At 73.2% G+C, this 457,078-nt stretch carries 404 protein-coding genes, 1 tRNA gene, 1 other RNA gene, 4 pseudogenes and 3 riboswitches (2 of these 413 only partly in view); of the genes and pseudogenes, 199 read left to right on the forward strand and 211 right to left on the reverse strand.

Annotated elements, in window-relative coordinates:
- The 7 genes from ACIQPQ_RS02325 to ACIQPQ_RS02355 all read right to left on the reverse strand — a co-directional run.
- Positions 1-484 carry the 5' end (the start) of an AMP-binding protein gene (locus tag ACIQPQ_RS02325; RefSeq protein WP_401298610.1) on the reverse strand. The gene continues 1,976 nt to the left of window position 1, outside the view, so the window shows 484 of its 2,460 coding nt (coding positions 1-484); its start codon is at positions 482-484; the stop codon falls past the left edge of the window.
- Positions 485-597: 113 nt separating this feature from the next.
- On the reverse strand, positions 598-1,026 hold the full coding sequence (locus tag ACIQPQ_RS02330) for a nuclear transport factor 2 family protein (protein WP_383776088.1): 429 nt from the start codon (positions 1,024-1,026) through the stop codon (positions 598-600).
- Between the two features lie 58 nt (positions 1,027-1,084).
- Positions 1,085-2,398, reverse strand: coding sequence for a polyketide synthase (locus tag ACIQPQ_RS02335; protein ID WP_401298614.1), 1,314 nt, complete (start codon positions 2,396-2,398; stop codon positions 1,085-1,087).
- On the reverse strand, positions 2,391-3,407 hold the full coding sequence (locus ACIQPQ_RS02340) for a zinc-binding dehydrogenase (RefSeq protein ID WP_383776093.1): 1,017 nt from the start codon (positions 3,405-3,407) through the stop codon (positions 2,391-2,393). The genes ACIQPQ_RS02335 and ACIQPQ_RS02340 overlap by 8 nt, the downstream gene beginning before the upstream one ends.
- Before the next feature lie 12 nt (positions 3,408-3,419).
- Complete coding sequence (locus ACIQPQ_RS02345; RefSeq protein WP_401298617.1) at positions 3,420-7,526, reverse strand: amino acid adenylation domain-containing protein; 4,107 nt, start codon at positions 7,524-7,526, stop codon at positions 3,420-3,422.
- Positions 7,523-7,828, reverse strand: a complete 306-nt coding sequence (locus ACIQPQ_RS02350) for an acyl carrier protein (protein WP_401298619.1) — start codon at positions 7,826-7,828, stop codon at positions 7,523-7,525. The genes ACIQPQ_RS02345 and ACIQPQ_RS02350 overlap by 4 nt, the downstream gene beginning before the upstream one ends.
- Positions 7,825-8,766, reverse strand: a complete 942-nt coding sequence (locus tag ACIQPQ_RS02355; RefSeq protein WP_401298621.1) for a ketopantoate reductase family protein — start codon at positions 8,764-8,766, stop codon at positions 7,825-7,827. Before ACIQPQ_RS02355 ends, ACIQPQ_RS02350 begins: the two co-directional genes overlap by 4 nt.
- Positions 8,767-9,706: 940 nt before the next feature.
- Between ACIQPQ_RS02355 and ACIQPQ_RS02360 the strand changes: the two genes are divergently transcribed.
- The 6 genes from ACIQPQ_RS02360 to ACIQPQ_RS02385 all read left to right on the forward strand — a co-directional run bounded on the left by ACIQPQ_RS02360 (position 9,707) and on the right by ACIQPQ_RS02385 (position 14,760).
- Positions 9,707-9,940, forward strand: a complete 234-nt coding sequence (locus tag ACIQPQ_RS02360; protein WP_383776104.1) for an acyl carrier protein — start codon at positions 9,707-9,709, stop codon at positions 9,938-9,940.
- Positions 9,941-10,012: 72 nt separating this feature from the next.
- A complete protein-coding gene (locus ACIQPQ_RS02365) occupies positions 10,013-11,086 on the forward strand; it encodes an SAM-dependent methyltransferase (RefSeq protein WP_383776106.1) in 1,074 nt (357 codons plus the stop codon).
- Entirely contained in the window at positions 11,083-11,535 is a 453-nt protein-coding gene (locus tag ACIQPQ_RS02370; RefSeq protein WP_401298625.1) for a cupin domain-containing protein, read from the forward strand. Before ACIQPQ_RS02365 ends, ACIQPQ_RS02370 begins: the two co-directional genes overlap by 4 nt.
- Positions 11,532-12,686 carry a pyridoxal phosphate-dependent aminotransferase gene (locus ACIQPQ_RS02375; protein WP_401298628.1) on the forward strand — a complete coding sequence of 385 codons (1,155 nt, stop codon included), beginning with the start codon at positions 11,532-11,534 and terminating at the stop codon, positions 12,684-12,686. Before ACIQPQ_RS02370 ends, ACIQPQ_RS02375 begins: the two co-directional genes overlap by 4 nt.
- A gap of 158 nt (positions 12,687-12,844) precedes the next feature.
- Positions 12,845-13,909, forward strand: a complete 1,065-nt coding sequence (locus tag ACIQPQ_RS02380; RefSeq protein WP_401298630.1) for a methyltransferase — start codon at positions 12,845-12,847, stop codon at positions 13,907-13,909.
- On the forward strand, positions 13,906-14,760 hold the full coding sequence (locus ACIQPQ_RS02385; protein WP_401298633.1) for a hypothetical protein: 855 nt from the start codon (positions 13,906-13,908) through the stop codon (positions 14,758-14,760). The genes ACIQPQ_RS02380 and ACIQPQ_RS02385 overlap by 4 nt, the downstream gene beginning before the upstream one ends.
- 113 nt (positions 14,761-14,873) lie before the next feature.
- Here ACIQPQ_RS02385 and ACIQPQ_RS02390 read toward each other — a convergent pair whose 3' ends face one another.
- The 12 genes from ACIQPQ_RS02390 to ACIQPQ_RS02445 all read right to left on the reverse strand — a co-directional run bounded on the left by ACIQPQ_RS02390 (position 14,874) and on the right by ACIQPQ_RS02445 (position 31,635).
- Positions 14,874-15,602, reverse strand: coding sequence for a thioesterase II family protein (locus tag ACIQPQ_RS02390; protein WP_401298635.1), 729 nt, complete (start codon positions 15,600-15,602; stop codon positions 14,874-14,876).
- Positions 15,599-17,113, reverse strand: a complete 1,515-nt coding sequence (locus ACIQPQ_RS02395; protein ID WP_401298637.1) for a class I adenylate-forming enzyme family protein — start codon at positions 17,111-17,113, stop codon at positions 15,599-15,601. The genes ACIQPQ_RS02390 and ACIQPQ_RS02395 overlap by 4 nt, the downstream gene beginning before the upstream one ends.
- Positions 17,110-17,727: a polyketide synthase gene (locus tag ACIQPQ_RS02400; protein ID WP_401298640.1), complete on the reverse strand. Its 618-nt coding sequence runs from the start codon at positions 17,725-17,727 to the stop codon at positions 17,110-17,112. The genes ACIQPQ_RS02395 and ACIQPQ_RS02400 overlap by 4 nt, the downstream gene beginning before the upstream one ends.
- On the reverse strand, positions 17,724-18,962 hold the full coding sequence (locus ACIQPQ_RS02405) for a beta-ketoacyl synthase N-terminal-like domain-containing protein (RefSeq protein ID WP_401298643.1): 1,239 nt from the start codon (positions 18,960-18,962) through the stop codon (positions 17,724-17,726). Before ACIQPQ_RS02405 ends, ACIQPQ_RS02400 begins: the two co-directional genes overlap by 4 nt.
- Before the next feature lie 227 nt (positions 18,963-19,189).
- Entirely contained in the window at positions 19,190-20,533 is a 1,344-nt protein-coding gene (locus ACIQPQ_RS02410; RefSeq protein ID WP_401299588.1) for a GAF domain-containing sensor histidine kinase, read from the reverse strand.
- Positions 20,455-21,495: a rod shape-determining protein gene (locus ACIQPQ_RS02415; protein WP_401298646.1), complete on the reverse strand. Its 1,041-nt coding sequence runs from the start codon at positions 21,493-21,495 to the stop codon at positions 20,455-20,457. Before ACIQPQ_RS02415 ends, ACIQPQ_RS02410 begins: the two co-directional genes overlap by 79 nt.
- Before the next feature lie 192 nt (positions 21,496-21,687).
- Positions 21,688-25,191: an SAV_2336 N-terminal domain-related protein gene (locus tag ACIQPQ_RS02420; RefSeq protein WP_401298648.1), complete on the reverse strand. Its 3,504-nt coding sequence runs from the start codon at positions 25,189-25,191 to the stop codon at positions 21,688-21,690.
- Entirely contained in the window at positions 25,181-26,323 is a 1,143-nt protein-coding gene (locus ACIQPQ_RS02425) for an AAA family ATPase (protein ID WP_401298651.1), read from the reverse strand. The genes ACIQPQ_RS02420 and ACIQPQ_RS02425 overlap by 11 nt, the downstream gene beginning before the upstream one ends.
- 61 nt (positions 26,324-26,384) lie before the next feature.
- Entirely contained in the window at positions 26,385-28,142 is a 1,758-nt protein-coding gene (locus ACIQPQ_RS02430; RefSeq protein ID WP_401298654.1) for a trypsin-like peptidase domain-containing protein, read from the reverse strand.
- On the reverse strand, positions 28,139-28,639 hold the full coding sequence (locus ACIQPQ_RS02435) for a CU044_2847 family protein (protein WP_401298656.1): 501 nt from the start codon (positions 28,637-28,639) through the stop codon (positions 28,139-28,141). The genes ACIQPQ_RS02430 and ACIQPQ_RS02435 overlap by 4 nt, the downstream gene beginning before the upstream one ends.
- Positions 28,640-28,789: 150 nt before the next feature.
- Positions 28,790-30,166: a carboxyl transferase domain-containing protein gene (locus tag ACIQPQ_RS02440; protein WP_401298659.1), complete on the reverse strand. Its 1,377-nt coding sequence runs from the start codon at positions 30,164-30,166 to the stop codon at positions 28,790-28,792.
- Positions 30,163-31,635: an acyl-CoA synthetase gene (locus ACIQPQ_RS02445; RefSeq protein ID WP_401298662.1), complete on the reverse strand. Its 1,473-nt coding sequence runs from the start codon at positions 31,633-31,635 to the stop codon at positions 30,163-30,165. The genes ACIQPQ_RS02440 and ACIQPQ_RS02445 overlap by 4 nt, the downstream gene beginning before the upstream one ends.
- A 218-nt stretch (positions 31,636-31,853) precedes the next feature.
- Here ACIQPQ_RS02445 and ACIQPQ_RS02450 point away from each other — a divergent pair, with 218 nt between their 5' ends.
- Positions 31,854-32,732 carry a RimK family alpha-L-glutamate ligase gene (locus ACIQPQ_RS02450; RefSeq protein ID WP_401298664.1) on the forward strand — a complete coding sequence of 293 codons (879 nt, stop codon included), beginning with the start codon at positions 31,854-31,856 and terminating at the stop codon, positions 32,730-32,732.
- A 42-nt stretch (positions 32,733-32,774) separates the two neighbouring features.
- On the opposite strand, the gene ACIQPQ_RS02455 is transcribed toward ACIQPQ_RS02450, so the two are convergent.
- The 3 genes from ACIQPQ_RS02455 to ACIQPQ_RS02465 all read right to left on the reverse strand — a co-directional run bounded on the left by ACIQPQ_RS02455 (position 32,775) and on the right by ACIQPQ_RS02465 (position 35,505).
- A complete protein-coding gene (locus ACIQPQ_RS02455) occupies positions 32,775-33,425 on the reverse strand; it encodes a hypothetical protein (RefSeq protein WP_401298667.1) in 651 nt (216 codons plus the stop codon).
- 158 nt (positions 33,426-33,583) lie between these two features.
- Positions 33,584-34,876: an MAB_1171c family putative transporter gene (locus ACIQPQ_RS02460; protein ID WP_401298670.1), complete on the reverse strand. Its 1,293-nt coding sequence runs from the start codon at positions 34,874-34,876 to the stop codon at positions 33,584-33,586.
- On the reverse strand, positions 34,873-35,505 hold the full coding sequence (locus tag ACIQPQ_RS02465; RefSeq protein ID WP_401298673.1) for a toxin-antitoxin system, toxin component family protein: 633 nt from the start codon (positions 35,503-35,505) through the stop codon (positions 34,873-34,875). Before ACIQPQ_RS02465 ends, ACIQPQ_RS02460 begins: the two co-directional genes overlap by 4 nt.
- A 162-nt stretch (positions 35,506-35,667) precedes the next feature.
- On the opposite strand from ACIQPQ_RS02465, the gene ACIQPQ_RS02470 reads away from it, so the two are divergent.
- On the forward strand, positions 35,668-36,126 hold the full coding sequence (locus tag ACIQPQ_RS02470) for an RrF2 family transcriptional regulator (RefSeq protein WP_401298676.1): 459 nt from the start codon (positions 35,668-35,670) through the stop codon (positions 36,124-36,126).
- A 224-nt stretch (positions 36,127-36,350) separates the two neighbouring features.
- Positions 36,351-37,004 (forward strand): DUF4360 domain-containing protein, encoded by a 654-nt coding sequence (locus ACIQPQ_RS02475; protein WP_401298679.1) that lies wholly within the window; start codon positions 36,351-36,353, stop codon positions 37,002-37,004.
- Between the two features lie 55 nt (positions 37,005-37,059).
- On the opposite strand, the gene ACIQPQ_RS02480 is transcribed toward ACIQPQ_RS02475, so the two are convergent.
- Both ACIQPQ_RS02480 and ACIQPQ_RS02485 read right to left on the reverse strand, forming a co-directional pair.
- Positions 37,060-37,302, reverse strand: coding sequence for a DUF397 domain-containing protein (locus ACIQPQ_RS02480; protein WP_401298682.1), 243 nt, complete (start codon positions 37,300-37,302; stop codon positions 37,060-37,062).
- Positions 37,299-38,120: a Scr1 family TA system antitoxin-like transcriptional regulator gene (locus tag ACIQPQ_RS02485; protein ID WP_401299591.1), complete on the reverse strand. Its 822-nt coding sequence runs from the start codon at positions 38,118-38,120 to the stop codon at positions 37,299-37,301. Before ACIQPQ_RS02485 ends, ACIQPQ_RS02480 begins: the two co-directional genes overlap by 4 nt.
- Positions 38,121-38,248: 128 nt before the next feature.
- Here ACIQPQ_RS02485 and ACIQPQ_RS02490 point away from each other — a divergent pair, with 128 nt between their 5' ends.
- Positions 38,249-38,785, forward strand: a complete 537-nt coding sequence (locus tag ACIQPQ_RS02490; RefSeq protein WP_401298685.1) for an ATP-binding protein — start codon at positions 38,249-38,251, stop codon at positions 38,783-38,785.
- On the opposite strand, the gene ACIQPQ_RS02495 is transcribed toward ACIQPQ_RS02490, so the two are convergent.
- Entirely contained in the window at positions 38,755-39,828 is a 1,074-nt protein-coding gene (locus tag ACIQPQ_RS02495) for an alkene reductase (RefSeq protein ID WP_401298688.1), read from the reverse strand. The two genes, ACIQPQ_RS02490 and ACIQPQ_RS02495, sit on opposite strands and share 31 nt — an antisense overlap.
- Before the next feature lie 213 nt (positions 39,829-40,041).
- On the opposite strand from ACIQPQ_RS02495, the gene ACIQPQ_RS02500 reads away from it, so the two are divergent.
- The 3 genes from ACIQPQ_RS02500 to ACIQPQ_RS02510 all read left to right on the forward strand — a co-directional run bounded on the left by ACIQPQ_RS02500 (position 40,042) and on the right by ACIQPQ_RS02510 (position 42,957).
- Positions 40,042-40,989, forward strand: coding sequence for an RNA polymerase sigma factor (locus ACIQPQ_RS02500; protein WP_401298691.1), 948 nt, complete (start codon positions 40,042-40,044; stop codon positions 40,987-40,989).
- A gap of 88 nt (positions 40,990-41,077) precedes the next feature.
- Positions 41,078-42,124 carry an alpha/beta fold hydrolase gene (locus ACIQPQ_RS02505; RefSeq protein ID WP_401298694.1) on the forward strand — a complete coding sequence of 349 codons (1,047 nt, stop codon included), beginning with the start codon at positions 41,078-41,080 and terminating at the stop codon, positions 42,122-42,124.
- Positions 42,121-42,957: an N-acetyltransferase gene (locus ACIQPQ_RS02510; protein ID WP_401298696.1), complete on the forward strand. Its 837-nt coding sequence runs from the start codon at positions 42,121-42,123 to the stop codon at positions 42,955-42,957. The genes ACIQPQ_RS02505 and ACIQPQ_RS02510 overlap by 4 nt, the downstream gene beginning before the upstream one ends.
- A gap of 52 nt (positions 42,958-43,009) precedes the next feature.
- Here ACIQPQ_RS02510 and ACIQPQ_RS02515 read toward each other — a convergent pair whose 3' ends face one another.
- On the reverse strand, positions 43,010-45,043 hold the full coding sequence (locus ACIQPQ_RS02515; RefSeq protein WP_401298699.1) for an AAA family ATPase: 2,034 nt from the start codon (positions 45,041-45,043) through the stop codon (positions 43,010-43,012).
- Between the two features lie 248 nt (positions 45,044-45,291).
- Between ACIQPQ_RS02515 and ACIQPQ_RS02520 the strand changes: the two genes are divergently transcribed.
- The 4 genes from ACIQPQ_RS02520 to ACIQPQ_RS02535 all read left to right on the forward strand — a co-directional run bounded on the left by ACIQPQ_RS02520 (position 45,292) and on the right by ACIQPQ_RS02535 (position 50,551).
- Complete coding sequence (locus ACIQPQ_RS02520) at positions 45,292-46,521, forward strand: acyl-CoA dehydrogenase family protein (protein ID WP_401298702.1); 1,230 nt, start codon at positions 45,292-45,294, stop codon at positions 46,519-46,521.
- Positions 46,522-46,605: 84 nt separating this feature from the next.
- Positions 46,606-47,871: a dipeptidase gene (locus ACIQPQ_RS02525; RefSeq protein WP_401298705.1), complete on the forward strand. Its 1,266-nt coding sequence runs from the start codon at positions 46,606-46,608 to the stop codon at positions 47,869-47,871.
- Positions 47,868-49,250: a hypothetical protein gene (locus ACIQPQ_RS02530; protein ID WP_401298708.1), complete on the forward strand. Its 1,383-nt coding sequence runs from the start codon at positions 47,868-47,870 to the stop codon at positions 49,248-49,250. Before ACIQPQ_RS02525 ends, ACIQPQ_RS02530 begins: the two co-directional genes overlap by 4 nt.
- Positions 49,247-50,551 (forward strand): LLM class flavin-dependent oxidoreductase, encoded by a 1,305-nt coding sequence (locus tag ACIQPQ_RS02535; protein WP_401298711.1) that lies wholly within the window; start codon positions 49,247-49,249, stop codon positions 50,549-50,551. The genes ACIQPQ_RS02530 and ACIQPQ_RS02535 overlap by 4 nt, the downstream gene beginning before the upstream one ends.
- 27 nt (positions 50,552-50,578) lie before the next feature.
- Here ACIQPQ_RS02535 and ACIQPQ_RS02540 read toward each other — a convergent pair whose 3' ends face one another.
- The 6 genes from ACIQPQ_RS02540 to ACIQPQ_RS02565 form a co-directional block, all read right to left on the reverse strand.
- The gene (locus ACIQPQ_RS02540; protein WP_401298714.1) at positions 50,579-51,856 is read right to left on the reverse strand and encodes a glycosyltransferase; all 1,278 of its coding nucleotides are present in this window, start codon (positions 51,854-51,856) and stop codon (positions 50,579-50,581) included.
- 134 nt (positions 51,857-51,990) lie between these two features.
- Entirely contained in the window at positions 51,991-53,139 is a 1,149-nt protein-coding gene (locus tag ACIQPQ_RS02545) for an acyltransferase (RefSeq protein WP_401298717.1), read from the reverse strand.
- A 147-nt stretch (positions 53,140-53,286) separates the two neighbouring features.
- On the reverse strand, positions 53,287-55,095 hold the full coding sequence (locus tag ACIQPQ_RS02550) for a hypothetical protein (protein ID WP_401298719.1): 1,809 nt from the start codon (positions 55,093-55,095) through the stop codon (positions 53,287-53,289).
- Positions 55,092-55,721, reverse strand: coding sequence for a hypothetical protein (locus ACIQPQ_RS02555; protein WP_401298721.1), 630 nt, complete (start codon positions 55,719-55,721; stop codon positions 55,092-55,094). Before ACIQPQ_RS02555 ends, ACIQPQ_RS02550 begins: the two co-directional genes overlap by 4 nt.
- Positions 55,718-56,038 (reverse strand): hypothetical protein, encoded by a 321-nt coding sequence (locus tag ACIQPQ_RS02560; RefSeq protein WP_401298724.1) that lies wholly within the window; start codon positions 56,036-56,038, stop codon positions 55,718-55,720. The genes ACIQPQ_RS02555 and ACIQPQ_RS02560 overlap by 4 nt, the downstream gene beginning before the upstream one ends.
- 34 nt (positions 56,039-56,072) lie before the next feature.
- Entirely contained in the window at positions 56,073-57,500 is a 1,428-nt protein-coding gene (locus tag ACIQPQ_RS02565; protein ID WP_401298726.1) for a CHAT domain-containing protein, read from the reverse strand.
- A 197-nt stretch (positions 57,501-57,697) separates the two neighbouring features.
- On the opposite strand from ACIQPQ_RS02565, the gene ACIQPQ_RS02570 reads away from it, so the two are divergent.
- On the forward strand, positions 57,698-58,240 hold the full coding sequence (locus ACIQPQ_RS02570) for an SMI1/KNR4 family protein (RefSeq protein WP_401298729.1): 543 nt from the start codon (positions 57,698-57,700) through the stop codon (positions 58,238-58,240).
- A gap of 210 nt (positions 58,241-58,450) precedes the next feature.
- Here the strand turns inward: ACIQPQ_RS02570 and ACIQPQ_RS02575 are convergent, their stop codons facing one another.
- Together ACIQPQ_RS02575 and ACIQPQ_RS02580 are read right to left on the reverse strand one after the other, a co-directional pair.
- The gene (locus ACIQPQ_RS02575) at positions 58,451-58,990 is read right to left on the reverse strand and encodes a hypothetical protein (protein WP_401298731.1); all 540 of its coding nucleotides are present in this window, start codon (positions 58,988-58,990) and stop codon (positions 58,451-58,453) included.
- Positions 58,991-59,068: 78 nt separating this feature from the next.
- Positions 59,069-60,970: a pyridoxal phosphate-dependent aminotransferase gene (locus ACIQPQ_RS02580; RefSeq protein WP_401298734.1), complete on the reverse strand. Its 1,902-nt coding sequence runs from the start codon at positions 60,968-60,970 to the stop codon at positions 59,069-59,071.
- A 259-nt stretch (positions 60,971-61,229) separates the two neighbouring features.
- Here ACIQPQ_RS02580 and ACIQPQ_RS02585 point away from each other — a divergent pair, with 259 nt between their 5' ends.
- Positions 61,230-62,084 carry a hypothetical protein gene (locus ACIQPQ_RS02585; RefSeq protein ID WP_401298737.1) on the forward strand — a complete coding sequence of 285 codons (855 nt, stop codon included), beginning with the start codon at positions 61,230-61,232 and terminating at the stop codon, positions 62,082-62,084.
- Between the two features lie 226 nt (positions 62,085-62,310).
- Here ACIQPQ_RS02585 and ACIQPQ_RS02590 read toward each other — a convergent pair whose 3' ends face one another.
- The 3 genes from ACIQPQ_RS02590 to ACIQPQ_RS02600 form a co-directional block, all read right to left on the reverse strand.
- Positions 62,311-62,742 carry an Rrf2 family transcriptional regulator gene (locus ACIQPQ_RS02590; protein ID WP_401299593.1) on the reverse strand — a complete coding sequence of 144 codons (432 nt, stop codon included), beginning with the start codon at positions 62,740-62,742 and terminating at the stop codon, positions 62,311-62,313.
- Between the two features lie 142 nt (positions 62,743-62,884).
- Positions 62,885-65,056, reverse strand: a complete 2,172-nt coding sequence (gene helR, locus ACIQPQ_RS02595) for an RNA polymerase recycling motor ATPase HelR (RefSeq protein ID WP_401298740.1) — start codon at positions 65,054-65,056, stop codon at positions 62,885-62,887.
- 239 nt (positions 65,057-65,295) lie between these two features.
- A complete protein-coding gene (locus ACIQPQ_RS02600; protein WP_401298743.1) occupies positions 65,296-65,745 on the reverse strand; it encodes a MarR family winged helix-turn-helix transcriptional regulator in 450 nt (149 codons plus the stop codon).
- Positions 65,746-65,866: 121 nt separating this feature from the next.
- Between ACIQPQ_RS02600 and ACIQPQ_RS02605 the strand changes: the two genes are divergently transcribed.
- A complete protein-coding gene (locus ACIQPQ_RS02605) occupies positions 65,867-66,895 on the forward strand; it encodes an NADP-dependent oxidoreductase (RefSeq protein ID WP_401298745.1) in 1,029 nt (342 codons plus the stop codon).
- Positions 66,896-66,946: 51 nt separating this feature from the next.
- Here the strand turns inward: ACIQPQ_RS02605 and ACIQPQ_RS02610 are convergent, their stop codons facing one another.
- On the reverse strand, positions 66,947-68,110 hold the full coding sequence (locus tag ACIQPQ_RS02610; RefSeq protein WP_401298748.1) for a serine hydrolase domain-containing protein: 1,164 nt from the start codon (positions 68,108-68,110) through the stop codon (positions 66,947-66,949).
- 234 nt (positions 68,111-68,344) lie between these two features.
- Here ACIQPQ_RS02610 and ACIQPQ_RS02615 point away from each other — a divergent pair, with 234 nt between their 5' ends.
- Entirely contained in the window at positions 68,345-69,247 is a 903-nt protein-coding gene (locus ACIQPQ_RS02615; RefSeq protein WP_401298751.1) for an EI24 domain-containing protein, read from the forward strand.
- Here ACIQPQ_RS02615 and ACIQPQ_RS02620 read toward each other — a convergent pair.
- Positions 69,195-70,625: a pyroglutamyl peptidase gene (locus tag ACIQPQ_RS02620; protein WP_401298754.1), complete on the reverse strand. Its 1,431-nt coding sequence runs from the start codon at positions 70,623-70,625 to the stop codon at positions 69,195-69,197. The two genes, ACIQPQ_RS02615 and ACIQPQ_RS02620, sit on opposite strands and share 53 nt — an antisense overlap.
- Before the next feature lie 116 nt (positions 70,626-70,741).
- Entirely contained in the window at positions 70,742-71,359 is a 618-nt protein-coding gene (locus tag ACIQPQ_RS02625; RefSeq protein ID WP_401298757.1) for a TetR/AcrR family transcriptional regulator, read from the reverse strand.
- 165 nt (positions 71,360-71,524) lie between these two features.
- Here ACIQPQ_RS02625 and ACIQPQ_RS02630 point away from each other — a divergent pair, with 165 nt between their 5' ends.
- Positions 71,525-74,125, forward strand: a complete 2,601-nt coding sequence (locus ACIQPQ_RS02630) for a glycoside hydrolase family 3 protein (RefSeq protein WP_401298760.1) — start codon at positions 71,525-71,527, stop codon at positions 74,123-74,125.
- Positions 74,126-74,241: 116 nt separating this feature from the next.
- Here ACIQPQ_RS02630 and ACIQPQ_RS02635 read toward each other — a convergent pair whose 3' ends face one another.
- Together ACIQPQ_RS02635 and ACIQPQ_RS02640 are read right to left on the reverse strand one after the other, a co-directional pair.
- Positions 74,242-75,213: an aldose epimerase family protein gene (locus ACIQPQ_RS02635; RefSeq protein WP_401298763.1), complete on the reverse strand. Its 972-nt coding sequence runs from the start codon at positions 75,211-75,213 to the stop codon at positions 74,242-74,244.
- A 15-nt stretch (positions 75,214-75,228) separates the two neighbouring features.
- Entirely contained in the window at positions 75,229-76,128 is a 900-nt protein-coding gene (locus tag ACIQPQ_RS02640; RefSeq protein ID WP_383776216.1) for an SGNH/GDSL hydrolase family protein, read from the reverse strand.
- A gap of 322 nt (positions 76,129-76,450) precedes the next feature.
- Here ACIQPQ_RS02640 and ACIQPQ_RS02645 point away from each other — a divergent pair, with 322 nt between their 5' ends.
- Complete coding sequence (locus ACIQPQ_RS02645) at positions 76,451-76,945, forward strand: DUF3145 domain-containing protein (RefSeq protein ID WP_383776218.1); 495 nt, start codon at positions 76,451-76,453, stop codon at positions 76,943-76,945.
- 101 nt (positions 76,946-77,046) lie between these two features.
- On the opposite strand, the gene ACIQPQ_RS02650 is transcribed toward ACIQPQ_RS02645, so the two are convergent.
- The 5 genes from ACIQPQ_RS02650 to ACIQPQ_RS02670 form a co-directional block, all read right to left on the reverse strand.
- Complete coding sequence (locus tag ACIQPQ_RS02650; RefSeq protein ID WP_383776221.1) at positions 77,047-78,318, reverse strand: beta-ketoacyl-[acyl-carrier-protein] synthase family protein; 1,272 nt, start codon at positions 78,316-78,318, stop codon at positions 77,047-77,049.
- A gap of 88 nt (positions 78,319-78,406) precedes the next feature.
- Positions 78,407-78,655: an acyl carrier protein gene (locus ACIQPQ_RS02655; protein WP_383776224.1), complete on the reverse strand. Its 249-nt coding sequence runs from the start codon at positions 78,653-78,655 to the stop codon at positions 78,407-78,409.
- 89 nt (positions 78,656-78,744) lie between these two features.
- On the reverse strand, positions 78,745-79,746 hold the full coding sequence (locus ACIQPQ_RS02660) for a ketoacyl-ACP synthase III (protein ID WP_401298768.1): 1,002 nt from the start codon (positions 79,744-79,746) through the stop codon (positions 78,745-78,747).
- Between the two features lie 28 nt (positions 79,747-79,774).
- Positions 79,775-80,698 (reverse strand): ACP S-malonyltransferase, encoded by a 924-nt coding sequence (locus ACIQPQ_RS02665; protein WP_401298771.1) that lies wholly within the window; start codon positions 80,696-80,698, stop codon positions 79,775-79,777.
- Positions 80,699-80,787: 89 nt separating this feature from the next.
- Complete coding sequence (locus ACIQPQ_RS02670; protein ID WP_383776231.1) at positions 80,788-81,993, reverse strand: PucR family transcriptional regulator; 1,206 nt, start codon at positions 81,991-81,993, stop codon at positions 80,788-80,790.
- Positions 81,994-82,088: 95 nt separating this feature from the next.
- Here ACIQPQ_RS02670 and ACIQPQ_RS02675 point away from each other — a divergent pair, with 95 nt between their 5' ends.
- Positions 82,089-82,739 (forward strand): pirin family protein, encoded by a 651-nt coding sequence (locus ACIQPQ_RS02675; protein WP_401299596.1) that lies wholly within the window; start codon positions 82,089-82,091, stop codon positions 82,737-82,739.
- Positions 82,740-82,964: 225 nt separating this feature from the next.
- Positions 82,965-83,951, forward strand: coding sequence for an aldo/keto reductase (locus ACIQPQ_RS02680; protein WP_401298774.1), 987 nt, complete (start codon positions 82,965-82,967; stop codon positions 83,949-83,951).
- Positions 83,952-83,963: 12 nt separating this feature from the next.
- Here the strand turns inward: ACIQPQ_RS02680 and ACIQPQ_RS02685 are convergent, their stop codons facing one another.
- Positions 83,964-84,584, reverse strand: coding sequence for an IS5 family transposase (locus tag ACIQPQ_RS02685; RefSeq protein WP_401298777.1), 621 nt, complete (start codon positions 84,582-84,584; stop codon positions 83,964-83,966).
- A 76-nt stretch (positions 84,585-84,660) separates the two neighbouring features.
- Complete coding sequence (locus tag ACIQPQ_RS02690; RefSeq protein WP_401298780.1) at positions 84,661-85,491, reverse strand: serine hydrolase domain-containing protein; 831 nt, start codon at positions 85,489-85,491, stop codon at positions 84,661-84,663.
- Positions 85,492-85,720: 229 nt separating this feature from the next.
- On the opposite strand from ACIQPQ_RS02690, the gene ACIQPQ_RS02695 reads away from it, so the two are divergent.
- Both ACIQPQ_RS02695 and ACIQPQ_RS02700 read left to right on the forward strand, forming a co-directional pair.
- Positions 85,721-86,053, forward strand: a complete 333-nt coding sequence (locus ACIQPQ_RS02695; RefSeq protein WP_401298783.1) for a trypco2 family protein — start codon at positions 85,721-85,723, stop codon at positions 86,051-86,053.
- A gap of 96 nt (positions 86,054-86,149) precedes the next feature.
- A complete protein-coding gene (locus tag ACIQPQ_RS02700; protein WP_401298785.1) occupies positions 86,150-89,206 on the forward strand; it encodes a tetratricopeptide repeat protein in 3,057 nt (1,018 codons plus the stop codon).
- 84 nt (positions 89,207-89,290) lie between these two features.
- On the opposite strand, the gene ACIQPQ_RS02705 is transcribed toward ACIQPQ_RS02700, so the two are convergent.
- Positions 89,291-89,620 carry a hypothetical protein gene (locus ACIQPQ_RS02705; RefSeq protein WP_401299598.1) on the reverse strand — a complete coding sequence of 110 codons (330 nt, stop codon included), beginning with the start codon at positions 89,618-89,620 and terminating at the stop codon, positions 89,291-89,293.
- A gap of 187 nt (positions 89,621-89,807) precedes the next feature.
- Here ACIQPQ_RS02705 and ACIQPQ_RS02710 point away from each other — a divergent pair, with 187 nt between their 5' ends.
- Both ACIQPQ_RS02710 and ACIQPQ_RS02715 read left to right on the forward strand, forming a co-directional pair.
- On the forward strand, positions 89,808-90,326 hold the full coding sequence (locus ACIQPQ_RS02710; protein WP_401298788.1) for a MerR family transcriptional regulator: 519 nt from the start codon (positions 89,808-89,810) through the stop codon (positions 90,324-90,326).
- Positions 90,323-91,396, forward strand: a complete 1,074-nt coding sequence (locus ACIQPQ_RS02715; RefSeq protein WP_401298791.1) for an aldo/keto reductase — start codon at positions 90,323-90,325, stop codon at positions 91,394-91,396. The genes ACIQPQ_RS02710 and ACIQPQ_RS02715 overlap by 4 nt, the downstream gene beginning before the upstream one ends.
- An 88-nt stretch (positions 91,397-91,484) precedes the next feature.
- Here the strand turns inward: ACIQPQ_RS02715 and ACIQPQ_RS02720 are convergent, their stop codons facing one another.
- The 3 genes from ACIQPQ_RS02720 to ACIQPQ_RS02730 form a co-directional block, all read right to left on the reverse strand.
- Positions 91,485-92,387, reverse strand: coding sequence for a DUF4429 domain-containing protein (locus ACIQPQ_RS02720; protein WP_401298794.1), 903 nt, complete (start codon positions 92,385-92,387; stop codon positions 91,485-91,487).
- 66 nt (positions 92,388-92,453) lie between these two features.
- Positions 92,454-93,692, reverse strand: coding sequence for an alpha/beta hydrolase (locus ACIQPQ_RS02725; RefSeq protein WP_401298797.1), 1,239 nt, complete (start codon positions 93,690-93,692; stop codon positions 92,454-92,456).
- A 172-nt stretch (positions 93,693-93,864) separates the two neighbouring features.
- Positions 93,865-94,500 (reverse strand): TetR family transcriptional regulator, encoded by a 636-nt coding sequence (locus tag ACIQPQ_RS02730; RefSeq protein ID WP_401298799.1) that lies wholly within the window; start codon positions 94,498-94,500, stop codon positions 93,865-93,867.
- 95 nt (positions 94,501-94,595) lie between these two features.
- On the opposite strand from ACIQPQ_RS02730, the gene ACIQPQ_RS02735 reads away from it, so the two are divergent.
- Positions 94,596-96,215, forward strand: coding sequence for an MFS transporter (locus ACIQPQ_RS02735; protein WP_401298802.1), 1,620 nt, complete (start codon positions 94,596-94,598; stop codon positions 96,213-96,215).
- 230 nt (positions 96,216-96,445) lie between these two features.
- A complete protein-coding gene (locus ACIQPQ_RS02740; protein ID WP_401298805.1) occupies positions 96,446-96,751 on the forward strand; it encodes a small hydrophobic protein in 306 nt (101 codons plus the stop codon).
- A 113-nt stretch (positions 96,752-96,864) separates the two neighbouring features.
- On the opposite strand, the gene ACIQPQ_RS02745 is transcribed toward ACIQPQ_RS02740, so the two are convergent.
- Together ACIQPQ_RS02745 and aceE (ACIQPQ_RS02750) are read right to left on the reverse strand one after the other, a co-directional pair.
- The gene (locus ACIQPQ_RS02745) at positions 96,865-97,677 is read right to left on the reverse strand and encodes a potassium channel family protein (protein WP_401298808.1); all 813 of its coding nucleotides are present in this window, start codon (positions 97,675-97,677) and stop codon (positions 96,865-96,867) included.
- Between the two features lie 84 nt (positions 97,678-97,761).
- A complete protein-coding gene (gene aceE / locus ACIQPQ_RS02750) occupies positions 97,762-100,494 on the reverse strand; it encodes a pyruvate dehydrogenase (acetyl-transferring), homodimeric type (protein WP_401298811.1) in 2,733 nt (910 codons plus the stop codon).
- Positions 100,495-100,902: 408 nt separating this feature from the next.
- Here aceE (ACIQPQ_RS02750) and ACIQPQ_RS02755 point away from each other — a divergent pair, with 408 nt between their 5' ends.
- From ACIQPQ_RS02755 to ACIQPQ_RS02780, 6 genes are all read left to right on the forward strand, one after another.
- Positions 100,903-101,340: a DUF3052 domain-containing protein gene (locus ACIQPQ_RS02755; protein WP_266396452.1), complete on the forward strand. Its 438-nt coding sequence runs from the start codon at positions 100,903-100,905 to the stop codon at positions 101,338-101,340.
- Between the two features lie 212 nt (positions 101,341-101,552).
- Positions 101,553-102,011 (forward strand): peroxiredoxin, encoded by a 459-nt coding sequence (locus tag ACIQPQ_RS02760; RefSeq protein WP_383782689.1) that lies wholly within the window; start codon positions 101,553-101,555, stop codon positions 102,009-102,011.
- Between the two features lie 176 nt (positions 102,012-102,187).
- The gene (locus tag ACIQPQ_RS02765; protein WP_383782687.1) at positions 102,188-102,763 is read left to right on the forward strand and encodes a calcium homeostasis/redox stress adaptation protein; all 576 of its coding nucleotides are present in this window, start codon (positions 102,188-102,190) and stop codon (positions 102,761-102,763) included.
- Positions 102,764-102,896: 133 nt separating this feature from the next.
- Entirely contained in the window at positions 102,897-103,472 is a 576-nt protein-coding gene (locus ACIQPQ_RS02770; protein ID WP_401298815.1) for a TerD family protein, read from the forward strand.
- A 75-nt stretch (positions 103,473-103,547) separates the two neighbouring features.
- Positions 103,548-104,690: a DUF475 domain-containing protein gene (locus ACIQPQ_RS02775; RefSeq protein WP_401298817.1), complete on the forward strand. Its 1,143-nt coding sequence runs from the start codon at positions 103,548-103,550 to the stop codon at positions 104,688-104,690.
- A gap of 114 nt (positions 104,691-104,804) precedes the next feature.
- Positions 104,805-105,542: a Tellurium resistance gene (locus tag ACIQPQ_RS02780; protein ID WP_401298820.1), complete on the forward strand. Its 738-nt coding sequence runs from the start codon at positions 104,805-104,807 to the stop codon at positions 105,540-105,542.
- Positions 105,543-105,554: 12 nt separating this feature from the next.
- On the opposite strand, the gene ACIQPQ_RS02785 is transcribed toward ACIQPQ_RS02780, so the two are convergent.
- On the reverse strand, positions 105,555-106,334 hold the full coding sequence (locus ACIQPQ_RS02785) for a TerD family protein (protein WP_401298822.1): 780 nt from the start codon (positions 106,332-106,334) through the stop codon (positions 105,555-105,557).
- Positions 106,335-106,675: 341 nt separating this feature from the next.
- On the opposite strand from ACIQPQ_RS02785, the gene ACIQPQ_RS02790 reads away from it, so the two are divergent.
- From ACIQPQ_RS02790 to ACIQPQ_RS02800, 3 genes are all read left to right on the forward strand, one after another.
- A complete protein-coding gene (locus tag ACIQPQ_RS02790; protein ID WP_401298825.1) occupies positions 106,676-107,842 on the forward strand; it encodes an HpcH/HpaI aldolase/citrate lyase family protein in 1,167 nt (388 codons plus the stop codon).
- Positions 107,843-107,905: 63 nt separating this feature from the next.
- On the forward strand, positions 107,906-110,449 hold the full coding sequence (locus ACIQPQ_RS02795; RefSeq protein ID WP_401298827.1) for a phosphoribosyltransferase: 2,544 nt from the start codon (positions 107,906-107,908) through the stop codon (positions 110,447-110,449).
- Positions 110,449-111,258 (forward strand): HAD family hydrolase, encoded by an 810-nt coding sequence (locus ACIQPQ_RS02800; RefSeq protein ID WP_383771304.1) that lies wholly within the window; start codon positions 110,449-110,451, stop codon positions 111,256-111,258. Before ACIQPQ_RS02795 ends, ACIQPQ_RS02800 begins: the two co-directional genes overlap by 1 nt.
- Before the next feature lie 24 nt (positions 111,259-111,282).
- Here the strand turns inward: ACIQPQ_RS02800 and ACIQPQ_RS02805 are convergent, their stop codons facing one another.
- Positions 111,283-111,504 carry a zinc ribbon domain-containing protein gene (locus ACIQPQ_RS02805; protein WP_383771307.1) on the reverse strand — a complete coding sequence of 74 codons (222 nt, stop codon included), beginning with the start codon at positions 111,502-111,504 and terminating at the stop codon, positions 111,283-111,285.
- A gap of 294 nt (positions 111,505-111,798) precedes the next feature.
- Here ACIQPQ_RS02805 and ACIQPQ_RS02810 point away from each other — a divergent pair, with 294 nt between their 5' ends.
- The 3 genes from ACIQPQ_RS02810 to ACIQPQ_RS02820 all read left to right on the forward strand — a co-directional run bounded on the left by ACIQPQ_RS02810 (position 111,799) and on the right by ACIQPQ_RS02820 (position 116,681).
- A complete protein-coding gene (locus ACIQPQ_RS02810) occupies positions 111,799-114,033 on the forward strand; it encodes a transglycosylase domain-containing protein (protein WP_401299601.1) in 2,235 nt (744 codons plus the stop codon).
- Positions 114,034-114,080: 47 nt separating this feature from the next.
- On the forward strand, positions 114,081-115,358 hold the full coding sequence (locus tag ACIQPQ_RS02815) for a hypothetical protein (RefSeq protein WP_401298830.1): 1,278 nt from the start codon (positions 114,081-114,083) through the stop codon (positions 115,356-115,358).
- A 147-nt stretch (positions 115,359-115,505) separates the two neighbouring features.
- Complete coding sequence (locus ACIQPQ_RS02820) at positions 115,506-116,681, forward strand: amidase domain-containing protein (RefSeq protein WP_401298833.1); 1,176 nt, start codon at positions 115,506-115,508, stop codon at positions 116,679-116,681.
- Here ACIQPQ_RS02820 and ACIQPQ_RS02825 read toward each other — a convergent pair.
- The 3 genes from ACIQPQ_RS02825 to ACIQPQ_RS02835 all read right to left on the reverse strand — a co-directional run bounded on the left by ACIQPQ_RS02825 (position 116,669) and on the right by ACIQPQ_RS02835 (position 119,740).
- Positions 116,669-117,286, reverse strand: coding sequence for a DUF4383 domain-containing protein (locus tag ACIQPQ_RS02825; protein ID WP_401298836.1), 618 nt, complete (start codon positions 117,284-117,286; stop codon positions 116,669-116,671). The two genes, ACIQPQ_RS02820 and ACIQPQ_RS02825, sit on opposite strands and share 13 nt — an antisense overlap.
- A 117-nt stretch (positions 117,287-117,403) precedes the next feature.
- Entirely contained in the window at positions 117,404-118,873 is a 1,470-nt protein-coding gene (locus ACIQPQ_RS02830) for a hypothetical protein (protein WP_401298839.1), read from the reverse strand.
- 72 nt (positions 118,874-118,945) lie between these two features.
- Complete coding sequence (locus ACIQPQ_RS02835) at positions 118,946-119,740, reverse strand: DUF4097 family beta strand repeat-containing protein (RefSeq protein ID WP_401298841.1); 795 nt, start codon at positions 119,738-119,740, stop codon at positions 118,946-118,948.
- Positions 119,741-119,917: 177 nt separating this feature from the next.
- On the opposite strand from ACIQPQ_RS02835, the gene ACIQPQ_RS02840 reads away from it, so the two are divergent.
- Positions 119,918-119,989, forward strand: a tRNA-Val gene (locus ACIQPQ_RS02840).
- A 68-nt stretch (positions 119,990-120,057) separates the two neighbouring features.
- Here ACIQPQ_RS02840 and ACIQPQ_RS02845 read toward each other — a convergent pair.
- The 4 genes from ACIQPQ_RS02845 to ACIQPQ_RS02860 all read right to left on the reverse strand — a co-directional run bounded on the left by ACIQPQ_RS02845 (position 120,058) and on the right by ACIQPQ_RS02860 (position 121,972).
- A complete protein-coding gene (locus ACIQPQ_RS02845; protein ID WP_401298844.1) occupies positions 120,058-120,444 on the reverse strand; it encodes a hypothetical protein in 387 nt (128 codons plus the stop codon).
- A 217-nt stretch (positions 120,445-120,661) separates the two neighbouring features.
- The gene (locus tag ACIQPQ_RS02850; RefSeq protein ID WP_401298846.1) at positions 120,662-120,874 is read right to left on the reverse strand and encodes a DUF397 domain-containing protein; all 213 of its coding nucleotides are present in this window, start codon (positions 120,872-120,874) and stop codon (positions 120,662-120,664) included.
- 4 nt (positions 120,875-120,878) lie between these two features.
- Entirely contained in the window at positions 120,879-121,094 is a 216-nt protein-coding gene (locus ACIQPQ_RS02855; RefSeq protein ID WP_401298849.1) for a DUF397 domain-containing protein, read from the reverse strand.
- On the reverse strand, positions 121,091-121,972 hold the full coding sequence (locus ACIQPQ_RS02860; protein WP_401298852.1) for a helix-turn-helix domain-containing protein: 882 nt from the start codon (positions 121,970-121,972) through the stop codon (positions 121,091-121,093). The genes ACIQPQ_RS02855 and ACIQPQ_RS02860 overlap by 4 nt, the downstream gene beginning before the upstream one ends.
- 216 nt (positions 121,973-122,188) lie before the next feature.
- On the opposite strand from ACIQPQ_RS02860, the gene ACIQPQ_RS02865 reads away from it, so the two are divergent.
- Together ACIQPQ_RS02865 and ACIQPQ_RS02870 are read left to right on the forward strand one after the other, a co-directional pair.
- Positions 122,189-122,506 (forward strand): recombinase family protein, encoded by a 318-nt coding sequence (locus ACIQPQ_RS02865; protein ID WP_401298855.1) that lies wholly within the window; start codon positions 122,189-122,191, stop codon positions 122,504-122,506.
- Positions 122,503-123,084 (forward strand): ATP-binding protein, encoded by a 582-nt coding sequence (locus tag ACIQPQ_RS02870; protein ID WP_401298858.1) that lies wholly within the window; start codon positions 122,503-122,505, stop codon positions 123,082-123,084. Before ACIQPQ_RS02865 ends, ACIQPQ_RS02870 begins: the two co-directional genes overlap by 4 nt.
- Before the next feature lie 174 nt (positions 123,085-123,258).
- Here the strand turns inward: ACIQPQ_RS02870 and ACIQPQ_RS02875 are convergent, their stop codons facing one another.
- Positions 123,259-123,606, reverse strand: a complete 348-nt coding sequence (locus ACIQPQ_RS02875) for a hypothetical protein (protein WP_401298860.1) — start codon at positions 123,604-123,606, stop codon at positions 123,259-123,261.
- A gap of 137 nt (positions 123,607-123,743) precedes the next feature.
- Between ACIQPQ_RS02875 and ACIQPQ_RS02880 the strand changes: the two genes are divergently transcribed.
- Positions 123,744-124,253 (forward strand): hypothetical protein, encoded by a 510-nt coding sequence (locus ACIQPQ_RS02880; RefSeq protein WP_401298863.1) that lies wholly within the window; start codon positions 123,744-123,746, stop codon positions 124,251-124,253.
- A gap of 21 nt (positions 124,254-124,274) precedes the next feature.
- Here ACIQPQ_RS02880 and ACIQPQ_RS02885 read toward each other — a convergent pair whose 3' ends face one another.
- Together ACIQPQ_RS02885 and ACIQPQ_RS02890 are read right to left on the reverse strand one after the other, a co-directional pair.
- A complete protein-coding gene (locus ACIQPQ_RS02885) occupies positions 124,275-125,276 on the reverse strand; it encodes a helix-turn-helix domain-containing protein (RefSeq protein WP_401298866.1) in 1,002 nt (333 codons plus the stop codon).
- Between the two features lie 172 nt (positions 125,277-125,448).
- The gene (locus ACIQPQ_RS02890) at positions 125,449-126,429 is read right to left on the reverse strand and encodes an alpha/beta hydrolase (protein ID WP_401298869.1); all 981 of its coding nucleotides are present in this window, start codon (positions 126,427-126,429) and stop codon (positions 125,449-125,451) included.
- A 297-nt stretch (positions 126,430-126,726) separates the two neighbouring features.
- Between ACIQPQ_RS02890 and ACIQPQ_RS02895 the strand changes: the two genes are divergently transcribed.
- A complete protein-coding gene (locus ACIQPQ_RS02895) occupies positions 126,727-126,975 on the forward strand; it encodes a DUF2277 domain-containing protein (RefSeq protein ID WP_401298872.1) in 249 nt (82 codons plus the stop codon).
- A gap of 117 nt (positions 126,976-127,092) precedes the next feature.
- Here the strand turns inward: ACIQPQ_RS02895 and ACIQPQ_RS02900 are convergent.
- Both ACIQPQ_RS02900 and ACIQPQ_RS02905 read right to left on the reverse strand, forming a co-directional pair.
- A protein-coding gene (locus tag ACIQPQ_RS02900) for an IS5 family transposase (protein ID WP_401299603.1) occupies positions 127,093-127,913 on the reverse strand; the annotation gives its coding sequence in 2 pieces (ribosomal slippage) (positions 127,093-127,553 and positions 127,553-127,913; 822 coding nt in all).
- A 383-nt stretch (positions 127,914-128,296) separates the two neighbouring features.
- Positions 128,297-128,626, reverse strand: a pseudogene (locus ACIQPQ_RS02905) (transposase); the annotation flags it as partial.
- Positions 128,627-128,667: 41 nt separating this feature from the next.
- Between ACIQPQ_RS02905 and ACIQPQ_RS02910 the strand changes: the two are divergent.
- Positions 128,668-129,264 (forward strand): annotated as a pseudogene (locus tag ACIQPQ_RS02910) (transposase); the annotation flags it as partial.
- 152 nt (positions 129,265-129,416) lie between these two features.
- Here the strand turns inward: ACIQPQ_RS02910 and ACIQPQ_RS02915 are convergent.
- From ACIQPQ_RS02915 to ACIQPQ_RS02930, 4 genes are all read right to left on the reverse strand, one after another.
- Positions 129,417-129,980 (reverse strand): hypothetical protein, encoded by a 564-nt coding sequence (locus ACIQPQ_RS02915; RefSeq protein WP_401298875.1) that lies wholly within the window; start codon positions 129,978-129,980, stop codon positions 129,417-129,419.
- Positions 129,953-136,129 carry a DNRLRE domain-containing protein gene (locus ACIQPQ_RS02920; RefSeq protein ID WP_401299606.1) on the reverse strand — a complete coding sequence of 2,059 codons (6,177 nt, stop codon included), beginning with the start codon at positions 136,127-136,129 and terminating at the stop codon, positions 129,953-129,955. Before ACIQPQ_RS02920 ends, ACIQPQ_RS02915 begins: the two co-directional genes overlap by 28 nt.
- A 355-nt stretch (positions 136,130-136,484) precedes the next feature.
- Positions 136,485-136,844: a hypothetical protein gene (locus tag ACIQPQ_RS02925; RefSeq protein WP_401298878.1), complete on the reverse strand. Its 360-nt coding sequence runs from the start codon at positions 136,842-136,844 to the stop codon at positions 136,485-136,487.
- Positions 136,845-137,011: 167 nt separating this feature from the next.
- Positions 137,012-137,221 (reverse strand): hypothetical protein, encoded by a 210-nt coding sequence (locus ACIQPQ_RS02930; protein WP_401298880.1) that lies wholly within the window; start codon positions 137,219-137,221, stop codon positions 137,012-137,014.
- A gap of 773 nt (positions 137,222-137,994) precedes the next feature.
- Here ACIQPQ_RS02930 and ACIQPQ_RS02935 point away from each other — a divergent pair.
- A pseudogene (locus ACIQPQ_RS02935) lies at positions 137,995-138,333 on the forward strand (transposase); the annotation flags it as partial.
- A gap of 128 nt (positions 138,334-138,461) precedes the next feature.
- On the opposite strand, the gene ACIQPQ_RS02940 reads toward ACIQPQ_RS02935, so the two are convergent.
- From ACIQPQ_RS02940 to ACIQPQ_RS02955, 4 genes are all read right to left on the reverse strand, one after another.
- Positions 138,462-139,076 carry a DedA family protein gene (locus tag ACIQPQ_RS02940; protein ID WP_383771337.1) on the reverse strand — a complete coding sequence of 205 codons (615 nt, stop codon included), beginning with the start codon at positions 139,074-139,076 and terminating at the stop codon, positions 138,462-138,464.
- Between the two features lie 337 nt (positions 139,077-139,413).
- Entirely contained in the window at positions 139,414-139,878 is a 465-nt protein-coding gene (locus tag ACIQPQ_RS02945) for a DoxX family protein (protein WP_401298884.1), read from the reverse strand.
- Positions 139,879-140,006: 128 nt separating this feature from the next.
- Positions 140,007-142,082 carry an FAD/NAD(P)-binding protein gene (locus ACIQPQ_RS02950; protein WP_401299608.1) on the reverse strand — a complete coding sequence of 692 codons (2,076 nt, stop codon included), beginning with the start codon at positions 142,080-142,082 and terminating at the stop codon, positions 140,007-140,009.
- A 342-nt stretch (positions 142,083-142,424) separates the two neighbouring features.
- Positions 142,425-144,080, reverse strand: coding sequence for an alkaline phosphatase D family protein (locus tag ACIQPQ_RS02955; RefSeq protein WP_401298887.1), 1,656 nt, complete (start codon positions 144,078-144,080; stop codon positions 142,425-142,427).
- A 565-nt stretch (positions 144,081-144,645) separates the two neighbouring features.
- Here ACIQPQ_RS02955 and ACIQPQ_RS02960 point away from each other — a divergent pair.
- The 4 genes from ACIQPQ_RS02960 to ACIQPQ_RS02975 all read left to right on the forward strand — a co-directional run bounded on the left by ACIQPQ_RS02960 (position 144,646) and on the right by ACIQPQ_RS02975 (position 147,544).
- Positions 144,646-145,263 (forward strand): hypothetical protein, encoded by a 618-nt coding sequence (locus ACIQPQ_RS02960; protein WP_401298890.1) that lies wholly within the window; start codon positions 144,646-144,648, stop codon positions 145,261-145,263.
- On the forward strand, positions 145,250-146,029 hold the full coding sequence (locus ACIQPQ_RS02965) for a hypothetical protein (protein WP_401298893.1): 780 nt from the start codon (positions 145,250-145,252) through the stop codon (positions 146,027-146,029). The genes ACIQPQ_RS02960 and ACIQPQ_RS02965 overlap by 14 nt, the downstream gene beginning before the upstream one ends.
- A 224-nt stretch (positions 146,030-146,253) precedes the next feature.
- The gene (locus tag ACIQPQ_RS02970; RefSeq protein WP_401298896.1) at positions 146,254-146,847 is read left to right on the forward strand and encodes an RNA polymerase sigma factor; all 594 of its coding nucleotides are present in this window, start codon (positions 146,254-146,256) and stop codon (positions 146,845-146,847) included.
- On the forward strand, positions 146,831-147,544 hold the full coding sequence (locus ACIQPQ_RS02975; RefSeq protein ID WP_401298899.1) for a hypothetical protein: 714 nt from the start codon (positions 146,831-146,833) through the stop codon (positions 147,542-147,544). The genes ACIQPQ_RS02970 and ACIQPQ_RS02975 overlap by 17 nt, the downstream gene beginning before the upstream one ends.
- A 224-nt stretch (positions 147,545-147,768) precedes the next feature.
- Here ACIQPQ_RS02975 and ACIQPQ_RS02980 read toward each other — a convergent pair whose 3' ends face one another.
- Positions 147,769-148,422, reverse strand: coding sequence for an HNH endonuclease family protein (locus ACIQPQ_RS02980; RefSeq protein ID WP_383771346.1), 654 nt, complete (start codon positions 148,420-148,422; stop codon positions 147,769-147,771).
- Positions 148,423-148,838: 416 nt separating this feature from the next.
- On the opposite strand from ACIQPQ_RS02980, the gene ACIQPQ_RS02985 reads away from it, so the two are divergent.
- Positions 148,839-149,420, forward strand: a complete 582-nt coding sequence (locus ACIQPQ_RS02985) for a TMEM165/GDT1 family protein (RefSeq protein WP_401298902.1) — start codon at positions 148,839-148,841, stop codon at positions 149,418-149,420.
- A gap of 232 nt (positions 149,421-149,652) precedes the next feature.
- On the forward strand, positions 149,653-150,339 hold the full coding sequence (locus ACIQPQ_RS02990) for an HAD-IA family hydrolase (protein WP_401298905.1): 687 nt from the start codon (positions 149,653-149,655) through the stop codon (positions 150,337-150,339).
- A 175-nt stretch (positions 150,340-150,514) separates the two neighbouring features.
- On the opposite strand, the gene ACIQPQ_RS02995 is transcribed toward ACIQPQ_RS02990, so the two are convergent.
- Positions 150,515-151,756, reverse strand: a complete 1,242-nt coding sequence (locus ACIQPQ_RS02995; protein WP_401298908.1) for a peptidoglycan-binding protein — start codon at positions 151,754-151,756, stop codon at positions 150,515-150,517.
- A 161-nt stretch (positions 151,757-151,917) separates the two neighbouring features.
- On the opposite strand from ACIQPQ_RS02995, the gene ACIQPQ_RS03000 reads away from it, so the two are divergent.
- The 4 genes from ACIQPQ_RS03000 (at position 151,918) to ACIQPQ_RS03015 (ending at position 156,220) form a co-directional block, all read left to right on the forward strand.
- Positions 151,918-153,939: an MDR family MFS transporter gene (locus ACIQPQ_RS03000; protein WP_401298911.1), complete on the forward strand. Its 2,022-nt coding sequence runs from the start codon at positions 151,918-151,920 to the stop codon at positions 153,937-153,939.
- A gap of 69 nt (positions 153,940-154,008) precedes the next feature.
- Entirely contained in the window at positions 154,009-154,518 is a 510-nt protein-coding gene (locus ACIQPQ_RS03005; protein WP_401298913.1) for a hypothetical protein, read from the forward strand.
- Between the two features lie 175 nt (positions 154,519-154,693).
- Positions 154,694-155,371, forward strand: coding sequence for a hypothetical protein (locus tag ACIQPQ_RS03010; RefSeq protein ID WP_401298916.1), 678 nt, complete (start codon positions 154,694-154,696; stop codon positions 155,369-155,371).
- 6 nt (positions 155,372-155,377) lie between these two features.
- On the forward strand, positions 155,378-156,220 hold the full coding sequence (locus ACIQPQ_RS03015) for a hypothetical protein (RefSeq protein WP_401298918.1): 843 nt from the start codon (positions 155,378-155,380) through the stop codon (positions 156,218-156,220).
- Positions 156,221-156,251: 31 nt separating this feature from the next.
- On the opposite strand, the gene ACIQPQ_RS03020 is transcribed toward ACIQPQ_RS03015, so the two are convergent.
- Positions 156,252-156,698, reverse strand: a complete 447-nt coding sequence (locus tag ACIQPQ_RS03020) for a DUF1992 domain-containing protein (protein ID WP_401298921.1) — start codon at positions 156,696-156,698, stop codon at positions 156,252-156,254.
- Positions 156,699-156,800: 102 nt separating this feature from the next.
- On the opposite strand from ACIQPQ_RS03020, the gene ACIQPQ_RS03025 reads away from it, so the two are divergent.
- Complete coding sequence (locus tag ACIQPQ_RS03025) at positions 156,801-157,193, forward strand: hypothetical protein (protein ID WP_383771380.1); 393 nt, start codon at positions 156,801-156,803, stop codon at positions 157,191-157,193.
- 65 nt (positions 157,194-157,258) lie between these two features.
- On the opposite strand, the gene ACIQPQ_RS03030 is transcribed toward ACIQPQ_RS03025, so the two are convergent.
- Complete coding sequence (locus ACIQPQ_RS03030; RefSeq protein ID WP_401298924.1) at positions 157,259-157,930, reverse strand: O-methyltransferase; 672 nt, start codon at positions 157,928-157,930, stop codon at positions 157,259-157,261.
- A gap of 310 nt (positions 157,931-158,240) precedes the next feature.
- On the opposite strand from ACIQPQ_RS03030, the gene ACIQPQ_RS03035 reads away from it, so the two are divergent.
- Positions 158,241-160,295, forward strand: a complete 2,055-nt coding sequence (locus ACIQPQ_RS03035; RefSeq protein WP_401298927.1) for a bifunctional glycosyltransferase 87/phosphatase PAP2 family protein — start codon at positions 158,241-158,243, stop codon at positions 160,293-160,295.
- A gap of 225 nt (positions 160,296-160,520) precedes the next feature.
- Here the strand turns inward: ACIQPQ_RS03035 and ACIQPQ_RS03040 are convergent, their stop codons facing one another.
- Positions 160,521-161,741: an acyltransferase family protein gene (locus ACIQPQ_RS03040; protein ID WP_401298930.1), complete on the reverse strand. Its 1,221-nt coding sequence runs from the start codon at positions 161,739-161,741 to the stop codon at positions 160,521-160,523.
- A 314-nt stretch (positions 161,742-162,055) separates the two neighbouring features.
- Between ACIQPQ_RS03040 and ACIQPQ_RS03045 the strand changes: the two genes are divergently transcribed.
- Both ACIQPQ_RS03045 and ACIQPQ_RS03050 read left to right on the forward strand, forming a co-directional pair.
- A complete protein-coding gene (locus ACIQPQ_RS03045) occupies positions 162,056-163,987 on the forward strand; it encodes a hypothetical protein (protein ID WP_401298932.1) in 1,932 nt (643 codons plus the stop codon).
- Positions 163,988-164,182: 195 nt separating this feature from the next.
- Positions 164,183-164,662 (forward strand): SUKH-4 family immunity protein, encoded by a 480-nt coding sequence (locus ACIQPQ_RS03050; RefSeq protein ID WP_401298935.1) that lies wholly within the window; start codon positions 164,183-164,185, stop codon positions 164,660-164,662.
- A 219-nt stretch (positions 164,663-164,881) separates the two neighbouring features.
- Here the strand turns inward: ACIQPQ_RS03050 and ACIQPQ_RS03055 are convergent, their stop codons facing one another.
- From ACIQPQ_RS03055 to ACIQPQ_RS03065, 3 genes are all read right to left on the reverse strand, one after another.
- Complete coding sequence (locus tag ACIQPQ_RS03055; RefSeq protein WP_401298938.1) at positions 164,882-166,849, reverse strand: FHA domain-containing protein; 1,968 nt, start codon at positions 166,847-166,849, stop codon at positions 164,882-164,884.
- Positions 166,850-166,921: 72 nt separating this feature from the next.
- Positions 166,922-168,613, reverse strand: coding sequence for a serine/threonine-protein kinase (locus tag ACIQPQ_RS03060; protein ID WP_401298941.1), 1,692 nt, complete (start codon positions 168,611-168,613; stop codon positions 166,922-166,924).
- Positions 168,614-168,723: 110 nt separating this feature from the next.
- Entirely contained in the window at positions 168,724-169,146 is a 423-nt protein-coding gene (locus ACIQPQ_RS03065) for an ATP-binding protein (RefSeq protein ID WP_401298944.1), read from the reverse strand.
- Positions 169,147-169,408: 262 nt separating this feature from the next.
- On the opposite strand from ACIQPQ_RS03065, the gene ACIQPQ_RS03070 reads away from it, so the two are divergent.
- Genes ACIQPQ_RS03070 through ACIQPQ_RS03085 form a run of 4 tightly spaced genes read left to right on the forward strand, consistent with a single transcriptional unit; the run spans position 169,409 to position 171,045 of the window.
- On the forward strand, positions 169,409-170,236 hold the full coding sequence (locus tag ACIQPQ_RS03070; protein WP_401298947.1) for a helix-turn-helix domain-containing protein: 828 nt from the start codon (positions 169,409-169,411) through the stop codon (positions 170,234-170,236).
- A complete protein-coding gene (locus tag ACIQPQ_RS03075; RefSeq protein WP_401298950.1) occupies positions 170,217-170,474 on the forward strand; it encodes a DUF397 domain-containing protein in 258 nt (85 codons plus the stop codon). Before ACIQPQ_RS03070 ends, ACIQPQ_RS03075 begins: the two co-directional genes overlap by 20 nt.
- A 29-nt stretch (positions 170,475-170,503) precedes the next feature.
- A complete protein-coding gene (locus tag ACIQPQ_RS03080; protein ID WP_401299611.1) occupies positions 170,504-170,791 on the forward strand; it encodes a DUF397 domain-containing protein in 288 nt (95 codons plus the stop codon).
- Entirely contained in the window at positions 170,788-171,045 is a 258-nt protein-coding gene (locus ACIQPQ_RS03085) for a DUF397 domain-containing protein (RefSeq protein ID WP_401298953.1), read from the forward strand. The genes ACIQPQ_RS03080 and ACIQPQ_RS03085 overlap by 4 nt, the downstream gene beginning before the upstream one ends.
- On the opposite strand, the gene ACIQPQ_RS03090 is transcribed toward ACIQPQ_RS03085, so the two are convergent.
- Entirely contained in the window at positions 171,029-172,198 is a 1,170-nt protein-coding gene (locus tag ACIQPQ_RS03090) for a steroid 3-ketoacyl-CoA thiolase (protein WP_401298955.1), read from the reverse strand. The two genes, ACIQPQ_RS03085 and ACIQPQ_RS03090, sit on opposite strands and share 17 nt — an antisense overlap.
- Positions 172,199-172,415: 217 nt before the next feature.
- On the opposite strand from ACIQPQ_RS03090, the gene ACIQPQ_RS03095 reads away from it, so the two are divergent.
- Entirely contained in the window at positions 172,416-173,654 is a 1,239-nt protein-coding gene (locus ACIQPQ_RS03095; RefSeq protein ID WP_401298958.1) for a cytochrome P450, read from the forward strand.
- Between the two features lie 23 nt (positions 173,655-173,677).
- Here the strand turns inward: ACIQPQ_RS03095 and ACIQPQ_RS03100 are convergent, their stop codons facing one another.
- Both ACIQPQ_RS03100 and ACIQPQ_RS03105 read right to left on the reverse strand, forming a co-directional pair.
- The gene (locus ACIQPQ_RS03100) at positions 173,678-173,902 is read right to left on the reverse strand and encodes a hypothetical protein (protein WP_401298961.1); all 225 of its coding nucleotides are present in this window, start codon (positions 173,900-173,902) and stop codon (positions 173,678-173,680) included.
- Between the two features lie 158 nt (positions 173,903-174,060).
- Entirely contained in the window at positions 174,061-174,786 is a 726-nt protein-coding gene (locus ACIQPQ_RS03105; protein WP_401298964.1) for a hypothetical protein, read from the reverse strand.
- A gap of 342 nt (positions 174,787-175,128) precedes the next feature.
- On the opposite strand from ACIQPQ_RS03105, the gene ACIQPQ_RS03110 reads away from it, so the two are divergent.
- Complete coding sequence (locus ACIQPQ_RS03110) at positions 175,129-176,598, forward strand: endo alpha-1,4 polygalactosaminidase (RefSeq protein WP_401298967.1); 1,470 nt, start codon at positions 175,129-175,131, stop codon at positions 176,596-176,598.
- Positions 176,599-176,670: 72 nt separating this feature from the next.
- Here ACIQPQ_RS03110 and ACIQPQ_RS03115 read toward each other — a convergent pair whose 3' ends face one another.
- The 9 genes from ACIQPQ_RS03115 to ACIQPQ_RS03155 form a co-directional block, all read right to left on the reverse strand.
- Entirely contained in the window at positions 176,671-177,381 is a 711-nt protein-coding gene (locus ACIQPQ_RS03115; RefSeq protein ID WP_401298969.1) for a YoaK family protein, read from the reverse strand.
- A 106-nt stretch (positions 177,382-177,487) separates the two neighbouring features.
- Entirely contained in the window at positions 177,488-177,904 is a 417-nt protein-coding gene (locus ACIQPQ_RS03120) for a transglycosylase SLT domain-containing protein (RefSeq protein WP_401298972.1), read from the reverse strand.
- 378 nt (positions 177,905-178,282) lie between these two features.
- Positions 178,283-179,131 (reverse strand): ECF transporter S component, encoded by an 849-nt coding sequence (locus tag ACIQPQ_RS03125; protein ID WP_401298975.1) that lies wholly within the window; start codon positions 179,129-179,131, stop codon positions 178,283-178,285.
- Positions 179,128-180,840, reverse strand: a complete 1,713-nt coding sequence (locus tag ACIQPQ_RS03130) for an ABC transporter ATP-binding protein (RefSeq protein WP_401298978.1) — start codon at positions 180,838-180,840, stop codon at positions 179,128-179,130. Before ACIQPQ_RS03130 ends, ACIQPQ_RS03125 begins: the two co-directional genes overlap by 4 nt.
- 73 nt (positions 180,841-180,913) lie before the next feature.
- Entirely contained in the window at positions 180,914-181,936 is a 1,023-nt protein-coding gene (locus ACIQPQ_RS03135; protein WP_401299614.1) for a CbiQ family ECF transporter T component, read from the reverse strand.
- 100 nt (positions 181,937-182,036) lie between these two features.
- The gene (locus tag ACIQPQ_RS03140) at positions 182,037-182,708 is read right to left on the reverse strand and encodes an SCO2322 family protein (RefSeq protein ID WP_401299617.1); all 672 of its coding nucleotides are present in this window, start codon (positions 182,706-182,708) and stop codon (positions 182,037-182,039) included.
- A gap of 143 nt (positions 182,709-182,851) precedes the next feature.
- Positions 182,852-184,180: a prenyltransferase/squalene oxidase repeat-containing protein gene (locus ACIQPQ_RS03145; protein ID WP_401298980.1), complete on the reverse strand. Its 1,329-nt coding sequence runs from the start codon at positions 184,178-184,180 to the stop codon at positions 182,852-182,854.
- A 135-nt stretch (positions 184,181-184,315) separates the two neighbouring features.
- Positions 184,316-184,384, reverse strand: a riboswitch (cobalamin riboswitch).
- 107 nt (positions 184,385-184,491) lie between these two features.
- Positions 184,492-185,073: a nuclear transport factor 2 family protein gene (locus ACIQPQ_RS03150; protein WP_401298983.1), complete on the reverse strand. Its 582-nt coding sequence runs from the start codon at positions 185,071-185,073 to the stop codon at positions 184,492-184,494.
- Between the two features lie 111 nt (positions 185,074-185,184).
- Entirely contained in the window at positions 185,185-186,264 is a 1,080-nt protein-coding gene (locus ACIQPQ_RS03155) for an MBL fold metallo-hydrolase (protein WP_401298986.1), read from the reverse strand.
- A gap of 114 nt (positions 186,265-186,378) precedes the next feature.
- On the opposite strand from ACIQPQ_RS03155, the gene ACIQPQ_RS03160 reads away from it, so the two are divergent.
- Both ACIQPQ_RS03160 and ACIQPQ_RS03165 read left to right on the forward strand, forming a co-directional pair.
- Positions 186,379-187,836 carry an aldehyde dehydrogenase gene (locus tag ACIQPQ_RS03160; RefSeq protein WP_401298989.1) on the forward strand — a complete coding sequence of 486 codons (1,458 nt, stop codon included), beginning with the start codon at positions 186,379-186,381 and terminating at the stop codon, positions 187,834-187,836.
- A gap of 111 nt (positions 187,837-187,947) precedes the next feature.
- Entirely contained in the window at positions 187,948-188,160 is a 213-nt protein-coding gene (locus ACIQPQ_RS03165; RefSeq protein ID WP_401299619.1) for a ferredoxin, read from the forward strand.
- Between the two features lie 20 nt (positions 188,161-188,180).
- On the opposite strand, the gene ACIQPQ_RS03170 is transcribed toward ACIQPQ_RS03165, so the two are convergent.
- Positions 188,181-188,807, reverse strand: coding sequence for a TetR family transcriptional regulator (locus ACIQPQ_RS03170; protein ID WP_401298991.1), 627 nt, complete (start codon positions 188,805-188,807; stop codon positions 188,181-188,183).
- 176 nt (positions 188,808-188,983) lie between these two features.
- On the opposite strand from ACIQPQ_RS03170, the gene ACIQPQ_RS03175 reads away from it, so the two are divergent.
- Genes ACIQPQ_RS03175 through ACIQPQ_RS03185 form a run of 3 tightly spaced genes read left to right on the forward strand, consistent with a single transcriptional unit; the run spans position 188,984 to position 192,209 of the window.
- On the forward strand, positions 188,984-190,414 hold the full coding sequence (locus ACIQPQ_RS03175) for a glycosyltransferase family 4 protein (protein WP_401298994.1): 1,431 nt from the start codon (positions 188,984-188,986) through the stop codon (positions 190,412-190,414).
- Entirely contained in the window at positions 190,408-191,142 is a 735-nt protein-coding gene (locus ACIQPQ_RS03180) for a class I SAM-dependent methyltransferase (RefSeq protein WP_383771434.1), read from the forward strand. Before ACIQPQ_RS03175 ends, ACIQPQ_RS03180 begins: the two co-directional genes overlap by 7 nt.
- Positions 191,139-192,209, forward strand: coding sequence for a prenyltransferase (locus ACIQPQ_RS03185; protein WP_401298997.1), 1,071 nt, complete (start codon positions 191,139-191,141; stop codon positions 192,207-192,209). Before ACIQPQ_RS03180 ends, ACIQPQ_RS03185 begins: the two co-directional genes overlap by 4 nt.
- Positions 192,210-192,417: 208 nt before the next feature.
- On the opposite strand, the gene ACIQPQ_RS03190 is transcribed toward ACIQPQ_RS03185, so the two are convergent.
- The 5 genes from ACIQPQ_RS03190 to ACIQPQ_RS03210 all read right to left on the reverse strand — a co-directional run bounded on the left by ACIQPQ_RS03190 (position 192,418) and on the right by ACIQPQ_RS03210 (position 197,655).
- Positions 192,418-192,708 (reverse strand): hypothetical protein, encoded by a 291-nt coding sequence (locus ACIQPQ_RS03190; protein ID WP_383771438.1) that lies wholly within the window; start codon positions 192,706-192,708, stop codon positions 192,418-192,420.
- Between the two features lie 55 nt (positions 192,709-192,763).
- Positions 192,764-193,774 carry an LLM class F420-dependent oxidoreductase gene (locus ACIQPQ_RS03195; RefSeq protein ID WP_401299000.1) on the reverse strand — a complete coding sequence of 337 codons (1,011 nt, stop codon included), beginning with the start codon at positions 193,772-193,774 and terminating at the stop codon, positions 192,764-192,766.
- 127 nt (positions 193,775-193,901) lie between these two features.
- A complete protein-coding gene (locus ACIQPQ_RS03200) occupies positions 193,902-194,738 on the reverse strand; it encodes a hypothetical protein (protein WP_401299002.1) in 837 nt (278 codons plus the stop codon).
- Between the two features lie 175 nt (positions 194,739-194,913).
- Positions 194,914-195,846: an N-acetylmuramoyl-L-alanine amidase gene (locus ACIQPQ_RS03205; protein WP_401299005.1), complete on the reverse strand. Its 933-nt coding sequence runs from the start codon at positions 195,844-195,846 to the stop codon at positions 194,914-194,916.
- Between the two features lie 222 nt (positions 195,847-196,068).
- Positions 196,069-197,655: an MFS transporter gene (locus tag ACIQPQ_RS03210; protein ID WP_401299007.1), complete on the reverse strand. Its 1,587-nt coding sequence runs from the start codon at positions 197,653-197,655 to the stop codon at positions 196,069-196,071.
- Positions 197,656-197,889: 234 nt separating this feature from the next.
- On the opposite strand from ACIQPQ_RS03210, the gene ACIQPQ_RS03215 reads away from it, so the two are divergent.
- Together ACIQPQ_RS03215 and ACIQPQ_RS03220 are read left to right on the forward strand one after the other, a co-directional pair.
- Positions 197,890-199,698, forward strand: a complete 1,809-nt coding sequence (locus tag ACIQPQ_RS03215; RefSeq protein WP_401299009.1) for an MFS transporter — start codon at positions 197,890-197,892, stop codon at positions 199,696-199,698.
- A 109-nt stretch (positions 199,699-199,807) separates the two neighbouring features.
- Complete coding sequence (locus tag ACIQPQ_RS03220) at positions 199,808-200,572, forward strand: class I SAM-dependent methyltransferase (RefSeq protein ID WP_401299011.1); 765 nt, start codon at positions 199,808-199,810, stop codon at positions 200,570-200,572.
- On the opposite strand, the gene ACIQPQ_RS03225 is transcribed toward ACIQPQ_RS03220, so the two are convergent.
- Genes ACIQPQ_RS03225 through ACIQPQ_RS03235 form a run of 3 tightly spaced genes read right to left on the reverse strand, consistent with a single transcriptional unit; the run spans position 200,526 to position 204,219 of the window.
- A complete protein-coding gene (locus ACIQPQ_RS03225; RefSeq protein WP_401299014.1) occupies positions 200,526-202,211 on the reverse strand; it encodes a hypothetical protein in 1,686 nt (561 codons plus the stop codon). The genes ACIQPQ_RS03220 and ACIQPQ_RS03225 overlap by 47 nt on opposite strands.
- Positions 202,212-202,213: 2 nt before the next feature.
- A complete protein-coding gene (locus tag ACIQPQ_RS03230) occupies positions 202,214-202,846 on the reverse strand; it encodes a response regulator (protein ID WP_401299621.1) in 633 nt (210 codons plus the stop codon).
- A 5-nt stretch (positions 202,847-202,851) separates the two neighbouring features.
- Complete coding sequence (locus ACIQPQ_RS03235; protein ID WP_401299017.1) at positions 202,852-204,219, reverse strand: sensor histidine kinase; 1,368 nt, start codon at positions 204,217-204,219, stop codon at positions 202,852-202,854.
- Between the two features lie 315 nt (positions 204,220-204,534).
- On the opposite strand from ACIQPQ_RS03235, the gene ACIQPQ_RS03240 reads away from it, so the two are divergent.
- The 3 genes from ACIQPQ_RS03240 to ACIQPQ_RS03250 all read left to right on the forward strand — a co-directional run bounded on the left by ACIQPQ_RS03240 (position 204,535) and on the right by ACIQPQ_RS03250 (position 207,615).
- Entirely contained in the window at positions 204,535-205,392 is an 858-nt protein-coding gene (locus tag ACIQPQ_RS03240) for a MaoC/PaaZ C-terminal domain-containing protein (protein WP_401299019.1), read from the forward strand.
- Positions 205,393-205,542: 150 nt separating this feature from the next.
- Positions 205,543-206,619: a Zn-dependent alcohol dehydrogenase gene (locus tag ACIQPQ_RS03245; protein WP_401299022.1), complete on the forward strand. Its 1,077-nt coding sequence runs from the start codon at positions 205,543-205,545 to the stop codon at positions 206,617-206,619.
- A 9-nt stretch (positions 206,620-206,628) separates the two neighbouring features.
- Entirely contained in the window at positions 206,629-207,615 is a 987-nt protein-coding gene (locus ACIQPQ_RS03250; RefSeq protein ID WP_401299025.1) for a 3-oxoacyl-ACP reductase, read from the forward strand.
- A 100-nt stretch (positions 207,616-207,715) separates the two neighbouring features.
- On the opposite strand, the gene ACIQPQ_RS03255 is transcribed toward ACIQPQ_RS03250, so the two are convergent.
- On the reverse strand, positions 207,716-207,898 hold the full coding sequence (locus ACIQPQ_RS03255) for a hypothetical protein (RefSeq protein ID WP_401299028.1): 183 nt from the start codon (positions 207,896-207,898) through the stop codon (positions 207,716-207,718).
- A 96-nt stretch (positions 207,899-207,994) separates the two neighbouring features.
- On the reverse strand, positions 207,995-209,209 hold the full coding sequence (locus tag ACIQPQ_RS03260) for a hypothetical protein (RefSeq protein WP_401299623.1): 1,215 nt from the start codon (positions 209,207-209,209) through the stop codon (positions 207,995-207,997).
- A gap of 278 nt (positions 209,210-209,487) precedes the next feature.
- Between ACIQPQ_RS03260 and ACIQPQ_RS03265 the strand changes: the two genes are divergently transcribed.
- The 3 genes from ACIQPQ_RS03265 to ACIQPQ_RS03275 all read left to right on the forward strand — a co-directional run bounded on the left by ACIQPQ_RS03265 (position 209,488) and on the right by ACIQPQ_RS03275 (position 212,791).
- On the forward strand, positions 209,488-210,360 hold the full coding sequence (locus tag ACIQPQ_RS03265) for a Nif3-like dinuclear metal center hexameric protein (protein ID WP_401299030.1): 873 nt from the start codon (positions 209,488-209,490) through the stop codon (positions 210,358-210,360).
- Positions 210,357-211,100 carry a zinc ribbon domain-containing protein gene (locus tag ACIQPQ_RS03270; RefSeq protein WP_401299626.1) on the forward strand — a complete coding sequence of 248 codons (744 nt, stop codon included), beginning with the start codon at positions 210,357-210,359 and terminating at the stop codon, positions 211,098-211,100. The genes ACIQPQ_RS03265 and ACIQPQ_RS03270 overlap by 4 nt, the downstream gene beginning before the upstream one ends.
- A gap of 302 nt (positions 211,101-211,402) precedes the next feature.
- Positions 211,403-212,791, forward strand: a complete 1,389-nt coding sequence (locus ACIQPQ_RS03275; protein WP_401299033.1) for a bifunctional RNase H/acid phosphatase — start codon at positions 211,403-211,405, stop codon at positions 212,789-212,791.
- A gap of 34 nt (positions 212,792-212,825) precedes the next feature.
- On the opposite strand, the gene eda is transcribed toward ACIQPQ_RS03275, so the two are convergent.
- Together eda and yaaA are read right to left on the reverse strand one after the other, a co-directional pair.
- Positions 212,826-213,563 carry a bifunctional 4-hydroxy-2-oxoglutarate aldolase/2-dehydro-3-deoxy-phosphogluconate aldolase gene (eda, locus tag ACIQPQ_RS03280; protein WP_401299036.1) on the reverse strand — a complete coding sequence of 246 codons (738 nt, stop codon included), beginning with the start codon at positions 213,561-213,563 and terminating at the stop codon, positions 212,826-212,828.
- A gap of 88 nt (positions 213,564-213,651) precedes the next feature.
- Positions 213,652-214,440, reverse strand: coding sequence for a peroxide stress protein YaaA (yaaA, locus tag ACIQPQ_RS03285; RefSeq protein ID WP_401299039.1), 789 nt, complete (start codon positions 214,438-214,440; stop codon positions 213,652-213,654).
- A gap of 198 nt (positions 214,441-214,638) precedes the next feature.
- Here yaaA and ACIQPQ_RS03290 point away from each other — a divergent pair, with 198 nt between their 5' ends.
- A complete protein-coding gene (locus ACIQPQ_RS03290) occupies positions 214,639-216,081 on the forward strand; it encodes an RNB domain-containing ribonuclease (protein WP_401299042.1) in 1,443 nt (480 codons plus the stop codon).
- On the opposite strand, the gene ACIQPQ_RS03295 is transcribed toward ACIQPQ_RS03290, so the two are convergent.
- Both ACIQPQ_RS03295 and ACIQPQ_RS03300 read right to left on the reverse strand, forming a co-directional pair.
- On the reverse strand, positions 216,068-216,652 hold the full coding sequence (locus ACIQPQ_RS03295) for a hypothetical protein (protein WP_401299045.1): 585 nt from the start codon (positions 216,650-216,652) through the stop codon (positions 216,068-216,070). The two genes, ACIQPQ_RS03290 and ACIQPQ_RS03295, sit on opposite strands and share 14 nt — an antisense overlap.
- Complete coding sequence (locus tag ACIQPQ_RS03300) at positions 216,649-217,422, reverse strand: MerR family transcriptional regulator (protein ID WP_401299048.1); 774 nt, start codon at positions 217,420-217,422, stop codon at positions 216,649-216,651. Before ACIQPQ_RS03300 ends, ACIQPQ_RS03295 begins: the two co-directional genes overlap by 4 nt.
- Positions 217,423-217,518: 96 nt before the next feature.
- Between ACIQPQ_RS03300 and rnpB the strand changes: the two genes are divergently transcribed.
- Both rnpB and ACIQPQ_RS03310 read left to right on the forward strand, forming a co-directional pair.
- Positions 217,519-217,920, forward strand: an RNA gene (rnpB, locus tag ACIQPQ_RS03305) — RNase P RNA component class A.
- Between the two features lie 78 nt (positions 217,921-217,998).
- Positions 217,999-218,850 carry a hypothetical protein gene (locus tag ACIQPQ_RS03310; protein WP_401299051.1) on the forward strand — a complete coding sequence of 284 codons (852 nt, stop codon included), beginning with the start codon at positions 217,999-218,001 and terminating at the stop codon, positions 218,848-218,850.
- Here the strand turns inward: ACIQPQ_RS03310 and ACIQPQ_RS03315 are convergent.
- Together ACIQPQ_RS03315 and ACIQPQ_RS03320 are read right to left on the reverse strand one after the other, a co-directional pair.
- Complete coding sequence (locus ACIQPQ_RS03315) at positions 218,799-219,443, reverse strand: DUF6879 family protein (RefSeq protein ID WP_401299054.1); 645 nt, start codon at positions 219,441-219,443, stop codon at positions 218,799-218,801. The genes ACIQPQ_RS03310 and ACIQPQ_RS03315 overlap by 52 nt on opposite strands.
- Complete coding sequence (locus tag ACIQPQ_RS03320; protein WP_383771476.1) at positions 219,436-219,705, reverse strand: hypothetical protein; 270 nt, start codon at positions 219,703-219,705, stop codon at positions 219,436-219,438. Before ACIQPQ_RS03320 ends, ACIQPQ_RS03315 begins: the two co-directional genes overlap by 8 nt.
- 228 nt (positions 219,706-219,933) lie before the next feature.
- Here ACIQPQ_RS03320 and ACIQPQ_RS03325 point away from each other — a divergent pair, with 228 nt between their 5' ends.
- The 4 genes from ACIQPQ_RS03325 to ACIQPQ_RS03340 all read left to right on the forward strand — a co-directional run bounded on the left by ACIQPQ_RS03325 (position 219,934) and on the right by ACIQPQ_RS03340 (position 224,977).
- On the forward strand, positions 219,934-220,344 hold the full coding sequence (locus ACIQPQ_RS03325; RefSeq protein WP_401299057.1) for a hypothetical protein: 411 nt from the start codon (positions 219,934-219,936) through the stop codon (positions 220,342-220,344).
- On the forward strand, positions 220,341-222,479 hold the full coding sequence (locus ACIQPQ_RS03330; protein WP_401299060.1) for a tetratricopeptide repeat protein: 2,139 nt from the start codon (positions 220,341-220,343) through the stop codon (positions 222,477-222,479). The genes ACIQPQ_RS03325 and ACIQPQ_RS03330 overlap by 4 nt, the downstream gene beginning before the upstream one ends.
- Before the next feature lie 174 nt (positions 222,480-222,653).
- Positions 222,654-223,628: an alpha/beta hydrolase gene (locus ACIQPQ_RS03335; RefSeq protein ID WP_401299063.1), complete on the forward strand. Its 975-nt coding sequence runs from the start codon at positions 222,654-222,656 to the stop codon at positions 223,626-223,628.
- 2 nt (positions 223,629-223,630) lie between these two features.
- Positions 223,631-224,977 carry an MFS transporter gene (locus tag ACIQPQ_RS03340; RefSeq protein ID WP_401299066.1) on the forward strand — a complete coding sequence of 449 codons (1,347 nt, stop codon included), beginning with the start codon at positions 223,631-223,633 and terminating at the stop codon, positions 224,975-224,977.
- Positions 224,978-225,005: 28 nt separating this feature from the next.
- Here the strand turns inward: ACIQPQ_RS03340 and ACIQPQ_RS03345 are convergent, their stop codons facing one another.
- Positions 225,006-225,605, reverse strand: coding sequence for a DoxX family protein (locus ACIQPQ_RS03345; RefSeq protein WP_401299068.1), 600 nt, complete (start codon positions 225,603-225,605; stop codon positions 225,006-225,008).
- A 156-nt stretch (positions 225,606-225,761) separates the two neighbouring features.
- Here ACIQPQ_RS03345 and ACIQPQ_RS03350 point away from each other — a divergent pair, with 156 nt between their 5' ends.
- Entirely contained in the window at positions 225,762-226,088 is a 327-nt protein-coding gene (locus ACIQPQ_RS03350) for a nuclear transport factor 2 family protein (RefSeq protein WP_401299071.1), read from the forward strand.
- Between the two features lie 283 nt (positions 226,089-226,371).
- Here ACIQPQ_RS03350 and ACIQPQ_RS03355 read toward each other — a convergent pair whose 3' ends face one another.
- The 3 genes from ACIQPQ_RS03355 to ACIQPQ_RS03365 all read right to left on the reverse strand — a co-directional run bounded on the left by ACIQPQ_RS03355 (position 226,372) and on the right by ACIQPQ_RS03365 (position 229,956).
- The gene (locus ACIQPQ_RS03355) at positions 226,372-227,346 is read right to left on the reverse strand and encodes a small ribosomal subunit Rsm22 family protein (protein WP_401299074.1); all 975 of its coding nucleotides are present in this window, start codon (positions 227,344-227,346) and stop codon (positions 226,372-226,374) included.
- 145 nt (positions 227,347-227,491) lie between these two features.
- Positions 227,492-228,601, reverse strand: coding sequence for a serine hydrolase domain-containing protein (locus ACIQPQ_RS03360; protein ID WP_383771619.1), 1,110 nt, complete (start codon positions 228,599-228,601; stop codon positions 227,492-227,494).
- Positions 228,602-228,612: 11 nt separating this feature from the next.
- Positions 228,613-229,956, reverse strand: coding sequence for a multidrug effflux MFS transporter (locus tag ACIQPQ_RS03365; protein WP_401299077.1), 1,344 nt, complete (start codon positions 229,954-229,956; stop codon positions 228,613-228,615).
- Between the two features lie 81 nt (positions 229,957-230,037).
- Here ACIQPQ_RS03365 and ACIQPQ_RS03370 point away from each other — a divergent pair, with 81 nt between their 5' ends.
- The 3 genes from ACIQPQ_RS03370 (at position 230,038) to ACIQPQ_RS03380 (ending at position 232,826) form a co-directional block, all read left to right on the forward strand.
- Positions 230,038-231,132 carry a Gfo/Idh/MocA family protein gene (locus tag ACIQPQ_RS03370; protein ID WP_401299080.1) on the forward strand — a complete coding sequence of 365 codons (1,095 nt, stop codon included), beginning with the start codon at positions 230,038-230,040 and terminating at the stop codon, positions 231,130-231,132.
- Between the two features lie 163 nt (positions 231,133-231,295).
- Complete coding sequence (locus tag ACIQPQ_RS03375; protein WP_401299083.1) at positions 231,296-231,919, forward strand: TetR/AcrR family transcriptional regulator; 624 nt, start codon at positions 231,296-231,298, stop codon at positions 231,917-231,919.
- A 163-nt stretch (positions 231,920-232,082) separates the two neighbouring features.
- Complete coding sequence (locus tag ACIQPQ_RS03380; protein ID WP_401299086.1) at positions 232,083-232,826, forward strand: bifunctional DNA primase/polymerase; 744 nt, start codon at positions 232,083-232,085, stop codon at positions 232,824-232,826.
- 22 nt (positions 232,827-232,848) lie between these two features.
- Here ACIQPQ_RS03380 and ACIQPQ_RS03385 read toward each other — a convergent pair whose 3' ends face one another.
- The 6 genes from ACIQPQ_RS03385 to ACIQPQ_RS03410 form a co-directional block, all read right to left on the reverse strand.
- Positions 232,849-233,757 carry a hypothetical protein gene (locus ACIQPQ_RS03385; protein ID WP_401299629.1) on the reverse strand — a complete coding sequence of 303 codons (909 nt, stop codon included), beginning with the start codon at positions 233,755-233,757 and terminating at the stop codon, positions 232,849-232,851.
- A gap of 73 nt (positions 233,758-233,830) precedes the next feature.
- The gene (efeU, locus tag ACIQPQ_RS03390) at positions 233,831-234,724 is read right to left on the reverse strand and encodes an iron uptake transporter permease EfeU (protein WP_401299089.1); all 894 of its coding nucleotides are present in this window, start codon (positions 234,722-234,724) and stop codon (positions 233,831-233,833) included.
- A 5-nt stretch (positions 234,725-234,729) separates the two neighbouring features.
- Entirely contained in the window at positions 234,730-236,094 is a 1,365-nt protein-coding gene (efeB, locus tag ACIQPQ_RS03395; protein WP_401299092.1) for an iron uptake transporter deferrochelatase/peroxidase subunit, read from the reverse strand.
- Positions 236,095-236,116: 22 nt separating this feature from the next.
- Entirely contained in the window at positions 236,117-237,262 is a 1,146-nt protein-coding gene (gene efeO / locus ACIQPQ_RS03400; RefSeq protein WP_401299095.1) for an iron uptake system protein EfeO, read from the reverse strand.
- Positions 237,263-237,524: 262 nt separating this feature from the next.
- Entirely contained in the window at positions 237,525-238,358 is an 834-nt protein-coding gene (locus tag ACIQPQ_RS03405; protein WP_401299098.1) for a heme ABC transporter ATP-binding protein, read from the reverse strand.
- Between the two features lie 351 nt (positions 238,359-238,709).
- Positions 238,710-239,813 carry a FecCD family ABC transporter permease gene (locus tag ACIQPQ_RS03410; protein ID WP_401299101.1) on the reverse strand — a complete coding sequence of 368 codons (1,104 nt, stop codon included), beginning with the start codon at positions 239,811-239,813 and terminating at the stop codon, positions 238,710-238,712.
- A gap of 62 nt (positions 239,814-239,875) precedes the next feature.
- Between ACIQPQ_RS03410 and ACIQPQ_RS03415 the strand changes: the two genes are divergently transcribed.
- From ACIQPQ_RS03415 to ACIQPQ_RS03430, 4 genes are all read left to right on the forward strand, one after another.
- Positions 239,876-241,351 (forward strand): HtaA domain-containing protein, encoded by a 1,476-nt coding sequence (locus ACIQPQ_RS03415; protein WP_401299104.1) that lies wholly within the window; start codon positions 239,876-239,878, stop codon positions 241,349-241,351.
- Between the two features lie 59 nt (positions 241,352-241,410).
- Positions 241,411-243,021 carry an HtaA domain-containing protein gene (locus ACIQPQ_RS03420; RefSeq protein ID WP_401299106.1) on the forward strand — a complete coding sequence of 537 codons (1,611 nt, stop codon included), beginning with the start codon at positions 241,411-241,413 and terminating at the stop codon, positions 243,019-243,021.
- A gap of 65 nt (positions 243,022-243,086) precedes the next feature.
- Positions 243,087-243,731: a PhzF family phenazine biosynthesis protein gene (locus ACIQPQ_RS03425; RefSeq protein ID WP_383771512.1), complete on the forward strand. Its 645-nt coding sequence runs from the start codon at positions 243,087-243,089 to the stop codon at positions 243,729-243,731.
- A gap of 188 nt (positions 243,732-243,919) precedes the next feature.
- Positions 243,920-244,141 (forward strand): hypothetical protein, encoded by a 222-nt coding sequence (locus ACIQPQ_RS03430; protein WP_401299109.1) that lies wholly within the window; start codon positions 243,920-243,922, stop codon positions 244,139-244,141.
- Between the two features lie 98 nt (positions 244,142-244,239).
- On the opposite strand, the gene ACIQPQ_RS03435 is transcribed toward ACIQPQ_RS03430, so the two are convergent.
- Both ACIQPQ_RS03435 and map read right to left on the reverse strand, forming a co-directional pair.
- Positions 244,240-244,887: a heme oxygenase (biliverdin-producing) gene (locus tag ACIQPQ_RS03435; RefSeq protein ID WP_383771515.1), complete on the reverse strand. Its 648-nt coding sequence runs from the start codon at positions 244,885-244,887 to the stop codon at positions 244,240-244,242.
- Between the two features lie 212 nt (positions 244,888-245,099).
- On the reverse strand, positions 245,100-245,957 hold the full coding sequence (map, locus tag ACIQPQ_RS03440; protein WP_383771517.1) for a type I methionyl aminopeptidase: 858 nt from the start codon (positions 245,955-245,957) through the stop codon (positions 245,100-245,102).
- A gap of 58 nt (positions 245,958-246,015) precedes the next feature.
- Between map and ACIQPQ_RS03445 the strand changes: the two genes are divergently transcribed.
- On the forward strand, positions 246,016-246,246 hold the full coding sequence (locus ACIQPQ_RS03445; RefSeq protein ID WP_401299113.1) for a hypothetical protein: 231 nt from the start codon (positions 246,016-246,018) through the stop codon (positions 246,244-246,246).
- Positions 246,247-246,372: 126 nt separating this feature from the next.
- On the opposite strand, the gene ACIQPQ_RS03450 is transcribed toward ACIQPQ_RS03445, so the two are convergent.
- Entirely contained in the window at positions 246,373-246,972 is a 600-nt protein-coding gene (locus ACIQPQ_RS03450) for a hypothetical protein (protein ID WP_383771521.1), read from the reverse strand.
- A gap of 127 nt (positions 246,973-247,099) precedes the next feature.
- Here ACIQPQ_RS03450 and npdG point away from each other — a divergent pair, with 127 nt between their 5' ends.
- Both npdG and ACIQPQ_RS03460 read left to right on the forward strand, forming a co-directional pair.
- Complete coding sequence (gene npdG / locus ACIQPQ_RS03455; protein ID WP_401299116.1) at positions 247,100-247,831, forward strand: NADPH-dependent F420 reductase; 732 nt, start codon at positions 247,100-247,102, stop codon at positions 247,829-247,831.
- 87 nt (positions 247,832-247,918) lie between these two features.
- Entirely contained in the window at positions 247,919-248,098 is a 180-nt protein-coding gene (locus ACIQPQ_RS03460) for a hypothetical protein (protein WP_383771525.1), read from the forward strand.
- Between the two features lie 346 nt (positions 248,099-248,444).
- Here ACIQPQ_RS03460 and ACIQPQ_RS03465 read toward each other — a convergent pair whose 3' ends face one another.
- Together ACIQPQ_RS03465 and ACIQPQ_RS03470 are read right to left on the reverse strand one after the other, a co-directional pair.
- Positions 248,445-248,660, reverse strand: coding sequence for a DUF397 domain-containing protein (locus ACIQPQ_RS03465; RefSeq protein ID WP_401299119.1), 216 nt, complete (start codon positions 248,658-248,660; stop codon positions 248,445-248,447).
- Between the two features lie 273 nt (positions 248,661-248,933).
- Positions 248,934-250,283: a tetratricopeptide repeat protein gene (locus ACIQPQ_RS03470; protein WP_401299122.1), complete on the reverse strand. Its 1,350-nt coding sequence runs from the start codon at positions 250,281-250,283 to the stop codon at positions 248,934-248,936.
- 327 nt (positions 250,284-250,610) lie between these two features.
- Between ACIQPQ_RS03470 and ACIQPQ_RS03475 the strand changes: the two genes are divergently transcribed.
- The 4 genes from ACIQPQ_RS03475 (at position 250,611) to ACIQPQ_RS03490 (ending at position 252,512) form a co-directional block, all read left to right on the forward strand.
- Entirely contained in the window at positions 250,611-250,811 is a 201-nt protein-coding gene (locus ACIQPQ_RS03475; protein WP_401299124.1) for a hypothetical protein, read from the forward strand.
- The gene (locus tag ACIQPQ_RS03480; protein WP_401299127.1) at positions 250,808-251,026 is read left to right on the forward strand and encodes a hypothetical protein; all 219 of its coding nucleotides are present in this window, start codon (positions 250,808-250,810) and stop codon (positions 251,024-251,026) included. The genes ACIQPQ_RS03475 and ACIQPQ_RS03480 overlap by 4 nt, the downstream gene beginning before the upstream one ends.
- Entirely contained in the window at positions 251,023-251,241 is a 219-nt protein-coding gene (locus tag ACIQPQ_RS03485) for a hypothetical protein (RefSeq protein WP_401299130.1), read from the forward strand. The genes ACIQPQ_RS03480 and ACIQPQ_RS03485 overlap by 4 nt, the downstream gene beginning before the upstream one ends.
- 416 nt (positions 251,242-251,657) lie before the next feature.
- Positions 251,658-252,512, forward strand: a complete 855-nt coding sequence (locus tag ACIQPQ_RS03490) for a helix-turn-helix domain-containing protein (protein WP_401299133.1) — start codon at positions 251,658-251,660, stop codon at positions 252,510-252,512.
- Between the two features lie 25 nt (positions 252,513-252,537).
- On the opposite strand, the gene ACIQPQ_RS03495 is transcribed toward ACIQPQ_RS03490, so the two are convergent.
- The gene (locus ACIQPQ_RS03495; RefSeq protein ID WP_401299135.1) at positions 252,538-253,116 is read right to left on the reverse strand and encodes a DUF5919 domain-containing protein; all 579 of its coding nucleotides are present in this window, start codon (positions 253,114-253,116) and stop codon (positions 252,538-252,540) included.
- A gap of 342 nt (positions 253,117-253,458) precedes the next feature.
- On the opposite strand from ACIQPQ_RS03495, the gene ACIQPQ_RS03500 reads away from it, so the two are divergent.
- Positions 253,459-253,677: a hypothetical protein gene (locus ACIQPQ_RS03500; RefSeq protein ID WP_401299138.1), complete on the forward strand. Its 219-nt coding sequence runs from the start codon at positions 253,459-253,461 to the stop codon at positions 253,675-253,677.
- Positions 253,674-253,907 carry a hypothetical protein gene (locus tag ACIQPQ_RS03505; protein ID WP_401299141.1) on the forward strand — a complete coding sequence of 78 codons (234 nt, stop codon included), beginning with the start codon at positions 253,674-253,676 and terminating at the stop codon, positions 253,905-253,907. The genes ACIQPQ_RS03500 and ACIQPQ_RS03505 overlap by 4 nt, the downstream gene beginning before the upstream one ends.
- 103 nt (positions 253,908-254,010) lie before the next feature.
- Here ACIQPQ_RS03505 and ACIQPQ_RS03510 read toward each other — a convergent pair whose 3' ends face one another.
- Positions 254,011-254,811 (reverse strand): site-2 protease family protein, encoded by an 801-nt coding sequence (locus ACIQPQ_RS03510; RefSeq protein ID WP_401299144.1) that lies wholly within the window; start codon positions 254,809-254,811, stop codon positions 254,011-254,013.
- A gap of 404 nt (positions 254,812-255,215) precedes the next feature.
- Here ACIQPQ_RS03510 and ACIQPQ_RS03515 point away from each other — a divergent pair, with 404 nt between their 5' ends.
- On the forward strand, positions 255,216-258,653 hold the full coding sequence (locus tag ACIQPQ_RS03515; RefSeq protein WP_401299147.1) for an AfsR/SARP family transcriptional regulator: 3,438 nt from the start codon (positions 255,216-255,218) through the stop codon (positions 258,651-258,653).
- 55 nt (positions 258,654-258,708) lie between these two features.
- On the opposite strand, the gene ACIQPQ_RS03520 is transcribed toward ACIQPQ_RS03515, so the two are convergent.
- The 3 genes from ACIQPQ_RS03520 to panB form a co-directional block, all read right to left on the reverse strand.
- Positions 258,709-259,539, reverse strand: coding sequence for an ABC transporter permease (locus ACIQPQ_RS03520; protein ID WP_401299150.1), 831 nt, complete (start codon positions 259,537-259,539; stop codon positions 258,709-258,711).
- Entirely contained in the window at positions 259,536-260,561 is a 1,026-nt protein-coding gene (locus tag ACIQPQ_RS03525; RefSeq protein WP_401299152.1) for an ATP-binding cassette domain-containing protein, read from the reverse strand. Before ACIQPQ_RS03525 ends, ACIQPQ_RS03520 begins: the two co-directional genes overlap by 4 nt.
- Before the next feature lie 265 nt (positions 260,562-260,826).
- Positions 260,827-261,693 carry a 3-methyl-2-oxobutanoate hydroxymethyltransferase gene (panB, locus tag ACIQPQ_RS03530; protein ID WP_401299155.1) on the reverse strand — a complete coding sequence of 289 codons (867 nt, stop codon included), beginning with the start codon at positions 261,691-261,693 and terminating at the stop codon, positions 260,827-260,829.
- A 184-nt stretch (positions 261,694-261,877) separates the two neighbouring features.
- On the opposite strand from panB, the gene ACIQPQ_RS03535 reads away from it, so the two are divergent.
- The 7 genes and pseudogenes from ACIQPQ_RS03535 (at position 261,878) to ACIQPQ_RS03565 (ending at position 268,480) form a co-directional block, all read left to right on the forward strand.
- A complete protein-coding gene (locus ACIQPQ_RS03535) occupies positions 261,878-263,473 on the forward strand; it encodes a DHA2 family efflux MFS transporter permease subunit (RefSeq protein ID WP_401299158.1) in 1,596 nt (531 codons plus the stop codon).
- 199 nt (positions 263,474-263,672) lie between these two features.
- A pseudogene (locus tag ACIQPQ_RS03540) lies at positions 263,673-264,293 on the forward strand (TetR/AcrR family transcriptional regulator); the annotation flags it as partial.
- Positions 264,294-264,590: 297 nt separating this feature from the next.
- The gene (locus ACIQPQ_RS03545; protein ID WP_383771548.1) at positions 264,591-265,649 is read left to right on the forward strand and encodes an endonuclease/exonuclease/phosphatase family protein; all 1,059 of its coding nucleotides are present in this window, start codon (positions 264,591-264,593) and stop codon (positions 265,647-265,649) included.
- A 154-nt stretch (positions 265,650-265,803) separates the two neighbouring features.
- Entirely contained in the window at positions 265,804-267,153 is a 1,350-nt protein-coding gene (locus ACIQPQ_RS03550) for an MFS transporter (protein WP_401299161.1), read from the forward strand.
- 67 nt (positions 267,154-267,220) lie between these two features.
- Positions 267,221-267,502 (forward strand): type II toxin-antitoxin system RelE/ParE family toxin, encoded by a 282-nt coding sequence (locus ACIQPQ_RS03555; protein ID WP_401299164.1) that lies wholly within the window; start codon positions 267,221-267,223, stop codon positions 267,500-267,502.
- Positions 267,499-267,837 carry an XRE family transcriptional regulator gene (locus ACIQPQ_RS03560; RefSeq protein WP_401299167.1) on the forward strand — a complete coding sequence of 113 codons (339 nt, stop codon included), beginning with the start codon at positions 267,499-267,501 and terminating at the stop codon, positions 267,835-267,837. The genes ACIQPQ_RS03555 and ACIQPQ_RS03560 overlap by 4 nt, the downstream gene beginning before the upstream one ends.
- A 115-nt stretch (positions 267,838-267,952) precedes the next feature.
- Positions 267,953-268,480 (forward strand): hypothetical protein, encoded by a 528-nt coding sequence (locus tag ACIQPQ_RS03565; RefSeq protein ID WP_401299170.1) that lies wholly within the window; start codon positions 267,953-267,955, stop codon positions 268,478-268,480.
- 106 nt (positions 268,481-268,586) lie between these two features.
- Here the strand turns inward: ACIQPQ_RS03565 and ACIQPQ_RS03570 are convergent, their stop codons facing one another.
- On the reverse strand, positions 268,587-268,958 hold the full coding sequence (locus ACIQPQ_RS03570) for a hypothetical protein (RefSeq protein ID WP_401299173.1): 372 nt from the start codon (positions 268,956-268,958) through the stop codon (positions 268,587-268,589).
- A 29-nt stretch (positions 268,959-268,987) separates the two neighbouring features.
- The gene (locus ACIQPQ_RS03575; protein ID WP_401299175.1) at positions 268,988-269,299 is read right to left on the reverse strand and encodes a hypothetical protein; all 312 of its coding nucleotides are present in this window, start codon (positions 269,297-269,299) and stop codon (positions 268,988-268,990) included.
- Positions 269,300-269,395: 96 nt separating this feature from the next.
- Between ACIQPQ_RS03575 and ACIQPQ_RS03580 the strand changes: the two genes are divergently transcribed.
- Entirely contained in the window at positions 269,396-270,259 is an 864-nt protein-coding gene (locus ACIQPQ_RS03580) for a DUF1963 domain-containing protein (RefSeq protein WP_401299178.1), read from the forward strand.
- A 130-nt stretch (positions 270,260-270,389) separates the two neighbouring features.
- Here the strand turns inward: ACIQPQ_RS03580 and ACIQPQ_RS03585 are convergent, their stop codons facing one another.
- The 3 genes from ACIQPQ_RS03585 to ACIQPQ_RS03595 form a co-directional block, all read right to left on the reverse strand.
- Positions 270,390-272,330 carry a protease pro-enzyme activation domain-containing protein gene (locus ACIQPQ_RS03585; protein WP_401299181.1) on the reverse strand — a complete coding sequence of 647 codons (1,941 nt, stop codon included), beginning with the start codon at positions 272,328-272,330 and terminating at the stop codon, positions 270,390-270,392.
- Positions 272,331-272,632: 302 nt separating this feature from the next.
- A complete protein-coding gene (locus ACIQPQ_RS03590; RefSeq protein WP_401299183.1) occupies positions 272,633-273,247 on the reverse strand; it encodes a DUF305 domain-containing protein in 615 nt (204 codons plus the stop codon).
- Positions 273,244-273,906: a DUF3105 domain-containing protein gene (locus ACIQPQ_RS03595; RefSeq protein WP_401299185.1), complete on the reverse strand. Its 663-nt coding sequence runs from the start codon at positions 273,904-273,906 to the stop codon at positions 273,244-273,246. The genes ACIQPQ_RS03590 and ACIQPQ_RS03595 overlap by 4 nt, the downstream gene beginning before the upstream one ends.
- Positions 273,907-274,373: 467 nt before the next feature.
- On the opposite strand from ACIQPQ_RS03595, the gene glnA (ACIQPQ_RS03600) reads away from it, so the two are divergent.
- On the forward strand, positions 274,374-275,735 hold the full coding sequence (gene glnA / locus ACIQPQ_RS03600) for a type I glutamate--ammonia ligase (protein WP_383771568.1): 1,362 nt from the start codon (positions 274,374-274,376) through the stop codon (positions 275,733-275,735).
- A 95-nt stretch (positions 275,736-275,830) separates the two neighbouring features.
- Positions 275,831-276,418 (forward strand): hypothetical protein, encoded by a 588-nt coding sequence (locus tag ACIQPQ_RS03605; RefSeq protein ID WP_401299188.1) that lies wholly within the window; start codon positions 275,831-275,833, stop codon positions 276,416-276,418.
- A 93-nt stretch (positions 276,419-276,511) separates the two neighbouring features.
- On the opposite strand, the gene ACIQPQ_RS03610 is transcribed toward ACIQPQ_RS03605, so the two are convergent.
- Positions 276,512-276,952 (reverse strand): VOC family protein, encoded by a 441-nt coding sequence (locus ACIQPQ_RS03610; protein ID WP_401299191.1) that lies wholly within the window; start codon positions 276,950-276,952, stop codon positions 276,512-276,514.
- A gap of 333 nt (positions 276,953-277,285) precedes the next feature.
- On the opposite strand from ACIQPQ_RS03610, the gene ACIQPQ_RS03615 reads away from it, so the two are divergent.
- Complete coding sequence (locus ACIQPQ_RS03615) at positions 277,286-280,294, forward strand: bifunctional [glutamine synthetase] adenylyltransferase/[glutamine synthetase]-adenylyl-L-tyrosine phosphorylase (protein ID WP_401299194.1); 3,009 nt, start codon at positions 277,286-277,288, stop codon at positions 280,292-280,294.
- A 49-nt stretch (positions 280,295-280,343) separates the two neighbouring features.
- On the opposite strand, the gene ACIQPQ_RS03620 is transcribed toward ACIQPQ_RS03615, so the two are convergent.
- Positions 280,344-281,213, reverse strand: coding sequence for a phosphatase PAP2 family protein (locus ACIQPQ_RS03620; protein ID WP_401299197.1), 870 nt, complete (start codon positions 281,211-281,213; stop codon positions 280,344-280,346).
- Positions 281,214-281,341: 128 nt separating this feature from the next.
- Positions 281,342-282,376 (reverse strand): LacI family DNA-binding transcriptional regulator, encoded by a 1,035-nt coding sequence (locus ACIQPQ_RS03625; RefSeq protein ID WP_383771577.1) that lies wholly within the window; start codon positions 282,374-282,376, stop codon positions 281,342-281,344.
- 383 nt (positions 282,377-282,759) lie between these two features.
- On the opposite strand from ACIQPQ_RS03625, the gene ACIQPQ_RS03630 reads away from it, so the two are divergent.
- From ACIQPQ_RS03630 to ACIQPQ_RS03660, 7 genes are all read left to right on the forward strand, one after another.
- Positions 282,760-284,031, forward strand: coding sequence for an extracellular solute-binding protein (locus ACIQPQ_RS03630; protein WP_401299200.1), 1,272 nt, complete (start codon positions 282,760-282,762; stop codon positions 284,029-284,031).
- A 185-nt stretch (positions 284,032-284,216) separates the two neighbouring features.
- Positions 284,217-285,218: a carbohydrate ABC transporter permease gene (locus tag ACIQPQ_RS03635; RefSeq protein WP_401299203.1), complete on the forward strand. Its 1,002-nt coding sequence runs from the start codon at positions 284,217-284,219 to the stop codon at positions 285,216-285,218.
- Positions 285,219-285,231: 13 nt separating this feature from the next.
- Positions 285,232-286,140: a sugar ABC transporter permease gene (locus ACIQPQ_RS03640; protein WP_401299206.1), complete on the forward strand. Its 909-nt coding sequence runs from the start codon at positions 285,232-285,234 to the stop codon at positions 286,138-286,140.
- 200 nt (positions 286,141-286,340) lie between these two features.
- Complete coding sequence (locus ACIQPQ_RS03645) at positions 286,341-288,035, forward strand: glycoside hydrolase family 13 protein (RefSeq protein WP_401299631.1); 1,695 nt, start codon at positions 286,341-286,343, stop codon at positions 288,033-288,035.
- Positions 288,036-288,383: 348 nt separating this feature from the next.
- On the forward strand, positions 288,384-289,703 hold the full coding sequence (locus ACIQPQ_RS03650) for an alpha-amylase family protein (RefSeq protein WP_401299634.1): 1,320 nt from the start codon (positions 288,384-288,386) through the stop codon (positions 289,701-289,703).
- Between the two features lie 233 nt (positions 289,704-289,936).
- Entirely contained in the window at positions 289,937-295,333 is a 5,397-nt protein-coding gene (pulA, locus tag ACIQPQ_RS03655; RefSeq protein ID WP_401299209.1) for a pullulanase-type alpha-1,6-glucosidase, read from the forward strand.
- 83 nt (positions 295,334-295,416) lie between these two features.
- Positions 295,417-295,767 (forward strand): 5-carboxymethyl-2-hydroxymuconate Delta-isomerase, encoded by a 351-nt coding sequence (locus tag ACIQPQ_RS03660; RefSeq protein ID WP_401299212.1) that lies wholly within the window; start codon positions 295,417-295,419, stop codon positions 295,765-295,767.
- A gap of 36 nt (positions 295,768-295,803) precedes the next feature.
- On the opposite strand, the gene ACIQPQ_RS03665 is transcribed toward ACIQPQ_RS03660, so the two are convergent.
- The 5 genes from ACIQPQ_RS03665 to ACIQPQ_RS03685 form a co-directional block, all read right to left on the reverse strand.
- Positions 295,804-296,493 (reverse strand): TetR/AcrR family transcriptional regulator, encoded by a 690-nt coding sequence (locus ACIQPQ_RS03665; RefSeq protein WP_401299214.1) that lies wholly within the window; start codon positions 296,491-296,493, stop codon positions 295,804-295,806.
- Between the two features lie 107 nt (positions 296,494-296,600).
- The gene (locus ACIQPQ_RS03670) at positions 296,601-297,632 is read right to left on the reverse strand and encodes a PDR/VanB family oxidoreductase (RefSeq protein WP_401299217.1); all 1,032 of its coding nucleotides are present in this window, start codon (positions 297,630-297,632) and stop codon (positions 296,601-296,603) included.
- Between the two features lie 11 nt (positions 297,633-297,643).
- Entirely contained in the window at positions 297,644-298,597 is a 954-nt protein-coding gene (locus tag ACIQPQ_RS03675; RefSeq protein ID WP_401299220.1) for a metal-dependent hydrolase, read from the reverse strand.
- 124 nt (positions 298,598-298,721) lie between these two features.
- Complete coding sequence (locus ACIQPQ_RS03680) at positions 298,722-300,653, reverse strand: hypothetical protein (protein ID WP_401299222.1); 1,932 nt, start codon at positions 300,651-300,653, stop codon at positions 298,722-298,724.
- Between the two features lie 139 nt (positions 300,654-300,792).
- On the reverse strand, positions 300,793-301,296 hold the full coding sequence (locus tag ACIQPQ_RS03685; protein ID WP_401299225.1) for a tetratricopeptide repeat protein: 504 nt from the start codon (positions 301,294-301,296) through the stop codon (positions 300,793-300,795).
- A gap of 100 nt (positions 301,297-301,396) precedes the next feature.
- Between ACIQPQ_RS03685 and ACIQPQ_RS03690 the strand changes: the two genes are divergently transcribed.
- The gene (locus ACIQPQ_RS03690) at positions 301,397-301,846 is read left to right on the forward strand and encodes a hypothetical protein (protein ID WP_383771597.1); all 450 of its coding nucleotides are present in this window, start codon (positions 301,397-301,399) and stop codon (positions 301,844-301,846) included.
- 125 nt (positions 301,847-301,971) lie between these two features.
- Here ACIQPQ_RS03690 and ACIQPQ_RS03695 read toward each other — a convergent pair whose 3' ends face one another.
- The 7 genes from ACIQPQ_RS03695 to ACIQPQ_RS03725 all read right to left on the reverse strand — a co-directional run bounded on the left by ACIQPQ_RS03695 (position 301,972) and on the right by ACIQPQ_RS03725 (position 310,247).
- Positions 301,972-303,534 (reverse strand): DUF1996 domain-containing protein, encoded by a 1,563-nt coding sequence (locus ACIQPQ_RS03695; RefSeq protein WP_401299227.1) that lies wholly within the window; start codon positions 303,532-303,534, stop codon positions 301,972-301,974.
- Between the two features lie 240 nt (positions 303,535-303,774).
- On the reverse strand, positions 303,775-304,425 hold the full coding sequence (locus tag ACIQPQ_RS03700; RefSeq protein WP_383771601.1) for a LuxR C-terminal-related transcriptional regulator: 651 nt from the start codon (positions 304,423-304,425) through the stop codon (positions 303,775-303,777).
- Positions 304,410-305,711: a sensor domain-containing protein gene (locus ACIQPQ_RS03705; RefSeq protein ID WP_401299231.1), complete on the reverse strand. Its 1,302-nt coding sequence runs from the start codon at positions 305,709-305,711 to the stop codon at positions 304,410-304,412. The genes ACIQPQ_RS03700 and ACIQPQ_RS03705 overlap by 16 nt, the downstream gene beginning before the upstream one ends.
- Before the next feature lie 68 nt (positions 305,712-305,779).
- Complete coding sequence (locus tag ACIQPQ_RS03710) at positions 305,780-306,820, reverse strand: NAD-dependent epimerase/dehydratase family protein (protein WP_401299233.1); 1,041 nt, start codon at positions 306,818-306,820, stop codon at positions 305,780-305,782.
- Positions 306,821-306,916: 96 nt separating this feature from the next.
- Positions 306,917-307,609, reverse strand: coding sequence for a winged helix-turn-helix domain-containing protein (locus tag ACIQPQ_RS03715; protein WP_401299236.1), 693 nt, complete (start codon positions 307,607-307,609; stop codon positions 306,917-306,919).
- A 420-nt stretch (positions 307,610-308,029) separates the two neighbouring features.
- Positions 308,030-309,061 (reverse strand): glutamine synthetase, encoded by a 1,032-nt coding sequence (gene glnII, locus ACIQPQ_RS03720; RefSeq protein WP_401299239.1) that lies wholly within the window; start codon positions 309,059-309,061, stop codon positions 308,030-308,032.
- 502 nt (positions 309,062-309,563) lie between these two features.
- Positions 309,564-310,247: a hypothetical protein gene (locus tag ACIQPQ_RS03725; RefSeq protein ID WP_401299242.1), complete on the reverse strand. Its 684-nt coding sequence runs from the start codon at positions 310,245-310,247 to the stop codon at positions 309,564-309,566.
- A gap of 349 nt (positions 310,248-310,596) precedes the next feature.
- Here ACIQPQ_RS03725 and ACIQPQ_RS03730 point away from each other — a divergent pair, with 349 nt between their 5' ends.
- Positions 310,597-310,911 carry a hypothetical protein gene (locus tag ACIQPQ_RS03730; protein ID WP_383780978.1) on the forward strand — a complete coding sequence of 105 codons (315 nt, stop codon included), beginning with the start codon at positions 310,597-310,599 and terminating at the stop codon, positions 310,909-310,911.
- Positions 310,912-310,983: 72 nt separating this feature from the next.
- Here the strand turns inward: ACIQPQ_RS03730 and ACIQPQ_RS03735 are convergent, their stop codons facing one another.
- The 7 genes from ACIQPQ_RS03735 to glnA (ACIQPQ_RS03765) all read right to left on the reverse strand — a co-directional run bounded on the left by ACIQPQ_RS03735 (position 310,984) and on the right by glnA (ACIQPQ_RS03765) (position 317,985).
- Positions 310,984-312,219 (reverse strand): winged helix DNA-binding domain-containing protein, encoded by a 1,236-nt coding sequence (locus ACIQPQ_RS03735; RefSeq protein WP_401299244.1) that lies wholly within the window; start codon positions 312,217-312,219, stop codon positions 310,984-310,986.
- A gap of 139 nt (positions 312,220-312,358) precedes the next feature.
- The gene (locus ACIQPQ_RS03740; protein ID WP_401299247.1) at positions 312,359-312,934 is read right to left on the reverse strand and encodes a DUF1269 domain-containing protein; all 576 of its coding nucleotides are present in this window, start codon (positions 312,932-312,934) and stop codon (positions 312,359-312,361) included.
- Between the two features lie 205 nt (positions 312,935-313,139).
- Positions 313,140-313,724, reverse strand: a complete 585-nt coding sequence (locus ACIQPQ_RS03745; RefSeq protein ID WP_383780969.1) for a hypothetical protein — start codon at positions 313,722-313,724, stop codon at positions 313,140-313,142.
- A 2-nt stretch (positions 313,725-313,726) separates the two neighbouring features.
- Complete coding sequence (htpX, locus tag ACIQPQ_RS03750; protein WP_383780966.1) at positions 313,727-314,647, reverse strand: zinc metalloprotease HtpX; 921 nt, start codon at positions 314,645-314,647, stop codon at positions 313,727-313,729.
- 123 nt (positions 314,648-314,770) lie between these two features.
- A complete protein-coding gene (locus ACIQPQ_RS03755) occupies positions 314,771-316,192 on the reverse strand; it encodes a hypothetical protein (RefSeq protein WP_401299250.1) in 1,422 nt (473 codons plus the stop codon).
- Between the two features lie 12 nt (positions 316,193-316,204).
- Positions 316,205-316,462, reverse strand: a complete 258-nt coding sequence (locus ACIQPQ_RS03760; RefSeq protein ID WP_383780964.1) for a hypothetical protein — start codon at positions 316,460-316,462, stop codon at positions 316,205-316,207.
- A gap of 113 nt (positions 316,463-316,575) precedes the next feature.
- Entirely contained in the window at positions 316,576-317,985 is a 1,410-nt protein-coding gene (gene glnA / locus ACIQPQ_RS03765; RefSeq protein WP_401299253.1) for a type I glutamate--ammonia ligase, read from the reverse strand.
- A gap of 231 nt (positions 317,986-318,216) precedes the next feature.
- Between glnA (ACIQPQ_RS03765) and ACIQPQ_RS03770 the strand changes: the two genes are divergently transcribed.
- On the forward strand, positions 318,217-318,684 hold the full coding sequence (locus ACIQPQ_RS03770) for an RDD family protein (protein ID WP_383780960.1): 468 nt from the start codon (positions 318,217-318,219) through the stop codon (positions 318,682-318,684).
- Between the two features lie 135 nt (positions 318,685-318,819).
- On the opposite strand, the gene ACIQPQ_RS03775 is transcribed toward ACIQPQ_RS03770, so the two are convergent.
- From ACIQPQ_RS03775 to lipB, 4 genes are all read right to left on the reverse strand, one after another.
- Positions 318,820-319,521, reverse strand: coding sequence for a DUF4191 domain-containing protein (locus tag ACIQPQ_RS03775; protein ID WP_383780958.1), 702 nt, complete (start codon positions 319,519-319,521; stop codon positions 318,820-318,822).
- Between the two features lie 123 nt (positions 319,522-319,644).
- Positions 319,645-319,845 (reverse strand): hypothetical protein, encoded by a 201-nt coding sequence (locus tag ACIQPQ_RS03780; RefSeq protein ID WP_383780955.1) that lies wholly within the window; start codon positions 319,843-319,845, stop codon positions 319,645-319,647.
- A 404-nt stretch (positions 319,846-320,249) separates the two neighbouring features.
- Positions 320,250-321,215, reverse strand: a complete 966-nt coding sequence (gene lipA, locus ACIQPQ_RS03785; protein ID WP_383780953.1) for a lipoyl synthase — start codon at positions 321,213-321,215, stop codon at positions 320,250-320,252.
- Between the two features lie 171 nt (positions 321,216-321,386).
- Positions 321,387-322,199 (reverse strand): lipoyl(octanoyl) transferase LipB, encoded by an 813-nt coding sequence (gene lipB / locus ACIQPQ_RS03790; protein WP_401299257.1) that lies wholly within the window; start codon positions 322,197-322,199, stop codon positions 321,387-321,389.
- Between the two features lie 330 nt (positions 322,200-322,529).
- On the opposite strand from lipB, the gene ACIQPQ_RS03795 reads away from it, so the two are divergent.
- Positions 322,530-324,020, forward strand: a complete 1,491-nt coding sequence (locus ACIQPQ_RS03795; protein ID WP_401299260.1) for a regulator — start codon at positions 322,530-322,532, stop codon at positions 324,018-324,020.
- Positions 324,021-324,262: 242 nt separating this feature from the next.
- On the opposite strand, the gene ACIQPQ_RS03800 is transcribed toward ACIQPQ_RS03795, so the two are convergent.
- Together ACIQPQ_RS03800 and ACIQPQ_RS03805 are read right to left on the reverse strand one after the other, a co-directional pair.
- Positions 324,263-325,669, reverse strand: coding sequence for an FAD-dependent oxidoreductase (locus ACIQPQ_RS03800; protein ID WP_401299263.1), 1,407 nt, complete (start codon positions 325,667-325,669; stop codon positions 324,263-324,265).
- A gap of 321 nt (positions 325,670-325,990) precedes the next feature.
- Positions 325,991-326,884, reverse strand: a complete 894-nt coding sequence (locus tag ACIQPQ_RS03805) for a TIGR01777 family oxidoreductase (RefSeq protein WP_401299266.1) — start codon at positions 326,882-326,884, stop codon at positions 325,991-325,993.
- Positions 326,885-326,957: 73 nt separating this feature from the next.
- On the opposite strand from ACIQPQ_RS03805, the gene ACIQPQ_RS03810 reads away from it, so the two are divergent.
- Positions 326,958-327,503: a GNAT family N-acetyltransferase gene (locus ACIQPQ_RS03810; RefSeq protein ID WP_401299268.1), complete on the forward strand. Its 546-nt coding sequence runs from the start codon at positions 326,958-326,960 to the stop codon at positions 327,501-327,503.
- A gap of 22 nt (positions 327,504-327,525) precedes the next feature.
- On the opposite strand, the gene ACIQPQ_RS03815 is transcribed toward ACIQPQ_RS03810, so the two are convergent.
- Complete coding sequence (locus ACIQPQ_RS03815) at positions 327,526-328,710, reverse strand: MarP family serine protease (protein WP_401299271.1); 1,185 nt, start codon at positions 328,708-328,710, stop codon at positions 327,526-327,528.
- 188 nt (positions 328,711-328,898) lie between these two features.
- Between ACIQPQ_RS03815 and ACIQPQ_RS03820 the strand changes: the two genes are divergently transcribed.
- Complete coding sequence (locus tag ACIQPQ_RS03820; protein ID WP_401299274.1) at positions 328,899-329,810, forward strand: peptidoglycan recognition protein; 912 nt, start codon at positions 328,899-328,901, stop codon at positions 329,808-329,810.
- Here the strand turns inward: ACIQPQ_RS03820 and ACIQPQ_RS03825 are convergent.
- The 8 genes from ACIQPQ_RS03825 to ACIQPQ_RS03860 form a co-directional block, all read right to left on the reverse strand.
- Complete coding sequence (locus tag ACIQPQ_RS03825) at positions 329,799-330,326, reverse strand: DUF4240 domain-containing protein (protein ID WP_383780986.1); 528 nt, start codon at positions 330,324-330,326, stop codon at positions 329,799-329,801. The genes ACIQPQ_RS03820 and ACIQPQ_RS03825 overlap by 12 nt on opposite strands.
- A 79-nt stretch (positions 330,327-330,405) precedes the next feature.
- Positions 330,406-331,425 (reverse strand): helix-turn-helix transcriptional regulator, encoded by a 1,020-nt coding sequence (locus tag ACIQPQ_RS03830; protein ID WP_401299276.1) that lies wholly within the window; start codon positions 331,423-331,425, stop codon positions 330,406-330,408.
- Positions 331,426-331,665: 240 nt separating this feature from the next.
- The gene (gene aceE, locus ACIQPQ_RS03835; RefSeq protein ID WP_401299279.1) at positions 331,666-334,377 is read right to left on the reverse strand and encodes a pyruvate dehydrogenase (acetyl-transferring), homodimeric type; all 2,712 of its coding nucleotides are present in this window, start codon (positions 334,375-334,377) and stop codon (positions 331,666-331,668) included.
- A 322-nt stretch (positions 334,378-334,699) separates the two neighbouring features.
- Positions 334,700-335,323, reverse strand: coding sequence for a GntR family transcriptional regulator (locus ACIQPQ_RS03840; RefSeq protein WP_401299282.1), 624 nt, complete (start codon positions 335,321-335,323; stop codon positions 334,700-334,702).
- Positions 335,324-335,584: 261 nt separating this feature from the next.
- Positions 335,585-337,405 carry a 2-oxoglutarate dehydrogenase, E2 component, dihydrolipoamide succinyltransferase gene (gene sucB / locus ACIQPQ_RS03845; protein WP_401299285.1) on the reverse strand — a complete coding sequence of 607 codons (1,821 nt, stop codon included), beginning with the start codon at positions 337,403-337,405 and terminating at the stop codon, positions 335,585-335,587.
- Positions 337,406-337,486: 81 nt separating this feature from the next.
- Positions 337,487-338,875 carry a dihydrolipoyl dehydrogenase gene (lpdA, locus tag ACIQPQ_RS03850; RefSeq protein WP_401299287.1) on the reverse strand — a complete coding sequence of 463 codons (1,389 nt, stop codon included), beginning with the start codon at positions 338,873-338,875 and terminating at the stop codon, positions 337,487-337,489.
- Between the two features lie 372 nt (positions 338,876-339,247).
- Entirely contained in the window at positions 339,248-340,786 is a 1,539-nt protein-coding gene (locus ACIQPQ_RS03855; protein WP_401299290.1) for a leucyl aminopeptidase, read from the reverse strand.
- 308 nt (positions 340,787-341,094) lie between these two features.
- Positions 341,095-341,922 (reverse strand): adenosylcobinamide-GDP ribazoletransferase, encoded by an 828-nt coding sequence (locus tag ACIQPQ_RS03860; protein WP_401299293.1) that lies wholly within the window; start codon positions 341,920-341,922, stop codon positions 341,095-341,097.
- Between the two features lie 53 nt (positions 341,923-341,975).
- Here ACIQPQ_RS03860 and ACIQPQ_RS03865 point away from each other — a divergent pair, with 53 nt between their 5' ends.
- Entirely contained in the window at positions 341,976-342,749 is a 774-nt protein-coding gene (locus ACIQPQ_RS03865) for a hypothetical protein (RefSeq protein ID WP_401299295.1), read from the forward strand.
- On the opposite strand, the gene ACIQPQ_RS03870 is transcribed toward ACIQPQ_RS03865, so the two are convergent.
- Positions 342,644-343,393, reverse strand: coding sequence for a hypothetical protein (locus tag ACIQPQ_RS03870; protein ID WP_401299298.1), 750 nt, complete (start codon positions 343,391-343,393; stop codon positions 342,644-342,646). The genes ACIQPQ_RS03865 and ACIQPQ_RS03870 overlap by 106 nt on opposite strands.
- Positions 343,394-343,479: 86 nt before the next feature.
- On the reverse strand, positions 343,480-344,601 hold the full coding sequence (cobT, locus tag ACIQPQ_RS03875) for a nicotinate-nucleotide--dimethylbenzimidazole phosphoribosyltransferase (RefSeq protein ID WP_401299301.1): 1,122 nt from the start codon (positions 344,599-344,601) through the stop codon (positions 343,480-343,482).
- Between the two features lie 209 nt (positions 344,602-344,810).
- On the opposite strand from cobT, the gene ACIQPQ_RS03880 reads away from it, so the two are divergent.
- Entirely contained in the window at positions 344,811-345,767 is a 957-nt protein-coding gene (locus ACIQPQ_RS03880) for a class I SAM-dependent methyltransferase (RefSeq protein WP_401299304.1), read from the forward strand.
- A gap of 28 nt (positions 345,768-345,795) precedes the next feature.
- Here the strand turns inward: ACIQPQ_RS03880 and ACIQPQ_RS03885 are convergent, their stop codons facing one another.
- The gene (locus ACIQPQ_RS03885) at positions 345,796-347,004 is read right to left on the reverse strand and encodes a bifunctional adenosylcobinamide kinase/adenosylcobinamide-phosphate guanylyltransferase (protein WP_401299307.1); all 1,209 of its coding nucleotides are present in this window, start codon (positions 347,002-347,004) and stop codon (positions 345,796-345,798) included.
- Between the two features lie 112 nt (positions 347,005-347,116).
- Between ACIQPQ_RS03885 and ACIQPQ_RS03890 the strand changes: the two genes are divergently transcribed.
- A complete protein-coding gene (locus ACIQPQ_RS03890; RefSeq protein ID WP_383781656.1) occupies positions 347,117-347,332 on the forward strand; it encodes a hypothetical protein in 216 nt (71 codons plus the stop codon).
- Positions 347,333-347,404: 72 nt separating this feature from the next.
- Here the strand turns inward: ACIQPQ_RS03890 and ACIQPQ_RS03895 are convergent, their stop codons facing one another.
- From ACIQPQ_RS03895 to ACIQPQ_RS03905, 3 genes are all read right to left on the reverse strand, one after another.
- A complete protein-coding gene (locus ACIQPQ_RS03895; RefSeq protein WP_401299310.1) occupies positions 347,405-348,535 on the reverse strand; it encodes a S1C family serine protease in 1,131 nt (376 codons plus the stop codon).
- 136 nt (positions 348,536-348,671) lie between these two features.
- Complete coding sequence (locus tag ACIQPQ_RS03900; RefSeq protein ID WP_401299637.1) at positions 348,672-349,376, reverse strand: class I SAM-dependent methyltransferase; 705 nt, start codon at positions 349,374-349,376, stop codon at positions 348,672-348,674.
- 80 nt (positions 349,377-349,456) lie between these two features.
- Complete coding sequence (locus ACIQPQ_RS03905; protein WP_383781661.1) at positions 349,457-350,089, reverse strand: DUF3043 domain-containing protein; 633 nt, start codon at positions 350,087-350,089, stop codon at positions 349,457-349,459.
- A 269-nt stretch (positions 350,090-350,358) separates the two neighbouring features.
- Here ACIQPQ_RS03905 and ACIQPQ_RS03910 point away from each other — a divergent pair, with 269 nt between their 5' ends.
- From ACIQPQ_RS03910 to ACIQPQ_RS03935, 6 genes are all read left to right on the forward strand, one after another.
- Positions 350,359-351,156, forward strand: coding sequence for a PspA/IM30 family protein (locus tag ACIQPQ_RS03910; protein ID WP_383781663.1), 798 nt, complete (start codon positions 350,359-350,361; stop codon positions 351,154-351,156).
- 37 nt (positions 351,157-351,193) lie between these two features.
- Positions 351,194-351,472, forward strand: a complete 279-nt coding sequence (locus tag ACIQPQ_RS03915) for a hypothetical protein (protein ID WP_383781665.1) — start codon at positions 351,194-351,196, stop codon at positions 351,470-351,472.
- A 188-nt stretch (positions 351,473-351,660) separates the two neighbouring features.
- A complete protein-coding gene (locus ACIQPQ_RS03920) occupies positions 351,661-352,911 on the forward strand; it encodes a sensor histidine kinase (RefSeq protein WP_401299640.1) in 1,251 nt (416 codons plus the stop codon).
- On the forward strand, positions 352,908-353,585 hold the full coding sequence (locus ACIQPQ_RS03925; protein ID WP_383781667.1) for a response regulator: 678 nt from the start codon (positions 352,908-352,910) through the stop codon (positions 353,583-353,585). The genes ACIQPQ_RS03920 and ACIQPQ_RS03925 overlap by 4 nt, the downstream gene beginning before the upstream one ends.
- Before the next feature lie 189 nt (positions 353,586-353,774).
- Positions 353,775-356,879 (forward strand): efflux RND transporter permease subunit, encoded by a 3,105-nt coding sequence (locus ACIQPQ_RS03930; protein WP_401299315.1) that lies wholly within the window; start codon positions 353,775-353,777, stop codon positions 356,877-356,879.
- A gap of 227 nt (positions 356,880-357,106) precedes the next feature.
- Entirely contained in the window at positions 357,107-359,419 is a 2,313-nt protein-coding gene (locus tag ACIQPQ_RS03935; RefSeq protein WP_401299317.1) for a PQQ-binding-like beta-propeller repeat protein, read from the forward strand.
- A gap of 70 nt (positions 359,420-359,489) precedes the next feature.
- On the opposite strand, the gene nadA is transcribed toward ACIQPQ_RS03935, so the two are convergent.
- Positions 359,490-360,674 (reverse strand): quinolinate synthase NadA, encoded by a 1,185-nt coding sequence (nadA, locus tag ACIQPQ_RS03940; RefSeq protein ID WP_401299320.1) that lies wholly within the window; start codon positions 360,672-360,674, stop codon positions 359,490-359,492.
- 323 nt (positions 360,675-360,997) lie between these two features.
- Between nadA and ACIQPQ_RS03945 the strand changes: the two genes are divergently transcribed.
- On the forward strand, positions 360,998-361,354 hold the full coding sequence (locus ACIQPQ_RS03945) for an iron-sulfur cluster assembly accessory protein (protein ID WP_030582488.1): 357 nt from the start codon (positions 360,998-361,000) through the stop codon (positions 361,352-361,354).
- A 105-nt stretch (positions 361,355-361,459) separates the two neighbouring features.
- Here ACIQPQ_RS03945 and ACIQPQ_RS03950 read toward each other — a convergent pair whose 3' ends face one another.
- Together ACIQPQ_RS03950 and ACIQPQ_RS03955 are read right to left on the reverse strand one after the other, a co-directional pair.
- Positions 361,460-363,439, reverse strand: a complete 1,980-nt coding sequence (locus ACIQPQ_RS03950; protein WP_401299322.1) for a hypothetical protein — start codon at positions 363,437-363,439, stop codon at positions 361,460-361,462.
- A gap of 129 nt (positions 363,440-363,568) precedes the next feature.
- Entirely contained in the window at positions 363,569-363,778 is a 210-nt protein-coding gene (locus ACIQPQ_RS03955) for a hypothetical protein (protein WP_383782536.1), read from the reverse strand.
- A 129-nt stretch (positions 363,779-363,907) separates the two neighbouring features.
- Here ACIQPQ_RS03955 and ACIQPQ_RS03960 point away from each other — a divergent pair, with 129 nt between their 5' ends.
- On the forward strand, positions 363,908-364,882 hold the full coding sequence (locus ACIQPQ_RS03960; protein WP_383782534.1) for a carbohydrate kinase family protein: 975 nt from the start codon (positions 363,908-363,910) through the stop codon (positions 364,880-364,882).
- Positions 364,883-364,936: 54 nt separating this feature from the next.
- Here ACIQPQ_RS03960 and ACIQPQ_RS03965 read toward each other — a convergent pair whose 3' ends face one another.
- On the reverse strand, positions 364,937-366,421 hold the full coding sequence (locus ACIQPQ_RS03965; protein WP_401299326.1) for a cysteine desulfurase/sulfurtransferase TusA family protein: 1,485 nt from the start codon (positions 366,419-366,421) through the stop codon (positions 364,937-364,939).
- A 314-nt stretch (positions 366,422-366,735) separates the two neighbouring features.
- On the opposite strand from ACIQPQ_RS03965, the gene coxB reads away from it, so the two are divergent.
- The 4 genes from coxB (at position 366,736) to ACIQPQ_RS03985 (ending at position 371,244) form a co-directional block, all read left to right on the forward strand.
- Positions 366,736-367,728, forward strand: a complete 993-nt coding sequence (gene coxB / locus ACIQPQ_RS03970; RefSeq protein WP_401299329.1) for a cytochrome c oxidase subunit II — start codon at positions 366,736-366,738, stop codon at positions 367,726-367,728.
- Positions 367,725-369,461, forward strand: a complete 1,737-nt coding sequence (gene ctaD, locus ACIQPQ_RS03975) for a cytochrome c oxidase subunit I (RefSeq protein WP_401299331.1) — start codon at positions 367,725-367,727, stop codon at positions 369,459-369,461. The genes coxB and ctaD overlap by 4 nt, the downstream gene beginning before the upstream one ends.
- Positions 369,458-369,856: a cytochrome c oxidase subunit 4 gene (locus tag ACIQPQ_RS03980; RefSeq protein ID WP_383780350.1), complete on the forward strand. Its 399-nt coding sequence runs from the start codon at positions 369,458-369,460 to the stop codon at positions 369,854-369,856. Before ctaD ends, ACIQPQ_RS03980 begins: the two co-directional genes overlap by 4 nt.
- 131 nt (positions 369,857-369,987) lie before the next feature.
- Positions 369,988-371,244, forward strand: coding sequence for an Ig-like domain-containing protein (locus ACIQPQ_RS03985; protein WP_401299334.1), 1,257 nt, complete (start codon positions 369,988-369,990; stop codon positions 371,242-371,244).
- Positions 371,245-371,321: 77 nt separating this feature from the next.
- Here ACIQPQ_RS03985 and ACIQPQ_RS03990 read toward each other — a convergent pair whose 3' ends face one another.
- Positions 371,322-371,723, reverse strand: coding sequence for a hypothetical protein (locus tag ACIQPQ_RS03990; RefSeq protein WP_383780356.1), 402 nt, complete (start codon positions 371,721-371,723; stop codon positions 371,322-371,324).
- Between the two features lie 181 nt (positions 371,724-371,904).
- On the opposite strand from ACIQPQ_RS03990, the gene ACIQPQ_RS03995 reads away from it, so the two are divergent.
- The 6 genes from ACIQPQ_RS03995 to ACIQPQ_RS04020 all read left to right on the forward strand — a co-directional run bounded on the left by ACIQPQ_RS03995 (position 371,905) and on the right by ACIQPQ_RS04020 (position 379,143).
- A complete protein-coding gene (locus ACIQPQ_RS03995) occupies positions 371,905-372,525 on the forward strand; it encodes a heme-copper oxidase subunit III (RefSeq protein ID WP_383780358.1) in 621 nt (206 codons plus the stop codon).
- 65 nt (positions 372,526-372,590) lie between these two features.
- Positions 372,591-373,403 (forward strand): c-type cytochrome, encoded by an 813-nt coding sequence (locus ACIQPQ_RS04000; protein ID WP_383780361.1) that lies wholly within the window; start codon positions 372,591-372,593, stop codon positions 373,401-373,403.
- Positions 373,400-374,461 (forward strand): Rieske 2Fe-2S domain-containing protein, encoded by a 1,062-nt coding sequence (locus tag ACIQPQ_RS04005; protein ID WP_383780363.1) that lies wholly within the window; start codon positions 373,400-373,402, stop codon positions 374,459-374,461. The genes ACIQPQ_RS04000 and ACIQPQ_RS04005 overlap by 4 nt, the downstream gene beginning before the upstream one ends.
- The gene (locus ACIQPQ_RS04010) at positions 374,458-376,080 is read left to right on the forward strand and encodes a cytochrome bc complex cytochrome b subunit (protein WP_383780366.1); all 1,623 of its coding nucleotides are present in this window, start codon (positions 374,458-374,460) and stop codon (positions 376,078-376,080) included. The genes ACIQPQ_RS04005 and ACIQPQ_RS04010 overlap by 4 nt, the downstream gene beginning before the upstream one ends.
- Before the next feature lie 168 nt (positions 376,081-376,248).
- Positions 376,249-377,313, forward strand: a complete 1,065-nt coding sequence (gene trpD / locus ACIQPQ_RS04015; RefSeq protein WP_383780368.1) for an anthranilate phosphoribosyltransferase — start codon at positions 376,249-376,251, stop codon at positions 377,311-377,313.
- Between the two features lie 81 nt (positions 377,314-377,394).
- Positions 377,395-377,511: riboswitch (SAM riboswitch) on the forward strand.
- Positions 377,512-377,700: 189 nt separating this feature from the next.
- On the forward strand, positions 377,701-379,143 hold the full coding sequence (locus ACIQPQ_RS04020; RefSeq protein ID WP_401299340.1) for an aminotransferase class V-fold PLP-dependent enzyme: 1,443 nt from the start codon (positions 377,701-377,703) through the stop codon (positions 379,141-379,143).
- 88 nt (positions 379,144-379,231) lie between these two features.
- Here ACIQPQ_RS04020 and ACIQPQ_RS04025 read toward each other — a convergent pair whose 3' ends face one another.
- Both ACIQPQ_RS04025 and ACIQPQ_RS04030 read right to left on the reverse strand, forming a co-directional pair.
- Positions 379,232-379,513 (reverse strand): Lrp/AsnC family transcriptional regulator, encoded by a 282-nt coding sequence (locus tag ACIQPQ_RS04025; RefSeq protein WP_383780374.1) that lies wholly within the window; start codon positions 379,511-379,513, stop codon positions 379,232-379,234.
- Complete coding sequence (locus tag ACIQPQ_RS04030) at positions 379,510-380,334, reverse strand: rhomboid family intramembrane serine protease (protein ID WP_401299344.1); 825 nt, start codon at positions 380,332-380,334, stop codon at positions 379,510-379,512. The genes ACIQPQ_RS04025 and ACIQPQ_RS04030 overlap by 4 nt, the downstream gene beginning before the upstream one ends.
- A gap of 191 nt (positions 380,335-380,525) precedes the next feature.
- Here ACIQPQ_RS04030 and ACIQPQ_RS04035 point away from each other — a divergent pair, with 191 nt between their 5' ends.
- The 7 genes from ACIQPQ_RS04035 (at position 380,526) to ACIQPQ_RS04065 (ending at position 389,333) form a co-directional block, all read left to right on the forward strand.
- Positions 380,526-380,765 (forward strand): hypothetical protein, encoded by a 240-nt coding sequence (locus ACIQPQ_RS04035; protein ID WP_020129990.1) that lies wholly within the window; start codon positions 380,526-380,528, stop codon positions 380,763-380,765.
- A gap of 38 nt (positions 380,766-380,803) precedes the next feature.
- Entirely contained in the window at positions 380,804-382,147 is a 1,344-nt protein-coding gene (locus tag ACIQPQ_RS04040; protein ID WP_401299348.1) for an NYN domain-containing protein, read from the forward strand.
- A gap of 213 nt (positions 382,148-382,360) precedes the next feature.
- Positions 382,361-383,395 carry an NlpC/P60 family protein gene (locus ACIQPQ_RS04045; protein ID WP_383780382.1) on the forward strand — a complete coding sequence of 345 codons (1,035 nt, stop codon included), beginning with the start codon at positions 382,361-382,363 and terminating at the stop codon, positions 383,393-383,395.
- Positions 383,396-383,696: 301 nt separating this feature from the next.
- Positions 383,697-384,710 (forward strand): NlpC/P60 family protein, encoded by a 1,014-nt coding sequence (locus ACIQPQ_RS04050; RefSeq protein ID WP_401299351.1) that lies wholly within the window; start codon positions 383,697-383,699, stop codon positions 384,708-384,710.
- Between the two features lie 64 nt (positions 384,711-384,774).
- Complete coding sequence (locus ACIQPQ_RS04055; protein ID WP_401299354.1) at positions 384,775-386,010, forward strand: hypothetical protein; 1,236 nt, start codon at positions 384,775-384,777, stop codon at positions 386,008-386,010.
- A 117-nt stretch (positions 386,011-386,127) separates the two neighbouring features.
- Positions 386,128-387,270, forward strand: a complete 1,143-nt coding sequence (locus ACIQPQ_RS04060) for a glycosyltransferase family 4 protein (protein ID WP_401299357.1) — start codon at positions 386,128-386,130, stop codon at positions 387,268-387,270.
- A 470-nt stretch (positions 387,271-387,740) separates the two neighbouring features.
- Positions 387,741-389,333 (forward strand): GMC oxidoreductase, encoded by a 1,593-nt coding sequence (locus tag ACIQPQ_RS04065; protein WP_401299360.1) that lies wholly within the window; start codon positions 387,741-387,743, stop codon positions 389,331-389,333.
- A 34-nt stretch (positions 389,334-389,367) separates the two neighbouring features.
- On the opposite strand, the gene ACIQPQ_RS04070 is transcribed toward ACIQPQ_RS04065, so the two are convergent.
- Complete coding sequence (locus ACIQPQ_RS04070) at positions 389,368-391,167, reverse strand: AMP-dependent synthetase/ligase (RefSeq protein ID WP_401299363.1); 1,800 nt, start codon at positions 391,165-391,167, stop codon at positions 389,368-389,370.
- Positions 391,168-391,553: 386 nt separating this feature from the next.
- On the opposite strand from ACIQPQ_RS04070, the gene ACIQPQ_RS04075 reads away from it, so the two are divergent.
- The 6 genes from ACIQPQ_RS04075 to ACIQPQ_RS04100 all read left to right on the forward strand — a co-directional run bounded on the left by ACIQPQ_RS04075 (position 391,554) and on the right by ACIQPQ_RS04100 (position 396,752).
- Positions 391,554-392,309: a metallophosphoesterase gene (locus ACIQPQ_RS04075; protein ID WP_401299642.1), complete on the forward strand. Its 756-nt coding sequence runs from the start codon at positions 391,554-391,556 to the stop codon at positions 392,307-392,309.
- Between the two features lie 159 nt (positions 392,310-392,468).
- Positions 392,469-392,906, forward strand: a complete 438-nt coding sequence (locus ACIQPQ_RS04080) for an SRPBCC family protein (RefSeq protein WP_383780395.1) — start codon at positions 392,469-392,471, stop codon at positions 392,904-392,906.
- Between the two features lie 148 nt (positions 392,907-393,054).
- Positions 393,055-394,230 carry an ArsA family ATPase gene (locus tag ACIQPQ_RS04085; RefSeq protein WP_401299366.1) on the forward strand — a complete coding sequence of 392 codons (1,176 nt, stop codon included), beginning with the start codon at positions 393,055-393,057 and terminating at the stop codon, positions 394,228-394,230.
- A gap of 57 nt (positions 394,231-394,287) precedes the next feature.
- Positions 394,288-394,800 carry a DUF5304 domain-containing protein gene (locus ACIQPQ_RS04090; RefSeq protein ID WP_401299368.1) on the forward strand — a complete coding sequence of 171 codons (513 nt, stop codon included), beginning with the start codon at positions 394,288-394,290 and terminating at the stop codon, positions 394,798-394,800.
- Between the two features lie 53 nt (positions 394,801-394,853).
- Entirely contained in the window at positions 394,854-395,807 is a 954-nt protein-coding gene (locus ACIQPQ_RS04095; RefSeq protein WP_383780403.1) for an ROK family glucokinase, read from the forward strand.
- 192 nt (positions 395,808-395,999) lie between these two features.
- Positions 396,000-396,752 (forward strand): endonuclease/exonuclease/phosphatase family protein, encoded by a 753-nt coding sequence (locus ACIQPQ_RS04100; protein WP_401299371.1) that lies wholly within the window; start codon positions 396,000-396,002, stop codon positions 396,750-396,752.
- 55 nt (positions 396,753-396,807) lie between these two features.
- Here ACIQPQ_RS04100 and ACIQPQ_RS04105 read toward each other — a convergent pair whose 3' ends face one another.
- On the reverse strand, positions 396,808-397,575 hold the full coding sequence (locus ACIQPQ_RS04105; RefSeq protein ID WP_401299374.1) for a hypothetical protein: 768 nt from the start codon (positions 397,573-397,575) through the stop codon (positions 396,808-396,810).
- Complete coding sequence (locus tag ACIQPQ_RS04110; RefSeq protein ID WP_383780409.1) at positions 397,568-398,356, reverse strand: alpha/beta hydrolase; 789 nt, start codon at positions 398,354-398,356, stop codon at positions 397,568-397,570. The genes ACIQPQ_RS04105 and ACIQPQ_RS04110 overlap by 8 nt, the downstream gene beginning before the upstream one ends.
- Positions 398,357-398,585: 229 nt before the next feature.
- On the opposite strand from ACIQPQ_RS04110, the gene ACIQPQ_RS04115 reads away from it, so the two are divergent.
- The 4 genes from ACIQPQ_RS04115 (at position 398,586) to ACIQPQ_RS04130 (ending at position 402,662) form a co-directional block, all read left to right on the forward strand.
- Complete coding sequence (locus ACIQPQ_RS04115) at positions 398,586-399,446, forward strand: lysophospholipid acyltransferase family protein (protein ID WP_401299645.1); 861 nt, start codon at positions 398,586-398,588, stop codon at positions 399,444-399,446.
- Positions 399,447-399,519: 73 nt separating this feature from the next.
- Positions 399,520-400,803: a MacS family sensor histidine kinase gene (gene macS / locus ACIQPQ_RS04120; protein WP_401299377.1), complete on the forward strand. Its 1,284-nt coding sequence runs from the start codon at positions 399,520-399,522 to the stop codon at positions 400,801-400,803.
- Positions 400,800-401,507, forward strand: a complete 708-nt coding sequence (locus ACIQPQ_RS04125; protein ID WP_401299380.1) for a response regulator — start codon at positions 400,800-400,802, stop codon at positions 401,505-401,507. Before macS ends, ACIQPQ_RS04125 begins: the two co-directional genes overlap by 4 nt.
- Before the next feature lie 126 nt (positions 401,508-401,633).
- Complete coding sequence (locus tag ACIQPQ_RS04130; protein WP_401299382.1) at positions 401,634-402,662, forward strand: 6-phosphofructokinase; 1,029 nt, start codon at positions 401,634-401,636, stop codon at positions 402,660-402,662.
- A gap of 75 nt (positions 402,663-402,737) precedes the next feature.
- Here ACIQPQ_RS04130 and ACIQPQ_RS04135 read toward each other — a convergent pair whose 3' ends face one another.
- Both ACIQPQ_RS04135 and ACIQPQ_RS04140 read right to left on the reverse strand, forming a co-directional pair.
- Positions 402,738-404,657 (reverse strand): anthranilate synthase family protein, encoded by a 1,920-nt coding sequence (locus ACIQPQ_RS04135; protein ID WP_401299385.1) that lies wholly within the window; start codon positions 404,655-404,657, stop codon positions 402,738-402,740.
- Positions 404,658-404,750: 93 nt separating this feature from the next.
- On the reverse strand, positions 404,751-404,816 hold the full coding sequence (locus ACIQPQ_RS04140; RefSeq protein ID WP_383780347.1) for a trp operon leader peptide: 66 nt from the start codon (positions 404,814-404,816) through the stop codon (positions 404,751-404,753).
- Positions 404,817-404,927: 111 nt separating this feature from the next.
- Between ACIQPQ_RS04140 and ACIQPQ_RS04145 the strand changes: the two genes are divergently transcribed.
- A complete protein-coding gene (locus ACIQPQ_RS04145; protein WP_401299388.1) occupies positions 404,928-406,280 on the forward strand; it encodes a class II 3-deoxy-7-phosphoheptulonate synthase in 1,353 nt (450 codons plus the stop codon).
- A 193-nt stretch (positions 406,281-406,473) separates the two neighbouring features.
- Positions 406,474-406,725: a bacterioferritin-associated ferredoxin gene (locus ACIQPQ_RS04150; protein ID WP_401299391.1), complete on the forward strand. Its 252-nt coding sequence runs from the start codon at positions 406,474-406,476 to the stop codon at positions 406,723-406,725.
- A gap of 37 nt (positions 406,726-406,762) precedes the next feature.
- Here ACIQPQ_RS04150 and bfr read toward each other — a convergent pair whose 3' ends face one another.
- Positions 406,763-407,242, reverse strand: coding sequence for a bacterioferritin (gene bfr, locus ACIQPQ_RS04155; RefSeq protein WP_383780333.1), 480 nt, complete (start codon positions 407,240-407,242; stop codon positions 406,763-406,765).
- A 213-nt stretch (positions 407,243-407,455) separates the two neighbouring features.
- On the opposite strand from bfr, the gene ACIQPQ_RS04160 reads away from it, so the two are divergent.
- Positions 407,456-408,088, forward strand: coding sequence for a sulfite oxidase-like oxidoreductase (locus ACIQPQ_RS04160; protein ID WP_401299395.1), 633 nt, complete (start codon positions 407,456-407,458; stop codon positions 408,086-408,088).
- Positions 408,089-408,124: 36 nt separating this feature from the next.
- Here the strand turns inward: ACIQPQ_RS04160 and ACIQPQ_RS04165 are convergent, their stop codons facing one another.
- The 6 genes from ACIQPQ_RS04165 to thiO all read right to left on the reverse strand — a co-directional run bounded on the left by ACIQPQ_RS04165 (position 408,125) and on the right by thiO (position 414,041).
- Positions 408,125-408,673 carry a DUF4396 domain-containing protein gene (locus tag ACIQPQ_RS04165; protein ID WP_401299397.1) on the reverse strand — a complete coding sequence of 183 codons (549 nt, stop codon included), beginning with the start codon at positions 408,671-408,673 and terminating at the stop codon, positions 408,125-408,127.
- Between the two features lie 90 nt (positions 408,674-408,763).
- Entirely contained in the window at positions 408,764-409,690 is a 927-nt protein-coding gene (locus ACIQPQ_RS04170; protein ID WP_401299648.1) for a deoxyribonuclease IV, read from the reverse strand.
- Between the two features lie 68 nt (positions 409,691-409,758).
- On the reverse strand, positions 409,759-411,714 hold the full coding sequence (gene pknB / locus ACIQPQ_RS04175) for a Stk1 family PASTA domain-containing Ser/Thr kinase (protein WP_401299400.1): 1,956 nt from the start codon (positions 411,712-411,714) through the stop codon (positions 409,759-409,761).
- Positions 411,715-411,849: 135 nt separating this feature from the next.
- On the reverse strand, positions 411,850-412,644 hold the full coding sequence (locus tag ACIQPQ_RS04180; RefSeq protein ID WP_401299403.1) for a thiazole synthase: 795 nt from the start codon (positions 412,642-412,644) through the stop codon (positions 411,850-411,852).
- A 3-nt stretch (positions 412,645-412,647) separates the two neighbouring features.
- Positions 412,648-412,872, reverse strand: a complete 225-nt coding sequence (gene thiS / locus ACIQPQ_RS04185) for a sulfur carrier protein ThiS (RefSeq protein WP_383780318.1) — start codon at positions 412,870-412,872, stop codon at positions 412,648-412,650.
- The gene (gene thiO, locus ACIQPQ_RS04190; RefSeq protein ID WP_401299406.1) at positions 412,869-414,041 is read right to left on the reverse strand and encodes a glycine oxidase ThiO; all 1,173 of its coding nucleotides are present in this window, start codon (positions 414,039-414,041) and stop codon (positions 412,869-412,871) included. The genes thiS and thiO overlap by 4 nt, the downstream gene beginning before the upstream one ends.
- A riboswitch (TPP riboswitch) is annotated at positions 414,039-414,150 on the reverse strand. (Overlaps the previous gene by 3 nt.)
- Positions 414,151-414,222: 72 nt before the next feature.
- Between thiO and ACIQPQ_RS04195 the strand changes: the two genes are divergently transcribed.
- From ACIQPQ_RS04195 to ACIQPQ_RS04220, 6 genes are all read left to right on the forward strand, one after another.
- The gene (locus ACIQPQ_RS04195) at positions 414,223-414,573 is read left to right on the forward strand and encodes a hypothetical protein (protein WP_401299409.1); all 351 of its coding nucleotides are present in this window, start codon (positions 414,223-414,225) and stop codon (positions 414,571-414,573) included.
- A 32-nt stretch (positions 414,574-414,605) separates the two neighbouring features.
- Positions 414,606-415,907 carry an NAD(P)/FAD-dependent oxidoreductase gene (locus ACIQPQ_RS04200; protein WP_401299411.1) on the forward strand — a complete coding sequence of 434 codons (1,302 nt, stop codon included), beginning with the start codon at positions 414,606-414,608 and terminating at the stop codon, positions 415,905-415,907.
- A 143-nt stretch (positions 415,908-416,050) separates the two neighbouring features.
- The gene (locus tag ACIQPQ_RS04205; RefSeq protein ID WP_383780307.1) at positions 416,051-416,416 is read left to right on the forward strand and encodes an Rv2175c family DNA-binding protein; all 366 of its coding nucleotides are present in this window, start codon (positions 416,051-416,053) and stop codon (positions 416,414-416,416) included.
- A gap of 145 nt (positions 416,417-416,561) precedes the next feature.
- Positions 416,562-417,209 (forward strand): thiamine phosphate synthase, encoded by a 648-nt coding sequence (gene thiE / locus ACIQPQ_RS04210; protein ID WP_401299414.1) that lies wholly within the window; start codon positions 416,562-416,564, stop codon positions 417,207-417,209.
- Between the two features lie 173 nt (positions 417,210-417,382).
- Positions 417,383-418,306 carry a methylenetetrahydrofolate reductase [NAD(P)H] gene (gene metF, locus ACIQPQ_RS04215; RefSeq protein ID WP_401299417.1) on the forward strand — a complete coding sequence of 308 codons (924 nt, stop codon included), beginning with the start codon at positions 417,383-417,385 and terminating at the stop codon, positions 418,304-418,306.
- Between the two features lie 56 nt (positions 418,307-418,362).
- Positions 418,363-419,388: a hypothetical protein gene (locus tag ACIQPQ_RS04220; RefSeq protein WP_401299420.1), complete on the forward strand. Its 1,026-nt coding sequence runs from the start codon at positions 418,363-418,365 to the stop codon at positions 419,386-419,388.
- Positions 419,389-419,472: 84 nt separating this feature from the next.
- Here the strand turns inward: ACIQPQ_RS04220 and ACIQPQ_RS04225 are convergent, their stop codons facing one another.
- From ACIQPQ_RS04225 to ACIQPQ_RS04245, 5 genes are all read right to left on the reverse strand, one after another.
- Entirely contained in the window at positions 419,473-420,945 is a 1,473-nt protein-coding gene (locus ACIQPQ_RS04225) for a phytoene desaturase family protein (RefSeq protein WP_401299423.1), read from the reverse strand.
- Positions 420,946-421,076: 131 nt separating this feature from the next.
- Positions 421,077-421,691, reverse strand: a complete 615-nt coding sequence (locus ACIQPQ_RS04230) for a DUF4126 domain-containing protein (RefSeq protein ID WP_383780294.1) — start codon at positions 421,689-421,691, stop codon at positions 421,077-421,079.
- A gap of 459 nt (positions 421,692-422,150) precedes the next feature.
- Positions 422,151-422,777 (reverse strand): TetR/AcrR family transcriptional regulator, encoded by a 627-nt coding sequence (locus ACIQPQ_RS04235; RefSeq protein WP_401299426.1) that lies wholly within the window; start codon positions 422,775-422,777, stop codon positions 422,151-422,153.
- 50 nt (positions 422,778-422,827) lie between these two features.
- Positions 422,828-424,912 carry a YhgE/Pip family protein gene (locus ACIQPQ_RS04240; RefSeq protein ID WP_401299429.1) on the reverse strand — a complete coding sequence of 695 codons (2,085 nt, stop codon included), beginning with the start codon at positions 424,910-424,912 and terminating at the stop codon, positions 422,828-422,830.
- On the reverse strand, positions 424,884-425,684 hold the full coding sequence (locus ACIQPQ_RS04245; protein ID WP_401299650.1) for an ATP-binding cassette domain-containing protein: 801 nt from the start codon (positions 425,682-425,684) through the stop codon (positions 424,884-424,886). Before ACIQPQ_RS04245 ends, ACIQPQ_RS04240 begins: the two co-directional genes overlap by 29 nt.
- 257 nt (positions 425,685-425,941) lie before the next feature.
- Between ACIQPQ_RS04245 and ACIQPQ_RS04250 the strand changes: the two genes are divergently transcribed.
- The 3 genes from ACIQPQ_RS04250 (at position 425,942) to ACIQPQ_RS04260 (ending at position 428,147) form a co-directional block, all read left to right on the forward strand.
- Entirely contained in the window at positions 425,942-426,529 is a 588-nt protein-coding gene (locus ACIQPQ_RS04250; RefSeq protein WP_401299432.1) for an SAV_6107 family HEPN domain-containing protein, read from the forward strand.
- Positions 426,530-426,692: 163 nt separating this feature from the next.
- Complete coding sequence (locus tag ACIQPQ_RS04255) at positions 426,693-427,463, forward strand: methyltransferase (protein WP_383780284.1); 771 nt, start codon at positions 426,693-426,695, stop codon at positions 427,461-427,463.
- A gap of 276 nt (positions 427,464-427,739) precedes the next feature.
- A complete protein-coding gene (locus ACIQPQ_RS04260) occupies positions 427,740-428,147 on the forward strand; it encodes a DUF3040 domain-containing protein (protein WP_383780282.1) in 408 nt (135 codons plus the stop codon).
- 343 nt (positions 428,148-428,490) lie between these two features.
- Here the strand turns inward: ACIQPQ_RS04260 and ACIQPQ_RS04265 are convergent, their stop codons facing one another.
- From ACIQPQ_RS04265 to ACIQPQ_RS04280, 4 genes are all read right to left on the reverse strand, one after another.
- Complete coding sequence (locus ACIQPQ_RS04265; RefSeq protein WP_401299436.1) at positions 428,491-431,022, reverse strand: DUF3488 and DUF4129 domain-containing transglutaminase family protein; 2,532 nt, start codon at positions 431,020-431,022, stop codon at positions 428,491-428,493.
- Positions 431,019-432,431 carry a DUF58 domain-containing protein gene (locus tag ACIQPQ_RS04270; RefSeq protein WP_401299438.1) on the reverse strand — a complete coding sequence of 471 codons (1,413 nt, stop codon included), beginning with the start codon at positions 432,429-432,431 and terminating at the stop codon, positions 431,019-431,021. Before ACIQPQ_RS04270 ends, ACIQPQ_RS04265 begins: the two co-directional genes overlap by 4 nt.
- Positions 432,431-433,468, reverse strand: a complete 1,038-nt coding sequence (locus ACIQPQ_RS04275) for an AAA family ATPase (protein WP_383780274.1) — start codon at positions 433,466-433,468, stop codon at positions 432,431-432,433. Before ACIQPQ_RS04275 ends, ACIQPQ_RS04270 begins: the two co-directional genes overlap by 1 nt.
- Before the next feature lie 272 nt (positions 433,469-433,740).
- Positions 433,741-434,304: a beta-class carbonic anhydrase gene (locus ACIQPQ_RS04280; RefSeq protein ID WP_383780272.1), complete on the reverse strand. Its 564-nt coding sequence runs from the start codon at positions 434,302-434,304 to the stop codon at positions 433,741-433,743.
- Between the two features lie 421 nt (positions 434,305-434,725).
- Here ACIQPQ_RS04280 and rsmH point away from each other — a divergent pair, with 421 nt between their 5' ends.
- From rsmH to ACIQPQ_RS04360, 16 genes are all read left to right on the forward strand, one after another.
- Positions 434,726-435,682 carry a 16S rRNA (cytosine(1402)-N(4))-methyltransferase RsmH gene (gene rsmH / locus ACIQPQ_RS04285; protein WP_401299442.1) on the forward strand — a complete coding sequence of 319 codons (957 nt, stop codon included), beginning with the start codon at positions 434,726-434,728 and terminating at the stop codon, positions 435,680-435,682.
- A gap of 129 nt (positions 435,683-435,811) precedes the next feature.
- Positions 435,812-436,492, forward strand: a complete 681-nt coding sequence (locus ACIQPQ_RS04290; protein ID WP_401299444.1) for a septum formation initiator family protein — start codon at positions 435,812-435,814, stop codon at positions 436,490-436,492.
- A gap of 5 nt (positions 436,493-436,497) precedes the next feature.
- Positions 436,498-438,459, forward strand: coding sequence for a penicillin-binding transpeptidase domain-containing protein (locus ACIQPQ_RS04295; RefSeq protein WP_401299447.1), 1,962 nt, complete (start codon positions 436,498-436,500; stop codon positions 438,457-438,459).
- Positions 438,460-438,507: 48 nt separating this feature from the next.
- Positions 438,508-440,175, forward strand: a complete 1,668-nt coding sequence (locus tag ACIQPQ_RS04300; protein WP_401299450.1) for a UDP-N-acetylmuramoyl-L-alanyl-D-glutamate--2,6-diaminopimelate ligase — start codon at positions 438,508-438,510, stop codon at positions 440,173-440,175.
- A gap of 4 nt (positions 440,176-440,179) precedes the next feature.
- Entirely contained in the window at positions 440,180-441,586 is a 1,407-nt protein-coding gene (gene murF, locus ACIQPQ_RS04305; RefSeq protein WP_401299453.1) for a UDP-N-acetylmuramoyl-tripeptide--D-alanyl-D-alanine ligase, read from the forward strand.
- Positions 441,583-442,656, forward strand: coding sequence for a phospho-N-acetylmuramoyl-pentapeptide-transferase (gene mraY, locus ACIQPQ_RS04310; protein ID WP_383773499.1), 1,074 nt, complete (start codon positions 441,583-441,585; stop codon positions 442,654-442,656). The genes murF and mraY overlap by 4 nt, the downstream gene beginning before the upstream one ends.
- Positions 442,638-444,056 carry a UDP-N-acetylmuramoyl-L-alanine--D-glutamate ligase gene (murD, locus tag ACIQPQ_RS04315; protein ID WP_401299456.1) on the forward strand — a complete coding sequence of 473 codons (1,419 nt, stop codon included), beginning with the start codon at positions 442,638-442,640 and terminating at the stop codon, positions 444,054-444,056. The genes mraY and murD overlap by 19 nt, the downstream gene beginning before the upstream one ends.
- A gap of 73 nt (positions 444,057-444,129) precedes the next feature.
- Positions 444,130-445,494, forward strand: a complete 1,365-nt coding sequence (ftsW, locus tag ACIQPQ_RS04320) for a putative lipid II flippase FtsW (protein ID WP_401299459.1) — start codon at positions 444,130-444,132, stop codon at positions 445,492-445,494.
- A 6-nt stretch (positions 445,495-445,500) separates the two neighbouring features.
- Positions 445,501-446,598, forward strand: coding sequence for an undecaprenyldiphospho-muramoylpentapeptide beta-N-acetylglucosaminyltransferase (murG, locus tag ACIQPQ_RS04325; RefSeq protein ID WP_401299462.1), 1,098 nt, complete (start codon positions 445,501-445,503; stop codon positions 446,596-446,598).
- Between the two features lie 46 nt (positions 446,599-446,644).
- Complete coding sequence (locus ACIQPQ_RS04330; protein WP_401299465.1) at positions 446,645-447,448, forward strand: cell division protein FtsQ/DivIB; 804 nt, start codon at positions 446,645-446,647, stop codon at positions 447,446-447,448.
- A 289-nt stretch (positions 447,449-447,737) separates the two neighbouring features.
- Positions 447,738-448,964: a cell division protein FtsZ gene (gene ftsZ / locus ACIQPQ_RS04335; protein ID WP_401299468.1), complete on the forward strand. Its 1,227-nt coding sequence runs from the start codon at positions 447,738-447,740 to the stop codon at positions 448,962-448,964.
- Positions 448,961-449,692, forward strand: coding sequence for a peptidoglycan editing factor PgeF (gene pgeF / locus ACIQPQ_RS04340; protein ID WP_401299471.1), 732 nt, complete (start codon positions 448,961-448,963; stop codon positions 449,690-449,692). Before ftsZ ends, pgeF begins: the two co-directional genes overlap by 4 nt.
- Before the next feature lie 2 nt (positions 449,693-449,694).
- Positions 449,695-450,414 (forward strand): YggS family pyridoxal phosphate-dependent enzyme, encoded by a 720-nt coding sequence (locus ACIQPQ_RS04345; RefSeq protein ID WP_383773513.1) that lies wholly within the window; start codon positions 449,695-449,697, stop codon positions 450,412-450,414.
- A 129-nt stretch (positions 450,415-450,543) separates the two neighbouring features.
- Positions 450,544-451,185 (forward strand): cell division protein SepF, encoded by a 642-nt coding sequence (locus ACIQPQ_RS04350; protein ID WP_383773515.1) that lies wholly within the window; start codon positions 450,544-450,546, stop codon positions 451,183-451,185.
- Between the two features lie 72 nt (positions 451,186-451,257).
- A complete protein-coding gene (locus ACIQPQ_RS04355; RefSeq protein ID WP_020129925.1) occupies positions 451,258-451,542 on the forward strand; it encodes a YggT family protein in 285 nt (94 codons plus the stop codon).
- Positions 451,543-451,594: 52 nt separating this feature from the next.
- Entirely contained in the window at positions 451,595-452,887 is a 1,293-nt protein-coding gene (locus tag ACIQPQ_RS04360) for a DivIVA domain-containing protein (protein WP_401299476.1), read from the forward strand.
- Between the two features lie 198 nt (positions 452,888-453,085).
- Here ACIQPQ_RS04360 and ileS read toward each other — a convergent pair whose 3' ends face one another.
- Positions 453,086-456,268 (reverse strand): isoleucine--tRNA ligase, encoded by a 3,183-nt coding sequence (gene ileS, locus ACIQPQ_RS04365; RefSeq protein WP_401299478.1) that lies wholly within the window; start codon positions 456,266-456,268, stop codon positions 453,086-453,088.
- 694 nt (positions 456,269-456,962) lie between these two features.
- Here ileS and ACIQPQ_RS04370 point away from each other — a divergent pair.
- Positions 456,963-457,078, forward strand: partial view of a TraR/DksA family transcriptional regulator gene (locus tag ACIQPQ_RS04370; protein ID WP_401299481.1) — the 5' portion only. The gene runs 709 nt beyond the window's last position; 116 of the gene's 825 nt are visible here — the first part of the coding sequence; the start codon lies at positions 456,963-456,965; its stop codon lies off the right edge, out of view.

Below are 457,078 nucleotides of genomic sequence, written 5' to 3' on the forward strand. Positions count from 1 at the left end.
CCAGCGGGTCCGGGCTCGCCGCCCGCAGGTCCGTGCAGACCAGCCGCACATCGGTGCCCGCGAGGTGCCCGGACTCCTCCGCGCGGCGGGCCAGCGCGTGGCCGGTGACCAGCCACTCGATGCCCAACTGCCGTACAGGTGCGGCGATCCGGCTCGCGGGCCAGCGCGAGTCCAGCGGCACGTACGCGGCCCCCGAGCGGAGCACTCCCACGACGGCGAGGACGCTGTCGTAGGAGTTCTCGTGCAGGATGCCGACGAAGTCGCCGCGGCCCACGCCCTGTCCGGCGAGGAACCGGGCGAGCAGGCCCGAGTCGCTCCACAGCCGCCCGTACGTCCTGACCTCGCCGTCGCCGAGGCGGACGGCCGGCGCGTCCGGGGACTCCCGCACCCGCCGTTCGATCAGGTCGATCATGCTCACCCGGTCCTCGAACGGCGTCGCCGTGTCGTTCCATTCGGCCGGTGGCAGCTCCCAGGGCTCTGTCATGCGCCCTGCCTCCTTCAGCGGTTCACGGTCGGCGGTTCACGGTCTGTGGATCACCGTCGGTGGCTCGCGGACGAGGGCTCACGGTCGGTGATCCACCTTCTGCGGGAAGGAGTTCAGATGACGCGGCCGTACTTGGGGTTGTCGCGGTGGATGGTCCGCTCGCGGATGCGCAGCTCGCCGTCCACGCGGACCATGCGGTCCTCCACGCTGGAGGAGGAGAAGAAGCGCACCGAGTCCTCGGTGTCGGTCTGCGTGACCAGGGAGTAGTAGGTCACGCGCAGACCGTCGTCCTCGGCGGTCTCGATGAGGAAGTGGTCGAACCAGTGCCGGGTGACCAGCCCCTCGTACATCGGGAGCATGCTCTTCATCTTGACGCGCATCGCGTCGCGGCCCTCGACCTTCTCGCCGCGGTGCGGGTGGGCGACCGAGCCGTCCTCGGTGAAGGTGGCGGTGAACTGCTCGATGTCCAGGTCGTCCAGGACGCGCATCTGGCGGGCGTAGAAGTTCTTGACCTCGATGTACAGGTCGGCGGTGACGGACATGCGGAACTCCCTGTTCGGTGACTCGGTTGACGGTGTGTCGGAAAGCGTCGGAAAGTGTTCAGACAGCGGGTGCTTCCTCCAGGACGAGGAAGGCGTTGGTGCCGCCCACGCCGGCCGACATCAGTCCGGCCGTGCGGGGGCGGCTGTTCACGGGCCACGGGCGGCCCTCGGGGAGGATGCCGAAGCGGGCGCCCCGGCCGGTGAACTCCTCGATGGGATCGGCCGTGTTGGGGGTCGCGGGCAGATACCCGTGGTCGAGGGCGAGGCAGGTCTTGATCAGCGCGGCCATCCCGGCGGCCGTGTCGCAGTGGCCGACGGAGGCCTTCACCGAGCCGACCGCGAGCGGCGGCCCCTCGGTGCCGAGCGCCTCGATCAGCGCGGTCGCCTCGATCTGGTCGTTGAGCGGGATGCCGACGCCGTGCGTCTCGACGTAGTCGAGGTCGGCGCCGGTCAGACCAGCCGCGTCCAGGGCGCGCCGCACCGCGCGGACCTTGCCGTCCACGCCGGGGATGACGAAACCGGCCTTGGCGCGGCCGTCGTTGGTGACGGAGCTGCCCCGGATCACGGCGTGGACGGGGTCGCCGTCGCGGCGGGCGTCGGCCAGGCGCCGCAGCAGCACCGCGCCCGAACCGTCGCCCGGTACGACGCCGTTGTGCCGCCGGTCGAAGGGGCGCACGATGCCCTCGGTCGAGTAGATGCTGCGCGGGGTGCGGACGTAGGAGCCGTCGGCGTCCTCCTGGACGGCGACCGCGCCCGCGAGCGCGTAGTCGCAGGTGTGCAACCGCAGGCTCTGGCAGGCCAGATGGACCGCCACCGCGGAGGTCGCGCACGCCGAGTCCAGCATCACGGACTCGCCCCACAGGTCCTGGAGGTAGGAGAAGTACGGTCCGGCGAAGGTCGGGTCGACGTGCACGACGTCGTCGAACGCGGCCCGCGGCACGTGCTTGGTGCGGGCGCATCCCGCGTACACGGCCGTGCGGTCGGCGATCGCGGAGAGCCGCAGCCCGGCGTCCTCGGCGGCCTGCCACAGCGACTCCTGGAGCATGCCGTGCTGCGGGTCCAGGCCCTCGACGCCGACCAGCGCGGCGTCGTAGCGGTCCCGGTGCGGGGCGACGCCCCAGGAGTGGACGCGCAGCCGGTCGCCGCCGAGGTCCTCCACCACCGGCACGGGCTCACGCCGGAAGCAGTCGCGGCCCGCGACCAGGTTGGCCCAGAACGCCGCCGTGTCCGGGGCGTCCGCGAACCGGCCGCCGACCCCGATGACGGCGATCGGGTCGTCCACCGGTCCGGACACCGCACCCGACGCCGACGCGGACAGCGGCTCGGGTGCACCGGGCGACGGGCCGGTGCCGGGGGAGCGCGGCTCAGTCAAAGCTGATCGCCACCTTCACCACGTCGTCCTGCCGGGTGTGCGCCAACTCGACGGCGTCGGCGATGTTCTTGATGTCCAGGGTGTGGGTGATGTGGTCGTCGACCTTGATCAGCCCGTCCCCGATGAGGTCCAGCGCCGTACGGAACGACACCAGTCCCGGCTCCAGTTGGGCCCCGCCCACGGCGTGGATCAACTGGGCGTTGCGCACGAAGAGATGGGCGTACGGGATGCTCATGTCGTACTCCTCCGGCATCCCGAAGAAGCCCAGCCGGCCCTGCTGGCCGACCATCCGCATGGCGTGCGTCCGCGCCCCGTCGGTGCCCGCCGCCTCCACCACGAGGTCGGCGCCCCGGCCGCCGGTGACCTCCATGACGACTTCCTCGGCGCTCTGGCCCGGCACCAGCACGGTCGCGTCGGCGCCGAGCGAGCGGGCCACCGCCAGCCGCCCCGGCTCCTGGTCCACCGCGACGACCTTCTCGAAGCCGCGGTGGCGCAGCGTCTGGAGGAACAGCAGGCCCGCCGAGCCGACGCCGACCACGGCGGCCGTGCGGCCCTCGGGGACCGGCTCGGGCCAGAACCGCTTCAGCGCGAACACGACCGTGCCGAGCTGCTGCGCCATGAGGTGCGTCGACGGGGCTGCCGCACCCCGCTTCAGCGGCAGCAGGAAGCGGTCGCCGATGGTCTGGTAGCGGGCGAACGACGCCATATAGGCGTGGTTGGGCACGGTGAGCACCAGGTCGCCGGGCGTGAAGCGGGCCGAGCGGCTCTCGACGACCTCGCCGACGCCCTCGTGGCCGGGGTAGCCCGCCGGGCAGGGGTAGGGGTGGTCGCGCATGTCCCGGAAGAACGGGGACTCGGCGCGGACCCGGTGCACGTCACTGCCGCAGATCGCGGCCAGCGTGTTGCGGACCAGCACCTCGTCCTCGGCCAGGTCGCGGAACGCGACCTCCTCCACCTCCAGTCGCCCGGGTGCGACGAGAACGGCGGCTTCGCCACGTACGTGCGGCATGCGGACCTTCCTTCAAGGGCGTGCGTCGGGCACGGGGTGCGCCCAGGACAGGGGGTGGCCGGGCAGGCGGAGCCGCCGGGCCGTCGTACCGGCGGCGGGGCCCGTACGGACCTCGACACCCCGGCACCACAGCGCGGCCAGCGCGGCCAGCAGCTCGGCCTCCGTGGGGACGGCGGCGGGGACGTCCAGCACGGCGACCTCGCCGAGCCGGTCCCGGACCAGCTGGAGCAGCTTGGCGGGCTCGGCCTCGGCCGTCAGGTGCTGCTCCTGCGGGGCGGGCTCGTCCGGCGGGACCGGGCCGAGCGCGGTGCTCCACAGCAGGCGGGTGGCGCGCAGCCGGGGCGGTACGGGCCCGCCCGCCGCGATCCCCGCGGCCTCCTCTGCGGTGAGGGCGCCGCTCAGGACGGCGGCGGCGAGCCGGCCGGTCCCGGTGCCGTACACGGCCGCCGGTGCGACACCGCGCGCGGTCAACCGGGTGGCCAGGGCCAGGCGTTGGGCCACCCGCCGGGCGAGCCGCTCCGCTGTCGGGCCCACGTCGGTGACCTCGTCCGGGGTCTCGGGGTCGGCGCAGGCCAGCACGACCGCCGGGGGCGCGCCGGGGGCGGCCGGGTCGGGCGCGGGGCCGGTGCGCAGGAGCCGTACCGCCTCCGCGGTGTCGTGGGCCACCACGGCGAACCGGTGGGGGAAGCGTTCCCGGCCGGTGTCCAGGGTGTGCGCCACGTCGGCGAGCGCCAAGGCGGGGGCCGCCTCCAGGTGCGCGGCCAGCCGCTCACGGGCGGCGGCGAGCGCTTCGGGGGTGGCGGCGGAGAGGGCGAGGAGGTGGGGGCCGGGGGCAGGAGTGGCCGCCGTGGCGGAGGCGGGCGCGGGCGCCGGGCGGGGGGCGAGTGGGGCAACGTCCGTTGTCTGTACGGGACTTGGTGTGTCCGGGCGGGCTGCCGTACCCCCCGCCGCCGCGCCCCGTTCCACGATCAGCCGTGCCTGGTCCTGCACCGTGACGTACCGGAGGAGGTCGATGACCGGGAGGTCGGCGCCGGTCGCCAGGCGGAGCTGCTCCTGGAGGCGGACCAGCAGCAGGGAGTGGCCGCCCGCGTCGAAGAAGTTGCGGTCGGGGCCGAACCCGTCGTGCTCCAGGACCGCCCGCCACGCGGCACGGACCCCTTCCAGCACGGCGGGCAGGGCGGGACCGGGAGGCGCCACGGGCTCCGGGGGCGTGGCGGGAGCAGGGGGAGACTCCGGTGGCCGGGCCGTCTCCGTCCCTTCCGCCGCGCCCGCCTCCTCCGAAGCCTCCGTGTCCCGTGCCCCCTCCGTCACCTCCGGCAGCCGCCGCCGGTCGATCTTGCCGGTCGGGGTCAGCGGCAGGGCGTCGAGGAGGACGAGGTGGGTGGGGACGGCGAAGGAGGGGAGGCGGAGCTTGGCGTGCCGGGTGAGGTCGTCGGCGCCGGTGCCGGGCGCGGCGACCGCGTAGGCGACGATCTCCTTCTCGCGGCGCCGGTTGAGGCGCGTCGTGACGAAGACCGACTCGACGGCCGGGTGGCTGTCCAGCACCGCTTCCACCTCGCCGAGTTCGACGCGCTGGCTGCGGATCTTCACCTGGTTGTCGTCGCGGCCGATGAACTCCAGCAGCCCGTCCGCCGTCCAGCGCACCCGGTCGCCGGTGCGGTAGAGGCGGGTGGTGCCGTCGGTGACGAACCGGCCGTCGGTCAGCTCGGGCGCGTTGAGGTAGCCGTCGGCCAACCCGTCGCCTCCGAGGAGGAGTTCACCGGGCACTCCGCGCGGCACCGGGCGCAGGCCGCCCTCCTGGACGACCCGGACCTCGGTGCCCGGGACGGGCCGCCCGATGGGCACGGTGCGGGCGTCGGCGTCGACGGAGGTGATCGGGAACCAGGTGGAGGTGAAGGAGTTCTCGGTCGGCCCGTAGCTGTGCAGCAGCACGCCGGGGCGGCTCCAGCGCAGCGCGCGGCGCATGTGCCGTACCGAGATCAGCTCGCCGCCGAAGTACACGTACCGCAGCGACTGGAGGGTGTCCGGGGCGTCCTCGATGATGCGGTTGAGCAGCGGGGTGGTCACCAGCAGGGTGGTGATGCCGCGGGCGCGGACCACCGCGCGCATCTCGCGCGGGCTGAGCACCAGGTGCTTGTCGAGGACGACGAGTTCGGCGCCGTGGGCGAGGGCGCCCCAGATCTCGTAGCTGGCGCCGTCGAAGTTGAGCGGGCAGAGCTGGGCGACGACGTCGGTCGGGTCGAGGGGGATGAAGTCGGGCCGGTGCAGCAGCCGGACCAGCCCGCGGTGGGGGAGGACCACACCCTTGGGGCGGCCGGTGGTGCCCGAGGTGTAGAGGACGCACAGGACGGCGGTGTCGTCGTACGGGACCTCGGGCGCCGTACGCCCGCGGGCCAGGGCCGTCGCCTCGTCGACGCGGACCGCGACGCCCTCCGGCACCTCGACGGTCCGTCCGGCGCCGGGGTCGGTGACCAGGACGGCCGGGCGGGCGTCGGCCACGATCAGCTGGAGCTGCGCCTCGGGGTAGGCCGGGTCGAGCGGCAGGTAGGCGGCGCCCGTGAGGGCGGACGCCAGCCAGAACACCGGGGTGTCGAGGCCGGGCGGCAGCAGCAGCGCCACGGTGTCGCCGGGGCCGACGCCCCGGTCGTGCAGCCAGCCCGCCAACTCTCCGGCGCGGTAGACGAGTTCGTCGTAGGTGAGGGTCTGCTCGCCGTGCCGTACGGCGATGGCGTGCGGGCGGTCGGCGGCCTGCCGCAGGACGAGTTCGGGCATGCGCGGGCCGGGGACGGCGACGGCCGCGCCGGTCGACGCGACCTCGTCCAGGCCGGGGTCGCAGACGGCGAGGAGGTCGCCGCAGGTGCTGTCGGGGGCGGCCACCGCGCGGGCCAGCAGGGCGCACAGCTGCCGCGCGAACAGCTCGGCCGTGGCGGGGCGGTAGCGGGCGGTGTCGTAGTAGACGCAGAGCCGGGTGCCGGCCGCGCCCTCCAGGACGTTGAGGGAGAACGCGTACTTCGTCGTCTCGTCCGGGTGGTCGAAGCGGCGCACGGTCGTGGCGTCGGCCTGCCACACGTCCTCGTAGGCGGGGGTGTACATGAACACCGTCCGCTCCACGCCCGGCCCGTCGCTCTGCTCGCTGCGGATCTCGCGCAGCCGCCGCATCGGCAGATGGGCGTGCTCCATCGCGTCGAGCATCTGCTCGCGCAGCCGTCCGGTGACGTCGAGGAAGGTGTCGTCGGGGGCGAGGCGGTCGCGGATCGGCAGGGCGCGGCTGAACAGGTCGACGCGTTCGGCGTCGGTGTCCCGGCGGCCCGCGAAGACCATCCCGAAGGTGCCCTCCGACTCGCCCGCCCAGGCGTGCAGCAGCACCGACCAGGCGGCCAGCGACACCACGGCCGGGGAGGCGCGTTCGGCGGTGGCCAGCGCCTGGACGCCCGCGGTCACCTCGTCGGGCAGCGCCACCTCCACCCGCCCCGACGGGCCGGGGAAGCCGTCCTCGGGGACGAGGTCGTGCGGGGGAGCGAGGGAGGCGGGGGCGTCGCGCAGCGCCGAGGTCCAGTACGCGTCCGCGTCGGCGTCGGCGGCGGCCCGCTCGGCGGGGTCGGTGTCGACGTCGGCGGGCGGCCGGGCGACGACGCCGGGTCCGCCCGCCGCGCGGGAGCGGTAGGCCGCCACCAGGTCCTCGGCCAGAATCCGGCTGGACCAGCCGTCCGTGACGATGTGGTGCATCGTCACGGCGAGCAGCGCGCCGCCCTCGGCGGTCAGCAGCGTGGCGCGCAGCAGCGGCGCGGTCGCCAGGTCGAAGGGGGCCCGCCCGGCGGTCACCGCGTGCTCCAGGGCCACCTGCCGGTCGTAGGCGCCGGGCAGCGGCACGGTCACGAAGGCGGCCGGGGGCGCGGGTGCGGCGGTGCGGCACAGTTCGCCGCCCTCGGTGGTGAACGCGCTGCGCAGCGCCGGGTGGGCGGCGAGCACGTCGCCGAGCGCGGCCCGGAGCGCCGGTTCGTCGACGGACGGGGTGAACTCCAGGTCCACGGTGACGTTGTAGCGGTCGGACTCCGGTTCGCGCAGGCAGGCGAGATAGACGTCGAGCTGTTCGGAGGAGGCCGGTTCCCGTTCCGTCACTTGGGGACCGCCAGGTGGTCGCCCGCACCGGCCCGCAGGGCGCGCACCAGGTCGGCGACCGTGCGCACGGAGTGGAAGTGCAGCGGGGTGAACTCGGCGTCGGTGATCTTCACGCCGAACCGTCCCTCGCACTGGGCGCGCAGCTCCACGAAGCCGAGGGAGTCGAGGCCGAGGACGTCCTGGAGGCCGTCGTCGTCGCCGATGCGGTCGGCGGGCAGGTCGAGGAAGAGGTCCTCGACGAGGATCTCCTTGAGGGTGGCTTCGAGGGTCGCGTCCAGCTTCTCGCCCGGACCGGCTGTCATGACGTTTCTCCCTTGGTGGCGGTGGATGCGTGCGGGGCGGTCGGCGCCGGTGGCCGGTCGCGCGCGCGGTCCGCGGCGGCCCGGGTCAGTGCGGTGAGGGCGGGTACGGGGACGCGGTGGTCGTGGGCGCGGCGCAGCACCGGGTCGGTGAGCGCGGCGAGTTCGGTGGGCCGGACCCCGGCGGCGACGTCCCGGTGCAGGGAGGTGTCGGTCCGGCCGGGCAGGCTGTCCAGGGTGCGCAGGAGACGCGGTACGTCGACGGGCGCGCCGTCGGCGGCGGCCACCGCGCAGGTCTCGCGGGCGGCGTCCCGCAGCAGCGCGGTCCGCGCGGCGTCCCGGCGGACGACGCCGAGGGGGCCGTCGGCCGCGGTGGTGGCGAGGGCCAGCGGCAGCAGCAGGACCAGCTTCTCCCACAGGACGGCCGCCGGATCGCGGCGCGGGACACAGCCGATGCCCGCGTCGGTGAGGGCGTCGGCCAGGGGCCGGTGGCGGGGGTCGTCCTCGGGGGCGAGGGCGACCTCGGCGAAGAGGGAGTTCCAGGTGACGCGGCCGGGCGCGGTGCGTTCCGCCTCCACGCGGATCGCGCCGACCAGCACGCGGTCGCCGAACCGGGCGCGCAGGACGGGCGGGTGGTCCAGCCCGTTGAGGAGCGGGACGACCGCGTCCGGTGCGGCGCCGGGGCCGACGCGGTCGAGCGCGGCGGTCAGGGCGGGTGCCTTGACCGTCACCCACAGGGTGTCGACGGGGTCGTCGAGCCGGTCCACGGCGCGGGCCCCGGCCCGGTGGTCGCCGCGCAGCGGGCTGCGGACGGCGATGGTCCCGTCGTAGCGGGAGAGGGATTCCTCCCGCATGACGAGCGTGACGGCGTGGCCCGCGCGGGCGAGCGCCGCCCCGAGGGCGAGCCCCACGCCGCCGGCGCCCAGAATCGCATGCCTCAACGCACTTCCCTGATCCATCTCGTGACGGACGCGGGTGCTCCACGGCTCCGCGCCCGGTGCGGCGGGCAGCGGAAAGAAGCACCGCGTAAAGGTGAAGGAAAAAGCCGGTAAAGGCTCTGGTGAGAAGGGTGGACAGTCCCTGGCCCGGTGCTTGTCCATCCCCTAGTACGTCAAAGTTCGGAAAAGACCCCGGCGACTTCGACGGAGATAAAAACCGGTCGGCCGACCGGATATGGAGCCCCCATTGCGGCGTACATCGTTCCCCCTGTCACGCCGGATCATGTCTCCTTCGAACGCGGCCGTAGAAATACTGCGTTCACAAACGACTCACCGACGGTAGGGGTGCAAACTTTCAGCCGTCAACGTCCTTTTCGGCCATGCGATTGGCTGATGCACGCGTCGCCCTCCGGAGGTTGACACGGGCCGTTGAAGTGTTGGCCCCGGCTGCTCCACGGGCCGTGGCCGACAATCGCCCCTTGACTGGCTCGATGGCCGCTGCCTACGCTCCGATATCGGCAATCTGGCCGTCACGGTGAGCATTCACCTCAGGGACCGAACCGGTTGATCCACCGGTTTGTGCGTCCGTTTCTACGGGGGATCGACAAAGAACGTCACACGGCTGCGCACAGGTGCACAGCCGTCGCCCGGCTGCGCCGCAGCCGGGGTTCGACCGAAGAACCACACTGACGCAGGGGAATTCCTCTTGAGCGAAGACGGTGTGACCACGCGCCCGGAACCGGCATTCGGCAACCCCTCCCGAGGGGAAGGGGGAAAGGAGTCCGCGAAGGAAACCCCGGTCCAGCACGGGGCGTATTCAGGGGCGTATTCGGGGATGCATTCCCCGGCGCATTCCGGGGTAGCGTCCGGGACGCCGTCCACGGCGGGTGCCGGCGGGGCGGCGCCGGCCCCCGAGGGAGCGGTACCGGCCTCCGAGGGGTCGGTGACCGACCAGGTCAGGGCCGCGTGGACGGAGATTCTCGGCCACGACGACTTCGACGACGACACCCCGTTCGCCGAGGCGGGCGGCCATTCCCTCAAGGCCACGCAGGTGTTGATCCTGCTGCGTCGGCGGCTGGGTCTGCGGCTGCCCAACCGGCTCTTCTTCGACCACCCCACCGTGCGGGAACTGGCCGCCGCGGTGGACCGCATCTCCGCCACCTCTCCGCTCACCTGACCGGTCCGCCCCGGACCCGGGTCACATGGCGACCACCGGGCGGCGACGACCGAGAAAAGGAAGGCACTTCCCGTGACTGCTCCCGTTTCCCGCGACAGCCTCGAAGAGCTGGGCACCCGCGTATTACCGCCCGCCGACTGGCGCGGTGACACGAAGACCCCGCTCGACGCCGACACCGCGTTCAACGGATTCATCTCCACGCACGTGGTGTTCGCCCTGGAGCAATTGGGACTGTTCACCTGGTTCGACAAGGAAAGCCGACTCGACGTCCCCGACTTCTGCCGGACGCGGCGGACGGACGAAACCGTCCTGCGTCATCTGCTCTCCGCCGCGGAGTCCTTCGGCTACCTCACCGTGACCGGCGACCGGGTGACGCCCACCCCCGCCTGGAGTGAACTCCGGCGGAAAATAGGGTTCTTCACCTGGGGGGTCGGCGGATATCACGACGTTTTCGCGAACGCCGCCACCATCGCGCGCGGAGAACGTGTCTTCGGCCAGGACGTCCTGCGCGACGAGGGCATGGTCGCCCTCGGTTCCGCACAGGCCGACCTGGCGCTGATGCGCCATCTCCTGGACGAGCAGATCGCGGCCCTCGACTTCTCCGTCATCGCCGACCTCGGCAGCGGAATCAGCGAACGCGTCTGCCGCCTCGTCAAGTCCCGCCCCGGCGCCCGCGGTCTCGGCCTCGACATCAGCGCCTCGGCCACCGACCTGGCCGCCGGCACCGTCGGCCGCCACGGGCTCACCGACCGGGTCCAGCCGATCTGCGCCGACGTCCTCGACGTCCTCTTCCGCGGCCGCCGCATCGAGGGCGCCGAACAGGTCGACGTCGCCATGAGCTTCATGTTCCTGCACGACCTGCTGGTCGACCCGAGCACCCGCGGGGACGTGATCCCCGCCCTGCGCAAGGCCTTCCCGCACGCGCACACCTTCCTCCTCGCCGACACCACCGTCCGCCCGCGCGGCACCGGCGACACCCTGCCGGTCTTCTCCAGCGGCTTCGAGCTGGCCCACGCGCTGATGGGCGTGCCCATCTACACCCGCGAGGAGTACGAGAACCTCTTCCGCGAGGGCGGCCTCCACCTGCGCCGCACGATCCCCTTCGGCGCCCCGCACACCTACCTCTTCGTCCTGGAGGCCCAGTGACCGGCGACACGGCCCCCGCCCCGGCCACCGCCCCCACCCCGGCACCCGCCCCCGCGCCCGTGGCGAGCGGGCGATGTCCGGGTGACGCCGAGATCGTGGAGGGGCTGCCCATCCCGCTCGCCGTGGCCGGACACCACCAGCCCGCGCCGTTCTACCTGACCTCCGACATGTTCGGCGGCCTGCCCGTGCAGCTCGCGGGCGGCGAACTCAGCGCCCTGGTCGGCAAGCCGGTCGCCGCCCCGCACACCCACCCCGTGGACGAGCTGTATCTGCTGGTCTCCCCGAACAAGGGCGGCGCCCGCATCGAGGTCCAGCTCGACGGCGTACGGCACGAACTGCTCTCCCCGTGCGTCATGCGCATCCCGGCCGGCAGCGAGCACTGCTTCCTCACCCTGGAGGCCGAGGTGGGCAGTTACTGCTTCGGCGTGCTGCTGGGGGACGAGCTGTGACCCCGGCCGCGACCCCCGCCCCGGCCGCGACGCCCGCTGACGCGGCGACGCCCGGCCCGCCGGGCAGGACGTTCAACACCAGCGTCCCCGGCGCCGACGACCTGATCCGCCTCCACCTCAGCGAGAGCCCGTTCGGCGCCAGCCCCGCCGCGCTGAAGGCGGCCGAGGACGCCCTGCGCCGGGCCAGCGTCTATCCCGACCCCGAGCGCCAGGACCTGGTGCGCGCCCTCGCCGCCCACTGGGAGGTCACCCCGGACCACATCGCCGTCGCCAACGGCAGCGACGAACTGGTCCTGGCCACCGCCCTCGCCCTCGGCGACCGCGACCGGCCCGGACTGGTCACCGACGGCACCTTCCCCGGCTACCGCTCCTGCCTGGAGCTGACCGGGCGCGGCTGCACCGCCGTCCCGCTCGCCGGTACGGCCGTCGACGCCGAGGCGTTCGCGGCGGAGCTGCCCGGCCACGGCATCGGCTACCTCTGCAACCCGCACAACCCGAGCGGCGCCGCCCTCACCCGCGCGGAACTCACCGCGCTGACCGCCGCGTCCGCGCGCGGCGGGGTGCCGCTGGTGCTCGACGAGGCGTACATGGAGTTCGCGGCGGCGGACACCCCGCAGACCCGCGACTTCCTCGGTCCCGGCACCGGCACACGCCCCGGCACCGGTGTCGGTGGCGACCCCGGTGCGGAGCCGCCGCTCGTCGCCCTGCGGACCTTCTCCAAGGCGTACGGTCTGGCCGCCCTGCGCGTCGGGTACGCCGTCGGCCGCCCCGACCTGATCGCCACGCTGCGGCAGACGCTGCGTTCGCTGCCGTTCAGCGTCAACCGGCTCGGGCAGGCCGCCGCGATCGCCGCCCTCGGCGACCCGGACTTCGTCGCGGAGGTCCGCCGGTCCACCGCCGAGCGGCGCCGCTGGTTCACCGCCGAACTGGACCGGCGCGGGCGCGCGCACCTGCCCTCGGTGACCAACTTCGTCGCCGTCGAGGCCGCCGACTGCGCCCGCGCGCAGGACCGGCTCGCCGCTGATTTCGGCATTCTCGTTCGCAATGCGGGACTGTTCGGATTCCCCGGCTATCTGCGGACCTCGCTCGGCACGGAGGACGACCTCCTACGTTTTCTCGACGCGCTCGACGAGGTCGAGAAAAACCCCTGAGAAACGTCCGGGGAAAGACCCGGAAAACCTCTCGGACCCGCCCGAGGACCACCTCACGGGACCTCACGGGACCTCATGGGATCTCACCTGATCTCACCGGACCCACCGGAGACCGCCCGGCGGACGACCCCGCACACCACCGACAAGGAGCTATCCGCGTGTTCCGTCAAGACCCGTTGAACACGATCCTCGCCCTGGGCTCCGGGTTCACCCCCACCGCCGTCCGGGTGACCGCGACGCTGCGGCTGCCCGACCTGGTCGACCAGGGGCACCGGACCGTGGCCGCCCTGGCCGCCGAGACCGGCAGCGACGAGCAGTCCCTCGGCCGCGTCCTGCACTACGTCAGCCTCCTCGGCCTCTTCGAGGAGACCACCCCGGCCGACGGCGCCGCCGACGCCGGCGAGCAGGCCGAGAAGCAGTACGAGCTGACCGACGTGGGCCGCGTCCTGCTCAGCGAGCACCCGAGCAACCTGCGCCGCTGGCTCGACTACGACGACCCCAGCCGCGCCATGGAGGCCCGCTTCGAACCGGCCATGGGCCGCCTCCGGGACGCCGTCCGCACCGGCCTGCCGGTCTACGAGCAGGCCCACGGCCGCCCCTTCTGGGAGGACCTGGAGGCCCACCCGGACATCGAGAAGTCGTTCAACACGGGCATCGCCCGCATCGCCAACCGGCTGGTCCCCGAACTCGCCCGCATCCACGACTGGGCGTCCGCCGGGCACGTCGTGGACGTCGGCGGCGGCAACGGCTCGCTGCTGCTGAAGCTGCTCACCGAGCACCCCGGCCTGCGCGGCACCCTGCTGGAACTGGACAGCGTGATCCGGGAGGCGAAGGACACCGTCGCCCCCGTCGCCGACCGGTGCGAGCTGGTCGCGGGCAGCTTCTTCGACCCGATGCCGGCCGGTGCCGACACCTATCTGATCGCCAACACCCTGCACAACTGGAGCGACCGGGACGCGGCCCGCATCCTCGGCCGCTGCGCCGAGGCCGTCGTCCCCGGCGGGAAGGTGCTGGTGGTGGAGCGGCTGCTGGACAGCGGCAAGGACCCCGTCATGGCGAGCTACGCCGACCTGCTGATGCTGGTCCTGCTCGGCGGGCGCGAGCGCAGCATGGCCGACCTGCGCGGTCTCGGCGCGGGCGTCGGCCTGACGCTCACCGGGTCGAAGCGGTTCGAGCTGCCGGGCCACTGGCTGGTCGAGTTCACGCGCGAGGAGGCCAGGTGAAGCGGTCGCTGAATCCGGACGAGCCGAACGCCCTGCTGTCGTACGACTTCGACCGGGGCAGCAACTACGAGAACGTCCTCCACCTCACCGACGCGCTCGGCGCGCTGGTCCCGGAGAGCGAGACCGAACACCCCGACCAGCGGTTCTTCCAGGTCACGCATCTCATCACCGAGTACGCGTGGGTGCAGTTGCACTACGAGCTGCGGCGGGCGATCCGTCATCTCGACGAGGACCGGTTCGCCCCGGCGGTCCGGCTGTTCGACCGGGCCACCGGCCTCAGCGAGGTCACCGTGCAGGCCGTACGGCTGCTCACCGACCATCTGCCGCAGCACAGCCTGCTGATGATGCGCAACGCGCTGCCCGAGGACGCCACCGGCCTCGACTCGCCCGGCTACCGCAACCTGCGGCGCGTCGCCCGCCCGGTGTGGAAGGCGTACGAGCAGGCCCTCACCCGTGCCGGGCTCTCCCTCCAGGACGTCATCGCCCAGCAGGACGACGGCTACGACGGCCCGCGCACCGCCGCCTCCCAGGCGCTGGCGCTGGTGCGGGAGGCGATGCTGCGCCTGGACGGCAGCGTCCTCGGCTGGAAGCAGCACCACCTGATCATGGTGTGGTCGCAGCTCGGCGGGCAGCCCGGCCTGCGCAAGGAGAACGCGAACGGCGAGGCGGACCTCCCGCAGAGCCTGGGCGGCCGGTCGCTGTCCACGCTGGAGGCCCGCTCGCAGTCGGCGCTCTTCCCGGAGCTGTGGCGGGCCGCGGAGGAGGCGTACTGGCTGCTCGGCACCCGGCACGCCACCGACGCCCCCGTCCGGGGCAACGGCTCGGCACCGGGCTGCCCGGTCCAGCACTGACCGCACGGCCGCACGGCGCCACGGAGCCGGTCGGACCCCCGTCGTAGGGCGGCGGGGGTCCGACCGGCTCCGTCGTGCGTCGGTGCGCGTCGGCGTGTGACGGCGTACGGCCGTCAGGGGGTGGCGGCGGTGGTCGCGGTGAGGGCGAGCAGTTCCTCCGTCACGCGGTCGAACCGCTCGTGGGGGAAGAAGTGGCCGCCGTCGAAGCCGACGACGCGGTGCGCGGCGGCGGTGTAGGACCGCCACTCGGCCATCACGTCGGGCGGGGTCTCCGGGTCGTCGGCGCCGTACCAGGTGAGGAGGTCGCAGGGGAGCGGCTGGGGGCGGACCGCGGGGCGGTGCCCGGCGAGGAGCGCCAGGTCGGCGCGGATCACGGGGACGAACCGGTGCCGCATCGGGGAGGCGAGGATCTCGGCGGGGATGCGGCCGTGGGCGGCGAGCGCGGCCAGCAGCGCGTCGTCGTCGGCCGCGCCGAGCAGCGCCGCGTACGGGGAGCCGGCCAGCAGGTGCGGCGGGCGGGTCGCCGCGGTGACGACGTACGCGGGCGCCGGGCGGCCGAGCGCGGCCAGCGCGAGCGCGGTCTCGTGGGCGAGGAGGCCGCCCATGCTGTGGCCGAAGAGCGCGTACCGCCCCGCCGGGTCGATCTGGCGGGCCAGGTCCTCGGCGGCCTCCCGCAGGGTCGCCGCGCGGGGCTCGCGCGAGCGCACGCCCTTCCCGGCGATCTCCAGCGGGCGCGCCACCAGCGCGGGCGGCAGTTCGCGCCGCCAGCGCACGAAGCTGCGCGCCGAACCGCCCGCGTGCGGCACGCAGTACAGCGTCAGCGGTTCCCGCTCCCCGCTCATTTGTGGTGCTCGCCCGCGCCGAGGGGCCGGATGCGGACCGACAGCGGCAGTTCGTTGCGGGTGAGGAGGGTCCGCAGGTGGCGCAGCAGGTCGGCCTCGGAGGGCGGTACGGCCGCGTCCACGAAGACGTCCAGGGCGAGCGCGGCGGAGTCGTCCTCGACGGCGGTGACGCGGGTCGCGGCGCGCACCACGCCGGGCAGGGACTCGGCGGCCCGCCGCACGGTCGCCGTGGACACCTTCTCGCCGCGGACCATCGCGAAGTCGGAGGACCGGCCGGTGACGTGGACGTAGCCGTCGTCGTCGACGTGGCCGATGTCGCCGGTGGCGAGCAGGCCGGGTTCCAGCAGGTCGCCGCGTTTGGACGGGGCGGCCTCGCCGACCCGCCGCCGGTAGACGGTGTCGGAGCGCACCAGCAGCTCCCGCTCCCCGGTGTCGGTGGGCCGGGTGAGGACCTCGACGCCGTCCAGCGGCAGGCCCACCGAGCCGTGCCGGTGCGGGGGTTCGTGGTGCGCGGCGAGGGTGGAGACCCGCGGTCCGGCCTCGGTGAGCCCGTAGGTGACGTAGAGGGCGCGGTCGGGGTTGAGCTTCAGCAGCCGGGAGACGTACGACGGGTCGAGGGCCTGGCCGCCGACGGTGAGGGTGCGCAGCGGGGCGGGGAGTTCGCCGCCCGCCGTCACCACCGACTTGACCAGGCTGGGCGTGAGGGAGGACAGGGTGACGCCGCGGCGGGCGACGGTGTCGAGGTAGCCGGTGACGGAGAACGGCGGCCCGGCCATGACGAGACGCGAGTCGTGCACGAGGCCGCCGAGGACCTGGGCGACGAGCGCGTACGAGTAGTAGACGGGCAGGCTGACGAGCGCGGTGTCGGCGGCGCGCTGGCCGATGGAGCGGCCGTGGCGGCGGGCGTTGCGCAGCAGCGCGTCCAGGGAGTGCAGGCAGCCGGTGGCCATGCCGGAGGTGCCGGAACTCATCAGGATGACGTGGCCGGGCCCGTGGTGGCGGTACGGCCAGTCGGTGAAGACGCCGAGGTCGGCGCCGCCGACGCGGGTGACGCCGGTGACGCCCTCGGCGCGGATCGCGGCCCGCACCAGCGCGCAGGCGCCGAGTTCGCGGGCGACCTCGCGGACCCGGCTGACCGGGGTGGACGGGGAGAGCAGCACGGGGGTGTGCCCGGCGAGGGAGACCGCGAAGAAGAAGCGCAGGGCGCGCAGCCCGTTGGGCAGGGCGATGACGACGACCGCGCCGGGCGGCGCGGGCAGCGCCGCGAAGCGTTCCACCAGCGCGGACAGGTCGCACGGGCCGGGGTCCTGGACGCCCGAGACGTCCTCGGTGCGGCGCAGGAAGGCGCGGACGGCCGCGGGGTCCAGGGGGTGGCCGCCGCGGGGGGCGGGCTGCGGGCCGGTGCGGGCGTCGGCGTGCGGGGCGCGGCCGTGGGGCGTGGGGGTGTGGGGGCGGGGGGTGAGGGGGACGCGGGACTCGTCCGTCGTGTCCGTCGTGTTCTGCGCGGTCATGTTCTCCGGGGCCTCCGCGTGGGCGTGGGCCCACTGACGACCAGGCAGTGCGCCTGGTGCTTGCCTTCGTCGGTCGTGCGGTGCGTGACGACCAGGACGTGTGCGGCGCTGGGCGGGTCGCCGAGCAGCCAGTCGCCGCACAGGGCTCTGACCGGTGGCGCGGCCTGGTCCGGCGGCATGGGCAGCATGGACACCGGTCCGTGGAAGCCGAACGCCGCGCAGAGGGTGCCGAGCGGGGAGCCCGGTCCGGCGCCCGCGAACCGCATGGGGGAGATCCGCCCGGTCGGTACGGCGGCGGCGAGGGCGCCCAGCGTGCGGGCGGTGGGGTGCGCGCCGACGCCGATCACGCCGACCGCCTCCGGCCGGTCCGGGGCGGCGCTCCCGCAGTCCGCCAGGGCGGCGGCGACGGCCTCCGCCAGCAGCCAGGCCACCGGGTCGGCGTAGACCCCGGGCAGGCGGCGGCGGGCGGTGGCCGGGTCGTCGGTCTCGACGCGGGCCGCGCCGGTGAGGGTGGTGCCGGGCGGGCACCAGAGGGCGGGGTCGGCGGCGGGTGGTGCGGGGGTCCGGGCCGGGCTGGTGCCGGGGGGCACGGTGGTCCGGGGTGTCTCGCTCACGCGGCGTCCTCCTCGTCCTCGGGCGGTCCGGCGTGTTCCAGCAGCAGGCAGGTGTTGAAGCCGCCGAAGCCGAGGGTGACGCTGATGCCGAGGGAGCCGGTGAACGGGCGGGGGCCGCCGGTGGCGAGCGGCAGGGTCAGCTCGGGCATGACGTCACGGGTGCCCGGTACGGGGGGCGCGGTGCGGTGGCGCAGGGCGAGCAGCAGCGCGATCGCCTCCAGGGCGCCGGTGGCGCCGAGGGTGTGGCCGAAGGCTGGCTTGGTGGCGAAGACGACGGGGCCGGGGCGGGGGGCCGTACGTGTGCCGTCGGGGTCCTCGGGTGCGGTGGCGGGGTCCTCGGGCGGGGCGTCCGGGCCCGTGTGCGGGGCGTCCGGGGCCGCGTCGGCCGGTGGGCCGAAGACCGTGCGGTAGCAGGAGGCCTCGGCGGTGTCGTTGGCGCGGGTGCCGGTGCCGTGGGCGTTGACGACGGCGATGTCGCCCGGTTCGGCCCGGCCGCGGGCGAGGGCGCGCCGCACGGCGAGGACGGCGCCCGCGCCGGTCTCGTCGGGGGCGGTCGGTCCGGTGCCGTCGTTGGAGGCGCCCCAGCCGCGCAGGGTGCCGAGGACGCGGGCGCCGCGCGCGGTGGCCGCGGCCCGGCTCTCCAGCAGCAGGAATCCGGCGCCGTCCCCGAAGAGGGTGCCGTCGCGGCCGGTGTCGAAGGGGCGGACGGTGCCGGTGGGGGAGAGGGTGCCGAGGGCCCGGTGGCCGAGGAGCTTGCCCTCGGTGAGCAGGTCGATGCCGCCGCAGAGGCAGCGGTCGGCCTCGCCCGTGCTGATCAGGGCGGCCCCGGTGAGCAGGGCGTCGGCGCCGGAGGAGCAGGCGGTGCTGACCGAGGCGGAGCGGGTGATGCCGAGCCGTTCGGCGACGGCGGCGGTGAGGGTGTGCGGTGAGGTGTCGGCGGCGTCGTCGAGGTGCGGACCCAGGCTGCTGCCGAGGACGAGGACGCCGACGTCCCCGGCGGGGCAGCCCGCGTCGCGCAGGGCGGCGTCGGCGGTGGTCACGGCGAGGGAGATCTGCCGCCGGGACGGACCGGGGGAGCCGGGTGCGCCGGGGCCGCCGGACGCGCCGGGGCCGTCGGCTTCACCGGGGTCGCCGGGTAAGCGTCCGTCCGCGGTGCGGCCGCTCGTCAGCTGCCGCCAGACCTGGTCGAGGCCGTCCCCGAGGGCGGTCGTCCAGCCCATTCCGGTGATGCACACGGCCCGATCGCGGTCGGCGTCGAGGAAATCCCCCAATTAATCCCCCAGGTGCTCCGAGAATTGCTCCGAGCGAAGTGTTCTGCCGCCCCTGTTTGCTGATCGAAATTATATTTGCATTCAGTAAACACATTTTAACGAAGGAGTTCTGGGGTGGCAAGGGACGCAGGCCTCCGCTTCGAAGGCGCGGGCCGCCGCCCGGCGGTGCGGGACCGTCCCCGGGCGACCGCTCAGAGCGGGGCCCGCCAGGTCGCCGTCGTCCCGGTGCCCGCGTCGTCGGTGACGGTGAGCCGGACGGCGCGCCCGCCGTCCCCCGGCCCGACGGCCACCTCGACGTCGACCCGTGTGACCCCGGTGCGGCGGGCCGCGTCGGTGAGCGCGCCGCGCAGCGCGGTGAGGAGCGCGCCCGCGACCGCCTCGGGCACCAGGTGTTCGACGGGCCCGGTGAACCGGGTGGAGGGCGGGAAGCCCAGTACGGCCGCCGCGCCCGCCGTCTCCCGCAGCACCGCCCCGCGCAGCCCCGTGGGCGCCTCGGCGGGCGGCTGCTGGAGCCGGACGATCGCGGTGCGGACCTCCTGGACGGTCGCCTCCAGTGCGTCCACCGCCCGGTCCAGGGTGTCGGCGACCTCGCCCGGCGGGCAGCGGCGGCGGGCGGCCTGGAGCATCAGGCCGGTGGCGAACAGGCGTTGGACGACGAGGTCGTGCAGGTCGCGGGCGATGCGGTCGCGGTCCTCCAGGACGGCGAGCCGGGCCCGCCGCCCCGCCGCCTCCGCGAGGACGAGGGCGGCGGCGGCCTGCGAGGCGAACTGGGTGGCCAGCAGCCGGTCGGTGCCGGTGTACGGCCGGTCGCCGCGGCGGCGGGGCAGGGCGAGGGTGCCGATCAGCCGCCCCTCGGCCCGCAGCGGCAGCATCATGCTGGGCCCGAACCGGTGCCGCACGTGGGTCGTCATGCGCGGGTCGGTCGCCGAGTCGTCGAGGAACACCGGCTCGCCGCCGAGCAGTTGGGTGAGGACGGGGCTGCCCGGCCGGATCGTGGCGCCGACGATGTCCCCGGGGTCGTCCGGGGCGGAGGCGGTGACGATCTCCATGCCGCCGTCCGGGGTGGGCTGGAGGATGACGCCCGCGGCGGCCCCGGCGAGCACGCGGGCCCGTTCGGCGACGGTGGTGAGCGCGTCGTCGGCCTCGCCGGTGAGGAGCGCGGCGGTGACGGCGGCGGCGCCCTCGATCCAGCGTTCCCGCCGCCGGGCCCGCTCCAGCAGCCGGGCGTTGCCGATGACCAGCCCGGCACGGGCACCGAGGGCGTGCGGGAGCGGGGTGCCGTCGGGGCCCGGGGGCGCGGGGGAGGCGGGGGAGGGGGGAGGTGCGGCGGGTGCGGGTGCGGGGGAAGCGGGAGGTGAGGCGGGTGCGGGCCGTGAGGCGGGGTGCGGGGCTTCCGGGGGTGTCGGTGGCTGCCGTACGGACATCGGGGACGGGCCGCTGGAGGTGTGCGGCGGGGTCAGGCGGTGGCGATCGGCTGGAGGGTGATCGGCTCGATCCGGCCCTCCAGCATCGCGCCGAGCCCCTGGGCCGCGCAGACGTCGGGCCGTTCGGCGATGTGCACCGGCATGCCGGTGTACGCGCGCAGCAGTTGGTCGAAGCCGGGCAGCAGGGCGGAGCCGCCGACCATCATGATGCCCCGGTCGGCGAGGTCCGCGACCAGGTCCGGCGGGCAGTCGCGCAGCACGCGGCCGATCCCGTCGAGGACGGCGGTCAGCGGCGTCTCGATCGCCTCCCGCACCGCCGAGGTGTCCACCCGCACCGAGCGGGCGAGGCCGGTGGCGACGTCCCGGCCGTGGATCTCGGTGACCGAGGGGCCGTCGGGGGTGAGGCCGTTGCCGGAGAGGGCGATCTGGAGCGGCCGTACCGACTGGCTCGGCAGTACCAGCTCGTGCTCGTGGCGCAGGTGCTGGATGATCGCGTGGTCCACGGCCTCGCCGCCGACGGGGACGCGTTCGGCGGTGACGATGGAGCCGAGGGAGAGGACGGCGACCTGGGTCGCGGCGGCCCCGCACACCATGATCATGGTGGCTTCGGGGCGTTCCACGGGCAGTCCGCAGCCGACGGCCGCCGCGATCAGCGTGTCGACCAGCTCGACGCGTCGCGCGCCGAGGCCGACGAGGGTCTCGATGGCGGCGCGCTGGGCCAGCGGGTCGGCGTCGTGCGGGGTGCAGGCGGCGCCCCGCAGGAACGGCTTGCGGCGCAGTTGGCGGCGGAGCTTGTCGCCGAGGAGGTGGCGCAGCATGCGCTGGGCCATCTCGATGTCGACGACCGTGCCGCCGGAGACCGGCCGGACGACCCGGATGTAGTGGGGGGTGCGGCCGGTCATCCGCTCGGCGAACTCGCCGACCGCGATGAGCGCGCCGGTACGGGTGTTGACGGCGGCCACGGACGGCTGGTCGACGACGAGCCCGGTGCCCTTCACGTAGACGCGGGTGCGCGCGGCGCCGAGGTCGACGGCGAAGTGGCAGCGACGCAGCTGCTCCAGAGTGGCGGTCATGGCGGGTCCTCCCGAGAGCGCAGACCTGGCGGGACCGCCGGGCGGGCGGGCCTTCGTGGGCGGGCCGCCGTGCGGTGGCCTCCTACGCATCGTGCGGCGCCGGGGGGCCGGGCGCCCGCTGGAGGGGGCCGGGCGGGGAGCCGCCGAACGGGCGGTCTCTTGTAGGGACCGGATAAAAGTGCGCGGGGGGTGTCAGGTCCGGCGGGCGCGGACCTCCTCCAGCAGCGGTGCCAGCGAGCGCACCGTCACCGCGCAGCCCGCCGCCCGCAGTTCCTGCTCGACCGTCGGGTTGCGGGCCAGGCCGACGAACCGCAGCCCGGCCCGCTGCGCCGCGGTCAGCTCCGCGACGGTCGCCCCGACCAGCACCGCGTCCGCCGCCGCCACGCCCAGCGCGTCGAGCGCGCCCAGCGGCCCGGCGGGATCGGGGGTGAGCCGCGTGAGGTCCGGGCCGCGCCCGTGGACCGCGTCGAGCGGCAGCCGGTACGGCGCCACGTGCCGCCGTACGGCCGTCTCGCTGACGTCCGTCACCACCGCCACCCGCCGTCCCGCCCCGGCCAGCTCCCGGATCAGCGCGACGGCGTGGTGGGTGGTCGGCGCGTCCGGCGCGGCGGTCAGCTCCAGCGCGGCCAGCCGGTCGCGCAGCAGCGGTGCGACGCGGTCGTGGGCGTAGATCCGCAGCACGTCCAGCGGATGCGTCAGCGTCGCGCGCGCCGCCGGCGCGGCGGGCGCCCGCCCGGTCGGTGCCTCGCGCGCGTCCCGGTTTCCGTCGGCGAGGGCCAGCAGGTCCAGCGCCGCCCGCCGGGCCGCCGCGGCGGTGAACAGGCGGGCCACCGGCCCGTCGAAGCCGAGCAGGACGGCGGCGGCGTCCCCGAGCAGCACCGGGTCCGCCCCGGCGGCGCCGTCCGGGCGGGCTCCGGGGCGGCGCTCGGGCGCCCACTCGGGGGTCAGCCGGACCGCGCAGGTCACGGTCAGCCCCGGCACCGGCCACCGGCCCCAGCAGCCGTCGAGCGCCCGCTCCGCCGTGACCACCCGGCGTGACGGGTACCGCCGGGTGTGGGCGGACGCGGTCCGCAGCAGGTGCGCGTGCAGCCGCTCGGCCACGTCCGTCACCTCCGCCCGGACGAAGGCCACCGGGTCGTCGACCCGCCAGGACAGGTCGGCGACGGCCCGGAACCCCTCCCGGCCCGCGCTGGGCAGCAGCATCGGCCGTACGTCCCGGCGCGGGGTGAGGTCCACCTCGTAGTACGTCGTCGGCCGGGCCCGGGGTCCGGCGGGCGGGCGGGCCGGGTCGAGCAGGGCTGCCGGGCCGTCCGCGCGGAGGTGGACGACGGCGGTACGGCCCGGCGCCGGGACGCCCAGCGCGCCCAGGTCGCGGGTGATGAACGGCCCCTGGACCAGGTCGCGTTCACCGTCCCCGCCGCTGTCGCTGCCGCCCGCGCCCCCCGTGCCGTCCGGGCCGGTGGGCCGGTGGCCGGTCGGGGGGTGCAGGGGGCAGTGCCAGGCGAGCGGCGGCCCGTCGGGGGTGTCCCCGTACAGCGGGTGGAAGCGGTGCGGTCCGGCGGCGGCGGAGCTGTCGGCGAAGGCCTCGTAGAGGTCGGGCGGCACGATCACCTGGACGCGGGCGGACCGGGCGGGCGCGGGCGGCTCCGCCTCGCCGCCGCCGCTCGTGAACGTCACCCGCAGCGGGATCGATCCCCCGCGCCCGGACAGGCGGGCGGGCGTCCAGCGGAGCACCGCCGCCAGCACCGCCAGCAGGAACACGTCGGGCGCGAGGCGCACCCGGTAGCCGTCGGGGCGCACCAGCACCTCGTACTGCTGGGGCGTGAGACCGCCGCGCTCCAGCACCTCGTGCACGGCGTACTCCAGCAGGATCCGCGCCTCGGGGCGGCCGTCGAGGTCGGGGAAGGACGAGAAGCGGAGGGTCGGCGCGGCCACGGGCGCGGTCGCGGGCGCCGCCGGTCCGTCCGCGCCGCCGAGCCGCCGTACGGTGTCCGGCCGCACGGTGGCGAACGCCGGTCCGGGGTACGGGGGTTCGCCGTCCGGGGCGGGGTGCGCGCCGGGGGCCGCCGGGGTGTCGGGGGCGGTCGGCCGGGCGGTGCCGGTGGTGGTCAGGGCGCGGAACTCGCCCGCCGCCGCGCCCGCCCGGCGGTCGATCAACCCGCCGGTCCGCGCGAGGAGTTCACGGGACCGTTCGCGGGCCGTGCGGGGCAGGGTGCGCAGCAGCAGGCCGGCCACGCCGGGCCGGAAGTCGTACGAGCCCGGCGGGCCGGGGGCGGTGGTGAGCAGCCCGCTCAGGATCACCTCGGCGAGGTGCTGCGGGCGCGGGTCGCGCTCCACCGCCCGCTGCACCAGCCGCATCACCGGCACCGAGGGCACCGTCAGCGCCAGATGCCCGGCGAGCCGGAACGCCGCCGGGGAGGCGGTGGCCCGGAACCGCAGCACCAGGTCGCGGGCGGTCAGGTCCGCCGGGTCGGCCGCCGCGCCCCGCTCCGGCGGCACCGGGGGCAGCCAGGCCGCCGCGCCGGGCACCCGCGCGCCACCGGGCCCGGCGACCAGCGCCGCCCAGTGCGCCAGCCAGGGCGCGTCCGCCTCCAGGACCGGCACGGGCACCGCTGCGGGGTGGGGGTACGGGCGGTCGGCCGAGTCGGGGCCCGCGGGGGCGCGGGGGTCGCCGGAGCCCAAGTGGTCGTCGGGGCCGCCGGGTTCGCGTGGGGTGAAGGTGAGCGCGGTGGAGGCGGCGCCCGCCGCGGGGGAGGCGAACACCCCCGGTTCGGCGGGCAGCGCCGTGGCCGCCCACAGCCGTTCGGGCAGCGGCTGGACGACGGCGAGGGGCATCCGGGCCGCCCAGTGCCGCAGCGTCCGGTACCAGCGTTCGCCCGCCGGGCCCGGATGCCACTGCGGGCCCGAGCAGTCGCTGACGACCAGGACGACGGAGCGGCCGTCCGCCGCGCGGGGCACGTGCCGGACGCGGCCGTCGGGACCGGCCGGGTGCGGTGTCACCGTGCGGAAGACGCCCGACTGGGCCAGCGCGGCGTGCAGTTCACGCACCAGCGGGCGCCAGACCGGCATGGTCGGGCCGGTGTCGTGCACGAGGTGCAGCCGCAGCCAGCGCTCGCGGGCCGGGCGCAGCTCGGGCAGCCACCACTCGGGGTGCGCGCCGGAGCGGGCGATGCGGTCGGCGGTGGCCCGCTCGTCCAGCCGCCGCTCCCACGCCGACGGCACGGTCCGCTTCAGCGGGCGCAGGGCGCGCTGGAGGGCGAGGGGGCGGGGGAGCATCGGGGGGACGGGGGCGAGGAGGGGCGTGCCGGGGGCGGCGGCGGTGCCGGTGGCGGGCGTCGCCGCCGAGGGCGCCGGGGCGGAGTCGGCGGCCGACGGGGGCGGGGCGGCCGGGAGGTGGAGGGGGACGCGGTCGGCGGCCGGGGGAGCGGCGGGCCGGGCGGGGGTGCCGGGGGCCGGGGTGGGGTCAGGGGCCGGGACGGTGTCCGGTGCCGGGACGGGCTCCGGTGCCTGGTGGGGGTCGGCCGTGTCGCCGTGGGGTGTGTCGCAGTCCGCCGCGTCGGCCCCGGGAGCCTGGTGGTCCGTCAGAATCTGTGCGAACCACAGCAGTTCGGCGATCTCCCGTGGGGTCGGCGGGGTGCCTCCCGCGGTCTGGGTGAGGAGGGAGGCGAGTCTGCCGACGGCCCGTTCAGAAGCCATCGCCGTCCGCCGTGGCGCTCAGGTAGGGCATCAGCTCGTCGGCCAGCGCGTCCCGCGAGTCGGCGTCCAGCCCGGCCACGCCCGTCAGGTAGAGGGCGTTGAGCAGTTGGTCGGTGGCGAGTTCACCGCCCGCCGCGCGGGACAGGAACCGGTCGATGAGGTGCTCGGCGGCGCCCGGCGCGGTGTCGGTGAGGTGGGCGCGGACGATCTCGGTGAGCTGCTCGCGGTCCGGGTGGCGCAGCCGGAGCCGGACGCAGCGGCGCAGGAAGGCGGGCGGGAACTCCCGCTCGCCGTTGCTGGTCAGCACCACGAACGGGAAGGCGCGGCAGCGCACCAGGCCCCCGGCGACCCGCACCGGCACGTCCGTGCCGTCCGCGAGCACCTCGGCGCCGCCGCCGGACCGCCCGGCGGCGCGCTGGAGTTCGGGGATCTCGTACTGGCCCTCCTCCAGCACGTTCAGCAGGTCGTTGGGCAGGTCGAGGTCGCTCTTGTCGATCTCGTCGACGAGCAGGACGCGGGGCCGCGCGTGCGGGAGGAGGGCGGTGCCGAGGGGGCCGAGCCGCAGATGGTCCTCTACGTCGGCGCCGACGCCCTCCGCGCGGTCCCGGACCGCCCGCCCGCCGTCCCCGACCGGCCGCCCGTCCCCGGACGCCCGCCGCTCCTCCCCGTACGCCCGCCGCCCGTCCCCCTCGTACGCCCGCCCCGCGTCCTGCGGCGCGGTTTGCCACACCGTGCGGCGGGCCGCGTACAGGCGGGACAGGGGGTCGTACCGGTAGAGGCCGTCGCCCAGGGTCGAGCGGCTGGTGATGTTCCAGCGCAGCACCGGGCCGAGCCGCAGTTCGCGCGCGACCGCGTACGCGAGGGAGGACTTGCCGGTGCCGGGCGGGCCGGTGACCAGCAGCGGGCGGCGCAGCACGAGGGCGGCGTTGACGAGTTGCACGCTGTCGGGGCCGGCGACGTAGGAGCGGGCGCGGTGCAGCCGGTCGGGCGAGACGGAGGTGTCGTCCTCGGTGGCCGGGGGCGGCGGGAGCACGGGTCCGCCGTCGAAGGCGCGCCAGGGCGGCGGGCCGGGCAGGTCGTCGATGCCGTCGTGCGGGTCGTTGCCGCCGGTGTAGACGGACCAGGTGGGCATGGGGGTTCTCTCCGTACGAGGCGGGCGTGCGGGCGGGGGCGCGGGTGCGGCGGGGGGCCGGTCAGGACACGGGGGTCCGCAGGTGGGGCGCGGTCTCGGTGTGCGGGTCGGTGAACAGGCGCGGGTCGTCCCACAGGAGCTGGATGCCGTGCGCCCAGTGGCCGTCCTCCGCGTCGGCCTCCTCCCGCAACGCGAGGAACGTGCGGGGCAGTTCGGCGGGCGGTACGCCCGAGACGCAGGCGTCCAGCTCGTCCAGGAACGTCTTGCCCGCGCACCCCGCGTCCCCCGCGCACGGTTCGCCGCTCCCGGCGCCGCCCGTGCCGGTGCCGCCCGTGCCGGTGCCGTCCTCGCCGCCGCAGCCGCCCCGCGACCAGACCACCACGGGGGCGGGCGCGGTGAGCGTGGTGTCGAAGTGCTCGCGGGTGCGCGGGGCGGCCGGGGCCGTGCCGAACCCGGCGAGGCAGGCGCCGCTCTGCCGCAGCCTTATGCGCAGCCGCCGGGGTTCGTCGGGCGTGCCGCACTCCACGCGGTGCAGCGGGATGCCGGGCGTGCCGTCGAGCCGGTTCCAGGCGCGGGTCAGCTGGTGCCGGGCGCCCGCGCGGCGGCGCGCCTGGTCGGTGACGACGACCGGGTAGACGCAGCCGAGCGGCACGTCGTCGTCGGGTGCGCTCGCCCAGCGGTCCACGGGCCGGTCGATCCAGTCGCGGGGCAGCGCGAACGCGATCAACTCGTCGCTGCCGGGGGTCAGATGACCGAACGCGGCCTCGATGCGGTCCTGCACGTACGCCGGGACCCGCTCGCTCGCCACGGTGTCCGAGCCGACCGGGTGACGGCGCCCGCCGCTGTACGCGGACACCTCCACCAGCATCCGCCCGTCGCCCGCGCCGCTGTGCCGCAGGTCGACGAGGATCGGCGACCAGGCGGGCGCGGACGGGGCGGCGGCCGGTGCCGGGGCGGGGCGGTGGAACAGGGCCTCGACGCGGGCGGTGAAGCGGGCGACGGTGGCCGCCGCGTCCCCGCCGTCGATCTCGCACAGCACGAACAGGGCCGCCGAGCGCAGCGACGCGAAGCCCTCCTCGGGCGGCTCGGGGTCCAGCGGCCCGGCCGCCGCCCGGTAGAGCCGTACGGGATCGCAGCGCACCCCGTCCCGGTCCGCCCGTTCGACCAGGTCGCGCAGCCGGGCGCGGTCGGCGGTGCGGTGGTCGGCGGTGGGGACGAGCCCGGCGAGGGCGGGCCAGTGCCGGGCCATGACCTCGGTGGGCATCATCCGGCCGTTGCGCACCTCCGCCGTCGCGGCGGCGGCGGTGACCATGCCGACCACCTCGCCGGTCTCCACCAGGGTGACGGCCGCGCCGCTGAACCCGGGGGCGAGCGGCTGCCCGTCGGTCTGCCAGGCCTCCAGCTGCATCCACTCGCCGCTGATCAACTGCGGTGCCGTGACCCGGTACTCGGCGAGGGTGCCCTCGTCGAAGCCGACGGGGAAGCCGTAGGCGAGGAGCTTGCGCGGGGTGTGGCCGCCGTGGGCGCTGCGCGCGGGCGCCAGCGCGGCGGGCTCGATCGGCATCGCCCGGTCGAGCCGCAGGACGGCGAGGTCACCGAGGCCGGTGGCGCTGCCGTGCCAGCCGCCGTCGGCGACCAGCCGGGCCGGGACGGGCGGCGAACCGGGCCGCTCGGTGAACGTCACCGCCAGCGGCGCCCCCGGCGGCCCGTCGTGGACGACGTGGGCGCAGGTCAGGACGGTGTCCGGGGTGACCAGGAAGCCCGCCCCGACCACCTCGCCCCCGCACTCGACGCGGGCGTGCCACTCGGCGCTCCTCATGAGACGCCGGAGGGTTCCGGTCCCGGTGCGGGGCGCGGCACGGCGGCCGGGTCCGTGGCGGGTTCCCGTGCCGCTGCGGCGGGTTCCCGTGCCGCCGTGGCAGGTCGGGGGGCCGTCGCGGCCGCCGTTCCCGCTGCTGCCGCCTCCGCCTCCGGCGCCTCCGCCCCCGCCGGGCCCGCGCTCTGCGGGGACCAGCTCAGCCGGACCACGAGATGTCCCTCGGCCGTGCCCTTGGCGATGATCGCGCCGGTCTCGGCGGCCAGCTTCACCCCGAACTCGATCTCCACGCCGTCGGGCCGCAGCGCCCCGTCGCGGAAGACGCGCAGCGCGGACTCGGCCGCCGCCCGCACCCCGTCGAGGGCGCCCTCGAAGGTGCGGGCCGCCTGGACGGTGCCGTCCCCGCGCGCCACCAGCCGGGAGCCCGGCCGCTGTTCCTCCGCCGCCTCGACCGACACCACGGCACCGCCGTCGGTCCTGAACTCCACCACGCGTGTCACTCCGGCCCCTCCTGCCACGACACCCCCGTCGCGCTCGTCGGACTGCGGCGCTGCGCACCGCCGGTGTCACGGACGGTACGGGAGGTGACCCGTCCGCCGCTCTCGGGCGCGGCCCGAAGTGCCCCGAAGGTGGCCGAAACCCGCCGTCCGTCACGCCGGATCGGGCCGGATCACCCCCAGCTCCACCAGGTCCCGCGGCCGGACGCGCAGGCGGTCGGCGGTCGTCTCGACCTGGTCCGGGGGCAGTTTGAGGATGGCGGCGGCCGACTCCGGCGCGATGACCGAGAAATAGCTGTCCGGCGTGGCCCAGGTGCGGCCCGGCGCGGCCAGCGCCAGCGCGCCGCCCGACCCGCCCTCCCCGATGAGCAGCGTGGTGACGGGCGTACGGGCCGTCGCCAGCGCGCCGAACAGTTCCGCGATCGCCGCGCCCGCGCCCTGCCGTTCCGCCGCCGCGTCGTTGGCCGCGCCCGGCGTGTCCACCAGGGTCAGCACGGGCACCCCCAGCCGGTCCGCGAGCCGGATCAGACGGGTGGCGGTGCGGTATCCGGCGGGGCGGGTCGCCGCCCCGGTCTGCGCGGCGTAGGCGACGGTACGGCCGCTGCCTCGGTGCGTGCCGAAGCCGCACAGCATGCCGTCCGGGTCGGTGCCGCCGCAGCGGTCGCCGGACAGGGCGGCGCGGTGGGTGAAGTAGGCGTCCAAGTAGGCCGCCGCGCGGGGCCGTTCGGGGGCGCGGGCGCGCTGTACGGCGGCCCAGCCGGAGTCCGGCGGGCTGGTCGCCCCCAGCGGGCGGGGCACCGGCGCCGGCTCTGCCGAGGGCCGGGTCAGCAGCCGCAGCCACCGGCCCAGCGTCTCCCGCAGCGCCTGCGGCGCGACCACCGTGTCCGCCGCACCGGCCGCGACCTGCGCCTCGGCGGTGTAGGCGGCGGGGTCGGCGTCGGGCGGGCGGACCCGGGACCCGGCGAAGCCGACCTGGGCGCCGGGCAGCGCGAGCACCACGTCGGCGCCCGCGCCCAGGGTGGCCCAGCCGCCGCCGGTCGTCGGGTCGCGCAGTACCGCGATCTGCGGCAGGCCCGCCTCCCGGGTGAGGGCCGACTGGCGGGCCACGCGCTGGAGTTGGGTGAGGGCGAGCATGCCCTCCTGCATGCGGGAGCCGCCGGTGGCGATCAACGGCACGACCGGCAGCCGGTGTTCACGGGCGTGGACGTGGGCGGCCTCCAGCCGGTCGCCGGTCCGTTCGCCGAGCGAGCCGCCGAGGAACCCGAACTCGAAGGCGATCAGCACCGCTTCGGTGCCCGCGACCCGGCCGGTGGCGCAGACCACGGACTCGCTCTCCCCGGTCCGCTCGGCGGCCCGCGCCCGGGAGGCGCCGTAACCGGGCCAGGCCAGGGGGCCGTCCACCGGCGCGGACGCCGACCCGCCCGCCGGGTGGGGGAGTTCGACGTACGCGTCGGTGACGAGGTCCAGCACCGCACGCGCCCCCGGCCGGGCGGGGCCCCCGCCCTCCCGTCCCGTGGCACGGCCCGTCATGACGGCAGCGCCCGCTTCAGGATCTTCCCCATGTCGTTGCGGGGCAGTGCCTCCAGGTAGCGGACCACGCGGGGCCGCTTGTGCGGGGCGAGCCGTCCGGCGACGTGGTCGGCCAACTCGGCCTCGGCGGGCGGTGATCCGGGGTCGGCGGGCACCACCCAGGCCACGATCCGCTCGCCGAGGTCGGCGTCCGGTTCCCCGGTGACGGCCGCCTCGCGCACGCCGGGGTGCTCCAGGAGGGCGTTCTCGATCTCCCCGGCGCCGATCTTGTAACCGCCGCTCTTGATCAGGTCGGTGGCCTTGCGGCCGACGATCCGGACGTAGCCGTCGGGGTCGCGCACCGCCATGTCGCCGGTGCGGAACCAGCCGTCGGCGGTGAACGCCTCCGCCGTCGCGCCGGGCCGGTTGAGGTAGCCGGTGAACAGGTTGGGGCCGCGGACCTGGATCTCGCCCACGCTCTCCCCGTCGTCCGCGGTGAGCGGTGTCCCGTCCTCCTCGACGAGCCGCAGTTCCACGCCCGGCAGGGGGACGCCGACCGTTCCGGCGCGGGGTTCGCCGTCCGCGCGGACGCTGGTGTTCATGAGGGTCTCCGTCATGCCGTACCGCTCGACGACGCGGCGGCCGGTGGCGGCGGTGATCCGCTCGTGGTCGTGGACGGGCAGGGCGGCCGAGCCGGAGACCAGCAGGCGGGCGCCGCCGAGGGCCTTGGCGAGGGCGGGGTCGCCGGGGAGGGCCTGGGCGATGCGGTGGTACATCGTCGGCACGCCGAACAGCATGGTCGCGCCGTCGGAGAGTGCGCGGGTGACGCCGTCGGTGGAGAACCGGCCGAGGTGGCGCACGGAGCCGCCGTGCCGCAGCGGGCCCAGGACGCCGAGGACCAGCCCGTGGACGTGGAACAGGGGCAGGCCGTGGGTGAGGACGTCGTCGGCGGTCCACCGCCAGGCGTCGGCGAGGGCGTCGAGGGTGGTGGCGATCGCCCGGCGCGGCAGGACGGCGCCCTTGGGCGGGCCGGTGGTGCCGGAGGTGTAGACGACCAGCGCGGCGTCCTCGGGGCCGGTACCGGCCGCCGGGGGCGCGGGTACGGCGGTGTCGGGGCCGCCGTCCCGTCCGGCCTCGGGGTCGACGTCCACGCGGGGCAGCCCGTCCACCGGGGCGGGCAGCGGTACGCCCGGCCCGGCCAGCACCAGCGCGGGCGCGCTGTCGGTGAGGATGTGCGTCAGCTCGCCCTCGCCCGACTTCGGGTTGAGCGGCACCACCGGGACCCCCGCCTCCAGCGCGGCGACGACGGCGACGGCCGTCTCCAGGGTGGGCGTCGCCCACACCGCGACGCGCGCGCCGCCGCCCGGCAGCCGCTGCCCGAGGCGGTGGGCGGCACGGGCCAGCTCGGCGTAGGTCAGGGACCGCTCGCCGAAGTGCAGGGCGGACCGCCCGGTCCGGTCGCCCGCGAGGGCCGGAAAGAGAGAGGACACGTGACGTGACTCCTTCACCGTCAACCGCTGTGTGGTGCTGTCGGGCCGGTCCTACCCCGAAGCGGGGGCGCGCTGCCACCCGGCGCCGTATGAGATTGACCTCGCTGCCCGGACGGCCGCGCCGGGACGGCGGGCGGCGGGCGGCGAAATGATTGTCGGACCGACGGCCCCGCCGGTTAGCCTGCGGCTCCGCGTCCCGTACGAGAAGGAGTCCCGCCGTGCCCCGAGTCGCCCTCGCCACCTACGACCCCGGGACCGAGCCGAACAAGGACCGGGACCTGCCGGTGCTGGTGCGTGCCCTGAACGAGGCCGGGGTGACGGCGGAGGCGGTGGTCTGGGACGACGCGGGCGTCGACTGGGCCGCCTACGACCTGGTGCTGATCCGCTCGACCTGGGACTACAGCTGGCGGGCGGCCGAGTTCACCGCGTGGGCGGAGCGCTGCGCGAAGGTGACCCGGCTCGCCAACCCGGCCTCCGTGGTGCGCTGGAACACCGACAAGCGCTACCTCGGCGATCTCGCGGCGGCCGGGGTGCCCGTGGTCCCGACCCGCTATCTCGCCCCCGGCGACCCGCTCGGGCCGGACGTCCTCCCGGAGCGCGGCGAGTACGTCGTGAAGCCCACCTCCGGCGCGGGCGCCCGCTACGCCGCCCGCTACACGCCCGACGGCCGCGACGACGCCGTACGGCATCTCGCGCGGCTGCGGGAGGAGGGGCTGACGGCGATGGTCCAGCCGTACGTGCGGAGCATCGACGCGGTGGGGGAGCGGGCGCTCCAGTACTTCGGCGGGCGGCTGCTGCACGCCAGCCGCAAGCGGGCCGTCCTCGCGCCCGGCACCGCCTTCGACGCGGACAAGGTCGCGCACCCCGGCCTGGAGCCGTGGCTCCCGACGGCCGCCGAGACCGCCCTCGCCGCACGCGCCCTCGCGGCCGTGCCCGACGCCTCCGGCCTGCTCTACGCCCGCGTCGACCTGGTCGACGGCGACGACGGCGCCCCCCTCGTCCTCGAACTCGAACTGGTCGAACCGAACCTCTTCCTGTTCCTGCACCCCGAGTCCGTACGGCAGGTGGTCGCGAGCGTGACCGCGGCGCTGGCCTGAGGGAGTGGGGGCGCGGGGGAGTGAGCGAGTGGGGGAGCGGGGTCAGCTCGCCCCCTGAGCCTCGGCTTCGGCCTCGGCCGCCGGTCCCGTCACCGTGGTGCGCTGGAGCAGGCCCCAGGTGAACTCGGCGTGCACCGTCCACCGTTCACCGCGCGCGTCGGGGGCGGTGAAGGCGAGGCCCCAGCGGGTGGGGGCGGTGCCTTCGAGGGGGCGGGCGGGGGCGAAGGCGCAGGCGGCCTCGTCGACCGTGCAGGACCAGGGGGTCAGGTCCTCCAGGGTGCGCAGGGGCGGCGGGGCCGTGTCCGGGGCACGGACCAGCCACTCGTTCCAGACCGCCCCGCCGGGCGCGAGCAGTACCTCGAAGCGGAGGCCGGGCCAGAGCGGCACCGGCCAGCGCCAGGCCTCGCAGTCCAGATCGCCGATCCGGCGGGCGGTACGGGTCTCGGGCGCCCCGAGCACCGACCGGTAGCGCGCGGCGGCGCCCCGCGAGCGCGGTGAACGCGCCCGCGCCTGCCACCGCTTGTTCGCCTCCCGCATCACACCGACCGACACCCCCAGCGTCCGCCGCGCCTCGTCCACCAGGTCCGGGTTGTGGTCGGCCATGCGGCGCAGCAGGACGAGCTGGAAATCGAGCGGGGTGAGCGGGGCGGGCGTGGCGCCCGGTCGACCGGCGGGAGGCTCTGCGGAGGGCATACGTCCATTGTCCCGCCCGTCCCGGCGCGAGAGCGCGAGGACGCGGGCGCCGGGCAGGGCGTCCGGGGCCGCGCCGGGCACCTCACCGCACGCGCCCGGCTCCCCTCACCGCACGCGCCCGGCTCCCCTCCCCACCCGCGCCCGGTGGCTCCGCACCCTCACCCCACGTCCACGACGCCTGCCTCCAGCCGCCCGGTCACCCGTTCCCGTACGCTCCGCACGACGTCCCCGTCCCGCAAGGCCCGGGAGAGCGCGCCGATGTCCCGTAGCAGGTCGCTCGTGTCCGCGTCGCCGCCGCCACCCCCGCCGCCGGTCCGGTCCCGCTCGGCCCCGTCCTCCCGCGCGTCCACCGCGTCCAGCACCGCCACCGCCGCCGCGACCGCCTTCGCCCGGTCCACCTCGAACCCGAGCCCGGCGCCGACCTCGACGGCCCGCGTCCGTACCTCGTCGTCCACGAACCGCGCCAGCGACAGCAGCCCGTCGCGGATGAACGTCTCGCGCCGGATCAGCCGCAGTTCGGGCGTCGCGCGCAGGACGAACGGCACGCCCGCGCCCCCGCTGCTCTCCTTCATCAGCAGGTACAGCGGCCGCAGTTCGTACAGCGCCAGCCGCACCCGCCAGCGGTCGTGCAGGTACTGGCCCGCGTGCGGGAGGATGAATCCGACCGCGACGAAGATGGCCGACAGGCAGGCCAGCGGCGGTGCCACGGTCGTGCTGAGCCAGTCCAGGTCCTGCCCCGTCCAACGCGCCACCACCGCTGTCAGCTTGACGGCATCGAAGATCAACTGGAGGGCGTACCCGGCCCCGAGGCATTTGAGCCCCCACCGCAGCAGCGAGTCGAGCCCGTCCACCCGCACCCAGTTCCAGATCAGGGTGTTGGTGACGAGTCCCGCCACGGTGTGCGCGAGGAGGTACAGCAGGATCATCTCGCGCGCGTAGGGCGTGTTGGCGTAGTAGGTGTCGAGGTCGCGCAGCCGCTCCTCGGGGATGTCGGCGAGGTAGAACAGCACCCACAGGGCGAGGATGACGGCCGCGTAGACGCCGAGGACGGCCCGTACGGCGGTGCGGGTGCGGGCGGAGCGGTCGGCGAGGCCGTCCCGCCAGGTGATGATCAGCAGCAGGCAGGAGCCGCAGAACGCGGTGAGCAGCGAGTACACCCAGGGCGCGCTGATGTTCGGCACGCCGGTGGCCCGGTTGACCCAGGCGATCGTGGACGGTGCGACGAACACGAACACCGCGCAGGCGAGCAGCAGCAGTCCGCCCACGGCGCGCAGCAGCGGGTCGGTCCACAGCCGGATGATGCTGGGGAGTTTGATGGCGAGCGCGGCGGCGAGGATGCCGGCGGGTATCCACCAGAACGTGGGGTAGAGGCCGTCGATGAACTCGGTCGGTGAGAAGGCGAGCCGGACGGCGGCCTCGGCGGGCGCCGCCGGGACGAGGGGGACGGTCATCGGTGGTCCGCACCCCCGGGTCCCCGGTAGCCCAGCGTCCGCCGCAGCGCGTCGAGCGCGACGGAGGTGTCCTCGGCCGCAGCCGCGGGCGGCGGTCCGCTCAGCAGGGGCCGGAACGTGGCGGCGAGCCGGTGCCCGAAGTCGTCGGCCTCCGCTTCCTCGCGGGCCCGCGACCCGTTGCGGGCGGCCACCGCGAGGGCGACCTCACGCCAGCCCGGCTGCCCGGCGAGCGCGCGGGCGGCTGCCGTACCGGCGGCGTGGTGGGAGGTGTGACCGGCGTGCAGGTGCCACAACTCGTGGCCGAGAATCACGAGTTGCTGCACGGCTTCGGCCCGCTCCTCCACGATGACGAGGTCGAAGTCCTCGAACTCGACGCACAGTCCGGTGACGTCGAACCCGTCGGGGAACCGCTCGAACCGCAGTTCCACGGGCCGTCCGCCGTGCAGGGCCCCCATCGTCTCGCACAGCGCACGCGCCACCTCCCTCACCCCGGCGGGCGCGGTGGGCCGCTCCCGCAGCGCGGTGGCCAGGTCCCCGGCCAGGCCGCGCATGGCCGCTCCCGGCCCGGGGCGGCGCCGTAGCGCCGAGCCGATCCGGACAGCGATCCGGCGACCGCCCGCGATGCCCATCCGGTCCCCCTCTGGCTGCGCCCAGCCGCTTCACGCCGCTGCGCGCCGCGTTTTCCGACGTTTCCCGCTGCCGCGAGGCAGCCGCTCCGAGGCTACGCGGCCGGGCGTGTCCGCGTCACGCGCTGAGATGAGCTGTAAGGATTCGGGCGCGACAATGGCCGTATGAGGATCTCGGCACGGGCTGACTACGCGGTACGGGCGGTACTGGAACTGGCCGTACGGCAGAGCGGCGACCCGGTGAAGGCGGAGACGGTCGCCGCCGCCCAGGCCATCCCGCACAAGTTCCTGGAGGGCATCCTCGGCGACCTCCGGCGCGGCGGGATCGTCGACAGCAGGCGGGGCGGGGGCGGCGGCTACCGCCTCGCCCGCGATCCGGCCGCGATCACGGTCGCGGACGTGATCCGCGCGGTCGACGGCCCGATCGTGTCGGTGCGCGGCGAACGCCCGACCGGCCTCACCTACACCGGTACGGCCCAGCCGCTGCTGCCGCTGTGGATCGCCCTGCGCGCGAACGTCCGCCGCATCCTGGAGGGCGTCACGATCGCCGACATCGCGGCGGACGCCCTCCCCGAGCCGGTCCGCCTCCTGGCGGCGGAACCGGCGGCGTGGGAGAACCCGTAGCCGACGGGACGGGTGGCCCGCCGCTTGCGGACCGACGGGGTGTGAACAGGACCGGGTGAATGGCCGGAGTTCGGGGTGGGCGACCCGGTTCCGCGTTCCTACGATGCGAGCGCCCCGCTTCTTCACAGCGGCTCCACATCAACTCCGTTGATTCTTCACAGAGTTGATGAGATCGACGGTGTGGCGGAGGCGGGTCCAGCCACCCCCCGACCCAGGGAGAGACCATGCCAGGTGGGCTCCTTCTGAGCGGCGCCGCCGCCGCTCTTCTCACCGCCGTTCTTCCCGCGCACAACCCGTCCGGCGGCATCGCCGACCCGCCGCCGGACAGGATCGTCATCGACATCGCCACGGTCAACGGCTCCGGCTGCCCCCAGGGCACCGCCGCGATCGCCGTCTCCGAGGACAACACCGCGTTCACGGTCACCTACAGCGACTACCTCGCGCAGGCGGGCGGCGGTTCCAACCCGACGGCGTTCCGCAAGAACTGCCAGCTCAACCTCGTCGTCCACGTCCCGCAGGGCTTCACCTACGCCATCGCCAGCGCGGACTACCGGGGCTACGCGAGCCTCCAGCGCGGCGCGAGCGCCGTGCAGCGAGCCTCGTACTACTTCCAGGGCTCGTCCAGCACGGTGTACCGCAACCACCCGATCAACGGCGCCTACGACGACAACTGGCAGGCCACGGACACCACGGACTGGGCGCAGATGGTGTGGGCGCCGTGCGGGGTGCAGCGCAACTTCAACATCAACACGGAGCTGCGGGTGACGGCCGGGACGGCGTCCCCCGGCAAGGTCAGCTTCATGACGATGGACTCCACCGACGGCGACCTCAGCACCGTCTACCACATGGCGTGGAAGGAGTGCCCGGGAAAGAAGTGACACCGAGGTGAGGAGGGGGCCGCCCGTCCCAGCGGGCGGCCCCCGTCCGGGTACGTCAGCGCGCCGCGTGGACGACGAACTCCGCCCAGGCGGCGGGAGAGAGAGCGAGCTGGGCGCCGCGCTTGTCCTTGGAGTCGCGGACGTGGATCTGGTCGGGGCACTGGGCAACCTCGACGCAGTCACCGGAACTGCTGCTGCTGTACGTCGACTTGTGCCAGGAGAGGGCGATCTCCACGCAGTCGTCGCCGGAGCTGCTGCTGTAGGTGCTCTTGAACCAGGTGAGGTCGGTGGTGCTCATAAATCTCCTCGCATCCGCTGCAACAGGCTCCGCGAGTCTTTGGGAGGGAGAGCCTGTGAGCGCATCCTGGCATATCGCATCTGAAGGGTGCTCACCACTTGTCGGTCGGCGACGAGATGGCCGCTTTCCTGCCCTTCGCAGTAGGCGTAGTGCTTGTTCTCGGGGGTCTCCAGCAGACGCATCGGGCCGTGAAGTCCCGAGTGTTCGTCCTGCTCGACCGGCATGATCTGGACCTCGACGTTCCACAGCTCGCCGATCCGTAGCACATGGTCGATCAACTCCAGACTGACGTCCCTTCCGCCCAGTCCGCGCCGAAACAGGTGCTCCTCCAGAATGAAGCCGAAAGCCGTATTGGGGCGCTCGGCCAGCAACCTCTGCCGCTTGGTCCGTTCGACCCAATTGGCTTCAACCTGGTCACCGGCCATGGGCGGCAGGTGATTGCGGAACAACGCTCGCGCGTACGGCTCCGGCTGCAACAGCCCCGGAATCAGCCGACACTCGTACGTGTACAGCGCGATCGCCTGCTCCTCCAGCTTGGCCCACTCGCGGAACCAGGCCGCCAGGCCGGGCCGCCGCATCAGATACGGTGCCGACGCGCGCAGCGCACCCGTGTTGCCCAGGACCTTCTCGGCCTCCTCGACGAGGTCGATGTCCGGCTTGCGTCGGCCCAACTCCACTGATGCGACGGTGTGTTTGGAGTAGCCGACCCGCCGGGCGAACTCCTCCCTGCTCAGTCCATGGAACTCCCGTAACGCCTGGACAACCGCGCCGAACGTACGCAGACTGTCGGACGGCTCCGGTTCACCGCTGACCACCATGGTCACCTCCCGCGCCCTATGGTCACGGCGCGTCACCGGTACTGTCCAGCCCGTAGCCGCGTACGCTGCGCCAGCGTACGTGGCGTCACCCTGGCGAACCCCTGGTGGAACCGGGTCGGATGGGTGCCATGACAGCAGACCCCACCTCGCAACCGCTGTTCACCGTACGTGTGTTCAGCCAGCGTTTCAGCTCCACCCCACGCGGCGCCCGCCTGGCCCGGCACCTCGCGGTCGCCCAGCTCGACGTCTGGGGGATTCCGCACGGCACGCACGTCTCGGAGGCCGTCGCCCTGATCGTCGGGGAACTGGCGGCGAACGCCGTGACCCACGGCCGGGTGGCGGGACGGGACTTCGAGCTGAAAGTGGCGCTGATCCCGGGCAGCGTACGGATCGAGGTGACGGACACCCGGACCGGCTGCCGCCCCCTCGGCCCCGACACCGTACGCCCGCCGCTGCCGCTGGACGAGCGGGGCCGGGGCCTGACGCTCGTGGACGCGGTGGCGGCCCGCTGGGAGGTCGTGGACCGGGAGCCGCCGCCGGGCAAGACGGTCCGCGCCGAGGTCGACGTACCGCAGTGGCGCTCCCTGCACCGGCGGGGCGCGGCGCGGGCCGACGCCCGCGCGGGGGCGGCCGGTCAGGCGTCGGCGGTGGGGAAGTCGGTGTAGCCGGTCGCGTCGCCGCCGTAGTACAGGTCGGGGCGGTCCGCGGTGAGGGGGAGCCCCTCGCGCCAGCGCCGTACGAGGTCCGGGTTGGCGAGGAAGGGCCGTCCGACGGCGACGGCGTCGGCGAGACCCTCGGTGAGCAGGGCCGCGGCGGACCGGTCGGTGGTGACCGAGCCGAACCCGTCGTTGGCGAGGAGCGGACCCCCGAACCGGACGCGCAACTCCCGTACGAGATCGCTCGCCGGGTCGGCGAGGACGTGCAGATAGGCCAGGCCGAGCGGTGCGATGCCGTCGATCAGCGCCCCGTACGTGGCGAGGGTGTCGGCCGGATCGTCCTCGACGACGCCCAGGATGTCGTGGCTCGGCGAGATGCGGATGCCGACCCGCTCGGCGCCGATGGCCTCCGCCACCGCCCGCGTCACCTCGACCACGAACCGGGCGCGGGCCGCGGGGCTGCCGCCGTAGCCGTCGGTGCGCAGGTTGCTGGTCCGGCCGAGGAACTGGTGCAGGAGATAGCCGTTGGCGGCGTGCAGCTCGACACCGTCCAGCCCCGCCTCGCGGGCGGCCCGCGCGCTGGCGACGAACTCCCCGATGACGGAGGCGAGTTCGGACTCCTCCAGGGCGCGCGGGAGGGTGAACTCCTTCATGCCCCCGCGGGTGAAGATCTCGCCCGGCGCGCGGACGGCGCTCGGGGCGACGCTCTCCAGGCCGTTCTTGTTGTCGGGGTGGGCCACGCGGCCCACGTGCATCAGCTGGGTGACGATCAGCCCGCCCTGCGCGTGCACGGCGTCGGCGATCTCCCGCCAGCCCGCCACGTGCTCGGCGGTGTGCAGGCCGGGGGTGTCGAAGTAGCCCTGCCCGACGGCGCTGGGCTGCGTCCCCTCGGTGACGATCAGCCCCGCCGACGCGCGCTGGGCGTAGTAGGTGGCCGCGTGCGGACCGGGGACACCGTCCCGGCGGGCCCGGCTGCGCGTCATCGGGGCCATCACCACCCGGTTGCGCAGTTCCCACTTCCCGACGGTGACGGGGGAGAAGAGATCGGACATGCGACGCCTCCAGAGAGAGTCCCCCGTCGTAACCGTTCCGCTTACGTCGAGGGCGAAAAAAAGAACTGTCGTAACAGTAATGGATACATCGAGTGGTTGCTAGTTCAACTTTCGGCTGGCACGGTGGAGCACCGAGGGGGCAGAGGGGGCGGGGGGGGGCGAGGGGACGGAGGGAGCCGGGGCGCCGTCACCCGGAAGGGTTATTGTCACGGTATGGCCGATCTTCTGACGCCCGCGGCACCGCAGGACGCCGAGCTGGTGCGCGCCGCGCGCGCGGGCGACGCCGGTTCGCTGGGCCTCCTGCTCAGCAGACACCGCGCGGGCATGTACGCCGTCGCGCTCGCCCTGCTGGGCCACAGCCAGGAGGCCGAGGACGCCGTCCAGGACGCCGCGCTCATCGCGCTGCGCCGCCTCGGCGACGTACGGGACCCCGACGCCGTCGGCCCCTGGCTGCGGATGGTCGTACGCAACGAGTGCCGCGCCCGGCTGCGCCGGACGTCCGCGCTCACCCTGGCCGAACCCGGGCGCGCGGTGACGGCGCGACCCGGCGAGGGGCCGCCCGACCCGGCGGAGATCATCGAACGGCACGCGCTGCGCGACTGGGTGTGGAGCGCGCTGGAGGACCTCCCCGCGGGGCTGCGGCTGGTGACGATGCTGCGCTACTTCACCGACGTCACCTCCTACGAGGACATCGCGGCGCTGTGCGCGACGCCGGTCAGCACCGTGCGCGGCAGGCTCCACCAGGCGCGCACCAAGCTCGGCGCCGCGCTGCTCGCCTCGGCCGAACTGGCCCACGACGACGTCTCCGCCCACAGCGCGCGGCACCGCGCGCTCGCCGAGGAGACGATCGCCTCCGCGCACCGCGGCCGGATCGCCTCGGCGCTCGCCGAGTGGTGGTCGCCCGAGGCGGCCGTGACCTGGCCCACCGGCAAGCGCACCGGCGTCGACTACCTGCCCGTCGCCTTCGACCACGACCTCTCCGACGGCGTGCGCCACCGGCTGCTCAACGTGGTGGCCGGCCGCGAGGTGGTCATCTGGGAGGCGGCCCTCCTCAGCCCCCCGGAGGACCCGTACCACTGCCCGCCGGGCGTCGTGTGGGTCCACTTCCTGGACCAGGGACGCGTCAGCAGACTGCGGCTGTACCACCCGCGCCGTCACTGAGAGTGCGCATCTGTCGACGGTGCGCGGTCGCCGGAAGAAAGTCGGGCGGTCGTGCGAACTTTCTCCGGGGTCATCCCATCGTGTGGGTATGAAGCGACAGAACCACAGCTCCGAGGGCCCGCCGGGGCACGGCGGCCCGCCGGGTGAGACCCGCACCGTCCTCGTCGACGGCGTACGCCAGGTCTACCGGATCGCGGGCCGGGGCCCCCTCTGCCTGGTGCACTCCGGCGGGCCGGGCGTGCACCCGGAGTACCTGCGGATGCCCGGCCTGGAACACGGGCTGACCCTGGTGCACCTGGACCCGGTGGGCGCGGGCGACAGCGACCGGCTGCCCGACGGCGACTACTCCCCGTCCCGCTACGCCCGCCACGCCGCCGCCGTCCTCGACGACCTCGGCGCGCCGCGCGCGTACCTCCTCGGCCACTCGCACGGCGGCTTCGTGGCGCTCCAGTTCGCCCTCGACCTCCCCGACCGGCTCGACGGACTGATCCTCTACGACACCGCCCCCACCAACGGCCCCGACCAGCGGGAGGCCGCGACCAAGGAGATGGCCGCGTTCGTCGCGCGCTGGCCGGACCGCCCGGAAGCCGCCGCGGCGGGCCGGATGTGGGACGCGGTCAACGTGACCCGCACCCTGGCCGTCACCGACGACGCGTCGGCGCTGCGCTATCTGAGCGGCATCCTGCCCGCCTACTTCGCCGACCACCGCAGGACGGCCGCGCTGCGGGGCGGCTCCCTCGCCCTGCGGGTCACCCACGACCCGAACCGGCTCCCCGCCCCCTGGGACGTACGGGACCGCCTGGGCGCGATCGACGTACCGGCCCTCGTGATCGTCGGCGCCCACGACTTCATCTGCCCGCCCCGCTTCGCCCGCGCCCTGCACGCCGGAATCCCGGACGCACGGCTGGTCGAACTGCCGGACAGCGGCCACTTCGGCCACCTTGAGCAACCGGACGAGTTCACGGCCGCCGTGCTGGCCTTCGTCCGCGACCGGGGACACGACCACAGGACCGACGACGCGACCTGCGACACGACCGACCGCGTGGCGGACCGCGTGACCGACCGACCCAGCGACCTTTCGGGCCGCCTCTCCGGCCGCCGGGACACCGATCATGAGACGGGGACCCAGGGATGACCACCACCGTGCCGTTCGGCCTGGCCGAACAGACCGAGATCAGGGCCTACACCGACTTCGCGGCGGGCTCGCCGACGCACCTGCGGGAGGCGCTGGGCATCGCCACCCTGCGGGTCGGCCCGGCGCTGGCGCTGGTGATCCGCGCGGACCCGAGCCGGTTCTTCAACCGCGTCGGCGGATTCCGGCCCGACGAGCCGATCACCCCGGACACCGTGGCCCGCGTCTGCGACTTCTACCGTGAACAGGGCGTCCCCCAGGGCTCGTTCATGATCGCGCCGTCGATGCTGCCGCCGGACTGGGCCGCCACCGCCGAGAAGCTGAACCTCACCGAGGGCAACCGGCTGGTGAAGCTGGGGCTCGACATCGAGGCCGCCGCCCCCGCGGCCGACGGGACCAGGCCGCTCGACCCCGGCCTCCGCGTCGGCCCCGTCGGACCCGACGAGGCGGAGGAGTGGGCGACGGTCATGATGACGACGTTCGGCCTCACCGGGCCCGGCCTGATCGACATGGCCGCGGCGTGCGTGGGCCGACCGGACTGGCGGCAGTTCGCCGTCCGCGACGGCGCGCGGATCATCGCCGTCGGCAGCGTCTTCGTCAACGGGGTGTGCGCGGACATGTTCGGCGGCGCGACCCTCCCCGAAGGCCGGGGGCGCGGCGCCCAGTCCGCCCTGCTCGCCGCCCGGGTGGCGGCGGCCCGCAGCGCGGGCTGCCGCTGGCTCGTCGCCGAGACCGGCGCGGAAGGACCCGGCGAACACAACTCGTCGCTCCACAACATGCTGCGCACCGGCTTCCAGCCCCTCTACGAGCGGACCACCTGGCTCTGGCGCGAGTGAGCCGGGACGGGCGCGCCCGGCTGCCGCGGCCCGGCCCCGGCGGGGCGGGAGGTCACGTCCGCGCGGGCGCGTCCCGTGCGTCCGCCCCCGTCTCGTACCGCCACAGCTGCTCGCTCACGTGATCGATACCGCGCGTCAGATGGCGACGGTACGTCGTGAACGGCAGCCCCAGGGTCCGCGCGGCGGCCTCCTGGGTGGGGGCGGCGTGCAGGAAGGTCGCGTCGAGGACCCGGTGCGGTTTCGACAGGGCCGGGTCCGACGCCATGGCCCGGATCACGCGCAGGAGCAGCGCGCGCAGTTCGTCCCCTCGTTCACCCGGCGCGAGCGAGCCGAACAACTGCGTCCGCAGGAGCACGCTGTCGGCGAGGGAATCACTGTGCAGCAGACGCAGGGCGGAGCGCACCGCCGAGGTGAATTCCGTACGGGAGAGCACGAGGAATTCCTCGGGACGTTCCGTCGGAACGGCCGCAGAACCGTCGGAAAGCGCTTGCGCCGCCAGTTGGTCGAGCCAGGGTTCCAGGGGCGCACGGCGCCAGTCGCGGGCGAACAGCCCGAAATCGGTCGCACCCACGCGCGGAAGGCGCGGAAGCGGGAAATGCTGGAGCCCGGCGAATCCCTCCTCCCACAGCTCGCTGTGCGCCGTGACACAGAACGACCAGGCCAGTCCGCCCCCGGCCACCCAGGCGCGGGCATTACGGAACAGCATGAGGTCCATGACGGGCGAGCGTTCCTCGTAATGCTCCGGGTCGATGACGAAGCGCGACACACCCAGGTGTTCCCCGGGCCGCAGCGGCCCGTACTCCTCCACGTGCGCCCAGGCGGCGTCCACCACGGGGTCCGCCGCGCGGTCCGACGCGCTGGGCGCGGTCAGTTTCAGCCAGGCGGAGAATCCGACCGGCCGGCCGGTGGAGGCCCGGCGGCACACCTCGAAGGACTCCGGGGCGCGGTCCAGCCAGTGGGCCACGATCGCGGCCAGCTGCGGGCCCTCCGCCTTCTCGGCCAGATCCAGCACGCGCCGGCGGTCGGTCTCCCGGTACCGGTCCCCGAAGAGGTCGTCCGGCTGGTGCCAGTGGAAGAACTGCGCCATGACGGGACTGCGCCGCAGGAGGAAGAGAAGACCGTGGGTGGCCCGCGCCCCCGCCTCGGCCCGCACGCGCGCCGTCAGATGGTTCCGAACCGCCTGGTGAAGAGCCGCGTACGACTCCTGATCACGCCATCGCAGGTCGGCTTCCAGGGCGTTGCGGACGACATCGTGCGGGAAGACGCCGCCGCTGCTGAACTCGGTGAACGGCAGGCCGGTCAGCCAGGCGAAGAGATCGGCCGCCTCGTCCGCCGGGAGGACGGCGCGCAGCAGATCCTCCGTGGTGAACTCGGCCAGGGCGCACACGGCCAGCGCGCTGCGGTGCCGCGGGCTCGGCACCTCACCGACGAGGCGGGGGAGCAGGACGGACACCACGTCCTGGCCGGGCTCCCACGTGGGATGACCGGCGTCGTCCCGCGCGGCCACCTCGGCGGCCAGGCTCAGGGCGAGCGGATGACCGTCCGAGAATCCGACCAGGGCCGACCGCAGACGCTCGGGAACCCCTTTCCGCTCCATGAGCGCCGCGCATTCGCCGGGGCGGAGATTTCCCAGCGGCATGACGCGCAGCGTGTCGGACCACGCGATGTCGGACGTCCACGCGGGGTCGGGGGAATGGCGACTGGCGACGAGGACGAGGCAGTCGTGCGGGAGGCCGGGCAGGAAGACCTCACGCAGCCAGGTCTCCAGGTCCTGGCAGTACTCGAAGGTGTCGACCACCAGCACCGCGCCGTCCGCGAGCGGCCCCGCCGCGGCGAGGAAGGCCGAGGGCGAGACGTCCAGCCGGCGACCGTCGATCTCGGTGACCGGGCGCCCCGCCGCCCGCGCGTCGTCCGAGAACTGCCGCAGCAGCGCGGATTTCCCGACCCCGCCGATCCCGTGGACGTAGAACACACCGGGAGATCCGTCCGCCGCGCTCAGGGCGGCGGCGAAGACATCCCGTTCGTCCTGCCGTCCGACGAAGGCCCGCCGCCGCGCGGAGTCCAGTCGGTCCCTCAGCGTTCTCAAGCCCTTTCCTCCGCTCACCCCGTCACCGGCAGAAAAATGGACAGTCAATGGGCACCGATCGGCCTGGAAAACGGACAGTTCACGCGCCCACCATGGCCATGCTATCGGCCCTCCCGCGGACACCCCGGAATCCCCGGAGGCACCGCGGTGGAGCCCCGCAGAACACCACCGAGGAACAGAGAGACACGAAAGCCATGGCAGTGAACGAAACGGCAGCCCGGAACGAGAAAGCGCAATCAGGAAGCAGGGTGTCTGGCGCCGACATATCCGACGCCGACATAACCATTGCCGACGCATCCGGCGCAGACGTACCCAGCACCGACGTACCCGGCGTCGACGTACTTGGCAGAGCGGCCGCGGTCGCGGACTGGCTTCACCCGCGTGCGGCGCTCTCGCCCGCTTCGGCGACCCTGCCCGCCGACACGGTCGACCTCCTCGAATCCGAGGGGATGTTCCGCCTCGGTCTGCCCCGCGGCCTCGGCGGACGGGAAGCGGACCCCCTGACGCTCGTCCGCACCGCCGAGACCCTCGCGTACGCGGACGGCTCGGCCGCGTGGGCGACGATGACGGGGAACAGCTCGATGTTCTTCGCCTGGCTCGACCAGACCGTGGCGAAGGACCTGCTCGGCGATCGCCCCGGCCGCCCCGTCGCCTCCTCGTTCGCGCCCACCGGGCGCGGCGTCGAGGAGGCCGGGGGATACCGCCTGTCCGGCCGGTGGTCGTTCGTCAGCGGCTCACCGCACGCGTCGCTGCTGGTGGTGGGCTTCATGGTGGCCGGCCCGGACGGCGCCCCGCGGTTCGCCGGGGACCGCCCGCTCATGCGGTGGGCGGTGCTCCCGGCCACGGACGTCCGGATCGTCCCGACGTGGAACGACGCGGCCGGGCTGCGCGCCTCCGGCAGCCACGACGTCGTCGCGGAGGACGTCCACGTGCCGGACGAGCGGACGCTGCTGCCCCTCGCCGAGGCACCGACGGCCGACGGGGCGCTCTACCGGATGCCGTTCTACACCGGCGTCCGCTCGCTGCTCGTCGGCATCCCGCTCGGCGTCGCCCGCCGCGCCCTCGACGAGGTGACGCAGCTGATCCGGGTCAAGACCCGCGAGACGCAGCCACTGGTCCGGGACCAGGACACCCAGATCCGGCTCGCCGAGGCCGAGGCCGCCCTGCGCGCCGCCCGCCACTACCTCCTGGAGACCACCGAGCACACCTGGGAGACCGTACGGTCCGGGGCGCCGGTGGCCCTGCCGCTGCGCGCCGAGTACACGCTCGCCGCTCAGTTCGCGATGCGGAGCGCCGTGGACGCGGTCAACCTGGCGTTCGGTGTCGCCGGGGCGTCCGCCTCCCTCGCCGGGGACGTCATCCAGCGCTGCTGGCGCGACGCCAACGTCGCGAGCCAGCACATCGCCTTCTCCCGCGGCCGCTGGCGGGCCGCCGGACAGGCACTCCTCGGGGCGGACCTCGACCCCGACACCGTATGACACCGACGGACACCGCCCCCGCGAACCGACCGGCCCCCGCACCCCCGCCACCACCAGCCACCCCCCCCACCGGGAGACGACCCCATGACGCGCCCCCTGCCCGCCACCCCCGACACACCCGCGGACGCGGACGCACCCACCGGCAGCGGCACCCCCACACGCCCCACGCCCCTCGCCCACGGCGGCTACGAGGCGTTCTCCTACCGGGAGCCCGACGCCGCCCCGCCGCCCTTCGCGCTCGCGCCCGACGTGGACCGCCTCCCCGCGTACGACGTCGGCCTCGGCCCCGAGCAGGAGGAACGCGCCGCCGCGCTCCTCGCGGACAGCCTCGTCGTCTCCCTGCACGACCATCCCTTCCGGCTCCCCGCCGACCTGTCCGAACTGCGTGCCTACCAGCGTTCGGGACGGGTGGCCCTCGGCTACGCGGGCCTCGCCCGTTCTGGGATGAGCGCCGTGTTCGACAACGTGGGCGGCCCCGGCTGGTCATGGGACGAGACCGTCACCGACCTCGGCATACGCCTGTGCGACGTCGCCCACCAGGACTTCGTCCGGCACGCCCGCACCGTCGCCGACATCCGGGAGGCCCACACCACCGGCCGTATCGCCCTGGTGACGGGGCTGGAGGGCGCGGAGTCCATCGGCGGCAGCCTCGACCGGATCGACGTGCTGTACGGACTCGGCGTGCGTCAGCTCGGCGTCGTCTACCAGGCCGAGAACGCCCTCGGCTACGGGTTGCAGGCCCCGGTCGACCACGGCCTGACCGCTTTCGGACGCCGGGCCGTGCGGCGCATGAACCGCCTCGGCATGGCGATCGACGTGTCGCACGCCGGTGACCGCACCACCCTGGACGTCATCGAGGCGAGCGAGCACCCGGTGCTCATCACCCACGCGGGGGCGAGGGCGGTGTGGAACACGCGGAGGATGAAACCCGACGAGGTGATCACCGCGTGTGCGGCACGGGGCGGACTCATCGGCCTGGAGGCCGCGCCGCACACCACGCTCAGCGCCGCCCACCCGCGCCACGACGTGGAGTCGGTCCTCGACCACCTGCGGTACTGCGTGGACCTGGTCGGGGTCGAGCACGTGGCCTTCGGCCCGGACACCTTCTTCGGCGACCATGTCGCCCTGCACGCCGAACTCGCGGGCACGCTGGGCCTGGCCGCCTTCCACGCGGCGGGCCCGGCCTTCACCCCGACCGACCACGTCCGCGGACTGGAGAACCCGGGCGAGTGCTTCCCCACACTGGTGCGCTGTCTGGTGCGCGACGGATGGGACGACGCCTCGATCACCGCCGTCCTCGGAGGGAACGTGCTGCGCGTCCTGGAACAGATCTGGGGGACCGGCCGATGACGACCCGTGCCCTCGCGGGCCCCGGCGGCACCGACGCGCCGTGGCTCACCCGGCGGGAACAGGAGTGGCTGGGCACGCACCTGCGGACGTGGCTCGGCAGCCGCGCCACCGTGCCGCTGACACCGGCCCCTCGGCCCTTCCACCCCCCGGCCGCCCGGGTACGGACGTCCAGGGACCGGCCGCGCGCGGTGGACGCCTTCTTCCACCACTGTCTGGGCGTCTACCGGGCCGTCCTGGACGGCACGGTCCCGCCCGTGGTGGCCCGCGCGCTGTACGGGGATCTGCCGCCGCACCTGGGGCTGGACTTCCACCGCTCGCTCGGGGCGGCGGCCACCGCCGTACCCCGGAGCTACCGGACCGACGAGTCGCTCGACGGCCGGATGTACGAGATCCAGGCACCGGGCTCCGGCTGGGGCGAGTACCTGCTGCTCGCGGACCACGCCGCCGCCTTCCACCCCGGCACCGCACCCGACGCCGCCACGGTGGCGCAACGGTACGTCGACGCCCTCCGGCGGGCCGTGGGCACGGACGACCCGGCCGTGCTCTACCTGACCGACACCGCGACCGGCCAGACCGGGGTGCGCTACTTCGTGGAGCGCACGCGTGCGGCGGGAGCCCGCTACTACGGCCTCGACACCGGCGTGGGCCCCGACGACGTACGGCACATCCGGTCCCACTCCTTCCCCAGCCTGTTCACCGAGCAGCACCCCTCGGGCCATCTGGCGCGCGCGGCACGGGAGCCGCACCTGTACGACCCGTCCGTCAACGCCCTCTTCTTCAGCAAGATCACGACCGCGCTGCCGTTCTGGCGGTTCACCCGCGACCTCTTCTCCGACGCGGACCGGTCGCTGTTCCCCCACACGGCGGTCCTGGAGGCGGAGGGGGTGCAGATGCCGGACGGACAGGTGCTCCCGTACCGCGCGTTCGCGGCGGGCCTGCAGAAGACGCCCTACTTTCTCAAGTACGCGGGCCATGACGTGTACCGCGGCAGCGGCGGCGCGGGCATCCACCTCCTCGACGGGCGGTCGCCGCACGGCGAGGAGGCCCTCGCGCGGGCGCGGGAGCAGTCGGCGGCCGGCCGTACCTGGATCGTGCAGGAGGCGCTGGACGCCCACGACGCCGCGTGGGACGCGCAGTACCGGGGCGTGACCGGCCGGATTCCCAAGCTGAGCGTGCTGTGCGCCCTGGGCACCTACCTCGGCTCGATGGTGCTCGCGGGCACCGCCGACATCGTGCACGCCGGGACCAGCGACGCGCTCGCCCTGTGCGCGGAGCCCCCGGCCGAGCCGCCGCGGCCCCTGCCCGCGCGGTCCTCCGGCCCCTGCCGGATGCCCGCCGCCCGTACCCACTGCGACGAAGAGGAAAGGGAGTGGGCATGACCACGCGCCGGATGCGACTGGCCGCCTCGGTCAAGGGTCTCGGCTACCACGCCAGCGCCTGGATGATCCCCGGAGTACCGCCGGTGGCGGACTTCGCGCACTACCGCGCGATGGCGGAGACCGCCGAACGGGGCCTGTTCGACCTGCTGTTCATCCCGGACCGGCTGGCCGCCGCGCTGTACGACGTCCCGCGCGGCGCACTCGGCAGGGCGTCCACGGTCACCGACCTCGAACCGCTGACCCTGCTGGCCGCGCTCGCGCCGGTGACCTGCCGCATCGGACTGGCGGCGACCATGTCCACCACCTTCCAGGAGCCCTACACCACCGCCCGTTTCTTCGCCTCCCTCGATCACATCAGCGGCGGCCGGGCCGCCTGGAACGTCGTCACCTCCACCCTGCCGGAGGAGGCCCGCAACCACGGCCTGGCGGCCATGCCGTCGAAGGCGGAGCGGTACGGGCGCGCCGAGGAGGCGGTGGACGTGGTCACCGCGCTGTGGGACAGCTGGGACTCCGACGCCTTCGTCCACGACACCGGGACGGGCCGCTACTTCGACCCCGCGAAGATGCGCCGCCTGGACCACCGAGGACGGCACTTCCGCGTCGACGGGCCCCTCAACGTGCCCCGCACGCCGACCGGCAGGCCCGTCATCGTCCAGGCCGGGGCCTCCCCGGCGGGACGCGAACTGGCCGGGCGCACCGCCGAGATCGTCTACACCGTGCAGAACGAACTGTCCGCGGCCCAGGCCTACTACCGGGACGTCAAGCAACGCGCCGCCGCTCACGGCCGCGACCCGGCGGGCCTGCTCGTCCTGCCCGGTGTCCTGCCCGTGCTCGGGGAGACACGGGCCGCCGCCCACGACCGGCTCCGCCACCTCCGGGAACAGATCGACCCGCAGCTGGGCCTGGCCCATCTCGCCCTCTTCCTCGGCGACCTGTCCTCGTACGATCTGGACGGTCCCGTGCCCGAGCTGGAGGACGACCCCGCGGTGCCGAGCCGCCGCCGCCTGTGGCTGCGCATGGCCCACGAACAGAAACTGACGATACGTCAGCTCTATCAGGCCACCGCGATAGCCAACGGCCACCTGGAGGCCGTCGGCACCGCCGCCGACGTCGCCGACATCATGGAGGAGTGGTTCACCGAAGGCGCCGCGGACGGCTTCAACGTCATGTCGGCCCTCGCACCCCAGGACCTCGACGCCTTCGTCCGCCTCGTGGTGCCCGAACTCCAGCGCCGGGGCCTGTTCCGCGACCGGTACGAGAGCACCACGCTCCGCGGGAACCTCGGACTCGCACCGCGCTGAACGCGCGCGGGAATTGTCAGACAGGCCCTAGACCGGCCGGGCCCCGTCGAGGACCAGCTTCGCCGCGACCGCCGCACCGTCGGTGCGGATGCTCGGGGCGAGGGCGGCGGCGCGTTCGCGGACCGTGGGGGAGAGGGCGGTCGTGAGGGCGGCGGTCAGGGACTCCGCCGTCGGCACCGGCCCGTCGTGGGCAACGCCGATCCCCGACCCGGCGACCCGGCCCGCCCAGTACGGCTGGTCGGCGACCTGCGGCACCAGCACCTGCGGCACACCGGCCCCCGCCGCCGTCACCGTCGTACCGGCACCGCCGTGGTGGACGACGGCGGCGACCCGGCGGAACAGCGCCTGGTGATTGACGTCGCCCACGACGAGGACGTCGTCCCCCTCGTCGACGGGCGCCAGCCCGGCCCACCCGCTGCCGAGCAGTACCCGGCGGCCCCGCGCCCGCGCCGCCGCGACGACCGCGCGGGACACCGCCGCCGGGTCGGCCCCGCGCAACGGCATGCTGCCGAAACCGACGTAGACCGGCGCGGACCCGGCGGCGAGGAACTCCACCAGGTCGGCGGGCAGGGGCCGTTCGTCGGTGCGCAGCCACGCCCCGGTCTGCGTCACGTCCAGGTCGGACGTCTCCCGCCAGGGACCGAGCACGGGGTCGGTGGCGAGGAGAGGGTGGTCGCCGTGGACGTGGTCGCGGACACCGTCCACCGCCGGCAGCCCGACGGAGGCCCGGTGCGCGTTGACCGTCGGCCCGAACAGGGCTTGCAGATGCGCCGAGTTGAGATCCCACAGGGTCCGGTTGTCGGCGCCTTCGGCCGGAATCTCCTGGCCGGGCCAGGGCGCGGGCGCCTGATGCGGGGAGGGCAGGTAGGAGGTGGACAGCGCGGCGAACGCCCAGGCGGCGCCCAGCCGTTCGGCGGCGGCCCGCGCCCCGGCGACAGCGGGCAGCGACCCGGTCGCGACGACGGCGAGATCCCGTACGCCGTCCGCCGCCGTACCGCCGTCGGCCACCTCCGTACCGGCCGCCTCCGTACCGGCCGCCTCGATGACGGCCGCGTCCGCGAGGGCGGTCAGCTCGGCGGCGATGTCCGGCAGCGACGTCTTCCCCGGCACCCGCCCGGTGGCGAGCGCGCGGATCGGCCAGGCGAGCGCCACCATCGGCAGCCCGGCCGCCCCCACCAGCTCCGCGAAGTCCGGCGGGACACACAGCCGCACCTCCGCCCCCAGCTCCCGCAACCGCAGCGCCAGCGCCACGACGGGCTCCACATCACCCCGCGACCCGTACGACGACAGCACTACACGCTTCACACGATCACCCGTTTCCGCAGGTCCTGGCCTTGGACGCACCATCCTGCGGCACACCCGGGGCCTTGCGGCAAGCCCCCCGCCGCGCTATACCTTGAGAAGGGCGAGGAGAGCCGACAAAGGCATCCTCGCCTCAGTCATGCACGGCCCGCGGCGGCGGCGGAGACACCGGATTCCACGGAATCCACGGAATTCGGTAGGTCGGCACGCCCACCAGGCACCACGAGCCCCCCGCCGGCCCCGCTCCTTCCCCCTCCACTTGCCCCTCTCCGGTGGCTGGCGAGGGTCTCCGCCCAGCCGAGGGTGGTGACCGCGCCGCAGGTGAGGACGGTGACGAGGGCGAGGAGGAGGACGGTGTGCCCGCCGGGCGGGAAGTCGTCGAGCCCGGAGACGGCGATGAGGACGGCGGCCGCCGCGATCGACGGGTTGTGCCAGAGATAGATGCTGAGCGCGCGGGAGTTGATCCGCCGCAGCGCCTCCACGAGACGGGGCCGCCGGGTGAAGAAGTCCGCGGACGGCTGGAACCCGAGCAGCAGGACGACGAACCCGGCGGACCAGAGGGCGTTGCCGAGGGGGATGTACCCGAGGTCGAGCCCGTACTCGGTGGTGTGGGTCAGGAACCAGGCCGCCCCCGCGGCGGCGAGCACGCCCGCCAGCACGATCCGCACCCGCCCGCTCAACCGGTCGAGCAGCCCGTCGTGATGGGCGAACCCGAGGAACCAGCAGCCCGCGTACGTGCAGAACTCACCGACGATCGTCCCGGCCGGGTCCGGCAGATACCACCGCTCGGTCTCCAGCATCACCAGCACGGCGAACGGCACCGTCAGCGCGAGCAGCGGCAGCCGCCGGAAGAGGGGCAGCAGCAGCGGCGACAGCAGCACGAACCAGAGGTACGCCCGCAGGTACCAGAGCACCTCCCACAGCGGGGCGCCCCAGTCGCTGCCCGGCGGGTCCACGACGGGCAGCACCCAGTACAGGCACCGCCACGTCACCTCCCAGTCGCCGTCCCCCCGGGCCCGCCACCCCATCAGGGCCACCGCGACGGCCCCCAGCACCCACAACGGCACCAGCAGCCGCCGCAACCGCGAGCCCACCACCTCCCGCACCGCCCGCCCCCGCGACAGGGAGGCCGCCATCAACGACCCCCCGAGCCCGAACATCACCCCCATCGACGGAAACACGACGGTCAGCCAGGCGGCACCGGTCGCGTGATACACCACGACCCGCACGATCGCCACAGCCCGCACCAGATCGAGATACCCACTCCGCCCACGCCCAGAAGTCATCACCCCAGGCTGCGCGGGGGGCCATGAGATTTCGGTGAGGCCCGCGCACGGGAATCACGTGGTTGACCTGTGGACTTGCCCGACGCCCCACCCGCCCGCAGCCATGCGGCCGGAGGACGGCTCCGCCTCCCCTCCCGGTCGGCGGCGTCAGGGGGCCGGGTCCGCCGCAGGCGCGCCGCCCGCCGGGTCGGCGGCGGTCGCCCGGACGACCGGGAGCCCTGTCGCGGCGCCGTCAGCCGGGCGCGGCAAGGGGGACATGGTCCGCTCCAGGAGCAGCCGGGTGCCCGTCAGGCGGGCGGCCAGTTCCTCGGAGTGCTCACGCAGCACGCGCAGATCGGTATCGCCGTCGAGCTTCTGCGACCACAGCACACCACGTCCCAGTTCCAGCAGTTCGAGGGCCTGTTCCGGTCGCTCCGCGTCAAGCTGGGCGGCGGCCGCCGTCGTGGCGAGACCCCCGCCACCGACCGTCAGGAGCATCTCCTGATTGATGCGGTCGAGACCTCGCCAGGCGGCCGTCGGCAGCAGCCGAACGGCCAGGGAAGCGGCCTCGACCCGCTCCGCCGGCCCGGCGTTGCAGTGCCGGCCTAACCGCGTCCAGAACGAGGCCGCGACCAGACGTCGCCACGCGGGGGCGGACTCCGTCAGAGCCAGGCGCCGCCACGCATCGGCCGAGCGGCGCCAGAACCCGGTGGCTGACGAAGACGAGGCCGCCACCGTCGCGTCGGAGTCCGTACCGGCTTCGGGGTCCGCGTCGGCGTCCGGCCGGGACGGGTGGGCCTCCTCGACGTCGGCCCACTGCCAGAACAGCACAGCCAGCCAGCGCAGCAGCTCGGACTCTTCCGCCGGGGTGGCGTCGACCAGCCGTGACTCCACCGTGCGTACCGCCGTGTCGAGTCCTTCGGCCGAACCGGATAACTCGGAGCGCACCACGGCGATCTCGACCTGGGGCAGCCAGTCCGGGTCGCGGGGCTGACGGCGGCGCAGGACGGCCTCCGCCTGGTCGAGGTAGCTCGCCTCGGACAGCGCCTCGGCCTGGAGCACCAGGGCGTGCACGCGGTTGCGCGCCAGCCCCGCGCTCTCCACGTCACGGCGCGGCATGAGCCGGTCGGCGTCCTTGAGATACCAGTGCGCCCGCACGATGTCCTCGGCGTCGCGGAAGATCTCGTAGCGCAGGACCAGGACCGCCGCCAGTTGGGACAGCACGATGCCCCGCTGTCTTCCGTATCCCGACGAGCTCGAGGAGACGGACCACATGAAGGTGCGGCTGAGGGCCTCCGCCTGCTCGATGGCGGTCACCGCGCGCTCGAGATCCGCTACGGCCCACAGCGCCTGGAAACGGGTGTCGTAGGCGCCTGCGAGCCGACACAGCAGGTGGGCCCGCATGAACTCGTCCATCGGCGGCCACTGGACGGTGTCGTAGGCAAGTTTTCGGGGTGGGAACTGCCGGTTCCAGCGGCGCAGTCCTTCCCGGACGGAGAGGCGTGGCCGTGCGGTGCTCTCCCGCCGACCGCACAGCTCGCTCGCGTTCTGGAAGTACGAGATCGCCGCGTCGACGTCCCGTGAGTCTGCGCGCTGTTCGAACCGGCTGATCAGGGCCTCGGCCAGCGCGATCCGGTCCAGTGCCTCGGCCTCCCACGAGGTGGGCGGGGTCGCGAGCGCCTCCTCGCCCAGGGTGATCGCCCGATCGAGTTGCCCGGGATCGTTCGCGAGCGCGGAGAGCGACACGCGGACCTCCATCTCCACGCGGCGCATCAGGTCCCGCGTCCAGGTGGGCATGGACGGCGCGGCGCGCAGGGCAGCCAGCCGCTCTGCCAGGTCCCGCGCCTCCTCCAGGTCGCCCGCCTCGACCGCGCGCACCGCGCGCCCCATGGCCGGACGCCACACCAGGAAGAAGCTGAAGGACACCGTCATGCGCCTTTTGACCAGCGCCATGTCGAGGATGCGCGGACGTTTCACGGGCAGACCTCGACCGTACGCAGCCGGGTGATGCCGACGAGAGGCAGTTCCACGGTCGTACCGCCGTTCTTCAGCCAGACAGTGCCCCGGGCGACGCGCGTCACCGTCCCGCAGACGCTTCCCGTGCCGGGGGAGGTGATCTCCACGGCGGGTTTCTTGGCCGCGGGGCCGTACCAGGTCGCGCCCACCGCGACGACGAGGAGGCAGGCGCAGCCGAGGCTGAGCGTGATGCCCCCGCGCATGGCTTTCAGCGCACTCCTGGCCTCCTTGTGTTCGATCGCCGACCGGGTGGCGCGCATGCCCGCCGGGACGGACGCGAGCGGGCCGTGCGCGGCCCGGTTCAGGAGATAGGCACCGACCGCCCCGCAGATCAGGGCCGCCAGCAGCAGCAATCCGACGACGGATGCCCAGCTCTGCTCCAACTGCCCCACGTCGTTACGCCCCTTGACGAGGCCGAAGCCGACGAGCCCGGCCATGAGGACGCCGACGGCGTTGCGCCAGCCGGTGGCCGCCGCCCGGAGTCTGGGCAGCGCTTCCCGCGCCAGCCGGTGGCGCTCCTGCGCGGCCAGCAGGTCACGCGGGCTCGCCGGGCGGGCCGACGCGGTGACGCGGCGCGGCACGTTCACGACAACACCATGGGCCAGTAGGCGCCGCAACCGGTCCGGCCCTCGGGGCGGTCGGCGTGCTCGCCCACGCACACACAGCTCACCGGAATCTCGTGTCCGCCCGTCGCGTTCGCCTGGGCGCCCGCGGCGGCTGCCCTGTAGACGGGCTCGAAGAGTTCGACGTCGAGGGCGGCGCCGCAGCGCGGACAGGTGCAGATCAGGACGTAGTCGTCGCCGTAGGCCTGTTCCAGGGTGTGGCTCCCCGCGACCTCGATGGCGTAGTACGGCTCGTTGATCTCCTGGTAGGGAACGGGTTGGTGACTTGTCGGAGTCGTCACGCGGCTTCCTTCCGGGCACTTCGGGGTGAGGGGATCAGGGACCGATGTGGATGAAGGGCACCCAGGTCGTCAGCCGCAGGTGATCGCTCCGCGTACCGCCGCGCCGTTCCTGCCGCTGCCGTGCCAGGGACCGGTCCCGTTCACGCATCCCGCGCACGGCCCGGTGGAGTCGCCGTGCGGCGTCCGCGGGGTCGAACCCGGAAGCGGAGGCTTCCCCGGCGCCGGGACCGCCGACGCGGGTCCCCGGGGCGTCCGCCGTGTAGAAGTCCCGCGTGATGACGGACGCGGCGCTGTCCTGCACGGACCAGAGCGTGCCGATGACATGACGGAATCCGGCGAAGTGCAGGGCCGCGGCCAGGGTGATCGCCTCGTCGGCCAGATCCGTGCCCCCCACCGCGGTCTGGCAGGCGGACAGGAAGGCGAACTCCCCGGTGAAGCGCTCCTCGACCAGGTTGTGGACGGTCAGGACTCCGTTCCGCAGCGCGATCCCGCCGTCTCCGGGGCTGTCGAGCCGCTGCGCCGCGTGACTGCTGAAGTGGGCCCGGGGATGCCCGCTCAGAGCCGCCAGCACCGCCTCGACGGTGGCCTCCTCACCGCGCAGCGACGTCAGACGGTGGCCGAACGCGCTGCGCAGGGAGTCCTGGTCCGCCTCGTGGGCGGGCAGTGACGGCAGACCGTCCGGTTCCGGCGCGACGAAGAGCATGCCCGGGGGGTCCGTCCGGTCTGCGGCGTCCGGGAGCCGGGGGCGGTCGCGGGCCGCGATCAGCGCTCGCACGGTCGGCGTATAGGAGGACACCACCCGGTCCAGGACGGTCCGGTACTCGTCACCCTCCTCCCCGGAGTGGTGACCGGCCGCGTGCAGCGGCAGCAGGGCGAGCAGCCCGGTGGGGCACCACCAAAGGCGGGGAAGGGGGGCGCCGGGGACGGCGGGGCCGCGGTGCCCCAGGTCGTCCAGGACGGGCTGCGCGATCGCGTCCCAGAGCCAGGCCGTGAGACCGGCGATCTCCCGCTCGGCCGCGTCACGCGCGTCGGACAGGGACCGCCGCGCCTTCGCGATCCTCGCGAACACCCTTCGTCTCCGGTCACCCCTGCTGAACGGCACCATGGTGCGCTGGAGGTTCCAGCCTGCCTGCTCCAGGGCCCTCAGACAGTTCAGGTACGCGGTGGCACGGGTGGCGACCTCGACCGGCGTCAGCAGAGCCAGCGGCAGGGAACGGACGCTGTCGTCGACGAGAAGAAGGGCGTCGCTCCGGTCCTCGCTCAGGTTGAGGACCACCACAGCCCCTTCGCGGGCGGCGGCAGTCAACGAGGCGGCGGACGGCGGAAGGAGGAAGTCCGCCAGGTGCGGCACCTGTTGGTCGCGGCCCAGCTGCCGCACTTCCTCAACTAGCTCGTCCCACCTGCGGGTCAGAGCGATCCGCCGATCGACGCCGTATGTTGACCATTGCTGCCCACCGTCCACCGGCACCCCCCTCGCAGAGCCTAGAGACCCGGGCGGTGCCGTGTCAGGGAGTCCGGCACGTCGGGTGGGTGGTCGCGGTCAGGAATCCGCTGACCGGTGACCTGTGGGTGACGCCTGCTCGGCAGACACAAGCGTCATGGACTCGCGGGTGCTTCGGGGGTTCTCGCCCACGAGCTGACGAGGAAGGGGAGCAGGCCATGAAGACGCCTGTCGAGCAGTTCGCCGCACTTGTCGGCACACCGGGCAACGCGGTCCCACGACAGGACTGGAGCGAGATCGCCGGAGAGATGGGATGCGAAATCCCCGAGGACTACCGGCAGTTCATCGACGTCTACGGAGGCGGTCAGCTCGACGGCTATCTCTGGGTCCTCGAACCGCGGTGCGCGAAGTCCCCCTACGACCTCATTCGCCTGACCGAGGAGTGTGACGAGGCGTTCGCGCTGCTGTGGGAGGACGGCGAGGCCCCGCCCCAGGACCTGCTGCGCGCCCCCGGGAGCCGTGTCATCCCCTGGGCCACGACGGACAACGGGGAGTTTCTCTACTGGCTCGCCGCTCCGGGCGCGCATCCCGCCAGGTGGCCCGTTCTGGTGAACGAGGCCCGCGGCGCCTGGTGGGAGCGGTTCGACGTCGGATGCGCCGATCTTCTGGTCGGTCTCCTCTCGGGGGAGATCCGCTCGGAGATCCTCTCCCGTTCGTTCCCGCTTCCACGTCACACTTTCGAGGAGGTCGGCCGATTCTGACCGTGCCCTGCTGCGCCGCTCAGCCCACCTGCCCCATCCCCGCCGCGTTCGGCCAGCTCTGGGCGTTGGGCCAGCCGGTGGTGGCCGCGGGGGAACAGCCCGCACCAGATCGAGATACCCACTCCGCCCACGCCCAGAAGTCATCAGCCCAGGCTGCGTGGGGGGCCATGAGATTTCGGTGAGGCCCGCGCACGGGAAGGCGCCGGTGGCTCACCCGTTCCGCAAGGATGCCGCGAAGTCGGCGAGGGCCCGGAAGTCGTTGTCCCGCAGACCGATCCGCGGGTCGACGTGGTGCAGCAGGCCGCGCCCCCGGTGGTGGGCGGTCACGTACTCCTGGTCCAGCGCGCTCTGTTCGTCGTCCACCCAGGCGAAAGGGCGGCCGTCGGCGTGGTCCACCAGGACCGCGGTCTTCCAGTGGACTCCGTCGGGGCGCTCCTGGAACAGCACGTCACCGAAGTCGACGAAGGGCAGCTCGGGAAGGCCGAGCACCGGGGCGATCCACTGGTTGGCGCTCGCCATCCAGGTGGAGGCCCAGCACAACTCGTAGCCGAGTGCGCTCAGTTCCCGCCCGTGCTCCGGGTTGAGCCAGACCCGCAACGGCCGCCGACGGGACGAGAGCGTCCGCCCCTCCGCCGCCTCGTCGTCGCGGGGGACCCGGAGGGTGGTGTAGCCCGCCGGACGTCTCTCCGGCTTGGCCGCGTACGGGTTGAGCGGTCCGTCCACGTCCAGGAACAGCAGAGGGCGACTCATCTGTCCCCCCTGTCATGCTCATCGTCGGCTGTGCCGGGAAGCGTAGCCGCACCTGCGCGCGGAGCCCCGAGGGGCCGCTCAGCCCACCTGCCCCATCCCCGCCGCGTTCGGCCAGCTCTGGGCGTTGGGCCAGCCGGTGGTGGCCGCGGGGGAGAGGCCGTTGGTGCCGCGGACCTGGGCCGCGGTGAGGCCGCCGCGGGCCGGGACGCCGGGCGGGGTGGGGCCCATCGGCATCTGGGCGGCCGGGGCCTGGGGCATCGAGGGAGGGGTCATCGCGGGCGGCGGGACCGGGGACATGGCCGCCGCCGCGGCGGGCATCGCGGGCATGGACGGCATCGACGGCGTCGATGGCATGGCGGGGATCGACGGCATCGACGGTGTCTGTGGCATCGGGGCCGGGGTCGGCGCGGGGGGCGGGGTCATCGGTATGGGGGCCGGGGCGGGGGCCGGTTGGGTGGGGATCGCCGAGAGCGGGGGTGCCGCCGCCGGGACCTGCTGGGGCGGGAAGATCTGGGCCGCCGCCGGGATGGGGGCCGGGGCGGGCGCCACGAGCGGGGTCGGCTCGGGGACCGGGGCCGGGGTCGGAAGCGGGGTCGGGAACGTTGCCGCGGCCGGGGTCGGTGCGGGGGCCGGGGTCTCCGCCGGCATGGGCTGGGCGGCGCCGGCCGCCGGGGCGAGCGGCTGCCCCGGCTGACCGGCCCCGGGGGCCTGGGCGGCCGCGACGGCCGGGGCCAGGCCCTGCGGACCGGCGGCGAGTGCCTGGGCCGCGAGGCCCTGCATCCCGGCGCCGTTGGTCGCTCCCACCAGGCGGTCCACCGCCGCCATGCCCGAGCTGTAGCCCAGCTCGGGCACGGCGGCTCCCCTCCTGGTCCCGTAGAGCACCTGCTCCAGGCCGGACACCAGGCGACGAACGTCCACCTGGGGGCGCACCACGAGCCTCAGGAAGCGGCTGGAGGAACCGATCTTGTTGCCGCACTCGCGGACCAGAATCCGGTGCTCGGTCAGCATCCGGTCCCGCACGACGGTCCCCTCCGCGCCCACGGGCAGCCGTACGAAGAGGAAGTTCCCCTGGGAGGGGTAGACGGTCAGTCCGGGCAGCGCGGAGAGCTGGCTCGCCATGTCCAGCCGGTCCCGCCGCACCTGCATCAGACTCTGCGCGTACTCCGCGCCGTGCTCCTTCAGCATGAACACCACGTGCTCCGCGAAGGAGTTGAGGTTCCACTTCGGCAGCATCGACCGCACCCGGCCCGCCAGCGCCGGGTTGGCGACGAGATAGCCGAACCGGATGCCGTGCAGGCCGAAGTTCTTGCCCAGGCTGCGCAGCACGACCACGTTGGGCCGCAGCATCGCCTCCTGCACCACGCTCGGTTCGGCCTCCGCGTCGGCGAACTCCAGGAACGACTCGTCGATGACGATCAGGTCCAGATCGGCCATCGCGTCCATGAACTGCACCAGCGACTCCCGGTGCAGGAACCCGCCGTCGGGGTTGTTCGGGTTGCAGATCACCGCGACCCGCGTGCCGCGCTTGCGGATGAACTCGGCGTACTGCGCCAGGTCCAGGGCGAATCCGCTGGACTCCTGGAGCGGGAACATGTCGACCCGCTTGCCGGTCTCCATCGGCTGGTCGGTCCAGCGGCCGAACGTCGGCACCGGCACGGCCAGCGACTCCCGCACCAGCAGGTGGTCGATCCAGGTGATGAGTTCGGTGGAGCCGTTGCCCATCGCCACGGCCTGCGGCGGGAGTTGGAGCAGGCTGCACAGTTCGGCGGTGATCGTGTCGGCGCTGCTCGGGTAGTACGTGATGATGTCCCGCAGCCGCGCCGCCATGTCGTCGAACATCTGCGGGGTGGGGAAGTAGGGATTGCAGGGGATGCAGAAGTCCACCGGCCCGGCCCCGTCGCCGCCCTCGCGCGCCAGCGCCGCCATCGACGGGCTGTGCGCGGCGGTGCTGCGGAACAACGAGGTGACGTTGTCGGGCATGGAACCTCCGTATGGGGCGGGCCCGGTGGGGACGGCCGGGCCCGTCGTCATGTGGGTGGCCCGCGCGGGGGAGCGCGGGCCACCGTCACATACGGAGACGGGAGGGGAAATGTTCACCGCGTGGGGAAACAGTGGCAGAACATAGAGGAGGTGAGGGGCGATAGCGCAAGGTAGCCGCGCCGCAGCGGATCGTTTCCCACACAACCTTCACAGGCAGACCTAGGAACGTCACACTCCGGGAACTTAGTCTTCCCGCGTCATGGACTACTGCCTCCCGTGCCGTCGGCACCTCAACGGCGCCCTCGCCTGCCCGGGGTGCGGAGCGCCCGCCACCCCCCAGCCCCACGGCACACAAGAGCCCCACAGCGCACCGGAGTTCGCCTCCGCGGACGACTCGGACAACGTTGCCGAAGCCCGCGCAGACCGCGCCGAAGCCACCCCGGCCACCAATACCACGGTCACCCCGGCCCCCGGCGCCGGGACCACCCCGGACTCCGCCGCCCACGGCTCCGCCGAGAACGCCGCCGACGCCCCCGGCGGGGACCCCGAGGGCGACACCGCCGGGCACCCCGCGGACCCCGCCGACACCCCGTCCGCGCGCCGCGACCGCAAGGCCGCCGCACACCGCCGCCGCCGACGCCGTACCGTCCTCGTCGCGGTCGGCTTCCTGCTGGCCGCCGGTGCGCTCAGCCTGGCCGAACTCGGCATCGACGCACCGGGGTTCGGCTCCTCGTCGCGTCCGTCCACGGCGGGCGGCGAGTCGGCGCAGGCGCGCGCGGACGAGTCGCCCGGTGTCACGGCCGAGCCGGTGAGCGACGCGTCCGGCACCCCGGACGCCTCCCCCTCCGCGGACCCCTCGGCGTCCGCGTCCGCCTCGGCCTCCTCCTCCGCCTCGGCGTCCCCCAGCACCTCCGCCACCCCCGACGCCGAGGACGACGGCGACGGCGTCCCCCAGTCGGCCCCCGCCCCGGACTCCGCCCCCGCCTCCTCCGCCGCGACCAAGCCCTCCGACAAGCCGTCCCGCCCGCCGACCTCCGCCCCGGCGACCACGTCCCCGCCCCCGGAACCCTCCCCGTCGGAGTCCTGCGACCGCTTCCTGTGGTGGTGCACCTGAGCGCCTGAGCGCCTGACCAGCGGGCTAGCAGACCAGCGGACCAGCAGACCAGCGGCCCACCGGTCTCGCGGCCCACCGCTCTCGCGGACCCGCCGGACCCCCACAGCGCCGCGGAACGCCGGTCACATGCCGACGCGCACCGACCGGCCCCAGGACGTTCCGTCGGTCTGGGTGCCCGCGACGTCGGGGTCTTCGCAGATGTGGAGCCGAAGCCGACGGTTTCGGGTCAGGCCGGTTTCAGGACGTCCCGCAGGACGTCCTCCAGCGTGGTCCTGGCCAGTTCCCTGCGCAGGGCGGCCTCCACGTCGTCGTACACGGCGGTCAGGGCCGGGCCGATGCCGTGGCCCACGACGCACTCGGCGTTCGGGGCCGCGCGGTGCAGGGCGAAGAGCGGCCCCGGTTCGACGGCCTGGTGGACGTCGAGCAGGGTGATCTCCGCCAGGTCCCGCGCCAGCATCCACCCCGCCCCCGCGCCGCGCCGCGATTCGGCGAGCCCGGCCTTGCGCAGCTCGCCCAGCAGGCGGCGGATCACCACGGGGTTGGTGTTGACGCTCTCCGCGATCTGCTCGGAGGTGGCGACCTCGTGGCCGCGCCGCTGGTACAGCCCGATCCACGTCAGGGTGTGCGCCGCGATGGTCAGCCTGCTGTTGGCGCTCACGTCGGACTCCACCTCCCGCACTCTCGGACTTCGGTCGTAACTTTAATTGTTACGGCTGTACGGGGCAAGCCGCTGGTCAGGGGCCCGCCCGCCACCGGGCCCCGTCACCCGCACCCAGGGCTCCTCGGGGCCCCAGACCCCCTCACGACCTGAGGATCACCAGTTCCCGCGTCGCCCGCGTCATCGCCACGTACCGGTCCACCGCGCCCTCGACGCCGTCGCCGAAGCGGTCCGGGTCGACGAGGACGACGAGGTCGAACTCCAGGCCCTTGGAGAGTTCCGGGGTGAGGGACGCGACGCGCGGGCGGGCCCGGAAGGCGGGGGCGCCGATCACGCAGGCCGTGCCCTCGTCGTGCGCGGCGAGCCAGTCCGCGACGACCGTCTCCAGGTCCGCGACGGAGCCGTGGCCGACCGGAACTCCGCCGCTGCGTACGGACGTCGGCACGTTGGCGTCCGGCAGCGCGGCCCGGATCACCGGCTCCGCCTCGGCCATCACCTCTTCCGGCGTACGGTAGTTGACGCTCAGCGAGGCCACCTCGACCCGGTCCAGGCCCACCCGCGCCAGCCGCTCCCGCCACGACTCGGTGAACCCGTGCCGGGCCTGCGCCCGGTCACCGACAACGGTGAAGCTCCGGGACGGGCAGCGCAGCAGCAGCATCTGCCACTCCGCATCGGTGAGTTCCTGCGCCTCGTCCACGACGACGTGCGCGAACGGCCCGGCCAGCGGGTCCGCGGCGGTGCCGGGCAGCGCGTTCTCGTCGACGAGGGTGTCCTTGAGGTCCTGCCCGTGCAGCATGTTCACCGCGCCCTCGCCGTCGTCGTCGGCCCGCAGCAGCCCCTCGATGACCCCGGCCATCCGCTCCCGCTCCGCCGCCACCGACGCGGCCCGCCGTCGCTTGCGCAGCGCCGCCCGCGGGTCCCCGAGCCGCTGCCGCGCCGCGTCGAGGAGCGGCAGGTCGGACACCGTCCACGCCTGGGCGTCGGCGCGCTGGAGCCGCCGTACCTCGTCCGGCGCGAGCCAGGGCGCGCACAGCCGCAGATACGCGGGGACCGTCCACAGGTCGCCGACCAGGTCGGTCGCCTCCAGCATCGGCCAGGCACGGTCGAGCGCGCCGACCAGTTCGCGGTCGGCGGCCAGCGCCCGGCCGAACAGCTGCTCCGGGGCCTCCCCGCGGTGCTTCTCCCGTACGAGCGTGACGAGTTCGGCCCAGATCAGGTCGCGGCCCTCGTTGTGCGGGGTGCCCGCCTCGGCCGCGCCGAACACCTCCGCCCAGTCCTCGGCGGTGATCCGGGCCGCGCCCCAGGGCGTGGTGACCGTCAACGGCTCGGTGGGCGGCTCCTCGTAGAACGCGACGGCCTTCTCGATCGCCTTCACCATGCCCGCCGTCGCCTTCAGCCGGGCCGCCTCCGCGTCGGGCTCCTCGCCCGCCGCGGCGCCCTCGGGCACCAAGTCCCGTACGGTGCAGGTCCGTACGCCCTCCTCGCCGAGGCTCGGCAGGACGTCGGCGACGTAGTCCAGATACGGCTGGTGCGGTCCGACGAACAGGACACCGCCGCGCTTGTGCCCGAGCCGGGGGTCGGCGTACAGCAGGTAGGCCGAACGGTGCAGCGCCACCACGGTCTTGCCGGTGCCGGGGCCGCCGTCGACGACCAGCGCGCCGCGCGATCCGGCGCGGATGATGGCGTCCTGGTCGGACTGGATGGTGGCGAGCACGTCCCGCATCCGCGGCGAACGGCTGCCGCCGAGGCTCGCGATGAACGCGGACTGGTCGTCGAGCGCGGCCCGCCCCTCCAGTCCGTCGGGGGTGAACACCTCGTCCCAGTAGTCGCTGATCCGGCCGTCGGTCCAGCGGTAGCGGCGGCGGCTCGCCAGCCCCATCGGGCGGGCGTGGGTCGCCGCGAAGAAGGGTTCGGCGGCGGGCGAGCGCCAGTCGATCAGCAGGCGGCGGCCCGCGCTGTCGGTCAGGCCGAGCCGGCCGACGTAGACCGTCTCGCCGTCGTCGGCGCCGACGACGTGCCCCAGGCAGAGGTCCAGGCCGAAGCGGCGCAGGGCGCGCAGCCGCGCGCTCAGCCGGTGCACCTCCGTGTCCCGGTCCATCGCCGCCCGGCCGAGACCGCCGGGCGCCCGCAGCACGGCGTCGAGCTGCCCGGAGAGGTCGGCGATCGTCTCGGCGAGGCTCTCCGCGATCGCCGCGAAGTGCCGTTCGTCACGGCCGGTCAGCGCCGGGTCGGCCTTCGCGGCGAGCCGCGCGGGCAGCCGGAACACGCTGGTGGTGAGAGGGTGCGTGGGGTGCACGGGGTTGACGGGGTTCATGTCATCGGCTCCGATCCGCGCAGGGTCGGGCGACCGACAGAACAGCACACACTTCGCACATCACCAGTTTCCGCAGCTTCCGGCCTTGAGGCAGCGATTCTGCGGCATCACGGGGGCCTTGCCGCAAGCCCCCCGGTGCGCTATACGTTGTAAGTGGCAAGGAGAGCGCCCGCCCGGCGCCGTACTCCTTGCTTCTTTGCTTTCTGCGCCCCCACGCCGGGCCACCACCACGCAGGCCCTTACGACGGCCCGTCCGCCTCCAGCATCCGCCGCAGCAGCCCGCGCAGCGCCCCCCGCTCCTCCTCCGCCAGCCCCGCCAGCGGCTCCCGCGCGAAGCGCAGCGACTGGCGCAGGTCACGGGCGATGCGGCGGCCCTCGTCGGTCGCGGCGGCCAGCTTCACGCGCCGGTCCGCCGGGTCGGGGCGGCGCTCGACCAGGCCCCGCGCCTCCAGCCGGTCGACGATGCCGGTGACGTTGGACGGCTCGCACTTCAGCCGCACCGCCAGCCGCCGCATCGGCAGCGGCTCCACGGAGAGCAGGTGGAGCAGGCGGGCCTGGGCGCCGGTGAGGGCGTGCTCGCCCGCGGCCTCCTCGTAGTCCGCGTAGTACCGCGCGACGACCTCGCCGATCAGGTCGACGACCTCCAGGGTGAGGGTGTCGGGGGCGCGGTGCTTCTCGGGTGCGGGCATGCGGGCCAGGATACCCACTTGCTTGACATCCTGAAATATTCAGGCGCATGGTTGTTTCAGTAACTGAAACATTTTCGTCGCGTATCCGCCGCGCCTCCCGAGGAAGGACCCCGCCACCCCCATGTCCGACACCCCCACGCCCCCGCTCCCCGCCGTCAGCCGCGAATGGCGCCTGCTCAGCCGTCCCGTCGGCTGGCCGAAGGCCGAGGAGTTCGAGCTGGCCGAGGCGGAGATCCGGCAGCCCCGCCCCGGCCAGGTCCTGGTCCGCAACGCCTACCTCTCCGTCGACCCGTACATGCGGGGCCGGATGAGCGCCGCCAAGTCCTACGCGGCCCCCTACGAGCTGGGCAAGGCGATGCAGGGCGGCGCGGTCGGCGAGGTCGTCGCCTCGGCGGCGGACGGCGTGCCCGTCGGCACCCACGTCGTGCACTACGGCGGCTGGCGCGAGTACGCCACCCTCGACGCCCGCCACACCGTCCCGGTGGACCCGGACGCCGCGCCCCTCTCCACCTACCTCGGCGTCCTCGGCATGACCGGCCTCACCGCCTACGCGGGCCTGCTGCGCACCGCGTCCTTCAAGAAGGGCGACGCCGTCTTCGTCTCCGGCGCGGCCGGCGCGGTCGGCAGCCAGGTCGGCCAGCTCGCCCGCCTCAAGGGCGCCTCGCGCGTGGTCGGTTCGGCCGGTTCGGACGAGAAGGTCCGGCTGCTGGTGGAGGAGTACGGCTTCGACGCGGCGTTCAACTACAAGAACGGGCCGGTCTCCCAGCAACTGCGCGAGGCGGCCCCGGACGGCGTCGACGTCTACTTCGACAACGTCGGCGGCGAGCACCTGGAGGCCGCGATCGGCTCCCTCAACCAGGGCGGCCGGATCGCGGTCTGCGGGATGATCTCCGTCTACAACAACACCGAGCCCGCGCCCGGCCCGCGCAACCTCGCCCGGCTCATCCAGACCCGCGGCCGCATCGAGGGCTTCCTCGTCGGCGACCACGCCGACCTCCAGCCCGCGTTCGTCGAAGAGGTCGGCCCCTGGGTCGCCTCGGGCGCCCTCAAGTACCGCGAGACCGTCGTCGACGGCGTCGAGCACACCCTGGAGGCCTTCCTCGGCGTCCTGCGCGGCGACAACACCGGCAAGATGATCGTCAAGCTGTAACGCCGGGTCCGCGAGGGCCGTACGGCCCGCTCCGCACCGGGCGCCGCGGGGTCACCCCCGCCCCAGCGCCGCCCGGTGCGCCGCCGCCACGAACCGCTCGTTCTCGGGGGCCGCCCCGCCGGGGAAGGCGAACCGGCGCCGGGTGTAGCCGTAGGCCAGCCCGCTGCGCGGGTCCGCGAAGGCCTGGCTGCCCGCCGCGCCGCTGTGCCCGAACGCGCCCGCGCCGAGGAACGGGTACCAGCAGTCCGCGGTCGCCTGGAACCCCAGCCCGAACGCCTTGTGGGCGCGCGCCACCAGGTCGTACCCCACGGAGTGCAGCTGCGCGAACTCCGCCGCCGTGTCCTCCTTCAGCAGCGGCGCCTTGCCGTCCAGTTCGCCGATCGCCGCCGCGTACAGCCCAGCCAGCCCGCGCGCCGACGCCACCCCGCCCGCCGAGGCCGGTCCCTTGGCGCGCACCAGCGGATCGTTGGGGAAGGTCTCGATGTCGGTGGGTTCGGCGCCGTGCCGGTTGAAGGCGACCGCGGCGAGGGAGTGCGGCCCGTCCGGTACGGCGTCCAGCAGCGCCTGCTGCGGCGGGGTCGGCGCCATCGGCAGCGTCGTACGGAACCGCGGCTCGTGCCGGGCGGGCAGCCCGAGGAAGAGGTCGAGGCCGTACGGCGCGCGGACGCGCTCCTCGTAGACCTCCTGGAGGGTGCGGCCCGTCGCCCGCCGCACCACCTCGCCGGTGAGGGCGCCGATCACCAGCGCGTGGTAGCCGAACGCGCCGCCGGGCCGCCAGAACGGCCGCTGGTCGGCGAGCCGTTCGGCCATCATCCGGTCGTCGGCGACCTCCTGCCGGGAGAACCCGGTGTCCGTGCCGACCACGCCCGCCCGGTGCGCCAGCAGCTCGCGCAGGGTCAGCGCGCCCTTGCCCTCGGACCCGAACTCCGGCCAGTAGTAGGTCACTCGGCGGTCCAGCTCCAGCGTGCCGTCCTGCACGAGGAGCGCGACCACCAGGTGCGCGGCGCCCTTGGAGGACGAGTACACCCCGTACAGCGCGTCGCCGCCCCCGGCGTCCGCGCTCTCCCCGGCCCACAGGTCGACGACCCGGCGGCCGTGCACGTAGGCGCACAACTGCCCCTCGTAGCCGTCGCCTTCCTCCGCGGCGAACGCGGCGAACGCGTCCCGCACCGGCTCGAAACCGTCGGCGACGCCGCCGTGGATCTCCTGTGTCATCCGCTCTCCTCAACCAGACCGCCGCCGCGCAGGACGGCAGGGGGCGCTGCGTGGATCGGTACGGCGAGATCCACCCGATCGACTCAACTGTGCCGCACGGACGTCGGTGTTCAGGGCGGCCGACGATGCCCCCGGATGGCGTACGCCGGACCCGGTACGACCGCCCCGCGGCGGGGCCGCGTCCGGGCCGTCCGCGCCCCGGCCGGACGCGGGTGCGGCCGATAGGATCCGGACATGCGTGAACTCGGGGTGGGATTCGGATATCTCCTGGAGGGCCAGCGGTGGGTGGCCCGGCACGGGAAGAAGTACGGCTTCGGGCTGCTGCCCGGCCTGATCACACTGGTCCTCTACCTCGGCGCCCTGGTCGCGCTCGCGGTGTGGGGCGCCGACTTCGTCGCGTGGGCGACGCCGTTCGCCGACGACTGGTCGAGCCCCTGGGGCGGACTGCTGCGCGGGTTCCTCACCGCCGTGCTCTTCGCGCTCGGACTGCTGCTCGCGGTGGTGACCTTCACCGCGGTCACCCTGCTGATCGGGCAGCCCTTCTACGAGAGCCTCTCGGAGAGCGTCGACCGTGACGTGTCGCCCGACGGCACCGCCCCCGAGTCGGGGCTGCCGTTCTGGACCGAGCTGTGGATCTCGGCCCGCGACAGCCTCCGGATCGTGTTCCGCGCCCTGCTGTGGGGCATCCTCCTGTTCGGCCTCGGGTTCATCCCGTTCCTCGGCCAGACGGTCGTCCCGGTGATCGGCTTCTTCGTCACCGGCTACTTCCTGACCCAGGAGCTGACCTCGGTCGCCCTCCAGCGCCGCCGGGTCGACGTCCGCACCCAACTCGCCCTGTTCCGCGCCCGCAGGACCCTCGTCTGGGGCTTCGGCACCCCCCTCGCGGTGGTCTTCCTGGTGCCGTTCGTCGCCGTGTTCCTGATGCCGGGCGCGGTGGCCGGCGCCACCCTCATGACGCGGGACCTGCTGGGCGAGGAGACGCGCGACGGCGGCGACCCGGCCGACCCGGACCCCGCCTACCCGGACCCCGCCGCCCCGGCCGGTGCGCAGCCGTACCCGCCCGGATCGGACCCCGCGTACCCGGCTAACCCGGCGTACCCGCCCGCTCCGGGGAACCCGACGTACCCGACGCACTGACCGCCACCGCCAGGACCGCCCTGACCTGCGCGACGATGTCCAGCCGGTTGCGCACGAACTCCGGGTCGGTCACCGTGCCCGTCGCCGGATCGGTGTTCCCGGCGCCGAACTGGAGCACCGGCGTGTGCACATGGCCGCCCGGCAGCGTGGAGCCGAGGCCGAGCCGGTCGCGCAGCAGGGTGGCCCGGTAGGCGATCTCGTTGGAGAGGTAGTCGCCGCCGCCCCCGGCCCGCGCGACCGACCCGGCCGTCGGCCCGTCCGGCCGCACCACGGGGGCGGTGCCGCCCGCCGGGATCTCGGTCACGCCCGTGTTGTCGTACACCGGGAACCGGCCCGTCGACGCGGCGGTGATCGCCCGGTACGGCAGGGTCGTCGTCGTCCACTGCGGCTGCGACGCCGGGTCGTCCACCGGCACGGTCTCCGTCCGGCTCACGTTCTCGTTGTCGGGGAACCCGCCCCGCCAGGCCCCGTTGGTGCGCTCCACGTCGAACCGGCCGACCCGGCCCTGGCTGACCGTGGTGAACAGATCGACCCGGCCCAGGTAGGGGCGCAGCGTCCGCTCCACCGTCCCGTCCGCGAAGTCCCGCCAGCGCACCGGGAACACGGCCGCCTCCACCCGCGCCGGACCGTCCGCCGTCTCGATCACCGTGCCGTCCAGGGCCAGCGCCGCCGCCCCCGACGGATTGGAGATCCGCGCGTCCCGGTCGAGGGTGAACGGGTCGAACCCGGTGACCAGGACCCGCTTCACCCGCTGCCCGCCTCCGTGCGAAGCTGTCTTCCCTGAGCCGCCCGAGGGCGCGAACCGCAGGTCGGTCTGGCCCCGCGAGGTCCGCTCCAGCGCGTCCAGCAGCGCCGCGCGCCGCTCCGCCGTCAGCCCGAACGCCGGTTCCCAGAGGCGCAGTTCACGGGTCATGCCGAGCCGCGCCCAGTACAGCGGCCGGTCGTCGTCCCGGCTCAGCGTGCCCCCGGCCGGACCCCGCCCCTGCACCCGGTCCACGGCCCTCCGCCACAGCGCCGCACCCTCCCGTACGACGAGCCGGTGGGCGTGCGCGGCGGAGCGCGCGGAGCCGAGCAGCCGGGCGAACTCCGGTGCCACGTCGTCGAATCCGGAGGCGGCGAGGATCTCCCGCGGGGCGGGCCGGTCCAGGCGCAGCTCCTCGGCGGTGGGGGAGAGGGCGGCGGCCGAACCCGCCACGGCCGCTGTGTCGGAGACGCCGGAGACGCCGGAGACGCCGGAGACGCCGGTGGCGTTCGTGGCGTTCGTTGCGTCCGGGGGGTTCGTGGCGCTCACGGCGGGCGGGGCCGCCAACGCCGCGGCGGCCAGGGCCAGTCCGAGGGCTCCGATGCCTGCTCCGGTGCGAACTCGTAGCGAGAGCACAGTGATTCCGACCCTTCCGTCGCTGTGGGGCGCGTACCGCGGGACGCGGGCAGTATCGCGTGACGGACGGGACGTACGCCATGGGTCCCCCGGCGGGTCACCGTGAACGGGCGCTCTCAGTCCGGGAGTTCAGCCGGTGTCCCGGCCGGGTCCGGCCCGTCCGGCTCGCCCAGCAGGGTCAGGAAGGCGCGGAACGCGCCCGGCATGTCCACCGACTCCGGGTCCAGCAGCCACTGGTACTGGAGCCCGTCCATCACCGCCACCAGCAGCGGCGCCGCCCGCTCCGGGGTGAGGCCGCCGGGCAGCCGGTCGCCGTACTCGGCGCGCAGGATGCCCGCCATGCTCGCCCGCACCCCCGTGTACCGCTCGGTGAAGTACTCCCGCGCCGGATGCCCCTCCGTGACGCTCTCGCCGAGCAGCGCCGAGAAGGTCTGGATGATGCCGGGCCGCATCGCGTTGTACTCCACCAGCGAGGCCAGCAGGTCCAGCCGCCACCGGGAGTCGGGCACCGCGTCCCACTGGTCGCGCTCCTCCAGCACGGCCACGAGCAGCGCGTCCTTGGTGGGGAAGTGGTGCAGCAGCCCCTGCTGGGTCAGCCCGACCCGCTCGGCCACCGCCGCCAGACTCGCCCCCCGGTAACCGCGCTCGGCGATCACCTCCAGGGCCGCCCGCACGATCTCGGCCCGGCGCTCCTCGCTCCTGGTCCTGGCGCTCATGCCGTCACGGTACGGCATCCCACCCCACCGTTTATAACGGGCAGGTGACGAAACCTACCGCGTTACAGGGAGCCGGGGCACGATAGAGGCACGGCAGACCCTGCGCGCGGCCCACCCCCGGCGCGGGGCCCGGCGCACCCCTGCACGGCACCGCACGACGCGTACGCGACGAGGAGACAACCGATGGCAGACCAGGCGGCGGACCACGACACCGGCGACCGGACCGGCGACCGGACGCGCGGCCCGGCGGACGGCCGGGCCGGTCAGGAGCGGCCCACCGAGCCCGCTGAGACGGTCGACGCCACCGGGCCCGCCCGGACCGCCGAGGCGGTGCGGGCCGTCGTGGAGGCGGCCCTCGGCAAGCTCGACCTCGACACCAAGGCCCGGCTGCTGTCCGGCCAGGACACCTGGTCGCTGCCCGCCGTCCCCGAGATCGGGCTTGCCTCCCTCGTGATGTCCGACGGCCCGATCGGCGTCCGCGGCACCCGCTGGACCGGCGACGACCCGTCCGTCGCCCTGCCCTCACCGACCGCGCTCGCCGCCACCTGGGACCCCGGACTCGCCCACCGGGCCGGGGTGCTGCTCGCCCAGGAGGCCCGCCGCAAGGGCGTCCACGTGCTGCTCGCCCCCACGGTCAACCTGCACCGCTCGCCGCTGGGCGGACGGCACTTCGAGGCGTACAGCGAGGACCCCCACCTCACCGGCCGGATCGGCGCCGCCTACGTCGCGGGCGTCCAGGCGGGCGGCGTCGGCACCACCGTGAAGCACTTCGTCGCCAACGACGCCGAGACCGAACGCTTCACCGTCGACAACCTCGTCGGGGAACGCGCGCTGCGCGAGCTGTACCTCGCCCCCTTCGAGACGATCGTCGAACAGGCCCGCCCCTGGGGCGTGATGACCGCGTACAACTCCGTCAACGGCACGACCATGACCGAGCACCACCAACTGGTGAACGAGGTCCTGCGCGGCGAATGGGGCTTCGACGGCGTCAACGTCTCCGACTGGACCGCCGCCCGCGACACCGTCGCCGCCCTGCGCGGCGGCCTCGACGTGGCGATGCCCGGCCCGCGCACCGTCTTCGGCGACGCCCTCGCCCAGGCCGTCCGCGACGGACACCTCGACGAGTCCGAGGTGGACGCCGCCGTCCGCCGCGTCCTGCTGCTCGCCGCCCGCGCCGGCGCCCTGGAGGGCGCGGAACCCGCTGTGACCGAGCCGCCCGCCCGCGTCGACGGCGACGCCCTCGCCCGCGAACTGGCCCGCCGCTCCTTCGTCCTGGTCCGCAACGAGCGCGAGGCGCTGCCGCTGCGGCCCGGCACCACCGTCGCCCTCATCGGCGCCGCCGCCCGCGACGCCCGCATCCTCGGCGGCGGCTCCGCCGTGGTCTTCCCGGCCCGCACCGTCTCCCCGCTCGACGGCCTCACCGCCGCCCTCCCCGAGGGCGCCGTGACCTACGCCGTCGGCGCCGACCCCAACCAGGAACTCGCCGTCGCCGACAAGGGGTTCACGCTCCGCGCGGTCTGCCGGGACGCCGACGGCACCGTCCTCGGCACCGGCTCCGCGCACAACGGGCACATCCAGTGGATGGGCGCCGACCTCCCCGACGGCGTCACCCACGACCGGCTGCGCACCGTCGAACTCACCGGCACGTTCATCCCGCGCGCCACCGGCACCCACACCTTCGGCACCCGCGGCCTCGGCGCGTTCCGGCTCACCGTCGACGGCACCCCGCGCTTCGACGGCGTCGAACCCCGCCCGGAGAAGAAGGACCCGTTCTCGGCGTTCTTCGGCGGCCCCGTGGAGCGCGCCCGCGTCGACCTGACGGCGGGCGAGACGGTCGACGTCTCCCTCACCTACGTCGTCGAACTCCCCGAGGACGGGCCGCTGAAGGCCGTCACCTTTACCCTCTGCCACCAGGAACCCCAGCGCGACCCCGACGAGTTGATCGCCGAGGCGGTCGAGGCGGCCCGCGCCGCCGACACCGCCGTGGTCGTCGTCGCCACCACCGAACGCGTCGAGTCGGAGGGCTTCGACCGGGCCGACCTGCGGCTGCCCGGCCGCCAGGACGACCTCGTCCGGGCCGTCGCCGCCGCCAACCCGCGCACCGTCGTGATCGTCAACTCCGGCTCCCCGGTGGAACTTCCGTGGCGCGGGGACGTCGACGCCGTCCTGCTGAGCTGGTTCCCCGGCCAGGAGGGCGGCGCCGCCCTCGCCGACGTCCTCACCGGCCGCCACGAACCCGGCGGGCGCCTCCCCACCACCTGGGGCTCCCTCCCCGACGCCCCCGTCACCCGCGTCGCCCCCACCGACGGCGAACTCCGCTACGAAGAGGGCGTGTTCATCGGCTACCGGGCCTGGGAGAAGGCGGGCCGCACCCCCAGCTACCCCTTCGGCCACGGCCTCGGCTACACCCGCTGGACCTACGGCTCGGTCGAGACCGAGGGCACCACGGTCCGCGTCCGCGTCCGCAACTCCGGTGCCCGCCACGGCCGCGAGGTCGTCCAGGTGTACCTCGCGCCCACCGAGGCCCCGGCTTCCGGCGCGGCCGTCGACGCGGCCGTGCACGGTCCCGGCGCCGTCGACCGGCCCGCCCGCGCCCTGGCCGGGTTCGCCGTCGTCGAGGCGGCGCCCGGCGAGAGCGCCGAGGCCGTCGTCACCCTCCCGCGCCGCGCCTTCGAGGTCTGGGACGAGGCCGCGCACCGGTGGTTCTTTGTGAAGGGTTCGTACGAAATCCAGGTGGGTAGGTCCCTCGCGGACCGCAGGATCACCGCGACGATTACCGTCTGACACGGGATTCTCCGCGCCCCCCTGAACAGCCCCGGTCCGGGACCTGACCCCTGGACCGGGGCTACACCCGTGCCCGGGGCCCCGGCCCGCGCGGCCCGCCCCCGCCCGTCAGTCCCTCACCGCACCCCGAACCCGTACACCGTCTCCGACCGGTACACCTCGCCCGGCAGCAGCCGCGTGCTCGGGAACTCCGGCCGGTTGGGGGAGTCCGGGAAGTGCTGGGTCTCCAGGGCGATCCCCTGCCCCGGGGAGAGCGGCGCGCCCAGGTGCTCGCCGGTGTACACCTGGATGCCCGGCTCGGTCGTCGCCACCGTCAGCACCCGCCCCGACGCCGGGTCGTACAGCTCGGCCACCTCCTCCGCCTCGGCCGTGACGCCCTTGTCCAGCACGAAGTTGTGGTCGAGACCGCCACCCGTCTTGTGCGGCGTACGGAAGTCGAAGCGGGTGCCCGCCACCTCCGCGAAGGCGCCGGTCGGGATGAGGTCCTCGTCGACCGGGGTGTACCGCGAGGCCGCGAGCCGCAGTTCGTGCCCGCCCGCCTCGCCCGCCCCGCTCAGGTCGAAGTAGCTGTGGTTGGTGAGGTTCACGACGGTCGGCGCGTCCGTCACCGCCTCGTACCGGATGCGCAGCGCGCCCGACGCGTCCAGCGTGTACGTCGCCGTGACCTCCAGACGGCCGGGGAAGCCCTCCTCGCCGTGCGGACTGACCCGGTGCAGCCGCAGCCCGTGCTCGACCGGCGTCACGTCCCACACGTACCGGTCGAAGCCGCGCTCGCCGCCGTGCAGCGAGTTGGGCCCGTTGTTCGGCACCAGCGCGTACGTCAGGTCGTCCAGCGGGAAGCGGGCGCCCCCGATCCGGTTCGCGTACCGCCCGACCAGGGCGCCGAGATAGGGCTCCGGATGCGCGAGATAGCCGTCCAGGTCCGCGAACCCCAGCACCACGTCCGCCGTGCGCCCGTCCCGGTCCGGGACCTCCACCGACTGCACGATCCCGCCGTACGACAGGACCCGCACCCGCACGCCCGCCCGTTCCAGCGTCCAGCGGTGCACCGGGGTGCCGTCGGAAAGTGTTCCGAAGTGTTCGCTCATGGTCGAGACTCTAAGTTACGCGGATCGGGCGGTGACCTTCCGGTAGGCGATCTCGGCGAGGCGGGCCTGCCCGGTCTTGCTCGGGTGGAACCAGTCCCAGTGGCTCAACTGGTCGGTGCCGAACCGGTACGCGTACACCGCGCCGTCGTCGAAACGGCACCGCCGGTCCTTCGCGCAGACCTCCTTCAGCACCTTGTTGTAGTCCTCCACCCGCTTCTGCACCGTGTCGCGGCGCAGCGTGGCCGCCGAGTCCAGCGCGTCCGCGTCGCCCAGCATCGACGGGCAGATGCCCAGCTTCCAGATCTGCTTGCCCAGCGCGTTGGTCCGCCCCTGCGACCACAGCCGCTTGAGGTTCGGCACGCTCGCCACGTACACCTGCGTCTTCGGCGACTCGGCGCGCAGGGTGCGCATCGCCTTCTCGAACCCGGCGCGGAAGTCCGCGGTCGAGGTCATCGCGTCCGCCGTCGACCGGCAGGCGTCGTTGGCGCCCGCGAGCACGGTGACCAGATCCGGCCGGTGGGCCGCCGCCCGCGTCATCTGCCCGTCCAGGTCCGCCATCCGGGCACCGGTCGCCGCGTGGTTCCAGCTGTGCGTCGCCGCCCGCCCCGCGCCCAGCAGCCGTACGGCGAGACTGCGCACCTCGGTGCTGTCGCCGGTCGCCCAGGACACCTCCGGACAGTCCGACAGCACCCGGCACGCGTCGAACCCGCGGGTGATGGAGTCGCCCACCGCGGCGATCGACCCCGGCGAGCTGTCCCACACCGGCGTCGGCGACGGCTTCGGCCTCGCCGACGCGCCGCCCGCGCCCGACTCCTCCGGCCCGCCCGCGCCCATCACGTCACAGCCCGCCGCGGTCAGCACCGCCGCCGCCGTGACGGCGACCACGGTCCGCGAGCGGTGGCTCGGCTTCCGCATCCCTGGTTGTCCCCTCGGTCGTCAGGTCCTCAGGCCGCACGCGCGCGCGTACGGTCGTCGCCGCGCTCGTCCTCCGGCCGGGCGACGGTTCGCCGGCTCCCTCCATGACAACGTGCGGGAGTTCCCGGGGCCCGCGCGAACCGACGGATCAAGCCGCCCCAGGCGTCCTGCCGGGTGAATGGCGGGTGTTTCACGCCACCGGGACCGACGGTACGTCACACTCCTTGCCCCGCCGCACGGTAGCCTCGCCATCAACGTGGCTGCCCAGCCACCGCCGCCATGCCAAGCCCGCACGACGGTCCCGCACTGCCCGGAGGTACCGGTGACGACACGTGGAGTTCTGTACGTGCACTCCGCGCCGCGCGCGCTGTGCCCGCACGTCGAGTGGGCCGTCGCCGGGGTGCTCGGCACGCGCGTCAACCTCGACTGGATTCGGCAGCCCGCTGCGCCCGGCACCTGGCGCTCCGAGTTCTCCTGGCAGGGCCAGGTCGGCACCGCCTCCAAGCTGGCCTCCGCGCTGCGCGGCTGGCAGATGCTGCGCTTCGAGGTGACCGCCGAGCCCTGCCCCACCGCCGAGGGCGAACGCTACAGCTGCACCCCCGACCTGGGGATCTTCCACGCTGTCACCGGCATGCACGGCGACATCCTCATCCCCGAGGACCGGCTCAGAGCCGCCCTGACCCGCTCCCAGCGCGGCGAGAGCGACCTGGAGGCCGAGATCGCCAAGCTGCTCGGCAAGCCCTGGGACGACGAACTGGAGCCGTTCCGGTACGCCGGTGAGGGCGCCCCGGTCCGCTGGCTCCACCAGGTCGTCTGACCCCCGCTCCCGCCCCGGACGCCCCGGACACCCGCGACGACGAGGAAGGGCCCCACCGATCCGGTGGGGCCCTTCCTCGTACGCTCGCGTGCCGCCGCCGGTCAGACCGAGCGGAACGCCAGCACCACGTTGTGCCCGCCGAAGCCGAACGAGTCGTTCAGCGCGGCGATCCGGCCCTCCACGGGCAGCTTGCGGGCCTCGCCGCGCACGATGTCCGCGTTCGCCTCCGCCTCCGGGTCGAGATCGTCGACGTTGATGGTCGGCGGGGCCAGCCGGTGGTACAGGGCGAGGATCGTCGCCACCGACTCCACGCCGCCCGCGCCGCCGAGCAGGTGCCCGGTCATCGACTTGGTCGCCGACACCGCCATGTGGTCGGTGTCGTCGCCGAACACCTTCCGCAGCGCCTTCAGCTCGGCCACGTCACCGGCCGGGGTGGAGGTGGCGTGCGCGTTGACGTGCACGATCTCCGCCGGGTCCAGGTCGGTGCGCTCCAGCAGGTGCTGGAGGGCGGCCGCGATGCCCCGGCCCTCCGGCTCCGGCTGCACGATGTCGTGCCCGTCGGCGGAGATGCCCTGGCCGACCGCCTCCGCGTACACCCGCGCCCCGCGCGCGGCGGCGTGCTCGGCGGACTCCAGGACGATGACACCGGCGCCCTCGCCGAGGACGAAACCGTCCCGGGCGGTGTCGTAGGGGCGCGAGGCGCCCTGCGGGTCGTCGTTGTTCTTGGACATCGCCATCATGTTGCCGAACGCGGCGATGGGCAGCGGGTGGATCGCCGCCTCCGTGCCGCCCGCGACGACGACGTCCGCACGGCCGGTGCGGATCATCTCGATGGCGTAGCCGATGGCCTCCGCGCCCGAGGCGCAGGCCGAGACCGGGGTGTGCACACCCGCGCGGGCGCCCACGAGCAGACCCACGTTGGCGGACGGACCGTTCGGCATCAGCATCGGCACGGTGTGCGGGGAGACGCGGCGGACGCCCTTCTCCTTCAGCACGTCGTACTGGTCCAGCAGGGTCGTCACACCGCCGATGCCGGAGGCGATGACCGCGCCCAGCCGGTCCGGGTCGACCGAACCGTCGGTGCCCGCCCGGCCCTCGAAGCCCGCGTCCTTCCAGGCTTCCTCGGCCGCGATCAGCGCGAACTGCGCCGAGCGGTCCAGCTTGCGGGCCTGCGGCCGCGGGATGACCTCGGTGGGCTCCACGGCGACCGGGGCCGCGATCCGGACGGCCTGCTCGGCCGCCCAGTCCTGCTCCAGGGGCTTGACGCCGGACGTGCCGGCGATCAGACCCTCCCAGGTAGAGGCTGCGTCGCCACCCAGCGGTGTGGTTGCGCCGATACCGGTGACGACCACGGTGCGATTGGTCGGGCTCACGGGAATTCTTTCTCCAACGATCGGGATTCAGCGGCGCCACCGCCGGGTGGCGGGTGCCGGGCCGGGGGTGTCCGGCCCCGGCAGTGGCTCAGTCCTGGTTCTTGAGGATGTACTCGGTCGCGTCGCCGACCGTCTTGAGGTTCTTGACGTCCTCGTCGGGGATCTTGACGTCGAAGCGCTCCTCGGCGGCGACGACGACCTCGACCATGGACAGCGAGTCGACGTCCAGGTCGTCGGTGAAGGACTTGTCCAGCTGGACGTCCTCGACCGGGATACCGGCGATCTCGTTCACGATCTCCGCGAGACCGGCGACGATCTCTTCCTGAGTGGCGGCCATGTCGGCGCTCCTTCGTTGCTGTTTCAGAGGGTGTGGCAAGGGTGTAAAGGTGTGTACCGTCCCGGACCGCGTGATCCGGCACGGAGTGCCTAGGGGAGGGTAACGACCGTCGCGGCGTACACGAGACCCGCCCCGAAGCCGATGACGAGCGCGGTGTCGCCGCTCTTCGCCTCGCCGGTCGCCAGGAGCCGCTCCATCGCGAGCGGGATCGAGGCGGCCGAGGTGTTGCCGGTGGTCCGCACGTCACGGGCGACCGTGACCGACTCCGGCAGCTTGAGAGTCTTCACCATCGAGTCGATGATCCGCTCGTTGGCCTGGTGCGGGATGAAGACGTCCAGGTCGGCCGAGGTGATCCCGGCCGCGTCCAGCGCCTGCTGGGCGACCTTCGCCATCTCGAACACCGCCCAGCGGAAGACCGCCTGGCCCTCCTGGGTGATCGCCGGGAACTTCGCGACCTCGCCCGCGCGGTAGTCCGTCCACGGCACGGTCTGCTTGATGGTCTCCGACTTGTCGCCCTCGGAGCCCCAGACCGTCGGCCCGATCGCCGGTTCCCGCGACGGGCCGACGACGACCGCGCCCGCCCCGTCGCCGAACAGGAAGGCCGTCGCCCGGTCCTCCAGGTCGGTCAGGTCGGACAGCCGCTCGACGCCGATGACCAGGACGTACTCGGCGGAACCCTCGACGATCATGCCCTTGGCGAGGGTCAGCCCGTAGCCGAAGCCCGCGCAGCCCGCCGAGATGTCGAAGGCGGCCGCCTTGTCGGTGCCGAGCTTGTCCGCGATCTCGGTGGCGACGGCCGGGGTCTGCTTGAAGTGCGAGACGGTGGAGACGACGACCGCGCCGATCTGCGCCGCGTCGATCCCGGCGTCCGCGATGGCCTTGCCCGACGCCTCGACCGACATGGCGGCGACGGTCTCCTCGTCGTTCGCCCAGTGCCGGGTCTCGATGCCGGAACGCGAACGGATCCACTCGTCGGACGAGTCGATCGTCTCGAGGATCACCTCGTTGGGCACCACACGGGTGGGCCGGTAGCCGCCCACGCCGAGGATGCGCGCGTACGGGGCGCCCTTGCTGGGCTTGATCTTCGACATGATCGTCGACTCCTTGTCAGGCACGAGGTCAGGCGCGGTGCTCGGCGATGACCTCACGGGCCGCGTCGAGATCGTCGGGGGTCTTCAGCGCGAGCGTCTTCACACCGGGCAGCGCGCGCTTGGCGAGACCGGTGAGCGTACCGCCGGGGCACACCTCGATCAGCGCGGTGACACCCAGCGCCTTGAAGGTCTCCATGCACAGGTCCCAGCGGACCGGGTTGGCGACCTGGCCCACCAGACGCTCCAGGACCTCCGCGCCGGTCGCGACGGCCTGCCCGTCCTTGTTGGAGACGTACGTGAACGCCGGGTCGGCGGGCGTGAGTTCCTTGGCGGCGGCGGCAAGGATCTCGACGGCCGGGGCCATGTGGCGGGTGTGGAAGGCACCGGCCACCTTCAGCGGGACGACCTTGCGGACGCCCTCGGGCTTGTCCTCGTTCAGCGCGGCGAGCTGGTCGAGGGTGCCGGCGGCGACGATCTGACCGGCGCCGTTGACGTTGGCCGGGGTGAGGCCCAGCTTCTCCAGGTGCGCGACGGAGACCTCCGGGTCGCCGCCGAGCAGCGCCGACATGCCGGTCTCGGTGACCGCGGCGGCCTCCGCCATCGCCAGACCGCGGCGGCGGACGAGGGCCAGGGCCGAGGTGTCGTCGAGGACACCCGCGAAGGTGGCCGCGGTGATCTCGCCGACGCTGTGCCCGGCGACCGCGCCGGGACCGAGGTCCGCGATGTCACCGAGTGCCGCGGCGGAGAGGATTCCGGCCGCCACCAGCAGCGGCTGCGCCACCGCGGTGTCGCGGATCTCGTCCGCGTCGGCCTGCGTGCCGTAGTGGGCGAGGTCCAGTCCGATGGCGTCGGACCACGCGGCGACGCGGTCGGCGGCGCCGGGCAGTTCGAGCCAGGGGGTCAGGAAGCCGGGCGTCTGGGCGCCCTGGCCGGGAGCGACGAGTACGAGCACTCTCACACTCTCTCTTGAGGGCGGCCACGGCCGCCCGTGGGGACAAGGACGAAGAACGGCGGGGGGATTTGTGGGCCCCCGACAAAAGACTAGGCCTGAGGATCGCCGTCGACGAGACGTCCCAGGATCAGCGCGATCCGCAGGGTGAAGGCAGAGCGTACATCCGAGGGTGACCAACCGGTGACGTCAGTCACACGTCGCAGCCGGTAGCGCACGGTGTTGGGATGCACGAACAGCATCCGCGCGGCGCCCTCCAGACTGGACGCCTGTTCGAGGTAGACGGCGAGCGTCTCCAGCAGCGCCGAACCCGCCTCCTCCAGCGGTCTGTAGATCTCCTCCACCAACTGCTCGCGCGCGCCGGGATCACCGGCGATGGCGCGTTCCGGCAGCAGATCGTCCGCCAGGACCGGCCGCGGCGCGTCCTGCCAGGCCGCACACGCCTTGAGCCCGGCGGCGGCGGCCTGCGCGGACCGGGTCGCCGCCTGGAGGTCGGGGACCACGGGCCCCGCGACCACCGGCCCGGCCGCGAACGGCCCGATCAGCGACTTGGCGACCCCCACCGGGTTGTCGCTGCCGCCCGCGATCACCACCAGCCGCGAGCCCAGGACGCCGGTGAGGACCTGGAGCTTGGCGTGCCGGGCCGCCCGCCGGATCGCCTCGACCGTCAGTTCGGAGTCGCCCTCCGGCGCGGTCCCCAGCACCACGCACACATGCTCGGGCGCGCTCCAGCCGAGCGCCGAGGCCCGGCTGACGGCGCCCTCGTCGGCCTCCCCGCTGAGGACGGCGTTCACGACCAGCGACTCCAGGCGGGCGTCCCAGGCGCCGCGTGCCTCGGCGGCCTGCGCGTACACCTGCGCGGTGGCGAAGGCGATCTCGCGGGCGTACACCAGCAGCGCCTCGCGCAGCGCGTTCTCGTCGCCCGGCGCCGCGACCTCGTCGATCGCGCTCTCCATGACCTCGATGGTGGTGCGCACCATCTCCACGGTCTGGCGCAGCGTGATGGCCCGCGTCAGCTCGCGCGGCGCCGTCCCGAAGACGTCGGTGGAGATCGCCTGCGGTGCGTCCGGCTGCCGGAACCACTCGGTGAACGCGGCGATGCCCGCCTGCGCCACCAGACCGATCCAGGAACGGTTCTCCGGGGGCATCGCCCGATACCACGGCAGGGTCTCGTCCATGCGCGCGATGGCGTGGGCGGCGAGGTTCCCGGACGATTTCTCCAGCCGCTTCAGCGTGCCTGCGTGCGGGTGGACGGCGCGCGCCGCGGGGCGGATGTCACTGGCTTCGGGTTCGGGCACGGGGACAAGACTGCCTTATCGGGCCGGGCGGGTGCGTGGCCGGGTCACGGTGCGGACCCGCGCGGTACGGCGGCGGGGCTACGGTGGTGCGCGTGATCGACGTACGGCGCGCCTCCGAGCGCTACCGCGGCGGGGACCCGGCGGCCGGGATCGACACCCGGCACGCCTTCTCCTTCGGCCCGCACTACGACCCCGACAACCTCCGCTTCGGCGCCCTCGTCGCCGTCAACGAGGAACGGCTCGCCCCGGGCGCCGGATTCGAGGAGCACGCGCACAGCCACACGGACATCGTCACGTGGGTGGTGGAGGGGGAGCTGACCCACCGAGACTCGGACGGCCACGAGACGGTGGTGCGGGCCGGTGACGTCCAGTGGCTCAGCGCGGGCTCCGGTGTCCGCCACATCGAACGCAACGACGGCGCGACCCCCCTCACCTTCGTCCAGATGTGGCTCACACCCCCGCTCGACGCCGCGGGCCCACCCTCGTACGCCCTCACCCGCGCCCTCCCCGACGACACCCCGCTCACCGTGCCCGGCGGCTCCCTCCGCGTCCACCACCTCTCCCCGGACGCCCGCCTCGACCTCCCCCCGGACCAACGCCACTACGTCCACCTCGTCCACGGCGCCGCCACCGTGGCCGACATCCCCCTCACCCCCGGCGACGCGGCCCGAATCCCGCCTCGGACGAAGCCCCTGCCCCTCACGGCGACGTCCCCTTCGGAGCTACTGGTGTGGCACCTCCCCTGAGGGCGCCTGCCCACCCACAACCACCCGTCTCGGTGTGCTGGACAGCCGGCGTGGAGGTTGGCCCTGTCCGGCGGATCATGCCGCGGTCGTGGCGGTCTGGTACCTGATGACCCACTCCCCGATCCGAGGGGGCTGGTCTGACCTAGGCGCCCCTTGACTTCGAGAGCACTCCAGCAAGCAGACTCGCCGCCGAAGCCTCAGGCACCCCCTTCGGAAGGCCCCCGCATGCGCTACCGCACCATCGGTCAGAATCCGGACACCCGCCGCAAGGTGAGCGTCCTGAGCCTCGGCGCCATGCGGTTCGGCACCACCACCGACGAGGCGACCTCGTACGCGATCCTCGACCGGTACGTCGAAGCCGGCGGCACGTTCATCGACACCGCCAACAACTACGCGTTCTGGGTCAACGGCACCCAGGGCGGCGAGAGCGAGCAGCTCCTGGGACGCTGGCGGCGCAGCCGGGGCGTCGGCGACGAGATCACGATCGCCACCAAGCTCGGCGGCCGCCCCAACCACCCCACCTCGACCTTCACGAAGGATGTCGAGAGCCTCACCACGAAGACGATCCGCGAGTCGGCCGAGCGCAGCCGCGAGAACCTCGGCACGGACAAGCTGGACCTGCTCTACGCGCACATCGAGGATCCCCGCGTTCCGCTCCAGGAGACGGTGGACGGTTTCGCCGCCGTCGTCGCCGACGGCACGGTGGGCCTGCTGGGCGCGAGCAACCATCGTGTCTGGCGCCTGGAGCGCGCCCGGACCCTGGCGGCAGCCGCGGGTCTGCCCGGCTACGAGGTTCTGCAGTACCACCACAGCTACCTCCGCCACCGCACCGACGAGCCCACACTCCGCTCTCCCGACGGCGACTTGGGGGTCACCTCCGGCGACCACCTCAGCTACCTCCGCGAGGACCCGTCCCTCTCCCTGGTCGCGTACTCCCCGCTCCTGAACGGCAGTTACGGCCGTACGGACAAGCCTCTGGATCCCGGCTACCAGAACGCGGGAACGGCCACCCGCCTCGCCGCCCTGGCCGAGATCGCGGCGGAGACAGGAGCCACGCACAACCAGGTCGTCCTCGCCTGGCTGATCGGTGGCGAGATCCCGGTTGTCCCCCTGGTGGGCGCGTCCTCGGTGGCTCAGCTGGAGGAGAGTCTGGCGGCGGCGGACCTCGACCTCACACAGGACCAGCGGGCGAAACTGGACGCCGCACATTAGGCCCTGTCCGGGTCATGGGCGGGGCCAGAGTCTGATCGAGGCGAGCGTGACGGTGCCGTGGGAAAGGTAGGCGCGCTTGTCGAATCCGGGTGGTCGGCCGCCCCCGCTGCCGCGGGCTTGGCGGTCGGCTGGCTGGTTCTTCGGTTCGGGGATCGTGTGCTTGATCTGGCGTCGCCGCAGGTAGCGGCGGTTGCGGCGGGAGGAATACGCCTTATCTCCGCTTGTCTCCGCCAAGATGGCCAGGCGGTGCTGCTTGGGGCATGCGCCTTTTCCCGGCAGCCGCGGAGGCTTCTTGCGTGCCCCGGCGGCGTGCTGGTGGGCCCGGCAGGAAGTGGGGTCCACGCTCACCATCGACCAGTCGATGCGGCCTTCCGCGTCGGCATCGGCCAGGACAGCCGTGAAGAGTCTGTCCCACGTGCCATCCGCTGACCAGCGCCGGTGCCGCTCGTACACAGTCTTCCACTTGCCGGAACGCGCAGGCAGATCCCGCCACGGCACCCCGGTCCGGTTTATGTACAGGATCCCGTTGATGATCCTGCGGTGGCTGCACCAACGCCCCCCGCGGCGGCCGGACTTCGGCAGATGAGGCTTCAGCCGGGCCCCTTCTTCACCTGTGAGATCTCCCCGCCCCATGGGCATGAGGGGGGCGGGGAAGCAGCCCCCGAGGGTCGGGCAGGGAAAGGGCGGCGGGGGCGAAAACCGCACCGCGTCAGCCTCGCAGCTCCGCCAGCACCCCGTCCGTGAACCCCGGCCACGCCTCCACCGACCACGCCCCGAACGCCCGGTCCGTGAGGGCGACCGCCGCCACCCCGGCGACCGGGTCGATCCACAGGAACGTCCCGGACTGCCCGAAGTGCCCGAAGGTCCGGGGCGACGACCCCGCCCCCGTCCAGTGCGGCGCCTTCCCGTCCCGGATCTCGAACCCCAGCCCCCAGTCGTTGGGGTTCTGGTGCCCGTACCCCGGCAGCACCCCCTTCGTCCCCGGGTACTGCACACTCATCGCCTCCGCCACGGTCCGCGGATCGAGCAGCCGCGGCGCCTGCACCTCGGCAGCGAACCGCAGCAGGTCCCCGACGGTGGACACCCCGTCTTTCGCGGGCGACCCCTCCAGCGAGGTGGACACCATCCCCAGCGGCTCCAGCACGGCCTGCCGCAGGTACTCCGCGAACGGGATGTCCGTCGCCTTGGCGACATGGTCCCCGAGCTGCTCGAACCCGGCGTTGGAGTACAGCCGCCGCTCCCCGGGCGCGGACGTCACCCGGTGTTCGTCGAAGGCGAGCCCGGAGGTGTGGGCGAGGAGGTGCCGGACGGTCGCCCCGGGCGGCCCGGCGGGCTCGTCCAGCTCGACCGCCCCCTCCTCGTACGCGACGAGCACGGCGTACGCGGCGAGCGGCTTGGTGACCGAGGCGAGCGGGAAGGGCCGGTCGACCGGCCCGTGGGTACCGAGGACGGTCCCGTCGGCCCGGACGACACCCGCCGCCGCGGTCGGGACCGGCCAGTTCTCGATCTGCGCGAGACTCGCGAGGCTGTGGAGCGACATGCGCCAGAGCCTATCCGGGGCCGGTCGGGGGTCTGCCGTTCGGACTCCTCTCCGATTCCCTCGGGAAATCGTGCGCGTAGCGATCGCTATGGGCGCCGAGTTGGGCATTTTTGATCGTTTTCTGTCGTGGGGCGGGTCGGGGAACTCTTCCGGTGGGGGTGGTCGTCCTCACGGGTGCACCGTCCGCCGGGGCGGTGACTCGCTACGTGTCATGGGGAAGGGGCCGGGGATGGCTGAGGAGATCGGTATCGCGGAGGCCGTGGAGCACCTGCGGGCCGAGCTGATGGCCGCGGCGGCGGGCGGGGGGAGCGGTCCGCGGTTCGAGGTGGGGCCGGTGGAGCTGGAGTTCTCGGTGGAGATGCGCAAGGAGGGCAAGGGCAAGCTCGGTGTGAAGGCGTGGGTGGTGTCGGCCGGGGCGGAGCGATCGGTGTCGAAGGCGTCGGTGCACCGCGTGAAGCTGGTGCTGACGCCGAAGGACACGGTGACCAACGGCACGTATCACGTGAACACCGACCAGCCGGATCAGACGGGCGAGTTGATGGGCTCCCGCTTCGGCGAGTAGGGCCGGACCGGCACGCGGGCCGGCCCAGGGGGGTCCCGGCCCGCGTGGTGGTGCGGTGCGGAATGTCGGGCGCGGCCGTATGGAGGGCTGATCGGGGTGGACAGGGCACGGGTGGCAGTGGTGCGGTCGGGGGAGGCCCGGGGGTCGGGGTACGTGTTGGGCGGACGGCTGGTGCTGACGGCCGCGCACGTGCTGAAGGACGCGTCGCGGGTGTCGGTCCAACTCTTGGACCGGCCGGGGCCGGTGACGTGCCAGGTCGTGTGGCAGCGGCTGGAAGAAGGTCCGCAGGGGTGGGACGCGGCACTGCTGCTGGCGGACGCGGATCTGTCGGAGCGGCCGATGCCCGGGGTGCGATGGGGGCGGCTGGTCACCATGCAGCCCTGTCCCGCGCAGGCGCTCGGATTTCCGGAGGTCGGGAAGACCGGCGGAGAAGCGGTGTCGCTGGTGCAGCGGGACGGACGCGTGCTGCCGGTGAGCGGCCGGGACCGTGACCGCTACGTCCTGGCCGGGGACGTTGGCGCGGCGCCACGGGAGGGGGTCTCGCCGTGGGCCGGAATGTCGGGGGCGGCCCTGTGGTGCGGCAACGGGCCGGGCACGCTGCCGCTGCTGACCGGGGTGGTGGTCGGCGACGCACCCGGCTGGAGCCACACCCAGCTGGAGGCCCTGCCCGCCTACGCGTTGGCGTCGGACCCGGTCGTACGCCGACTGGTCGGGGAGCACACGGGACGACCGATGTCACTGGAACCGGCCGACCTCCAGGACGTCACCGACCGCCTGACCGCACCCCGGCCACCCCGCTCACCGGCCGACTTACTGCGCCCCGAGCAAGCGGTCGTGTCCTTCATGGGCCGCGACGACCTCCTGGAGGAGTTGAGCCACTGGTGCGAACCCGAACCCGAACCCGACCCCGCGAACGCGGCGTCCAGCGCGCCGGGTACGGGAGCCGAGGGGATCTGGGGGTGGGGTGAGAGCCCGGTGCGGGCACGGCTGCTGACCGGCCAGGGCGGTGCGGGCAAGACCCGGCTGTCCGGAGAGCTGGCCGCCCGGATGACGGCCCGCGGCTGGACGACGGTCCGCCTCACGACGGACACCACCGTCCCGTTGGACGTCCTGTCCCAGGTGGGCCGCCCGCTGCTGATCGTCGTCGACTACGCCGAGACCCGCACCCCGCAGCTCCATGCCCTGCTCGAAGCGGTCGACCACGACCAGGCGACCAGCCAGGTACGGGTACTGGCCCTCGCCCGCGCCGCGGGCGACTGGTGGACCCGCGCCGCGCAGCACCCCCACGGCCAGGCCCTGGCCCACGCCACCGTCACCCCGGTACCGGCCCTGCACCACACCCCCGAAGACCGCGCCACCGCCTACCGGCAGGCGGTGAAAGACTTCGGCGCCCGGCTCCACCGCCTGTCCCCGTCCACCGACTGGCCCACCATCCTGCCCGCCGTCCTTGCCCCGGCCGCGCGGCCCCCCTTGGCGGGCAGCGAGTTCGACACGCCGCTGTCGGTCCAGATGGCCGCACTCCTCGCCCTGCTCGACGCGACCGGCATCCCCCAGCCACCCAACCCGGCCAACTCCCTCGAAGGGCGGCTCCTGGGACATGAACGTGCCTACTGGGACGACACCGCCAGCAGCCGGGAGGCACTGCGCGGGGAGCGTACGGGGACACAGACGCGCGCCCTGGCCGTCGCCCTGGCCTGCCTGGTCCCCGCGACCGACCGCGACGACGCCCGTGCGCTTCTGGCCCACCTGCCCGGCCTGAACGACGACAGCGCGGCCGCCGTACGCGGCGAGCTGGCCACCTGGCTCACCGATCTGTACCCCTCACCCGCGGAAGCGGAATGGGGCAGTCTCCAGCCCGACCGGATCGCAGAGCACCACCTCGGCACCGAGGCCGCCCGCGAACGGCCCCTGTTCACCCGCCTCCTCACCGAACTCCCCGACCAGCAGGCCACCCAGGCCCTGACCGTCCTGGCCCGCACCAGCCAGCACCCCCAGCACCGAGACGCGATCAGCCACATCCTGCGCGAGGCCGTCACTGCCGCCCCGGCGGTACTGGGCCCGGCCGCCCTGACCACCGCGACCCGCACCCCCCACCCGGCCCCCCTGATCGCCGCACTCACCGAACTGACCCGCACTACGTCGGACATCGCACTGCTCCACGACCTCAGCGACCAGATCCCTGACACCACCCTGGCGCTCAGGGCATGGGCCGCCGACCTCACCACAGTCCTGGTCAACCACCACGATTCACCCGATCCCGATCTCCCGGCCCTCGCCATCTCGCTGAACAATCAGTCCGTCCATCTGGCGGGGTTGGGGCGTCGGGAGGAGGCGCTGGCTGCTGTCGCCCGTGCCGTCGAGATCCGCGAGACCCTTGTCGAGCAGCGGCCTGATGCTTTTCTCCCCGATCTCGCCAGCTCGTTGAACAACCAGTCCAACCGTCTGGCGGATCTGGGGCGTCGGGAGGAGGCGCTGGCTGCTGTCGCCCGTGCCGTCGACACCTATCAGACCCTTGCCGACCGGCGGCCTGATGCTTTTCTCCCCGATCTCGCCATGTCGTTGAACAACCAGTCCGTCCATCTGGCGGATCTGGGGCGTCGGGAGGAGGCGCTGGCTGCTGTCGCCCGTGCCGTCGAGATCCGCGAGACCCTTGTCGAGCAGCGGCCTGATGCTTTTCTCCCCGATCTCGCCAGCTCGTTGAACAACCAGTCCAACCATCTGGCGGGGTTGGGGCGTCGGGAGGAGGCGCTGGCTGCTGTCACCCGTGCCGTCGACACCTATCAGACCCTTGCCGACCGGCGGCCTGATGCTTTTCTCCCCGATCTCGCCATGTCGTTGAACAATCAGTCCGTCCATCTGGCGGGGTTGGGGCGTCGGGAGGAGGCGCTGGCTGCTGTCGCCCGTGCCGTCGACACCTATCAGACCCTTGCCGACCGGCGGCCTGATGCTTTTCTCCCCGATCTCGCCATGTCGTTGAACAATCAGTCCGTCCATCTGGCGGGGTTGGGGCGTCGGAAGGAGGCGCTGACCGCAGCCACCCGCGCCGTCGACATCTATCAGCCCCTCGCCCAGCAGCGTCCCCACGTGTTCGGGCAGGACTTGGAGAGGGCTCTGCGTCTACAGGAACTCATAAGGCAGCTCCCAGAAACGTGACTTGCACATCAACCCGTACACCACAGCCGCACCAGAACGAGTGAGCGATGGAGCGGCGGGCGCTCGCCACTTCGCCAGTTCCGCTCAGCTCCAGGGCTCGAAGCCTGTCGACCGGTCGAGATGGAACGCGGCGCCCGGAGCTGTCGGAGTCCAGCCCAGGTGCAGGGCGAGCCGAACGGCCGTGGCCACGTTGGACGGCAGTACGGGGCGGGCCGCGCGGCCGATCCAGTTGCTCGGATGTGGCTGGTCGGTGGTGACCAGGAGTGTCCTGCCCGGGGTGTCCGCGTGCTCGACCGCGAACGTGCACGGCGACCAGGTCAGGCCCTGGGAGCAGGTCGGCCTGCCTCGCAGGCGCCAGCGGTAGGCCGTCCCGTCGACCACGATCCGCCGTGATCCCTTGCGGATCAGTGTCAGATCAGTGTCATGAGACCCCCATGAACAGCGATGATGCCGGACAACCCGGACCCGTCGTCCGACTCGGGTTCCGCCTCCTTCAGCCCGTTCACGGCCGTGCTGGCAAGACCGGAGACCGGGCCGCCCCGCGGACTTCTCTCCGGTTCCGCTTGCTTGGAGTGCGCTCGAAGGTCATAGCGTGGAAGGCATGACGGTGTTGCACTCCACGCCCGTGACCACCGAGGACCACCCGGCCCCCGCCGCCCCCACCGCTCACGGCGCCGACGCGCCCGAGGACGTCTGTTCCGCCCCGCCGCCGCGGTATCCGCGCCCCGACGGGCAGGACGCGTACACGATCAGTGAGGTGGTCGCCTTCACCGGGCTGACCGCGCACACGCTGCGCTGGTACGAGCGGATCGGGCTGATGGCGCACGTCGACCGCTCGCACACCGGCCAGCGCCGCTACAGCAACCGCGACCTCGACTGGCTCGACCTCGTCGGCAAGCTGCGGCTGACCGGGATGCCGGTGGCCGACATGGTGCGCTACGCCGAGCTGGTGCGCGCGGGCGAGACCACGTTCGTCGAACGCCGGGACCTGCTGGAACGCACCCGGCGCGACGTCCGGGCCCGGATCGCGGAGCTTCAGGACACGCTCGCCGTACTCGACCGCAAGATCACGTTCTACGCGGACTCCACGCACGCGTACGAATCGGAGAGGACCCCATGACCGGCCAGCCGGACCCGCACGCCCCGTCCGCCCAGCCCACCCCGTCCCGCCTGTCCGCCCCGACCCCCCTCCCCACCGCCCGCCTCGGCGAAGGCGGCCCCGAGGTGGGTGTGCAGGGCCTCGGCTGCATGGGCATGAGCTTCGCCTACGGCCCCGTCGACACCGACGCCTCCCGCGCCACCCTGGAACGCGCGCTGGAGCTGGGCGTCACCCTGTACGACACGGCGGACGCCTACGGTGCCGGGGACAACGAGCGCTTCCTGTCCCCCTTCTTCGCCGCCCACCGCGACGAGGTGGTCATCGCCACCAAGTTCGCCCTGTCGATCCCGCCGGACGACCCCACCCGCCGGGTGATCCGCAACGACGCGCCGTACATCCGCCAGGCCGTCGAGGCGAGCCTGAAGCGGCTGGACGTCGACGTCATCGACCTCTACTACATGCACCGCCGCCAGGTGGACGTGCCGATCGAGGAGACCGTCGGCGTGATGGCCGACCTGGTGCGCGAGGGCAAGGTGAAGCAGCTCGGCCTCAGCGAGGTCACCGCCGACGAACTGCGCGCCGCCCACGGCGTCCACCCGATCGCCGCCGTCCAGTCCGAATGGTCTCTGTTCAGCCGGGACATCGAGGCCCGAGTGGTCCCGGCCGCCCGCGAGCTGGGCGTGACCCTCGTGCCGTACTCGCCGCTCGGCCGGGGCTTCCTCACCGGCTCGTTCGGCAACGCGGAGAAGGACCTCACCGAGGGCGACTTCCGCCGCCAGCAGCCCCGCTTCACCGGGGAGAACGCGGCGGCCAACGCGGCCCTGCTGGAGCCGCTGCGCACGGTCGCCGACGCCCACGGCGCCACCCTCGGGCAGGTCGCCCTGGCCTGGGTGCAGCAGCGGGCGTCGGTGCACGGCCTGCCGGTGGTGCCGATCCCGGGCACCCGCAAGCCGGGCCGGGTGGAGGAGAACGTCGGCGCGGTCGGCCTCGTCCTGGGCGAGGAGGAGCTGGCGCTGCTGGAGCCGGTCGCGGGCAAGGTCGCGGGCGACCGCTACGCCGACATGACCTTCACCTCCGCCGGACGGGAGTGACCCGCGCGGGCCGCCGCCCGCCAGGGTGACCCCGGCGGCCCGAGCGGCCCGGCAGCCCGGCCGCTGTCGGCCGCCGGGCTGCTCCCGCTCACAGCTCCGACAGCAGTTCCGCCTTCTTCGCGGAGAACTCCGCGTCGGTGACGAGCCCCGCGCCGCGCAGCTCGCCGAGGTGCCGGATGCGTGCGGCGACCTCGGCAGGGTCCGGGCGCGGCGCGGGCACGGCCGTCACGGCGCCGACGCCCGACCCGGCGGCCGCGGCCGTCACGGCGGAGCGCGGGCGGACCGCCGCGAGGACGGCCGCCGCGAACGGCAGCGACTCGTGCACCGCGCCGTAGCCGGGCCCGAAGACCACGGAGGCCGGGTCCCGGTCGGTCGGCGCGGGGTCGCCGTCCGCCGGGGCGTCCCTGGGCAGCAGCCGCAGGTGCCCCTCGGCGGCCTCGGGGGAGCGCCACTCCACCCCGCACAGGTCGGAGACGGCGAAGCGCTGGTCGCCCGCCTTCCACTTCGCGGAGGAGGCACCGGTCCAGAACCAGCGGAACCGTACGGTCCGCCCGTCGAACGAGGCCTTCGCGTCGTACGCCTTGAACGACAGCGGCACCTCCGGGGCGTCCACCAGGAACCGTTCGGCGGGCCCGGACGCGGGCAGGGCGGCGCGCAGCTCGTCGGCGCACCGCCGGGCGAGGGACTCCGCGTCGGGGGGCAGGGTCAGCCGGTAGGGGTCGCAGGACTCCTTGAGCTGGCCCGCGGCGGCCTCGGTGAGGGGGTCGGCGCCGGGGCGCGGCACCAGCCGCAGGACCACGCTCCCGCGGCGGCCCTCCTCCAGCGTCACGTCCGCGACCGCCGCCAGGGGCACCCGCCGTTCGCCGAGCGCGGCGAACAGCTTGGGGGTGCGCAGGCCCCGTTCGTAGCGGATGAGGACGGAGCGGGACCCGGCGTCGGTGTCGGTCTCGAACTCCCAGGCGGCATGAGATCCGGCCAGTACGTCACCCATGCGGCTCATCGTATGCGGCACTCGCTTCTCCGTCCCCTCCTCGCGCGCACCGCAATTCCTGCGCCTCTACGCGCGTCCGGCCGTCATCGTGTCGGACAAACCCTCCCGGCAGCCGCCGTCCCTGTCGGCGCAGCGCACCGAGCGGTACGCGCCGGTGCCGATCCCGGCGAAGTTGCGGAGGCTGTCGGTGCCGGGCTCGAAGTACCCGGCGTGGCCGCGCGCCTCGCGGGCCGACAGCACGCGCGCGCCGAACCCGGCGGACACCGGGTCCTCGCCGTGGCCGAGGCCGCCGAGTTCCAGGTAGGGCACGTCCTGCACCCAGTCGTCGGCGTCGCGCATGGCCCACACCCGGGCGGCGGTGTGCAGGTGCTCGGCCTTCTCGACACGCATGCCGGGGCTGCCCGCCACGGCGATGTCGGCGACCCGGTCGGGCAGGGAGCGGGCGGCGATCCCGCACACCACCGAGCCGTAGCTGTGGCAGAACAGCGAGACGGGCGTGACGCCGGGCAGCGCGCGGACCAGGGCGTTCAGGCGTACGGCCCCGTATTCGGCGCGCATCGCGGTGGCCGAGTCGATGCCGAGTCCGGCGGGCGCGGTGTAGTCGGCCCAGGCGATCACGGCGGTCCGGGTGCGGGGGCGTACGTCGCGCTCGGCGGCGTAGAGGGCCTCGGCCATGCCGACGGGCGCGGTGTACTTGCGCTCGGTGCGCTGGAAGGTGAGCAGCGCGGTGTCGACGCCGGGGACGACGACGGAGATCCGGGTGGCGCGGTCGAGGTCGCCGAAGACCTCCGCGGCGCGGCCGGTGCCCTCCGGGTCGAAGGCGAGGATCTGCCGGCGGGCGTCGCTCATCGCCTCGAAGCGGTGCATGCGCCGGCCGGCCTCGTGCTGTCCGGCGGGGGAGAGCCGCTCGTCGCGCATCCGGGCGCGCTCGACCGTGATCTGCTCGTGCAGGGCGAGCCGGTTGGCGCGGTAGCGCAGCGCGGCGGGGGCGCCGTTCATGTTGCCGACGGCGAGGGGGTAGCGCTGGGCGAGGTCGGTGCGCTGGAGCGGGGTGAGGGCGGCGAAGAAGCGGGTGAGGCGGGTGGCGGCCGTGTGCGGGTCGGGCAGCGGCCGTCCGCCGATCCGGCCGTGCTCCCAGGCGGAGAGCGAGGCCTGGAGGGCGGTGGCCTCCCGGTGCTGGCGGACGGTGGTCCAGCCGGTGGTGGCCAGCATCAGGAAGACCACGGTCAGCGCGAGCAGGGCGCGCCAGACGTTCAGCTGGGTCAGCTGCTGCGTCAGTTGCGGGGAGGTGTCGAAAGAAGTCACTGGGAGGACACACTAGGAGAACGGGAAGGTCTCGGGTGGCGACAGTGACGGGGATCACGTTTCAGCAAGCGTGGTGATGGTCATACGAATTGGTTGACGGCGTTCGCGCCGCAGCGCGGCCCCCGCGGCGCCTCCCCCGCCCTCTTCTCTCAGCGCCACGACCCCAGTTCTCTCAGCGCCACGACCCCAGCAGCGCCGGACCCACCAGGTCGAGATGGCGCGCGGTCAGCTCCCGCATCTCCGCCACCCCGGCGACCGTGCCCCGGCTCCAGAGCCGCTCCGTCACCCGCATCACCCCGCCGAAGACCGCCACCGCCAGCCGGGGCCGCGGATCGGCGTCCACGTCCAGGCCCTCCCGCTCGGCCAGCACCCGCGCCAGCGCCTCCTCGGTCTCCGCCGAGCGCCGCAGATGGGCGGCGAGCAGCACCGGCGTCGACTCGATCACCCGGTACATCCGCAGGTACAGGTCGACCGAGACGACCGACTCGATCGCCTCGTGCAGCGACGTCCAGCCCTCCAGGACCGCCTGGCGCAGCGCCTCCAGCGGCGGTTCGGCGGCCGGGCGGGCGCGCACCGCCTCGACGAACCGGGCCACTGTGACGCCCTCCAGGGCGAGGGCCACGTCCTCCTTGCCCGCGTAGTAACGGAAGAAGGTGCGCTGCGAGACGTCCACCGCGGCGGCGATCTCGTCGACCGTCGTCCGCTCGTACCCCTGCGAGGTGAACAGGTGGACGGCGGCCCGCAGCAACTCCTCCCGCGTGCGCTGTTTCTTCCGCTCGCGCAGGCCCGTCGGGGGCGCCGTCTTCATGGCGTTCTCTCTCCTGTGTTCCGTGCGTCACGTGCTGGGTAGCGACCGGCGAAAAGGTTTGTCAAGTGTCAGTCGCTGTCACTAGCCTCGCCCGTATGACTAGTCAGACCACCGTCGACACGACGGGACCGGCGGACAAGGCGCCGTCCGCCCCGTCCGACCAGCCTCCGGCCAAGGGGCTGCGCGGCCATCCGTGGTTCACGCTCATCACCGTCGCCGTCGGGGTCATGATGGTGGCCCTGGACGGCACGATCGTGGCCATCGCCAACCCCGCGATCGCCAGCGACCTGGGGGCGACCTTCGCCCAGGTGCAGTGGATCACGAACGCCTACTTCCTCGCCCTCGCGGTCTCCCTGATCACCGCGGGCAAGCTCGGTGACCGGTTCGGGCACCGCCAGACCTTCCTCATCGGCGTCGTCGGCTTCGCCGCCGCCTCCGGGGCGATCGGCCTCTCCGACAGCATCGGCCTGGTCGTCACCTTCCGGGTCTTCCAGGGCCTGTTCGGCGCGCTGCTCATGCCCGCCGCGCTGGGTCTGCTGCGCGCGACGTTCCCGGCCGAGAAGCTGAACATGGCGATCGGCATCTGGGGCATGGTCATCGGCGCCTCCACCGCGGGCGGCCCGATCCTCGGCGGTGTCCTCGTCGAGCACGTCAGCTGGCAGTCGGTGTTCTTCATCAACGTCCCGGTCGGTGTCGTCGCCGTCGCCCTCGGCGCGTTCATCCTCCTCGACCACCGCGCCGAGAACGCCCCGCGCTCCTTCGACATACCCGGCATCGCGCTGCTCTCGGGCGCGATGTTCTGCCTGGTCTGGGCCCTGATCAAGGCGCCCGAGTGGGGCTGGGGCGACGGCCGGACCTGGGCGTTCCTCGTCGGTTCCATGGTGCTGTTCGGGGCGTTCGCGTCCTGGGAGACCAAGGTCAAGGAGCCGCTGATCCCGCTGGGCCTGTTCCGCTCGGTGCCGCTGTCGGCGGGTGTGGTGCTGATGGTCCTGATGGCCATCGCCTTCATGGGCGGCCTCTTCTTCGTGACGTTCTACCTCCAGAACGTGCACGGCATGAGCCCCATCGACGCGGGCCTGCACCTGCTCCCGCTCACCGGCATGATGATCGTCGGCTCCCCGCTCGCGGGCGCGGCGATCACCAAGTTCGGCCCGCGGCTCCCGCTGGCCGGAGGCATGGCGGCCACCGCGATCGCGATGTACGGCATGTCCACCCTGGACAAGGACACCGGCAGCGGCCTGATGTCGATCTGGTTCGCCCTGCTCGGCTTCGGTCTCGCCCCGGTCATGGTCGGCGCCACCGAGGTCATCGTCGGCAACGCGCCGATGGAGCTGTCCGGTGTGGCCGGTGGTCTCCAGCAGGCCGCGATGCAGATCGGCGGCAGCCTCGGTACGGCCGTGCTGGGCGCCGTGATGGCCTCCAAGGTCGACAGCGACCTCGCCGGGAACTGGGCGGACGCGGGTCTGCCCCCGCTCACCCCGGAGCAGCAGCACCAGGCGTCAGAGGCGGTCCAGGTCGGTGTCGCGCCGGTCGCGCCGGACACCCCGGCGGAGATCGCCGCGAAGATCACGGACGTCGCCCACGACACCTTCATCTCCGGGATGAGCCTGGCCTCGCTGGTCGCGGCCGGGGTCGCGGTGGTCGCCGTCTTCGTCGCCTTCCTCACCAAGCGCGGCGCCAACGCCGAGGCGGGCGCCGCGGTCGGCCACATCTGACGGAACGTCAACGAGATTCCCCTATCAGGGTGAGAAAGCTAAAGGTTTCTCGCCACCGGCACGCGCCGCAGGTCACAGTGGGTCAAGCCCTCCGCAGAAGAGGGCGGACCGGGCTGCGGCGCGCTGCCGGAGGGGGACGGCGCGCCGACGGCCCGGTCCGGCGGGGGCATAGCCGCCGCACAGGGGGTACCCGAACCATCGAAGCAGCCCCGGTGAAGAGGGAGTTGACGATGGCGGGCTTTCAGCACGGAACGCGCGGGAACCCCCGCTCACGTGGCCGGACGTGGTCACGGACCGGGCCGGACAGCGCGACGCTCGGCATCATCGGCCTGGTCTGCGCGATCGCCGGATTCTTCGTCCTGGGCATCGTGCTCGGGCCCGCGGCGGTCGTCTGCGGCTGGCTGGCCATGGGCCGCACCTGGACGGGCCCCCGCCCGGTCCCGGCCCTGGTCGCCGTCGTCCTCGGCGCGATCGACACCCTGCTCGCCGTCCTCTGGCTGGCAGGCGCCCTGGGCACGGGCTACGGCCTGGCCTGACCGAGGCCCCCGCCCGACCCGGCACCGACGCGGGCCGGGCGGCGACCCCGGCCCGGCCGGCCCGACCCCGCCCGCACGGCGTCAGACCCCGCCCGCACGGCGTCAGATCCCGCCTACGGCCCGGTCCGTACGGCGGCGTCCCGCGGCGCCGGGGGCCCGCTCTCCCGCAGGGCGGCCACCTCGGCGCGCAGGGCGCGTACTTCCTGCGTGAGCAGCCGGATCGCCTCCGTCTGCTCACGCTCCTCCGCGTCGTCCTTCTCGAACCGTTCGATGAACCAGGCCGCGATGTTCGCGGTCACCACACCGAGCAGGGCGATCCCGGAGAGCATCAGGCCGACGGCGATCAGACGGCCCAGGCCGGTGGTCGGGGCGTGGTCGCCGTAGCCGACCGTCGTCATCGTGGTGAACGACCACCACAGGGCGTCACCCAGTGTGCGGATGTTCCCGTCCGGCGCCTCCCGCTCGACCGACAGCACGGCCAGCGAACCGAACATCAGCAGCCCCACCACCGCCCCGGCGACATACGTCGTGACGCGTATCTGGGAGGCCATCCGGGCCCGCTGCCCGACCAGCAGCAGCGTCGACACCAGCCGCAGCAGCTTCAGCGGCTGGAGCAGCGGCAGCGCCACCGCGCACAGGTCCAGCCAGCGCGAGCGCACGAACCCCCACCGGTCCTCGGACAGCGCCAGCCGGACGCCGTAGTCCGCGGCGAAGGCCGCCCACACCAGCCACTCCACCCCCGCGCAGACGGCCGTCAGTGTGCGGGCCGCCGTCGGGTCGACGATCGGCACCGCGTACGCGACGGCGAACACCACCGCGAGGGCCAGCAGCGGGCGCTGCGTCCGCCGCTCCCACCGCGCCCGCGCCGGTGCCCGCGCCGCGCTCGGTGCCTCCGGGGCCTCAGCTTCCGTCTGTTCCTGCCGCATGGCGCACATCGTAGAAAGGCGCCGTGGAAAGACGGAGCGGCCGGGCACCCCCGAGGGGACGCCCGGCCGCCGCCGTACGAGGTCTCAGGCGTCGCCGCCCGCCGCCCCCGGGTCGGCCGCCGCCACGTCGAGCAGCTGGTAGCGGTCGATGGCCTGCTTGAGCGCGGACCGGTCGACCTTGCCCTCCTTGGCCAGCTCGGTCAGCACCGCCAGCACCACCGACTCGGCGTCGATGTGGAAGAACCGCCGGGCCGCCCCGCGGGTGTCGGCGAAGCCGAACCCGTCCGCGCCCAGCGACTGGTAGGCCCCCGGCACCCAGCGGGCGATCTGGTCCGGCACCGACCGCATCCAGTCGGAGACGGCCACGAACGGCCCCTCCGCCCCGGACAGCTTCCGCGTCACGTACGGGACCCGCTGCTCCTCCTCCGGGTGGAGCAGGTTGTGCCGCTCGACCTCGACGGCCTCCCGGCGCAGCTCGTTCCAGGAGGTCGCCGACCAGACGTCGGCGCGCACGTTCCACTCCTCGGCGAGGATGCGCTGCGCCTCGACCGCCCACGGCACGGCCACGCCCGAGGCGAGGATCTGCGCCGGGATCGCGCCGCCGGTGCCCTCGCTGAAGCGGTACACGCCCTTGAGGATGCCCTCGACGTCCACGCCCTCCGGCTCGGCCGGGTGCCGGATCGGCTCGTTGTAGACGGTCAGGTAGTAGAAGACGTCCTCGCTGTCCGGGCCGTACATCCGGCGCAGGCCGTCCTGGACGATGTGCGCGATCTCGAAGCCGAACGCCGGGTCGTAGGCGACACAGCCCGGGTTGGTCGAGGCGAGCAGCTGGGAGTGGCCGTCCGCGTGCTGGAGCCCCTCACCGGTCAGCGTCGTCCGCCCGGCGGTCGCGCCGAGCACGAAACCGCGCGCCAACTGGTCCGACATCTGCCAGAACTGGTCGCCGGTCCGCTGGAAACCGAACATCGAGTAGAAGACGTACACCGGGATCAGCGGCTCGCCGTGGGTGGCGTACGCCGAGCCCGCCGCGATCAGCGAGGCCGTGCAGCCCGCCTCCGAGATGCCGTCGTGGAGCATCTGGCCGGTCGGGGACTCCTTGTAGGCGAGCAGCAGCTCCCGGTCGACCGACTCGTACTGCTGGCCCAGCGGGTTGTAGATCTTCGCGCTCGGGAAGAATGAGTCCATGCCGAAGGTGCGGTACTCGTCCGGTGCGATCAGCACGAACCGGCGGCCGAGTTCCTTGTCCCGCATGAGGTCCTTGAGCAGTCGCACGAAGGCCATGGTGGTGGCGATCGACTGCTGCCCGGAGCCCTTCTTCACACTCGCGTACGTCTTGTCCTCGGGCAGCGCCAGCGGCTTCGCGCGCACGACGCGGGTCGGGACGTAGCCGCCCAGGCCCTGGCGCCGGTCGTGCATGTACTGGATCTCCTCGGAGTCGCGCCCCGGGTGGAAGTACGGCGGCGCGCCGGACTCCAGCTCGCGGTCGGAGATCGGCAGGTGGAGCCGGTCGCGGAAGCCCTTGAGGTCGTCGACCGTCAGCTTCTTCATCTGGTGCGTGGCGTTGCGGCCCTCGAAGTTCGGCCCCAGCGTCCAGCCCTTCACCGTCTTGGCGAGGATCACCGTCGGCTGCCCGGTGTGCTCCACGGCCGCCTTGAACGCGGCGTAGATCTTGCGGTGGTCGTGCCCGCCGCGCCCCAGGTGCAGGATCTGGTCGTCGCTCATGCCCTCGACCATGGCCCGCAGCCGCTGGTCGTCGCCGAAGAAGTGGTCGCGGATGTACGCGCCGGACTCGGTGGCGTACGTCTGGAACTGGCCGTCCGGGGTGGTGTTCATCCGGTTGACGAGGATGCCGTCGCGGTCCTGCGCGAGCAGCGGGTCCCAGCTCCGGTCCCAGATCAGCTTGATCACGTTCCACCCGGCGCCCCGGAACACCGACTCCAGCTCCTGGATAACCTTGCCGTTGCCGCGCACCGGCCCGTCGAGCCGCTGGAGGTTGCAGTTGACGACGAAGGTGAGGTTGTCCAGGCCCTCGCGGGCGGCGATCGTCAGCTGGCCGAGCGACTCCGGCTCGTCCATCTCGCCGTCGCCGAGGAACGCCCACACGTGCGACTTCGAGGTGTCCGCGATGCCGCGCGCGTGCATGTAGCGGTTCATCCGCGCCTGGTAGATCGCGCCGATCGGGCCGAGCCCCATCGACACGGTCGGGAACTCCCAGAAGTCCGGCATCAGCCGCGGGTGCGGGTACGAGGAGAGCCCGTACGGCACCTTCGACTTCTCCTGGCGGAACGCGTCGAGGTTGCCCTCGTCCAGCCGGTCCAGCAGGAACGCGCGGGCGTAGATGCCGGGGGAGGCGTGGCCCTGGAAGAAGACCTGGTCGCCGCCGTCGCCCTCGTCCTTGCCGCGGAAGAAGTGGTTGAAGCCCACGTCGTACAGGGAGGCGGAGGAGGCGAAGGTCGCGATGTGGCCGCCGACGCCGATGCCGGGCCGCTGGGCGCGCGAGACCATCACGGCCGCGTTCCAGCGGGTCGCGTTCAGGATGCGGCGCTCGATCTCCTCGTTGCCCGGGAAGAACGGCTCGGCACGGGTGGGGATCGTGTTGACGTAGTCCGTGCTGCGCATCTCGGGCACGGCCACGCGCTTCTCGCGGGCCCGCTCGATCAGGCGCAGCATAAGGTAGCGGGCCCGCTCCCGGCCGCGCTCGTCGACGGCGGCGTCCAGGGAGTCGAGCCACTCCCGGGTCTCCTCGGGATCGAAGTCAGGAACCTGACTCGGAAGGCCGCCAATGATGATCGGGTTGCGATCGAATCCGGAAGCCACGCTGGTGGTCCTTACCTGTCAGAGGGCTGTGGGGCGGTGACACGGGTGGGGCGGGTCGGGCTTGGTCGTGGGGCGGTGAGGCGATCCCATCGTGTACCTCGGGGCCGCCCACGTCATCTCTACTGTGAGGTAACCGGTACCTGTTCGAATCTCGTACCCCAGGATGGTTCCCAAACGCGCAAACGGGGCAGATGGGAGTGGTGCGTGTCACTCTTGATGGCTTTTTGTCCCGGATTGGCACCGGATTCGCATGCCTGGAGTTGCGGCGACACGGCCAGGATCGTCACCGTTTCGGCGGTCTGAACCGCCGGGTACTTGCGCGATCCGTCCCGCCCGTGTGGACTACGGCCAATGCTTCGCGCACGCGCGTGGCTGAGTTATTCCCGAAACATGATCAGGAGGCAACCCGTGAGCGCGACCGCGGACCACGCGGAGGAGCGGACGAGCCCTGCCGTCAGGCTGGGGTTCCAGCCCGAGCAGGTGGTCCAGGAGATCGGCTACGACGACGACGTCGATCAGGAGCTCCGCGAGTCCATCGAGGAAGTCATCGGCAGCGACCTGGTGGACGAGGACTACGACGACGTCGCCGACGCCGTGGTGCTCTGGTTCCGCGACGAGGACGGTGACCTGACGGATGCGCTGGTGGACGCCACCACGTACATCGAAGAAGGCGGCTCGATCCTCCTCCTCACGCCGAAGACCGGCCGGACGGGGTACGTGGAGCCGAGCGACATCTCCGAAGCCTCGACGACAGCGGGTCTGTCGGCCAGCAAGAGCGTCAGTGTGGGCAAGGACTGGAGCGGCAGCCGGCTGGTGACGCCCAAGGCCGCGAAGTCCAAGAAGTGACCCGGAAGCCCGGGACGTGACCCCGGCGTGCGCGGACGGGCCGACCACCCCGGTCGGCCCGTCCGCGCACGAGGGGCGCCGCTGCGTAGGCTGGTCCCGGCGTCCTCACCCGGATGCCGCAACCGGCTCCGACGCGTCCGCCCGGCGCACCCGGCGTGCACGGCGCGTCCGGCGCACACCGCGCAGCGCATCCCAGGAAGGGCTCACCGACGATGGCGATCCAGGTCGGCGACAAGGCACCCGACTTCGACCTCAAGGACAACCACGGCCGGTCCGTGAAGCTGTCCGACTTCCGCGGCGAGCAGAACGTCGTGCTGCTCTTCTACCCGTTCGCCTTCACCGGCGTGTGCACCGGGGAGCTGTGCGAGGTCCGCGACAACCTGCCGCGGTTCTCCGACCGCGACACCCAGGTGCTCGCCGTGTCCAACGACTCCGTCCCCACCCTGCGCGTCTTCGCCGAGCAGGAGGGCCTGGAGTACCCGCTGCTCAGCGACTTCTGGCCGCACGGCGAGGTCTCCCGCGCCTACGGCGTCTTCGCCGAGGACAAGGGCTGCGCGGTGCGCGGCACCTTCGTCATCGACAAGGAGGGCGTGGTCCGCTGGACGATCGTCAACGGCCTGCCCGACGCCCGCGACCTCGACCAGTACGTCACGGCCCTCGACGCCCTCTGAGCCGCACCGGGCCGCACCACGCCCCGCCGGTGTTTCCCCGGTCTTCCCGGGTGTTCTCCGGTTTCTTCGGCGCCCAGGGCCTGCGGGGTGCGGGAACCCGTCACTAGGATCGACTCGTTGATCCGATATCCGACGCACGAGGGGGCTCCCGCCCCCGGACACCATTGGAGGACTTCGTGGGAGTCAGCCTCAGCAAGGGCGGCAACGTTTCGCTGACCAAGGAGGCCCCCGGCCTCACCGCGGTCATCGTCGGTCTGGGGTGGGACGTGCGCACCACGACCGGCACCGACTTCGACCTGGACGCGAGCGCACTGCTGCTGACCAACACCGGCAAGGTGTCCAGCGACGCCAACTTCGTCTTCTTCAACAACCTCAAGAGCCCCGACGGCTCCGTCGAGCACACCGGCGACAACATCACCGGTGAGGGCGAGGGCGACGACGAGCAGATCAAGGTCAACCTCGCGGCGGTGCCCGCCGAGATCGAGAAGATCGTCTTCCCGGTCTCCATCTACGACGCCGAGAACCGCCAGCAGTCCTTCGGCCAGGTCCGCAACGCGTTCATCCGCGTGGTGAACCAGGCCGGCGAGGCCGAGATCGCCCGGTACGACCTCAGCGAGGACGCCTCGACCGAGACCGCCATGGTCTTCGGCGAGCTGTACCGGCACGGCGCGGAGTGGAAGTTCCGCGCCATCGGCCAGGGGTACGCCTCGGGCCTGCGCGGCATCGCGCAGGACTTCGGCGTCAACGTCTGAGCCGACCCGGCCGTCCGGACCGCCCGGACGTACGACGACGTGCCTGTTCCGGCGCCGCACCGATCACGGGCGGCGCCGGACGCGCACGAGGACTCAAACAGACCGCAGCACGACCCAGGGGAGGACCAGCAACATGGGCGTCACACTCGCCAAGGGAGGCAATGTCTCCCTGTCCAAGGTCGCGCCGAACCTCACGCACGTGATGATCGGACTCGGCTGGGACGCGCGCTCCACCACCGGAGCCCCCTTCGACCTCGACGCCAGCGCCCTGCTGTGCACCGCGGGCCGGGTCATGGGGGACGAGTGGTTCGTCTTCTACAACCAGCTCACCAGCCCCGACGGCTCGGTCGAGCACACCGGCGACAACCTCACCGGTGAGGGCGACGGCGACGACGAGTCGCTCCTGGTCGACCTGGCCAAGGTGCCCGCCCAGTGCGACAAGATCGTCTTCCCGGTCTCCATCCACCTCGCCGACGAACGCGGCCAGACCTTCGGCCAGATCAGCAACGCCTTCATCCGCGTCGTCAACCAGGCCGACGGACAGGAACTCGCGCGGTACGACCTGAGCGAGGACGCCTCCACCGAAACGGCGATGATCTTCGGCGAGCTCTACCGCTACCAGGGCGAATGGAAGTTCCGGGCCGTGGGGCAGGGGTACGCGTCCGGCTTGCGCGGCATCGCTCTAGACTTCGGAGTCAACGTTTCGTAAAGCCGAGTACGGCCGGGGGATGTTCCACCCCCCGAGCTTCGCTTGGGGGGACCCCCAGACAGGATTGGGAAGCCAGTGGTTCTGAAAACCTTCGGCTGGTCGTTCGCGGTCACCGCGCTCGGCCTCGTCGCGGCCGTCTTCTACGGGGGGTGGACCGCTTTCGGGATCGTGGCGATCCTCTCCATCCTGGAGATCTCGCTCTCCTTCGACAACGCGGTGGTCAACGCCGGGATCCTGAAGAAGATGAACGCCTTCTGGCAGCGCATCTTCCTCACCATCGGCATCCTGATCGCCGTCTTCGGCATGCGGCTGGTCTTCCCCGTCGTCATCGTCGCGATCAGCGCCCAGCTCGGGCCGATCGAGGCCGTCGACCTCGCCCTCACCGACAAGGACCGCTACCAGGAACTGGTCACGGACGCGCACCCCGCGATCGCGGCCTTCGGTGGCATGTTCCTGCTGATGATCTTCCTGGACTTCATCTTCGAGGACCGGGACATCAAGTGGCTGGGCTGGCTGGAGCGCCCGCTGGCCAAGCTCGGCAAGGTCGACATGCTGTCCGTCTGCATCGCCCTGATCGTCCTGCTGATCACCGCGATGACCTTCGCCACCCACGCCCACCTGCACGCCGGGCCCGCCGACAAGGCCGAGACCGTCCTGCTCTCCGGCATCGGCGGCCTCATCACGTACATGATCGTCGGCGGACTATCCGGCTTCTTCGAGAACAAACTCGAAGAAGAGGAGGAACGGGAGCACGAGGCCGAGGAGGAGGCCAAGCGGACCGGGAAGCAGCAGTCCGCCGTCCTCCTCGCGGGCAAGGCCGCGTTCTTCATGTTCCTGTACCTGGAGGTCCTGGACGCCTCGTTCTCCTTCGACGGGGTCATCGGCGCGTTCGCCATCACCAACGACATCGTGCTGATGGCGCTGGGCCTGGGCATCGGCGCGATGTACGTCCGGTCGCTGACGGTGTACCTGGTCCGCCAGGGCACGCTGGACGACTACGTCTACCTGGAGCACGGCGCGCACTACGCCATCGGCGCCCTCGCCGTGATCCTCCTCGTCACCATCCAGTACGAGATCAACGAGGTCGTCACGGGCCTGGTCGGCGTCGTCCTGATCGGCTGGTCCTTCTGGTCCTCCGTCCGCCGCAACCGCGCCCTCGCCGCCACCGAGGGCGACCAGGGCTCGGACGAGAAGGCCGAGGTGCCCTCCGGGGTGTGACCACCTCCCCGGGGAGGGAACGCTCTGAACGGGGCGGCCGTCGAGGAGGTCCTCGACGGCCGCCCCGCTCGTGCGGGGGGAACGATTCACAACGACGGCGACGTGGGGGCGGGAATGGGATTTCTGGACGGACTGCGGCCCGGCAGGGCCGCCGACTTCGACTCGGGCAGCGCGGCCAGCAACGCGATCGAACTGACGAAACGGCACAGCCAGGTCTCTCTCACCCAGCAGGACGCGGCCACCGGCCACCTCCGCGTCAACCTGACCTGGCGGATGCGGACCTCCGACTTCGGCGGCGGCCAGCGCGAGAGCCTGCTGCGCCACCCCTTCAAGGCGCTGCGCCCCCCGGAGGTCGTCGGGCACAGCCAGAGCATGGTCAACGTCGACCTCGACCTCGGCTGTCTCTACGAACTCCAGGACGGCAGCAAGGGCGTCGTCCAGCCGCTGGGCGGCCTGCTCGGCGAGATCAACGACCCGCCGTACGTGAAGCTGAGCGGCGACGACCGGTTCGGCTCGGCCTCCGGCGAGACGATGTACGTCAACCTGGACCACCGCGAGGCCATCAAGCGGCTGCTGGTCTTCGTCTACATCTACGACGCGACCCCGGCCTTCGACCGCACCCACGCCATGGTCACGCTCTACCCGAGCAACGGGCCGCGCATCGAGATCGGCCTCGACGAACGGCACCCCCAGGCCCGCTCCTGCGCGGTCGTCATGATCGAGAACGTCAAGGGCGAGCTGATGGTCCGCCGCGAGGTGAAGTTCGTCTACGGCTTCCAGGCCGAGCTGGACCGCCTCTACGGCTGGGGCCTCCAGTGGGGGCGCGGCTACAAGGCCAAGGCCGGGAAGTAGCCCCGGGCGGGCTCAGCGGCCGATGAACTGCGGCCCCTGCGGCGGCATCCGGAACTCCCCGGCGGGCGCGCCGGCCGGGGAGACCTCCGGGTAGCCGTAGCCGTGCGTCGGCAGCGAGGACGGGAAGCCGTACGCCGCCGGCGCCTGCTGGGGGACCGCCGTGGTGGGCTGCTCCGGCGGCAGCGGCTGGGCCCGCCCCGGACCCGCCTCGCCGGACCCGGCGGCACCGGCGTCCGCGCCGTCGGTCTCCGACTCGTCGACCGAGATGCCGAAGTCGGTGGCGAGCCCCTTGAGGCCGTTGGAGTAGCCCTCGCCGAGCGCCCGGAACTTCCAGCCGTCCCCGCGCCGGTACAGCTCGCCGCAGATCAGCGCGGTCTCCTCACCGGTCTCCGGCCGGATGTCGAAGCTGGCCAGCGGCTTGTCCCCGCCGTCCGCCGCGTCGTGCAGCAGGATGCTCAGCGAGCGCACCCGGTCGAAGGTGACGCCGTCCGCCGACGCCACCAGCAGAATCCGGCTCACATCGGGCTCCAGCCCGGCCAGATCTGTCTGGATCGTGTCCGTCAGACCCCCCGGAGCGCGCTTCTTGCCGAGCCGCCAGACCTTCCCGCCGGGGTGCCGGGGCTGGTTGTAGAAGACGAAGTCCTCGTCGGAACGCACCCGCCCGTCGGAGCCGAGCAGCAGCGCGGAGGCGTCCACGTCGGGCACCCCCTGTCCGGGTGTCCAGCGCAGCACGGCCCGCACCGTGGTGGTCCTCAGCGGGACGTTCGACCCCTTCAGCATCGCGTGCGTCATGCGCTCATCCTGCCTTCTCGGTTCTGCTCACGACAATGCGGGTACACGGCAGGCGGGTCGCCGTCGGCCGTACCGGCGGCCGCCCGGACCCGGACCGGGTGCGCCCGCGCCCCACTGTCCCCGTCGTCGTTACCTGAAATTCATGGCTCACGGGAACCCCCGACATGGGTCCCTACGTACTATTACCGGCCACCTCTTACCGAATCCTCGTCGATTCCACGGAGCCGCACCGAGCCGCACCGCGCCGCGTCCCGGACCGAGCCGAGCCGGGCCCGGTCCGGGAGCGGCCCGGCCGTACATCTGCACATCCACACCGCCACTTCGCGTCACGGGGGAGATCTATGCGTCATTTCGGGCACCTCGCCCCTGACGTGCGTCAGCGTCTGTTCCACCGCCAGCCGTGTTCCTTCGACGCGGACTCACCGGCCCGCATCCTCTCCGCCGCCCTGGGCGCCACCCTCTACAGCCCGGCCACCCGGCCCCGGCTCGCCGAGGACGTCCTCAAGCAGGCCGGGCGGGGCGTGGTCTCCATGGTGCTCTGCCTGGAGGACTCCATCGGCGACGAGGACGTCGAGCGCGGCGAGGAGAACCTCGTCCAGCAGTTCACCGAGCTGGCCGCCCGCCCCGGCGTCCCGCTCCCGCTGCTCTTCATCCGGGTCCGCACCCCCGAGCAGATCCCCGACCTCGTCGGCCGCCTCGGGCCCGCCGTCCGGCTGCTCAGCGGCTTCGTCTTCCCCAAGTTCACCGAGGAACGGGGCATCCCCTTCCTGGAGGCCCTGGCGGGCGCCGAGGCCGCCAGCGGACGCCGCCTGTTCGGGATGCCCGTGCTGGAGACGCCCGAGCTGATGTACCGGGAGTCCCGCGTCGACGCCCTGGAGGGCATCGCCCGCGCGGTCGAGAAGCACCGCGACCGGGTCCTCGCCCTGCGCCTCGGCGTGACCGACTTCTGCTCCTCCTACGGGCTGCGCCGGGCCCCCGACATGACCGCGTACGACGTGCAGATCGTCGCCTCCGTCATCGCGGACGTGGTGAACATGCTGGGCCGCGCCGACGGCACCGGCTTCACGGTCACCGGCCCCGTCTGGGAGTACTTCCGCGTCCCGGAGCGCATGTTCAAGCCGCTCCTGCGGCACAGCCCCTTCCTGGAGGGACAGGCCGTCGAACTGCGTGAGAAGCTGATCGAACACGCGATGGACGGACTGCTGCGCGAGATCTCCCTCGACCACGCCAACGGTCTGCTCGGCAAGACGTGCATCCACCCCTCGCACGTCCCGGCGGTGCACGCGCTGTCCGTCGTCAGCCACGAGGAGTACAGCGACGCGGCGGACATCCTGCGCCCCGAGCGCGGCGGCGGCGGGGTGCTGCGCTCGGCGTACACCAACAAGATGAACGAGGTGAAGCCGCACCGGGCCTGGGCGGAGCGCACGCTGCTGCGCGCCGAGGTCTTCGGCGTGGCCCACGAGGACGTGAGCTTCGTCGACCTGCTCGCCGCGGCCATCCCCGCCTGAACCGGCCGCAGCCGGGCCGCGGACGCGCCGCCGCCCCCTCTCCTCACCACCACCTAGGGACGTATGAACAACGCAGTGAACGGGACCGACGGCACCCCCGGGACCCCCGGCAGAGGCGGCGCGGACCGCGCGGACGGGACCGGTGCCGGTGCGGCCGTCTGGTCCGGGTCCTGGGTCGCCGAGCGGCTCGGGGTCGGGCTGACCGGCGACCCCGGCCTGACCGGCCTGCTCGGGATGGCCCTGCGCCGCAACCCCCGCCGGGCCCACCTCCTCGTCTCCCACGTGCTCGGCAAGCACGTCCCCCAGCGCCCGTCCGTGGTGTACGGGCACGGGCTCGCCCTCGGCCGCCGGGTCCGCGACCTGCTCGGCCCGGAGGCCGCCGCCGCGATCGTCCTCGGGTACGCGGAGACCGCGACCGGCCTCGGCCACGCCGTCGCCGACGGCCTGGCGGTGGCGCCCTGCCTGCACTCCACCCGCCGCCCGGTGCCCGGAGTGGCCGCGGCGGGCGGCTTCGAGGAGTCCCACTCGCACGCCACCTCCCACCTGCTGCTCCCGGAGGACCCGGCGCTGCTGGTCGGGGACGGCCCGCTCGTCCTCGTCGACGACGAGTTCTCCACCGGCAACACCGTCCTCAACACCATCCGCGACCTCCACGAGCGCTACCCGCGCCGCCGCTACGTGATCGTCGCCCTGGTCGACATGCGCTCCCCGGCCGACGCCGGACGGCTCGCGGAGTTCGCCCAGGAGATAGACGCCCGCGTCGACCTCATAGCCACCGCCTCCGGCACCGTCCGCCTCCCGGACGGCGTGCTGGAGAAGGGGCGGGAGCTGGTCGCCCGGCACGAGACCCCGCCCCGCGACGACACGCCGTACGGACGGATCGAGCGGACTGGCCTGGACTGGCCGCGCGGCCTGCCCGACGGCGGACGGCACGGCTTCACGCCCGCCCACCGCGCCCGCCTGGACGCCGCGCTGCCCGCGATGGCCGCCCGGATCGCCGCGGCCCTGCCCGCCGGCGCCCGCCGCGACGGCGCCCGGGTCCTGGTCCTCGGCTCCGAGGAGCTGATGTACGCGCCGCTGAGGCTCGCCGCCGCGCTGGAGGACACCCTCGGCGCCGCCGGCGCGGAGGTGCGGTTCTCCACCACCACCCGCTCGCCCGTCCTCGCCGTCGACGACCCCGGCTACGCGATCCGCAGCCGCCTGGTCTTCCCCGCCCACGACGACCCCGCCGACGGCCCCGGCGACCGCTACGCCTACAACGTGGCGGGCGCGGGCTTCGACGCCGTCGTCGCGGTGGTCGACTCCGTCGGCGACACCCCGGCCCTGCACGCCCCGGACGGACTGCTCGCCCGGCTCGCCGCCCACACCCCGCACGTCCGCCTCGCGGTCGTGCCCTCGTACGTCCCCGAGCCGCTGTACGCCGCCGCCTTGCCTGGAGAGAGACCCGCCATGCTGCCCGAGCCCCTCCGTGGACCCGCCTTCTCCTCGTACGCGCCGGACGAGGTCGGCTGGCTGCTCCAGGACCTCTCCGACGTCACGCTGGAGGCGCCGACCGAGGAGCGCGAGGAGGCCATCCAGAGCGGCGGCGCACACTACGCCGAGTCGCTGCCCGTGGAGTACCAGCCCACCGAGCAGTACCAGGCCCTCTTCCACGAGGCCCTCGACGAGTCCGCCGCCCGCCTCGCCCGCGCCGTCGGCGCCGTCACCGAGATCGTCATCGCCGAGCGGTCCCCGCGCCCCGTGCTGGTCTCCCTCGCCCGCGCCGGCACCCCCGTCGGGGTCCTGATGCGCCGCTGGGCCGCGCACCGGCACGGCCTGGACCTGCCGCACTACGCGGTGTCCATCGTGCGCGGCCGGGGCATCGACGCCACCGCGCTGCGCTGGCTCGCCGCCCACCACGACCCCCGTGACGTCGTCTTCGTCGACGGCTGGACCGGCAAGGGCGCCATCACCCGCGAACTCGCCGCGGCCGTCGAGGAGTTCGAGGCGGCGGGCGGCGCCCCCGGCTTCGACCCGGAGATCGCGGTCCTCGCCGACCCCGGCTCGTGCGTGCGGACGTACGGCACGCGGGAGGACTTCCTCATCCCGTCGGCCTGTCTCAACTCCACCGTGTCGGGCCTGATATCGCGGACCGTGCTGCGGGCCGACCTGGTCGGCCCGGACGACTTCCACGGCGCGAAGTTCTACCGCGAGCTGGCCGGGGCGGACGTCTCGGTGGCCTTCCTGGACGCCGTCTCCGCCCGCTTCCCCGAGGTCGAGGCGGACGTGGACGAGACGGTGAAGGAGCTGCTGGCCGGGGACCGCGCCCCGACCTGGGCGGGCTGGGCGGCCGTCGAGCGGATCAGCGAGGAGTACGGCATCCACGACGTGAACCTGGTCAAGCCGGGCGTCGGCGAGACCACCCGCGTCCTGCTGCGCCGGGTGCCCTGGAAGATCCTGGCCAAGTCGGGCGCGGGCGCCGACCTGAAGCACGTCCGGCTCCTCGCCGAACAGCGCGGGGTGCCGGTGGAGGAGGTGGACGACCTGCCGTACACGTGCGTCGGGCTCATCCACCCGCGGTTCACGCGCGGGGCGACCGGCGCCGACGGCAAGGCGGTGGCGGTCTGATGCCGGTACTGGTGGCGAGCGACCTGGACCGGACGCTCATCTACTCGGCGGCGGCGCTCGCGCTGACCATGCCCGACGCGAGGGCGCCCCGGCTGCTCTGCGTCGAGGTCCACGAGAGCCGTCCGCTGTCCTACCTGACGGAGACGGCGGCGCGGCTGCTGACCGAGCTGGGGGACGCGGCGGTGTTCGTGCCGACGACGACCCGGACCCGCAAGCAGTACCAGCGGATCAACCTGCCGGGCCCGCCGTCGACGTACGCGATCTGCGCCAACGGCGGCCATCTGCTGGTCGACGGGGTCACCGACCTGGACTGGCACCGCTCGGTGCTGGCCCGGCTCGCCGAGGAGTGCGCGCCGCTGGCGGAGGTCCAGGAACACCTGGCGGCCGCGGCGGACCCGCTGTGGCTGCGCAAGCAGCGGGTCGCCGAGGACCTGTTCGCCTATCTGGTGGTGGAGCGCGAGCTGCTGCCCGAGGAGTGGGTGAAGGAGCTGGCGGTCTGGGCGGAGGACCGCGGCTGGACGGTGTCCCTCCAGGGCCGCAAGATCTACGCCGTTCCGAAGCCGCTGACCAAGAGCGCCGCCGTACGCGAACTGGCCCGCCGCACCGGGGCCGAACTGACCCTGGCGGCCGGGGACTCCCTGCTCGACGCCGATCTGCTGCTCGCGGGCGACCGGGGCTGGCGCCCCGGCCACGGCGAACTGGCCGAGGACGCCTGGACGGCCCCGCACGTCACGGCCCTGCCCGACCGGGGGGTCCTGGCCGGGGAGCGCATCCTGCGCGAGTTCCTCCGGGCGGCGCGGGAGCGCTAGAGCCGGAGGTCAGCCCCCCGGAGGTCAGCCGCAGCAGCCTCCGCCGCAGCAGCCGCCACCCCCGCCCCCGCCGCCGGTTCCGGCCACGGGGGCGGAAACGGTGCCGCCTACAGCTACTGTGGAGAGAAGTTTGACCGTATCGTCGTGACCGGCCGGGCAGTCGGCAGGGGCGGAGGACTCCGCCATGGGGCGGCTCAGTTCGAAGGTGTCGCCGCAGGTCCGGCAGCGGTATTCGTAGCGAGGCATGCCGACAGGGTAGACCGCGCGCACGACGGCGGAGTTCCGGTGAGTTCGCCGCTGTGCGTTTCTGTCGACTTCCTATGTGGAGAAGTTGCGAAGGGCGCTGGTAATTTGAGAGCGCCGCGATGAACCGCGAGGTCCGGGGGGTTCAGGGTCTGTGGCCGTTTCCACGGCAACCATGTCAGACCCTCGTACGTCTTACGTCTGCCTACGCGAGCAAAACCGAGTGCGGAGGGAGATGTCGTGACCCAGGCGGGGCAGGGGGAGGAGCCCCAGAAACCGCGGAAGCCGGACGAGACCATGCAGTTGAAGGTCCCGGCTTCCTTCAGGCCGGACGAGACCATGCAACTGAGGGTCCCGCCCGAGGGGATACCTGGCGCGACACCGGACGACATACCCGGCACCGAGGACATATCCGGCGCCGACGGCCTACCCGGTTCTGATGCATCATCACACATATCGGATACGTCCGACAAGCGGCGGAAGGGGCGCAAAGCCCTCCGCCCCTCACTGCGTTCCCGCCTCCTCACCGCCGCCCGCGCCCGCCTCGCCCCCCTGCTCGCGGCCCTCGCCCCGCTCCTCGCCCGCCTCGCGCCCCACCTGCGCCGGATGCGCCCCCAGTACCCGCGCCCCGGCCGCACCGACTGGCGCCGCTGGATACCGAGCTGGCGGCAGTCCGCCGGAGCCGTCCTCGCCTCCCTGGGCCTCAGCACGATGTTCCTCGTCGTCGCCTACGCCGCGACCGACGTCCCGCAGAACCTCAACAGCTACGCCACCCAGCAGGACAACGTGTACTTCTGGGCCGACGGCACCCCCATGGCCCGCACCGGCTGGGTCCAGCGCCAGGCGATGCCGCTGAAGGACATCCCCGAGGACGTCCGCTGGGCCGTCCTCGCCGCCGAGAACGCCAGCTTCTACAGCGACCCCGGCATCTCCTTCAAGGGCATCAGCCGCGCCCTGTTCCGCACCGTCGGCCAGGGCGACACCCAGGGCGGCTCCACCATCACCCAGCAGTACGTCAAGAACGTCTACCTCAACCAGAGCCAGACCCTGCGCCGCAAGTTCACCGAGGCCATGATCGCCCTCAAGCTCGACAACCAGATGAGCAAGGACGACATCCTGGAGGGCTACCTCAACACCAGCTGGTTCGGCCGCGGCACCTACGGCATCCAGCGCGCCGCCCAGGCCTACTACGGCAAGGACGTCAGCCAGCTCAACGCCAGCGAGGGCGCCTTCCTCGCGGGCCTGCTCAAGGGCGCCGGACTCTACGACCCCACCCTCAGCGGCACCAACCGCGCCCGCGCCGTCGAACGCTGGTCCTGGACCCTGGACCGCATGGTCGACATCGGCAAGCTCTCCAAGGCCGAACGCGCCACGTACAAGAAGTTCCCGGAGCCGCTGAAGACCAACCCGCTCTACGACACCGGTGAACAGAGCGACTACCTGGTCCAGCTCGCCGCCCAGTACGCCAAGAAGTCCGGGGGCATCCCCGAGAAGGACTTCGACCTCGGTGGCTACCAGATCTACACGACCTTCGACAAGAACCGCGAACGGGAACTCACCGACGCCGTCACCAAGGCCCGCGCCAAGGCCGTCAAGGACGACCCGAAGAACAGCAGGACCGCCCACTACGGGGCCGCCTCGGTCGCCGCCGACGGGCGGATCGTCGCCGTCTACGGCGGCCCCGACCACCGCACCCAGGGCTACAACGAGTCCAACGCCACCACCGTGCCCGCCGGGTCCGCGTTCCTGCCCTTCGTGTACGCGGCCGGACTGGAGCACGGCGTCCACAAGACCCGCGACGAGGAAGCCACCCCCGTCACCGGCGACACCGTCTACGACGGCGACGACGACATCCCCGTCACCACCCCCGAGGGCCCCTACTGGGACCGCAGCGGCCGCAAGGTCGCCGCCAGCAACGACGGCGACCGCTCCTACGGGAAGATCTCCCTGCACCGGGCGCTCGCCCTCTCCGTGAACACCCCGTTCATGCAACTCGGCCTCGACACCGGCCTCGACAAGGTCCGCGCCACCGCCGAGTCCGCCGGCCTGCTCCCCTCCAGCCTCGGCGCCCAGGTGCCCGCCCTCTCCCTGGGCAGCTCCACGCCCAGCGCCATCCGCATGGCCAGCGGCTACACCACCTTCGACGCCGAGGGCCGCCACACCGAGCCCTACTCGGTGCGCCGCATCACCCACAACGGCACCAGCCTCCCGCTCGACCAGCCCAAGCCGCGCCGCGCCCTCGACGCCGACACGGCCGGGGCGGTCACCTCCGCCCTCACCGATTCCTTCCGCACCGCGCACCCCGGGGACGCTCCCGCGGACGCGAAGGTGGCCGGGAAGGCCGGCACCACCCAGGACGACAAGGCCGCCTGGTACGTCGGCACCGCCAAGTCGGTGTCCACGGCCGTCGTCGTCTACCGCATCGACCTGGCCAAGAGCCTCGAACCCCTGCCCCTGGAGGGCATCGACGGAAAGGGCGACAAGAGCGTCCCGTACGACATCTGGTCGCAGGCCATGAAGCCGCTCGGCTGACCACCGAACGGCCCCGCAGTCCCCGATCCCACGAGAATGAGCCGCACATGAAGCCACCGTCGGGCCGCCGCCGCAAGGCACCGGCACCGCGCCGCCCCGCCGCCGCCCATCCGGGGTTCCTCACCCTGGCGGCGTTCCTCGTCGTCGCCTCCCTGGTGGCGGGGTACCTGGTGCTGAGCCGTACCGACAACACCGCGCCGACCGCGTCCTCGGGGGAGGGCAAGAAGGCCGCGGCCAGCAAGGAGCCCGTGTGGGACGGCAAGACCAAGGTCCTGGGGGACGGCTCCACCTCGTACACCGGCCCGCAGAAGGGCCGGCTCAAGCCCGTACCGCTCAAGCCGGGCGAGAAGCCGCCGCAGTTCGTCGTCTTCTCCTGGGACGGCGCGCTCGCCGGTGACGACGGCCTGTTCACCCACTACCGGGAGATGGCCAAGAAGTACGACGCCCACATGACGTTCTTCCTCACCGGCATCTACCTGCTGCCCAAGAGCAAGGCCGACCTCTACAACCCGCCCCAGCACAACCGGGGTTCGGCGGCCATCAGCTTCCCCACCGACGAGCACATCCGCACCACGCTGGAGGACCTCTCCCTCGCGTGGGAGGAGGGCAACGAGATCGGCACCCACTTCAACGGTCACTTCTGCGGCACCAAGGGCGGCAAGGACTGGAGCGTCGAGGAGTGGAAGAGCGAGATCGACCAGTTCTACAGCTTCGTCGAGAAGTGGAAGACCAACACCGGCTACACCGACATCGACCCGCTGCCCTTCGACTTCAAGAAGGCCGTCGTCGGCGGCCGCGCCCCCTGCCTGGAGGGCCAGGCCAACCTCCTCAAGGCCGCCAAGGACTACGGCTGGCGCTACGACGCGAGTTCGGCCGGCGACTTCCAGATCTGGCCCACGAAGAAGAACGGCATGTGGGACTTCCCGCTCCAGATGCTCCCGTACGAGGGCGGCAAGTACCAGGGCCTCTCCATGGACTTCAACTTCCTCTACAACCAGTCCGACGGCGAGACCGACGGCGACCCCGCCAAGTTCGCCCAGTGGCAGCAGGAGACCACCGACACCTACATGAACGGCTTCGACCGCGTCTACTACGGAAGCCGCGCCCCGCTGTTCATCGGCAACCACTTCGAGGAGTGGAACGGCGGTGTCTACATGAAGGCGGTGGACGACGTCATCAAGAACGTCTGCCCCCGCAAGGACGTCCAGTGCGTGTCCTTCGAGGAACTCGCCGACTGGATGGATGTGCAGAAGCCCGAGACCCTGGAGCGCCTGCGCACCCTGGACCCGGCCCAGTCCCCCAACTGGTCGACCGTCGTCAAGTGACGCGGTTGACACGGGGGGTGGTTGTGCTGTGACGGTCCTATAACACCCGTCGCACGCCACCCGCCCCCCTCTTCACACGGGCCACACATGTCATGCGAAGATGCGCTACCCCGGCATCCCTCCGCCGGGGCAAGAGGGGAAACATCAGTGAAGTCAAGGAAATTGAGCCGGACGCGGCGCCGCGCCGCGATACTCGGGGCGGCGGCCACGTCCGTCGTCGCCGGGGTCGCCCTGCTCCCCAACTGGAGCGCGGGCGCCGCGGTCGTCAACGACCCGAAGGTCGACGCCAAGACCAAGGCCACCTTCCAGCGGCTGGCCGACGCGGTCTTCACCGACCGCACCGAGGCCCTGGTCGACGGTGCGCAGGGGGACGGCAAGAAGACCCGTACCGAGAAGTTCTCCGGTGACGTCAAGCTGTCCTCGAAGCAGGCCCGCACCGAGGACTCCGACCTGTCGTCGCTGGACCAGCGCAAGGAGCGGCTCGCCAAGCTCGGCGAGAAGTACAGCAAGGCCAGCACCAGCGTCACCCTGGACGCCACCAGCGTGAAGGGCCGCAAGGCCAAGGTCGCCGTCACCGAGACCACGACCCTCACCTACGCCAAGGTCCGCGGCGGCGAGCCCAAGACCACCGGCTTCCAGGCCCACCACGAGCTGACGTTCACCGCCGACCGGCGCGGCGACTGGCAGCTCACCGGCATCGTCGACACCGACGAGGGCCTCGCGGTGAACTCGGCCGCCAAGCCCGTCGTCGAGGCGCAGGTCGCGAAGGTCACCACGACCACCCCGGCCGCGCCCAAGGCGTCCACGACGTACCCGGGCCCGGCCAACCCGAAGAACTTCACCGCGAACGGTCTCGACTACAACGCGATGGCGACGTACGCCAAGCAGTACTGGTCGAACTACAACCCCGCCTACCCCAACTTCAACGGGCAGGGCGCGGGCGGTGACTGCACCAACTTCGTCAGCCAGTCCCTGAAGGCGGGCGGCTGGAAGCACGTCCCCGGCTACGTCTACGACTACACGCGCTGGTTCGGCAACGCCGACATCCAGTCGCACTCGTTCGTCGGCGTCAACGAGTGGTCCTGGTTCGCGCAGAACTCCAAGCGGACCACCCCGCTCACCAACGTGTACCAGCTCGACGTCGGCGACGTGCTCCAGGTCGACTTCGACAAGGACGGGTCCAAGGACCACACGATGATCGTGACGTCCCGCAACCGGGGCATCCCGTACCTGACGTACCACTCCACGAACACCTACAGCCGGTCGCTGCAGAGCATCCTCGCGTCCTACCCGACGGCCGCGTACTACGCCTACCGCACCTGATCCGGTCCGCCGGCCGCGGCGTCCCGCCCGGCCGGCAGCTGTGCCGTCTGCCGGGCCCGCTCCTCCGCCATGTCGGGGTGGCGGGCCCGCCAGTAGGGGTTGTCGTGCGGCAGGGCCGATCCGACCCTGCCGTACATCCCGAACACCAGCAGCAGGATGCCGATCACGAAGCTGAGCATGCAGTTCTGGATCTCGAAGGCCAGGAAGTTGTAGTCCGTCTCCAGCAGGGCCATGTTCACGAACCCGCTGAGGATGAAGAGCACGCCGAGCGTCATGTTCAGCGTGGACGCGAGGTTCCCGCCGATGACCATCCCGGCGAGGAGCAGCAGCCCGACGGCGACCGACAGCCAGCTGAGCGCGCCGTTGGTGTTCAGGCTCCACACGGTGTCGCCGCCCGTGTCGAAGAAGCCGATCCGGTCGATGATCCCGAAGATCCCGAAGACGACCAGTCCGAGCCCCATCAGGCCCGCGCCGATCCGGTAGACCCGGTTCAGCCGGTGGTCGACGGGCAGGGCGTCGTCCAGCGTGATCCGCCGCCGGGTCCGCGTGCGCGGGGCGTGGGTGCCGGGCCGGCCGGGGACGGGGTGGGTGGCGTGCGTGGCCATCGGGCCTCCCTGAGGTGCGCTCGCGGGTGACGGCCGTACGTACCTCCAATATCCGCCCGCGGCGCGCGCCGGGCAAACGCCGGGCGGTCGGCGGGCCCCGGTCCGGTGGGGGAGGCCTCAGTGGGCGGTGCCGCGCTCCTCGCGGATGCGGGTGACGACGCCCGCGACGGTCTGCCGGACGGCCTCCGTCTCGGTGAGGAAGTGCCAGTAGTCGGGGTGGCGGCCCTCCAGCGTGCCGATCGCCCGCTCCAGCCGGGCCACCGCCTCGTCCAGCGGGCGCGCGTCCCGCGGGTCCGGGGTGTGCCGTCCGGCCATCGCCAGCCGCTGCGCGTCCCGGATCGCGAACCGGGTCCGCTCGATCTCCTGGCGGGGGTCCTTCTGCACCGCGTTCAGCCGGGTGAGGCGGTCGCCCGCGGCGGACACGGCCTCGTCGGTGGAGTTCAGCAGGGCGCGCGCCGTCGACAGCAGGGCGGTCGCGTCCGGCCAGCGCTGCGCCTCGCGGGCGGCCCGCGCCTCGGCGAGCTTCGCCTCCGCCTGCCGTACGTGCGCCACCGCGTCGTCGGGGACGCCCTGGAGGTCCTGCCAGCAGGCGACCGCGAACCGGCGGCGCAGCTCGCTGAGGATCGGCTCGACCTGACCGGCGCGGGTGGTGAGGGCCTGGGCGCGGGTGCGCAGCGACACCAGGCGGTGGTCGATCTCGGCGGCCGTCTCCGGCAGCCGCTCGGCCTGCGCGCGGACCGCCTCTGCCTCCCGCGAGACCCGCTCGGCGCGCTCCAGGGTCTGCGGCAGGCCGTGCTGCCCCGCGCCCTGGTTCAGCTTGGTCAGCTCCGGGGCGAGGGCGGCGAGGCGGGCGGCCAGGTCGTCGGCGCGCAGACCGGACTCGCGGACGGCGTCCAGCGCGTTCGACGCGGCGAGCAGGGACTGGCGGGCCCGCTCCACGGCGGGCGCGAGCCGGGCGAGCTGGGTCTCGGCCTTCCCCAGCAGCGGTCCGAGCCCGTCGGCGAACCGGTCCAGCTCCTTCCTGACCCGCTCCAGTTCCTCCTTGGCGCGGGTCAGGTCGGTGCGGGCCTGGGCGGCGGCGGAGGCCTCCAGGTCGTCCCGGTCGAGGTCATGGGCGTCGACCGCCTGGATGTACTGGTGGCTGGCCTCGTCGATCCGCCGCCCCACGGCCTCGAAGTCGGCCACCGCGCGGCGGGCGGCGGGGGTGTCGTCGACGGCCGTGATCGTCTCGATGGAGATCCGCAGGTCGCGCTGGGCGGTGTCCAGTTCGTAGAACGCGGCGGCGGCGGCGTCCTTCGCGGCCTGCGCCTCCGCCCGCTGCGTCTCCGCCCGCCCCCCGAACCACCGCCGGGTCCCGCCCCCGGCGAAGGCACCGGGCACGGACAGCACGGCGAGGAGGGGGAGCGCCAGGGCGAGGGCGCCGAGGGTGCTCAGTGTCTTGAGGGGGCTGGGGGTGCTGGGCGCGGCGCTGTCCTCGGCAGCGCTGCCGGTGGTGCCGGTACCGCTGGTGGTGTCGGCCGTGTCGGCGGTGACGTCATGGGCGCGCGGCACCATCGGCGAGCGCGGCCGTGCTGGTGTCGCCGTCACAGTCCCTCTCCCGTGCTGTCGTCCGCCCTGCCGGTGTCATTCTCCCACCATGAGGACGAACACACGGGTCGGTTAGTTTCCGTCAGTTCGGTTTCCGTCCGCGTTCCGGACCGTGACGCTGCCGTCGCCCGAGCGGGCGGACACCCGGTGCGAGCTGCCCTCGTCCCGGTCCACGGACACGTCGACGGAGCCGTCGCCGCTGTCCGCCGCGACGCGGTACGGCGCGCGCGGCAGCGTGATCGTCACCGAGCCGTCGTCGGTCACCGAGTCCACCCGGTCCGGTACGGCGCCGAGGTCGAGGCGTACGGAGCCGTCGGCGCTGCGGGCACTGACCCGGCGCGAGTCGACGTCGGCGCGGACCGAGCCGTCGTCGCTGCGCAGATCCAGGGGGCCGCTGGAGTCGGTGACCCGCACCGAGCCGTCGGCCGTACGGATACTGAGGGCGTCCCGGAACCCGGAGGCACGGACGCTGCCGTCGTCCTCCCGGACCGCCACCGCGACCCCGCGTGGCACCTCGATCCGGTGCCGGGCGTCGCAGTCGGCGAAGACGCCGGAGCAGCGCGTCCGCAGCACCAGCCGGTCCCCCTTCATGGACCAGGTCACCTCCGGCTCCTTCCCGGCCACGACCGAGCCGTCGAACCAGCGGGTGACCCGCACGGTGCCCGCGCGGTGCGCCTCCGAGGCGACGATCTCCAGCGCGGAGTCGTCGGAGTCGACGGTGAGGGTGTGTCCGGTGAGCGTGAAGTCCCGGCGGTCGGGGTCCGCGTCGTCCCCGGCGGACGCGCAGGCGGTGGCCGACGCGGCGAGCGCCAGCACGGCCCCGGTGACGAGGACCGCGCGGGTCCGGACGCTGCTGAGACGGGCCATGGTGTTCCCCCCGGTGTACGGTGCCGCTCCGACCCCTCCGACGGTAGGCACCCGCCGCCCGCCCCACGATCCGGCGAGCGCCCGCACCGGGGGTGGGGCTACCCCCCGGCCCGCTGCCGCCCCCGAAAGGCGTTTGCGGCCCACCCGCGCGGGCCATGTAGTCTGTCCACTCGTTCCGGGTGCGTAGCTCAGGGGTAGAGCGCCTGCCTTACAAGCAGGATGTCGGCGGTTCGAAACCGTCCGCGCCCACCGCGGTCAGAGGGCTCCCGTGTTGTCACGGGGGCCCTCTGGCATGTCACGCGGGCGTTCGACGAGGTTCAGACGAGGCGTACGAACGCCCGCTCCCCGTTGTGGAAGAACACCGTGAGGCCCGGGTCGGCGTTGCCGCGCGTCGACCACACGTCGATCCTCTGTGTGTCCGGGGCCTCCGCCGCGCCGATCAGCCCACCCAGCCACGCGTCCGGCGCGTCCGTGATCGGCGCCCTCGTGTACACGGCAGGCTCACCGTGGACCGGAGCCGTGGGCGTGTCGTGCTTCGCGCCGTCCGCCAGCTGCCCGATCACCTGCCACGTCTGCTCCTTGCCCGCCACCGTCGCGGTCACGGCATACGGGTGCGGGCCGCTGTCCATCACCTCCACCCGCTGGACGTCCGGCGTGTTCTTGAGCAGGTCGACCAAGTGATCGCGTAAATCCGCGGGGCGCATTTCGGGGGTCCTTTCGGCGGAGGCCCGGGCAGTTTACGAGCGGCGGCGGGAGGGGGAGGCCGAAGTGAGGACAGTCAGCGGGAACTCCGGCCCGGTTTGACACGGACGGGTGGTCGGACGTTCAGCGGACACCCGGACGAGCGGCACGAATCGACAGCGAAGCGCGCCCGGCCTTGAGGGGGCGGACGCGCTTCGCTCGCCGGAACGTGGAGGGCGGCTACGGACGGATGAACTTGCCGTTCACTATCCCGCTCGTGAAGGCGTCCCACTCGCCGGGGGTGAAGACGAGGGCGGGGCCGTTGCCTCTGTGCTTGGTGTCGCGCATGGCGACTCGTCCTTCATCAAGGAAGGCGACCTCGACGCACTCGGCATCACCGTTGCTACGGGTGCTCTTGCGCCAGACCGCTCCTGTCAGGTCGGCACTGTTCACTTGCTCAGCTCCTCCGGATGAACTCGCCGTTCACCATGCCGCTCGTGAAGGCGTCCCACTCGCCGGGGGTGAAGACGAGGGCGGGGCCGTTGCCTCTGTGCTTGGTGTCGCGCATGGCGACTCGTCCCTCATTGAGGAAGGCGACCTCGACACAGTTCGCATCACCGTTGCTACGGGTGCTCTTGCGCCAGACCGCTCCTGTCAGGTCGGCACTGTTCACTTGCTCAGCTCCCTTGTTGCCTGCTTGAGGAGGCTCGTACTGTCCGCGTGGTCCAGCGCAGAGCCCCAAATAGCCGTGAACGCCACGTCGTAGCGCTCGATCTCGTTGGGCTTGTCGAGGTACAGAGCCCCGGTGAACCCGTCCACGTAGACCGTGGGCGGTTCGGTGTCCCGGCCGTCGCTGGTGACCGGGAAGCGCATCAGAACGAACGGCCCGGACATGATCCCCATGTGCAGGCCCGCCGAGTAGGGGACGACGCGGATGCTCACATTGTCCAGCTCGTTCAACTCCACCAGCCGGTCCAGCTGGTCAGCCATGATCTTCGCGCTCCCCACCGGGCGGCGAAGAACCGCTTCGTTGAGGGCGACGTCAAGCTTGGGCGGGTCTGTCACGCGGGTCAGCAGTGCTTGCCTGGTGATGCGTACATGCGTCCGTCGTTCCACCTCCGCTTCGTCGCGGTCGGGGTTGGACTCGCGGATCAGGGTGCGGGCGTAGTCCGGTGTCTGAAGAAGGCCGGGGATCAACTCCGATTCGTACCACCGGAGAGTGGCGGCAGCTTCCTCCAGCCCGATGTAGAGATCGAAGCCCTCGGGGATGACGTCGCCGTAGGCGTGCCACCAACCCCTGTTCTTCGTCTCCTTGGCGAGACCCATCAAGCCTTCGGTCAACGTCGCGGGCGCGCCGTAGATCTTGCACATCGCCTCAACATCAAGGCTGCGCAGGGAAGTCTGGCCCGTCTCGATGCGCCAGATCTTCGGCTCTGACCACTCCAGCTTGCTGGCGGCCGCACGAACTGTCAGTCGTGCCTGATTGCGCAGGTCACGGAGATGCCGACCAAGTTGCCGACGCGGAACCGTCGACCCCGTCACTGCTGCCACGCGCACCCCATCTTCCTACGCTTCGGATGCCTCTTGCATCCGATATGTAAGCACCGTCATCTTCGATCCGCAATATCGCATGATCGTTCGAGGATTGCTCAGCGTATTTTTCAAAATGTAGTCTTGCATTTAGTGTCTTCCGGTGCTTCACTCGGCTACTCCAGGCAGATGAACCGCTGCTGTCTGTGATCGTGAGCGCTGTAAGGAGGGCAGGCCGTGAAGCCGCTGATCTTTGGCTACATGCGCGTACCGGATGACATGACCGACGAGGAGGTGCGGCGGAAGCAGGACGACATGACGTGGTACGCGGAGGTCGAAGGCTTCGCCCTGGCAACCGTGTTCTACGAGTTCATGGACGGCGCGATCAACGTCTTCTCGGAGATGGCCGAGGCCGTGAAGCGAGCCGAGGCCGACCACGTGATCGTGCCGGCCTATCGCGACCTCGCCCTCACCCGCCCGCTCCAGGAAGCCATGGCTCTGCACCTGGAGCAGAAGGCGGGCGCTCGGATCGTCAGCTTGGACGAGTGCGCGTGAACCACTACCAGGGCCACGACGAACCCTTCTACTTCTCTCGGCGTGCCCGCTTCGTGGATCAGCTGAACCTGGTGGCGGTCGCCTCCGCGGTGAGCGTGTCCCGTCACTTCGTCCGGCTCACGCTCGGCAAGTGGCAGGCCGGTTCCGTCGAGGGTGACGCCGCCCTTGTCGTCTCCGAGCTGGTGACGAATGCCATCAAGGTGAGCGGTGTTCTCGACCGGCAGCCCACGTGGGCCGAGATGGATGCCTTGGCTCTCGTCACTGTGCGCCTGATCGGTCTCGACGCCAGCATCGTCGTGGAGGTGGGGGACGCGTCCCAGGAGCAGCCCGTCCTTCGACGGCCGGACGGCGACGCCGAAGGCGGGCGCGGCCTGCTGCTAGTCGAGGAGATCGCCGAGAACTGGGGCTCCTATCGGACGCGGCGGGGAAAGGCGGTCTGGGCGGAGATCCCGGTACCGGAGGTCACCCCGTCCGGGTTGCCACGTCGCCGCAGACTGGAGCGCACCGACGTCAGGCCGACGGTGAGGGCGGATGCTTGGCTTCTGCGGAGCCTGCTCGTCGGGCTCCAGGCCCTCTGAGTACCTTCCGGCCTCGCGCTGTTCCCTCGCTCGGGGGGTGCGGGCGACCTTCTCCGTAAGCCGCCGTGCGGCGATCCCTCTGTCGCGTCGGTCCATGCCTGGCTGGGGCGGGCCCATGAAGGGGGTCGGACCGTCCCTGTGCCTCTTGTGTGTCGCCCACGTGCGGCGCTCCGGTCACGCCCCGTCCCCGTCCGGCGGCAGCGCCGGCGCGTGTTTCAGGCGCATGCGGGCCTCCACGCGGGCGGCTGCGGTGATCTCTGTCCAGAAGCGGTGGCCGGAGACGAAGACCGCCAGTTCGTGTTCGCGGCGGCGGAGTTTTTCCACCTCGGCCTGTTCGTCGGGGGTCCAGCCGGGGGAGGCGGGGCGCTCCACCTTGCGCCAGCCGCCGTCGTCCGTGAAGCCGTCGAGCGGTTCGACCGACCAGGGCAGGCGCTTCAGCAGGGCCGACAGCTCGGCCCGGACCTGATGCAGCTCCTCCTGACCGGCGCGCAGGTCGCTCGGAAAGTCATAGGTCTCAGCCACATCGGCAATAGTACGCCTGTTCGAATTTGAGTCGCGAGTTCTCCGGTGGGGTTCATGTGTTCGAGTGGGGGTGGTTCCGGGGTGGCTCAGTAGGGTGGGCCGACGCGTCGAGAGGTGCTCGGAGGGGGAGGGGCGGCGTGGTGTTCGGGGAGCGGGGCGGGTTCGGGCTGGAGTTCCATGTCGAGCGGGACCCGGGGCTGCTGTGTGTGGACGTCTTCGTCGGCGGGCTCCACGTCAACGCGTGGGACGACGCCTTCTATCCGCCGCTGCTGGTCAAGAAGCTCAGGGACGAGGCGGGGCGGTTCCGCGAGCCTGCCGGGCCGGTGGAGGGCTTTGTCTCCGTGGGCGAGGCGTTCCGCCTGGCGGAGGGGGAGTGGGAGGGGGGTGCGTCCGGTGTCGGGGGCGCCGAGTTCGCGGCGTGCCGGTTCCTGGACTGGGGCGAGTGCACCGACGGCGTGCTCGCGTTCGCCTTTCCCGACGGGGAGCGGGTCCACCTCGCCTGCCGGGTGCACGGGGACGACGGGCCGGGGCCGTCCGCGGCGGTGACCGTGCGGCGGACCGAACTCCTGGCGACGCTGGAGCAGGGGCTCGCCGTGGCCGGACGGGAGTGGTCCGCGCGGCTCGCCGTGCTGAGGGCGCGCGACTGAGGCACGCCCCGCGGGTGCCGCTCAGTCGCGTCCGCTGCGGATCAACCGCCGTTCCATCAGGGTCAGATGGACGCGGAGGCGGCCCTCGGGGGTGCGCAGGGGCCAGCCGAGGAGGCGTTCGGCGTGGTGGAGGCGGTCCTGGAGCGTGGAGTGGTGGATGTAGAGGGCGGTCGCCGTCGCCCGTACCGTGCCCTCCGCCGTGTACGCGGTCAACGTCGGTACCAGCCACGGCACTTCGGCCGCCGCCTGGTCGAGGGCCGTGAGGTCGGCGGAGGGGGCGGAACCGGAGTCCACCGCGGCCGCGAGGTGCAGCAGGGTGCCCAGGTCGTCGGCGTGGACCACGCGGGGGCCCGGGTCCTCCGGGGTGCCCTCCGCCGCGAACCGCAGCGCCGTACGGGCGAGTTCGGCCGAGCGGGGGAGTTCGCGGGCCGGGACGACCGGGCCGACGCCGATCCGGCGGTCGGTGGGCAGCTCCACCCCGGGCAGCAGGATCGCCCGCTCGCAGCCGCCGAACGCCAGCACCCGTGCCGACGACCGCTCGGTGAGCCCCAGCCGCCGGGCCGCCGAGATCCGCGCGTCCGGCGCCGCGCGCGGGTCGAGGACCGTCTCGGTCAGCGCGCAGTCCCGTTCCGGCACGATCGGCGCGACGCCCCGGACGCGGGTGATCACCAGCCCCGCCACCATCGTCGCCCGCTCCAGCACCATGTCGTCGACGAGGTCGCCGTCCCGCTCGGTCTCCAGCCACAGCGTCGCCGTCGGCACCAGGCTGGCCGGGGCCGACCGCCAGCGGGGGTCCGCCGCGTGGTCCGCGTCCTGCCGGGTGCCGTCGGGAAGGACCCGGATCAGGATGCGGTGGCCGGGGTCGACCAGCCCGGCGGGCACCCCGCAGAGCACGGCCGCGCCCCGGACGACCGTCTCCAGCCCGGCCCGGGACTCGGCGAGCCGGTCGAAGTAGGCGATGACGTCGAGCGCCCTGCCCGCCGACGCGTCGACCGCCGCCAATCGCTGTGACAGGTTCTGCATCCTCGAAGTCTCCGCCGTCCGGTCCCGCGCATCAAACCCCCGGCGCCACGTGACCCGTGTGCACGGGCCGCGCCGGGCATCCCCCGTACCCCGCCGGGGGTAACCCCGTACACCTCCGGGTGTGCCTCCCCCGTACACCTCTGGGTGTGCCCCCCGTACACCTCCGGGTGTCTCACTCGCCGAGCAGGCGCCGCAGCCAGCGCAGCCGGGCGTCGCGGGCGGCCTGGGCGAGCGCGGACTGCGGGGCGAGCTGGTCGAAGCCGTGGAAGGCGCCCGGCCACACGTGCAGCTCGGCCTGCCCGCCCGCCTGCCAGATCCGGCTCGCGTACGTGACGACCTCGTCCCGGAACGTCTCCGCCGTGCCCACGTCCAGGAACGCCGGGGCCAGGCCCGACAGGTCCTCGGCGCGGCCCGGCGACGCGTACGCCGACGGCTCCTCGCCCTGCCCGGTGCCCGACAGCCACGCCTCCCAGCCGGTCCGGTTGGAGTCCCGGTCCCACACGCCGAGGCCGGTCATCTGGAGCGCGGAGGCGGTGTCGTTGCGGTCGTCCAGCATCGGGTACAGCAGCACCTGGCCCAGCACGCCGACCTCCTTGGTGTCCCGGTCGCGCAGCGCCAGCGCGGCGGCCAGGTTCCCGCCCGCGCTGCCCCCGGCGAGCAGCACGCGCCGCGGGTCGCCGGAGATCCTGTCCGCGTTGCGCGCCGTCCACAGCAGGCCCGCCCACGCGTCGTCGAACCCGGCCGGGAACGGGTGCTCGGGCGCCAGCCGGTACTCGACCGAGACGACCACCGCGTCCAGCTCCAGCGCCCATTCCAGCGCGGTGTGCAGGCCGTAGCGGTTGTCGCCCATGATCAGGCCGCCGCCGTGCGTGTGGTAGATCACCGGGCGGGTGCCGGTGAGGCCGCGCGGCCGGACCACCAGCAGCGGCACGTCGGGCGCGCCGTCCGGACCGGGCGCCGTGTGCTCCTCCACCTCGAAGCGCTCGTCGGCGGTGAGGTCCGCCAGGGTCGGGGTGAACATCCGCAGCACCTCCCGCTCGGCGGCGAGCGTGTCCAGGGTGATCCCGGTGGCGAACGAGGTCTGGCCGGTGGCGGCGAGCGCGGCGGCGAGTTCCGGGTCGAAGGGCGGCGGGGGCGGCGGGGTGGTCGGCATTGTGCGCTCCTTGAGGGGGGGTTCGGGAGGTCGGGCGGGGCCGGTGTGCGCGCCCACGGCCAGCATGGGACGGCGTGGGCCGGGGGCGTACCCGCCACACGACGGCCACCACCCGCCGTTCGGCGGCCGGGCGCGACGGGGGCGTGGAGGGGAGACGCGGAGGGGAGGTGCGGAGGGGCCGCGGACAGGTCCCTGCGGTTCCCGGGGTCCCTGCCGTCCCCGGGGTCCCTGGGGGAGTCACCCACGGGTCTCCCGTAGGGGGCGACGGGACGGGGGCGGTGGGGTGAGACTGGAGTCATGTGCCGGAGCATCAAGACCCTTCGTCCGCCCGCCCTGCCCGAAGAGGCCACGGACGACGAGATCAGGGCCGCGGCCCTTCAGTACGTGCGGAAGGTGTCCGGGTTCCGGGCGCCCGCCGCGCACAACCGGGAGGTGTTCGAGGAGGCGGTGGCGGCCGTCGCGGCGGCGACCACCGCGCTGCTGGACGGCCTGGAGATCCGCGGCCAGGGCGGACAGGCCCGCGTCCCCGCGTCCGACAGCGCCTGACCGGAGGCGGGCGGCTGCGCAGGACCGCAGGGCGGCTGGCTGCGTAGGACCCGAGGGCTACGGAGGACCCCAGAGCTACGGGTCCTACGGGAACCGGGCTGTGCCGCCTTAGAAGAGCTAACAGAAAGCTTTGACGCGGGGGTAGGTGATCAGGGAGCAGGCCAGTTTGAGGAGGGCTTCGTGGATGTCGTCGCGGATCTCCCAGCGGATCCGTAGGCGGCGGAAGCCGTGGATCCAGGGGTTCGTGCGCTCTGCTGCCCAGCGGACGGCGCCGAGTCCGGAGCCATGCGGGGTGCCGCGGCGGGCGGTCACCGGCTTGATGCCGCGCTGCCACAACAGGCGGCGGTACTTGTCAAAGTCGTGGCCGCGGTCGGCGAACAGCTGCCGGGGCCGGTGACGTGGCCTTCCGGTGCGGCCCTTGATGTGGGGTATCGCCTCGAGCAGGGGCAGCAGCCGGGTGACGTCGTTCCGGTTGCCACCTGTCAGTGTGATGGCCGGCGGAATGCCGTGTCCGTCGGTGATCACGTGGTGTTCCGAGCCCGGTCCGTCACGGCCGACCGGGCTCGGCCCGGTTTCGGGCCGCCCCGGCGGGCCTGGTGGTGTGAGCCGTCGATCACCGCCCGGGACCAGTCCAGCTTCCCGGCCTGGTGCAGCCCGGTCAGCAGCACCTCGTGCAGCCGGTCCCACACACCGGCCTCGTTCCAGTCCCGCAGCCGACACCAGCACGTCATCCCGGAGCCGAACCCGAGCTCCTGCGGCAGCCACTCCCACTGGATGCCCGTATGCGGCACGAACAAGATCCCTTGCAGGCACTCGCGGTCATTCAGCGGCAGCCGGCCCGGATTCCGCACCCGCCGGGACCTGACCGGGAGTAACGGTTCGATCCGCACCCACAAGTCGTCCGCCACCAGCCACGGCGGGCCCTTCGCCTTCCCCATGCCCTGCCCAACAAGCTGGAACGGCAAGAGACATAGGCGCCCGAGCGCTTTCTGTTAGCTCTCGGACCAGCAGACGGCTGAGCCTGCGCACACGAGAGGACCCGAGCCGTGGCCCGCAGCCTTGACGACGATGCGCCTCGCCGGATCAGCGACGCCGGTGACCAGCTGAGTGCCGAACAGCGGCAGGTCGAAGCCGATGAGCACGCCTTGCTGCGCAAGCTAAGGCAGGGTGTGTCAACTTAACGGCCAATCTTGGTTGTTGAGGTGTCAGTTGCTATTCGGGGTCAGGCGGCCTTCGAAGGCGATCTGGAAGGCGTTCAGGGGCGCCTTCCAGCGCATGGTCCACCTCTTGCGGCCCTTGCCGGCCGGGTCCAGGCTCATCTGCCGACGGTGTCGCGCGGCACCCTCACCTCCACCGGGCCGACATCGGTCAGCACGGTCTTCGCCCGGGTCCCGTTGCGGCTGCTGCCGTTGTTCTTCCCGGCCGGATCGTGCTTCTCGTAGCCGACGTGGTCGGTGATCTCGCCCTCCAGGGCGGACTCCAGCACCCGCTTGGTCAGCTGCTGCAACAGCCCGCCCTCGCCGGTCAGCTGAAGCCCCTCGCTCCGGGCCCGGTCAACGAGCATCGCAACGAGCTGCTCGTCCGACACTGAACTCGACGGCGCCTGAACCACCTGCTCGGCCTGCTCGTTCTCCACGGCGGTCTCCGTCATCGGACGTATCTCCTTGATCATCAGATCCGCCGTTGATCAGACACTCCCTTCTCCGGCAGCTCTTGCGGGAGAAGGAGGGACGGGACGGCGAGCCGTCGGCCTGCGTGATCGACGCTCAGAGCGTCAAGACCTCCACCAGCTTCCATGCCTCTGGCCAGGGCGTCGATGCCGGGAAGAAGATCGTAGGCCGGAAGCGGAGCATCGTCACCGACACGCTCGGACTCCTGCTCGCGGTGCTGGTCACCGCGGCGAGCGCGCAGGACTCCGTCGCCGGTACCACGCTGCTCGACCGGGTCGCCGCCGAGCACCCCGGCATCCGCAAGGTCTGGGTCGACGGCGGCTGTCGCCGGCACCTCGTCGAGCACGCCGCCATCCTCGGCATCGACATGGAGATCACCACCCGCAAGCCCGGGACCAAGGGGTTCGCCCCGATGCCGAAGCGGTGGGCGGTCGAGCGGACCTACGGCCGGCTCATGCTCCACCGCCGCCTGGCCCGCGACTGCGAAACGCTGCCGACCCGGTCCGAAGCGGTGGTCCACATTGCCATGACCGACCTCATGGCCCGCCCCGTCACCGGCGAGAACACGATCTCCTGGAGCGACCCGAAAGAGAACACCGAACATGCCATATCGGGATGAAAAACAGGGCGAAAACGGCCTCTAACGATCCAGGCCCACAAACTCCTCGTGCCGTGTCACGTGCCGCAGGCGGCAGGTGACACGGCACGAAGTTGGCCAAACCATGGCCATGGCGACAGATCAGGGGAACCAAAGCGTGCTGACGGCCCCGGTCACTGTCGCTGATCCGCAGGGCATGACAACTGCTCGTCGACTTCTCGCGCGGTCACCGAATCACCCTTGATCGTCCAGTACTTGTCGCCCGCGCTGCTGTCCGCGGCCTTGCTGAGGTCGACGAGGTCTCCCACGGAATCCTCCTGGTCCCGGTATGTCACGGACACATCGACAAGGGGCAGAGGCCCGGCGGGAATGCCAGTCGCGGAGACCTTGCGGTAGCCGACTGACGACCACAGCCGTAGCAACCCGTCGGCAGCGTCGGCTCCGGAAGGAGCGTCGCCCCACCACAGCAGCCTTTCCTTCCTCGTGTCGCTGCCTGGGTCCCAGACTTCGACACGGGACAACTCGTCGCCGGGGCACACGGGCACCTTGACCTCGACACCTGCGGGCGTGACCCGGAAACCCAGTAGCAGGGCATCGTCACCTGGGTGTTCGGGCGTGAGACCGCAGGACGTGCTGAGGGCTGCGAGCAGAAGGAACGTGGCACCGCCGCGGACTGCACGAGCACTCTGTGACGGGCGCCCCGAAGGGATCAACATCTGTAGCCTCCACTGCGCCATCCCGCCCGCCGCTCCCACCGGTTGCCGCAGGGATTCGACCCTGCACGCAGGTAGCGGATACCGAAGCCCAGACCATAGCGAAGCCACTGGGCCCTGTGTGCTTTTTCGTGTCTGATCCGGTCTCTTGTGAGGTAGGAGCGGTTGTTGGACGTGAAGTACGTGGTGCCGAGAGTTGTGCCACCACGTGCGTGGAGGCCCCATCCACCTCGGCAGACCCTCATGCCGTACCGGTAGCTGCACTTGTATCCCGCCAAGCGACCGACACCAGCGAGCCCGTAGCCCAGCCCACGGGCCCCTAGACGGCGGACCTTCTGGTACCGCCAGAACTTCCATGACCAGCGCTTTCCGTCGAGGTCGTACTGGTTGATGGGATCTCCGGGGTAGGCGTAGGCGTTGGCGCCGCCGCCGTAGACGGGGTCGATGGACAGGAAGCGTCCGGTGGTGGGGTTGTAGAGACGTGCGCCCATGAGGGTGAGCCCGGTGAGGGTTTCGGTGGAGCGTTGTTTGGCGCCGAGCCAGTTGTAGCGAGTAGCTATCTGGCCAGGGCGGGGGTTGCCGTATTCGTCGCTGTCGAGGGCGGCGGGGGCTTGGGTGATGTCGAGGGGTAGTTGGAGAGCGATGTCACCGTGGATCGTGCTGAGTTGAAGGGTGACGTTGCCGGTCTTGGCGGTGGTGGCGGCGAGGTCTCCGGAAGTGGACTCGATGTTGCGCGTGAGTGCGCCGGTTCCGGTGTCTTCGATGATCCAGCGGGGGTTGTCGCCGTCGCTGTCGTAGTGGTTCAGCTTGGAGGCGGTCTGCGTCCAGGTGCTGCCGCTACCGGTTTCGGTCTTCCAGGAGCGGAAGCGGTGGGCGGCGTCGAGTTGCCAGGTCTGGCGGTTGCTGCCGGTGGTCTGCTGGTAGGAGAGATCGTTGGTGTAGTAGCTGATGGTGCTGCCCGGCAGAGCGGTGGTGCGGCCGAACGTGTCGTAGGCGTAACCAGAGTCGGCCAAGCGGTCGGCGCTGTCGTATGCGTAGTTGGTCGTGGTCGCCGCGGTGGAGGTGCAGGCGCTGGAGGGCGCGGCGGTGGAGGTGGCCAGGGCGGTGCGGTTGGTGCGTTTGTCGAAGGTGTAGGCGTGGCGGGTGCAGACCTCGCCGACGGTGTCGTCGGTGGTGGTGAGGCGGCCGGCCTTGTCGTAGGTGTGTTTCTGTGCGGACCAGCCCTGGTGGCTGACGACCTGGCCGTGGGTGTTCTCGGTGACGGTGTCGGTGTAGACGCTGGTGGCGTCGCTGTCTCGGGTGTAGGCGCGTGAGGTGGTGGCGCCGGTGGTGTCTTCGGTGATGTTGAGGGTGTAGCCGCCGGGGAGTTTCTCGGTGGCGAGTGAGCCGTCCGCGTCGTAGGTGGCTGTGAAGTCACCGGCGACGGAGTCGCTGGTCTTGGTGACCAGTCCGCGGGGCTCAGCGGTGGGGTTGTAGGTGTAGGTGACGGTGGAGGGGACGGTGTCGCTGACCTTGACCGGTCGGTTGAGGTTGTCGTACTCGGTGGTGGTCTTTCCGCTGTCGGCGTCGGTGTAGGAGATGAGGCGGCCGAGTTTGTCGTAGGCGCTGGTGATGGTGCCGCCGGTGGTGGAGGTGACCTTGGTGACCTTGCCGGTGGCGGGGTCGTATTCGTTGGTTGTCTCGGGGATGGCCTGGCCGAGGGTGGCGGTGACGGTCGTCTTCAGGGGACGGCCGGCGCTGTCGTGGGTGGTGCTGGTGGTGCGGGTCTGGCCGCCCGATGTTTCGGTGACCTTGGTGGTCTGGCCGAAGTAGCCGTATTCGGTGGTGGCGTCGGGGAGGGCTGTGGGGTTGGAGCCGCCGCCGGTGATGGCGCCGGCTGCGGCGGTCCGGCAGAGCTGGTCGGCCCATTCGGGGCGGCCCTGGCAGGTTCCGGTGCCGGTGGCCGTCCAGTACTGGCTGGTGCGGGTGGCGGCGTCGGAGCTGGTGGAACCGGGCAGCGCCTGGGAGATGACCCTTCCCTGCGCGTCGTAGCCGGTCGTGGTGGTCAGGTTCAGGCCGCCGGAATCCTGGATGGTGGCTGTGGGCAGGCCCTTGGCCCAGTCGTAGTGGGTCTCGTTGACGCGTTGGTCGCCCATGACCGCGTCGTAGTCACGCACCCGGGCGCCGGTGGTCTCTTTGGTGACCTGGTCCTTGATGACGGCGGTGCCGTCGGTGGGGCGGTCCTGGTCGTAGTTCTTGACCGTCCAGGTCCGCGCAGGGACGGAGACGCCGGCCTGGACCAGGACGGTGGAGCCGTCCTTGAGGTCTTCGCTGAGATCGACGCGGTGGATCGGTCCGAGTTCCTCCAGCTCGCGGGTGCCGGTCGCATTGAACAGCGATGTCGTCGACAGCGACATGGCTCGCTCGGCGGGTGAGCGGGCGATGATGCCGAGGTCGGTCAGGACTTCTCTGTCTGCCGCTGTGGTGCCGAGGGCCAGTTCGCGGTTGGCCGCGGTCAGTTCCCGCACCGTGTTGCCGAAGCGGTCGAACTCGGTGGCCGTGATGTGCTTGCCCGGGGTGGCAGTGTTGACCTCGCGGCCGGACGCGTTGAGGTAGTGCACCGTCGCGCGGCTGTAGCCGGTGGCCGACAGCTGTCCACCGTCGTTGGACGGGGGAACCGAGTCTGCGGGAAAGACCGCGGTGGCGTCGGAGGGAGTGTCGCTCTGGCCCCAACCGGCCACATCGGATGAACCCATGGCGTGAGGCGCCTTGGTACCGGTCAGCGGCACGCCGTAGACGATGCTCGTGACGGCGTCGCCATGAGTAGTGTCAGCCGTACCCTGCTGGAGCGCCGGGCGGGAGACCTGCAACAGCATCCCCTCGCCGGCGGTCGTGCCTGTGCCCGCGTTGCCGTAGGTGAAGGTGTACGGGAGTTCGCCGGCCGGTTCGAGGCGGGTGACACGGCCTTCTGAGGAGTAGGCGTACTGGGTCTGGGCCTGCTGTCCGAGACGGGTGTCGAAGGACTGCCGCAGCCGCCCGGCGGAGTCGTAGCGGTAGCTGGCGACAGGGGTGGCGGTCGCGGCGGACGCGCCGGGCTGGGTGGCCCAGAGCCTGATCTGCTTGACCTGGCCGGTGACATCGCCGAAGTCCGCGTCCCCGGCGGTGCCGGTGGCCGTGGTCGCGGTGGCGTAGACGTACTCCAGGACCCGGCAGCCCTTGGTGGCGGGATCGGCCTCGCAGGCCGCCGTGGTCGCGGCCGTCGTCGGCGCGATGATCCGTTTGGGGCGAGCCAGGGTCTTCCCGGCGATGTCGACGGTCTCGGAGACCACCTTGGTCGTGGCGTTGGCCAGCCCGTCCAGCAGCGTGGAGGACACCTGCCAGGTGGTTGCCGCAGCGGACGGCTTGGCGAACGTGGTCACCGTGCCCTCGGTGTCGGACAGAGTGAACGTGCCGTTCGCACCGTCCCGAAGAGTGAGGTCCTCCGCGCCGGGTTCGGAGATCCAGCCGGTCTTCGCCGCGTTCGCGGTGAAGTGAAGGCTGTCGCCCTCGGACAGGACCACGTCGACGGCTGTGGCAGAGACGGACCGCAGATGGCTGTAGTCGGACTCGGACTCCTCCGCGACCGTGCCGGCCACCCACTCCTTACCGAAGATCGCCGCCTGGCCCTCCAGCTTGGCTCCCTGGTCGGGAATACGGGAGGACGCCGACCGTGTCACGCTCATCCCGAAGAACGACGCGTCGGTCTCCGACAGCGTGTGGTCGCCGGTGAGGAGGTTCACCGAACCCGGACCCACCTCGGTCGCCATCGCACCGTCGGCATTACGGTCCACGACCACGGTCAGCGGCGCGGTGGCGGCAGTGGCCGCGTTGGGACCGGTGAAGTCGGCCTTGACCTGGACGGTGCCGTCCGGAGCGACCGTGGTGGAAGCGTTCCAGACCAGAGGTGCGTTCTTCCCGCCTGACAGGGCGACCGGCCAAGTGCTCAGTGCGCTGCCGCCGGAGGTGACATGCCCGGCCGGGATCGGTGTCCAGTTGTCGGCCTCGGACCGGCGCCAGGAGAAGGACACCTTGTCGTACTTGGACGCGTCGGCCTCCGCGATCAGCGGGAGCCGGCGCGCGGTGCGATCGCCTTCGGCCGGCTGTACGAACCCTCCTGGGCCGACCTGGAAGGTGTATTCCCTCGCCTCGGACCGGTTGTCGGCCTTGTCGACGGCCCGCACCTGCAGGGTGTGCGATCCGTTCTTCGCCGGGGTGACGGTGATGTTCTTCGCCGCAGCGCCCCCGCTGGTGCCCACCTTGGTCCAGGTCACACCGTCCAGTGACCACTCCAGCCAGTTGTGGTCGGCAGACGGAGGGGTCACCGTGAAGACGCCTGCCTGCCCGGCGCCCTTCACCCATTGTCCGCTGGGGTAGTCCGTCGAGGTGATCTGCGCCGGCGCTGAGGGAGCGGCGGTGTCGACCGTGAACGTCTTCCACGCCGACCAGCCGGTGTTGTAGTGGACGCCGTCATAGGGCGAGGTGCGGAACTTGTAGGTCTTGCCGTTGGTGAGCACCCCCGACGGGACAGTCACCGAAGCTGCCTGGCCCGATGCCACGTACTTGGACACGATGACGTCGCCGACCTGTGCGTCCGTGGCACTGTCAAAGATCTGGAACGTGCCGTTGACCTTGTCCCCGTCGGCGTCGACGAACGTGTCACGCAGCGCCGGCGTGAGCGTGTTGACCGTGTAGGCACCACTGTAGGAGAAGAACGGCGGACCGGCCTGCTGCTTCGTGCCGGTACGCGGCCGGTAGTTGTAGTTCACCACGAGCTTCGGGGGGTTGGACGCCGCGTTCGCGGAGTTCACCCGCTTCCATTGCGGCACCGTCGACTCGTTCGTCGCCCGCACACCCATGTGGCCGCGGGTGGCCTTGGCTGATGCCCACTCCTGCACCAAGGGCGTCACATCGGCGTTGATCCAGCCATCGGGTGCCGAGGTGCACGAGGGATTGCCACGGGTCTCGGTCGAGGTGGCCTTCTTCGCCGTCATCGTCGGCCTGTTCGTCCACCGGCTCGACGTCGACGCCGCAGGTGACGACCACACTTCCCAGGACTGTGCCGAGCAGTCGGTGTTGCCCGAGTGGAAGTTCCACAGGCTGAGCTTCGCGCTGGAGATCAGCGCATCCGCGACGGGGGACGTGTTCCAGCTGACGAAGGACTGCGCGGTGCGCGGCGTTCCGTCACCGTTGGTCGTGCCCGGATTGCCGAAGTCCAGTTCCGTGTCTGTGGACAGGTCGACCGTCTCGCCCTGCTGGACGTAGGTGTCGAAGACGTTCGACAGCGACGATGTCGACGGGTCCACGGTGACCGGGTACCGGGTCCGGGGGTCCGCCAGGAACTTCGCGTCCGGCGTGATCACCAGGTCCACGCCGTTCTTGTTCTGGACGACCTTCATCGCGACCCGGGCCCGGTTCACGTGCTCACCCGAACGCTGGTCTACGGCAGCGTCCCACATCACCGGCGCGGGCATGACAGCCCGCTTCGCGTTCTTCCTACCGGTGAACACCACACTGCCGTCCGCCAACTGCTTGGCCTTCAGGCCCTTTGCCCTCAGCGGCAGCGTGTACGCATAGTCTCCAGCGGGCCTCTTCTTGACCTCCACGAACTGCTCGAAACCGGTACGGGTGGCCTCCACCACCACATCCGCGCCCGGCACCGCCTCTCGGTACTCCGCGCGCGTGCCCTGCAGCGTAGGCTCGGGCAATCCGCCTTTCCACTGGAGCGTGATCTGCTCACTGCCCTCGCCCAGTGTCACCAGGTCGACGGGCGTAGCCCGCTGAGCAGCCCCCAGTGACGCCGCAGGTGTGCCGCTACGGCCCGCGAGCCGCAGACGGTTGGGGTGCGCGACCGGCGCCACCCCGTTCCCCGACTTCCGCAGGTTCACATCGACATCGATCCAGCGGCCGTCCTCCTCGAACCGGACCGGACCTGCCGACAGTTCAGTCGTCAGACTCCCATCCGCATTCACCCACGTCCGTGACGTCTCAGTACGCTCCGACAACGCCTCCACCCGGCGGTCCGCCAAGCGCGCCGCAACCCTCGCCGACACGATGTCCGCCGCACTCGAAGCCGCCGCGGCCTTCGGCGCCGGCGCCTTCTCAGGCGACCCGTCCGGCGTCGCCGAGGCCACCCCCTCCATCAGCGACACCGACATCAGCACCGCAAGCCCGCCCGCTACGAGGCGCAGACTCCGACTTCGTTCCGACCAGAACCGCCCTCTCACTTCGGAAGAGGGCAGCTCATCCACAGATCTCACGAATCTCCCTGCCGATCAGACATGTAAAGGAACAGTGATCGATTCGCAAAATAGCCAGGGACACAACAACATCAAGATCAACTAAACGGACCTACGAGGACACCCCCGCCACCACCCCCGCCATGACTTCCATCACATGACGTAGCGTCACAAATACGGAAAGAAAAATTCCACCAACAGCCACACCCGCCAACACGGCTGATCAAGTCCGTCTCCACGAGCGCCGGACAGGACCATGAGGCGAAGCACGCACTTATCGCGTATGGCGAACCGCCTCCTCCGCGGAGACGCGAGCAGGTGCCCGGTACGTCACGGGCATGGACGCGGGCCGGGGTGCCTGCTCCTCCGCCGACGGCAGGGCGGAGCGGGACGCGACCAGCGCGTCGACCGCGTCGAACATCTCGGGCATAGAACACCTCCTGCCGGGACGGGCGCGGTTGGATGCTGTCGAGCCGCCGCCGGGCGCACCGGCCGGGACGGTGCGCATGGTCACCGGCAGCCGGGACTTGCAGGTGAACGAGCAGGAGGCCCGCCACTTCGGGATCTCCACGACCGGGTGTGCCTGGAGATCGAGCACGTCTTCTACGACGCCGACGACGACGTGCTGCGGCACGCGGTATGCGAACACGCGCAGCCGGCGGGAGGGCAGGGCCGACGTGGAGTAGGCATGTCCCGCTGTCGCCGCCACCGTCACGTGCAGCGCAGCGACCTCAGATGTCGGAGACGGACTACGGGCGGGTGGTCCCCCGGACGGTGTGCCAGGGGACCACGGTTCGAGTGTCAGGGCTGGGACTTCTTGGTGTACCTGAGGAACAGGAGCAGTCCCGTCCACAGGACGACTGCCAGGCCGATCAGTACCCAGCCGGCCGCGTTGCCCATGGCAAGGGTCGCTATGCCGATGGCCAGGCACAGCACGGCGAAGAAGGTGGAGAGTCGGCTGTAGGCCTTGACGCCTGCCCGCTGTTCCATGGTCCAGCCGAGTCGAGCCATGATGGCCGCCCTTCTGTGAGGGCGGGAACGGTTCGGGGCCGTACCCGCGTGATGGGGTTACCCGCCGACGAGGTGGGAGACTCGATCTTGGCTCCACTGGGCCCTCCCGAAGTCCCACACCGTGACGGGGACGGAAGGCAGCCGTGAGGAGGCCGGGCCGTGACCCGCAAGAGGGCGTCGAGTCGGCGGCCGTGCTGGTTGCATTCCCGACGAGAGCCGCAGAAAGACTCCCACGACAAGACCACCGACGCGTGTGACTCGCAGTGATTGCACGTTGGGTGTGGGCCACGGGCCTGCTATGGCGGGCGTTTGGAGGTGCTCGGTCGCCACGCAGAGGTGCGGGTTCGGCAGGCTGCGGATGCCGGGGTGCCGGGATCGTCTCGTCGTGTCCTGCCTCCTGCTGCGAGGCCGGCCGAAGGGGTCTCCTCTCCGCCGCTCCGGGCTAAGTATCACCTTCGGCTGTGAGCCTGTCGGTCCACCTTCCACCTAGACGAAGGCTAGAAGGGATGTCACCGACCTTCCAGTTGTTGAGGGCCACGCCCTACTGCGCCAGGAGTAGCCCACCGCCCCCCCCGGGCCTCATGGGCGCTGGCCGCCGAACAGCAGCGCCCCTACACCGAGCAGGACGCCGCCCACTTCATCCAGCTCCACCAAGGACTACGCAAGGCCCTGCCCCATCACCACGACGAACTGGACGACATCGCCGCTCTGGCCCGCCCCTGATGCCCGCCGGGTTCCAACGTCTGCGGATCGCCGCGCACCACCCGGACATACGGCTGCTGCCCCTGCTCGAGGCGATACCCCACATCAAGGGCCGCACCGGAAGGCCACGTCACCGGCCCCGGCAGCTGTTCGCCGACCGCGGCCACGACTTTGACAAGTACCGCCGCCTGTTGTGGCAGCGCGGCATCAAGCCGGTGACCGCCCGCCGCGGCACCCCGCATGGCTCCGGACTCGGCGCCGTCCGCTGGGCAGCAGAGCGCACGAACCCCTGGATCCACGGCTTCCGCCGCCTACGGATCCGCTGGGAGATCCGCGACGACATCCACGAAGCCCTCCTCAAACTGGCCTGCTCCCTGATCACCTACCCCCGCGTCAAAGCTTTCTGTTAGCTCTTCTAAGGGCTACGAGTTCTACGAGAGCCGGGCCGGACTGCCTGAGGGCTACGGGTCCTACGAGAACCGGGCTGGGCCGCCTGAGGTCTACGGGGCCTTCGGGCCACCAAGCCCCGCAGGGCTCCTCAGCCCGCCGGGGCCCGCCGCATCAGGTACGCCGCCCCCGCCCCCGCGCCGAACAGCGCGAGGAAGGAGACGCCCGTGGCCAGCCAGGTGGCGCCCAGCCAGTGGGCGCCGAAGTAGCCGAGGGCGACGCTGTAGGCCGCCCAGGACAGGCCCGCCAGCGCGGACCAGGGCAGGAAGTCGCGGACGCGGCGGTGCGCGGCGCCCGCGATGAGGGAGACCACCGAGCGGCCCGCCGGGGCGAACCGGGCCAGTACGACCAGCGCGCCGCCGCCCCGCGCCAGGGCGCCGCCGAGACGTTCCTGCGCGGACGTCAGGCGCCGGGAGCGGGAGATCGCGCGGTCCAGCCGGTCCCCGCCGCGCCAGGCCAGCCGGTACGCCGCCAGGTCGCCCAGGACGGAGGCGGTCGCCGCCGACAGGATCAGCGCCAGGATGTCCGGCACCTCGTGCGGGACACGGCCGGTCGCGGCCCCCGACCCGGCCGCCGCCGCGGTGGCCGCCGCGATGACGAGCACCCCGCTGGGCAGGACGGGCAGGAACACGTCCAGCAGAACGGACAGGGCCACCAGCACGTAGATCCATGGAGCGCCGATCAACGCTCCCGCACTCTCGAACACCGCGGACTCTCCCCGTCGTCTCCCCCGTCGGCCCGACCGTGCCGCTGTGTCGCGGGGGAGCGGCAGGTGCGGCCATGACAGCCATACAGCGTACGCCTGAAGGGTGACGAAAAGATCACGGGGGGCTCATCTGTTCGGCACGGTGTGTTCACGGGCGTGCCGGGCACGTCGGGCCGGGCGCCGCCTAACCGGGCACACCGTGCCGTAAGACGCGTACCGGTGCTCGTGCCGGTGCTCGTGCCGGTGGCCCCGGCGGATGTCCGCCGGGGCCACCGGGGGGAGTGCGGGGGAGTGCCGAGGACGCGTGGCGGGACCGCGGCGGGACGCGGTCCCGCGGTCAGGCGACGACCGGGGTGCGCTCGGCGGCGGTCCGCGGCGCGCTCGCCGTGCGGCGGCGCAGCGCCCGGTCCGCGCCGAGGGCGCCGGAACCGGTGAACACCAGCAGCAGGAAGGCCCAGCAGAACATCGCGGAGGCCTCGCCGCCGTTCTCCATCGGCCACAGGGCCGACGGCTGGTGGACCTTGAAGTACGCGTACGCCATCGACCCGGAGGCGAGGAGCGCGGCGGCGCGGGTGCCGAGGCCGATCAGCACCAGGACGCCGCAGACGAGCTGGATCACGGCCGCGTACCAGCCGGGCCAGGTGCCGGCGTCGACCGTGCCGCCGGAGCCGGAGGCTCCGCCGAGGACGCCGAAGAGCGAGGCGGCGCCGTGGCAGGCGAAGAGAAGGCCGACGACGATGCGGAACAGACCTATGGCGTAGGGCTGGGCGCCGTCGAGGCGAGCGGACAGGGCGGAAGGCATGGGGGACTCCTTCGGTGTCATGTTCGGTCTCATGCGGACGGCCCGTCCTGGGGAGGGGCGGGGCCGGTGGGGACAGCGGTACCGAATGAGCCACCTACGTTAGGTATCCCTAAGTTGAACTTGCAAGTTCAACTTTCAGCCATGGCCGGTACCCCGCCCTCCGCTTCGACCGCGCTTCCCGCCTCCTCCGCGCCGCGCACGCTTCCCCCGCCTTCCGTCCCGGGCGCGCCGACCGCGTCCCCCGCCGCCGCTCGCAGTGCCGCCCGTGCCACGGCGTCCGCGTCCGACAGGGTCACCGAGTCCACACCGGGTCGGGCGCCCGCGGCGGTCACCCAGTGCACACCCTCCGTGGGGACACCGAAGGCGAACCGCCTTTCGTGGGGCACTCCTTGACGGTCCATCAGGCGATAGGGGCGCCGGGTCACGTCCAGGCCGCCGGTCTCGAAGCCGTCGACCGTGTGCGGGCGGCACTGTCCCGTGGCGCGCAGCCGGGCGAGCAGCGGGTCGGCGGTGCGGCGCAGGTCGGGTTCCGGCAGCCGGGCCTCGACGAGGGTCGTGACGCGGACCGCCGAGCCGGGCACCGCCGGGGAGGACGCCACCCAGCCGCCCGCCGCCTCCCGCACCCGGAGGCCGGGCCCGAGCACCTCCACCACCCCCGCCTCGACGAGCGCGGTCAGCTCCTCGATCCGGCGCCGGGGCGGGCCGATGGACAGGAACGCGTTGAGCGGCGTGTACCAGCGGTCGAGGTGGTCCCGGCGGGAGACGCCGGTCAGGCCCCGGTGGTCGACCACCAGCCGCAGTTCGTTGCGCAGGTCGCGCAGGACGTCCAGGGCCGCCTTCGAGGGCCCGCGCACATTGCCGAGCGCGGCCTCGGCGGCGTCCCGGCGCAGATACGCCGTCAGCCACTCCCGCCACTGCCCAGGATGCGCGAACTCCCGTCCCGCGTACGGCCGGGAGACCCGCTCCCAGGACCACCGGTCCGCCGCCGCGACGCCGAACGCGCCCAGGACGGCGGCCTCTTCGGGGTCACCGTGCGGGACGGCGAGGAAGCGTCCGGCGAACTCGCGCGCCGCCGCCGCCCCTTCCGCCTCCGCCACCCGTTCCGCTGCCCCCTCCGCAGTCTGCTCCGCCGCTCCCTGCGCCGTCTGCTCCGCCGCTCCCTTTGCCGTCCGTGCCCCGGCCGCGCTCCACCGGATCAGGGCGGCGTAGTAGACCGTCTCGACCTCCTTCGCCACCAACGGCCATATCTCCGCGAGGAAGTCGGGCGCGTCCCCGGAGTCCGCCCGCTTGCGGAAGCCCGCGATCACGTCGGGCGTCAGTACGCGCGGCACGTGACGGCCGTACGGTCCTTTGGCGTTGTCGCCGCGCGCCTGGTACGGCACCCCGCGCCGCGACCCCGCGTACAGCCGCGGCTCCCGCCCGGAGGGCACATAGCGCGGAGGTTCGCCGTCGGCGCCCGGCACGAACCGGCCGCCGCGTCCGGTCGTCAACAGGGCCACGTGGTCGAAGAAGTTGAGGCCGAGCCCGCGCAGCAGCACCGGTTCGCCGGGGCGTACGGCCGTGAGGTCGGCGTCCGCCGGGTTGGCGGGCGGGACGTGCCGCAGGCCGTGGCGGCGGGCGTGGGCCGCGTGCCGCGACTCCTCCGCGTCCGGGGCGGCCGGGAGGTGGCCCTGGGCGAGGACCACGGCGGCGAGGCCCGGCAGGACGAGACCGTCGTCCAGGGTGAGGGCCTGGCGGCCGTCGGCACCGTCGTCCAGCGCGACCGCGCGCGCCGCGTGCACGCGGACCAGCACCGCGGCGGGGGCGTCGCGCACGGTCCGGGCGAACACCCACTCCAGGTAACGGCCGTAGAGCGCGCGGGTCGGGTAGTCGTCGGGGCCGAGGGCGCCGTCCGCCCACGCGTGCAGGCTGGGGCCGGGCCGGATCGGGCCCGCGCAGTCCACGCTCTCGTCGGTGAAGAGCGTCACCTGCGAGGCGACCGTGTTCATCAGCAGCTCGGGAGACTGCGTGGTGCGCCAGACGTGGCCCGCGCCGGGCGGGGCCGGGTCGACGACGTGCACGGTCAACCGGGCGCCCGGCGGCAGCAGTTCGGGCACGGAGGCGCACAGGCGCTCCAGCACGCTGGTGCCGCGCGGCCCGGCCCCGACCAGCGCGACGGACAGCTCGGCGGACGCGGCGACCGCCGGTCCGGAGGCCGCCGAGATGGCCGGGGTCGCCGGGATCGCCGACGGGGCGGTGGGCGCGGCGGGCGCCGGGACGGCTGAGGGCGCGGCGGGAGCCGGAACGGAAGCCGAAGCGGAGGCCGGGGCGGAGGCCGGACCGGCGGGGGACGCGGAGGGCAAGGAAGGAACTCCCGGGCGTGTGGGGCGCAATGGAGCGGCCTGCCCCGGCGGCGCGGCGGGCCCGCGCGGCACACCCGGCTCACTCACCCGGACCGCACGACCCGCTCACCCCGCTGGAAGCGGACGGTCCGCCTCATCATGCCCCCGTGTCCCACGGAAGCCAACGTGGGCCCCAGGAGCCCCAGTTGTACCGTAACGGGCTGTTCAGCGGGTCAGTTCCGACTCCTCCACCGTCACCAGACCGCCGTCCTCACGGGCGTGTTCCAGCCGCAGCCGGGCCGAACGGCCGCGCATCGTCAGCGTCATGAGCTGGTTGCCGAACCAGGGCCCGCCGCTTTTCCGCCAGTCCACCGGGGGCCGCTCGCAGCGTCCGTGCCGCAGCAGCCGCCGCCCGAGCCCGCGGGCGACCGCGCTCCAGCCGAAGCGGAAACCGACCCGCATCGTCATCGGGATGGAGTTGTGGACGGGGGAGCAGGTCAGCTGGAGGACCCGGGCGTCGGGGGCGGTGCCGGGCCAGCGCGGTTCGGCGACGTAGGCGTGGTGCACGTCGCCGGAGAGCACCAGCACGCTCGCGGGCGCCCGTTCGCCGGTGCCGACCTCGGCCAGCAGCGCCGTCAGCCGGGCGAAGGAGTCGGGGAAGGCGGCCCAGTGCTCCAGGTCCGCGGCCCGCCTGATCTTCTCGCCCCAGCGTGCCCAGCGGGCGCCCCGTTCGCCCCGGCACAGGGCCGCGTCCCAGGCCTCGGCGTCGTGCACGAGGTGCGGCAGCAGCCAGGGCAGGGAGGTCCCGACGAGGAGATGGTCGTACGACTCCCGCGCGTCCAGGGCCTGTTCGCGCAGCCAGGCCTCCTCGCCGGGGTCGATCATGGCCCGTTCGTCCTCCTGGAGGACGCGGGCTGCCCGTGAGTCGACCATGAGCAGCCGGACCCGGCCGAAGTCGCGCCGGTAGCTCCAGCGCACGGAGGACGGCTCCTCGTCGGCGCGGGAGGCGAACTCCCGCAGCACGGTGGTGGCGTCGGGGGTCGCGCGGACGGCGGCGTAGAGCGGGTCGGCGGCGAGTTCGGCGGGGGAGAGGTTGCCGAGGTGCTGGTGCACCCAGTACGACATCAGGCCGCTCAGGATGCGCTCGCGCCACCAGGCGGTGCCCCGCATGTCGGTGAGCCAGGCGGCGGAGGTGTTCCAGTCGTCGATGACGTCGTGGTCGTCGAAGATCATGCAACTCGGCACGGTGGACAGCAGCCAGCGGACCTCGGGGTCCAGCCAGGACTCGTAGTACAGCCAGGTGTACTCCTCGTAGTCCGCGACCTCGCTGCCCGGCGCCTCCTCCAGGGTGCGGCGCGAGGCGATCCGGCGCTGGGTGCGGTCGGAGGTCTCGTCGGCGTACACCTGGTCGCCGAGCAGCAGCAGGACGTCGGGCCGCTCGCCGTCGGGGTCGGCGGCGATCCGGGTGGCCAGGCTGTCCAGCGCGTCCGGCCCGACCGGGTCCTTCTCACCGCCGGGCGGCGAGGCCCACCGGCACGACCCGAAGGCGACCCGCACGGCCGCACCCCCGTCACCGTCACCGGCGTCACCGCTCTCCACCCCCGGCGCGGTGATCACCGAGGGCGGGAAGGGCGAGTCGGCGGGCGGCCACACCCGCTCGCCGTCGAGGTGGACCTCGTACGGTGTCGTCGTGCCCGCGGTGAGCCCGGTGACCGGGACGAGGGCGTAGTGGTGGCCCGCCACCTGGAAGGTCCGGGCCGTGCCGCCGGAGCCGTCCGCGCAGCGCACCTCGGCGTCGCACGGGCGGCTCGCCTCGACCCAGACGGTCGCGGACGTGCTGTCGGCGTATCTCAGCAGGGGTCCCAGCCGCAGTCCGGCCACGTGATCGCCTCCTCCGTCGCCCCGTACGGTATGCGCCGACGCGGGCGGATGGCGAGGCCCCGCCGGGGCCGGCGGCGTTCGGGCGGGCGTCACCCGGCGGTCGAGGCGGCGCCGGGTGAGTACGCACCGGCGGTGCCGTGACGGCCTGCCCCGACCCGTGCCCACGGAACGGGCCGCGCTCCCGGTGGAGCCGGTATCGCCCGCCGAAGGGGTCCGCTCATCGCGTCAAACAGTAATTCGCTGCTGTAATCAGGTCATTTAGCGCGTCGCTTTTTCGCCGTCACGGGCTATCTGGAGCGGCTAATTCTATTGGTTATGCGGTCCTGGGGCATGGAAATTCAGAAATGCTTCTCGAGGGAGCTGTGAAATGAAGGAATTTTCTCTAGTCTTCTCGAAGTGCAGCCCCAAGCGGCGGTAGCGGGGGGCGAAGTGCTGCGTCGCTGTGCGCTGCCTCTGTCACGAAGCGGCTGTACGGTCCCTCGCGTCAATCCGTCGCCTTTCATGACCTCACGAAAGGGAACCGACCTTGTTCAGGGAATTCGGGGGACCGCTCGCGCGAAAGCGAGTGAGGATATCGGCCGCGCTCGCCGCGGCCTTCTGGCTCAGCGGCACCGGGGTGTCGCAGGCCGCCGTGACCGACAACATGTGGCCCACCGCCAACCTCGGCGGCTCCTGTCGCGACCGCGCCGACGGCACCGACGGCACCCTCGCGTGCCAGACGGACAACGCGACTGTCACGTACTACATGGACAGCAGCGGCGCGGACAAGCTGGAGAGCGACGACCGCAGCATCGTCTCCAACATGCTCACGTCCCAGTACGCGCCCACCGATCTCACGATCACCTACGACTCCACGCCGTCGTTCTCCGGGGCGAGCGAGACGGACATCGTCTATCAGGAGAGTTCGACCAATGTCGCCTCCAGCGCCAACGGGGTCACCTGGTGCAACGACGCCGCTGACACCCTGCGCTGCGATCAGCAGTACATCCGTATCCGCCCGACCCACTACAGCCCCGGCCTCAGCTGCCACGAAACCGGCCATGCCGTGGGACTCACCCACGGAAACTCGGCCAGCCCCAAGCTGAGTAAGACGGACGTCCGTCTCGGCTGCTTGCAGACGCCCGTCGAATTCGCCAGCTCCCTCGGGGCGAACAACAAGGAGAACATCAATGCGACGTACTGAACCCGGTGGAGGAATACGCCGCCACCGCGTCGGCCGTTCCCTCTCGGTCGCCGTCGCGGCTGTCGCCCTGGGCTCCGGCCTGGCGGCCTGCTCCGCCGCCCCGTCCGCCCCGTCCGACTCGACGGACAGTGTCCTGATGGGCCACGGCGCGGCCCACCTGCCGAACACCACGGCCTCCGACTGGGTCACCTACGCCGACCACGTCGTGGTCGTCTCGGCCACCGCCGAAACGGAGATCGCCCCCACGGAGGAGGAACTGGCGAGGGGCGAGGGGGTGATCGGTCGCACAGTGGACCTGAAGGTGGAGAAGGTGCTGTGGTCCCGTCCCGGCGCATCCCGGCCCGCTCCGGCCGTCTGGGCCTACGACGCGGTCGGCTGGCAGTTCTCCGACGGGGACACGGACAACCGTCTGCGGATGGCGCTCGCCGAGCAGCCCCGCGTCGAGCCGGGTCACTGGTACGTCATGGCGCTCGCCTGGGAGGACGCGGTGTGTTCCGGGGAGGTTGCCGAGCCCGGTCAGTGGCGCGGCCTCGGCGAGGGCTCCGAGGTGCCGTTCGACGGCGGAGTGCTGGGGCGGGGGGAACTGGAGGGCCGGACCGTCACCCCGGCCCCTGCCCTCGTCGCGGAACCCGGTGAGGACGGGAGCCTGGAGCGCGAGGTCGCCGGCCAGGGGGCCGACGCGCTGGTGAGGGCGCTGCGGGAGGCCGTACCGCAGTCGCCCACGTTCCAGGCGCGCCCGCAGGAGCCGCGGGACACCTGCGCCTGACGCCGGTACGAGGGCGGGCGGTCGGCTGGGTACGGGGGTACGCGAGCGGGTCAGCCCGCGCGCAGATGCGCGGGCTGACCCGGAACAGGGCCGGGTTCCGGCGCCCCCGGGGGCCCTCCCGGACACCTCCCCCCGAACGTTTCCGGGCGCTCGTCCGTCCTAACAGGACCGCACGTCAGGAGGCGCGGTTCGTGACAGGACCCGCTACGCAGAAAGGACGGTTCATGAGAGGACGCCGCGCACCTCGTGCCGCCGCGCAAGCGACGCCGGTGACGCCGGACGGCCCACGGGACACGCTCGGTGGTGAGGGGGCTGGGGGCGACATCGACGTACCACGTGTCAGGGCGGTCCTCGCGCTGGGCGGCGTGCCGTGGGACCACCTGGACGACGGTGTCCAGGAGGTCCGGCTGAAGTTGCTGGAGCAGCGGGCGGACCCCGCACGCGCGGCGGTCCGCGATCCGTCCGCGTGGAGCGTCGTCGTCGCCTCCCGCGTCGCGGCGGACTGGCACCGTTCCGGACAGCGGGACGGCGGTCTGCGGACCCGTCTCGCCGCCCGCTGGGCGGGACAGCGGACGACGGAACGCGAGGACGAGGAGCGCACGCTCGCCCTCGCGGTGGCCGCCGGGCTGGCTCGCCTCCCCGCCCGGCAGCGGCAACTGCTGACGCTGCGCTACTACAGCGACCTGACGGTCCGCGCCATCGCCGAGGTGATGGACATACCCGAGGGCACGGTCAAGAGCCGCCTGCACGCGGCCGTCCTGGCACTGCGCACCCAACTCAGCGAGACGAAGGTGATCGACGATGACACGACCGACTGAGGACGAGGAGAACCGGCTCCGCCTGGCGTTCGCTCTCATCGGCGAGGCGGTGGGGGACACGGAGGCCGCGGGACGCTCCAGGGCATCGGACGCGTCCGGCGAGTCCGTCCGTTCCCGTGGGGCGGGCCAGTCGGGTCAGCTCGCTGGGGCGTCGGCGGACGTCCCGCCGGCCGCTGTGCCCTTGCGGCTGCCGCGCAGAAGGACGCGCACCGTCGTCCTGGCCGCGGCGGCCGCGTGTGCGGTCGCTCTTCTCGTCGGGGTGGCGGTGGCGACGCGCGGCGGTTCTCCCGCTCCGTCCACCCCTTCCTCCGACACGGCGGGCCTAGGACAGAACTTCCCCGAACTGCTGGCGTGCTCGACGACGATCGTCGAGGGCACGCTGGAGGAGATCCGCCCCGCCGGGGACGGGCGTGTGAGGGTCACGCTGTCGGTGGACCGCTGGCTCAAGCCGGGCGACGGAGCCGGCACCCTCACCCTCGACCTGGCCGATCCCGCCGCACGGGACCCGCTGGAGGCATACCGTCAGGGCCGCCATGTGCTGATGGTGATCCCGTCGGACCCTGACCGGATCGCCACCACCTTTCCCCTCCAGGGGCAGGACATCCCGACGACGCGGGACCGGGTCGCCCGCACGCTGCCCGAGGTGACCGCCGCGGACTGCCCGCCCGCCTTCCGCCCACCGACCGCCTCGCGCTGACGCGCTGCCTCGCGCTGACGCGCGTGGAGTCCGGCGCCCTGCCCGATCGTTGTGTCAGCGCGGTGCCGGGCGGTCCGGCGAAGCCCCCGGGCGCCCCCGGCGGCTTCCCAGGCACCTCCGGGGGCTCCCCGGGTACCCCTGCTCCCGGAGGGGGACCCGGGGGAACGTGACGGCTCCCGGTGGAACCCGCTGGCACCCGAGGAACCCGGCGGCACCCGCTGCCGTCAGCAGCCCGCGAGATACCCGGTCAGGGCGTTCTTCTCGGCGGTGTCGACGGAGAGGCCGTAGTAGTACTTCACCTGGACCCAGGCGCGGACGTAGGTGCAGCGGTAGGCGGTGCGGGACGGCATCCAGGTGGACGGGTCCTGGTCGCCTTTGGCCTGGTTGACGTTGTCGGTGACCGCGATGAGCTGGGGGCGGGTGAGGTCGTTGGCGAAGGCCTGGCGGCGGGCGGTGGTCCAGCTGCCCGCGCCGGAGTCCCAGGCCTCGGCCAGCGGGACCAGGTGGTCGATGTCGAGGTCGGAGGCGGCGGTCCAGGTGGCTCCGTCGTAGGGGGAGTACCAGCTGCCGGAGGTGGCCGCGCAGGCGGAGTCGGTGACGACCCCCGACCCGTCCCGCTTGAGGACCGTCTCGCGGGTGTTGCAGCTGCCGGACTGGGTGATCCAGTGCGGGAACAGGTCACGGTCGTAGCCGGTGCGGTTCTCGGTGGCGACGGTGAGCTGGGCGAGGTAGGAGCGGGCGGTGGCGCCGCTGACCGGGGTGGGGAGGGCGGCGGAGGCGGTCGGTGCGGTGAAGAGCGCCACGGAGGCTATGAGTCCGGTGAGCGCCGCGACCACGCCGAGCGGCCGACGCGATCGACGCGCGTAGATCCTGCGCATGTGAACTCCCTTGTGGGGTGGGGATGTTGCGGTTAGGGCCGCAGGAATGGTGGCGGAGTTCCGTTGCGCGCAGGTGTGCGTCCGGTGAGAAGTTGGTGTTGCGTTCATGTCATGCCTGGGCGGGCGGGCGTGACCTGCGTCGCAGCGTGGGGGTGTGCGGGTCCCGTACGATGAATGACGCAGAAGGGGAGTAGCTCTTCGCCGGACCGTCGACATACTGCTCAGCGCGTCTGAGCCGGCGCCCGGAGGCAGTTCACGCGGACGAACCGCGGGTGCGGCCAGCGAGACCTTCGGCAAGCAGTGCACCGACCCGTGCCGTCCGGCGCGGGCCCTTCCGTGTGCTGCCCTGCCGAAGTGTCGTGCGCGAGGTGGTCGCGGTGCTCTCGGCGGGGTGGCCCCCGACCGATCGAGGTCCCTTGATCAGCATCACCGTGACGGCGCTCGTCTTCGGCGTCGTCTTCCTCGCCGAACTCCCCGACAAGACCGCGCTCGCCGGACTCGTCCTCGGCACCCGCTACCGCGCCTCGTACGTCTTCGCGGGCGTCGCCGCCGCCTTCCTCGTCCACGTCGTGCTCGCCGTGGCGGCGGGCAGTGTGCTGACCCTGCTGCCGCAGACCCTCGTGCACGTGGTGACCGGCGTCCTCTTCCTCGGCGGCGCCGCCGTGCTGCTGCGCAACAAGGACGACGGCGAGGAGGAGATCCGCAAGCCCGAGGACCAGTCCTTCTGGAAGGTCTCCGGCGCGGGCTTCATGCTCATCCTGGTCGCCGAGTTCGGTGACCTGACCCAGATCATGACCGCCAACCTCGCCGCCCGCTACGACGATCCGCTCTCCGTCGGCCTCGGCGCCGTGCTCGCCCTGTGGGCGGTGGCCGGACTCGGCATCGTCGGCGGCAAGGCGCTGATGAAGCGGGTGCCGCTGAAGCTGATCACGCGGATCGCGGCCCTGCTGATGCTCGGTCTCGGCGTGTGGAGCCTCTGGGAGGCGGCGACGGGCTGACCCCGCGAGGCGCCGCCCGCGCCCGCCGTCCTCCACCCGGCCCCTGCGTTCCACCCCCTCTGGAGCTGAACGGCCGGTGAACGTTCCCGGGGCGGGGTGGCGGGACCCCCCGCTCATTTTGTACCGTGGGGAAACAAAGTGGCTCCCGTCCGTTTTCCCTGACCGGCGGACGGGGCCGCCTTGTCCTTCCGCCGGTCAGGGCTCTGCCGTCCGCCCGCGCTGGGAGTCGCCGATGCCGGCCACCGTGTCCACCACCACCGCCTCCACCGTCCTCACCGCCCGTGCCCTCCTGCTCGACATGGACGGCACCCTCGTCAACTCGGACGCGGTGGTGGAACGGGTCTGGCGCCGCTGGGCCGACCGCCACGGGCTCGACGGCGACGAGGTCATGAAGGTGGTCCACGGCCGCCAGGGCTACGCCTCGATGGCCGTCCTCCTCCCGGACCGCCCGATGGAGCTGAACCTCGCCGACAACGCCCGGATGCTCGCGGAGGAGACCGCCGACCTGGACGGTGTCGTCCCCGTCCCCGGCGCCCCCGAGTTCCTCGCCTCGATCGCCGCGACCGGTGCCGCCCACGCCCTGGTGACCTCGGCGGACGTCCCCCTCTCCACCGCCCGCATGACCGCGGCGGGCCTCGCCCTGCCCGACATACGGGTCACCGCGGAGTCGGTGGGCGCCAGCAAGCCCGACCCCGAGGGCTTCCTCAAGGGCGCGGCCGACCTGGGCGTCGCCCCGGCGGACTGCGTCGTCTTCGAGGACTCCGGCGCGGGCATCGCGGCGGGCCGCGCGGCCGGGATGCGCGTCGTGGGCGTGGGCCCGCGGGCGGCGGCGTACGGACCGGACGTGGCGGTACGGGACCTAAGGGGCGTACGGGTGGAGGCCGGGGTGGGGGGCGGGGTGCGGGTTCTGGTGGGGTGAGAGGGGAAGGGCGCGGACATTCCAGCCCGTCCGGCGTTTGAGGACGAGGCCCGTTCAGGGCCGAAGCGGGGGTGCGGGGGCGGCAGCCCCCGCGACGCCCACCGGACCGACCCGGACCGCACGACCGACCCGGACCACGGCCCCGTACACCCGTACACCCCGTACAGCCCCGTGCCTACGGCTCCCGCGTCTCCGCCTCCAGGTAGAACCGCGTCTCCTCCCCGTACACCCCGTAGTCCTCGTCCTCGATGCCCCGCGACCACTGGTACGCCTGTACGGAGTTCTCGACCCGGTCGCTGAACACGCCGTCCGCGTCGTCGTTGAAGAGCCGCAACTGCCGTAGCCGCAGCTGGAGTTCGATGACCTCGGGCCCGTGGTCGGCGAACCGCAGCACGGGTCCGCCGGACCCTCCGGCGCCGCCTTGGCCCCCTTCGCCGCCCTGACCGCCCTGGCCGTCCTCGCCGTCGATCCCGTTGTCGGGCCCGGAGGGCGCGGGGGAGGCGGCGTCGGAGGCGCTGGGGCTCGGCTTGTCGGCGGCGGATGCGGAGGGGGTCGCCTCGGACGCGGAGGGCGAGGCCGAGGGGCTGGCACTCTCGCTGGCGGACGGGGAGGCGCTGGACGCGGAGGGGGAGGCGCTGACCGAGGGCGATGCGGACGCGCTGACCCGGCTGGAGGCGTCGGGTACGGCGGCCCGTACGCCCTCGGGGGCCGCCCCGTCGCGGCTGGGCGCGTCGTAGCCGAAGAGCCCGGTGAGCAGGCCGGCCGCGGCGAGCGCGGTCACGGCGGCGGCGCCGCCCGCGACGAGCAGGGTGCGCCGTCGGCGCCGCCCGCCCGGCCGGTCCCCGCCCGGCTCCGGTACGCCGGGCCCGGCGCCGCCCGCCTCGAAGAGGCTGAGGTCGGTGGCGCTGGGCGCGGTGCCCGACGGGGCGAGGGGGGTCGCGAGGGTGGCGCCGGGCGGCCGTACGGCGTGCAGGGCCATGGTGGCGTCGTCGGCGCGCGGGGCGCTGTCGGGGCGTACGCGGGGAAGCTCCGTGGTGGCGTCGACGGCACCCGCGGCCCCGCCACCGGCGCCCGCCCCGCCACCCCCGGCCTTCGGGCCCCCCGGCCCCGCTTCCGGCTCGGTCCCCGGTTCCGTTCCCGTCTCCGTCCCCGGCTCGGCCGCTCCGGTCGCCCCGCCGGAGGCGCCGCCCGCGCCCCCCGCGCCGCCCTCGACCTCCAGTTCGACGTACGGCCGTATCCGCAGCGGGTCGAAGTCCTCGGCGGCGGCGGCCTCCGCCTCACGGGTGTCGCGCAGGGCGTCGGCCGTGAGGCGGGCGCACGCGCAGGAGGGGGTGCGGTCGGCGGCGCGCGGCGCGCCGCACCGCGGGCACGGGTGCTCCCCGTATGCCGCGTCCGGTATGTCTGTCGGATCGTTCACTCGTTCGTCCCTCCCCATGCGAACTCCGAGAATTATGCAGATTCCCTCCACAATTGCCGATCCCGGCGCCCCCGAAAGGCGGGCGCATACCAGACTCGGGAGGCCGTAACGGGACAGACCGCCGACGATGGGGAGTGTCACGCGAGCCTCAGGAGGCGTTCATGGCCTTGGACGAGCACGCCCGGACGGGCGATCCCCGTCAGGAGCACGTGCCCGGCAACGTCCTGGTCTCGATCGGGGCGCTGCTGCTCGGCATGCTGCTGGCCGCCCTGGACCAGACGATCGTGTCGACCGCGCTGCCGACCATCGTCAGCGACCTCGGCGGCATGGAGCACCTCTCCTGGGTGGTCACGGCGTATCTGCTCGCGTCGACGGCGGCGACCCCGCTCTGGGGCAAGCTGGGCGACCAGTACGGCCGCAAGCGGCTCTTCCAGACGGCGATCGTCATCTTCCTGGTCGGTTCCGCGCTGTGCGGGATGGCCCAGAACATGCCGCAGTTGATCGGGTTCCGGGCGCTCCAGGGCCTGGGCGGCGGCGGGTTGATGGTGCTGTCGATGGCGATCGTCGGCGACATCGTGCCGCCGCGCGACCGGGGCCGCTACCAGGGCCTGTTCGGCGCGGTGTTCGGCGCGACGAGTGTGCTCGGGCCGCTGCTGGGCGGGCTGTTCACGCAGCATCTGAGCTGGCGGTGGGTGTTCTACGTCAACCTGCCGGTCGGGATCGTCGCGCTCGCCGTGATCGCGGCCGTGCTGCACATCCCGCGCCGGTCGACGAAGCACGTCATCGACTACCTCGGCACGTTCCTCATCGCCGCCGTCGCCACCTGCCTGGTGCTGGTGGCCTCCCTCGGCGGCACCACCTGGGACTGGGCGTCGCCGCAGATCGTCGGGCTGGCCGTGCTGGGGGTGATCCTGGCGTTCTGGTTCGTGTCGGTGGAGCGCCGGGCGGCGGAGCCGGTGCTGCCGCTGAAGCTGTTCCGCGTACGGACGTTCGCGCTGTCGGCGGTGATCAGCTTCATCGTCGGGTTCGCGATGTTCGGCGCGATGACCTACCTGCCGACGTTCCTCCAGGTCGTGCACGGCGTCTCGCCCACCCTCTCGGGCGTGCACATGCTGCCGATGGTGTTCGGGCTGCTGCTGGCGTCGACGGCGTCCGGGCAGATCGTCAGCCGCACGGGCCGCTGGAAGGTGTTCCCGGTGACCGGCACGGCGGTGACGGCGATCGGGCTGCTCCTGCTGCACCAGCTCGACGAGCACAGCTCCACCGGCGAGATGAGCGCGTACTTCTTCGTGTTCGGCCTCGGGCTCGGCCTCGTCATGCAGGTCCTCGTCCTCATCGTGCAGAACGCGGTCTCCTACGAGGACTTGGGCGTCGCCACGTCCGGCGCGACCTTCTTCCGCTCCATCGGCGCCTCGTTCGGCGTGGCCATCTTCGGCACCGTCTTCACCAACCTGCTCGGCGACAAGCTGACCGACCTCTTCCGCGGCGCCGACCTGCCGCCCGGCGTCTCCGTCGACGGCCTGGAGGCCGACCCGCGCGGCATCGCCGAACTCCCCGCCGCGCTGCGGCCCGAGGTGCTGCACGCGTACGCCACCTCCATCACCGACGTCTTCCTCTACGCCGCCCCCGTCGCCCTCGTCGGGTTCGTGCTGGCCTGGTTCCTCAAGGAGGACCGGCTGCGCGGCTCGGTCACCGCGCCCGACGTGACGGAGACCCTCGCCAGCAACCCCGTCGAGCGGTCGTCGTACGACGAGGTGTGCCGGGCGCTGTCCGTGCTCGGCACCCGCGAGGGGCGGCGGGAGATCTACCGGACGATCACCGCACGGGCGGGGTACGACCTGCTGCCCGTCGCGAGCTGGATGCTGCTCCGCATGAAGCGCTACGGCAGCGTCGAACCGGCCGTGCTCGCGGAGCGCAACCCGGTCCCGCTGCCCGTCATCCTCGACGGGGCGCGGGAGATCGAGGTGCGGGGCCTGGGCGAACGGGAAGGCCTGGACCTCTTCCTCACCGACGAGGGCAGACGCGTCGCCGAACGCCTCTCCCACGCCCGCGAGGAGTCCCTCTCGGAACTGCTGGGCGACTGGTGGGGCCCCGAACGCCCCACGGACCTGGTCCAGTTGGTGAAGGAGCTGAACGCGGAACTGTGTGGGGCGGAGTCGGAACGGCCGGGGGCGGCGGGGTGAGCCTTACGCGTTGGGCGGGCCGGGGTCGGCCGGGTCGATCGGCTCGGCCGGTGTGGTGGGATGACGCGCATGTTCACGGTCACCGTGTCGAGGTCGCTCAGTGTCGCCGAGGTCGCCGCGGTGTGCGCGCGGTGGGTGGTGCCGGGGCCGGAGTTGGTGGTGCAGGCGCCCGGGGCCGAGGTGCCGGACGTGGTGGGGCGGCTGTGGGCGGGGCTGGAACCCACCGGTGATCCGGCGTGGCCGCTCGGGCTGGTGGTGCATCTGCATCCGCGTGACCTCGGGCCCTGTCCCGACCTGCGCTTCGCGGAGCACCTTCGCGAGCGGTACGGGGTGGACGTCCTGTGCGGCGTCCCGCCGTCCCTCGTCGACGTCGACCCCTACGACCCGTACTACGCGCTGGCGTTGGTCGGCGGCCGGTGGCACCTGGCCAGTACGGCCGGCACGCGGCTCATGGGGCCGTACGACGTCCGGGGCGGCGGCGGTGACGGTGACGGATCGGCGGCGACCGTGCCGGGGGACGAGCCTGTGCGGCTGATCCGGCCGGTCGCGGTCGGGCTTGAAGTCGTGGGCGGGGCCTGAACTCGTGGTCGGGATCTGAAGCGCGGGTCGGGGGGCGCGGCTTCGTGGCGGTGGGGCGGGGTGCCTTACCACTCGTCGGGGACGTGTGCGAACGCGGGCCGTTTGTCGGCTCCGGTCCGGGCAACCCGATGGAGGAACCGGCCGCGGGGCCGGACGGACTGACCGGAAGGCACCCATGTCCACAGGCGTGATCATCGCTCTGATCGTGATCGTGGCGGCCGTGATCGCCGTCGCGGCGGTCCTGGCCTCGCGGGGCCGCGGAGCGCAGGGAGGACGAGGCCTGAAGCGGCGCTTCGGGCCCGAGTACGACCGTGCCGTGGCCCGCCACGGCGGGGACGTGAAGGCCGCCGAGCAGGAACTCGGGGCCCTGGTCGAGCGCCACGGCGACCTGCGGGAACGCCCGCTGGAGAGCGCCGAGCGCGAGCGGTTCGAGGCCCGTTGGGCCGCCGCCCAGGAGCTGTTCGTCGACTCGCCCCGCGAAGCCGTGGCCGAGGCCGACCGCCTCGTCGCCGAGGTCGCCGACGCCCGCGGCTACCCGGCCGGAACCCGGTTCGACGACCAGGTCGCCGCGCTCGCCGTGCACCACGCGCACCACGTGCAGGGCTACCGCCGCGTCCACCACGTGGCCCGCTTCCACGAGGACGGCGGCGCCCGCACCGGCCAGGCCCCGGGCACCGAGGACCTGCGGGCCGCGCTGGTCGAGGCGCGCGCGCTCTTCGACGAGCTGGTGAGCGACGGCCGCCGGTCGCCCGCGCGGTCCACGGAGGACCGTACGGCCGACAAGGGCCGGACCGGCCGGTCCGGGAACCACCTGCCGTGGGGCTTCCACCGGCAGCAGACGAAGGAGGGGTGACCAGAGATGACCGACACGACGTCCACTCCGGGCGGGGAGCGCAAGGAGCCGCGCGAGGCACGCGAGGCCCGTGACACGCGGGAGATGCCGGAGGTCCCGGCCTCCAAGCCGCGGGTCGTCCCGCTGGGGCAGGAGACCGCCCCCGGAGCCCCCGCGTCCGCCACCGGTTCCCCCGGTTCGACCGGTCCTGCCGGGTCCACCGGGGCTGCCGGGTCCCGTACCCCGGCCGCGCCGCCCGCGCCCGCCGTACCGCCCGTGACCCCCGTCTCCCCGACGCCTCCGGCGACCTCCCGCACCGACGGACGCGACGATCGTGACGGGCGCGCTGACCGGGACGAGTACGCCGAGCGGGGCGAGCGCGGTCGGCAGGGGACGGCCGACGGCTTCACCGCCACCGAGCAGCACCGCTCCACGGACCAGCACCGCTCCACCGAGCGGCGTGGCACCGAGCACCGCCCCACCGAGCGGCGCGACACCGCGAGGGAGGAGACCGGTACCGGTACCTCCACCCTCATCCCGCACGACGAGACCGACCAGCTCACCTCGCGGATGCGGCACGCGGTCGCCGGGTTCGTGGACCGGCCCCGCGACGCCGTCGAGGAGGCCGACCAGGTGCTGGAGGAGCTTGCCGCCCGCTTCACGGAGGCGGTCAACGCCCGACGCCGTACGCTGCGCGGTTCCTGGCACGCCGACGGCGCCACGGCAGGCGACAACGGCGGCCGTACGGACCGCGGCAACGGCCGGACCGACGGCGCCGACACGGCCACCACGGCCTCCGCCGACACCGAGCAACTCCGCCTCGCCCTGCGGGACTACCGCGCTCTCACGGAGCGACTGCTCCACGTGTGACGCCTCGGCCCCGGCACATATGCCTTATCCGCTAGGCCTGTTCGGGCCCTCGGGCCCGTCCCGCCTCTCCGGTCTGTTCCGCCCGGCGCTCCCGCCACCGCCGTACGACCGCTTCGACGTCGTAGGGCTTCATTCCCAGCGGGGGGCCGGGCGGCGGCCTGAACATCATGGCGCGGAGCTTGACGTTGACGTCCGTGACGATCTTCCGGGCCAGTCGCTCCGACGGCGCCCGCAGCGCTGCCGCGAGGGCGTCCTCCGCCTCCTTGCGCAGGGCCAGCGCCGGAGGCAGGACCGAGAAGCCCTCGCGGGCCATCTTCCGCCGGATCCACCAGAGTTCGTCGTAACCGCTCTCCAACTCCGCGGGCAACGGCTGCCCCATGCCCGGAAGTTGATCGAAATCGCCGCGGTTCTCCGCGTCCCGGATCTGCTTGTCGACCCAGGACTCGAACGGAACACCGGGAGGCTTTCGCTCGGTCATGCGTCCATTGTGCCGGACGCGATGGGCACGGGCGATTTAGTATGCGGCGGCACAGGAGATCGCGGCAGGACACAGACCCGCACAGACCCACGAGGAGCGCACGTGCTCGAACTCACCATGGCCACCGTCTCGGGGACGGAGGAGGGTGCCACGGCCGGCATGCTCATGGCCGACGCGCCCAGCGAGCCGGGCGCCGTGCTGCGGGTGGGCCGGGACAAGTCCGTGTGCCGTCTCGTCACGCCCGAGGACTGGCTGTTCGTCTCGCGGGTCCACCTGGAGTTCCTGTGCGGCCCGGAGGGCGTGTGGCAGGTCAGCTGGCTGCGCGGCTCCCAGCCGGACCCGTCCTCCGAGGTCCGGCTGGTCGTCGGCGAGTACGCGCAGACCATCGCGTACGGCGGGACGGTACGGCTGCCGCGCGGCGGGTCCGGTGAGCTGGTCGTCGTGGACCGCACCGGGCCGCGCAGCGTCAACGTGGGCTTCTACCACGAGGACTGAGCGGACGGCCGCGACGGTCCCACGGGCCGGGGCAGTTCTCAGGCCCACACGCCGGCTTCTCCGGTTCAGGCCACCACGCGGGCCAGGGCGAAGCCGTCGTAGCCCTTGGAGCCGACCGTCTGGAGCGCCGTGCCGCTCAGTCTCGGGTGGGAGCCGATGAGTTCGATCGCGGCGCGGCTGCCGACGACGTCCTCCGCCGTGGAAGCCGCGTCGGCGACCCGGCCGTCCCGGACGACGTTGTCCACGACGATCAGGCTGCCCGGCGCGGTGAGCCGCAGCGCCCACTCCAGATAGGCGGCGTTGTTGCCCTTGTCGGCGTCGATGAAGACGAGGTCGAACGGCGGCGGGTTCTCGTCGGCCAGCGCGGCGAGGGAGTCGAGGGCCGCGCCGACCCGGACCTCGGCCACCTTGTCGAGGCCCGCGCGGGCCAGGTTGCGGACGGCGACCTCGGCGTGGACCGGGCTGTACTCCAGCGAGATCAGGCGGCCGTCGGCCGGGAGGGCGCGGGCCAGCCAGATGGTGCTGTATCCGGCCAGAGTGCCGATCTCCAGCACGGTCCGGGCGCCCTGGATCTCGGCCAGCAGCCGGAGCAGCTTGCCCTGGCTCGCCGTGACCGCGATCGGGGGCAGCCCGGCCGCCTCGGCGTCCCGCAGGGCGGCGGCGGTCACCTCGTCGTCCGGGCTCAGGTGCTGGTTGAAGTAGGTGTCGACGCTGTCCCAGGTCTGCGACTCGCTCATGCGGGTGACTCCCTCTCGCTCGCTCCGTCTCGTCCGCTAGCCCGACCAGCTTGCCACCGCGCCGCGCACCCCGTCGGCGCCTGTGGACAGAGCCCCGCGGTTTCCGCACGGGGTTTTCCACAGGGGGAACCCCGCGCAAGCGGGGCCGGGCCCGGCGCACTATCGTCTTCCGGACAAAAGGAGAGCGGACGTCAGGTGAAGGCGGGGTGGCCTGCGTCTCTGTCCGGGGCGGTGTGCGCCCCATAGGGTTCGAGGATCACATCCCGCGCGAGCACGCGCGGGACCTTACGGGGCGGGAGGCCGACGCGGCGTGGCGAATGCGGAGCACAGCGGGCGGTCGGCGGAACCCTTCGGGGCGACGGCGGCCGACACGGCGAGGGCGCGGCTGCGCGCGGCCCGCATCGGCCTGTGGGCGGTCGCGGCGGTGCTGGCCGTGCGGCAGGTGGCCGTCGTCCTCGGCACCCCGCGCGGCGAGCGGCTGACGGACCTGGAGACCTGGGTCGGACCGAACGGCGTGCTGCACGTCAACGGCTCGCTCTACGACTCGACGCGCTTCACCGGCACCCCCTTCGGCGGGCTCGTCCTCAAGCCGCTGACCCGCGCCGCGGAGGAAGCCCTCGGCTGGGGCTGGACCTTCGGCACACTGCTGCTGGTGGCCGCGCTGGGCGTGGTCGTCGCGCGGGCGCTGCCGCAGCCGGTCAGCCGACGCGTCTCGCTGCTGGCCGCGCCGGTCACGATCAGCCTGCTGATGCTGTCGCTGCCGGTCCGCAACACCCTCTGGCTCGGCCAGACCAGCATCATCCCGGTGCTGCTCGTCCTGCTCGGCTGCTTCGTCGTCCGGGGGCGGCACGCGGGCGGGGTCCTGATCGGCGTCGCGGCGGCCCTCCAGCCGACGGTGCTGCTGTTCGCGCCCCTGCTGTACCTGACGGGGCGCAGACGGGCGGCGGCGGCCACCGGGGCGACGTTCCTCGCGTGCACGCTGCTGGCCTGGGCGGCGATGCCGCACGACTCGTACACGTACTGGGTGCACCACCTCGCCGGGGTCGGCCTCGGCGGGCCCGCCGACGGGATCGGCAACCAGTCGCTGCACGGCGCGCTGCTGCGGCTCGGGCTCTCCGGCCCGCTGGAGATCGCGCTGTTCCTGGTGCTGGGCGCGGCGGTCGCCGTCCTCGGCCTGCGCCGCGCGGTGCGCTACGCGCGCGACGGCCAGCTCCTGCTGGCGGTCGCGATCACCGGCTGCGCCGCCGTCGCGGTGTCGCCGACGACGTGGCAGCACCAGCTGCTGTGGGTGCTGCTCGCGGTCGTCGGGCGGGTCGGGAAGCGGGCGTCGGACCGGTATGTGTGGCCGGTCGCGGTCGTCATCGTGATGACGCTGCCCGCGAAGTGGATGCTGCCGAACATGCCGGCGCTGTACCCGCTGCGCGACAACCTGGTGCTGCTCGCGGCCGTCGCGGCGGCCACGGTGATTCCGTTTCTCTCCCGCACGTCCCCGTACTACCGGGACCCGATCCCCACGGAGTACGCGGCCCCGGTCCCGGCGCGCTTCCGCTGGGTGCCCCTGCTGCCGTTCCTGCGCCGGGTCCTCACCCGCCCGAACCTCCTCCTGGAGCTGCTCCTCATCCGCGTCACCTACGCGGCGTACCAGCAGGTCAGGCTGGCGGCGACCGGCGGGACGATCTCGGGCGGGCGGGAGCGGGCCGAGGCGCACGGGCAGCAGATCCTCGACATCGAGCGCTTCCTGCACATCGACATCGAGCACGCGGTGAACCACTGGGTGGTCGGGGTGAGCTGGCTCCGCGACTTCTTCGACTTCTACTACACGTCGTTCCACTTCGTGGTCCCGCTGACGGTGCTGGGCGTCCTGTACTGGCGCCGCCCGGTCGACTACCGCTGGGCCCGCGCGTCCCTCGGCTTCGCCACGCTCCTCGCCCTGGTCGGCTTCTGGCTCTACCCGCTGGCCCCGCCGCGCCTGATGCCGGGCCTCGGCGTCATCGACACCGTCCACGGCGTCCAGGACTTCACCAAGCCGGACTACGGCACGCTGACGTCCCTCACCAACCAGTACGCGGCGATGCCGTCCCTGCACTTCGGCTGGTCCCTCTGGTGCGGCCTCGCGATCGCGATCGTCGCCCCTAAGTGGTGGATGAAGGCCCTCGGCCTCCTCCACCCCCTCTTCACGGTCTCCGCGATCGTCGCGACGGGCAACCACTGGGTCCTCGACGCGGCGGGCGGCGCCGTCGTCGTCCTCGCGGGCTTCGCCCTCGCCTACGCCTTCCAGGGCCCCCGCGCCCGCACGACGACCGGCACGGCGGCAGCGACCGCGGACCGGGAGCGGGAACTGGCGAAGGAGGGGGCGGGGGGCTGAGGGGGCCGACTACGCGCCACGTCGACCTGGACGCGCGTGCCGATGACCCGCCCGGCGTCCCGGACGCGTCCCGCTACCTGGCCCGCCTCCCCACGCTCTCGGCAGACCTGCCTATTGGCGCCCGCGCCTTCGCCACGGACCCGGACCACTACGACTTCCGTGGCGCACGGTGCGTGAAGGACCTGCTCGTCACGGCTGTCGGTCCGTGCACGACAGGGCCACGGGCTATGAGGAGACCGAGGACACGGAGCACGGGCGGCGCCTAGGCAAGGAGCGCGCCTCGCCTCGGCCCTCCCGCGCCGCTACTTCCCCACCCCCACCCCACCGTCCCGCACCGTCTCCCCCCGCGGACCCCGCCGACCCTGTGGCCCCACCCCCCCGCAGCCACCGCTCCGCGGGATGTTCCAGCCACTGGTAGGCCATGGCTGCGGCGGTGAGGCTGACGGCCAGGACGGCTGCCCAGAAGGTGGCTGTCTCCAGGTGTCCTGCCGGTTTGCCCCAGTGGTGGACGGCGGCTCGGAGGGTGATCTCGTGGAGGAGGTACCAGGCGAAGGACCAGTGGCCGAGGCGGATGAGCCAGGGGTGGGCGAGGGTGGTGCGGTGGCCGTCGAGGTCGGCTCGGGCGGCGGCGCAGATGAGGGCGGCGAAGAGGGGGGCGGAGAGCCACTGGGAGGCGGTGTAGGGGCTGTACCAGAGGGCGTCGGGGACGGCGTGGTGCCAGGGGATGAGGGCGAGGTGCCAGGCGAGGACGAGGGTGGCGGCGAGGGGGAGGGACAGCGGGGGGCGCCAGCCGCGTTTGAGGGCGAGGCCCGCGAGGACGCCGAGGACGAACTGGAGGGTGCGGGTGAGGGGGAGGTAGTCCATCGCCCAGGCGCGGGTGGTGGGGGTCAGGCCGGAGAGGGCGGGCCAGAGGAGGAGGGTGGCGGCCGTGACCGCGAGCGCCGTCCAGATCCATACGCGGGCCCTGCGGGGGGCCAGTACCGCGAGCAGGGCCGGGAAGATCAGGTAGAACCACGCCTCGTCGCTGAGCGACCAGGCCGCTGGGTTGCCGCCCTTGAAGATCACCGGGTCCGGGGACCAGGCGTGCACGAGGAGGAGGTTCGCGACCACCGCCTTCGTCGACACGGCCGTGTCCATCAGGACGTACACCGCGACCGACGCCGCCACCGCGAACACCGTCAGCGGCCAGATCCGGGCGAACCTGCGCCACAGGAAGACGCGTACGGGCACCCGCAGTCCGTCGTACGTCCATGCCAGGACCGCGCCCGACAGCACGAAGAAGAACGTCACCCCGCTGCGGCCGTACCAGACCACGTCGCTCACCACCGGCAGCGTGCCCACCTGCCGCGACAGGTGGTAGAGCACGACGAGCAGCGCGGCCCAGAAGCGGAGTCCGGTCAGTGAGGGCAGCCGGTCGCGGCTGCGGGGCGCCGAAGAGGGGGTCACGGGGGTCCTTGGGGGCGGAGGGGAGCGGGAGGGAGATCTCCGCGTCCGAACTGAGGAGCGAGGATATCCTCCCCCTGTCCGCAGGAGAGCTGCGGCATCCGGCCGCCCCTCACCACCCCCACACCGAGCCTCACCACCCTCGCACCGGGCCCCCCGGCACCACGGCCTCCCGGACCAATGGGCCTGCCGACAGGACGAGTTACCTCGGCGGACCGCCCGCGCCCCCTCCGCTCCCTCGGTACGGTACGAGAGTTCACCGCCGGGCCGCGTCCCTCAGCAGGTGACGGTCCGGCCGACCTACGGGGGCGCTGAGCTTGTCCGATCCGCACGACGAGCCGAACCGGTTCGAGATCCTCAAGATGGACTACGAGATGGCGCGCGACGACGAGCGCACCTTCTCCAACATCCAGGCGGCGGTGGCGAGCATCGCCGTCGCGCTGCTCGCGGTGATGGCGACCATGGTCAGCGACACCTGCCAGTTGAGCGACGCCAAGGACTGCAAGGAGGTTCCGGATCTCTTTCTCGCCGCGGCCCCGTCCGTGCCGCTGGCGGCCCTGGCGTTCCTGCAACTGCTGGGCACGGTCTCCTCCGTCCGCAGCTACTACCTCAGGGCGCTGGAGCGGGAACTCCGCAGCCACGTCCGCAGCCCCCTGGCCGAGTTACGTGGTTTCGCGCCGATCCGACCCGCTTCCTACGTCGAACTGATCACGGAAGTCACGACGATGCGCCGCGGTCGTGCCGGGTACCGCGTCCTGTCGTTCCTGATCCTCTGCATCACCTTCTCCGTCTTCGCGGGCTTCACCGTCTACCTCGCCGTCCGGCTCGGAGGCGGCTACACGGCCGCCATGCTGGTCTTCTACGGCGCTTCCTTCCTCTTCCTCGCCGCGGACGTCGCCGGTTCCACGCTGGGTGCCCGGACCGTGTTCGTCCGCGTCGCCCAGCAGTTCTACGTCCGCGCGGGCCGCCCGCTGCTCTCCGCCACGGCCACCGCGCCGCACACGGGCCGCGGCATCGTCTCCTACCTCGTCATGCCCCGGCCGGAGGACTGGAGCAAACTCCTCTTCGTCCCCGCCGTCTTCCTCGCCGCGTCGGCCTCCCGAGGGGAGCCGTTCGACTGGCCGGCGCTGCTGGTGTCGCTCCTCGTCGCGGAGTACTTCGTCTACGCGGCGCGCTACCAGTGGAACGACATCCGGGGTGTAGCCGCCGACGCCGCTCACCCCGAAGCGGGGGTCCGCCTCCGGCTGCCGCACTCTGCTGACCGGAAACGGCTGCGATCCATCGTCGGCTGGAGCCTCGCCGTGGCGCTCGTACGGGTGCTCGCGGCGGTCCTCGTGGGCTGGGCGACGGGCGAACTGCCCCTCACCCTGGCGTTCCTGGGCGCGGTCTTCGCCGTGGCCGCACTGTACGAACTGCTGCGCACCCGCGCGCAGGCACCGGCCGTGACCGAGCGCGGCAGGGCCCGCCTCGCCCGGGGGCTCTGGCTCACGGTGGGCACCGGCTACGTACTGCGTTTCCTGGTCGGCGTCCACGCGGCCGGGGTGCCGATCGACGCGCCCCTCGCCCTCGTGGGCGGCGCCTTCTCCTACGTCTTCGGCATCATGTTCGTCCTGCTCACCTGGGTCCTCGAAGCCACCGGGCACTGCCGGGCGTCCGCCACCGGCGTCTGGTACCAGGCGCGGGAACTCCGCGGGAGGCCGCACCAGTCCCGGCTGCTGCGCCACCTGCGCGGTCTGTCGGTCAGCGAGCACCCCGACCCCCACCCCTCGGCGCCGTCCGTACTGAACTGCGGTGCGACAAAGGTGCTCAGGCACCGCAGTGCGCTGTTCGCCCCGTGGAACGTCGCGCTCTGGGCGTCCGCGGTGGCCGGAGCCCCCCTCGCCGTGGTGCTGGCGGGCGTCCCCCTCGACAGCGCGACGCTGTGGTGGACGGGTGGGGCCAGCGCGGCGGGCGCCCTCGCCCTGTCACTCGTCGGCGGTACCCCCGGCCGCGCGGCCGTGCTGCTCCTCGCCACCGGCGGCATCGTCCTCGCCGCCGTCCGGTCGGCGGCCGGTACCGCGATCACCTGGGACGATGCCTTCCTCGTTGTCCCCTGGATCGTCACGGCGGGTACGTACGTCATGTTCAGCGACCAGTCCTACCGGGACCTGAAGCACTTCGCGGCCGACCTCCTCGACGGCGCCCGCCGACTGGCCCTCCGCCTGCTCCGTTCGGTCACCGGCCCGGACACCTGGCAGGCCATCCGCTGACCCGGTCGTCCCGCGTGACGTGTCGACCGAGGGTGCCGTCCCGCCGGAGAGAAATGGCATCCTTTCGTTGACCTGGAATTCGCCGCCCCCACGGCTGGTTTGTTTTGCCGAATTTGTTACCTTGATCTCAATTCGTCTCTTCGGCGGAGTTGCGAATCGCATCGAACGGATGCCTGATGCGTGCGGACGGTTTTCATGGATGATGAGGATCGCGAGATGGTGGAGCTTCCGGATCGCTTGAGAGGGTCGCTGGTCGGGGTGATCGAGTTCCCGGCCGACGGAGTCGCTGACGTGTATCTTCCCGTCGAGGAGTTCGAGCAGGTCGTTGTCGACGGCCGGAGTCTGGTTTTGTTCGGTACGACCGGACTGTCTGGCACGTTGCTGCTGGATGTGCGCTCCGGAAGCGTTGTCTTCAGGGTGCAGGGCAGTCTTCAGCTGGGCGTGGTCAACAGTTCGGTCGATGCGTTCAACCGTTGCCTCGAAGTCTTCTCTGAAAAGCTCGAAGCTCTTGACGAGGGCATCACGGAAGACGAAGACGAGCTTGATGCGCTGAACAATCGTATTGCGCGAGAAATGGAGAAAGAATTCCGCCGCATTGATGGCGGTTTTTATTCTGAGCAGAACTTCTGGTACGAGCTGCGGTGGGGTGTCGCCAACGGCGACTTCAGTGGCTGAGCGCGCGATGTCATGCCCTTGGCGCTCCACGGGGTGGCCGGCGGTGTGACCCTGTCTGGCTCCGACGGGAGCAGGGCCGCGCACGCGTACTCGGCGGCGGACAGGTTGTTCCTCCCCGCCGCCGAGTAGCCCAGCCGGTCAGCCTGGGGCCCTCACGCCCAGCCCCGTAGCCGGACGCTCACGCCCGAGGCCGCGCGCCGCGTGCGTCGGGTGAGCCCCCTACGCCCGGTCCAGCACCCCCGCCGCCCCCGGTGTCCCGGAAGGCGCTCCCTGTGCGGGGAGCACTCCCACGCCGCCCGCCACCCGTGGGTCGGTCGGTACGAAGACCGGGGCGTCCTGCTGGTAGAAGATGTCGATGTCGGCTTCCTCGCCGCCGACGATGAGGGTGTCCCAGGCGCCGCTCTCCTGGAGGGTGCGGAGGGTCGCGGGTGTCAACCCGGTGAGGTGTGCGCGGAGGGCGTCGTCGGTGGGCATGCCGGGGAGGCGGGTGGCGAGGCGGTCGCGGATGGCGGACATGCGGGTGAGGAGGGCTTCCAGGTCGACCTCGGCGGAGTCGGCGTCCACGGGCGCCCCGGTGCCGCTCATGCTGCTGTCGATGATGTCCTTGACGGCCCGGGTGACGCCGCGTTCGTCGGTGGTGACCATGGCGTTCCAGGCGCGGCTCTTGTGCCGGTACTGGAGCATCGACATGGCGGCCTCGTGCCGGATGAAGTCGGCGTCGCGCAGCGGGCGTCCCTGCCAGACCCGGCTGAGGGAGCGGGCCAGCGAGATGGCTGAACCGAGGCCGCTGTTGAGGCCCCGGCCGGGCCAGAAGTGGATGGCGTTGGCGGCGTCGCCGAGCAGGAAGCCGTACGTGCCCGGTGTGACGGCCGTGGGGCGGGTCAACTGGGCGGTGAAGCGGGGCCGCTGGACCATGTCGAGGCGGAAGGAGGTGATGGCGGTCAGGTCGTCCTCGGGGACGCCGAACAGCTTGAGTCCTTCGCGGATGCGCTTCCACAGGGGTGAACTCCGCAGCAGCGCGGGCAGGAAGAGCGTGCCGTGGGTCGGGCAGACGAACTCGTTGTCCTCCTCCTGGCGGCTCATCACGCAGGGCCGGGCCGCGATGCACTCCTCGAAGACCTGCCGTACGGGGTCGATGCCGACGACGTTCTTCGCCTCCTCGCGTGTCAGCCGCATGTTGAGGAAGCCCTCACCGCGCAGCGAGTTGAGGAGGAACCGGTTCTGCGCGACGGTGAGCAGCACGCTCATCGGGTCGGGCAGCCGGGACTTGACGCGCAGGCCGAGGACGACGTCCTGGAGGTGCTCGCCGTCGAGGGAGTAGATCGAGGCGTCGGCCGCGCCGAACCGGTCGGCGAAGTGCTCGCGGCTGCGGGACCGGCCGCCCTCGCAGATCACGAACACGTGCTCCTGCGAGATGAGGTGCTGGTCCTCGGCGGCGTCGAACCGCTTCGGCACCAGCCGGATCGCGGACTTGCCGTTGGCGAGGGCCAGCAACCGGTCCTCGATGTAGGCGATGCGGATGTTGCGCGGCGGGCGGCCGTCGACCGAGTCGGGGCCGACGGGCCACATCTCGGAGTACTGGCCGGGCCCGAACAGGGTCTCCTGCATCTCGTCCGTCAGCGCCAGGTACTGGCGGCTCTGCACGGTGACGACCTGCTGGCGGCGGACGTTGCCCTGGTTCTCGTCCTTCCACACCATCGTCGCGCCGTCGCGCCGCCACCGGCCCTCGTAGACGGTGATCGCGACCTTCCCCGGCAGCGCGCTCTCCAGCAGCAGCGCGAAGGCGAGTCCGACGGGGCCGCCGCCGGACACGGTGACGCGCAGCATGCCGGGTTCGGCGGTGGCGCCCGCGCCGGGCAGGTCCATCTGGGAGAGGTCCATGACCGTCTCCACGGCTTCCTGCGTCTCGAACAGGAAGGTCTCGTCGCCGATGCGGATGGTGTCGCCGGGCGTCAGCTCGTGCCGGGTGACGCGTACGTCGTTGACGTACGTGCCGTTGCGGCTGCCGCGGTCGTGCAGGACGTACGTCTCGCCCTCGGTGACGATCTCGGCGTGCAGCCGGGAGGCGCTGACGCTGACGATGATCACGTCGTTGTCGCTCTTGCGTCCGAAGGTGAGCGGAGCGTCCCCCAGGACCACGCTCTGACCGGCGAAGGGCCCGGTCCTTCCCACGATGACCGACAACACGGCGACTCCTCTGCGAGACCCTACGAAAGGCGGTGGTTGAAGTATGGACGATAGGGCGGGGGCGGGTGGGCGTCAGCCCACCGAGCCGCAGGTGACCGAGAACGGCACGGAGTTGGAGACCGTGCCGAAGGGTTCCTTGATCTCCACGGCCATCGCGCTGCTCAGCGTGCCTTCCTGGGCGTACGTCGTGAGCCGCACCGTCTCCTCGTGGGTGCTGGGGTCGCCGGCGCGGAAGCTCAGGGTGCGCCATTCCTTGTCGACGACCGAGCCGTTGGCCGAGACCCACCGGTAGGAGATCTGCGTGGGCTGCTGGGCGGCCGTGAACGTCGCGGTGAACCAGGGCGCCTGTCCCTGGGGCGCGGGGCAGGCCCCGGAGTACGTCGTGGCCTGGCCGCGCACGGTGACCGAGACCGGGTTGCCGCCGCCCGCCTTGCCGCCCGCGTCCTTGCCGTCGTCGCCACCGTCGCCCATGAGCGCGTAGCCGACGCCGCCGCCGATCAGCGCGAGCGCGGTCACGGCCGCCGCGATCAGCAGGCCGGTACGGCGGCCCCGGGACGCGGGCGCGGACGCCGCGGGCGTGTGCGGCGCGGGCGTGTGCGGCGCGTGCTCCGGCACGGCCGAGGGCACAGGCGCGGGTACGGCCGCCGGTACGGGGTTCTGCGCAGTCGGGGTCGGGGTCGGGGTCGGCGTCGGGACCGTCGGTGCCGCCGCCGGTGCTGCCGGTGCCGCGGGTGCCTGCGCCGTCGCCGTCGGCCCGGTGACCGGTCCCGTCGGCCCGGCCGGTACGCCCTCCACCGCGGTCACGCCGTCCACCGCGGTCACGCCCGCCGTGGCCGTCTCTCCGGCGGGGAGGGCCGCCGTGGCGGTCTCGTCGGTGTCCGGTACGGCGGTGGTGACGGTCGCGGTGTCCGGGGCGGGCGTGCCGTACAGGACCGCGCCCAGCTCGCGGGCGGCGGCCTCGGCGGTCGTGCGGGTCGCCGGGTCCTTCGTCATCAGGCCGTCGATGACGGCGGTCAGGGGGCCCGCCTTGTGCGCCGGGGGCAGTTCCTCGTCGACCACGGCCCGCAGGGTGGCGAGCGCCGACGTACGGCGGAACGGCGAGCGTCCCTGTACGGCGGTGTAGAGCAGCGCGCCCAGGGACCACAGATCGGACGCGGGGCCGGGGTCGCGGCCCAGGGCGCGTTCGGGGGCGAGGTACTCGGGGGAGCCGATGACCTCGCCCGTCATGGTGAGGGCGGTGTCGCCCTCGATGGTGGCGATGCCGAAGTCGGTCAGGACGACCCGCCCGTCCTCGGCGAGCAGCACGTTGGCGGGCTTCACGTCGCGGTGCAGGACCCCGGCGTTGTGGGCCGCGCGCAGCGCCGCCAGCACCTCGGCGCCGATCCGCGCGACCTCGCGGGGCGGCAGGGCGCCCTTCGCGCCGATGCGGTCCGCGAGGGACTCGCCGCTGACGAGTTCCATGACGATCCACGGGCGTTCGTCGTGCGTCGCCACGTCGTAGACGGTCACCACGCCGCGCGCGTTGATCCGTGCCGCCGCCCACGCCTCCCGCTCCATGCGGGAGTAGAGCCGCTGGGTCAGTTCCTCGGTGAGCGCGGCGGCGGCGCGGACCTCCTTGACGGCGACCTCGCGGTGCAGCACCTCGTCGCGGGCCCGCCACACGGTGCCCATTCCGCCCTCGCCGAGCCTCGACAGCAGGCGGTACCGGCCGGCGACCAGTGCCTCGCCGTCCTTGTCCGGCGCTATCCCGTCCTGATCGTGCATGGGGGCCATTACTCCCTGTCTGAGTCGCTGAACCGCGGCCGGGGGAGGAAGGACACGCCCCCGGCGACAGTATGGGCAAAGACGGGGAGTTCGTTAAACGCGCAGGTGTCTCAGTCGGCCGTGCTCACCTCGAACCAGACCGTCTTCCCGCCGCCGGGCGCCGCCGACACTCCCCACTTGTCGGTGACCGCCTCCAGCAGGAGCAGCCCCCGGCCGCCCTCCGACTCCAGGTCCCGCGCGGCCGGGGCCGGACGTAACGCGCCATAGCCGTCGGCGACTTCGACACGTACGCCGGTCGCCCGCCGCAGGAACAGCACGGTGCAGCGGCGGTCCGGCACGTGCCGTACGACGTTGGCGACCAGTTCGGTCACCGCGAGTTGCACCTCGTCCACCAGTTCCGCCGACCCCCAGTCCTCCAGGAGGGACCTGGCGATCCTGCGGAGGTGGTACGCGGAGTGTTCGCCCGCCATCAGCGTCACGCGGTACTGCGGGGGGACGGGGCCCGCCAGCACCGAGGGGAAGTATCCGTTCACGGTACGAGCGTGACCCGTCCCCACCTCGGGGAACAGCGTCTGAAAACAACGTGCTTCCTTGGTGTGGGGGTGGTCCTTCGAGGCCGACTACGGGCGAGGGCGGCCCCCGGTTCACCTCGCGCGCCCGCGAGTACGGCGCGGCCGGTTGACGCGTCAACGACCAGGGGAAATACGTCCGTTCGCCGGACGCGCGCGGTGCGGTGTCGCTACTCTGGGCGACGACCCGACTGCGTCGCGTTCCGCCGAGAGGGGCCCCCACGCCATGACCAACATCAGCGTCCTCGACCCCGGGGCCTCGCCCCTGAACTACTACGGCTACGAGCTGCGTCGCCTGCGGGAAGCCGCGGGACTCAGTCTCCGGCAGTTCGGGGAGGTGCTGAGTTACACGGGGTCACTGGTCGGCCAGATCGAGACGGCCAAGAAGGTCCCGACCCAGGAGTTCAGCGAGCGGGTGGACGCGGCGTTGGGCACGGACGGGCTGTTTACGCGGCTCCTCACGCTGGTGATGCGCAGCCAGCTTCCCGCCTGGTTCCAGCAGGTGGCAGAACTGGAAGCGCGAGCCATCGAGATTCGCTCATTCCAGACGCACATGGTGCTTGGTCTTCTTCAAACACCGACCTACGCACGCGAGGTGCTCGGCGCGATCGACCGGACGGACCTGGACGAGCGGACCGCAGCTCGGCTCGCACGTCAACGTGTGCTTGAAAAGGATGAGCCACCGATTTTCTGGGCGGTGCTCAGTGAGTGTGCACTGCGATTGGACATTGGCGGTCGGGAGACCATGCGAGGCCAGCTTGCTCACCTGCTGACCTTTAAGGAGAACCCCCGAATCAACATCCAGGTGCTTCCCTATGAGGCCGGGCCGCACGCGGGGCTCACCGGCTCATTCGACCTCTACAGCTTCACCAGTGACCCGACAATTATCTATACCGAGAGTTACGGAAGCGGGTACCCGACAGTCAATCCAGCGGCTGTAAAGGACTGTTCGCTCCGATATGATCACCTTCGGGCCGCCGCCCTATCTATCAGGGACTCGGCGGCATTGATCCGGCACGTCATGGAGGACCGCTATGGAAAGCAAGTGGCGTAAGTCGAGTTACAGCAGCGACCAGGGCGGCCAGTGTGTCGAGTGCGCTCCCTTGGGCGCCCTCATCTGGACCAAGTCGACGTACAGCAGCGACCAGGGCGGCCAGTGCATCGAGGTTGCGGGCACCCCCTGTGACGCCGTCGCCGTGCGGGACTCGAAGGTCGCGGCGGGGCCGACCCTGACCCTCGCCCCCGCCGCCTTCGGCACGTTCGTCAACTGGGCGGCTACGACCGCCTGCTGACTGCCTCATCGAGTAGTGGAGGGATCGTGATGGACAGCAGGTGGCGCAAGTCGAGCTACAGCGGTGACCAGGGCGGTGATTGTGTCGAGTGTGCTCCGCTCGGCATCCTGACCTGGACGAAGTCCTCGTACAGCAGCGACCAGGGCGGCGAGTGCGTCGAGGTCGCGGGCACTCCCTGTGACGCTGTCGCGGTCCGTGACTCAAAGGTTCCGGCGGGGGCGAGACTGGCTCTCGCTCCCGCCGTTTTCAGTGCGTTTGTCAACTGGGCTGGCACAAGCCTGATGACCTTCCCCGCGAGTGATGGAGGGCCGAGTTGAACAGCAAGTGGCGTAAGTCCAGCTACAGCAGTGACCAGGGCGGCGACTGCATCGAGTGCGCCCCCCTCGGCACCTTGACCTGGACCAAGTCGACGTACAGCGGCGATCAGGGCGGCCAGTGCGTCGAGATCGCCGCCACCCCCTGTGACGCCGTCGCCGTGCGGGACTCGAAGGTCGCGGCGGGGCCGACTCTGACCCTCGCCCCCGCCGCCTTCGGTACCTTCGTCACCTGGGCGGCTACAGCCGCTGGATGATCGTGCCGGTCGCGAGGCCGCCCCCGGCGCACATCGTGATCAGGGCGAACTCCTTGTCGGCGCGCTCCAGTTCATGGAGCGCGGTGATGACGAGGCGGGCGCCCGTCGCGCCGACGGGGTGGCCGAGGGCGATCGCGCCGCCGTTGACGTTGACCTTGTCGAGGTCCTGGTCGAAGACCTGGGCCCAGCTGAGGACGACGGAGGCGAAGGCCTCGTTGATCTCGACGAGGTCGATGTCGCGCAGGCTCATCCCCGCCTTGCCGAGGACGGCGTGGGTGGCGTCGATGGGACCGTCGAGATGGAAGTGCGGGTCGGCGCCGACGAGGGCCTGCGCGACGATCCGGGCGCGGGGCCTGAGCCGCAGCGCGCGGGCCATCCGCTTGGACGCCCACATGAGGGCCGAGGCGCCGTCGGAGATCTGCGACGAGTTGCCCGCCGTGTGGACGGCCGTCGGCATGATCGGCTTGAGGCGGGCCAGGGCCTCGGCGGACGTGTCGCGCAGCCCCTCGTCCTTGTCGACGAGACGCCACATGCCCTGCCCGGCGGCCTGCTCCTCCTCGGTGGTGGGGACCTGCACGGCGAACGTCTCGCGCTTGAAGCGTTCTTCGGACCAGGCGACGGCCGCGCGCTGCTGCGAGAGCAGGCCGAGACGGTCGACGTCGGCGCGGGTGAGACCGCGGTGCCGGGCGATGCGTTCGGCGGCCTGGAACTGGTTCGGGAGGTCGACGTTCCACTCGTCGGGGAACGGCTTGCCCGGACCGTGCTTCGAGCCGGACCCCAGCGGGACCCGCGACATGGCCTCGACGCCGCAGGAGATCCCGACGTCGATGACGCCCGCCGCGATCATGTTGGCGGTCATGTGGGAGGCCTGCTGCGAGGAACCGCACTGGCAGTCCACGGTGGTCGCGGCCGTCTCGTAGGGCAGGCCCATGGTGAGCCAGGCGGTCCGGGCGGGGTTCATCGACTGCTCGCCCGCGTGGGTCACCGTGCCGCCGACGATCTGCTCCACGGCGTCGGCGGGGATACCGGTACGGCCCAGGAGTTCGCGGTAGGTCTCCCCCAGCAGATAGGCGGGATGGAGAGGGGCGAGCGCACCGCCGCGCTTGCCGATGGGGGTACGGACGGCTTCCACGATCACGGGTTCGGCGGCCATGGGTGGCGAATCCTCTCGGGGGGCGGCTCTCCTCCGGCACGAACAGACGCACAGAACTAGAACACGTACTAGTTCTGTGGTGCAGTCTGCTGACGTGATGTGGGTCACCGCAAGGGTCTTGCAGCCTCGGGGTCACTCAACTACCTTCACCGCACCCTATTTCTGATGGCTCGTCAGAAAGCCGTCAGGAAGAGCGTCCCTCTGGCTGGAGCTGCCCATGCCCTGTCCGGCGCTTCCCGACGGGTTCGACTTCACCGACCCGGACCTCCTCCACCACCGTGTGCCGCTCGCGGAGTTCGCCGCGCTGCGGCCCGCCGAACCGGTCCGCTGGATACCGCAGTCGGGCAACGTCGCCGGGTTCGGCGACGACGGCTACTGGGCGGTCACCCGGCACGCGGACGTCAAGTACGTCTCCACGCACCCCGAGTTGTTCTCCTCCACCCTCAACACGGCGATCATCCGCTTCAACGAGCGCATCGAACGCGACGTCATCGACGCGCAGCGGCTGATCCTGCTGAACATGGACCCGCCCGAACACACCCGCGTCCGGCAGATCGTGCAGCGCGGCTTCACCCCCCGGTCGATCCGGGCGCTGGAGGAACGGCTGCGGGCGCGGGCCACGGCGATCGTCGCGGAAGCCGCCGCCCACGACGGGTCGTTCGACTTCGTCACCTCCGTCGCCTGCGAACTCCCGCTCCAGGCGATCGCCGAACTCATCGGCATCCCGCAGGAGGACCGGACCAGGATCTTCGACTGGTCCAACCGGATGATCTCCTACGACGACCCGGAGTACGCCGTCACCGAGGAGGTGGGCGCCGAGTCGGCCGCCGAGATCATCGCGTACGCCATGGGGATGGCCGCCGAACGCAAGCGCTGCCCCGCCCAGGACATCGTGTCCACGCTGGTCGCCGCCGAACACGAGGGCAACCTCAGCTCCGACGAGTTCGGGTTCTTCGTGCTGATGCTGGCCGTCGCCGGGAACGAGACCACCCGCAACGCGATCACCCACGGCATGCACGCCTTCCTCACCCACCCCGAGCAGTGGGACCTGTTCCGGCGGGAACGGCCCGCGACGGCCGCCGAGGAGATCGTGCGCTGGGCCACCCCCGTCTTCGCCTTCCAGCGGACCGCCACCCAGGACACGGAACTCGGCGGGAAGACCCTCCGCAAGGGAGACCGGGTCGGCCTGTTCTACGCCTCCGCCAACCACGACCCCGAGGTGTTCGACCGGCCCGACGCCTTCGACATCACCCGCGACCCCAACCCCCACCTCGGATTCGGTGGCGGCGGACCCCACTACTGCCTCGGCAAGTCCCTCGCCGTCCTGGAGATCGACCTCATCTTCACCGCCCTCGCCGACACCCTGCCCGGCCTGCGGCTGGTCGGCGACCCCCGGCGGCTGCGGTCCGCGTGGATCAACGGCGTCAAGGAACTGCGGGTCAGCGCCGGGGGATGAACCGAGCCGGTGGCGGGCGCGGGTCAGTGCTGCGGGGTCAGGAGGGCGCCGCCGGTGACGGTGGTCGTCGAGCCGTCCGCCCGCTGGATCGTGTAGCGGGCCGCGCCGTCCTCGACGTCGACACGGGTGACCGTGCCGGAAGTGGGATGCACGGGCGCGGTCAGCCGCAGCAGGTCGCTCTGCTCGGTGTCGTCGAAGACGACGTGGTCGCCTACCTGGGGAGCCGGGGCGGGGGCGGGGGCGGCCATGGCGGGGGTCTCCGTTCACGCGGGCGGGCGGCACCGGGGGCCCGGCGCACCGCGTGTACCCGTACCGCACGGGTCCCGCCCGCACGCCCGCCGTAGGCCGACCGGGTCAGCCCCCGCCCTGCCCTGCCCCGCCCCGCGAGCGGCGCCGTCTCCCCGGATCAGTCCTCCCGCTCCGGCCGCGTCGGCTGCTCCTGCCGTTCCCGCTGTTCCTGCCGTTCCTGCCGTTCCTGCCGTTCCTCAGAGGAACGCGCAAGGAGCGTGAGCGGTTGCAGCAGTTCCGCGAGGGCCGTCAGGCGGTCGGCCAGGTCGTCGCCGCGCGGCACGGGGTGGAAGAGGAAACACACCTCGCCGTCGGCGCCCTCCGCGCCGTCGCCGCCTCCGCCGTACACGGACACCGCCGGGGCGTCGAGCGCGGCCAGCCGCCCCGGCAGCGGGGTCCCCACCAGGCGCGCGCCCAGCGCCTCCGCGTCCGCGCCCATCGCCAGATAGCCCTGGCCGGGCGGCAGCCGCAGCCCCAGCCGCTCCGCCGACCACGGCCGTTCCAGCCGCAGCGAGGGCAGCGTGCCCGGCACCTCGAAGAACACGGCCAGCCAGTGCAGCCCCTTGCGGGTGCCGACCACCGACAGCTTCACCAGCGTGACCCGGTGCTCACCGACCCGGCCGCGCACCGCCGTGCCCCGGTCGGCCCCCAGCCACGGGAAGTGCAGCATCACCTCACCGCCTACCCGACGCTCCCGGTCCTCCCGCTCCCACCCCGGCCGTTCCGCGAGCGTCCGCAACGCCCGCTCCAGCCCGATCGCGGCCCGCGCCGAACGGACCTCCCGCCGCAGCACCCACACGAATCCGGCCACCGCCAACACGCCCAGCACCACGAACGCTTCCACGGTCTTCCCCCCCGCCTTCCCTCGTCTTCCCCCGCTGTCCGCGCGCCCGTGACGCGGACGCGCGCGGCGGAACATACCCCGTCGAAGTCCCGGAAACACCGCGTTCACCGGCACGCGACAGGTCGCCCGAGCCGGACTGACAGGAGTAACCGACGAGATTGACACGGCACAATCAAGCCGCTTCACTACAGCATCACGCCAGGGGGTGTCCTCCTCCCCCTGAGCGGAGAGGTGCGCCCAGCCGGTAGCGGACAGTCCCCGTCCAAGTCCGGCCCGAGTCGCCAGGACACCCCCTCGGGTGATCCAAGGCGGGGACGCACCCCCAGCTCGCGGAGTTCTCCTATGCGCCACCGTTCCACCAAGTTCCGCAACAGATGTATCGCCCTGGCCATGGTCGTGGCCGGCGCGGCGGCATCCCCGCTCCTCCTCCAGTCCGCCGACGCGGCGGCCTCCATCACCCTCCCGCCCACGGCAGCGGCCTGGGACTACCAGATCGGCGGTCCGTACACCCCGGCCTCCGACGTCAAGATCGTCAGCCGTGACTACACGGCGCAGCCCGCCGCGGGCCTCTACAACATCTGCTACATCAACGCCTTCCAGACCCAGCCCGAGGACCTGGCCGACTGGCCCGCCGAGCTGGTGCTCCGGGACTCGAACGGCAAGATCGTCGAGGACCCGAAGTGGAAGGACGAGTACATGCTCGACATCCGCACCCCGGAGAAGCGGACGGCGATCCTCAACAAGATCAAGCCGTGGATCGACCAGTGCGCGTCCAAGGGCTTCGACGCACTCGAGCCCGACAACTACGACCACTACCTGCGCTCGAAGGACATGATCGACACCGATCAGTCCAAGGCCTTCATGAAGCTGCTGGTCGACTACGCGCACTCCAAGAACCTGGCGATCGCGCAGAAGAACACCCTCGAACTCGCCGGTGACGCCGCGGGCCTCGGCATCGACTTCGCCGTCGTCGAGGAGTGCGGCCAGATCTGGGAGACGGGCGGTCAGCCCGAATGCCCCGACTACTACGCGGTGTTCGGCAGCCGCATCGTCAACGTCGAGTACACCAACGAGGGCATGAAGCGGGCCTGCGACGGCTTCGCGGGCAAGTTCAGCATCGTGCAGCGCGACGAGAACGTCACCGTGGGCGGCACCCGCAAGACCTGCCCCGGCGGCTCCACCCCGAACCCGAAGCCGTCGACGCCGACCTCGCCCCCGGCCGACACCAGCGCCCCGACCGCGCCGTCCGGGCTCTCCGCCACGGGCGCGACCAGCAACAGCGTCACCCTGTCCTGGACCCGCTCCACGGACAACGTCGCGGTCACCGGCTACGACGTGTTCCGCAACGGCGCCAAGGTCGGCTCGGCCACCGGCACGACGTACACCGACGCCGGGCTCACGGCCGGGACGACGTACCAGTACCAGGTGAAGGCGAAGGACGCGGCCGGGAACACCTCCGGCGCCTCCAACACCGTCAGCCAGGCCACCCAGAGCGGCGGCGGAGGCTCCAACGGGTGCACCGCGACGCTGGTCGTCACCGACTCCTGGAGCGGCGCGTTCGACGCCCAGGTCAGCGTGAAGAACACGGGCACCAGCGCCACCCGCGGCTGGAAGGTCTCCTGGACCTGGCCCGGCACCCAGAAGATCACCGGCTTCTGGGACGCCAAGGTCACCACCAGCGGCAAGGCCGTCACCGCGGCCAACGAGTCCTGGAACGCGGCGATCTCCGCCAACGCCACGAAGAAGTTCGACTTCACCGCCACGGGCTCCGTCCCGACCCCCCTGCCGACACTGACCTGCACGGTCAGCTGAGGCTCCGGCGGTAACCCCAAGGAGGCGCGTCCCCGGTTCGCGGGGGCGCGCCTCTGCCGTTGTCCGGTCCCGCTAATCCCGCCCCGACACCGTGCACGCCAGGGCCGCCGTCACCGTTGTGGCGAGGAGGAGGGGGATGGCCGGGCCGTGGGTGGTGGTGAGCCAGGCGCCCAGGGTGGCGCCGGTGAACATGGCGGCCACCGCGCCTCGGCGGCGTACCGCGCCCTTGCCCGTGCCTCCGGCGGCGGGGGAGTCGGAGGCCAGGCCGGTCAGGGTCATGGTCACGACGGTGGTCGTGGTGAAGGAGGGGACGTTCAGTCTGCGGACGGCCGCGTTGCGCAGGCCCATGGCGAGGGCGGTCAGGGTGATCACCGTGTAGACGGTTGCCGGGGCGTCCTCGGGGAGGGCGAACGCCAGCGCGCAGGCGGGGGCCAGGAGCGCGGCCTGTGCGGCCAGGGAGACGCGCGCCAGGCGTCGTCTTGAGCGGCTGCCCCAGTGGCGTACCACCCGGCCGCCCGCCACCGCGCCCGCGACGAAGCAGGCCAGGGAGGTCGCGGAGTGCGGTACGGAGAAGCCGGGGGCGCCGGCCGTCGCGAAGCCCAGGATCACGACGTTGCCCGTCATGTTCGCCGTGAAGACGTGCCCGGCGCCCAGGAAGCTGACCGCGTCGATCATGCCGCTGAGGACGGTGAGCAGGAGGAGGGCGGGGACGAGGCGCAGGCCCCGTTCCTCCGGGTCGGGGTCGGGGGCGGGGGCGGTGTCCGGGGGTGGTGGGGCGGTCACCGGGTCAGTGGATCACGGGGGGTGCGCGGACGCCGCGAAGGCGGCGGCCCAGGGGGGTGGGTCGCCGCCTTCGCGGGGTGGAGCGGGGGCTGGTCCCGGAGGGGGATCAGTACCAGCCGTTCGCCTGCCAGAAGGACCAGGCGGCGGTGGGGCTGCCGTAGCGCTCGTTCATGTACTTCAGGCCCCACTCGATCTGGGTGGCGGCGCTGGTCTTCCAGTCGGAGCCGGCCGAGGCCATCTTGTTGCCGGGCAGGGCCTGGACCAGGCCGTACGCGCCGGACGAGGAGTTCGTGGCGTTCACGTCCCAGCCGCTCTCGTGCTCGACGATCTTGCTGAACGCGTTGAACTGCGCGTCGTTCGGGATCATCTTGTGCGCGATCGCCTTGGCCTGCGAGGCCGAGGACACGGTCGCGGCCTGGGCGGGCGCGGCGGACAGCGCCATACCGGCGGTCGCGGCGGCCAGGGCGGCGGCGGTGAGGGCCTTCTTCGGGGAAGCGACACGGCGGAGGAGGGCGACGGACACGGAGAACCTTTTTCTTCGGGGACAGGTGCGTCGCGGCGCATGCGGCTGCACGCGGTGCGTGGCCGTACCGCGTGGTGAGCGGCGGGGGCCTCATGCGATCGGCGCCGGGCGTCCGGGGGCCTTTCGGCCGGGCCCGGAAGCGGGTCGGCGCCGTGCGACGTCGTCCAGAGAAACAGGCCCGAGGGGCGTCCGCAATGACCCCTTTTACTAGTTGTGGCCGCATGTGGGGGGCAGCGGGTGCGTGTGGCGTGGGTCTCAATGTGCAGGTCAAGGCATGTTTTGGCGTGGGCATGGCGTCCGTTATGTCGGACTAAGGCGGGTAGTAGGTGAGCTGCGTCATGTGGGGTGCTTCACCGGGAGACGGGGCCGCGAGGCCGGTCAGCCGTCCTCGAAGGTGACCGGCGTCTCGAACGCCGCCCGCCGCGTCGCCCTGCGCAGGGCGCGCAGCACGGCCGGGCCCAGCGTGAGCGTCAGGGCCACCGTGACCAGGGCCCGGCCCAGGTCCCAGCCCAGCGAGGTCGCCGCGCAGTACGCCACGAACCGCGCCAGGTTCTCCGGCACCGCCGCACCTGGATCGAACGCGATCCGCGACGCCAGCCGGCCCAGGAACGGCCAGCCCGCCATGTTCATCGCCGTCCCGTACGCGAACGCCGCCACGAACCCGTACGCCGCCAGCAACGCCGGCTCAGCCCGCCCCCGCAGCCGGTCCCCGCCCGGCAGCAGGCCCGCGCCCATCGTGAACCAGCCCATCGACAGCATCTGGAACGGCATCCACGGCCCCACCCCGCCCGTCAGCAGCGCCGACGCGAACATCGTCACCGCGCCCAGCACGAACCCGAACCCCGGCCCCAGCACCCGCCCGCTCAGCACCATCAGGAAGAACATCGGCTCGATGCCCGCCGTCCCCGCCCCCACCGGCCGCAGCGCCGCCCCGGTCGCCGCCAGCACACCCAGCATCGCCACCGCCTTCGCGCCGAGCCCCGACTCCGACACCGCCGCCGCGACCACCGCGACCAGCAGCACCAGCAGCCCCGCGAAGAGCCACGGCGCGTCCTGCGCGTGCGCGTTCACCGCCGACGCGGGCGGCGCCAGGAACGGCCACCCGAACGCCACCACCCCCACCGCGCTCACCAGGACGAGCGCGGCGACGGAACGCGGGCCCAGGCGGATCGCACGGGCCTGACGGTCGGGGACGCGGGCGCGCGTGGCCTCCGGGCGGCCGGTCACCGCAGGGCCTCCCGGACCTGCGGCACGGTCAGCCACTCCTGCGGCGCGAGGATCTTCGTGACCTGCGGCGCGAAGGACGGCGAGGACACCACCACCTCGGCCGTCGGGCCGTCCGCGATCACCTCGCCCTCCGCCAGCAGCACCACCCGGTGCGCCAGCTCCGCCGCCAGCTCCACATCGTGCGTGGCCAGCACGATCGCGTGCCCGGCCGCGGCCAGCCCGCGCAGCAGGGTCACCAGGCGGGCCTTCGCCGCGTAGTCCAGACCGCGCGTCGGCTCGTCGAGCAGCAGCAGCGGCGGCCGGGCCGCCAGCACCACCGCCAGCGCCAGGCTCAGCCGCTGCCCCTCCGACAGGTCCCGCGGATGCGTGCCGTCCGGGACGCCCGGCAGCAGCTCGGACACCAGCGCCCGGCAGGTGCCCGGCGCCGCGTGCGCGTCCCGGTCGGCGGCCACGCACTCGGCGGCCACCGTCTCCGCGTACAGCAGGTCCCGCGGCTCCTGCGGGACCAGGCCCACCCGGCGGACCAGGTCACGCGGCGCCGTACGGTGCGGGACCGCGCCGCCCGCCCGGACCGCCCCCGACGACGGCTCCACCAGCCCCACCAGCGTGCTCAGCAACGTCGACTTCCCCGCCCCGTTGCGGCCCATCAGGGCGACTGTCTCGCCGGGGGAGACGGTGAGGTCGACCCGGCGGAGCGCCTGGACGCCGTCCCGGCGGACGGAGAGGGCGCGGATCTCGGCGGGGAGTGCGGGGCCGGTGGGGGCGGGGGCGGCGGGCTGCTTCCGGCCCCAGCGGCGGGCGGCGGAGGCGGGTGCCGGGGTGGGTGCCGGGGTGGCGGTCGTCGGCGAGGGGGCCGCCGCCGGGCCCGGGCCCGGGTCGGGGGGCGGGGTGCGGTCGGCGAGACGGTCGCGGAGCGGCTGGGCACGGCGGCGGGCGTCACGGACCGTCAGCGGCAGCGGAGTCCAACCCGCGAGGCGGCCGAGGGCGACGACCGGCGGGAACACTGGGGAGACGGCCATCACCTCGGCGGGCGTGCCCAGGACCGGGGCCGCGCCCGGCGCGGGCAGCAGGGCGACCCGGTCGGCGTACTGGAGGACCCGTTCCAGCCGGTGCTCCGCGAGCAGCACCGTCGTACCCAGGTCGTGGACCAGCCGCAGCAGCACCGCGAGGACCTCCTCGGCGGCGGCCGGGTCCAGCGCCGAGGTCGGCTCGTCCAGGACCAGCACCCGCGGGTGCGGGGTGAGGACCGAGCCGATCGCCACCCGCTGCCGCTGGCCCCCGGAGAGCGTCGAGATCGGCCGGGCCCGCAGACCGGCGAGGCCCAGCAGGTCGAGGGTCTCCTCCACCCGCCGCCGCATCACCGCCGGGGCGAGCCCCAACGACTCCATGCCGTAGGCGAGTTCCTCCTCCACGGTGTCCGTCACGAAGTGCGCCAGCGGGTCCTGGCCCACCGTGCCCACCACGTCGGCGAGTTCACGCGGCTTGTGGGTACGGGTGTCACGGCCCGCGACCGTGACCCGGCCGCGCAGGGTGCCGCCCGTGAAGTGCGGGACCAGACCGCCGACCGTACCGAGCAGCGTCGACTTGCCGACCCCCGACGGCCCGGCGAGCAGCACCAGTTCGCCCTCCGGGATCTCGAAGTCGGCGTCCCGCAGGGCGGGTTCGGGGCAGCCGTCGTAGGTCACGGAGACGTTCTCGAAACGGATCACGACGACACGGCTCCTTCGAGGAAGGCCGGGGCGGCCAAGGCGGGGGCGGGGGCCGGTGAGGTGGGGGACACGGTCACCGCTCCCGGGGCAGGAACGCGGGGAGCAGGCCGAGGAGGACGGCCGCGGCGGGCCACAGCGGCAGGGTCGGGGCCACCAGCGGCACCACTCCGGGGTGCAGCGCCTCCGCCTCCGCCGACCCGGCCGCGATCATCAGCGCGGCGACCGCGACCCCGGACCCGGCGACCAGGCAGGCACGGGCCGTCCAGCGGTCGGGGCGGTACCGGGTGCGCGGCGAACGGCGGCCCCCGAGCCGCAGCCCGGCGAGCGCCGCGACCACCCCGGCGACCAGCACCGGCAGCCCGTACGTCCCGCCCGCCGCCGTCAGCAGCCCGTACGTCCCCGCGCACACCCCGAGCAGCCCGCCCAGCGTGAGCACGGCCGTCGTCCGGCGCACCGGGGCGGGCACGTCCGCGGTACGGCCGTACCCCCGCGCGTCCATCGCCGCCGCGAGCGCGACCGAGCGTTCGAGGGCGCCCTCCAGGACCGGCAGCGCCACCTGGAGCAGCCCGCGCAGGCCCCGGTCCGGTCGGCCCCGCAACCGGCGTGCGGCGCGCAGGCGTTGGACGTCCGCGATGAGACGCGGCGCGAACGTCAGCGCCACGACGACGGCGACCCCGGCCTCGTAGAGCGCGCCGGGCAGCGACTTGAGCAGCCGCGACGGGCTCGCCAGGGCGTTCGCCGCGCCGACACAGACCAGCAGGGTCGCCAGGCGCAGCCCGTCGTACAGCGCGAACAGCACCCCCTCCGCCGTGACCCGCCCGCCCAGCCGGATGCCCTGCGCCCAGTCCGGCAACGGCACTTCGGGCAGCGTGACGATCACGTGCGTGCCGGGGATCGGGGAGCCCAGGGCGACCACGAAGAACAGGCGGATCAGGAGGACGGCCAGGGCCAGCTTGAAGAACGCCGAATAGGAGCGCGACCAGGGCGTGTTGGGGCGGCAGGTCAGGACGACGTACGCGGACGTGGTGAGCAGCAGCGCCAGGAGGAGGGGGTTGGTGGTGCGGGTGGCGGCGGTGCCGAGACCGAGCGCCCACAGCCACCAGGCGCCGGGGTGGAGGGAGGGGGCGGCCGGTGCGGGGACGGTGGCGTCGCGGGGGGCCGGGTTCCGGGCGGGGCCGTCTCCGGCGGGGCGGCTCTCACCCACGGTCGCGCCGCCGCCGGGCCTGCCAGACGGCGGCTGCCGCGAGGGCGGCGATGAGGGCGCCCGCGGCGTAGAGGCCGAGGGCGGGGCCGGTGCCGTTCTCGGCGGTGCCGCTCTTGCCGCTCGCGTCGCCGGTCGGCCTGCCGGTCGCCGCCGGGGGTGCGGCCGTGTCCGTCGTACCGTCGCCGGTTCCGCCCGTGGTGCCTCCCGTGGTGGCGACCTGTTCGCCGCAGCCCGTCCTCGGGTAGCCCGCGATCGCGCAGAGGAGGGCGCTGCTGTCGTAGCGCAACGGCTTCGCGGTGGCGGCGAGGGCCTCCGCCGTCGTCGCGTCCTCGCCGACCCGCGCGCAGGCGGTCCGCGGGGCGGGCGGGGACTCGCCCGACGGCGCGTCGGCGGCCGTACCGAAGTCGATGACCAGCGCGATCCGCTTCGCGCCGTCGCGGGCCGGGGTCCGCGCGCAGATCGCCTCGAACGACGCAGCCCCGCGCGGCCGGGTCGCGTCCCGCGAGTCCTCGCTGACCGCGAACCGGAAGCCCTGCACGTCGCCGTCCGAGGGGCGCGCGGTCGACGGCCCCTCGGTCGCGTACACCCAGCGGTCGCCGTCCCGGTCCCAGAACGACCAGTAGCGGTAGCCGGTGGCCTGCGCGGGGACCGTCGCGGCCACCAGCGCGAGGAGGAGGGGGAGGAGGACGGCGAGGACGCGGGGGGCGAGGTGACGGTGGGCGAGGACTCGGGGGGTGGGCGGGGACGTGGCCGGACGGGAGGTCGCCGCTGCTCCGGTCTTTGCTCCTCCGGTCGCCGCTGCTCCGGTCACTGCTGCTTCCGGCGGCCGCTGATCAGGAAGCCGATGCCGATGCCCGCGACGAGGAAGACGCCGACGGTCCACCAGACGCCGAAGCCGCCGTCATCGCCGTCGTCCTTCTTCTCGTCCCCCTTCGTGTCGCCCTGCTCGCCCTTCGCGCTCCCGCTCCCGTCGGCCTGGTCCGTGCCGCCGGTGCTCCGCGGGGCCGGGCCGGTGGCGTTGAGGGACGTGACGAGGTCGAGGCCGCCGAAGGCGCGCGGGTCGGTGCCGGTGGCGTGGGCGGCGAACACGAGCTGCGCGTACGCGGCCGGGCCGCCCTGGTCCGCCCAGCCGCCCGCGTTCTTCTCCAGCCAGGCCAGCGGCTTCGCGGCCTGCTCGGGGCCGCCCTGTGCGGCGAGCGCGACGACGGCGTCGGCGGTGTTGCCGTAGTCCGGCTGGTTCTCGCTGCCCGGCAGGACCGACGTCAGGTGGCCGTCCTTCGCGACGGCCTTCGCGAGGTAGGCGGCGCCGTTGACGGCGGCCTGCTCGGGGGTGGCGGGGCCGGAGTCGGTGCAGACCGGCGCCGAGGCGTTCTCACCCGGCTTCGGGGCGAGGCCCGCGCCGAGCGCGCCGACCACACCCGCGGCGGTGGCGTCGGCGTTCGCGGTGAGCTTGCCCTTCTTGTCGGGCTGGTAGGCGAAGGCGCCGCCGTCGGCGCAGGGGGTGGCCAGGGTGAGGAGCGCGTCGTACGGAGACTTGCCGGGCTTGCCCGCCTCGGCGCTCCTGGTGACGTCGGCGGGCTTCTCGCCGGCCGCCGCCAGCGCGCCGATCACGAGGGCGGTGGAGTTGGTGTCGCTGGGGGTGCCGGGGGAGTAGCCCCAGCCGCCGTCGGCGTTCTGCACGGACTTCAGCCAGGTCACGGCCTTGTCGGCGACGGCGTCCTGCCCGCCGAGGGCGGCCAGGGCCTGGACGGCGGCGGCCGTGCTGTTGCTGTCGACCATCAGCTTCGGGTCGCAGGGCGCCGCCGGGTCGGCGCGGAACGCCCCGAAGGAGCCGTCGGCGCACTGCTGGCCGGTGAGCCAGTCGACGGCCTTCGCCGCCGGGACGACGCCCACGGTGTCCTGCGCGAGCAGCGCGAGCGACTGCCGCCAGACACCGTCGTAGGTCGGGTCGGCGGTGCCGTAGAGGCCGGAGGGCAGCGCGACCGACGGCGTGGGGGTGGGGGTGGGCGCGGCTGCGGCGGGGGAGGCGAGGCCGGTGAGGGCCGTGACGGCGGTGAGGGCCGTGACGGTGGTGAGGGCGACGGCACCGATCACTGCGGTGGCGGACGGGACCGCGGCGCTGCGGTGGACGTTCATGAGCGGTGGGGGCCTCTCCCTGAAAGGGAGCCGGGCAGCGCGGGGCGGCCCCGCGGCTCGGCTCCGTGTACCTCGACGGTGCCGTGCGGAGGCTTGCGCCGACGCACACGAGCCGGTCACGTACCCGACCGGGGCGGTCCGGCTCACCCCGCGCGGGCGGGGCTCACGGTTGCGGGTCAGCGCCGGATTCGCACCGGCTTTCCCCCGTACGGGCGTGATGACGACGCGGTCACTCTACTCGGCCGTAGCGCATCGGCCGGTGGGGGCCCGGAGGGAGGCGGGGCCGGAGGGGCGAGGTCAGAGGGGGGAGGTCAGAGCGGTGGAGGCGGGGCGTCCGGGGGGAGGAAGACGGTGCGGCGCTCCAGCAGCCAGGTGCCGCCGTGGGCGGGGGAGCGGTGGAAACGGTCCTCGTAGTGGCCTATGCGCACGGGGGCGGGGGCGGGGGCGGGTGCGTGCGGGGCACGCGAGGTGTACGGGGTGTACGGGGTGCGGGCGGCGGGTGCGGGTCCGGCGCCGCGGGCGTGGCTGTGGGCGGGGGCGTCGCGGTCGGCGCCGAGGACCCCGCCGAGGAGGAAGGCGGTGAAGTACGAGGTCGCGGAGGCGGTGTCCGGGGAGGTGACCTCGACCTGGACGCTGGACATGACCAGGCCGGTACCGGTACCGGTGCCGCCGCTGCCGGTGCCTCGGTGGGAGCGGGCGGGGTGGGCGCCGAAGTACGTCCGCAGGGCGGCGCGCCCCCGGACCAGGCGGTCCCCGGCGGGCCAGGCCCAGGTGCCGTCCTCGGTGAACAGCTCGGCCACGGAACCGGGTTCCCCGTGATCGAACCGCCTGACCAGGTCGAGGAGCAGCCGCTGGCAGGCGCGCTCGGCGAGAAGCTGCTCGATGGGGTCCATGCACTGTTGGTAGCGGACGGCCGGGGCGGCTGGGAGTGCGGGGTGTTGCCGGGGGGTGAACTGTGCGGGCACGGGGGCGTGGCGGGCGGCTCGGAGACAGGCGGGCCGCGGCTACACCGCCACGTACGTCACCGGGTCGCTTCCCGTGACGGTCTCCGCGCGGCCGAGTTTCACCAGGCGGCGGAGGTGGGCCTCGGCCTCGGAGACCGCGATGGTGCGCGAGCCGTGCGGGATCTCGGGCCAGGGGCGGTTCCACTCCATGCGTTCGGCGAGCTGCCAGGCGGTGAGCGGGGTGGAGAGGAGGGCGAGGAGGGAGGCGAGGCGGTCCTCGTGGTGGGCGAGGAGGGCGCGGACGCGGGCGGGGGCGTCGGTGAAGGCGTGCTGATGGGCGGGAAGCACCTCGGCGGGGGTGAGGGCGCCGATCCGTTCGAGGGAGGCGAGGTAGTCGCCGAGGGGGTCGGTGCCGTTGGCGCCCTCGGGGCCGTCGGGGTCCTCGTACAGGCCGATGTGCGGGGTGATGCCGGGCAGCAGGTGGTCCCCGGAGAACAGGCGGCCCCGGCCCGGCAGTCGCGCGGGGTGGTCCTCCTCCAGGTGCAGGCAGACATGGCCGGGGGTGTGGCCCGGCGTCCAGACCGCGCGCAGCCGTCGGCCCGGCAGGTCGAGCAGTTCGCCGGGGACGATCTCGCGGTCGGGCAGCGCGGGCGAGAGACCGGGCAGGTCGCGGGGGCGGGCGGCGCGCAGCGGAGCGACGTGCGCCGCCGGGGCCCCGGCGGCGGCGAGCTTGTCCGCCATGTACGCGTACCAGTGCGCGGGGCGGGTCGAGCGGGTCCGCCGGACGATCTCGGCGTCCGCCGCGTGCAGCGCGATCCACGCCCCGGACGCCTCCCGCACCCGGCCCGCGAGACCGTGGTGGTCGGGGTGGTGGTGGGTGACGACGACGCCGTACACCTCGCCCACGGACGTCCCGCAGGCGACCAGCCCGGCCGCGAGCGCGTCCCAGGACGCCGGGTCGTCCCACCCCGCGTCCACCAGCACCGGGCCCCGGTCGGTGTCGACGACGTACACGAGGGTGTGCCCGAGCGGGTTGTCGGGAATCGGCACCCGCAGCGAGCGGACTCCGCCCCCGTGGTCACGGGCGGCCGGAGGAGAGGGCGGCTGCCCCGCGCTGTCGCTGGACTGACGGATCGTCATACGTCCTCCGCTCGTCGGCCATTGCTCACTATAACTAGAACTGGTATCAGTTCTGGCGGTACTGATGCATCGTCAGAAAACCGGGGCCGGTGGGCCCCTGGGGAGGCGGTCGCCGTGGGCGGGGTCGTGGAGCACGGGCAGTTGTTCGTCGGCGGGGAGTTCGTCGATCCGCTCGGCACGGAGGTCATCGAGGTGGTGTCGCCGCACACCGAGGAGGTCATCGGGCGGGTGCCGCACGCCTCGCGGGCGGACGTCGACCGGGCGGTGGCGGTGGCGCGGCGGGCGTTCGACGAAGGGCCCTGGCCGCGCATGGAGCCGGCGGAGCGGATCGACGTCGTCGGGCGGATCAAGGACGGGATCGCCGCCCGGCACGACGAGATCGCCCGCCTGATCTCCGCCGAGAACGGCTCCCCGTACTCCTGGAGCGTCCTCGCGCAGGCGCTCGGCGCGATGATGGTGTGGGACGCGGCGATCACCGTGGCGCGGGACTTCCCGTACGAGGAGCGGCGCGACGGCGTGCTCGGGAAGATCCTCGTACGGCGCGAACCGGTGGGGGTGGTCGCGGCCGTCGTCCCCTGGAACGTGCCCCAGTTCGTCGCCGCCGCCAAGCTCGCGCCCGCCCTGCTCGCCGGGTGCGCGGTCGTGCTCAAGCCCTCGCCCGAATCCCCCCTGGACGCCTACCTGCTGGCGGAGATCGCGCGTGAGGCCGGACTGCCGGAGGGGGTGCTGTCGGTGCTGCCCGCCGACCGGGAGGTCAGCGAGTACCTCGTCGGGCATCCCGGCGTCGACAAGGTCTCCTTCACCGGGTCCGTCCCCGCGGGCAAGCGCGTCATGGAGGTCGCCGCCCGCCATCTCACCCGCGTCACCCTGGAGTTGGGCGGCAAGTCGGCCGCCGTCGTCCTCCCCGACGCCGACCTGGAGAGCGCCGTCGCCGGGATCGTCCCGGCCGCCTTCATGAACAACGGGCAGGCCTGCGTCGCCCAGACCCGCGTCCTCCTGCCGCGCTCCCGCTACGACGAGTTCGCCGACGCCCTCGTCGCCGCGGTGGACGCCCTCGTCGTCGGTGACCCCCTCGACCCCGCCACCCAGGTCGGCCCGCTCGTCGCCGAACGCCAGCGCCGCCGCAGCCTCGACTACATCCGCCTCGGTGAGGAGGCGGGCGCCGAAGTCCTCACCGGGGGCGGCCGTCCGCGCGGCCTCGACCGGGGCTGGTACGTCGAGCCCACCCTCCTCGGCGACGTCGACAACTCCTGGCGCGTCGCCCGCGAGGAGATCTTCGGGCCCGTGGTCTGCCTGCTGCCCTACGGCGACGAGGACGAGGCCGTGCGGATCGCCGACGACTCCGCGTACGGGCTGAGCGGCAGCGTCTGGACCGGTGACGTGGAGCGGGGCATCGACGTCGCCCGGCGGGTGCGGACGGGGACGTACTCCGTGAACACCTTCAGCCTGGACATGCTCGGCCCGTTCGGCGGCTACAAGGACAGCGGCCTGGGGCGGGAGTTCGGGCCCGAGGGGTACGGCGCCTACCTGGAGCACAAGATGATCCACCTGCCGCCGGGCGGGGAGGGCTGAGGCGTGGACGCGACACCCGTACGGGGCGAGCCGACGCCGGTACGGGCCGAGGCGACGCCGGTACGGTCCGAGGCGGGCGGGGCCGTCGGAGGGGACCGGTGGCATGTCGACGTGGACCGCTCGCTCTGCGTCGGCTCCGGCCAGTGTCTGCACCACGCCCCCGGCGGCTTCCGCCTCGACACCGCCCGCCGGTCCCGTGCGCTCACCCCCGACACCCGCGCCGACGAACGCCTCCTGGAGGCTGCCGAGAGCTGCCCGGTGGAGGCCATCGTCATCACCCTCGCGGAGAGCGGCGAGGCCGTGTTCCCGCCCGAGGAGGAGTAACGGGCCCGCGCGGCCGGGGTCTAGGGCCCCGGCGGGCGCGGGGCCGTCACCTCGATCAGACGGCACACCGTCTCGATGTCGATGCGGACCTGGGCGATCGAGGCGCGGCCCGACAGCCAGGTGATGAGAGCCGAGTGCCAGGTGTGCTCGATCACCCGGACCGCCGACAGCTGTTCGGCCGTGGGCTCCGCGGTCAGACCCATCGCGTCGAGGATGATCGCCGTCGTCTGCCGCGAGACCTGGTCCACCTCCGGGGAGACGCTGCGGTCGGCGAAGGTCAGGGCCCGGACCATCGCGTCCGCCAGATGCGGCTCCCGCTGGAGGGCGCGGAACGCCCGCATCAGCGTCACCGCGACCCGCTCCGCCGCCGTCTCACCCGTCGGCGGCTTCTTGCGCAGCGTGCCGTGCAGATGCTCCAACTGGTCCTGCATCGTCGCCACCAGCAGATGCACCTTGGACGGGAAGTAGCGGTACAGCGTGCCCAGGGCCACCTGGGAGGACTCCGCGACCTCCCGCATCTGCACCGCGTCGAACCCGCCCCGGCTCGCCAACTGCGCGCTCGCGTGCAGGATGCGCCGACGGCGGGCCTCCTGCCGCTCGGTGAGCGGAGGGGAGGCGGGGCGCTGGATACTCACTTCCGCGGGCATGGCTCCCGTTCCCTGGTTCTGCGTCCGGTCGTGGTGTGAATCACCTGATCCACTGGTCACAGCGTCCCTACCTGCCGGTAGATTCAGAGCCTCCCGAACGATCAAGTTTGAAACTTGTTCTAGATTAGCGTCCCGTCGTAATCTCGCGGGACCATGCAGGCAGAAGGGGGCCCGGAGTGACCGCTGAGGCCAGTCAGGCGGGGTCCCAGCACCCGGCCGCCGACGGCGGGCGACCGCTCGACATCGCGCTCCTCACCTATAAGGGGAACCCGTTCTGCGGCGGCCAGGGCGTCTACGTCCGGCACCTCTCCCGCGAACTGGCCCGCCTCGGCCACCGCGTCGAGGTCATCGGCTCCCAGCCGTACCCGGTGCTCGACGAGGTCGACGCCCCGCACGACGGCGGCCCCGGACGGCTCTCGCTCACCGAGCTGCCCAGCCTCGACCTCTACCGCCAGCCCGACCCCTTCCGCACCCCCGGCCGCGGCGAGTACCGGGACTGGGTCGACGCCCTCGAAGTGGCCACCATGTGGACCGGCGGCTTCCCCGAGCCGCTGACCTTCTCGCTGCGCGCCCGCCGCCATCTGCGCGCCCGGCGCGGCACGTTCGACGTCGTCCACGACAACCAGACCCTCGGTTACGGGCTGTTGGGCGACGTCGGCGCCCCGCTCGTCACCACGATCCACCACCCCATCACCGTGGACCGCCAGTTGGAGCTCGACGCCGCCGAGGGCCGGCGGCGCCGCTACTCCGTCCGCCGCTGGTACGCCTTCACCCGCATGCAGAAGCGCGTCGCGCGCCGCCTGCCGTCCGTGCTCACCGTCTCCGGCACCTCCCGCCAGGAGATCATCGACCACCTCGGCGTCCGCGACGACCGCATCCACGTCGTCCACATCGGCGCCGACACCGACCAGTTCGCGCCCGACCCGGCCGTCGCCGTCGTACCGGGCCGGATCGTCACCACCTCCAGCGCCGACGTCCCGCTCAAGGGCCTCGTCTTCCTCGTCGAGGCGCTGGCGAAGGTCCGCACCGAGCACCCCGGCGCCCACCTCGTCGTCGTCGGCAAGCGGCCCACCGAGGGACCCGTCGCCCAGGCCGTCGAACGCTACGGCCTCGAAGGCGCCGTCGAGTTCGTCAAGGGCATCACCGACGCCGCCCTCGTCGACCTGGTCCGCTCGGCGGAGGTCGCCTGCGTGCCCTCGCTGTACGAGGGGTTCTCGCTGCCCGCCGCCGAGGCCATGGCCACCGGCACCCCGCTGGTCGCCACCACCGGCGGCGCCATCCCCGAGGTCGCCGGACGCGACGGCGAGACCTGCCTCGCCGTACCGCCCGGCGACGCGGGCGCGCTGGCCGCCGCGCTCAGCAGACTGCTCGGCGACCCGGAGCTGCGCGCGCGGCTCGGCGCGGCCGGACGGGAACGCGTCCTCGCCCGGTTCACCTGGGCGCGGGCCGCCGAGGGCACCGTCGAGCGCTACCGCGCCGCCATCGAGCGGGCGGCGGGCCGCCCGGCCCTGGCGGGGGCGACGGCCCCGGCCGACCCGGACACCGCGCCCCGTACGCCTTCCGTTGTTGACGTTGAATCCGATCGCGAAAGCAGGGCCACGTGCTGACCGTCGACTTCTCCCGGTTCCCGCTCGCCCCGGGCGACCGGGTCCTGGACCTCGGCTGCGGAGCCGGACGGCACGCCTTCGAGTGCTACCGGCGCGGCGCGCGGGTCGTGGCGCTGGACCAGAACGGCGAGGAGATCCGCGAGGTCGCCAAGTGGTTCGCCGCGATGAAGGAGGCCGGGGAGGCACCCGAGGGCGCCACCGCCACCGCCATGGAGGGCGACGCGCTCCATCTGCCGTTCCCCGACGAGTCGTTCGACGTCGTCATCATCTCCGAGGTGATGGAACACATCCCCGACGACAAGGGCGTCCTCGCCGAGATGGTCCGCGTCCTCAAGCCCGGCGGACGCATCGCGATCACCGTCCCCCGCTACGGCCCCGAGAAAGTCTGCTGGACCCTCTCCGACGCCTACCACGAGGTCGAGGGCGGCCACATCCGCATCTACAAGGCCGACCAGCTCCTCGCCCGCATCCGCGAGGCCGGACTGCGCCCCTACGGCACCCACCACGCGCACGCGCTGCACTCGCCGTACTGGTGGCTCAAGTGCGCGTTCGGCGTCGACAACGACCGGGCGCTGCCCGTGCGGGCGTACCACAAGCTGCTCGTGTGGGACATCATGAAGAAGCCGCTCGCCACCCGCGTCGCCGAACAGGCCCTCAACCCGCTCATCGGCAAGAGCTTCGTGGCCTACGCGACCAAGCCGCACCTGCCCGCCGTGGACGCGCGGTGACCACTCCCCGCACCGAACACCTCGTCCTCTCCGGGGTGCTGACCGCCGAGGACGCCGCCGCCACCGTCCGCGGCATCCTCGCCGGACAGCGCGCCGACGGCGCGATCCCCTGGTTCAGGGGGCACCACCTCGACCCGTGGGACCACACCGAGGCCGCCATGGCGCTCGACGCGGCCGGGGAGCACGAGGCCGCCGCACGCGCCTACGCGTGGCTCGCCCGGCACCAGAACACCGACGGCTCCTGGTACGCCGCCTACGCCGACGGCGACTTCGCCGAGGTCACCGACCGCAGCCGCGAGTCCAACTTCGTCGCCTACGTCGCCGTCGGCGTCTGGCACCACTACCTCTCCACCGGCGACGACACCTTCCTCGACCGCATGTGGCCCGTCGTGTACGCCGCGATCGAGCACGTGCTGACGCTCCAGCAGCCCGGCGGCGAGATCGGCTGGCGCCGTGACGCCGACGGGACGCCCACGCGGGACGCGCTGCTCACCGGGTCGTCGTCCGTCCACCACGCGCTGCGGTGCGCGCTCGCCATCGCCGAACAGCGCGAAGAGCCCCAACCCGACTGGGAGTTGGCGGCGGGGGCGCTGCGGCACGCCATCCGGCGGCATCCCGAGCGGTTCCTCGACAAGTCGCGGTACTCCATGGACTGGTACTACCCCGTGCTCGGAGGGGCGTTGAGCGGGGCGGAGGCCAAGGCGCGCATCGAGGAAGGGTGGGAGCGGTTCGTCGTGCCCGGACTGGGGGTGCGGTGTGTCGTGCCCAACCCGTGGGTGACGGGCGGCGAGTCGGCCGAACTCGCGCTCGCGCTGTGGGTGGTGGGGGAGTCGGACCGGGCGCTGGAGATCCTCCAGTCGATCCGGCATCTGCGGGACGCGGAGTCCGGGTTGTACTGGACGGGGTACGTGTTCGAGGACCGGGCCGTGTGGCCGCGGGAGTTGACGGCGTGGACGGCGGGGTCGGTGGTGTTGGCCGTCGCCGCGCTGGGGGGTCATGAGGCGACGTGTGCGGTGTTCGGGGGCGGGTTGTTGCCCTCCGGGCTGGAGCCGGACTGCTGTGAGTGAGGGTGGGTGGGGTGTGCCGGTGGGGTGTCGGGTGCACGGTGTGGGGGCTGGTCGCGCAGTTCCCCGCGCCCCTGAGGGGGTTGTCGTCCGGGGGAGTTGAGGGGTTCGGGGGGTTCAGGGGGAGTGCGCGGTTCCCCGCGCCCCTGAGGGGGGTGTCCGACGGGTGTTTTCAGGGGGGGCGCGGTTCCCCGCGCCCCTGGGGGCGGCGTCAGCCCCTGACCCTGTTGGCTATGGCGTGGCCCACGAAGAGGTAGACGACCGCGGCGAGGCCGTAGCCTGCGACGACGCGGGCCCAGGCCTCGTCGAAGGTGAAGAGGTCGTGGGACCAGCCGGCCAGCCAGCGGGCCACCTCGTGCACGAACTGCACGAAGTCGTTGCCCCGGTTGGCGTCCAGGAGGTACATCACGATCCAGAGGCCCAGGATGAAGGCCATCACGTCGGCGATCACGGCGATGACTCTGCCGGCCGAATGCGAACCGTTCCGATATCGAGGGGACATGACGTTCGGATTGCCGTTCGATCCGGGATGAAACCAGGGCCCTCGGTTGCGTCGTTCAGGTGTTCAGTTCGGCCAGGACACGGAGGGTGCGCGGGTCCGACGCGAGCACCAGGAGGTCGGTCACCGGGCCCGAGCGCCAGCGCTCCAGCCGCTCGGCGATCCGCTCGCGCGGGCCGGTCAGGGAGATCTCGTCGGCGAAGGCGTCGGGGACGGCCAGCACCGCCTCCTCGCGGCGCCCGGCGAGGAACAGCTCCTGGACCCGGCGGGCCTGCGCCTCGTAGCCCATGCGGGCCATGAGGTCGGCGTGGAAGTTGCGGCGGGCGTGGCCCATCCCGCCGATGTAGAAGCCGAGCATCGCCTTCACCGGCAGCAGCCCGGCCGCCACGTCGTCGCAGACCGTCATTCGCGCCATCGGCGCCACCCGGAACCCCTCCGGCAAATCCGCCACGGCCGGTCCGTACGCGTCGGGCCGGGACGGCGACCAGTACAGCGGCAGCCAGCCGTCCGCGATCCGGACCGTCTGCGCCACGTTCTTCGGCCCCTCCGCGCCCAGCAGCACCGGCAGTCCGGCGCGCAGGGGGTGGGTGATCGGCTTGAGGGGCTTGCCCAGGCCGGTCGCGTCCGGGCCCCGGTAGGGCAACGGGTGGTACGTGCCGTCCAGTGCGACGGGCCCCTCCCGGCGCAGCACCTGCCGTACGACGTCGACGTACTCGCGGGTCGCCGTCAGCGGCGAGCGCGGGAACGGGCGGCCGTACCAGCCCTCCACCACCTGCGGGCCGGACAGCCCGAGGCCCAACGACAGCCGCCCGCCCGAGAGATGGTCCAGGGTGAGCGCGTGCATCGCCGTCGCCGCCGGGGACCGCGCCGCCATCTGCGCGACGGCCGTACCGAGCCCGATCCGGCGGGTGCGGGCCGCGATCCAGGTCAGCGGCGTGAACGCGTCCGAACCCCAGGACTCCGCCGTCCACACCGAGGCGTAGCCGAGCCGCTCCGCCTCCCGCGCCAGGTCCAGATGGTCCGGGGAGGGGCCCCGGCCCCAGTAGCCGAGCGCCAGTCCGAGCCGCATGACCATCACCACCCGGAGGGAGGGAGAAGGAGTCTGACGGTGTGTCAGGCAAGAGGGTGACTGTACGGCAACGGCCCCCCGCCCGGAAGGGCGAGGGGCCGTGCGCGCGATGCGGGCGGCGGGCTGGTCAGCCGCGCTGGATGCCGGACGTGTCCCGCAGGACGCCCCGGCGGCCGTCCTGGGTCTGCGCGACCAGACCCTGCGCGCCCTGCTCGACGGCCAGGTACCAGGTGCCCGGCGCCAGTTCGGCGATCGGCATGGGCGCGCCGTCCTCCGGGTACAGCGGACGCGGCACCGGCACGGCGAACCAGAACGGCGAGAAGTCCGACGCCGGCGGCTGCGGCGCGGCGGGCTGACCGCCGCCGAACGGCGACGGGCCACCGGCCGGAGCGGGCTGACCCGGCTGACCCGGCTGGCCCTGGCCCGGCTGCCCGCCGAACGGCGAGGGCTGACCGGCGCCCGGGTAGCCGTACCCGCCGGGCGGCTGCGCGCCGTACGGCTGCGGCGTCGGCGGCTTCGGGGCCGGGATCAGGGCGGCCTGCAGGGCCGGGACGAGCGGGGTGGCGACCGCGCCGCCCGCGAGCACCACGGCGGCGATGAAGCCGAGGATCAGACCGGCACCCCGGTCGATCTGCGCGCTGCCGAAGGTGTCGCTGAACGCGCCGAGCGGGTCGATGATCGTCCACAGCGCGGTCCACGCGGTGAAGACCGTCAGCGCGACCCCGAGCGGGCCCAGGTCCAGGCCGGCCACCTTGCGCGGCTGCGGCAGCGCACGGGCCACCACGACCAGGGCCGCACCGATGATTCCGGCGATGTACGTGCTCATCAGCAGACCGAGGTTGTCCCACGCGTTGGGGAAGTCGTCGCCCGAGCCGTCGAACGTGTCCAGGAACGACGCGATGAACAGCAATACCGCTGCCCCGATCACCACGCCGTCGCCTCTAGTGAGGGAGCGGATATTCACTTCAGGTCCTTCGTCAGTCGTCTCGTCTTCGGTACACGCGTCGTCATCGTCCGAGGCGTCGCCGACACCATGTCGCCCTGGGGCCCGGTGTGAAGCGCGGGGGTGGCACCTCTTAGCAGGGACGACACTATCGTCCGTACGATCGCGCTGTCCGCCGGGACCGGCGAGCTCTCTCCTACCCGCGCAGAAACTCCACGATGCCGTCGGAGAGGCCCTGGGCCGCCCTCTGCCGCCACGCGCCGCTGGTCAGCAGCGCCGCGTCCTTGGCGTCGCGCATGTTGCCGCACTCGACGAACACCTTGGGAACCGTTGACAGATTGAGACCGCCGAGGTCGGTCCGGGTGACGATCCCGTCGCCGTCCCCGACGTAGTTCGACGGCTCCGTGCCCGTCGCGGCGGCGAAGGCGCGGGCGATGTCCGTGCCGAGGGCGCGCGAGGGGCCCACGATCGGGCCGGTGTCGGCGCCGCCCGCGTCGACCGCGCCCGGCAGGATCACGTGGAAACCGCGCTGTCCGGCGCCCGCGCCGTCGGCGTGCACCGACACGACGGCGTCGGCCTTCGCCGCGTTCCCGATCCGGGCGCGCTCGTCCACGCACGGGCCCCAGGGCCGGTCGGCGTCCTGCGTCAGCTTCACCGTCGCGCCCCGCGCCTCCAGCAGGTCCCGCAGCCGGTGCGCCACGTCCAGGGTGAACGCGGCCTCCGCGTACCCGTCGTTCGTCGCGGTCCCGGTGGTGTCGCACTCCTTGCGGCCGGTGCCGATGTCCACCTTGCGGTTGATCTCCGCGGTGTGCCGGGCGTTGGAGGGGTTGTGCCCCGGGTCCACCACGACGACCCGCCCCGCGAGGGGACGCCCGGCGGTGGTCCCGGTGGGTGAGGGCGTGGTGCCCGGCTCCCCGTCCCGCCCGTCGTCCGTACCGGAAGCCGAGCGGGAGTCCGCCGGACCCGGTCCGGCCGCCGCCCCGCCGTCGTCCGACCCGCCCAGCGCCTCGAACACCAGCCAGCCGAGCAGCGCGCCCGGCACCAGCGCGGCGAGCGCCACGGTCACGGGGCGCCGCAGGGGGGAGCGGCGCGGACGGTCGGGATCGAATTCAGGGCCTGCGTACGACACGCCGCCCACCCTAGGGCCTGTCTGCCCCTTCCCGTCTGCCGCGCGACGCCATGCACGCACTCTCGCCGCACCGGGCGCGGACCCGAGTACGCCCAGTACGAGGGTCCACGCCCGGCACGCCGAGAGCACGCACCTGACGCCGCGCGGCCGCCCTCCGGGCGACGACGGGAAAGGGCAGACACCCCCTAGAGCCTGTGGCCGCCGAGGCGCGGCGCGCCCGCCTCAGCGCTCCGGCGCGCCGGGCTCCGCCACCCTGGCCGTCGTAGCCGTCGTAGCCGCTGTGGCCGTCGCGGCGGTCGTGGCCGTGTCCGGGGGGAGCGGTGCGGCGGGCTGGTCCGCGCGTGGTTCCGGCGGGGTGGCCCGGCGGGGCAGCCACAGGAGCATCAGGGCGACGCCCGCCAGGAGGACGCCCGCGCCGGTGCGGAATGCCAGGGCGTAGCCCTCGGTGAGGGCCTCGGGGGTGGTGGACCCGGACGTGCGGCTCGCGGCCAGGGTCGACAGGACCGCCAGGCCGAGGGAGCCGCCCATCGTGCGGGAGGTGTTGACCAGGCCGGAGACCAGGCCCGCCTCGCCCGGCGCCGCGTCCGACATGGCCAGGGAGGCCAGCGGCGTCGAGGACAGGCCCGCGCCCAGCATCATCAGCACACCCGGCAGCATGATCGCGGTGACATAGGCGCCGTGCGCGCTCATCGTCGACTGCCACACGAACCCGGACGCCGCGATCAGCGCGCCGAGCGCGGCCACCGTACGGGCCCCGAACGACCGCATCAGCCGGGGCGCCGCCTTGGAGCCGACCACGATCGCCAGCGAGCTGGGCATCAGCGCGAGCCCGGCCTCCAGCGGGGTGTAGCCGAGGACGTTCTGCGCGTACAGCGTCATGAAGTACCAGGTGGAGAAGAGCGCCGACCCGCACAGCAGCATCCCCACGTTGGCCGCCGCCACCGACCTGCGGCGCAGCAGCCCCAGCGGCATCAGCGGGGCCGCCGTACGGGACTCCACCAGCAGGAACAGGCCGAGGACGGCGAGCCCCGCCGCCAGCGGGACCAGCGCCGAGGCCGACGTCCAGCCGTCCGCCTCGGTGCGCGAGATGCCGTACGCCAGCGTCGCCAGGCCCGCCGTGACCAGCAGCGCGCCCGGCAGGTCCAGGCGCCGCCGGTCCCCGGCGCGGCTCTCCGGGAGCCGCAGCAGCGCGCCGACGAGGACGACCGCGCCGACGGGCACGTTGATGAGCAGGGTCCAGCGCCAGGACAGCAGGTCGACCAGGACCCCGCCGACCAGGCCGCCCGCCGCGCCGCCGCCCGCGCCGACCGCCGTCCAGGTGGCGATGGCCCGCGCCCGCGCCGCGCCCTCGGGGACGGCCGACGTCACCAGGGTCAGCGTCGACGGCGCCAGCACCGCCGCGCCGAGGCCCTGCACGGCCCGCGCGAGGAGGAGCTGCCAGCCCTCCTGGGCGAGGCCGCCCGCCAGCGAGGCCAGCGTGAACAGCCCGAGGCCGACGAGGAACATCCGCTTCCGGCCGTAGAGGTCACCGGCCCGGCCGCCCAGCAGCATGAACCCGGCGAAGGCGATGGCGTAGGCGTTCACCACCCACTGGAGTCCGGCGGCGCTCATGTCCAGCTCGGCCCGCATCGACGGCAGCGCCACGTTGACGACGGAGACGTCGAGGACGACGAGGAACTGCCCCGCGCAGGCGAGCGCGACGACCAGCCAGCCGGGGGAGGGGCGCGACTTCGGGCGCGAGGCGCGCGCTATCGGGGAGGGCGGGGACGGCGGGCGCGGGGTGGGGGAGGCGTCGGGCATGGACGTCATGGTCTCAAGCCGCCCACGCCCCTTGCACCGGGATATGCGACGGGGGGTCCCAGGAGGGCTCTGGGGGACCTGCGGGTCCTGCGGGTTCCGGTCCCGGACCAAGAGATGGTCAAGATTTCATTAGTATGCCGAAGCATCGGAATAGTTGCTCATGCATACGTGGTTCAGGATGCACGTATCCCCGGACCGGCCACGGTCCACCGCACCACCCCCCAGGCCTGGAGGCCCCGCACCATGACGCAGACACCCACCGACCGGATCGCCCGGTCCGACCGGCCCGACCGGCCCGCACGGACCGCGGGCGGTGCCGTCGTCCCGGTGCTCGCCTTCGCGGGCATCGTGGTCGCGGTGATGCAGACGCTGCTGGTCCCGGTCATCAAGGACCTCCCGCAACTGCTGGACACCACCCCCAGCAACGCCACCTGGGTCCTCACCTCCACCCTCCTCTCCGGCGCCGTCGCCACCCCGATCATGGGCCGCCTCGGCGACCTGTACGGCAAGCGGCGGCTGCTGATCCTCAGCCTCGCCGTGATGGTCGTCGGCGCCCTCGTCAGCGCCCTGACCAGCGACCTCCTCACGATGATCGTCGGCCGCACCCTCCAGGGCTTCGCGATGGGCGCGATACCCCTCGGCATCGGCCTGATGCGCGACATGCTGCCCCGCGAGAAGCTCGGCTCGGCCATGGCCCTGATGAGCTCCTCCATCGGCGTCGGCGGCGGCCTCGCCCTGCCCGCCGCGGCCCTGGTCGCCCAGCACGCCGACTGGCACGCCCTCTTCTACGGCGCCGCCGGCCTCGGCGTCCTCGCCATCGGCCTCACCCTGCTCGTCGTCCCCGAGTCCCCGGCCCGCGCCGACGGCACCTTCGACCTGCCCGGCGCGCTCGGCCTCTCCGCCGGACTCGTCCTCTTCCTGCTGCCCATCACCAAGGGCAGCGACTGGGGCTGGACCTCCGGCCTCACCCTCGGCCTCTTCGCCGCCTCCGCCGTCACCCTGCTCCTCTGGGGCGCCATGGAACTGCGCGTGAAGGCCCCGCTGGTCGACCTGCGCACCACCGCCCGCCCGGCCGTCCTCTTCACCAACCTCGCCTCGATCATGGTCGGCGTCAGCTTCTACGTCGTCTCCCTCGTCCTGCCCCAGCTCCTCCAGCTCCCGAAGAGCACCGGCTACGGCCTCGGCCAGTCGATGGTCACCGCGGGCCTCCTGGTCGCCCCACTCGGCCTGACGATGATGGTCACCGCCCCCGTCTACGCCCGCCTCTCCGCCAAGTACGGCCCCAAGGTCACCCTGATCCTGGGCCTGATGGTCATCGGCATCGGCTACGGCGCCGGACTCGGCCTGATGAGCGCCGCCTGGCAGAGCCTCGTCATCGCCGTCGTCCTCGGCGCGGGCATCGGCCTCGCCTACTCCTCCCTGCCCGCCCTGATCGTCGGCGCCGTCCCCGCCTCCGAGACCGGCGCCGCCAACGGCCTCAACACCCTGATGCGGTCCATCGGCACGTCCGTCTCCAGCGCCGTCATCGGCATGGTGCTCGCCAACACCTCCACCTCGGCCGGCGGTGTGCAGATCCCCACCATGCACGGCTTCCGGGTCTCCTTCCTCATCGCCACCGGCGCCGTCGCCGTCGGTCTGCTGCTCGCCCTGTTCCTCCCCGGCCGCGCCCCGGCCACCCTGCAACTGCGCGCCAGCAGCGAGGAGGAAGCCAACCTGGAGCGCGCCGAGGCCGCCCTGCGCGGCTTCCGCGGGCGGGTCGTCGACGCCCAGGGCACCCCGGTGGCCCGCGCCAAGGTCACCCTCATCGACCGGCGCGGACAGCAGGCGGGCGCCACCCTGTCCGACGCCGACGGCGGCTACGCCCTCGCCGTCCCCGCCGAGGGCCCCTACGTCCTCGCCGCCCGCGCCCACGGCCACGGCCCGCACGCCTCCGCCGCCACCCACGCGGGCCAGGACCGCCCGGTGGAGCTGGACCTCGCGCTGCCGGGCGCGGACGCCGGGAGCGGCCTGGGCTCCGGCCCGGCCGGAGGCACGGGCGCCGTCACCGCGTAACCGCCCCGCCGTACCCGCCGTACCCGCCCGCACCCCCTGTCGCCCCGGCGGCGGGGGGTGCGGCAGCATGGGCGGCCGGACATCCGTACGACGGGAAGGACCCCCTGCGATGAGCGCGGCACCTGCGACGAGCGCGGCACCCGGGCCCGGGACCATGGCCGCCTTCGAGGCGGCGAAGGGGTTCATGCCCGCCGACGAGGGACGCGCGCTGTACGCCGCCGCCGTCGAGGCCGCCGCGCTGGGCCTGCCGCTCCTCGAAGTCGGCACCTACTGCGGGCGGTCCACGATCCTGCTCGCCGACGCGGCCCGCCGCGCCGGGGTCACCGCGCTGACCGTCGACCACCACCGGGGCAGCGAGGAGCAGCAGCCCGGCTGGGCGTACCACGACCCCACGACCGTCGACCCCGAGGTCGGCCTGATGGACACCCTCCCCACCTTCCGCCGCACCCTGCACCGGGCCGGGCTGGAGGAGCACGTGGTCGCGCTCGTCGGACGGTCGCCGCAGATCGCCGCGTTCTGGAACACGCCCCTCGGCCTGGTCTTCGTCGACGGCGGCCACACCGACGAGCACGCCGGGTCCGACTACGAGGGCTGGGCGCCGCACGTCGCCGAGGGCGGCCTCCTCGTGCTCCACGACGTCTTCCCCGACCCCGCCGACGAGTTCACCGGCCAGGCCCCCTACCGCGTCTACCTCCGCGCCCTCGCCTCCGGCGCCTTCACGGAGACCGCGGTGACCGGGTCGCTGCGGGTCCTGCGGCGCACGGGACCGCACACGCCCCCGACGACGCCCCTGATGGCGACCCCGACGCCGACCCCTACGGTGCCTCCTACGGGTTCGGCCGGGGGCGGGACGGCTCCGGGCGGCGGCGCCTGAGCCGTCCCCGGACGGCGAAGGCGGCCCCCGCGAGGGCGGCCCCGGCCGCGCCGACGGCGAGCCAGGTGCCGGGGCGCCGGTGGAGGGGCGGCGCGGGGGACGCCTCCAGCGGGAACACGGCGACGTCGTTGCCCGGCGTGCGGTCGAAGGGGTTCCCGACCCGGACCGTGCCGTGGGCGCCGGGGACCCGGCGGTCGATGCGGACGTGGAAGACGATCGTGGTCTCGGTGACGGGGTTCCCGGTCGTGCCTGTGCCGCCCTCGGTCTCCGGGGCGTGCTCCTCGTGGCGGGCCTCCATCAGGCGGTCGTTGCCGAGGTCGCAGACGAACGCCGCGCCGGGGCCCGGCCGTTCGGGGCGGTCGCAGGCCCAGTCGCCGCCGTCGCCCTCGAACGTCCACGGCACCGACGTGACCGTGGTGCCCTCCGGCGGGACCACCTCGAACCGGCCGAGCGAGTCGCTGTCCGGCGGGGTGCCCGGCCCGAGGTTGCGCACCCCGAGCCGTACGGCCACCGTGTCGCCGACCCGGCCGCGCACGGGCGCGGTGACGGGCCGGTAGTCGGCCTGGGTCGTCGTGGTCACCGCCAGCCGGCCCTCGTCCGCCGTGAACGCGCCCAGCGCCGCGGTGCCCTTGGAGTCCGTGGCGTCTGTGGAGTCCTTGGCGTCCGAGGCCGCGCGGACCAGGGTGAGCGGGGCGCCGGTGCCCCGTACGGGATGACCCTCGGGGCGCTCGGGGGCGGCCGACCAGGAGTAGGTGAGCGCCCCGCGCATCGCTCCGTCCGGCGCGGAGTACGTCAGCGGCACGGCGGTGCGGTAGGCGGTGCCCGGCGGCGGCCGGTCCGGGAACACGCACCAGGCCGAGTCGGGGGTGCCCGTGGACGCCTCGGCGACGGCGTCCCGCGCGACGTAGAAGCAGTTGGAGTGGCGGGGCGCCAGCCGCAGGCCGTCGGCCCGCACCTGGAGGGCGACGCCCCGGCGGGCGGGGAAGCGGGTGGTGTTGGCGAGGGCCGGGGTGAACTCCGCCGCCCGGCCGGGGCGCAGCCCGCCCACCGTCCGTTCCTGGCGCGGGGCGCGCAGGCGGGGCTCCCCGACGAGCATGCGGGTGGTGCCGGTGACGGACGCCGCGTTGTCGGCGGTGGCGGTGTACGTGACCGTCCCGGCGTCACCCGGCTCGACCCCGGCGAGGCCGTGCAGGGCGAAGGGGGCGTTGGCCTCGCCGTCGCCGTTCTGCACGTCGCCGTAGACGCAGGTGAAGACCGGGCCCGCGGCCGTGCAGTTGCCGTACCCGCCCTCGGTGACGCGGGCGACCCCGGCCAGGCCCGAGGTGTCCACGACCACCCTCACCCGCCGGGCCGGACCCCCGGCGCTCCGCACGACGGACACCGGGACGACGAACTCCGAGGTCTCCCCCTCGGCGCCCTCGTCGGCGCTGTACATGGTGAACGTGCGGGGCGCTTCGAGACGGAGGGTCACGGGGGAGGGGGCGGCGGGGAGGGAGGCGGGGCGGGCTTCGGGAAGCGCCGCGGGGGCGGCTCCCGTCGTCGCGGGGTGAGTGGGGTGTGCGGGGTGAGTGGGGAGTCCGGAGAGGCCGGGGAGCAGGGTCAGGGCGGTCGCCGCGAGGGCCGCGGTCAGGCGTATCACGGTCAGAGCCAGCCCTGCTGCCGGGCCTCGCGGCGGGCCGCCGTGCGGTTGCGGGTGCCGGTCTTGCCGATCGCGGAGGAGAGGTAGTTGCGGACCGTCGACTCCGACAGGTGCAGCAGCGCGGCGATGTCCGCCACCGTCGCGCCGTCCCCGCAGGCCCGCAGGACGTCGCACTCACGGGCCGTCAGCGGACTGGGCCCGGCGCCGAGCGCGGCGGCGGCCAGCGCCGGATCGACGACCGTCTCCCCGGTCAGCACCCGCCGCACACAGGCCGCCAGCTCCTCCACCGGCCCGTCCTTGACCAGGAACCCGGCGGCCCCGGCCTCCATCGCCCGCCGCAGATAGCCGGGGCGGCCGAACGTGGTGAGGATCAGCACCCGGCAGTCGGGCGCCTCCTCCCGCAGCACCGCGGCGGCGTCGAGGCCGCTCATGCCGGGCAGTTCGATGTCGAGCAGCGCCACGTCCGGCCGGTGCAGCAGCGCGGCGTCCACGATCGCGTCCCCCGTCCCCACCTGCGCCACGACCTCGATGTCCGGCTCCATCCCCAGCAGCAGCGCCAGCGCCCCGCGCATCATCCCCTGGTCCTCGGCGAGCAGGACCCGGATGGACTTGGCGGGGCGATGGTCGCGGGGCATCTCGTTCACGTGCCCAGCGTAGGTCCGGCGGGCGGGGACGGCACGGGCGTACGGGCTGAGTCGGCGGGGTTCGTGACGGCACCGGAGTCGGCGGCGCCGGCGGCGGGCGTCGAGTCGGCGGCGGGGTCGTGGGGGCCGGCCGGGAGGCGGGCGGTGACCCGGAAGCCGTGGCCGTGGGGGAGCGGACCCGCCGTCAGGGAGCCGCCCGCGGCGGTCAGGCGCTCACGGAGGCCGGTGAGACCGGTGCCTGTGCCTGGGCCTGGGCCTGGGCCGGTGCTTTTGGCTGTGCCTGTGTTTTTGGCTGTGCCGTCGGCGGTGGTGGGTGTGCCGTCGTCCGTGACGGTCAGGCGGGCCTCCTCCGGGGTCCGTTCCACGGTGATCGCGCAGCGGGTGGCGCCGCTGTGCCGGACCACGTTGGTGACCGCCTCGCGGAGCACCCAGCCGAGCAGGGTGTCGGCGCGCGGGGCCAGGGGCGGGCCCGACCGGTGCAGCACCGGTTCGACGCCCGCCGCCGTCAACGCCGAGCGGGCGCTGTCGAGTTCGGCGGTGAGTCCGCCGGCGCGGTAGCCGGTGACCGCCTCGCGGATCTCGGTCAGTGCCTGGCGGCCCACCGTCTCGATGTCGGTGATCTGCGCGACGGCCGCCTCCGGGTCCCGGCCCGCGAGCCGCCGGGCCGCCTCCGACTTCACCACGATCACCGACAGGGTGTGGCCCAGCAGGTCGTGCAGGTCGCGGGAGAACCGCAGCCGCTCCTCGGCCACCGCCCGCCGGGCCAACTCCTCACGGGCGGCGCGCAGTTCCCGTACCGCCTGGGAGAGGGAGAGGATCGCCGCCGTCACCATCACCGACAGCAGCGTGCCGTACGCGATGCTCAGACCGTCGGTCCAGCCCTCCCGGAGTCCGGCCGCCACGCCCGCCGCCACGGCGAGTCCGACGCCCGCCGGGCCCAGCCACCGCCCGCGCAGACAGGCGCCGACGGCCAGCCCGAGCAGCGGGAAGAAGTTCAGCCAGCTGCCGCCGTAGCCGAGGGCCAGCGCACCGGTCACGAGGACCATCAGCGCCAGCGCCGTACGGGTGGACGCCGCCGTCCGCTTCTCCTCCACGAAACTGCGGAACACCACATAGATGTAGAGGGAGTTGAAGGCGAGCAGGCCGAGCCCGGCCAGCCAGGGGCTGGCCGCCTCGCCCTGGAGGAGGTGCGAGAAGGCGCCCATGCCGAGCAGCAGCCAGGGGAGCAGGGAGAAGCCGCTCGGCGCGGGACCGCCCGCCGATCCCCGGTTCCGGCCTCCGTGCCGGTCCTCGCCCCGGTCCGGGTCCCGGTCCGTCTCCCGCCGCTCCCGCGCGCCGAGGCCGTTCGGTGTCGCCCTCTCCATCTCCGGGTCCCCCTTCGGTCATCCGTCACCGGTCTTCGGTCGTCCGCCGTCGGTCATGACGCTATGCGGCAGGGGCGACCCCGCGGCAGAGCCGTCCGTACGGACCCGGCCGGGACAAATGTCACGGGGACCGGTCCGGCCCGCGTGTCCCGGCCACTGATCTGACGCAGTGTCAGGAGTCTTCACTTGTGTCAGGCGCTCGGCTATACAGAGGGGCGCCGGACTGGAACACGTTCTGATCCCGCCCGTGACGACCTCGGTGCGGCCGACGGTGCGGACGGTCGCGCCGAGGTCTCAAGACCCGCCAGGAGTCCCATGCCCATCGACCCAGCGAAGGCACTCGCCGCCGGACCCCGGACCGGCCGGATCGCCTGGACCCGCAGAGACGTCCTCCTCTACCACCTGGGCGTCGGCGCGGGCGTCCCCGCCACCGACCCCCGCGAACTGCGCTACACCCTGGAGTCCCGGCTGCACGTCCTGCCGAGCTTCGCCACGGTCGCGGGCGCCGGCGCGCCGGGTGTGATCGACGGACTGTCCCTGCCGGGCATCGACGTCGACCTCGCCCGTGTCCTGCACGGCGGCCAGACGCTCACCCTGCACCGCCCGCTGCCCGCCGAGGGCTCCGCCGTCACCAGCGGCCGGATCGCCGCCGTGTACGACAAGGGCAAGGCCGCCGTCCTCGTCGTGCGCACCGAGGCCGCCGACACGGACGGCCCGCTGTGGACGAACGACGCCCAGATCTACGTACGGGGCGAGGGCGGCTTCGGCGGCGAGCGCGGACCCACGGCCCGCCCCGAACCGCCGCGGGGCGACCCGGACGTGGTCGTCGACCGGCGGCTCCGGGAGGACCAGGCGCTGCTGTACCGCCTCTCCGGCGACTGGAACCCCCTGCACGCCGACCCGGAGTTCGCCCGGCAGGCCGGGTTCGACCGGCCGATCCTGCACGGCCTGTGCACGTACGGCGTCACGCTCAAGGCGGCCGTGGACACCCTGCTCGACGGGGATGTGAGCCGGGTGCGGGAGTACGCCACGCGCTTCGCCGGGGTGGTGTATCCGGGGGAGACGCTGCGCATCCGGCTGTGGCGGACCGAGGGCGCTGTACGGGCCGCCGTGAGCGCGGTCGAACGCGACGAGGCACCGGTCCTCGTGGACACGGTCGTCACCCACACCTGAGCCCGCTGAACCCACACCTGACCCCGCCGACCCCGCATCTGAACCCGCACCCGCACCCACGTCCTCACATCCGCACCCACGTCCGCACCCACGTCCGCACCCACGTCTGAACAGAGCCCAGGCGCCCCGTGCGCCGGAGGGAGCCGCACCATGCGCGCAGCCGTACTGCACGAGACGGGCCAGGAGAAGCTGGAGGTGCTCGACGACGTCGAGGCGGTGGGGTTCGGCCCCGGCAAGGTCAGGATCAGGGTGCGGGCCACCGGCCTGTGCCACTCCGACCTGTCCGCGATGAGCGGGGTGCTGCCGCAGCCCGCGCCGTTCGTGCCCGGCCACGAGGGCGCGGGCGAGGTGCTGGAGGTCGGCGAGGGCGTCACCCGGGTCAGGCCCGGCGACCGGGTGGTGCTCTGCTGGCTGCCCGCCTGCGGCGCCTGTCCCTCCTGCCGCCGCGGACAGACCCAGCTCTGCCTCGCCGGGTTCATGAACGCCGGGACGCCCAACTTCCGCCGCGCGGGCGGGGACGTGTTCGGCTTCGCGGGCACCGGCACCTTCGCCGAGGAGGTCGTGGTCGACGCGGGCTGCGCCGTCCCGATCCCCGACGACGTGCCCTTCGACATCGCCGCGCTGATCGGCTGCGGGGTCACCACCGGCCTCGGGGCCGCCCTCAACACCGCGGACGTGGCGGCCGGTTCGTCGGTGGCGGTGATCGGCTGCGGAGGCGTGGGCGTCTCCGCGATCCAGGGCGCCCGGCTGAGGGGCGCCGCCGAGATCGTCGCCGTCGACCCCGTCGCCGGTCGCCGCGAGGCCGCCCTCGGCTTCGGCGCCACCCGAGCCGTCGCCCCGGACGAACTCGCCGACACCAAACAGCGGTTGACGGGCGGCGAGGGCTTCGACTACGTCTTCGAGGTCGTCGGCCGCTCCACCACCGCCCGCACCGCCTACGACACCACCCGGCGCGGCGGCACCCTGGTCGTCGTCGGCGCGGGCGCCCTCGACGACGTCCTCCAGCTGAACATGTTCGAGCTGTTCTTCGACGAGAAGCGCATCCTGCCGTCGATGTACGGCGGCGGCGACGTCCTGGCCTCCTACGAGCGGACCATCGCCCTGTGGCGGGCCGGACGGATCGACCTGGCGGGCCTCATCACCCACCGGGTGCCGCTCGCGGAGGTCAACGAGGCCCTCGACCAGATGCGCACCGGCACCGCCCTGCGCACCTGCGTAGAGATCTGAGGCACCGTCATGTCCGTTGCCCCATCCGTGGACTTCCCGGAGACGCGGCCGCTGAAGGGGCGGGCGGCGATCGTCACCGGGGCCGGGCGGGGACTCGGCCGCGCCGAGGCTCTGGAACTCGCCCGGCTGGGCGCGGCCGTCGTCGTCAACGACCTCGGCCGTCCCGGCCGGGACGGCTCCGGCGCGGCCTCGGCCGGACCCGCCGAGGAGGTGGTCCGCGAGATCCGCGCCGCGGGCGGCACCGCGCTCGCCCACACCGGGGACGTGGCCGACTTCGAACAGGCCCGCGCGGTCGTCGCGTTGGCGGTCTCCGAGTTCGGCGCGCTGGACGTCCTCGTCAACAACGCGGGCATCCTGCGCGACCGCATGGTCTTCTCCATGACCGAGGACGAGTGGGACACCGTGCTCCGGGTCCACCTCAAGGGCCACTTCGCCACCACCCGCTTCGCCGCCGCGCACTGGCGCGAACGGGCCAAGGCGACCGGCGGACCCGTGTACGGGCGGATCGTGAACACCTCCTCGGAGGCGTTCCTCGCGGGCTCCGCCGGACAGCCCAACTACGCGGCGGCCAAGGGCGGGATCGTCGGCCTCACCACCTCCACCGCCCTCGCCCTCGCCAAGTACGGCGTCACCGCGAACGTCATCTGCCCGCGCGCCCGGACCCGGATGACCGAGGACGTCTTCGCGGGCGCGCACCGCCCCGCGGAGGGTCTCGACCCGCTCGCCCCCGAGCACGTCGCCCCGCTGGTCGGCTACCTCGCCTCCCCGGCCGCCGCCCGGATCAGCGGCCAACTGCTCGTCGTGCACGGGGGGATGGTCGCCGTCGTGGAACGGCCGCGCGTGGCCGCCCAGTTCGACAGCGGACAGGACACCTTCACCTACGCGGAACTGGACGCCCTCCTCACCCCGCACTACGCGGACCGCCCGCAGGACGAGACGTTCGCGGCGGCGGAGGTACTGGGACTGCGCCGGGGGCGGGGGGCACGGCACTCGTAGCACCACCGACCTGACCGAAGCATGCCGGGGACGGCGGAGGGCCCGCCCGTCGCGAGGACGGGCGGGCCCTTCCTGACCTGCCTGCCGTACCTGACTGCCGTCAGGCAGCCGCTTCGGCCTGCTCCCCGGCCGGCTTGCGGTGCCGCCCCAGCGGCGCGGACCCGGCCTCCTGGGACGAGACCGCGCCACGGTGCCGGCCGTGTCCGGCGTCCGCCGGGAACTCGGCGGTGTGCGGCTGGTTCGGCGCCTGCGGCTGTGCCTGCATCGTGCTTGTGTCGCTCATCGGAAGACTTCACCCCGTCAACATGATCCTTCTTGCAGCCGGACGATTTTATCCAGCGGACCGAGGGGCGAATCCAGGCGGCCGCGCCAACCGCGACTAGTTCGTTACAAGCCGTGCCAGGGGCGCCTGTTGAAGCGGAACCGGACGCGCGGCGACCGGCTCCGGGCCCTCCGCTTCCAGCTCCGGACCGGGGCTGTCACCGGCGTCGTCGTCGGCGCCTCCGACCGTGCGGGCGGTGTCTCCGACCGCGAGGGCGGTGTCTCCGACCGCGCCGGGAACACGGTCCGCGTCGGCGGTCTGCGGCCCGTCCTCCGGAACTCCCGCACCGGGCCGGGTCACCCCCGGCACACCGACCCGCGCCACCGCGCAGGGTTCGGCCTCCGTGGCGTACGGCAGGAGCAGCAGCCCTGCCTCGGTCCAGTGCCCGCTGCCCGTCAACCAGCCCGGCGGGGCGGCGAGTTGCCGCATCTGCCGGTCCGCTGCGCGCCAGACGCCGACCCAGCTGCCGTACGGCCCGTCCACCCGCAGCGCCACCGCGCAGCTCTCCGGTTGCAGGACCTGCCCCGGCTGGACGGCGAACGGCGTGAGCGCGCAGCCGTCGAGGCGCAGCGACTCCGGGAACCGGACCGGCAGGGTGCTGCCCAGCACCCCCCAGCCGAGGCGGGCCGGACCGCCCGGATCGGGGGCGTCGGAGCCGATCAGGATCAGCCCGCTGTCCGGGTCGGCGAGGAGGAGCCGGTCGTCGCTGTCGGCGGCGATCTGGAGCAGCGGGGAGACCTCGCCGCCGCGCTCCAGGTCGACGGCGACCGCCTTGGTCCGCCCGTCGAGGTCCCGGTCGAGGGCCAGCAGGCGTCCGGCGCGGTCCAGCCAGACCCCGCCCGAGCAGCGGCCCGGCACCTCGGCGACCTGCTCCGGCCCGAAGGCGCCGCCCGCGACCAGCCACAGGGCGGTCGAGCGGGGTCCGGCGGCGAGGGCGTACGCGCGGCCGCCGCACGGGGCGGGCGGCAGCAAAGTGAGGACGGTGTCCTCGTCGGGGCACTCGACCGCGCCGAGCGGAAGCTCGCCGGTGCCCGGCCCGGTCGGATACAGCAGCGAGAACGCGTGCCGCCCCTGGCTCACGCGCCGGATCAGGACCCGCCCGTCGCCCATCGGCTGCACCTCCGTGCCGGGCTCCTCCGGCTGGAGGACGGGCAGCGGTACGGCGTACGGCTCCGGCCCGTCCAGGGTCCAGCGCTCCGGGAACCAGGAGTCGCCGCTCCGGGCGAGGCGGGCCGCGTAGGCGCCGTCCGCGGTGATCACGCAGGCCGTCATGGTGTCGCTCACCTCCGCGCAGAAAGCTAGTTTTCGCACGCGCGCCCGGAGCACCACCGAGCGCCGTCTTCGCCCTTACGAGTGGCGAAGAACCGGTTCTTCTGCAAGATGCCCGGGTTTATGCCGGACCTTCCAGCCCGTCTGGGGGCACAGCCCCCAGGTTCGGGACGGGAAGGGGCGGCGCAGGCGAACCCAAGACAGGCACCCCCACCCCCCACCCCCCACCCCCCACCCCGCCACCGTCACACCCCCCGACCCCCGCCAGGTAGCCTTTCCCCGTGCCCCGCCTAGCTGACGTCCTCACCGCCCTGGACACCCTGTGGCCCCCCGACCGGGCCGAGTCCTGGGACGCGGTCGGCACGGTCACGGGCGACCCGGACCAGCCCGTCACCCGCGTCCTCTTCGCGGTCGACCCCGTCCAGGACACCGTGGACGAGGCCGTACGCCTCGGCGCCGACCTCCTGGTCACCCACCACCCCCTCTACCTGCGCGGCACCACCACCGTCTCGGCGGCCACCTTCAAGGGCCGCGTCGTGCACGACCTGATCAAGCACGACATCGCCCTGCACGTGGCGCACACCAACGCCGACACCGCCGACCCGGGCGTCAGCGACGCCCTCGCGGACGCCCTGGACCTGCGGGTCCTGCGCCCGCTGGTCCCGGACCCGAGCGACCCCGCGGGCCGCCGCGGCCTGGGCCGGATCTGCGAGCCGGACCGCCCGCTGACCGTCCGCGAGCTGGCCGCCCGCGCCGCCCAGCGGCTGCCCGCGACCGCGCAGGGCATCCGCCTCGCCGGAGACCCGGACGCGGCCGTCCGCACGGTCGCGGTGAGCGGCGGGTCCGGCGACAGCCTCTTCGACAACGTCCGCGCGGCGGGCGTCGACGCCTTCCTCACCGCCGACCTGCGCCACCACCCGGCCTCCGAGTTCCTCGCGGACCGCGCACACACCGGGCGTCCGCTGGCGCTGCTCGACGCGGCGCACTGGGCGACCGAGTGGCCCTGGTGCCAGCTGGCCGCCGCCCAGCTCGACGAGATCTCCGACCGCCACGGGTGGGACCTGCGGGTCCACGTCTCCAAGACGGTCACCGACCCCTGGACCCCATGGACCCCGTGGACCAGTCCTTCCCCTTCACCTGGAGCCCCCAACTGAACGCCGCGCCCGCCGACCAGATCCGCCTTCTCGACGTCCAGGCCCTCGACGTCCGCCTCCAGCAGCTGGCGCACAAGCGCAGGTCGCTCCCCGAGCACGCCGAGATCGAGTCGCTGACCAAGGACCTCACGCAGCTGCGCGACCTGCTGGTGGCCGCCCAGACCGAGGAGAGCGACACCGCCCGCGAGCAGACCAAGGCCGAGCAGGACGTCGACCAGGTCCGCCAGCGCGCCGCCCGCGACCAGCAGCGTCTCGACTCGGGCGCGGTCACCTCCCCGAAGGACCTGGAGAACCTCCAGCGCGAGATCGTCTCCCTCGCCAAGCGCCAGGGCGACCTGGAGGACGTCGTCCTGGAGGTCATGGAGCGCCGCGAGTCCGCGCAGGAGCGGGTCGCGGAGCTGACCGAGCGCGTGGGCTCCGTGCAGGGCCGCATCGACGACGCCACCGCGCGCCGCGACGGTGCCTTCGAGGAGCTGGACGGCGAGGCCGCCACGGTCACCAAGGAGCGCGAGGTGATCGCCGCGTCCGTCCCCGCCGACCTGCTCAAGCTCTACGACAAGCTGCGCCAGCAGCAGGGCGGCATCGGCGCCGCCAAGCTCCACCAGCGCACCTGCCAGGGCTGCCGCCAGGAGCTGTCGATCACCGACATCAACGAGATCCGCAAGGCCCCGGCCGACACCGTCGTCCGCTGCGAGAACTGCCGCCGCATCCTGGTGCGCACCAACGAGTCGGGCCTCTAGGGCCTGTCGTTTGGATCACGCCTGGGCCGCGGGGTGTGGCACGCCCTCCCCCAGAGGGGGCACCCCCAGCGGCGTTGTCGTCGGTTGCCGACGCTCCGCGTCGACGCCCTCCTCCGCCTTGCAGCTGCACGCACCACACCCCGCTCACCGGCACTCACCAGGCACCCGGGCCCGAAGCCGGCATGATCCAAACGACAGACCCTAGACCGGCCCGGAACCAGGCGGACGAGCCGGACCACACGGACGGGCCGGATCAGCGGGACGAGGCGAATCAGGACTACCAGGCGGAAAGGGCGTGCCACGTGCGGGAGTTCATCGTCGAGGCGGACGGCGGTTCGCGGGGCAACCCGGGGCCCGCGGGCTACGGCAGCGTGGTGATCGACGCGGCGACCGGTGAAACCCTCGCCGAGCGCGCCGAGTTCATCGGGGTCGCCACCAACAACGTCGCGGAGTACCGCGGGTTGGTGGCGGGCCTGCGCGCCGCACGGGACCTGGACCGGGCCGCCACGGTACGGGTGCGGATGGACTCCAAGCTGGTCGTCGAGCAGATGTCGGGGCGATGGAAGATCAAGCACCCCGACATGAAGCCGCTGGCCGCCGAGGCCGCCGCGGTGCTGCCGCCCGCCCAGGTCAGCTACGAGTGGATTCCGCGCGAGCGCAACAAGCACGCCGACCGTCTCGCCAACGAGGCGATGGACGCGGGCAAGCGCGGCGAGCAGTGGGACCCGGAGGCCTCCCGGGCCGCCCTCGACACCGCCCGCCCGGCGCTCCCCGAGCCGGACGGCCCGCCCGGCGACGCGGCGGCGGGCGCGGCGAAGGCCCGCGCGGCCCTGAGCCGCCCCCGCCCTGACGGCGGTACGGCCCCCCAGAACCCGGCCGCCCCCGCCGCCCCGGCGACCCCCGCCGCGCCGGACCCGGACCGGGACCGGGACGCCGCCCGCACCCTGGCCACCCCCTCCGCCGCACCGGAGCCCACCGCGGCAGCCCCCGCCGCGGCCCCTTCCGTCACCTCCGCCACCCCCGCCGCGAAGCCCACGGTCGGCTGGGGCTCGGCCCCCGACCTCGGCGCCCCCGCGACGTTCGTCCTGCTGCGCCACGGCGAGACCCCGCTCACCCCGCAGAAGCGGTTCTCCGGCAGCGGCGGTTCCGACCCGTCCCTCTCCGACGTGGGCCGGGAGCAGGCCGAGCGGGTCGCCGCCGCGCTCGCCCGGCGCGGCACGATCCAGCACATCGTGGCGTCCCCGCTGGCCCGCACCCGTGAGACCGCGGGCGCGGTCGCGGCCCGCCTCGGCCTGGACGTCACCGTCGACGACGGCCTGCGCGAGACCGACTTCGGCGCCTGGGAGGGGCTCACCTTCGCCGAGGTCCGCGAGCGCCACCCGGACGACATGACGGCCTGGCTCGCCGACCCGGAGGCCGAACCGACCGGCGGCGGCGAGAGCTTCGCGGCGACCGCCACCCGCGTCGCCGCCGCCCGCGACCGCCTGGTGAAGGCGTACGCGGGCCGGACGGTCCTCCTCGTCACCCACGTCACCCCCATCAAGACCCTGGTCCGGCTCGCCCTAGGCGCCCCGCCCGAGGCCCTGTTCCGCATGGAACTCTCGGCCGCCTCGCTGTCGGTGGTGGCCTACTACGCCGACGGCAACGCCAGCGTCCGCCTCCTCAACGACACCTCGCCGCTGCGGGGTTAGCGAACCGCCGCCCCCGGCGTGCGATCCCGTCCGGTCAGGCGCGGGCGCCCGGTGTCCCCAACCGGGCCGCCGCGCGGGCCAGTTCCTCCACCCGCGCCCAGTCCCGTGCCGCCACCGCCTCCGGGGGCACCATCCAACTGCCGCCGACACAGCCGACGTTGGGCAGGGCGAGGTACTCCGCCGCGTCGTCGGCGCCGATCCCGCCGGTCGGGCAGAACCGCGCCTGCGGCAACGGCCCGGCCAGCGACCGCAGATAGGCCATACCGCCCGCCGCCCGCGCCGGGAAGAACTTCATCTCCCGCACCCCGCGCTCCAGCAGCGCCACCACCTCCGACGCGGTCGACACCCCCGGCAGGAACGGCAGCCCCGACCCGCGCAGCGCCGCGAGCAGCGTGTCCGTCCACCCCGGACTCACCAGGAACCGCGCCCCGGCCGCCCGGCACTCCGCCACCTGCCCCGGCGTGAGCACGGTCCCCGCCCCCACCACCGCCTCCGGCACCCCCTCGGCGATCGCCCGGACCGCGTCCAGCGCGGCGGGCGTCCGCAGCGTCACCTCGATCGCGGGCAGCCCGCCTGCGACCAGCGCCCGCGCGAGCGGCACCGCGTCGGCGGCGTCCGCCACGACCACCACCGGCAGCACCGGCGCGAGATCCAGCACCCCCGAGGACCCCGCGGCACCCCCGAACGGCTCCGGGGCACCCACGGAAGCGGGCGGAGGGGGCGGAGGGGGCGGAGAGGGCTGCGGGGACGGCGAGGGCGGCGACGAGGTCATGCCGCTCATCCTCACCAAGCGCTGCGCAACGCGCAAAGCCCGTTGCGCAGTACGCAACGGGCTCGTTCGGGTCGGGGACCGGGTCCCCTCAGTGGACCTCGTCCACCAACACGTCCAGACTCCACGGCGTCCCCGGCCGCCCCTCGCCCGGCGCCTCGGCCTCCACCACGTACCCGAGGTCGCGCAGCGCCACCACCAGCTCGGCCGGGCCCTTCGGCGCGATCCCGGCCGTCAGCAGCGACCGTACGATCCGCCCCTTCGTGGCCTTGTTGAAGTGGCTGACGACCTTCCGGGTCGGCGCGTGCAGCACCCGCACGGTCGCCGTTCGCGCGGCGACCTCCCCCTTCGGCCTCCACAGCGCCGCGTACGCCGCCGACCGCAGGTCCAGCACCAGCCCGTCCCCGGCCGCCTCCGGCAGCACGGCCGCCATCGGCGCCCGCCAGTGCCCGGCCAGCGCGCCCAGCCCCGGCAGCCGCACCCCGGCCGAGCAGCGGTACGACGGGATGCGGTCCGTCACCCGGACGGCGCCCCACAGCCCCGAGAACACCAGCAGCTGCCGGGCCGCGCGCCGCTTCGCGGCCGTCTCCAGGCCGGCCAGGCCCAGAGCGTCGTACAGCACGCCGGTGTAGATCTCCCCGGCCGGACGGGTGCCCGCCGTCCGCAGCCCGACGTTCTTCGCGACCTCGCCGCGCAGCCCCTCGCTCAGCCCCAGCACCTCGCGGGCCTTCTCCTCGTCCGCCGCGCACAGCTCGACCAGCTCGTCCAGCACGGCCGCCCGCGCGGCGGCGAGCCCCGGCAGCGACAGCGACTCCGGCTTCAGCGGCGCGCCGCGCCCGGACGCCGCCTTTCCTTCGGACGGGGGGAGCAGGACGAGCACGGGAGGTTCTCCTCGACTTGGACCGACCGGGCCCCCGGCACCCCGGAGCCCCGCGCCAGCGTACGGCGTACCCGCCCCCCACCGCCCGCGCCCTCCCACCACCCGCACGCACCCGTACGCCGTTACCCCCCCCGCGACCCGCCCGGCCCCGCCCGCGCCGACCATGCCCCGCCCCGCCACCCGTCCTACGCTCGCCCCATGCCCCGCCGCCCGCTCCGTGTGACCGGCGCCGCCCCCGGAGGTCCCCTCCGGGCCGCGCTCGCCGCCCTGCGCGCCGACCTCGACGTGCCCGGCGCCTTCCCGGCCGGCGTGCTCGCCGAGGCGGACCGCGCCGCCCGCGCCCCCGCCCTCCCCGCGTACGACGCCACCGACATCCCCTTCCTCACCCTCGACCCGCCGGCCGCCACCGACCTCGACCAGGCCCTGCACCTGTCCCGGCGGCCCGGCGGCTACCGCGTGCGCTACGCCATCGCCGACGCCGCCGCCTTCGTCGTCCCCGGCGGGCCGGTCGACGCGGAGGCCCACCGGCGGGTCACCACCCTCTACCTCCCCGACGGCAAGGCGCCCCTGCACCCGCCCGTGCTCAGCGAGGGCGCCGCCAGCCTGCTCCCCGACGGGCCCCGCCCGGCCGTCCTGTGGACGATCGACCTCGACGCCGACGGCCGCACGACCGCCGTCGACGTGCGCCGCGCCCTGGTCCGCAGCCGCGCCAAGCTCGACTACGCGGGCGTCCAGCGCAGCCTCGACGACGGCACCGCCGAGGAACCCGTCGCCCTGCTGCGCACCATCGGTGAGCTGCGCGCCCGCCAGGAGACCGAACGCGGCGGCATCTCCCTCGCCGTGCCCGAGCAGGAGATCGTCGCCCGCGACGGCGGCTACGCGCCCGTCTACCGCGCGCCCCTGCCCGCCGAGGGCTGGAACGCCCAGCTCTCCCTGCTCACCGGCATGGCCGCCGCCGACCTGATGCTCGCCCACGGCACCGGCGTCCTGCGCACCCTGCCCACCGCCCCCGACGGCGCCGTCGGCCGCCTGCGCCGCACCGCGTACGCCCTGGGCGTCGACTGGCCGCACCATACCCCGTACGCCCAGCTGATCCGCACCCTCGACCCGGCCCTCCCGCGGCACGCGGCGTTCCTCCGCGAGTGCACCAGCCTGCTGCGCGGCGCCGGATACACCGTCTTCCGCGACGGCGACCTGCCCGACCTCACCACCCACGCGGCCGTCGCCGCCCCGTACGCCCACTGCACGGCACCCCTGCGCCGCCTCGTCGACCGCTACGCCGCCGAACTGTGCCTCGCCGCCGCGGCCGGACGGGAACCACCCGAATGGACGCTCGCCGCGCTGGACGCGCTGCCCCGCGAGATGGCCGAGGGCGGACGCCGCGCGGGCGCCGTCGAACGGGCCTGCGTCGACACCGTCGAGGCGGCCCTGCTCGCCGGCCGGGTCGGGGAGGTCTTCGACGGCTGCGTGGTCGACGTGGACGACCGGCGGCCCGCCGTCGGCACCGTGCAACTGGCGGCCCCGGCGGTCATCGGCCGCGTCGAGGGCGGCCCCGCCCCGCTGCCCCTGGGCGAGCGGCTCCCGGTCCGCCTCACCCGCGCCGACCCGGCGACGGCCACGGTCCGCTTCACGCCCGCGTGAGCGCGGCGGCCACCTCCCGGACGAGGTCGTCGGGCGCGTCGGCGTGCAGCCGCACCAGGCCCACCGGACGCCCCCGGCCGAGCGGACCCGCGTACACGACCGGCTCGGCCAGCACCAGCGTCACCGTGGTGAGCGAGCCCACCGGCAGGTTCAGCTCCCCGTCGGCCCGCTCGTGCGTGTGCCGCGTCTCCCGCCGTACGGCCGCGATCCGCGCCAGCGGCACCCGCAGGTCGACGTGCGTGCCGCCGCGTATCCGCAGCGTCCCGGCGTCGAGGACGTGCGGCCGGACCTGCCAGGCGGCGTACAGCCCGACGACGAAGACGAGCGTGTAGACGTCCAGCACCAGCACGACCGTGTGCGCGACCGGCCAGGACCGCAGCAGCACCGCCATCGCCACTGTCTCCACGACGCACACGAACCCGAACCCGGCGAGCACCGCGCCCTGCCCCCGCGCGTACCCGAACGCGCGCCCGCCCCCGCCCAGACCATGTGTCCGCCCGGCCACCCACAGCCCGATCCCCGCGAGCAGCCGCGCCTCGTGCCGGACGATCCCGGTGACGACCCGCCTCACCGCCCGCCGCCCCGGCGGCTGACGAGATCCAGGGCGCGGCGGACGGCGGCGGCCTGCGCGGGCGGGAAGTCGGCGTACAGCGCGCGCAGCATCCCGCCGTCGGGATCGAGGACCGTCCCGCCCCCGCCCTCGGGCACGTCGGACAGCAGCTCCGGCGGTACGCAGTCCACCAGCGCCCGCGCCGCCGCCTCCACCCGCGGGTCGGCGGGATCGGCGTCCGCCAGGTCGTCCATCAGCCGGTACAGCTCCTGGGCGCGGGCGACGCCGCCCGGCGCGGCGAGGATGCCGGTGAGGGCGTCCAGCATGCGGCGCCGCTCCGCGGGCCCGGCCGCCGTGTCCATCAGGGCGAGCATCTCGCGGTCCTTCGCCGCGACCGGGGAGTCCGTCGGCGGAATCCCGGCGAAGAGGGCGGCCAGCTCGGCGGAGACCGGCCCCTCCGCGGGCATCACCTCGGCGTCCAGCAGGGTCCGCAGCCGCGCCCGGCGCTCCCGCAGGGCCGCCTCCTGCCGGGCGAGGTCCTCGTCCAGCTCGGTCAGCACCTCGACCAGGTCCTTCCCGGCGTCGTCGGCGAGGACGTCCCGCACCTCGGCGAGCCCGAGCCCCAGCTCGGTCAGACGCCGGATACGGGCCAGCGCCACGGCGTGCCGCAGGGTGTAGTCGCGGTAGCCGTTGGCCCGCCGGTCCGGCTCGGGCAGCAGCCCCAGATGGTGGTAGTGCCGCACGGCCCGCGTCGTGACGCCGACGGCCTCGGCGAGTTCTCCGATCCGCATGCGACCAGTAGAAAGCCTGACGCCGCGGCAAGGTCAAGGCGACCCCGGCGGTCGAAGAGGTCCCCTCCGGCCCGCTACCATGGTCCCCACGGCAGACGAGCCAGGCGGACGGCCGCGTGAATCCCCCCACCGGGGCTTCCCGAGGAACGTCCGGACTCCACAGGGCAGGGTGGTGGCTAACGGCCACCCGGGGTGACCCGCGGGACAGTGCCACAGAGAACAGACCGCCTGGGGCTCCGGCCCCCGGTAAGGGTGAAACGGTGGTGTAAGAGACCACCAGCGCCTGAGGTGACTCAGGCGGCTAGGTAAACCCCACCCGGAGCAAGGTCAAGAGGGAGCGCCCCGGCGCTCCTGCGCGGACGATCGAGGGCGGCCCGCCCGAGTCCGCGGGTAGACCGCACGAGGCCGGCGGCAACGCCGGCCCTAGATGGATGGCCGTCACCTCGGCAGCCGCGAGGCCCCGAGGCACAAAATCCGGCGTACAGCCGGGCTCGTCTGCCGGCTTTTTCCTTCCGGGCCCCAACAGAGCTGACGAAGCAGGGCCGTTGGCGTGCCCGGCTCCTGTACGTTCCTGCCATGAAGCAGGGTAAAGAGATCGAGGGCGCCGAGTCGCGCTTCGGAGCGGTGCTGCTGGCGGCAGCGAAGCTCCCCGGCGTGCGGATCGACAGGGAGGCGTACCTCCGCAGTGCGCTGGCCCGCCACTGCTCCGAGGACGACATCCGCACAGCGGTGCTGGAGAGCCCCGCGGCAGCGGGCATTCCCGCCGGGATTCTCGACAAGGTGGCCAACGACTCCATCCGGTACGAGACCGGCAAGGTCAGCGCTCTCTCCGCCGCTGCCGGGATACCCGGCATCCTCGCTCTTCCCGCCACCGTGCCCGCCGACATGGCCCAGTACTTCGGCCACATGGTGCGGATCGCACAGAAACTCGCGTACCTCTACAGCTGGCCCGACCTGTTCTCCGACGAGGGCGACGACGTCGATGACGCGACCATGGGGGTCCTCACGCTGTTCTTCGGCGTTATGTTCGGGACCCAGTCGGCCAACGCCGCCGTGGGAAAAGTCGCCGGGATGATGTCGAAGCAGGCCGCCAAGAAGCTTCCGCAGAAGGCACTCACCAAGGGTGTCATCTACCCGATCGTGAAGAAGGTCGCCGCCTACCTAGGCGTCCAGATGACGAAGCAGTCCTTCGCGAAAGGTGTCTCGAAAGCCATCCCCATCGTCGGAGCCGTGCTCTCCGGTGGACTCACCCTCGCGACCTTCCTTCCGATGGCCCGGAGACTCAAGACGCACCTCTCCGGGCTGGAGCTGGCGAATCCGTCGAACCCCGCCGCGCACGGCGAAGCCGAGGTGACCCAAGGCCCCTTCGCCACCCCCTACATCAAAAGGCGCGACGCGGACGCCCCCGCCGACGCCCTGGACATCTGAGGCGCGGGGAGCGGGGCGATCTCCCGTTCGAAGAAGGCGCGGAATTCCTCGCCCCGTTCGTACAGCGCGTCGAATCCGGTGTTCGTCTCGCGGATCAGGGACCGGTCGGTGTAGCGGTTCGCTCCGGCCGCTTTCCCGTTCTCGTAGACGACCTCGTACATCACGGATTCCCCCAGGACCACCACTTCGGGAACCGGGTGCATCTGCTCGATGTCCGCGATGTCGCGGGCGTCGAGAATCCTGATGGCGTCGCCCAGATCGACGCGGACGCGGAGGACGTGCAACTCCCACTGCACGTAGGGAGTGATCGGGAATTCCACCACGCGGAGACGGCGGTGCGGAATTCCCAGCTCCGTGGCCCGGCGTAGTTCCGCGGCGTAGTTCTCGCGGCCCTCGTCGGCCAGGGACAGGGCCGCCTCCCAGTCGCCCGCCGCGAACGCCTCCCAGCTCGCGAAGCCGTGCTCCTCGAAGTGCTGTCCGCGCTCCAGCTTGTTCAGGAAGCCGACGCCGCGGACGTACGACCGGCCGAGGTCCTTGTGGTAGGCGGGGCGGTCCAGGCGCTCCGAGACGCCGTCGGGGAAGGAGTCAAACATGCGGGATGTCCGGCTTCGCCGCGATGAGCATGGTCCTCGGGATGACCACGACACGTTCGTCCGGCCCGACCGAGACACCGTCGGGCAGGGTCCCGCCGAGCGACTGCGTGAGATCACGGCCGATGACGGCGAAGTCCCCGTTGGTGAGTTCCCAGATGTCAGGACAGTCGGGGGTTCCGGAAGTGATTCCGAGTTCCTGTGGTGATTTCCCCAGACGTTGCTTGAAATGCGCGTCCGGGTCCGCTTCCCAAGGCCTGGCCATTCACGTCGCCCCCTCGATCCGTCACCTGGCCGAACTGTAGCGTGCGACACCTCCGTCCAACCATGCGTTTCACCCCGACCGGAAGGGCAATGGCGGGGATTGACCCCTCCTTGTCTCATGTTGCTCCGGGGTGGAATGATGTTGATTACGAAGAACGCCGTGCCGAATCCTGGCAGGCACGTTTCTCCCGTTGCGCTGTCGGTAAAACGAGTGAACGGAGTGATGGTTGTGGACCCGGAAGTGGCCGCCCTCGCACAGAGCGCAGGAACCGCCCTGGTCACCTTGATGGCAGCAGACGCCTGGCAGCGCACGCGCGACGGATTCGCCCAGCTCTGGCGGCGGAGACAACCCGAACGGGCCGACATCGTGGCCGCCGAGTTGGACACGGGGCGCGAGGACGTGCTGGCCGCCGTCGCGGCACACGACCAGGAGACCCTCGACGAACTGCGCCTCCAGTGGCAGGGCTTCGTACGGCGTCTCATCGCCGCCGGCCCCGCCGCCGCCCAGGACCTGCGCGGACTGCTGGACGAACTCGATCCCGACGGCTCCGCGTCCCGCGGGGTCACCCAGCACGCCACCGGGTCCGGCCGGGCCCGGATCTACCAGGCCGGACGAGACCAGCACATCACCGAACGATGACGGGCGGCATGGACGGCCACGCCGAGGACCAGGGACGGATCTTCCAGGCGTCCGGCGACCAGCACATCAACGAACACCACCACTACGCCGCCGGGGACGGTGCCGGGGCCGGCGGCCCGGACTCGGTGCGCCGACCGGCCGTGGGGCGGCCCCCCGTCGTGCTGCGCGACCGCCACGAGGTGATGGACCGGCTGCGGGCGAGCGTCGCGGCCGGACGCGGCGGCGAGGTCTACGTCCTGTACGGCATGGGCGGTTCGGGGAAGACGGCCGTGGCGTGCGCCCTCTTCCAGGAAGTCGCCGCCGAGCAGGGCCGGGCGGCCCTGTGGGTCAACGTCGCCGACCGGGCGGGCCTGCGCGGCGGCATGCTCGCCGTGGCCGCCGACCGCGGCGCCGAGGACGGCGAACTGCTCGCCGCCCGCACCGGCCTGCGCCCGGCCGCCGACCTCGTCTGGCGCTACCTCGACCGGTCCGCCGAACCCTGGCTCCTCGTCCTCGACAACGCCGACGAGCCGGAGATCCTCCGGGACGGCAGCTGGCTCCGCAGCAGCCCGCGCGGCATCGTCGTGGTGACCACCCGTCGGGCCGCGGCACGCTGGTGGCCGGGGGCGGAGCTCCAGCACATCGGCGTCCTGCCGCGCGAGGACGCCGCGCTCGTCCTGCGCGACCTCGCCCCCGACAGCGGGACGTCGGAGGAAGCGGCGCGGATCGCCGACCGGCTCGGCCGGCTGCCGCTCGCCCTCACCCTGGCCGGAGGCTTCCTCTCCCACCAGGTCCTCGACCCCTGGACGATGGACGTCTACGGACGCCATCTGGACGGCGACGACGGAGACGAACGCGTCCAGCTCATCGACCGGGGAGCCGACGCGCTCTCCCACGCCGACCCACGGCATCTGGTCGGCCTGACCTGGCAGTTGACCCTCGACACGTTCGAGGCGCGCGGACTGCCCGAGGCGGTCGCCCTGCTCAGACTGCTGGCCCGGTTCGCCGCCGAACCCCTCCCGCCGGCCCTGCTCAACCACGAGGCCGTCAGCGGTGTCCTTCCCCGGGCCCGCGCCGAGACGGCGCTGCGGGCCCTGCTCGACCAGTCGCTGTCGGAACTGGTCGACGTCGTCGGCACACGCTGCGTGCAGAGCCATGGCGTCCTCCTCGACAGCGTCGCCGCGGCGACCCCCGCCGCCCTGCTGCCCGCACTCGACGCGACGGCCGTCCGGCTGCTCGACGCGGCCGTGCCCGCCGTGCCCGACGCGGGCCCCCACGAGCCGCGGCTGCGCCTCCTCGTACCGCACGCCCTCGCCCTGCTCAGACGCGTCGGAACGGCGTCGGCCGCCGCGGCGACGGCCACGGCGACGCGGCTGTCCGTCGCCCTGCACCGCACCGGCGACTACCTCTCGGCCTGGGAGACGTCCCGCACCGCCGCGGACCTCGCGCAGCGGCTGCTCGGCGCGGACGACCGCACCGTCCTGGCCGCCCGGTCCCGAGCCGGACGCGCCCTGTTCCGGCTGGGCAGGTACGCGGAGGCGGAGCCGCTGTTACGCCAGGTCAGGGCCCGCCAGGCGGACCTGTTCGGAGCGGACGACCCGGACACCCTCGACACCTCGTACGGCCTTCAGCTCGTGCTGGGGAACACCGGACGACGCGACGAGTCGGTGCCCCTGTTACGGACCACCGTCGCCGGTCGGCGCTCGGTCCTCGGCCCCGCGCATCCGCTGACCCTGCGCGCTCGCGCCGGACTGCTGGAGATGCTGCCCGCGACCGAGGTCGTCACCGAGGAGGACGGCGCGCTGCTGTGGCTCCCCTCCGAGTGCGACCGGCTCCTCGGCCCCGAGCACACCGTGACCCTGGGCGCCGGACACAACCACGCCTGGGCCCTGTACCTCCTGGGCCGCTACGACGAGGCCGACCGCGAGATACGGCAGGTCACCGAAGGCTATCTGCGCCGCTTCGGGCCGGAGTACCCGATCGTGCTCGCGGCCCGGCAGATGCTCTCCCGGACCCGGAACGCGCTCGGCCACGTCGACGAGGCGATCGCGCAGATGACGGACGTCGTCGCGCGGCGCGAACGCGGCCTCGGCCCCGATCACCCCTTCACGGCCGCGGGACGGCAGCTCCTGGAGGCGTACCGGGCGGGCTCCTGACCCGGCGGCGCGCGCGCCGTGGGCCATCTCACCGGCGTGGGGCCGTGCGGTGGTGCGGTGGGGGATGGGAGGGTGGGGTGGTCATGTGGCTTCGGGGGGTCAGATGCCTGCCGGAGCAAGGGAGTTGGTCCGGCGCCGGGGATCGGGCGTCGGGGTGCGGCAGGAGAGGTGGGCATGACCGTCACCGTGCACGAACCCTCGCCGGGGGTGCGGCGGATCAGTCTGGACGCCGACGGGGTGCCGCTGTCCGCGCTGCTCGCCGAACCCGCGGGCGGTGCCGCGCCCCGCGCGCTCGTCGTCGCCGTGCACGGCGGGGGCATGAACGGCGCGTACTTCGACGGCCGCGCCCACCCCGACCAGTCGCTGCTCACCCTCGGCGCCCGCCTCGGCCTCACCGTCCTCGCCGTCGACCGGCCCGGCTACGGCGACTCCCGCGCCCTCCTCCCCGACGGCGTCGGCCTCGACGAGCAGGTGCTGCGGCTGCGCGCCGCCGTCGCGGACTTCGCCGCCCGCCACGACACCGGCCGCGGCGTGTTCCTCCTCGCCCACTCCTACGGCGGCAAGGTCGCCCTCCGGGCCGCCGCCGAACCCGGCCTGCCCGGCCTCCTCGGCGTCGAGGTGTCCGGCTGCGGCCACGTCTACGCCCTCGACCCCACGGAGCTGTCCCGCGGCGTCGACGACCGGGTCCGGCTGCGCCGCAGCTGGGGCCCGCTGCGGCTCTACCCGCCGGGCACCTTCCTGACGCTCCAGCACATGGTGGAGCCCGTGCCCCCGGACGAGAGCGCCGAGTTCGCCCGCTGGCCGGAGGAGTTCGGCGCCGTCGCGCCCCGCGTCCACGTGCCCGTACGGCTCACCTTCGCCGAGCACGAGGCCTGGTGGCGGCACGACGACGCCACCCTCGCCGACCTCGCCGCCCGCTTCACCGGCACCCCGCGCCTCACCGTGGAGCGGCAGTCCGCCGCCGGGCACAACCTCAGCCTCGGCCGCGTCGCCCGCGCCTACCACCTGCGCGCCCTCGCCTTCCTGGAGGACTGCCTCGCCGCCCGACCCACCCCCACTGAGCCCGCCGGGACGGCCGAGACCGCCGCGCCCACGGTGACCACCGCGGCCGTGCACCTCGCCGGACCCGCCCCCGCCCTGGCCGACTGACCGTGCGCGCGCGGCTCCGGCACACCTTCCGGTCGCTGGCCGTCCGCAACTTCCGGCTCTTCGCGATCGGCCAGGTCCTCTCCGTCTCCGGCACCTGGATGATGGTCGTCGCCCAGGACTGGCTCGTCCTCTCCCTCACCGACGACTCCGCGACCGCCCTCGGCGCCGTCACCGCCGCCCAGTTCACCCCCGTCCTCCTCCTCACCCTGTACGGCGGCCGCCTCGCCGACCGCCACGACAAGCGGCGCCTGCTCATCCTCTGCAACTCCGTCTCCGGCGGCTGCGCCCTCGTCCTCGCCCTCCTCGACCTCGGCGGCGCCCTCAAGCTCTGGCACGTCTTCGCCTTCGCGCTCTGCCTCGGCACCGTCAACGCCGTCGAGGTCCCCACCCGCATGTCGTTCGTCAGCGAGATGGTCGGCCCCGACCTCCTCCCCAACGCCTCCTCCCTGAGCGCCGTCTACTTCAACCTCGCCCGCGTCCTCGGCCCGGCCGCCGCCGGTGCCCTCATCGCCGCCTCCGGCACCGGCACCGTCATGGCCCTCAACGCGGCCAGCTACCCGGCCGTCGTCGCCGGACTGTGCATGATGCGCACCGCCGAACTGACCCGCGCCCCGCGCGACGCCACCGCCCGCCTCACCGACGGGCTGCGCCACCTCGCCGCCCGCCCCGACCTGGTCGCCCCGATGGCCCTCGTCCTCTTCGTCGGCCTCTTCGGGATGAACTTCCACCTCACCCTGCCGCTGCTCGCCAAGACCGTCTTCCACGCCGACGCCGCCTCCTTCGGCCTCCTCACCACGGCGTTCGCCGCCGGGTCCCTCCTCGGCGGTCTCGCCGGTACGGCCCGGCGCGGGCGGCCGTCGGCCCGGACCGTCACCGGGGCCGCCCTCGCGTTCTGCGCGCTGGAGACCGCCACCGGCTGGGCGCCCACGTTCGCCGTCGCGGCCGTCCTGCTCACCGCCACCGGCTTCGCCACCATCTACTTCGCGCAGGCCGCCAACCACCGCATCCAGCTCGGCAGCGACCCCCGCTACCGGGGGCGCGTCCTCGCCGTCTACACCCTCGTCATGCAGGGGACCACCCCGCTCGGCGGGCTCCTCGTCGGCTGGCTCTCCGCCCGCCTCGGCGCCCGCAGCGGCCTCTACACTGGCGGCCTCGCCTCCCTGGCGGCCACCCTCGCCGTGATGGCAGTCGTACGGCTCCGGGAGCGGCGGGCGGCGCCCGCGGAGGCCACGTCCGCGAAGGCGGAGCCCCCCTCCGCGACGGCGGAGCCTCCCTCCGCGAAGGCGCCGGAGGCCTTCCGGGCGGACCGGCAGCCCGGCGCCGTACAGCCCGCCGACGCCCCCGACTGACCCGCCCCCGGGCGCCTCACAAAGCCCCTCACTCCTCGAACAGCGTCCCCTGCTCGCCCCGTTCCGCCTCCTCGCGCCGTCGCAGGCGCCGGTTGCGCAGGCCGACGACCAGGGCCGCGGCGGTCGCCGTGGCGCCCAGGGCGGCCGGGACCATCCAGCTCCGGTCGGCGGTGTGGCCCAGGGCCTGGTCCAGGGAGAGGCGGCCGGGGCCCGCGATCGCGAGGCCCGCCGCGGTCAGGCCGAGGGTGGCGGCGTACTCGTAGCCGCCGCTCTGCGCGAAGAAGCCGTTCGGCGTGTGCACGGCGGAGGCGCCCGCCATCGCCCCGGCCGCCGCCGCGCCCGCCGCGGGCGTCGCCAGGCCCAGCGCCAGCAGCGTGCCGCCGCCCGCCTCGGCCAGGCCCGCTGCGGCGGCGCTCGCGCGGCCCGGGGCGTAGCCGACGGACTCCATGAACTCTCCGGTGCCCGCGAGGCCGTGCCCGCCGAACCAGCCGAACAGCTTCTGCGCGCCGTGGGCGGCCAGCGCCCCGCCCGCGCCCAGCCGCAACAGCAGCAGACCCACGTCGCGTCGGTCGGGGGCGGCGGAGACGGCGGTGGCGGCCGTGGCGGCGACGGCGGCGGAACTGGTCACGGTGACTCCCGGTGCGGACGGAACCCCCTGCCCGTCCACCGTGGCACCACCGCCCCGGCCCCGCCCCGCCCGGACGCCGTTCGGGTGGCGGAGCCGGGCGACGGGGCGGCGGGGCTCCGGTGGCGGGGTGTGCGGCGCGGTGTGAGGCTGGCGCCCATGACGATCCAGACCGCGAAACTGTCCGACCCGGCCGTGCGGGCCTTCGTCTCCGCCGTCAACGCCCATGACCGGGAGGCGTTCATGAACCTCCTCACGGCGGACGCGACCATGGCCGACGACGGCTCCGACCGCGACCTCGCGGACTGGGTCGACCGGGAGATCTTCTCCTCGCACGGCCACCTGGAGGTCGACAACGAGTCGGCCGGAGGGCGGGCGCTGGTGGCCCGCTACAGCAACGACACCTGGGGCGAGATGCGGACCCGGTGGACCTTCACGGTCGACGACGACGGGCACATCTCGCGCTTCGAGACCGGGCAGGCGTGACGACGCCGTACCGCGCCCGCCGTCGGCGGTGAGTGTGCGGCAGCCGTTCCAGGAGCCGGTGCGTACCTCGCGGTCCTGCGCGAGGTCCACCCCCACCCGGCTCCTGGAACGGCTGCCGTCCCCCCATCGGTGCGGTCTGCGCTGCGGACTGCGGAAGCTCCGCCCTCCATCTGTGAAGCTCTTGTGGAGGTGACCATGAGCATAGGTCTCCGACCGGCGCGTATGGGGCGGAATCACTAAATCCGCTTGTGCAGGTTGATGCTTCACTCATCGCGGTGCCGGGTCACGGCGGCCAGGCGTCGCCCCAGTCGGCGTCCCGCGCCGCCTTGTACAGGTCCCCGTGCCGCTTCGTCACCGTCGTGCGCGCCAGCCGCCCGTCGGCCTCGCACAGGTCGAGCAGCACCTGCCCCTTGCGGATCTGCGGACGCCGTACGACGCGGGAGGGCGCCGGGGCGGCCGGGAGGCGGGTGGCGGCGACGTAGCCGAACTTCTCGTCCTCGTACGGCAGCGAGCCCCCCTTGACCTGCCGGTGCAGCGAGGAACGCGCCACCCGCGCCGAGAAGTGGCACCAGTCCGTGCCGGGCACGATCGGGCAGGCGGCGCTGTGCGGGCAGGGCGCGGCGATCCGGAACCCGGCGGCGACGAGACGGTCGCGGGCCTCGATGATCCGGGCGTAGCCGTCCGGGGTGCCCGGTTCGACGAGGACGACCGTCTGCCCGGCGGAGGCCGCCGCGTCCACGAGCGCGGTGCGGTCGGGGGCCGACAGTTCGTTGAGGACGTACGAGACGGTGACCAGGTCGGCCGGGTCGAGGGCGAGGGCGGCGCCGACCCGGGCCCGCTGCCAGCGGACCCCGTCCAGCGTCGGGTGCCCGGCGGCCAGTTCGCGGCCCAGGGAGAGCGCGGGCTCGGCCCAGTCCAGCACCGTCACCGGGCGCCTGCCGGGCCAGGTCGCGCCGACCGCCCAGGTCGCCGCGCCGGTCCCGCCGCCGACGTCGACATGGCTGGCCGGGGTCCACTCCGGCACGGTGTCCGCGAAGGCGGCGAGCGCGGCGCGTACGGCCTCGAAGGTGGCGGGCATGCGGTACGCGGCGTACGCGGCGACGTCGGCGCGGTCACGCAGGATCGGGGCGTCCGTCGGGGTGGCCCCCCGGTAGGTGGCGATGAGCCGCTCCACGGCCCGCGCGGCCTGCCGCGGCGGCAGCCCGTCCAGCACGTCCCGGAGCGCACCGGCCGGGGAGAGGGATACGGGGTCGTTCACCCGGTGATTCTACGGGCGGTCCCCGACCCTTCCCGCCGCCCCGACCGCACGCCTCCCGACCGCACGCCTCCCGGCCGCACGTCGCTCGACGGCACCAGCCCCCGCCCCGGCCGCCGTCTCGCGGTACCTCGGGAGGGCCCGTTCCTCAGCGCACCGCCCGCCGCAGCCGGGACCCCGCCGCCGCGCGGGGGCGGCTGTCGGGCTTGCCCCGGCGGGGGTGGACCGTGTTGGCCAGCAGGACCAGGAAGGTGTCCGTCGCCGGGTCCAGCACCAGGGACGTGCCGGTGAAGCCCGTGTGGCCCGCCGCGCCCGCGCCCGCGAGGTCGCCCATGAACCAGGGCTGGTCCACGGCGAAGCCGAGGCCCGGCGGGGTGAGGAGGAGTTCCGCGAAGTCGGGGCCGAGGATGCGCGCGGGACCGTAGGAGCCGCCCGCCAGCAGGGTGCGGCAGAACACCGCCAGGTCGCGGGCCGTGCCGAAGAGGCCCGCGTGCCCGGCCACCCCGCCCAGCGCCCACGCGTTCTCGTCGTGCACCTCGCCCCGCAGCGGGCCCCGGTCCGCCTTGGCCCACGGCCGCCGCTGGTCCTCGGTGGCCGCCGCGTCGGGGCACGGCCCGAAACGGGTCGCCGTCATCCCCAGCGGGCGGGTGATCCCCTCGTGCACCAGCACGTCCAGCGGGCGTTCGGTGAGCCGTTCCAGGAGGTGCTGGAGCAGCAGCATGTTCAGGTCCGAGTAGACGTACGTCCCCGGCGGCCCCGCCGGGGCCTCGGCGCGCAGCAGCTCCAGCCGCTCCGCGGCGTCCGCGCAGTCGTACAGCGGCAGTTCGGGGCGCAGGCCCGAGGTGTGGGTGAGGAGCTGGCGGACGGTGACGCCGTGCGCGTCGGCCGCCCGGAAGTCGGGCAGGTAGGCGCCGACCCGCGCGTCGATGCCGAGCCGCCCCCGCTCGATCTGCTGCACCGCCGCCACCGCCGTGAACAGCTTCGTCAGGGACGCCAGGTCGAAGGGCGTGTCGACGGTCATCGGGACACGCGAGCGCGCCGGGAGTTCGACGCCCGCCCCGGCCTCCGCGTCCCAGCCGCCGTACCGCACCGCCCAGCCCGCCGCCTCCTCCACGGCGATCACCGGGCCGCGCCCCGCGACCAGCACCACGCCCGCCGCCCAGGGCCGCACCCCCAGCGTCAGGGCGCGCACCTCCCGCACCAGACGCCGCGTCTCCTCGGGGTCCAGCCCCGCCCGTTCCGGGCTGTCGGCCCGCAGTCTCGGCGCGCTCAGCGCTCCGCTCCTTCCGTCCCCGCCCCGGCGGCCTCTCCCGCCCCGGCGCCCTCTCCGGCCCCGGCGGGCTCCGTGTCCCGTCCGGGACGGCACAGTGCCACGAAGCAGCCGAGCGCGACGACCGCGGCCACCAGCTGGACCACCGCCATCGGCACGGCCGTGTCCTCCCCGGCGATGCCCACCAGCGGGGAGGCCACCGCGCCGATCGCGAACGAGGACGTGCCGAGCAGCGCCGACGCCGAACCCGCGGAGTGCCGCACCCGCAGCAGGGCCAGCGTCTGCGCGTTCGGCAGGGCCACGCCCATCGCCGACATCAGCACGAACAGGGCCACCGCCACCGGCACCAGCCCGACCTTCCCGAACACCCCGGTCGTCATCAGCAGCAACGCCGTCGCCGCCAGCAGCACCACCCCGAGGCCCGCCGCCAGCGCCCGGTCCAGCCGCACCCGGCCCACCAGCACCTTGCCGTTGATCTGGCCCACCACGACCAGCCCGACCGAGTTCACGCCGAACAGCAGGCTGAACGTCTGCGGGGAGGCGCCGTAGATCTCCTGGATCACGAACGGCGACGCCGAGATGTACGCGAACAGCGCGGCGAAGGCGAAGCCGCCGGTGAGGAGGAAGCCGGTGAAGGGCGGGTCGGCGAGGAGGCGCCGCATCGAGTGCAGCGCCTCGCCGACCCCGCCCGCGTGCCGCTCGGTGGCGGGCAGCGTCTCCGGCAGCCGCGCCGCGACCACCCCGGCCAGCACCACCCCGACGACCGTCAGGACGACGAACACGCCCCGCCAGTCCGTGACCCGCAGGATCTGCCCGCCCACCAGCGGCGCCACCACCGGCGCGGTCCCCGAGATCAGCATCAGCGTGGAGAAGAAGCGGGCCATCGCCACACCGTCGTACAGGTCGCGCACCACCGCCCGCGCGATTACGATCCCGGCCGCGCCCGCCAGGCCCTGCGCCAGCCGGAACGCGATCAGCGCCTCCACGGTCGGCGCCAGCGCGCACAGCGCGGTCGCCACGACGTACACCGCGAGACCGGCGAGCAGCGGCCTGCGGCGGCCCCAGCGGTCGCTCATCGGGCCCACCACCAGCTGGCCGAGGGCCATGCCCGCCAGGCAGGCGGTGAGGGTGAGCTGCACCGTCGCGGCGGGCGCGTGCAGCGCGTCGGTGACCTGCGGCAGCGCCGGGAGGTACATGTCCATCGCCAGCGGCGGCGTCGCGGTCAGCCCGCCCAGGACGAGGGTGACCAGCAGCCCCGTCCGGCGCGCCGCCCGCACGGGCGCGGCCACCGCCTCCCGCGCCACGTCCGGTATCGCCCCGCCCGTCGCCCCACCCTCGGGCATGTGACCCCTCCCTCTCCGTCATCAGCGCCACCTATGCTCTCAGCTCGGACGGACTGCTGGGACGGCACGAGGGCGGGCGGGATGACGACGGGCACGGGTACGGGTGCGGGTTCGACTGCGGGGACGGGCGCGGGGGCGGCCGCGGGCGCCGGGGCGGACCCGGCGGGGACGGACCCGGCGGTGGCGCCGGTGCGGTGGGGCATCCTCGCCACCGGCGGGATCGCCGCCTCCTTCACCGCCGACCTCATCGACCTCCCCGACGCCGAGGTCGTCGCGGTCGCCTCCCGCACGGAGACCTCCGCACGCGCCTTCGCCGAACGGTTCGGGATCACGCGGGCCTACGGCGACTGGGACGCCCTCGCCAAGGACGCCGACGTCGACGTCGTCTACGTCGCCACCCCGCACGCCGCGCACCGGGCCGCCGCCGGGCTCTGCCTGGAGGCCGGACGGCACGTGCTGTGCGAGAAGGCGTTCACGCTCAACGCGCGCGAGGCCCACGAACTCGACGCCCTCGCCCGCGACCACGACCGCTTCCTCATGGAGGCGATGTGGATGTACTGCCACCCCCTCGTGCGGCGGCTCAAGGCCCTCGTCGACGACGGCGCGATCGGCGAGGTACGGACCGTGCAGGCCGACTTCGGCCTCGAAGGGCCCTTCCCGCCCTCGCACCGGCTGCGCGACCCCGCACAGGGCGGCGGCGCCCTCCTCGACCTCGGCGTCTACCCGGTCTCCTTCGCCCACCTCCTCCTCGGCGAGCCGAGCGGGATCGCCGCACAGGCCACGCTCTCCGCCGAGGGCGTCGACCTCCAGACCGCCGCCGCCCTGTCCTGGGACTCCGGCGCGCTGGCCGCCCTGCACTGCTCCGTCGTCGGCGGTACGGGCACCACGGCGTCGGTGACCGGCTCGCGGGGCCGCATCGACCTCCCGGCGGGCTTCTTCCACCCCGACCGGTTCGTCCTGCACCGCGACGGCCGCGACCCCGAGGAGTTCACCGCCGACCCCGCCGACGGCCCCCGCACCACCCTCCGCCACGAGGCCCGCGAGGTCATGCGCGCCCTCCGCGCGGGCGAGACCGAGTCCCCGCTCGTCCCCCGCTCGGGCACCCTCGCCGTGATGCGCACCCTGGACACCCTCCGGGAGCGGGTGGGGGTGCGGTACCCGGGGGAGGAGGGGTAGCGGCTCCGGGGCCGTCGGCTGGGCTGTGACGGTGGCGGGGCTGTGCCGGTGGCGCGGGCGGGCCGGCGGCGCGGCGGTGCCCGCGGGCTCGGCCCATGCGGCGGGCCCGAGGCGTGGCCCCGTGGCGAGACGGGGCGTCTCACCGGCTTGGTACGGTCGTGCCATGGTCACCCAGCCCGGCAAGTCGGCCCCCGCCCCCGCCCGCCGCAGCGAGAAGTCCCGGCACGCCATCTACGCCGCCGCCCTCGCCCTGGTCGCCGAGGTCGGCTACCCGCGGACCACCGTCGAGGGCATCGCCGCCCGCGCGGGCGTCGGCAAGCAGACGATCTACCGCTGGTGGGACTCCAAGGCCGACGTCCTCCTGGAGGCCTTCCTCGACATGGCGCAGAACACCGCCGAGACCGCCGGGCAGGACACCTACGCCCTCCCCGACACCGGCGACCTCGCCACCGACCTCAAGGCCGTCCTGCGCGCCACCGTCGACGAACTCCTCGACCCCCGCTTCTCCGCCCCCTCCCGCGCCCTCGCCGCCGAGGGCCTGGTCAACGAACAGCTCGGCCGCGAGTTCGTCGCCAAGCTCCTGGAACCCCAGCTCCAGCTGTACGTCGACCGCCTGGAACGGGCCCGCGACGCCGGACAGCTCCGCCCCGGCGTCGACCCCCGGATCGCCCTGGAGCTGTTCGTCTCCCCGCTCGCCCAGCGCTGGCTCCAGCACACCGGCCCGATCTCCCACGCCTACACCGACACCCTCGTCGACTACGCCCTGCACGGCCTCGCGCCCCGCTGACCCCGTCGTGGACCGTCGTGCGCCTGCCGCGCGCCCGGTGCGCTCCCCGTACCTCCGCAGCCCCTGCCCCACCTGCCCCTTTTAGGTGCTCAGCACCCCCGATGCGCAGGATGGTGGGACGATGAGGCATGCTGTCCGCACCACAGCTGAGGCGAGGCGATAGATGAGCGCGGAGTTCGGCGGCCGGACCGGCCGGCAGGGCAGGATCTCCCAGTGGCTGCGTGGCCGCCGCCCCAAGGAGTCCGCCGCTGCCGCCGACGAGGGCGGCCGGGAGGCCCTGCTGCTCGCCGCCGCCGGGGCCGGGCTCCCGCTGGCGCCCGCCGCGCACCCGGTCTCCGGGTACCGCTGTTCCTGCGACCGCGTCGGCTGTCCCACGCCCGCCCGGCACCCGGTGTCCTTCGCCTGGCAGACCCAGTCGACCACCGACCACGCGCAGATCGAGCGGTGGGCCCGCCACCAGCCCCAGGCCAACTTCATCACCGCCACCGGCATGACCCACGACGTCCTCGACGTCCCCCTGGAGGCCGGTCAGGAGGCCCTGGACCGGCTGCTCGGCGCGGGCGTCGACGTCGGCCCGGTCGCGATCGGCGACGACGGCCGCATGCTGTTCTTCACCCTCACCCGGGGCACCCCCGAGGACGAGGACGAGTGGTGGCCCTGCGAGCTGGACTGCCACCCCGAGACCATGGACGAGCACCCCGGCCTGCGCTGGCACTGCCGCGGCTCCTACGTCCTCGTGCCCCCCGCCCGCCTCCCCGGCGACGACGGCGAGTCCGTCCACTGGCTGCGCGGCCCCGAGCACCCGCTGCCCGACCCGCTGACCCTCCTGGAGACCCTGACGGACGCCTGCGCCCGTCACGCCGGGGTCGAACCGGACCACACCACCGCCTGGCCGTCCCGCCACTGACCCGACCGGCCGCGAGCCCCCGCTACTCGCCCTTCGCGCCCGTCAGCCCCTCCAGGCGGCTCAGCAGCCGCACCTTCCCGCCCGAGCCCGCCGCGGAGCCGGTCGGGGTGACCGCCACCTCGTTCGCCACGAACTCCATCGTCAGCGACTGCTTGATCTCGCCGGCGGTCAGCGCGCGGACACTCTGGTTCGGCGTCGGCACCGACGCCCCGGCCGCCGCCGTCTGCTTCACGTAGTGCCGGGACGCGAAGAACACCACCGCGCCGCCGTCCGCCGTCCGCAGCGCCAGCGGCGCGAAGTCGCCCTCGGTCAGCGGCTCGTCGATGTACTGCGTCGCAAGCCCCGGCCTGCTGGAGTTCTTCGCGCGCGTCGCCCGCAGCTCACTCGTGTGCGCGCCGTCCGCGAACACGGCCCCACCGCTCTTCAGGTACGCCGTGTAGTCCGCGCTCAACTGCCCCGGCGTACGCGCCAGTCCGGTCGCGTCCACGGGCACCGCCCGCGCCCAGCCGTCCTCGTCCACCGCGAACTCCGGCAGCGCGCCCGGCGCCGTCAACGTCAGATAGGCCGCCTGCCAGGGCGCCGCGAGCCCGGCCCGCGTGAACACCAGCACCCAGCGCGCGTCCCCGCCCTTGTTGGCCCGCGCGTCCGCGACGAACCAGCGCGGCCAGCCCGGCTTCTCGGGGATCGTGTACCGCACGTCCGACAGCGCCAGCGGCGTGTGATCCGGGTTGCCGTCAGGGTGGTTGACCCGCCCCGCTCTCAACCGGGCCGCGTCGATCACCCCGAGCGCGCCCGTCGTCCGACCCGCGTCGAGGGAACCGTCGTACGCCGCGTCCGCCGCGTTGTACGCGGACGTGAACCCCGCGACCGCCTCCGCCGCTTCGGCCCTCGTCGCGGCCGGGAGCACCGCCCGCTCCCCGTGCACCACCACACAGCCGCTCGCCGCCAGGGAGACCACGGCGAGCGAGGCGGCGGTCAGCGCGCGCCGACGACGGCGCACGCCGTCACGGACGCGGCGCCCCGGGCGCCCCGGGCGTCCGGTCTTCGGGCTGCTTTCCCTGCTCATCAGGCGACGTCACCCTCCCCTTCCCGGAGGCGAACCCTACCGGGGCGAGGAACAGCGCGAGCGTGGGGACGAGGTACAGCAGCCACACCGTGACCTGGACGACCGTCGGGTCCGGCTGGAAGTTGAACACGCCCTTGAGCAGGGTCCCGTACCAGCTGTCCGGCGGAATCGTCCCGCTGATGTCGAAGGCCTTGTCGGTCAGCCCCGGCAGCCAGTCGGCCTCCTGGAGATCGTGCACCCCGTACGCCAGGACGCCCGCCGCGACCACGACCAGCATGCCGCCGGTCCAGGTGAAGAACTTCGCCAGGTTGATGCGCAGCGCGCCCCGGTAGAACAGCCAGCCCAGCAGCACCGCCGTCGCGAGGCCCAGGGCCACCCCGATCAGCGGGCGCGGGGTGCCGTCCCCCGCCGCGTGCACCGACGCCCACACGAACAGCGCGGTCTCCAGGCCCTCCCGGCCCACCGCGAGGAACGCCGTCGCGACCAGCGCGCCCGTGCCCATCGCGAGCGCCGCGTCCAGCTTGCCGTGCAGCTCCGCCTTCAGGTGCCGGGCGGTGCGCCGCATCCAGAACACCATCCACGTCACCAGCACCACCGCGAGGATCGACAGCGAACCGCCCAGCGCCTCCTGCGCCTCGAACGTCAGCTCCTGCGAACCGAATTCGAGCGCCGAGCCGAAACCCAGCGCGAGCAGCACCGCCACCGCGATGCCCGTCCACACCGGCCGCAGCGCGTCCCGCCGGTCCGTCTTCACCAGGTAGGCGATGAGGATGCAGACCACGAGACTGGCCTCCAGGCCCTCCCGCAGTCCGATCAGATAGTTGGAGAACAAGGCCCTTACTCCTTCTCGGAGAACAGCGCCCGGCCCCACCAGTCGTCCTGGTCGCGGACGCCGGGCGGGATCGCGAAGACCGCCGAACCCACGTGCTGGATGTACTCGTTGAGCGCGTCACCGGCCAGATTCCGCTGGACCCGGACGAAGCCCTGCGCCAGATCGCGCTGGTAGGCCAGGAAGAACAGGCCCGCGTCGAGCCTGCCGAGCCCGTCGGTGCCGTCGGTGAAGGAGTAGCCGCGCCGCAGCAGCGTGGCCCCGCCGTTGGAGTCCGGATGCGCGAGACGGACGTGCGCGTCCGGCAACATCGCCTTCAGGAACGGCTCGTCGCGCTCCTTCGCCTTGCCGACCGGCGCGCCCTCGCCCTTGTCGCGGCCGAAGACGTCCTCCTGCTCCTGCAACGACGTACGGTCCCAGGTCTCGATGTGCATCCGGATGCGCCGCGCGACCAGATACGAACCGCCCGCCATCCAGGCCGCGTTCCCCGACTCGTCCCGCTCGCCGACCCACACGAACTTCTTCAGCCGGTCCGTCTCGGTGCCCGCGATGTTGCGGGTGCCGTCCTTGAAGCCCATCAGATTGCGCGGCGTCTGCGCGTCCGGCGTCGTCGACGACGTCTTGCCGAAGCCGAGCTGCGACCACCGGATCACCACCCGCCCCATGCCGATCCGGGCCAGGTTGCGGATCGCGTGCACCGCGACCTGCGGATCGTCCGCGCACGCCTGCACACACAGATCGCCGCCGCTGCGCCGCGGGTCCAGGTTGTCCCCGGCGAACTTCGGCAGCTCCACCAGCCCCGCCGGACGCCGGTCCCCGAGACCGAACTTCCCGAACAGGGACGGCCCGAAGCCCACCGTCAGCGTCAGACGGCTGGGCTTCAGCCCCAGCGCCTCCCCGGTGTCGTCCGGCGGCGCCTCGGCGAGACCGCCGTACGCGCCCTCCCCGACCGCCTCGCCCGCCGCCATCCGCCGCGCCGCCGCCGTCCAGTCCTTCAACAGGGCGACCAGCGCGGCCCGGTCGGTGGTCGTCACGTCGAACGCGGCGAAGTGCAGCCGGTCCTGGACGGGCGTGGCGATGCCCGCCTGGTGCGCGCCGTGGAAGGGCACGGCCGGTCCGGCGTCCGCCCCGGCCGGAGCCGTGTCGTCACCCGCCCCGGACACCGCGACGGCGCCCCCGGCCACCGCGGCACCGAGCGCCAGCCCGGCCCCGCCCCAGCCGAGCACGGAGCGCCGGCTGGGAGCGGGGGCGGGGGCGGCAGCGCCGTCGGCGGCGCTGCCGGGAGAGGTGGCCGCGGGGGGTGGGGCGTCGGAGCCGGTCGCTGATCCGGGTTCCTCGGGGTGGGAGCCCTTCCCGGATTCCGTGTCCGTCATGACGGATGCCTCCAGCTCGTCGCTACTGCTTGGCGGCGACCGCGGCGGCGAGCTTCGACAGCGGCTCGGCCAGCGCGTTCACCGCGTCCGAGAGCTGCCTGCGGTCCGCCTCACCGACCTTGTCGTAGGACGTGAAGTCGTACGACGACGTGTTCGGCCGGTACTTGTCCAGCAGGGTGTTCAGCGCCGCGAACTGCTTGTCCAGCTCGGTGACGAGCGCCGCGTCGTTCTCCCGCGCGACCGGCTTGAGCAGCTCGTACGACTGCTCGGCGCCCTCGACGTTCGCCTTGAAGTCGACCAGGTCGGTGTGCGAGTAGCGCTCCTCCTCGCCGGTGACCTTGCCGGTGGCGACCTCGTCCAGCAGCTCCTTGGCGCCGTTGGCCATCGAGGTCGGGGTGATCTCCGCCTTGCCGACCCGCTTCTGCCAGTCGGTGAGGTCCACGGTCAGCTGGTCGGCGAGGGCCTTGTCCTCGGCGGTGATCTTCTTGTCCTGCCAGAGGGACTTCTCCAGCCGGTGCCAGCCGGTCCACTTCTGGCCGTCCTCCAGGCCGTCCGCGCGGACGTCGACCTTCGGGTCGATGTCGCCGAAGGACTCCGCGACCGGCTCGGTGCGCTCCCAGCCGATCCGCGACGGCGCGTAGGCGGCCTTCGCGGCCTCCAGGTTCCCGGCCTTCACCGCCGCCACGAAGGTCGCCACCTTCGGCAGCGTCTCGTCGGCCTGCGCCTGCGCGTACGAGCGGTAGGCGGCGACGGCCTTGTCCAGGCGGGGATCGCGCTTGGCGGCCTTGCCGCCGGTGACCTTGAGGTCCTGGCGGATGCCGTCGCCCTTCATGCCCGGCTTGCACGCGATGCGGTAGTCACCGGCCTTCACCTCGGCGGTGACCCGCTGCTTGGTGCCGGGGCCGATGTTCTCGCGCTCCGTGACGACCCGGTCGTCCGGGAAGAGGAGGTAGACCTCGGTGACCTTCGAGCCCTTGTTCTCGATGTCCAGCTCGACCCGCCCGGCGCCGATCTCCTTCGCCGAGGTGTCGCACTTGTCGTCCGTCGCGGTCACCGTGATGACGCGGTCGCCGTCGGCGGAGCCGCTCTTCTCGGTGCAGCCCGTGACGGCGGTCAACGCGGTCACGGCGGCGACGGCGGTGACGACGGAGAGTCTGGCGGCGCGCATTCGGGCTCCCAGCGTGGCTGAAAAGTGAGGTTCTGGTGGGTGGAGAAACGTGTGCTGGCCGCACCCAAGGTCGGTGAGGCTTGCCTAACTTATCCAAGGCTTACCTGCCGAATACCCTGCCTCGCCGTGATTCAGCTCTCATAGGGAGCGGAGGGGCACGACTCGATCACGGTGGCTCAAAACGGAACTCATGAGCGGGTCAAGGGCGGGCAAAGGGGGAGCGGGCGGGCGCTTGGAGGGGGTGGCTCGGGCGGTGAGGAGGTCAGGTGCGGGTGGGGTGCGGGGTGCGGCGGGCGGTGACCAGGACGGTGCCCGTCCGGGGGTGCGGGAGGACCTCCACCGGCTGGTCGTAGACCTCCGTCAGCAGCTCCTCCGTGAACACCTCGGCGGGCGGGCCGTCCGCCGCGACCAGGCCCGCGTGCAGGACCGCCACCCGGTGCGCGTGCGCGGCCGCCAGACCCAGATCGTGCAGGACCACGACCACCGCGTCCCCGGCCGCGGCCCGCTCCCGGCAGACCCGCAGCACCAGCTCCTGATGCTTCAGGTCCAGCGCCGCGGTCGGCTCGTCCAGCAGCAGCAGCGGGGTGCGCTGGGCGAGGACCCGCGCCAGCGCCACCCGGGCGCGTTCCCCGCCGCTCAGCGCGGAGAACGGGCGGGCCGCGAAAGCCGTCACCTCCGTCGCCGCCATCGCCTCCGCGACCGCGAGATCGTCCTCGACGGGGGAGGCGGGGTGCGGGGCGCGGCCCATACGGACCACGTCCTCCACCGGGAACGGGAAGGAGAGAGTGGCCGCCTGGGGGAGTACGGCCCTGCGCAGCGCCAGTTCGGGGGCGGTCCACTCGGTGACCGGGCGGCCGTCGAGACGGACCGTCCCGCGGGCGGCGGGCAGGTCGGCGGAGAGCGCCGCGAGGAGGGTGGACTTTCCGGCACCGTTCGGGCCGACGAGGGCGAGGACCTCGCCCGCGCGGACGGGGAGATCCACACCGCGCAGGACGGCCCGGCCGCCGAGGCCCACGTGGAGGCCGGACGCCTCCACGAAGAGATCGCCTGCGACGGGCCTCACGGGGGGAGCGGGACGGGGACGGAGGAGTCTCATGGGGTGGGGTCCTTGGGGGGGGTGGGAGGGGGAGGGGGCGAGGTGGTGGGTGGGCTGGCGCGGAGGCGGTGGCGGAGGTGGAGAAGCGTGGCCGGGGGACGCCGGGTGAGGGGGCCGACTTGGACGCCCGCTGTCCAGCCCACCGAGACGGGCGGTTGTGGGTGGGCAGGCGCCGTGGCGGAGGTGGAGAGGCGTGGCCGGGGGATGCCGGGTGAGGGGGCCGACTTGGACGCCCGCTGTCCAGCCCACCGAGACGGGTGGTTGTGGGTGGGCAAGCCCCGTGACGGAGGCGGAGAAGCGTGACCGTGGAACGCCGGACGAGGCGGCCGACCCCCCCCGCCCACAAACCCCTCACGCCCAACCCCCCTGCCGCCGCCGGGTCCGACGGAGCAGCCAGAAGAAGAACGGGCTGCCGAGCAGTGCCGTGAGGACGCCGAGGGGCAGCTCCGCCGGGACGGCCACCGTGCGGGCGGCGAGGTCCGCCCCGAGCAGGGTCAGCGCGCCGAGCAGCGCGCTGCCGGGGACGAGGAACCGGTGCCCCGGCCCGGCCACCATGCGCAGCAGATGCGGTACGACGAGGCCGACGAAGCTGATGATGCCGGACACGCTCACCGCCGCCGCCGTGAGCAGCGCGATCACCAGGATCAGCACGATGCGCAGTTTCTCGACCTCCACCCCGAGGTGCCGGGCGGGACGTTCGCCGAGGGCCAGGAGGTCCAACCGCCGCGAGTACAGGGGCGCGAGGGCCAGCCCGATCACCGCGCACGGCAGGACGGCCAGCACCTTGGGCCAGGTGGCCTGCGCCAGCGACCCCAGCTGCCAGAACGTGATCTGCTGCACGGCCGCCGCGTCCGCGAAGAAGAGGCAGAGCCCGATCAGCGCGCCCGCGAACGCGTTCACCGCGATCCCGGTGAGGATCAGCGTCACCACCTCGGTGCGGCCCCCGGAGCGCGACATGACGTAGACGAGGAGGACGGTGGCGAGTCCGGCGGCGAAGGCGAACGCGGACACCGTCCAGTTGCCGAGGAAGTTCATCCCGAACGCGATGGAGACGACCGCGCCGACCGCCGCCCCGGAGGAGATCCCGATCACGCCGGGCTCGGCGAGCGGGTTGCCGAACACGCCCTGCATGAGCGCGCCCGCGCAGCCCAGCGAGGCGCCGACGAGCAGCGCGAGCACGATCCGGGGGAACCGCACGTTCCACAGCACCGATTCCGCGACCCGGTCCAACGCGGCGCCGCCGAGGCCGAGTCGGTGCTGCACCGAGGAGAGCACGTCCCCGACGGGCACCGGATAGGCGCCGAGTCCGGCGGCCACCGGCACCAGCAGCAGGAGGGCGAGGGCGAGCCCCGCGGTGAGCAGCCACGCCGGGCCGCGTCGCGCGCGGCGCCTCGGGGCGGCCGTGGCCGTCGTAACGGAATCGGTGCCACCGGCGGTCTTGTCCAGGACGGTCATGCCTGAAAGCTTAGGTTAGCCTTACCTTCGCTCGCTACCGGCCGCCTATCCGGAGGACCCCCATGCCCGCGCGCCCCCGCGCCCTGGCCACCGCCGTGACCACGGCCCTCGCCGTACTCGGCGCGGCCCTCCTCACGGCCCTGCTGCCGGCCTCCGCCGCGCACGCCGCGAACCGCACCGTGCAGGGCGGCCGCTTGGACTGGGGCGTCAAGGCCTCGTTCCAGAGCTACGTCACCGGGCCCATCGCCAAGGGAAGTTACTCCCTGACGGGCGGCGCGGGAACCGTCGGCGCCGGATTCCGCTTCCACTCGGCCATCGGCAGCTACGACGACGCGACGGGCGCCTTCCGCGCCTCCTTCTCCGGCGGGGTGCACTTCCGCGGCCACCGGACGACCTCGGGCGCGTACCAGCTCGACCTCACCCTCAGCCGGCCCACCGTCCGGATCGCCGGGTCCTCCGGGACCCTCTACCTGGACGTCTCCAGCAAGGCGAAGGACACCGGGGCGGTCACGACGTCCTCACAGGTGCCCTTCGCCTCCCTCTCCCTGGGCGGCATCGACATGCGCGGCGGCGGCACCTCGGTCGTCCTCAACAACCTGCCCGCCACCCTCACCGCGCAGGGCGCCCGCTCCTTCGCCGGGTACTACACGGCCGGCACCCGCCTCGACCCGGTGAACCTCGCCGCGGACGTACGGCCCGCCGCGAAGAAGACGGGGAAGCAGACCCCGAAGCCGTCGTCCCCGTCCGCCGGGCCGTCCGAGTCGGCCTCGAAGAAGGCCGGTTCCGGTGCCGCGAAGGGCGCCCTCAAGGACGGCGCCGTCGACTGGGGCGTACGCCGCACCTTCCGCGAGTACGTCACCGGCGACATCGCCCGCGGCACCTGGACGCTGACCGGCGGCGCCCGCGACGGCGGCGCCCTCTTCCGCTTCACGGGCGGCCGGGGAACCCTCACCGGGGGCGAGTTGACCGCCACCTTCCGGGGAGCGGTCCGCTTCACCGGCAAGGACGGCCTGGACCTCACGCTCGCCGCGGTCCGCGCCACCGTCCGCAAGGGCACCGGCACCCTCTCCGCCGACGTCACCAGCCCCGGCTTCAGCGGCAGGAAGGTCGCGCTCGTCACCTTCCCCGCGAAGAACCTCACCGCCCGCGAAGGCCTCGCCCGCGTCACCGAGGCCCCGGCGAAGCTCACCGCCGACGGTGCCAAGGCGTTCAGCTCGCTGTACCGGGCGGGCACCGAGATGGACCCGCTCTCGCTGGCCGTCGCCCTCACCGACGACGCCCGCCTCCCGGCCCTGCCCGACCTCGGCAGCGCGCCCACCACGACCCCCACCCCCACCGCCACCCCGTCGTCCACGGCCCCCGAGACCGCCGCCACCCCCGTGGCCCAGGCCTCCACGGACGACGACGGCCCCCCGGTCCTGCCGCTCGCGGCCGCGGCCGGTGCCCTGCTGCTGGCCGCCGCCCTCGCGGCGGTCGCGGTCCGCAGGCGCCGTACCCGCACCGCGTCCGACGCCCCCGCCGAGGACCGGACTCCCTGAATCCGTACGCCGGTCGGCCGCCCCCGCGGCCCGGCCCCACCCACAGGAGTGCCCCACCGATGACCGCCTCCCGCAGACCGACCGCCGCCCGCAGGCCGATCGCCGCCCGCAGGCCGATCGCCCTGACCGCCGCCGTCGCCACCGCCGCCGCCCTCGGCGCGACCGCGCTGGCCACCCTCGGCGCGACCAGCGCGTCCGCCGCCGAGATACCGCTCAGCGGCTACGAACTCACCTGGGGCATCAAGCAGTCGTACCGCTCCTACGTCGTCGCCCCCTACACCCAGGGCAGTTTCACCACCGTCGACGGCGCCTCCCAGGCCGCCGGGAACGGCGCCTTCACCTTCACCGGCGGCCAGGGCACCTACGACAGCACCAAGCACACCCTGCACCTCGCCTTCCAGGGCAGCGTCACCGCCAGGTCGACGGCGCACGGCTTCGTCCGCACGCTCAGCGACTTCCAGTACGACAGCGGCAAGGGCACGCTCACCGCCGACCTCAAGGCCGACGACCAGGCCGTCCAGCAGGACGTGGTGATCGCCCAGGTCGCCGCGCCCACCAGCCAGGAGATGACCGGCCTCGGCACCACCCTCACCGCCGAGGCGGCCGCCTTCCTCGGCAGCCCCTCCTACTCGGGCGCGGCCGGTGACCCGCTCGACGTGGTGAAGAAGGCGGCCCCGTCGCCCTCGACGTCCGCCTCCCCGTCCACCTCGACGTCCCCGTCGGCGTCGTCGTCGCCCTCCTCCTCGCCCTCCCCGTCCACCTCCGCGTCCGCGTCGGCCTCGCCGTCCACCTCGCCCTCCGGTTCCGCGAGCCCCAGCACCTCGCCGTCGACGCCCGCGCCGACCGCCCCCGCGCAGGGCTCGGTCGCCGACGGCACCCTCACCTGGGGCGTGAAGCAGTCCTTCCGCTCCTACGTCGTCGGCAACGTCGCCAAGGGCAAGGTCACGACCGCGGGCGGGGCCACCCAGGCCGCCGGCAACGGCGCCTTCACCTTCCCCGACGCCACCGGCAGCTACGACACCGACGAGGACACCCTCTCCGCCTCCTTCAAGGGCACGGTGAACTTCAAGGGCCACCAGGGCGCGGGCGAGGACGGCGGCTACGGCCTCGACCTCACCCTCGGCGACCTCAAGGCCCGCCTCGCCGACGGCACCGGCACCCTCACCGCCGACCTCACCAGCCTCGGCGTGAAGAGCGACGACGTCGTCCTCGCCGACCTCAAGGCCGCCGACAAGGACCTGACGGCCGAGGACGACGTCCTCACCGTGGACGACGTCACCGCCACCCTCACCGCCGCGGGCGCCAAGGCGTTCAGCGGCTTCTACCAGGCGGGCGAGGCCCTCGACCCGGTCGCCCTCTCCCTCGCCCTCACCGACGACGCCGAACTGCCCGGCGGCGACAACGGCGGCTCCACCAGCGGCGGTTCGAGCGGTTCCGGCGGCTCCGGCGACACCTCGGGCGGAACCACCGGCGGCGCCGGGACCACCGGCTCCACCACCGGCGGCGCGGGCACCACCGGCGGCTCCGTCGGCGGCAGCATGGCCGCCACCGGCTCCGACGTCCCCGTCGGCGCCCTCGGCGCCGCGGCGGGCGGCATCGTCCTCGCGGGCGCGGCGGCCGTCTACGTGGCGCGCAGGCGCCGTACCGACGAGACCGGGCCCACCGCCTGACCCCCCCGATCCGCACGGCGCCGACCGGCACTCCCGGTCGGCGCCGTCGGTGCTTGAATGCCCCGGTGACCGACTACGACGTACTCCGCGCCTTCTGCGCGCCGGGCGGCGGCTACGGCGGCGAACTCGCTGTCGTCCGCGACGGCTCCCTCCTGCCCGAGCGGGCCGACCGGCAGAAGCTGGCGGCCGAACTCGGCTTCGGCGCCACGGTGTTCGTCGACGACCCCGAGCGCGGGGCGATCGACCTCTACACCCCCGCCGTCCGCCTGCCCTTCGCCGGACAGCCCTGCGTGGGCGCCGCCTGGCTCCTCGACCTCCCCGAACTCGTCACCCCGGCCGGGGTGTTGGGCGCCCGCCTCGACGGCGAGTTCAGCTGGATCGAGGCCCGCGCCGACTGGGTCCCGCCGCGCACCCTGCGCCAGTACGCCACCGCCGCCGAGGTCGACGCGCTGCCCGTACCGCCGCCGGGGGAGTGGGTGTACGCCTGGGCCTGGGAGGACGAGGCCGCGGGCCGGGTCCGCGCCCGCGCCTTCCCCGGCCGCGGCGACGGCGTCGAGGAGGAGGAGGCGACCGGCGGCGCCGCCCTGCTGCTCACCGACCGCCTCGGCCGCGCCCTGAACATCGCCCAGGGCGCCGGTTCGCAGATCCTCACCGCCCCGCAGCCCCACGGCTGGGTGGAGATAGGCGGCCGGGTCCTCCTGGAACGCTGACGGCACGCGGGTCCCGCGGCGGGGCGCGGGCTGCACGCGCGCCCCGCCGGGGCGCGCACGGCGCCCGGGAGCACGGTCCGCCGCCGCGCTCCGGGCGCGCTCCCCCCGTACGGGTGGTCCCGTGTGTGCCCGCCGCGACCAGTGGGGACTACTGAGCGTGATCAGTCACGCGCAGTGAAAGGACTCTCATGCGTATCCGTTCCGCTCTCGCCGCCGTCCTCCTCGGTGTCTCCCTCGCCGCCGCCGGTGCGGCGAGCGCCACCGCCGCCGACGGTCACCGCCACCACTTCGGCGGCGGCGACGACGCCATCTGCAGCCCCTACTTCGGCGGCATCGACACCTCCTCCAGCGACATCGTCTGGGGCGGCGCCCACTGTGAGGTCGACGAGGACTACGGCATCAACGACTGAGCACCCCGCCGTACGGCACCGGGCCCGCCCCCTCCGCGCATCAGCGCCGAGGCGGCGGGCCCGGCCCGCGCACCACCCGTTCCGTCCGGGTCACCGGCTCACGCCGACAGCGGGAACTCCTCGCCCAGCGCCCGGAACACGCCCGTGTTGAGCGCGAACGCCCTCTTGCACTCGGTCACGATCCGCTGCTTCTCCAGGTCGTCCGCGCGCACCGCGTCCAGCAGCTCCCGGTACTCCCGCTTGAACGCGGCCGGGTTGCCGATCTCCTCGAAGACGTAGAAGCGGACGCCGTCGCCCTTCTTCTCGAACCCCCAGGCCTTCTCCGCCCGGTCCCGGATGATCTGGCCGCCCGAGAGGTCGCCCAGGTAGCGGGTGTAGTGGTGCGCTATGTACCCGGCGGGCCAGGTCTCGGCGCACTCCCGCACCCGGTCCGCGTACGCCCGCGTCGCGGGCAGCGCCGACAGGCCGTCGCGCCACCCCGGTCCGCGCAGGTGGGCCAGGTCGCGCTCCAGGGCGCGCAGCCGGAACAGCTCCGGCCGTACGAACGGACCGGCCACCGGGTCCGACGCCAGCCGCTCCGCCGTCGTCTCCAGGGCCTCGTACACGAACCAGAGCTGTTCCGTGTACCGCGCGTACGCGTCGACGCCGAGCCGGCCGCCGAGCAGGTCGCTCATGAACGTCGAGGTCTCGGCCTCCACGTGCTGCTCGTGGGAGGCGGTGCGGATGACTGTGGAGAAGGAGTCCATGGCCCCGAGTTTCTATGGTTAGGCTTACCTAAGTCAATGCCTTTCCGACTCTCTGTCGGTATCTGCCGTTACCTTTTCCGACACGGCGTCGGTAAAAACCTACCGGGACGACGAAAAGCCCGCCCTCCGGACGGAGAACGGGCTTCGGCCACCGCGATGCGGGTGCGTGGGTGCGTGGGTGCGTGGGGTGCTTGGGGTGCGTGGGTGTGCGGTCAGGGCAGGGTCAGGATCTCCGCGCCGGTGTCCGTGACGACCAGGGTGTGCTCGAACTGGGCCGTGCGGCGGCGGTCCTTGGTCACGACCGTCCAGCCGTCGTCCCACATGTCGTACTCGTACGTCCCCAGCGTCAGCATCGGCTCGATGGTGAACGTCATCCCCGGCTGGATCACCGTCGTCGCGTGCGGGCTGTCGTAGTGCGGGACGATCAGCCCCGAGTGGAACGACGAGTTGATGCCGTGCCCCGTGAAGTCCCGCACCACGCCGTACCCGAAGCGCTTGGCGTACGACTCGATGACCCGGCCGATGATGTTGATCTGCCGCCCCGGCCGCACCGCCTTGATCGCCCGCTCCAACGACTCGCGGGTCCGCTCCACCAGCAGACGGCTCTCCTCGTCGACGTCCCCGACGAGATAGGTGGCGTTGTTGTCGCCGTGCACCCCGCCGATGTACGCCGTCACGTCCAGGTTCACGATGTCGCCGTCGCGCAGCACCGTGGAGTCCGGGATGCCGTGGCAGATCACCTCGTTGACGCTGGTGCACAGGGACTTGGGGAAGCCCCGGTAGCCGAGCGTCGACGGGTAGGCGCCGTGGTCGCACATGTAGTCGTGCGCCACCTTGTCCAGCTCGTCCGTGGTGACGCCCGGCGCGATCAGCTTCGCCGCCTCCGCCATCGCCCGCGCGGCGATCCGCCCCGCGGTCCGCATCGCCTCCACGGTCTCCGGGGTCTGCACCTCCGGACCGGTGTATGGCGTCGGCGCGGGCTTGCCGACGTACTCGGGACGGCGGATGTTTCCGGGCACGGAACGGGTGGGGGACAGCTCCCCGGGCACGAGCAGCGACTGGCCAGACATGCCAGCGAGTCTAACCAGCGGGCATGGGGGAACATGACGATGGCGAGAGGAGCTGGTGATGGCCCTGTTCAAGAAGCGTACGGCCGGCAAGCCGGGCGAGTGGTACTACTGCCTGGAGCACAAGAAGGTCGAGGAAGGCCCCGACTGCCCGGCGAAGGACCGCTTCGGTCCCTACGCCACCCGCCCGGAGGCCGAACACGCGATGGCGACCGCCCGCGAACGCAACCTGGAGTGGGAGAACGACCCCAAGTGGCACGACGCCCCGGCGGGCGGCAGGGACGAGACCTAGACAAGACCCGGGGCGCGCCGCACGGCGGGGCCGGGTCGCCGGAGCGGTAGCCGGTGCGCTGAGGCGGCCGGACACGGCCCGTTCGCCGGGTTCCGCCCGCCCTGGGCTCCCCACCCGCTGGTCCCCTCACCACGGGGGCGGCGGGGGAGCCGTGAGGGACTCCGCCAGCCTGGTCAGGCGGTCGCGGAAGCGGCGGCGGCCCCGGCCGGGCGCCGCTGTGTGCTCCCCGGCCGCCGCGCTGACCAGGTGCTGCACGGTGTCCAGGTCGAGTTCCGCGCCGTCCGGCACGGCCAGCGTCTCGTGCGCCAGGCCGGTCAGCTCGCCGTCGCCCGGTCCGAGGGCCAGCACCGTCACCCCGGCGCGCCGCGCGTCCGACACGCGCTCCAGCAGCGGCGCGTGCCCCTCCGGGCCCACCACGAGCAGCGTCTCGCCCCGCCGGGCCGCCTCGATCCGGCCCGGCCCGACCGCGAGATGCGGCGGATCGGACGGGCACGCCCCGTGCCGGACGAGGGTGGGGGCCAGCTCCGGCGTCCCCGACCAGGCCGCCTCGTCCACCAGATGCGCCGCCAGGTGCCACGGCTCGTACTCCGGCGTCCCCACCAGCAGCAGCCCGCCGCCGTGCGACACGACCGACCCGCGCAGCACCCCGGCGAAGCGGCGGGTGGCGCCGAGCCACTCGGTCCCGGCGAGCACTTCGCGCAGCAGCGCGACCCGTACGGCGTCCATGCGCCCGCATCCTGCCCGAGCCGCGCGGACCGGGCCCGCCGTTCTCCGCCCGTTCCCCCGACCGGGGGACCCCCGCCGACGCGCACCCCGACCGGTGGGGGCGGCCCCGCGCACGTAGGGTCGGCCCATGACCTCTACCGACAGTGCCGCCACCGGCGGCGCACAGAACGCGCCCGCGAAGGCTCCCGCGAAGGACCCGTGGGAGCTGCCCGACGTCTCCGGTCTGGTGGTGGGCGTGCTGGGCGGGACGGGCCCGCAGGGCAAGGGCCTGGCCTACCGCCTGGCGAAGGCGGGCCAGAAGGTGATCATCGGCTCGCGCGCCGCCGACCGCGCCCAGGCCGCCGCCGACGAACTCGGCCTGGGCATCGAGGGCGCCGGCAACGCCGACACCGCCCGCCGCAGCGACATCGTCATCGTCGCCGTACCGTGGGACGGCCACGGCGCCACCCTCGAAGCCCTGCGCGACGACCTGGCGGGCAAGCTGGTCGTGGACTGCGTCAACCCCCTCGGCTTCGACAAGCAGGGCGCCTACGCCCTCACGCCCGAGGAAGGCAGCGCCGCCCAGCAGGCCGCCGCCCTGCTGCCGGACTCCCGCGTCACCGCCGCCTTCCACCACCTCTCCGCCGTCCTCCTCCAGGACCCGGCCGTCGATCAGATCGACACCGACGTCATGGTCCTCGGCGAAGACCGCGCCGACGTCGAGACCGTCCAGGCCCTCGCCGGACGCATCCCCGGCATGCGGGGCGTCTTCGCCGGACGCCTGCGCAACGCCCACCAGGTCGAATCCCTCGTCGCCAACCTGATCTCCGTCAACCGCCGCTACAAGGCCCACGCCGGACTCCGCGTCACCGACGTCTGAGCCGGGCGTCCGCGCCCGCCGGGTCATGGGGGACACTGGACGGCACCGAAGCAGTGCCGCCGTGTCCCCCGACAGGAGCCCCCGCCCATGCCCCGCCTCGCCGTCTACACCCTGACCGTCTGCCTCCTCGCCGTGGCCGCCGCGGTCGTCTCCTTCACCCAGGGCAGCTTCCTGGGCGTCGTCTGGGTGCTGCTCGCGGGCCTGTCCTCCAACATGACCTGGTACTACATCAAGCGCGAACGGGCCCGCCGGTCGGTGACGGGCTGACGTCGCTCAGGGGTCGGCCGCCGCGCGTCGCGTGAGCGCCTGTGATGGGTGCGGAGGCAAGTCGGTCGGGCGTGCCGTTGACGTGATCACCCTGCCGACCGGACGGCCTTCTCACGGCGGCGCTCACCGTGAAGACTCCCAGCGAACGGGCCCAATACGCCCACTCCTTTGAGGAATTGACCGCTCTCCCGTCTCCGGCAATGACGCATGGAGCCTCATCGCCGCGGCTTTCGACGCGCTTGGACGAAGCGCCGTGGACTGGTAGGTCACCCGGCCGACGCCGCGTACGGCGGAACCCCCGCCGGGCGAGCCGGCGGGGGGTTGGTCACATGCAGAAGCAGGTCGGTCAGACGTCGAGCTTCAGGGCGTCGACGAACCCGGTCCAGGCGTCGGAGCCGAAGACGATCGCCGGACCGGCGGGCGTCTTGCTGTCACGGACAGGGAGGGCCGCGGGGAGGATGCCGTGAGCGACCTCCACACAGTTGTTGTTACCCCCGCTGTACGACGACTTCGTCCACACGAAGCCGGTCGTAGAGGCGTCGGTGATGATCCTCTTATTCACTGGATGCTGTCCTTCAGTCGTTCCCTTGAGGTCGGCCGATTAGTCGAACGGGAGGGCGGACGCACGCAAGCGTTCGAAGGCCGACCCGTACTGGCTTCCTCCGCAGTGTCCTCGACGTAGAGGGCACTCGTCGGACTCTCCACGAGCGAGCGGGAGCGCCTGGATCGGGACGTGCGGAATTCTTTGCCGGTCGAGAAGCGTCACAGGCCGAGACGGGGCCCGGCCGGGGCGGTGTACGAAATCCAGCCCCTTCGATGTGAAGGAGTGGGGGCTTTACTTCCCGCTCAACGAGATCGCCCGCTCTACTGTGTGCCGGGCAAGCGAATTTCTGCGATACGGAGAAAGAAGTGAGGGAATTTTTCTCACCTGCCCGTCGATTCTCCCCGAGTGAATCGCTGGATACTCGTCGAGGACGGTGCTCCACGTGGAGCACGCGGCTTCCACGTGACCAATCTCCAGCTGCCTCTCGGCGAGGAGGGAGCTGAAGATCAGCTTGCTCCGCTGCATGTCCGTTGAATCCCGCAGACGGAAGTGGTCGTGCAGGGATTCGACGCTTCCCTTTACGTCGCCCAAGGAATATCGGACTTCCGCAGTGGAGTACGCAAGAGTGGCCGAACTGAAACCGCCGAAGGTTCCCAATTGGCTCTCCGCCTGGTTGACCGCCCGCTCTGCCTCACGAAGGCTGATGAGCGCGTTCGTCTTCTCCCCTGCGAGAGCGTAGGCGTGGGCCTGCTGCCCGGCCATGAAGGCTCGCATCCGGGGAGTGGAATCCGGCGCCGCCTCCGCCGCCGCGTTCGCGAGCCTCGCTGCCGGTGTTCCATGCCCGAGGTTCGCGGCCTGTACCGACATGCCGCGCAGGACATGGCAGTAGGTGTTGTGGTCCCCGCTCGCGCCCGCGAGTTCAAGGGCTTTCACGTAGTACTGCTGCGCCCTCCCGTGCGCTCCCTCGTCCACCGCCATCCAACCGGTCAGATAACAGAGGAACGCGGCGGCGGAAAGCATGGACTCCTGCGTCTCGCTGGACGTGTCCGCGTTGAGGTAGGGAGTCACGGTGTTGACCAGGAAGGCTGCCGCCATGGGGCGCGCATAGCGTCCGCCGAAATCATCATCAAGATCCGAAAGGCGTTCCGTCATCGCCCTGACCGCCTGGACCTCCGACTGGCCGATGCGTACTTTCGGATTCTTCTTGAAAGCCTCCATGCGTCCCACCACGTCCTGCCAACCGGGGACGGTGAGTGCGACGGAGAACAGTCCCGCGCCCAGGACGCTGCGGCGGGAGGGGTCCATGTCCTGACTCCCGAGGTCGATCAGCCCCTCCACGGTGGTCGGGGGGCTGTCCGGCTCTTTCGGGAGCGACGGAAAACCCGCCTCGGTGTGTGTGACGGGGCGGAGCAGTTTCCTGGCGAGCGCTTCCAGGATCAGAGGCCGAACGGATTTCTTTGGAAGATGTCCGCTCAGCCACTGATGTACCGAGGGTTCTCGATATCGGAGGGGTGTTCCGCGCTCCGTTCCTAAGCGGTTGATCTCCCGCGCGAACTGCCGCAGGGTCCAACCGGTTTCGTGGTACAGGCGTTCAAGTCCGGTGTTCGGCTGTGGTGTCACTCGCCCCAACTCCCGTGCCATGGCTTCTTAAAACTCTTAAGTGCCGCCCTCTTCCCCACGGTACCGCTGTGCGTGGTCGGGCGGTTGCCTGGTGCGAGCACGGACCACCAAGGGATGACAGCGGAAGAAGGACACCGGACAGGGGACATGAAGCGCCCGGTGCGTGTGAGCGGTCGGTTCTCCGCCGGGTCGCTCCGGCCGTGGCCGACCTGGGCGGATCAGCGGCGTGAGCGCTGTGAGGCCCCCCTCACGAGTCCTGGTCCAGAACGTCCCTTGTGGCGCGTGAGTATCCGTTTCGACGGCAACGTGAACTGCGGAGGTGCAGTGGTGGCATTACCGAGGACGACCATGGACGGACCGGTCAACCTTCCCGATCGTGTCTTCTCCCGTCCCACTCCCGTACCGGGATGTCCGCTGTGTGCGGACCTGGACCGGCAGTGGGTCAAGGCCACGTCGCCCGGCAGTGAGGCGTACGACCCCTCCAAGTCGTCCGATCTCGTCATCGAGTTGGCCCGGCACAAGAAGGACAAGCATGAGGTGTCGCTGTGAGCGCCGGGGCCGGGCGACTGCCCGACGTCGGCACGCTCGTCATCGACACCGTGCGGGACAGGATCGGAACCTTCCAGACCGTCATTGACGGCGAGGCGTGGCTGCGGCCCGTCGGCGGTGGCTACGAGTGGTCCGTGAAGGTCGGCCTCATGCGGCGGGCGACCCGCGACGAGCGCTTGAAGGCCGAGCGCGGGAGCCAGAGGAGGGGCGCATGAACGTGGCCCCGTTCTTCGAGGTGGCGACGACCGCGGATCTGGACGAACTGGATGCCACCGTGTACGTCGAGTGCTCCCGCTGTGTGCGCATGGAGCCGGTGCGGGGCGGCTTGGTCGGCGGCGTGGACCCGGTCGAGTGGGCCAGGCGTCACACCGGGAAGTACGACGGCCATCGGGGGTTCCGGACGCACCGCATCACGAACTTCGGCGTCTGAACACCCCTTCTAGACCCGCGGCCGAGGCTCGTGCGTCGCCTGCGGTGGACGCGACGGGGGCGGAGTGGTGGAGGTTGATATGAGGTCGGCCGATTTCTCCCCGGCTCCTGTCGCGTCCGTGCGGTTCCGTCCCGGGCTGGTTTTCACTCCGCCCGGGACGGATTCCTCAGGCCCTACGCGCGTGAGAGATCGGCACACCGCTTGTATCTGGGACTGACGTCGGCGGGGCGAGGCAGCAGGTCGGTTATCGGCTGACGTCGCTCATGGTGTGACCTCGCGCGCGGTCGGCCGCCGTACGTCGCGTAGAACCTCGTGCAACGCGCGCCATGAGAGGCCCGCCACGGCTCTACGCTCGCTCGGGAAGAACTCCGGGACCGGCAGGACCACTGCCTGGCGAGATCCGAGCGCGAGGGCCGATGCGAGAGCGCCCCTACCCGTCAGCACGGCTCGACGCCACCCGTCGCGCACTGGCGGAGCAGCTCCGCGAGATCCGGCGGGACGCGGGCCTGACGGGCAGGGAGGTGGCCGCGCGGGCCGGCTGGCACCCATCGAAGGTGTCCCGCTTGCAGAGCGCCACGACGCCCCCGTCGGACGACGACATCCGCGCCTGGTGCGCCGCGTGCGGCGCGGACGACCGTGTTCCTGATCTTCTCGCCGCCACGCGAAACGCCGATTCGATGTATCTCGAATGGCGCCGGGTGCAGCGTTCCGGCTTACGGCGACTTCAGGAATCCCGTGTGCCCCTGTACGAGCGCACACGCATGTTCCGCGTCTACAGTTCGACGGTCGTCCCCGGCTTCCTCCAGACCTACGAGTACGCCTCCGCGCTGCTCGGAGACATCGCACGGGTCCACGGCACGCCTGATGACGTGACGGACGCCGCGGCGGCGCGGATCGAGCGGTCCCGGATCATTCGTGAAGGCGACCACCGCTTCGGGATCGTCCTTGAGGAGAGCGTCCTTCACCACGTCGTCGGTGACACCGCCACGATGGCCGGTCAGCTGGAGTCCCTCGTCTCCGCCATGGCACTGCCCTCCGTGTCGGTCGGTGTCATTCCCGGAGGCCGTCAGCGGGGGATGTGGACGCTGGAAACGTTCACGCTCTTCGACGCGCAGCGCGTCCACGTCGAACTTCTCACGGCGGCGGTCACGGTGACGGCCCCCGGCGAGCTGGCTCACTACACGCGCGCCTTCGAAGAGATGGCCGCGCTCGCGGTCTACGGCGCTGACGCGCGGAGTCGCATCTCCGCGGCCGTCGACGCGCTCGGATGAGGCCCCCTGGACCTGCTCGACAGCCCTACTGTGACGCCGCCGGGCGCCCCTCGTTCCACAGCGCCGTGACGTGGCTCGCGAATCGGTCGTAGAGCCCGTCCTCGCCGAGCCGCCGCAGGTGCAGCATCGGGGACTCGTGTCCCAACAGGCTGGACAGGTGCGGCGTCACGAGCATGTCGTCGTCGAAGAGGAAGACGGACAGCGCGATGTGGCCGTCGGAGAACCGTGTCTCGATGCCGCTGTCGCCGATCTTCCCCAGAGCGTCCAGCGTGATGCGGATGCGGGTGCTCACCGTCAGCGGGACGTCTTCGATCTCCTCGCGGCGCCGGGTGACGTCGGACGCGGGGTCGCCGACGAGGAAGCGGACGGAACAGCCGGCCGCCGTCTTCGCCGCCAGACGCTCACCGAGCCGCGGGTGTTCCTGCCACAGGAAGTAGTTCGTGTACCCCGCGAAGGTGAGGGACTTCGAGGACCCGTCGATGAGACGGGCCCACACCGACGTGGGGCATGCGTTCCGGTACGGGTACGACGCAAGGATCTCCCGGTCGTGCCCCGTCTTCACAGCGCTACGGATCGCCTTGGGCCACAGCACGTCCGGACTCACTCCCCACACCTGCGCTATGTCGTCCCGCGTGCGGGGATGGGGAACCCGACTGGGGTCCGCCACCCACCGGTCAACGGTCTTACTGGTCACCCCGACTGTACGAGCCGGTCGGCCGCGCGAGGTGCGCGTTGCCGGTGGGTCGGTGGTGGACGTGCCGGTCGGCCTCACCGACCGCGTCTTCTCCCGTCCCACCCCCGTTCCGGGATGTCGGCTGTGTGCGGACCTGGACCGGTAGTGGGTGCGGGCCACGACGCCCGGCAGCGAGGCGTACGACCCCTCCAGGTCGTCCGACCTCGTCGTCGAGCTGACCCGGCACAAGAACGACCGGCACGAGGCGTCGCGGTGACGGCCGGAAGGGGGCGACTGCCCGACGTCGGCACCCTGGTGGTCGACACCGAGCGGGACCGGTTCGGCACCTTCCAGACCGTCATCGACGGCGAGGCGTGGCTGCGGCCCGTCGGCGGTGGCTACGAGTGGTCCGTGAAGGTCGGTCTCATGCGCCGGGCGACCCGCGACGAGCGCCTCAAGGCGGAGCGTCGGGCCCGCAGGAGGGACGGGTGAACACGGCGCCGTTCGCCGAGGTGTCGACAGCGGCGGATCTGGACCGGCTGGACGCCACCGTCTACGTCGAGTGCTCCCGCTGCGTCCGCATGGAGCCGGTGCGGGGCGGCCTGGTCGAGGGACTGGACCCCGTCGAGTGTGCCAGGCGCCACGCCGGGAAGCACGACGGCCATCAAGGCTTCCGGACGCACCGCATCACGCACTTCGGGGTCAGCGCACCCCCTGCCTAGACCGGGTCCGACGACGACCCGACCACCCCGTCTCCCCGTCGCCCGTCACACGGCGGGGGCGGGGCGGCTCCGTGTCCGCGCGGGTGGTCGGGCCGCGCCCGCCTCACCCGCCCACCGAGCAGAACTCGTCCGTCCCCTGCCAGAAGCGGAACAGGGACTGGCCGCAGTACGTGTCCACGTCCTCGATGCCCAGGCCGCGCAGGACCGCGTCGACCGCGTCGAAGAAGACCGCGTTCACCGACGGCACCCACAGCAGGGCGAACACGAACAGCAGGCCGAACGGGGCGAACGGCTCCACCTGGCGGCGTACGTTGTACGACAGCCAGGGCTCGATCACGCCGTAGCCGTCCAGGCCCGGGACCGGAAGGAAGTTGAGGATCGCGGCCGTCACCTGGAGCAGGGCCAGGAAGGCGAGCGCGAAGCGGAAGTCGGCCGGGACGCCGTCCAGCGCGCCCAGCCAGAACGGGGCCGTGCAGACCACGGCGAACAGGACGTTCGTCAGCGGGCCCGCCGCCGAGATCAGGCTGTGCCGCCACCGGCCCCTGATCCGGTTGCGTTCGATGAAGACCGCGCCGCCGGGCAGGCCGATCCCGCCCATGATGACGAAGATCACCGGCAGCACGATGCTGAGCAGGGCGTGCGTGTACTTGAGCGGGTTCAGCGTCAGGTAGCCCTTGGCGCCGACCGAGATGTCCCCGCCGTGCAGGGCGGTGCGCGCGTGCGCGTACTCGTGCAGGCACAGGGAGACGACCCAGGCGCCGGTCACGAAGAGGAAGACGGCCACTCCGGGCTGCTCGGCGAAGCCGGTCCAGGTGGCCCAGCCCGTGACCGCGGTGACGGCCAGGATGCCCAGGAAGACGGGGCTGATCCGCCGGTCGCTGCGGCGGGAGAGGGCGGTGGTCATGGGGCGGGGCTCCAGGTGGCTGTCGTCGGGGACCGGGCGGTCCCCACGTCGGGACCGGGCCGTCACCGGTACGGTCGGGACCGGTGTCCGGCTGCCCGACCGTACCGGGTGGACGGGGCGTACGGGGAAAACGTCTCGCGCGGGGGCATCGGTTCCTAGCAGAGTGTCCCCGTCGCCCCGACGGGGGCGCCGGTTCGCGCTGCCCGGGTACGGGCGTACCGAGAGGGATGTCCGAGAGGGATGTCCGAGGGGGATATCCGAGGGGGACAAGGGGGCGCCCCTATCCCTAGGGGGGCGGACCCCCCGCAGGACGCTCCCACGGGGTCGGCCGCCCCCCCCGTGCGGCGGACCCCGCCGCGCCCGCCGCCCGAACCCCGTGACCCGCCCCGATCCCACCGGAGACAATGGACCCCGTGCGCTACCGCATCCTCGGCACCACCCAGGCACTCCGGACCGACGGCACGCCCGTCCCGGTCGGCGGGGCGCGGCTGCGTGCCCTGCTGACCGTCCTGGCGCTGCGGGCCGGCCGGACCGTGCCCGCCGGACTGCTGGTGGCGGAGGTGTGGGGCGGCGACCCGCCCGCCGACGCCCCCGGCGCGCTCCAGGCGCTGGTGGGGCGGCTGCGCCGGGTCCTCGGGCCGGACGCCGTCGAGTCCGCCGAGGGCGGCTACCGGCTCGCCGCCCCGCCCGACGCCGTCGACCTGCACCGCTTCGAACGGCTCACCGCCGACGGGCTGCGCGCCCTCGCCGACGGCGACCCCGCCAAGGCCGCCGCTCTCCTCGACGACGCCCTCGCCCTCTGGCAGGACCCGCCGCTCAGCGACCTCCCCGACCGCGGCGCCGAGGCCGCCCGGCTCGCCGCCCGCCGCCTGGACGCCGTCCGCGCCCGGCACACCGCCGCCCTCGCCCTCGGCGGCGCCGAGCAGTCCCTGCCCGAGCTGACCGCCCTGTGCGGCGCCCACCCGCTGGACGAGCCCCTTCAGGCGCTGCGCCTGCGCGCCCTGCGCGACGCGGGCCGCCCCGCCCAGGCCCTCGCCGCCTACGAGGACGTACGGAAGGTGCTCGCCGACCGGCTCGGCTCCGACCCGGGGCCCGAACTGCGCGCCCTGCACGCCGAACTGCTCGCCCCGGCGCCCGGCGACCTCGCCGTCCTCGCCACCGCGCGGGACAACGGCGCCGCGCGGGACAACGGCGCCGCCCCCGCCGCCGGCCGGCCCGCCCCGAGCCCCGCGACCGACCGGGCCGCCGCCCCCGTGGCCGGCAACCTCCACGCCCGGCTCACCTCCTTCGTCGGCCGGGAGGCCGACATCGCCGCCGTCCGGGACGACCTCGCCACCGCCCGCCTGGTCACGCTGCTCGGACCCGGCGGCGCGGGCAAGACCCGGCTCTCCCAGGAGGCCGCCGAGACCGTCGGCGACGCCGCCCGCGACGGCGTGTGGCTGGCCGAGCTGGCGCCCGTCGCCGACCCCGAGGCCGTACCGCAGGCCGTCCTCACCGCCGTGGGCGCCCGCGAGACCGTCCTCTACGGCGCCGGGGCCGAGGAGCTGCGGGCCGCGTCCGAGCGGCACGACGACCCCGTGGACCGCCTCGTCGAGCACTGCTCCCGGCGCCGCATGCTGATCGTCCTCGACAACTGCGAGCACGTCGTCGACGCGGCCGCCCGCCTGGTGGACGAACTCCTGCGCCGCTGCCCCCGGCTCACCGTCCTCGCCACCAGCCGCGAACCGCTCGGCGTGCCCGGCGAGGTGCTGCGCCCCGTGGAACCCCTGCCCGCCCCGGTCGCGCTCCGCCTCCTCGCCGAGCGCGGCGCCGCCGTCCGCCCCGGCTTCCGTGTCGACGAGGACCGCGAGGCCTGCGCCGAGATCTGCGACCGCCTCGACGGGCTGCCCCTCGCCATCGAACTCGCCGCCGCCCGGCTGCGGATGCTCACCCCGCGCCAGATCGCCGACCGCCTCGACGACCGCTTCCGGCTGCTCACCTCCGGCAGCCGCACCCTCCTGCCCCGCCAGCAGACGCTGCGGGCCGTCGTCGACTGGTCCTGGGACCTGCTCGACGCCGACGAACGCGCCGTCCTCGGCCACCTGTCCGTCTTCGCCCGCGGCTGCGACCTCGCCGCCGCCGAGGCGGTCTGCGGCCCCGCCGCCCTCGAAGCGGTCGGCTCCCTCGTCGACAAGTCCCTCGTCGTCGCCGCCCCCACCGCCGACGGCGCCATGCGCTACCGGCTCCTGGAGACCGTCGCCGAGTACGCCGCCGAACGCCTCGACGCCTCCGGCGCCCGCCCCGCTGCCGAGCGCGCCCACCTCACGTACTACCGCGAACTCGCCCGCACCACCGAGCCGTCGCTGCGCGGAGCCGGGCAACTCGCCGCCATCGCCCGCTTCCAGCTGGAGTACGAGAACCTCCGCACCGCGCTGCGCCGCGCCGTCACCGCCCGCGACGAGCAGGAGGCGCTCTGCCTCGCCCTCTCCCTCGTCCTGTACTGGCAGATGCGCGACCTGCGCATCGAGGCCCGCACCTGGTGCCGCGAGGTCATGTCCCTCGGCCCCGACCCCTTCGCCGAGCCGCTGACCCCCGCGCAGCCCCTGTGGGAGAACTGCATCGACGCCCCGCCCCCGATGACCGGCGAACTCCTCCAGGAGGCCCGGCGCGGCGTCCATCTCGCCCATCTCGCCTGCATGGACACCGAGTTGGACGCCTGGCAGACCCCCGAGGCGCAGGCCAGACTCCGCGCCATCTCCGCCGCCTATCCCCCCGGCCTCCCCCAGGCCTGCCGCATCCCCGGCCAACTCTCCTTCTACGCCGTGATGATGAGCGGCGACGCGGAACGCATCATCGCCCTCGCCGACGCCAACGTCCGTACCTGCCGGGACACTCCGGGCTTCGAGTACGAGCTGGCGGTCTGCCTGCAACTGCGCGCCAACCTGCACGCCAACCGCTCCGACAGCGCCGCCGCAGGCGCCCGTGACGCGGAGGAGGCCCTGGAGATCTTCCGCCGCATGGACGACGCCTGGGGCGTGGCCGAGGCGCTGTCCGCGCGCGCCGAGTCCGGCGAACGCCTCGGCCGTTACCGGGAGGCCGCCGCCGACTACGAGGACGCCATGGCGCACGCCGAACGGCTCGGCGCCCGCACCCAGTTGGACGTCCTCGGTGCCCGGCTGGGCAGCGCGCTGCTGGAGTCGGGCGACGAGGAACGCGGCGAACGCGTCCTGCGCGAGGTCATCGGACGCCCCGGCCACGCCGCCAACGAGGCGATGCCCGCCGCCCGCCTCTTCCTCACCGGCCACCTCGCCATGACCGGCCGCCTCGCCGAGGCCCGCGAACAGATGAGGTTGCTGAAGGAGGAGTTCGGCACCGCCCACTTCGTCGTCTTCGACGCCTTCATCCTCGGCGCCGAGGCCTGGCTGTGCGTGGTCGACGGGCGGCGCGCACAGGCCCTCACCCTCGTCCGCCAGGCCCTCCTGCGGGCCGGGGACCCGCTCGCCACGGCCATGGCCCCGCACATGCGGTCCTTCTACCTGGCGATCGCCGCGGCGGCCCTCGCCGCCGAGGACGGCGCTGCCGCCGACGGCCAACACGCCTCCGCCGACGGCCAGGACACCGCCCCCGACGGCCACGACGCCTCCGACGGGACCGGCTTCCTGGCCAGGGCCGAGGCCGCCGCCCGCTGTCTGGGCGCCGGGGACGCGCTGCTGCCCGCCGCCCACGTGCCCCCGCGCATGGAGCGCGAGACCCACACCCTCGCCGTGGCCCGCACCCGCGCCGCCCTCGGCGAGGAGGCCTACGCCGCCGCGTACGCCGAGGGCGGCGGCCTCTCGTACGAGGAGGCCACCGCCCTGGTCTGACCGACGCCGTACGCGGACGGCCGGGTTCCGGCGCGCATGCCCGCCGTCGCCCGCGTCAGCTCTTGGTGCGGAACTTGTGGATGGCGACCGGCGCCATCACCGCGGTCAGCCCGACCGACCAGGCCAGCGTCACCCACAGACCGTGGGCGACCGGGCCGCCGATCATCAGGCCCCGCGCGGCGTCGGCCAGCCCCGACAGCGGGTTGACGGAGGTGAAGTTCCGCAGCCAGCCCGGCATCGACGCGGTCGGCGCGAAGATCGACGAGCCGAACTGGAGCGGCATCAGCACCAGGAAGCCCATCGCCTGCACGGACTGCGCGTTCTTCATCACCACGCCGAGGGTGAGGAACACCCACATCAGCGCGAAGCCGAACAGCGCCGACAGGCCGATCGACGCGATGAGACCGGTCCAGCTGGTGATCTCGAAGCCGACCAGCAGCGCGACGACCATCAGGACCACCGTCGCGAACAGCATCCGCATCAGCTCGACCGCGATCTTCGCGAACAGCACCGAGCCGCGTCCGATGGGCAGGGACCGGAAACGGTCCATCACCCCGGAGTTGAAGTCCTGGTTGAAGCCGGTGCCGACGCCCTGCGCCATGTTCATCCCCATCATGGCGAGCAGGCCGGGGATGACGTACTGGACGTACTCCTCCTGGCCGCCGCCCAGCGACTGGCCGATGGAGCCGCCGAAGACGTAGACGAAGAGCAGGGTGAAGACGACCGGGAAGAGGATCGCGTCGAACATCGACTCGGGGTCCTGGCGGATCCACAGCAGGTTGCGGCGGACCAGCGCGCCGGTGTGGCGCAGGTGCGCCCGCAGCGGGATGGGCGCGTCGGTGACCTTGGAGTCGGCCGGGGCGAACGGGGCGGTGGTGGCGCTCATACGGCGACCTCCTCGCGGGTCGGGGCGGGCACGGTGTCCTGCGGGGTGCTCGCGCGGTGCCCGGTGAGGGACAGGAACACCTCGTCCAGGCTGGGCAGTTCGGTGGTGATCCCGGCGAGCGTGATGCCGCGCGCGGTGACGGCGCCGACGACGGCGGTGAGCTGTTCGTCGCTGAGCACGGGCACCAGCACCGAGCCGCGCTCGGTGTCCACGACGGTGGCGGCGAGGCCGGTGATGCCCATCTCGTCCAGGGCGGACGCCAGCGGGCGCAGGTGCAGCGGGTCGGTGGGCGTGACCCGCAGGGTCCGGCCGCCCACCTTGGCCTTCAGCGCGTCGATCCGGCCGCCCGCGATGACCTTGCCGCGGTCCACGACGGTCAGCTCGGAGGCGAGCTGCTCGGCCTCCTCCATGTACTGCGTGGTGAGCAGGACGGTCACCCCGTCCCCGACCATCGCCTTGACCTCGTCCCACACCTCGTTGCGGGTGCGCGGGTCCAGGCCGGTGGTCGGCTCGTCCAGGCAGAGCACGGCCGGGCGGCCGATCATGGACGCGGCGAGGTCGAGACGGCGCCGCATGCCGCCGGAGTACGTCGCGGCGGGCCGCCTGGCCGCCTCGGTGAGCGAGAACCGCTCCAGCAGCTCGTCGGCGCGCAGCCGGGAGTCCCGGCGGGGCAGGTCGAGGAGGCGGCCGATGAGGTAGAGGTTCTCCCAGCCGGAGAGCTTCTCGTCTACGGACGCGTACTGGCCGGTGAGGCCGATCACCCGGCGGAGCTGGCGCGGCTGGCGGACGACGTCGTAGCCCGCGACGGTCGCGGTGCCCGCGTCGGGGACCAGGAGGGTGGACAGGATGCGGACGAGGGTGGTCTTGCCGGCGCCGTTCGGCCCGAGGACGCCCATCACGGTGCCCTCGCGCACGTCGAGGTCGACCCCGTCCAGCGCCTTGGTCTCCCCGTAGTGCTTGACCAGCCCCCGCACGGTGACGGCGCCGCTCGCGCCGCCCGGGGTGTTGTCGATGCGTGTCATGCCGTAGACAGTGCCAGCCCTCACCGACATATCGCCGACAGCCGACCGACATGGGGTGCGGGATGCGTGCAGGCCGCCTGTCAGCCGTTCACAGGCCGTCTGTCGGTCACCGGCACACGGCCAGGGAAGCCGGTCACCGGCACGCGTCGCGCGGGAAAGGGGGCGGCCCGCCGACGGGGGAAGATCGGCGGGCCGCCCGGGGTGCGGAGATGGCTCTGTGGAGGTACGGGTCCTACGGGGTCCTGCCCCCGTAGGGCCGCGTGCCCTAGTGGACCGCGTGCTCCTCCTGCGGGAACGTCCCGGTGGTGACGTCCTCCGCGAACGCCTTCACCGCGTCGCCCATGACCTGCCGCAGGTTCGCGTACTGCTTGACGAACTTCGGCATCCGGCCGCCGGTCAGGCCCAGCATGTCCGTCCAGACCAGGACCTGCGCGTCCGTCTCGGCGCCCGCGCCGATGCCGACGGTCGGGATGTGCAGCACCCGCGTCACCTCGGCGGCCAGCTCGGCCGGGACCAGCTCCAGGACGACCGCGAAGGCGCCCGCGTCCTGCACGGCCTTGGCGTCCCGCAGCAGCTGCGCCGCGGCCTCCTCGCCCCGGCCCTGCACCCGGTAGCCCATGGCGTTCACCGACTGCGGGGTGAGGCCGATGTGGGCCATCACCGGGATGCCGGACTCCACCAGCAGCTCGATCTGCCGGTGCGAGCGCTCGCCGCCCTCCAGCTTCACGGCCCCCACCCCGGCCTCCTTGACCAGCCGGGTGGCGCTGCGCAGGGCCTGCACCGGCCCCTCCTGGTACGAGCCGAACGGCAGGTCCCCGACGATCAGGGCGCGCCGGGTGCCCCGCACGACGGCCGCCGACAGCAGGGTCATCTCGTCCAGGGTGACCGGGACGGTGGTCTCGTAGCCGAGGTGACAGTTGCCCGCCGAGTCGCCGACGAGCAGGACGGGGATGCCGGCCTCGTCGAACACGGACGCGGTCATCGCGTCGTACGCGGTCAGCATGGGCCACTTCTCGCCGCGCTCCTTGGCGGCGGCGATGTCACGGACGGTGATGCGGCGAGTGCCCTTGCCCCCGTACAGCGCTTTGCTGCCGTCGGAGGACTGCTTCTGGGCAGCCGAAAGCTGCGTCATGGGTACGGCTCCTTACGTCATCTCGAGGCGCCCTCAGTGCGTCCCCGGACCGTTTCCCATGGTGGCACTTCGCCCCGGGGAGGGCCAGAGCGCCCCCGGAGCACGGCGCCCGGTGTGGGTAAAGCCTCAGCAAGGTTTTCGATACGAGACGGTCTCGTATCGAAATGGGCCTAGGCTGGAGGGCATGACCACTCCTGCCGTCCCCGCAGCCCCCCGGATACCCGAGGCGGTGCACCGGCGTCGCTGGGCGATCCTCGGCGCGCTGATGCTCAGCCTGCTGATCGTGGTGCTGGACAACTCGATCCTGAACGTGGCGATCAAGACGATCTCCACCCCGGCACCCACCGGCCTCGGCGCCACCCAGAGCGAGCTGGAGTGGGCGATCAACTCCTACACCCTCGTCTTCGCGGGCCTGCTCTTCTCCGCCGGGCTCCTCGGCGACCGGCTCGGCCGCAAGAAGGTGCTCCTCGGCGGCCTCGCCGTGTTCGGCATCGGCTCCCTGCTCGCCGCCGAGTCCGGGTCACCCGCCCAGCTCATCGCGTTCCGCGCGCTGATGGCGCTCGGCGCCGCCTTCGTGATGCCCGCCACCCTCGCCGTGCTGATGAACGTCTTCGAGCGCGACGAGCAGCCCAAGGCGATCGGCATCTGGGCGGGCGGTGTCGGCCTCGCCATCGCGATCGGCCCGATCACCGGCGGTCTGCTCCTCGACCACTTCTGGTGGGGCTCGGTCTTCCTGGTCAACGTGCCCATCGTGATCATCGCCATCGCCCTGATGATCTGGCTGGTCCCGGACTCCCGCGACCCCAACCCCGGCCGCATCGACCCCGTCGGCGTCGTCCTCTCCGTCGTCGGCCTGGTCCTGCTGGTCTACGGCATCATCAAGGGCGGCGAACTGGCCGACTTCACCGACCCGACCGTCCTGGTGACGATCATCGCCGGGCTCGTGGTGCTCGCCGCGTTCGTCCTGTTCGAGAAGCGCAGCGACCACCCGTCGATCGACGTCACCTACTTCAAGAACAAGGTGTTCTCCGCCGCGATCGGCGCCATCGCCCTGGTCTTCTTCGCCCTCATGGGCGTCACCTTCTTCTCTGTCTTCTACACCCAGAGCGTGCGCGGCTACTCGCCCCTGGAGACCGGCCTCCTGCTGCTGCCGCTGGCCGTCGCCCAGCTGATCTTCGCGCCCCGCGCCCGGCTCGTCGTCAACCGCTTCGGCAACCGCGCCACAACCACCGGCGGCATGTTGCTCATCGCGGCCACCCTGACCGCGTTCGCCACCTTCGACGCCGACACCCCGATCTGGGTCCTGGAGGTCGTCTTCTTCGGCATGGGCGCCGGAATGGCCCACATCATGACCCCGACCAGCGTCGTCATCATGCAGGCGCTGCCCCGCGAGAAGGCCGGTTCCGCGTCCGCCCTCAGCAACACCTTCCGCCAGCTCGGCGGCGCGCTCGGCATCGCCGTCCTCGGCTCCGTCCTGTCCACGGCGTACCGCAACGGCATCGAGGGCAAGCTCGGTGTCCTCCCCGCCGGACTGCGCGACACCGCGGGCGAGTCCATCGAGGCCACCCTCGGCGTCGCCGACCGGCTCGGCCCGCGCGGCGAGGCCCTCGTCGGCTCCGCCAACGACGCCTTCCTGCACGCCATGCACGTCACCGCGCTGTGCGGGGCGGGCGTGGCCCTCATCGGCGCGCTCGTCGTCGTCCTGTTCCTCCCGGGCCGCGACGAACCGGCCCCGACCAGCCCCACGGAGGACGAACTGGTGCGCAGCGAGCAGGCGTAGCGGCCGGAGCCCGCAGCCGTACGAGCGGTCGGCGCGGCTCCGGGGGAGCGTCGGGGAGAATGCCTCCCGTAGGGGTCGTACGGGTCGTACGGGCCTACGGGTCCTGCGGGAGGCGGCGACCCGTCGCCCCGTACGACCCGTAGGCCCGTACGGCGGCGGGACCGTACGACGGAGTGACGAGGCGAGACGAGGAGCGGACGTGACGACGACAGCCGGCACCGGGTCGGCCGCGGAGCAGCCCGTCCGGGGGCGACCCCGCAGCGAGAGCGTGGAACGGGCCATCGTCGAGGCGGCGATGAGACTCCTGGAGGAGGGCGTACCGCTCGGGGAGCTGTCCATCGAGCGGATCGCCCGCACCGCCGGTGTCGGCAAGGCGACCATCTACCGCCGCTGGAGCGGCAAGGAGGAACTCTTCGTCGACGTCCTGCGGGCCGCCGAGCCCGACGACCTCGAACTCCCCGGCACCTCCCTGCGCGACGACCTCGTCGTCATGCTGGAGTCGCTGCGGCTGCGCGGCCTCGCCACCCGCTCCTCGGCCATCCTGCGCACCGTGCACGCCGAGATGAAGAGCAGCCCGCGGATCTGGGCGGCCTACCACAGCACCGTCATCGTGCCCCGCCGCGCCCTCGGCATCGAGGTGCTGCGCCGCGGCCAACTGAACGGCGAACTCCGCGCCGACGTCGACATCGACCTGCTGAACGACGTGTTCGTCGGCCCCATGCTGGTGCGCGCCATGCTCCGCCCCGACGCCGAACTGCCCGAAGGCCTCGCCGAGCAGATCGTCGACACCCTGCTCGACGGCCTGCGGCCTGTCGCCCCGTCGGAGAACGCCCCGGCGGAGAACGCCCCGGCGGAGAACGCCCCGTCGGTGAGCACCCTGCCGGAGAACGTCCCGCCGGAGAGCGCCGCGCCCGCGGAGGGGCGCCGAACACACCCGTGAATATGCGCGTTTCGTCACAGACCCCTACGGACCGGCCGCAGCCGGAACCCCGCGCGCCGCTCCGTTCGTCCTCGTGCCCGTCGGGCCGTCATGGGACGGCGGGATCGGAACCGATCATCCCCTAGGGTCGTACCCACACGGGGGAGACGGTGTGCACGGCAGTAGTGAGGCGACGGTATGGCGCAGCAGGCGTACGTGACGGAGACGGACAACGGAGGCTCGGGACCCGAGCACCGGGGAGCCCGGTTCCGTCGCCTGCTCGAACGGCTGGCGAGCCGCCTGCCGTCGGGCTGGCGCGGCGACCGGCGGATCTGGCGCCGCGGCCTGGTCGTCGCCGCCCTCGCGCTGCTGCTCGCCCTGGTGATGCTGCTGCACTCCCGCATCCCCAACCGCTTCGGCAACCTCGGCAGTCTGACGGAGACGTTCCTGCCCTGGCTGGGCGTCTTCGTCCCGCTGCTGCTGGTCCTCGCGCTGGTGCGCCGGTCGGCCACCGCGCTGATCGCGCTGATCCTCCCCGTCGCGGTCTGGCTGAACCTCTTCGGCGGGCTGATCGGCGACAAGACCGGCGGGGGCGGCGACCTCACGGTGGCCACCCACAACGTCAACGCCCAGAACCCCGACCCCGAGCGCACCGCCCGTGACGTGGCCGCCTCCGGCGCGGACGTGGTCGCGCTGGAGGAGCTGACCGAGGCGGCGGTGCCGGTCTACGAGAAGGCGCTGGCGGGGACGTACCGCTACCACTCGGTACAGGGCACGGTCGGGCTGTGGAGCAAGTACCCGCTGAGCGACATCCGGTCGGTCGACATCAAGCTCGGCTGGACCCGCGCCATGCGCGCCACCGCCGCCACCCCCGAGGGCCCGGTCGGCTTCTACGTCGCCCACCTGCCGTCGGTGCGGGTGAAGCTCCAGGCCGGGTTCACCGCCCGGCAGCGCGACAAGAGCGCCGACGCGCTCGGCGAGGCCATCGCCGCCGACCGCCTGACCCGCAAGATCCTCCTCGGCGACCTCAACGGCACGATGAACGACCGCTCCCTGAACGCCGTCACCTCCCAGATGCGCTCGGCGCAGGGCGCGGCGGGCAGCGGCTTCGGGTTCAGCTGGCCCGCGTCGTTCCCGATGGCCCGCATCGACCAGATCATGGTGACGGGCGTCGAGCCGGTGACCTCGTGGACGCTGCCGCGCACCGCCAGCGACCACCTGCCGGTCGCCGCCCGTGTGAAGGTCACCACACCGTAACCTCCCGGAATACCGCAGCGGGGAGACTTTGTTTCGCAGTTGAACATACGATGGGTGGCGTCCCCGTCCGTCGTGCCGTTCCGCCTGCCCGTCTCCGCCCGGAGACGCGCCCTGTCTCCTCCGTCCCCTCCCCGCTGCGAAAGGCCCGTCCGTCATGCCTCTGGCCCTGCTCGCCCTGGCCGTGGGTGCCTTCGGTATCGGCACCACCGAGTTCGCGATGATGGGCCTGCTGCCCGACGTCGCCGACGACCTCGGCATCTCCATACCCGCGGCGGGCCACCAGGTCTCCGCGTACGCGCTCGGCGTCGTCATCGGCGCCCCGCTGCTCGCCGCCGTCACCGCCCGGATGTCCCGCCGTACCGTCCTCATCGGCCTGATGGCCCTCTTCGTCGCGGGCAACGTCCTCTCCGCCCTCGCGCCCGACGCGAACTGGCTGCTCGCGGCACGCCTGCTCAGCGGACTCCCGCACGGCGCCTTCTTCGGCGTGGGCGCGGTGGTCGCCACCACCCTGGTCGCCCCCGAACGCAAGGCCCGCTCGGTGTCGTTGATGTTCCTCGGCCTCACCGTCGCCAACGTCGCGGGCGTCCCCGTCGCCACCCTCGTCGGCCAACACCTCGGCTGGCGGGCCACGTTCCTCGGCGTCGGCGTGATCGGCCTGGCGGCGATCGCGTCGCTGGCGCTGCTGATCCCCGGGGAGAAGCGGGAGGTTGAGGGCGCGGGTGCGGAGGCCGGTGCTGGTGCCGGTGCCGACGGCGGCCGGGGTGCCGGGGCCGGCGGGGCCCCGGTGGCGGCCGGTCTGCGCGGCGAACTGGCCGCGCTGCGCTCGCTGCCGGTGTGGCTGGCCCTGGGCACGACGGTCGCGGGCTTCGGCGCGCTCTTCGCCGCGTACAGCTACATCACGCCGATGCTGACCGACGCGGCGGGCTACGCCGACTCGACGGTCACCGTGCTGCTGTCGCTGTTCGGCGTCGGCGCGACGATCGGCAACCTGCTGGGCGGCCGCCTCGCGGACCACACGATGCGCGGCACGCTCTTCGGTGGCCTGACGGCGCTGGTCGTCGTCCTGGCCCTGTTCCCGGTCCTCATGGCGACGCAGTGGAGTGCGGCGCTGGCCGTGATCCTCCTGGGCGTCGCGGCCTTCGCCACCGGCTCCCCCCTCCAGCTCATGGTCATGGAGAAGGCGTCCTCCGCCCCCTCCCTCGCCTCCTCCGCCAACCAGGCGGCCTTCAACCTCGCCAACGCGGGCGGCGCCTGGGTCGGCGGCCTCGCCCTGGCCGCGGGCCTCGGCGCGACCTCCCCGGCGGTCGCCGGAGCGGGCCTCGCGGTCCTGGGCCTGGGGGTCGCCGGAACGGCGTGGGCGGTGGACCGCCGCAGGGCGGCGGCCGACGCGCCGGGCGCCGCGGGTCCGTCGCCCTTCCCGGAGGCCCGCGTGGTCGCGGGAGCACTGCCGGGCGTGGCGGCCGAGGTGGCGGTGGACGCGGAGGGGGAGACGGTACGGGGGTGAGCGGGGCGGGGGCGCGCTGCGCGCCCCGGCCGATGAGGATTGGGCCAGCGCCGAGCAGGTGGAAGACGTGATCGACATGCTGGCGGCGGTGGGCCCGACGCTCGGCCGTCCACTGGTCGATCGGATCAAGGGCTCCGACAATCATCATGTGAAGGAGCTGAGACCGGGCTCATCCGGAGGCAGCGAGATCAGAATCCTCTTCGCTTTCGATCCGGTGCGCCGCGCGGTCCTTCTGGTGGCAGGGGACAAGTCCGGTAACTGGCAGCGCTGGTACGACGTGAACGTTCCGATCGCCGAAGCGCGGTACCGGGCGCACGTGAATGATCTTGGAGTCAGGGAGTACGAATGAGCGCAGTCGAGTGGGACGAGGTCAAGCGTCAGGCGCGCGAGCGGCGTGCAGCCGCCGGACTGCCGGTGCGCTCGACCCGGGAGAAGCGGGCGGCCATGGACAGGCTGACCGCGGAGGTGCGTGCGCACAGGCTCGCCGAAGTCCGACGGGAACAGGCGCTGACCCAGCGCCAGGTGGCCTCCTCCATGGGAGTCTCGGCGCCTCGCGTCTCCGCGATCGAGCACGGCGAACTCGACCGGACCGAGGTGGCGACGCTCCGGGCGTACGTGGAGGCGTTGGGCGGCCGTCTGCGTGTGGTCGCGGACTTCGGGGACGCGGAGTACACGGTGGCGTGAACCGACGGGGCCCCGGGGAGACGGTACGGAGGCCGAACCGCGCCGTAGCCCACCCGGCCCGGAGGCTTTCGTGCTCCTCTTCCCTTGTCCGGTAAGGGTGTTGGAGGATGCGCGCATGAATCAGCATGCGACGGGACCGACCGGGCCGACGGCCGACGCGGCGACCGCGTACCTCACGTCCCTCCAGGCCCGGCTGACGGCCGACCGCTGCACGGTGACCTCGTCGCAGTGGAACGACCACCCGGTCCTGATCGGCAGCCGCGCCGACCGCAAGGTCCGCTGGTTCGGCACGAAGGCCCAGCTGTTCGTCTTCGCGGCGGCCGTCCCCGAGGTCGACCTGAACGCGCTCGGCGAGTTCAGCGCGTGGGCGATGCGCTACGCCAAGAACCTCCGCGGCGGCATCCCCGGCGCCCGCAACGCCGCCCTGGTCCTCCCCGCCCTGGTCAGCGCCCGCGTCCACCCCGAGGCGTCCCAGTGGGCCGCCCAGGACGCCCGCATCCTCGACACCACCCTGATCAGCCGCCCCCTCACGATCGAGACCACCCCGACCACGACCCGCACGACGATGTACCGGGGCCGCATCGCGTGGGGCGGCATGTTCACGGGGCATGTACTGGAGAAGGCGGCGCTGTACTTCCCGTGAACCACGTCGGTGCGGCCCGTTCCGGTCCGGTGAGTTCACGCCGAGCCTGATCGCGGTCAGCCACGCACTCAGGATCGGGTACCCAGGAGGACCTGACCGCCGTGCTTCAGGCCGCCGTTCGGGGGGTCTGCTCTTTCACGCGGCCCTCCCACGCCCCGACACAGCGGGTGAGGTCGTCCGAGAGGCAGACGTGGAACCGGCGGGGCGGGTCGGTGACCGTGGCCATGTACACCCGCGTGTCTCCCGCGTCGTGGAGCTCGTCCACCGCCTGAGCCAGGCTCTCCAGCCGACCCGGATCACCCCCTCCGGTCTCCACCAGTACGTCCAGCCGTCCGCACCAGATCGCCCACAACGTACGGGCCGAGGCCGTATGCGCGGGGACCTCCCACCGCGCGCCCGACAGCAGAGCGGCCAGGGCCGCGGGCCCGCTGAGGGAGCCGTCCTGGGCCAGCGCAGACCTCAACGCCTCGAAGGTCATATCTCCGCCCTCGGGTTTGGTCTTGGCGCTCAGAACCCGTCGCCCCATCCGAAAGTGACGTTGTACGCGCGCTGGAGTGCGTGTCGTCCGTGGTCCCCGTCGGCGTGGGCCCATACGAGGGCTGTGGAGAACCAGAGCAGAAAGACTCCGCCGACGACGCCCAGAGCGACCAGCTTCCCGTTCCAGCCGAGGAGCACCAGGGCGATGGTCACGATGGCCACGCCGAGGTGGGCTCCCCGCGAGTCGAGCGGCGCAGCCTTGCGTGTCTCTCGGCGTTCGGCCCGCTCCGCGGCGAAGCGTTCCTCCCGGACAGACTGCGGTTCGTTCTCGTCGAAGTTCACTTCATCCCCCCTGGCCCCGACGCTACATGGCCCCGGACCACGTCGGCAGGGGAGCGCAGACAGGAGCTGTCAGTGGTGTCGGGGACCATAGGAGGCATGACTGATCAGCAGTACGCGCGGCTTGCCGCCGAGTGGCTTTCCGGTGGTCTTGTCGCGCGCTGGACGGCGCTCCTGCGGCCGTGCGTACGTCTTCGGGTCGCCGTCGGCGGGGAGGAGGCCGTGGCGGTCCTCGGGGGGAGTCCGGAGCTTCCGGGCGGGGTCGGCTGGCCCGAGTGGGACGGGTACGGGCCGCTGTCCTTCGTCGCGTCGGTGCGGTGTGACGCGCTGCCTCGCGCGGGGCTGCCGGAGGCGTTCCCGACGGCGGGGACGCTGCTCTTCTTCCACTTCGACAGCCGGGCGGACGAGGACGCCTTCGTCTCGGTCGACGATCCGGAGAGCTGGGCGGGGGCCCGGGTGGTGTACGTCCCTCAGGGGACGCCGGTCGCTCCGGTCGACACGCCTCCGGAGATCGAGGCCTTCCCCCGCGTGGCGCTCGCCGCCGATGTCGAGGAGAGCGCTCCTGACCTGGGGCTCCCCCAGGCGCGGCGGGCCCTGCTCGGCGACGACCGGCACTGGCCTCATCCCCGGGACACCCCGGCCGAACTCAAGCCGTTCCTGCGGGCGTTCCGGCGGCTGCGTACCCGGATCGGGCACCAGGTCGGCGGACACGCGCTGCCCGTCCAGGGGCCGGTGGAGTACGACATCGCCGGGGGGACGGCCGCCGCCGAGGGAGGCCTTCACGCGGAGGGCGGTCGGTTCCTGGACCGGGAAGCCGAACGCTGGGTCCTGCTCACCCAGTTCAGCAGCGACGGCAGCGCCAGGACGACCTCCCCGGACGACGGCACCCTCTACTGGCTGATCCGCCCCGAGGACCTCGCCGCCCGCCGGTTCGACCGGGCACGGCTCACCGTGCAGTGCTGAACGGCGCCCTCCCCCCGCGCACCGGGGCGGCCGGTCACCCTTCCCGTGACCGACCGCCCCTGCCGCGCGCCTCCCCCGTCGCGCCGCGCCACGCGTACTGCGGCGCCCGCGGACTACGGCGCCCCGCGCGCTATTTCCGCCGGTACGACTCCACGTAGCCCGGCCGCGGGCTGCCGACGCCGGTCACCGGGTCGTAGCCCTTCACCGCCGACAGGGAGCTGTCCTTGCCGAGGCTGCGGACCGACGTGAGAAGGCCCTCCGTCGCGTCGTGCGAGTTGGCGTAGTCGACACGGACCACCGCCAGCGGGGACGACGTGCGCGGGGTGTCCGTGACGTCGTGGTAGGACTTCGAGTCGTAACGGGCGTAGATCGCCGGGTTGGCGAAGCCGAGGGCCCGGCCGCGGGCCTGCTGGGCGAGGGCCTGGACGCCCGCGATGACCGGCGCCGCGAGCGACGTGCCGCCGATGCGGTACTCGGAGTAGCGCTGGCTGCCGTCCGCGAAGGTCTGCGTCTGGCCCACCAGGAAACCGGTGTTGGGGTCGGCGATCGCCGCGATGTCCGGGACGACCCGGTTGCCCGCCGCGTTGTTGGCCCGCGCCAGCGCGGCGGGGACCACCTTCCGCTGGTAGTACGGCTGCGGCACCGTACGGCTGGTCCCGCCGCCCGCGCCCGAGGTGAACGCGCCCGGGAAGTCCGTCCAACTGCGGCCGTCCGCCGACAGGTTGGCCTTGTCCGTGCCCCAGCCGGTCTCCCACAGGTAGGAGTCGCCCTTGCCGACGGCCAGCGAGGTCCCGCCGACCGCCGTCACCCACGCCGAGTTGGCCGGGGTGTCCACCTGCTTGGTGCCGCTGCTCGCGACCTCGTCGCCGTCGTCGCCGGACGAGAAGTAGAAGCCGATGCCCTCGACGGCGCCGAACTGGAACACCTGGTCGTAGGCGGCGGCCAGGTCCGGCGTCTGGTTGGCCTCGATGTCGCCCCACGAGTTGGAGACGATGTCGGCCAGGTGGTTGTCGACGATCTTGCTGAGCGAGTCGAGGAGGTCGTCGTCGTAGCAGGACGCGGCGCCGACGTACGTGACGTCCGCGGCCGGGGCCAGCGCGTGCACCGCCTCCACGTCGAGGGTCTCCTCGCCGTACCAGCCCGCCGCCCCGCACTCCTCCGTACGCGTGTAGTCACCCGGCAGGACCTGGCTCAACTGCCCGGTCTTCCAGGCCGCGTCGCCGTGCTTGCGGGCGTAACTCGCCACGTCGTAGGCGAGCGTGGGGGAGGCGTACGCATCGGTGATCGCGATCCGCACGCCCTTGCCGGTCCGGCTGCCCGCGCCGTAAGCGGCCCGCAACTGGCGCCCCGTGTAGCCCCGTACCGCGTACGGCAGACGCTTGCCGTTCGCCTTCGGCAGGTCCCGCGCGACCTTCGAGCCGTGGTACGTCGAGAACGGGCCCGCGTTCTTGAACACCTCGTCCGGCGGCGGGAGCTGCTCCTTCGCCGAGGCCCGGTGCGGGGCGTTGTCCAGGCCCGTCACCGTGAGGACGGCACCGTCCAGACCGGCGGGCGCGGACGCCGACGCCGACGGGGCGCGGTAGGTCCGGCCGCTCTTGGTGTAGTTGTGCAGCTGCGTGCCGAACGCCTTCTCGGCGGCGGCGACTTCGCCGCTCACCGCGACGTAGCGGCGGGTGGTGGCCGTCACCTTCAGTCCGGCGCCGGTCAGCCAGGCCTTCACCGCCGCCACCTGCGCCGGGCTCGCGCCGAAGCGGGCCTGCGCCTGCGCGGCGGACAGGTAGGAGCCGTACGCGGCGGACGCCGGGTCGGACACGGCGCGCGCGTAGGCGGCGAGGCCCGCCGCGTCCCGGCCCGCGAGGTAGACGCGGGCGGAGACCGGCGCGGTGTCCGCGGTCGCGCCCCGGTCGGCCTTCGCGGTGGCCCAGGCGGGCCGGGTGCCCGTCAGGGTGTCGCGGGCCGGACCGGGCGCGGCGTGCGCGGCCGGTATGCCGAACGCCAGCGCGCCGGCGAGCAGGGGCAGGGTCGCTGCCAGGCTCGTCGCGGCGCGCAGCGCGGCGCGGTTGGATCTCATGGGACCCCCTGGGAGTGGTTCGTCGCCGGTCGGTCACCGACGGTCGCCACTCTGGCGATGATCCGTTCATGTCAGGGGAAACCCGAGGCCAAGAAGAACCCCATCCACCCCAAGAAGCCCCCAAGTCACTCCGGTGTGCGGAGGATTGGGGGCTCGTGGGGGAAATCGTCCGCTACGGGCCGACGTGACGCCCGTACGGGCCACGGGGCCACGCCCACCAAGTCGGGCCACGCCCACGAAGGCGGGGTCACGCCCACGCCCCCTGCGCGCGGCGCCACGCGCCACGGACGAGGCGCCACGTCCTACGAACGCGGCGCCGCGCCCCGCTCCTTGAGCAGGTCCGCCATCAACTGGAGTTCCGACTGCTGGGCCTCCACCATGCCCTGCGCCAGCCGCTTCTCCACGCCCACCGTGCACCGCTCCACACAGCCCTCGGCCATGTGGATGCCGCCCTTGTGGTGGTCGGTCATCAACTGGAGGAAGAACACCTCCGCCTGACGGCCGTTCAGCTCGCCCAGTTTCTTCATCTCGGCGTCCGTCGCCATGCCCGGCATCAGCGCGCCGTCCTCGCCGGAGGCCATGCCCGCCATGTCCATCCAGGCCATCGGCTCCTTCGCCGACACCTTCGGCAGACCCCACAGATCCAGCCAACCGATCATCATGCCGCGCTGGTTGGCCTGCGTCTGCGCGATGTCGTACGCGAGGCGCCGCACGTCCACGTCCTTCGTGCGGTCGCGCACGATGTACGACATCTCGACCGCCTGCTGGTGGTGGATCGCCATGTCCCGCGCGAAACCGGCGTCCGCCGACTCGGCCGCCGGGACGTCGGAGCCGTTGTCCCCGGCGACGGAGTAACTGATCGCGCCCGCCGCGACGAGCACCCCCGCCGCGGCCACGGCGACTCCCGCGTACCTCACTGCGGCAGACCGCCCGTGCACGCGGCGCCCGGCTCCGGCGTCTGCTCACCCTGCACGTACTTCTGGAAGAACGTGTCCACGTTCTTGTCGTCCGCCCCGGTCACCGTCCGCTGGTGCCCCCACGCGGTCAGCATGATCGGGTCGGCCTGGTCCTCGACCGGGCTCATCAGCGTGTACGGCGTCTTCTTCACCTTCGCCGCCAGCGCGTCCACGTCGGCCTTCGGGGCCTTACTGTTGTACGTCACCCACACCGCGCCGTGCTCCAGCGAGTGCACCGCGTTCACGTTGTTGAGGGCCTTGGTGTAGACGTCGCCGTTGCAGTTCATCCAGGCCTGGTTGTGGTCACCGCCGACCGGGGGCTCCACCGGGTACTTCACCGTCTTGGCGACGTGGGTGCGTCCCAGGGTGCCCTTCCACGTCTTCACCCCGTCCGCGCCGGTCACGAACTTGCCCGCGGTCTTGCCGTCGGCGGCGGCCGAGTCGTCGTCGGACTGCGACTGCACGAGGAAGACGGTGCCCGCGACGAGACCGGCGACCACGACGACGCTCGCGGTGATCGTGAGGATGCGGTTGCGCCGCTCACGCGCCTGCTCGGCACGCCGCATCTCCGCTATGCGCGCCTTGCGCGCCGCGTTGTCGTTCTTCTTGGCGGAACCCATGGGGTCTGTCCTTCGGTGAAAGGGCGGGCGGTGGGGGGCGGTGCGGTCGGACCCTGGGATGCGGGAGGGGGAGTGGTGCGGGTGAGGCGGGCGGGTCGACTTCTTCGGGTCAACAGATCGTAATAGGGGAGAGGCGAAAAGACGTAGGCAGGTCACGGCCAAGGCGGGCCCCGGGAACCGGTCGGGAGACGGCCCGGAGGCGGGCAGGGCGGCGGGCCGGGGCGGACCGGCGGCGCGTCCGGGCGGGGGAGGCGTTACGCCCGTCGCCCCGAGCGGGCAAGATGGGCGACAGGAGTGTCCCGAGCGGTACACCTGCCGTACCCGAGGCGTTCACCGCGCGGTCGGCCGGACGATCAAGGTGCGCAACGCGCACGAAACGGTGTTGTGGTGGGATGCTCAGGTGCCCGACCGCCTCCCGCGCGCGGGGAGATCAGGCGGCCTGACCAGCAAGGATGGGGAAGCGGAAGATGGACAAGCAGCAGGAGTTCGTGCTCCGGACCTTGGAGGAGCGCGACATCCGGTTCGTACGCCTGTGGTTCACGGACGTGCTGGGCTTCCTCAAGTCCGTCGCCGTGGCCCCCGCCGAACTTGAACAGGCGTTCGACGAAGGCATCGGTTTCGACGGCTCCGCCATCGAGGGCTTCGCCCGTGTGTACGAATCCGACATGATCGCCAAGCCGGACCCGTCCACCTTCCAGGTCCTGCCCTGGCGCGCCGAGGCCCCCGGCACCGCCCGCATGTTCTGCGACATCCTCATGCCGGACGGCTCCCCGTCCTTCGCGGACCCGCGCTACGTCCTCAAGCGCGCCCTCGCCCGCGCCTCCGACCTGGGCTTCACCTTCTACACCCACCCCGAGATCGAGTTCTTCCTGCTGAAGGACCGCCCCCTCGACGGCTCCCGCCCCACCCCCGCCGACAACTCCGGCTACTTCGACCACACCCCGCAGAACATCGGCATGGACTTCCGCCGCCAGGCGATCACCATGCTGGAGTCGATGGGCATCTCGGTCGAGTTCTCGCACCACGAGGGCGCCCCCGGCCAGCAGGAGATCGACCTGCGGTACGCCGACGCGCTCTCCACCGCCGACAACATCATGACGTTCCGCCTGGTCATGAAGCAGGTCGCGCTGGAGCAGGGCGTGCAGGCCACGTTCATGCCGAAGCCGTTCTCCGAGCACCCCGGCTCCGGCATGCACACCCACCTCTCCCTCTTCGAGGGCGACCGCAACGCCTTCTACGAGTCCGGGTCGGAGTACCAGCTCTCCAAGGTCGGCCGCTCCTTCATCGCGGGCCTGCTCAAGCACGCCGCCGACATCTCGGCCGTCACCAACCAGTGGGTCAACTCCTACAAGCGCATCTGGGGCGGCTCCGAGCGCACCGCGGGCGCGGGCGGCGAGGCCCCCTCGTACATCTGCTGGGGCCACAACAACCGCTCCGCGCTGGTCCGCGTGCCCATGTACAAGCCCGGCAAGACCGGCTCGGCCCGCATCGAGGTCCGCTCCCTCGACTCCGGCGCCAACCCCTACCTCGCGTACGCCATGCTGCTCGCCGCCGGTCTCAAGGGCGTCGAGGAGGGCTACGAGCTGCCGCCGGGCGCCGAGGACGACGTCTGGGCCCTCTCCGACGCCGAACGCCGCGCGATGGGCATCGAGCCCCTCCCGCAGAACCTCGGCGAGGCCCTCAACCTCATGCAGCGCAGCGACCTCGTCGCCGAGACCCTCGGCGAACACGTCTTCGACTTCTTTCTCCGCAACAAGCGCCAGGAGTGGGAGGAGTACCGCTCCGAGGTCACCGCGTTCGAACTGCGGAAGAACCTGCCGGTGCTGTAGCCGGTCCCGGCCGGTCGGGGTCTCCCGGCCGGCCGACGTCGGCTCCCGGCGGACCGCCCTGGGCAGCCACCCCGCCGCCCACTACCTTCTCCCGCATGAGTGCGACGACCAGCTCCCTGATCATCGGCATCGTGGGTATTCTCGGGACCCTTTTCTCCGGTGTGCTGTCCCATCGGTCCGCGATGCGGGCCAAGAAGATGGAGCTGGATCACGTCGTCCAGCAGGCCCGTGAGCAGCGGACGGACGAGCGGTTCACCGCTGATCTGGAGATGCGGCGGGCCTCGTACGGGGAACTCAACCGCGCGCTGCGCGACTACTACTCGGATCTGCGGCTGGCGTTGCAGGCGCTGGAGCGCGGGCGGGCCGTGGGGGAGCTGCGGGAGCGGATGACCGAGGGGCGGGCGGGTGTCCGTGCCGCGTACGCCGCCGCGCAGATGACCGCCTCGGACACCGTGCTCCGCCCCGTCGGCGACCTGGTGCAGCTGCTGCACCACCTCTACAACCACCTCGTGCTGCACGGCGACGGGGAGGCGGCGGACGACGCGGACCCCCTCGACGCGCTGCGTGGCAGCCTCGACCGGGCCTCGGAGAAGCTCTACGAGACCCGGCAGATCATGCGCGCCGACCTCGGCCTCACCACCGCCCCACCGGACCGGCCCCAGGGGTACGGCGTCGTCGGCTAGGCCGTCCCCCGCGCGGGGCGCCGGGCAGGAGAGCGCGGCGACGAGCGCGGGGGACGGCCGGGAGCGGGCAGGGAAACCGGTGGGGCCGGGCGGCTATCCGGTGGCCTGGGACGCCAGCAGCTCGTGAAGCGGCTCCGTCGCCCGGCGGCGGTACTCCTGGATCGCCCAGCCGTTGCCGTCCGGGTCCTTGAAGTACATGAACGTCGCGCCGTCGTCCGGGGTGTACTGGACCGGCTCCGTGACCTCCAGGCCGCGCTCGACCAGCTCGGCGTGGGCCGCCTTGATGTCGGTCACGCACAGTTGCAGGCCCTGGTAGGAGCCGGGGGCCGGGCGGGGACCGTCCATGGTGTCCCACAGGCTGTCGCCCAGTGCGATCGAACAGCCCGAGCCCGGCGGCGTGAGCTGCACGATCCGCATGCCCGGCATCACCTCCTGGTCGATGTCCACGTGGAAACCGGCCTTGTCGCGGTAGAAGTCGCGGGCCCGGTCGATGTCACTCACCGGCAGCGGGATCACTTCGAGCGTGTACTGCATGGACGGGTCCTCCAAGTCGGCGTCGACCGGCCCCGGTCCGCCCGGGGCGGCGGCGGTCGGGCGAGGCGCCGTCGGGTCTGGCCGGACGGCTCCCCCTCACCGAAGCCGAAAACCGGGCGGTCCGCCACCGAGACGTGGGAAGCGTGCACCGGAGCGTGATGGTCCGGAAACCGCCCCCGACCGGTTCCCTGCCCCCGACCGGCCTGCCCCCCGACCGGTTCCCCGCCCCCCTGACCGGTTCCCCGCCCCACCACGGAGCCCGCCCCCACCACCCGAGCTACGCTCATTGCGTACGACCTTGATCCGGACCTTGACCCGACAGGAGGACCGGCGATGACGGCGCCCGGACGCAGAAGCAGCACCTTCACCCGGCTGCTGCGGCACGGTTTCACCGACGCCTCCGCCGCCGAACGCCTCCTCGACGGCGCCGAGCTGTCCGAGGTGCGCAACGACCCCGTCCTGCTGGAGGCCCTGGGCCGCACCGCCGACCCCGACCTCGCCCTGCACGGCCTGGTCCGTCTCCTGGAGGCCCAGCCCGGCGCCACGGCCCGCCGCGAACTGCTCGACACGGTGATCGCGGCCAAGCCGCTGCGCGACCGCCTGCTCGGGGTGCTCGGCGCCTCCGCCGCCCTCGCCGACCACCTCGCCCGGCACCCGCGTGACTGGGAGGCCCTCGTCACGTACGAGCCACGCGACCTCCACCCCGGGGTGGAGGAGTTCGAACGCGGCCTCGCCGACGCCGGTGACCCGGTCGCCCTGCGCGTCTCCTACCGGCGCTGCCTGCTCTCCATCGCCGCCCGCGACGTCTGCGGCACCACCGACGTCGCGCAGACCGCCGCCGAACTGGCCGACCTCGCCACCGCCACCCTGCGCGCCGCGCTCGCCCTGGCCCGCGCCGACGCCCCCGACGACGCCGCCCAGTGCCGGCTCGCCGTCATCGCGATGGGCAAGTGCGGCGGCCACGAACTGAACTACGTCTCCGACGTCGACGTCATCTTCGTCGGCGAGGCCGTCGACGGCGCCGACGAGGGCAAGGCGCTGCGCGCCGCCACCAAGCTCGCCTCGCACATGATGCGGATCTGCTCCGAGACCACCGTCGAGGGCTCCATCTGGCCCGTCGACGCCAACCTCCGCCCCGAGGGCCGCAACGGCCCCCTGGTCCGCACCCTCAGCAGCCACCTCGCCTACTACCAGCGCTGGGCCAAGACCTGGGAGTTCCAGGCCCTGTTGAAGGCCCGCCCGGTCGCGGGCGACCTCACGCTCGGCGCCGAGTACGTGGCCGCCGTCGAGCCGCTGGTGTGGCAGGCCGCCGAGCGGGAGAACTTCGTCACCGACGTGCAGAAGATGCGCCGCCGCGTCGTCGAGAACATCCCCGCCGCCGAGATCGACCGCGAGCTGAAGCTCGGCCCCGGCGGCCTGCGGGACGTCGAGTTCGCCGTGCAGCTCCTCCAGTTGGTGCACGGCCGGGCCGACGCCTCCCTGCGCAGCGGCACCACCCTCGACGCCCTCAGGGCCCTCGCCGCGGGCGGCTACGTGGGCCGCGCCGACGCCGTCCAGCTCGACGAGGCGTACCGCTTCCTGCGCTCCATGGAGCACCGCATCCAGCTCTACCGGCTGCGCCGCACCCACCTCGTCCCCGAGGCCGAGGGCGACCAGCGGCGCCTGGGACGCTCGTTGGGCCTGCGCAGCGACCCGGTGACCGAGCTGAACCGGGAGTGGAAGCGGCACGCCTCCGTCGTCCGGCGGCTCCACGAGAAGCTGTTCTACCGGCCGTTGCTCGACTCCGTCGCCCAACTCGCCTCCGGCGAGACCCGGTTGAGCACGGCCGCCGCCCGCGAGCGGCTGGTCGCCCTCGGCTACGCAGACCCCGCCGCCGCGCTGCGCCACCTGGAGGCGCTGGCCTCCGGCGTCACCCGCAAGGCCGCCATCCAGCGCACCCTGCTGCCCGTGCTGCTCGGCTGGTTCGCGGACTCCGCCGACCCGGACGCGGGCCTCCTCAACTTCCGCAAGGTCTCCGACGCGCTCGGCAAGACCCCCTGGTACCTGCGGCTGCTGCGCGACGAGGGCGCCGCCGCCGAGAACCTCGCCCGCGTCCTGTCGGCCGGGCGGCTCGCCCCCGACCTGCTGATGCGCGCCCCCGAGGCGGTCGCCCTGCTCGGCGACGGCGACGGCGGCACCGGCGGGCTCACCCCGCGCGGCCGGGCCCACCTGGAGCAGGAGGTCCTCGCCGCGGTCCGCCGCGCGTCCACCGCCGAACAGGGCGTGACCGCCGCGCGCGGGGTCCGCCGCCGCGAACTGTTCCGTACGGCCGCCGCCGACATCGTCGGCTCCTACGGCACCGAGAGCCAGCCCGCCGAGGCCGACCAGGGCGCGCTCGTCGACCTGGTCGGCGCCGCGGTCTCCGACCTCACGGCCGCGACCCTGGCCGGGACGCTGCGCGCCGTGGTCCGCGAGGGCTGGGGCGACACCCTGCCCACCCGCTTCGCCATCATCGGCATGGGCCGCTTCGGCGGCCACGAACTGGGCTACGGCTCCGACGCCGACGTCCTCTTCGTGCACGCGCCGCGCGAGGGAGCGGACGAGCAGGAGGCCGCCCGCGCCGCCGGCACCGTCGTGTCGGAGATACGGCGCCTGCTCCAGCTGCCCAGCGCCGACCCGCCGCTCCTCATCGACGCCGACCTCCGCCCGGAGGGCAAGTCCGGGCCGCTGGTGCGGACGTTGCCCTCCTACGCCGCCTACTACCGCCGCTGGTCCCTCGGTTGGGAGTCCCAGGCCCTGCTACGGGCCGAACCCGTCGCCGGGGACGAGGAGTTGGGGCGAGAGTTCGTCGAACTGATCGACCCGCTGCGCTACCCGCCCGCCGGACTCGGCGACGACGCCGTCCGGGAGATACGGCGGCTGAAGGCGCGCATGGAGTCGGAGCGGATGCCGCGCGGCGCCGACCCCAAGCTGCACACCAAGCTCGGTCCGGGCGGCCTCTCGGACGTCGAGTGGACCGTGCAGCTCCTCCAGCTCCGGCACGGGGCGCGGGAGCCGGGCCTGCGGACCACCCGCACGCGGGCCGCGCTCGCCGCCGCCCACGCCTGCGGGCTGCTCTCCGAGGAGGACACCGCGACGCTGGACGAGGCCTGGGTGCTGGCCACCCGCGTCCGCAACGCGGTGATGCTGGTGCGCGGCCGCGCCGGGGACACCTTCCCCTCCGACCCGCGCGAGCTGGCCGCCGTCGGCCGCTACCTCGGCTACGGCCCCGGCCGTGTCGGCGACATGCTCGACGACTACCGCCGCACCGCCCGCCTCGCCCGCCAGGTCGTCGACACCCACTTCTACGGCGACCGGCCCTGAGAACGCCCCGCAGGCCGGGACGCCCCCCGGCGGGGCCCGCCGACAGGCTCTACGACTCCGACGGCCGGAGCGTCCGCCGGGCCCCCGGCCCAGGGGGGATCTTCGGCAGGGCGTACGGCAGGGCGCCGTACCAGAGGCGGGCGACGGTGAAGCCGAAGGCGAGGCAGAGCACGCCGCCGACCGCGTCCAGCCAGAAGTGGTTGGCGGTGGCGACGATCACCACCAGGGTGGCCACCGGGTAGAGCAAACCCAGCACCCGTACCCACGGGACCGAGGCCAGCGCGAAGAGCGTGAGACCGCACCACAGCGACCAGCCGATGTGCATCGACGGCATCGCGGCGTACTGGTTCGACATGCTCTTCAGGTCACCGGAGGCCATCGACCCCCAGGTCTCGTGGACGACGACCGTGTCGACGAAGTCGGTGTGGTTCATCAACCGCGGGGGAGCGAGCGGATACAGGTAGTAGCCGACCAGGGCCACGGCGGTCGTCGCGAAAAGGGCGAGCCGGGCCGCCGCGTACCGGCCGGGCTGGGTGCGGTACAGCCACACGAGGACACCGAGCGTCACCACGAAGTGCAGGGTGGCGTAGTAGTAGTTCATGCCGACGATGAGCCAAGTCACCGAGTTCACGGCATGGTTCACGGACAGCTCGAACGCGAGCCCGAGATGGTGCTCGGTCCGCCAGATCCAGTCGGCGTTGCGCAGCGCCTCGGCCTTCTGCTCGGGCACCGCGTTGCGGATCAGGGAGTACGTCCAGTAACTCACCGCGATCAGCAGGATCTCGAACCAGAGGCGCGGCCGTCGCGGGGTGCGCAGCCGCCGCGCCCGCTCCGTCAGACGCACCCGCAACGGGGCCGTGACGGGCTGCGAACGGCCCTGGTCACGGCCTTCCGGTGGCGTCACGGTCGAATCACCCATGGACACAGAGTCTGCCAGAAAAGCCATCTGCCCCGATCATCCCCCGGTGCCGTCCGACCCGCATGTTCTCCTCCGGGCAGACGCCTGGGGCCTAGACCGGGAGGAGTCAGGGAGGAGGGCGAGCGCTCTCAGGGGCGCGTGCGGTCCCCCGGCGCGGACGCCGTCGAACCGCGGACCACCAGCTCCGGCATGAACACGAACTCGCTGTGCGGGGCCGGGGTGCCGCCGACCTCTTCCAGGAGGGTGCGTACGGCCGCCTGTCCCATCGCGGGGACCGGCTTGCGGATCGTGGTCAGGGGCGGGTCGGTGAACGCGATCAGCGGGGAGTCGTCGAAGCCGACCACCGACACGTCCGTCGGCACGTCGAGGCCGCGCTGGCGGACCGCCCGTATCGCGCCCAGCGCCATCATGTCGCTGGCGCAGACGACCGCCGTGCAGCCGCGGTCGATCAGGGCCGCCGTCGCGGCCTGCCCGCCCTCCAGCGTGTACAGAGAGTGCTGGACGAGATCCGCCTCGACGGTCTCCGCGTCCAGGCCGAACTGGTCCTGCATGGCCCGGACGAAGCCCTCGATCTTGCGCTGGACCGGCACGAACCGCTTCGGCCCGAGGGCCAGCCCGATCCGGGTGTGCCCGAGCGAGGCGAGGTGGGTCACCGCGAGGGTCATCGCCGCCCGGTCGTCGGGGGAGATGAACGGCGCCTGCACCTTGGGGGAGAAGCCGTCGACCAGGACGAACGGCACGCCCTGCGCCCGCAGCTGCTCGTAGCGCTGGGTGTCGGCGGTGGTGTCCGCGTGCAGGCCGGAGACGTAGATGATCCCGGCGACGCCGCGGTCCACCAGCATCTCGGTCAGCTCGTCCTCGGTGGAGCCGCCCGGCGTCTGGGTGGCGAGCACCGGCGTGTAGCCCTGGCGGGTCAGTGCCTGCCCGATGACCTGCGCCAGGGCGGGGAATATCGGGTTCTCCAGCTCCGGCGTGATCAGCCCGACGAGGCCCGCGCTGCGCTGCCGCAGCCGCACCGGGCGCTCGTAGCCGAGGACGTCCAGGGCGGCGAGCACGGACTGGCGGGTGGTGGCGGCGACGCCCGGCTTCCCGTTGAGGACGCGGCTGACGGTCGCTTCGCTCACACCCGCCTGAGCGGCGATGTCGGCAAGCCGTGTGGTCACGGGATGCGACTGTACCGGCCAGGTGTCTCCTTGCCCACCAATCCGGCGCCGGGGACGACCCGTTGGGCGGCCGCGGCCTGGCTGCTGGGTCATCGCGCTCCCTCGGGAAAGTGACGGCAAGACCTTGCAGAGTCTTCCACAACCCGCTCCACCCTGCTCCGCCCTTGTAAAACAAGCGTCTCACGACGGTCGCCGGGAGGTCACACGCGGATAACTTCGGTGATCCCTTGCACTTTTTTTCTGCAAGGTCTTTCGCAACGCTTACAGCGCTGTTACGTTCACGTCGCCCGGCGGCGGCAACGGCGCAGTCGGCAAGTCGACAGAGCCGGCGGACGGGGCCGGCCTCTGTAGCTACACGGGCTTTCACCCTCAAGGAGAAACACATGCGGCGTGGCATAGCGGCCACCGCGCTGGTGGCGTCCCTCGCCCTCGCGGCGACGGCCTGCGGCGGCAGTGACGACAGCGGCGACTCGGCCGACGGTCCGGTCACCATCACCTGGTGGGACACCTCCAACGCCACGAACGAGGCGCCGACGTACCAGGCCCTGGTCAAGGAGTTCGAGGCCGCCAACAAGGACATCAAGGTCAAGTACGTCAACGTCCCGTTCGACCAGGCGCAGAACAAGTTCGACACCGCCGCCGGTTCCAAGGGCGCCCCCGACGTGCTGCGCTCCGAGGTCGGCTGGACCCCCGCCTTCGCGAAGAAGGGCTTCTTCCTGCCGCTGGACGGCACCGAGGCCCTCGCCGAGCAGGACAAGTTCAAGCCCAACCTGATCGAGCAGGCCAAGTACGAGGGCAAGACGTACGGCGTCCCGATCGTCACCGACACCCTCGCGCTCGTCTACAACAAGGCGCTCTTCGCCAAGGCCGGCGTCGCCGCCCCCAAGACCTGGGACGAGCTGAAGACGGCCGCCGCCACCGTCAAGGACAAGACCGGCGTCGACGGCTACTGGGGCTCCACCCAGGCCTACTACGCCCAGTCCTTCCTCTACGGCGAGGGCACCGACACCGTCGACGCCGACGCCAAGAAGATCACCGTCGCCTCGCCCGAGGCGAAGAAGGCGTACGGCACCTGGCTCGGCCTCTTCGACGGCAAGGGCCTGCACAAGGCCGACACCACCGCCGACGCCTACGCCCACATCCAGGACGCGTTCGTCAACGGCAAAGTCGCCGCGATCGTCCAGGGCCCGTGGGAGATCACGAACTTCTACAAGGGCTCGGCGTTCACCGACAAGAACAACCTCGGTATCGCCCCCGTCCCGGCCGGTTCCAGCGGCAAGGCGGGCGCCCCGACCGGCGGCCACAACCTCTCGGTCTACGCCGGTTCCGACGCCGCCCACCAGAAGGCGTCCCTGAAGTTCCTCAAGTTCATGACCTCCGCCGCCTCGCAGGCCACCACCGCGCAGAAGAACAGCACGCTGCCGACGCGCGACGACGCCTACACCGCCGAGGTCAAGGCCGACCCGGGCATCGCCGGTTACCAGACCGTGCTCGGCAACGCCCAGCCGCGGCCCGCGCTGCCGGAGTACAGCTCCCTGTGGGGCCCGCTGGACACCGAACTGCCCAAGATCGCCGGTGGCAAGGAGTCCCTGGACAAGGGGCTGAGCACCGCCGAGACCGCCATCGCCAAGCTGGTCCCGGACTTCAGCAAGTGAGCCGCGGGTGGCCGCCGGAGCGTCCCGCCCGAACAGGCGGGTGATCCGGCGGCCACCGCCGCCGTGCCCACCCCGCACCGACTCCCCGCCGCCCCACGATCAGCGAAGCACCGAGCCGCCCGAGCCGCAGGACCTCAGGCTCGTAGATCCGCAGATCCGCAGATCTTTCTAGAAGGTGTCGAACCATGACAGTCGCCATCGACCGCGCGACCGGCAAGCGCCGCGGTGACGCGCCCCGGAACGGGCTGGGCCAGCGTCTGAAGCACGGCTACCAGAAGCACTGGTACGCCTACGCGATGATCGCCCCCGTGGTCGTCGTCCTCGGCGTCCTCGTGCTGTACCCGCTGGCCTACGGCTTCTATCTCACCCTCACCGACGCCAACAGCCTCAACACCGCCCGCACGATCGGCGTCAACGAGATCGCGGCCACCTACAAGTTCATCGGCCTGGACAACTACGCCGACATCCTGTGGGGCCCGACCTCCTACGACCGCTTCTGGTCCCACTTCATCTGGACCATCGTGTGGACCGCGGCCTGTGTCGCCCTGCACTACTTCATCGGTCTCGGCCTGGCCCTGCTGCTCAACCAGAAGCTGCGCGGCCGCACCTTCTACCGGCTGGTGCTGATCCTGCCCTGGGCGGTGCCGACCTTCGTCACCGTCTTCGGCTGGCGGTTCATGCTCGCCGACGGCGGCATCATCAACTCCGCGCTGGAGACGCTGCACCTGCCGACGCCGCTGTGGCTGGAGGACACCTTCTGGCAGCGGTTCGCCGCGATCATGGTCAACACCTGGTGCGGGGTGCCGTTCATGATGGTCTCCCTGCTCGGCGGCCTCCAGTCCATCGACACCACCCTCTACGAGGCGGCCGAGATGGACGGCGCCAACGCCTGGCAGCGCTTCCGCTACGTCACGCTGCCCGGACTGCGCTCCGTCAGCTCCACCGTCGTCCTGCTCGGCATCATCTGGACGTTCAACCAGTTCGCCGTGATCTTCCTGCTGTTCGGCGACACCGCCCCCGACGCGCAGATCCTGGTCACCTGGGCGTACTACCTCGGCTTCGGACAGCAACCGCGTGACTTCGCCCAGTCGGCGGCCTACGGCATCCTGCTGCTGGCCATCCTGGTCGTCTTCACCTCGTTCTACCGCCGTTGGCTGAACCGCAACGACCAGCAGCTCGCGATCTGAGGCAGGAGTCCCCATGAGCACCACCACCGCCGAGACCCCCGCCGACGCGACCGAACGCCCGCCGGCCCCCGCACCGGGCAAGGCCCGCGGCCGGGAGAGGACCGGGCTCGCCGCCACGCTCGCCTCGCACGGCGTGCTGACCGTCGCCGGACTGATCGCGCTCTTCCCGATCGCCTGGCTGGTCTTCCTCTCCCTCGGCCCGGACAAGGACGACTACCTCCACCCCGGGCGCATCTGGTCGAAGATGACCTTCGACAACTACTCCTACGTCCTCCAGCACACGAACTTCTTCGACTGGCTGAAGAGTTCGATGATCGTCGCGCTGGGCACCACCGTGATCGGCGTGCTGATCGCCGCCACCACCGGCTACGCGGTCTCCCGCATGCGCTTCCCGGCGTACCGCAAGTTCATGTGGGTGCTGCTGGTGACCCAGATGTTCCCGGTCGCCGTGCTGATGGTGCCGATGTACCAGATCCTGTCGGACCTCCAGCTCATCGACACCTACTTCGGTCTGATCCTGGTCTACTGCTCGACCGCGGTGCCGTACTGCGCCTGGCTCCTCAAGGGCTACTTCGACACCATCCCGTTCGAGATCGACGAGGCCGGACGCGTGGACGGGCTCAGCCCGTTCGGCACCTTCGCCCGGCTGATCCTGCCGCTCGCCAAGCCGGGGCTCGCGGTCGCCGCGTTCTACAGCTTCATCACGGCGTTCGGCGAGGTCGCCTTCGCCACCACGTTCCTCCTCGACGACCAGAAGTACACCCTCGCCGTCGGCCTCCAGAGCTTCGTCAGCGAACACGACGCCCAGCGCAACCTGATGGCCGCCACCGCGGTGCTCATCGCGATACCGGTCTCCGCGTTCTTCTACCTCGTGCAGAAGAACCTCGTCACCGGTCTGACCGCGGGCGGCACCAAGGGCTGAGCCCGGTACGGCCGTTCGGCGCCGCCCGGCGCGCCGTACGGCACAGACTCCCGCGCCCCTGACAGCGCGGGTGGCGGCCGCGGTGTCTCCCCCCGATCCCGGGGGAGTCCAGACCCCGCCGGCACCGCGGCCGCCTGATCACCCCTCACCGCGACACCGCACCCCCCATGACCCGAACCCGTTTACGCATCAAGGACGCCATGAGCCAGCAGCACTCCGCCGCACCGGCCCCGACCACCCGGCCCGACTCGGCCGTCGCCACCGCCGCCCCGCGCGGCGACTGGTGGCGGGACGCGGTGATCTACCAGGTGTACCCGCGCAGCTTCGCCGACAGCAACGGCGACGGCATGGGCGACCTGGAGGGCGTACGCTCCCGCCTCCCCTACCTGCGCGACCTCGGCGTGGACGCCGTGTGGCTCAGCCCCTTCTACGCCTCCCCGCAGGCCGACGCCGGCTACGACGTCGCCGACTACCGTGCCGTCGACCCCATGTTCGGCACACTGCTCGACGCCGACGCCCTGGTCCGCGACGCGCACACGCTGGGCCTGCGGATGATCGTCGACCTGGTCCCCAACCACTCCTCGGACCAGCACGAGTGGTTCAAGCGCGCCCTGCGCGAGGGCCCCGGCTCGCCGCTGCGCGAGCGCTACCACTTCCGCCCCGGCAAGGGCACCGACGGCGAACTCCCGCCCAACAACTGGGAGTCCATCTTCGGCGGTCCCGCCTGGACCCGGGTCACCGAGCCCGACGGCACCCCCGGCGAGTGGTACCTCCACCTCTTCGCCCCCGAGCAGCCCGACTTCAACTGGGACCACCCGGCCGTCGGCGACGAGTTCCGCTCCATCCTGCGGTTCTGGCTCGACATGGGCATCGACGGCTTCCGCATCGACGTCGCCCACGGACTGGTGAAGGCGGACGGCCTTCCCGACCTTGGAACGCACGACCAGCTGAAGCTGCTGGGCAACGATGTCATGCCGTTCTTCGACCAGGACGGCGTCCACGAGATCTACCGCCAGTGGCGGCTCGTCCTCGACGAGTACGCCGGGGAGCGCATCTTCGTCGCCGAGGCGTGGACCCCGACCATCGAGCGCACCGCGCACTACGTCCGCCCCGACGAGCTGCACCAGGCCTTCAACTTCCAGTACCTGGGCACCGCGTGGGACGCGGCCGAGCTGCGCGAGGTCGTCGACCGCACCCTGGAGGCGATGCGCCCGGTCGGCGCCCCCGCCACCTGGGTGCTCTCCAACCACGACGTCACCCGGCACGCCACCCGCTTCGCCAACCCGCCCGGCCTCGGCACCCAGATCCGCCTCGCCGGGGACCGCGACCTCGGTCTGCGGCGGGCCCGCGCGGCGACCCTGCTGATGCTGGCGCTGCCCGGCTCGGCCTACGTCTACCAGGGCGAGGAACTCGGCCTGCCGGACGTCGTCGACCTCTCCGACGAGGTGCGCCAGGACCCGGCGTACTTCCGCGGCGCGGGCCAGGACGGCTTCCGCGACGGCTGCCGGGTGCCGATCCCGTGGACCCGCGAGGGCTCCTCGTACGGCTTCGGCGGCGGGGGCAGCTGGCTGCCGCAGCCGGAGAGCTGGGGCCCGCTCAGCGTCGAGGCGCAGGACGGCACACCGGGCTCCACGCTGGAGCTGTACCGCTCGGCGCTGGCGCTGCGCCGGTCCCTGCCCGACCTCGGCGCCGGGGACGCGGTGGAGTGGCTGCGCGCCCCCGAGGGCGTCCTGGCGTTCCGGCGCGGCGCGTTCGTCTGTGTCTCCAACACCACCGGCGAGTCGGTCACCAGCCCGTCGTACGGGCGGATCGTGCTGGCCAGCGGCGAACCGGCCGAGGCCGACGGCGAGGTGAAGGTGCCCGCCGACACCACGGTCTGGTGGACCACCGACTGACCGCCGACTGACGCCTCCCGCGCGTCCGTTGTGCCCGAAGGGCCCGTTTTGACGCGACGCGTCGACGGGCCCTTCGAAAGTTCTCGCATCAACTTCACTCGGCCCGCTGCCTTTTCAGGCGGCGGGCCTTTAACATCTGCGTCACCGAAAGTTGGCTCAAAAGTTTCAGCAAGAACCTTCAGTGAGCACCCTCCGCGCATCCCCAGCGCGCCTTCAACGACGAAGGAACCCCACATGGCATCCCGCAGCACCCCCCGCAGCACCCCCCTCGGCGCCCCCGGCAGAGCCTCCCGCACGGCTCGTGGCTCCTTCGCCGCCGCGGTCGCCCTCACGGCCGCCGCGGCGGTCCTGACGCCCTCCGCGGCCCAGGCCGCCCCGCCCGGGACCAAGGACGTCACCGCCGTCCTCTTCGAGTGGAAGTTCGCCTCGGTGGCCCGCGAGTGCACCACGACCCTCGGCCCGGCCGGATACGGATACGTGCAGGTCTCCCCGCCCGCCGAGCACATACAGGGCTCGGAGTGGTGGACCTCGTACCAGCCCGTCAGCTACAAGATCGCCGGGCGGCTAGGTGACCGCACCGCCTTCCGCGACATGGTCAACACGTGTCACGCGGCGGGCGTGAAGGTCGTCGTCGACACCGTGATCAACCACATGTCGGCGGGCAGCGGCACCGGCACCGGCGGCTCCTCGTACACCAAGTACGACTACCCCGGCCTGTACTCGTGGCCGGACTTCGACGACTGCACCGCCGAGACCGTCAACTACCAGGACCGCTGGAACGTCCAGCACTGCGAACTGGTGAAGCTCGCCGACCTCGACACCGGCGAGGAGTACGTCCGCAGGACCATCGCCGCCTACATGAACGACCTGCTCACGCTGGGCGTCGACGGCTTCCGGGTGGACGCGGTCAAGCACATCCCCAACGCCGACCTCGCCAATATCAAGTCCCGCCTGACCAACCCCGGCGCCTACTGGAAGCAGGAGGTCATCTACGGCGCGGGCGAGGCCGTCCAGCCCACCGAGTACCTCGGCAACGGCGACGTCCAGGAGTTCCGCTACGCCTACGACCTCAAGCGCGTCTTCACCAGCGAGAACCTCGCCTACCTGAAGAACTACGGCGAGGGCTGGGGCTACATGAACAGCTCCCAGTCCGCGGTCTTCGTCGACAACCACGACACCGAGCGCAACGGCTCCACCCTCAGCTACAAGGACGGCGCCGACTACACCCTGGCCAACGTCTTCATGCTCGCCTGGCCCTACGGCGCCCCCGACGTCCACTCCGGCTACGAGTTCACCCAGAAGGACGCCGGACCGCCCAACGGCGGCACCGTGAACGCCTGCTGGCAGGACGGCTGGAAGTGCCAGCACAACTGGCCCGAGATCGTGCGCATGGTGGCCTTCCGCAACGCCACCCGCGGCCAGGCCGTCACCAACTGGTGGGACAACGGCGGCGACGCGATCGCCTTCGGCCGGGGCACCAAGGGCTACGTCGCGATCAACCACGAGGGCGGCTCCCTGAACCGCACCTTCCAGACCTCGCTGCCCGCCGGGACGTACTGCAACGTGCAGAACAACACGACCGTCTCCGTCAACGCGTCCGGCCAGTTCACGGCCACCCTCGGCGCCAACACCGCCCTCGCGATCCACGCGGGCAAGTCCAGCTGCTGACCGCCGTGTTCCGGGGCTTCGCGCCCCTCGTCCCCCCTCGCGACCGCGCCCCTCGTCACCCGGACGGGGGGCGCGTCGTCCGCAAGAGCCATGAAATTTCTTCCTGTTGCTTTCACGACCCTTGCTGCAAGCCTTTCAGCGGGGTTACCGTCGCGCGGGCACCCGGCGACGCTGTCGTCCCGCGGCGCGGGGTTCGGGCCCACTTGAGCCGTAGTCGCAAGGAGTTCATGCCTGTGATACCGAGATGGCCGGCGCCCGGGACGCGCCGCACCACCCCCGCCGCACGGGTCGCCGCCGTCACGGCCGCCGCCCTCGCGGCCGCCCTCGTGCAGCCCCTCGCCGCGCGCGCCGCCACCCCGCCCGCGCCGCCGTCGGACGCGGCCCTGGCGAAGACCGCCGCCCGCCACGACCTGACCCGCGAGCAGTTCTACTTCGTGCTCCCGGACCGCTTCGCCAACGGCGACCGCTCCAACGACCGCGGCGGGCTGACCGGTTCCCGCCTCAGCACCGGCTACGACCCCGCCGACAAGGGCTTCTACCAGGGCGGCGACCTCAAGGGCCTCACCCAGCGCCTCGACTACATCAAGGGCCTCGGCACCACCGCCCTGTGGATGGCGCCGATCTTCAAGAACCGCCCCGTCCAGGGCACCGGCGCCAACGCCTCGGCGGGCTACCACGGGTACTGGATCACCGACTTCACCCAGGTCGACCCGCACTTCGGGACCAACAAGGACCTGGAGACCCTGATCGCCAAGGCGCACGCCAAGGGCATGAAGGTCTTCTTCGACGTCATCACCAACCACACCGCCGACGTCGTCGACTACGAGGAGAAGTCCTACGACTACCTCTCCAAGGGCGCCTTCCCGTACCTGACGAAGGACGGCGAGCCCTTCGACGACGCCGCACACGCCGGTACGGACCGTCCGTTCCCGCGCACCGACGCCGACTCCTTCCCGCGCACCCCGGCCGTCACCGCCCGCGACAAGGTGCCCGCCTGGCTCAACGACCCGACGATGTACCACAACCGGGGCGACTCCACCTACGCGGGCGAGTCCAACACCTACGGCGACTTCTCCGGCCTGGACGACCTGTGGACCGAGCGTCCCGAGGTCGTCAAGGGCATGGAGAAGATCTACCAGCGCTGGGTCAGGGACTTCGACGTCGACGGCTTCCGCATCGACACCGTCAAGCACGTCGACATGGACTTCTGGACCCAGTGGGCCACCGCCCTCGACGACTACGCCGCGCAGCGCGGCCGGGACGACTTCTTCATGTTCGGCGAGGTCTACTCCGCCGACACCGCGGTCACCTCCCCGTACGTCACCCAGGGCCGCCTCGACGCCACGCTCGACTTCCCGTTCCAGGAGGCGGCCCGCCAGTACGCCTCGCAGGGCGGCAGCGCCCGCAAGCTGGCCGCGGTCTTCGGCGACGACTACCGCTACACCACCGACAAGGCCAACGCCTACGAACAGGTCACCTTCCTCGGCAACCACGACATGGGCCGCATCGGCACGTTCCTGAAGCAGGACGCCCCGAAGGCCACCGACGCCGAACTCCTCGCCAAGGACAGGCTCGCCAACGAGCTGATGTTCCTCAGCCGCGGCAACCCGGTCGTCTACTACGGCGACGAGCAGGGCTTCACCGGCGCGGGCGGCGACAAGGACGCCCGCCAGTCGATGTTCGCCTCCCGCACCGCCGACTACCTCGACGACGACCTGATCGGCACCGACCGCACCCACGCCACCGACGCCTTCGACACCGGCGCCCCGCTGTACCGGCAGATCAGCGCCCTCGCCAAGCTCCGCAAGGCCCACCCGGCGCTCACCGACGGCGTCCAGACCGAGCGGTACGCGGCCGACGGCGCGGGCGTCTACGCCGTCTCCCGCACCGACCCGAAGACCGGCACCGAGTACGTCGTCGCCTTCAACAACGCCACCGAGGCCACGTCCGCCTCCTTCGCGACCGGTTCGGCGCGGACCGCCTTCCGCGGCCTCTACGGCACCACCGCCACCGTCACCTCCGACGCCGACCGGAAGATCACCGTCAGCGTCCCCGCCGGTTCCGCGGTCGTCCTCAAGGCGGCGGCCCCGCCCGCCCGCCCGGCCGTCAAGCCCACCCTCACCCTCACCGCCCCGGCCGCCGGAGCCACCGGCACGGTCGAACTGTCGGCCGACGTCGACGGCGGACAGCTCAACCGGGTCGTCTTCGCCGCCCAGACCGGCAACGGCCCCTGGCGCACCCTCGGCTCCGCCGACCACGCCCCCTACAAGGTCACCCAGACCCTCCGCGAGGACCTCGCCCCCGGCACCGCGCTGCGCTACAAGGCGGTCGTCGTCGACTCGGCGGGCCGCACCGCGAGCGCCACGGCCGCCTCGGTCTCCGGCACCCCGCCGGTCGAGCAGCCGCCCACCGCGTCCTCCCGCGACCACGTGATCGTCCACTACCAGCGCCCCGACGGCGACTACGACGACTGGGGCCTGTACGCCTGGGGCGACCTCGCCGACGGCGAGGCCACGACCTGGCCCGACAGCCACCCCTTCACCGGCCGCGACGCCTACGGCGCCTTCGCCTGGGTCAAGGTGAAGCCCGGCGCCTCCACGGTCAACTTCCTCGTCATCGACAAGCAAGGCACCAAGGACGTCGCCACCGACCGCAGTATCGACGTCACGAAGACCGGCGAGGTCTGGATCGAGCAGGGCAAGGAGCCCGTCCGCACCGAGCGGCCGACCGCCCCCGCGCCCGACCCGGGCAAGGCCGTCCTGCACTACCAGCGCCCCGACGGCGACTACGACGGCTGGGGCCTGCACACCTGGACCGGCGCCGCGCACCCCACCGAGTGGTCGAACCCGCTGAAGCCGGTCCGCACCGACAGCTACGGCGCCGTCTTCGAGGTGCCGCTCGCCGAGGGCGCCACCAGCCTCAGCTACATCCTCCACAAGGGCGACGAGAAGGACCTCCCCTCCGACCAGTCCCTCGACCTGAAGGCCACCGGCCACGAGGTGTGGCTGCTCGCCGGAGAGCCCGCGTACTTGCTGCCGCAGCCCGCCGGGTCGGCCGCCGCCCTGGACCTCACCACGTCCAAGGCCGTCTGGATCGACCGGAACACGGTCGCCTGGAACGGCGCCGAGGGCGCCGCCTCCACCCAGCTCCTGTCCTCCCGCACCGGCTCGATCAAGGCCGCGAACGGCAGCCTCAGCAGCACCGACGAACGCTGGCTGCGGCTGTCGAAGGCCACCCTCACCGACGCCCAGAAGGCCAGGTACCCCCACCTGAAGGACTACCAGGCCTGGACCGTCGACCCCCGCGACCGTGACCGCGTCCGGGACGCCCTGCGCGGGCAGCTCGTCGCCTCCCAGCGGGCCGTGAACGGCGCCGTCCTGGCCGCCACCGGCGTCCAGATCGCCGGTGCCCTCGACGACCTCTACCCCGGCGCGACCAAGGCCGACCTCGGCCCCACCTTCGCCAAGGGCCGCCCCACCCTGGCCGTCTGGGCGCCCACCGCCCAGCGCGTCGCCCTCGACCTCGGCTCCACGACCGTGCCGATGAAGCGGAACGACGCCACCGGCGTCTGGTCGGTCACCGGCCCCGCCTCCTGGAAGAACAAGCCCTACCGCTACGCCGTGACCGTGTGGGCGCCCACCGTCGGCCAGGTCGTCACCAACAAGGTCACCGACCCCTACTCCGTCGCCCTCACCGCGAATTCCCAGCGCAGCCTGGTCACCGACCTCTCCGACCGTGCCCTCGCCCCCCGGGGCTGGTCCGGCCTGAAGAAGCCGGCCGCCGTCCCCCTCAAGGACGCCCAGATCCAGGAACTCCACGTCCGGGACTTCTCCGTGGCCGACCCGACCGCGAGCCGCCCCGGCACCTACCTCGCCTTCACCGACAAGGACAGCGACGGCTCCCGCCACCTGCGCGACCTCGCCCGCTCCGGCACCTCCTACGTCCACCTCCTGCCCGCCTTCGACATCGCCACCGTCCCCGAGAAGAAGGCCGACCAGGCCACCCCCGCCTGCGACCTCGCCTCCTACCCGGCGGCCTCCGACCGGCAGCAGGCCTGCGTCACCGCCGCCGCCGCGAAGGACGCCTACAACTGGGGCTACGACCCCTTCCACTACACCGTCCCCGAGGGCTCGTACGCGACCGACCCCGACGGCACCCGCCGCACGGTCGAGTTCCGGCAGATGGTGAAGGCGCTCAACGAGGACGGCCTGCGCGTCGTCATGGACGTCGTCTACAACCACACCGCCGCCGCCGGACAGGCCGACACCAGCGTCCTCGACAAGGTCGTCCCCGGCTACTACCAGCGGCTCCTGGCCGACGGCACGGTCGCCAACAGCACCTGCTGCGCCAACACCGCCACCGAGAACGCCATGATGGGCAAGCTCGTCGTGGACTCGCTGGTCACCTGGGCGAAGCAGTACAAGATCGACGGCTTCCGCTTCGACCTCATGGGCCACCACCCGAAGGCCAACATCCTCGCCGTCCGCAAGGCCCTCGACGCGCTGACCGTCGCCAGGGACGGCGTCGACGGCAAGAAGATCGTCCTGTACGGCGAGGGCTGGAACTTCGGCGAGGTCGCCGACGACGCCCGCTTCGTCCAGGCCACCCAGAAGAACATGGCCGGGACGGGCGTCGCCACCTTCTCCGACCGGGCCCGCGACGCCGTCCGCGGCGGCGGCCCCTTCGACGAGGACCCCGGCGTCCAGGGCTTCGCCTCCGGCCTCTACACCGACCCCAACCCGGCCGCGGACAACGGCACCCCGGCCGAGCAGAAGGCCCGCCTGCTGCACTACCAGGACCTGATCAAGGTCGGTCTCAGCGGCAACCTCGCCGCCTACCGGTTCACCGCCGGCGACGGCAAGGAGGTCACCGGCGCCCAGGTCGACTACAACGGCGCCCCGGCCGGATACGCCGCCGCCCCCGGTGACGCCCTCGCCTACGCCGACGCCCACGACAACGAGTCGCTCTTCGACGCCCTCGCGTTCAAGCTCCCGGCGGACACCACCCCCGCCGACCGGGCCCGGATGCAGGTCCTGGCGATGGCCACCGCGACCCTCTCGCAGGGCCCGGCCCTCTCCCAGGCGGGCACCGACCTGCTGCGCTCCAAGTCCCTCGACCGCAACTCCTACGACAGCGGCGACTGGTTCAACGCGATCCACTGGAACTGCGCGGCCGGCAACGGCTTCGGCCGGGGCCTGCCGCCCGCCGCCGACAACGAGGCCAAGTGGCCCTACGCCACACCCCTGTTGACGAAGGTCTCGGTCGGCTGCCCCGAGATCGAGGGCGCCTCCGCCGCGTACCAGGACCTCCAGAAGATCCGTACGACGGAGAAGGCGTTCTCCCTCGGCACGGCCGACCATGTGCAGTCCGCGCTCTCCTTCCCGCTCTCCGGGGCGGCGGAGACACCCGGCGTGATCACCATGCGCCTCGGTGACCTCGTCGTCGTCTTCAACGCGACGCCCGACGCCCAGCGCCAGCGTGTCGACGCGGTCGCCGGGACCGGCTACCGGCTGCACCCCGTCCAGGCGAAGGGCGCGGACACCACCGTCCGCGGCGCCACGTACGCGAAGGACTCCGGCACCTTCGCCGTCCCGGCGCGCACGGTCGCGGTCTTCACCCGCACCCCCTGACCCCGCCCGGAGGCAGCGCCCTCCGCGCAGGTCAACGCCCCGCATAGGCTGGGGCTCCCGCCGTACGACAGGAGCCCCAGCCCATGCCGCAGATCACCGTCGACTACTCCGACCGGCTCGCCGACACCTTCGACCGGCCCGGCTTCGCCACCGCCGTGCACGAGGCCGTCGTCACGATCGCCGCCGCCACCCCGCAGGCCTGCAAGACCCGGTTCCGGCGCACCGAGGACACCGTCGTCGGCCCCGACACCGAGGGCCACGCCGTCGTCCATGTCGGCATCGGCCTGCTCGCCGGGCGCACCGAGGAGACCCGCGACCGGCTCGCCGAGGCGGTCCTCGCCCTGCTCGGGCGGTACCTGAAGCCCGCCGGGGCGCTCACCGTGCACCTCTCCGCCGAGATCCGCGACCTCGACCCGTCGTACCGCTCGGCGTAGCCCGCCGCCCCGTACCGCTCGGCGTGGCCGCCGCGCTCAGCCCGCGAGCGTCGCCAGACGGGTCAGCAGGTCGCCGAACGGGCCGTCCGGGGTCTCGCCGGTCAGCACCGGCCGCAGCAGCGCCCGGAGTTCCTCGTCGTGGACCGCGCTCACCGCGGTGAGCGCGGCGAACTCCTGGACGAGCTTGACCTCCAGCTCCTCGCGCGGGATGCGCCGCCCGTCCAGCCAGAACAGCGCCGTCGACTCGGCCAGCGAGATCCAGGTCCGTACGACCATCTCCAGCCGCGCGGGCGGCTCGTCGACGTCCAGATGGGAGAGGATCTTCTCGTACGCGGCCTGCCGTACGGAGTCGATGAGCGCGTTCGTCGTCGACGAGCCGACCGCCGGACCGCCCCGCATCAGCGCGGAGAAACCCGGGCCGTGCTCGTCGACGAAGTCGAAGTAGCGGTGCATGACCCGCAGCAGCCGCGCCCCCAGCGGGCCCTCGCGCGGTTCCTCGAACCGGCCCGCCAGATCCTCCGAGGCCCGCTTCAACGCGGCCTCGTACAGGCTGAGTTTGCCCGGGAAATAGTGGTAGACGAGCGGCCGCGAGATCCCCGCGGCCGCCGCTATCTCGTCGATGGAGACGTCGTCGGGGGAGCGGCGGGCGAACAGGTCGAGCGCCACGCCGATCAGCTGCTGCCGCCGCTCCTCGACGCCCATCCTGCGGCGAACCCCGGTAGTCATACGAACACCTTACCGATCGATTCCGGACGCGAACGGACGGGACCGGCCACGCCGTTCGCCGACGCGCCGCCGGCCCGCACCGCTCCCTCCCGGACGTCTGCCCGCTCTCACATGTCGAGCACCAGCCGCGCGGTCCGGGACCGGGAGACGCAGATCAGCATCGAGTCGGCCCGCTCCCCGTCGGTCAGCAGCTCGTCCCGGTGCTCCACCTCGCCCTCCAGCACCCGCTGCTGGCAGGTCCCGCAGAACCCTTGTTCGCAGGAGTACGCCGCGTCCGGCAGCTCCGCGCGCACCGCGTCCAGCACCGAGGTGTCGGCCGGTACGGTCACCGTCCGCCCGCTGCGCCGCAGTTCCACCTCGAACGCGCCCCCGCTCACCACCCCCGCCGTGAACCGCTCCAGCCGCACGCCGGGCACCCGCGCGGTCACCGCCGCCATCAGCCCCTCCGGCCCGCAGCAGTACACGGCCGTGTCCGCGGGCAGGCCGGTCAGCAGCGCGTCCAGGTCGGGCCGCCCGTCCACGTCCTCCGCGACCACCGTCACCCGGTCCCCGCCCAGCCTCAGCACCTCGTCCAGGTACGGCATCGAGGCCCGCGTCCGCCCGCCGTACAGCAGCCGCCACGGGGTGCCCTCCGGCAGCGCCCGCAGCATCGGCAGCACCGGCGTGATCCCGATCCCGCCCGCGACGAACACGTACGCCGGGGCCCCGGTCAGCGGGAACCGGTTGCGCGGGCCGCGGACCTCGACGTCCATGCCCTCCCGCAGCCGCTCGTGCACCTCGCGCGAGCCGCCCCGCCCGTCCTCGACCAGCCGCGCCGCGACCGTGTACGCCGTGCCGTCCGCGGGGTCGCCGCACAGCGAGTACTGCCGGACCAGCCCCGAGGGCAGCACCAGGTCGAGGTGGGCGCCCGGCTCCCAGCGGGGCAGCGGCGCCGGGCCGGTGGCCTCCAGCCGCAGCTGCACCACCCCGTCCGCGACGCTCTCGCGCGCCGCCAGCCGCAGCCGCAGCGCGCGGGTGCGCGGGCGGCCCGAGACCGGCTCCTCCAGCGCGGGCAGCGGCCACAGCGGCGAGTCCACCACCCGCCGCCGCGACACCCGCCGCGCCAGCAGCAGCCCGCCCACGGCCACCGCCACGGCCACCGGCCCCCGCCTCACGCGGCACCCGCCCCGGCCGGGCCCTTGCCGCGGTTTCGGGTCTCGGCCTCCGCCGCCTCGGCGGCCAGCGCCGCCGGGGAGGCGGCCAGATACGCCACCGCCTGCGCGGTCGAGCACTCCTGCGAGGGGTGGTAGCCGCGGCTCAGATAGCGCGGGATCGAGCGCAGCAGCGCCCCGGTCGCGGGCAGGGTGCCGCGCCGCCCGCGCAGCCAGAAGTCCTTGAAGGTGGCCCGCCCGCCGGTCAGCGTCGGATCGTGGGTCATGAAGAAGCGCGCCCCGCGCTGCCACAGGAACAGCAGCGCCGCGAACGCGATCGCCCAGGTCCGCACCCGCCGCCGGTAGCCGCCGTCCACGTGCGTGAACAGGTCGAAGGCGACCGACCGGTGCTCGACCTCCTCCGCTCCGTGCCAGCGCAGCAGGTCCAGCATGGTCGGATCGGCGCCCCGCCGGTCCAGTTCCTCCGCGTTGAGGACCCAGTCGCCGAGGAACGCCGTGTAGTGCTCGATGGCCGCGATGAACGCCACCCGCTCCAGCAGCCACCAGCGCCGCGCCCGCCCCGGCGGCAGCGTCCGGTCGCCGAGCAGCTTCTCGAACATCCAGTCCACCTGCGCGGTGTACGGCGTCGGGTCGAGCCCCTGCTCCCGCAGGTGCGGCAGGACCTCGTCGTGGGCCTGGGAGTGCATCGCCTCCTGCCCGATGAACCCGATGACGTCCTCGCGCAGCCGGTCGTCCCGGATCAGCGGGAGCACCTGCTTGTACACGTGCACGAACCACCGCTCGCCCGCCGGCAGCAGCAGGTGCAGCACGTTGATGGTGTGCGTGGCGAAGGGGTCGCCCGGCACCCAGTGCAGCGGGGTGTCCTCCCAGGAGAAGGCCACCTTCCGCGCCTTGAGCGCCACGCGCTCCTCCTCGACGGGCCGGGGCGCCCGCGCGGCCTGCTTGTTAGACATGCTGTCAATGTACTGACGGGTAGAGCGGAGGTGAACCCCTGTGCGCCGAGAACTTCACCCCCGAGGCGAGCCCGGCCCGAGCCCTGTCACGGCCTCCGCCCCGAGCCCCGCCCCGGTCTCCGCCTCAGCGCAGTCCGCTGATCTTCCTTCCGCCCTCCAGCGTGCCCTCCAGGCCCGCCTGCGCGCCTTGTTCGGCCTCGACGGCGAGGAGGTTGCCCTCCGCGGAGCCGGTGACCCCGCCGGTCGCCCGCACCGACTCGGTGCCCTTGTCCCCGGCGGCCAGCAGATACCAGGTGCCCGCCTCGGACTTCCACAGCACCCCGGCCAGCACGTGCGGATCGCGCGGACCGCACGCCGGCACGTCCCCGGCCTTCGCCGCGACCGCCCCGAACAGCCCGCCCGGTGTGTGGAACTGGGCCAGCGCCCGCGTCCCGTCGCCCCGCCAGGTCTCGGCCCGCGTGCACACCCAGGACGCCTCACCGCTCGCGTCGGGCAGCGGCTGCCGGGCGAACGCCCACGCGTTGACCGACCGCACGCCCTGCGCGCGGACCTCGCCCAGCGAGCAGGCGAACGGCGCCCAGGTCCGCAGCGCCTCCGCGCCCGTCGCGTCCTTCGGCGGCTTCGTCGCCGACGGGCGGCCCGACACGAGCCGGGCGGGCAGCAACTCGCCCAGGTCGCTGAGGAGATACGAGCCGGAGTCGTCGGAGACCTGGAGCACGTTCCAGGTGGTGCAGGCACCGGTCCGGGTGGCCGGGCTCGCCATCGGCGAGGTGATCCCGTCGGCCACGGTGAGGTCCATCAGCCCCGCGCCCGGCTTCGACAGGTCCCGCTCGGCGACCTTCGTCACCCACGGGGCGGTCAGATAGCGGACGTTGCCGTCGGCGCGGTCCAGCACCATCGCCGCCGCCTCGGCGCCGCTCGCGCCGTCCACCCGCGCGAAGTCCAGCGCCGCCCCGGCCGTGCCGTCCTTCGGCTCGGCGTACCGGGCGATGCGCAGCCCGTCGTAGAAGATCACCACACGCGCGGTCGACACGTCGCCCGCGTACAGCAGTTGGGGCGGGCCGGAGGGGCCGCCGGACGGGGTGCCGGGGGTCGCGGAGACGCGGACCCGCTCGCCGGGGCGGGCCCACACGGCGAGCGCCCGCCGCAGCAGCGCCTCGTCGCCGGTGAGGGTGCCGCGCGCGGGCCAGACCGAGAAGTCGGTGCGCGCGGAGGTCTTCCAGGCGGCGGGGGAGATCCGCACCAGCCGCCCGGGGTCGAGGGCGGCCTCGGCCGCCGGGTTCTGCGCGTACACCGGGGCGGCGGCGCCGTCCGGGCCCCAGCCGTCGCCCGGCAGCGCGACCAGTGCCCCGCACACGGCGAGCGCCGCCGCGGCGGCCAGCGCGGCACGGGTGTGCTGGCGGCGCCGCATCAGGTCGGTGGGGCGGGCCTGGAGCGCGCACGGGTCGAAGGCGGGCGACGCGAGCAGCGTGTACTGCACGGGCACCTTGTCGGCCTGCCGCAGCGCCGCGTCCACGTCGTCCACGTCGGCCGAGGTCAGCACCTCGCGGACGTCACCGTCGGGCAGTTGCTCCAGACCGCGCAGCACGTACGCCGCCCGCGCCGGGCCCGGGAGCGCGGACAGCCGCTCCTCCAGGGCGAGTTCCTCGGCGCCGCCGGAGCGCGGGAACAGCCGCAGCCCGCGCACCTGCGGCAGCAGCGGCGGGAGCTGGGCCCGCCGGGGCCGCGCCCGGCGCCGCAGCGGGAGTCCGGCCTCCAGCGCCGCGCGCACCACCTGCTGGCGGACGTACGCGTACCCCGCGTCGCCCTCGCGGGCCGCGGACTGGGACGGGATCAGGGGGGCCGAGGCCCGGCCGCGCGGCAGGGCCCGCTGGACCAGGGCGTGGGCGGTCAGGACGCGGCGGCCCCGGCCGAGACCCGGTGGCAGCACCAGGTAGGCGAGCCGGACCAGGCGGGGGTAGTGCTCGACGAGGGCGGCCTCGGCCTGCTCGACGTCGACGATCCGGTCGGCGGGGGAGCCGGCGGCGGTACGGGGGGCGACATCCTGTGACTGCACGTCCAGCGCAACGAGCGAACCCGCGCCGAGGTCACCGCCGTCCGGGTCGGCCTCCGGTCACGGCCTGGTCAGGAGGCGGTCAAGACGCGGTGCGGGGCCCGGTCCGCGCGGTCCTGGCCGAGGCGCGGTGCGGGCGCGGTCAGGGCGCGGTGAGCGCGCGGGCGTAGTTCGCCATCGACCGGCGGTAGCGCGGGAGATGGGGCGCCAGCGCGCCCAGCACCAGCGCGAGCCCTTCGCGGTCCCGGCCGAGGCTCGACAGGCACAGCGCCAGACAGGCCCGTACCGCGTCGTCCAACTCGTCCGACGGCGCGTCCAGTTCGGGCGTCAGCAGGTCCACGCCCTCCTGCGCCCGGCCGGTGTTGCGCAGGGAACTGGCCAGCTGGATGCGGGTGCGGCGGCCCCGGTAGCCGTCGAGACCGAGGGCGAGCGCCTCCCGGTACAGCGGCACCGCCCGGTCGGAGTGGCCGGTGGAGTCCCAGGCGCAGGCCCGCTCGAAGGGGCCGAGGGGGCTGCCCGGCGGCAGCTCGGCGACGAGCGCGCCGATCGCCGCCCGCAGCCGGTCGGACTGCTTCTCGCCCCCGTCGGGCGCGCCCTCGAAGTCGGCCCACACGGCTGCCACCCGGTCTTCCCAGTTCTGGTCCACCGGGCCACCCTGCCACGGCGGTGCCGGACGGGGCGCGGGTATTTTGAGCGGACCGTGCGCGGGAGCCGTATCCACGAGGAGGCTCTTGCAGGGAGGACAGATGAAGGTGACCCGATCGACGCTCGCCGTGAGCGGCGCGGTGCTGATGCTGGCGCTCGCGGGCTGCGGCTCCGGCTCCGGCGACGACGGGCGGGCGGCGGCCGTCCCGAAGACGGCGACCGGCAGCCTGGAGCACCTGGCGGCCGAGGTGAAGTGCACGCCCGACATGCAGACCGACGCGGACGAGATCCGCCAGGCGATCTGCAAGAACGGCGACGGCAAGTTCATCCTCGCCACCTTCGCCACCGACCGCGGCCAGCGCGAGTGGATCAACGGCGCGAAGGACTACGGCGGTCACTACCTGGTCGGCCGCAAGTGGGTGGCCGTCGGCGAGACGAAGACCATGACGGCGCTGCGCGGCACGCTCGGCGGCGACCTGGAGGAGGGCACCGACCACTCCGCGCACGTCCCCTCGGACGGCGCCTCGGGAGCCTCCCACTCCGGTCACTGAGAGGTCACCACGGCACGACGGCTCCATGGCATGACGAAGGCCGGCGGTGAGGATTCCTCCTCACCGCCGGCCTTCGCCGTTCACTCAGGTCCGGTCAGTACCGGCCGGCTCCGCCCCGCAGGGCGTCACCGGCACCGCTTGCCGGTGTTGATGCAGTTGACCAGCTGGTTCATCGTCTCCTGGGAGAAGAAGTTGATGAAGTCGTTGTGGTCGGTGATCGGCTTGTGCAGGTTCTCCGGGAAGCTGTCCACCGCGAACGGGTTCACCACCTGCCCGTTGCGCAGCTTCGGCGGGGTGACGCTGTAGACCAGCCGCACCTGGAGCTGCGGGATCGCCTTGAAGCCGTTGGCGCAGCTGCCGTCGGCCTGGACGAACGCCACGTGCGAGCGGTGGTTGGCGCTGTCGATGTTCTGGCCGTCCCAGCAGCTCTGGAAGTTCGAGGTGCGCACCACCTGGCTGCCGCGCGGGCAGATCGGGTACTTGTCCTTCAGCTGCACCTTGTTCTCGAAGCCGGTGCAGCTCCAGTTCACGTTGGCGTTGGCGTTGCCGTTGATGAAGGCCTTGGCGTCACCGGTGATGATCCGCAGGGCGGACGGCATCGCGACGACCGGGCCGCGCTTGTTGCCGACGAACTTCAGCTGGGCCTGGGCCGGCTGGATGATCCGGCCGACGTTGCCTTCCTTGCCGCCGCCGTCGTTGTTCTGGTCGAAGTCCTGCGAACCGTCCTGGAGACGCAGCACCGGCCAGAAGTACGAGGACTTGTCGCCCTGGTTCTGGCAGGTGGTGTCGGCCGCGGCCAGCTCCTGGTCGCTGGCGAACGCGTCGTTGTTCTGGTTGCCGACGTAGTCGTGCAGGTGGTGCGCGCCGTTGGTGACACCGGGCGCCACGATCACGTTGTCCGTGTTGTGGTTGTCGTTGCCGTTGGTGCCGCAGCTGGTGGTGAAGGTGCCCCGCGAGCCGCTGTTGCCGTTCGCCGCCAGGCCGTTGGCGCCGACGCCGAGCTGGGCGTTGCGGCCGACCTTGGTGATGTCGACGAAGTCCGCCGCCACCGGGCCGTTGCCGCCCTGCCCGCCGTTGCCCTGCTGACCGCCGTTGTTCCCGTTCTGGCCGCCGTTCTGACCGCCGTTCTGGCCACCGGTCTGGCCGCCGTTGCCCTGCTGGCCGCCGTTGTTGCCGCCGGTCTGGCCGTTGCCGTTCTGGCCGCCCCCGGCGTTGGTCTGCGCGTTCTGCGTGGTGCACGCGGCGAACCGGCCCAGGTTGCGGGCCTGGCCGCCCGCGCGCTGGATGTTGATCCGGATGCGGTCGATCGTGGCCGTCCGCTTCTGCTTGAGCGGGCTGACGATCGCGTTCTGGACGAAGTTCGCGTCCCGCGCCTGAGCCTGGCGGGTCGAGGCGAGGCGGGTGTAGGCCTCGGTGATCTGCTTGTCCAGGTTGGCCAGTTCCCTGGCCACGCCCCCACGCGCGCCGCGGGGCACGTTCGTCAGCTGCTGCCCGACGTCGGGGCAGGAGATGGTGGCCACCCGCACCGACGCGGCCTTGGTCTGGTTCTGCGACGTGTTCTTCGACTCGTGCGCAGACGCGTAGAAGTTCGCCCAGATCAGCCCGCCCCCACCGAGCGCTAGGGCCGCCGACGCGGCTATGGCCTTGTTGGCCATCGACGAACGGCGTTTACGTGTGTTGCGTCCCATGGAACTCCTCTGACTTCCTTGCGGGGCAGCATCGAGGCGCCCGACAGGAGTGAAGCGGCGCCGTCTCATACGGGCGCCGCCCCACGCGCGTTCAGACGACTCACAGATTTTCAAGAGCCCCAGGGGAAGGTTCTCGGGGCATTTCGTTGTCAACAGCCCCACAACTGGCGGCAGTTGCGGATCACCGCGGCGCGCTCCCGGCGGGCCCGGCGGAGCACCGCCGCGACCGGGAGCGGCAGGTCACCGGTCCCGGTCGAGGTAGGCGAGCACGGCCAGCACCCGCCGGTTGTCGTCGTCGGAGACCTCCAGGCCGAGTTTGGTGAAGATGTTCGCGGTGTGCTTGGCGACCGCCCGCTCCGTCACCACCATCCGTCCGGCGATCGCCGCGTTCGACCGGCCCTGCGCCATCAGCTCCATCACCTCCCGCTCCCGCGGCGTGAGCCGGGCCAGCGGCCGGTCGGCCTCCCGCCGCGCCAGCAACTGCGAGATCACCTGCGGGTCCATCGCCGTCCCGCCCGCCGCGACCCGCCGTACGGCGTCCACGAACTGCTCCGCGTCGAACACCCGGTCCTTCAGTAGGTACCCCACCCCGCCCCGCCCGTCGGCGAGCAACTCCCGCGCGTAGAGCTGCTCCACGTGCTGGGAGAGGACCAGCACCGGCAGCCCCGGCCGCTCCCGCCGGGCCCGCAGCGCGCACTGGAGCCCCTCGTCGGTGTGGGTGGGCGGCAGCCGTACGTCCACCACCGCGACGTCCGGCCGCAGGTCGGCCAGGGCCCGCTCCAGCTCGGGCCCGGTCTCCACCGCCGCGGCGATCTCGAACCCGAAGGCCTCCAGCAGCCGCACCAGCCCGTCCCGCAGCAGGAACAGGTCTTCGGCTAGGACAACGCGCACGGAATCTCCATGGTCACCATGGTGGGACCGCCTGCCGGGGAGCTGACGGCCAGGACGCCGTCGAATGTACCGAGCCGCCGCTCCACCCCGGCCAGCCCGCCCCCGTCCCCGACGGTCGCGCCGCCCCGCCCGTGGTCGGTGACGGAGATCCGCAGATGGCCGTCCCGGTGGTGCAGGTCGACCCAGATCCGGTCGGCGCCGGAGTGCTTGACCGCGTTGGTCAGCACCTCGCTGACCGCGAAGTACGCCGCCGACTCCACCGGGGTGTCCGCCCGGCCGGGCAGGTCCACCGTCACCTCCGTCGGGGTCGGCAGCCGCAGCGCCAACGCCCGTACGGCGTCGCCCAGTCCGCGTTCGGCGAGCACCGGCGGATGGATGCCGCGCACCAGGTCGCGGAGTTCGGCGAGGGCGTCGGCGGAGGACTGCCGGGCGTGCGCGAGGAGTTGCTTGGCCCGTGCCGGGTCGGAGTCGACGAGCATCGCGACGGTGCCGAGGTCCATGCCCATCGCCACCAGCCGGGCCTGCGCCCCGTCGTGCAGATCCCGTTCGATGCGCCGGAGTTCGGCGGCCGAGCTGTCCACCGCGTCCCGCCGGGTCGCGGTCAGCACCCGTACCCGCTCGGCGAGTTCGGCCCGGCTGGGGGTGAGGAGGGCGGCGGTGAGCCGGAAGTGGTACCCGAGGGCGGTCACCGCGTACCGGTGGGCGAGGACCAGCAGCACGGCGGCGAGCAGGGCGGCGCCCAGGGCGGAGAGCGGGCCGGTGACCGGGACGAAGGCGTACCAGTAGGTGTCGCCGCCGTCCGCGACCGCCCGCCACAGCCCGAGCGCCAGCGCGAACCCCTCCAGCGGGAAGAACACCAGCACCGCGGGCGCCAGCGCGGTCAGGAACCCGGCCGTCATGTCGACCGGCAGCCAGCGCAGGTCCCGCAGGACCTGCGGGTCGCGCAGCATCGCGAAGGTCCGCGTCCACGGGTTGGCCCCGGCGGGCAGCGGCCGGTACGCCGACTCGATGCGCACCCCGCCCCAGGCGGCGGCGAGCGCCCGCCGCCGGTCGGCGACGGCCCGCACCCCCGTCAGCACGTACGGGGTGGTGACCAGGCCCATCCCGATCGGGATCAGCGCCACCGACACGGCGGTGAGCACGAAGCACAGGACGGCGGACGGCAGCGCGAGGACGGCTAGCCCGAGACCGCGCGCGGCGGCGAGCACCATGCCCCGCGCCCGCACCCGTGCTCCTGTCCTGCCGTCGCCGGTCCCGCCGTACCCGCTCTTGATGTCGGTGTTCATGCCGCAAGTCTCGCCGCCGGGCGGCCCCCGGTCACTGGCCGGAGCCCCCGGCCGGGGGGTGGTGCCAGCTACACCCCCCGGGTTCCGTCCGCCGTCCCGGACGGCCCCGGACCGGCCGCCGCGAGCACCTTGGCCTCCACCTCGGGGTCCAGGCCCTTGAGGGTCCGGTCGGCGCGCTGCGGCGCCGTGCCGCCGATCTCCCGCAGCCAGCTCCAGGTGTCGGCGACGGTCTCGGTGACCGGGCGGCAGCGCAGCCCGGCCGCCACCGCACGCGAGACGTCGGCGCGGTGCAGCGCGTCGTGCAGGTCGGTGCCGGGCGGCACCCACACCGGCAGCTGCGTCCACGGTTCGATCCCGGCGTCGAGGACCGTCTCCGGCGCCGTCCAGCGCAGCTCGGCCGGGCCGCCGGTGGCCCGCACGCACGCCTCCAGCAGCTCACCCATGGTCGCGTGGCCCGACGGCGAGATCAGGGTGTACGGCCCGCTCAGCTCCCGCTCCACCGCGCCGAGCGTCCACGCGGCGAGGTCACGGGCGTCGACGTACTGGAGGGGCAGGTCCCGCGGTCCCGGCGCGAGGACGGGCCCGCCGCGCGCGATCCGGCCGAGCCACCAGGGCAGCCGGCCGACGTTCTCGTACGGGCCGAGGATCAGCCCGGCCCGCACCAGGAGGGAGGCGTCGGCGCCGAAGGCGTCCACGGCGGCCAGCTCGCCGCCCCGCTTGTCGCGGGCGTAGTCGGTCCGCTCCGCGTCGGGCGCGGCCCCCTCGACGAGCGGCGCGTCCTCGGTGTACCCGGCGGGCGGCGCCCACGCGTACACCGAGGCGCTCGACACGTACACGTACCGGCGGGCGCGGCCCCGCAGCAGCCGCGCCGCCTCGTGCACCGCGCGGGGCGCCGCCGACCAGGTGTCGACGACGGCGTCCCAGCCCTCGCCCGCGAGGAGGGCGTCCAGGCCGCCCGGCGCGGTGCGGTCGCCGGTCAGCGACCGCGTGCCGGGGACGGGTGCGTGCCGTCCCCGGTTCAGGACCGTCACGTCCCAGCCGCGCCCGAGGGCCGCCTCGACGACGGCCCGTCCCACGAACTCCGTACCGCCCAGCACCAGAAGTCTCATGCCGGTGACTCTGCCCGCCGCGGGGGCGGGAGGGAACCGTCCTCTGCCGACGGCAGAGCCGGGCCGCGCGCCGCGGGCGGTGCGGGCCGCGGGGGGTCAGCGGCTGGTCGGCGGGGTGTACTTGTAGCCGACGCGGCGCACGGTCTGGATCGCCTTGCGGTGCTCCACGCCCAGCTTGCGGCGCAGCCGGGCGACATGGACGTCGACGGTACGGCCGTCGCCCACATGTCCGTAGCCCCACACGGTGGTGACGAGCTGGTCGCGGGTGTGCACCCGGTGCGGGTGCGCGACCAGATGCGCGAGCAGCTCGAACTCCAGGTACGTCAGGTCGAGTTGGCGCCCGTTCACGGACGCGGTGCGCTGCACGTCGTCGATCCGCACCAGCGGCTCACCGGCCTCCGGGACGGCGGGGACCGCGGGGGCGGAGTCGGTGGCCCCGGCGGGTGCCGTCGGCGCGGACACGGGCGCCGGGGTCTGCGGCTGCCCGGCCAGGGCCAGCGGCAGGAACGGCGGCTGCTGGTCGGCCGGGACGAGGACCAGGTAGCCGACCATCGGCGGCTGGCCCGGCAGGGTGGGCAGGGTGTGCGGGGGAGCGGGCAGCCAGGTGGCGCCCGGCGGGAGGAAGTCGGTGACGTCGACCACCTCGTCCCGGTCGACGGCGCGCAGCCGGTGCCGGGCGGTCCCGGCGGCGGCCGGGGCGGGGTGCGGGGCGGCGGAACCCGAGGGGAGCGCCGGGACGGAGGACAGGGCGGAGACGGAGGACGAGGAGAGTGAACGAGAGGTCGCCATGAGGGGTCAGCTCTTTCGCGCGAGGAGTTCGTCGGGGAGGACGACGGCCGCGATTCGTGGTCGGGGTCCGTCGAGGACGTACGTCGTGCGCGCTGGCCGAAGGCCGGGGTGTACGGCTTTAGAGGGCCGGCGCGTTCCTCACGCGGCAACACACCCGGTCGAAGTCGTGGTGCTGACGGGAAGGCCAGAACGGCTCCAGGTCGTGGCGACCCGTAGCGGTGCGGTTCTGGAAGCTGGCCATGGGCCCATTGAACCAGACACCTGCCCGTAACAGGAGGCTCCTCTCACAGCTTGGACGCCTCCTTGGCGCGAAGTGGCCGCCGGAGCGCGGAAGGGGCGCCCGCCGTCACGGCGGGCGCCCCTTCCGGAACACCTCGGGAGACCTCCCAGGACCCTCGGCGGGCCCCGGAAGACCGTCGGTCAGACCTGTCCGGCCTTCTCCAGGGCGGAGCAGCAGGTGTCGACGAGCAGGCGGGTCACCACGTACGGGTCCACGTTGGCGTTGGGGCGGCGGTCCTCGATGTAGCCCTTGCCGTCCTTCTCGACCTGCCACGGGATGCGCACCGAGGCACCGCGGTTGGAGACGCCGTAGGAGTACTCGTTCCACGGGGCGGTCTCGTGCAGACCGGTCAGGCGGTCGTCGATGCCCGCGCCGTAGTGCTTGACGTGGTCGAGGGGCTTGGAGCCCTCACCGAGCGACTCGGCGGCGGTGATGATCGCCTCGTAGGTCTCGCGCATCGCCTTGGTGGAGAAGTTGGTGTGCGCGCCCGCGCCGTTCCAGTCGCCCTTGACCGGCTTGGGGTCGAGGGTGGCGGCGACGCCGAAGTCCTCGGCGGTGCGGTAGAGCAGCCAACGGGCCACCCACAGCTGGTCGGAGACCTCCAGCGGGGCGAGCGGGCCGACCTGGAACTCCCACTGGCCGGGCATGACCTCGGCGTTGATGCCGGAGATGCCGAGACCGGCGGCCAGGCAGTTCTCCAGGTGCGCCTCGACGACGTCACGGCCGAAGATCTCGTCGGCGCCGACACCGCAGTAGTAGCCGCCCTGGGGGGCCGGGAAGCCGCCCTTGGGGAAGCCGAGCGGGTAGCCGTCCTTGAAGAAGGTGTACTCCTGCTCGATGCCGAAGATCGGCTCCTGCGCGGCGAACTCGGCGGCGACCTCGGCGAGCGCGGCACGGGTGTTGGACTCGTGCGGCGTCATGTCGATGTCGAGGACCTCGCACAGCACGAGGATGTCGTCGCCGCCGCGGATCGGGTCCGGGCAGGTGAAGACCGGCTTGAGGACACGGTCCGAGGCGTGGCCCTCGGCCTGGCTCGTGGAGGAACCGTCGAAGCCCCAGATCGGCAGCGCGTCCAGACCGGCGGGGGAGCCCGCGACGATCTTCGTCTTGGAGCGGAGCTTGGCGGTCGGCTGGGTGCCGTCGATCCAGATGTACTCAGCCTTGAAGGTCACGGGCCACTTCCTTCGGGGGTGGTCACACGCACGTGCGGGTGCTGCGAGTGCCGCGGGTGCCGCGGTTCCGCCGGGCTCGGCGGGATGCACGAGTGCCGCTGCGCTACGACACCGGGGCGCCGCACTCGATGCCCGGCAGACTGCCAACAGGCGATTTCCCGATCATTGCCCGACTGTGAACCCCGTGTTACCGGCCGATGCTGTGGCGCGTCTCACCTGCTCCGGGGCGTCTCCGGGGCGCCTCGGGGACACCTTCGGGGCGCCCCACGGGCCTCTCGGGGCGGGGGAGCGGGCCGGGAGTGCCGGGTGCGCGGGCGGGCGGGGGCCCCGACGCGGGGCCGGGCCGGGGACTCGTATGCGATGGGCTTGACGGGGCCGGGGGCGGGCACGCGCCGCGCCTCCCCGTGGCCGCCGGTCGCCCACACGCGGCGGTCCCGCTGTTCGTGGCCGCGAACAGCGGGACCTGTGACACGTACGAGATCGAGCGGTCGGCGCTAAGGCGTCACCCCACCTTCTCGATCACGGCCCGGCGGATGAGGAACTTGCCGGGCTCACGCACCTGCTCGAAGGCCGCGTTGTTCAGCAGCACACAGCTGCCGGACACCGAGGTCACCTCGACGGTGGTGGACTTGTTGTTGTCGAGGTTGGTGACCTTCAGCTTCGTGCCCGCCGGGAACTGGTTGCTGGACGCGGCCGGGGCGCCGCCCTCACCGGAGAGGGTGACCGTCGAGCCGTTGCAGACCTGCTGGCCCGCGGCGCCACCGCCACCGCCCGCGTTCTGCGGCGGGTCGGCCTGCGGCGGGTTGCTCTGCGGCGGGGTGTTCTGCGCGGGCGGCTGGGCCTGCTGGTTGCCGCCCTGGGCCGGAGGAGCCGCCTGGGAGCCCTGAGCCGACTCCCCAACGACGCAGTCCGACGCCTTCTGCTGCACCTTGATCTGGGCGATGACGGCCTCACGGTTCGTGATGCGGGCCGCGGACTGGGCGTCCGGGTTGGCCCGCTGGTCGTCGATGAACTTCTGGTTGTTGCCGAGCGCGGTGGCCAGCCCCTGGCAGACGGTCGACTCGGCCGCCGTCTGCGCCGCGTTGGACGTCGTCGCCATGACGAAGGCACCGCCGCCCGCCACGGTCGCCGCACCCACCAGCAGTGCGATCTTCTTCTTCGGGCCGAGGGTTCTCCTGCGCGACATACGCGCCTCCTGCAAGGGGGGAGTAGGGAAGCGGACGCCGGTATGTACGAGGCACCGGCAGGTCGTTACTCAGCGGTTACAGGAGTCAATCCACGTGGCGTGCGTCACACGGGAGTCGGGTGCGGGGCGGGCGCGGGGCGCTGCCGTGCCCGTCTCTGTTCGAATTCGTGAAACCTCACGTGCCCCTGTCGGACCATCGGGTGACGAGACGCCAACTACGGCCACCACCAGCACATTTCACTGCCCTTCCGGCCCCCCGGATGTCAGTGGGCGGCGGTACACTGGGGGCAGTGTTCGAGAGTTCCGCCGGGGGTCAGACCGGAGCCCCGGCCGCGACAGGAGGATGCCTGTGCCCGCTGCCGCACTGAAGCCGAAGCCGCTGCCCACCCAGTCCACCGCCAAGCGGTCCGTCCCGCTCGACCGGCCCTGCGCGCCGGTCGCCAAGCGGCCCCTGCCGCCCGGCCGCCCCCGCGACTGGTACCTGACCCACAACCGCCGCCTCAAGGCCATGCGCCTCGCCATCGCCCTGCTCGACTCGGGCGTCTACCTGCCCGGCCAGGCCCGCAACGAGAAGATCCGCAGCACGGCCGCCCTCATCGGCGTCCACCCGCCGTCCGACACCACCTGCCACATGGTCCGCGCGCTGATGCGCTACGCCCGCTGAGGACGGCTCCGCCGGGAGGGGGACGAGGCGGGGAGGGGCGAGGCGGGGGAGAGGGCCTGCCCCGCCTCGCCCCTACCCCGCCAGTTCCTTCTCCACCGGTGTCCGGAAGCGGGGCGTGACGCGGGTCCCGTCCAGCCAGCCCCGCAGCCGGTCCGCCTCCGCGCGGATCGCCTTCTCCGCGTCCCGGTCCGTGCCCTCGTCGTCCGTCAGGACGCGCCAGGCCAGGTCACCGTCGGCGCGCTGCGCCCAGGCGCCGACGATCCGGCCGTTCCACCACACCGTCGGACCGATGTTGCCGCTGCGGTCGAAGAGGGCCGGGCGCAGCGCTGTCGGGAGATACCAGTCGCGGGACTGCCAGCCCATCGCCGTCGGATCGAGCGCCGGCAGCAGAGCCGCCCACGGCTCCTCCGGCGCGGCGACCGGCTCCGCGTCCCCCGCCACCACGAACCCCGTGCCCGTGGCGGACGGGCCGCCCTCGCCGCCCGTGCCCTCGTCCAGCGACACCGTCTCCGCGCCGATCGCCGCCAGCGCCTGCCGCACCTCCGACACCTTCCACCCCGTCCACCACTTGAGGTCGGCCTCGGTCGCCGGACCGCACACGGTGAGCCAGGCGCGCAGCAGCTCCGCCTGCGCCCCGGCCGGGTCCAGCTCGCGATGCGCGGGCGCGGGCGCCCACCGGAACTGCGACGAGGTCCACGAGCCCAGCGGTCTGCCCCGGACCACCTTCCCCTCCACGCCCAGCACCTTCAGCAGCCGCGAACCGACGGTGTGAATCCCCTCGTACGGCTTCCCCGCCGCGTACGCGAACCGCTCCCGCAGGCGCGGTTCCTCGCGGGCCAGCTCCGCCGCGGTCGCCTCGCCGAGCCGTTCCAGCGCGGCCAGCGCCGCCGCCTCCACGTCCGCCAGCCAGACCGCGTCCGGCGCGCCCGCCTTCGCCATGTCCTTGAGCAGCGCCGCCCGTTCCCGCGCGGCCACCACCAGGCCCGTCGAGGCGTGCACCACCGCCGCCGACGCGGTGGGGAAGGCGAACACGGTGTGCCGCATGCCGTGCATCCGCACCAGCGACCGGTCCTCGTACAGCGCGCGGCCGGTCTCCCGGACCGTCACCGACGCGTCCGCGAGACGCGCCCCGACCGAGAGATAGACGGCGGCCGGATCGGAGCCGTGCAGCGCGACGAGATCGGCGGCCACCTCCTCCGGCGTCGCCGCCCGGCGCGCGGGCGTCAGCCGGTGCCGCAGCGCGAGTCTCGCCCGCCGCTCGGCCACCCCGACCCGCCGCACCCCGCCCGCCGCCCTGCCGCCACCCATGACCCGCCTCCGTCCGCCGCACCCGCCCTGTCCCGCCATCCTCCCCGACCCCACTGACAACGGGCCCCTGCCCGGTGCGGGGCAGGGGCCGAGAGGGGGGAAGGGGCGATGCGGAGGGCGTGGCTGGGGCCGCGGAGGACTACGCCGTCTGCGCGCCCGGTGCCTCCGGTGCTTCCGGCGCGCCCGATGCTCCCGCCGGGCTCCCGGTGTCCGCCGCCGCCGGACCCGTCTGCGCCGCCTTGATCGCGGCCCGGAGCTGTTCCTCCTCCGCACCGCTGAGCGAGGTCTGCACCAACTGGCCCCCGAAGGAGGCGATCTGCGGGACGACCTTGTCCCCGGCGGCGTGCTTCACCAGGACGAAGAGGGCCGCGGCGCCGGGGCGGAGGTTCTGGCTGAGGTCCTTCATGAAGGAGTCGTTGATGCCGGTGTCGGTGAGGGAGCCGCCCGCCGCGCCCGCCGCCGCACCCACCGCGGCCCCCAGCAGCGGGGCCAGGAAGAGGAGGCCGATCACGCCGCCCCAGACGGCGCCCCCGGCCGCGCCGACCGCCATGTGGTTCACCGCCTGGTGCAGCTTGATGTGGCCGTCCTCGCGGCGCTCGACGACGACCGCGTCCTCCAGTTCCACCAGGTGCTGCTTGGACAGCTCGAACAGCTTCGCGCGCACCTGGTTGGCGGTGGCGAGGTCGTCGTAGGCGACGACGAACAGATTGCTCATGCCGGGCACCCCTTAGGCCATGCCGAGTGGATGAGGCGCCGACGGACCGGCAGGGAGGAACCGTCGGCCGATCTCCTGACGTACCGGTACGCCGTTATGCGCCTTTTGTGGCGACTCTAGGGCGGGCGGGAGCATGCCGCATGCCGGGCATCCGGTGGGCAGAGGCGCCGGGGGGCGTCCGGCGGCGGGGCCTCACGCACCGGGATCAGATTCCGGGCGCCCCCCACACCGGGAACCAGCGGCCCAGGTCCTCCTCCATCCGCAGGTCGTCGGCGAGGGCGGCCTTCACCTGGAGTTCCAGCGCGCTGTCGCGCCGCTCCGCGGGTCCGGCGAGCGGGGCGAAGGGGTAGAAGGAGCCGCGTTTGTAGAGGTAGACGAGTGCCAGGCGGCGCCCTTCGCCGTCGGTGAAGCCGACGAGGGAGCACAGGAGCTGCGGCCCGAAGCCGTTGACCTCCATCGCGCTGTTCACCGCGTGCAGGTCGTTGACCAGGGCGGAGAGGTCGTCGGGGCCGCGGTGGGAGAAGAGCCAGGAGTAGCCGTAGTCGTCGCGCAGCAGCCGGACCGGGGGCCCGGTGCGGTCGATGTCGGCGTCGAGGAGGGCCTGGACCTCCCGGTGCGTCTGGTCGAAGGCCGCGCCCTCGACGGTGGCGAAGCAGACCGCGCCCTGCCCGGTCGGGGTGAACCCGGCCGCCGCCTCCAGCGTGACCGCCGCCGACGGCAGCGCGAAGAGACGGTCGAGGTCGGGCGCGACCGGCTTGGACCGGCCGAGCAGGATGTCCAGCAGCCCCATCGTCAGCCCGCCTTCCCCGGAGTGGCGGCCTCGCCCAGTTCGGCGGAGATCCGCCCGAGCTGCGCGAGCCGCTGCTCCAGACTCGGGTGGGTGGAGAACAGGCCCGCGAGGCCGGGCTCGGCACCCAGCGCGGGCGTGAAGTAGAAGGCGTTGAACGCCTGGGCCGTACGCAGGTCCTTGGACGGGATGCGCGCGATGTCCCCGGTCACCTTGGTCAGCGCGGAGGCCAGCGCCGAGGGCCGCCCGGTGAGCAGGGCCGCCGCCCGGTCGGCCGCCAGTTCGCGGTACCGGGACAGGGCGCGGATCAGCAGGAAGCTGATGCCGTACACCGCGACCGAGACCCCGATGACGGCGGCGAAGACGGCCGCGGTGTTCTGGTCGCGGCGTCCGGCGCCGAAGAGCTGGCTGTAGAAGGCGAACCGCACCACCAGCCCGGCGATCACCCCGAGGAACGAGGCGACGGTGATCACCGCGACGTCCTTGTGCGCCACGTGCGCCATCTCGTGCGCGAGCACCCCCTCCAGCTCGGCCGGTTCCAGCCGCCGCAGCAGCCCGCCGGTCACGCACACCACGGCGTGGTCGGCGTTGCGGCCCGTGGCGAACGCGTTCGGCATGTCCAGGTCGGACACGGCCACCACCGGCTTCGGCAGGTCCGCCATCGCGGAGAGCCGGTCGACGACGGCGTGCAGCTGCGGGTACTCCTCCCGCTCCACGACCCGCCCGCGCATCGCGAACAGCGCGATCCGGTCGGAGAACCAGTACTGCGCGCCGAGCATCCCCGCCGCGACGACCACGACCAGCACCCACGACTTCAGCAGCACGATCAGCGCGGCGACGAACGCCACGTACAGCAGTCCCAGCAGAAACAGCGTGACCGTCATCCGCACGGTCAGCCGCCGGTCGCTCCGGAAGCGGCTCCGCATGTGTACCACCACCCACAGATCAGGCACTCGGCCCCACTGCCAGTGTGCACCGCGCCCCTCCCATGAAGCGCTCCCGATCCCCCCTAGGACCAGCAAAGCCTCCCGCCCCGCTGTCCCATGGCGTCACCGGGCCGGAAGCCCCGCCTCCCACCGCAGCCGCCGCACCCCGTCCGCCCCGGCCACCGGCCCGATCCGCTCCAGCAGCGCGGCCACCTCCACCGCCTCGGCAGCGGCATCCGGTCCGGCCACCACTCCACGCCGTACGTCGGCCGTCACCCGCCACCGCCGCACCCTTTCCTCGGCCCGCCGCCGCAGCGCCTCGTCGGGATCGTCCAGCACCCCCACCAGCGCCCGCAGCCCCGCGACCCCGCCGTACGCGCCGAGCAGCCGCACCGCCGCCAGCCGTACGTGGCGCGGCCGTCCCGGCGCCAGCCGCTCCGTCAGCCCGGCGGCGTCCAGCAGCCGCGCGGACGGTGCCAGCGCCTCGGCCACCCGGCGGGTGACCGCGGGCGCCGGATCGTCGAGCAGCGGCCACAGCAGCGGTACGTCGGTCACGTCCAGGACCCGCAACCCGTCTACGGCGCGGGCCCGTACGCCGGGCGCCGGATGCGTGAGCAGCGCGCGCAGCGTGTCCGCGTCGACGGCCCGCTCCCCGCACTCCGCCAGCCCCGCCACCGCTCCCGGCGGCAGCAGCGGCTCCCGGACGTCGGCGCACCGGCGCCGGTACCAGGCCAGCGGATCGGCCCCGGCCGCCCGGACGACGTACCGCGCGCAGGCCCGCACCCCCGCCGCCCGGTCGGTGAGGAAGGCGGTGGCCTCCCCGGCCCGTCCGGCGGCCCGCAGCGCGGTCACCCCGGCCGCCCGCACCCCCGGATCGCGCGCGCCGAGCAGCGCCCCGAGCACGTCGTCGTACGCGCCGCCGTTCCGTACGGCGGCGAGCGCGGCCTCGGTGCCCAGCCTCCGCACGACGACGTCGGGGTCGTCGGCGGCGCGGGCCAGGTCGGCGGGTGTGAAGAGACCGTCCGTCACGGCGAGCCGGTACGCCAGCCGCCGCGCGTCACGGTCGTCCCCGGCGAGCAGCGCGCCGAGCGCGTCCCGGCCCGCCCGGCGCAGCACGCCCGTCAGCAGGTCCAGGGCGTACGCGCCCCGCTCCTGGCGTGCGACCCGTACGACCAGCGGCGCCAGCGCGACGGCGGTGTCCGGCCCGAGCCGGTCCCGCAGCACGTCACGGGCCGCCTCCCGCACCGGGCCCGCCCAGTCCGCGGCGCGCAGCACGAGAAGCGGCAGCAGCTCGGGCCGCCCCGCGGCCCGCCGTACGGCGACCTCCCGGACCCGTCCGTCGGCGTGACACAGGGCGAGCGCGAGCCACGACTCCCCGCCGGGACCGGTACCGTCCGCGGCCCACAGCTCTGCGCGCCCCGGCACCACCCCGTACGCCCCCGGCCCCCGCACGGCCGCGTCGAGCGCCACCCACGCCTCCGGGGCGCCGGTGCCGAGCGCTTCGCGCACCGGCCCCCCGGCCGCGAGCGCTCCGGCGGCGCTCACCGTCCGGGCCCGCTAGTACGGGGCACGGAACTGGGTCCACCCCAGGAGGAGGATGAGGGCGGCGACGCAGCCCAGGACGATCGCTGTCGACACCCAGGGTGATCTGCGGCGGGTCACGGGGGTCGGGTCGGGGCGGAAGGGCTGGGGGGTGGGTGGGTGGTGCTTCCAGCGGGCGGCCAGCATGCGGGCCCGCGCCGAGGGCTCCTTGTGGTCCGCGCCGTCGGCCCAGCGCAGGTCGAACTCCCGCTCCTCGTCGCCCGGTCCGGACATCTCCCGCTCCCGCTGCCGTCGAACACCCGTACAGAAACCATACGACGGCGCCCCCGCCCGGAAGAACCGGTACGGGGGCGTCGGAGTCCGGGGAGCGCGGGCTCCCGGCGCGATCACACGTCGAAATACAGCTCGAACTCGTGGGGGTGCGGGCGGAGCTGGAGCGGGGCGATCTCGTTGGCGCGCTTGAAGTCGATCCACGTCTCGATCAGGTCGGACGTGAAGACGTCGCCCGCGAGCAGGAACTCGTGGTCGCGCTCCAGGGAGTCGAGGACGGCCGGCAGCGAGGTCGGGACCTGCGCGACGTTGGCGTGCTCCTCGGGGGCCAGCTCGTAGAGGTCCTTGTCGATCGGCTCGGCCGGCTCGATCTTGTTCTTGATGCCGTCCAGGCCCGCGAGCAGCAGCGCGGAGAACGCCAGGTACGGGTTGCCGGAGGAGTCGGGCGCGCGGAACTCGACGCGCTTGGCCTTCGGGTTCGAGCCGGTGATCGGGATGCGCATTGCGGCGGAGCGGTTGCGCTGCGAGTACACCAGGTTGATCGGGGCCTCGAAGCCCGGCACCAGGCGGTGGTAGGAGTTCACCGTCGGGTTGGTGAACGCCAGCAGCGACGGCGCGTGCTTGAGGATGCCGCCGATGTAGTAGCGGGCGGTGTCGGACAGGCCCGCGTAGCCGGCCTCGTCGTAGAACAGCGGGTCGCCGTTGGTCCACAGCGACTGGTGGACGTGCATGCCCGAGCCGTTGTCGCCGAAGATCGGCTTCGGCATGAAGGTCGCGGTCTTGCCGTTGCGCCAGGCGACGTTCTTCACGATGTACTTGAAGAGCTGGAGGTCGTCGGCCGCGGCGAGCAGCGTGTTGAACTTGTAGTTGATCTCGGCCTGGCCGGCGGTGCCCACCTCGTGGTGCTGGCGCTCGACCTTGAGGCCCGCGCGGTCCAGCTCCAGGGAGATCTCGGCGCGCAGGTCGGCGAAGTGGTCGACCGGCGGGACCGGGAAGTAGCCGCCCTTGTAGCGGACCTTGTAGCCGCGGTTGTCCTCCAGGGCACCGGTGTTCCAGGCGCCGGCCTCGGAGTCGATGTGGTAGAAGCTCTCGTTCGCGCTGGTGGCGAAGCGCACGCTGTCGAAGACGTAGAACTCGGCCTCGGGACCGAAGTACGCGGTGTCGGCGATACCGGTCGACGCGAGGTAGGCCTCGGCCTTCTTCGCCACGTTGCGCGGGTCGCGGGAGTACTGCTCGCCCGTGATCGGGTCGTGGATGAAGAAGTTGATGTTCAGCGTCTTGTCGCGGCGGAAGGGGTCCACGCGCGCCGTCGACAGGTCGGCCCGCAGCGCCATGTCGGACTCGTGGATGGCCTGGAAGCCGCGGATCGACGAGCCGTCGAAGGCCAGCTCCTCGTCCGGGTCGAACGCCTCGACGGGCACCGTGAAGTGCTGCATGACGCCCGGCAGATCGCAGAAGCGGACGTCGACGAACTTGACGTCCTCATCCTTGATGAACTTCTTGGCCTCGTCGGCGTTCTGGAACATCCAGCTCCTCCTACTCCCGACCGCCCGGCCGGGGTGGTAGTTCGTTCGTGCGGCCAGTGCGGTGGCACACGCTGTCGTCGACCCTAGGGACGGGTGATTTCTCCGGCGTGACCCGTTTGTTTCGCAGAAGTTAACCGGCCCGGCCTCCACCGTAGCCCCCTACCACTCCGCCCGGCCCGCGGGGAAGACCCGGCCTGCCCGTGCGGGGGAGGGGCACAGTACCGTGGTCGGGTGGACAACAGGCAAGCAATCGGATCGTGGCTGTCCGGCCCGCGCGCGGCCATGGAAGAGGCCGGGGCCGACTTCGGCTACCGGGGCGAGCAGCTGGGGCTGCCCGAGCACGGGCCCGGTTCGCTGGCCCGTCCGGGCCGTCGGCTGGGCGCCCTCGCCGTCGACTGGGGGCTCTGCCTCTTGATCGCATACGGCCTCATCACGGACGGCTACGGCACCGACACCGGCAACTGGACGCTCCTCGTCTTCCTGGTGATGAGCCTGCTCACGGTCGGCACCCTCGGCTTCACCCCCGGCAAGCGGCTGTTCCGGCTCCGCGTGGTCTCCCTCGACACCGGCACCGTCAACCCGCTGCGCGCCGCCGCCCGCTCGGTCCTGCTCTGCCTCGCCGTCCCGGCCCTGGTCTGGGACCGCGATGGCCGCGGCCTGCACGACCGGGTGGCCCGCACGGTCGAGGTCCGTATCTGAGCCACCGTGCCCCGCGGCGGCGCGGACCCGCGGCCTCACGACCCGCGGCCGAACGACCCGCACACGTCTGAGGGGCGCCCGGAGTGATCCGGGCGCCCCTCAGACGTCGTGTACGGGTGGTACGGGTCGTGGTGGTCAGCGCTGGCGCGGGCCGCCCTTCGGCAGCCGCATACCCTTGGGCATCGGGCCCTTCGGCAGCGGCATGTTGCTCATCAGGTCGCCGAGCGAGCGCAGCCGGTCGTTGGTCGCGGTCACCTGCGGGCCGGTGAGCACGCGGGGCAGCTTCAGCATCGTCGTCCGGAGCTTCTTCAGCTCGGTCTGGCCCTCGCCGGTGCCGACGATCAGGTCGTGCACGGGGACGTCGGCGACGATGCGGTTCATCCGCTTCTTCTCCGCGGCCAGCAGGCTCTTCACCCGGTTCGGGTTGCCCTCGGCGACCAGGACGATGCCGGCCTTGCCGACGGCCCGGTGCACCACGTCCTGGTTGCGGTTCATCGCCACCGCGGGGGTGGTGGTCCAGCCCCGGCCGACGTTGTCCAGTACGGCCGCCGCGGCGCCCGGCTGTCCGTCCATCTGCCCGAAGGCCGCCCGCTCGGCCCGGCGCCCGAACACGATCGCCGTCGCGAGGAAGGCGAGCAGGAAGCCCAGGATGCCGAGATATACGGGGTGACCGATCAGGAAACCGATCGCGAGGAAGACACCGAAGGTGACGATTCCGACAGCCGCGAGTACAAGACCGATCTTCTTGTCGGCCTTGCGGGTCATCTTGTAGGTCAGGGCGATCTGCTTCAGTCGCCCGGGGTTAGCGGCGTCCGCCGCCGTGTCCTTCCTCGCCATGCCCCGCAGTCTACGTGGCCCCGGGAGTGCCGACGACGGCAGTGCCCGGTGGGGGAGCCCGCCGGGGGAAGGGGCCGGGGGCCGGGGGTGCCGCGACGGCCGCGGGCCGTCGGGGCGGGTCGGTCAGAGACGGGCGGAGGTGACCTCTTCGAGGACACGCTGCGCCTCGGTACGGTCCTTGGCGCGACGGCGGTCCTCCAGGACGGAGGTCCAGGCGTTGCGCCGGGCGGTGCGCTGGCCGCCGCTCATGAGGAGCGACTCGACGGCGCGCAGGGCGTCGGTGACGGACGGGATCGCGGTGGCGCGGACGGGCGCGGCCTGCATGACGGGGGTCCCCTCGGAGAGAACGGGAGCGGGTACGGGAGCGGCGGGTGCTGCGTGGAGCGGGGCGGTGCGCAGGGTGGTGCTCTGTGGTGCGGGGTGGTGCTCTGTGGTGCGGGGCGGTGCGGCGGGTGGATCTGGGGCGGAAAGCGGCGATCCACGTCGTGTGACACCAATGTCACTGTGTGAGTGTCACGCTCTGGTGTTACCAGGGCGTGACCGACCGGTCAAACACCCATGAAGCCTCGGTGGGCGGGGCCGGAACGGTGACGCGGCCCCGGCGTGCGCCCTCATCTGCGAGGACGGCCGGGACCGCGTCGACTCCGCCGCTACCGGCGGGTAATGCCTTGTGCGTGACCTCACACGCGCGCTCTCCGCGCGGACGCGGAAAGGATGCTGACGGTGTGTCAGACGGCCTGGACGGCGACGAAGGAACCGCGCTTCTCGACGGCCATCTGGTACAGGCGCCCGGCACGGTAGGAGGACCGTACCAGCGGGCCGGACATGACGCCCGAGAAGCCGATCTGCTCCGCCTCGTCCTTCAGCTCCACGAACTCCATGGGCTTCACCCAGCGCTCCACCGGGTGGTGGCGGACCGTCGGACGCAGGTACTGGGTGATGGTGATCAGCTCGCAGCCCGCCTCGTGCAGCTGCTTCAGCGCCTCGCTGACCTCCTCGCGGGTCTCGCCCATGCCGAGGATCAGGTTCGACTTGGTGACGAGGCCCTCGTCGCGGGCCGCCGTGATCACCTTGAGGGAGCGGTCGTAGCGGAAGCCGGGGCGGATGCGCTTGAAGATGCGCGGCACCGTCTCGACGTTGTGCGCGAAGACCTCGGGGCGGGAGGAGAAGACCTCGGCCAGCTGCTCGGGGACCGCGTTGAAGTCGGGGGCGAGCAGCTCCACCTTGGTGCGGCCCGCCTCGCGGTCGGCCGTCTGGGCGTGGATCTGGCGGACCGTCTCCGCGTACAGCCAGGCGCCGCCGTCGGCCAGGTCGTCGCGGGCGACGCCGGTGATGGTGGCGTAGTTGAGGTCCATGGTGACGACGGACTCGCCGACCCGGCGGGGCTCGTCGCGGTCCAGCGCCTCGGGCTTGCCGGTGTCGATCTGGCAGAAGTCGCAGCGCCGCGTGCACTGGTCACCGCCGATGAGGAAGGTCGCCTCGCGGTCCTCCCAGCACTCGTAGATGTTGGGGCAACCGGCTTCCTGGCAGACCGTGTGCAGGCCCTCGCTCTTCACGAGGTTCTGCATCTTGGTGTACTCGGGACCCATTTTCGCCCGGGTCTTGATCCACTCGGGCTTGCGCTCGATGGGGGTCTGGCTGTTGCGGACCTCCAGGCGCAGCATCTTGCGTCCGTCGGGTGCGACTGCGGACACGTCGGCTCCCTGCCTGTCTGCGTAGACTTTCGATTCTTCGGCGTACACCAGGGTACGCCCGTGGTTTTACCGACTCCCCCGGTGAGGCCAACCTCACTGCGGCGGGGTGCATTCCCGCCCGGAGACCGCCCGTTCCCGGGCTCTCCCGTTCCCGCGCGCTCCGGACACCGCTCAGGCGGAGGCGGGCTGTGCGGAGGCGGGCTCGATCTCCCGCGGCTTCAGGTCCGCGTTCTCCAGTACGTCCTTCAGGTGGCGCTCGACGACCGGCAGGACCTCGTCGATGGTGACGTCGCGGCCCAGTTCGGCGGCGAGCGAGGCCACGCCCGCGTCGCGGATGCCGCACGGGATGATCCGGTCGAACCACTTGTTGTCCGGGTTCACGTTGAGCGCGAAGCCGTGCATGGTGACGCCCTTGGCGACCCGGATGCCGATGGCCGCGATCTTGCGGTCCTCGCGGCGCTGGCCCGCGTTGGAGGGCGCGTACTCCGGCCCGTTGAGCCGCGGGTCGAACTCCTCGTCGTGCAGCCGGGGGTCGAAGTCGAGGGAGAGCCCGCCGAGCGCGGCACGCCGCTCCACCGGGTCGCCGAGCACCCACACCCCGCTGCGGCCCTCGACCCGCGAGGTGGTCAGCCCGAACTCCGCGCAGGTGCGGATGAGGGCGTCCTCCAGCCGCCGGACGTGCGCGACGACGTCCACCGGGCGGGGCAGCTTCTGGATCGGGTAGCCCACCAGCTGGCCAGGCCCGTGCCAGGTGATCTTGCCGCCGCGGTCGACGTCCACCACCGGGGTGCCGTCCAGGGGGCGCTCGCTGTCGGCCGTGCGCCGGCCGGCGGTGTAGACCGGGGGGTGCTCCAGCAGCAGCACGGTGTCGGGGACCTCGTCGGCGAAGCGCGCCGCGTGCACCCGGCGCTGCTCGTCCCAGGCCTCCTGGTACTCGACGGCGTCCGCTCCGAAGCCCATCCGGACGAACCGCAACTCACTCACGGCAAGCGCCTCCCTCGGCGACACGCTGGACACGGTGGACGCTGCGACCCGATCGCCGCGGCGGCGCCGGGCACCAGGGTCCCGCCTCCGCTGACGTCAGGCACGTAACGCGCCCACGCCACTGTACGTCCGACCGCCACGCGTCAGCCCGGAGGCCAATCCTCACACGATCGGATGAATGAGCGTCGACCTGTGCGATCGCCTGCTTACGCTCCGCTACATTCGCGCCGTTCACGCGCCATCAGGGCAGCTCACCGCGAGCACAGGACTTCGCAGAGCACTTCATCCGGGCACGTCAGAGGGCTCGGAAGGCAGGAGACCGCACCGCAGATGACGGAACGACCCGCGCAGCGCACGCCCAACCGCCAGCTCGCCGCGCTCATCGCAGAAGCGGGCTTCTCCAACGCGGGTCTGGCCCGACGGGTCGATCAGCTCGGCCTCGAACACGGCCTCGACCTCAGATACGACAAGACCTCCGTCACCCGGTGGCTGCGCGGCCAGCAGCCCCGCGGCACCACCCCCGCCCTGATCGCCGAGGTCTTCACCCGGCGCCTCGGCCGCCGCCTCACCGCCCAGGACCTCGGCCTCGACGCGTGCGCCCCCGTGTACGCCGGTCTGGAGTTCGCCGCGACCCCCGAGGAGGCCATCGACATCGTCGGCGGGCTCTGGCGCAAGGACTCCGGCAGCCACGCCGAACTCCGCAAGATTGCCTTCACCGCGGCCGGGCTCGTCGTGCCCAGCCGGGACTGGCTCATCGGCCGGTCCGACGACAAGGTCGCCCGCACCGAACCCGCCCCGCCCCGCGTCCCCGTCCAGGGCGGCCGGCCGCCCGCCCACCGGGCCGCGCCCGCCCGCGCGGTGCCGGGCCTGCCCGGAGTGCCCCGGCAGCGCGGCACCGCCGCCGACCGCGCCCCCGGCGGCCGGGTCACCGGCGGGGACATCGCCGCGCTGCGCTCCGTCGGCGAACTCTTCCGCACCCTCGACGACCAGTACGGCGGCGGCCACGCCCGCCAGGCCCTCGTGCGCTACCTGGAGCACGAGTGCGAACCGATGCTGCGCGGCACCTACGGCGAGCAGACCGGCCGCCGCCTCTTCGGCGCCGCCGCCGACCTCACCCGGCTCGCCGGGTGGACCTCCTTCGACATCGCCGCCCACGGCCTCGCCCAGCGCTACTTCGTCCAGGCGCTGCGGCTGTCGCAGGCCGCCGGGGACCGTACGTACGGCTCGTACGTCCTCGTCACCATGAGCCGCCAGGCCGTCTACCTCGGCCACGGCCGGGAGGCCGTGCAGCTCGCGCGCGTCGCCCAGCAGGGCGCGGGGTCGGCGGTGCCGCCGGTCGTGCAGGCCCTGCTGCACGCGGCCGAGGCGCGCGGGCACGGTGTCCTCGGCGAGGTCCGCGCCTGCACCGCCTCCCTCGTCCGGGCCGAGCGCGCGCTCGACGCGGCGCGGGCCGGGGACGAGGTGCCGTTCTGGGCCCGCCGGTTCGACGAGGGGCAGCTCGCCGACGAGTTCGGGCACTGCCACCGCGACCTCCAGCAGTTCCGGGCCGCCGTCCAGCACGCCGAACGCTCCCTGCGGCTGCGCCCCGCCTCCCACGCGCGCAGCCGCCTCTTCTCCCGCGTCGTCCTCGCCTCCGCGCGGCTCGGCCTCGGCGAACTCGACCTCGCGTGCCAGCTCGCGGCCGAGGCGGCGTCCGCGGCGGCGGAGATGCGGTCGGTACGGGCCCTGGAGTACGTACGTGACTTCGAGCGCCGCCTGGAGCCGTACCGGGACGCGGCGCCGGTCCGCACGTACCGCGACCGCGTGGCGGCCCTCCGCTGACCGACCCTCCGGGGGCGCGCCGGACTCCCCCCTCGGGCCGAGCCCCGACGTCTCGCCGTACACGGGGTACGCCTCCCGTCACGGGGCTTGCCCACCCACGACCGTCCGTCTCGGCGGGCTGAACAGCTGGCGTCGAGGTGGTTCAGCCCGTCCGGCGATTGAGGACGAGGCCCGTTCAGGGCCGACGGCGGGGGGCTGGGGGCGGCAGCCCCCCGGGGTGGGTCAGCCGAGAGTGCCTGCCCTCACGCCGCCCGCGGAGCGACCCGCACCGGCTCCCCCCGATGCATCGCCCCCGCCCCCAGATCCCCGAGGATCACCGCGGCCGCCCGCCGGGCGGACCGCAGCGCCCCCGCGACGGAGCTGACGTCGCGATGGTCCCCGCACACGTACAGCCCGGCCAGCAACCGCACCCCCCGCCGCAGATCGTGCGGAGCACCCATCACCGGCACCGCCTCCGCGGAGTGGTGCACCGCGAGCGTCTCCCACCGCCCGGTGGGCACCCCGTACAGCCGCCCCAGATGCCGCCGCACCGCCGCGTCCACCCCGTCCGGCGGCGCCCCCAGCACGGTGGACGAGATCAGCGCCCGCCCGACGGGAGCCCGCCCGGGGTCGACCTCGCTGACCACGGCCGTGTGGGCGACCGGCCCGCCGCGGTCGGAGTCGAGCAGCAGCGCCGCCCCGGTCCCCGGCGCCTCGTCCGTCGCGTGGTGCACGACCGTCACCGGATGGAAGGCGGGCACCCGCAGGCCGGGCAGCAGCTCGGCGGCGGCGCGCGCGTCGGTCGCCACGAGGACGGCCCGGCAGGGGATCTCCCCGTGCTCGGCGGTGGTCACGGAGGTGGTGGACACCGCCGTGACCCGCACCCCCGTCCGCACGGTCCCCGGCGGCAGCCCGCGCGCGAGCAGCTCGGGCACGGTGTCCGCGCCGCCTTCGGGCAGCGCCAGCCCCCCGGCCGCGAAGGCGCGCAGCGCGAGGTCGGCGCACCGGCTGGAGCTGATCAGTTCGGGGTCGCTGAGCAGCGCGGCCAGCAGGGGCCGCAGGAAGCCGTCCACGGTGCGGGCGGGCAGTCCGCGCCCGGCGAGGGCCTGCGCCGCGGGCTGTTCGGGCCGCCGCAGGAGCCGTTCGGCGGGGGTGGCGGCGAGCCGGGTGAGGGCGGCCCCGAGCCGCGCCTGGTCCATCGCGGACCCCAGCGGCGCCCCGGCCGCGGTCCGTACGCCGGTGCGCGCACCGCTCCGTACCGGGGTGCGCGCCCCGCTCCGCACGCGGGGCGGCCCCCCGTTCCGGGGAGCGCTCGCGAGGGCGCGTACGGCATGGAGTGCGCCCCGTGCGCCCCCCGCGCCGGGCTGCGCGCCCGCGCGGTGGTGGCGCCCGTCGCTGTGCAGCAGGACTCCGGGGGCGAAGGGGCGCAGGACGAGCGCCTCCAGGCCCGGGGTCCGGGCGAGTTCCGCGCAGGCCGTGGGCAGCGGGTGCCCGATGCGGTCGAGCCGGAAGCCGTCCACCTTCTCGGTCGCCATCCGGCCGCCCACGCACGGGGCGGCCTCCAGGACCGTGGTCCTCACTCCTGCGCTGGTCAGCCGATGCGCCGCGGCGAGTCCGGCGATCCCGGCTCCCACGATCACGACGTCCGCCTGGTACGCGGGCTCAAGCACGTGCCCCTCCTCGAGGTTGCGCGGCCGGTGGGGACGTCATGCCCCCAACTGGCTTCCGGAATACCCGAGTTCGGATCGAGGGTAGGGCGGTGACCGGTCGTCGGCAGTCGCGCACGGACCGGGCACGGTCGCACGCCGGTCGCATGCCCACCTGAAACCCCGTCAGGCGGCCACCGCACGGCCCGCGGTCAGCGACCGTCCGGACCTCGACCAGCCCGGCGGGCAGCTGTCGTACGAGCCACCGGGCAGCCGTCGTACGGACCACCGGACAGCCGTCAGCTGATCCTCAGGCGTCCCGGCGGGCAGCCGTGCACCCGGACCTCACGCGGCCCGTACGGCGTCCTCGATCCCGGGGAACGCGAAGCTGAACCCGGACTCCAGCAGCCGCTTCGGCACCACCCGCGCGCTGCCCAGGACGTCCCCGGCCATCTCGCCGAGCACCGTCTTCAGCACCGCCGCCGGGACCGGGAACAGCGCCGGGCGGTGCAGCACGCGCCCCATCGCCGCGGTGATCTCGGCGTTGGTGCGCGGCTCGGGCGCGGTCAGGTTGAACGGCCCGGCGAGGTCGTCCCGTTCCAGCAGGTGCCGGATCGCGGCCACCTCGTCGTGCAGCGCGATGTACGACCAGTACTGCCGCCCGTCGCCCAGCCGCCCCCCGAGGCCCGCCTTGAACAGGGGGAACAGCCGCGCCCAGGCACCGCCGTCGCGCGAGACGACCAGTCCGGTGCGGGTGAACACGGTCCGCACCCCGGCCGCGCGCGCCGGGTCGGCCGCCGCCTCCCACTCCTGGCACAGCTCGGGCAGGAACCCGGTCCCGGCGGGCGCCTCCTCGTCGACGGCGCGGTCGCCCGTCTCGCCGTAGAAGCCGATCGCGCTGCCGTTGACCAGGGTGCGCGGCCCGTCGTCCAGGGCGGTGAGGGCGCGGGCGAGGGCCGCGGTGCCGTGGACGCGGCTGTCGTGGATGCGCCGCTTGTACTCGTCCGACCAGCGCCGGTCGCCGATCCCGGCCCCCGCGAGGTTCACCACCGCCGCGCACCCGGCCAGCCCGGCGGGGTCGAGTTCCCCGCGCTCGGGGTCCCAGCGCACCTCGTCCGGGCCCTTCGGGGCGTGCCGCACCAGCCGCACCATCTCGTGCCCGTCGGAGGCCAGGGAGCGCACCAGGGCGCTGCCGATCAGACCGGACGCGCCGGTCACCGCGATTCGCGTACGTTCCATGCGGTCATCCTGCCCCCGGACCCGGGAAAAAGCCGTGGCCGACAGGGCGCGGGCACGCCGTAGGGTGCCGCACATGACCGACCCGCACATACCGGCCGACCCGCCCGCGCCCCAGGACGCCCCCGGCGGGCCGCCCGCCCCGCTGATCCGACCCGCCCGGCCCGCCGACGAGGCGCCGCTCGCCCTCCTCGACCGGGAGACCTGGTCCCCGCTGCACGCGGTCCAGCCCCGCCCCGAGCCGCCGTACCGGCCCTTCTTCGACGCGCTCCACCTGCCGCACGACTACCTGGTCGCGGAGGTCGGCGGACGGGTCGTCGGCTACCTCCGGCTGGTGCCCGCGACCGGGCTCGCCTGCAACGCGCACGTCCGGCAGATCCAGGGCCTCGCCGTCGCCGACGCGGCCCGCGGCCGCGGCGTGGGCCGCGCGCTGGTGCGGGCCGCCGTCGAGGAGACCCGCCGCGCCGGGGCCCGCCGCCTCACCCTGCGCGTCCTCGGCCACAACGCCCCGGCCCGCGCCCTGTACGCCGCCGAGGGCTTCACCGTCGAGGGCGTCCTGCCCGGCGAGTTCCTGCTCGACGGCGCCTACGTCGACGACGTCCTGATGGGCCGCCCGGTCTGACCCGCCCCCCGCCGGACACGGGTCACGACGACACCAGGTCGCCCGTGTCCACGGCGGCCGTCGCGTCCCGCGCCCGCTCCGCGTCCGCGGCGACCTCGTCGGCGGTCAGCACGTACCCCGTCTCCGCGTCGGAGGTGGAGCGGGCGAAGACCACCCCGAAGACCCGCCCGTCGGTGGTCAGCAGCGGGCCGCCGGAGTTGCCGGGGCGGACCGTGGAGCGCACCGAGTAGATCTCGCGGGTGACGGTGCCGTCGTTGTAGATGTTCCGCCCGGTCGCGTCGATCCGGTTCGCCACCGTCGCCGCCTGGAGGTCCAGCCCGCCGTCCTGCGGATAGCCCGCCACGACCGCCGCCGCGCCGCGCCCCGCGTCGTCGTCGAAGGACAGCAGCGGCGCCCGCAGCCCCGGCACGTACAGCACCGCCACGTCGCGCTGCGGGTCGAACAGCACCACGCGCGCCTCGTACGCCCGGCCCACCCCGCCGATCCGGACCGTCGGCTCGTCGATGCCCGCCACCACGTGGGCGTTGGTCATCACCCGCTCGCGCGCGTACACGAACCCGCTGCCCTCGCGGCCCTCGCCGTCCGCCGCGCCCTCGACCTTGACGGTGCTGCGGCGGGCCGCCTCGGTCGCGGCGGCCGTCACGCTGTCCCCGGAGGGCTCGGCGACCTCGGCCGTCGCCTCGTTCTCGAACGGGTTGAAGACCTGCGGGAACCCCGCCTGGGTGAGCGCCGACGTGGCGCCCGCGAACCAGCCCGGCGTGGTCTCCGGCATGGCGTCCTGGACCGCCCCCAGCAGCCGCGAGTCCCGTATCGCCGAGGTCACCAGGGGCGACGAGGACACCGCCAGCACGCTCGCCGCCACCCACGCCACCACCAGCACCGCCACCGCGTTGGCGACCGCGCCGCCGATGCCGTCGGCGACCCGCAGCGGCCCCCGGTCCAGCTCGCCGCGCAGCCGCAGCGCCAGCCGCCCGGCCAGCTCGTGCCCGACCACCGCCGGGGTCAGCACCGTCAGCACGGCGGTGACCGTCGCCGCCGTGGTCCCCGGCGTCACCAGGTCCATCACCCAGGGCAGAATCCACACGCCCACCACCGCGCCGCCCACGAAACCGGCCAGCGAGACACAGCCGGCCACCAGGCCGCGCCGGTAGCCCGATCCGGCGTACGCCAGGATCGCCAGCACCAGCAGGATGTCGAGCAGGTCCACGCAGCCGCCTTCCTCTCGGGCTCCAGTACGGACGAGAGGGGCCCGGTGATCAGCCTCGCCCGCGGGACGGCACCCCAATCCGGCCGCGCGGGCTTGTACCCCGAAAAACGTCACGGGCCCGGCCGATGGTTCCACCGGGTGGCACAGCACACGTCGCGGACCCGGCGGAACCGGCCGACAGTGGGTGCATGCGCGCCATCCACGAGGCCCGGCGCCTCGCGCGAAGGACCGGCGACCGGCTCCGCGGCGGCCCCGCCGGGCTGCCCCTGCCCGTCCTCGTCGCCCTCGGCTGTCTGCCCGGGGCCGCCGCCGTGCTCGCCCTGGCGCTCTGCGCGGGCGGCGTCGAGGACGCGGCCACCGCCGCCCTCGCCGCCCGCTCCGGCCGCCGCCCGGCCGCGCCCGCCGCCCACACCGCGCCCCGGCCCGCCGTCGTGCCGCGCGCCGTCTGGCTGGCCGACGCCCGCCGCGACCAGCCGCCCCCGCGCTACGACGACAAGGTGGTCGCCGTCTTCGTCCACCACACCGACTCGCCCAACGGCTACGACTGCGCCGACGCGCCCCGCATCATCCGCGCCCTCTACGAGGGCCAGACCGGCAGCCGCGACTGGGACGACATCGGCTACAACTTCCTCGTCGACCGCTGCGGCACCGTCTACGAGGGCCGCGCGGGCGGCGTCGACCGGCCGGTGACCGGCGCGCACACCCAGGGCTTCAACCACCGCACCGCCGGGATCGCCGCGCTCGGCACCTTCACCTCCGGGATGCCCGTGCCGCGCGAGATGACCGACGCGATCGCCGCCGTGGCCGCCTGGAAGCTCGGCCTCGCGGACGTCGACCCGCGCACGGAGGTCCGGCTCGTCTCCAGCAACAGCCACAGCCGGTACGCGGCGGGCGCCACGGCCGCGCTGCCCGCGCTGGCCGGGCACAAGGACGGCTACATGACCAGCTGCCCCGGCGCGGCCCTCGCCGCCCTCCTCCCGGAGATCCGCCAGGCCGCGGCCCGCCTCCAGGGACGCACGACGGGCACGGTGGAGGCGGCGGGCGGGGCGGGCGCGGCGGACGGGGTGGACGCGACCGCCCCGGCGGGGTCAGGCGTCTGAGTCGCCGAACCGCTCCCACAGCCGGGGGAAGCGCCCCGCGAGCACCCGCTCGTCCTCCAGGTCCAGCGGGGTGCCCTCGGGCTCCGGCGGGGCGGGCGCGATCCCGAGGTCCGGGGCGACGGTCCCGGTGAGCTGCTCGTACGCCTCGTCGGCCGCGTACCCCAGCTCCTCGCCGTCGCCGTCGATCTCCTCGTCGAACTCGCCCAGCAGGTCGGCAAGCGCGTCCGGGTCGTGCACCGCGCCCTCGTAGACCTCCCGGCCCTGCCCGATCAGCCAGCAGCGGAACCAGTCGAACGCGTCGTCGCTCGCGCCGCCGAGCAGCAGCCAGGCGGCGCCCCACAGGTCCCAGGTGTACGCGCGGTTGAAGCGGGCCTCGAAGTGACGGGCGAAGTCCAGCACCATCTCCGGGTCGCGCTGGAGCAGCCGCTCCACGAGCAGGTCGGCCTGCTCCTCCGGGTCGCCCTCGGCGGCCTCGCGGGTGGCGTCGACCAGTTCCCAGAACTCCGTCTCGTCCATCACGGGTCCCAGCATCGTGCCTGGAGGGGCGGGACGCACCTCCAGTGCGGGGAAGTGCGGGGAGTACATGCCGGGCGGGCTACGGGCCGTACAGCGCCGCCAGCCGTCGCGCGTCCGCCGCGAACCGCTCCCGCAGGGCCGCCGGGGCGACCACCTCCGCCTCCGGCCCGAGCGCGGTGAGCTGGGCGTGCGCCACGTCCTGCGACTCCACCCCGAGGGTGACCGTCACCCACCCGTCCCCGTCCGGCTCCCCGGCCCCTTCCAGGGCGTCCCCGGCGGCCAGCGGGTCGACGGCGTACGGCAGCCCGCGCACCCCGTCGGGGGAGAGGCGTACGACGACCTCGGTACGGAGGATCGACCGCGCGAACCGCTCCGCCTGTGCCGCCCAGAAGCCGGGCAGGTCGAACGCCTCGTCCCTGCTGAAACGATCCTCCGCCGGGCCCGCCGGTTCGACCCCGGTGAACCGGTCGATCCGGTACGTCCGGAAGACGGGGACGGCGGGCGTGGAGTCGGCGGTGTGGGCGGTGTCCGGCGCGGTCACGCGGGCGCAGAGGTACCAGACGCCCGCCTTCAGCACGAGCCCGTACGGCTCCAGCGCGCGTGCGACCTCCCGCTCGCCCCGGCGGTAGCGGGCCCGGACGGGACGGTCGTCCCACACGGCCTCCGCGACCACCGGCAGCAGGGGCGGGGTCGCCGGTTCCTGGAACCAGCCGGGGGCGTCCAGATGGAAGCGCTGCGCGGCGGTACGGGGGGCGTCCCGGTACGACGGGAGGAGCGCGGCGGAGACCTTCAGCCGGGCCGCCGAGGCCGCGTCCTCCAGGCCCATCTCGCGCAGGGCGCCCGGCACTCCGCTGAGGAAAAGGGCCTCGGCCTCACCGCGGGCCAGGCCGGTGAGGCGGGTGCGGTAGCCGCCGACCAGGCGGTAGCCGCCGCTACGGCCGCGCTCCGCGTACACGGGGACGCCCGCCTCGGAGAGGGCCTGGGCGTCCCGCGTCACGGTCCGCTCCGACACCTCCAGCTCCGCCGCCAGCTCGGCGGCGGTCATGCTCGGCCTGGACTGGAGCAGCAGGATCATCTTGATGAGACGGGCGGCACGCATGAAGGCATGATGCCGCGTGCGCACGCACGGACCCCTGGGGGCTGCCGCCCCCAGGGGTCCGCTGTCGGCCCTGAACGGGCCTCGTCCTCAAACTCCCCCAGAGGGGGCACCCCCAGACGGGCTGAACCACCTCGACGCCAGCTGTCCAGCCCACCGAGACGGGCGGTCGTGGGTGGGCAGGCACCGTGACGGGGCTGTCCCCACCGTGCCTGCCCACCCCCGGCCAGGGGGGCGTACCCCTTACAACCCGTACCGCTCCCGCGCTTCCTTGACGGACGTCGTCTTGACCTCGCCGCGTCGCGCCAGCTGGGCCAGCGCGGCGACGACGATCGACTCCGCGTCGACCCCGAAGTGGCGGCGCGCCGCGTCACGGGTGTCGGAGAGGCCGAAGCCGTCCGCGCCCAGCGAGGACCAGTCCTGCTCGACCCACTGCGCGATCTGGTCCGGCACCTGCCGCATGTAGTCCGACACCGCCAGGACGGGCCCCTCGGCCCCCTGGAGCGCCTGCCGTACGTACGGCACCCGCTCCTCGCCGCGCAGCAGCGCCGCGTCGGCCTCCAGCGCGTCGCGCCGCAGCTCGGTCCAGGAGGTCGCGGACCACACGTCGGCGGCCACACCCCACTCCTCGGCGAGCAGCCGCTGCGCGGTCAGCGCCCAGTGGATCGCCGTACCGGAGCCCAGCAGCTGGATGCGCGGCGCGTTCGCGGCGGGGGAGAGACCCGCGGACTCGGCCGTGTTGAAGCGGTAGAGCCCCTTGACGATGGCCTCGTCGACCCCGGCCACGGCCGGCTTCGCGGGCTGCGGCAGCGGCTCGTTGTAGACGGTGAGGTAGTAGAAGACGTCCTGGTCCTCACCGGGCGCCACCTCGCCGTACATCCGGCGCAGACCGTCCTTGACGATGACGGCGATCTCGTACGCGAAGGCCGGGTCGTACGACAGCGCGGCCGGGTTGGTCGCGGCGATGACGGGGGAGTGGCCGTCCGCGTGCTGGAGGCCCTCGCCGGTCAGCGTGGTGCGGCCCGCGGTCGCGCCGACGAGGAAGCCGCGGCCGAGCTGGTCGCCGAGCTGCCACATCTGGTCGGCCGTGCGCTGCCAGCCGAACATCGAGTAGAAGATGTAGAACGGGATCATCGTCTCGCCGTGCGTGGCGTACGCGGTCGACGCGGCGATGAAGTCGGCCATCGAACCGGCCTCGGTGATCCCCTCGTTGAGGATCTGGCCGTTCTTGGCCTCCTTGTAGTACATCAGCTGGTCACGGTCGACCGGCTCGTACGTCTGGCCCTTCGGCGAGTAGATGCCGAGGGACGGGAAGAGGCTCTCCATGCCGAAGGTGCGCGCCTCGTCGGGGACGATCGGCACCCAGCGCCTGCCGGTCTCCTTGTCGCGGACCAGGTCCTTGACGAGCCGGACGAACGCCATGGTCGTCGCCACGTTCTGCGTGCCGGAGCCCTTGTCGAAGGAGGCGAACGCCTTGTCGGCGGGCGCGGGCAGCGGGGCGACGGGGTGGACGCGGCGGGCCGGGGCGGGGCCGCCGAGGGCCGCGCGGCGCTCCTGGAGGTAGCGGACCTCGGGCGCGTCGGCGCCGGGGTGGCCGTAGGGGACCTGGCCGTCGGCGAAGGCGCTGTCCGGGATCGGCAGCTCCAGCAGGTCGCGCATGGTCTTGAACTCGTCCACCGTCAGTTTCTTCATCTGGTGGTTGGCGTTCTTCGACGCGAAGCCCGTGCCGAGGGTGTGGCCCTTGACCGTCTGCGCGAGGACGACCGTCGGGGCGCCCTTGAACTCGACGGCCGCCTTGTAGGCCGCGTACACCTTGCCCGCCTCGTGGCCGCCGCGGGAGAGGTGGAAACACTCCAGGATCTTGTCGTCGCTCAGCAGCTTCGCCATCTCGGCGAGCGCCGGGTCCTTGCCGAAGAAGTCCTGGCGGATGTAGGCCGCGTCGCGCGTCTGGTACGTCTGCACCTGGGCGTCCGGGACCCCGCGCAGACGGCGGAGCAGCGCGCCCGTGGTGTCGAGCTGGAACAGCTCGTCCCAGGCCGTGCCCCACAGCGTCTTGATGACGTTCCAGCCCGCGCCGCGGAACTGGGCCTCCAGCTCCTGCACGATCTTGAAGTTGGCGCGGACCGGGCCGTCGAGGCGCTGGAGGTTGCAGTTGATGACGAAGGTCAGGTTGTCCAGGCCCTCGCGCGCGGCCAGCGCGAGCGCCGCCGTCGACTCGGGCTCGTCCATCTCGCCGTCGCCGAGGAACGCCCAGACGTGGGACGCGGAGACGTCCTTGATGCCGCGGTGGGTCAGGTAGCGGTTGAAGCGCGCCTGGTAGATCGCCGACAGCGGGCCGAGGCCCATGGACACCGTCGGGAACTCCCACAGCCACGGCAGCCGCCGCGGGTGCGGGTAGGACGGGAGGCCGTTGCCGCCCGCCTCCTGGCGGAAGTTGTCCAGGTGCTGCTCGGTGAGGCGGCCGTCGAGGAAGGCGCGGGCGTAGATGCCGGGGGAGGCGTGGCCCTGGATGTAGAGCTGGTCGCCGGAGCCGGGGGAGTCCTGGGACTCCTTGCCCTGGAAGAAGTGGTTGAAGCCGGTCTCGTAGAGCCAGGCCGCGGAGGCGAAGGTGGCGATGTGGCCGCCGACGCCGTGTTTCGCGCCGCGGGTCACCATGGCCGCCGCGTTCCAGCGGTTCCAGGCGGTGATCCGGGCCTCCAGCGCGGCGTCGCCCGGCGCGGCGGGCTCGGCGGCGGTGGGGATCGAGTTGACGTAGTCGGTCTCGAGCAGCTTGGGCAGCGCGACACCGGCGCCCTCGGCACGCTCCAGGGTGCGCCGCATCAGGTACGCGGCCCGGTGCGGTCCGGCCGCCTGGGCGACCGCGTCCAGCGAGGCCTGCCATTCGGCGGTCTCCTCCGGGTCGCGGTCGGGGAGCTGGTCGAGCGCGCTCGGCTGGATGGCCTGGGGGTCGGTCATGTCGCCGCCTTCCTCAGTCGAAGGGGGTTCCCTCATCGGTAAGGGGTTCGGGGTGCCCTTGGTCTTTGGCAGGACAGGGCGTGGGGCTCTGGTGAAAGCCCGTCGGCGACTGTAACCCCCTGATCGATGATCGATCAAAGGGGTGAGCGGAAATTTAGTACGTGGAAGGCAAAGTAGGCACAGAGTGCCTTCGCTTTCGGCACCCGGTGCCGTGCCGTGTGGGGGTGTCTTCGCAGGTGGGAGCACGTATGAGCGGGCCACCGCTCAGGCCGGGACGCGGAGCGGCGGCCGTGGAAGCGGGAACAGGCGACGCCCCGGCCCGCTACGGCCTGGGCGCGCAGCCCAGCACGTGCGCCTTCACGATCTCCGCGATCCGCGGGTCCCGCCGCTTGAAGGCCGCCACCAGCTCCTCGTGCTCCTCGGCGTACGACTGCTGCACGGTGCCCAGCCAGCGGATCGACAGCGCCGTGAACACCTCGATGCCGAGCCCCTCCCAGGTGTGCAGCAGCACCGAGTTGCCCGCGGCGCGCACCAGCTCCCGGTGGAAGGCGACGGTGTGCCGGACCTGGCCGGTGCCGTCGGCGTCCCGGTCGGCCTCGTACAGGGCCGCGACGTGCGGCTCCAGCGCCGAGCAGTCGTCGGCCAGCCGGTGCGCGGCCAGCTCCGCGGCGATCGCCTCCAGACCGGCCCGGACCGGGTAGCTCTCCTCCAGGTCGGCCGCCGTCAGGTTGCGCACCCGGACGCCCTTGTTGGGCGCCGACTCGATCAGCCGCAGCGACTCCAGCTCGCGCAGCGCCTCACGGACCGGGGTCTGGCTGACCTCCAGCTCGGTCGCGATCCGCCGCTCCACGATCCGCTCGCCCGGCTTCCAGCGCCCGCTGACGATCCCCTCCACGATGTGCTCGCGGATCTGCTCGCGCAGCGAGTGGACGACGGGCGCGGTCATGGAGGCTCCTTCGAACGGGCCGCTCCTCGGCCCCGGGGGCTTTGACGTTTAGACAATACGGCCGCGACCCCCTCCCGGAGGCGCCCGCGGCCACGCTGTCCCGCAGGTGAGACGAGACTTACACGCCTCTTACGCCCCGGCACCCCCGGCCCCGACACGACGGTGCCCCCGGCCGCGGCCCGGAGGCGGCGGACGGGGGCACCGTGCGGCGGATGCCGGTGACCGGGGGCCGGGGCCGAAACCCTGGCCCCCGGCCGGGGACTACAGCCCCAGCTCGACCTCGAACTCGCCCGCCTCCAGGATCGCCTTGACGGCGGTCAGGTAGCGGGCGGCGTCGGCGCCGTCGACCAGGCGGTGGTCGTAGGACAGGGTCAGGTACGTCATGTCGCGGACGCCGATGACCGTCCCCTCCTCCGTCTCGATGACGGCCGGGCGCTTCACCGTGGCACCGATGCCGAGGATCGCGACCTGGCCCGGCGGCACGATGATCGTGTCGAAGAGCGCACCGCGCGAACCGGTGTTGGAGATGGTGAAGGTCCCGCCGGACAGCTCGTCCGGGGTGATCTTGTTGCCGCGGACCTTGCCCGCGAGATCGGCCGTGGCCTTGGCGATGCCGGCGATGTTCAGGTCGCCCGCGCCCTTGATGACCGGGGTCATCAGGCCCTTCTCCGAGTCCACCGCGATACCGACGTTCTCGGTGTCGAAGTAGGTGATCGTGCCCTCGGCCTCGTTGATCTTGGCGTTGATGACCGGGTGGGCCTTCAGCGCCTGCGCGGCGGCCTTGACGAAGAACGGCATCGGCGAGAGCTTGACGCCCTCGCGCGCCGCGAACGCGTCCTTCGCCCGGGCGCGCAGCTTCATCAGGCGCGTGACGTCGACCTCGACGACCGACGACAGCTGCGCCTGCTCGTGCAGCGCCTTGACCATGTTGTCGCCGATGACCTTGCGGATGCGCGGCATCTTCACGGTCTGGCCGCGTAGCGGGGAGACCTCCAGGGCGGGGGCCTTCTTCGCGGCGGCGGCCGGGGCGGCGGGCGCCGGAGCGGCCGCGGCGGCCTTGGCGGCCTCCGCGGCGGCGACGACGTCCTGCTTGCGGATACGGCCGCCGACGCCGGTGCCCTTGACGGACGCCAGGTCGACACCGTTCTCGGCGGCGAGCTTGCGCACCAGGGGGGTGACGTACGCGCCGTCGTCCGAGGACGAAGCCGCCGGGGCGGGCTGCGCGGGGGCCTGCGGGGCCGGAGCCGCCGGGGCGGGCGCCGGAGCGGCGGGCTGGGCGGGGGCCGCGGGCTGCGCGGGGGCGGCCTGCGCGGGCGCCGGAGCGGCCGGAGCCGGGGCGGCGGGCGCGGCCGGGGCGGGAGCCGGAGCCGCCGGGGCGGGAGCCGGGGCAGCGGCGGCGGGCGCCGGGGCCTCGGGCGCCGGGGCGGCGGCCGGAGCCGCGCCCGGGGCGCCGATGACGGCCAGCTTGGCGCCGACCTCGGCGGTCTCGTCCTCACCGACGGTGATCTCCAGCAGCACACCCGAGGTGGGCGCCGGGATCTCGGTGTCGACCTTGTCGGTGGAGACCTCCAGCAGCGGCTCGTCGGCCTCCACGGAGTCGCCGACCGACTTCAGCCAGCGGGTGACGGTGCCCTCGGTGACGGACTCGCCGAGCGCGGGCAGGACGACGTCCGTGCCCTCGGCGGAACCGCCGCCGGAGGCGGCCTCGGCGGTGGGAGCGGGCGCCGGGGCGGCCTGCTCGGTGGAGGGCGCGGCGGCGGCCGGCTCGGGGGCGGGCTCGGCCACCGGCTCGGCGGCCGGGGCGGGCTCGGCCGCGGGGGCCGGGGCGGCGGCGGGCGCGCCCGTGCCGTCGTCGATGACGGCCAGCTCGGCGCCGACCTCGACCGTCTCGTCCTCGGCGACCTTGATGGAGGCGAGCACACCGGCGGCGGGCGAGGGGATCTCGGTGTCGACCTTGTCGGTCGACACCTCAAGCAGCGGCTCGTCGGCCTCGACGCGCTCGCCCTCGGCCTTCAGCCAGCGGGTGACAGTGCCCTCGGTGACGCTCTCGCCGAGCGCCGGAAGGGTTACGGAAACCGGCATGGTTTCGGTTGCTCCTTACGAAAGTGCGGAAGTCTGTGTCGTCGCGTGTCGTCGCGTGTCTCGCGTACGTCGACCGAGGGGTCAGTCGTGCGAGTGGAGCGGCTTGCCCGCGAGGGCCAGGTGCGCTTCGCCGAGCGCTTCGTTCTGGGTCGGGTGGGCGTGGATGAGCTGGGCCACCTCGGCCGGCAGCGCCTCCCAGTTGTAGATCAGCTGGGCCTCGCCGACCTGCTCGCCCATCCGGTCGCCGACCATGTGGACGCCGACCACGGCACCGTCCTTGACCTGGACGAGCTTGATCTCGCCCGCGGTCTGGAGGATCTTGCTCTTGCCGTTGCCCGCCAGGTTGTACTTCAGGGCGACGACCTTGTCCGCACCGTAGATCTCCTTGGCCTTGGCCTCGGTGATGCCCACGGAGGCGACCTCGGGGTGGCAGTACGTCACCCGCGGCACGCCGTCGTAGTCGATCGGGACGGTCTTGAGACCGGCCAGCCGCTCCGCCACCAGGATGCCCTCGGCGAAGCCGACGTGCGCGAGCTGGAGGGTCGGGACGAGGTCGCCGACGGCGGAGATGGTGGGAACGTTGGTCCGCATGTACTCGTCGACCAGGACGTAGCCCCGGTCGGTCGCGACACCCTGCTCCTCGTAGCCGAGTCCGGCGGAGACCGGGCCGCGGCCGACCGCGACCAGCAGGACCTCGGCCTCGAACTCCTTGCCGTCGGCGAGGGTGACCTTGACGCCGTCGGTGGTGTACTCGGCCTTCGAGAAGAAGGTGCCCAGGTTGAACTTGATGCCGCGCTTGCGGAACGCGCGCTCAAGAAGCTTGGAGGAGTTCTCGTCCTCGACGGGCACGAGGTGCTTGAGGCCCTCGATGACCGTGACGTCCGAGCCGAACGACTTCCACGCGGAGGCGAACTCCACGCCGATGACGCCGCCGCCCAGGATGATCGCGGACTTCGGGACCCGGTCCAGCACGAGGGCGTGGTCGGAGGAGATGATCCGGTCGCCGTCGATCTCCAGACCCGGCAGCGACTTCGGCACGGAGCCGGTCGCCAGCAGGACGTGGCGGCCCTGGACCCGCTGCCCGTTCACGTCGACGGAGGTGGGGGAGGACAGCCGGCCCTCGCCCTCGATGTACGTCACCTTGCGGGAGGCGACGAGTCCCTGGAGGCCCTTGTAGAGCCCGGAGATGACGCCGTCCTTGTACTTGTGGACGGCGGGGACGTCGATGCCCTCGAAGGTGGCCTTCACGCCGAACTGCTCGCTCTCGCGGGCCTGGTCGGCGATCTCGCCCGCGTGGAGCAGGGCCTTGGTGGGGATGCAACCCCGGTGCAGGCAGGTGCCGCCGACCTTGTCCTTCTCGATCAGGGCGACGTCCAGTCCCAGCTGCGCCCCGCGCAGGGCCGCGGCGTAGCCACCGCTTCCACCGCCGAGGATCACTAGGTCGAAAACGGTGCTGGCGTCGTTCGCCACGTCACGTCCTCCATGCATGTGCGCCGTACGCCGGGCACCGTTGCCCTTGCGGGTGGTTGACCGGTCGGTCGGCTGGTGTCCGGCCGCTCTTTCTTCGGCCCTGTGGTGGGGGCCCTGTCCTGCCGAGCCCCATCTTCGCACCTGCGGGGGGCGGACGGGACGCGGGGCCGGGGTGTGAGACGTCCCACGCTCACCTGAGACGGCTGCGCGGGGACGCCCCGGAGGGGGCCGGGAACCGTGCGACCAGCCGGACCCGGCCCCGCCCGCCCTGCGACGGGCGGAGCCGTACGGTCCACGTGATCCGGCGCACAGTCCCCACGCCCCCGGCGCGAACCCGGGGACCCGGGAACCGCGTACCCGGTGCGGGGCGGGTCAGCCCAGGTCGCCCGCGGCGGTCAGCTCCGCGAGCCGCACCAGGGTGCGCACCGCGGTGCCGGTGCCGCCCTTCGGGGTGTAGCCGAACGGGCCGCCCTCGTTGAACGCCGGACCGGCGATGTCGAGGTGGGCCCAGCTGATGCCCTCGCCGACGAACTCGCGCAGGAAGAGACCGGCGACGAGGCCGCCGCCCATCCGCTCGCCCATGTTGGCGATGTCGGCGACCTGCGAGTCCATGCCCTTGCGCAGGTGCTCCGGCAGCGGCATCGGCCAGGCGGGCTCGCCGACCTCCTCGGCGGCCTCGTGGACCGCGGTGCGGAAGGCCTCGTCGTTGGCCATCACACCGAAGGTGCGGCTGCCGAGCGCCAGCATCATCGCGCCGGTCAGGGTCGCGACGTCGACGATGGCGTCCGGCTTCTCCTGCGAGGCCGCCCACAGGGCGTCCGCCAGGACCAGGCGGCCCTCGGCGTCGGTGTTGAGGACCTCGACCGTCTTGCCGCTGAACATCCGCAGCACGTCACCCGGGCGGGTGGCGGAGCCGGACGGCATGTTCTCCGCGAGGGCCAGCCAGCCCGTCACGTTGACGTCCAGGCCGAGCCGGGCGACCGTGACGACGGCGGCGAAGACCGCCGCCGCGCCGCTCATGTCGCACTTCATGGTCTCGTTGTGCCCGGCGGGCTTCAGCGAGATGCCGCCCGAGTCGTAGGTGATGCCCTTGCCGACGAACGCCAGGTGCTTCTTCGCCTTCGAGGCGGTGTACGACAGCTTGACCAGCCGCGGGGTCGCCGCGGAACCGGCGCCGACGCCGAGGATGCCGCCGTAGCCGCCCTTGGCCAGGGCCTTCTCGTCGAGAACCTGGATCTTGATGCCGTGTTCCTTGGCCGCGGTCTGCGCGATCGCGGCGAAGGCCTCGGGGTCGAGGTCGTTGGGCGGGGTGTTGATGAGGTCACGGGCCCGGTTGAGCTCCTCGGTGACCGCGGTGGCGCGGGCGACGGCGGCCTTGTGGGCGGCGTCGCGCGGCTTCCCGCCGAGCAGGACGGCCTCGGCGAGCGGCGCCTTGCCGGCGCGGGCCTTGGCGTCCTTGTTCTGCTCCTTGTAGGTGTCGAAGGAGTACGCGCCGAGCGCCACGCCCTCGGCGACCGCGCCGAGGTCGGCGGCGTCCGTCAGCGGCAGCAGGAACGCGGCCTTCTTGGCGCCCGCGAGGGTCCGGGCCGCCACACCGGCGGCGCGGCGCAGCGCCTCCGCGTCGTACGACGCGTCCTTCTCGGGCTCCGTGCCGAGCCCCACGGCCAGCACGAGCGGCGTCTTGAACCCGGCCGGGGCGGGCAGCTTCGTCACCTCTCCCTCGGCGCCGGTGGCCCCGAGGGTTTCCAGGACGCCGGCGAGGCGGCCGTCGTAGGCCTGGGCGAGGGCGTCCGCGCCGGGGGCGACGACGAGGTCCCCGGACTTCGGGGCGGCGCCCTTGGCGACACCGATCACGATCGCGTCGGCCCGCAGGCCGGGCGCCGCGGCGGTGCTGAGAGTGAGAGCAGTCACGGTGGTGAAATCTCGCTTCCGATGTGGAGTTGCTGTGGCCGTTCGGAGTGGGACGACCGGGCCCGACAGCCGACCCTAGAACCGGGTCGAGGGCGCGGTCGCCACCGGGGGTCTGCCCCACCGGCGCGGCGGACCGGGCGGCGAACCCCGCGACGAGCGTACGCGTGCGTGCGCGATCGCTCATGCGCCGAGTCTTCACCCGTCGGCGGCGCCGTGACCACACCTTGATCCTGACAGACTCCCGAACCCGTATGAACCGGGTCACACTCCCGGTCACGGCGGTCGGCCGCGGCCGTCGGCCGCCGGGGTCACCCTCCGGCGCAGCACACCACCAGGGCCGTCGTCGCCGCGGTCTCCGCGAGGCCGCCGAAGACGTCGCCGGTGACCCCGCCGAAGCGGCGTACGCAGTGCCGCAGCAGGAGGTCGGCGGCGAGGGCGGCGGCCACGACGGCGACGGCGGCGCGCACCGCGCCGTACCCGCCGAGCAGCGCCCCGCCGCCCGCCGCGAGGGCCACGCACCCGGCGGCCACCGCCAGCGCGCCGGGCCGCGGCACCACGCCCGCCACCGCCGCGCCGAGCCCCTCCGGCCGGGCGGCGGGCACCCCGGCGCGGGCCGCGAGGGTGAGCGCCAGCCGGGCGGCGACCCCGGCGACGACGGCCGCGACCGCGCCCCGCGCCCCGGAGGCGTCGAACGCCCGCTCCAGGGCGGCCGTCTGGGCGAGCAGCACCAGGACGAGGGTGACGACGCCGAACGGTCCGATGTCGGACTGCTTCATGATCCGCAGCGCGTCCTCGGCGGGCCGCCCGCTGCCCAGCCCGTCCGCGGTGTCGGCGAGCCCGTCGAGGTGCAGCCCGCGCGTCAGGACGGCCGGTACGGCGGTGGCGGCGACGGCGGCCAGCAGCGGACCCGTGCCCAGGGCGAGCGTCGCGAGGCCCGCCCCGGCCGCGCAGCCGCCCACGACCAGCCCGGCCAGCGGCGCGGCGAGCATGCCCGCGCGCGCGGCCGCCCGGTCCCACCGGGTCACCCGTACGGGGAGCACGGTGAGGGTGCCGAAGGCGAAGCGGAGGCCGTCCAAGAACAGGGAGGGCGAGGCGGACGAGGCGGGCGGGGCGGGGGAGGGCGGGGGCGTGGACACCGGCGCAGGCTACCCGGCGGGCGGTCCGGGGGCCGGGGGACGAAAATGCCCGTATGGGAGATTGGTGGCAACGCAACATCATCGAGCCGGGCAAACTCCCGCTGCTGCTCGCCCTCGCGGCCTTCGTCCTCACGTTCCTGATCACCCGCGTCATCACCCGGCTGATCCGCGCGGGGCGGGGCCCGTTCGGGAACGTCAAGGCGGGCGGCCTGCACATCCACCACGTGGTGCCCGGCATCATCCTCGCCGTCGTGGGCGGCTTCGGCGCGGTCGCCAGCGGACGGCACGGCTTCGGCTCCTACGCCTGCGCGGTCGTCTTCGGTATCGGCGCCGGGCTGGTGCTGGACGAGTTCGCGCTGGTGCTGCACCTCGACGACGTGTACTGGTCGGAGGCGGGGCGGCAGAGCGTGGAGGTCGTGGTGCTGACGGCGGCCCTGGTGGGGCTGGTGCTGGTCGGGTTCTCGCCGTTCGGCGTCAACGACCTCAGCGACGAGGAGCTCCAGGACCGGGGGAGCGTCATCTCCACCGTGGTGGTGAACTTCCTGCTCGCGCTGGGCGTCCTCAGCAAGGGCAAGGCCAAGATGGCCCTGTTCAGCGTGATCATCCCGTTCGTCGCGCTCTTCGGCATCATCCGCCTGGCCCGCCCCGGCTCCCCGTGGGCCCGCCGCTTCTACCGCAGGCGCCCCCGCGCGCGGGCCCGCGCGACGCTGCGCGCCTACCATCACGACCGGCGCTGGTCCGGCCCGAGCCGGGTGCTCGGCGACTGGCTGGGCGGCAAGACCGACGCCGAGCTGACCGAGGCCGCCGAGGCGGCCCACCACCGCTGACGCGCCCCCGCGATCCCGCACAGCACGCCGGTCGCGGCGAGCGCCGCGAGGTGCTCCCGCCCGGCCAGGTTCGCCTCCACGGCGACCTCGCCGACCATCGCCGCGACGACCGCGCCCGCGGTGACGTACGCCTGGTAGCGCCACGCCACGAACAGGGCGAGGCCGACCACCGCGGCCGACGGGCCGGTGTCCACCACCCGCGCGTACGAGGCGGGCAGGCCGAGCGGGCCGTCCGGGCCCAGGGCGATCCCGGCGCGCGCGTACAGCGTCCCGGCGAGGGTGGCGGTGTACGCCACGGCGAGCGTCGGCCAGCGGCCGAGGCAGACCTCGGCGATCCCGAACACCAGCAGGATCTGCCCCAGCGCGCCCCAGACGGGCAGGTCGGGGGCGGGCACGAACAGCGACAGCGGGGTCCGCAGCAGCGCCAGCCACAGCGGGTCGGCGGCGCGCACCCCGCCCAGGTCCCGGACGAGCCCGTACCCCCACGTCTGGTTCTGCGTCACCTGGACGAGCGCCGTCAGCGCCACCGCCCCCAGCGTCATCGGCACGGCCCGCCACCCCCGCCGCGCCAACGGCTCCCGCACCGCCCCGTACAACGCCCCCCACTCGGCCCGAACCCACCGCCCGCACCGGACACGTCCCATGAAAGGGGATGGTATGTCCGGTATGGGGGTGAGGGGTGGTTTGAGGCGGCCGGGCGCGGAGGGTGCCAGGTCGGCCGGGACACGCCCTAGTTCTCGACGCGCTCCGCGGTCCCGGTGGGCTCCTCCGTCGTGGAGGGGGCTTCCGTCTTCGCGGCGGGGGTGTCCGCGCGTTCCGGCAGCTCCGCCGCCAGGGCCGCCGCCGCCTGGATCAGGGGGAGGGCGAGCAGGGCGCCCGCGCCCTCGCCGACGGTCAGGCCCTGGTCCAGGAGGGGCTCCAGGGCCATCCGGTCGAGGGCCTTCGCCTGGCCCGGCTCGCCGCTGCGCTGACCGGCGAGCCACCAGTCCGGCGCGCGGAACGCGATCCGCTGGCCGACCAGCGCGCACGCCGAGGCCACCACCCCGTCCAGCACGACCGGGACCTTCCGCACCGCGCACTGGAGGAGGAAGCCCGTCATGGCGGCCAGGTCGGCGCCGCCCACCGTCGCCAGCAGCTGGAGCTGTTCGCCGAGGACCGGCCGGGCCCGCCGCAGCGCGTCCCGGATCGCCGCGCACTTGCGCATCCACGCCAGGTCGTCGATGGCCTGCCCGCCCCGCCCGGTCACCACCGAGGCGTCCGTCCCGCACAGCGCGGCCACCAGCACGCCCGCCGCCGTGGTCCCGCCGACGCTGACGTCCCCGAGCACCACCAGGTCCGTACCGGAGTCGGCCTCCTCGTCGGCCACCGCGACGCCCGCCCGGAAGGCCCGCTCGGCCTCCTCGGCGGTCAGCGCGTCCTCGACGTCGATCCGGCCGCTGCCGCGCCGCACCCGGTGCCGGGAGACGTCGGCCGGGAAGGTGTCCGGCGGGCAGTCCAGCGCCATGTCCACGATCCGTACCGGCACGTCCAGCCGCCGCGCCAGCACCGACACCGGGCGGCCGCCCTCCAGCACGTCCTGGACCAGCTGCGTCGCACTGCTCGCGGGCCGCGCCGACACGCCCAGCTCCGCGACGCCGTGGTCGCCCGCGAACAGCACCACCCGGGGCCGCGTCAGCGGCCGTACCGGCACGACGCCCTGCGCGGCGGCCAGCCACTCGCCCAGCTCGTCCAGGCGGCCCAGCGATCCTGGCGCCACGACCCGGCGCTCGCGGTGCGCCTCCGCGTCCCGGCGCACCCCGCCGTCCGGACGCTCGATCAGATCGGTGAAGTCGTCGAGATTCAGCGCGCTCATTCGCCGAACAGTACCGGCAGCGGCGGGCCGCCCCGGCGCCACGTCGGCACCACACCCCCGCGACGTCATTGCACCCAAGATCCCGATCCCATACGTTCCGTTAAGTTCACTTTTGCGGTGAATCCCGTGGTGCATCGCGTCCCGCTGTGCACCGCACCCCGTCGTGCACCGCCGCGCCCGCGAGACGCCCTCCCCCCACGGAGCCGCTCATGCCCCCCAGGCCCATCCACGAGCCGCGCCGCGACACCTGCCCCTGGTGCGGCTCCGCCCGGCTGCGCACCCGGCTGCGCGCCCCCGACCTGATCCACCGCCGCCCGGGGACCTTCGGCCTCGACCAGTGCCGGGACTGCGCGCACACCTTCCAGAACCCGCGCCTGAGCGCCGAGGGCCTGGACCTGTACCGGCGCAGCCCCGGTGAGCAGGACGCCGCCCGGCTCGCCGCGCGCGTCCTCGCCGCCCGCACCGCGCGCCGCCGCCTGCGCGCCACGGCCCGCGTGATGCTGCCCTTCCCGGAACCGGAGAGCTGGCTCGACGTCGGCACCGGCCAGGCCATGTTCCCGGCCGCCGCGCGGGACGTCTTCGCGTACACCGCCTTCGACGGCGTCGACCCGACCTCCCGTGTGGTGTCCGCGCGCGACGCGGGCCGCCTGGAGGAGGCCCACCAGGGCGAGTTGAGCCATCCGGGCACCTACACCCGGCTGCGCGCCCGCTACGACGTCGTCAGCATGCTGCACCACCTGGAGCACACCCTCGATCCCCGCGCCGAACTGGCCGCCGCGCTGCACGCGTTGCGCCCCGGCGGCCATCTGCTGCTCGAACTCCCCGACCCGCAGAGCGCGTTCGCCGCGCTGCTCGGCAAGTGGTGGGTGCCGTACGGGCAGCCGCGCCACCTCCACCTCATCCCGCTGGCCAACCTCCGCGCCGAACTGGAGTCCCGCGGCTGCGCGGTGGTCCGCGCCGACCGGGGCGGGGCGCACGTCCCGCACGACCTCTCGGCCGCGCTCTCCGTCGCCCTGACCCGCGCGATCCCCGCCCCCCGCACCGGACTTCTGCGCGCCACCGCCCCGCTGGTCGCCGCCGCGACCGCCCTCGACCACACCCTCGCGCCGCTCCTGCGCCACACCCGCTTCTCCAACACCTACCGCCTGATCGCCCGCAAGGGCTGACGGCCGACCGGCCGTCCTCGCGGGCCCGTCACCCCCGCAGCACCACCGCCTGCCCCGCCACCACCAGCAGCACCTGCTCGCACTCGCCCGCCACCGCCGCGTTCAGCCGCCCCAGTTCGTCCCGGTAGCGGCGGCCGGAGGCGGTGGCGGGGACGATGCCCGAGCCGACCTCGTTCGACACCAGCACCACGGTCCGCCGGGTCGCGCGGACCGCCGCGGCCAGCTCCGACACCCGTGCGCGCAGGGCCCGTTCACCGCCGGAACCCCACACCGCGTCGTCCCACGCCCCGACCGCGTCCATCGCGTCCGTCAGCCACAGCGACAGACAGTCCACCAGCAGCGGCGGCCCGTCCCCGGCCAGCAGCGGCACCAGGTCGCAGGTCTCCGTCGTACGCCAGGACCCCGGCCGCCGCTCCCGGTGCGCGCAGACCCGCGCCGCCCACTCGGTGTCCCCGCCGCGCGTCCCGCCCGTCGCCACGTACAGCACGCCGGGGAACGCCTCCAGCCGCCGTTCCGCCTCCACCGACTTGCCGGACCGGGCGCCGCCCAGCACCAGCGTCCGGCGCGGCACGTCCGGCACCTTCTCGTACGCCCCGACCGCCAGCGTCGCCCCGTCCGGCACCGCCCGCGCCCCGGCCGCCGCGAGCCGCCGCCGCAGCTCGGCGCGGGGCGGCACGTCGTGGTCGAGGTGGACGGCGACCACGTCCGTCGTCGGCCCCACCGCGCCCACCGCCCGCAGTTTCGCCAGCGCGTCCGGCCGCCCCACCACGTCCACGAGGACCATGGCGTACGGCTCCGCCGCCGCCGTGCCCTCCTCCAGCCCCGCGGGCGCGCCCCCGGGCGGCAGGTACAGCAGCCGCTGCCCCTCCGGGCCGGTCACCGCGTACCCCGTGCCCGGCGCGTCGAGCGCCACCGCCCGCACCCGGTGGCCCGTCAGCAGCGCCAGCTCCCGCCCGTCGGGCACCCGCCCCGGCTGCGGCAGCCCGGCCGGGACCTCCACCGCGGGCCCGTCGTGCGGATGCGACAGCAGCACCTGCCCCACGCCGCCCAGCGACCGCCCCGACCGGGCCGCCGCGAACGCCACCCCCGGTGTCAGGTCGAGCAGCAGCGCCCCGTCCACCAGCACCGAGGTCGCCGCCCGCGCGTCCGCCCCCACGGACGTCGCGCAGACCGCGCACGGGCAGTCGGGGCGGGGCAGTCCCGCGGGGGCACCGGTACCGAGCAGCGTCGCTTCCACGCCCCGATTTTCGCGCGTCCCCCCAGGTCTCGCGCATCAGGGCCTAGGCTTTGGCGGGGCCGGACCAAGATCCGGTCCCTGCTCTGCCTGTGTTGACACGTGGGAGGCGTACATGGCGGCATGGACGTGGCGGTTCGAGAAGGCCGACGGGACGGAGGTCCAGCCCGCGGTGCAGCCCGAGGAGTTCACCACCCAGGGCGACGCCGAGTCGTGGATCGGCGAGTACTGGAAGGACCTCGTCGAGGGCGGCGCGGACCAGGTCCGGCTGTTCGAGGACGCCACCGAGATCTACGGCCCGATGAACCTGCACGCGGAGGACGCGGGCTGACACCCCCGCCGCCCGGCGCGCGGGCCGCCCCCGGTCACCCCGGACGGCCCGCGCACCCCGGCCGTACGGGCGTCACTGCTCGCCGAGGGTCACGTCCGCGGTCCGCCGCTCGCCGTCGCGGGTGAACGTGACCGTCGTACGGTCCCCCGGCCGCTCCTCGGCCAGCGCCTCCGCGAGCGAGGTGATCGTGGTGACGTCGGTGTCGCCCAACCGGGTGATGACGTCCCCGGCGCGCAGCCCCGCCTTGTCGGCCGCGCCGCCCTTCTCCACCTCCACCACCGCCACCCCGGCCGCCCGGTAGCCGTCGTCGACGACCGTCCGCCCGCTGATGCCGAGCGCGGCCCGCCCCGAGTCGGTGACCCGCCCGTCCCGCACGATCTGGTCGGCGACCGTACGCACCATCGACGCCGGGATCGCGAAGCCGATGCCCGGCGCCGCGCCCTCCCCGAGCGTCGGGTCGGTGGCCGCGAGGGTGGGGATGCCGATGACCCGGCCGTCCAGGCCGACCAGCGCGCCGCCGCTGTTGCCGGGGTTGATCGCCGCCGACGTCTGCACCATGTTCGGGATGGTCGCCCCCGTCCCGCCGCCCGCCGAACCGGCGCTGACGGTCCGTCCGGTCGCCGACACGATGCCCTGCGTCACGCTCGACGACAGCCCGAGCGGCGAGCCCATCGCCAGCACGATCTGCCCGACCTCGACCGTCCCGGTGTCCCCGAACTCCGCCGCCCGCAGCCCGTCGGGGACCCGGTCCAGGCGGATGACGGCGAGGTCCTGCTCCGGGTACGCGAACACGAGCGTCGCGGCCAGCGGCTCCTCGCTGTGCGCGGTCGTCACCCGGAACGTCTTCTCGTCCCCGACGACGTGCGCGTTGGTCACGATGTGCCCCTCGCCGTCGTAGACGACGCCCGACCCCAGGTCCCGGCTCGCCTCGATCTGCACCACCGACGGCAGCACGTCCCGGATGACCTCCTGGTAGGCGCTCTGGAGGTCCTCCGCCCGGTCGGACGGCGCGGCGGCGGCCTGCCGGGTCACGTCCCCGCGCGCCGCCGTCCCCGCGCCGGAGCACCCGGCGGCCGCCGCGAGGAGCCCCGCGGCGAGTACGGCCGCGGCCCGCCGTACGGGGCGGGGCCGGGCACGGAACGCGGCGCGGGCAGAGGCGGGGCGTCGGATACGGGCGGGGCGTCGGGTACGGCGAGCGTCCATGCCCCGAGTCTCACGGCGCGGCGCCCGCCCGGCCCGCCCGGCTCAGCCGAACGAGGGGACGGGGGCCGTCGGCTCCGCGCACCCCGGCGCCGCACGCCGCGCGGGCTCGGCCTCGTACGCCGCGCGGGGCCGGATCTCAGCCGCGTACGCCGCACAGGTGGAGCAGGGCCGCGACGCCGCGGTAGGGGTCCGTGCGGCCCGCGCGTTCCTCCGCGGCGAACAGCTCCTCCGGGGCGTCGGGGACGGCCGCGTCGTCCGCCGCCGTGTCGGTGAAGACCCGCACCCCGTACCAGGAGTGGAGGGGCGCGCCGATGCCCGCCAGGGTCGCCGTCAGCGTCTCCAGCCGGTCCGCGCGCACGTCGAGGCCGAGCCGGTTGCGGTAGGCGGTCGTGTCGAAGCCCGCCAGGGCGCCCGCCCAGTCGCCGGACAGACCCGGCCGCATCGCGAGCGCGTCCGCGTTGCGCACCAGCAGCGACAGCAGGCCGCCCGGCGCCAGGACGCGGGCGAGGCCCGCCAGCAGCGGGTCGGGCTCCTCGACGTACATGAGCACGCCGTGGCAGAGCACCACGTCGAAGCTGCCGGGCACGAAGTGCACGCCTGTGTCCCGGCCGTCGCCCTCGATGATCCGCATCCGCTCCCGGATGCCCTCCGGCTCGCCGCTCAGCGCCTCGCGGGCCGTCGCGATCATCGTCGCGTTCTGCTCCAGGCCGGTCACCTGGTGACCGAGCCGGGCCAGGCGCAGCGCCTGCGTGCCCTGGCCCATCCCCACGTCGAGCACGCGCAGCCGCTGCCCGACCGGGAACCGCCCGGCTATCTGCTCGTCGAGCTGGCGGGCGACCAGCTCCTGCCGCACCACGTCCCGCAGGCCGCCCAGCTTGGTCAGCCAGGCCTTCGCGGCACCCCCGGAGAACGCCGCAGTGCTCAGGGCTTCGCTCCGCGCTTGAGCTGCGGCTTGGGCAGCCGGAGCCGACGCAGCTGGAGCGAGCGCATCAGGGCGTACGCCACGGCGCCGCGCCGGTTGTCGTCGGGGAAGCGCTCGGCGAGCCGCTTCTTCAGCCGGAAGCCGGTCAGGACCGAGTCCAGGACGATCAGCACGATCACCACGAGCCACAGCAGCAGCGCGACGCTCTGCAGGGCGCCCACCCGGATCATGCTCAGCACGAGGATGACCACGGCCATGGGCAGGAAGAACTCCGCCACGTTGAACCGCGCGTCGATGAAGTCGCGGGCGAACTTGCGGACCGGGCCCTTGTCGCGGGCCGGGAGGAACCGCTCGTCGCCGCCCGCGAGCGCCTGTCGCTGGCGCTCCATCTGGGCTCGGCGCTCCTCGCGCTGGCGCTTGGCGGCGTCCTTGCGCGTCAACGACGTGTTGGCGACGCTGCGGCGCTGGGACTGGGCCTCACTGCGCTTGGGAGTGGGCCGGCCCTTGGGAGCCTGCGGGTCGCGGATCTTCGCGGAGTCGGTCACCGACGCCTTGTCGGCGACGGCTGCCTTCTCGTCCTTGGTGGAACGGCTACGGAACACAAAACCCAAGGGTAAGGGGTGCCGGGGCATGGACCGCAGCCCGGTGGGGAACGATCCGGCAACACCGGGCGTCCTGCATGACAGGAGCAACGGAAGTCGATGAAGGGCGCCGGGACGACGCCCGCCCGTCCACCCCTGGGGTTCACCTACTCCTCAGGCCGGATCGGGTGACACCACAGTCGTCCTTGGGGAGGAGCGCATCCGTCCCCGAACAGTGCGTCAATGGATGCAGGGCCCGTACTGTGGGTTCTGTCGCAGAGCTGGTGCCGGAGTCCGTCAGAAGGGGGCGCGCGAAGCCCATGAGCGGTGTCATGAAGCGTATGGGGATGATCTTCCGCGCGAAGGCGAACAAAGCCCTTGACCGGGCCGAGGACCCGCGCGAAACCCTCGATTACTCGTATCAGAAGCAGCTGGAGCTGCTGCAGAAGGTGCGGCGCGGCGTGGCCGACGTCGCCACCTCCCGCAAGCGGCTGGAGCTCCAGCTCAACCAGTTGCAGTCCCAGTCGTCCAAGCTGGAGGACCAGGGCCGCAAGGCGCTCGCCCTCGGCCGTGAGGACCTCGCCCGCGAGGCGCTGTCGCGCCGGGCCGCCCTCCAGCAGCAGGTGACCGACCTGGAGACGCAGCACTCCACCCTCCAGGGCGAGGAGGAGAAGCTCACCCTCGCGGCCCAGCGCCTCCAGGCCAAGGTGGACGCCTTCCGCACCAAGAAGGAGACCATCAAGGCCACCTACACGGCCGCCCAGGCGCAGACCCGGATCGGGGAGGCCTTCTCCGGCATCTCCGAGGAGATGGGCGACGTCGGCCTGGCCATCCAGCGGGCCGAGGACAAGACGGCGCAGCTCCAGGCCCGCGCCGGCGCCCTCGACGAGCTGCTCGCCTCCGGCGCCCTCGACGACCCCACCGGCATCGCCAAGGACGACCTCCAGGCCGAGCTGGACCGGCTCTCGGGTGGTACGGATGTAGAGCTGGAGCTCCAGCGCATGAAGGCCGAGCTGGCCGGGGGTTCCTCCGCCGGGCAGCAGGCCATCGAGGGCGGCACCAACGCCCCGCAGCACCAGCAGCAGCCGCAGGACACCCCGCGCTTCGACAAGCAGTAGCAGCCCGGCGCCGGGGACCGGAGCCGAGGAGGCCGACATGATCGTCCGGATCATGGGGGAGGGCCAGTGGACACTGGCCGACTCCCACTTCGCCGAGCTGAACACGCTCGACGACGAGTTGCTCGCCGAGATGGAGGGCGGCGACGAGAACGGCTTCCGCCGGACCCTCGGCGCCCTCCTGGACGCCGTACGGCGGCTCGGCGAGCCCCTGCCGGACGACGCGCTGGAGCCCTCGGAGCTGATCCTCCCGGCGCCGGGGGCGAGCCTGGAGGAGGTCCGGGAGATGCTGAGCGACGACGGCCTCATCCCGGGCTGAGCCGTCCCGCCCCGCCCCGCCGTACACCGGTCGCCGCCCACGGGCACCCACCGGCCCCGTCCACCGTTGTACGGACGGGGCCGCTCCGGCTCCGGGGGCGGACCGGCCCCTCCCGCCCGGTCCCGGCGGGCCCTGCGGCTGCCCCGCCGTACGGCATCCACCGGGACGAGAGCGAGGTGAGCGCGGTCGTGACCCCCCTGGCCCGTGCCCGGTGCCATCTCAAGGCCCATCCGATGACGCTGGACGCCGCCGTCGCCGTCGTCGTGCTGGTGTGCATGCTGGCCAGTTCCTTCATCGAACCGCACGGCAAGCAGGCCGTGAACTGGAGTCTGCGGAGCCCGGACCCGCTCAGCCTGGTCACGATCACCGTCAGCGCCGCCGCCCTGGTGTTCCGGCGCCGCGCCCCGCGCGCGGTGCTCGCCGTGACCGGGGTCTGCTCGGTCGTCGAGAGCGTCACCGGCGACCCCCGGGCGCCCGTCGCGATGTCCGCCGTCATCGCCCTCTACACCGTCGCCTCCACCACCGACCGCCCCACCACCTGGCGCGTCGGCCTGCTCACCATGACCGTCCTGACCGGCGCCTCCATGCTCGCCGGACCCCTGCCCTGGTACGCCCAGGACAACCTGGCGATCTTCGCCTGGACCGGTATCGGCGCCACCGCCGGGGACGCCGTCCGCAGCCGCCGGGCCGTCGTGCGGGCCATCCGGGAGCGCGCCGAACGCGCCGAACGCACGCGGGAGGAGGAGGCCCGCCGCCGGGTCGCCGAGGAGCGGCTGCGCATCGCCCGCGACCTGCACGACGTCGTCGCCCACCACATCGCCCTGGTCAACGTGCAGGCGGGGGTCGCCGCGCACGTCATGGACAAGCGGCCCGACCAGGCCAAGGAGGCCCTCGCGCACGTCCGCGAGGCCAGCCGCTCCGCGCTCAGCGAACTGCGCGCCACCGTCGGCCTGCTGCGCCAGTCCGGCGACCCCGAGGCCCCCACCGAACCGGCCCCCGGCCTGGACCGCCTCGACGAACTCGCCGGGACGTTCCGCAACGCCGGGCTGCCCGTCGAGGTCGCCCGCGCCGACCACGGCACCACCCTCCCGGCCGCCGTCGACCTCGCCGCGTACCGCGTCATCCAGGAAGCCCTCACCAACGTGCAGAAGCACGCCGGGGCCACCGCCCGCGCCGAGGTCAGCGTCGTCCGGGTCGGCCCGCACATCGAGGTCACCGTCCTCGACGACGGCACCGGCGACCAGCCCGCCCCCACCGACGGCAACGGCAACGGCAATGGCAGCGGCAACGGCGGCGGGCACGGCCTGCTCGGGATGCGCGAGCGGGTCGGCGCCCTGCGCGGCACCCTCACCACCGGCCCCCGCTACGGCGGCGGCTACCGCGTCCATGCCATCCTTCCGGTCAAGACCCGCTCCCGCGCCCCCGAGGACACCGCATGACGATCCGCGTCCTGCTCGCCGACGACCAGGCCCTGCTGCGCAGCGCGTTCCGGGTGCTGGTCGACTCCGAGGCGGACATGGAGGTCGTCGGCGAGGCCTCCGACGGCGCCGAGGCGGTCCGGCTGGCGAAGGAGCGCGCCGCCGACGTCGTCCTGATGGACATCCGCATGCCCGGCACCGACGGCCTCGCCGCGACCCGCCTGATCAGCGCCGACCCCGCCCTCGCCCAGGTCCGGGTGGTGATCCTCACGACGTTCGAGGTCGACGACTACGTGGTCCAGTCGCTGCGCGCGGGCGCCTCCGGCTTCCTCGGCAAGGGCAGCGAACCCGAGGAGCTGCTGAGCGCCATCCGGGTCGCCGCGGGCGGCGAGGCACTGCTGTCGCCGACCGCCACCAAGGGCCTCATCGCCCGCTTCCTCGCCCAGGGCGACGCCTCCGACGACGACCCGGTGCGCTCCGCCAAGCTGGACGCGCTCACCAGCCGCGAGCGGGAGGTCCTGGTGCAGGTCGCGGGCGGCCACTCCAACGACGAGATCGCCGAGCGGCTGGAGGTCAGCCCGCTCACCGTGAAGACCCACGTGAATCGCGCCATGGCCAAACTCGGCGCCCGCGACCGGGCCCAACTGGTCGTCATCGCCTACGAGTCAGGACTGGTCCGCCCAAGGGTGGACTGACCTCCACCCGGCCGTACTGCGGCCGGAGTATGCGCGGCATAAGGAAATCGCCCTGCGGCGTGCCGAACGGGCCGCCCCGATGGACCAGGGTGGAGGGGACGACACCGAACGCGTCCCGGACGCCTCCGCGCGCCTGCCGCGCGTCCTCCGCACGCCTTCTGCCGCTCACAGAAGAGAGACCCTGAACCCATGTCCTGGCTGTCCAAGTTCAGCCTCGCGCAACGGGCCCTGATAGGCCTCATGTCCCTGATCGCCCTCGCCTTCGGCGCGATCGCCATCCCCCAGCTGAAGCAGCAGCTCCTGCCGACCATCGAGCTGCCGATGGTGTCCGTGCTCGCCCCCTACCAGGGCGCCTCCCCGGACGTCGTCGAGAAGCAGGTCATCCAGCCCATCGAGGACAGCCTGGAAGGCGTCGACGGCATCACCGGCGTCACCTCCACCGCCAGCGAGGGCAACGCGGTCATCCTCGCCTCCTTCGACTACGGCAACGACACCAAGCAGCTCGTCGCCGACGTGCAGCAGGCCGTCAACCGGGCCCGCGTCGGGCTCCCCGACACGGTGGACCCGCAGGTCGTCGCGGGTTCGACCGACGACATCCCGACCGTCGTCCTCGCCGTCACCTCCGGCAAGGACCAGCAGGCCCTCGCCGACCAGCTCGACTCGACCGTGGTGCCCGCGCTGCGCGACATCGACGGCGTCGGCCAGGTCACCGTGGACGGCGTCCGCGACCTGCGCGTCACCGTCACCCCGGCCGACGCCAAGCTCGCCAAGGCGGGCCTGACCACGCAGTCCCTCGCCCTGGCCCTCCAGGCGGGCGGCGCGACCGTCCCGGCCGGTTCCTTCGACGAGGGCGGCGCCAACCGCACCGTCCAGGTCGGCGGCGGCTTCACCTCGCTGGAGCAGATCGAGAACCTGGCGATCCCGGCGCAGGGCGGCGGCAAGCCGGTCCGGCTCGGCGACGTGGCCACCGTGAAGCAGCAGGAGGCCCCGGCCGACTCGATCACCCGGACCGACGGGCGGCCCAGCCTCGCCGTCTCCGTCACCATGGACCACGACGGCAGCGCGGTCGCCATCTCCGACGCCGTCGAGGACAAGCTCCCCGCGCTGCGCGAGGCCCTCGGCTCGGACGCCGACATCACCGTCGTCAGCGACCAGGGCCCGGCGGTCTCCAAGTCCATCGAGGGCCTCACCACCGAGGGCGCGCTCGGCCTGCTCTTCGCGGTCCTGATCATCCTGGTCTTCCTCGCGTCGGTCCGCTCGACGCTGGTGACGGCCGTCTCCATCCCGCTCTCCGTCGTCCTCGCCCTGATCGTGCTGTGGACGCGCGACCTGTCGCTGAACATGCTGACGCTGGGCGCGCTGACCATCGCCATCGGCCGGGTCGTCGACGACTCGATCGTCGTCCTGGAGAACATCAAGCGGCACCTCGGCTACGGCGAGGAGCGCGAGACCGCCATCCTCACCGCCGTCCGCGAGGTCGCCGGGGCGGTCACCTCCTCCACCCTCACCACCGTCGCCGTGTTCCTGCCGATCGGCCTGGTCGGCGGCATGGTCGGCGCCCTCTTCGGCTCCTTCAGCCTCACCGTGACGGCGGCCCTGCTGGCCTCCCTGCTGGTGTCGCTGACGGTCGTGCCGGTCCTGTCGTACTGGTTCCTGCGCGCCCCGAAGAACACCCCCGAGGACGCCGAGGAGGCCCGCCGCGCGGCCGAGGAGAAGGAGGCGAGGAGCCGCCTCCAGCGGATCTACGTCCCCGTCCTGCGGTTCGCCACCCGGCGCCGCCTGACCAGCGTGGCGATCGCGGTCGTCGTCCTCATCGGCACCTTCGGCATGGCGCCGCTGCTCAAGACGAACTTCTTCGACCAGGGCGAGCAGCAGGTCCTGACGGTCAAGCAGGAACTGAAGCCCGGCACCAGCCTCGCCGCGTCCGACGCCGAGGCGAAGAAGGTCGAGAAGCTCCTCGGCGGCATCGACGGCGTGAAGACCTACCAGGTCACCGTCGGCTCCTCCGGCTTCATGGCGGCCTTCGGCGGCGGCACCGACTCCAACCAGGCCTCCTACCAGGTCATGCTGGAGGACTCGGCGTCCTCCGAGGACGTCCAGAAGGACATCGAGGACGGTCTCGCGAAGCTGGACGGCGTCGGCACCACCACCGTCGCCGCCGGGGACGGCTTCGGCAGCCAGGACCTCAGCGTCGTCGTCAAGGCGGCCGACGGCGAGGTGCTGGAGACGGCGGCCGAGCAGGTCCGCAAGGCGGTCGCCGGACTCGACGACGTCACCGACGTCACCAGCGACCTCTCGCAGAGCGTCCCGCGCATCTCGGTGAAGGCCGACGCGCGGGCCGCGGCGGCCGGGTTCGACGAGCAGACGCTCGGCGCGGCCGTCGCCCAGGCGGTCCGCGGCACGGTCGCGGGCAAGGCGATCCTCGACGACACCGAGCGGGACATCGTCATCGCCTCCGCCGCGCCCGCCACCACGCTGGCGCAGCTCAAGGCCCTCCCGCTGGGCCCGGTGAAGCTCGGCGACATCGCGACCGTGCGGGTCGTGGACGGCCCCGTCGCCATGACCCGGATCGACGGTCAGCGCGCCGCCACGATCACCGCGCGGCCCACCGGCGACAACACGGGCGCGGTCAGCGCCGACCTCACCTCGAAGCTCGACGCGCTCAAGCTCCCGGCGGGCGCCACCGCCGAGATCGGCGGGGTCTCCGAGGACCAGGACGACGCGTTCGCCAACCTGGGTCTCGCGATGCTCGCGGCGATCGCGATCGTGTTCATGCTGCTGGTGGCGACGTTCCGTTCGCTGGTCCAGCCGCTGATCCTGCTGGTCTCCATCCCGTTCGCGGCGACCGGCGCGATCGGCCTGCTGCTCGTCACCGGCACCCCGATGGGCGTCCCGGCGATGATCGGCATGCTGATGCTGATCGGCATCGTGGTCACCAACGCCATCGTGCTGATCGACCTCATCAACCAGTACCGCCGCCAGGGCTACGGCGTGGTGGAGGCCGTCGTCGAGGGCGGCCGGCACCGGCTGCGGCCCATCCTGATGACGGCGCTGGCGACCATCTTCGCCCTGCTGCCGATGGCGCTGGGTGTCACCGGCGAGGGCGGCTTCATCGCCCAGCCCCTCGCCGTCGTCGTGATCGGCGGTCTGATCACCTCGACGCTGCTCACCCTGCTCCTCGTCCCGACGCTCTACGCGATGCTCGAACTCCGCAAGGAGCGCCGGGCGGCCAAGCGCGCCGCCAAGCGGTCCGCGAAGGAGGAGCCGAAGGTCCCGGAGCCCGCGGGCGTGTGAGGCGCCCCCGGCCGCGCGCCGTCGCGGCCGGACTGCCGGACCCCCCGTACGGACCGACCGTACGGCGGGTGCGACCGGACAACCGACGTGCGGCCCGGCGGGGTTGACCCCCGCCGGGCCGCACGCGTACCGCCGGGCCCTCCGGACCGGGACCGGAGTCCGCGCTTCCGCCGGGGCTGCCTATCCTGTGCACCAGGACTGCTCTGCGGGGGAGAGGGAACGCGACGGTGGCGTTGCACACGGGGGAGCCGGAGTCGCTCGGCGGGTACCGGATCGTCGGCCGGCTCGGGTCGGGCGGCATGGGCGTGGTCTACCGCGCCACGTCCCGCTCCGGCCGCGAGGTCGCCGTGAAGGTGGTGCACGCGCAGTACGCCGAGGACCCCGTCTTCCGCGCCCGCTTCCGGCAGGAGATCGACGCCGTCCGCCGGGTCAGCGGCGCCTTCACCGCCCCCGTCCTCGACGCGGACCCCGAGGCGGCCCGCCCCTGGATGGCCACCCAGTACGTCGCCGCCCCGTCCCTCGCCGAACGCATCCGCGGCTACGGCCCCCTTCCCGGACCCGAACTGCGCCGCCTCGCCCTCGGCCTGGTCGAGGCGCTGCGGGACATCCACCGGGCCGGGGTCGTCCACCGCGACCTCAAGCCCGCCAACGTCCTGGTCGCCGCCGACGGCCCCCGTGTCATCGACTTCGGCATCTCCCGCGCCGCCGGGAGCCAGACCCTCACCGAGACCGGCCACATGATCGGCACCCCGCCCTTCATGTCCCCGGAACAGCTCACCGACGCCCGCTCCGTCGGCCCCGCCTCCGACGTCTTCTCACTGGCCGCGCTGCTCGCGTACGCGGCCACGGGGCGCGGCCCGTTCGACGCGGACAGCCCGTATCTGACGGCGTACCGGGTCATGCACGACGAACCCGACCTGAAGCCGCTGACGCCCGCCCTGCGGGACGTCCTCGCCCGCTGCCTGGCCAAGAAGCCCGCCGACCGGCCCGGACTCACCGCACTGGCCGAGGAGTTCGCGACGATCCCGGCCGAGGAGTTCACGGTGGCCCCGGTCACCGGCCCGGCCGTCCCCCCGGCCCCCACCGAGGCGAGCGCTCCCGCGACCGGGCCCGCCCCCGCCTTGGGGACCGGCCCGGCCCCGGCAGAACGGAACGGCGAGCACCCCGACCGGGACCCGGCCGACCGCACCGAGACCCCTGACTCGCTCCCCGCCCCGGAGCCGCCCGCCGCACCCACCGCCCCGCGCCGCCGCCGCACCCGGCTCCTCGTCCTCTCCGGCACCGCGGCGGCCCTGGCGCTCGCCCTCACCGGATACCTCCTGCTGGGTCCGCAGAGCGGCGGCTCCTCGGCGGACACCGGGGCGTCCGACCGCTGGGCCGCCGTACCGAAGGGCTGGCAGCCCTGGACCACGACGGTCGCGGCCCGCGCCGCCGCCGGGATCGCCCTGCCGCCGGAGAACTCCGGTGACACCGGCACCCCGTCCTGCGCGCTGGGCGGCGAGGGCCTCTACTGCGTGGGGGCGGGCGGCCTGCCCGTCGGCGTCGACACCCGCACGGGCCGCATGCGCTGGCGCGTCGACAGCGCCCCGGCCTCCTCGCCGTACGGCCGCTTCGAGGGCCAGGTGCTCGGCGTCCACGACGGCGTGGTGCTGCTGCGGCAGACCCCGGTGTTCTCCGGCGAGGAACGCGACACCACCTCGGTCGTCGCCCTCGACGCGCGCACCGGCCGACGGCTGTGGCACCGCCCGCTCACCGGCACCAACGTCCGCCCCGCCCTCCACGCCGGACTGGCCCTCGTCCCGGACGGCGCCACGGTGACCGCGCGCTCCCTCCGCGACGGCGGCAAGCGCTGGTCCGCCGACCTGCCGGTGGACCACGCCTGCGACTTCCACCCGGCCGGGACCGGGCTGTACGTCCTGTGCTCCCGGTGGGACGGCGACAGCCCCGGCAGCCGGCTGCTGTCCCTCGACCCGGCCGACGGCACCCCCCGCACCCTGGCCCGGCTCGACCTGTCCCTGCGCTACCTCGGCGCGCTCGGCGGACGGCTCGTCTTCGTCCGGGACACCCCGGAGAGCCACGCGGACGGCGGTGACCGCTCCTACGACCGGCTGCTGCTCGTCGACGCGGCGAAGGGCACCCGGACGACGGTCCCGCTGCCCGCCGGTACCGCCGGAGAGCCCGCGCTCACCGGCGACCTGCTGCTCCTCGCCGGGTCCAACGGCCGCGTCACCGCGTTCTCCGCCACCACGGGCGCCCGCGTCTGGCGGACCTCCACCAGCCTGGAGCAGCCCGGCGCCCCGCTCGGCGACGCGGCGGGACGGACGGCGTTCCTGGTCAGCGGCAGCGGCCGGGCGGCGGCCCTGGACCTGCGGACCGGCGAGGTGCTGTGGGAGTCCCTGGCCCGCGCCGCCCGCTCCCCGGGCAGCGGCCACGCCCCCACCCTGTTCCGCCGGGCGGGCGCCCTGGTGGCCGTCACCCCCGACGGCACCCTCTTCTCCCTGGACCCAGCCCGCCCGGACCGTACATCCGGAAAGGCCTGAGCCCTGAACGGCCTGAGCCCGGCGCCCGGACGACTCCGGACACCGGGCTCAGGCACAGGGCCGCCGTCGGCTACGGCAGCGCCAGCATCCGCTCCAGGGCCAGCTTGGCGAAGGCCTCGGTCTCGGCGTCGACCTCGATCCGGTTGACGAGCTTGCCCGCGGCGAGGGACTCCAGGGTCCACACCAGGTGCGGGAGGTCGATGCGGTTCATGGTCGAGCAGAAGCAGACCGTACGGTCGAGGAACACGATCTCCTTGCCCTCGGGAGCGAAACGGTTCGCCAGGCGGCGGACCAGGTTCAGCTCGGTGCCGATGGCCCACTTGGACCCGGCGGGGGCGGCCTCCAGGGCCTTGATGATGTACTCGGTCGAGCCGACGTAGTCCGCGGCGGCGACGACCTCGTGCCGGCACTCGGGGTGGACCAGCACGTTCACGCCGGGGATACGGGCGCGGACGTCCTCCACCGAGTCCAGGCTGAAACGGCCGTGCACCGAGCAGTGGCCGCGCCACAGGATCATCTTCGCCGCGCGCAGCTCCTCGGCGGTCAGGCCGCCGTTCGGCTTGTGCGGGTTGTAGAGGACGCAGTCCTCCAGCGACATGCCCATGTCGCGGACGGCGGTGTTGCGGCCGAGGTGCTGGTCCGGGAGGAACAGCACCTTCTCGCCCTGCTCGAACGCCCACTCCAGGGCCTTCTTCGCGTTGGACGAGGTGCAGATGGTGCCGCCGTGCTTGCCGGTGAAGGCCTTGATGTCGGCCGAGGAGTTCATGTACGAGACGGGGACCACCTGGTCCGCCACCCCGGCCTCGGTCAGCACGTCCCAGCACTCGGCGACCTGCTCGGCGGTGGCCATGTCGGCCATCGAACAGCCCGCGGCCAGGTCGGGCAGGACGACCTTCTGGTCGGCGGAGGTCAGGATGTCCGCGGACTCGGCCATGAAGTGCACACCGCAGAAGACGATGTACTCGGCCTCGGGGCGGGCGGCGGCGTCGCGGGCCAGCTTGAAGGAGTCGCCCGTGACGTCGGCGAACTGGATGACCTCGTCGCGCTGGTAGTGGTGTCCGAGGACGAAGACCTTGTCGCCGAGCTTCTCCTTCGCCGCACGGGCCCGCTCCACCAGGTCCGGGTCGGACGGGGAGGGCAGGTCGCCGGGGCATTCGACGCCCCGCTCGCTCCTCGGGTCGGCCTCACGGCCGAGCAGCAGCAGGGCGAGCGGCGACGGCTGTACGTCTAGCTCCGTGGTCTGGGCGGTGGTCACGACACACACCCTTTCTACTTTTCGTCTATCTGACGTTATCTATGATAACCCGGTTCACGTCACGTTGACGATGGTCATTGCGTCGATGTGACATGAATCCCGGTGCCGTTCCGTCGGGTTGCCGGTGCCGGTCCGTCGGCTTGTCCCCGGGCCGTCCGGGGGCGCTGTTCGCTTCCCCGCGGGTGTGCGAGCATGAAGGGACAGGCGCGCGAGGAATGCGCAAGGGAAAAGCGCCCGAGAAGCGCCCGGCCCGGAATGAATCCGCGGCCCCGCCGGTTGACACCGTCGGCAAGCAGTCTCCGTACAACCCGGGAGAGATGTAGATGTCCGTATCGGACGAGACCAGCACCGTCACCGACGGCATCATCCTGTCCGACGCCGCCGCGGCGAAGGTCAAGGCCCTGCTCGACCAGGAAGGCCGCGACGACCTGGCCCTGCGGGTGGCTGTCCAGCCCGGTGGCTGCTCCGGCCTGCGCTACCAGCTCTTCTTCGACGAGCGCTCGCTCGACGGCGACGTCGTGAAGGACTTCGGCGGCGTCAAGGTCGTCACCGACCGCATGAGCGCCCCGTACCTGGGCGGTGCCTCGATCGACTTCGTGGACACCATCGAGAAGCAGGGCTTCACGATCGACAACCCGAACGCGACGGGTTCCTGCGCCTGCGGCGACTCCTTCAGCTGAGCCACCCGGACGCCCCCGCGCACAGCGGCGCGTACGACAGGACGGCGGCCCCCCGGTTCCTACCGGGGGGCCGCCGTTCGTGCAGGTGCGGAGGGATCGGGTTCCTTACCGGGGCAGTCGCGCGCCCGGCTTCTCCAGCGGCACGTTCTTGCCGTCCGTGCCGACCACCGTCCGGTCACCGAGCGGCTTGTCCAGCTTCACCGTCGAGTGGAACACCTTGGCGATCTTGATGCAGACCTTGTCCGGCCACGGCGTCGCGGTGACGGTCACCTCGACCCGGTCCCCCTTCTCCACGGCCGTCGCCTCGTAGTCGGAGCACACCCCGCCGGTGTAGCTGACGACCAGGTCCGAGCCCTCGGCGGTGTACCCGTCGAGCTGCACGTTCTGCGTCTCCTCCGTGCCGGAGGCGGGCGGCTCGGCGGGCTGCGAGGCGGCCGGGGGAGTGCCCAGGTACTTCGGCTCGATTGCCGGATAGGCCAGCGTGTAGGCCTCGGCGGCGCCCTTCACCGAGAACAGCCAGGACGGCACCAGCACCTGCCGCCCGCCCGAGGCGTGCGGGGCGAGCCCGAACACCGCGTCGTCCACGGTCAGCGTCCGCGGCTTCGGCGCCGCCGTCGGCTGGTCCTTGCAGGGGCTCTCCAGCCGCTCCCCGGCCGGTACGGGGGAGGCGCAGCCGCCGATGCCCATGCGGTGGTCCGTGGCACCCGCGCCGCCGGACCCGTTCGACTCGTTCAGCCGGTCCAGCGTCTGCCGCGCGCTCAGCACGGGGTACGTCGCCCCCTCGACCGGCGGCTTCAGCTGCCCGCTGCCGCCGACGATCTCGCCCTGCCCGCTGACCGTGACGCCTGTCGTCCACCCGTGGGTGGGCAGTCCGCCCACCTCCGGGTCGGCGTTCACCACCCGCTGGGCGCCCATGACCTGGCTCGCGTCGATCTTCGCGTCGTCCTGCCCGACCGCCTTCAGCACGGGCGCGGCGGCCTTGCGCGCGGCGGCTTCCCCGACCGGGTCGGCCGAGGGGGCGACGGGGTCCTTGGCGCACTTCGCGATGCCGCCCTGGCAGTCGTCGGTGCCCGGCGCGTAGCGGCTGAACGTCCACAGGCCGGGCGCCTTGCGGTCCACCCGCAGGACGGGTCCGGAGCCGTCGGTGCCCGCGCCGACCCGCCAGGCCGGACCGTCGGCGACCACGGTCCCCGTCACACCCAGCGCGTCGGCCAGCTTGCTCACCTCGCTCTTGGCCACCTCGCCCTTCGCCCAGTACACGGGCGCGGAGCCGGGTCCGTCGGGGAGCCCGCCGTCGGCGCGGTAGACCGGCCCGTACGGGTCCGGCTCGCCGGGCGCGATGCCGTTGCCGGGCTCGGGGGTGCCCGCGTCCCGGCCCTCGGCGGCGGCCGGGCCGGTGAGGTCGTCGAGGGTCAGCACCGGGGGAGGGCCGTCCCCGCCGGACGCACCGGAGCCCGTTCCGCCCCCCGATCCGCCGCTCGCGTTCGCCGCGAGCAGCGCGCCGCCCCCGCCCACGACCAGCACCGCGGCGGCGGCCACGGAGGCGATGAGCACGGGGGCCCTGCGCCGGGGACGCGCGTCGTCGGCTTCCTCGGCGCCCTGGTGCGGGGCCAACTCCGGGGGCGTGCGGGGGGCATCGGCGGCTCGGGGCCGCTCGCTGGGCCCGGACGCCGACACCACCTCGGGCGCCGATTCGGGCTCGGGCTCGGACACGGGCTCGGGCTTCGACTCCAGGTCCGGCTTCGGCTCCGGCGTCGACGCTGTGACCTCGTCGGTGGCGGCTTCCGGCGAGGCAGGCCGCTCACCCGGCACGGCCCCGGCCTCCGGCTCGGCGGGCTCCGGGGACGCCTCGGCCGGGGCCGCCACGTCGGCGCGCTCCGCCCCCTCGGCCCCGTCCCCGGCGGCGGCCCCCGCCGAAGGCTCCGCCTCGCCCTTCGCGGAAGGCTCCGCGGGGGTCTCCGCCCCGCTGTCCGCGGGACGTTCCGCAGGCTCCTCCGTCGTGCGCGGTTCCGGCGTCCTCCGGTCCTCCGGTCCGCGCGCGGCGTCGGCCTCGGCGTCGTTGTCGTCCGGTCGCTCGGTGTTCACCGCATCGCTCCTTCGGCTGCGCTGCTGTCACTGTCGTCGTGCGCGTCGTGCGCGAACGTGCTCCGACATCCCCTTGACGGGGGACAGCGATGGGACGCGGCGGGGGAGCGTACGGTTCCCTCGGTCCCGTCAGTTGCCGTACTCCGGCATCGCCTCCAGCAGCCGGGCCGACGCGGCCGGTACCTCGACCCCGTGGATCAGCGACGGCGGGACGGGACGGGCGGCGCTCTTCGCGGGGGCGGTCCAGTGCGGGGCCATCCGGGCGCAGTCGCCGCGCAGCGCCGCGAGCCCGCCGTCGAGGTCGGCCGGAGCGGGGGAGTGGACCTTGAGGTTCGTCATGACCGCACCGTACGCAGGCCACGACCCACGAAGAAAGATCTACTATCGGGTAGTTTCGTCTGCTTCTTCGAGGCCGGTCCACCCGGTAGCGTGAACTGTCAATCCGCCTCCCACAGGAGAGTCCACGCCGTGCGCATCGCAGTCACCGGCTCCATCGCAACCGACCACCTCATGACGTTCCCCGGCCGCTTCTCCGACCAGCTCGTCGCGGACCAGCTCCACACGGTCTCGCTCTCCTTCCTGGTCGACCAGCTGGACGTACGGCGCGGCGGGGTGGGCGCGAACATCGCCTTCGGCATGGGGCAGCTCGGCACGAAGCCCATCCTCGTCGGGGCCGCGGGCTCCGACTTCGACGAATACCGCGCCTGGCTCGACCGGCACGGTGTCGACACCTCCTCGGTGCGGATCTCCGAGACGCTGCACACGGCCCGTTTCGTGTGCACGACCGACACCGACCACAACCAGATCGGCTCCTTCTACACGGGCGCCATGAGCGAGGCCCGGCTGATCGAGCTGAAGACGGTCGCCGACCGCGTCGGCGGTCTCGACCTGGTCCTCATCGGCGCCGACGACCCGGAGGCGATGCTCCGCCACACCGAGGAGTGCCGCACCCGCACCATCCCGTTCGCCGCGGACTTCTCCCAGCAGATCGCCCGCATGGGCGGCGACGAGATCCGCATCCTGCTGGACGGCGCGACGTACCTCTTCTCCAACGAGTACGAGAAGGGCCTGATCGAGTCCAAGACCGGCTGGAGCGACGAGGAGATCCTGTCCCGCGTCGGCCACCGCGTCACCACCCTCGGTGCGCGCGGCGTCCGCGTCGAGCGCGCGGGCGAGGACCCGATCGAGGTCGGCACCCCGAAGGAGGACCGCAAGGTCGAGCCCACCGGCGTCGGCGACGCCTTCCGGGCCGGCTTCCTCTCCGGCCTCGCCTGGAACGTCTCCCTGGAGCGCGCCGCGCAGATCGGCTGCATGCTCGCCACCCTGGTGATCGAGACCGTCGGCACCCAGGAGTACCAGCTGCGCCGCGTCCACTTCATGGAGCGCTTCGCCACGGCCTACGGCGACGAGGCCGCCGCCGAGGTCAAGAAGCACCTGGGCTGACCGTCCGGGCGGGGAGGCACCGGCCGCGGTCCGGGCCGCCCCGCCCGCCCCCGCTCAGGAGAGCCGGCGGACCAGATAGGCCGCGCCCCGGTCCGCCGGTTCCTCCCCCACGTACTCCTGTCCGCGCATCTCGCACCAGGCGGGGATGTCCAGCCGGGCCGCCTCGTCGTCGGAGAGCACCCGGACCGTGCCGCCCACCGGCACCGCGCCGATGACCTTCGCCAGCTCGATCACCGGGATCGGGCACCGCCGCCCCAGCGCGTCCACGACGAGCGGCCCCCCGGCCCCGCCGCCCGCGCCCGAAGGCGCCGCCCCCGCTTCCGGAGCCGCCCCCGAAGACGCCACCTCCGAAGACGCCACCTCCGAAGACGCCGCCCCCGCCGCCGAACTCACCGCCCCCGCACCCCCCGTCGGCGCCCCGATCCGCTCCCGCACCTGCGCCACCACCCCCGGCAGCACGTCGAGGAAGCGCTCCACGTCCTCCTCCGCCGTGCCCGGCGGCAGCGACACCCGCACGTTGCCCTCGCTCAGCACCCCCATCGCCTTGAGCACATGGCTCGGCGTCAGCGTGCTGCTCGTGCAGGACGATCCCGAGGAGACCGAGAAGCCCGCCCGGTCCAGCTCGTGCAGCAGCGTCTCCCCGTCGACGTACAGACAGGAGAAGGTGACGATCCCCGGCAGCCGCCGCTCCGGGTCCCCGACCACCTCCACGTCCGGCACCGCCCCCGGCACCCGCGCCCTGATCCGCTCCGTCAGCTCCCGCAGCCGGGCCGCCTCGGCCGCGGCCTCCGCGCGCACCGCCCGCAGCGAGGCCGCCGCCGCCACGATCGCCGGAAGGTTCTCGAACCCGGCCGCCCGCCCCGACTCCCGTTCGTCCACCGGCCCCCGCGGCGCGAACCGCACCCCCTTGCGCACCACCAGCAGCCCCACCCCGGGCGGCCCGCCCCACTTGTGCGCGCTCCCCGCCAGCAGCGACCACGGCCCCGCCACCGGCCCCCAGCCCAGCGACTGCGCCGCGTCCACCAGCAGCGGCACCCCCGCCGCCCGGCACGCCTCCGCGACCTCCGCCACCGGCTGTGCGGTGCCCACCTCGTGGTTGGCGGACTGGAGCACCGCGAGCGCGGAGTCCGCGCGCAGCGCCCCGGCGTACGCCGCGACCGTCACCGCGCCCGAGCGCTCCACCGGCACCTGCGTCACCGTGCCGCCCGCCGCCTCCCACACCTCCGCCGAATGGAGCACAGAGGAGTGTTCGACCGCTGACACGATCAGGTGGCGTCCGGCGCGCCGCCGCCCGGCCAGCGCCCCCTCGATCCCGGTGTGCACGGCCCGGGTGCCCGACGCCGTGAACGACAGTTCGTCAGGTCGGCAGCCCACCGCGTCGGCGGCCGTCTCGCGGGCCGCGTCCAGCAGCAGCCGGGCCCGCCGCCCCTCCCGGTAGAGCCGGGCGGGATCGGCCCAGCCCTCGTCGAGCGCGGCCAACAGGGCCTGACGGGCGACGGGATGGAGCGGGGCGGCGGAGGCGGCGTCGAAGTAGGGCACGCGGCAACGGTAGAACGTCCGGCGCGGGGAACCGGGCGGGGCGGTCCGGGTGAGCGGCGCGGGCCCGGACCGGCGCCGTCCGACCGGCCGTATCTCCGTTCGTCCGGGCGCCCGTTCCCCCCGATTCCGCCCCTTTCCCCTCCGTCGGCGACACCCCCGGCGCGTTGCCCACCCCTCCCCGCGCGACCCCAAAACGCGTCCAGTAGGGTTTGGTCCGCATAAACATCCAAACCCCTGCCCGACGCAGGGCGGCGACCTACCAGCGAGAAGGCCGCAGCCGAAGCGCGCGGGCGAGACTCTCGGGAAGGCGCTACGTGAGTCCGAACGGCTCCGACCTCCCCCACAGCCCGAATGGCGTGGGCGGGACCCCCAAGCCGCGGCGCCCGATGCGTCGGAAGCTGCTGCAGGCACTGACCGCGGGCCTGGTCCTTGCGACCGCGACCGGTTGCACATACGAGGACTTCCCCCGCCTCGGCATGCCCACCCCGACCACCGAAGAGGCGCCGCGGATCCTCTCGCTGTGGCAGGGCTCGTGGGCTGCCGCGCTCGCCGTCGGCGTGCTCGTGTGGGGCCTCATCGTGTGGAGTGCGATCTTCCACCGCCGCAGCCGCACCAAGGTCGAGGTACCTCCGCAGACCCGGTACAACATGCCCATCGAGGCGCTGTACACGGTGGTCCCGATCATCATCGTCTCGGTCCTGTTCTACTTCACGGCCCGCGACGAGACGAAGCTCCTCAGCCTCGACAAGAAGCCGGACGTCACGGTCAACGTGGTGGGCTTCCAGTGGAGCTGGTGCTTCAACTACATCGAGAGCGTCGACGGTTCGTCCGGAGACGCGAAGTCCGACAAGAACCTGGCCGCCATCCCGGACCGGTACAAGAAGGACTTCCCCGCCGACGCCGGCGGTGTCTACTCCTGCGGCACTCCCGGTGAGCGGAACCCGCAGACCAACAACCCCGGTCCGACGCTCTGGCTCCCCGAGGGCAAGACGGTCCGCTTCGTCCTGACCTCGCGTGACGTCATCCACTCCTTCTGGGTGGTGCCGTTCCTGATGAAGATGGACGTCATCCCGGGCCACACCAACGCCTTCCAGGTGACCCCCAACCGTGAGGGCACCTTCCTCGGCAAGTGCGCCGAGCTGTGCGGCGTCGACCACTCCCGGATGCTGTTCAACGTGAAGGTCGTCTCTCCCGAGCGCTACGAGCAGCACCTCAAGGACCTCGCCAAGAAGGGGCAGACCGGTTACGTTCCCGCGGGCATCGAGCAGACGAGCCACGAGAAGAACCGGGAGACGACAAACCTGTGAGCATCCTCAACGAACCCCAGGGTGCGGCCGAGGCAGGGTCCCACTATGCGGACGAGCTGCCCGTCCGGCGCCAGCGCCGCGGCGAGGTCGTCGTCAAGTGGCTCACCACCACTGACCACAAGACGATCGGCACGCTGTATCTCGTGACGTCGTTCGCGTTCTTCTGCATCGGCGGCGTCATGGCGCTCGTCATGCGTGCCGAGCTGGCCCGGCCCGGTCTGCAGATCGTGTCGAACGAGCAGTTCAACCAGGCGTTCACGATGCACGGCACGATCATGCTGCTGATGTTCGCGACGCCGCTGTTCGCCGGTTTCGCGAACTGGATCATGCCGCTGCAGATCGGCGCGCCCGACGTGGCGTTCCCGCGGCTGAACATGTTCGCCTACTGGCTCTACCTGTTCGGCTCGCTCATCGCGGTCGGCGGCTTCCTCACCCCGCAGGGCGCGGCGGACTTCGGCTGGTTCGCCTACTCGCCGCTGTCGGACGCGATCCGCAGCCCCGGCGTCGGCGCCGACATGTGGATCATGGGTCTGGCCTTCTCCGGCTTCGGCACCATCCTCGGCTCGGTCAACTTCATCACCACGATCATCTGCATGCGCGCACCGGGCATGACGATGTTCCGGATGCCGATCTTCGTCTGGAACGTGCTGCTGACGGCCGTCCTGGTCCTGCTGGCGTTCCCGGTGCTGGCCGCCGCGCTGTTCGCCCTGGAGGCGGACCGCAAGTTCGGGGCGCACATCTTCGACGCGGCCAACGGCGGAGCGCTGCTGTGGCAGCACCTCTTCTGGTTCTTCGGCCATCCGGAGGTGTACATCATCGCCCTGCCGTTCTTCGGCATCATCAGCGAGATCATCCCGGTGTTCTCGCGCAAGCCGATGTTCGGCTACATGGGCCTGATCGCGGCCACCATCGCCATCGCCGGTCTCTCGGTGACGGTGTGGGCGCACCACATGTACGTCACCGGCGGCGTGCTGCTGCCGTTCTTCTCCTTCATGACGTTCCTCATCGCGGTACCGACCGGGGTGAAGTTCTTCAACTGGATCGGCACGATGTGGAAGGGCTCACTGTCCTTCGAGACACCGATGCTGTGGGCGACCGGCTTCCTCATCACGTTCACCTTCGGCGGTCTGACGGGTGTCATCCTCGCCTCGCCGCCGATGGACTTCCACGTCTCGGACTCGTACTTCGTGGTGGCGCACTTCCACTACGTCGTCTTCGGCACCGTCGTGTTCGCGATGTTCGCCGGCTTCCACTTCTGGTGGCCGAAGATGACCGGCAAGATGCTCGACGAACGACTCGGCAAGGTCACCTTCTGGACCCTGTTCATCGGCTTCCACGGCACCTTCCTCGTCCAGCACTGGCTGGGCGCCGAGGGCATGCCGCGCCGGTACGCGGACTACCTGGCCGCCGACGGCTTCACCGCGCTGAACACGATCTCGACGATCGCCTCGTTCGTCCTCGGTCTGTCGATCCTGCCGTTCTTCTACAACATCTGGAAGACGGCCAAGTACGGCAAGCCGGTCGGCGTCGACGACCCGTGGGGCTACGGCCGCTCCCTGGAGTGGGCCACCTCCTGCCCGCCCCCGCGGCACAACTTCCTCACCCTGCCGCGGATCCGCAGTGAATCCCCGGCGTTCGACCTGCACCACCCGGAGATCGCCGCGCTCGAGCAGCTGGAGCACGCCGGCCACGGTGCCAGCGCCATCGCGGGCAGCAAGGAGGCCGGCAAGTGAAGATCCAGGGCAAGATGTTCGTCTGGCTGAGCGTCTTCGTCCTCGCCATGGCGGTCGTCTATGGCGTGTGGTCGAAGGAGCCGGCCGGTACCACGGCCCTCTTCCTGGCCTTCGGCCTGTGCATCATGGTCGGCTTCTACCTGGGCTTCACCGCCCGGCGGGTCGACACCGGTGCCCAGGACAACAAGGAGGCGGACGTCGCGGACGACGCCGGCGAGCTGGGCTTCTTCAGCCCGCACAGCTGGCAGCCGCTCTCCCTGGCCATCGGCGGCGCCCTCGCCTTCCTGGGGGTCGCGGTCGGCTGGTGGCTGCTCTACTTCTCCGCCCCGCTGATCCTCATCGGCATCTGGGGCTGGGTCTTCGAGTACTACCGCGGCGAGAACCGCACCCAGTAGCACGCGCCCCGCGCACGACGAGCCCGGACACTCCGTCAGGAGGGTCCGGGCTCACCCGTTCGCCGCACCGGACGTAGGCCGTCCGGGTCTCCCCGCGCGCCGGGCCCGCGGGGGCTCCCTAGCGTGAAGCCATGAGCCACGAACCCCGCCCCCGTACCGTCGTCAGCTGCACGCTGCTGGTGATCGCCCTGGTCGCGGGCGGAACCGCCTGCGGCTCGGACGGCAACCCGCTCTCCGCGCGGCCCTACGACGCGACCGACCGGATCTCCTTCAGCGGCCCCCGCGACGACGCCAAGAAGGCCGACCCCGACAAGCCCCTGGAGATCCGCGCCGAGGACGACGACGACCGGATCACCGACGTCACCGCCCGCGACGCCACCGGTCGCTACCTCGCGGGCGAACTCTCCGCCGACGGCAGCCGCTGGCACAGCACCGAACCCCTCGCCGCGAACGCCACCTACACGGTCCGCGTCAGCACCGAGGACGAGGACGGCGCCCCCGGCCGCCGCACCCTCACCTTCGACACCGGCAAGCCCACCGCCAAGAAGCTCCTCGGCGTCACCTTCGGCCCCGACGCGGGCACCTACGGCGTCGGCCAGCCCGTCACCGCCACCCTCAGCCAGCCGATAGCCGACCCCGCCCAGCGCGCCGTCGTCGAACGGTCCCTCAAGGTCGACTCCAAGCCCGCCGTGCAGGGCGCCTGGTACTGGGTGGACGACAAGACGCTGCACTTCCGCCCCAAGGAGTACTGGCCCGCCCACGCCACCGTCCGCGCGCACAGCAACCTCGACGGCATCAAGGTCGGCGCCCGGCTCTGGGGCGGCAAGGCCAAGGACCTCAAGCTCACCATCGGCGACAAGGTCCTCGCCCTCACCGACGCCGCCACGCACACGCTGACGCTGTACAGGAACGACGAGGAGGTCAAGCAACTCCCCGTCACCACCGGCAAACCGGGCTTCGACACCCGCAACGGCGTCAAGGTCGTCCTGGGCAAGGAGTACTTCGTACGGATGCGCGGGACCAGCATCGGCATCGCCGAGGGCTCCTCCGAGTCCTACGACCTGCCCGTCTACTACGCCACGCGGGTGACGTGGAGCGGCGAGTACGTGCACGCCGCGCCCTGGTCCGTGGGCTCCCAGGGCTACGCCAACGTCAGCCACGGCTGCACCGGCATGAGCACCGACAACGCCGAGTGGTTCTTCGACAACGTCCGCGCCGGGGACGTCGTCCAGGTCGTCAACAGCGACGGCGACACGATGGAGACCTTCGGCAACGGCTTCGGCGACTGGAACCTCGACTGGAAGAAGTGGCGCGAGGGCAGCGCGTTGACAGGGAGCAAGCAGCGCGTCCCCGAGGACGCGTCCCGGCTGTCCCCGGCGGCCGTCTGACGTCCCTGTGCGGCGCTACGCGCCGGTAGGGGGCGGCCGGTACCGTCCGGCGCCCCCTACCGGCGTCCAGCGCGCCCTCAGGCGCTCAGCAGGTTCCTGCGGCGCAGCAGTTCCGCCAGCGACGCGGCGAACTCCACCGGGTCCACCGGCAGCGTCACCGCCGCGTCGGCCCGGCTCCAGGTCGCCAGCCAGGCGTCCTGCGGCCGCCCGATGAGCAGCAGCACCGGCGGGCAGCGGAACACCTCGTCCTTGATCTGGCGGCACATCCCCATGCCGCCCATGGGCACGGCCTCACCGTCCAGGACCACGACGTCGATCCCGCCCTTGTCCAGCTCGGACAGGACGGCGGCGGGCGTGGCGCACTCCAGGAACTCCACCAGGGGCGCGTCCGGGGCCGGCCGCCGGCCCGTGGCCAGCCGTACCTGCTCCCTGGTGTTGGCGTCGTCGCTGTAGACCAGCACCGTGGCGGTCGCCTGCATGGTTCCTCCGCGTCATTGGAGTGGAACTTTCCCGGGTACCGATGGGGCGGATGCTACTCCCCCGGACACCGCGTCAACACCTGTGCGAACACGCCTGCGATGGGCCATCCGGGCAGTACACGACGGGCGGACACCCCGAACGGCACCCCCCGGAGTGAGGGCGGGATAAGCGACCGACATAATGTCGGTCGTGGCGACAGCAACGACAGTAGAAACCGGGCACGCGCACCCGTCGGTCAATCGGCCGAACCTCACCAGTGTCGGAACCATCATCTGGCTGAGTTCCGAGCTGATGTTCTTCGCGGCCCTCTTCGCGATGTACTTCACCCTGCGATCGGTGACGGGTCCCGATCACTGGAAGGAAATGGCGCACGCCCTGAACTTCCCGTTCTCGGCGACGAACACCACGATCCTGGTGCTCTCCTCCCTCACCTGCCAGCTCGGCGTCTTCGCCGCCGAGCGCGGTGACGTGAAGAAGCTCCGGGGCTGGTTCATCGTCACCTTCATCATGGGTGCGATCTTCATCGGCGGTCAGGTGTACGAGTACACCGAACTGGTCAAGAAGGACGGGCTCTCGCTCTCCTCGGACCCGTACGGCTCGGCGTTCTACCTGACCACCGGCTTCCACGGCCTGCACGTGACGGGCGGCCTCATCGCCTTCCTGCTGGTCCTCGGGCGCACCTACGCGGCCAAGAGGTTCACGCACGACCAGGCGACCGCGGCGATCGTCGTGTCCTACTACTGGCACTTCGTCGACGTCGTCTGGATCGGCCTCTTCGCCACGATCTACATGATCAAGTAGCCGGGTCCGATCCCGCACCCTTCCCAGACGCACCGACGCAGAAGATCCTGACACCGGGGTAATCCGTGAAAAAGCTCTCCGCACGACGACGCCATCCGATGGCGGCGCTCGTCGTCCTACTCCTCGCGCTGGCATGCACCGGGGGGCTGTACGCCACGCTCGCGCCCGCGAGCAAGGCGCAGGCAGACGAAACCGCCCAGTCCCTCGCCATCGAAGAGGGCAAGAAGCTCTACGCCGTAGGCTGCGCCAGCTGCCACGGCACCGGCGGTCAGGGCACCTCCGACGGACCCAGCCTGGTCGGCGTGGGCGCCGCGGCCGTCGACTTCCAGGTCGCCACCGGCCGTATGCCGGCCGCGACCTCCCAGGGCGCCCAGGTGCCGTCCAAGAAGAACATCTACTCGCAGGCCGAGATCGACCAGCTCGCCGCGTACATCGCCTCGCTCGGCGCCGGTCCGACCGTCCCCACCGAGGCCCAGTACGGCGCCGAGGGCGCGGACATCGCCAAGGGCGGTGAGCTGTTCCGCACGAACTGCGCGCAGTGCCACAACTTCACCGGCAAGGGCGGCGCCCTGACCAAGGGCAAGTACGCGCCGACGCTGGAAGGCGTCGACCCGAAGCACATCTACGAGGCCATGCAGACCGGCCCGCAGAACATGCCCTCGTTCCCCGACACCACCCTGTCGGAGCAGAACAAGAAGGACATCATCGCGTACCTGGACGCGGTCAACAGCTCCGACACCGAGAGCCCCGGCGGTCTCGAACTGGGCGGCCTCGGGCCGGTCAGCGAGGGCCTCTTCGGCTGGATCTTCGGTCTCGGCGGTCTGATCGCCGTCGCCGTGTGGGTCGCCGCCCGGACCGCAAAGGCCAAGAAGTCATGAGCAGCCAAGACATCCCAGAAGAGAACCTGCCCGCCGAGGCAGGCCACGCCCACGGTTCCGTAGGCGTCGTAGCGGACGAGAAGAACCCGTTCGCCGACCCCGGACTGCCGCCCCACGAGCACCGGATCCAGGACATCGACGAGCGGGCCGCCAAGCGGTCCGAGCGCGCGGTCGCGTTCCTGTTCACGCTCTCGATGCTGGCCACCGTCGGCTTCATCGCCTCCTACGTGGCGATCCCGCACGACAAGTCGGTCTTCATCTTCCCCATCGGTCACATCAGCGCGCTGAACTTCGCGCTGGGCATGACCCTGGGCGCCGCCCTCTTCTGCATCGGCGCGGGCGCGGTCCACTGGGCCCGCACCCTGATGTCCGACGTGGAGGTCGCCGACGAGCGTCACCCGATCGCGGCCTCGCCCGAGGTCAAGGCCAAGGTCATGGCCGACTTCCGGGACGGTGCCGAGGAGTCGGCCCTCGGCCGGCGCAAGCTCATCCGCAACACGATGTTCGGTGCGCTGGCGCTGGTCCCCCTCTCCGGCGTGGTCCTGCTGCGCGACCTCGGGCCGCTGCCCGAGGACAAGCTGCGCCACACCCTGTGGGCCAAGGGCAAGCTCCTGGTCAACATGAACACCAACGAGCCGCTGCGTCCCTCGGACGTCGCGGTCGGTTCCCTCACCTTCGCCAAGCCGGAGGGCCTGGAGGAGGACGACCACGACTTCCAGACCGAGATCGCCAAGGCCGCCCTGATGATCGTCCGTATCCAGCCGGACAACATCAAGGACAAGCGCGAACTCGAGTGGTCGCACGAGGGCATCGTGGCGTACTCGAAGATCTGCACCCACGTCGGCTGCCCGATCTCGCTGTACGAGCAGCAGACGCACCACGTGCTGTGCCCCTGCCACCAGTCCACCTTCGACCTGTCCGACGGTGCCCGGGTGATCTTCGGCCCCGCCGGTCACGCCCTGCCGCAGCTGCGTATCGGCGTGAACGACGAGGGCTACCTCGAGGCGCTCGGCGACTTCGCGGAGCCCGTCGGTCCTGCCTTCTGGGAGCGCGGATGAGCAACAAGGACGACCGCCGCAAGGCACCCGCAGGCGAGCGGGTCGCCGACTGGGCCGACGGTCGGCTGGGGATCTACTCCCTGGCCAAGGCCAACATGCGCAAGATCTTCCCGGACCACTGGTCCTTCATGCTGGGTGAGATCTGCCTCTACAGCTTCATCATCATCATCCTCACGGGTGTGTACCTGACGCTGTTCTTCCACCCGTCGATGAACGAGGTGGAGTACCACGGCAGCTACGTCCCGCTGCAGGGACAGCTGATGTCCGAGGCGTTCAACTCGACGATGCACATCTCGTTCGACGTGCGCGGTGGTCTGCTGATCCGGCAGATCCACCACTGGGCCGCGGTGATCTTCCTCGCGGGCATGTTCGTGCACATGATGCGCGTCTTCTTCACCGGCGCGTTCCGCAAGCCGCGTGAGATCAACTGGCTGTTCGGCTTCCTGCTGTTCGTCCTGGGCATGTTCACCGGTTTCACCGGCTACTCGCTCCCGGACGACCTGCTCTCCGGCACCGGTGTCCGCTTCACCCAGGGCGCGATCCTGTCCACGCCGATCGTCGGCACGTACATCTCGATGTTCCTGTTCGGCGGGGAGTTCCCGGGCGGCGACTTCGTCGCGCGGTTCTACTCGATCCACATCCTGCTGCTGCCGGGCATCATGCTCGGGCTCGTGGTCGGCCACCTGATCCTGGTCTTCTACCACAAGCACACCCAGTTCGCGGGCCCCGGCCGCACCAACAAGAACGTCGTCGGCATGCCGCTGCTGCCGGTCTACATGGCCAAGGCCGGAGGCTTCTTCTTCCTGGTCTTCGGCGCCATCGCGGCCCTCGCCGGCATCGCCTCGATCAACCCGATCTGGGTGCTCGGCCCCTACCGTCCGGACCAGGTGTCCACCGGCGCCCAGCCCGACTGGTACATGGGCTTCGCCGAGGGTCTGATCCGCGCCATGCCGGGCTGGGAGGTCAACTTCTGGGGCCACACCCTGGTCCTGGGCGTGTTCATCCCGCTGGTGCTGTTCGGTCTCTTCCTCGGTGTGATCGCCCTGTACCCGTTCATCGAGTCCTGGGTCACCGGCGACAAGCGCGAGCACCACATCGCGGACCGCCCGCGCAACGCCCCGACCCGTACGGCGTTCGGTGTCGCGTGGGTGACCGGCTACGTCATCATGCTGATCGGCGGTGGCAACGACATCGTCGCGACCCACTTCCACCTGTCGATCAACGCGGTGACCTGGTTCGTCCGGATCGGCTTCTTCGTCGGACCGGTCCTGGCCTTCGTGGTCACCAAGCGGATCTGCATGGGCCTCCAGCGCCGCGACAAGGACAAGGTGCTGCACGGTCGCGAGACCGGCACCATCAAGCGCCTGCCGCACGGTGAGTTCATCGAGGTGCACGAGCCGCTCAGCCAGGAGGCGCTGTACACGCTCACCTCGCACGAGCAGTACGCGCCCGCCGAGATCGGCGCCACGGTCGACGAGAACGGTGTCGAGCGCAAGGTGTCGCCGATCGAGAAGACCCGCGTCAAGCTCAGCAAGTCGTACTTCGGCGAGGAGAGCCAGATCCCGAAGCCGACCGTCGAGGAGTACAAGGAGATCACCAGCGGCCACGGCCACCACTGATCCCCTGACCGCCTGATCACCGGTTCACCGCTGCGTCGCCACGCAGTGCGCGAAGGGCCCCGTCCGCACCCCGGACGGGGCCCTTCGCCCTGTCCGGGGCTGGATAGGGTGGACCCCGTCGAGACACGGGTCCCGTACGGCGGGACGACACTGACCCAGGAGCGGCTGATGAGCGCTGTGACCCCCGCAGGAGGCGACACCGCGGCGGACCGTTCCTGGCCCGAGGTGCTGAACGCCCTGCTGTACGGCCGGGACCAGAGCGCCGACGCGACCGCCTGGGCGATGGACCGCATCATGCGCGGCGAGGCCACCGACGCCCAGATCGCGGGCTTCGTGGTGGCGCTGCGCGCCAAGGGCGAGACCGTCGAGGAGATCAACGGCCTGGTCCGCGCGATGTACGCGCACGCCAACGTGATCGAGGTGCCCGGCCGGACCGTCGACATCGTCGGCACCGGCGGCGACGGCGCCAAGACGGTGAACATCTCCACGATGTCCTCGATCGTGGTGGCCGGGACCGGCGCCAAGGTCGTCAAGCACGGCAACCGGGCCGCGTCCTCCGCCTCCGGCGCCTCCGACGTCCTGGAGCAGCTCGGCGTGCGCCTCGACCTGACCCCGCAGCGGGTCGCGGAGGTCGCCGAGGAGGCCGGGATCACCTTCTGCTTCGCCGTCAGGTTCCACCCGGCGCTGCGTCACGCGGGCGCCGCCCGCGGCCAGTTGGGCATCCGCACGGTGTTCAACGTGCTCGGTCCGCTGACCAACCCGGCCCGGGTACGGGCCCAGGCGGTCGGGGTGGCCGATCCGCGGATGGCGCCGATCGTCGCGGGCGTCTTCGCCGAACGCGGCCACTCCTCGCTGGTGTTCCGGGGCGACGACGGACTCGACGAGCTGACGACCACCGCGACCTCCCGGGTGTGGGTGGTGCGGGACGGCAAGGTCGCCGAGGAGAGCTTCGACCCGCGCGACGTCGGCCTCGACCTGGTGCCCGTGGAGGCGCTGCGCGGCGCCGACGCGGCCCACAACGCGGGCGTGGCCCGCCGGCTGCTGGACGGGGAGCAGGGCCCGGTGCGCGACGCCGTCCTGCTGAACTCGGCCGCCGCCCTCGTCGCCCTCGACCCCACCGGGGCGCCGCTCGCCGAGCAGTTGCGGGACGGGATGGCGCGGGCCGCCGAGTCCATCGACTCCGGGGCCGCGAAGCAGACCCTGGCCCGCTGGGCGGCCGCCACCCACGCCTGAGCGCGGCGGGAACGCGGGGCGCGGTCCACCATCCGGACCGCGTCTTGCGTTCCCATGATCGTGTGGCAAGATGCTGTACCAGGTCATGAGCGACAGTCATGAGGCCCCGGCCGACTGTCCGGCAACCCTCCGTCCGTGGCGGGGTGCCCCGGGTGAAGACCAGGCCGTAGGCAGCGAGGTCTGCGGCAAGCGCGGACCCCTTTACTCCTCGGAGTGAGCACCAGGGGTCCTGGTCCTCGGAGGAGTACCCCGTGAGCAAGCGAATGCGATAGGGCCGCAGAGCCCCGCCTCCGCATCCCCCTTTTTCCGCACGCCTTCACGTGTCTCCCGCGCTTGAGCCATGCCCGCTCGCGCGGTGAAACCGCCTGCCACGAACGGGAGTTCGCCATGTCCGCTGCCACCTCCGCCGCCGCCCGCACCGCCCCCGCCGCCGCCTCCGCCACCGCTTCCGTCGTCGTCGCCTCCTCCGCCGAGGTGCCCGCCGCCGACGCCCCCGCCGCCTGTGGCCCGCTGCCCGTCCTCGGCCGGGACGTCACCGTCCCGCTGGTGACGGGCGGCGAGGTCACCTACGCGGCCCTCGACTACGCGGCCAGCGCCCCCGCCCTCCAGCGGGTCTGGGACGACGTCGCCGCGTACGCCCCCTACTACGGCAGCGTCCACCGCGGGGCCGGCTACCTCTCCCAGCTCTCCACCGACCTGTTCGAGAACGCCCGCCGCACCGTCGCCGACTTCCTCGGCTGCCGCGCCGACGACCAGGTCGTCTTCACCCGCTCCACCACCGACTCCCTCAACCTGCTCGCCGCCGCGCTGCCCGCCGACTGCCAGGTCTTCGTCTTCGAGACCGAGCACCACGCCTCGCTGCTGCCCTGGCGCGACGCCCGCGTCACCTACCTCGACGCCCCGCGCACCCCCGCCGAGGCCGTCACCACCCTGGAGCGCGCCCTCGCCGCCCGCGACCCGCACGGCCCCGCCCTGGTCTGCGTCACCGGCGCCTCCAACGTCACCGGCGAGCTGTGGCCGGTGCGGGAGCTGGCCGCCGCCGCGCACGCGCACGGCGCCCGGATCGTCCTGGACGCCGCCCAGCTCGCCCCGCACCACCCGGTCTCCGTCCAGGACCTCGACGTCGACTGGGTCGCCTTCTCCGGCCACAAGCTGTACGCCCCCTTCGGCGCCGGGGTCCTCGCGGGCCGCGCGGACTGGCTGCGCGCGGCCGACCCGTACCTCGCGGGCGGCGGCGCCAGCCGCCGGGTCACCCGCCGGACCGACGGGGGAGTGGACGTGGAGTGGCACGACAGCGCCGCCCGGCACGAGGCGGGCTCCCCGAACGTCATCGGCGCCTACTCCATCGCCGCCGCCTGCAAGGCGCTCACCGAGGCCGGTTTCGACGCCCTCGTCGCCCGTGAGGAGTACCTGATCGCCACGGTCCGCGCGGGCCTCGCCGAGGTGCCCGAGGTGCGGGTCCTGTCGCTGTTCGGCGACGACGCGCCCCGGGTCGGCGTGATCTCGTTCGTGGTGGAGGGCTGGAACAGCTCCCACTTCGCCGCCGCGCTCTCCGCCGAGTACGGCATCGGCGTCCGCGACGGCCTGTTCTGCGCCCACCCGCTGGTGCGCACCCTGCTCGGCAGCGACCCCGGCACCCAGGGCGAGTGCGGCGCGCCCGAGGCGGCGCCCGGCGAGAAGTCCCTCAACGCCATCCGGGTGAGCTTCGGCGCCGGGACCCCCGACGAGCACGTCGAGCGTTTCGTGACCGCGGTGCGGGAACTGGTGCGCGAGGGCGCGAAGTGGCGGTACCGCACGGAGGACGGCCGCTGCGTGCCGGCCGTCGGCTGATCCGGCGGGCCGGACGGACGGCCGCCGCGACGACGACCGAGGGGGGCGCGGCCGACCGCGCCCCCCTCCGGTGTGTCGCGGCCGGGCCCTACGAGTCCAGCCCGATGGCGAACGCGGCCTCCAGGTCGTGCTGGGAGTAGGTGCGGAACGCCACGTGCGTGTCGGTGCCCTCCACGCCGGGGATCTTGCTGATCCGGCCCGGGATCACCTCGGCGAGGTCCTCGTGCTGCCGGACGCGGACCATGGCGATCAGGTCGTAGGTGCCGGTCACGGAGAACACCTCGCTCACCGACTCCAGCGAGGCGATCGACTCCGCGATCTCGGGAATCCGGTCCACGCTGGTCTTGATGAGGACGATCGCGGTGATCACGGCTGGTTCTCTCCCTCGGGGGACGGAGCGGGGGCTGTCCGCGGTGCTGCGGCGGTCTCGGGCTCCGGGGCGGTCTCGGGCTCCGGGGCGGTCCCGGGTGCCGAGGCTGTCCCGGGTGCCGGGGCTGTCTGCACTCTAGTCGGCCCTCCGAAGCGGGCCCACGCGTAGCCGAGGCCCAGACCGAAGCCGAGCAGGTGTGCCAGGTAGGCCACGCCCGGACCGGAACCGGCCCGGCCCGCCGCCAGCCACTGGATCGCCGCCCAGAAGGGCAGCACCACCCACGCCGGGAAGCGCAGCGGCAGGAAGAGCAGGAACGGCAGCAGGCTCGTCACCCGCGCCCGGGGGAACAGGTACAGGAACGCGCCCAGCACCGCCGAGATCGCCCCCGACGCGCCGATCAGGGACTGCTCGGACTCGGCGTTGGCCGCCGCGTACCCCAGCATCGCCAGGGCGCCGCAGCCCAGGTAGAACAGCGCGAACTGCACTCCGCCCATCCGCCGCTCGGTCATCACCCCGAAGACGTGCAGGAAGAGCATGTTGCCCAGCAGGTGCACCCAGCTGCCGTGCAGGAACAGCGCCGTCAGCGGGGTGAGGGCGGCGCCGGGCGCGTCCGCGAAGAGGTCCGCCGGGACGACGCCCCAGCGGCGGAAGTACGCCCGCTGCGCTAGGGCCACCTCCGCACCGGTCCCGTGGGCGGGGTGCAGACCCGACGCGGGCCCGGCCAGGAAGACCAGGCAGCACAGGACGATCAGGCCGTACGTCACGGGCGCGGCGGGGCGCCGGGCCGCCCGGAGCAGCGGCCCGTTCCAGTTGCTGAACATGGCTACAGAGCATGACGTAACCGGACGTACCACCCGTCACCGCCTCGCCGCCGTGGACGGACGGGCGGCGAGTCCCCACCAGGCCTTAGGGTTACGAGCCACACGCTCCGGGGAGCCTTGGACGCACCTGCCTCCCCGAGGGCGGACACTGTACGTACGCGTCACGATCTGAGAGAGAGCGGACAGTCACGATGACGGTTCCCCTGCCGACCGCCGCCACGCGGTGGCGCTGCACCCTCTGCGGCAACCTCACGCGGTTCGACGTGACGCGCTCGTCGAAGGTCGTCGAGTACGTGCACCTCGACCTCGCCGGTGAGCCGAAGGTGGAGGAGCGCGAGGTGGTCAGTGAGACCATCGAGTCGGTGCGGTGCCGCTGGTGCAACGCCGTGGACCAGGTGGAACTCGTGGACAGGCCGGGCGCCGGCTCCTGACAGGGAGCGGGCCCCGCACAGCTAGTGGGGTGTGACGGATGGTGGAGAGCGCAGGCGGGGGGCCGAACGACGGCGCCGCTGAGGTGCTCGACCGTCCGCTGCCCGACGGCGTGCGCCGCCGGGTCGTCCAGATCGTCTCGGACGGCTTCGGCGGCCTGACCGTCTCCGAACTCCCCGCCCAGCTGCGGCAGTACGCCCGCTTCGCCCCCAACCGGCGGGCCAAGTTCGCGGGCAACGCCATGGCCGCGGCGCTGGAGACGGACCCCCTGTTCCGGCAGCGCATCGCCGAGAAGTTCCGCGAGGCCCAGCCCGAACTGACGGGCGCCCTCGATTCCGGCGCGCCGCCCCCGGCCGCCGACCCGCTCGACGTGGCCGCCGCCGCGTTCGTCCTGCGCCCCACCGGCTGGGTCAAGCTCGTCACCGCCGCGGGCGAGGAGGCGCAGCGCGCCGACGCCGAACGGGCCGACGAGGAGAGCCGCGCCGAACTGGACCGGCTGCGCGAACAGCTCGGTCAGGCCCGCGAGCAGACCCGCGCCGAGACCGAACGGCTGCGCGCCGAACTCGACACGGCGAAGCGGGACGCCGAGTCCCTGCACCGCAAGCTCCGTTCGGCCCTCAGCGACGTCAAGCGCGGCGAGGCCGCCCTGCGCAAGCTCCAGGCCGAGATGGAGGCCGTGCGCGGTGAGGGCCAGGCCCAGGTGTCGGCCGCCGAGAGCGAGACCCGGCGCCTCAAGACCCGGCTCGGGGAGGCGGAGGCCGCCCTGGAGGCCACCCGGCGGGCCGCCCGCGAGGGGCGCAGCGTCGAGGACATGCGCGTACGGCTGCTGCTGGACACCGTGCTGGAGGCCGCCCAGGGGCTGCGCCGCGAACTGGCGCTGCCACCCGTGTCGGTGCGGCCCGCGGAGACCGTCGACGCCGTCGAGCCGGGCCGGATGACACCGAAGGACATCGCCACCCGCGCCCTGTCCGAGAACGACCCGGCGATCCTGGACCAGTTGCTCGCGCTGCCGCAGGCCCACCTCGTCGTCGACGGCTACAACGTCACCAAGACCGGCTATCCGCAGATGCCGTTGGAGAAGCAGCGGCTGCGGCTGCTCGGCCAGCTCTCCCAACTCGCCGCGCAGACCGGCGCCGAGGTCACCTGTGTCTTCGACGGCGCCGAACTCGCCGCGCCGGTACTGCTGGCGCCGCCGCGCGGGGTGCGGGTGCTGTTCTCCAAGCCCGGTGTGACCGCCGACGAGCTGATCCGGCGGCTGGTGCGCGCCGAGCCGCCCGGCCGCCCGGTCATCGTCGCCTCCACCGACCGCGAGGTGGCCGACGGGATCGCCAAGGCGGGTGCCCGGCCTGTCGCTTCTGCGGTACTCCTGAAGCGCCTGACCTGATTCCGCCGACGAACGCCCCGCATGCCCGATTTGCTGCAATCGTCACGCAACGTAGCGTCAATCGGGCATCACCGCACGTGAGTTGGGTGTAAAGAATGCATGGCGTCACGGAATTTTTCCGCGCGAGGATTTGAAGTGATCACGGACGGGTCACTAGGGTCAGCCTTCGAACCTCCGCACGAGTGATCACTCACATGAAGGAGCTCGTCCTCCGTGGCGTCCCACCGTCGACCCAAGCAGCCCAGTCGCACGCGCGTGACCGTGCTGACCACCGCGGCCGCCGCCGCCGTCGCCCTCAGCGCGCAGGCCGCCAACGCCGCGCCCAGTGAGAAGCCCGGCAAGGACGAGGTCAAGTCCAAGGTCGACAAGCTCTACGAAGAGGCCGAGCAGGCGACCGAGAAGTTCAACGGCGCCAAGGAGAAGCAGGAGAAGCTCCAGAAGGAGATCTCCGCCATCCAGGACAACGTCGCCCGCGGCCAGGAGGAGCTCAACGAGCTGCGCGACTCCATAGGCCTGGCGGCCGCCGCCCAGTACCGCACCGGCAGCATCGACTCCTCCCTCCAGCTCTTCCTCTCCTCGAACCCGGACGACTACCTGGACAAGGCCTCCGCGGCCGACCAGCTCAGCGCCCAGCAGGTCGAGGCGCTGAAGAAGATCCAGGAGAAGCAGCGCGAGCTGGCCCAGGACCGCACCGAGGCCTCGGACAAGCTCAAGGACCTCTCCGCCACGCGGACCGAACTGGGCAAGAAGAAGAAGGAAGTCCAGGGCAAGCTCGCCGAGGCGCAGACCCTCCTCAACACGCTGACCGCGAAGGAGAAGGCCGCGCTCGCCGCCGCCGACCAGCGTGCCAGCCGCTCCGCCACCGAGCGCGTCGACCTCGGCAACGGCACCCCCGGCTCCGGCCGCGCGATGGCCGCCTTCCAGGCCGCGCAGGGCAAGATCGGCACCCCGTACGTCTACGGCGCCACCGGCCCGTCCTCCTTCGACTGCTCGGGCCTGACCTCCTGGGCCTTCGCCCAGGCCGGCGTCGGCATCCCGCGCACCTCGCAGGCCCAGGCCAACGCCGGGACGCGCATCTACTCCCAGTCCGACCTCAAGGTCGGCGACCTGGTGATCTTCTACGGCGACCTGCACCACGTCGGCTTCTACGCGGGCAACGGCCAGGTGCTGCACGCCCCGCGCAGCGGCACCGTCGTCCGGTACGAGTCGATCAACAACATGCCGTTCCAGTTCGGCGTCCGTATCTGAGCCCCTGAGCGCCTGGGTATCCGAGCGCCTGAGCGTACGGCCGTCCGGGCACTCGGGCGTCCGTGCCCGCGCGCTCGCCCGTCGCCCGGCTTCCGGGTCCGATCCGGCGGCAAGATCACGACACCATGCCGCCCGAACGGGCGAATCACACCGACCGGAACCGACCCCGCACCCCGCCCATGACCTGCGTCGAGGGCGGGGTGTCACCGTGTGTGCCCGCGAGGGTCTTTGGAAGGGCCCCGGTGGCGGGGCTACTGTCACCCGCGTTTCCCCGTCCCCAGTGGAAGGAGCGCGGTCTCCCGTGGGCTCCCATCGCCGCCTCGCACCGTCCGGGTTCGACCGGGGCGCGCTCTGCGTCCTGTCCGCCACGGCCGCCGCCCTCGGCGCCGTCTCCACCACCGCCGTACCCGCGGGCGCGGCCCCGCACGAGGACACCCGCGCCGAGGTCGACCGGCTCCACACCGCCGCCGAGAAGGCCACCGAGGCCTTCAACGAGGCCGGGGAGAAGGCCGCGGCGCTGCGCCGCCAGGTCGGCGCCGCCCAGGACCGCATCGCCCGCCAGCAGGAACGCGTCAACGACCTGCGCGGGCGGCTCGGCGCGCTCGCCGGGGCCCAGTACCGCACCGGCGGCCTCGACCCGTCCGTGGCGCTGCTCTTCTCCGACGACCCCGAGGACTACCTCGACCGGGCCTCCGCCCTCGACCGGATCACCACCCACCAGGCCGGTGAGCTGCGCGAACTCCAGGGTGCCCTGCGTGACCTCGCCCAGGAACGCGCCGAGGCCACCCGCAAGCTCGGCGAGCTGGAGAAGAACCGCGAGGCCGTCGTCCGGCACAAGCGGACCGTCGAGCAGAAGCTCGCCGAGGCCCGGCGGCTGCTGAACTCCCTGCCGTCCGCCGAGCGCGCCGCCTGGGACCGGGCCTCCCGCTCCGGCCGCGCCGACCTCCCCGAGCCGGGCGCGGTGGCCTCCGGCCGGGCGGGCGCCGCCCTCGCCGCGGCCCGCTCCGCGCTCGGCAGACCGTACGTCTGGGGCGCCAACGGGCCGTCCGGCTTCGACTGTTCGGGCCTCGTGCAGTGGTCCTGGGCGCAGGCCGGGGTCTCCCTGCCGCGCACCTCGCAGGCCCAGGCGCACGCCGGACACCGCGTCCCGCTCTCCCAGGCCCGCCCCGGCGACATCGTCACCTACCGCTCCGACGCCAGCCACGTCGGCATGTACGTCGGCGACGGCCAGGTCATCCACGCCCCCTACCCCGGCGCGCCGGTCCGCTACGACCCGGTCGGCATGATGCCCGTCTCGGCGGTCACCCGCCCCTGACCGGCGCCTTCCGGTTCCCCGGAGCCCCGGCCGCGGCCCCGCGCGCCCCCGTACGATCAGCGGGATGAACGGGCGAGGACGGGCACCGGGACGGCACACCGCCGCGGGCCTCGCCCTGCTCCTCGTCGCCGCGCTCCTCGCGGCCCTCGTCGCGGGCTGCGGCGGGCGGCCCGCCGCCGACGGCACCCGGACCGCCGTCCAGGACGTCCTGGACCGCCGGGCCGCCGCCCTCCTGGACCGGGACGCCGCCGCCTGGGCCGCCACCGGCGATCCCGCCGGGTACGACCGGCTGCGCGCGGTGCCCCTGGCCGCCTGGTCCTACCGGGTCACCGCCGTGCACGACGACGGTCCGGGGAGCGGCGGCGACGCGCTGCGGGCCGACGCCGAACTGCGCTACCGGATCGCCGGGTACGACCGGGCGCCGGTCACCACCGACCGCGTCCTGCGGCTCGTCCGCGATCCCGCCGGGCGGTGGCGGGTCACCGGGGAGCGGCCCGCGCCGAAGACCGGCGAGCAGCTGTGGGACCGCGGCACCGTCACCGCCGTACGCGGCACGCACAGCCTCGTGCTCGGCGTCGGCGGGTCCGCGGAGCGGCTGCGCACCCAGAAGGCCGTCGCGGGCCTCGCCGACCGGGCCGTGCCCGCCGTCACCGACGCCTGGGGCCCCCGCTGGCCCCGCCGGGTCCTCGTCCTCGTCCCCGACACCCTGGACGGCATGGCCGCGCTGCTCGCCGCGCCCGCCGCCGACTACCGGGGCATCGCCGCCGTCACCACCGGCGAGACCGGCGGCGGCCCCGGCGCGCCCGCCGACCGGATCATCGTCAACCCCGAGGCGTACGGGCTGCTCGGCGCGGCCGGACGGCAGGTCGTCCTCACCCACGAGACGACGCACGTGGCGACCCGGACGGCGACCAACGCGGCCACCCCGCTGTGGCTCTCCGAGGGCTACGCCGACTGGGTCGGCTACCGCGGCACCGGGCGCACCCCGCGCGACGCCGCCCCCGAGCTGGAGAAGGCCCTGCGCGACGGGCAGGAACCGACCGCGCTGCCGCCCGACGGCGACTTCGGCTTCACCGGGGACGCGGGGCGGCTGGCGCGGGCCTACGAGGGCGGCTGGCTGGCCTGCCGGATGATCGCCGAGCGGTGGGGTGAGGGACGGCTCGACGCGTTCTACCGCGCGGTGGGGGAGCGGGGGAAGCGGGCGGGGGCGGTGGAAGGGGCGCTGCGGGAGGTCCTCGGCGTCGACCTTGCGGACTTCACGGCGCGGTGGCGTACGTACCTCCGGGATGAGCTGGGGTAGGCCGGGGGTGTGGCGGGGGGCTTTGAGAGTGCCCGTGGGGGTGGGGGAGGCGCGCGGTTCCCCGCGGCCCTGGCGGGAGCCGAGGGGTTCCGGCTGGTGGGGGTAGGGTCGGCGGCGATGCGAAAGACCCTGATCGTCACCAACGACTTTCCGCCCCGCCCCGGCGGCATCCAGGCCTTCCTGCACAACATGGCGCTCCGGCTGGACCCCGACCGGATCGTCGTCTACGCCTCCACCTGGAAGCGGGGCCGGGAGGGCGCCGAGGCGACGGCGGCCTTCGACGCCGAGCAGCCCTTCACCGTCGTACGCGACCGTACGACCATGCTGCTGCCGACGCCCGCCGTGACCCGGCGCGCCACGGGACTGCTGCGCGAGCACGGGTGCACGGCGGTGTGGTTCGGTGCGGCGGCCCCGCTCGGCCTGATGGCGCCCGCGCTGCGCCGGGCCGGAGCCGAGCGCCTGGTGGCGACCACGCACGGCCACGAGGCGGGCTGGGCCCAACTCCCCGCCGCCCGCCAGCTGTTGGGGCGGATCGGGGAGGCGACGGACACGATCACCTACCTCGGTGAGTACACCCGCTCCCGCATCGCGGGCGCGCTGAGCGCCGAGGCCGCCGGGCGGATGGTCCAACTCCCGCCGGGCGTCGACGAGAAGACCTTCCACCCCGGCTCCGGCGGCGACGCGGTACGCGCCCGCCTCGGCCTCACCGACCGCCCGGTCGTCGTCTGCGTCTCCCGCCTGGTCCGCCGCAAGGGCCAGGACACCCTGATCCGCGCCCTGCCCCGCGTCCTGGCCGCCGAGCCGGACACCGTGCTGCTGATCGTCGGCGGCGGCCCGTACGAGAAGGACCTGCGCGCGCTGGCCGAGTCGACCGGGGTGGCCGCCTCGGTGCGTTTCACGGGCGCGGTCCCGTGGTCGGAGCTGCCCGCCCACTACGGCGCGGGGGACGTCTTCGCCATGCCCTGCCGCACCCGGCGCGGCGGCCTCGACGTGGAGGGCCTGGGCATCGTCTACCTGGAGGCCTCCGCGACCGGCCTGCCCGTCGTCGCGGGCGACTCCGGCGGCGCCCCCGACGCCGTCCTCGACGGCGAGACCGGCTGGGTCGTCCGCGGCGACTCCCCCGAGGACACCGCCGACCGCATCACCACCCTCCTAGCCGACCCCGAACTCCGCACCCGCATGGGCCAAAGAGGCCGCACCTGGGTAGAGGAACGCTGGCGCTGGGACCTCCTGGCAGAATCCCTGAAAACCCTCCTCTGACCGAGCATCTCGGGGGCGCGGGGAACCGCGCACGGCCGGTGCACCGGGGGTGCCTCCCGGCAGGCGCCGCGCCAAGCAGGCCATCCTGGGGGCGCGGGGAACCGCGCACGGCCCGTGCACCGGGGGTGCCTCCCGGCAGGGGCCGCGCCAAGCAGACCATCCTGGGGGCGCGGGGAACCGCGCACGGCCCCTGCCCCGAGGGGCACCTCCCAACAGGCCCCCGCGCCAAGCGACCCCCTCGGGGGCGCGAGGAACCGCGCACCTCACCCGCCCCCCGGGCACCAGACCCCCACGCCCCCCATCCCCACCCCCCGGCCAAAGCGCCGCAGGCGCTAGCCGAATGCCCGAATCCGGCCCATGCTCCCCCCATGACACCAGACCTGACGCAGCGTCAGCTACACGCCGAGCCCCCACCGCCCCCACCCCCGCCATCCCCCCGACGTCTCCTGACGAGACGTCACATCCTCGGCATGGCCGCCCTCCAGTCCGCAGCCACCCTCGGCCTCACCCGAGTCACCCTCACCTCCGCCCACGCCGCAGACCCCGCCGCCGAGCCCGACGCAGTCGACTCCGCGCCGGCGATCGTCGTAGGCTCCGGCTACGGCGCCGCCGTGGCCGCCCTCCGCCTCGGCCAGGCAGGCATCCGCACCCTCGTCCTGGAGATGGGCGCCCTGTGGAACACCGCGGGCCCCGACGGCAAGGTCTTCTGTTCGACCGGCGCCCCCGACCAGCGCTCCACCTGGTTCCGCACCCGCACCGAGGCCCCGCTCTCCACGTTCCTCTGGCTGGACCTCGTCAACCGCGACATCGGCCTCCATCCGGGCGTCCTGGACCGCGTCCGCTTCGCGAACATGTCGGTCTTCGTCGGCCGGGGCGTCGGCGGCGGCTCCCTCGTCAACGGCGGCATGGCCGTCACCCCGCCCGCCGCGTACTTCGCGGAGCAGTTCCCGACCGTGGACACCGCGGAGATGTACGGCACGTACTTCCCGCGCGCCCGCGCCATGCTCGGCGTCAACTCCATCGACCCCGCCTGGTTCGAGGCGACGGACTGGTACCGCTTCACCCGCGTCTCCCGCAAGCACGCCCAACGGGCGGGCCTGCGCACCACGTTCGTGCCGAACGTCTACGACTTCGGCCACATGCAGCGCGAGGCGGCGGGCACGGCCCCGAAGTCGGCGCTGGCCGGGGAGGTCATCTACGGCAACAACCACGGCAAGCGCAGCCTCGACAAGACCTACCTCGCCGCCGCCCTCGGCACCGGCAACGTCACCCTCCACACCTTGGAGAAGGTGCGGGCCGTCACCCGCGCCCCGGACGGCGGGTACGTCCTGACCGCCGACCGCATCGACACCACCGGCCGGGTCGTCGAGACCAGGGAGTACGGCTGCACGTACCTCTTCCTCGGCGCAGGCAGCCTCGGCACCAGCGAACTCCTGCTGCGCGCACGGGAGACGGGCACCCTGCCCGATCTGGACCCGAGCGTCGGCACCGGCTGGGGCACCAACGGCAACGTCATGCTGGGCCGCGCGAACCACCTCTGGGACACCGTGGGCGCGAACCAGGCGACGATGCCGGTGATGGGCATCGACGACTGGGCCAACACCGCCAACCCGGTCTTCGCGGAGATCGCCCCGCTGCCGATGGGCCTGGAGCACTGGATCAGCCTCTACCTGGCGATCACCAGGAACCCCGAACGGGCGGCGTTCCGTTACTCGGGCGGCACCTTCTCGCTCGGCTGGAGCCCCGCCCAGAGCGCCGTCTCCGTGGCCATGGCGAAGAGGCTCTTCGACCGGATCAACGCGGCCAACGCGACGATCTACCGCTACGACCTGTTCGGCACCCCGAGCAAGGTCTTCGCCGACGACTTCACCTACCACCCGCTGGGCGGCTGCGTGTTGGGGAGGTCGACCGACGACTACGGCCGGGTGAAGGGCTATTCCCGGCTGTACGTCACCGACGGCTCGCTGGTGCCGGGGTCGATCGGCGTGAATCCGTTCGTCACCATCACCGCCCTCGCGGAACGCACGATGGCGCGGGTCCTCGCCGAGGACACCGCGCCATGAGCCGACCGCCGTACCGTCACCGGCACGCGCCGCCCTACTTCTGGTAGATGGCCTCGATCTCGGCCGCGTAGTCCTTCGCCACGACGTTGCGCTTCAGCTTCAGCGACGGGGTGAGGTGGCCCGAGTCCTCAGTGAACTGGGAGGAGAGAATGCGGAACTTCCGCACCGATTCCGCCTTCGACACCGCGGCGTTGCCGTCGTCGATCGCCGACTGGACGGCCGCCAGCAGGTCGGCGTCCTCGCGCAGCGACGCCGCGGTGGACCCGGCGGGCTTGCCGTGCTCGGCGGCCCACCGGCCCAGGAAGTCCTCGTCCAGCGTGACCAGCGCGCCCACGAACGGCCGCCCGTCACCGATCACCATGCACTCGGCGACCAGCGCGTGCGCGCGGATACGGTCCTCGATCACGGCCGGGGCGACGTTCTTGCCGCCCGCGGTGACGATGATCTCCTTCTTGCGGCCGGTGATCCGCAGGTACCCGTCCTCGTCGAGGGTGCCGATGTCGCCGGTGTGGAACCAGCCGTCGGCCAGCGCCTCCGCGGTCGCCTCCGGGTTGTTCCAGTACTCCTTGAACAGGTGCTCGCCGTGCAGCAGCACCTCGCCGTCGTCCGCGATCCGCACCACCGAACCGGGCAGCGGCTGACCGACCGTGCCGATCTTCTGCCGGTCCCACGGGTTGAACGTGGTCGCCGCGCAGGACTCCGTCAGGCCGTAGCCCTCCAGCACGGTGAAGCCGATGCCCCGGAAGAAGTGGCCGAGGCGTTCGCCGAGCGGCGCCCCGCCGGAGATGGCGTACTCGCCGCGCCCGCCGAGCACCGCGCGCAGCTTGCTGTAGACGAGCCGGTCGAACACCTTGTGCTTGATCCGCAGCCCGAGCGAGGGACCGGACGCGCTGTCCAGCGCCTTGCTGTACGCGATGGCCGTGTCGGTCGCCTTGTCGAAGACGCCGCCCTTGCCGTCGGCCTGCGCCTTGGCGCGCGCCGAGTTGTAGACCTTCTCGAAGACGCGCGGCACGCCCAGCACCAACGTCGGCCGGAACGAGGCCAGTTCGTCGGTGAGGGTGCTGATGTCCGGGACGGTGCCCAGCTTGATCGGCGCGATCATCGGCGCGATCTGCACCAGCCGTCCGAAGACGTGCGCCAGCGGCAGGAACAGCAGCACGCTGCACTCGCCGGTGCGGAACAGCGGGCGCAGCCGCTCCACGACGTTCCCGCACTCGGCGAAGAAGCTGCGGTGGGTGAGGACACAGCCCTTGGGCCGCCCGGTGGTGCCGCTGGTGTAGACGATGGTCGCCGGATCGTCGGCGGTGGCCTGCGAGGCCCGCTCGACGACGGTCCCGTCCGTGACGTCCCGGCCGAGCGCGACCAGTTCCGCGAGTCCGCCGCCGCCCTCGATCTGCCACACGTGCTCCAGCGCCGGAAGCGACCCGCGCACCGACGCGACGGACGCGGCGTGCGCGTCCAGCTCGACCACGCACGCGGTCGCCCCGGAGTCGGCGAGGATCCACGCCACCTGCTCGGCGGAGCTGGTCTCGTACACCGGCACGGTCACCCCGCCCGCGCACCAGATCGCGAAGTCGAGGAGCGTCCACTCGTAGCGGGTCCGCGACATCAGCCCGACCCGGTCGCCCGGCCGCACCCCGGCCGCGATGAAGCCCTTCGCGGCGGCGTACACCTCGGCCAGGAAGGCGGTCGCGGTGACGTCCTGCCACACCCCGTCCACCTTGCGGGCCATGACGGCGACATCGGGATGCTGCGCGGCGTTGCGGCGGACGATGTCGGCCAGGTTGCCGTCCGCGGGGACCTCGTACAAAGCCGGAAGGCTGAACTCGCGCAAGACTGCTGCTCCTCATAGGGCGCCGGCGCCACGACGTTGTGTGATGCGACGGTGCGGTCCAAGGCTCGGTCAGATGCTCGGGCGTTCAGTGGCCGAAACCCTGAAGCACTGAGCACGACTGGACTGCCCGGACGTTACCCGCCGGTATCGGTCTCCGACAGGGGGTCCCGGCGAGATGTTCGCTGCGTCACACAGATGGGTGTTCCACCGCGTACGGTAGTCGACCCGCGAAGTGACCGGCCAGTAACCCCGGGGGCGCCGGGCCACCGCCGGGCCTCCCTGTTCACCCGCCTCCTACCGACCTACCCTTGATCGCCATGGCACCCACACCGCCCGCGCCCGCCGGCCCGCCCGCGGGGCCCGCGCGTCCCCGCACCCGCGTCCACGTGGTCAGCGACGTGCACGGCAACGCGCGCGACCTGGCCTGCGCGGGCGAGGGCGCGGACGCCCTGATCTGCCTCGGCGACCTGGTCCTCTTCCTCGACTACGCCGACCACTCCCGCGGCATCTTCCCCGACCTCTTCGGCGAGGAGAACGCCGACCGCCTCGTCGCCCTGCGCACCGCCCGCCGCTTCACCGAGGCCCGCGAGCTGGGCGCCCGCCTGTGGGGCGGCGTCGACGGGGACCGCGCCGCGGTGATCGAGCAAGCCGTGCGCAAGCAGTACGCCGAGCTGTTCGCCGCCTTCCCGGACCCGACGTACGCCACCTACGGCAATGTCGACATGCCCGCCCTGTGGTCCGAGTACGCCGGACCCGGCACCACCGTCCTCGACGGCCAGCGCGTCGAGATCGGCGGCCGGGTCTTCGGCTTCGTCGGCGGCGGCCTGCGCACCCCGATGCGCACCCCGTTCGAGATCAGCGACGAGGAGTACGCGGCGAAGATCGAGGCCGTCGGCGAGGTCGACGTCCTGTGCACCCACATCCCGCCCGAGGTCCCCGAACTCGTCTACGACACCGTCGCCCGCCGCTTCGAACGCGGCAGCCTCGCCCTCCTCGACGCCATCCGCCGCACCCGCCCCCGCTACGCCCTCTTCGGCCACGTCCACCAGCCCCTGGTCCGGCGGATGCGGATCGGCGCCACCGAGTGCGTCAACGTCGGGCACTTCGCGGGCACCGGGAAGCCGTGGGCACTGGAGTGGTGAGACCGGGGCGGCAGCGGTGCCCCGCGGCGCCGGGCCGCCCTCGGCGTCAAGACAGCAGGTCGGCGCGCGGTAGCCTTCACGCTGCACCCGCGTGCGCCCGCTCGCGCACCCCGTGCTCTCGGATCTCTTGAGCGGCCCGCGTCTGGAGGAGCCACCACGATGGCGGAATACACCAGTTCGAGCATCACCATCGAGGCGGCACCCGCCGAGGTCATGGCGGTCATCGCCGACTTCGCCCGGTACCCGGACTGGACCGGCGAGGTGAAGGAGGCCGAGGTCCTCGCCTCCGACGCCGCCGGCCGCGCCGAGCAGGTGCGTCTGGTCATGGACGCCGGCGCGATCAAGGACGACCAGACCCTCGCCTACACCTGGACCGGCGCCAACGAGGTCTCCTGGACCCTCGTCAAGTCCCAGATGCTCCGCTCCCTCGACGGCTCCTACCTCCTCAAGCCCGCCGGCGCGGGCGGCACCGAGGTCACCTACCAGCTCACCGTCGACGTCAAGATCCCCATGCTCGGCATGATCAAGCGCAAGGCGGAGAAGGTCATCATCGACCGCGCCCTGGCCGGCCTGAAGAAGCGCGTCGAGTCCCACTAGCCTCTTTCGCGGCCCGTCCGGCGTTCGAGGACGAGGCCCGTTCAGGCCGAAGCGGGGGCGTGGGGGCGGCAGCCCCCGCCCGCCCGCACGAGGCGACGGCACCCCTCCACCCGGGCCCGCACCCCCCGCTCGACTACCGTTCACCCCCATGCGCACCCTCCTGATCACCGGTCCGGGCGGCACCGGCCGCACCACGGTCGCCGCGGCCACCGCCCACCTGGCGGCAGCGTCCGGCACCCGGACCCTCGTGCTCAGCGCCGACCGCACCGACACCCTCGGTGCCGCGCTCGGCGTCCCCACCGGCCCCGCCCCCGTGCGGGCCGCGCCCGGCCTCACCGCCTGGCGTCCGGACGCCACCGCCGGGTTCCGCGACGACCTCACCGGCTTCCAGGACCGCGCGACCACCGTCCTCGACCTGCTCGGCGCGGCCCGCCTCGACCCCGAGGAGGTCACCCCGCTGCCCGGCGCCGAGGAACTGACCCTGCTGCGCGCCCTGCGCGACGCCGCCCTCGCCGAACGCCACGACCTCCTCGTCGTCGACCTGCCCCCCACCCCACAGGCCCTCGCCCTGCTCGCCCTCCCCGAGGAACTGCGCCGCTACCTGCGCCGTCTGCTGCCCCCGGAACGCCAGGCCGCCCGCGCCCTGCGCCCTGTCCTCGGCCGCCTCGCCGGGGTCCCCATGCCCGCCGAGTGGCTGTACGAGACGGCCGCCCGCTGGGACGGCGAACTCGCCGCCGTCGAGGCCGTCCTCGCCGACCGCGCCACCGCCGTACGCCTCGTCGCCGAACCGGGTCCGGCCGGGGCCGACGCGGTCCGTGACGCCCGGCTCGGCCTCGCCCTGCGCGGTCTGCCCGTCGAGGCGCTGGTCGCCAACCGGGTGCTGCCCGAGGAGGCGGACGGCGGCTGGTCGGCCCGCCCCTACGCGCAGCAGCGCAAGTTCCTCGACGAGTGGCCCGACGCCCGGCCCGTCGCCCACCTCGGCCACGACCCCCGCGGCACCGACGACCTCACCGCCCTCGCCGTACCCGCCGCCGGGGCCACCGGCCCGGTCGCCTGGCCCGTCACCGGCGGCCCCACCAGCGCCCCGGACGGTGCCGAGGTCCCCCTGTACGAGTGGCGCATCCCGCTCCCCGGCGCCGTACGCGACACCCTCGACCTCGTGCGCCGCGGCGACGAACTCGTCGTCACCGCCGGGCCGTTCCGCCGGATCGTGCCGCTGCCGTCCGCGCTGCGCCGCTGCACCGTGCAGGGCGCCGGGCTGCGCGACGGCGAGCTGCGCGTGCGGTTCGCGCCCGATCCCGCGCTGTGGCCGCGCACCCGCTGAACACGTCTGCGCCGTTCGGGTAACGTCGTAGGGACGAACCGTAGTCAGGAGTCCGTCATGAGCGAACAGCGCCCTCCGGGGGAAGCGGGTGCGGAGCAGGCCTTCGACGCCGATGCCTGGGCGACCGCCTGCGCCGAGGACCTGGCGGCCGAGAAGGCCCGCCGCCGCGCGGAGCACGGCGCGCCGCAGGCCTCGGCCGCCGAGGAACTGCGCAAGCTCGTCGACACCGTCGCCGACCGGCTCTCCGGCCTCCAGTCGCCGCTCCTCGGCGCCGTCGCCGGGCCCGCCGCCCAGCAGATGGTCCGTCAGGTCGTGCAGCAGGCCAAGGCGGCCGTCGAGCCGGTGATCGAGCGCAACCCGGACGTCTTCGACCATCTCGCCGCCGCGGGCGGCGAGATCCTCGCCGCCTACCGCTCCGCGGTCCAGCAGCAGGAGCAGCGCTGGACCGCCCGCGCGAGCGATCCGGGCCCCGGCACCGGCGGCCCCGCGGCCCCCGACGGCACCGCCCCGGACGCCCCGCGCGACGACGACGGAGGCACCGGCCCCGGCCAACGCATCGACTTGGACTGACCGCCCTCGGGTACGGTTGGCCGTAGCGGGGCTCGACCGAAACTGAGGGATTCATGGGACTCACCATCGGCGTCGACATCGGCGGCACGAAGATCGCGGCCGGCGTGGTCGACGAGGAAGGCAACATCCTCTCGACCTTCAAGGTGCCGACCCCGGGCACGCCCGAGGGCATCGTGGACGCCATCGCCTCGGCCGTGGAGGGCGCCCGCGCCGGGCACGACATCGTCGGCGTCGGCATCGGCGCCGCCGGATACGTCAACCGGCAGCGTTCCACGGTCTATTTCGCGCCCAACATCGACTGGCGCAACGAACCGCTCAAGGAGAAGGTCGAGGCGCGCGTCGGCCTCCCCGTCGTGGTGGAGAACGACGCCAACGCCGCGGCCTGGGGCGAGTACCGCTTCGGCGCGGGCAAGGGCCACCGCAACGTCATCTGCATCACGCTCGGCACCGGCCTCGGCGGCGGCATCATCATCGGCAACAAGCTGCGCCGCGGACACTTCGGCGTGGCCGCCGAGTTCGGCCACATCCGGATGGTCCCGGACGGCCTGCTGTGCGGCTGCGGCTCGCAGGGCTGCTGGGAGCAGTACGCCTCCGGCCGCGCCCTCGTGAGATACGCCAAGCAGCGCGCCAACGCCACCCCCGAGCGGGCCGAGGTCCTGCTCGGACTGGGCGACGGCAGCCCCGACGGCATCGAGGGCAAGCACATCTCCATGGCCGCCCGCCAGGGCGACCCGGTGGCCGTCGACTCGTACCGCGAACTGGCCCGTTGGGCCGGGGCCGGGCTCGCCGACCTCGCCTCCCTCTTCGACCCGTCCGCCTTCATCGTCGGCGGCGGCCTCTCCGACGAGGGCGACCTGGTCCTGGACCCGATCCGCAAGTCGTACAAGCGCTGGCTGGTCGGCGGCAACTGGCGCCCGGTCGCCGACGTCATCGCCGCCCAGCTCGGCAACAAGGCGGGCATGGTCGGCGCGGCGGACCTCGCCCGCGAGCCCGACCCGATCATGTAGCCGCACTGGTCCGGCCACCCGGCCACCTGGCTACCCGGTCACCTGGTCACCTGGTCACCTGGTCACCACCGACGGTCCCCCGCGCCTCCCGAGGCACGGGGGACCGTCCGGTTCCCGGGCCCGACCGCCGGGCGCGACCCGGGCACCGTCCTGCGCGACACGGGCACCGCCCCGCGTGGCTATCGTGACCGCATGGTGACGCCTCTTCCCGCCTCCCGCACCGAAGCCGACGGTTCGGCCGTCCTCCGGGTCCTCAGCTACAACGTCCGCTCGCTCCAGGACGACACCGACGCCCTCGCCCGGGTCATCACCGCCTGCGCGCCCGATCTCGTCCTCGTCCAGGAGGCGCCGCGGTTCTTCCGCTGGCGCAAGAAGCTCGCCCGGCTGGCCGCCGCCTCCGGGCAGGTGATCCTCACCGGCGGTGCCACCGCCGCGGGCCCCGCCGTGCTGTGCTCGCTGCGGGCCACCGTCGAACGCACCGAGGACGTCCTCCTGCCGCTCGTCCCGGGACAGCACCGGCGCGGCTTCGCCACCGCCGTGGTCCGCTTCGGCGGCGCCCGCCTCGGCGTCCTCAGCTGCCATCTCAGCCTGCGCGCCGACGAGCGCCACGACCAGGCCGGGATGCTCCTCGACCGGCTGGCCGGGCTGGGCACGGAGCACGCGATCGCGGGCGGCGACCTCAACGAGCGCCCCGGCGGACGCGCCTTCACCCGCCTCACCACCGGCCTCCAGGACTGCCGGGCCACCGCGCCCTGGGGCGACGGCGACCTCACCTTCCCGGCGAGCGGCGCCGACCGCCGTATCGACGCCCTCCTCGCCACCAAGGGCGTCGAGGTCCTCGGCTGCGGCGTCCCGCTCGACCTGCCGGGCGTCACCTCCGAGGACCTCAGGACCGCCACCGACCACCTGCCCCTGCTGGCGGCGATCCGCGTCCCGGCGAGCTAGGTCAGACCTGTTCCAAGAAGCGTTCCGGGCGGCCCGCACCGGGCCGCCCGGCCCCTCAGACCACCGCGCCCCGCCCCGGATCGCCGTCGTTCTCCTCGTCGTCCGGGCCCATGCGGGCCACGAGCGTGGCGAAGCCGCCGAGGAAGCCGCCGATGGCGAGGGTCCCGAGCCACCAGGTCATGTCCCAGCCGAGCACCACCGTCAGCAGCAGCAGGATCGGCCCGCCGATCACGCCGAGCCAGGCGAACTTCGCCGTCGTGTCGGCGGGCGGCAGCGGCGGCGGCTCCGGCGGCACGAAGTGGCCCTCGTCGTCCGCGTCGAGGTCTTCCTCGGCCGGTTCCGGCGGCGAGTAGTCGCGCGGCCCGACCCCCGGTGCGAAAGACACCGAGCCGCCCAGCGGCTGCGCGGGCGCCTTCTCCGCGTCGGGTTCGGCGACCTTCTCGGGTGCCTCGGGCACGTCGGGCGCCTTGGGCACGGCCGCGGGGTCCGCCGCCGCGGTGCCGGGCGCGCCCGCGTGGCCGGTCGTCGGCGCCCCGGGCCCGGACGGGCCGTCGTTGGGCTCCGCCTCCAGGAGGGCGAGGTCCTCGACCGACTTGAACGGCTTGGCGCCCGGCGGGTCGGCGGGCTCCTCCCCGTACGCCGCGACGATCGCCTCCCACGCGGCCGCCTCGTCGAAGGGCACGCTCTGCTCCTCCGGCTCGCGGCCGTGACCGCCCTCGCGTCCGCGGGCGCCGTCCCGCCCGCCGCGGCCCTCCCCGCCCTCCGTACCTTCCGCGCCCTCCCGCTCGTCACGGTCCTCGCGGTCGGAGTCGTGCTCAGCCACCTGCCGTCGTCCCTTCCTTGCCGACACTGGGTGCGAGCCGGCCGATGAACGCGAGGCTCTCCTCGAAGATCCGGTCCGCGTCGTGGTCCAACGTCGCCACGTGGTAGCTCTGTTCCAGCAGGACCTCGGTCACGTCCGTGGACGACACCCGTCCGAGGACGCGGGCGGAGTCGGCGGCCGGCACCACATGGTCCCGCACGCTGCGCAGGAGCAGCAGCGGCTGGGTCACCTGGGGGAGTTCGCCGTCGGTCAGCGACAGGAACCTCCGCAGGGAGTGCGCCGCGTGCAGCGGCACCCGCTCGTATCCGGTCTCCAGGACGCCCTCCTCGGCGATGTCGCTCACGATGCCCTTCGACGACCGTACGAGATGGCGGGCGACGGGGAGGGCGCGGGCGGCGAGTCCGTGCACCCGGTTCGCCGGGTTGACGACGATCACGCCCTCGACGCCGTCGGCCCCCTCGCCGTGCCGCGCGGCGAGCCGCAGCGCCAGCGTCCCGCCCATCGACAGCCCCGCCACGAACACCCGCGCGCACCGGCCGCGCAGCGCGCGCAGCTCCCGCTCGACCTCGGCGTACCAGTCCTGCCAGCCGGTGAGCGCCAGGTCCTCCCAGCGGGTGCCGTGGCCCGGCAGCAGAGGCAGCGCGACGGTCAGGCCGTGCCCGGCGAGATACCGCGCCCAGGGGCGCAGCGACTGGGGGGAGCCGGTGAAGCCGTGGCAGAGGAGGACGCCGACCTCCCCGCCCTCGTGGTGATACGGCTCGGCTCCAGGAACGACCGGCACCTCGGTCTCCTGTCTTCCGTCTTCTCTTCCGTCGTGTGACGTCTGAACTCTTGACGTCCGAACTTCTTGTTTCTGGCCTGTTGTCCGTTTTCCTCGTCGCGTCGAGGGACGTCTGTTTCACCGTACGCGACCGCACTGACACCGACCAGGGTCGTCGGGGCCTTTGGGGCGACTCCGGGTTAAGGTCTGAGCGACACCTACAGGAGGCACTCGGTTGTTGTACGGCGCGATGAAGGTCTCCATCGGGGGGCCGCTGAAGGTGATCTTCAGGCCCTGGGTGGAAGGTCTGGAGAACGTCCCCGCCGACGGGGCCGCCATCCTGGCGAGCAACCACCTCTCCTTCTCGGACTCCTTCTTCCTGCCCGCCGTCCTCGACCGCAAGGTCACCTTCATCGCCAAGGCCGAGTACTTCACCACGCCCGGTGTGAAGGGTCGTCTGACGGCGGCGTTCTTCAAGGGCGTCGGACAGCTCCCGGTGGACCGCTCGGGCGCGCGCGGCGCGGGCGAGGCGGCGATTCGCAGCGGCATGGAGGTGCTGGAGCGGGGTGAGCTGTTCGGCATCTACCCGGAGGGCACCCGTTCGCCCGACGGCCGCCTCTACCGCGGCAAGCCCGGCGGCCTCGCGCGCATGGCGCTCGCCAGCGGCGCGCCCGTCATCCCGGTCGCGATGATCGACACCGAGAAGATCCAGCCGCCCGGCCAGGTGATGCCGAAGGTGATGCGGCCCGGCATCCGCATCGGCCGCCCGCTGGACTTCAGCCGCTACGAGGGCATGGACCACGACCGCTTCGTGCTGCGCGCGCTGACCGACGAGGTCATGTACGAGATCATGAAGCTCTCCGGCCAGGAGTACGTCGACATGTACGCGACGGCCGCCAAGCGGCAGATCGCGGACGCGGCGAAGGCCGACAAGGAGGCCGAGAAGGCCGAGAAGGCGGCGAAGGCCGCCCTGGCCCAGGCCGAGAAGGACCAGGAGAAGAAGGAACAGGCCGAGAAGGACCAGGAGAAGAAGGAACAGGCCGAGCAGAAGCAGGCCGCGCAGGAGCAGGACGGGCAGGAGCAGGACGGGCCCGAGGGGTCCGCGCCCTAGCGGGGGCGCCCCTGGGCCGAGGGGGGCCGGGGGATCACGGGAACACGCGGGACACGGGGGGCACGGGGAACACATGGCCAGGCGCGAGAGAGTCATGAGGATGTCGGTCGAGCTGCCGCTGTGGCGCGCGCTCACCGCCTACCGGGTGCTGACCATGCTGTACGCGGTCGGCCTGTTCGCCTCCGCGTACGACGACTACGACCGGCCCGGCCTCGCCGTCGCCTACTACGCCGTCCTCGCCGTCTGGACGCTCGCCACCCTGCCCCGCGTGCAGAACGCGACCGCCTGCACCAAGCCGTTCCTGGCGGCGGACCTCACCGTCGCGCTCTCCGGCATCCTGCTGACCCCGCTGGTCGTCAGCGAGGCGCACATCCAGGACGGCGGCCCGACCCTCCCGTCGATCTGGACCGCCGGCGCGGTCCTCGCCTACGCCATCAAGGGCGGCTGGCGCTGGGCCGCGTTCGCCTCCACCCCGGTCGCCGTCGCCAACCTCCTGGAGCGCGGCCACCCGGCCCGCGACACCGTCCACAACGTGATCCTCGTCTGGGTCGCCTCCATCGCCATCGGCTACGTCGTCGAGGTCGCCCGCGCCTCCGAGCGCACCCTCGCCCGCGCGCTGGAGATCGAGGCGGCGACCCGCGAGCGGGAGCGCCTGGCCCGGGACATCCACGACAGCGTGCTCCAGGTGCTGGCGATGGTGCAGCGCCGGGGCGCGGTCCTCGGCGGGGAGGCGGCCGAGCTGGGCCGGATGGCGGGCGAGCAGGAGGTCGCGCTGCGCACCCTGGTCTCCGGCGGCCTGGTCCCGGTCTCCCGCGTCTCCGAGGACGCCGCCGACGGCGCCCTGGTCCGGGTGGTCGACATCCCCGACGCCGACGAGGACGACGACGCGGACGGCGCCCCGGTCGACCTGCGGTCCCTGCTCGCGCCGTACGCCGCCGCCCGGGTCGCGCTGTCCGAGCCCGGCGCGCCCGTCCCGCTGCCCGCCCACGCGGCCCGTGAGGTGGCCGCCGCCGTGGGCGCCGCGCTGGACAACGTACGGCGGCACGCGGGGGAGTCGGCGCGGGCCTGGATCCTGGTGGAGGACGAGCCGGACCAGGTCGTCGTGACCGTACGGGACGACGGGCCGGGCATTCCCGAGGGGCGGCTCGCGCAGGCCGAGGGGGAGGGGCGGCTCGGGGCCGCCCAGTCCATCCGGGGGCGGCTGCGCGACCTGGGCGGCGGCGCCGCGTGGGTGTCGACGCCGGGGCAGGGCACGGAGGTCGAACTGACCGTGCCCAAGGAGCAGTCGACGACGGACCGGAAGAACCGGAAGAACCAGCAGCAGGACGCGAAGCGGGGGAAGGCGGGAACGCGATGAGCACCGGGGAGACGACGGGCGGCGCGGCCGACGGCGGGCGGCGCCCGATCCGGGTCATGGTGGTCGACGACCACCCGATGTGGCGCGACGCCGTCGCCCGCGACCTGGCCGAGGCGGGCTTCGACGTCGTCGCCACCGCGGGCGACGGCGAACAGGCGGTACGCCGGGCGCGGGCCGCCGCCCCCGAGGTCCTGGTGCTGGACCTCAACCTGCCCGCCAAGCCGGGCGTCCAGGTGTGCAAGGAGGTCGTGGCGGCCGACCCGGCGCTGCGGGTGCTGGTGCTGTCCGCGAGCGGGGAGCACGCCGACGTCCTGGAGGCCGTGAAGTCGGGGGCCACCGGCTATCTGCTGAAGTCGGCGTCCACGGAGGAACTCCTCGACGCGGTCCGCCGTACCGCCGTCGGCGACCCGGTGTTCACGCCGGGCCTCGCCGGACTGGTCCTCGGCGAGTACCGGCGGCTGGCCGCCGAGCCCGCGCCCGCCGGCGGCACCGACGAACCCGACGCGCCCCGGCTCACCGACCGGGAGACCGAGGTGCTGCGGCTGGTCGCCAAGGGCCTCAGCTACAAGCAGATCGCCGAACGCCTCGTCATCTCCCACCGCACCGTCCAGAACCACGTGCAGAACACCCTGGGCAAACTCCAGCTCCACAACCGGGTGGAACTCGTGCGGTACGCGATAGAGCGCGGCCTCGACGACGAGTAGACCCGGCCGACTGCCCCCACGTTCACGGGAATTGTGCCGCCCGACCGTACCGGTGTGACCTGAGTCACCCTTACCGTGGGACTTCGTCAGGATGCGTCACGCGACCACCGGCGAAGGGACACGTCCATGCGCGTCGGAGTACTGACCGGGGGCGGCGACTGCCCCGGCCTGAACGCGGTGATCCGGGCCGTCGTCCGCAAGGGCGTCCAGGAGTACGGCCACGAGTTCCTCGGCTACCGCGACGGCTGGCGCGGGCCCCTCGAACAGCGCTCGACCCGGCTGAACCTCCCCGCCGTCCGGGGCATCCTGCCCCGCGGCGGCACCATCATCGGCTCCTCGCGCACCAACCCCTTCCAGGTGGAGAACGGCGTCCGCCGCCTCCGCGAGACCCTCCGACGGCAGCGCGTCGACGCCCTGATCACCATCGGAGGCGAGGACACCCTCGGTGTCGCCGCCCGGCTCGGCGACGAGTACGGGGTCCCCTGCGTGGGCGTGCCGAAGACCATCGACAACGACCTGTCCGCCACCGACTACACCTTCGGCTTCGACACCGCCGTCAACATCGCCACCGAGGCCATCGACCGCCTCCACACCACCGCCGAGTCCCACATGCGGGTCCTGGTCGTGGAGGTGATGGGCCGTCACGCGGGCTGGATCGCCCTGCACGCGGGCCTCGCGGGCGGCGCCAACGTCGTCCTCATCCCCGAGCAGCGCTTCGACGTCGAGCAGGTCTGCGGCTGGGTCACCTCCCGCTTCCGCGCCTCGTACGCCCCGATCGTCGTCGTCGCCGAGGGCGCCATGCCGAAGGACGGCGACGTGGTCCTCAAGGACGAGACCCTGGACGCCTTCGGGCACGTCCGGCTCTCCGGTGTCGGGGAGTGGCTGGCCCGCGAGATAGAGAAGCGCACCGGCAACGAGGCCCGCACCACCGTCCTCGGCCACGTCCAGCGCGGCGGCACCCCCAGCGCCTTCGACCGCTGGCTCGCCACCCGCTTCGGCCTGCACGCCATCGACGCCGTCCACGAGGGCGCCTTCGGCACCATGGTCGCCCTGCGCGGCACCGACATCGTCCGCGTCCCCCTCGCGGAAGCCACGGCCCGCCTCAAGACGGTCGACCCCCGGCTGTACGCGGAGGCGGGCGTCTTCTTCGGCTGACACCCCGCCCCGCCCGAACGGCGGTGCCGCGCGCCCCGGCTCCCCGCAGCACGCGGCACCGCCCGCCCCACCCCGCTACCGCGCGGACCGCCGCCCGGCGAACGCCCCGGACCCGGACCCCGTCCCGGTCCCCGCGCCCCGCAGCCCGGCCGCCAGTTCCCGGACCACCGCCACCCCGTCCAGCGTCAGCACCGACTCCGGATGGAACTGGACGCCCGCGAAGCCGGGGCCGCGCAGGGCGTGGACCTCGCCGTTCGCGGCGCGGCTCACCTCGACGCCGTGCGCGGTCAGTTCCTGCCGGGCGTCGTCGTCGCAGTGCGCCACGTAGCTGTTGTAGAACCCGACGGTCTCCGGCCGCCCGAAGAAGTCGACCACCGTCTGCGCCCCCTGGTACGGCACCTCCTTGCGGACGAGGTCCAGTCCCAGCTCCGCCGCGATCAGCTCGTGCCCGAGGCACACGCCGAGCACCCCGTGCCGGTGCTCGCGCAGCAACCGCGCGGTCAGCTCGCGCAGGAACCGCATCCGGGGATCGTCCGGGTCCCCGGGATCGCCCGGCCCCGGCCCCAGCACCACCGGACCGGCGTGCCCGAGCGCCGCCTCCCGCAGCCCCGGCTCGTCGTAGCGCCGGACGGTCACGTCCAGGCCCGTCGAGCGCAGCAGGTGGGCCAGCATCGCGGTGAAGGTGTCCTCGGCGTCGACGACGAGGGCGTGCCCGGTGAGGTCACCGGTCCGCTCCCGCATCCGCAGCCAGAACGGCGCCAGTGCCGCCCGCCGCCCGTCCAGCGCCGCCCGCACCCGCGGATCGTCGGCGAGCCGGGGCCGCGCGCCCTCGGCGGCGGGGCGGCCGGGGCGGACGCCGAGGGCCGCGAGGACGCCCGCCGCCTTCGCGTGGGTCTCGGCGACCTCGCCCGCCGGGTCCGAGCCGCGCACCAGGGTCGCCCCGACCGGCACCCGCAGCCGCCCGGCCGCGTCGATGTCGGCGGTCCGGATCAGGATGGGGGAGTCGAGGGTCTGGGCGCCGCCCGCGTCCCGGCCGAGCAGGGCCAGCGCGCCCGCGTAGTAGCCGCGCCCGCCGGACTCGTACCGTTCGATCACCCGGCAGGCGTTCTGCACCGGCGAGCCGGTGACCGTCGCCGCGAACATCGTCTCCCGCAGCACCTCCCGCACGTCCAGCGAGGACTTCCCGCGCAGCTCGTACTCGGTGTGCGCGAGGTGCGCCATCTCCTTCAGCCGCGGCCCCACCACCACCCCGCCCCGGTCGCCGACGGTGCACATCATCTTGAGTTCCTCGTCGACGACCATCGACAGCTCCTCGACCTCCTTGCCGTCGGCGAGGAACTGAAGCAGGTGCTCCGGGGTCGGCCCGTCGCCGGGATAGCGGTACGTCCCGCTGATCGGGTTCATGACGACCGTGCCGCCGCTCATCCGCACGTGCGCCTCCGGGCTCGCCCCGACCAGCGTCCGCTCCCCGGTGTGCACGACGAACGTCCAGTACGCGCCCCGCTCGCCCGCCAGCAGCCGCCGGAACAGGGCCAGCGCGTCGGCGCGGGAGAACCCGTCGATCCGGCCCTCGTAGGTCCGCCGGATCACGAAGTTGGCGCCCTCGCCGCGCCCGATCTCGTCCCGCAGCACCCGCCCGACGATCTCCGCGTACGCCGCGTCGGCCACGTCGAAGGCGCCGTCCTCGACGCGCACCGCGTGCGCGGGCAGCCGTTCCAGGGCGTCGGCGAGCGGGATCTCGTACCGCTCCTCGGGGATCAGCACCGTCAGCGGGGTGCCGTCGTCGCGGACGTCGAAGCCGCGCTCGCGGATCTGGCGGAACGGGACGAGCGCCAGGCACGTGTCCGGCAGGTCGGCCAGCCGTTCGCGGACGGCGACGGGGCCGATCAGCAGCTCGACGGTGCCGCCGTCGTGCCCGGGGCCCTCCCGGCGCAGCAGGGCGAAGGGGCGGGTGTCGTGCGCGAGGTCGGTCAGGGGATGCGGGTCGGGTGTCATGGGGCGGTCCTCCTCAGCGGGAGAGGAACGGCCCCGGACACACCGAAGGCCGCCCCTCGGGCGGCCTTCGCGAAGTGGTGCGTACGCGCAGAGTCAGTGGGCCGCCGGGTGAGCGGTCCACCACCAGTTCTGGTGGGTCTGGGTCGGATGCGCGAACATGCGGGGCACCCTACCCCATGCCCGCACGGGCCCCGCGCGTGTGACGCAGCGCGCGTCTCATCTGTCGAGCCGACGGAAAATCACTCGACACGACCCCGTAATGTGGGGTTCGTGACCGTGAACGCTAAGACCGGCGCGAGTGCCGGCAACACCTGGCGAGACCTGCCCGCGGCGCAGCAGCCCGAGTACCCCGACCCCGAGGCTCTGCGCGCAGTGATCGCGGACCTCGAGTCGTATCCGCCGCTCGTCTTCGCGGGCGAGTGCGACCAGCTGCGCGCCCGGCTCGCGTCCGTCGCCAAGGGCGAGGCGTTCCTCCTCCAGGGCGGCGACTGCGCCGAGGCCTTCGACGCGGTGTCCGCCGACCAGATCCGCAACAAGCTGAAGACGCTCCTCCAGATGGGCGCCGTCCTCACCTACGCGGCCTCGGTGCCGGTGGTGAAGGTCGGCCGGATCGCGGGCCAGTACTCCAAGCCGCGCTCCAAGCCGACCGAGACCCGCGACGGCGTGACCCTGCCGACCTACCGCGGCGACTCGGTCAACGGCTTCGACTTCAACGAGGCCGCCCGCATCCCGGACCCCGAGCGCCTGAAGCGGATGTACCACGCGTCCGCGTCCACGCTGAACCTGGTCCGCGCCTTCACCACCGGCGGCTACGCCGACCTGCGCCAGGTCCACGCCTGGAACCAGGACTTCGTGCGCTCCTCCCCGTCCGGCCAGCGCTACGAGCAGCTTGCCCGCGAGATCGACAACGCGCTCAACTTCATGCACGCCTGCGGGGCCGACCCGGAGGAGTTCAAGACGGTCGAGTTCTACGCCTCCCACGAGGCGCTGCTCCTCGACTACGAGTCCGCCCTCACCCGCGTCGACTCCCGCACCGGCCGGCTGTACGACGTCTCCGGGCACATGGTGTGGATCGGTGAGCGCACCCGGCAGCTGGACCACGCGCACATCGAGTTCGCGTCGCGCATCCGCAACCCGATCGGCATCAAGCTCGGCCCGACGACCACGGCCGAGGACGCGCTGGAGTACATCGAGCGCCTCGACCCCGACCGGGAGCCGGGCCGGCTGACCTTCATCGTCCGCATGGGCGCCGACAAGGTCCGCGACAAGCTGCCGGAGCTGGTGGAGAAGGTCACCGCCTCGGGCGCGACCGTCGCCTGGGTCACCGACCCGATGCACGGCAACACCTTCGAGGCGGCCTCCGGCCACAAGACGCGCCGCTTCGACGACGTGCTCGACGAGGTCAAGGGCTTCTTCGAGGTCCACAAGGCGCTCGGCACCCACCCGGGCGGCATCCACGTGGAGCTGACCGGCGACGACGTCACCGAGTGCGTGGGCGGCGGCGACGAGATCTTCGTCGACGACCTGCACCAGCGCTACGAGACGGCCTGCGACCCGCGCCTCAACCGCAGCCAGTCCCTCGACCTGGCCTTCCTCGTGGCCGAGATGTACCGGGACCAGTAGGGACAGCGGCCGCAGCGGGCACGGAAGCCCGTAGGGGCACCTGCGAAGGTTCACCTGTTACGCGCGCGTGACTGGGGCGCGGATCACATACGATCCGCGCCCCACAGCACTTTTACGGCCACTGCGGTCCGGGTAAGGTTAGGTTTGCCTCACCGAATTTCGGGGCGGCCCGTCCGACGATCCCGCCCGGGAGGTGAACCGCGTGTACGTCTGCAGTTGCTTCGGTGTCACCGAACAGCAGGTGCGCAAGCACGCGGCCGACGGCGCCTGCACGCCCCGCCAGATCGCCTCCGCCTGCAAGGCGGGCACGGACTGCGGTTCCTGCGTCCGGCGCATCCAGGCCATCCTCGGCCGCGGCGCCTGTCCGCGGCGCGATCTCGCCGACCAGGGGCAGCCGGTCCTCGCCGACCTCGCCGAGGCCGAGGAGTTCGAGGAAGCCGCCTGAGTCCGGGCGGTGTGCCGGGGGACGACCGGCCGCCGGATCAGCTCTCCGGCTGCTCGATCAGCTGCGCCAGGTAGAGCGCCTCACCGAGCTTCTCCAGCAGCTCCAGCTGGGTGTCGAGGTAGTCGATGTGGTGCTCCTCGTCCTCCAGGATCGACTCGAAGATGTTCGCGGACGTGATGTCGCCCTTCTCGCGCATCACCTTGATCCCGCGCTTGAGGCGGTCGATCGCCTCGACCTCGACCAGCCGGTCCGCCTCGAACATCTCCTTCACGGTCTGGCCCACGCGCACGTGGAACAGCCGCTGGTAGTTCGGCAGACCGTCCAGGAAGAGAATCCGGTCGGTGAGGACCTCGGCGTGCTTCATCTCGTCGAACGACTCGTGCCGGGTGTACTTCGCGAGCTTCGTCCAGCCGAAGTTCTCCTGCATCTTGGCGTGCAGGAAGTACTGGTTGATCGCGGTCAGCTCACCGGTGAGCTGCTCGTTGAGGAATTCGAGAACTTCGGGGTCGCCCTGCATCGCAGAGGCTCCTTCCACGGAATGGGGGTAGACGTCGGCCGGAGGGGGCTGCCGACGAACGGTCGGGGAGAGGCTGCCGCCGCATGATTTCACCGGTTCCGAAGATCGTCCAGTAAGTGCGTACTTAGTAAGTTAGGGCATGCTTAGTAGGAGTTGCCCGATTCGATGGGTGGTGGTCCGGCGCACCGCCCCGGGTCTGTCAGGATGGAAGGCATGCGTCATCCGGTGGAGAGCGAAACAGGAGAAGCGGCACGGTCCGAGCTTCCGCCGGGACAGCGACTTCAGCGCGGCTGGCCGGTCACCCACTACGGCCCGGTCCCCAAGTTCCGCTCCGAACGCTGGGAGTTCCGCGTCTTCGGCGCCACCGCGGACGGGGAGAAGCGGTGCTGGACCCACGAGGAGTTCACCGCCCTCCCGTACGCCACCGTCGTCGCCGACCTGCACTGCGTGACGAAGTTCAGCATGCTCGGCGCCGAGTGGGGCGGCGTGCCCGCCCGCACCCTGCTGCGGCACGCGCCGCCCGCGGACGACGTCACCCATGTGATGGTCTGGGCCGAGTACGGCTTCAGCTCCAACCTCCGGCTCGACGACTTCGCCGCCGAGCGGACCATCTTCGCCACCCACAAGGACGGCGAACTCCTCACCGCCGAGCACGGGTTCCCGCTCCGCCTGGTCGTCCCCCACCTCTACGCCTGGAAGGGACCCAAGTGGGTCCGGGGCGTGGAGTACATGACGGCCGACCGCCGCGGGTTCTGGGAGGAGCGGGGCTACCACAACATCGGCGACCCCTGGCGGGAGCAGCGCTACTCCTACCAGGAGGGGCCGGAGGACGGCCCCGAACTGTAGCCCGGGGCCGAGGGGTTCCGGCCGGTCGGCGCCCGCTCAGTGGTACGCGTGCACCACGGCGTGGCCCTTGCCGCGGCCGATCATCCACTTGTTGACCGGCGTGGTGAGCACGAACGCCACCGCCAGCGCGATCGCCAGCGCCGCCCAGAACAGGCCGTCGCCGAGCCCCGCGTCCATCGCGCCCGGCCAGAGCACGATCACCCCGTTGTCGACGAGTTCCATCACCGCGATCGACAGGGTGTCCGCGGCCAGCGCCACCCGTACGGCCGTGCGCAGGCCCACGCCCGCCCGCAGCACCCCGCGCAGGGTGAGCGCGTAGCCGAAGAAGAAGGCCAGGACGATCGCGAGGAGCAGGGTGGGGACGTTGCCCCAGCCGAGCGCCGTGCCGACGACCATGCCGAGCACCTCGCCGATGGCACAGCCGGTGAGGCAGTGCAGGGTGGCCTGGACGGCCGTCGACCACGAGCCGAGGGGGCCCGCGGACTGTTCCGCGCCGTGGTGGGCGTGCGCGCCGGGTGTGTCGTGCGCGGTGGGTCCGCCGGGCGCGCCGGGTGTGTGGTGGGAGTGGTGCGCCTCGTGCTGCATGGGTGCCCCCAGGGGTCGGACGGAGGTGCCAGGACCTTGCGACCAGGGGAACCACATACCCCTAGGGGGTATTCCCGGAGGGGGGTGTGGCTATCCCTCGCGGAGCTTCTTCAGCCGCTCCACGTCCGCCGCGTGTCCCTCCTTGCCGCCGGGCGTCTCGATGACCAGCGGGACGCCCGCCGTCGCCGGGTGCGTCATCAGCGCGCGGAACGGGTCCTCGCCGATGTGCCCGGAGCCGATGTTCTCGTGCCGGTCCTTGTGCGCGCCGACCGCCTCCTTGGAGTCGTTGGCGTGGATCAGCCGCAGCCGGCCCTCGCCGACGGTGTCCACCAGCAGATCCAGCGTCTGGTGCATCCCCGACGGGCCGGTCAGGTCGTGGCCCGCCGCGAAGATGTGGCAGGTGTCCAGGCAGACGCCCAGCTTCGGGTGGGCGTCCAGGGCCTCGAAGTACGGCCCGAAGTCCCAGGTCCGCGAGCAGAGCGACGACCCCTGCCCGGCCGTCGACTCCAGCAGCAGGAACGGGTCGTCGTCGTGGGTCAGCTCCTCCAGCAGCGGCAGCAGCCGCGCCCGGACCTGCCGCAGCGCCACCGCCCGCTCCCGCCCGCCGGTCGCGCTGCCCGTGTGCACCACCACCCCCAGCGCCCCGATCTCCCGCCCCCGGCGCAGCGAGTGCCGCAGCGACTCCACCGACCGGTCCACCGTCTCCTCGGTGTGCGAACCGAAGTTGATCAGATACGGCGCGTGCACGTACGCCGGGATCGCCCCCTCCGCGCACGCCTCCCGGAACGCCTCGTCCTGCGCCGGACTGCCCGCCGGGGTGGCCCAGCCGCGCGGGTTGGCGACGAAGACCTGCACCGCCTCCGCCCGGAGGTCACGGGCGTAGGACAGGCCGACCGAGTGCAGCCCGCCCGCCACCGGGACATGGCCGCCGACGGGGTTGCGGGTGGGGAAGGGCGACCCGGCGGCACGGGCCGGGGCGGGTGCGCCCGCCTGGGCCGGGACGGACGCGGGGGCCAGGGCGGTGGGGGGCTGCGAACTCACCCTTTCAGGGTGTCATGCCCCCCGCCGCCCGGTCGCCCACGGGGTCACCGGATGGTGATGGTGATCTTGGAGCCCTTGGGCGCGGTGTCGCCGCCGTCCACCGACTGGCTCTTCACGGTGTCGCCGAACAGGCCCAGCAGCCCGCGGTCCTCCTCGACGCGGAAGCCCGCGTCCTCCAGGGCGGAGGTGGCGTCGTCCACGCTGGAGCCCACCACGTCCGGGACCTCGACCATCTCGGGGCCCTTCGACAGGGTCAGGGTGACGGTGTCGCCCTCGCCCGCCTCGGCGCCGGGCTCCAGCGACTGCTTCGCGACCTGGCCCCTGTCGAACTCCGAGGTGACCTCGTCGGCGGAGACCTCGACCGTCAGCCCGGCCTCCTCCAGCTCCGACCGCGCGTCGTCCAGGTCCTGGCCGGTCACGTCCGGGACGTCGACCGGGCTGCCCTTGCTCACCACCAGCGCGACCGCCGACCCCGCGCGCCGCTCGGTGCCCGCCTCCGGGTCGCTGCCGATCACGAAGCCCTTGATGACGTCGTCGCTGAACTCCTCGGTGACCAGGCCCGGTTCCAGCCCGTCCGCCTTGATCAGCTCCTTGGCCTTGTCCAGCCGCGAGCCCTTCAGATCCGGCACCTTCACCGTCTCCGGGCCGTCGGACACCACCAGGTTCACCGAGTCGTTGCCCCGGATGCGCGCGCCGGGCGCGGGGTCCGTACTGATGACGGTGCCGCGCTTCACCGTGTCGCTGAAGGCGTGGGAGACCTTGCCGACGCCCAGCCCGGCCGACTCCAGCCGCTTCTCCGCCCGCTCCTGCGGCTGCGTCAGCACCGCCGGGACCTTGGTGAACTGGCCCGAGTTGATGTACCAGACGCCCGCGCCGACCCCCAGCACCAGCAGCACCGCCGCGATGATCGCCAGCACGCCCCGCCGGGGCCGGGACGGTCCGCGCCGGGGCGACGGAGGCAGCGGCGGCTCCGCGGCGAACCGGGACGTCCGGTTCATCGGGTCCTCGCCGGGCCCGGCGGGCTCCTCGTCGTCCATCGAGTGCACCGGCAACGGCCGCGGCACCGTCAGCGAGCGCGGGATCACGCTCGTACGGTCCTCGGCGATGTCCCGCTCGGCGGACCGGGCCTGCGGGGGCAGCGCGTCGAGCTGCGTCTCGTCGAGCCCGGCGCGCGCGTCGCGCGCCAGCCCGAGCAGCGCCACCGCGTCCTGCGGCCGGATCTCCGGATTGCGGGCGGTCGCCGCCGCGACCAGCGCGTCCAGCTCGTACGCCATCCCCGGCACGGCGGCCGACGGCGGCGGCACGTCCTCGTGGAGGTGCTTGTAGAGGATCACCGCGGGCGTGCCGCCCTCGTGCGGCTTGTCGCCGGTGAGCATCTCGTAGAGCACCACCCCGCACGCGTACACGTCCACGCGCGCGTCGCTCATGCCCTGCTCTATCTGCTCGGGCGCCAGATAGGAGACCGTGCCCAGCACGGCGCCCGTGGTGCTCGTCACCGTGTCCACCGACCGCACCAGACCGAAGTCGGCGACCTTGACCCGGCCGTCGTCCCCGATCAGCACGTTCTCCGGCTTCATGTCCCGGTGCACGAACCCGGCCCGGTGCGCGGCACCGAGCGCGGCGAGGACCGGCTCCAGGATGTCCAGCGCGGCCCGCGGCTGGAGCGCCCCGCGCTCCCGCAGCACGTCCCGCAGGGTGCAGCCCGCGACGTACTCCATCGCCAGGTAGACGTACGACCGGTCGGTGCCCTGGTCGAAGACCTGCACCACGTTCGGGTGGGCCAGCCGGGCGACGGACTTCGCCTCGCGGATGAAGCGGTCGACGAACGAGGTGTCGGCCGCGAGCGCCGGGTGCATCACCTTGAGCGCGAGGACGCGGTCGAGGCGGGTGTCCACGGCCCGGTAGACCGTGGCCATCCCGCCGACCGCGATCCGCGCGTCCACGCGATAACGCCCGTCGAGCACCTGCCCGACCAGAGGGTCCTGAAGGGTCGTGTCCACGCCGCGAGTCTACGAGTCCGCGCCGACACGGCTCCCGCTCGCACCGGACGGCAGCGGTACTGAAGCGCAGTTGTGACGAGGGACACGCACACGCGACGAACTCCGGGCCGCCGTGCCCCGCGCGCCCGCCGCGGCTCAGAACGCGGGCCGCTCCGGGTCCAGCTCCGCGCGGCCCGCCTCCGGCGACGAGGCGTGCGCGAAGTGGCGGCGCGGGATACGGCCCGCCCGGCGCGCGAGGCGCCCCGCCTCCACCGCGTGCCGCATCGCGCCCGCCATCAGCACCGGCTCCTGCGCGCGCGTCACCGCCGAGGCGAGCATCACGCCCGCGCACCCCAGCTCCATCGCCAGCGCCACGTCCGACGCCGTCCCGGCGCCCGCGTCCAGGATCACCGGCACGCGCGCGTGCTCCACGATCAGCTCGAAGTTGTGCGGGTTGCGGATGCCGAGCCCCGACCCGATCGGCGACCCCAGCGGCATCACCGCCGCGCACCCCGCGTCCTCCAGCTTCCGCGCCAGCACCGGATCGTCGTTGGTGTACGGCAGCACGGTGAACCCGTCGTCCACCAGGGTCTCCGCGGCCTCCAGCAGCTCGATCGGGTCGGGCAGCAGGGTCCGCTCGTCCGCGATGACCTCCAGCTTCACCACGTCGGTGCCGAGGGCTTCGCGCGCGAGGCGGGCCGTCAGCACCGCCTCCCCGGCCGTGTAGCAGCCCGCCGTGTTGGGCAGCACGCGGATGCCCAGCCGCTCCAGCACCGACAGCACCGACCCGTGCACCGACGGGTCCACCCGGCGCATCGCGACCGTGGTCAGCTCGGTGCCGGACGCGACGAGCGCCCGCTCCAGCACCTCCAGGCTCGGCGCGCCGCCGGTGCCCATGATCAGACGGGACGAGAAGGACGTACCGCCGAGGACGAACGGGTCGTCTGCCACGGGTCAGCCTCCCTGGACGGCCGTGAGGACTTCCACGCGGTCGCCGTCGGCGAGCGCGGTGACCGGCCACGCGCCGCGCGGCACGACCGTCTCGTTGAGCGCCGCCGCGACGCCCGACGGCGCCGGGGTCAGCGCGCGGACGACCGCGTCCAGGGCGGTGCCGGGCGCGACCTCGCGCCGCTCGCCGTTGACGGAGATGGTGACCGGGGACGGTGCGGGGGCGTTCATGCGGGCTGCTCCGAAGAAGTGCCGGACAGGATCGCGCCGAAGCGCTGGGGGGTGAAGGGCAGCGCCACCTCGGGCGCCTCGCCGGTGGTCAGGACGTGCGCCATCACGTCCCCGGTGACGGGGGTGAGCAGCACGCCGTTGCGGTAGTGCCCGGTGGCCAGCAGCAGGCCGGGCAGCCGGGTCGGGCCCAGCAGGGGGGCGTTGTCGGGGGAGCCCGGCCGCAGGCCCGCGCGGGTCTCCGTCAGGGGCAGTTCGGTGATGCCGGGCACCAGCTCGTGGGCGTCGCGCAGCAGTTCGTAGACCCCGCCCGCCGTCACCGTGGTGTCCCAGCCCAGTTCCTCGCTGGTGGCGCCGACGACCAGCTCGCCGTTGGCGCGCGGCACCAGGTAGACCTGGCTGCCGCGGACCACGGCCCGCACCGTGCGGGTCAGGAACGGCGCGTACCGCGGCGGCACCGTCAGCCGCAGCACCTGCCCCTTCACCGGCCGTACGGGAGGCAGCGCCGCCGCCGGGACGCCCGCGAGCCGCCCGCTGAGACTGCCGGCCGCCAGCACCACCTGGTCCGCGCCGAGCGCCGTGCCGTCGTCCGTGACCACCCCCGCCGCCCGGTCCGCCGTGACGGTCAGCCGCGCCGCCCGGGTCCGGTGGAAGGTCACGCCCGCCCGTTCGCAGGCCGCCACCAGCGCGACCGCCAGCCGCCGCGGGTCGATCTGGTGGTCACCGTCCACCCGCAGCCCGCCCCGCACCCCGGGCGCCAGCATCGGCTCCAGCCGACGGCACTCCCGGCCCGACAGCCACTCCGACGCCAGCCCCGACCGCCGCTGGAGGTCGTGGAGTTCCCGCAGATGGGCCCGGTCGTCGGCGTCCAGCGCCACCGCGAGCGTCCCGGACCGGCGGTAGCCGAGGTCGTGCCCGGTCAGGTCGGTCAGCTCGGCGGCGAACGCCGGATAGCGGCGCGCCGACTCCAGGTTGAGGCCGAGCAGGGTCTGCTCGCCGTGGTGCAGCTCGGTCACCGCGGCCAGCATCCCGGCCGCCACCCACGCCGCCCCGCCGCCCGGCTCCGGGTCCAGCACCGCCGTGCCGAGACCGCGCTGCGCGGCCCGCCAGGCCGTGACCAGGCCGATGATCCCGCCCCCGACGACGAGGACGTCGGATGTTCGTGAGGACATGGGCGTCCAGCCCCTCCCTTCGCCGGCATGACCCGGATCAGGTTCGTACGGTCGGAGGCCGCCAGCCTCCCTCTCAGCCCGGTGCGTCCGGGCTCCCGCGAGTGCTCTACGGTGGCCAGCCTAGTCGCACGCTCCGCGCCCCGGTAAGGGAGCGCCCCCTCCCCGGAAGGGAGCCCCCGCCGTGGCCCGGTCCCTCGACGGTCTCGTCCTCGCCCCCGTCGCCGACCAGGCACCCGGCCAGGTCGGCACCGGCACCCGCTTCGCCTACCACGAGCGGGACGGCGTGATCTGGGCCGACTACGCGGGCGGGGACGTCGTACGCGGCCATCTGCTGGGTACCCGGGAAGGTGACCGGCTCGACTTCCGGTACACGCAGCTCACGCGGGACGGCTCCACGGCCGGCGGGCACTGCGTCTCCACCGTCGTCGAGCTGCCCGACGGGCGGGTGCGCCTCGACGAGAGCTGGCAGTGGGAGTCGCGGCCCGGCCGCGGGACCAGCGTTGTGGAGCAGGTCACGGAGCACGGCCGCTGACTGACCCTCCGTCAGCTGTCTAAGGTGATCAGGTGAGCGAGCAGACGCGGGACGCGGCACCGACAGCAGCGCCGGAACCAGCGCCGGAGACGGGCGGCCCCGGCAGACCGGATCGGCCCGGCGGGCGGCGGGTGGTCGTCGTCGGGGCGGGCATGGCCGGGGTGCAGACCGCCGTCGCCCTGCGCGAACAGGGCTTCGACGGCACGGTGACCCTCGTCGGCGCCGAACCCCACCAGCCCTACGACCGGCCCCCGCTCTCCAAGGCCGTCCTCCTCGGCAAGGCCGAGGGCTCCGCCTTCGACGTCGACTTCGAGAGCCTCGGCGTCGACCTCCGGCTCGGCAGCGAGGCCCTGGGCCTGCGCCCCGCCGACCGTGAACTGGACACCTCCGCCGGGCCCGTCCCGTACGACGTCCTGGTCCTCGCCACCGGCGCCGAACCGCTGCGCCTGCCCGGCACCGACGGCGTGCCCGGCGTCCACCTGCTGCGCACCCTGGACGACGCCGAACGGCTGCGGCCCGTCCTCGCCGCCCGGCACGACGTGGTGGTGGTCGGCGCGGGCTGGATCGGCGCCGAGTTCGCCACCGCCGCGCGCGAGGCGGGCTGCGCGGTCACCGTCGTCGAGGCCGCCGACCGGCCGCTCGCGGGCGCGCTGCCCGCCGAGGTCGCCGCCCCGATGGCCGCCTGGTACGCCGACAGCGGCACCGACCTGCGCACCCGCACGCGCGTCACCCGCGTCGAACCCGGCGCGGTCCTCCTGGACGACGGCTCCCGGCTGCCCGCCGACGCCGTCGTGGTCGGCATCGGCGCCCGCCCCGCCACCGCCTGGCTCGCCGGGTCCGGCGTGGAACTGGGCCCCCAGGGCGAGATCGTCGCCGACGCCCACCTGCGCACCGGCCTGCCCGACGTCCACGCCGTCGGCGACTGCGCCTCCTTCCCGTCCGGCCGCTACGGCGAGCGGCTCCTCGTCCACCACTGGGACAACGCCCTCCAGGGCCCGCGCACGGTCGCCGCCAACATCGTCGGCGACCCCACCGGTGAGCCCCCGGAGGTCTACGACCCGGTCCCGTACTTCTGGTCCGAGCAGTTCGGCCGCTTCGTCCAGTACGCCGGACACCACACCGCCGCCGACACCACCCTGTGGCGCGGCGACCCCACCGGCCCCGCCTGGACCGTCTGCTGGCTGCGCGAGGGCCGCCTGATCGCCCTGCTCGCCGTCGGCCGCCCCCGCGACCTGGCCCAGGGCCGCAAGCTCATCGAGGCGGGCGCGAGGATGGACCCGGAACTGCTCATCGATCCGGCGCGGCCTCTGAAGGGGGCCACGGCCACGGCTTGAGGCCGGGGGGTTCGGCGAGGGGGTTCGTGGGGGCGGCCACCGCATCCCCCGCCCCCCCCCGCACCTGGCCGCTCCCGTCCGTCGGAGACCCGGTCGGTGGGGCTCGGGTACCGGGTGTCGGTGGGGGATGGCAGTCTTGAGGGGTGACCGAGATCGACGCAAAGACCGATGCCCTCGTCCCCGCCTGGCTCACCCTGCCCGACATCGCGGAGATGCTCGACATCGAGGTGACCCGGGTCCGGCAGCTGCTCCGGGACGGCCAGCTCATCGCCGTGCGCCGCGGCGAGAACCGCGCGCTGCACGTGCCCGCCGCCTTCATCGACGAGGACAAGGTCGTCAAGGGCCTGGTCGGGACCCTGACGCTGCTGCGGGACGACGGCTTCTCCGACGAGGAGATGCTGGAGTGGCTCTTCACCCCCGACCCGTCCCTGCCGGGCACCCCGGCGCAGGCCCTCAGCGAGAACCGCGGCACGGAGGTCAAGCGCCGCGCCCAGGCCCTCGCGGTCTGACCCGCGGCACCCCGGCCCGCAGCACTCCGTAACGACAGCACCGACTGCACCGACCGGCGCACGGCCGCGGCGATCCCGCCGCGGCCGGGACGCCGTGGCGCCGGGACCCTCCTGGCGCGTGACCGTCCCAGGGGGGACCCCAGCCATGCCCGACACCGCCCGCGCCCGCCTCTCCGGCGCCCGCCTCTACCTCTGCACCGACGCCCGCAGGCGCCAGGGCGACCTCCCCGAATTCCTGGACGCGGTCCTCGCCGCCGGGGTCGACATCGTGCAGCTGCGCGACAAGGGCATGGAGGCCGCCGAGGAACTGGAGCACCTGGCGGTGTTCGCCGACGCCTGCGCCCGCCACGGCAGGCTGCTCGCCGTCAACGACCGGGCCGACGTCGCCCACGCCGCCGCCTCCGACGTCCTCCACCTCGGCCAGGGCGACCTGCCCGTCCCCGCCGCCCGCGCGATCCTCGGCCCCGACGTCCTGATCGGCCGCTCCACCCATTCGGCGGCCGAGGCCGATGCCGCCGCCGTCCAGGACGGCGTGGACTACTTCTGCACCGGCCCCTGCTGGCCCACCCCCACCAAGCCCGGCCGCCACGCCCCCGGCCTGGACCTCGTCCGCCACACCGCCGCCCTCGGCACCGCACGCCCCTGGTTCGCCATCGGCGGCATCGACCTCGGCACCCTCGACGCGGTGCTGGAGGCGGGCGCCCGCCGGGTCGTCGTCGTCCGGGCGATCACCGAGGCCGACGACCCCGGCGCCGCCGCCGCCACGTTCGCGCAGCGCCTCCGGGACCACTGAGCCACCCACCCGAGCCATCCACGCCGGGCGCCCGCCGTCCAGAGCGGTTCCGGACAGAAAGCGCTGCTCGGCGGGGCCGCGCGGCTGTCCAAGGGGTGGACAACAGTCCGGCAATTCGGGCAAATATCCGAGATCCGGTGGGGAGAGCCCCTCGCCCTGGCTAACCTGCGGGTATGGCCCTCGGAACCGCCTCCACCAGGACGGACCGCGCGCGTACCGTGCGCGACATCCTGGCTGCCGGCAAGACGACGTACTCGTTCGAGTTCTACGCGCCGAAGACGCCCAAGGGCGAGCGAAGTCTGTGGGACGCCCTCCGCCGGGTCGAGGCGGCGGCCCCCGACTTCGTCTCCGTGACCTACGGCGCGGGCGGCACCACGCGCGCGACCACGGTCAAGGAGACCCAGCAGATCGTCGCCGACACGACGCTCACCCCGGTCGCCCACCTCACGGCCGTCGACCACTCCGTCGCCGAACTGCGCAACATCATCGGCCAGTACGCCGACGCCGGTATCCGCAACATGCTCGCCGTGCGCGGCGACCCGCCCGGCGACCCCATGGGCGCGTGGGTGCCGCACCCCCAGGGCCTCACCTACGCCGCCGAACTCGTCCGCCTCATCAAGGAGTCCGGCGACTTCTGCGTCGGCGTGGCCGCGTTCCCCGAGATGCACCCGCGCTCCAGCGACTGGGACACCGACGTCGGCCACTTCGTCGACAAGTGCCGCGCCGGAGCCGACTACGCCGTCACCCAGATGTTCTTCCAGCCCGAGTCCTACCTGCGGCTGCGCGACCGGGTGGCCGCGGCGGGCTGCGAGACGCCCGTCATCCCGGAAATCCTCCCGGTGACGAGTGTGAAGATGCTGGAGAGGCTGCCGAAGCTCAGCAATGCCCACTTCCCGGCCGAGTTGAAAGAGCGCATCCTCACAGCCAAAGACGATCCGGCCGCTGTACGCTCCATGGGAATCGACTTCGCCACGGAGTTCTGCGCTCGGCTGCTCGCCGAGGGAGTGCCCGGACTGCACTTCATCACGCTGAACAACTCCACGGCGACTCTGGAAATCTACGAGAACCTGGGCCTGCACCATCCTCCGCGGGCCTAGACCGGTCGCTCCGACGTACGACACACTGCGGTGCGGCCACTGGGAGAGGGGCGTACATGGGCTGGACGGTCCTCTACATCGCGTTCGGCGTCGTCGCGCTGTGGCTGCTGGGTGAGGTGCTCCTCCAGTACAAGGCGCGGCTGCGCTGGCGGCTGCTCGCGTTCGGCGGTTTCGTCGGCGTCGTCGTCGGTGTCCTGATCCCGTCGGTCGTCGTGATCGGTCTGGGCGCCGCCGCCTTCGCGGTCGGCCAGACCTACGTCACCCTCTCCTTCCGCCGCGGCTTCGCCGAGGGCTGGGCGGTCAGCCGGCCGGGCGCCGCCGGTGAGACCGCGCCCCGCCGCCGCGGCCGGGGCGAGCGCAAGGACCCGACGCTGGAGGTCTCCGGCCTGGAGGCCGCCGACGCCGGTCACGACCTCGACGCCGACCCCGTGTTCGCCGCCGACCCGGCCGCCACCGCCGTCACCCCCGCCTACGGCCGGGGCGGCGACGCCTACGACGACGAGTTCGACCGCGACGACGTGTTCACCCCGGCCGCCCGCACCGCCGACCCGGCGTCCACCGGCCCCTCCGCCGTCTACGAGCCGCAGCCCCTGCCCGACGACACCGGCTCGTACGGCGTCTACAGCGACTCCGCCTACGCGGCCGCAGGCCAGCCCCAGGACCAGTACGCGACAGCCGCCCAGGGCGCCGACCAGGGGTACGGCTACGACGGCTACTCCGGGTACGGCCAGCAGCAGTACGGCTACGACACCTCCGGCGGGCAGCAGCAGTACGCCGCCTACTCCGACCCGTACATCGGCACCCAGACGTACGGCGGCGGGGGCGGCTACGACGGCGGCTACGACCAGCAGTACAACCAGCAGCAGGGCTACGGCCAGGACCAGTACGGCAACGGCGGCTACGACGGGACCCCGCCCGGCGGTGTCTGGGTGCCGCAGCAGCGCACCGACGACGCGGGCGGCGACCTCCCGCCCGAGCAGCCGTACCCCTACCAGGGCGGCCAGAGCGACGGCCGCGGCCAGCAGCACGGCGACGGCGGCAACTCCGGCAACGGCTACGACGAGCAGCAGTACCGCTTCTAGCCGCCCGGCCGGCCCCTGAGAGCGTACGGCCCTCTCGCGGGCGTCCGCCCGGCCCGGCTCACCGGGAACCTCCGGCCGCCCGGCTCACTGGGAGCCGCGGAACTCCGGTCCCTCCACGACCAGGCCCGACACCAGCGCGCCCGACATGCCCGCGTGCGGCAGCCCGCCGCCGGGATGCGCCCAGCCGCCCACCGCGAACAGCCCCGGCAGCGCCGTGGAGTTGGCGGGACGCAGCAGCGCGCCGCCGCCCGCCGCCAGCGCGGGCGCCGGGACCGCCCCGCCGGGCGCGCCGGTCTCCCGCGCGACGTCGGCGGGCGTCCGCACCTCCTGCCACAGCAGGCGTTCCCGCAGCGCCGGGACGGCCCGCTCGGCGGCCGTGAGCACCGCCTCCACGTGATCCGCCCCGATCCGGGCCCCGGCCGGGACGACCGCGGTGACGGTGACCGCCTCGTGGTCCGCGCCCGGCACCAGCGCCGGGTCGCCGGGCCGCAGCACGGTGACCGTCGGCCGCGCGGGCACCTCCGCCGCCGCGCCGAACAGGCCCGCCAGCTCGCCGTCACGGTCCCCGGTGTGCACCACCGTCCGGTGCGCCGCGCCCGCCTCCGGGCCGCCGCGCAGCGCCAGCAGCACCGTCAGCCGGCTCGGCAGGTCCCGCCGGGGCGGCACCTCGCCGGGACCGGGCGCGGGCGCGCCGGGCACCCCGCCGGGCGTCAGCACGAGATCCGCCTCCGCCACGGTGCCGTCGGCCAGTTCCACGCCCGCCGCGCGGCCGTCCTTCTCCACGATCCGCGTGACCTCGGTACCGAACACGAACGCGACCCGGCGGGCCTCGCAGCGCTCGTACACCGCGCGCGCCAGCTCCCGCAGACCACCGCGCACGTACCAGATCCCGAAGGCGTGCTCCATGTACGGCAGCACGGCCGCGCTCGCCGGGACGGTCCGCGGGTCGAGGCCGTACGCCAGGGCGTGGGACTCCAGGAGCGCGGCGAGGCGCGGGTCGCGCAGCTCCCAGTCGGCGACCTCGGCGAGCGTCCCGGCCCGCCGGGTGCGCAGCAGCCGCTTGTGCGGCACGGCCGGATACGGCTCCCGATCGGCCAGCACCGACCAGTCCGGCCACAGCGGCTCCTCCAGGAGCGGACGCCGGGTGCGGTCCCAGGCCTCACGGGCCCGGACCAGGAAGTCGCCCCAGCGGGCGCCCGCGCGCGCGCCGAGCGCCTCGTCCAGGGCGGAGACGACGCCCGCGCGCGACGCGTTCGGCAGGGTCGCCGCGGTGCCGTCCGCGAACAGGTGCCGGGCGGACGGGTCGACCTGGACCAGTTCGACGCGGGACTCCAGCGCCTCCTTGCCGGTCTTGAGGAACAGGTCCCGCCAGACCGCGGGCAGCGGCAGCAGACCGGGGCCGGTGTCGAACGCGAAGCCGTCCCGCTCGAAGCGGCGCACCGCTCCGCCGTACGTCTCCGTCCGCTCGTACACCACCACCCGGTGGCCCGCGACGGCCAGCCGGGCGGCCGCCGCCAGTGCGCCCATCCCGGCGCCGATCACCGCAATCCGTGCCATGACCGCGACCCTATCGGCCGCCACCGACAGTGCCGTCCGCAGGCCGCGGGCCGCGGGCTGCGGCCTGCGGGGTGCGCGGCCGGGGGCGGTGGGGGCGCGGGCGGCCGGTGGGTGCGGCCGGTGGGCGGGCCTCAGCCCGGTGGGGCGTCGGGGCGGCGGGCCAGGGCGCGTTCCTCGCGGCGCTGGGCCCGGCGTCGGCGGAACCGGCGGATGCGCGAGACGAGGAACCAGACCACCACCAGCCCGGCGACCAGCAGCACGGCCGCGACGATCGCGGCGGCCTCCGGGTGGAACATCGCGAACGTCACGACGCCGCCCACCCCGAGGTCCTCCGCGAGGCTGAGGGCGACGTTGCTGAACGGTTCGGGCGAGGTGTTGACCGCCATCCGCGTTCCCGCCTTCACCGCGTGGCTGGCCAGCGCCGTGGAACCGCCGAGCAGGCCCGCCGCGACGTCGGAGAGCGAGCCGCTCTGCCCGGCGAGCAGCGCGCCCACCCAGGCCCCGGCGGCCGGACGGACCACCGTGTGCACGGAGTCCCAGGCCGAGTCGACGTACGGGATCTTGTCCGCGACCGCCTCGCACAGGAACAGCGCCGCCGCCAGGCCGAGCACCCACGGCTGCTGGAGCGTGTCGGGGACCTCGTCGCTCACGCCGGTCGCGCCGAAGACGCCGAGCAGCAGGACGACGGCGTACGCGTTGACGCCGCTGGCCCAGCCGCTGGTGAACACGAGGGGGAGTACGGACACGGACGCGATCGTAACCAGCCCGGCCCGCCGCGTCCTGGAGACGCACACCCAGGTCTGAGTACCCGTACCTAGACGCCGAGATGAGTACCCGCGCGGATGGGGGCCGACCTGCGGGAACGAGAGAGTGGAGGCACGGAAAGGGGCCCGGTCCCGCACCGCCGGCACGGGGCGGCGGAACGGGACCGGCCCTCGACCGCTCCTTCCGCCGACCCGGTCGGCGGGAGCGAGACACGGGGGTCCCGGGGGACGTGCCATCGGGGGAGACGGGGGCCACCGGAAGCACGGGGGACACGGGGGAACGGGGAACAGGGGGGAAGCACGAGGGGGCGCCGGTCCGGCGTGGCTCGCGGGGGACGCGGCCATGACGGACCGGCGCTTTCGTGCGCCCACGCGCGCGTGCGCGGGGACCCGGCGGCGGCTCGCGCGCGTACGGCCCCTACGCGCGCGGCCCGCCGGGTGTCAGGGGCGGCCGCTCACCCGCCCCTGGAGCAGCCGGGACAGCGCCGCGTGCACGTCGTCCAGGGAGCGTTCCGCCTGGAAGGCCTTCCAGTCCAGGGCGGCCACCAGCACCATGCCGACCAGCGCGGCCGCGGTCAGCGGCACGTCGATCTCGTCGCTGAACTCGCCCTGCCCGATGCCCTCCCGCAGCACGTCCTCCACGACCGCGACCGCCTCCTGACGCACCACCATCAGCGTGGACTGCCACGCCCGGTTGGTGCGCCACAGCTCGGCCACGTAGAGCTGGGTGAACGCCGGATAGCGGTCGATGAAGACCAGACCCGCGCGGATCATCGCGTCCAGGGCGTCGACCCGGGAGCCGCCCTCGCGCGCGGTGCGCTCGGCGGCCTCCCGCAGCGAGGCCGTCAGCAGCCCCACCCCGTGCCGCAGCAGCTCCTCGAAGAGGACCGACTTGCTCGCGAAGTTGTAGTAGACCGTGCCCTTCGCGACGCCCGCGCGCTCGGCGATCTCGTCGACCGTCGTGGCGGAGAAGCCCTGCTCGGCGATGAGGGTGACGGCCGCCTCGTAGAGCTTCTGCCGGGTGGCCTCGCGGCGGGTGCTGCCGCCCGGCGTGGTGGTGCTTTCCATGCCCCCGATTCTCCCAGCAACCCGGCCCGCCGGGGGCCGGGTCCGGCCGCTCACAGGGTCAGCTCCGGGTGCAGCCGGTCCAGGGTCCACACCTGGCGGCGGCGCGCGGACAGGGCGGTCAGCGCCAGCGCGCCCGCGGTGAACGCGAGCAGCACCGCGCACGCCTGCCACACGGGGCCGGGGCCGCCGCCGGTGATGAGCCTCCGCAGCGCCTCGACGACGTAGCTCATCGGCAGGAACGGGTGGAGCGCGTTGAAGAAGTCCGGGCTCGTCTGCACGGGGTAGGTGCCGCCCGCCGAGGTCAGCTGGAGCATCAGCAGGGCGAGGACGAGGATGCGCCCGGCCGCGCCGAAGCGGGCGTTGAGCCACTGGACGATCGCCGCGAAGCAGGCCGCCACCAGGAACAGGAAGCCCACGGTCGCCGTCGCGTGCGCCATCTCCAGGCCGACCGCCCAGTGCAGCACCGCCATCAGGGCGGCCGTCTGGAGGCCGCCGATCGCCGCGACGGGCAGCCAGCCCGCCAGCGCGATCCGCCAGGCCGGGGCGCCCGCGGCGAGCGCGCGCCGGTTCATCGGCGCGATCAGCATGTACGCCACCATGGCGCCCACCCAGAGCGACAGCGGGATGAAGTACGGGGCGAAGCCGGTGCCGTAGTTGGGCGCCTTGTGCAGGTCGCGCGAGGCGAGCCGGACCGGGTCGGCCATGACGGACGTACGCGCGTCGCGGGCCTTCTCGTCGTAGTCGGGGATCTGTCCCGCGCCGTCGTGGAGTCCTCCGGCGAGCTTCTCGGAGCCGTCGACCAGCTTGAACAGGCCGCCGTTGAGGTCGTCGGCGCCCGTGCTGAGCCTGCCGACGCCCTTGTCGAGGTCGGTGGCGCCGCCGCGCGCGGTGCCGATGCCGGTGTGCAGCCGGTCGGCGCCCGCGGCGACCTTCTGGGCCCCCTTGTCGAGCGCGTTGATCCGGGACACCGCGTCCGCGACGTCCTCGGAGAGGTGCGGCGCGCGGTCGGCGAGCGCCCGTGCCTGCTTCTGGAGGGTGGCGAGGTCGCCGCGGAGCTTCTTCAGGTCGCCGTCCCGGTCGGCCACGAGGGTGTCCAGGTCGTCCGCGACCACCGCCACGTCGGCGGCGGCGTCCTTCGCCTTCTTCAGCTCGCCGCAGGCCGCGTCGGGCACCTCCGGCTTCTCGCAGCGGTCGGCGTACGCCTTGTCGAGCGCCCCCGACGCGGTACGCGCGCCGTCCGCGGCGACCGGCGCGGTCTTCACCAGGGTCGACAGATGGCCGCGGATCACCTCGGCGGAGTCCGCGACGAGCCGGGCGGTGTCCCCGATCGACTTCTCGTTGTCCTTCAGGAACGGCGAGATTCTGCTGTCGACCGCGTTGACCTTGTCGGCGAGGGTCCGGGTGCCGTCGGCGACCTTCCGTGAGCCGCTCTCCAGGTCACCGGCGCCCTTGTCGAGCTTCTTCAGCCCCTTGGCGAGGCCGGCGCTGCCGGTCCGGGCGTCCTTGAGCCCGTCGGCCAGGTCCTCGGAGCCCTTCTCGGCCTTCCCGATGCCGCCGTTGAGCTTGTCGGCCCCCTGCGCCGCCTCCACGGTCCTGCCGTGGATGTCGGAGAACGAGATGAAGATCTTGTCGAGGAAGGACCGGGACGCCTTGGTGGAGGCGGCCGTGCGGACCTCGCTGAACACGGTGCGCGAGATCTGCCCGACGATGTAGTTGTTGGCGTCGTTCGTCCGTACCTGGAGCGCGCCCGTCTCCGGGGAGTCGCCCGCGCTGGAGGCGATACGGCGGCTGAAGTCGGCGGGCAGGGTGAGCGACAGGTAGTACGTGCCGTCCTCCACGCCCGCGTGCGCCCGTTCCGCGCTCACCTCGTGCCACTCGAAGGTGTCGCTGTCGCGCAGCCCCTCGGTGATGTCGTCCCCGGCGGTGAGCCGCTTCCCGTCGGCCGTCGCGCCCCGGTCGTCGTTCACCAGCGCCACCGGCACCCGGTCCAGCCGCCCGTACGGGTCCCAGAAGGACCACAGGTAGAGGGCGCCGTAGAGCAGCGGCAGCAGGAGCAGGGCCACCAGGGCGGCGCGGGGGAGCTTTCCCCGCCCGAAGCGCCGCAGCTCAAGCGCGGCCAGTCGCGGCGAGCGCATCGTCGTCGTTCCCTTCGCTGTCGCTGTCGCTGTCGCTGTCGCTGTCGCTGTCGCTGTCGCTGTCGCTGCGGCTGTCGGTCCCGCTGCGGCTGTCGGCTTCGTCGGGCCGGGTGGAGACGGTGAGGGCGCCCTTCGGTGGCTCGGCGCACACCGCGAGGACCGTGGTGCCGGACGCGGCGACGGAGGCCAGCAGCCCGGTGGCGGCGGTCCGTTCGGCGTCGGAGAGCTTGAGGTCCGCGTCGTCGACCCCGAGCAGCCGGGGCCGCCCCATGAGGGCCAGCGCGATCGACAGCCGCAGCGCCTCCAGCCGCTCCAGATCTCGTACGGCCGTCCGCGCCCCCTTCGGCAGCGCCGTGAGGTCCAGCCCGGCGGCGGTCAGTGCGGACTCCACCCGGAGCCGCGCCTCGGCCGCGCGCGCCGCCCGCGGTCGCAGCAGCCCCCGCAGGGAGCCGCCGTAGCGCCGCTCCAGCAGGGCCCGTTCGCGCAGGTGCTCGCCGACGGTGAGCGCCGGGTCGAGGTCGGTGACCCCGGCGACGTTCGCCAGGGCGCTGACCCCGCGCACCGCCGCGAGCTGCCTCGGCAGCCGGGCCGCGCCGACCGTCGCCGTCCCCTCGGTCGTCCGCATCCGCCCGGTGAGCGCGAGCAGCAGACTGGTCCGCCCCGACCCGGAGGGCCCGTCCACCGCGATCAGCGCACCGGGCTCCGCCGCGAGGCCGACGCCCCGGAAGACCCAGCCGCGCGGCCCCCGCAGGCCCAGCCCCTCGGCCGTGATCCGGGCCCCGGCGGCCCCGGAGGTTCCGGCGGCCGCGGCGGTCCCGCTATCGGGCTCTTCCTCGCCGCCCGCGTCCACGTGTCCCACCCCACCGCTCCCCACTTTTGAACTGACCAGTCAGTCCAAAAGTTAGCCCGAACCTTCGATCGAAGCAAAAGCCCAGGTCGGAACGGATTGTCAGTGGCATACCTCACGATGAGCACATACGGCACCCCGTGTCAGGGAACGTGCCGTGACACGACGACAGGAGGTTCGTCATGGCCAGCAAGTCCGCAGCAGCTCAGCACCGCCGCCGCGCCACCGGCCCTGCCCCCTCACTGACCGGCCCGGCGAGCGACGTGCACCCCGTGCTCCGCAGGGCCACGGCCCCGCCCGCCGCCCTCGACCTGCTCGCCCAGGCCCGCGCCGGCCTGGAGGAGACCGCCGCCCTGGAGACGTCCAACGAGCGGTACGCCACCGCCCACCTCGCGGCCCTGCGCACCGCCGCCGCCGTGCTGGCCGCCCTCGGCCGCCCGGAGACCAACCCGCGCCGCCGGGGCCGGATCAGGAGTGCCTGGGAGGTCCTCCCGGAGATCGCCCCCGAGCTGACCGAGTGGAGCGCCCTGTTCGCCTCCGGCGCCGCCCGCCGGGCCCGTGCCGAGGCGGGCATCCAGGGCGCCGCCACCCGCCGCGACGCCGACGACCTCGTCCGGGACGTGGCGGTGTTCCTCCGCCTCGTCGAGCGGATGCTCGTCCTCCAGCCGGTCCTGCCCCAGCCCCGCCGCGACGACACCGACCCGGCGTCCCGCGCGCGGGACCTGGACCGCGCCCGGGACCGGGGGAGGGGCGTACCGAACGCGGGGTGAGGGGGAGGAAGCGCGGGGCCCCGGACGGAGGCGGTGGGCCGGGAGTGGAGGCAATAGGGTGGAGCACGCCTGAAGCCCTCCCACCACCCCCGTACCGGGGCGGGAGAGCGCCCCGATCGCTCCGCCGCGCAAGAGGCGGTGCCGCGCCGAGGAGTCAACTGCCGTGCCGGACCCGATGCGCCCCCGCGCCTCTCTCCGTACCGCCGTGGTCTGGGAGGTCCTCCAAGACGCCCTCGACCGCCGGGTCAAGGCCGCGGGACGTGAGGCGCTGGACGTCCTCGACACCGGAGGCGGCAGCGGCAACTTCGCGGTGCCCGTCGCCCGCCTCGGCCACCGCGTCACCGTCGTCGACCCCAGCCCCAACGCCCTCTTCGCGCTGGAACGCCGCGCCGCCGAGGCCGGGGTCGCCGACCGCGTCCGCGGCGTCCAGGGCGACGCCCACGGTCTCTTCGACGTCGTCGGGCGCGGCGGCCACGACGTCGTCCTCTGCCACGGCGTCCTGGAGTACGTCGACGACCCCGCCGAGGCCGCCCGCAACGCCGTCGCCGCGCTGCGCCCCGGCGGTGTCCTCAGCCTCCTCGCCGCCGGACTCGGCGGCGCCGTCCTCGCCCGCGCCCTCGCCGGGCACTTCACCGAGGCCCGCCAGGCGCTCACCGACCCGGACGGCCGCTGGGGCGAGGGCGACCCCGTCCCGCACCGCTTCACCGCCGAACAGCTCACCGCGCTGGCCGAGGACGCGGGCCTCACCGTCGGCGCCGTCCACGGCGTGCGCGTCTTCGCCGACCTCGTGCCGGGCGTCCTCGTCGACACCGAACCCGGCGCCCTCGAAGCACTGCTCAAGCTGGAGGCCGCGGCGGCCGAACTGTCCGCCTTCCACTCCGTCGCCACCCAGCTCCATGTGCTCGGTGAGGCCCGAGGGGCCGACGAGGCCTGAGCACCCTCGTGGGGCGTGGCGCTGATCAGGTACTTGCTCGCACATGGAGTACGCCACAGGCCCTCCGTTCGGGCGCTGTGCGCCGTATGATCGAGGGAGACCGCCCGGCATGACGGGTCGGCCGCCGGGGAATGGAACCCCCAGCGGCCGGGACTTCCATGGCGGGCTCCGGTTGGCCAATTGGCGTAGAGGGGCGGGTTTCACGGGGGCGATTCCCTGCCTATCCTGAAGGGACCCCCCGGGTCGCCCCGGCGACTGCACGATGAGGAGGACTCCGTGCCGCTCTCGGAGCACGAGCAGCGCATGCTCGAGCAGATGGAGCGAGCGCTGTACGCCGAAGATCCCAAGTTCGCGTCGGCGCTTGAGGGAAGCGGGCTGCGTACGTACACCCGGCGCCGGGTCTACCAGGCAGTCGCGGGCTTCCTCGTGGGTATCGCGCTCCTCATGGCCGGTATGGTCGCCCAGCAGGTCTGGCTCAGCGTGGTGGGCTTCCTCGTCATGCTGGGCTGCGCGGTGCTCGCCGTGACCGGCTGGCGCAAGGCCCCCAAGCCGGGCGAACAGCCCGCCGCGGGAGCCCAGCCCGCACGCGGCCAGGGACGTCCGGCGAAGCGCTCCATGATGGACCGGATCGAACAGCGCTGGCAGCGCCGCCGCGACGAACAGGGCGACCAGGGCGGTCGCTGAGCCCGCCCCGAACCGCTCCCGGAGTTCTCCGCTGCCGCGCCGCCCCTGAGCCTGGCACGCCCCGCGCCACTCCCCGGCGCGCTCCGACTCTTCGTACGTGAGGGGTGACCACCCGCCCGGTGGTCACCCCTCACGCATGCCCGCCCCGCCCCCCTACCCGAGACAGACCACGGCCCCCGCCCAGGGAATCCCTCCCCGGACAGGGGCCGCGTCGTGTATCGCCTACGCCCTGTGCGGTCAGCCGGTGAGGCAGTCAGCTGGTGAGGCGGCTGGTCGGGCCGGGCGGCCGGAGAGGCAGCCGGTGGGCCGACCCACCCGGTCAGCCCACCGGGTGGGTCCGGTCTCAGCCGCCCGCCTGTCCGCCGAACGGCCGCCGTGCCAGGAGCGCCGACAACCGGGCCGACCAGCCCGCCTTCACCGCCGTCCAGCGGTCGCTGAGGTCCCACACCGCACGGATGGCGGAACGGGGCGCCACCACCGCGCGCAGCCGGGTCCGCCCGCTGACCCGCGCCCGCAGCGCCGCCCGCACCTGGCGCACATCGTCCGCGAGACCGGCCTCGGCGCGCGGCCGGGGAGCGAACAGCACCTGCTCGACCGCGCCCGCCACCCGGTGCACCGACCGCGCCACCGGCTCCTCCAGCTCACCCAGCCGGACGATCCGGTCCGCCGCCCTGCGGGGTGTGAGGGCCTCGTCGGGCGCGATGCCGTAGTCCCAGGCCGTGTCGGTCAGCTCCCGCCACACCGCCAGGACATGCGCGACGGCGGCCTCGGAGACCACCTCCGCCGGAACGTCCAGCAGCACCCCGGGGCCGGAGGCCTCGGCGCCACCGGCACCGCCCGCCTCGTCCGCACCCGAGCCAGCGCCCGGCCCGCCGGGACCGCCCGGACCGCCTGCCCCGGCGGGCCCGGTGTGCTGCGCGGAGGCCAGCCGCACCGAGCGCCGTCTCAGCCGCCACAGCATCGGCAGCAACGGCAGGACCAGAAGCCCGACGCCCAGCGCCGTCCATCCGGCGATCCGGTACCAGGGCGGGCCGCCCCCGCCCTGCTGCGCCGCGTCCAGCGGCAGCGCGCTGGAGCACCCGCCGAGCCGCTTCTCCTCCGCCGAGCAGCTCGCGCTCGTCGAAGGCGCCGCCGAGGGAGCCGTGTCCGCCGACTCCGAGGCTTCGGGCGCCGTCGGCACCTGGGTCTCCGAGGACTCCGGCAGCGTGTACGCCGGGGTCGTGCCACGGGTCGGGGTCGGCTCGAAGCGGGTCCAGCCCACGCCCTCGAAATACAGCTCCGGCCAGGCGTGCGCGTCCTTCAGACTGACCGCCACCGAACCGTCCGCCTGCGGGGAACCGGGCGCGAAGCCCACCGCCACCCGCGCCGGGATGCCCAGGGTGCGGGCCATCGCCGCCATCGCGAACGAGTAGTGGACGCAGAAGCCCCGCTTGTCCCGCAGGAACCGGGCGATCGCGTCCTGGCCGGTGCCGACCTCGACCTCGGTGTCGTACTGGAAGCCGCCCGTCACCGCGAACCAGTCCTGGAGGGCCACCGCGCGCTCGTAGTCGTTCGACGCGCCGTCGGTGATCTCGCGGGCCGTGTCGGCCACCACCGACGGCATCGAGTCGGGCAGCTGGGTGTACTCGCCGCGCAGCGCGCTCGGCGGCCTGGGCGCCGAGGCCAGCTGCTCCCGCGTCGGCCGCAGTTCCAGGCTGCTGACCTCGTAGGTCTTGCCGCGGGTGGTCTGGCGGTGGTCGCCGACCAGGGTCATCCCGACCGGCTCGTACCGCCACCGGCCGCTGATGCGGACGTCGCTCGGCGGATAGGGCATCGGCAGCCAGTCCTGCGCGTACCACCCGGCGGCCGAGACCCGGGTGGTGATCTTCGTCCGCTTGATCTCCGGGCCGAGTCCGGGCGGCGTGGGCAACTCGTCCGGGACGGCGGTGATGTCCCGCTTGGACGGCTTCCACGTGGTGCCGTCGAAGTCGTCCAGGGAGACGATCCGCAGATACAGGTCCGAGACGTCGGCCGCGTTGGTGCGCAGGGTGAGGACCGTGCGGTCCTCGTCCACGTTCAGACTGTCGCGCAGCGAGACCAGCGGGTTGACCGCCGAGATGGTGCCCCCGCCGCCGGTGCCCGTGCCCGCCCCGGTACCCGTGCCGCCCAGCAGGCCGCCGTCCATCGCGGGCAGCGGAAGCAGCGGCACCGCCAGTGCGACCCCCAGCGCGGCCACCCCGATCCGGCGCCCCGTGCGGACCGGCGCCACCGGCCCCGACAGGTCACCCGGATGGCGCGGAGCCCCGCCGAAGACCCGCCCCCACTGCGCGAGCCGCTCCCGGCTCTCCGCGAGCAGCAGCATCAGATAGCCGCCCCCGGCCACCAGGAACCACAGCCAGTCCGTCCCGCCGTCGGACAGTCCCGCGGCCACCGAGTACAGGGCGAGCAGCGGCAGGCCCGCCGGGGCGGCGTTGCGGTAGGTCACCGCGAGGGTGTCCACCGCGAGCCCGATCACCAGCACGCCGCCGATCATCATCAGCCGGATGCCGTCGGAGAGCGGGGCGGGTATCGCGTACCGGCCGACGTCGTCGACGCCGGTCTGGAGCAGGTCGGAGAGATACACGAAGGTCTGCGGGCCGGGGAGCACCCCGGCGAAGGCCTGCTCCCGGGCGAAGACCAGGGTGAGCAGCAGCAGGGTCGTCACGGCCTGCGCCAGCACGGTCAGCGGCCGGGCCAGCGGCACCCGACGGGTCGCCGCGCCCACCCCCGACTGCACCGCCAGCAGGAACGCCGCCTGCAGAATCCACGAGGTCTGCTCGACCAGCGGCAGCAGGGCCGAGGCGGCCATCAGCGTGGCCGCCGCGGAGCACAGCGTCAGTCGGGCCCGCCCGCTCATGATCCCGCCCCCGTTCCCCTCGTCCCGCCCGGCGTCACGACGCCCGAGCGCTCCCGGTCCGCCTGCCGCCACATCTCGGCCGTGGAGGCGCCCCGTGGCACGCTCACGGCCGTCCAGCCCGCTTCGCGCAGCAGCCGAAGCCGCTCCTCCTGCCCCTTCATCGGACGAGACCCCCCGATCGGTTCACGCTGCGGTTCACGGCCCCAGCCGTCGCCGTCCAGCAGGAACGCGACCGCGCCCCCGCTGCGCTGCCGCATCCGGGCCGCCACCGCCGCGTCCGCCTCATCGAGGTCGCCGAGGAAGGCCACCAGCAGCCCCTCGGTGCCGCCGCGCAGCGCGTCGTACGCCGGGGAGAGCCCGGTGCCGTCGGAGTGGTCGACCACCGCGAGGGTGTCCATCATCAGGCCCGCCGCGTCGGCCGAGCCCTGGCCCGCCCCGCTGAACCCGTCGGAGCCCTCGCCGGGCACCGAGGTGCCGGTGTCGGTCAGCAGCCGGACGGAGAAGCCCCGCTCCAGCATGTGCACCAGGACGGACGCGGCGCCCGACACCGCCCACTCGAACGACGAGTCCGGCCCGGCCCCCGCATAGGCCAGGCCGCGGGTGTCCAGCAGCACCGTGCAGCGCGAGCGCTGCGGCTGCTCCTCGCGGCGCACCATCAGCTCGCCGTAGCGGGCCGTGGAGCGCCAGTGGACGCGGCGCAGGTCGTCACCGTAGCGGTAGCCGCGCGGGATCGCGTCGTCCTCGCCCGCCAGGGCCAGCGAGCGCTGCCGTCCCTCGCCGTACCCCTGCGCCTCGCCGCCGAGGCGGACCGGCGGCAGCGGCTCCACGCGGGGCACCACCGTCAGCGTGTCGTGCGTCGAGAAGGAGCGGGTCAGCTCGCACATGCCGAACGGGTCGTTCAGCCGGAGCTGGAGCGGGCCCAGCGGATAGCGGCCGCGCAGGTCGGAACGGACCCGGTAGGACACCTCGCGGCGCCCGCCCGCCTCGACCCGGTCCAGCACGAAGCGGGGGCGCGGGCCGAGGACGTAGGGCACCCGGTCCTGGAGCATCAGCAGGCCGGTGGGGAACCGGGAGACGTTGTCCATCCGCAGGTGGACGCGGGCCTCGCTGCCCGCGGGCACGCGTGCGGGGGAGAGCCGACGGCTGCCCGCGACGCGGTAGCGGGTGCGGTAGACGACGGCCGCGCAGACCAGCGGCAGCACGGCCAGCAGCAGTCCGACCCGCAGCAGGTCGGGCTGCCCGAGGACGTAGGCGCAGATCGCGGCGGCTATCCCGGCCGCCAGGAAGGACCGGCCGCGGGTGGTGAGACCGGCGAGCGCGGTGCGCGCCCCGCCGTGCTCGGCGCGGGCGCCCCGGCCCTCCGGGTCGTCGTGCTCGGCCTCCGGCGGACCGGCGGCGGCGCCGGCCATCACAGCCTCCGCGGCTGCTGCCGGCCGTAGCCCGGCTCGTCCTGGCCCACGCCGAAGCCCCGCTGCTGCTGGGCTCCCGCGGGCACCGGGACGCGCTGGATGATCTCCTCGACGACCTGCTCGGAGGTGCGGCGGTTGAGCTGGGCCTGCGCGGTGGGCAGCAGGCGGTGCGCCAGGACGGCCACCGCGAGGTTCTGCACGTCGTCCGGGAGCGCGTAGTCCCGGCCGCCGAGGGCAGCGGACGCCTTCGCCGCGCGCAGCAGGTGCAGCGTCGCGCGCGGCGAGGCGCCGAGTCTGAGGTCCGGGTGGGTGCGGGTGGCGGCGACCAGGTCGACCGCGTACCGCCGGACGGCCTCGGCGACGTGGACCGTGCGGACCGCCTCGACCAGCTTCACGATCTCGTGCGCGTGCGCCACGGGCTGGAGGTCGTCCAGGGGGTTCACCCCGCCGTGCACGTCCAGCATCTGCAGCTCGGCCTCGGCGCTCGGATAGCCGATGGAGACGCGGGCCATGAACCGGTCGCGCTGGGCCTCGGGCAGCGGATAGGTGCCCTCCATCTCCACCGGGTTCTGCGTGGCCACCACCATGAAGGGGCTGGGCAGCTCGTAGGTGTGCCCGTCGATGGTGACCTGGCGCTCCTCCATGGACTCCAGCAGCGCGGACTGGGCCTTCGGGGAGGCGCGGTTGATCTCGTCGCCGATCACGATCTGCGCGAAGATCGCCCCCGGCTTGAACTCGAAGTCGCGGCGCTGCTGGTCCCAGATGGACACCCCGGTGATGTCCGAGGGCAGCAGGTCCGGTGTGAACTGGATGCGTCGCACCGAGCAGTCGATGGACCGTGCCAGCGCCTTGGCCAGCATCGTCTTGCCCACGCCGGGGACATCCTCGATCAGCAGATGTCCCTCGGCGAGGAGCACGGTCAGCGAAAGCCGTACGACCTCGGGCTTGCCCTCGATCACTCCCTCCACCGAACTGCGGACACGCTCCACAGTGGCGGTCAGATCAGTGAGGCTCGCTCGTTCGTCATAGGTCGTCACCCGGCCCTCCTCGGCCCGTTCTTTCCGGGCCGACGCTCTCTGACGCGGACCGGCCCACCCCGAAACACGGACACCACGCGCGAAACGCTCAACGTGACGTCACACCCGCATTCTTGCCGCCGTTACCGTTTCGTGTCACTCGCCTGTGGACAACTGACAGCGATATGTCAGGTACCAGGACCCTTCTACCGGGTGTTCGACCAATTATCCGCCCGGTCGCGCGACAGCGGCCCGGCCCGGGACCCCAGGGCCCCGGACCGACGCCCACCGTCCTACTGCTCCGTCTGCCCCGCGGGGTCGATCTCGCGCAGCAGTCCGGTCCGTACGTCGAAGACGAAGCCGCGCACGTCGTCGGTGTGGAGCAGGAACGGCGAGGTCCGCACCCGCTGCATCGACTGCCGGACGTCCTGGTCGACGTCCCGGAAGGCCTCCACCGCCCAGTTGGGGCGCTGGCCGACCTCCATCTCCAGGTCGTGCCGGAACTCCTCGGTGAGGGTCTCCAGACCGCAGCCGGTGTGGTGGATCAGGACCACGCTGCGGGTGCCGAGGGCCCGCTGGCTGATGGTGAGGGAGCGGATCACGTCGTCGGTGACCACGCCGCCCGCGTTGCGGACGGTGTGGCAGTCGCCCAGCTCCAGGCCGAGGGCGTCGTGCAGGTCGAGGCGGGCGTCCATGCAGGCCACCACCGCCACCTTGAGCACGGGGCGGGCGTCCATGCCGGGATCGGTGAACGCGGCGGCATACCGCTCGTTCGCCTGGACCAGGCGGTCGGTGACGGAGCCGGCCTGAGCGGTGGCTGCCCCGGGGCCGGTGGGTACCGATGCGGAAGTCGTCATACCCATGACCGTACTGGTCACCCGCTGTCCGGTCGCGTCGGAGAAATGAGGAAAAAGAGTCATCCCGCCCTGGTGTGAGGTAATCCACACGGGTGGCGGGAGGACGGCCACCGGGGTGATTTTCCCGATCCGCCGCTTCGCGCGCGGCGCCCGCCGCCACGCGCGGGCCGGTTGATTGACCGCGAGACAGGGTGGACTAAAGTGACGCGAAGCGGGAGGCGACGATCTCCCTGCTGGACTGAATTCCCCGTGAGACCACGGCGATCCCGCCGGAGATCTCCCCGCGCGCGCGGCGCGTACGTACGGCTCGGCCCCCTCCCGCTCCCGGTCGGCTGACGCCTCCGGCGCCGGCGGACCTCCCCTTCTCCGAGCGGGCGGGGACCCGGCGGTGCGTACCGCCCGCCGGATCTGAGAGGGCCCCTTGAGCCAGAGTCGACACGTCCCGGTGATGCTCCAGCGGTGCCTGGACCTGTTGGCCCCCGCCCTCCAGGAGCCCGGCGCGGTCGTCGTCGACTGCACCCTGGGCCTCGGCGGCCACAGCGAGGCCCTGCTCACCCGGTTCCCCGGGGCCCGGCTCGTCGCCCTCGACCGCGACAAGGAAGCCCTGCGGCTCTCCGGCGAGCGCCTCGCCCCCTTCGGCGAGCGCGCCACCCTCGTCCACGCCGTCTACGACGAACTCCCCGCCGTCCTCGACCGGCTCGGGCTGCCACGCGTCCAGGGCGTCCTGTTCGACCTCGGGGTCTCCTCCATGCAGCTCGACGAGGCCGACCGGGGCTTCGCCTACGCGCAGGACGCTCCCCTGGACATGCGGATGGACCAGACGACCGGCATCAGCGCCGCCGAGGTCCTCAACACGTATCCGCCGGGCGAGCTGGTGCGCGTGCTGCGCGCCTACGGGGAGGAGAAGCAGGCCAAGCGGATCGTGTCCGCCGTCGTCCGGGAGCGCGACAAGGAGCCGTTCACCAACAGCGCCCGGCTGGTCGCGCTGATCCGGGACGCGCTCCCGCAGGCCGCCAAGCGCACCGGCGGCAACCCGGCCAAGCGCACGTTCCAGGCGCTGCGCATCGAGGTCAACGGTGAACTGGCCGTCCTGGAGCGGGCGATCCCCGCCGCCGTCGCCTCGATCGGGGTCGGCGGGCGGATCGCCGTGCTGTCGTACCACTCGCTGGAGGACCGCCTGGTCAAGCAGGTGTTCGCGGCCGGTGCCGCCACCACGGCGCCGCCCGGACTGCCCGTCGTGCCCGAGCGCTACCAGCCGCGCCTCAAGCTGCTCACCCGAGGTGCCGAACTTCCCACCGAGGAAGAGGTCGCCGAGAACCGGCGGGCCGCCCCCGCGCGGCTGCGCGGGGCCGAGCGCATCAGGGAGGCCATCGAGTGAGCGGAGCGAGGCGGGCACGGCCGGGGACCCCCCGGCGGCCCGGCGGGAGCGGGACCGCGATGCGGGAGAGCCTGGGGAAGCGGCGCAGCCAGGGGAGCCGGACGGCCCAGGGGAGCCAGGGGGGAACGCGTGCCTAGGACACCACAGCTCAAAGGGCGCGCGGCCCGGCTCGCGCGGCTCTTCCCCGTACGGTCGCGCCAGGCGGCCCGTACCCCGTTCGTCCTGCTGGTCGTGGTTCTTCTCGGTGGCGGGCTCATCGGTCTGCTGGTGCTGAACTCGGCGCTCAGCGAGGGCTCGTTCAAGATGGACGACCTCCAGCGCGACACCAAGAACCTCACCGACGAGGAGCAGGCGCTCCAGCGGGACATCGACTCCTACTCGGCCCCCGACGCCCTCCAGCGCCGGGCCCGTGAACTCGGCATGGTCCCCGGCGGCGACCCGGCCTTCCTCGGCCCCGACGGCACGGTGAAGGGCGTCCCCTCGGCCGCCCCGCAGCCGCCCGCGGCGGTCCGGCCGCCCGAGGCACTCGCCTCCCCGTCGGCGCCCGCCCCCTCGGCGTCCCCCTCCGCCGCCGTCCCGGGCACCGCGCCGTCCGCCTCCCCGTCCGCCGTGCCCACCCCCGCCGCCCCGGCACCGGGCACGGCACCCACCCCGGCCGCCGCCCCCGGCGCCGCCGTCGCGCCGGGCGCCGCCACCGCCGTGGCCCCGCAGGCGGCGCCCGTGCCCGCGGCGCCGCCCGCCGCCCCGGCGGGCACCACAGGCTCCTCAGATTCGACAGGCTCGTCCACGATCACGACCCCCGGCAGGTGACGGAAGTGTCCGACAGGCAACCGCCGCGTCGCCGCGTGCCCGGCCCCGCCCGGCCCGCCCGCCCCGCCGACGCGCGCCGCAGGCCCGGCCCCGGCGCCCGGCCCGCCCGCCGCCCGGCCTCGCCGCGCCCCGCCGCGCCGCGCGTCATCCGGCTGGGCAGCCCCCGCCCCCGGCTGCGCCTGGTCGGCCTCGCGCTGACCGTGGTGATGGCCGCCTTCGTCGTCCGGCTGCTCCAGGTGCAGGCCGTCGACGCCGGTACGTACGCGGCGCAGGCCGAGCAGAACCGCTACGTCGGGCAGGTGCTCGCCGCCACCCGCGGCGAGATCACCGACCGCTCCGGGGTGGCCCTCGCCGCCAGCGAGGACGCCTACGACATCACCGCCGACCCGACGATGTTCAACCGCGAGCAGCTGAAGATCGGCGACGGGCCCGAGCAGGCCGCCGCGCTGCTCGCCCCGATCCTCGGCCAGGACCAGGCCGCCCTGGTGAAGAAGCTGCGCCCCGCCGACCCCGCGACCCGCTACGCCAAGCTCGCCGGACGGCAGACCCCGCAGGTCTGGAAGCAGATCAAGGACCTCAAGTCGGCCCTCTCCGCGAAGTCCGGGACCGACCCCGCCACCGTCAACGTGCTGGCCGGTGTCTTCTCCGTCCCCAGCAGCAAGCGCGTGTACCCCAACGGCGAACTCGCCGCCGGGATACTGGGCTGGGTCAACGCCGAGGGCAAGGGCGGCGGCGGGGTCGAGCAGCAACTGAACACGGTCCTCGCGGGCAAGGACGGCAAGATCCGCTACGCCCAGTCCGGCGGCCGCCAGGTGCCCACCGCGGGCTCCACCGAGACCCCCGCGGTGCCCGGCTCCACCGTCGAGCTGACGATCGACCGGGACATCCAGTGGGCGGCCCAGAACGCCATCACCGAGCAGGTCAGGAAGTCCAAGGCCGACCGCGGCTACGTCATCGTCCAGGACACCCGCACCGGCGAGATCCTCGCCATGGCCAACTCGCCCGGCTTCGACCCCAACGACCTCACGAAGGCGAACCCCGCCGCGCTCGGCAACGCCGCGCTCCAGGACGCCTACGAGCCCGGCTCCACCGCCAAGGTCATGTCCATGGCCGCCGTGCTGGAGGAGAACGCCGCCACCCCGCTCACGCACGTCACCGTGCCCAACCGGCTGCACCGCGGGGACCGGCTCTTCCAGGACGACATCGACCACGCCACCTGGTACCTCACCCTCAACGGCGTGCTCGCCAAGTCCAGCAACATCGGCACCATCCTCGCCACCGGCGAACTGGGCAAGACGCAGGACCGGGCCAACCAGGTCCTCCACTCCTACCTGCGCAAGTTCGGCATCGGCGGCTACACCGGCGTCGACTTCCCCGGCGAGACGAAGGGCATCCTCGCGGCGCCCGGCGACTGGTCGACCTCGCAGCAGTACACGATCCCTTTCGGCCAGGGCGTCTCCATCAACGCGCTCCAGGCCGCGTCCGTCTACTCCACCGTCGCCAACGGCGGCGTCCGCGTCGAGCCCAGCCTGGTGCGCGGCACCAAGGGCCCCGACGGGCGCTTCACCCCGGCCGAGGCACCGGAGAAGACCCGCGTGGTCAGCGCGAAGACGGCGAAGACCCTCGCCCGGATGCTGGAGTCGGTGGTGGACGACGAGGAGGGCACCGGTACGAAGGCCCGCATCCCCGGCTACCGGGTCGCGGGCAAGACCGGCACCGCCAACCGCGTCGATCCGGCCACCGGCCGCTACAAGGGCTACACGTCGTCCTTCGCCGGGTTCGCCCCCGCCGACCAGCCGCGCGTCACCGTCTACTGCGCCATCCAGAACGCCACCTCCGGCAGCTACTTCGGCGGCCAGATCTGCGGGCCCATCTTCAAGCAGGTCATGGAGTTCTCGCTGAAGACGCTCCAGATCCCGCCGACCGGTGCCAAGCCCGCGAACTACCCGGTCTCCTTCGTCCCCTGATCCTCCGTCAGCCCGTGTTCAGCGCCGAACCAGCCAGGAATCCAGCCCGTGACCATGATCACTCCCGAACCCGGGAACCAGGCCCCGCCCCCCGCCGGGCCCCCGGCCTCGCTTCGCCCGCAGGCCGCCACGCCCGGTACGCTCACCGCCGTGCCACACGCTGATCAGTCCCAAACCACCCAGAAGGGCGCTTCCGTGACCTACCCGGGACCGCCCCGACCGACGCGGGTCACCGCCCTCCCGCTCACGGAGCTGGCCGATCAGCTGGGCGCCGAACGGCCCGAGGGCGCCGCCGGGATCACGGGCATCACCCACGACTCGCGCGCCGTCCGCCCCGGCGACCTCTACGCCGCCCTGCCCGGCGCCCGCGCCCACGGCGCCGACTTCGTCGCCCAGGCCGCCGGCCTCGGCGCGGCGGCCGTCCTCACCGATCCCACCGGCGCCGACCGGGCCGCCGCGACCGGCCTGCCGGTCCTGGTCGTCGACGACCCGCGCGGCCTGATGGGCGAGCTGGCCGCCACCGTCTACGGACGGCCCGGCCGCGACCTGCTCCAGATCGGCATCACCGGCACCTCCGGCAAGACCACCACGGCCTATCTGGTCGAGGGCGGCCTCAGGCCCGTCCGCTCCACCGGCCTCATCGGCACCGTCGAGATGCGCATCGGCGACGAGCGCATCAAGTCCGAGCGGACCACCCCCGAGGCCACCGACCTCCAGGCCCTCTTCGCCGTCATGCGCGAGCGCGGCGTCGAGGCGGTCGCCATGGAGGTCTCCAGCCACGCCCTCGTGCTCGGCCGGGTCGACGGCTGCGTCTTCGACGTCGCCGTCTTCACCAACCTCAGCCCGGAGCACATGGAGTTCCACTCCGACATGGAGGACTACTTCCAGGCCAAGGCGCAGCTGTTCACCCCGCGCCGCAGCCGCCTGGGCGTGGTCAACCTCGACGACGCGTACGGTCGCCGCCTCGCCGGGGAGGCCACCGTCCCGGTCGTCACCTTCTCCGCCGAGGGCCACCCCGACGCCGACTGGCGGGCCGTGGACGTCCAGGTCGGGCCGATGGACTCCGTCTTCACCGCCGTAGGACCGCGGGGGGAGCGGATCTCGGCCAGGTCGCCGATCGCCGGGCCCTTCAACGTGGCCAACACCCTCGCCGCCGTCGTCGCCCTCGCCGCGGCCGGGATCGACCCGCAGACCGCCGCCGACGGCATCGGCGCCGTACCGGGCGTGCCGGGGCGGCTGGAGCGGGTGGACGCCGGACAGGACTACCTCGCGGTCGTCGACTACGCCCACAAGACGGACGCCGTCGAGTCGGTGCTGAAGGCGCTGCGCAAGGTCACCAAGGGCCGGCTGCACATCGTGCTCGGCTGCGGCGGCGACCGCGACACCACCAAGCGCGCCCCGATGGGCGCCGCCGCCGCCCGGCTCGCCGACACCGCCGTCCTCACCTCCGACAACCCCCGCTCCGAGGACCCCCTCGCGATCCTCGCCACCATGCTCCAGGGCGCCGCGTCCGTGCCCGCCCACGAGCGCGGCGAGGTACAGCTCTTCGAGGACCGGGCCGCCGCGATCGCCGCCGCCGTGGCCCGCGCCCGGCCCGGCGACACCGTGCTCGTCGCGGGCAAGGGCCACGAGCAGGGCCAGGACATCGCCGGGGTCGTCCGTCCCTTCGACGACCGCCAGGTGCTCCGCGAAGCTATCCAGCAGACCCAGGGATGAACTTGTGATCGCCCTCTCCCTCGCCGAGATCGCAGCAGTCGTCGGCGGGCAGACGCACGACATACCGGATCCGTCCGTCGAGGTCACCGGACCCGTCGTCCGGGACTCCCGCGAGGCGGGCCCCGGCAGCCTCTTCGTCGCCTTCGTCGGCGAGCGCGTCGACGGCCACGACTACGCGCGCGCGGTGGTCGAGGCCGGAGCGGCGGCCGTCCTGGCCTCCCGCCCGGTCGGCGTCCCCGCGATCGTCGTGGACGACGTGCAGAGCGCCCTCGGCGCCCTCGCCCGGCACGTCGTGGAACGCCTCGGCGCGACGCTCGTCGCCCTCACCGGCTCGGCCGGCAAGACCAGCACCAAGGACCTGATCGCCCAGGTCCTGCGGCGCAAGGCCCCCACCGTCTTCACGCCGGGCTCCCTCAACAACGAGATCGGGCTGCCCCTCACCGCGCTCACCGCCACCGAGGAGACCCGCTTCCTCGTCCTGGAGATGGGCGCCCGCGGCATCGGCCACATCCGCTACCTCACCGGCCTCACCCCGCCCCGGATCGGCCTGGTGCTCAACGTCGGCAGCGCCCACATCGGCGAGTTCGGCGGCCGCGAGCAGATCGCCCGGGCCAAGGGCGAACTCGTCGAGGCGCTCCCCGAGGACGGCACGGCCGTGCTGAACGCGGACGACCCGCTCGTACGGGCCATGGCCTCCCGGACGAAGGCGAAGGTGCTCCTTTTCGGAGAGTCCGACGAAGCGGACGTTCGCGCCGAGAACGTGCGACTCACGGACAGCGGACAGCCTTCCTTCAGGCTTCACACACCCTCCGGGTGCAGCGATGTGACCATGCGCCTGTACGGTGAGCACCACGTGTCGAACGCGCTCGCCGCGGCCGCCGTCGCCCATGAGCTGGGCATGTCCGCGGAAGAGATCGCCACCGCACTCTCCGAGGCGGGCTCCCTCTCCCGTTGGCGGATGGAGGTCACCGAGCGCCCCGACGGCGTGACGATCGTCAACGACGCCTACAACGCGAACCCCGAGTCCATGCGAGCGGCCCTGCGCGCGCTCGTGGCCATGGGCAAGGGGCGGCGGACCTGGGCGGTGCTCGGCAAGATGGCCGAGCTGGGGGACGAGGCGCTCGCCGAGCACGACGCGGTCGGACGGCTCGCCGTCCGGCTCAACGTCAGCAAGCTCGTCGCGGTCGGGGGCAGGGAAGCCTCCTGGCTGCAACTGGGCGCATATAACGAGGGTTCGTGGGGTGAGGAGTCGGTGCACGTGTCCGACGCACAGGCGGCGGTCGACCTGTTGCGCAGCGAGTTGCGCCCGGGGGACGTCGTACTCGTGAAGGCGTCCCGTTCGGTCGGTCTGGAGGGGGTCGCGCAGGCGCTCCTGGAGACCGGTGCCGAGGGTGAGGTGGCCGCCCGATGATGAATCAGATCCTGTTCGCGGGTGTCATCGGACTCTTCCTGACACTGGTCGGCACCCCGCTGCTGATCAAGCTGCTGGCCCGCAAGGGCTACGGCCAGTACATCCGGGACGACGGCCCGCGCGAGCACGCCAGCAAGCGCGGTACGCCGACCATGGGCGGTATCGCCTTCATACTGGCGACCGTCGCGGCCTACTTCCTGTCGAAGGTCATCACCGGCAAGCCCCCGACGTACTCGGGCCTGCTGGTGCTCGGTCTGATGGTCGGGATGGGCATCGTCGGATTCCTCGACGACTACATCAAGATCGTCAAGCGGCGTTCGCTGGGCCTGCGCGCCAAGGCGAAGATGGCCGGCCAGCTGATCGTCGGCATCGGCTTCGCCGTGCTGTCCCTCCAGTTCGCCGACTCCCGCAACAACACCCCGGCCTCCACGAAGCTGTCGTTCATCACCGACTTCGGCTGGACGATCGGCCCGGTGCTGTTCGTGGTCTGGGCGCTGTTCATGATCCTCGCCATGTCCAACGGCGTGAACCTCACGGACGGCCTCGACGGCCTCGCCACCGGCGCCTCCGTGCTGGTCTTCGGCGCCTACACCTTCATCGGCGTCTGGCAGTTCCAGGAGTCCTGCGCCAACGGCGAGACCCTGACCAACCCCAACGCCTGTTACGAGGTACGTGATCCGCTCGACCTCGCGGTGGTCTCCGCCGCGCTGATGGGCGCCTGCCTCGGCTTCCTGTGGTGGAACACCTCACCGGCCAAGATCTTCATGGGCGACACCGGTTCGCTGGCCCTCGGCGGCGTCCTCGCGGGTCTCGCGATCTGCTCCCGCACCGAACTGCTGATCGCCATCCTCGGCGGCCTGTTCGTCCTCATCACCATGTCGGTGGTCATCCAGGTCGGTTCGTTCCGGCTGACCGGCAAGCGCGTCTTCCGGATGGCCCCGCTCCAGCACCACTTCGAACTCAAGGGCTGGTCCGAGGTCCTGGTCGTGGTCCGCTTCTGGATCATCCAGGGCATCTGCGTCATCGTCGGACTGGGCCTCTTCTACGCGGGATGGGCAGCCGAGAAGTGACCGACTGGCAGGGCAGGCACGTCACCGTCGCCGGACTCGGCGTCTCCGGTGTCCCGGCGGCCAGGGTGCTGCACGGGCTCGGCGCGAGGGTCACCGTCGTCAACGACGGCGACGACCCCCGCGCGCGGGAACAGGCCGCCGCGCTGGAGGCGCTCGGCGTCACCGTGCGCCTCGGTGACGGCGACACCCTGCCCGACGGGACCGACCTCGTCGTCACCGCGCCCGGCTGGCGGCCGGACAAGCCGCTCTTCGCGGCGGCCGACGCGGCGGGCGTCCCGGTCTGGGGCGATGTCGAACTCGCCTGGCGGCTGCGGGGACCCGACGCGGCCCCCTGGCTCGCCGTCACCGGCACCAACGGCAAGACCACCACCACCCGGATGCTCGCCTCGATCCTGGAGGCCGCCGGACTGCGCACCGCGGCCGTCGGCAACATCGGCGTCTCCCTCCTGGACGCCGTCCTCGCCGACGAGCCGTACGACGTCCTCGCCGTCGAACTCTCCAGCTACCAGCTGCACTGGGCGCCCTCGCTGCGCGCCCACTCCGCCGCCGTCCTCAACCTCGCCCCCGACCACCTCGACTGGCACGGCTCCATGGACGCCTACGCCCGCGACAAGGGCCGCGTCTACGAGGGCAATCGGATCGCCTGCGTCTACAACGTGGCCGACCCCGCCACCGAGGACCTGGTCCGCGAGGCCGACGTCGAGGAGGGCTGCCGGGCGATCGGCTTCACCCTCGGCACCCCGGGACCCTCCCAACTCGGCGTCGTGGACGGCATCCTGGTCGACCGCGCCTTCGTCGAGAACCGGCGGAACAACGCGCAGGAGCTGGCCGAGGTCTCCGACGTGAACCCGCCCGCCCCGCACAACATCGCCAACGCCCTTGCCGCGGCGGCCCTCGCGCGCGCCTACGGCGTCCCCGCGAAGGCCGTACGGGACGGGCTGCGGGCCTTCACCCCGGACGCCCACCGCATCGCCCACGTGGCCGACGTGGACGGCGTCGCGTACGTCGACGACTCCAAGGCCACCAACACCCACGCCGCGGAAGCCTCGTTGGCGGCGTACGGGTCGATCGTGTGGATCGCGGGCGGCCTCGCCAAGGGCGCCACCTTCGACGACCTGGTCGAGGCGTCCGCGAAGCGGCTGCGCGGGGTGGTGCTGATCGGCGCCGATCGGGCCCTGATCCGGGAAGCCCTGGCGCGACACGCCCCGGAAGTACCGGTCGTCGACCTCGACCGGACCGACACTGGGGCGATGCTCGCGGCTGTCCAGGAGGCCCGCGCACTCGCCGTCGAGGGCGACACCGTACTGCTCGCCCCGGCCTGCGCCTCCATGGACATGTTCGTCAACTACAACCAGCGCGGTGACGCGTTCGCACAAGCCGTTCGCGAACTCGGCGCCTGACCCGGCCGCCTGCCGGGCGGACCTTGGGAGGGACGCGTGGGACCGTACAGGTCGACGTTCAGCGGAGGCTGCGGTGCCCGCTAGCCGAACCGGCCGCCCGCCCGTCCAGCGGACCCGGCCCCCCAGGGGGCCGGTCGCCCGCCCCCCGCGCGACAACGCCGCCCTGCGGCTGCTCACCCGCGCCCGCAAGGCCTGGGACCGGCCGCTGACCGCGTACTACCTGATCCTCGGCGGCAGCGCCCTGATCACCGTGCTGGGCCTGGTGATGGTCTACTCGGCCTCCCAGATCACCGCCCTGCACCTGTCGTTGCCCGGCTCGTTCTTCTTCCGCAAGCAGTTCCTCGCCGCCGTCATCGGCGGCGTCCTGCTGCTGCTCGCCTCCCGGATTCCGGTCAAGCTGCACCGGGCGCTGGCCTATCCGATCCTGGCGGGCGCGGTCTTCCTCATGGCGCTGGTGCAGGTGCCGGGGATAGGGATGTCGGTCAACGGCAACCAGAACTGGATCTCGCTCGGCGGCTCCTTCCAGATCCAGCCCAGCGAGTTCGGCAAGCTCGCCCTCGTGCTGTGGGCGGCCGACCTGCTCGCCCGCAAGCAGGACAAGAACCTCCTCAGCCAGTGGAAGCACATGCTGGTGCCGCTGGTCCCGGTCGCGTTCCTGCTGCTCGGACTGATCATGCTCGGCGGCGACATGGGCACCGCGATCATCCTCACGGCCATCCTGTTCGGCCTGCTGTGGCTGGCCGGGGCCCCCACCCGGCTCTTCGTCGGCGTGCTCTCGATCGCCGCCGCGATCGGGGTGATCCTGATCAAGACCAGCCCTAACCGGATGTCCCGCCTCCGGTGCATCGGCGCCACCGATCCCGGCCCCCAGGACGCCTGCTGGCAGGCCGTGCACGGGATCTACGCGCTCGCCTCGGGCGGCATCTTCGGCTCCGGGCTGGGGGCGAGTGTGGAGAAATGGGGGCAACTCCCCGAAGCGCACACCGACTTCATCTTCGCCGTGACCGGGGAGGAACTGGGCCTGGCGGGGACGCTGTCCGTGCTCGCCCTCTTCGCGGCTCTAGGCTATGCGGGTATCCGCGTGGCCGGACGCACGGAGGACCCCTTCGTGAGGTATGCCGCGGGAGGCGTGACCACCTGGATCACGGCCCAGGCCGTGATCAACATCGGTGCGGTGCTCGGCCTGCTGCCGATCGCCGGGGTCCCGCTCCCGCTGTTCTCCTACGGAGGCTCCGCCCTGCTGCCGACCATGTTCGCCATCGGGTTGCTGATCGCCTTCGCGCGCGAGGACCCCGCTGCGCGGGCGGCGCTTGCGATGCGGCACCCCCGCTTTGGTAGAAAGCGGGGGGCCGGGGGCTCCTCTTCCGGGAGGGGGCCCCGGAGATGGAACACGATGCGACGGCGTGCCTCCGCGGCGCGCTCGTCCGGAGAGCGGTGAATTTCGGTGCATGTCGTACTCGCCGGCGGGGGGACCGCCGGCCACATCGAGCCCGCGCTGGCCCTCGCGGACGCCCTGCGCAGGCAGGACCCCACCGTGGGGATCACGGCCCTGGGCACCGAGCGCGGTCTGGAGACCACCCTCGTGCCCCAGCGGGGGTACGAGCTGGCGCTCATCCCCGCGGTGCCCCTGCCCCGCAAGCCCACCCCCGAGCTGATCACCGTGCCGGGCCGGCTGCGCGGCACCATCAAGGCCGCCGAGCAGATCCTGGAGCGCACCAAGGCGGACGCCGTGGTCGGCTTCGGCGGCTACGTCGCGCTGCCCGGCTACCTCGCCGCCAAGCGCCTCGGCGTGCCGATCGTGATCCACGAGGCCAACGCCCGCCCCGGCCTGGCCAACAAGATCGGCTCCCGCTACGCGGCCCGGGTCGCAGTCTCCACGCCCGACAGCAAGCTCCGCGACGCCCGCTACATCGGCATCCCGCTGCGCCGCTCCATCGCCACCCTGGACCGCGCCGCCGTCCGCCCCGAGGCCCGCGCGCTGTTCGGCCTCGACCCCAACCTGCCGACGCTGCTCGTCTCGGGCGGCTCTCAGGGCGCCCGCCGCCTCAACGAGGTGGTCCAGCAGGTCGCCCCGTGGCTCCAGCAGGCCGGTATCCAGATCCTGCACGCGGTCGGCCCGAAGAACGAACTGCCGCACGTCCAGCAGATGCCGGGAATGCCCCCGTACATCCCGGTAAGTTACGTGGACCGGATGGACCTCGCGTACGCCGCGGCCGACCTGATGCTCTGCCGCGCGGGCGCGATGACCGTCGCCGAACTCTCCGCCGTCGGGCTCCCGGCCGCCTACGTCCCGCTGCCCATCGGCAACGGCGAACAGCGGCTCAACGCCCAGCCGGTGGTCAAGGCGGGGGGCGGACTGCTGGTCGACGACGCGGAACTGACCCCCGAGTGGGTCCGGGAGACCGTCCTGCCCGTCCTCGCCGACCCGCACCGGCTGTACGAGATGTCCCGCGCCGCCGGGGAGTTCGGCCGCCGGGACGCCGACGACCTGCTCGTCGGCATGGTGTACGAGGCGATCGCCGCCAACCGTGCGCGCCGGTAGGGCCGGTGCGCACGGCTCAGTGACGCAGTAGCGAAGGGCAGGGAGCGTGGCCGGATCCGCCACCGCCGAGCGCGGTGCACGCCAGGAGGAGTCGTCCGGTCCGCCCCTCGTCCGAAGACTCGGCGGACTCGGCCCCCGCCGACTTCGTACGATCATCATCCTGTTGCTGGTCCTGATCCTCCTCGGGGCGGGCGGCGTCTGGGCGTTGTACGGCTCGCAGTGGCTGCGGCTCGAACGCGTCTCCGTCTCCGGCACCGACGTCCTCACCCCGCGGGAGGTCCGGGACGCCGCCGCCCTCCCCGTCGGCTCCCCGCTCGTCTCCGTCGACACCGACGCTGTCGAGGCCCGGTTGCGCGCGAAGCTGCGCCGCGTCGACACCGTGGACGTCAGCCGCTCCTGGCCCGACGGAATCGTCCTGAAGGTCACCGAGCGCAAGCCCGTCCTGCTGATCCGCAGCGGCACGCGGTACGTGGAAGTCGACGACGGGGGCGTCCGGTTCGCCACCGTCGACAAGGCCCCCGCCGGAGTGCCGCTGCTGCGGCTGGAGGCCACCGCCTCCCGCTCGTCCGCCGCGAGCCTGCGCCGCTTCGGCGAGGACCGGCTGGTCCGCGAGGCGGTCCGGATCGCCGGCGACCTGCCGTCCGCCGTCGCCCGCGACGCCCGCGTCGTCAAGGTCCGTTCCTACGACGACATCTCGCTGACGCTGAGCCGCGGCCGGAGCATCGCCTGGGGGAGCGCCGACGACGGCCGCGCGAAAGGCCGTACCATCCTCGCTCTGATGAAAGCGGCCCCGGACGCACGGCACTTCGACGTGAGCGTCCCCACCGCCCCTGCGTCATCGGGGAGTTGACGCACATCTGCGCAGGCCAGCACCCTGGTTGGGCAGCGACACGGCTGATCACATAGGGTGAAAAGAAAAACGGGAGGTTCGGCGTGTTCGTTGAACGGGCGCCGCTTGTCGACTTAGTGTCCTGTTCGGAAGACTCCAAGGAACGGACACACTGGTAACCCTAAACTTCAGCGTTAGGGTTCGGGTCGGCGAAACGGACCGCCCCATTCGGCATCAGTCGTCGGAGCACGGAACGCCACGCGTCCCCTGTGAACCGGCGACACGTAACTCGAGGCGAGAGGCCTTCGACGTGGCAGCACCGCAGAACTACCTCGCAGTCATCAAAGTCATCGGTGTCGGCGGCGGTGGTGTCAATGCCATCAACCGGATGATCGAGGTCGGTCTCAAGGGCGTCGAGTTCATCGCCATCAACACCGACGCGCAGGCGCTGTTGATGAGCGACGCCGACGTCAAGCTCGACGTCGGCCGCGAACTGACCCGCGGACTCGGCGCCGGAGCCAACCCGGCCGTCGGCCGCAAGGCGGCCGAGGACCACCGCGAGGAGATCGAGGAGGTCCTCAAGGGGGCCGACATGGTCTTCGTGACGGCCGGTGAAGGCGGCGGCACCGGCACCGGCGGCGCGCCCGTCGTGGCCAACATCGCCCGCACCCTGGGCGCCCTCACCATCGGCGTGGTCACCCGCCCGTTCACCTTCGAGGGACGGCGCCGGGCCAACCAGGCCGAGGACGGCATCGCCGAACTCCGCGAAGAGGTCGACACCCTCATCGTCATCCCCAACGACCGGCTGCTGTCCATCTCGGACCGCCAGGTCTCCGTCCTCGACGCGTTCAAGTCGGCGGACCAGGTCCTGCTCTCCGGCGTCCAGGGCATCACCGACCTCATCACCACGCCGGGCCTGATCAACCTCGACTTCGCCGACGTCAAGTCGGTCATGTCCGAGGCCGGTTCGGCGCTCATGGGCATCGGCTCGGCCCGCGGCGACGACCGCGCGGTGGCCGCCGCCGAGATGGCGATCTCCTCGCCGCTGCTGGAGGCGTCCATCGACGGCGCCCGGGGCGTCCTGCTCTCCATCTCCGGCGGCTCCGACCTCGGCCTCTTCGAGATCAACGAGGCCGCCCAGCTGGTCAGCGAGGCCGCGCACCCCGAGGCCAACATCATCTTCGGCGCGGTCATCGACGACGCCCTCGGCGACGAGGTCCGGGTCACCGTCATCGCGGCCGGGTTCGACGGCGGTCAGCCGCCCGCCCGCCGGGACAACGTCCTCGGCTCGTCCTCCGCCTCGTCGTCCTCCTCGATGGGGTCCGCCTCGCTCTCCTCCCGGCGCGACGAGTCCGGTCCGGTCCGGTCGGACAGCCGTCCGAGCTTCGGCTCGCTCGGCAGCGTGACCCCGAAGGAGGACCCGGAGCCCGCCCCCGAGCCGGTGGCCGACATCCCGGTCGCCCCGCCGGTGCCGCCGTCGCGGTCCTACTCGGACAGCGCGGCCGAGGAACTGGACGTGCCGGACTTCCTGAAGTGATAGGACAGCACCGACACGCGAGCGGCGCGCACTTCGCCTTCACCGACCGGTGGGGCGGGGTGAGCGCCGCTCCGTATGAGCAGCTCAATCTGGGCGGCGCGGTCGGCGACGACACCGCGGCGGTCGGCGCCAACCGGAAGGCCGCCGCCGCGTCGCTGGGGCTCGACCCCGGCCGGGTGGTCTGGATGAACCAGGTGCACGGCGCGGCCGTCGCCGTGGTCGACGGCCCCTGGGGCGACCGGCCCGTTCCGGAGGTCGACGCGCTCGTCACCCGCGAGCGGGGGCTCGCCCTCGCCGTCCTCACCGCCGACTGCACGCCGGTCCTGCTGGCCGACCCGGTCGCCGGGATCGCCGCCGCCGCCCACGCGGGCCGCCCCGGCATGGTCGCGGGGGTCGTCCCCGCCGCCGTACGGGCCATGATCGAACTCGGTGCCGAGCCCGCCCGGATCGTCGCCCGCACCGGGCCCGCCGTCTGCGGGCGGTGCTACGAGGTGCCGGAGGCGATGCGGGCCGAGGTCGCCGCCGTCGAACCGGCGGCCCACGCCGAGACGAGCTGGGGCACCCCCGCGGTCGACGTCACCGCCGGGGTGCACGCGCAGCTCGACCGGCTCGGGGTGCGCGACCGGGAGCAGTCGCCGGTGTGCACGCGCGAGTCGCCCGACCACTTCTCCTACCGACGCGACCGCACCACGGGGCGACTCGCGGGATATGTCTGGCTGGACCGGTGAGCATGACGGAACGCGCGCGCGAACTCGCCGCGAATCTGGCGGCGGTGGAGGAGCGCATCACCGCCGCGTGTGTCTCCGCCGGGCGCAAGCGGGAGGAGGTGACCCTGATCGTGGTCACCAAGACCTACCCCGCGAGCGATGTGCGGACCCTGTCCGGACTCGGGGTGCGGCACGTCGCCGAGAACCGCGACCAGGACGCCGCCCCCAAGGCGGCGGAGTGCGCGGACCTGCCGCTCTCCTGGCACTTCGTCGGTCAGCTCCAGACCAACAAGGTGCGTTCCGTGGTCGGTTACGCCGACGTCGTGCAGTCGGTGGACCGCGCGCGCCTGGTCACCGCCCTGTCGAAGGAGGCGGAGCGCACCGGCCGCGAGATCGGGTGCCTGGTGCAGGTGGCGCTCGACGCGGGCGACGCGGCGCGGGGCGAGCGGGGCGGCGTCGCGCCGGGCGGGATCGGGGAGTTGGCCGATCTGATCGCCGCCGCCCCCGGGCTCCGGCTCGGCGGTCTGATGACGGTCGCACCTCTGAGCGGTGCGTACGCCGGTCGCCAACGGGCGGCGTTCGACCGGTTGATGGATTTGTCGACCGACCTGCGCCGGACCCATCCTGCTGCCACCATGGTCTCGGCAGGGATGAGCGCGGACCTCGAACACGCCGTGGCGGCCGGAGCGACACATGTGCGCGTCGGTACCTCGGTACTCGGAGTCCGTCCCAGGCTCGGGTAACGTCGCCAGGAAGTCGGACCACAGCAGAAAATATGGTCATTACCGCCGGAAGGCGGGCGTAACGACCACGTGGATCGCGGGGACTTGGCAACTGTCAGCCGATCCACCACAGAGCGGAGGACTCAGAGCATGGCCGGCGCGATGCGCAAGATGGCGGTCTACCTCGGCCTCGTGGAGGACGATGGGTACGACGGCCGGGGCTTCGACCCCGACGACGACTTCGAACCCGAGCTCGACCCTGAGCCCGAGCGTGACCACCGACGGCATGAACCGTCTCATTCGTCACATGGCGCACACCAGTCCCAAAGGGACGAAGAGGTGCGTATCACTCAACCCCCCGCGCCCCGTGAGCCGGTGGCCCGTTCCTCTTCGCTCGGCGCGGAATCCGGTCGTCCGGCGCGGATCGCGCCCGTGGCGTCCATCACACAAGAACGTCAGTCCCTGGAGAAGAACGCACCGGTGATCATGCCCAAGGTCGTGTCGGAACGAGAGCCGTACCGGATCACCACACTCCACCCCCGGACCTACAACGAGGCCCGTACCATCGGGGAACACTTCCGTGAGGGCACCCCGGTGATCATGAATCTGACGGAGATGGATGACACAGACGCCAAGCGACTTGTCGACTTTGCGGCCGGTTTGGTGTTTGGTCTTCACGGCAGCATCGAGCGGGTGACGCAGAAGGTGTTCCTGTTGTCGCCTGCTAACGTCGATGTCACGGCGGAGGACAAGGCCCGCATCGCAGAGGGCGGGTTCTTCAACCAGAGCTGAGACGCACGACCGGAAACAGCGGTACAAAGAGATCACGTGAGCACGTGAGCAGGGGAGAGGGAAGCACCGAACATGAGCGTGGTCCTGGATGTCGTCTACATCGCGCTGATGGTCTTCCTCATCGTGCTCATCTTCCGGTTGGTCATGGACTACGTCTTCCAGTTCGCCCGCTCATGGCAGCCCGGCAAGGCGATGGTGGTCGTTCTGGAGGCCACCTACACTGTCACCGATCCACCGCTCAAGCTTCTCCGGCGGGTCATCCCGCCGTTGCGTCTCGGGGGCGTGGCGCTCGACCTGTCCTTCTTCGTACTGATGATCATCGTCTACATCCTGATCTCGATCGTGAGCCGGCTGTGAGCGATGTGACCTACCGTCTTGCCGACGCCGACGACTACGTTGAGGTGAAGAGATGCCGTTGACCCCCGAGGACGTGCGGAACAAGCAGTTCACGACCGTCCGCCTCCGAGAAGGCTATGACGAGGACGAGGTCGATGCCTTCCTCGATGAGGTCGAAGCCGAACTGACGCGCCTGCTGCGCGAGAACGAGGACCTGCGCGCCAAGCTGGCCGCGGCCACGCGCGCGGCCGCGCAGAACCAGCAGAACATGCGCAAGCCCCCGGAGCAGGACCAGCAGCAGGGTGGCGGGATGCCGCCCCAGCAGCAGGGGATGCCGCCGCAGGGCATGCCGCAGCAGGGAATGCCTCCGCAGGGCATGCCCCAGCAGGGGATGCCGCAGCAGGGCATGCGCGGTCCGGGCGCCCCGGTGCCCGCCGGCATATCGGGCCCGCCGCAGCAGCAGATGGGCGGCCCCATGGGTGGCCCGCCCCAGCTGCCGAGCGGTGCCCCGCAGCTCCCCGCCGGTCCCGGCGGCGGTCAGGGCGGCCCGCAGGGTCCCGGCCCGATGGGCCAGGGGCCGATGGGTCAGGGCCCCATGGGCCAGGGCCAGATGGGACAGGGCCAGCTCGGTCCCGGCCCGATGGGCCAGGGTCAGATGGGTCAGGGCCAGATGGGTCCCGGTCCGATGGGCCAGGCCATGCAGCCGATGGGTGGCCCGATGGGCGGACCCATGGGTGGTCCCATGGGCGGCCCCGGTCAGGGTCCCGGTGGCGACAGCGCCGCCCGGGTGCTCTCGCTGGCCCAGCAGACCGCCGACCAGGCGATCGCCGAGGCCCGTTCCGAGGCCAACAAGATCGTGGGCGAGGCGCGTTCGCGTGCCGAGGGTCTGGAGCGGGACGCCCGTGCCAAGGCCGACGCCCTGGAGCGGGACGCGCAGGAGAAGCACCGCGTCGCGATGGGCTCCCTGGAGTCCGCCCGCGCCACGCTGGAGCGCAAGGTCGAGGACCTGCGCGGCTTCGAGCGCGAGTACCGGACGCGTCTGAAGTCGTACCTGGAGTCGCAGCTGCGTCAGCTGGAGACCCAGGCCGACGACTCCCTCGCGCCCCCGCGCACCCCGGCCGCGGCCTCCCTGCCGCCGTCCCCGGCGCCCTCGATGGCCCCGGCCGGCGCGAGTGCCCCGTCCTACGGCGGCGGCAGCCAGGGCATGGGCGGGCCGAGCCCGGCCGCGCCCTCCTACGGCGGCCAGCAGCAGATGTCCCCGGCGATGACCCAGCCCATGGCGCCGGTGCGTCCGCAGGGTCCGTCCCCGATGGGCCAGGCCCCCTCGCCGATGCGCGGTTTCCTCATCGACGAGGACGACAACTGACGGCCGCTCGTACGCCGTAGGCGTCGGCAGCGTTCCACAGGGCGGGACCCCGGATTTCGATCCGGGGTCCCGCCCTTTTTACGCGCGTTGCGGACGATCGGCGCCGCGGGACCGGTCGGCGGCCCGGCGGGGACGGCGAAGGGCCCGGCTCCCAGGGCGGGAGCCGGGCCCTTGCCCGCCGCATACGGCGGTCGTCGGTCAGGCCTTGCGCAGACGGAACGTCAGGGTCAGGCCCTCGTCCGTGAACGGGCTGCCGTAGCCGTCGTCGGCGGCGCCGCGGGCGAAGTCCGTGGCGAGGACCTCGTCGGCGATCAGGGCGGCGTGTCCGGTGAGGGCGTCCACGGTCGCCGGGTCGGTGGCGTCCCAGCGCAGCGCGATGCGGTCGGCGACGTCGAGGCCGCTGTTCTTGCGGGCCTCCTGGATCAGCCGGATCGCGTCGCGGGCCAGGCCCGCCCGGCGCAGCTCCTCGGTGATCTCCAGGTCGAGGGCGACGGTGGCGCCCGCGTCGGAGGCGACCGACCAGCCCTCGCGCGGGGTCTCCGTGATGATCACCTCGTCGGGGGCGAGGGTGACGGTCTCGCCGTCGACGTCCACCGACGCGGTGCCCTCGCGCAGGGCGAGGGAGAGCGCGGCGGCGTCGGCCTGGGCGACCGCCTTGGCGACGTCCTGGACGCGCTTGCCGAACCGCTTGCCGAGGGCGCGGAAGTTGGCCTTGGCGGTGGTGTCGACCAGGCTGCCGCCGACCTCGGAGAGCGAGGCCAGGGACTCGACGTTCAGCTCCTCCGTGATCTGCGTGTGCAGTTCGGGGGAGAGGGCGTCGAAGCCGGTGGCGGCGACCAGGGCGCGGCGCAGCGGCTGCCGGGTCTTCACCCCGGACTCGGCGCGGGTGGCGCGGCCCAGCTCCACCAGGCGGCGGACCAGGACCATCTGCCGGGACAGCTCCGGGTCGATGGCGGTGAGGTCCGCCTCCGGCCAGGACGCCAGGTGCACCGACTCGGGGGCGTCCGGGGCGACCGGCACCACCAGGTCCTGCCAGACCCGCTCGGTGATGAACGGGGTCAGCGGCGCCATCAGCTTGGTGACCGTCTCGACGACCTCGTGCAGGGTGCGCAGCGCGGCCTTGTCGCCCTGCCAGAAGCGGCGGCGCGAGCGGCGGACGTACCAGTTGGACAGGTCGTCGACGAACGCGGAGAGCAGCTTCCCGGCGCGCTGGGTGTCGTAGGACTCCAGGGCCTGGGTCACCTGGTCGGTGAGGGCGTGGAGTTCGGAGAGCAGCCAGCGGTCCAGGACCGGGCGGTCGGCGGGGGCCGGGTCGGCGGCCGACGGGGCCCAGCCGGACGTACGGGCGTACAGGGCCTGGAAGGCGACCGTGTTCCAGTACGTCAGGAGGGTCTTGCGGACGACCTCCTGGATGGTGCCGTGGCCGACGCGGCGGGCCGCCCAGGGGGAGCCGCCCGCGGCCATGAACCAGCGGACGGCGTCGGCGCCGTGCTGGTCCATCAGCGGGATCGGCTGGAGGATGTTGCCCAGGTGCTTGGACATCTTGCGGCCGTCCTCGGCCAGGATGTGCCCGAGGCAGACCACGTTCTCGTACGACGACCTGTCGAAGACCAGGGTGCCGACGGCCATCAGCGTGTAGAACCAGCCGCGGGTCTGGTCGATGGCCTCGGAGATGAACTGGGCCGGGTAGCGGGACTCGAAGAGTTCCTTGTTCTTGTACGGGTAGCCCCACTGCGCGAACGGCATCGAACCCGAGTCGTACCAGGCGTCGATGACCTCGGGCACGCGGGTCGCGGTCGCGCCGCAGCCGTCCTGCGGGCAGGCGAAGGTGACCGCGTCGATGTACGGGCGGTGCGGGTCGAGGCCGGACTGGTCGGTGCCGGTCAGCGTGGTCAGCTCGGCGCGCGAGCCGACGACGGTGAGGTGGTCCTCCGCGCAGCGCCAGATCGGCAGCGGGGTGCCCCAGTAGCGGCTGCGGGAGAGCGCCCAGTCGATGTTGTTGTTCAGCCAGTCGCCGAAGCGGCCGTGCTTGACGGAGTCCGGGAACCAGTTGGTCTTCTCGTTCTCCTGGAGGAGGCGGTCCTTGATCGCCGTCGTGCGGATGTACCAGGACGGCTGCGCGTAGTAGAGGAGCGCGGTGTGGCAGCGCCAGCAGTGCGGGTAGCTGTGCTCGTACGGGATGTGGCGGAAGAGGAGGCCGCGCTGCTGGAGGTCCTCGGTGAGCTTCTCGTCGGCCTTCTTGAAGAAGACGCCGCCGACGAGCGGCACGTCCTCCTCGAAGGTGCCGTCGGGGCGGACCGGGTTGACCACGGGCAGGCCGTACGCGCGGCAGACCTTGAGGTCGTCCTCGCCGAAGGCGGGGGACTGGTGGACCAGACCGGTGCCGTCCTCGGTGGTGACGTACTCGGCGTTGACGACGTAGTGCGCCTCGGCGGGGAAGTCGATCAGCTCGAACGGGCGCCGGTAGGTCCAGCGTTCCATCTCGGCGCCGGTGAAGGACTCGCCGGTGGGCTCCCAGCCCTCGCCGAGCGCCTTGCCGACCAGCGGTTCGGCGACGACGAGCCGCTCGGTGCCGTCGGTGACGACGACGTAGGGGACCTCGGGGTGGGCGGCGACGGCGGTGTTGGAGACCAGGGTCCAGGGGGTCGTCGTCCACACCAGCAGCGCGGCGTTCCCGGCGAGGGGGCCGGACGTGAGGGGGAAGCGGACGTAGACCGAGGGGTCGACGACCGTCTCGTAGCCCTGGGCCAGCTCGTGATCGGAGAGGCCGGTGCCGCAGCGGGGGCACCAGGGGGCGACGCGGTGGTCCTGGACGAGGAGGCCCTTGCCGAAGATCTCCTTCAGCGACCACCAGACCGACTCGACGTACTCCGGGTCCATGGTGCGGTAGGCGTCGTCGAGGTCGACCCAGTACCCCATGCGGGTCGTCAGCTCGGCGAAGGCGTCGGTGTGCCGGGTCACCGACTCGCGGCAGCGGTCGTTGAACGCGGCGATGCCGTACGCCTCGATGTCCTGCTTGCCGGAGAAGCCCAGCTCCTTCTCCACGGCCAGCTCGACCGGCAGGCCGTGACAGTCCCAGCCCGCCTTGCGGGCCACGTGGTACCCGCGCATGGTGCGGAAGCGGGGGAAGACGTCCTTGAAGACGCGCGCCTCGATGTGGTGGGCGCCCGGCATGCCGTTGGCGGTGGGCGGGCCCTCGTAGAACACCCATTCGGGGCGGCCCTCGGAGCGCTCCAGGCTCTTGGCGAAGATCTTCTGCTCGCGCCAGAAGTCGAGCACCGCGTGTTCCAGCGCGGGCAGGTCGACCTGGGCGGGGACCTGGCGGTACTGGGGCGCGGGGCTCGCGGGCGGTGGCGTGTGCGGCGTGGGCTGCGTACTCAAGGGGTTTCCTCCGGCGGACGTGCTGCCTTCCGTCGGAGGGACGAGAGCTGTCCTGTCCTACGCCGTGTGCGGCGCGCTCCCGCGGTACCACCCTCCTTGGCCCTCCGGTGCGCCGTACGCTCCGGGCGGCCCCCTCATTGGGGCAGCGATGCCGGGTCTACCAGCCCTCGCGGGCCTTCTTCCGGCGGCTCCGGGGTGATCTTCACGTCGCGCTCGCCCCCGGGCTCCCACCGTCCCCGGGTCGCTCTCGGCCGCGTACGCCGCTACTCGTCCCCATCCACGCTTCTCGCTCCGGCCAGTGTACGGGGCCGGGGGGACGGCGGCCGACCGGATTTCCCGGCCCGCGGGGCGTCCGGGCGGGCGCGGCCGGTGGTCCGGACGTGACCCGAATGGCGCGGTGCGCGCGCGGGACGCCGGACGCCGGGCGGGCGGGGTGCCGCGGCGATGCCGGAGGGCGGACGACCGGGCGGGACGGCGGGCACGACGCAGGCAGGTCCGCGCCGGGGCGTGCGCGCGGCGCGCGCGGGGCGGACGGCCGGGGCGGTGCGCCCCGTTGCCGCGACCGCCAAGTCGATTTATCGTCCCAGCACGATGCGCGTGCAAGATCACACAATGTGAAGGGGCCGCGGCCATGGTGGCGAAGAAGAGCACGCGGGGGAGTGCGCGCGGAGGGGCCGAGGCGGGAGAAGAGACCGTGTCCGAAGGCGCCGGTTCGGTAAAGCGGGGAGTCACGGGGGCTTCCGGGGGGAAGAAGGCTGCCGCGAAGAGGACGGCGAAGAGCACGGCGGCGAAGAAGGCCGCGACCGGGCG

It is taken from the genome of Streptomyces sp. NPDC091281 (genome assembly GCF_044757425.1).
Classification (GTDB): Bacteria; Actinomycetota; Actinomycetes; order Streptomycetales; family Streptomycetaceae; genus Streptomyces.

Coding starts and splice junctions, on each gene's coding strand:
- ACIQPQ_RS02330 (WP_383776088.1), bottom strand. CDS start 1,026: ATGTCCGTCACCGCCGACCTGTACATCGAGGTCAAGAACTTCTACGCC.
- ACIQPQ_RS02340 (WP_383776093.1), bottom strand. CDS start 3,407: ATGCCGCACGTACGTGGCGAAGCCGCCGTTCTCGTCGCACCCGGGCGA.
- ACIQPQ_RS02350 (WP_401298619.1), bottom strand. CDS start 7,828: ATGACAGCCGGTCCGGGCGAGAAGCTGGACGCGACCCTCGAAGCCACC.
- ACIQPQ_RS02390 (WP_401298635.1), bottom strand. CDS start 15,602: ATGAGCGGGGAGCGGGAACCGCTGACGCTGTACTGCGTGCCGCACGCG.
- ACIQPQ_RS02395 (WP_401298637.1), bottom strand. CDS start 17,113: ATGACCGCGCAGAACACGACGGACACGACGGACGAGTCCCGCGTCCCC.
- ACIQPQ_RS02415 (WP_401298646.1), bottom strand. CDS start 21,495: ATGACCGCCACTCTGGAGCAGCTGCGTCGCTGCCACTTCGCCGTCGAC.
- ACIQPQ_RS02420 (WP_401298648.1), bottom strand. CDS start 25,191: ATGGCTTCTGAACGGGCCGTCGGCAGACTCGCCTCCCTCCTCACCCAG.
- ACIQPQ_RS02425 (WP_401298651.1), bottom strand. CDS start 26,323: ATGCCCACCTGGTCCGTCTACACCGGCGGCAACGACCCGCACGACGGC.
- ACIQPQ_RS02430 (WP_401298654.1), bottom strand. CDS start 28,142: ATGAGGAGCGCCGAGTGGCACGCCCGCGTCGAGTGCGGGGGCGAGGTG.
- ACIQPQ_RS02440 (WP_401298659.1), bottom strand. CDS start 30,166: ATGACGGGCCGTGCCACGGGACGGGAGGGCGGGGGCCCCGCCCGGCCG.
- ACIQPQ_RS02455 (WP_401298667.1), bottom strand. CDS start 33,425: ATGCCCTCCGCAGAGCCTCCCGCCGGTCGACCGGGCGCCACGCCCGCC.
- ACIQPQ_RS02460 (WP_401298670.1), bottom strand. CDS start 34,876: ATGACCGTCCCCCTCGTCCCGGCGGCGCCCGCCGAGGCCGCCGTCCGG.
- ACIQPQ_RS02465 (WP_401298673.1), bottom strand. CDS start 35,505: ATGGGCATCGCGGGCGGTCGCCGGATCGCTGTCCGGATCGGCTCGGCG.
- ACIQPQ_RS02470 (WP_401298676.1), top strand. CDS start 35,668: ATGAGGATCTCGGCACGGGCTGACTACGCGGTACGGGCGGTACTGGAA.
- ACIQPQ_RS02475 (WP_401298679.1), top strand. CDS start 36,351: ATGCCAGGTGGGCTCCTTCTGAGCGGCGCCGCCGCCGCTCTTCTCACC.
- ACIQPQ_RS02480 (WP_401298682.1), bottom strand. CDS start 37,302: ATGAGCACCACCGACCTCACCTGGTTCAAGAGCACCTACAGCAGCAGC.
- ACIQPQ_RS02485 (WP_401299591.1), bottom strand. CDS start 38,120: ATGGTGGTCAGCGGTGAACCGGAGCCGTCCGACAGTCTGCGTACGTTC.
- ACIQPQ_RS02490 (WP_401298685.1), top strand. CDS start 38,249: ATGACAGCAGACCCCACCTCGCAACCGCTGTTCACCGTACGTGTGTTC.
- ACIQPQ_RS02495 (WP_401298688.1), bottom strand. CDS start 39,828: ATGTCCGATCTCTTCTCCCCCGTCACCGTCGGGAAGTGGGAACTGCGC.
- ACIQPQ_RS02500 (WP_401298691.1), top strand. CDS start 40,042: ATGGCCGATCTTCTGACGCCCGCGGCACCGCAGGACGCCGAGCTGGTG.
- ACIQPQ_RS02505 (WP_401298694.1), top strand. CDS start 41,078: ATGAAGCGACAGAACCACAGCTCCGAGGGCCCGCCGGGGCACGGCGGC.
- ACIQPQ_RS02510 (WP_401298696.1), top strand. CDS start 42,121: ATGACCACCACCGTGCCGTTCGGCCTGGCCGAACAGACCGAGATCAGG.
- ACIQPQ_RS02525 (WP_401298705.1), top strand. CDS start 46,606: ATGACGCGCCCCCTGCCCGCCACCCCCGACACACCCGCGGACGCGGAC.
- ACIQPQ_RS02530 (WP_401298708.1), top strand. CDS start 47,868: ATGACGACCCGTGCCCTCGCGGGCCCCGGCGGCACCGACGCGCCGTGG.
- ACIQPQ_RS02535 (WP_401298711.1), top strand. CDS start 49,247: ATGACCACGCGCCGGATGCGACTGGCCGCCTCGGTCAAGGGTCTCGGC.
- ACIQPQ_RS02545 (WP_401298717.1), bottom strand. CDS start 53,139: ATGACTTCTGGGCGTGGGCGGAGTGGGTATCTCGATCTGGTGCGGGCT.
- ACIQPQ_RS02570 (WP_401298729.1), top strand. CDS start 57,698: ATGAAGACGCCTGTCGAGCAGTTCGCCGCACTTGTCGGCACACCGGGC.
- ACIQPQ_RS02575 (WP_401298731.1), bottom strand. CDS start 58,990: ATGAGTCGCCCTCTGCTGTTCCTGGACGTGGACGGACCGCTCAACCCG.
- ACIQPQ_RS02580 (WP_401298734.1), bottom strand. CDS start 60,970: ATGCCCGACAACGTCACCTCGTTGTTCCGCAGCACCGCCGCGCACAGC.
- ACIQPQ_RS02585 (WP_401298737.1), top strand. CDS start 61,230: ATGGACTACTGCCTCCCGTGCCGTCGGCACCTCAACGGCGCCCTCGCC.
- helR (WP_401298740.1), bottom strand. CDS start 65,056: ATGAACCCCGTCAACCCCGTGCACCCCACGCACCCTCTCACCACCAGC.
- ACIQPQ_RS02600 (WP_401298743.1), bottom strand. CDS start 65,745: ATGCCCGCACCCGAGAAGCACCGCGCCCCCGACACCCTCACCCTGGAG.
- ACIQPQ_RS02605 (WP_401298745.1), top strand. CDS start 65,867: ATGTCCGACACCCCCACGCCCCCGCTCCCCGCCGTCAGCCGCGAATGG.
- ACIQPQ_RS02610 (WP_401298748.1), bottom strand. CDS start 68,110: ATGACACAGGAGATCCACGGCGGCGTCGCCGACGGTTTCGAGCCGGTG.
- ACIQPQ_RS02615 (WP_401298751.1), top strand. CDS start 68,345: ATGCGTGAACTCGGGGTGGGATTCGGATATCTCCTGGAGGGCCAGCGG.
- ACIQPQ_RS02625 (WP_401298757.1), bottom strand. CDS start 71,359: ATGCCGTACCGTGACGGCATGAGCGCCAGGACCAGGAGCGAGGAGCGC.
- ACIQPQ_RS02630 (WP_401298760.1), top strand. CDS start 71,525: ATGGCAGACCAGGCGGCGGACCACGACACCGGCGACCGGACCGGCGAC.
- ACIQPQ_RS02635 (WP_401298763.1), bottom strand. CDS start 75,213: ATGAGCGAACACTTCGGAACACTTTCCGACGGCACCCCGGTGCACCGC.
- ACIQPQ_RS02640 (WP_383776216.1), bottom strand. CDS start 76,128: ATGCGGAAGCCGAGCCACCGCTCGCGGACCGTGGTCGCCGTCACGGCG.
- ACIQPQ_RS02655 (WP_383776224.1), bottom strand. CDS start 78,655: ATGGCCGCCACTCAGGAAGAGATCGTCGCCGGTCTCGCGGAGATCGTG.
- ACIQPQ_RS02660 (WP_401298768.1), bottom strand. CDS start 79,746: ATGTCGAAGATCAAGCCCAGCAAGGGCGCCCCGTACGCGCGCATCCTC.
- ACIQPQ_RS02680 (WP_401298774.1), top strand. CDS start 82,965: ATGCGCTACCGCACCATCGGTCAGAATCCGGACACCCGCCGCAAGGTG.
- ACIQPQ_RS02685 (WP_401298777.1), bottom strand. CDS start 84,584: ATGGGGCGGGGAGATCTCACAGGTGAAGAAGGGGCCCGGCTGAAGCCT.
- ACIQPQ_RS02690 (WP_401298780.1), bottom strand. CDS start 85,491: ATGTCGCTCCACAGCCTCGCGAGTCTCGCGCAGATCGAGAACTGGCCG.
- ACIQPQ_RS02695 (WP_401298783.1), top strand. CDS start 85,721: ATGGCTGAGGAGATCGGTATCGCGGAGGCCGTGGAGCACCTGCGGGCC.
- ACIQPQ_RS02710 (WP_401298788.1), top strand. CDS start 89,808: ATGACGGTGTTGCACTCCACGCCCGTGACCACCGAGGACCACCCGGCC.
- ACIQPQ_RS02715 (WP_401298791.1), top strand. CDS start 90,323: ATGACCGGCCAGCCGGACCCGCACGCCCCGTCCGCCCAGCCCACCCCG.
- ACIQPQ_RS02720 (WP_401298794.1), bottom strand. CDS start 92,387: ATGGGTGACGTACTGGCCGGATCTCATGCCGCCTGGGAGTTCGAGACC.
- ACIQPQ_RS02730 (WP_401298799.1), bottom strand. CDS start 94,500: ATGAAGACGGCGCCCCCGACGGGCCTGCGCGAGCGGAAGAAACAGCGC.
- ACIQPQ_RS02735 (WP_401298802.1), top strand. CDS start 94,596: ATGACTAGTCAGACCACCGTCGACACGACGGGACCGGCGGACAAGGCG.
- ACIQPQ_RS02740 (WP_401298805.1), top strand. CDS start 96,446: ATGGCGGGCTTTCAGCACGGAACGCGCGGGAACCCCCGCTCACGTGGC.
- ACIQPQ_RS02745 (WP_401298808.1), bottom strand. CDS start 97,677: ATGCGGCAGGAACAGACGGAAGCTGAGGCCCCGGAGGCACCGAGCGCG.
- ACIQPQ_RS02760 (WP_383782689.1), top strand. CDS start 101,553: ATGGCGATCCAGGTCGGCGACAAGGCACCCGACTTCGACCTCAAGGAC.
- ACIQPQ_RS02770 (WP_401298815.1), top strand. CDS start 102,897: ATGGGCGTCACACTCGCCAAGGGAGGCAATGTCTCCCTGTCCAAGGTC.
- ACIQPQ_RS02780 (WP_401298820.1), top strand. CDS start 104,805: ATGGGATTTCTGGACGGACTGCGGCCCGGCAGGGCCGCCGACTTCGAC.
- ACIQPQ_RS02785 (WP_401298822.1), bottom strand. CDS start 106,334: ATGACGCACGCGATGCTGAAGGGGTCGAACGTCCCGCTGAGGACCACC.
- ACIQPQ_RS02790 (WP_401298825.1), top strand. CDS start 106,676: ATGCGTCATTTCGGGCACCTCGCCCCTGACGTGCGTCAGCGTCTGTTC.
- ACIQPQ_RS02795 (WP_401298827.1), top strand. CDS start 107,906: ATGAACAACGCAGTGAACGGGACCGACGGCACCCCCGGGACCCCCGGC.
- ACIQPQ_RS02800 (WP_383771304.1), top strand. CDS start 110,449: ATGCCGGTACTGGTGGCGAGCGACCTGGACCGGACGCTCATCTACTCG.
- ACIQPQ_RS02805 (WP_383771307.1), bottom strand. CDS start 111,504: ATGCCTCGCTACGAATACCGCTGCCGGACCTGCGGCGACACCTTCGAA.
- ACIQPQ_RS02810 (WP_401299601.1), top strand. CDS start 111,799: ATGCAGTTGAAGGTCCCGGCTTCCTTCAGGCCGGACGAGACCATGCAA.
- ACIQPQ_RS02815 (WP_401298830.1), top strand. CDS start 114,081: ATGAAGCCACCGTCGGGCCGCCGCCGCAAGGCACCGGCACCGCGCCGC.
- ACIQPQ_RS02825 (WP_401298836.1), bottom strand. CDS start 117,286: ATGGCCACGCACGCCACCCACCCCGTCCCCGGCCGGCCCGGCACCCAC.
- ACIQPQ_RS02835 (WP_401298841.1), bottom strand. CDS start 119,740: ATGGCCCGTCTCAGCAGCGTCCGGACCCGCGCGGTCCTCGTCACCGGG.
- ACIQPQ_RS02845 (WP_401298844.1), bottom strand. CDS start 120,444: ATGCGCCCCGCGGATTTACGCGATCACTTGGTCGACCTGCTCAAGAAC.
- ACIQPQ_RS02885 (WP_401298866.1), bottom strand. CDS start 125,276: ATGCAGAACCTGTCACAGCGATTGGCGGCGGTCGACGCGTCGGCGGGC.
- ACIQPQ_RS02890 (WP_401298869.1), bottom strand. CDS start 126,429: ATGCCGACCACCCCGCCGCCCCCGCCGCCCTTCGACCCGGAACTCGCC.
- ACIQPQ_RS02895 (WP_401298872.1), top strand. CDS start 126,727: ATGTGCCGGAGCATCAAGACCCTTCGTCCGCCCGCCCTGCCCGAAGAG.
- ACIQPQ_RS02915 (WP_401298875.1), bottom strand. CDS start 129,980: ATGGCGCAGTGGAGGCTACAGATGTTGATCCCTTCGGGGCGCCCGTCA.
- ACIQPQ_RS02920 (WP_401299606.1), bottom strand. CDS start 136,129: ATGTCGGTGTCGCTGATGGAGGGGGTGGCCTCGGCGACGCCGGACGGG.
- ACIQPQ_RS02930 (WP_401298880.1), bottom strand. CDS start 137,221: ATGGCTCGACTCGGCTGGACCATGGAACAGCGGGCAGGCGTCAAGGCC.
- ACIQPQ_RS02945 (WP_401298884.1), bottom strand. CDS start 139,878: ATGCCTTCCGCCCTGTCCGCTCGCCTCGACGGCGCCCAGCCCTACGCC.
- ACIQPQ_RS02965 (WP_401298893.1), top strand. CDS start 145,250: ATGCGACGTACTGAACCCGGTGGAGGAATACGCCGCCACCGCGTCGGC.
- ACIQPQ_RS02970 (WP_401298896.1), top strand. CDS start 146,254: ATGAGAGGACGCCGCGCACCTCGTGCCGCCGCGCAAGCGACGCCGGTG.
- ACIQPQ_RS02975 (WP_401298899.1), top strand. CDS start 146,831: ATGACACGACCGACTGAGGACGAGGAGAACCGGCTCCGCCTGGCGTTC.
- ACIQPQ_RS02980 (WP_383771346.1), bottom strand. CDS start 148,422: ATGCGCAGGATCTACGCGCGTCGATCGCGTCGGCCGCTCGGCGTGGTC.
- ACIQPQ_RS02990 (WP_401298905.1), top strand. CDS start 149,653: ATGCCGGCCACCGTGTCCACCACCACCGCCTCCACCGTCCTCACCGCC.
- ACIQPQ_RS03000 (WP_401298911.1), top strand. CDS start 151,918: ATGGCCTTGGACGAGCACGCCCGGACGGGCGATCCCCGTCAGGAGCAC.
- ACIQPQ_RS03005 (WP_401298913.1), top strand. CDS start 154,009: ATGTTCACGGTCACCGTGTCGAGGTCGCTCAGTGTCGCCGAGGTCGCC.
- ACIQPQ_RS03010 (WP_401298916.1), top strand. CDS start 154,694: ATGTCCACAGGCGTGATCATCGCTCTGATCGTGATCGTGGCGGCCGTG.
- ACIQPQ_RS03015 (WP_401298918.1), top strand. CDS start 155,378: ATGACCGACACGACGTCCACTCCGGGCGGGGAGCGCAAGGAGCCGCGC.
- ACIQPQ_RS03020 (WP_401298921.1), bottom strand. CDS start 156,698: ATGACCGAGCGAAAGCCTCCCGGTGTTCCGTTCGAGTCCTGGGTCGAC.
- ACIQPQ_RS03030 (WP_401298924.1), bottom strand. CDS start 157,930: ATGAGCGAGTCGCAGACCTGGGACAGCGTCGACACCTACTTCAACCAG.
- ACIQPQ_RS03050 (WP_401298935.1), top strand. CDS start 164,183: ATGGATGATGAGGATCGCGAGATGGTGGAGCTTCCGGATCGCTTGAGA.
- ACIQPQ_RS03060 (WP_401298941.1), bottom strand. CDS start 168,613: ATGCACGATCAGGACGGGATAGCGCCGGACAAGGACGGCGAGGCACTG.
- ACIQPQ_RS03070 (WP_401298947.1), top strand. CDS start 169,409: ATGACCAACATCAGCGTCCTCGACCCCGGGGCCTCGCCCCTGAACTAC.
- ACIQPQ_RS03075 (WP_401298950.1), top strand. CDS start 170,217: ATGGAAAGCAAGTGGCGTAAGTCGAGTTACAGCAGCGACCAGGGCGGC.
- ACIQPQ_RS03080 (WP_401299611.1), top strand. CDS start 170,504: ATGGACAGCAGGTGGCGCAAGTCGAGCTACAGCGGTGACCAGGGCGGT.
- ACIQPQ_RS03090 (WP_401298955.1), bottom strand. CDS start 172,198: ATGGCCGCCGAACCCGTGATCGTGGAAGCCGTCCGTACCCCCATCGGC.
- ACIQPQ_RS03095 (WP_401298958.1), top strand. CDS start 172,416: ATGCCCTGTCCGGCGCTTCCCGACGGGTTCGACTTCACCGACCCGGAC.
- ACIQPQ_RS03100 (WP_401298961.1), bottom strand. CDS start 173,902: ATGGCCGCCCCCGCCCCCGCCCCGGCTCCCCAGGTAGGCGACCACGTC.
- ACIQPQ_RS03110 (WP_401298967.1), top strand. CDS start 175,129: ATGCGCCACCGTTCCACCAAGTTCCGCAACAGATGTATCGCCCTGGCC.
- ACIQPQ_RS03145 (WP_401298980.1), bottom strand. CDS start 184,180: ATGAACGTCCACCGCAGCGCCGCGGTCCCGTCCGCCACCGCAGTGATC.
- ACIQPQ_RS03150 (WP_401298983.1), bottom strand. CDS start 185,073: ATGGACCCCATCGAGCAGCTTCTCGCCGAGCGCGCCTGCCAGCGGCTG.
- ACIQPQ_RS03155 (WP_401298986.1), bottom strand. CDS start 186,264: ATGACGATCCGTCAGTCCAGCGACAGCGCGGGGCAGCCGCCCTCTCCT.
- ACIQPQ_RS03170 (WP_401298991.1), bottom strand. CDS start 188,807: ATGCCCGCGGAAGTGAGTATCCAGCGCCCCGCCTCCCCTCCGCTCACC.
- ACIQPQ_RS03190 (WP_383771438.1), bottom strand. CDS start 192,708: ATGTCCCCTCGATATCGGAACGGTTCGCATTCGGCCGGCAGAGTCATC.
- ACIQPQ_RS03195 (WP_401299000.1), bottom strand. CDS start 193,774: ATGCGGCTCGGACTGGCGCTCGGCTACTGGGGCCGGGGCCCCTCCCCG.
- ACIQPQ_RS03210 (WP_401299007.1), bottom strand. CDS start 197,655: ATGACGTCCATGCCCGACGCCTCCCCCACCCCGCGCCCGCCGTCCCCG.
- ACIQPQ_RS03215 (WP_401299009.1), top strand. CDS start 197,890: ATGACGCAGACACCCACCGACCGGATCGCCCGGTCCGACCGGCCCGAC.
- ACIQPQ_RS03220 (WP_401299011.1), top strand. CDS start 199,808: ATGAGCGCGGCACCTGCGACGAGCGCGGCACCCGGGCCCGGGACCATG.
- ACIQPQ_RS03230 (WP_401299621.1), bottom strand. CDS start 202,846: ATGCCCCGCGACCATCGCCCCGCCAAGTCCATCCGGGTCCTGCTCGCC.
- ACIQPQ_RS03235 (WP_401299017.1), bottom strand. CDS start 204,219: ATGGAGAGGGCGACACCGAACGGCCTCGGCGCGCGGGAGCGGCGGGAG.
- ACIQPQ_RS03240 (WP_401299019.1), top strand. CDS start 204,535: ATGCCCATCGACCCAGCGAAGGCACTCGCCGCCGGACCCCGGACCGGC.
- ACIQPQ_RS03245 (WP_401299022.1), top strand. CDS start 205,543: ATGCGCGCAGCCGTACTGCACGAGACGGGCCAGGAGAAGCTGGAGGTG.
- ACIQPQ_RS03250 (WP_401299025.1), top strand. CDS start 206,629: ATGTCCGTTGCCCCATCCGTGGACTTCCCGGAGACGCGGCCGCTGAAG.
- ACIQPQ_RS03255 (WP_401299028.1), bottom strand. CDS start 207,898: ATGAGCGACACAAGCACGATGCAGGCACAGCCGCAGGCGCCGAACCAG.
- ACIQPQ_RS03260 (WP_401299623.1), bottom strand. CDS start 209,209: ATGACGGCCTGCGTGATCACCGCGGACGGCGCCTACGCGGCCCGCCTC.
- eda (WP_401299036.1), bottom strand. CDS start 213,563: ATGACCTCGTCGCCGCCCTCGCCGTCCCCGCAGCCCTCTCCGCCCCCT.
- ACIQPQ_RS03290 (WP_401299042.1), top strand. CDS start 214,639: ATGCCCCGCCGCCCGCTCCGTGTGACCGGCGCCGCCCCCGGAGGTCCC.
- ACIQPQ_RS03300 (WP_401299048.1), bottom strand. CDS start 217,422: ATGCGGATCGGAGAACTCGCCGAGGCCGTCGGCGTCACGACGCGGGCC.
- ACIQPQ_RS03310 (WP_401299051.1), top strand. CDS start 217,999: ATGAAGCAGGGTAAAGAGATCGAGGGCGCCGAGTCGCGCTTCGGAGCG.
- ACIQPQ_RS03315 (WP_401299054.1), bottom strand. CDS start 219,443: ATGTTTGACTCCTTCCCCGACGGCGTCTCGGAGCGCCTGGACCGCCCC.
- ACIQPQ_RS03320 (WP_383771476.1), bottom strand. CDS start 219,705: ATGGCCAGGCCTTGGGAAGCGGACCCGGACGCGCATTTCAAGCAACGT.
- ACIQPQ_RS03330 (WP_401299060.1), top strand. CDS start 220,341: ATGACGGGCGGCATGGACGGCCACGCCGAGGACCAGGGACGGATCTTC.
- ACIQPQ_RS03335 (WP_401299063.1), top strand. CDS start 222,654: ATGACCGTCACCGTGCACGAACCCTCGCCGGGGGTGCGGCGGATCAGT.
- ACIQPQ_RS03350 (WP_401299071.1), top strand. CDS start 225,762: ATGACGATCCAGACCGCGAAACTGTCCGACCCGGCCGTGCGGGCCTTC.
- ACIQPQ_RS03365 (WP_401299077.1), bottom strand. CDS start 229,956: ATGCCCGAGGGTGGGGCGACGGGCGGGGCGATACCGGACGTGGCGCGG.
- ACIQPQ_RS03370 (WP_401299080.1), top strand. CDS start 230,038: ATGACGACGGGCACGGGTACGGGTGCGGGTTCGACTGCGGGGACGGGC.
- ACIQPQ_RS03375 (WP_401299083.1), top strand. CDS start 231,296: ATGGTCACCCAGCCCGGCAAGTCGGCCCCCGCCCCCGCCCGCCGCAGC.
- ACIQPQ_RS03380 (WP_401299086.1), top strand. CDS start 232,083: ATGAGCGCGGAGTTCGGCGGCCGGACCGGCCGGCAGGGCAGGATCTCC.
- efeB (WP_401299092.1), bottom strand. CDS start 236,094: ATGACGGACACGGAATCCGGGAAGGGCTCCCACCCCGAGGAACCCGGA.
- efeO (WP_401299095.1), bottom strand. CDS start 237,262: ATGCGCGCCGCCAGACTCTCCGTCGTCACCGCCGTCGCCGCCGTGACC.
- ACIQPQ_RS03405 (WP_401299098.1), bottom strand. CDS start 238,358: ATGAGACTCCTCCGTCCCCGTCCCGCTCCCCCCGTGAGGCCCGTCGCA.
- ACIQPQ_RS03410 (WP_401299101.1), bottom strand. CDS start 239,813: ATGACCGTCCTGGACAAGACCGCCGGTGGCACCGATTCCGTTACGACG.
- ACIQPQ_RS03415 (WP_401299104.1), top strand. CDS start 239,876: ATGCCCGCGCGCCCCCGCGCCCTGGCCACCGCCGTGACCACGGCCCTC.
- ACIQPQ_RS03420 (WP_401299106.1), top strand. CDS start 241,411: ATGACCGCCTCCCGCAGACCGACCGCCGCCCGCAGGCCGATCGCCGCC.
- ACIQPQ_RS03430 (WP_401299109.1), top strand. CDS start 243,920: ATGCGTATCCGTTCCGCTCTCGCCGCCGTCCTCCTCGGTGTCTCCCTC.
- ACIQPQ_RS03435 (WP_383771515.1), bottom strand. CDS start 244,887: ATGGACTCCTTCTCCACAGTCATCCGCACCGCCTCCCACGAGCAGCAC.
- map (WP_383771517.1), bottom strand. CDS start 245,957: ATGTCTGGCCAGTCGCTGCTCGTGCCCGGGGAGCTGTCCCCCACCCGT.
- ACIQPQ_RS03445 (WP_401299113.1), top strand. CDS start 246,016: ATGGCCCTGTTCAAGAAGCGTACGGCCGGCAAGCCGGGCGAGTGGTAC.
- ACIQPQ_RS03450 (WP_383771521.1), bottom strand. CDS start 246,972: ATGGACGCCGTACGGGTCGCGCTGCTGCGCGAAGTGCTCGCCGGGACC.
- npdG (WP_401299116.1), top strand. CDS start 247,100: ATGACCTCTACCGACAGTGCCGCCACCGGCGGCGCACAGAACGCGCCC.
- ACIQPQ_RS03460 (WP_383771525.1), top strand. CDS start 247,919: ATGCCCCGCCTCGCCGTCTACACCCTGACCGTCTGCCTCCTCGCCGTG.
- ACIQPQ_RS03470 (WP_401299122.1), bottom strand. CDS start 250,283: ATGGCACGGGAGTTGGGGCGAGTGACACCACAGCCGAACACCGGACTT.
- ACIQPQ_RS03475 (WP_401299124.1), top strand. CDS start 250,611: ATGGACGGACCGGTCAACCTTCCCGATCGTGTCTTCTCCCGTCCCACT.
- ACIQPQ_RS03485 (WP_401299130.1), top strand. CDS start 251,023: ATGAACGTGGCCCCGTTCTTCGAGGTGGCGACGACCGCGGATCTGGAC.
- ACIQPQ_RS03490 (WP_401299133.1), top strand. CDS start 251,658: ATGCGAGAGCGCCCCTACCCGTCAGCACGGCTCGACGCCACCCGTCGC.
- ACIQPQ_RS03510 (WP_401299144.1), bottom strand. CDS start 254,811: ATGACCACCGCCCTCTCCCGCCGCAGCGACCGGCGGATCAGCCCCGTC.
- ACIQPQ_RS03515 (WP_401299147.1), top strand. CDS start 255,216: ATGGACCCCGTGCGCTACCGCATCCTCGGCACCACCCAGGCACTCCGG.
- ACIQPQ_RS03520 (WP_401299150.1), bottom strand. CDS start 259,539: ATGAGCGCCACCACCGCCCCGTTCGCCCCGGCCGACTCCAAGGTCACC.
- ACIQPQ_RS03525 (WP_401299152.1), bottom strand. CDS start 260,561: ATGACACGCATCGACAACACCCCGGGCGGCGCGAGCGGCGCCGTCACC.
- panB (WP_401299155.1), bottom strand. CDS start 261,693: ATGACGCAGCTTTCGGCTGCCCAGAAGCAGTCCTCCGACGGCAGCAAA.
- ACIQPQ_RS03535 (WP_401299158.1), top strand. CDS start 261,878: ATGACCACTCCTGCCGTCCCCGCAGCCCCCCGGATACCCGAGGCGGTG.
- ACIQPQ_RS03545 (WP_383771548.1), top strand. CDS start 264,591: ATGGCGCAGCAGGCGTACGTGACGGAGACGGACAACGGAGGCTCGGGA.
- ACIQPQ_RS03550 (WP_401299161.1), top strand. CDS start 265,804: ATGCCTCTGGCCCTGCTCGCCCTGGCCGTGGGTGCCTTCGGTATCGGC.
- ACIQPQ_RS03560 (WP_401299167.1), top strand. CDS start 267,499: ATGAGCGCAGTCGAGTGGGACGAGGTCAAGCGTCAGGCGCGCGAGCGG.
- ACIQPQ_RS03565 (WP_401299170.1), top strand. CDS start 267,953: ATGAATCAGCATGCGACGGGACCGACCGGGCCGACGGCCGACGCGGCG.
- ACIQPQ_RS03570 (WP_401299173.1), bottom strand. CDS start 268,958: ATGACCTTCGAGGCGTTGAGGTCTGCGCTGGCCCAGGACGGCTCCCTC.
- ACIQPQ_RS03580 (WP_401299178.1), top strand. CDS start 269,396: ATGACTGATCAGCAGTACGCGCGGCTTGCCGCCGAGTGGCTTTCCGGT.
- ACIQPQ_RS03585 (WP_401299181.1), bottom strand. CDS start 272,330: ATGAGATCCAACCGCGCCGCGCTGCGCGCCGCGACGAGCCTGGCAGCG.
- ACIQPQ_RS03595 (WP_401299185.1), bottom strand. CDS start 273,906: ATGGGTTCCGCCAAGAAGAACGACAACGCGGCGCGCAAGGCGCGCATA.
- glnA (WP_383771568.1), top strand. CDS start 274,374: ATGGACAAGCAGCAGGAGTTCGTGCTCCGGACCTTGGAGGAGCGCGAC.
- ACIQPQ_RS03605 (WP_401299188.1), top strand. CDS start 275,831: ATGAGTGCGACGACCAGCTCCCTGATCATCGGCATCGTGGGTATTCTC.
- ACIQPQ_RS03610 (WP_401299191.1), bottom strand. CDS start 276,952: ATGCAGTACACGCTCGAAGTGATCCCGCTGCCGGTGAGTGACATCGAC.
- ACIQPQ_RS03615 (WP_401299194.1), top strand. CDS start 277,286: ATGACGGCGCCCGGACGCAGAAGCAGCACCTTCACCCGGCTGCTGCGG.
- ACIQPQ_RS03620 (WP_401299197.1), bottom strand. CDS start 281,213: ATGGGTGATTCGACCGTGACGCCACCGGAAGGCCGTGACCAGGGCCGT.
- ACIQPQ_RS03630 (WP_401299200.1), top strand. CDS start 282,760: ATGCGGCGTGGCATAGCGGCCACCGCGCTGGTGGCGTCCCTCGCCCTC.
- ACIQPQ_RS03635 (WP_401299203.1), top strand. CDS start 284,217: ATGACAGTCGCCATCGACCGCGCGACCGGCAAGCGCCGCGGTGACGCG.
- ACIQPQ_RS03640 (WP_401299206.1), top strand. CDS start 285,232: ATGAGCACCACCACCGCCGAGACCCCCGCCGACGCGACCGAACGCCCG.
- ACIQPQ_RS03645 (WP_401299631.1), top strand. CDS start 286,341: ATGAGCCAGCAGCACTCCGCCGCACCGGCCCCGACCACCCGGCCCGAC.
- ACIQPQ_RS03660 (WP_401299212.1), top strand. CDS start 295,417: ATGCCGCAGATCACCGTCGACTACTCCGACCGGCTCGCCGACACCTTC.
- ACIQPQ_RS03665 (WP_401299214.1), bottom strand. CDS start 296,493: ATGACTACCGGGGTTCGCCGCAGGATGGGCGTCGAGGAGCGGCGGCAG.
- ACIQPQ_RS03675 (WP_401299220.1), bottom strand. CDS start 298,597: ATGTCTAACAAGCAGGCCGCGCGGGCGCCCCGGCCCGTCGAGGAGGAG.
- ACIQPQ_RS03690 (WP_383771597.1), top strand. CDS start 301,397: ATGAAGGTGACCCGATCGACGCTCGCCGTGAGCGGCGCGGTGCTGATG.
- ACIQPQ_RS03695 (WP_401299227.1), bottom strand. CDS start 303,534: ATGGGACGCAACACACGTAAACGCCGTTCGTCGATGGCCAACAAGGCC.
- ACIQPQ_RS03705 (WP_401299231.1), bottom strand. CDS start 305,711: ATGAACACCGACATCAAGAGCGGGTACGGCGGGACCGGCGACGGCAGG.
- ACIQPQ_RS03710 (WP_401299233.1), bottom strand. CDS start 306,820: ATGAGACTTCTGGTGCTGGGCGGTACGGAGTTCGTGGGACGGGCCGTC.
- ACIQPQ_RS03715 (WP_401299236.1), bottom strand. CDS start 307,609: ATGGCGACCTCTCGTTCACTCTCCTCGTCCTCCGTCTCCGCCCTGTCC.
- ACIQPQ_RS03725 (WP_401299242.1), bottom strand. CDS start 310,247: ATGTCGCGCAGGAGAACCCTCGGCCCGAAGAAGAAGATCGCACTGCTG.
- ACIQPQ_RS03735 (WP_401299244.1), bottom strand. CDS start 312,219: ATGGGTGGCGGCAGGGCGGCGGGCGGGGTGCGGCGGGTCGGGGTGGCC.
- ACIQPQ_RS03740 (WP_401299247.1), bottom strand. CDS start 312,934: ATGAGCAATCTGTTCGTCGTCGCCTACGACGACCTCGCCACCGCCAAC.
- ACIQPQ_RS03745 (WP_383780969.1), bottom strand. CDS start 313,724: ATGGGGCTGCTGGACATCCTGCTCGGCCGGTCCAAGCCGGTCGCGCCC.
- htpX (WP_383780966.1), bottom strand. CDS start 314,647: ATGCGGAGCCGCTTCCGGAGCGACCGGCGGCTGACCGTGCGGATGACG.
- ACIQPQ_RS03760 (WP_383780964.1), bottom strand. CDS start 316,462: ATGTCCGGACCGGGCGACGAGGAGCGGGAGTTCGACCTGCGCTGGGCC.
- glnA (WP_401299253.1), bottom strand. CDS start 317,985: ATGTTCCAGAACGCCGACGAGGCCAAGAAGTTCATCAAGGATGAGGAC.
- ACIQPQ_RS03775 (WP_383780958.1), bottom strand. CDS start 319,521: ATGGCGAGGAAGGACACGGCGGCGGACGCCGCTAACCCCGGGCGACTG.
- ACIQPQ_RS03780 (WP_383780955.1), bottom strand. CDS start 319,845: ATGCAGGCCGCGCCCGTCCGCGCCACCGCGATCCCGTCCGTCACCGAC.
- ACIQPQ_RS03795 (WP_401299260.1), top strand. CDS start 322,530: ATGACGGAACGACCCGCGCAGCGCACGCCCAACCGCCAGCTCGCCGCG.
- ACIQPQ_RS03805 (WP_401299266.1), bottom strand. CDS start 326,884: ATGGAACGTACGCGAATCGCGGTGACCGGCGCGTCCGGTCTGATCGGC.
- ACIQPQ_RS03810 (WP_401299268.1), top strand. CDS start 326,958: ATGACCGACCCGCACATACCGGCCGACCCGCCCGCGCCCCAGGACGCC.
- ACIQPQ_RS03820 (WP_401299274.1), top strand. CDS start 328,899: ATGCGCGCCATCCACGAGGCCCGGCGCCTCGCGCGAAGGACCGGCGAC.
- ACIQPQ_RS03825 (WP_383780986.1), bottom strand. CDS start 330,326: ATGGACGAGACGGAGTTCTGGGAACTGGTCGACGCCACCCGCGAGGCC.
- ACIQPQ_RS03830 (WP_401299276.1), bottom strand. CDS start 331,425: ATGCGTGCCGCCCGTCTCATCAAGATGATCCTGCTGCTCCAGTCCAGG.
- aceE (WP_401299279.1), bottom strand. CDS start 334,377: ATGACCGACCCCCAGGCCATCCAGCCGAGCGCGCTCGACCAGCTCCCC.
- ACIQPQ_RS03840 (WP_401299282.1), bottom strand. CDS start 335,323: ATGACCGCGCCCGTCGTCCACTCGCTGCGCGAGCAGATCCGCGAGCAC.
- sucB (WP_401299285.1), bottom strand. CDS start 337,405: ATGCCGGTTTCCGTAACCCTTCCGGCGCTCGGCGAGAGCGTCACCGAG.
- ACIQPQ_RS03865 (WP_401299295.1), top strand. CDS start 341,976: ATGGGAGATTGGTGGCAACGCAACATCATCGAGCCGGGCAAACTCCCG.
- ACIQPQ_RS03870 (WP_401299298.1), bottom strand. CDS start 343,393: ATGGGACGTGTCCGGTGCGGGCGGTGGGTTCGGGCCGAGTGGGGGGCG.
- cobT (WP_401299301.1), bottom strand. CDS start 344,601: ATGAGCGCGCTGAATCTCGACGACTTCACCGATCTGATCGAGCGTCCG.
- ACIQPQ_RS03880 (WP_401299304.1), top strand. CDS start 344,811: ATGCCCCCCAGGCCCATCCACGAGCCGCGCCGCGACACCTGCCCCTGG.
- ACIQPQ_RS03890 (WP_383781656.1), top strand. CDS start 347,117: ATGGCGGCATGGACGTGGCGGTTCGAGAAGGCCGACGGGACGGAGGTC.
- ACIQPQ_RS03895 (WP_401299310.1), bottom strand. CDS start 348,535: ATGGACGCTCGCCGTACCCGACGCCCCGCCCGTATCCGACGCCCCGCC.
- ACIQPQ_RS03905 (WP_383781661.1), bottom strand. CDS start 350,089: ATGCCCCGGCACCCCTTACCCTTGGGTTTTGTGTTCCGTAGCCGTTCC.
- ACIQPQ_RS03910 (WP_383781663.1), top strand. CDS start 350,359: ATGAGCGGTGTCATGAAGCGTATGGGGATGATCTTCCGCGCGAAGGCG.
- ACIQPQ_RS03915 (WP_383781665.1), top strand. CDS start 351,194: ATGATCGTCCGGATCATGGGGGAGGGCCAGTGGACACTGGCCGACTCC.
- ACIQPQ_RS03925 (WP_383781667.1), top strand. CDS start 352,908: ATGACGATCCGCGTCCTGCTCGCCGACGACCAGGCCCTGCTGCGCAGC.
- ACIQPQ_RS03930 (WP_401299315.1), top strand. CDS start 353,775: ATGTCCTGGCTGTCCAAGTTCAGCCTCGCGCAACGGGCCCTGATAGGC.
- ACIQPQ_RS03945 (WP_030582488.1), top strand. CDS start 360,998: ATGTCCGTATCGGACGAGACCAGCACCGTCACCGACGGCATCATCCTG.
- ACIQPQ_RS03955 (WP_383782536.1), bottom strand. CDS start 363,778: ATGACGAACCTCAAGGTCCACTCCCCCGCTCCGGCCGACCTCGACGGC.
- ACIQPQ_RS03985 (WP_401299334.1), top strand. CDS start 369,988: ATGAGCCACGAACCCCGCCCCCGTACCGTCGTCAGCTGCACGCTGCTG.
- ACIQPQ_RS03990 (WP_383780356.1), bottom strand. CDS start 371,723: ATGCAGGCGACCGCCACGGTGCTGGTCTACAGCGACGACGCCAACACC.
- ACIQPQ_RS03995 (WP_383780358.1), top strand. CDS start 371,905: ATGTCGGTCGTGGCGACAGCAACGACAGTAGAAACCGGGCACGCGCAC.
- ACIQPQ_RS04005 (WP_383780363.1), top strand. CDS start 373,400: ATGAGCAGCCAAGACATCCCAGAAGAGAACCTGCCCGCCGAGGCAGGC.
- ACIQPQ_RS04010 (WP_383780366.1), top strand. CDS start 374,458: ATGAGCAACAAGGACGACCGCCGCAAGGCACCCGCAGGCGAGCGGGTC.
- trpD (WP_383780368.1), top strand. CDS start 376,249: ATGAGCGCTGTGACCCCCGCAGGAGGCGACACCGCGGCGGACCGTTCC.
- ACIQPQ_RS04020 (WP_401299340.1), top strand. CDS start 377,701: ATGTCCGCTGCCACCTCCGCCGCCGCCCGCACCGCCCCCGCCGCCGCC.
- ACIQPQ_RS04030 (WP_401299344.1), bottom strand. CDS start 380,334: ATGTTCAGCAACTGGAACGGGCCGCTGCTCCGGGCGGCCCGGCGCCCC.
- ACIQPQ_RS04035 (WP_020129990.1), top strand. CDS start 380,526: ATGACGGTTCCCCTGCCGACCGCCGCCACGCGGTGGCGCTGCACCCTC.
- ACIQPQ_RS04040 (WP_401299348.1), top strand. CDS start 380,804: ATGGTGGAGAGCGCAGGCGGGGGGCCGAACGACGGCGCCGCTGAGGTG.
- ACIQPQ_RS04055 (WP_401299354.1), top strand. CDS start 384,775: ATGAACGGGCGAGGACGGGCACCGGGACGGCACACCGCCGCGGGCCTC.
- ACIQPQ_RS04060 (WP_401299357.1), top strand. CDS start 386,128: ATGCGAAAGACCCTGATCGTCACCAACGACTTTCCGCCCCGCCCCGGC.
- ACIQPQ_RS04065 (WP_401299360.1), top strand. CDS start 387,741: ATGGCCGCCCTCCAGTCCGCAGCCACCCTCGGCCTCACCCGAGTCACC.
- ACIQPQ_RS04080 (WP_383780395.1), top strand. CDS start 392,469: ATGGCGGAATACACCAGTTCGAGCATCACCATCGAGGCGGCACCCGCC.
- ACIQPQ_RS04085 (WP_401299366.1), top strand. CDS start 393,055: ATGCGCACCCTCCTGATCACCGGTCCGGGCGGCACCGGCCGCACCACG.
- ACIQPQ_RS04090 (WP_401299368.1), top strand. CDS start 394,288: ATGAGCGAACAGCGCCCTCCGGGGGAAGCGGGTGCGGAGCAGGCCTTC.
- ACIQPQ_RS04095 (WP_383780403.1), top strand. CDS start 394,854: ATGGGACTCACCATCGGCGTCGACATCGGCGGCACGAAGATCGCGGCC.
- ACIQPQ_RS04100 (WP_401299371.1), top strand. CDS start 396,000: ATGGTGACGCCTCTTCCCGCCTCCCGCACCGAAGCCGACGGTTCGGCC.
- ACIQPQ_RS04115 (WP_401299645.1), top strand. CDS start 398,586: ATGAAGGTCTCCATCGGGGGGCCGCTGAAGGTGATCTTCAGGCCCTGG.
- macS (WP_401299377.1), top strand. CDS start 399,520: ATGGCCAGGCGCGAGAGAGTCATGAGGATGTCGGTCGAGCTGCCGCTG.
- ACIQPQ_RS04125 (WP_401299380.1), top strand. CDS start 400,800: ATGAGCACCGGGGAGACGACGGGCGGCGCGGCCGACGGCGGGCGGCGC.
- ACIQPQ_RS04130 (WP_401299382.1), top strand. CDS start 401,634: ATGCGCGTCGGAGTACTGACCGGGGGCGGCGACTGCCCCGGCCTGAAC.
- ACIQPQ_RS04135 (WP_401299385.1), bottom strand. CDS start 404,657: ATGACACCCGACCCGCATCCCCTGACCGACCTCGCGCACGACACCCGC.
- bfr (WP_383780333.1), bottom strand. CDS start 407,242: ATGCAGGGCGACCCCGAAGTTCTCGAATTCCTCAACGAGCAGCTCACC.
- ACIQPQ_RS04160 (WP_401299395.1), top strand. CDS start 407,456: ATGCGTCATCCGGTGGAGAGCGAAACAGGAGAAGCGGCACGGTCCGAG.
- ACIQPQ_RS04165 (WP_401299397.1), bottom strand. CDS start 408,673: ATGCAGCACGAGGCGCACCACTCCCACCACACACCCGGCGCGCCCGGC.
- thiS (WP_383780318.1), bottom strand. CDS start 412,872: ATGAACGCCCCCGCACCGTCCCCGGTCACCATCTCCGTCAACGGCGAG.
- thiO (WP_401299406.1), bottom strand. CDS start 414,041: ATGTCCTCACGAACATCCGACGTCCTCGTCGTCGGGGGCGGGATCATC.
- thiE (WP_401299414.1), top strand. CDS start 416,562: ATGCCCGACACCGCCCGCGCCCGCCTCTCCGGCGCCCGCCTCTACCTC.
- metF (WP_401299417.1), top strand. CDS start 417,383: ATGGCCCTCGGAACCGCCTCCACCAGGACGGACCGCGCGCGTACCGTG.
- ACIQPQ_RS04220 (WP_401299420.1), top strand. CDS start 418,363: ATGGGCTGGACGGTCCTCTACATCGCGTTCGGCGTCGTCGCGCTGTGG.
- ACIQPQ_RS04225 (WP_401299423.1), bottom strand. CDS start 420,945: ATGGCACGGATTGCGGTGATCGGCGCCGGGATGGGCGCACTGGCGGCG.
- ACIQPQ_RS04235 (WP_401299426.1), bottom strand. CDS start 422,777: ATGGAAAGCACCACCACGCCGGGCGGCAGCACCCGCCGCGAGGCCACC.
- ACIQPQ_RS04240 (WP_401299429.1), bottom strand. CDS start 424,912: ATGCGCTCGCCGCGACTGGCCGCGCTTGAGCTGCGGCGCTTCGGGCGG.
- ACIQPQ_RS04250 (WP_401299432.1), top strand. CDS start 425,942: ATGGCCAGCAAGTCCGCAGCAGCTCAGCACCGCCGCCGCGCCACCGGC.
- ACIQPQ_RS04265 (WP_401299436.1), bottom strand. CDS start 431,022: ATGAGCGGGCGGGCCCGACTGACGCTGTGCTCCGCGGCGGCCACGCTG.
- ACIQPQ_RS04270 (WP_401299438.1), bottom strand. CDS start 432,431: ATGGCCGGCGCCGCCGCCGGTCCGCCGGAGGCCGAGCACGACGACCCG.
- ACIQPQ_RS04280 (WP_383780272.1), bottom strand. CDS start 434,304: ATGACGACTTCCGCATCGGTACCCACCGGCCCCGGGGCAGCCACCGCT.
- mraY (WP_383773499.1), top strand. CDS start 441,583: ATGATGAATCAGATCCTGTTCGCGGGTGTCATCGGACTCTTCCTGACA.
- murD (WP_401299456.1), top strand. CDS start 442,638: ATGGGCAGCCGAGAAGTGACCGACTGGCAGGGCAGGCACGTCACCGTC.
- ACIQPQ_RS04345 (WP_383773513.1), top strand. CDS start 449,695: ATGACGGAACGCGCGCGCGAACTCGCCGCGAATCTGGCGGCGGTGGAG.
- ACIQPQ_RS04350 (WP_383773515.1), top strand. CDS start 450,544: ATGGCCGGCGCGATGCGCAAGATGGCGGTCTACCTCGGCCTCGTGGAG.
- ACIQPQ_RS04355 (WP_020129925.1), top strand. CDS start 451,258: ATGAGCGTGGTCCTGGATGTCGTCTACATCGCGCTGATGGTCTTCCTC.
- ACIQPQ_RS04360 (WP_401299476.1), top strand. CDS start 451,595: ATGCCGTTGACCCCCGAGGACGTGCGGAACAAGCAGTTCACGACCGTC.